Here is a 427916-nt window from a genome sequence, read left to right as displayed (position 1 = left end):
GAAACCCCCCAAAACCCCTTAAATAAAGACAAGACCCAAAAAATGGGCAGCGGCAGACAGGTACGATACCGCCTCTGTGGATGGCAACGGACCCAACCGAGTGATCTGCGCAGTATACCTTTGCACCGCAGGGTTATCCACAAGCAAGTGGGCAATTATTGGAAATCTTGTGACAAAAATCCCCTTGTTATCAAAGGTTTGACCACTAATTAAGCAACCCGCAAAAAGAATTCCACAGAAGTTATCCACAGCAATCTGTGTATATCTTGGGGCCAATCGGTGGGAATTCCGAAATACTGCTGTCGCCTCAATTACTTGCCGCCAACAGCGGCGTGTCCATTCCCAAGCACCGGGGCCGAGGGGTTGATTTTCCCCGCCGTTCGCGTTGATTTCGCTGGTGCCTTTCTATACAATCCGCCGCCTTTGCAGCGCATTGCTCCGCTTTCGCCGGCCCGCCGGCACTGGAGCGGCGACTGGGCAAAGCCCCGCCAGGGCGGGCCCAGGAGTTTCCGAATACAAAGTCCCAGGTAGCAAGACAATGAAACGCACATTCCAACCCAGCAACTTGAAGCGCAAGCGCACCCACGGTTTCCGCGCCCGTATGGCAACCAAAAACGGCCGCAAGGTTTTGGCCCGCCGCCGTGCCAAAGGTCGCAAAGTCCTGTCTGCATAATTCTGTACCCGGCAACGGGGCACCCTCCTATATATGCAACAGGCGCGCAGCGACTTCGGTTTTGCCAAGCCGCTGCGCCTGCTGACCGCGGCGCAATATCGTGCGGTCTTCAACGCCAAGCGCCAAATACGTGCGGCACACCCGAATCTGTTGATCCTCGCCAGTCACAACGACCTCGACCATCCCCGTCTCGGCTTGGTTATCGCCAAGAAGCACGTTCGCAATGCCAGCGATCGCAACCGTATCAAGCGCATTGCCCGCGAGACCTTCCGGCTCAACCAACACAATCTGCCAGCCGTGGATGCCATTGTCCTGGCCCGCCCCGGCGTCGCAGAGCTGGACAAAGCCGCACTGGCCAAGTTACTGAACAAACTCTGGCGCAAACTGGCGAACCGCGCACAGCAGCCACAACAGGTAAGCCGCAAATGAGCTGGCTGGCGATCAAACTGATACACCTCTACCGCTATTTGGCCAGCCCATGGGTAGGCAACCAGTGCCGCTTCTACCCCACCTGCTCACATTATGCGGAAGAGGCATTAATAAGGCATGGATTCCTAAAAGGGGCTTATTTAACCGCCCTACGCCTTATAAAATGCCACCCCTGGCATCCCGGCGGCCCGGACCCCGTCCCCCCCGCCCCCACAGACAAAGACTCCTAGGTAAAAAGATGGATTGGCAACGCTATACACTGTTGGGCGGCATCGCCGCAGTGGTCCTGGCCTTGATATACCAGTGGAACGACTTTCAGGAGCGGCGCGCGCCGATTCCCGATCGAGAGACAGTGGTGCGTGAGGAACTCCCCACCAGCAGTCCAGCCACACAAACACGGGCCGACAACGACGTACCACAACTAGAAGCACAGAGCGACACTGCCGCCGGCAAGAGTGACGCGCAACGCAAGTTGATCAGCGTCACCACAGACGTTTTTGACTTATTGATCGATCCCCGCGGCGGAGACATCGTCAAAGTCGCACTGCGCCGGTATGAAGAGGAACTGCACACTCCGGATCGCCCGCTGATACTGCTGAACCAGACCCGCGACCATACCTATATCGCCCAAAGTGGTTTAATCGGGCAGAACGGCACCGACAGCGCCGCTGGCCGCCCCTTATTCACCGTTGCGGAAACCAAGTACGCACTGAAGGAGGGCCAAGACACCCTCACCGTGGATCTGACGCTCAAACAGGGAGAAACCGACATTACCAAGCGGTTCACCTTCCACCGCGGGGACTACTTAATCGACGTCACCTACCTGGTGGACAACCGCAGTAGCGAGGCTTGGTCCGCGGCCATGTTCGGGCAAATCAAGCGCGACGACCAAGAACCCCCGGTCGACGTAGGCATCGGCGTGTCCCCCTTCCTCGGTGCGGCGATGCACACTACCGAAGAAAACTACTTCAAGCAGGACTTTGAGGATATTGCCGAAAAGCCGACTCGCGAAACCGTCGAGGGCGGTTGGGTGGCCATGGTCCAGCACTACTTCCTCAGTGCCTGGATTCCGCCTCAGGACGAGCGCAATACCTTCGAGCTGCGCCAGCTGTCCGGTGGGCTCTACCGCATGGGGTTCACCTCGCCGCCGGTCGCGATTGCCCCCGGCAACCAGGGAACGTTGAGCGCCGCTTTTTATGCGGGCCCGAAAGACGTCTACCGCCTGGAAGAAATCTCCCCTTACCTGGACCTCACCGTGGATTACGGCTGGCTATGGTGGATCGCAAAGCCTCTGTTTGGCGTCCTGCATTTTATCCAGAGCCATATCGCCAGCAACTGGGGCTGGGCCATTATCCTTTTGACGGTGTTCATCAAGGCGCTGCTCTTCCCCCTGTCCGCCGCTGGCACCAAGTCCATGGCTCGCATGCGTAAATTCGCGCCGCAGATGAAGAAGCTGCAGGAGCAATACAAAGACAACCGGCAGAAGCTGGCGGAGGAGACCATGAAGCTCTACCGCCGGGAGAAAATTAATCCGATGGGCGGCTGTCTGCCAATTATGCTGCAGATGCCGGTTTTTATCGCTCTCTACTGGATGCTGACCGAGACAGTGGAGTTGCGCCACGCGCCCTGGATATTCTGGATCCACGATCTGTCCGCCAAGGACCCCTACTTTATCCTGCCCGCTCTGATGGGCTTGTCCATGTGGTTTATGCAAAAGCTCAACCCACAGCCGACAGACCCGACGCAGGCGCGTATCATGCAACTGATGCCGGTGATGATGACCTTTTTCTTCCTATGGTTCCCGGCCGGTCTGGTGCTCTACTGGATCGCCAACAACCTGATCACCATTGCGCAGACTTGGTATATCAACAAACAGGTGGACGCGGGCAAGGTATAACCCCGCCCCTGCTCCGGAAACCAAAATGCGGTTCTGGAGCGATAGACCGCCAAAACACAAAAGGGGCCGCAACTGCGGCCCCTTTTGGTTGGAGTAGACTCAACCGATGACCCAGCAAAACCCGGATAAAGACACCATCGCCGCCGTTGCCACCGCCCCGGGGCGCGGCGGCATCGGCGTAATTCGCCTCTCAGGCGAGAAAGCCCTGCCAATCGCCCGCGCTATTTGCGGTGGCAAGGCGCTGCAGCCGCGCTACGCCCACTACAGCAATTTTTTTCACGGTGACCATTTGGTCGACCAAGGTATCGCTCTTTTCTTCCCCGGCCCCAACTCCTTCACTGGCGAAGATGTGGTGGAGCTGCAGGGACACGGTGGCCCGGTGATTCTGGACCAGCTGCTCAAAGCGGCCCTTGAATTGGGCGCCCGCCAGGCGCGCCCGGGAGAGTTTTCCCAGCGCGCCTTCCTGAACGACAAGATCGATTTGACCCAGGCTGAGGCAATCGCGGACCTGATTGAAGCTGGTAGCGCCCAAGCAGCCCGCAATGCAATCAACTCCCTGCAAGGAGTATTCTCCGAAAAAATAGAAAGCTTAGTCGAAAATCTGACGCAGTTACGTATCTATGTCGAAGCATCGATTGATTTTCCTGAAGAAGAAATCGATTTCCTTGCGGACGGCAAGGTAGCAGCCGACTTGCGGGCACTCCTGCAACAACTGTCGGCCGTGGAGGCCCAGGCGCGCCAGGGCAGCTTGCTGCGCGAAGGGATGCGGGTCGCCATCGCCGGGCGCCCCAACGCCGGTAAGTCCAGTCTGTTGAATGCCCTCGCCGGGCACGACGCCGCCATCGTGACAGATATCGCCGGTACCACCCGGGACATTCTGCGTGAAACTATACATATCGACGGTATGCCGCTTCAGTTCGCCGACACCGCCGGGCTGCGGCAGGCACCGGACAAAGTCGAGCAGATCGGAATAGAGCGAGCCTGGGAGGAAATACGCCAGGCGGACCGGGTACTGCTGGTTGTAGATGCGCAACAGGCCCACTCAATGGACCCGGAGGCGGTCTGGCCTGAGTTCACCGCTCAACTGCAAGCTACGGAAAGATTGACCCTGGTATTGAACAAGATCGACCTCACCGATTACACCGCCGGCCTACAAGCCCATACCGACGGCGTGCCGGTCATCGCCCTCAGTGCCAAAACGGGCGCCGGCCTCGGGGCACTGAAGGAACACCTAAAACAATGCATGGGCTACAGTGGGGCCGCTGAGGGCAACTTCAGTGCCCGCCGCCGCCACCTGGAGGCCCTGTCCAGGGCGAGAGGGTTTATCGAAGCGGGCGCCAGCCAGTTACAGGCTAGCGGTGCCGGCGAGCTGCTCGCAGAAGATCTGCGCCAGGCGCAGCAGGCACTGGGGGAAATTACCGGCGCAGTCACCGCCGACGAGCTGTTGGGGCGGATCTTCGGCAGCTTTTGTATCGGAAAATAACCACTTTCCCCCATCGCCCCGGCGAGGTTGCCCCCCGTCAGGGCCTCGGGCCCCCCATCATTTTAACCAGCTCATCCTCATCGGGAGCGCCCTGCTTCATAAAGATCTGACCATTGGGGCCTTTGTAGTAGGTGCTGGGTGTGGCGTGCAAATCAAGGCTGGACATTAGCGCATTGTTTTCCCGTATGGTGTCAGAGTAAGCCTCCACACGCTTCGGCACCACCGCAATTCCTCCACTGCCGTATTTCTCCTGATTCTCCCGGAGCGCCGCGCCGGGGTCCTCAGCCCCCAAAATCGTGGCGGCCTTGGGCAGGCTATCTTGCTTGATAATACCGACCAGGATATGGCGAAGCTGCACCCGGCCAGCTTCGATCCACGGCCGCGCAGCACGGTGGAAACGGTGGCAAAACGGGCAGTTTGGATCGGTGAAGGTATACACAATAACCGGCGCACCGGCGCTTCCTTCACGCACCCACTCCGCTTTCTCAAGCGCGCGCCAGGCTTTGGCATTCTTTGGGCCCACAACCAGTTCCTGAACTTTTGCCTCGGTCAGATTTTCACCGGAGGCAGACAACATCGGGCCCACAATCACGTGCTCTCCGCCCGGTGTCAGGTAAAAAGCCACCGGCTGCCCTTGCATCTCCCCCACATAGCCGGTCAAACCATCGGGTGCTTTGAAACTCCCGGCAATGCGGACGCCCTGATCCACCAACTGCTGAACCACTGGGGGGTAAGGGGCCCCGGCAACCGAGCGGGCCGATACACAGGTCATAAAGGCCGCCGAGAACAATATGAAAACCATCAGCCTGGGTCGTAACATCATCATTCTTCTCCCAATAACACGCTATTGATAGCAACCCGCTCCATAAGGTCACCGGATAGTCCCTGCCCCTAGTCTGTGCAGTGGTAATTGAGGCAACATTGACCAACACTGGTTCCCTCAGGCCGTTCAAACTGCCCACCACTGCGAGGAGCCAATTCGGGAAACCCAACTTAATCGGCCGCTATTGTAAAAGACGCCCCAAATACCCGACGGCAAAGATGGAGAAACAGCAGTGGTAGGAAACGGCTCTTTAGCGGTAAGCCCACAGCCACAGCGATGAAAACGAAAGGCGGTACAAGTTGAAATTCAGCGTTTTCTATAAGTGGCTCCTAAGCCTGCTGCTAACTCTGGGCGTCATTGTCACCCTGATCCTGCTGCTGGTGAACTGGTCCTTCCAGAGAGGGTTCGTGTCCTACGCCCGCCAAAATGAAATCCTGCAGATTGAACGGGTCGCCAGCCTGCTGGCGGACGCCTACAAGCGCCGGGGAAGCTGGCAGTTTCTGCGCGACGATTACCGCCAGTGGGCGAAAATGCTGGAATCCGCGGGCATCGTAGTACCTCCACAGATGCGGGAGCAGCCGCCCCGCCGGCAGCAACAAGAGGTAGCGGACATTCCCGCACCGTCGTCTGGCCCGGACCTGATGGCCGCCTCCATCCCCCTGGCCCACCGCATAGTCCTGGTGGATACCCGACGGGACCCCATTGCCGGCCCCAGAATTCCCGTGCGCGAAGACCACTGGTACGCAGTGCGCAGTGGCGGCAAAACCGTGGCCTGGATCGGCCTACAGCCGATTGAGATCATCACCGACGAACTGGCCCGCAGCTTTATCGAACAACAGCGCACCAACCTAGTGTGGATACTGCTGGCAGGCCTGCTTCTGTCCCTGTTGGTGGCCGCCGCATGGGCGCGCTGGTTCCTGCGTCCCATTCAGCGGGTAATGACCGCGGCGCGGCAGCTGGCGGCAGGTAACTACGCGACCCGGGTAACCGTCAGGGGCCGTAACGAGCTGAGCGAACTCGCGGCCAACTTCAATCAACTGGCCCAAACTCTGGCCCGCAACGAGCAGATCAGACGCCAGTGGATTGTGGATATCTCCCACGAACTGCGCACTCCGATCGCAGTGATCGGCGGCGAAATAGAGGCCCTGCTAGACGGTATCCGCAAGCCCACCCCCGAGCGCATGGCCGCCCTACACAGCGAAATCGAAGCCTTGGGAAAACTGGTGGATGACCTTCACCTGCTCTCCCTGGCCGATCAAGCCACCCTGCAACTGGTACAGGAGCCAGTGGATCTGACCGCGCTGGTACAGACGCAAATCGCCCACTTTGAACCGCGCTTGCAGCAGCAGAAGCTTTCCCTCACTCTGGACGCCGATCATAGTGAGCCACTGCTAGTACTGGCCGATGCCCGGCGCCTGTCTCAATTGGTGGGCAATCTGCTGGAAAACAGCCTTAGGTACACGGACCCCAAAGGGGAAATCCGCATTCTGATCGATGGCGACGGAGAGCGTATTGTTCTGGAAGTACAAGACAGCCCGCCCGGAGTGTCCGAAACAGAGCTGGAGAAAATCTTTGACCGCTTGTACCGGGTTGACCGCTCCCGCAGCCGCGCTCTGGGCGGTTCCGGGCTCGGGCTCGCCATCTGCAGGGAGATTGTGCTCGTCCACGGCGGACAAATCCGGGCCGCAAAGAGCCCCCTTGGCGGCCTGGCAATACAAATCTCGCTGCCCCGCGAGAGATCCTTGAGGTAGGAATGTGACCCCATGTCGGACAGCCGCAAAACCATACTGGTGGTGGAAGACGAACAAAAGCTGTCGCAACTGCTGTTCGAGTATCTGCAGGCGGCGGGCTACCGGGCCCACTGCTTGTCTCGTGCCGACGCGGTCATGCCCTGGCTGGCGGAACACCGGGCGGATTTGGTGATACTGGATCTGATGTTGCCCGGTGGAGACGGCATGGACCTTTGCCGGGAAATCCGCCGCCAGTCCCAGGTGCCCATCATCATGTCCACAGCCAGAGTGGAGGAAGCCGATCGCCTGCGGGGACTGGAAACAGGCGCCGACGACTATGTCTGCAAGCCATACAGCCTGCGGGAAATGGTAGCCCGGGTAAAAGTAATCCTCAGGCGGATGGAACATGCGCCCCCGTCGTCCCCCAATACTGAAGAAGCCCTCTTTGCTATCGATCCGGCGCGCATGAGCATCCGTGTCAATGGCCAGGCCCTGGATCTGACCCGGGTAGAATTCCGCCTCCTCAGGCATTTAATAGAGCACCCCGGCGTGGTTTTCAGCCGCGATGCGCTGTTGAACATCATGTACGACGACTACCGCCTCGTCAGTGAACGCACTATCGACAGCCACATCAAAAACCTGCGCAGGAAACTGTCCCTCTATCTGCCGGAAAAAAGGATCATTCATTCTATCTACGGCGCCGGTTACCGCTTTGAGCTGGAGTGAACACACCTCGCCGGCTCCCAGCAGCTACAAATTCCATATTTCCTCCACAATCTGTACGCCACTTCGCAATAAGCTGATGCCATTGCAGCAAAACGCCCCATAAAAGCGAGGTGACACAAATGACGCGCAAGCCGCAATCCACACTCACCGGCCTGATACTGCTCGGGCTCTTGTCCGCCTGCGGTCACGCCGCCCCTCCCGAAGGAAAGCGTCCTTCCGGGCCGCCACCAGAAGCATTCGAAGCCTGTGAAGGCAAAGCCGAAGGCGACCAGGTGACTTTTCCCGGGCGCGAAGGTGAAGACCTAGAAGCCACCTGCCAACAAGAAGACGGCCAGCTGGTCGCCGTCCCTCTCGACGCACCCCGGCGCTGAGCGACGGGCTTCCTCGATTCGTCCTCCTTGGCGGAAAGTCGCACCGCGCTTTCCGCGTTTTTTCCTCGCTGTTGTGTTTGGAGATGCCATGGCAACTCAGAATCTGATCTGGAATCGCTGGCTGGCGGAGTCCGGAGTACGAAAGACCAAGGGATTCAACTTAAAAGCCCGCTACTGGCTTCTGCTGGCAATCCCCTATTTGGCGACCCAAGCACTGAGCATGGACTTCAAGGACTGGTACTCCGAAATTCTCAGTGCCGCCTGGGTGCTGGGTATGGCGGCCTTTATCGTACAGTTTCCCCTCGGCGGGCGGATTCGCAAAGGCAGCCTGTTCGGCAATATCGACTGGAGCATGACCCGGCATAAACAGGTGGGAAAATTCCTGGGCTACCTGTTCTTCCTGCATCCCTTCTTGATTCTCGCGCCCCGTTTTTTGATGTCCTGGGATGATGGCATGACCAGCTTGGTCAGCGTGCTGACATCCCCCGCCATGCTCACCGGCCTGATCGCCTGGGGATTAATGCTGGTGTTTGTATTACTGGCAGTGTTTAAACGGTCACTGCCGATGCGCTATGAAACCTGGCGCTTACTGCATTTGTTGGCTTTTGCCGGTGTGGCGGTACTGGCCACCCTGCATGTCACCAGTGTGGGCCGCCACGGCCAGTTCCAGCCGCAGTTCAATCAGCTTTGGTGGGGACTCCTTGCCGCGGTTGCCGCTCTGATGACTTACAACCATCTGATCAAACCACTGCGCTTAAAGCGCGTTCCCTTTACCCTGAAATCCGTACAGCGGGTTAGCCGCAGCGACTGGCAGCTGACGCTAGAAAAGCCCCCCGAAGTGTACTTCGACTTTGCACCCGGCCAGTTTGTCTGGATCAACACCTCCGGCTCCCCGTTCGATATGAACGAGCATCCGTTTTCCATAGCCTCCAGTCGCGGGGACTTGCCGCAGCTGTCATTCATTATTCGCGAGCTGGGGGATTACACCGGCCATCTGGACCACCTGACACCTGGACAAGCGGTTTATCTAGATGGCCCCTACGGCAGTATGAGTCTGCAAGACAGTGACAGAGCCCGGGGAATCCTTCTGGTGGCAGGTGGTGCCGGTATCGGCCCTATGCTCAGCCTTCTGCGGGGCCTGGCCGCCAGGCGGGAAAGCCGCCCGGTGCGCCTGATATACGGAAATCAATCCATGGACCAAATGGTGCTGCAAGACGAGATCCGCAATCTGGAAAAAACGATGCAGGATTTCCGTCAGTTACTCGTGTGCAGCGAAGCGGAAACCGGCACCGAGGACGTCTACACCGGCGTTATCGACCAAACCATTTTGGAACAGGGGTTGGGCAAAGATCAGCAGCAATGGGCAGTCTATGCCTGTGGCCCAGCGGGCATGGTGCAGGCTGTGCGCCGACATACCAAATCCCTGGGAATACCCGCCAGCCAACTTCACTATGAACAGCTGTCATTTTGATTATTGAATTACGGAAACCACCATGCCGATTCATGAAATATCCGGTTGCATCGGTTGCGAGGCCTGCGTCAAAAGCTGCCCTACCGATGTAATCCAAATGGATAGAGAGAGAAATAAGGCCTATATCGCCTACGTGGAAGATTGCCAGATCTGTCATCTATGCCGCCTGTACTGCCCCGTGGGCGCCATCAGTATCACCCCGGAAAAGAGCATCCCGGTAATGGTTTCCTGGAGGTAGCGGCCGTGAGCAAGAAGACAGATCTTTCCCGGCGCCGTTTTATGGGCGCCGCCGCCGGCACTCTGCTAGGCGCATCCGCGCTGAGCGCGCTCAACCTGAATGCGGCGCCAGTGAAAAACCAGCCGAAGATTAATCCCCAGGCGTTTTCGTCGGATCAGCTCGAAACGGATGTTCTGGTGATTGGCGGCGGCATGGCCGGGCTATTTGCCGCGGTCAAAGCACACGATGCCGGTGCCCGTGTTTTAATCGTCTCCAAGGGGCGGTTGGGCAGCTCCGGACTGACGCCCTTTGCCAAAGGGATCTTCAGCTACGATCCGGCCACCGCCAATATGAGCATCGATGAATTCGTGGCTAAAGTCTCCGAATCATCCCTGGGCAGTAGCAACCCGGTGTTCACCCGGCAGTTGGCAGAGTACTCCAAAGCGCGGGTGGAAGAGCTGAAGTCCTGGGGCTTTTTCGATTCCGCGCTATACAACAACAGCTTTATGCGCCCGATCGAAGCGCGCGGCATTCCGCTGCATGAGCGGATCATGATCACCCATCTGCTGAAGGAGCAAGGCCGCGTAGTAGGCGCCTCCGGATTCAGCCTGGATGACAATCGAATTCTCCACTTTCGCGCTAAAACCGTGGTGCTCTGTACAGGTTCCGGCGGCTTTAAATCCAGTGGTTTTCCCCTGTGTGATCTCACCCACGACGGCACCGTCATGGCCTACAAGATCGGCGCCAAAGTCACCGGCAAGGAATGGAACGACGGCCACCCGGCATCCGCGGTCAACTCCGGTTCCTGCTATGACAACTGGCACGGCCAAGTGGAAGAAAAGCCCAATATCACTTCAGTAGATATCCACCACGATCTCGGGGTGGACATGAATTACACAGCCTATGTCTTAGGGCCCTCGTCCCAAGGCATGGGCCCACCCGGCGGACCCGCGGGAAAGGGGCCCGGTGAGCGATCAGATGGCCCTCCGTCCATGGAACAAGTCAGCGGCGGCCCCTATGTACCCGAAGCTTTCCGCCGTGCCGGCGGCCCACCACCAATGCCTCCGCAACAGAGTGGATTTCTGGCTGGACTCTTCGGGGATAAGAAACCGAGCGGTCCGCCCGGGATGCAAGGGCCTAAAGTGGGTGGTTCATCCGCGGGCATGGCGATCCACAAATCGGAAGGGCTGGTGCCGGTCGACGAAACCGGCCTGAGCACTGTTCCCGGCCTCTACGCAGCCGGAGACGCGCTAGGCTCCTATATGTCCGGAGGAATCTACACCCAGATTGGCTCATCCCTAGCGGGTTCCGCCGTGCAGGGCGCCATTGCGGGAGAGGCTGCAGCTAAGGCCAGTCAAAAGGCCATGGCTGTGGAACTGCCAGCATCAAAATTCGCCGCCGTGGAGGAAGAAATTTTGGCGCCTTTGCAGCGGGAGCGCGGCTACAGCCCGGCCTGGGTCACCCAAGTTCTGCAGAGCGTCATGATCCCCAACTTCGTGCTCTACATCAAAAAGGAGCGACTGATGCAGGCGGCGCTGGCCTATGTGGAGGAATTGCGGGAGCACCATGTACCCATGCTACTGGCAGACGACCGCCATAAGCTGCGCCTCGCCCACGAAACTGAAAACATGATTATCACCGCAGAAATGAAAATACGGGCATCCCTTATGCGAAAAGAGAGCCGCTGCAGCCACTATCGGCTCGATTATCCGGAAGTGGATGACGTCAACTGGCGTGCCTGGATTAATATCTGGCAGGACGAAAAAGGCCAAATGCAGCTGGAGAAACAACCATTTGGTACCTGGCCGGTATAACCGGCCAACCGCTCTAAACACTCAACAGTCGGACGAAAAACTCTGCCTGAAACCTTACCCGAAAGCGAAAATCTGGTAACCGATGTTCCTGCGGGATTGTCGTCAGAGGTACTGCTTAAGCGTCCTGATGTACTGGCTGCCGAACACAATCTGAAATCCGCCAATGCTGATATTGGCGCGGCAAGAGCCGCTTTCTTCCCGACATTATCCCTTACAGCAAGCGGACCTGGAAAACCGAATCACTCTGTACCGGGTACTGGGAGGAGGTCTGGCAGACAAGGCTGAAATGACAGACTCATAGTCAGGGAGTCCCGACAGAGTCCGGGCAGAGTGTGTCCGGACTCTGTTGGAATCAGGGACGCTTCCGGGCAACAATCTCGACTACAGCGCTTTCTCCCTGATGATACCGGCCTTCAGAGATATACCTTTCCACTTCCTGGCCAATCAAGAAATCCAGCCCAGAAAGCTCACCGCGTAACTCATCAAGGGACATCATCAATGACCTGTCGGACGGCCCGCCAATTCCCGCCATCTCGAGATGGCGCGGAGTGTAAGCTTCCAAAATAAAAATCCCAGCCGGCTTCAGTGCCAAGACAACTTGGGCGTGGAGCTGCTTCCTCAGAGAGGGGGGCATATGTGCGGAAATGGACACTATGCCATCCCAGGCTTCCCGCCCCAGGTCATAGTCGGCCAGATCCGCCACCACCGTTTCGATTTCCACCCCCTGATCCGCAGCGAGACTCTGGGCCTTCCGCAGCCCCACAGAAGACTGGTCAACCGCAGTTACCAAATAACCTTGCCGAGCCAGAAAAACCGCATTCCGGCCCTCCCCTTCCGCCAGGCAGAGCACCCGACCACCGCTCGGTATACGGCCATACTCAGACTGCAGAAATGCGTTCGGCTCTGTGCCATAGGCAAAGCCTTCTTCTGCGTACCTTTGATCCCACATGGTGCAAACTCCTGATAGCAGCCTTTTAATCAACAAATTGGCGCTCAGATCCTACGATTTGCAGCCTCTTCCGGCGCCAGTCTGCCCCAGCGCAACGAATTAACCCTATCTTAACCACGCTGGGGATAGGCTGAAATGGGCCTAGTTACAGCCCGGAACAAAACAGGGAACCAATAATGCGCAGCACCCATATTAATTGTTTACTGCTATTGTCAGCGCTGGGATTGGCAGCTTGTGATCCCAGCCGCACAGCGGATAAACAAACCGCAGAGCAGGCTTCGCCGGCAGCGGGCGCGCTCTCAGCCCGGGAGCGTTGTGAAGCCATAAAGTCTTCAGTCCGCAAAGCCGGCTTTGCCGACAAGGTCGATGTCACCTGCGATTCTGATTATGCCTACGTTGCTTCGGCAACTTATCCCGCTCATGACATGATGAACGGCATAACCGGCACCAATGAACAGATACCCGTCCCCGCCCCACACTATAGAGCTCCCATCAAACTAAACCCGGCTTCTTCTGACCAACTGACCACTATTGATGGCGCTGTGGGCGTTGCGGTCAACGGAGTGCCCATCTACGACTACTCAACCCAAGGAGAGCTGGATGTGCACCATTATGACCCGCAGCACGACACGGTCAGACTGGGGCAGCTGGATAACTGCGGCGGTCACGCCGGCCGCGGCGATGACTATCACTACCACGCCGCACCGACCTGCATGATCGCAACGATGGCAAACCGCGAAGATAGCCCGATCATCGGTTGGGCCTACGATGGTTACCCTATCTACGGCGACCGGAATCCGGACGGCAGCCCTATCACCGAGGGCAGCCTGGATGTCTGTAACGGCCAGGCCGACCCAGTGTACGGCTACCGTTACCACACCTCAGCGACTCCCCCCTATATCATCCAGTGTCTGGTGGGCGAAGTGGATAAAAAACGCCTTCCCCGGGTTGCCCCGCTGGCTGGTGACAACCCTATCCGGGCGGACCTTCGGCCCCCCAGGGAAGGAGTTGAGAACCTACGCCACACCATTGCCGAAGATGGCAGCCGGACCATGTCCTATAGCTATCAGGGAGAAGAGTACTACGTCACCTACCGGCCCAGAGATGATCGGCGCAACTGCTATGAGTTCGAACAGAAAACCATCACACATGGCGGTATTGTTGAGCGTGGTACCTTCTGTCGCGATGACTCAGGAAGGCGTCCACGGCCACCGCGGCCACGCAACGATGCGGTTCAGGTACATCAGGCTGAAACTGTGGAAATAACGCCGGGCGGACACAGATTCAGATTGGAAGCCTGGGCAGACAACTGGTTTTCCGCCTATCTCGGTGACCGCCTGCTGGTGGAGGATTCCGTACCCATTACCACCGAGCGTTCTTTTAACGCCGAAGTAGTGGATTTCATTGCCCAGTACCCGCTACACCTGAATCTGATCATCAAGGATTTCCGGGAAAACGATACTGGGCTGGAGTATATCGGCACCCCGCGGCAGCAAATGGGGGACGGTGGTTTTATCCTGCAGATTACCGATCTCGATACAAACAAAGTCATTGCCCACTCGGACAATAGCTGGAAGTGCAAGGTTATCCACCGCGCGCCCCTAAATGAAGCCTGTGCTGCAGAGCAGAATCCTAAGGCCGGTGTGGCGCCCTGCACTAATCAGATTGAACCTGAACCCGAGAGCTGGATGACGACCGCTTTTGATGACAGCCAGTGGCCCTTTGCCGTTGAACACAGTGCCTCAGAGGTTGGCCCCAAAGAAGGGTACAACCGTATCAACTGGGCCCCGCAGGCAAAACTGATCTGGGGCGGCGACCTGAAAAAAGATAATACCCTGCTATGCCGGGTAACGATCACGTCACCGGGACAATAACCCATGGTGCTCAAGGCAAATTTTCTCCGGCGACTGACACTCCCGGCCACCGGGCTACTGATACTGTTTTTGTCGCTGGGCGGTGCCCAGGCCCATATCACAGACACCACCAGCGCCAGTGTCATACTGCGCAGCGGTCAGGTTGAAATCCACATACTGACCAATGCGCAACACTGGCAGGCGGCACTCGCCGACCCGGAGGCCTGGTTGCTGGGAGATACCGATAGCCTGATGCCACCAAATCTGGACAGTGAGCAGCAGCAGAGGTTTCTGCGGCAGCTTGTCACGGTACAGACTCTGGTACAGATCAACGGCAGGAAACTCTCTTTTGACCGGGTCAGCCTCACCCGGCCGGCTGGCTCCGAAGATATGGAGATTGCCCTGTTTGCCCGCCACAGCTTCCAACAGGTTGAAAACCTGCTAGTGCGCTTCCCGGATAGTCTGGGCAGTGTCCACCTGAGTGTGGTTCAGCCTGAGTACCGAGTGTTATCTGCCGGGGAGACCGCCGAGTTATCCCTATAGCACAACCGGATATCAGGATTCCGCTGGCAGCAGATGCCGCGTGCGCAACTGGTGCAGAATATCGCGGCAGCGAGCCTGGAGATCATCCCGGAGCAGACGCATGGCCGGGGTGATGGACTGGCGACTGGGGCAGATGAGCCAGAGTTCGGTGCTGCGCGGGCGGTATTCCGGCAGCACATTGACCACCCGGCCGGCCAGCAGGTCGTCCGCCATGTCGAGGCAGGACTTGACCGCCACCCCCTTGCCCGCCACGCACCAGCGGCGCACCAAATCGCCGTCGTTGGCCGTCCGGTTTCCCTGCATCTTCACCTTGAACTGGGCCTCGCCCCGGGTAAAGGTCCAGACGTCGTGGGGAATATCGTGCAGCTGGTAAAAGAGCCCGTTGTGGGAGGCCAGGTCGTGGGGATGACTGGGAACGCCGCGGGATTCCAGATACCCGGGGCTGGCGCAAAGCACGCCGGGCACATCACAGATCTTGAAGCCGTAGAGGCTGGCGTCGTTGGGGGAACCGTAACGCAGCGCCATATCGACGGCGTCCCTGTAAAAGTCCACTGTGCTGTCACTGATATGGATACGCAATGTGAGGGCCGGATATTGATCCGTGAAGGAATCCAACCAGGGCATTACCCGGTTGCGGCCCAGATCGGAGGACACCGCCAGACGCAGCTGCCCCTCCACCAGATCCAGGTCACCGCGGATATTCTGCCGGGCCTGATCCAGCATCTGCAGCGCTTGTTCGCACTGGGGCAAGTATTTCTCTCCGGCAGAGGAAAGACGCAGCTGGCGTGTGGTGCGGACAAAAAGCTCCGCCCCCAGGGCCTGCTCAACGCGCTTTACCGCCGCACTGGCAGTGGCAGTACGCATGTCCAGGCTGGTGGCCGCGGCGGTAATGCTGCGAAACTCCGCCACCTTCAGAACGATCTGCAGATCTTCGATAAGCATATTTTCAAAAATAAATAGATAATGTTTTCGATATTAGACGGTTATTAGCAGATCAATAAAAGCGCAGACTAGCCTCCATGAATTCGCACCCCACTGAAGACAGCGAAAACCGGAGGTTTACCATGAAAGCTGTTGGCTATAAGCGGGCCCTGCCCATCACCGACAGGGAATCCCTGCTAGACATTGAACTGCCCCAACCGGTGGCCAGTGGTCACGATCTGCTGGTCAAGGTCCGGGCCATCGCCGTCAACCCGGTGGATTACAAGGTCCGCCAGAATGTGCCCGCAGAAGAGGGGCAGTACAAGGTAATCGGTTGGGACGCCGTCGGCGAAGTGATCGCCACCGGAGAAAAAGTCAGCCTCTTTCAGCCTGGGGACCAGGTCTACTATGCCGGTGACCTGACCCGCCCCGGCAGCAACGCCGAATACCAGCTGGTGGACGAGCGCATTGTCGGCCACAAACCGAGCAGTCTGTCCGACGCTGAAGCGGCGGCCCTACCCCTGACCAGTATCACCGCCTGGGAGCTGCTGTTCGAACACCTGCAGCTTCAGCGTCAGACACCGGGTGACCGGCGGCCGACGGACGAGGTCCTGCTGGTGGTCGGCGCCGCCGGTGGCGTTGGCTCCATTCTTGTGCAGCTGGCGAAAACACTCACCGGTGCCACGGTGATTGCCACCGCATCCAGGGAAGAGTCCCGCAAGTGGGTCACGGAGTTGGGCGCGGACCTGGTGGTAGACCACAGTCAGCCCCTTAAACCTCAGATCGATGCCCTGATCGCCGGAGGCAAGACCGGACCCGTGACGCACGTGGCCAGTCTCAATGCCACCGACCGGTATTTCGAAACCTATGTGGATCTACTGGTGCCCTTTGGGCGAATCGCCCTGATCGACGACCCGGCCTCATTGGAAGTGATGAAAATTAAACCCAAAAGCCTGTCGGTGCACATCGAGTTTATGTTCGCCCGCTCCATGCACCGGGCAAAGGACCTCAAGGCCCAGCATGAACTGCTGGAACATGTGGCTGAACTGGTGGACCAGGGGCACTTGCGCACCACAGCCGGCAAACACCTGGGCGCCATCAACGCAGACAACCTCAAAGCCGCGCACGCGGAACTGGAGTCGGGCCGCGCCGTCGGCAAGATCGTACTGGAAGGCTTTTGAACGATCAGCAGCGCGTCCCAATACCTATAAGCAGGAAACTAAACCCATGCACCAATTAAGCATTGTCGCCCATATCAGAGCCATGGCAGACCGGATTCCATTGGTTAAATCGGAACTGGAAAAGCTGATTATTCCCACTCGCGGTGAGTCAGGCTGCCTGCAATACGACCTGCATCAAGACAACCGAGATCCGGCACACTTTCTGTTTTTTGAACGGTGGGAATCAATGGAATCACTGCAAGCACACGAGAAAAGCCCACATATCAGAGATTTTCAAAAAGCCGTGGAGGGCGCCATTGAATCCTTCACCCTCCACGAAATGACCCGGATTGGGTAAGCCCTGAAAGCAGTAGCAAAACCTGGAGTAAAACCATGAGTAACACCGCCGACGTTCAACAGCAGATCATCAACGCCTTCAACTTCCGCCACGCCTGCAAGGTGTTCGACCCACAGCGCAAAATCAGCGCTGACGAATTCAATACCATTCTGGAGGCCGCCCGCCTGTCACCGAGCTCTTTCGGGTTCGAACCCTGGCAGATTCTGGTGGTGCAGTCACCGGAAAAGCGCGAGCTGTTCCGAGACTTCGCCTGGGGGGCTAACGGCGCCACTAACGGCACAGCCGGCCAATTGGGCACCGCCAGCCACTTCGTGATTTTCCTGGCGCACACCGATGCCACCATGCACCACCACTCAGACTACCTGCAAAAACACATGCGCGAGGTAAAAAAACTCCCCGAGGAGGTAATTGGCTTCATCAACCAGGCCTACGAGAAATTTCAGACCCACGATTTCGGCGTTGAGGGTAAACGCCAAGTTGCTGATTGGTCAGCGCGTCAGGTTTATATCGCACTGGGCAATATGATGACCGCAGCAGCCCTGCTGGGCATTGATTCCTGCCCCATTGAAGGCTTTGAAATGGCCAAAACCGTCGAGGTGCTGCAAGAGCATTTCGGCATCGACCCAGAGCGCTACCAGCCGGCAGTTATGGTGGCCTTCGGTTACCGGGCTGGAGAACCGCCCTTCGCCAAAACCCGCCGCCCTATGGACCAGGTGGTTTCCTGGTTCTGAGTAAAACATCGGAGCCGAGAACGGCTCCGATGCACTGCCCGCTATTAGTTGGGCGTCCAGGCATACTGCTGAAAAGCTTTATCCACCGGCGTCTCGGCAAAGTGGTTAATGTAGTTACTCATCACCTTTTGCGATAACCCCAGCGTAATCTCCAGTAGCTGCTGCGGACCGTAACCTGCCGCCTCAAAGGCCGCGAGCTGCTCCTCACTGATATGCCCCCGATTACGCACCATTTCCAGCGTGGTGTCGTGCAGCGCCTGTAACTTGGCGTTGGGCATTGGATCGCCATTACGCAGCGCTTCAGTTAGTGCAGGGTCCACCTTCATCATGTGGGCGATCGCTGTATGCGCCGGCACACAGTAATGGCATTTGTGCTCCACATTTATGGTTTGCCAGACCACCGTCAATTCCTCAGCGTTAAAAGATGTCTGCAGGAAGAGCTCGTGCAATTGCTGGTAAGCGGCCAGCACCGCCGGGGCTTCCGCCATCACCTGATGCAACCCGGGAAGGTTACCAAAGGCTTGATGGGATTTTTCAAGCAGCGGCTTGCTGGCCTCGGGGGCACTCTCAATGGTGTGCAGAGTGAATTTCACGGTTAATACTCCACTGTGTCTGATAAAGGTATGGCGGACTTTAACTACCCTTGAACGATCGTTCAAGATAAAATTGAACACCCGTTCAAGATGGAGTTAAGGGTGCCCAACGCTAAGTACGACCACCAAGAGGCCATTAACAAAGCTACACGCCTGTTTTGGGCCAAAGGTTTTCACGCGACCTCCATGCGCAACATCCAGCAGGCCATCGATATGCGCCCTGGAAGCATTTACGCCACGTTTGGCAGTAAGGAAGCGCTGTTCAGTAAAGCCATTCAGCACTACACATCTACCAGCAAAGACCGCTTAAACGCTTATGTCGAGTCGTCCACCTCACCGCTGACGGGACTGAAGAAATTTATCGAGGACTCAATCGCAGGGGGGCAAACATCCGCTCCCAGCACCATGTGTATGCTGGTCAAGACAATCGCCGAGTTGACCGATGACAACGCGGACCTATTGGCCGAAGCAAAGCGGCTGCTGCAGGACTTAGAATCAGCGTTTGCAGATGTTCTGGCCCGAGCCCAAAAGATGGGGGAAGTGGATGCCGCAAGAAGCCCGGAGTACCTGGCGCGCTATCTGCAAATGCAGATCATGGGCTTGCGCACCTATGCCCACATGCAAGGCAGCAAAGAACAAGTCATGGAGTTAATTGACGGGGTATTCCACAGTCTGACCGGACAAGAGCATTTGTCCCCGTAGTCGTAGAACGCCTCGCACACAACACGCAAGTAGCGGTCCAAACGCGCTTATACCTACTCGGAATGCCCTCACGGTGAAGATCAACCCATGATTGCAGCGGCCATGGGGCCGCTATTTCTCCCCCAGCCTCCACCAAAAGACTAAAGCTCACCCGCGGCAGTCACAACGTTCACCGCTCGTGAATTCAAACAAAAACTGTCAAAACCCCCGCAGCCTCCTGCTGAGGTATACACGAGAGAGACACCACAGCATCGCTCAGCGCGCACTGTAGGGGCATGTGTTACAGACGCAAACTTATGTATACCGTTAATTCCACCGCCAGCTCACAAAAGTTACGCACAACTACCCACAGGCTTATTCACACCCTCTCGTTTGCACACAACTTCCCCTTCTCTTCAACACGGACTTATCAACAAAAGGCGGTGTGGAAAACCAGTCTGTGGACAAATTCGAGGGTAACTTGGCCAAAAATGGCGTGGGGAAATGGGGATAAATTGGACCGGGGATCAAGTGGGGAGAAGTTATCCCGCCAGTACACAGGCACCTACAGGGCTTGTCCCGCGGCCTGCACAGGGGTTATCTCCAACTTAGCATCGACTCTAACTTATTGATTTATATGGCTTTTTAAGACTTATACCGCAAACTGGAGGCACTAATAAATACAACCAATACAAAAACCTATTCATTCACAATGTGTATAGATTGATTATTTAAAAAAGAATCCCTGGGCAGTTTTTCAACCGCTGGTCACGCATTTCAGGGCACAAATTTTTTGGCTACAGCATTTGCTGTCGTTCACCCACTGGCTATAAAATGTGCGCCCCTTTTTCACCGCCTGTGGCAACAGCTATGGATTTCCCCCGGACCTATGACGTGATTGTGATCGGTGGCGGCCACGCCGGCACTGAGGCCTCGCTGGCGGCGGCGCGCATGGGAGCGGCCACCCTGCTGCTGACGCACAATATTGAGACCCTTGGGCAGATGTCCTGTAACCCCGCCATCGGCGGTATTGGCAAGAGTCATCTGGTAAAGGAAGTAGACGCCCTCGGTGGCGCCATGGCGGAAGCCACTGATCGTGCCGGCATCCAGTTTCGCGTGCTGAATGCCCGCAAAGGCCCCGCGGTACGGGCCACCCGCGCCCAGGCGGACCGCGCTCTGTACCGCGCAGCTATCCGTGGGATTCTGGAGAACCAGGAAAATCTGGAAATTTTCCAGCAGGCCGCCGACGATTTGATTGTCGAAGGTGAGCGGGTGGTTGGTGTGGTAACCAACGCGGGAGTGCGCTTTCGTGCCAAGACGGTCGTCATCACCACGGGCACCTTTCTCGGCGGCCGCATTCATATTGGCCTCGAAAACCACGCCGGCGGTCGCGCCGGAGATCCCCCTTCCATCGCTTTGGCGGAGCGCCTGCGGGAGCTGCCCTTCCGTGTGGAGCGGCTGAAAACCGGCACTCCCCCACGTATAGACGCCCGCTCGGTGGACTTCTCCGGTCTGGAGGAACAGTGGGGGGATAGTCCGACCCCGGTGATGTCTTATCTTGGCAGCCGCGACCAACACCCGCGCCAGGTGTGCTGCTGGATCACCCATACCAATCTGCGCACCCACGAAATCATTCGCGGCGGCCTCGACCGGTCCCCTATGTACTCCGGTGTTATCGAAGGTGTAGGCCCCCGCTACTGCCCGTCCATCGAGGACAAGGTGCAGCGCTTCGCCGACAAAGACAGCCACCAGGTGTTTATCGAGCCGGAGGGGCTGAGTACAAACGAACTCTACCCAAATGGTATCTCCACCAGCCTGCCCTTTGATGTGCAGCTGGATCTGGTGCACTCGATTGCGGGCTTTGAACGGGCACATATCACCCGCCCCGGCTACGCCATCGAATATGACTTCTTCGACCCCCGCGACCTGCTGCCGTCGCTGGAAACCAAATTTATTCAAGGTCTCTTCTTTGCTGGCCAAATCAATGGCACTACCGGTTACGAGGAGGCCGCAGCGCAGGGGCTGCTGGCTGGCGCCAATGCGGCGCTGCTGGCACAGGAGCGCGAGGTCTGGTCGCCGCGCCGCGACCAGGCCTATCTCGGCGTACTGGTGGATGACCTGATCACCAGTGGCACCAAAGAGCCCTACCGTATGTTCACCAGCCGTGCCGAGTACCGCTTGCTATTGCGCGAGGACAACGCAGATCTGCGCCTGACCGAGACCGGACGCCAGTTGGGACTGGTCGGGGACGACCGTTGGGCGGCCTTCTGTGAAAAACGCGAGGCCATCGAGCGCGAGGAACAGCGCCTGCGGGATACCTGGGTACACCCGCAGACCCCCCAGGCCGCCGCCGTCGAAGGCAAACTGCCGCAGCCGCTTGCGCGGGAGTACAGCTTGATGGATCTCCTGCGCCGCCCGGAGCTGGGCTACACGGATGTGGCGTCGCTGAAGGGAGAGCCGGTGGAAGATGAGCGGGTTGCCGAGCAGGTTGAAATATCCGCTAAGTATGCCGGCTATATCGATCGCCAACGGGAAGAGATCGAGCGGTTGCGGGCCTATGAAGACACACCCATTCCGGTGGACTTTGACTACAGCCAGGTATCCGGCCTTTCCAGCGAGGTCAAACAGAAGCTGGGCGAAGCGCGCCCGGACACCCTGGCACGCGCTTCCCGGATCCCCGGAGTGACACCGGCAGCGGTATCACTGCTGCTGATTCAGCTCAAGAAGCGGGGCCTGCTGACGCGCAAAAAAGCCGTATAACTTTTCGCGGGAGCCGCTGGGGCATTCCCGCAGCTGATAACAATACCTCTCGGGGTTTATAGGGGAGAATCTGCAATTTCTCTGCAAATGGAAGCATTTCGCCCGCGATTGGTTGAGGCGGCGTCACAACTGTCGGTCGAGTTGAGCGCTGTCCAGCAGGACCAGCTGCTGCAGTACTTGGCGCTTTTCGCGCGCTGGAATGCCGCTTACAACTTGTCGGCAATCCGCGATCCGCAGCAAATGCTCGAGCGGCACATTATCGACAGTCTAAGTGTGGTCGACCTCTGCGGTGAGGGACCGCTTATCGATGTGGGAAGCGGCGGCGGCCTCCCGGGCATACCGCTGGCGATCGCACATCCGGAGCGGCCGGTTACCCTGCTCGACAGCAACGGCAAGAAAACCCGCTTTCTGTTTCAGGTGGCCTGTGCGCTGCCGCTGCCCAATGTGCAGGTGGTAAACAAGCGCGTGGAAGCCTTCGCACCGGAGGAAAAGTTCGCCGCGGTGGTCTCCCGGGCCTTCGCATCCATCGCTGATATGGTGCTTGTAAGTGAGCACTTGCTGTCAAGCGAGGGTAGGTTTTACGCGATGAAAGGCAAGTTGCCGGAAGATGAGTTGAGTGGACTCCCAAAAGGCATTAAGGTCGAGCAGGTGCGCCCCCTGTCGGTACCCGGTTGCGACGCGGATCGCCACCTGATCGTACTCCGCCGCGAGGCAACGCGCGGCAATCCGGCGTAGACCCTGCGCCCGTGGAAGAATCGAATTTGCGAGACCCGAGCACTCCCTTTGCAAGGAGGATGAGTGCCCTTGATGCCGGCTTTTCGCGGCGACACCTGAAGAGCTCGGGGAGAGCGCTTTTCGGGAGAATATAGGACAAGAACCTTGAGCAAGATATTTGCAGTGGCCAACCAGAAAGGGGGGGTGGGCAAGACCACCACCTGCGTCAACCTGGCCGCATCCCTGGTCGCCAACCGGCGCCGGGTCCTGTTGATCGATCTCGACCCCCAAGGCAATGCCACCATGGGCAGCGGCGTCGACAAGGGGGAACTGCAACTGTCCGCCTACGATGTGCTCGCCACCGAGCTGCCGGCGCGCAAGGCGATCGTCACCACCGAAAGCGGCTACGACCTGATGCCGGCCAACGGTGACCTTTCCGCCGCGGAGGTGGAACTGCTGGAAATAGACGGGCGCGAGTCCCGACTGCGCCGCGCTCTGCGCGATGTCCGTGAAGATTACGACTATATCGTGGTGGACTGCCCGCCATCCCTGAATATGCTGACGGTCAACGCCCTCTGTGCCGCCAACGGCGTACTGATTCCTATGCAGTGCGAATACTACGCGTTGGAGGGGCTCTCTGCGTTGATCGATACCATCACCCAAATACAGCGCGCAGCCAACCCCGAACTGAAAATCGAGGGCATACTGCGCACCATGTACGACCCCCGCAATAGCCTGACCAGCGACGTGTCCGAGCAGCTGTCTGAATACTTTGGGGAGCGCCTGTACCGCACTTGTATTCCGCGCAATGTGCGCCTGGCGGAAGCCCCCAGTTTCGGTAAACCTGCATTGGATTACGACCGTCATTCCAAGGGCGCTATTGCCTACCTGGCGCTGGCTGGCGAAATGACCCGCCGCCACGCGGCCAGTCAAAATAATTCCAATCCAGGCCGCCCGTCCGTGGCGGAAGCGGTTTAACAGAGGTATCGAGTTATGGCCGCCAAACGCAAGGGACTCGGCCGGGGCCTGTCCCACCTGATCAGTGACAATGCCAGCGAGGCCATCGCGGTTGCCACCGGCGAGGTGGATGCCAAGGCCGCTGATGGCGAACTGCGAGAACTACCGATTGAATACCTGCAGCGCGGCCGCTACCAGCCGCGCCGCGATTTTCCCCAGGAAACGCTACAGGAGCTGGCGGACTCCATCCGCGCCCAGGGCATAATGCAGCCCATCGTGGTGCGTCCCGTCGGAGAGCTCAAATACGAAATCATTGCCGGCGAGCGCCGCTGGCGCGCGGCGCAAATGGCGCAGCTGGACCGGGTGCCGGCGCTGGTGCGCGAGGTGTCCGACGAAGCCGCTATCGCCATGGCCCTGATTGAGAACATCCAGCGCGAAGACCTGAACCCCGTTGAGGAAGCGGTGGCGCTCAAGCGGTTGCAGGACGAGTTCCAGTTGACCCAGCAGGAAGTGGCCGATGCGGTAGGCAAGTCCCGCACTGCGGTGACCAACCTGCTGCGCCTGCTCAGCCTCACCAGCGAGGTGCGCACTTTCCTCGAGCGCGGTGATCTGGAATTGGGCCACGCCAAGGCTCTGCTGGGGCTGGCGGGGGAGACCCAGCGCGCCGCCGCGCGCCAAGTGGTCGAGCGCGGACTGACTGTGCGCCAGACCGAGGCGTTGGTACGTCGCCTGCAACAACAGGTGCAGAAACCGGCGCCGGCCAAGCAGAAAGAGGATCCGAATATCCGTCGCCTCAGCGAGCGCCTTGCGGAAAAGATCGGTGTGCCCGTCGCCATCGACCATAACGAGAAAGGGGTTGGAAAGCTGGTACTAAAGTACAACAGCTTGGATGAGCTTGACGGTATTCTCGCCCACCTGGGGTACAGTGAGGACTGAGTGCGCAACTGCGCCGGGAGGCCCGAGGGCTGTTCTGGCGCGTAACCCTTCTATTTGCTAACACTTACTACGCCGGCTACTTGCAAGAAAAAACACTGAAATTTAAACAAGTTGGCGACATTTGCCGGTTGAACCGTCCCGCAGCTTGCTCCATAATTCGCACGCCCAAAATTTGGGCGACAGCGCAAAAAATAACCTGAACAACAGGGCCGGCTAATCCCGCCTATGACAAAACCCCCGGTGTTGGTGATTGCCGCGGTGCAGCTGGTGCTTGTATCGCTGGCAGCTGCGGTTTTGCACTTTTACGGCAGACCGGTAAGCGCTCTCTCTGTATTTCTCGGCGGCGCCCTATGTGCGCTGCCCAATGCTTATTTTGGCCTGCGCGCCTTCCGCGAGAGCGGCGCGCGGGCAGCGGACCGGGTACTGCAAAACTTCTACCGCGGCGAAGTGGGCAAGTTTGTGCTGACCCTGACCGGCTTTGCCGTGGTTTTCGCGAGTATTAAACCTCTGAACCCGGCGGCAGTGTTTATCAGCTACGGCCTCTGCGTGATCCTGCAGTGGTTGCTGGCGGCGCGCTTGGTGCGTTGAAGCCCTTACGGCTCCGCAGACCGGTGCGGTGAACAAGAATTCACACTTTGCGATTGTTGAGGAACTATGGCTGGCGAAGCTCAAACTGCGACGGGGTATATTCAGCACCACTTGCAGAATATGGTTTTCGGCAAGCTGCCTGCGGGTTACACCCGCGCGGACGGCACCGTACTCAGTGAAAGTACCTGGACCATGGCCCACTCCTCCCAGGAGGCGGCGGATATGGGATTCTGGGCAGTTCACCTGGACACCTTGGGTTGGTCAATCGGCCTCGGGCTGCTGTTTTGTTTTCTGTTCGCCCGGGCGGCGAAAAAAGCTTCTTCCGATGTCCCGCGCGGCTTCCAGAGTTTTGTGGAGCTGGTGACCGAGTTTGTGGACAAACTGGTTAAGGAAACCTTCCCGCACCGAAACACTATGGTCGCCCCCATGGCGCTGACCATCTTCGTGTGGGTCTTTCTGATGAACCTGATGGACTTGGTTCCCGTGGATTGGCTGCCGATGGCTGCAGCCAAGATTTCCGGCAACGATCACCTCTTCTTCAAGGTCGTACCCACCACTGACCCCAACGCCACTCTGGGCATGGCATTGGCGGTATTCGCCCTGATGATCTTCTTCAGCCTGCGGGAAAAAGGGGCTATCGGCTTTATCAAGGAGCTGACCCTGCACCCCTTCCACACCGGCAAGTGGTACTTCGACCTGCTGCTGATCCCCTTCAACTTCCTGCTGGAGGCGGTGTCGCTGATCGCCAAGCCGATCTCTCTCGGTCTGCGGCTGTTCGGCAACCTCTACGCGGGGGAGATGATTTTCATCCTGATCGCCATCGTGTTTGGCGTGGGTGTACTGGGCTTTATCGGCGCTGGCCTGATGCATATGGGCTGGGCCATCTTCCACGTGCTGGTGATCACGCTGCAGGCGTTCGTATTCATGGTGTTGACCACTGTGTACATGGCCATGGCGCACCACCGCGACGAAGAGCACGAGCACGATCAGTGATCGCGCGTGAAACAGTTTGACAGTTAACCCTTTAATCAACCTTTACGACAACTCTTAAACCTTTACTGGAGAAAACAATGGAAGCATTAGGTCTGGTTTACATCGCAAGCGCACTGCTGATTGGTCTGGGCGCTCTGGGCACCGCCATCGGTTTCGGCACCCTGGGTGGCAAGCTGCTGGAAGGCTCCGCGCGTCAGCCGGAGCAGGCTCCCGCTCTGCAGGGCAAAATGTTCCTGATGGCCGGTCTGCTCGACGCCGTTCCGATGATCGGTGTTGGTATCGCCATGTATCTGATTTTTGCTGTAGCTCCTGGTCTGGCGTAATTACACCGTTCCAATTGCCCTTAACCCTTTTTAAAGAGCAAGAGGTGTCGGTGTGAATATCAACCTGACTCTTATCGGCCAGTCGATCACATTCCTGGCCTTCGTATGGTTCTGCTGGCGCTTCGTGTGGCCGCCGCTGCTCGGTGTGATGCAAGAGCGCGAGCAGAAAATCGCCTCCGGCCTGGAAGAGGCCGAGCGCGCGAGTAAGGATCTGGAGCTGGCGCGCCGCAAGGCTGCGGAGCAGCTGAAGGAAGCCAAAGAACAGGCCGCGGAGATTATCGATGGCGCCAACAAGCGCGCCAATCAGATCATCGAGGAAGCCAAGAATGCCGCCGAAGCTGAAGGCGATCGCCTGAAAGCAGCGGCCAAGGCTGAAATCGAACAGGAAGTTAACCGTGCCAAAGAGCAGCTGCGCAGCCGTGTGGCGACCCTGGCTGTGGCCGGTGCGGAGAAGATCCTCTCGGTCAATATCGACGCTCAGGCCCATGACGACCTGATCGAAAAACTGGCAGCCGAGCTGTAAGCGAGGAACCCCATGGCGGAACTCAGCACACTGGCCCGGCCCTACGCCAAAGCGGCATTCAGCTACGCGCAGGCGGCTTCCGACCTCAACGGCTGGAGCGCTGCGCTGGCCACCGCAGCCGCGGTCAGCCAGAGCGAAAAGGTGCGTGAGCTGCTGGAGAACCCGCAGCTCACCAGCGAAGAGCGCGCAGACAAATTCCTGTCGATCTGTTCAGACGAACTCAGCGAGGCCGGTGGGAACTTTATCCGCCTGCTGGCGGAAAACCACCGCCTGTCGCTGCTGCCGGAAATTTCAGCGCTGTTTGAAGAGCTGAAGGCGCAGGCCGAGGCAACTCTGGACGTGGAAGTTATTTCCGCGCGTCCCCTGAGTGAGTCTCAGGCACAAAAGCTGACCCAGGCACTCAGTAAGAAGTTTGCGCGGGAAGTGCACCTGCACAGCTCAGTGGACGAGAGTCTGCTGGGCGGCGCGATTATTCGCGCTGGCGATACCGTGATCGACGGCACGGTGCGCGGACGGCTGGCCAAACTCGCCGAGGCGATGAACTCCTAAATTACCTTCCCCGCGCGCCGAGGCTCGCGGGGAAATCGAGGAACAGAGCATGCAGCAACTGAATCCCTCCGAGATCAGTGAAATTATCAAGAGCCGCATCGAAAGTCTCGATGTGAGCACCCAGCCCCAGAACGAGGGCACCATCGTATCCGTTTCCGACGGCATTATCCGCATCCACGGCTTGGCCGATGTGATGTACGGAGAAATGATTGAATTCCAGGGCGGTGTCTACGGTATGGCGCTGAACCTGGAACGCGACTCCGTGGGCGCGGTGATCCTGGGCGACTACAAATCCCTGGCCGAAGGTCAGAAATGCCGTTGTACCGGCCGTATTCTGGAATGCCCTGTCGGTCCGGAACTGCTCGGCCGCGTCGTGGATGCCCTGGGCAACCCCATCGACGGCAAGGGCCCGCTGAACACCAAACTGACCGATGCGGTGGAAAAAGTGGCGCCGGGTGTTATCGCCCGCCAGTCCGTGGATCAACCGGTTCAAACCGGTCTGAAAGCCATCGACACCATGGTGCCGATCGGCCGCGGCCAGCGCGAGTTGATTATCGGTGACCGCCAAGTAGGTAAGACTGCTGTGGCCGTCGACACCATCATCAACCAGAAAGGCACTGGCATTAAGTGTATCTACGTCGCAATCGGCCAGAAGCAGTCGTCTATTGCCAACGTAGTGCGCAAGCTGGAAGAGCACGGTGCCATGGAGCACACCATTGTGGTTGCCGCTGGCGCCGCCGACCCGGCTTCCATGCAGTTCCTGGCGCCCTATGTGGGCTGTACTATGGGTGAATACTTCCGCGACCGCGGTGAAGACGCCCTGATTATCTACGACGACCTCACCAAGCAGGCTTGGGCCTACCGCCAGATCTCCCTGCTGCTGAGACGCCCGCCGGGCCGCGAAGCCTACCCGGGTGACGTTTTCTACCTGCACTCCCGTCTGCTGGAGCGCGCAGCGCGCGTCAACGCCGACTATGTGGAGAAGTTCACCAATGGTGAGGTAAAAGGTAAGACCGGCTCTCTGACCGCGCTGCCGATTATCGAGACACAGGCCGGTGACGTATCCGCATTCGTACCGACCAACGTGATCTCCATTACCGACGGTCAGATCTTCCTGGAAACGGATCTGTTCAACTCCGGTATCCGCCCTGCGATCAACCCGGGTATCTCCGTATCCCGCGTCGGTGGTGCGGCCCAGACCAAGGTGATCAAGAAGCTCTCCGGCGGTATCCGTACCGCTCTGGCCCAGTACCGCGAACTGGCGGCTTTCTCCCAGTTTGCCTCCGACCTGGACGAAGCTACCAAGGCGCAGCTGGACCACGGTGAACGCGTCACCGAGCTGATGAAACAGAAGCAGTACACCCCGCTGTCGATTGCCGAGATGGCTGTTTCCGTGTACGCCGCTGACAAGGGTTACCTGAAAGACGTGGACGTTTCCAAGGTACTCGACTTTGAATCCGCCCTGCTCGCTTACATGAACAGCGAACATGCAGAGCTGATGGAAAAAGTGAACAGCACCGGCGATTACAACGACGAGATCGACGCTGCCTTCAAGGCTGCCATCGAGAAGTTCGTCGCCACCGGCAGCTGGTAAAGCGGCCGGCCCTGGAATCCCCGTGGCGGCGGTCTCTGACGGCGCCGCGGGAAACTGTCCAGCGAACAAGGTAACAGACTATGGCAGGCGGAAAAGAAGTACGCACAAAAATTGCCAGCATCAAGAGCACGCAGAAAATTACCTCCGCAATGGAAATGGTTGCGGCGAGTAAGATGCGCAAGGCTCAGGATCGCATGGCACTGGGGCGTCCCTACGCCCAACGCATACGCGCGGTGATCGGTCACGTCGCCAACGCCTCGGCCGAGTACCAACACATCTACCTGCAGGAGCGCGAGGTCAAACGGGTCGGGTTTATCCTGGTCTCCACCGATCGCGGCCTCTGCGGCGGTTTGAACATCAATATGTTCAAAGCGGCTATCCGCGAGATGCAGGCCTGGTCCCAGAAGGGGGCCGAAGTGGAAGTCTGCGCGGTGGGGAATAAGGCGGCCGGTTTTTTCAATGCCATCGGCTCCGCCGTGGTAGCTGCGGTACGCGACCTGGGTGACGAACCTCAGGCCAACCAGCTGATCGGCTCCGTCAAGGTGATGATGGACCGCTTCGCGGAGGGCGATATAGACCGCCTCTTCCTGGTGTCCAACGAGTTTATCAACACCATGTCGCAGAAGCCGCGGGTCGAGCAACTGCTGCCGCTGCCGAAAGACGACGACGAAATGCTCAAGCACGAGTGGGACTACCTCTACGAGCCGGATCCGAAGGCGCTGTTGGACGGCTTGCTGGCTCGCTATATCGAGTCCCAGGTGTATCAGGCAGTGGTTGAAAACAAGGCCTGCGAACAGGCCGCGCGCATGATTGCAATGAAGAGCGCCACCGACAACGCCGGTGAGCTGATCGACCAGTTGCAGCTTGTCTACAACAAGGCGCGCCAGGCGGCTATTACCCAGGAGCTGTCCGAGATTGTGGGCGGCGCTGCGGCGGTTTAAGGCGGCCGAAGACAGAATTTAAAGCTGAGGATCCGGAAATGAGTAACGGGCAAATTGTGCAAGTGATCGGCGCGGTCATCGACGTGGAGTTCCCGCGCGATGCCGTCCCGAATGTTTACGACGCACTGGTGTGTGAGGAAAAGAACCTCACCATGGAAGTGCAGCAACAGCTGGGCGACGGGGTGGTACGCGCCATCGCCATGGGATCATCCGAAGGGGTGGGCCGCGGACTGGCGGTGAAAAATACCGGGGCACCGGTTTCCGTGCCGGTAGGCCATGAGACCCTGGGACGCATCATGGACGTGCTCGGTAACCCCATCGACGAGTGCGGCCCCATCGGTGAAAAGGAGCGCGCCTCCATCCACCGCGCGGCCCCTACCTACGAAGAGCAGGCGAGCTCCACTGAACTGCTGGAAACCGGCATCAAGGTGATCGACCTGGTATGCCCCTTCGCCAAGGGCGGTAAAGTCGGCCTGTTCGGCGGTGCCGGTGTGGGCAAGACCGTTAACATGATGGAGCTGATCAACAACATCGCCACCGAGCACTCCGGTCTGTCCGTGTTCGCCGGTGTTGGTGAGCGCACCCGGGAAGGTAACGACTTCTACCACGAGATGCAGGAAGCCGGTGTTGTTAACGTCGAGGACTTCAGCAAGTCCAAAGTGGCGATGGTTTACGGCCAAATGAATGAGCCGCCGGGCAACCGCCTGCGCGTAGCCTTGACCGGCCTGACCATGGCGGAAAAATTCCGTGATGAAGGCCGCGACGTACTGCTGTTCGTCGACAATATCTACCGCTACACCCTGGCCGGTACTGAAGTATCCGCCCTGCTCGGCCGTATGCCGTCTGCGGTGGGTTACCAGCCGACTCTGGCGGAAGAAATGGGCGTTCTGCAGGAGCGTATCACCTCCACCAAGACAGGCTCTATTACCTCTATCCAGGCGGTATACGTACCGGCGGACGACCTTACCGACCCGTCTCCGGCCACCACCTTCGCGCACTTGGACTCCACTGTGGTACTGTCCCGCGACATCGCCGCCAAGGGTATCTACCCGGCCGTGGACCCGCTGGACTCCACCTCCCGTCAGTTGGACCCGCTGGTAATTGGCCAAGAGCACTACGAAGTCGCTCGCGGCGTGCAGTCCGTACTGCAGCGCTACAAGGAGCTGAAGGACATTATCGCCATCCTGGGTATGGACGAACTGTCCGAGGAAGACAAGCAGATTGTTGCGCGCGCCCGTAAGATTGAGCGCTTCCTGTCTCAGCCCTTCCACGTGGCGGAAGTATTTACCGGTGCGCCGGGCAAATACGTACCGCTGAAAGAGACTATTCGCGGTTTCCAGGGTATCCTGAACGGCGACTATGACCACTTGCCTGAGCAGGCCTTCTACATGGTCGGCACCATCGACGAAGCGGTGGAAAAAGCCAACAAGGCGAAGGGCTAAGCGACAGAGGCAGACAATATGGCCATGACAGTACATTGTGACATTGTCAGCGCCGAGCAGTCTCTCTTCTCCGGACTGGTGAAGATGGTAGTAGTGAGCGGGATCGAAGGGGAACTCGGTATCTCCTACGGTCATGCGCAACTGCTCACCGCGCTCAAACCCGGTCCGGTGCGCATCATCAAGGAAGATGGTGAAGAGGAAGTGCTGTTCGTCAGCGGTGGCTACGCAGAGGTGCAGCCGAATATGGTGACCATCCTCGCGGATGTGGCCGAGCGCGAAATCGATGAGGAGGCAGCGCAAAAGGCCCGCGAGGAAGCGGAACACGCCCTGCACAAGGCGCCTTCCGAGGTCGACTATGCGCGCATCTCCGCCCAGCTGGCCGAAGCCGAGGCGCGTCTGCGCACCCTGCAGGCGATCCGCAAGGCGGCTGGCAAGTAAGCGGTTCTCAAATTCTCTTAAGCGCTTGCTTGCAAGTTATCGAAAAAAGCAGCTTCGGCTGCTTTTTTTGTACCTGTTTCTTTTCTCTCTCCCCACAAATTTGTGTAATACCGCGTTAGTGCGTTTTGGTACCTGGTAACAATTTAACAGCGCCCAGAAAAAGTATTCGGAGATAACTGTGCATTCCCAATCCGAGTCCCGTATCGGCATTGCGCTCGGCAGCGGCGCCGCCAAAGGCTTCTCCCATATTGGGGTACTGAAGGCACTGGAACAGATGGGAATATTCCCCCATGTGGTGGCGGGTACTTCCATGGGGGCCTTCGTTGGCGCTGCTTATGCCGCCGGAAAGCTGGCGGCACTGGAAGATTGGGTGCGCCGACTGGATAACTGGCAAGTATTTTCACTGTTGGATATCAACTGGACTCTCAACGGCGGCGTGCTTGGTGGGCGGAAACCTTTCAATGCCTTTTTTGACAATATCGACTGCAAGCTGATCGAGGAGCTTCCCCTCCCCTTCACCGCAGTAGCCACGGACCTGCACAGTGGCCAGGAGATATGGTTGCAAAGTGGCAATCTGAGAGATGCGGTCAGCGCTTCTTGCGCCATTCCCGGGCTGCTGTCACCAAAGCGCTTGTCGGGGCGCTGGTTGGTAGATGGCGCAGTGGTTAACCCGATTCCCGTCGATGTCTGTCGCGCTATGGGTGCCACGCGAGTCATTGCTGTGGATGTTACCGAGGACGGGGTTTCCCAGCAGGATCGCCGTCAGGGGCAAGTGAAAAAGGTGCACAGTGAAGCCACCCCTCAGTTACAAGAGGAACCGCGTGAGGGGGAAGAGGTTGTGACAGAACAAACGAACCACAGCACTCTATCCTTCAATGGGCTGGTAGCTCAAGGCAAAGCCCATTTGGCTCAATTAACGGTGCGCCTATCGAAGCGCCACAGGGATGCGCCGGGCATGCTCGATACCATGACCTCGGCCATGGATATCCTCGAGAGGCGCCTAAAGCGGACACGGCTCACTGGCTCACCACCGGATGTTTTGATTATGCCCAAAGTGCGGGATATCAGCGGTATGGAATTTGCCCGTGCGGCCGAAGCGATAGAGGCTGGCGAAGCAGAGACACTGCGACTGCGCACCTGGTTAGAGGATGTGATATTGCCCGCATGATCTCCGTTGAGCGCTGGGTTGAAGGGAGTTGTAATTTCACACTGTGATGGCGGGGATGTCCCTCGATGCGTTCATCCGCCTCGCATAGACTTATCCCCCCACAGATAACAAAAGGGAATAGCGATGGCCGAGGAGCTGATCTTCTATACCAACCCCCAATCCCGCGGCCGCATAGTGCGCTGGATGCTCGAAGAAGTGGGAGTTCCCTACGAGACAAAAGTACTGGAGTACGGCACTACCATGAAGTCGCCCGAGTACCTGTCCATAAACCCCATGGGCAAGGTGCCAGCCATAGTGCATGGAGGTCGTGTGGTGACCGAGTGTGCGGCAATCTGTGCTTATCTGGCGGATGTCCTCCCAGAGGCCGGGCTTTTGCCGCAGACGTTGGACGAAAAGGCAAATTATTACCGCTGGCTCTTTTTTGCCGCAGGCCCTCTGGAATCAGTTCTAAATAACAGGGCTGTTTTCAAGGAGGAGCCGGAGGTGGAAAAACAAAGGATGCTGGGTTATGGCAATTTCCGGGATACGCTGAATGCCCTGTCCGTCGCCGTAAAGGCCAACCCCTATATTGCCGGTGACCGTTTTACCGCGGCCGATGTCTATGTGGGTTCCCATATTGGCTGGGGCCTGCAATTTGGCACCATGGAAAGCCGGGAAGAATTTATCCGCTATTTCGACCGCCTTCGGGAGCGCCCGGCCTTTACGCGGGCAATGTCCTTGGACGATGTCCAGGCAAAGGAAATCAGCGAGGGCTGATTCGCAATACTTGCAACGAAAAGGCCGGCAGGAGAACCCTGCCGGCCTTTTCGTTGACAGAAGGGGAGTCAGTGCACCCAGTGGTGCCGCTCCCTTTTTTCTTGTATCGCTTCCACCGTTGCAGTGGGCATGGCACTGATCGGCAGACGCTCGTGGAAAAAGGCCAGGCGCGTTTCGCCGCCGAGCTCGTTCATGGTCTCCGCTTCGAAGACGCGGCCGTTGATCACTGTATAAGTGATGTTTTCCGACTGGCGCAGGTTTTCCAGCGGGTTACCGTCCACCACAATCAGGTCCGCCAGCTTGCCCGCCTCGATGCTGCCGATGTCTTTGTCCATCCCCAGATAGCGAGCGCCATCAATGGTACCGGCGCGGAACGCTTCCCAGGGAGTGAAGCCGCCCTGCTCCATCATCCACAGCTCCCAATGGGCGCCGAGGCCCTCCCGCTGGCCGTGGGCGCCGATATGTATCGTGACCCCTCGATCGCGCAGTTGCTTGGCCTGGTGCGCTACGTTGAAGTGGTTGTAGTGAGAATCCGGCGCCGTGGGGCGGCGGATGGATCGCGGATTGACGATAAAGTCCGGGGTGAAGCGGGTCAGGCGCTGGTTTTTCCACACCTCAGTACGATCGTACCAGTACTCCTCCCCCCAAAGTCCGCCGTAGGCGACCACGAAAGTGGGGGTATAGCCGACTTTAGTCTGGCTCCACAGCTGTTCCACGTCTGAGTAAACATGGGCGATTGGCAGCGAGTGCTCCAAGCCAGTGTGGCCGTCCACCACCATATTCATATTGTGCTGGTACTTGCCGCCGCCTTCGGGCACCACCATGATCCCCAGCTCGCGGGCAGCCTGTAGCACCTGCTGACGTTGATCCCTTCTGGGTTGGTTGTAGCTTTTCACCGAAATGGCCCCCATTTCTTTCAGACGCCCCACGTGGAAACGGGCATCCTCTAGAGAATGGATCTTGGCTTTGTAGCCAGGGCCCTTGGCACCGTAGAGGATGGTGCCGGTGGAGAAAATACGCGGACCGGTAATGATGCCAGCCTTCTGCATCTCTGCGGCGGAGAAGATCTCGCTGCTGTCATTGGATGGGTCGTGGATGGTGGTGACACCAAAGGCCAAACTGGAAAAGAGGTTCCAGTTCTGTTGCGGGATGATTTCTTCGCGGCCCTGGGCGCCGTGAGCGTGGACATCAATCAGGCCCGGCAGCACGGTTTTACCGCTGACATCAATGCGTTTGGCATCCGCTGGAATCTCCACATGATCCACCGGACCGACGGCTAAAATGCGGTTGCCGCGGAAGAGCACTGTGCCTTGTTCAATCACCTCCTGGCTATTTTCCGCGTCGCGCATCGTGACCACTCTGCCCCCGGTGAGGGCAACCAGTTTCCCGGGATTGTGGAATTTGTGTTTAAAGCTGAGATCAATCCCCTCGGCCACGGGCTCTGGCAGTTGATCGGCGGCACCGGCGACAAACGAGAAGGCATCCTTTAACTGGCGCTCATAGAGATTAGGGCCGTGGGCCCAGCCCAGAGTCTCGCTGTCGGCAGACCAGTGCAGGTTCTCGCCCGCGCGTGTGGAAACCTGAGTGACCGCCACAGCCTTGGTGTCCGGGCCTATGGCCTCGGGTTTGCCAGTGGGCATAAAGGGCGCCACATAGGCTTTGAAATCCTGCGTAAAGGCTATCCACCGATTGTCCGGCGACAAACGGAAAGAGGTAATCTCGGCACCGTACAGGTGTTCGCGCTCATCTTTGCCGTCTGTGTTAACACTCTTCAAAACCCGCTTGTTGTTGCCGTAATCGGAAAAATAGATGCGGTCAGATCTGGCGCCAAAATGGGGGGCGTAGCCCGACTTGGCGATGCGGCGCTGCCACTTGCCACCGGCATCGGCCAGATAAATGCCGGGCTCCAGGGCGTATTCCGGACTTAGCAGATAGCCGCCGGTAAAGCGCCGGAAGGCGACGGTTTTGCCGCTGGGTGAAAAGGCGGGTTCCACGTACAGACCGGGCTCCGTGGTAATGTTCTTGCCGCGACCACTACTGGCGGAGACCACGCGCACGTGGCCCAACTTCTCGTCGTGCCAGGTGACATAGGTGATCTTTTTTCCGTCCCGGGACCAGCTGGGGTAAAACTCAAAATGGTCGTCTTGGCGCGTAAGGCGGCGGCGCTCACCGCTGGCCACGTCCTGGATATAGATTTTACCCAGGGCCTGGAAGGCGATTTGCTTGCCGTCCGGGGATTTCTGCGCCCAGCGGATCATTTTTACGCTGAACTCTTCCGGCGCCACTTCCACAGGGAAACGGACCGCTTCCGCCACTTGCTTGTCGACACGGATTTGGGCGGTGATCTTATCGACGTCACTGCCATCGGCGGCGATACGGAGGAATTTTCCTCCAGTCCATACAATCAGGGACTTCCCGTCGGGCATCCAGTCGTACTGCACATAGTTGCCGTGAGAGCCAAAGATCTCTTGTAAATCGCGCTCCAGGCCAGCGTAAACGGGTGTTTCCAGACCGGTTTCCAGATCTTTCAGGAACAGAGAGGTCTTGTCATCCTGGCGGCGGATAAAGGCCAGCTTTTTCCCATCCGGGGACGGTACCGGCGCTACCGCGCCGCCGGGGCCGGAAACAAAGGTTTCCTCTTTGCCATCTTGCAGGTCGTAGCGGTTGATGGCGAAGATTTCCCGCGTGGAGTTCTTGTTGTACTCCCACACGGTGCCCGGGGTGGTATCTATCGAGTAGTAGACATAGCGACCATCCGGAGAAAAGGCTGGATCGGCGATATTCTTCTGTGCAATTTCACCGCCAATGCGCTCCTTCAGCTGGCGTCCCTCGCCGCCGCCGTAGTGGTACATCCAGATCTCACCAGCGGGAATACTGCGCCCGGACATAAAGCCTTTGCGCGCCACTAAGTATTGGCCGTCTGGACTCCAGTTGGGAGAGTGCACCAGGTTTTCTTTTTCGTGGGTGAGTTGGCGCAGGTTTTTGCCGTCTCGGTCCATCAGCCAAATGTTATCGGCACCATCGCGGTCACTGATAAAAACAATGAACTTGCCGTCGGGGCTGAAGCGTGGCTGCATATTCCAGGCGATTTCATTGGTCAGTGCCCTCGCCTCGCCGCCGGAGATTGGCATCGTGTAGATATCGCCAAGCATGTCGAAAAGGATGGTTTTGCCGTCCGGGCTGATATCCAGATTGCTCCAGGTGGTTTCAGTGGTCTCAATATGAACGGGGTGGTATTCACTGGGGGGCTGGTTGACGTCCCAGGCCTGTACAGGCTCTTTGTCGGTTTGATTGCCTGTTTCCGCGCCGGCCATGGCGCCGAGCGGCAGGGCCAGCGCCAGGGCTGACAGCGCCAACAGCTTACGGCGCCCATTGCTCTGCTGGATTGTGGTCATACGAGATTTCCTCCCGCCGGCCTCGTGAGCTGGCGGTTATCCGGTTTGTTATTGGTCGAATTTAAATGCAACGGATTAATTTGCGGGCATTACGTTACCGGCGCGGGTTGCTCCCGGCAATCACATTGCGCCCAATGACCCAATTTCATGACGAACCGAGGTGCCCTTGAGTTACCCCCCTTGAATGGCCACAATGCCCGCAATTTATCCACTTCAACGAGCTTTAGGTTTTCCATGACTATCGACGTTGTCATCCTCGCCGCCGGAAAAGGCACCCGTATGCGTTCAGACCTGCCCAAGGTACTGCACCCTATAGGCGGTGTACCCATGCTGGGCCGGGTGATAGACACGGCCAAGCAGCTCGGAGAAGTAGAGATTACCGTCGTTGTCGGTCATGGTGCCGAGCTGGTGCGTGAGCGATTCGCTGACAGCGGTGTAAAGTTCGTGGAACAGAAGGAGCAGCTGGGCACGGGTCATGCGGTAGCCCAGGCGATACCCAACTTTCGCAAGGGGTCGACAGTGCTTGTGCTCTACGGAGACGTACCGCTGGTTAAAGTCGGCACATTGCAGTCGCTGTTGTCTGCGTCCGACAAAGGCCCGGCGTTGCTGTCGGTGGAAATGGCCAATCCGGCTGGCTACGGGCGCATTGTCCGCGACGATACCGGCCGCGTGCTGGCGATTATTGAGGAGAAGGACGCCGACGCGGACACGCTGGCTATCCGCGAAGTGAACACTGGCATACTGGCTGCGCCCTCGGATCTTCTGGCGCGCTGGCTTCCGGAGCTGTCTAACGACAACGCCCAGGGCGAGTACTATCTGACCGACGTGATCGCCCGCTCAGTCGGCGAGAATATCCCGGTCACCGGCGTGCGAGCGAGTGACTCGATCGAAGTGGCCGGCGTCAACAGCCGCGCCCAGCAGGCCCAGCTGGAGCGCGCCCTACAGCACAGTCGCGCCCTGGCGCTGATGAACGCTGGTGTCACCCTGCTGGACCCGGCGCGCATCGACGTACGCGGCAGCCTTGAGTGCGATACCGATGTATCCATCGACATCAACTGTATTTTTGAGGGGCAGGTGGTTCTGGGCAAAGGGGTGCAGATAGGCCCTAACTGCCTGCTCAAGAACTGCCGTCTGGCGGATGGCACTTGTGTTGAAGCCAACTCCGTGATCGAGGACGCCGAGGTGGGTCAAGCCTGCACTATTGGCCCCTTTGCGCGTTTGCGCCCCGGCACTCAGCTGGCGGATGGCGCCAAGGTGGGTAACTTCGTAGAAACCAAAAAGGCGAAAATTGGCCGAGGCAGCAAGGTAAACCACCTGTCTTATATTGGTGATGCCATTGTTGGCGACCAAGTAAACATTGGTGCCGGCACCATTACCTGCAATTACGATGGCGTAAACAAGTTCACGACTGAAATCGGTGACGGTGCCTTTATTGGCTCCAACACCGCGCTAGTGGCCCCGGTTTCCGTGGGTGTCGGTGCCACTGTTGGTGCCGGTTCCACCATCACGAGTGAAGTGGGCCCTGACGAACTGGCGGTGGCCCGCGGCAGGCAGCGCAATATCACCGGTTGGAAGCGTCCATCCAAGAAATCATAGGGAACCTCTGATTAATTTGCGTGGACACTGTGGTGGGTTCCGGGGCGCTCAGGCAATAGGATGGATATTTCGAAAACGCACAAGTACTTCCCTGTAGCTCCGACGGATACATCCCTGTATCCGACGGTTTCGAAATATCCATCCTATCACCTGAGCTTCTCATCCGCCCGTGAAGTATCTCTGTTACCAGGAAACGAATTAATCAGAGGTTCCTTAGGGAGTCACTGAATAACCCGCAAGGACACTGTAGCGGGTTTCGAGGCGCTCAATAACATCCCCTGCGCCTTCCGCGCGATCAATTACACTTCTTGCATCGGAAAGAGGGAATTGACCGATGCACAAACCTAGAATGCACCTGCTCGCCTCCTTCGATATTGCCCGCTTGCAGTATCTCGACGAGCAGGGCCGCGCCACCCAGGAGTTACCGGATTTCGCCACGCCGGACACCCTGTTGGCCCTCTACCGGCAGATGGTCCTGGCGCGGTTGGTGGACGATCGCGCGGTCAAACTGCAGCGCACCGGGCAGCTCGGTACCTATCCGTCCAGCCTCGGACAGGAAGCCATTGGTGTCGGCACTGGCGGTGCCCTGGCAAAAGACGACGTCTACTGCCCCTATTACCGCGAGACCGGCGCCCTGCTCGAGCGCGGCGTCGAAATAAAAGAAATCCTGGCAATCTGGGGCGGCGACGAACGGGGCCAGAATTTCCGCCACGCGCCTTGTGATCTGCCACTTGCCATTCCCATCGCTACTCAGTTCCTGCACGCCGCCGGTGTCGCTTTTGCCCTCAAGTACCAACAGAAACAACTGCATAAGCCACCGCGGGTGGCTGTGGCCAGTGGTGGCGACGGCGCCACCTCCCGCGGGGACTTCTTTGAGGCCATCAACCTGGCGGGTGTGTGGCGGCTGCCGCTGGTGGTGGTGATCAACAACAACCAGTGGGCCATCTCGGTACCCCGCAGCGCCCAGACAGCCGCCAAAACCATCGCCCAGAAGGCCATAGCCGTAGGTATTCCCGGACTGCAAGTGGACGGCAACGACGTAATCGCCGTGCGCGCGGCGGTCGCCGATGCCGTGGCGCGGGCCCGCAGCGGCGAGGGCCCCACCCTGATCGAAGCCACCTGCTACCGCCTGTGCGATCACACCACCGCCGACGACGCCGGCCGCTACCAGCCCCGGGAGGAGGTTGAAGCCGCCTGGCGCAGAGAGCCTGTCGCCCGCCTGGGGAAATACCTGCGCAGCGAAGGGCTCTGGAGCGACGAGCAGGAGGAGGAATTGCGAAGGGAACTGGCGGAAGTAATGGAGCGGGCACTGCGCGCCTTCGCCGACACCCCCAGGGACAAGCCCACCGCTATCTTCGACCACCTCTATGCGGAGCTGCCGGAGGCTTTTCTGGAGCAGTATGAGCAGCTCGGCCGCTTGGCGGAAGGGAGAGATTGATGGCGCAGATCACTTTGGTGGAAGCGGTTACCCAGGCTCTGGCTTACGAAATGCACCGGGACCCCCGGGTGGTGGTGTTCGGTGAGGATGTGGGCGCAAACGGCGGTGTCTTCCGCGCCACCGACGGCCTGCAGAAGACCTTCGGGCCTGACCGTGTACTCGATACACCCCTGGCGGAAAATATGATTGCCGGCATCGCTGTGGGCATGGCCGCCCAAGGGCTGAGACCGGTGGGGGAATTCCAGTTTATGGGCTTTATCTATCCCGGTCTGGATCAGATCCTCAGCCACGCCGCCCGCTTCCGCAACCGCACCCGCGGCCGCCTCTCCTGCCCCGTCGTCTACCGCGCTCCCTACGGCGGCGGCATCCACGCGCCGGAACATCACTCCGAGAGCTTCGAAGCCCTATTCGCCCATATCCCGGGGCTGCGGGTGGTGGTGCCCTCCTCCCCCGCCCGCGCCTACGGATTGCTGTTGGCCGCCATCCGCGATCCGGACCCGGTGATCTTTCTGGAGCCGAAGAGAATCTACCGCGCGGCAACCCAGGAAGTGCCGGACGACGGCGAGGCCCTGCCCCTGGACCGCTGCTTTGTGTTGCGGGAGGGCTCGGATATTACCCTGATCTCCTGGGGCGCCTCGTTGAAGGAAACCCTGCAGGCGGCGGAGCAGCTCGCCGGCGAGGGTGTGGAGGCCGAGGTGTTGGACCCGGCTACCCTTAAACCACTGGATATCCACAGCATTATCGATTCCCTGGAGAAGACGCGCCGCTGCGTGGTGGTCCACGAGGCACCGCGCAGCGGCGGCCTGGGTGCCGAGATAGTCGCGCAGATCAATGAATACGCCTTCGACCTGCTCGAGGCCCCGGTGCAGAGGGTCACCGGCTACGACACAGTGATGCCCTACTACCAGCTGGAACATGTTTACCTCCCGGATGTGGAAGGGATTCTGGCCGGTGTCCGCGCCGCCCTGGACTATCGGGATGGAGGGGGCCAATGAAGCTGTTCAAACTGCCGGACCTGGGAGAGGGACTGCCGGATGCGGTAATCCGCCAGTGGCATGTGGCCGAGGGGGACCGCGTTGCCGCCGATGAAACCCTGGTCACTGTCGAGACCGCCAAGGCCTTGGTGGACGTGCCCTCCCCCTGGAGCGGCACCTTGGAAAAACGCTTTGCCGCTGAGGGAGACACAGTACAGGTCGGCCAGCCCCTAGTCGGTTTTGCGGAAGCTGAGACAGCGGAAGAGCCGGACTCTGATAGTGGCACGGTGGTGGGCAAGATCGACCAGAGCGGCCAGGTTCTGGCCAGGGAGCAACCCCCTGCGCACGCCCCCCGCCGCCTCGCCACCCCTTCGGTGCGCGCCCTGGCCCGGCGGCTGGGCGTGGATTTGTCGCAAATGCGCCCCGCCGGCGAGCGGTTTACCGCTGAAGAAGTGCGGGCCGCGGCGGCGCTTGGGTCGCCCGCGGAAAACCGTGAGAAATCCCCCGCTGCCACCATGTCCCCGGCCCGCCGCGCCATGGCCTTGGCCATGAGCCGCGCCCGCGATGCAGTGATGCCCGTGACCCTGTGCGACCAGGTGGATGTGTCCTCCTGGTGGGGCGGCGAGCCACCCACCCTGCGCCTGATCCGCGCAATGCAGAGGGCCTGCGAGGCGGAGCCCAACCTGAACGCCCTGTACGAAGGCGGGGTGCTGAAACCTGCGGCGACAATCAATATCGGCCTGGCGGTGGACTCCCCCCGGGGGCTCTTTGTACCGGTCCTCAAAAATGTGGCATCCCGCCTCGATAGCGAGCTTCTGCAACAGGTAGAAGATTTTAAGGTGCAGGCCCGCGACCAGGGCATCGCCCAGCGGGACCTCCAGGGCGCCACCATACTGTTGTCAAACTACGGCGGCATGGCCGGCCGCTACGCCACGCCGGTGGTGATGCCGCCGTTGGTGGCGATCGTCGGTGCCGGGCGCGTCTTTGAGGGGGTGGTGGCGGAGGAGCACAAACCTGTGGTGCGCCCCCTGCTGCCCCTGTCCATCAGCGCCGATCACCGCGCTGTCACCGGTGGTGAGCTGGCGCGCTTCCTCAAAACCCTGATGCAGGCGCTTTCATCCAGCGGCTCGAACTAGAGCGCCCTGCCATCCCGCCACTGCCTCTGTTGTCTGGGAATTTAACTTTCGTTTTGCTATCGTTTAGTTTCTAAACGAAATTTAGCGAAAGATGTCCAAACGCAATACTCAGCAACGTCGCCATCAGATTTTGGCACTGGTTAATGAAACCGGAGAAGTTAGCGTAGAGCAGTTGGCGCGCCATTTTGGCACCTCGGAAGTTACGATTCGAAAGGATCTGACTGCGATGGAAAATCACGGCCTGCTGCTGCGCCGCCACGGCGGCGCCATCCCTGTGCCACGGGAGCTGGTGGCTGAGGATGCACCCTCCGAGGTCAAGCGCGCCATAGGCCGCGCGGCGGCAGCGCTGATCCCCGACCACCACCGCATCGTAATCGACTACGGGCGCACCACCGCGGCCATGATTCCGGAACTGGAGGCCAAGCGCGGCCTGGTGGTGATGACCAACTCCCTGCACGTGGCCAACGCCCTGCGCGAGCTGGAAAACGAGCCCACCCTGCTGATGACCGGCGGCACCTGGGACCCCCATTTCGAGGCGTTCCAGGGCCAGGTGGCCGAACGAGTACTGCGCAGTTACGACTTCGACCAGGCCTTTATCGGTGCCGACGGTATCGATCTGGAGCGCGGCACCTGCACTTTCAACGAACAGACGGGCCTCTCCCGGGTGATGGCGGAAGTGGCGCGGGAGGTGGTGATTCTGGCGGAATCCAGCAAGGTTGGCCGCCGTATCCCCAACCTGGAACTGCCCTGGGATCAGATCGACACATTGGTGACCGACAGCGGCCTGGAGAGCCCAGCCCGGACACGGCTGGAGCAGCTGGGGGTGAGAGTCATCTGCGCCAAAGTGAGTGGTCACTATTAATGCAAGCGGCGCGCTAAACAGACTGGCGCTATATTTTTCAAAGAATTACCGAGGTGAATGCGATGTGTGGAATTGTCGGCGCGCTGGCCCAGCGCAACGTGAGTGAAATTCTGCTAGAGGGACTGCGGCGTCTGGAATACCGCGGTTACGATTCCGCGGGCGTCTGCCTGCTGGACAGTGACCGGCAGCTGCGGTTGTGCAAAAGCCAGGGCAAAGTCGCCGATCTGGAATCCCGGTTTGCCGAAGCGCCCGCCAGTGGGCGCCTCGGTATCGCCCACACCCGCTGGGCTACCCACGGCGCGCCGTCGGACGTCAATTCCCATCCGCATGTCTCCGAGCATGTCGCTCTGGTGCACAACGGCATTATCGAAAACTATCAGGCCCTGCGCGTACAGCTGCAAGCGCAGGGCTACCAATTCGCCTCCGATACGGATACCGAAGTGGTGGTGCACCTGATTCACTCCCTGGTGGCCGGGGGCCGGAGTCTGCTGGATGCGGTGACCGAAGCCACCAGACAACTCGAGGGCGCCTATGCACTGGGGGTGATCTGTGCCGATGAGCCGGAAGTGCTGGTCTGCGCCCGCTCCGGCAGTCCGCTGGTGGTAGGCGTCGGCATTGAAGAGAACTTTATCGCCTCCGATCCCATGGCCCTGCGCCAGGTCACCGACCGCTTTATCTTTCTCGAAGAGGGGGATGTGGCGGAAATTACCCTCGACGGTATCAGTGTGCGCGACCGGCAGGGAGAGGAAGTGAGCCGCCCGGTACACAAAATGAACGGTGGTCACGACGCCGCCGACAAAGGGCGCTATCGCCACTATATGCAGAAAGAGATCTTCGAGCAGCCGCAAGTGGTGGCCGCCACCATGGCCGGGCGCCTGGGGGAAAAGTCAGTACTGTCCGAGGCGCTGGGCGCCCGCGCCCACGAAATACTGCCCGAGGTAAAACAGGTACAGATCGTCGCCTGCGGCACCAGCTACCACGCGGGTCTGGTGGCCCGCTACTGGCTGGAAGACTGGGCCGGCATCCCCTGCTCCGTCGAAGTGGCGAGCGAAATCCGTTACCGCAAAACCGCCGTGCGCCCGGGTACCCTCTTCGTGACCATCTCCCAGTCCGGCGAGACCGCCGACACCCTGGCGGCCCTGCGCCAGGCCAAGGAACTGGGCTACCTGGCCTCTCTGGCCATCTGCAATGTGCCCAACAGCTCACTGGTACGCGAATCTGAACTGTCCCTGATGACCGAGGCGGGCCCGGAAATCGGTGTCGCCTCCACCAAAGCCTTTACCACCCAGCTGGTGGCGCTGCAGCTCTTCTGCATCGCTCTGGCCAAGGTCAACGGATTGAGTGCGGAGAGAGAAGCGGAACTGGTCACCGCCCTGCACCAGCTGCCACAGCTGATGGAAGAGTTCACCGGCCTGAACAAACTGGTACAGGACACCAGCGAAGCTTTTGCCGAAAAACACCACGCTCTTTTCCTAGGCCGCGGCGTCGAATATCCCATCGCGCTCGAAGGGGCGCTGAAGCTGAAAGAGATCTCCTATATCCACGCCGAGGCCTACCCGGCCGGTGAACTGAAACACGGCCCACTGGCTCTGGTGGACGCGGATATGCCTGTTGTCGCTGTAGCGCCAGACGACGAACTGCTGGAAAAACTGAAATCCAACCTGCAGGAAGTGCGCGCCCGCGGCGGCCAACTGTTCGTCTTCGCCAGCCCCAAAGCCGGCTTCGCCAGCGAGCCGGGCATCACCGTAGTGGAAGTCCCCGACGCACCGGAAAGCCTGCACCCCATCCTCTACACAGTGCCACTGCAACTGCTCAGCTACCATGTGGCGCTGCTCAAGGGCACGGATGTGGATCAGCCGCGCAACCTGGCCAAGAGTGTGACGGTGGAATAATTTTTTACGCCTCCTCTTCTGTTTAAGGGAGAGGAGTGGGGATTCTCCCATAGCTATCTGAGCAAATTCTGGTTTATTTGCTTCTCCGTGTTAAAGTTTCTCTGGTTTCAATAATCTCCCAGAATTACTACAGCGACATACGTATGTATGTCGCTCTATTTAACTGCACTACCAAGGATTAGGAGTGTAATGACCCGAAGAGGTTGGTAGACTGGCCTTGGGACAGAGAGTATCGAGATTACGCTTTTCGCAATCCCAAGCGCTTTGAATTATCCATATGGTATGGGAATACTCTTTCCGGTTTAAGTTTAGGTCGCCCAAGCTATACGGGAACTCGATTGCGCCTAGAGTTTATAGAATCAAGGCCGTCTTCAAGCCCTTTAAAAGGGCGTATTGTCCCAATTACTATTTCGGCTGCAGAATTGTACGCAAGCATTATCGGAGCAGATGAACTGCGTATAATAGACCCCATAGATCAAAAGTTGATTGAGTATTATTCCTCCTTTGGGTACATATACAGAAACGCAATATCTGAAAATAATCACAAGCATTATCTTGTGAAGGTTCTCTCATGAGCAAAGATAAAGTTAAGCAACCATTAACTCCTGAAGATATAAGAAAAAAAGCAAAAAAAATTATTCAAAACAACCCTACATATATTAAAGATGAGCCACCAATCGTTGGCTCACCAGAATCACTTACAGAGGATATTGAAAAAGATGACGAGACAACAAATAGAAAAAGGAAGTAAAGAAGTCAAATCGGAAGAGGAAATAGGGAGAAAAATTGCTGAGAAGCTGAATTCCTTGCCGATAAAAACAAAGCCACAAGGCCCATTAGGGCAACGATAAAGCATATCGGAAGAAATGAGCTCTCAAGCGAGGGTGTTCAAAATTCTGTGTCAGCCAAATAGCCTCACAGACTGATGTATTTCTCCAAGCGTTCCGGGAAGTGGATGAGGGTGTTCAGAATTCTATGTCATTTCTTTACTATCAGTAAAAAAGAGATGATTCATAGCCACACCTACCTTCGCTATGGGTGCTGCCTTTGAGGCACTGCGTGAGAGCAAAGACTTCAACGGCAAAGACGGCACTCTGATCCCACTGATCAAACAACTCACCAAAGCTGCCATGAGGTTAGAGCTTGGAAGCCTCTTGCAGGTGAGGACAAGCCCAACCGCAAGAATGGCGCTGCATCCAAGACAATGAAAAGTCTCGCTGGCATCTTTGGCTGGAGCGTAAAGTGATAGCTCTGTTTTCCCCTCGGCAACATCTACCAGGACATGCTCGAGGGTGTTCAAAATTCTGTGTCAGCCAAATAGCCTCATAGACTGATGTATTTCTCCAAGCGCTCTGGGAAGTGGATCGCCAGCTGTGACAGCGCCATCTTCCTTTATTTAGGCAGGATTTCAGGCATAGCGGATATTGCTGTATGCTCACTGTCGCGGGTCACAGTTACTTCCTTTTTGGACTGAACATTTGGCGACTATCAGTCTAATCGTAGCCCGCTCCTAAATTACGTAGGGGTGAACCTACGGAGTGGATGGTGCGCTACACTCTGGCTCTTATGCGTGATTTTAGGGAAATGAAGACTTTTCCGTAACCGTATGATGCAAAGTTACTATTCCAAAGGAAGTCGATTGTGGAGATGATCGACAACATCAACCGCTTGCTCGGTGACGACTTGAAAGACACGATCACTCCGGGCTCCAGGCTGAAGATTGCGGCTTCCTGTTTCTCCATCTACGCCTTTGAGGCCCTGAAAACCGAGCTTTCCAAAATTGAATGTTTGGAGTTCATCTTCACCGCCCCCACCTTCGTTCCCGACGAAGTCACGGATCGCATGAAGAAGGAGCGCCGCGAGTTCTTTATCCCCAAAACGCAGCGGGAAACAGGCCTCTATGGCACCGAGTTCGAAATCCAGCTGCGCAATAAGCTGACCCAGCGTGCAGTGGCGCGGGAGTGCGTGGCCTGGATACGCCAGAAGGCCAGCTTCCGCTCCAATAAAACCCGGGCGGCCATGCAGCCTTTCGTACATGTTGAGCACGACGGTAAAGGCACCGCCTACATGCCGGTTAACGGTTTTACCGCTGTCGATCTGGGCTATCAGCGGAGTAATGCGGTCTCCAACTTCGTCAACCGAATGGACGACCCCACACACGCCAAAACCTATCTGCAGTTATTCGACCAGATCTGGTCGGACCCGGATAAGGTGCAGGATGTCACCTCTGAAATTTGTGACCATATTGAGTCGGTCTATCAGGAAAACGCACCGGAGCGGATCTACTTTATCATGCTTTACAACATCTTCCGTGACTTCCTGGAAGATGTTGACGAAGATGTACTGCCCAAGGACCTCACTGGCTACCAGAACACTCTGGTATGGAACAAGTTGTTCAACTACCAGCGAGACGCCGCTACCGGTATCATCAATAAGCTGGAAACCCACAATGGCTGCATCCTGGCCGACAGCGTAGGTCTGGGCAAGACGTTTACCGCACTGGCTGTCATCAAATATTACGAACTGCGCAACCGGGCTGTACTGGTACTCTGTCCCAAGAAACTGGCGGACAACTGGCGCAACTACAACAGCAACCTGACCACCAACATCTTTGCCAAAGACCGGTTCAGCTACGACGTGCTGTGCCATACGGATCTGTCACGCACCTCGGGCGAATCCTTTGGCATTCCCCTCAACCGCGTCAACTGGGGCAACTATGATCTGGTAGTGATTGACGAGTCACACAACTTCCGCAACAACGATGTCTACCGTGACCGGGAAACCCGCTACCAGAAGTTGATGCGCAAGGTGATCCAGGCCGGTGTCAAAACCAAGGTACTGATGCTGTCAGCCACACCGGTCAACAACCGCTTTACCGATCTTCGCAACCAGTTGGCATTAGCCTATGAAGGAGACTCTGATGCCCTGGGGCAGCACCTCAAGGTACATTCCAGTGTGGAAGAGATTTTCCGCCGGGCGCAGAAGGCATTTAACGAATGGTCGACCCTTCCCCCTGAAGAGCGCACAGCGGCATCCATTCTCAAGGCTCTGGACTTTGATTTTTTCGAGCTGCTGGACGCTGTGACAATCGCCCGCTCACGCAAGCATATTCAGACCTTTTACGATACCCGCGATATCGGCCAATTTCCAGAACGCCGCAAGCCCCTGTCTTTCCATTGCCCGATTACCGACCGTGCCGACGTCGCCGACCTGAATACCATCTTTGGCCAGCTGTCGCTGCTTAAACTTGCCGTCTACGCGCCGATTAGTTACATCCTACCCAGCCGGTTGCGCAAGTATGAGGAGATGTACGATACCCAGGTTGAAGGCGGAAAAGGCAAACTGAAACAGGCAGACCGCGAACGCAGCCTGCAGGCGCTGATGACTACCAACCTGCTCAAGCGCCTGGAGAGTTCGGTGTATGCTTTCAGCAAGACGCTGGGGGTTCTGCAAAACAACATTCTTAAAACGCTGGAAGCAATCGATAACTTTGAAAACAGTGGGCTCAGTGGCGTTCTCAGTGATGACCTGGCCGATCTCAGTAGCTTCGACCCGGATGACGAAGACCTTTCCGGCCTTAACGACTTCACCGTCGGCAAGAAGATCAAAATCAGCCTGGCCGATATGGATCTGCCCTCATGGCGACACGAACTATCAGCCGATCTTGAGTTGATCAACGCCCTGCTGGAAACGGTCAATAAAATAGCTCCGGAGGATGACGCCAAACTTCAGCATCTGCTGCAATTGATCCGCCAGAAAGTCGAACAGCCCATAAACCCCGGTAACCGCAAAGTGCTGATCTTCACCGCCTTTGCGGATACCGCCCACTACCTCTACGATAATTTAGCCCCAACGGCGTATAAACTTGGCCTGAACCTGGGCAAGGTGACTGGTTCAGACGTACCCAAGTCCACACTGAAAAAGTCTTATGATTTCCAAAGCCTGTTGACGCTGTTCTCGCCCCGTTCCAAGGAGAAGGCCACCGTACTGCCCAATGAGCCCGCCGAGTTGGATATCCTCATAGGTACGGACTGTATCTCTGAGGGGCAGAACCTGCAGGACTGCGATTATCTGATCAATTACGACATCCACTGGAACCCCGTGCGGATCATCCAGCGCTTTGGTCGGATAGACCGCATCGGGTCCCCCAACAAACAGATCCAGCTGGTTAACTACTGGCCCGATATCACCCTGGATGAGTACATCAACCTCAAGGAGCGCGTGGAAAATCGCATGGTGATTACCGATATCACCGCCACCGGCGACGATAACGTGCTCACCGCCAAATCCAGTGATATCGCTTACCGCAAGGAACAGCTGAAACGCCTGCAGGAAGAGGTCATCGAACTGGAAGACGTTAAAACTGGTATCTCCATTACCGACCTGGGCCTGAACGACTTCCGTATGGATTTGCTCAATTACATCAAGGCCCATGGAGATCTGGATTCGGTCCCTCCGGGCATGCATGCCGTGGTACCCGCGCAACCGGAGCTGGGGTTGGAGCCCGGCGTTATCTTTGCGCTCAGAAACATCCACGACAGTGTTAACATCAACCAGCAAAACCGCCTGCACCCTTATTATTTGGTGTATATCGCGGAAGATGGCGAGATTGTGGCGGACCACACCGAAGTGAAACGTCTGCTGGACCTGATCCGCTCCAGCTGCAAGGGCAGGTCCGAGCCGATTCAGTCAGTCTGTCGCACCTTCAACGACCGTACTCACGATGGCCGCCAAATGGATACCTACTCCGAACTGTTGAGCGAAGCGATCCGTTCCATGATCGAAGTGAAGGAAGAGAAGGATATCGACAGCCTGTTCAGTGGGGGACACACAACAGCACTGACCGCCACCATCAAAGGGCTGGATGACTTCGAGCTGATTGCTTTTCTGGTGATAGAATCAACTGCAGCTGATCACAGTGATGTGTAAAAGGAAATCTCATGACAACATTCGATAGCACCAAGTCTTCTCTACGTGACCTGCTGCGTGAAATTCGTGAAGGGAAAATTCAGCTGCCCGATTTTCAGCGCGGTTGGGTCTGGGACGACGAGCACATCCGCGACTTGCTGGTAAGTATTGCCCGATCGTTCCCCATAGGTGCAGTCATGTTGCTTGAGACCGGCGGTGACGTGCACTTTCAGACAAGGCCCGTGGAAGGAGCCGAACCCGGCATACCAAAGGGCCAGCAGCCTGAAAATCTGATTCTTGACGGACAGCAGCGCCTGACCACACTGTTCCAGGCGCTTGCTTCCGACAGCTTCGTTAATACACGTACATCCAAGGGCAAGTCGATCAAGCGCTATTACTATTTCGATATCAAGCAGGCGCTGGAAAATCCTCTGGCACTTGATGAAGCCATTATTGCCGTAGATGAAAACCGGCAACGCCGAACAAACTTCGGCCGGGATGTTGAACTGGACCTCTCAACAAGAGAGCTTGAATGCCAACAACTTTATTTCCCGTGCAGCCAGATTATGGTATCGGATGATTGGGAAGCCACCCTGCACAAGGTTGCCCCCGAGCATTTTGCTGCTTACATGGATTTCCGCAATCAGCTACTGACCCCCTTCCGTAACTACCAGTTGCCGGTCATTCTGCTGAAAAAAGAAACCACCAAAGAAGCTGTCTGCCTCGTGTTCGAGAAGGTCAACACAGGCGGTGTATCCCTGTCAGTATTCGAGTTGATTACAGCCAGCTACGCTGCCGATGGCTACAACTTGCGCGATGACTGGTTTGGTTCACGTCAAAGAAATGTCGAATCACGCAAAGCCAGGATTGAAAAAGACGAACTGCTTAAGGGAATTGAAGCGACCGAATTCCTGCAAGCCGTCAGCCTGCTGCACACCCATGAACAACGTAAAGCCGATCGCGCTGCCGGCAAAACAGGTAAACAGATTCGCCCTGTTAGTGCCAAACGTGCTGATGTATTGCAACTGCCATTATCAGCATGGCAGACCTGGGCCACACCACTGGAAACAGGGTTCAAGTTAGCGGGGCGCTTTTTGCGCAAGGAGTGCTTCTACAGCCGTAAAGAGCTGCCCTACAGCACCCAGTTGGTTCCACTTGCCGCCGTGCTTGCTCGGCTGCAGGAACGCTGGCTTGAGCCGAAGATTTACGAGAAACTCTCGCGCTGGTACTGGTGCGGTGTTTTGGGGGAGCTGTATGGCGGTGCTGTTGAAACACGTATTGCCAATGACTATGAAGAGCTGCTGGAGTGGTTTGAAGATAACGAGGCCGTGCCTCGCACCGTGCGTGATGCCAACTTCCAGCCAGAACGTTTCGACACACTGCGCTCACGCCTGAGCGCCGCCTACAAGGGCATTAATATCCTGGTATTACGAGAAGGCGCGAAGGACTGGTTCTGGAAGGCCAGTATTCAGGAGCTTGACGCCCACGAGATTGCCCTTGATATCCACCACATTTTTCCCCGTGCCTGGTGTGAAGCCCAAGGCATAGGTCGAGAGCGTTACGACACCCTGCTGAACAAAACACTCATATCCTACAAGGCCAACCGGAAAATCGGTGGGGATGCGCCTTCCCGGTATCTGAGCAAAATTCAGTCAGAAAAACAGGTAGACCTCAGCGATCAGGAGATGGGTGCCCTGCTGGCCAGCCATGCGTTGTCACCAGAGCTGCTGAGGGCGGATAACTTCGATGAATTTATTGAAGATCGTCGCCGCAAACTGTCCAGACTGATCGAAAAAGCGATGGGTAAGCAGTTGATACTTGAGGAAAATACCACGACCTCTGTGAGCATGGAGTCTGAAACGGCTTCAGCATGAGTAGCCCGGGAATACTTTTGTTCGATTACCCCAGACAAGCGTACTTTGGCCGGGTTGTTCCAAAGCGGAAGATTTACGAACACGCCGCTGCCAGTACAGCCCTGAAAAAGCTATTCGTTCACCAGGTCGATCAGATCATCTGGGCCTTCAAGCTGTCCCCGGAAACCCTTAACATCTCCGCCACCAAAACCGTTAGTGAGATCCAGATTTTCCGTATAGCCCTGAAGGGCCCGCAGCTGGATCAACGGGTACTCCAGGCCATCGACAGGGCGATCCCCTTCCCGATTCTGTTTGAGTTATCCTACCGCGGCCAAACCAAGCTGGTGGCCGCCTACAAGCGCCCCCATGAAACCGACAGCACCCGGTGGGTGCTGAGTCTCTACTTCGAGACGGACTGGCAGCCGGAAGATGCCCCCAGACAGCCGTTGCCGGTGGCACTGAACCTGTCCGTGCTTTATGAGCAGCTGCTGATCCCACTGGTCAAGGCCGAATCAGCGGCAACAGGGGATCAGGATGCGGGGCCGCAATCCGCAACCACGGCGGCTCCCCACGCAAAAGACGCAACGGGCCGTTACGCGGTAAACCGGCCAGCCCCAACGCTGACACTGGAACAGCAGATCGCCCTGGCCGAGGCGATCGCTGCCAAACAGAAAGAGATCGACCGCATTCACGCCCGGCTGAAGCGTGAAAAACAGTTTAACAAGCGCGTAGCCATCAACACCGAGCTGCGCGAAGCCAAACAACAATTGGCGCGGCTGCAAGCCGGTCAGCCCGCCACAAGCAACCGATGAGTGTTAGAGAGCAACCATGGACAAGCTGAAAATGCACAGCCCTGATTTGACTCAGGACAATATCGCCAAGATCCGCGACCTTTTCCCCGGCTGCGTCACCGAAGCGCGGGATGAGACCACCGGCGAACTGCGTCTGGCCGTGGATTTTGATCAGCTCAGGCAGGAGCTCAGTGACCATATTGTTGAAGGGCCGCAGGAGCGGTATCGGCTGGATTGGCCGGGTAAACGGGAGGCGTTGGCGCTTGCGAATGCGCCGATTGCCAAGACCTTGCGCCCCTGCCGGGAGGAAAGTGTGGATTTTGACACCACGCAAAACTTGTTCATTGAGGGCGACAACCTTGAAGCGCTGAAATTGCTTCAGGAAAATTATCTTGGCAAAATCAAGATGATCTATATTGATCCCCCATACAATACCGGAAAAGATTTTATCTATGATGATGATTTTTCTGAAAACACACAAGATTTTCTGATTCGATCAAATCAGAAAGATGACAAAGGAAATAAGCTATTATCGAATACTGAGTCAAATGGTCGATTTCATTCCGACTGGCTATCCATGATGATGCCAAGGCTTCGTCTGGCGAGAAATCTTTTATCAGAGAATGGTGCAATATTTATAAGTATAGATGATTGCGAAATAAATAATTTAAGAAGCTTATGCGATGAAATATTTGGGTCTGAAAACTTCATTGCAACCATAATATGGCACAAGATGGATAGCCCCAAAAACTCAGCAAAATACTTGAGTGAAGATCACGATTATATTTTGCTTTACGCTAAGAACTCAGATAAGTGGCGCCCAAGGTTATTGCCACGTAGTGACAAAATGGTAGAACGCTACCAAAATCCAGATAATGACCCAAGGGGACCATGGCTTCTTGGCGATCTCGCTGCCAGAAATTTTTATAGTAAAGGAATTTATTCAATTACAACACCATCAGGAAAGATAATTAAAGGCCCCCCTGCAGGCAGCTACTGGCGAGTATCAAAAGAAAAATTTGATGAATTATTGTCTGACAATCGTATCTGGTGGGGAAAGTCTGGAGATAACCGACCGGGGATTAAAAAGTTCTTGTCTGAAGTGCGAGACGGGGTGATTCCACAAACATATTGGTCATGGAAAGATGTTGGTAGCACACGAAATGCAAAACAAGATTTAAGAAAATTATTAAGTGCATCTACTGGAGATCAAATATTTGTTACCCCAAAACCTATTAAGCTCATTGAAAGAATGTTGGAAATTTCAACTGCTCCAAATGAAAATGCAATAGTCTTAGACTTCTTTGCAGGTTCTGGGTCCACAGCACATGCTGTAATGAGAAAAAACTCAGAAGACGGAGGTAACAGGAAATGGATATTAGTTCAACTTCCAGAAATGGCTTCAGACAATTCCACCATCACAGATATGTGTTTGGAAAGGGTGAGAAAATCTGGTGTTGAAACCCTAAGTACAGGTTCTAGTAAAAAATGGAATAAAGATATAGGTTTCCGTGTTTTACATATTGATACATCTAATATGAAAGATGTTTATTATCGCCCCGACGAACTCTCACAGGCCGACCTGCTGGACGCTGTTGATAACGTCAAACCAGACCGCACAGCCGAAGATCTGCTGTTCCAGGTACTGGTGGACTGGGGCGTGGATCTGACGCTGCCCATCCGCCGTGAGACCATCCAGGGCAAAACGGTCTTCTTTGTGGACGAAAACGCACTGGTGGCCTGTTTCGACTCGGGCATCAGCGAGGCACTGGTCAAAGAGCTGGCCAAGTCGGAGCCGCTGCGCGTGGTGTTCCGCGACAACGGCTTTGAGTCCGATGCCGTGAAGATCAATGTGGAGCAGATCTTCCGTCAGCTCTCCCCCACCACCGAAGTCAGAGCGATTTGATGGAGCCTCGCCATGCAGCCCTATGTACCGGACGTGCTGCCCATTGCCGATCTGGATTTCCGCCTGCTGCTGCCTTTGGTTGGACAGGCCAATGCCGCTTTGGCCCGCTATGACGGCCTGCTGCAGGGTATTCCGAACCCGGCGGTGATGCTTTCTCCCCTGACCACTCAGGAGGCGGTACTGTCGTCAAAAATCGAAGGCACCCGGGCAACCGTGGATGAAGTACTGGAGCAGGAAGCGGGGCTGATCAAAGAGGGCGAGAAGTACAAGGATATTCAGGAAATCTCCAACTACCGTACGGCCCTCTTCGCCGCCCGCGAGTATCTGGAGTCGTATCCGATTCGGCTGGGTTTTGTGTGCGAATTGCATCGCATTCTGATGGACAGTGTCAGAGGTCAGGACAAGGCACCGGGGGAGTTCCGCAAGGACCAGAACTGGATTGGCCGCGCCGGATGCACAATCGACAACGCCACTTTCGTCCCTCCGAACCCATTTCAACTGCCGGATTACCTAGCTGCATGGGAAGAGTACCTGGACAGCGACGATATCGACTTCCTGATCCAAACGGCTGTTGTCCATGCCCAGTTTGAATTGCTGCACCCATTCAAGGATGGCAACGGTCGTATCGGGCGCATTCTGATCCCCCTGTTCCTCTACCAGAAACGGGTATTGTCACAGCCCATGTTTTACCTGTCCGGATATCTGGAACAGAACCGGGGTGAGTACTACGAACGCCTGAAAGCCATATCAGCCGCAGGCGACTGGAATGGCTGGATCGCTTTCTTTCTGAAAGGCGTTCGCCAGCAGGCGGAGGAGAATGGCCGTCGGGTGCAGCAGATCCGCGCCCTGTACGATGAGATGAAGCAGGCTATTCAGGAAACAACCCGCTCGCAATACACAGTTCATCTTCTGGACGCGATTTTCAGCAAACCAATTTTCAGAACGTCTGATCTTGCCAGGCAGCTTCATGGGGAGTTTGGTGCGCATGAAAAAACGACATCCAGCCTGCTGAGGCAGCTGAAAGATGCCGGTATCTTGCTGGAGCTGGAGCCAGGTAGCGGCAGGCGTTCTGCGACCCTGTGTTTCCCCCGCCTGATCAATCTTGCCGAGGGGCGTGAGGTAGTTTAAAGGGTATGTAGAAAGTAGAATACTTTGTGGAGCCTAAAATCGATTTATGACTCCACTAGTGTGGTTGTGGAGCGCCGACCCGCGACAAGCGTGATAGTGGAGTCTTTTTATTGTTTTAGGCTCCACAAATGGGGTAGAAGAGTACGGCGGCTCCACAAGAACTTGGCCAACCGGAGACAGGATTGGCCCTTTGTAGCCAGTTATCTGGAATCAACATCGTCTTTCTGCGGCAGGGGCTTGCAGAAATAAATGCAGAAAGGAATGCCATGAAGCTCAAATTCAAAACCCAGGCCTACCAGACCAATGCTGTTGAGTCCGTGGTGGACTGCTTTACCGGACAACCCAAACACGATGGCATTACCTACCGCATTGACCCGGGCAGCAAGCAGCAGAGGAGCGCCTATGAGGAAGGTTTCAAGAACACCGATCTGGCTCTGACCGAGGAGCAGCTGCTGGAGAACATTCAGAAGGTTCAGCGGCGCCAGAACCTGCCCGTGTCCAAAACACTGACAGACTTTACCACCGTCAACACCAAGGGAGTTCGGGTTCCGGTCAAGGCGGCTTACAAAAAGCAGGCACTGGCGGCAACACGATTGCATCTCGATATTGAGATGGAAACCGGTACCGGCAAAACCTACTGCTACATCAAGACCCTTTTCGAGATGAACAAGCGTTACGGCTGGAGTAAGTTCATTGTAGTGGTGCCCTCGATTGCCATCCGGGAAGGGGTTTACAAGTCACTGCAGATTACCGCAGACCACTTTGCCGAAGGCTATGGCAAGAAAGCTCGTTTCTTCATCTACAACTCTAAACGCCTGCATGAGCTGGAAAGCTTTTCATCGGATGCCGGAATCAACGTGATGGTGATGAATATCCAGGCGTTCAATGCGCGCGGCAAGGATAACCGCCGTATCTATGACGAGCTGGATGACTTCCAGTCACGCAAACCCATTGACGTGATTGCGGCCAACAAGCCGATACTGATTCTGGATGAACCCCAGAAGATGGAAGGCAAGGCAACACTGGAGGCTCTGCCTCGATTCAACCCGCTGATGATCCTGCGTTACTCAGCCACCCACAAAACCCAGCATAACCGTATTCACCGGCTGGACGCCCTGGATGCCTACAACCAGAAGCTGGTGAAGAAGATTGCAGTACGGGGCATTCAGACACGCGGATTGGCCGGGACCAATGCCTACCTGTATCTGGAAGGGATCGATATCTCAAAGAAAGCACCCGTTGCCCGTATAGAGCTTGAAGTGAAGCTGAAGTCTGGCGAGATCAAGCGACAGCTGCGCCGCCTGGAGTACCGGGATGATCTGTTTGTGGTGTCCGGCGAGCTGGACCAGTATCGGGATGGTTTCACAATCAGCCAGATCGATTACAACAGTGATACGGTCGAATTTACCAATGGCGTCGTGTTGAAAGCTGGTGAAGCCATTGGCGACGTCTCCGAGCGTGATATCCGCCGAATTCAGATCAGAGAGACCATCAAGGCTCACCTGGATCGTGAGAAGCAGCTTTTCTCTCAGGGCATCAAGGTACTGTCGCTGTTCTTTATCGACGAGGTGGTCAAATACCGCGACTATGACCAGGAAGATGAGAAGGGTGAATATGCCCGTATTTTCGAGGAAGAGTACCAGCTACTGAAGAATGAATACCTGTCGGAACTGGCCATCGACAACGAGTCTTATCGCGGCTATCTGGAAAGCATTGATGTCAGCAAAACCCATAACGGCTACTTTTCTATCGACAAGAAGACCAAGCGCCTGAAGGACCCCAAAACAGGAGCCAGGGCCATTGACTCCGATGATGTGGACGCCTATGACCTGATTCTGAAGGACAAGGAGCGTCTGCTTTCGTTTGAAGAGCCGACCCGATTTCTGTTCTCCCACTCGGCACTACGCGAGGGTTGGGACAACCCCAATGTTTTCGTTATGTGCATGCTGAAGCACAGTGACAACACCATTTCACGCCGTCAGGAAGTGGGCCGCGGTTTGCGCTTGGCCGTCGATAGGCACGGTGACCGCATGGACCACCCTGCAGTGGTGCATGACATCAACGTGCTGACGATAGTGGCCAGCGAAAGCTACAAGGATTTTGTGGCCGGCTTGCAGCAGGAGATCACAGACACACTGACGGCACGGCCTCGCCAGGCAAATGAAGACTTCTTCACCGGCAAGGTGCTGAATACGCCGGATGGTGAGATTGAAGTCACCGCCGTCATGGCCAAGCAGATCTACCGCTACCTGCTGAAGAACGATTACACCGACGATGCGGATCATATCGCTGACCTCTACCATCAGGCCAAAGAGCAGGGGAACCTGGCCCCGTTGCCGGACGAACTTCAGCCCTATGCCGATCAGGTATTTGAGCTGATCGACAGCGTATTCAGTGACGCCCAGCTGCCGAAACCGGAAGACGGCCGCAAGCCGAAAACCAACCCACTCAACGCCAACTTCAACAAAAAGGAATTCCAGGCGCTTTGGGATCGAATCAATCGTAAAGCGGTATACAAGGTTGATTTTGATTCCGATGAATTGGTCCGCAAGTGCATTAAAGCATTGGACACGCAGCTGCGGGTAACACCGCTGCAGTACACTGTGCACAGGGGTATTCAGCGAGATGGACTCACTGACGATCAGCTGCATAAAGGGGAGGGCTTCAAGATTGAAGAAACAGCGACTGAGTACGGTAATTCCATCCATTCCATGGTCAAGTACGACCTGCTGGGCAAGGTAGCGGAAAACACTCAGCTGACTCGACAAACCACGGCGGCAATACTACAAGGCATCCAATCTGCAGTATTCAAGCAGTTCCAGCAAAACCCGGAGCATTTTATTTCCGAAGCCAGCCGCCTGATCACCGAGCAAAAAGCTGCCATGATCATTGAACGCCTGGCTTATGATGAAATTGATGAGCGCTACGATGTCGATATCTTCACGGCCAACCAGACTGGCCAGGATTTCTCACGGGCTTCAGCCAAACTGAAAAATCATGTCTACGACTATGCCATTACGGATTCAGCTGTAGAACGTGAATTTGTCAAAGAGCTGGATACTAGCAGTGAAGTGGTGGTGTATGCCAAGCTGCCAAAAGGCTTCCTTATCCCCACTCCGGTGGGCGACTACAACCCGGACTGGGCGATCTCTTTCCGTAACGGCAGCGTACGCCATATCTACTTTGTGGCTGAAACGAAAGGCACAATGTCTTCCTTGAAGCTGCGTGGGATAGAAAAAACCAAAATCGAGTGTGCGAGGAAGTACTTCAAAGAGGTTAGTCAGAAAATTACCGAAGACAAGGTGAAGTACGATGTGGTGACGGACTATGCCAAATTGATGGACCTGGTCGGATTAAAGGCAACGGCCTGAGCCCCCTGTCTTGTTGAAACCAACCAACCTGGCTGATCTTTGCTCCAAATTTGGCGCCAAGTCTTCGACGGGATTTCTCATACCTTGGCAATGCGGAAATCTCAGTTTGAATACAAGGCGCTAAAGCGAGAATAAATTCTCAGAGCAATCGAGAAGTGAGACTGCTCTGCGTTAAGCTTGGCGAAGTGCTCGTAGCATAAAAAACGAAGTTATATTTCCATCTATACTCCTCCGCTAGCCTTCACTGCTCCAGATACAGCGCATGAAACCGCAGCTGCTGCTCAATAAAACTGGCGATAAAGTAATAGCTGTGGTCATACCCCGGATGTCGGTTGAGCTGCAGGGGGTAGCCGCTGGCTTCGGCGGCGGCTTCCAGGGCCTGGGGTTTGAGCTGTTCGTGTAAAAACTCGTCCGCTTCGCCGATATCGACCCGTGCTGGCACTTTGGCGGTCGCGCTGCGCATCAGCAGGCTGGCGTCGTAGTCTTTCCACTTGCTCGTGTCTTCGCCCAGATAGGCGCTGAAGGCCTTTTGTCCCCAGGGGCAGTCCACCGGGTTGGCGATGGGGCTGAAGGCGGAAACCGAGGTGTAGCGTTCCGGGTTGCGCAGGGCCAGTACCAGGGCGCCGTGGCCGCCCATGGAGTGGCCGGCGATGGCGCGTTTGTCACTGACCGGGAAGCTGGCTTCGATCAGCTGCGGCAGCTCCTGCAGCACATAGTCGTACATGTGATAGTGGCGGTTCCAGGGGGCCTGGGTGGCGTTGACGTAGAAGCCGGCGCCCTGGCCCAGGTCGTAGCCTTCGTCATCGGCCACCGCCTTGCCCCTGGGGCTGGTGTCCGGAGCCACTATGGCGATGCCCAGTTCGGCGGCGATGCGGTGGGCGCCCGCCTTTTGCATAAAGTTTTCGTCGGTGCAGGTCAGCCCGGATAGCCAATAGAGCACGGGCACCTTTTCGCCTTGTGCGGTTTGCGGCGGCAGGTAGATGGCGAAACGCATGGGGCAGTTGAGCGTCCCGGCGTGGTGTCTGTACTGCTTGTGCCAGCCGTCGAAGCTTTTGTGGCTGCTCAGGTTCTCTATGGACATGGTGCCTCCGGTCAGCGATACCCCCGCCGCGTGACACGGCAGCGGGGGCGGTGCGGTTACTTGTCGAAGTGGATCACGGAGCGGATGCTTTCGCCCTTGTGCATCAACTCGAAGGCGTCATTGATCTGCTCCAGGCCCATGGTGTGGGTGATGAAATCGTCCAGCTTGAACTCGCCTTTCATGTAGCGCTCCACATAGCCGGGCAGCTCCGAGCGACCCTTGACGCCGCCGAAGGCGGAGCCTTTCCACACGCGGCCGGTGACCAGCTGGAAGGGACGGGTGGAGATTTCCTGTCCGGCACCGGCGACACCGATAATTACCGACTCACCCCAGCCCTTATGGCAGCACTCGAGCGCCGAGCGCATAACATGGACGTTGCCGATACATTCAAAGGAGTAGTCCACGCCGCCGTCGGTCATCTCGATAATGACTTCCTGGATGGGCTTGTCGTAGTCGTTCGGGTTGACGCAGTCGGTGGCGCCGAGTTTGCGCGCCAGCTCGAATTTGCGCTCGTTGATATCGATAGCAATGATGCGTCCAGCCCTGGCCATGGTGGCGCCGATAATTGCCGACAGGCCGATGCCGCCCAGGCCGAAGATGGCCACAGTGGCGCCCTCCTCTACTTTGGCGGTATTCATCACCGCGCCCATGCCGGTGGTAACGCCACAGCCCAGCAGGCAGATTTCTTCCAGCGGTGCTTCCGGGTTCACCTTGGCCAGAGAGATTTCCGGCAGCACTGTGTATTCAGAGAAGGTGGAGCAACCCATGTAGTGATAGATGGGTTTGCCGTCTTTGAAGAAGCGGGTGGTGCCATCGGGCATCAGGCCCTTGCCCTGGGTCTCGCGGATCTTCTGGCACAGGTTGGTCTTGCCGGATTTGCAGAACTTGCACTCGCCACACTCGGGGGTGTACAGGGGAATCACGTGGTCGCCCACCGCGACGCTGGTGACGCCCTCGCCCACCGCCTCGACAATACCGCCGCCCTCGTGCCCCAAAATTGCCGGGAAGACACCCTCGGGATCATCTCCGGAAAGGGTGAAGGCATCCGTGTGGCAGACACCGGATGCGACCACGCGCACCAGCACCTCGCCGGCTTTCGGTGGCATCACGTCCACTTCTTCAATCGACAGCGGCTGTCCGGGTCCCCAGGCCACGGCGGCGCGGGATTTGATCATCTGAGTCATTGCGCATTCCTCTCCTGAAAGAAGTTGGCGGCACTGGCCGCGGGAATCGGGAGTGAGTATAGGTTGATACGAAGGTGAGATAATCTGGGGTTATATAAAATGACTTTTTCAGACTGGTAATAATTGCGGTTTGTTGCAGTGTGACCGCACGGAGGTTCTGTGTTGAGTTGGGAAGGTGTCAGTGAGTTTGTCGCCGTGGTTGAACAGGGAGGCTTTACCGTTGCGGCGAAGCGACTGGGCATTTCCACGGCTCAGGTCAGCCGCCAGGTCAGTGCCCTGGAGGCGCGACTGGCGACCAAGTTACTGTATAGAACCACGCGCCGGGTTACGGTCACCGAATTGGGACAGGTGTACTACCGCATGTGCCGCCAGGCGCTGGATGGACTGCAAGAGGCGGAGCTGGCGGTCACCAGCCAGCAGCAGGTGCCCAGGGGCAAATTGCGCATGACCGCGCCGGTGGCCTTCGGCGAGAAAACCCTGGCGCCACTGATCAACGACTTCACCATTCAGTATCCGGAGCTGGAGGTGGAGCTCTTTTTGACCAATCAGAAGCTGGACCTGGTGGCAGAGGGTTACGATCTTGCGATCCGTCTGGGGCAGTTGAAGGATTCCACGTTGATGGCACGGCGCCTCGCCTCCCGGACCTTGTATGTATGTGGAGCGCGCAGCTATCTAGCCACTTACGGGGAGCCGCACAGCCTGTCGGAGCTGGAACGGCACAACTGCCTGCGCGGGACACTGGATTACTGGCGTTTTGAGGAAGATGGCCGCGCTCGGGATATCCGTGTCGCGGGCAGTCTCCATTGCAACAGCGGCTGGGTACTGCTGGATGCGGCGCTCAAAGGGATAGGGCTGGTGCAGTTGCCGGACTTCTATGTGCTGCGCTATCTGCAATCCGGTGATCTGATTCCCGTATTGGAACGGTTCCGTCGTTCCGACGAGGGGGTTTGGGCTGTCTACCCGCAAAACCGCCATCTTTCGCCAAAAGTCAGATTGCTACTGGATTATTTCGTTGAGGCACTGTCTGTGCAGGATTCCGCTCCATCGGTCTGATTTTGTGGTGCGAATGCAAAGAAACAACGATGTCGGCGCCTTCTTGTGCTCAAAAGTCGAGCAGCGTGCTATAACGAGCTCTCGCCGCCAGCGAAGATGAGAGGAAAGACCCATGACCACCGCGGAAACCGCCACCACCAACGATGCGGTAATGAATGGTGACGTCAGTGTGATCTTCGGCGAGCCGTCGCAGCCCCCGGAGCAGGTGCGCGAGGAGCGCAAGAGAAAGCTCACCGCCGCTTTTCGCCTGTTCGGCAAGTTTGGATTCGACGAGGGGGTCGCCGGCCATATCACAGTGCGCGACCCGGAGCTGGAGGACCACTTCTGGGTCAACCCTATGGGGGTTTCCTTCAAGCTGCTGAAAATGTCGCAGCTGCTGCTGGTCAACCACAGGGGCGAAGTCGTCGAGGGAGACGGCTATCTGAACGGCGCCGCCTTTACCATCCACTCCCATATCCACCGCATGCGCCCAGATGTGGTGGCCGCGGCCCACGCCCACTCTCTTTACGGCAAGGCCTGGTCGTCCCTGGGGCGCCTGTTGGACCCGATCACCCAGGATTCCTGTGCTTTCTTCGGTGATCACGGCCTGCTGGACACCTTTTCCGGCGTGGTACTGGAAATGGGGGAAGGCGAAGCGCTGGCGCGCGCGCTGGGCAACAAGAAAGCGCTGATACTGCAGAACCATGGACTGCTGACTGTGGGTAAGTCGGTGGATGAGGCGGCCTGGTGGTATATCACCATGGAGCGGAGCTGTCAGGCACAGCTGTTGGCGGAGGCCGCCGGCGATCCGATCCTGATAGAACCGGAGGTAGCGATACGCACCCGCGCGGTGGTGGGCACGGAGCTGGCGGGGCTTTTCAGCTTTCAGCCGCTATATGATGTGATCTGCGCCGAACAGCCGGATATGTTCGAATAAGCCTCCATGGGTCTGTGCGCCCGGTGACGCTGTTTCAGTTGTTCGGCGGTATTAGGCGCACCATCAGATCCTCCAGTAGCCGCCCCAGGCTGGGATACCAGTGCGAGGTGCGGGTGGCACTGCGCTTGAATTCTTCCAACTTCGCTGCGTCCAGCCACTGGCCGTGCTTCACCACCGCCCAGGGTGTCTGCAGATGGGCAATATCCTCCAGGGGGCTGCGGCTGGTCACCACCAGATCCGCGTATTTGCCCGCATCGATGCTGCCATAGTCTTGTGTCAGTCCCATCGCCTGTGCCGGGTTCCAGGTCGCCGCGGCCAGGATGCGTGCCGGTGACAGGCCGGCGCGCTGCATCAGCTGCATCTCCTCGTGGGTGGACAGACCGGCGCTCATATACATGGTGCCGGCATCCGACCCCACCAGCAGCCGGATGCCGGCCCGGTCCAGTTCGGCGGTGATCCGCAGCAAAAAGTCCCGTTCCTTCAGGTTCCAGTCCGCCTCTTCGCGGCTGGCCTCCAGCCAGCGCTGCGCGCCGAAGACGTGGTTCAGAACGCAATAAAAGGGGTTCAGGCGGTCGATGGGCTGTGTGGACAGATAGCCCTGTTTTTTGTCACTCAGCTCGGTCAAGTGATTGAAGGTGGCCAGGGTCGGAGTGATATAGGGGTTTATGTCCTTGAGCTCGCGGATGACATCGGGCAGCGCCTCGGCGTCGAAGCGATATTGCAGTGGTCCCTGGAAGAGATCTTCCACATGCTCCAGAGACTGCAATCCCCGCAGTGCGGCGATGGGCAGGCGGGGACCGGCATGGGGGGCGTGTTTGGCCACCGGCATACCCAGCTGGCGGGCCTCGTCCAGCGCCGCCAGCAGAACGTCGTCGTCCAGGTAACCATAAAGCTTGACCAAGTCATACCCTTTGTCTCGGTAGTGGCGCACCAGAGCGCGCGCCTGTTCGGGGCGGGTGACCACCTCCTGCAGGGCGTGGGCGTAGTCCGGGCCATCCAGCGCGGGAGACGAAGTGTAGAGGGTGGCACCTAGCCACTGCCGCTCATTAATTTCCCGCCGCCAGCGCAGGTGCATGGGCAGTCCGCGCAGGTTTCGCACGCTGGTCACCCCGTAGGCCAGGTTCAGTACCAGCTCCTTGCGATCGTAGATGTGCACGTGCATATCGGTGAGGCCCGGCGATACATAGCGGCCTTCACCATCGATACGCACGGCGCCGCTTGGCGCCGGAGTGCCCGCCGGGCGCACGGCGTGAATGCGTGTACCGGAGATCAACAGCTGCTGGTCGCGGATCAGGGTACCGTGCCTGACGTCGACCAAGTGTACATTGTCCAGTGCGTACACCTGCAGGTGCGGCATTGGGGGCAGATCCTGTGGTTTGTCCAGCCAGGCGGCCGGTATCGCGGCCAGTAACAGTACGGCAAGCAATAGCAGTGCCGCCAGGGGCCAAAGCAGTATGCGGATAGCGAGGCGTTTCGGTGTCATTGCGGTGCGCTCCGTTGGATCGAAAAACGGAGCCACCTTAGCCGCGCGCGGTGTGTGCGGCGTTCCGGATCATGATTCCGCACCCGTTTCGGCCGGTTTCGGGGCGCCCGGCGTCAACTAAAGCGCATATTGTCGGGCAGTGGGCCCTCAGTTTTGGAGCTGCTTGATAAATTGGCTGGGTGTCATGCCGCAGTGCTGCCGGAAAGCTGTGTTGAAGGCGGTTTTGGAGTTAAATCCGGCATCCATGGCCAGTTGTAACAGGTTTTCTTGCGGCCGCTCTGGTTGCCGCAGCTGGGTGGTGACAAATTCCACCCGCAAGCCGTTGATGTAGTCGCTGAAACTCTGTCCGCCGCCTTGGTTGATCGCAGTGGAAACGTCCCGCACCACCAGTCCCGTCTTTTCGGCGACATCTTGTAACGACAGGCGCGGGGTCCGGAATAGCTGGTGCGAACGCACCGTGCGATCGATTTGCTCGAACAGCTGCTGCTCCAGCGCCCGTTGATCCACCGCTGGGGCGACCGGCTTTACCTGGCGCTCGAAGAAGTCCAACTGGTCGAACAGCGCCGGTTGGCGAATGGCCAGGTAGACCAGTGTTAGGAAGGTGCAAAAGTTCGCCAGCTGCTGCAGTAGATACCAGCTGTTGCGGAGGGTGTAGTCGAGATATGGCTGGCTGTTGACACGCACTGCGTCGGTGACAGCGAGCAGGGCGAAGGCCAACATAATGCCCAGCAGCCAGCGCAATTGGAGCGCCTCCGGGTCGGCGCGCATATTCCGCAGCGCGCGGTGATAGCGGCGTACCAGTAGGAAAGAGGCCACCCCGTAACCGACCAGGCTGACGGTACCCACCGCCAACACGGCCTGGGTGTAATGGGTAAACGGCAGTGCCAGCAGTGCTGGCAGTAGGTGCAAGCCCTCGCGCACCCGCCAGGGCTGGTGCGCAAACACCAGGTGACGGATAAACAGGTAAAACGTCGGGCCGGTCCAGAGGCTGAAGATGGGGGTGACCAAGTGTTGCTGGCGCCAGAAGCCGGTCTCCTCGGAGAAGTTGAAGGCCATCAGCAGTATTTCCTGCACGAGTAGCAGCGTCAGCCCCTTAAAGCGGGGCCGTTGCCACAGCAGCAGGCAGGAAAATGCCAGGGTGCTGATGACAATCAGCTCCAGCATATTGATTGGCCGCAGGGTATAGCTGGAGACGAGAAAGTCCATTGGTTTGGGAACTCTTGCCGGTGCGCCAGTCCGCTTGCAGGCAGGGGCCTACAGGCTCGGCTTGGGCTGATTTTCATCCCAGTGGTGGTCCAGGTGCAGATCTTTGTCCCGCCTGTCCTCCCGCAGTGCCTGTAACAGTTGTTCCCGGTAAATCTTGGTCTGTGCGATATGCTGGGATTCGTCGCGCCAGTATGGGAACAGTTTTTCCAACATGCGCTGGTCGTGCTGCTTGAACTTGCGCGCCGCGCGGGCGGCACGGAACTTGTTGAAACCGAGCAGTTGCAGGGCGCACTCGCCGATGGACAGCGCCGAATCCACTGTTTCGCGGAAGATGTATTTTACCCCCGCCTCCATCAGCGCGTACTGGTGCATGCGGTTGCGGGCCCGCGCCAGAATGGTCAGGTGCGGAAAGTGTTTCTGGATCTGCGCGACTATCTCCAGGCAGGCGGCCTGATCGCTCAGGGTGAGGATCACCAGCTTGGCGTTGTCGGCGCCCGCGGCGCGCAATAGATCCTGCCGGGAAGCGTCGCCGTAGTAGGCCTTGATGCCATAGCGCCGCACCAAATCCAGCTGTTCCGCGCTGCGCTCCAGCAGCGTGGTGCCGAACCCGCAGGCGTTCAACAGCCGCCCGGTGATCTGACCGAAGCGGCCGTAGCCGATAATGATCACCGGCGAGTCGCTCTCTAGCGGCACTTCCTCTTCCCGTGGTGTTTCGCTGGCTCCGCGTAGATAGCGCGGGCGAATCACCTCCTCATAGATCAGCAGCAGCACAGGCGTCAGTGCCATCGACAAGGCGATCACCGCAAGCAGCAGGTTGGCGGTTGTGTTGTCCAATACCTGCTGGCCGACGGCAAAGGACACGAGCACGAAGCCGAATTCACCCGCCTGTGCCAGGGACAGGGAAAACAGCCAGTCTTCCCCCCGCGACATTCCAACCATGCGGCCGAGCAGGTGGAGCACGGCAAACTTCACGCCCACCAGCAACAGCACCAGTCCCAGCAATAGCAGCGGATGTTGAATGATTAGATTGAAGTTCAGGTTGGCGCCCACGGCGATAAAGAAGAGCCCCAACAACAACCCCTTAAACGGCTGAATATCCGCTTCCAGCTCGTGGCGGAACTCGCTCTCCGCCAGCAGCACTCCCGCCAGGAAGGTGCCCAGGGCTGGCGACAGCTCCAGCCAGTGCATGGTGGCTGCCGCGGCGAGTACGATCAGCAGTGAAGTGACGGTGAACATTTCTCGCAGATCACTGCCCGCCACCAGGCGCAGCAGCGGCCCCAGCAGGTAACGACCAGCGGCGGCAAATGCGATCACTGTCCCGGCGAGGGCCAGGCCATAGCTCCAGCCGCTGAGCCCGGTGTGATCCTCCTCCGGCGGGTTGCCGGACAACAGCGGCAGCAAAGCCAAAATCGGTATCACCGCGATATCCTGGAACAGCAGCACGCCGAAGGCGCCGCGCCCCCCTTCCGTCTTGAGCAGCCCCTTCTCACTCAGGGACTGCAACACAATGGCGGTGGATGACAGTGCGAGTATCAAGCCGATAGCAACCGCACTGCGCCAGTCTTTGCCAAACAGCAGCAGCGCCAGCAGGCTGACCGCGGCAGCCGTCAGCAGCACCTGTGCGCTGCCCGTGCCGAGAATAGCGCCGCGCATCTTCCAGAGCTTTTTCGGTTGCAGCTCCAGGCCGATGAGAAACAGCATCAATGCCACACCGAATTCGGCCATATGCATTTCTTCACTGGCATCGCCCACCAGTCCCAGCACGTATGGACCTATGGCTACACCTGCGAGTAGATAGCCGAGAACAGAGCCCAACCCCAGGCGGGTGGCGATTGGTACAGCGATGACCGCTGCGGAGAGGTAAATGACGGCTTGTTGCAGAAACCCGGCTTCTTCCATAGAAAGTTATCTGTTGTTATCGGTGAAATGGTTGTTACGGTCCCGCCTTCGGCTTTGTTTCCGGTTCGGCGATGCCGCGGCTGCGGCGGATCAGCGGCGCTATGGTGGAGCCCTGCACCACAATGGAGAAGACTACCACGCCATAGGTCATCACTACCCACAGGTGGCGCAGGTCCTGTCCCTGCACCATGGCGTGCCCAGCGGGAATGGACATCGCCAGCGCCAGTGCCAGGCCGCCGCGCAGACCGCCCCAAATGAGAATGCGCTCGGTATAGGGGTGGTAGCGGCGGAAGCGTTTCAGCACAGTGAAGGGAACCGTCACCGCTATGCTGCGGCCCAGCAACACAATGATGATCCCCGCCCCCATGATCAGGTAGTCGAAGGGTTGCAGGTCAATGGTGATAAGGAACAGTCCTACCAGTAGGAAAAGCAGCCCGTTCAAAAAGTCCTCGGTGATGGTCCAAAAATTATCCAGCTCGTGCTGGCTTACCCGGGAGAAGCCGGTCTCTCGGGTGAAGTTGCCGATGATGATGCCACTGACCACCATGGCCAGGGCACCGGACACTCCGAGAACATTGGCCAGGGAGAAGCCGGCGGTGGGAATTACCAGGGTGAGCAGTAGCTCCAGGCTGTGGTCATTGGTGGAACAGATCAACCAGTGAAAGAGGCCGCCAATTGCGAGCCCGAGCACTACGCCGCCAATCGCCTCTAAGGCGAACAGATGCGCCACCGCTGGCAGTGTCGGTTCACCGCCTTCGAAGGCCAGCGCATAGATCACCGCGAAAATCACGATGCCGAAGCCGTCGTTAAACAACGACTCCCCTTCTACCTGTATCGACACCTGCTCCGGGGCCTTTAGGCTTTTGATGATCGCCAGCACGGCGATGGGGTCGGTGGGCGAGATCAGCGCCCCAAACAGCAGGCAATAGACAAAAGCCACCGGCATGCCCACCTGCTGCAGAAACCAATACAGTAATGCGCCCACGGCGAAGGTGGAGATCAGGGTGCCGACCACAGCCAGTAGGCCGATTTCCAGGCGCTGGTTGCGCAGTGCCAGCAGGTCGATGTGCAGGCTGCCGGCGAACAGAAGGAAGCCGAGCATCCCCTTTAACAGCAAGTCTTCCAAGTTCAGCAGTGGCAGCAGCTGATCGGCCCAGGAGCGCAGTTCCACAATGCCCAGCTTGCCCAGGCCAAGCACCACCAGTGACAGGGCCAGGGCACCTGCGGTGATGGCGATGGTGGCCTGGGCGCGCAGTACATATTGGTTCAGAAAGCCGAGAAATACTGAGATGGCGGCCAGAAAACAAAAGGTGTAATAGACTTGCATGCCGCTTGCGGGCTCCGCTTTTGAGAACTTTGGGGATTGCGTACAACCTCGCAGGAGTGGCATGTGGCCGCTCCTGAAGAGAGGAAAAAATGGCTATTAGCCGGTAAGTGTGCCGTTATTGTAGTCGCGCAAGGCCTGCTCGATTTCCTCGCGGCTGTTCATCACGAAAGGCCCGTAGTGGTATACGGGCTCGCGCAGAGGCCGGCCGTGCAGGCACAACAGGCCGGCTCCCTCAGAGTTGGAGTGCAATTGTAACGATTCCCCAGGGCCATACAACAGCATGGTTCCGCGCACAATTGGGCCGAGACCGGTAATCAGGCCCCCGCGGTAGACATAAACCAGCGCGCTGTGCTCCATGGGTAACGGCAACTCGACTTCGCTGTCACCGCGCAAGCGGATATCTGCTGCCGCGGCTTCACTGGAGGCGTCGGTTAGAGGCGCGGCGACTTCCCCGTCGCCGAATGTCCAACGGCCCGCGATCAGGCGGATCAGCGATCCCGCACTGTCCAGCGCCAGTTCCGGAATCTCAGCGGATTGAATATCACGCCATTCGGGCGGGCGCATTTTGTCCGCCGCGGGCATATTGATCCACAGTTGGAAGCCGTGCATCCCCCCATCTCCTTGAACTGGCATCTCGGAGTGCACAATACCGCGCCCGGCGCGCATCCACTGGGCGCCCCCGGCAGACACTGCGCCGCGGTTGCCCAGGTGGTCGCGGTGCTCGAACGCGCCGTTGAGCATATAGGTCAGCGTTTCTATGCCGCGATGAGGGTGGGGTGGAAATCCGGCCATATAGTCATCGGCGTTGTCGGAACGTATTTCGTCCAGCATCAGGAAGGGACTGAATTCCGGGCTGTCGAAGCCCGCTACCCGCTGAATGTTGACACCTGCACCGTCGGCGGACGCGGTGCTCTCGATGCTGCAGATCAGCGGGCGGGCGCCGGACCCTTTCTCAAAATCCACCATAGATAGCTCCAGTCGTGCGTTTGTACGCAGTATAGGCCGATCGTTTCGATTAAAAATGGCAAAAAGTTGCCACTTTTATTCGAATTTATGGACAGGTTGCGTTATACAGAATTGCAGCCGCACGAAAATTTACAACAAGACAAACAAGGGGGGATGTGGATGGCCAAGGTGACGCTGGAACAGTGGCGTATGTTTCAGGCTGTCGTGGAGCACGGCGGCTTTTCCCAGGCAGCCGAGGCGGTGCACAAAAGCCAGTCCTCTATTAATCACGCGGTGCACAAGCTGCAGGAGAGCCTGGGGGTGGCGCTTTTGGAAGTGCGCGGGCGCAAGGCTGAACTGACCGATGCCGGTCGCATTCTGCTGGCGCGCGCCGGCAGCCTGCTGAGCGAGGCCGAGGCGCTGGAGACGGTGGCGGCAAGTCTGGCGGAGGGCGTCGAGGCGGTACTGACCCTGGCGGTGGATGTCATCTTCGACTACGAATGCCTGCTCGGCGCTGTGGAACGCTTTGCCGCAGAGTTTCCCCACACCCGTCTTGAAGTGCGCGAGACGGTGCTGTCCGGTGCCGAGGAGCTGCTGCTTCAACAGCGGGCCGACTTTATTCTCAGCGCGCGGGTGCCTCAGGGATTTGTCGGTGAGCCGGTAGCCCGGGTGCGCTTTCTCCCCGTCGCCCATCCCGAGCACCCGTTGCACCAGCTCGGGCGGCCCGTGCAGCGGGAAGACCTCAAGGCCTGTCGGCAGATAGTACTGCGGGATTCGGCGATCAAAAATCCCCAGGATGACGGCTGGCTGGGCTCCGACCAGCGCATTACGGTGACCAATGTGCAGACCTCCATTGATCTGATCGAGCGCGGGCTGGGCTTTGCCTGGCTGCCGGAGACGCGTATCCGCGAGTCTCTGTCCTCCGACCGCCTGCTGCCGCTGCCGACGGAGGAGTCCTGGGAGCGGGATGTGACTGTCTATCTGGTCTACGCCGACGCAGACCGCTGCGGCCCGGCGGCGGCTTTCCTGATTGATGCCCTGCGCAGTGGATTGGGGCCGCTGGAATAATCCCCCGGAATCCACTGATGAATTCGCATGAGCGCTGTAGTGGGCTTCGGGGTGCTCAGACTGCCTATCCCATCACCTGAGCTACTTATCTGGCCTCGCCGTATCTTTACCGGCTAGAAGCGGATTTATCAGAGGTTCCTTAATCTCAGCCTCTGAGCGAGGTGCCTAAATTTTCGAACATTCTGCGCGAATTTTTGCGGTTTTTTCCACCGTTAAAGGGTCTAGACTGCGCGCAGCTTCACTATTGTTTACGAACCTGTCTCAAGAGAGGGTTCAACGATGACCAATTCCATTTTCTGCGATCTCGCCAAACTGCTCGGCCGCGTGCTGCTGGCGCTGCCATTTATTCTCGCCGGTTGGGCCAAGATCGGCGGCTATGCCGGTACCCAGGCCTATATGGAGAGTGCCGGCGTCCCCGGCATCTTGTTGCCACTGGTGATCATTGTCGAGCTGATCGGCGGCTTGGGCGTGCTGGTGGGTTGGTTTACCCGCTGGTGGGCACTGGCTCTGGCATTTTTTTGCCTGGCCACTGCCATCCTGTTTCATTTCGTGCCCGGCGACCAGGGTGAGATGCAGAGCTTTATGAAAAACATCGCCATCGCTGGCGGTTTCTTCATTCTCGCCTGTGCCGGTGCCGGCAGAATGAGCATGGACCATCATCTGCACAGTAAGTGAGCACATACAATGGGCCCTGACCCGGGCCCCTATTCCGCGGCAACTGGGAGATAGCAATGGGCCTGTTGGTTAAGGGCAAGTGGCAGGATCAGTGGTACGACACCGCAAAGCATCGCGGCGAGTTTGTGCGCGAGGCGGCGCAGCTGCGCAACTGGATCACTGCCGACGGCAGTCCCGGGCCCAGCGGCGAGGGCGGTTTTGCCGCGGAGAAGGGGCGGTACCACCTCTATGTATCCCTGGCCTGCCCCTGGGCCCACCGCACCCTTATCTTTCGCAAACTGAAGGGGCTGGAAGACTACATCAGTGTGTCGATAGTGAGCCCTTACATGCGGGAGCACGGATGGACATTTGCCACTGAAGAGGGGTCCACTGGCGACGCTCTCTACGGTGCCGACTACCTCTATCAGCTCTATATCAGAAACAAGGCAGATTACAGCGGCCGCGTTACCGTCCCGGTACTGTGGGACAAGCAGCGTGCCTGTGTGGTCAGCAATGAATCGTCGGAGATCATCCGCATGTTCAATAGCGCCTTCGACGGCCTGACCGGCAACAGCGCGGACTTTTACCCGCAGGCACTGCGTGGCGATATTGACGCAATTAACGCAACTGTCTACGAAAATGTTAACAACGGTGTCTATCGCGCAGGTTTTGCAACGACACAAGCGGCCTATGAGCACGCCTACAAGCGCCTCTTTGACACCTTGGAGCAGCTTGAGCAACGTCTGGCCAACAACCGTTACCTGTGCGGCGACCGCATTACCGAGGCGGATTGGCGGCTGTTCACCACCCTTGTGCGCTTCGATCCTGTCTACCACGGGCACTTCAAGTGCAATAAGCAGCGGCTGGCGGATTATCCGAACCTATGGGCGTATACGCGCGAGCTCTACCAGTGGCCGGGGGTGGCCGCCACTGTGGATTTCCACCATATCAAGACCCACTACTACGCCAGCCACGCCACCATTAATCCCAGCGGCATAGTGCCTAAGGGGCCAGAGCTAGATTATGCGGCTCCCCACAACCGCAGCTGACACAAAAAGCGCCTAGCGTGGTACGTAGCGCCGCGCAGCAGGCACCGCTACTTCGATTGGCTTCTGTGCGCGGGCGATGAAAACCGCCGCCAGCAGTGCCGCCACGGCACAGCCGAGCATAGCTGCAGCAATAGGGATCAGGGTGCCTGTGTGCAGGCTGTTGACGATACCGCCAAGAAATCCGCCAGTGGTAAAAATGGTGGCACCGTAAAGGGCATTGGCACTGCCGCTGATTTTGGGGAAGAACTCCAGAAAGCAGGCGGCGGCATTGGGTCCGGTGATACCGATACAGGCCATCACCAGCACAAGCGGCACCATCCACAGCGTTATATCCTTTCCTCCCGTCAAGGTGCCCAACAACAAAAGGCCGCAGCCGACCATCTGCAGCAGTATGCCCGCTAGCAGGATATTGCGCGGCTCAAACAGGTTTAGCAGGCGGATATTTACCTGCACCATGCAGATCAGCCCCAACACACAGACACCAAAATACAGCGGAAACTGACTGGCCGGCACCTCGAAATAGCGCATAAAGACGAAAGGTGCTGTGGTGACATAGATAAACATGGCACCGCTGACGCAAGCTTGGGCGGCGAGAAATCCCAGTGCGCGGCGGTTGCCCATCACTTGGCCGTAGCTTTCAATCAGCGACTTCATCGGTTTGCGCTGGCGCCGCGCGCGGGAGAAGCGCGATACCGTTTCAGGTAACAGGAACTGCACCAGCATCAGCATTGCCGCAGCATATATCAACAAGAAGATAAAGATGCTCTGCCAGTCGAAGGTCGCGAGTAACATGGAGCCAATCACGGGAGCCACCAGCGGCGCCACCAGCATCATAGTGCTGATCATGGAGATGATCTTAGCTGCCTCCCGTCCACTGTGTAGATCGCGCACTATGGCTGCGCATATCACGGTGGCGAAGCCTCCGCCGATAGCCTGCAGGAAGCGCAGAATGATCAACTGGTCCACATGGTTCGTGAACAACACCAACGCAGAGGAGGCAATGTAAATACCGAGCCCGATGGTACCCACCAGCCGCCTTCCCCAGCGGTCGGATAAAGGTCCGCCGAACAGTTGACCGATGGCGAATCCGAGCAAGAAACTGGATACAGAGTGCTGTACCCGCGCCACCACCGTATTCAGCGCCTCGGCCATAGCCGGGATTGCCGGAAGGTAGCTGTCTATCGAAAGGGGGGTCAGTGCTACCAGTATCGCCAGCCATACTGCCAGCCAACGTGGTGGTGTTTTGTCAGTGCGTGTCGCAGCGGGACTCATAAATCGACTCTGGTACAGCTTGGTGAAAGCGGGATACAGGGGGGGAGCGGCCGGAAATTGGGCTTATACTTCGCGGGGCGCCATGTTAGCGGCGGGTGGCCGCTTACGCCAGCGGCCTTGGAAAAAATGGTAACAGCGGTGCTGAGGGGTCAGTGCTTATCTTCGCGCAGCGTATAGAGACCCTGCTTGAGTTTCATCAAGTGATCCTGCAGCTGTGGGCCCTTGCGCTGGGCAACACCAATGGCGAGCACGTCGATTACCACCAGATGGGCGATACGGGACGACAGCGGCGTGTAGATCTCTATGTCTTCTTCCACGTCCACCTCCAGGGGGATGCTGGCCTGATGGGCTACCGGGGAGCCACTAGGTGCCAAACCGATCACCGTGGCGCCCTGCTCCTTGGCCATGCCCATAGAGCGCAGCAGTGCCTTGGTGCGCCCACTCTGAGAGATAGCTACCACCACGTCACCGGGCCCCATGGACATGGCGGACATATTTTGGATGTGATGATCCGAGTGGGCGGCGGTGGCCAGTTGCAGGCGGAAGAACTTGTGTTGGGCGTCGGCGGCCACGGCGCCGGAGGCGCCGAAGCCAAAGAATTCGACCCGCGTGGCGGATGCGATGGCGGTGACTGCCGCTTCCAGGGCGCGGTTGTCGATTTTGTCCCGTACGTTGAGCAGCGTATCCACCGTGGAATCGAACACCTTGCGCTTGTATTCGGCGATGGTGTCCGTATCGGTCACCGCTATCTGACCAAAACTGGGGCTGGAGGCCAGTTGTTGTGCCAGGTTCAGTTTAAATTCCTGGAATCCTGAGCAACCCACTGCCCGGCAGAAGCGCACCACTGTCGGCTCGCTGACCTGAGCCTCGGTGGCCAGATCCACAATGCGCATATGGATGATTTCGTCTGGGTGGGCGAGGATATACTCCGCCACCTTGCGCTCAGATTTGCGCATGGAGGACAGATGATCGCTGATTTTCTGCGTGACTTCCGCCGGTTTCACTGGACTTCCTTCTACAAGCCGGACTGCGCAGTTTAGCCCCAAGCTTGGTTACTGGCGAGTGGCTCGGACTTGCGCGGGGCCGCGGCGTTGGAATCACTATACTTTTTCATCCCCACTCCCCAAACCTGTTTATTTCTACAGGACTGCCCTGTCGCCTCTGATACAATCCCCGCCCATGGACGTATCTCTGATTCTAGATCCCCTTAACGACGCCCAGCGCGAGGCCGTAGCTGCGCCCCCGGGCAATCAGTTGGTACTGGCAGGCGCCGGTTCCGGCAAAACCCGCGTATTGGTACACCGCATCGCCTGGTTGATGCAGGTGGAGGGGGCCTCCCCCTACTCTATCCTCGCGGTGACCTTCACCAACAAGGCGGCCCGCGAGATGCGCGCGCGCATTGAAGATCTGTTGGGAGTAAACACCTTTGGCATGTGGGTGGGCACCTTTCACGGTTTGGCACACCGTCTGCTCAAGGCCCACTGGCAGGAGGCCAGGCTGCCGCAGAACTTCCAGATTTTAGACAGCGACGACCAACTGCGCCTGATCAAGCGGGTGCAGAACGACCTGCAGCTGGACGAGAAAAAATGGCCGCCGCGGGAAACCCAATGGTGGATCGGTGCGCAAAAGGACGAAGGCCGGCGCCCCCAGTATATTCAGGCTGGCGGCGATCAGTGGCTGCAGACGATGGTGCGTATCTATTTCGCCTACGAAGAGGCTTGCCAGCGCGGTGGCCTGGTGGATTTCGGTGAACTGCTGTTGCGCGCCCACGAACTGTTGCGAGACAACGACGCGGTGCTGGCCCACTACCGCCGCCGCTTCCCCTTTATCCTGGTGGACGAATTCCAGGATACCAACACCATTCAATACGCTTGGTTGCGCCTGCTGGCCGGAGACCAGTGCCATATCACCGCGGTGGGGGACGACGACCAGTCCATTTACGGCTGGCGCGGTGCCAAGATCGAGAATATTCAGCATTTTGCCCAGGATAGGCGCGATGTGCAGACGGTGCGTCTGGAACAGAACTACCGCTCCACCGCCACCATTCTCAACGCTGCCAATGCGGTGATATCCCACAATACCGGGCGATTGGGCAAGGAGCTGTGGACCGAGGGCGAGGAAGGCGATCCGATATCCCTCTATGCGGCCTACAACGAGCAGGACGAAGCGCGCTTTATCGTTGAACGGGTGAAAGACTGGGTGCGCGATGGCAACCGCCGCGACAGCGTGGCGATCCTCTACCGCTCCAACGCCCAGTCGCGGGTACTGGAAGAGGCGCTGTTGCGCGAGCAGGTGCCCTACCGCATCTACGGGGGCCAGCGTTTCTACGAGCGCATGGAAATCAAGAATGCCCTCTCCTATATGCGCCTGATCTCCAACCGCGACGACGATACGGCCTTCGAGCGCGTGGTTAATACACCGACCCGCGGCATAGGTGCGCGCACTGTGGATACAGTGCGCGCCTACGCCCGCGAACACGGTTGTTCCCTGTGGCAGGCATCCAGGCAAATGCTGCAACAGCGGTTGCTGGCAGCCCGTGCCGGCAATGCATTGCAGTCGTTCCTCGACCTTGTTAATCAACTCGCTGCCAACGCCGAAGACAAATTGCTCGAAGCCATTGCCGAGGATGTGATCGAGACCAGCGGTCTGCTCGAATTCCACAGCAAAGAGAAAGGTGAAAAGGGCCAGACGCGGGTGGAGAACCTGAAAGAACTGGTCAGCGCCTGCCGAGCCTTCGAAGGTATTGATGTCGTCGAGGGGGAGGACGAGGAAGAGCGTCCACTGCTCGACCAGTTCCTCGATAGTGCCGCTCTCGACGCCGGTGAAGGTCAGGCGGATGAATTTGAGGATGCCGTACAGCTGATGACTCTGCACTCGGCAAAGGGGCTCGAATTCCCCTTGGTGTTTATGAGCGGTGTGGAGGAGAACCTGTTTCCGAACAAAATGTCGATGCAGGAACCGGGGCGCATGGAGGAGGAGCGGCGCCTCTGCTACGTGGGCATCACCCGCGCCATGCAAAAACTCTATATCACCTATGCGGAAAACCGTCGCCTTTTTGGCTCCGAGACCTATAACAGTCCGTCGCGCTTTATCGGCGAGATCCCGGCGGAACTGGTGCACGAAGTGCGCCTGAAAACTGAGATCTCGCGCCCGCTCTTCCAGCCGGACTACGGCAAGGTCGGCAAGCTCTCCGACCCGCCGCCGGACTTTGACGACCTGCCCCCACTGGCCCTCGGTGGGCGCGTCGAACATCCAAAATTTGGCGAGGGCACAGTGATACAGTTCGAAGGCAGTGGGCCTCGTGCGCGAGTGCAGGTCAACTTCGACGACGCGGGAAGCAAGTGGCTGGTGGTGGCTATGGCCAAGTTGCAGCCGCTTTAGTTCTGTCCTCTTTGCTGGAGGGACAGGAACGAATTGATTGGGGATCAAGAATATTAAATAAAAATGATTCTAAAGTTATTTTCAGTACTGATCCCGATGTTTCTTATAGCGACTGGTTTTCTACAGACGTTCATTTATTTGAAGCTTAAGAAAACCTTTAACAATTGGCCGAATGTCACAGCGAGAATTACATACTCACGTTTCTTGAATCAGCTCGATGTTGATGGGCGAAAAATGGTTGAAGCCATAATTGCTTTCGAATATACGTTCCGTGGGAAGTCATACAGGTCGGAGACACCTGTACTACGTGGTTATGATTTATTTCCAGATTTTGATTATGAAAAGAATCTCACCAAGAAGTATCAAGTGGGTGATTTAGTAAATGCTAGAGTTCACCCGAAGGTTAACTCTGTTGCTTATTTGGAAGTGGCCCCACTGAGTCGACTCAGTACAGTGTTAGTTCCTTTAATGATTTTTTTAAGTATAGGATTTATTGTGGCCCTAAAACTTGGATATATCTCTGAAGTTTATGAATATCTGAGGCTGCAATTTGAACTGGCAACTTACCAGCCAGACAGAATATGACATAAAGAAAATACACAAGAATATGACAAAGAAAATAAACTGGTATCCGGCAATTATCCTCGGCCTTCTCGCCTTGTTGGTTATTACCTTTGGTGCCCTGGTTGCCTCCCGCGCAACCCAGGGGCCAGTAAAGCATTTCACCGAGGGCGGTGAACGGGAAATCTTCGAATGGAAACTCGTCACCACCTGGCCGAAAAATTTCCCCGGCCTTGGCAGCGCGCCGCAGCGCTTTGCGGAGAATGTCGAGCGGATGTCCGGCGGGCGCATGAAGATCAAGGTCTACGGCGCCGGTGAGCTGGTCCCGGCCATGGGTGTGTTCGGTGCCGTCTCCGAGGGGGCCGCGCAGATGGGCCACGGAGCCGCCTATTACTGGAAAGGCAAAGTTCCGGCCGCGCAATTTTTTACCGCGGTGCCCTTTGGCTTAAATGCCCAGGAGATGAACGGCTGGCTGCACTACGGTGGCGGGCTGGAGCTGTGGGAAGAAGTCTACGCACCCTTCAACCTGATTCCCCTTGCCGGCGGTTCCACCGGTGTGCAGATGGCGGGCTGGTTTAACAAAGAGATCAACTCTGTTGAAGATCTCAAAGGTTTGAAAATGCGGATTCCGGGATTAGGCGGTGAGGTGCTGAGCCGGGCGGGTGGTATTGCCGTCAATATTCCCGGCGGCGAGGTGTATACTGCGCTGCAGACGGGTGTGATCGATGCCACTGAATGGGTCGGCCCTTACAATGACCTAGCCTTCGGTTTCTACCAGATCGCCGACTACTACTATTATCCCGGCTGGCACGAGCCGGGCTCCATCCTCGAGTTTATCGTTAACAAAACTGCTTTCGAAAAACTGCCGGAAGATTTACAGGCAATTGTCCGCACCGCCGCACGCGCAGCCAACCAAGATATGCTCGACGAATACACGGCGCGCAACAACCGCGCGCTGGTCGAATTGGTGGAAAAGCACGGAGTACAGCTCAAGCGGCTGCCGGATGATGTGATTGCACACCTGCAAAAAATCAGCACTCAGCTTCTGCAAGAGACAGCGGCGGAAGACCCGCAATTTGCCCGTGTCTATAAAGCCTTCAAGGAATTTGAAGGTAATGTGCTGCCTTATCACCAAGTCAGTGAAGAAGCTTATTATAAGGCTAGGAAACTGGAAGATTCTGTGTTGTCAGAAGACTGACAACACACAACTTGTTTGGTTTATCCTGCGGCTTGGTTGCAGTGCTACAGAGTGAGACTGGTATACCTTAGTTGTTGCGGATTTAGGAACTTTGGTTTTTCTGTGTGTCGGTGTCATCCTGAGGCAGAGGAATAAACTTCACCAGCAGCAACTTATAGACCAAGGCTCCGGCCAGAAGCATATAAAAGAAATACCGACCCGCCAACTCAGCAACCAGCGGATGCACGTCTAGTAGAAATGCAGCTATTCCTAAGACAATAAAACCTAAAAGGAAACTTCCCAACCTCACAAGGATCGCATACCACTTATTGCGGATTCTCCGCGCAAGGGCCATGCCTGCATAAAAGGTGACTGTGGAAAAAAAAGCAATGCATAGTGCGGTAATAGCCATCTTTCACTTCCTTGAGGTTTCCAGGCAGAAATTGGGTGAAATATCGCCTCTGAAATCAGGTTCAGCTTCTGCTGTTTTTTGTCAGATTTATCACTCTACTTAGCGCTGCGGCAGCGGCCGGGTGCGCCCGTGGTCGTCGATGGCGACAAAGACAAACTCGCCCTCGGTGACCTTTACCTGCTCGCCGGAATCCACCCGGGTCAGCCAGACTTCCACCATGGTGCGTATTGAAGAGCGGCCCACTTCCAGGGCTTCGGCATAGCAGCTGACGGTGGAGCCCACAGGTACCGGGCGCAGAAATACCATGCTACCTACAGCGACGGTGGTTACACGACCACGAGCAATACTCTGGGCCAGAATGGCGCCGGCGGTGTCCATTTGAGACATCAGCCAACCGGCAAATACGTCGCCCTGCGGGTTGGTGTCCCGGGGCATAGCTTGGGTCTGCAGCGTCAGGGTGCCTGTGGGCTGTGGGTTTTCATCGAGTGCGGACATCGACTGCTCACGAATTGTTAGACTTATAGGCTTCCGCGGCATTGCGGGTGGCGCATTCTAGCACAAAGTGGACAGCAAATAGACAACTGTCTGTGGAGAAAAATCCGCCTTATTTGAAGAATCGCGCGACTAAAAAAGTACCCCGAAGCGCCCCGAAACCAACCAAATCCTTCCACGAATGAATCAAAGCCTCCCTAAGACAAGCGTCCCGGCAGCCAAGTAGCCAGTTCCGGCCACAAGGCGAGGGCGCAGAGCAGCAGCAGCTGTATGGCGATAAATGGCACTACTCCCCGGTAGATGGCGCCGGTGGCCACTTCCTCCGGCGCCACGCCACGGAGGTAGAAAAGCGCGAAGCCGAAAGGTGGGGTCAGAAAGGAAGTTTGCAGGTTGATGGCAATCATAATGCCCAGCCACACCGGGTCCACGCCCATGGCTAACAATACCGGGCCGACGATGGGCACCACCACGAAAGTGATCTCGATAAAGTCGAGGATAAATCCGAGCAGGAAGATCACCACCATGACCAGCAGCGTCGCGCCCACAACACCGCCGGGCAGACTGTTGAAGATGCCGGTCACCAACTCCTCGCCATCGTAGCCGCGGAACACCAGTGAAAACAGCGATGCGCCGATCAGTATCGCGAACACCATGGCGCTCACCTGCAGAGTATTGCGCCCTACTTCGCCAGCGCGATTCCAGCTCAAGGCACCGCGGCTCCAGGCAAGAATTCCAGCGCCCAGTGCGCCGACAGCGGCCGCCTCAGTGGGCGTGGCGGCGCCGCTGATAATAGAGCCCAATACCAGCAGCATCAGTACGATGGGCGGCAGCAGACTCTTCAGTGTATGTGTCAGATCTACGGATTCACTTTCACCCGCTGGCGCTACAACCGGTTCTCGCCGGGCGACGAACAACAGGTAGACGATATAAGCGGCCACCAGCAGCAGCCCGGGCACTATAGCGCCGATAAACAGATCGCCGACACTAACCGGCTGTGGATTGAAAATCCCCGCCGACAATTGTGCTTGCTGGTAGGCGTTGGAGAGAGTATCGCCCAGCAGCACTAGGGCAATGGATGGCGGGATGATTTGCCCTAAAGTGCCGGTGGCGCAGATGGTGCCGGTGGCGAGTCCTGCCGGGTAGCCATTGCGCAACATGGTGGGTAGGGACATCAGCCCCATGGTCACCACCGTGGCGCCCACAATACCGGTGCTGGCGGCCAATAGGGCGCCGACTACCACCACCGATACCGCCATGCCGGCCGGCAGTCGCGCAAACACTTTGGCGAGGTTGACCAACAAATCCTCCGCAATACGCGCCCGCTCCAGCATTACCCCCATCAGTACAAACAGCGGCACCGCCATCAGGGTGCCGTTCTGCATGATGCCGTAGAGGCGGTCGGGAAAGGCGCGCAGCAATTCGGGATTGAATATGCCGAACACAATGCCCAGGCCGGCGGCCGCAAGCGCGGTGCCACCGAGGGTAAAAGCCACCGGGTAGCCGAACATCAGTGCCCCGCAGACGGCGGCGAACATTAACAGCGGTATCAACTCCGTCACGCGCTGGCCTCCTCTATGTTGTGGCTGGGTATTGACGCGGGTGCCGGAGGGGGATTGGTGCTCGTGGTCTCGTGCATCAACTGTGTCAGGGCGCGAGCGAATTCCGCCAAGCCGGCGAGAGCCAGGGTCAGGGCCGAGAGCGGGATCAGGCTTTTCAAGAGGAAGACTCCGGGCAGACCGCCGGCGCTGGAACTGGATTCCAACACCGCCCAGCTATTGGCCGCGAACTGCCAACTGCCCACACAGATAAAGGCACACAGGGGCAGTAGAAACACCAGAGTGCCGACCGCATTGACCCAGGCTTTTCCCCGCGGCCCCATGCGGCGGTAGAAAACATCCACGCGCACATGGGCGCCAGCGTGCAATGCGTAGGCCAGTCCCAGCATAAAGGCTGAGCCGTGCAGATAGATAACGGCGTCTTGCAGGGCCACTGATCCGCCGTGAAATACATAACGCAAAATCACCACGGCACTTTGCAGCAGTGCCATCGCCAGGGTGAACCAGCCGAGCAGTTGACCAGCGCCGCTGGCCAGCCGGTCTAGGGCGCGTGCGCCCCGGAGCAAGAGGGACATGGGGAACTCTCTCAACGCATTTTATTCTTTGACCCGAAGCCTAACCTTTAGGCGGTTTGTGTGCCAACCGGGCGGGATGACCAGCTGTAACCTTTTTGTCATCTTCCATTCATAGAATCATCACCCGTTATTCCTAGCATCGCTGCAAGAACTGAAAACACACATTGGAGTCAGCATGAACAAGCGCATTTTGGCCTCTACCCTGGCGGCAGTGACCATCGCCGCATCTCAGATGGCCATGGCCGCCCGCGACCACATCAGTATCGTAGGCTCATCTACGGTATACCCTTTTACAACCACCGTGGCCGAACGTTTCAGCCGTGCGACCAAGTTCAAGACACCAGTGGTGGAGTCCACCGGCACTGGTGGCGGCATGAAGTTGTTTTGCCAGGGGGTGGGTGAAAATACCGCCGACATTACGGGGGCGTCCCGCCGCATCAAGCAGTCCGAATTGGATATGTGTCACAGCAATGGTGTCGAGGTGGTGGAAATACAGATCGGATTCGACGGAATCGTCCTGGCGAACGCTAAAAGTGCAGCGTCTTTCAAGTTGTCCCGCAAGGAAATTTTTCTGGCCCTGGCCAAAGAAGTGCCCAACCCGGACGGTTCCGAGACCCTGGTTCCCAACCCCTATAAGACATGGAAGGACGTGAATCCGGCCCTGCCCAATACCCGCATAGAAGTGCTGGGGCCGCCCCCGACTTCCGGAACCCGCGACGCCTTTGCGGAGCTGGGATTGGAGGGGGGCTGTAAATCTTTCGCTTGGATTGCGGCCAAGAAAAAGACCGATAAAAACACCTACAAAGCGATCTGCCACACAGTGCGTGAAGACGGTGCGTATATCGAGGCCGGCGAAAACGACAACCTGATCGTAAACAAGCTGGTGGCCAACCCGGATGCTTTAGGTGTATTCGGTTTCAGCTTCCTGGATCAGAACTCGGACAAAGTACAGGGCACAGTAATCGAGGGCAAGGCGCCGACCTTTGAGTCCATTGCCGATCAGAGCTATCCGATTTCCCGCCCACTATTTATCTATGTGAAGAAGGCACACGCCGATGTGATTCCCGGCATTAAGCCATTCCTGGCGGAGTTCACCAGTGAGCGCGCCTGGGGCGAGGATGGTTACCTGGCTGACAAGGGCATGATTTCACTGCCCACCGCCAAGCGTCGTCAGGTCGCCGCCGATGTACGCGAGCTGAATGTGCTGACGGATCTGTCGGAAAACTAAGGCTCGGAAAAGCAGTAGGTAAATGGAACTACCGGCCAGGCCCAGGGGGCCTGGTTTTGTTTTTTCTGAATTCCATGCAACCGCAACAAAAAGCCCGGATAATGCCGGCAAATTTTTAAGTTGAATGGACCAATGCAAACATCCACCCTGTTCGCCCTGCTGTTGCTGTTGATACTGGTGGCCTACGGTGCCGGTATCAGCCGCGCGCTGACGGTCGCGCATAAGCGCGGTGGTCTGCGCAAGCTGGCCGCGTTGCCCGGTTATTACGGTTCCTACACTGCGCTCTGGTGTGGGCTTCCGGCGCTGCTGCTGCTGGGTACTTGGCTGATTTTCGATGACGCCATTATCCGCGCACTGGTCATGGACCGTATCGCCGATAAGCCGGACACAATCGCCGGGCAGAACCTGCTTTATGCGCAGATTCAAAACCTGGCCTCCGGCCGCCTGATCGGCGACGCCGCGCCACAGTTGCAGGAAGCCGCTTTGCAATTGAATCGCCTGCGCACTGGTTCGCGCAACCTGCAGGCGGCCCTGAGTCTGATTCTGGCGGTGGGGCTCGGCGCCTTCGCGCTATTGCGCTTCTCTCCCGAATTGCGTGCGCGCGAAAAGGTGGAACAAGTATTGCGCTGGGTGCTGCTCACCTGCGCCTGCGCGGCAATTTTCACAACGGTCGGCATATTGTTGTCAGTGCTCTTTGAATCCCTGCGCTTTTTCCAGACAGTGCCGCTGACGGAATTTCTTTTCGGCCTGCACTGGAGTCCGCAGATGGCTCTGCGCGCCGACCAGGTGGGATCCAGTGGCGCCTTCGGTGCCGTGCCGCTGATCACGGGTACGCTGATGGTCTCTGTGATCGCCATGTTCGTGGCTGTGCCGGTGGGATTGATGTCCGCCATCTACTTGGCTGAGTACGCCAGCAAGCGGGTGCGTGCCCTGGCCAAGCCGGTGTTGGAAATTCTCGCTGGCGTGCCCACGGTGGTTTACGGCTTTTTCGCCGCCCTGACGGTGGCACCCTTTGTGCGTGATCTGGCGGCCAGCCTGGGGCTGCAGGCCTCCAGCGAAAGTGCGCTGGCCGCGGGGCTGGTTATGGGGGTGATGATTATTCCGTTTGTCTCTTCCCTGTCCGATGATGTCATCAACGCCGTGCCCCAGTCTCTGCGCGACGGCGCCCTGGGCCTGGGTTCCACCCGCTCGGAGACGGTGCGCAAGGTAGTGATTCCGGCGGCGTTGCCCGGCATCGTCGGCGGGGTATTGCTGGCGGTGTCCCGCGCGATCGGCGAAACCATGATTGTGGTGATGGCCGCGGGCTTGACCGCCAATCTGACCGCCAACCCACTGGAATCCGTAACCACCGTAACGGTGCAGATTGTTACTCTGCTGGTGGGCGACCAGGAGTTCGACAGTCCCAAAACCCTGGCCGCATTTGCCCTGGGCTTGATGCTGTTCATTTCCACTTTGATGCTGAACTTTGTTGCCCTGCATGTGGTGAAAAAATATCGGGAACAATATGACTGATACAAACCGGAATTTGACTCAGGAGCAGGTGCGCCAGCGCATCGAACAGCACCTCGCCAGTCGCCACCGCAAGGAAAAAGTGTTTCGCGGTCTGGGCATTGCCAGTGTCGCCTTTGGCATACTCGCCGTGCTGGTGCTTTTCACTGATATCATCAGCAAAGGCAGCGGCGCTTTTGTGCAGAGCGCCATACAGCTGGAGGTGACCTACGATCCGCTTGTGCTCGGCATCGACAAGGTGGACGAGGAGAGCCTGACCTGGGCCAACTTTACCGGGGTGATCCGCGAGGCGTTGCGCGAGCGTTTCCCCAAGGTGCAGAGTCGCAGCGAGAAGCGCGAACTCTACAGCTTGGTATCCTCCGGCGCCCCCTTTACACTGCGCAAGCGGTTGCAATCCGACCCAGAGCTGCTGGGTAAGACACAGACCGTCTGGCTGACGGCCGACGACGATGTGGATACTTTCGTGAAAAGCCTTTCCGACTCCAAGGAGGGATTTCGCGGTCGCACGTCGGATCAAAAGGCCGAGTGGATACAACAGCTGATCGACAGCGGCGAGCTGAAGAAGCGTTTTAATACCACCTTTTTCACCCAGGGAGATTCCCGCGAACCGGAACAGGCGGGCATCCGCGCCGCGTTGCTGGGTTCCTTTTTCACCTTGCTAGTGACACTGGTGCTGTCCTTCCCGATTGGCGTGGCGGCCGCCATATACCTGGAAGAGTATGCGCCTAAGAACAAGTGGACGGACTTGATCGAGGTAAATATCAACAACCTCGCCGCGGTGCCGTCTATCGTCTTTGGCCTGCTGGGACTGGCGATTTTTATTAACTTCTTCGAGCTGCCGCGTTCGGCGCCGCTGGTGGGCGGTTTGGTGCTGACCTTGATGACCCTGCCCACCATTATTATCTCCAGCCGCGCGGCGCTCAAAGCTGTACCGCCCTCGATCCGCGAAGCGGCACTGGGGCTGGGTGCCTCCCGCATGCAGACCATATTCCACCACGTGTTGCCGCTGGCAATGCCGGGGATGCTCACCGGTGCCATCATCGGCATGGCCCAGGCGCTGGGTGAGACGGCGCCGCTGTTAATGATCGGCATGGTGGCCTTTATCGTCGACGTGCCCACTGGCATTACCGACCCCGCCACTGTGCTGCCGGTACAGATTTTTCTCTGGGCGGACAGCCCCGAGCGCGCCTTTGTGGAGCGCACTTCCGCGGCGATCATGGTGCTGCTCAGTTTCCTGATCGCAATGAACACCGCAGCGGTACTGCTGCGCAAGAAACTCGAGCGCCGCTGGTAGCGGCCGGCGCTAAGATAAAGGGAAGATTTATGGATACCATGACCCTGGATGCCGCCGGTCAGACAGCGGCGTCCCAACCGGAATCGGCGGAAAGAGAAGCTGTGGACACCAACACCAGTAAAACCGTCGGCAAACCCTTTTGCGACGATGCCAAGATGCGGATGCGCAATGTCAATGTCTTTTATGGCGAAACTCAGGCGATACACGATATCAGTCTGGATATCGGCTGCAACGAAGTTGTGGCCATGATCGGCCCCTCGGGCTGCGGCAAATCTACATTTCTGCGCTGTCTGAACCGCATGAACGATACCATCGAGGATTGCCGTGTCGAGGGAGAACTGACCTTGGACGGAGAGCCTATCTACGGCCAGAAGGTAGATGTGGTGCCCCTGCGCGCGCGGGTGGGCATGGTGTTTCAGAAACCCAACCCCTTTCCCAAGTCCATTTATGAAAACGTCGCCTATGGCCCCAAGATTCACGGCATCGCCCGGCGCCGGGCGGAGTTGGATGAAATCGTCGAAAACAGCCTGCGCCGCGCGGGCCTGTGGAATGAAGTAAAGGATCGTCTCGACCAGCCCGGCACCGGCCTTTCCGGCGGCCAGCAGCAGCGCCTGTGTATCGCCCGCGCCATTGCTGTAAGCCCCGAGGTGATTCTGATGGACGAGCCCTGCTCGGCTCTGGACCCTATTGCCACCGCGCGCATCGAGGAGCTGATCAACGAGTTGCGTGAGAATTACACGATTGCCATAGTAACCCACTCCATGCAGCAGGCCGCGCGGGTCAGCCAGCGCACCGCTTACTTCCATCTGGGACGCCTGGTGGAGGTCAACGATACCGAGACAGTATTCACCAACCCACAACACGAACTGACCGAGGCATACATCACCGGCCGCTTCGGCTGAGGTGCCTGCGCAGAGAAAAGATTATGGAAATGCATTTCGACCAACACATCTCCCGTCAATTCAACGAAGACCTGGAGAGCATCAAGACCGAGATGCTGGAAATGGGCGGCCTCGTCGCCCGCCAGGTAGCCGATGCGGTAGATGCACTTTCCAACGCCGACAGCGAGCTGGCGGAAAAGGTGCTGCGTGCTGAAGAAGAAATCGACAAGCGCGAGATGGCCTTGGATGAACACGCCACCCTGATTATTGCCAAGCGCCAGCCCGCCGCCTCCGACCTGCGCATGGTCATGTCGGTGACCCGTATTGCCCGCGACTTGGAGCGCATTGGCGACGAGGCCAGTAAGGTTGCCAAAATGGCCATAGCGTTGACCGACGAAGGCTCTTCACCGCGCGGTTACACGGAAATCCGCCATATCGCCAACGCCGTGCGCAAAATGCTCAACGACGCCCTGGATGCTTATACCCGTTTCGATGTGATCGCGGCGATGCGCACCCTGACAGAGGATGAAAAGGTGGATATGGACTATCGTACCGCAGTGCGCGAGTTGATCACTTACATGATGGAAGACCCGCGCAGTATTTCCCGCGTGATCAACGTTCTCTGGATCCTGCGTTCCCTGGAGCGTATCGGTGACCACGCCAAGAATATCTGCGAGCAGGTGGTCTATTTGGTCGAGGGCGCCGATATTCGTCATGGCCACGAAGACAAACTGAAAACGAAATGACGTTTTCCTGTGGGAAATCCCCCATGCATACGATAAAAATGGCTGCACTAAGCGGCCATTTTTTTTGGCGACAAACAGGGAGAGATTGCCAATGAAGTACATCTTCGAGGTTCGCATTAAAGAAGGCCATACCGCTGAGGAGTACGCCGATATCTGGGTGCGCGCTTCTGAACTGATACAACGGGCTCCCGGTGCGCGCGGTACCGAACTGCATCGAAAAATCGGTGATCCCAGTACCCTGATTGCCATTGCCAGCTGGGAGAGCAAGGCACATCGAGATGCTATGGAGACACAGCACGACGCCGAGATCGATGAAATTATCCGCAGCGCTGCCCCTTTTGTTGAAGTGCGTCCAATCGGTGAATTTGAGGAACCTCAATGGGTGGTGAGACCAGCGGCCGAGTCGCGGAAAAAATAAGACTCATCCCCCGGTTCATATACTGTTCAGGCATCATCACTATAGTCCTCAGCTCCTGGTTGGAAATTTAAACAAGGAAACTGGAATGAAGTTTAAGTATCTCGCCCTGCCTTTGATGATTTGCTCCGCCACCGTTTCTGCGGAGGAATACACTTCTATCTCGGAGGCGAATTATTCAGAGGCTGAAAAATCTTTTGGAGATGTCGATCAATTTGATATCGGTACTACTTATTTCTTTGCCCCCAAGGAGACGATGGGGCCGCTGAAAGAGTTTGAATATATCAACAAAACAAGCAACCTATTTGCTGGCTACAGCTACCAGGATTATGACGGTGATGCCGATATACTGGCAGTAGGGGGTGAGTACTTTGCGGCCAACGGCTTGGTCGTTGGCGGAAGTGTTGCGGATTTCGAGGGGGACAATCGCTATAGGGCTTCCGTCGGATATCTGTTTTCCCCAAATTTCCTGCTGAGTCTTGAGAGTGAAAAATGGGAAGACCGCGACGCGGACTACTTTGTTAATGCAAGTTACAACCACCAGCTGAGTGGCAACGACTACATTGGCTTCAGCTTCTCCACTGATGACAATTTTGACAGCCGCACCCTGTCTTCCAAGTTCTTCAAAGAGTTAGGTGGTGAGACCTGGTTTACCGCCAATGCCAGTTACACCGCCAACGATGATTTTGAGGATATTTGGCTCGTTGGTACCGAATACTATTTCAGTAAGGCAACATCTATCTTTGCCAATTACAACAAGGAAGAGACTCTGGGCTTGGGTGTTTCCCACTTCTTCAACCGCAATATCGCCGGCAATATAGCCTACACCACTAATAGCGATACGGATGTTGATACTTTTCTGCTGGGCGTAACGGTTCAGCTCTGATAACCAGTTTCTGAAGCAATAAAAAAGGCCGCACTGCGCGGCCTTTTTTATTGGCAAAGATTATCACTGGCCGCTCAGCGCCTGCATGCGCGCCTGCGCTCTGCTGCCGATATCACCGCCGGCACTGGCCGCTGTCTGGTAGTGGTTGTAGGCGTTTTGCACCTGCCCCTGCTTTTCGTACACCTGCCCCAAATAGTAGTGCGCGTAGGGAGTCTCCAGATAATTTAGAGAGCGGTTCAAGTCCCGCTCTGCCGCGCTGTAGTCGTTCAGCTGCGCGCTGATAATGCCGCGCTTGAGCCAGTGGGAGAAGAGCGCGGGATTTTTTTGCACCGCGGCGTCATAGGCGCTGTGGGCCTCGCGGTACTGCTTATTGCGGGCGAGCAGATCGCCTTCCAGGGCATAGAAGGCTGCTTCCTTTGGCTGTTTCTGCTGCGCCTGACGCACCAGGCTCAGGGCCTGACTGTACTGCTTGTTGTTAACGGCTGCCAGAGCCTCGTCGTATTTCTGATAGGCATCGGCATCGCGTTTTAGCGAGGCTATTGCCTTTTGGTAGGCGGCGCGGTTGGTGACACCCCCGGAGGGCAACTGCTTGGCGTGTTCGATGTTTGCGTTGACACGCGCTTGGGATGGAGGGTGACTGGCAAAGAGCGCTTCCAGGCCGCTTGCCTGTTTACCCTTGGACAGTTCGACAAACTTGCGCTGCAGGCGCACTGCCCCCTGGGGATCGTAGCCGGCGGCGGCCATGTACTTCATACCGTACTGGTCTGCCTCGGACTCGTTGCTGCGGCTATAGCGGGCGATATAAGCGGAGCCCCCCAATTGGCCGCCGAGCGCAATCAGATCACCGTAGGCAGATTCTTGTGTGGCTGCACCCAGCACCGCCAGTCCGGCATTCAGCAGCGTTTGCTGCGACATGGCGGCGGCGGAGTGGCGGGCGGCGGCGTGAACGATTTCGTGGCCCAATACCGCAGCCAGTTCCGCCTCATCCTCAAGCAGCACCAGGAGGCCCCGGTTCACCGCAATCTTGCCGCCGGGCAGGGCCCAGGCGTTGGGCACTGAGTTGTTCAATACCACGAACTCGTAGGGAAGCTGCGGCTGGTCCGATACCTTTGCCAGCTTCTGACCCACTTGGTTGACATACTCTTGCAGTGACGGGTCGACATTGTACTGACCACCCTGTTGCTGCTGATTGATCGGATACTGCTGCTCCCCCAGAGCCAGCTCCTGGCTCGTCGACAGCAGTGACAGTTCTTTCTTGCCGGTAACCGGGTTGACCGCGCAGCCGGCCAGCAGCAACAGGGCCACGGCGGCTGCGGTGAATTTGGGTATACGCGAGATCATCGCTTCCTCCCTGTATAATGCTTGGTTTTAGTCAGCCATTTTACACAACACTGATACCCAACCGATGTTGCGTTTGGGGGGAGAAGTTATGACAGCACTGCAGGTCATCGAATTATTTGCCGGCACGGGCCCCGATGGCGAACCGGTAGTGGAGCGGCTGCAGGTGCGGGTGAATGAAGACAATAGCTGTCAACTGGTGCGCTCGCCGGCTTTCGTTAAGGGCATCGCCAGCGGCGATACAGTCAAGGTCAACAAAGACACTCGCCAGTTCGAGTTGGTCAGGCGCTCCGGCAACCTGGCGATTCGGGTCTTCTGCCGCGGCGACAGTGTGGCACTCTCGGACAAGTTGACACCACAGCTGGAAAAGCTCGGCGGAGAGTTGGATATGGAGAGCCCGCGCCTGCTGGTCTACTCGATCCACGTCAGTTGCGGTTTTGACAAAATAGAAAAAATACTCAACGGTGCCTGTGACGGCGCCAACAGCGTCTGGTATTACGGCAACGTCTACGATCCGCAAGACGGCCAGACACCGCTTAACTGGTGGCAGGATATTCTCAAGCCGGAATGAGCGCGAGGCCGGGCCCCAGCGCGGCTAAAGAATCCATTGAAAAAATTGCCGAGCTGGGGCTCGGCGCATGCGGCACACAAGGAATCCGATGTTAATTGTCATCTCCCCGGCCAAGACGCTCGATTACGAGAGCGATATACCGGCTCTCGATACCAGCCAGCCGGAGTTTCTGGAGGAATCCGCGGCGTTGATCGAGGAGCTGCGCGAGCTGAGCCCCCAGCAGATTTCTGCGCTGATGAAAATCTCCGACAAACTGGGCGTACTGAACTACGACCGCTTCCAGCAGTGGGAGCGCCCCTTTAGCGACGATAACGCCCGCCCCGCCCTGCTCGCTTTCAAGGGCGACGTCTACACCGGGTTGGCGGCGGAGACCATGAACAAGCGGGACTTCAACTATGCGCAGAAGCACCTGCGCATCCTCTCCGGTCTCTATGGCCTGCTGCGCCCACTGGATCTGATGCAGGCCTACCGGCTGGAAATGGGTACCAAGTTTGAAAATGCTCGCGGCAAAAACCTGTATGAGTTCTGGGGCGATGCGATCACCGAGGCATTGAACCGGCAATTGCAAAGCCTCAAGAGCCGGGAGCTGGTCAACCTGGCTTCCAATGAGTACTTCAAGGCGGTGCGGCCAAAGGTGTTGGATGCGGAAGTGATCACGCCACACTTTAAGGACTTGAAGAACGGCCAGTACAAGATGATCAGCTTTTTCGCCAAGAAAGCTCGCGGCATGATGAGCCGCTGGGCCATCGACCACCGGGTGAAAAAGGCGGAGGAACTGAAAGCCTTCGATGTCGCCGGCTACCGATTCAACGCCGCTATGTCGAAAGGCAACGATTGGGTTTTCACCCGCGATGAACCGTAAGCCGACGGCCAGCAACTGGTCTGGCGCCACACAAAGAGGGAGCAGATATGCCCGAATGGTTTGAAACCAGTGTCGTGATTGTTTTCGCGATTGCAGCAGTCTTTTTTTTCGCAAAGTACCGCGAGACGGCCGCCGCGTTGCACGAGAGTGAGCGCATGAAAAAGCGCCTTTCCAATGACTTGGATCGCTACCGCGATATGCCGCGCCTGCGCGCCCTGCGCGATGCACTGATTTCCGCCGGCACCCTGCCTGTAGACGACGAGGGCCGTGAGCACCTGCTGCTGCGCGACGCCGACCGCCAGCTGCATCATGTGACTCTGCATCGACAGTGCACCGCCGTCGGTGAAGGAGAGACGGTCACCTACCGAAAAGACGGTGAGGAAGTGGCGCTGCAGGAACTGGCGTAGTCCCCGGGAACCCCAGCCTGTTTTCGCCTGCTCACGTGGAAGTCGTTGATTCCAGCTTCTGTGCGGGAAAGTGCAGAGTGAAGGTACTGCCGCGACCCGGCACACTACTGATGGATAACTCCGCGCTGTGGCGCAGCAGGACGTGTTTGACGATGGCGAGGCCGAGGCCTGTGCCTCCGCTTTCGCGGGAGCGGCCCGCGTCCACGCGATAGAAACGCTCGGTGAGGCGCGGGATGTGAATGGGATCTATGCCGATGCCGCTGTCGGTGACCGAGAAATGCCCGCCATTTTCATCTACCCGCCAGCGCAGCTGAATGGGGCCGCCGTCCGGGCTGTACTTCACCGCGTTCAGGGCCAGGTTGGCGAAGGCGCTGTGCAGCTCATTGGCGTCGCCGGTAATGGTGGTATCCCCCTGGCAGTCCACGCTGATTTCGTGGCGGCCACCACTGAAGCTGCGCGCCTCCCGCGCCACCCTGCCAATCAATTCACCCACAGCCACTCGCTCGCGGCCGCTGTCGCGTTCGGAGGTTTCCAGCCGCGCGAGTAACAGCAGGTCATTCACCAGAGAGGTCATACGCGCTGTCTGCTCTCGCATCTGTGTCAGGGGCCTCTGCCAGCCCTGTGGCGCCTGGCCGCTGGCCTCGAGCGTCTCCAGATAGCCGGCGATCACGGTCAGGGGAGTGCGCAGTTCGTGGGATACATTGGCGACAAAGTCGCGGCGCATCTGCTCCAGTTTGTGCAGGCGCGTGATGTCGCGGACGATCACCAGTGCTTCGTCCTGGCCATAGTGGGTGACTTCGAGCTGTAGAATGCGTGTATCGTCACCCGGTGCGGGCATTGTCAGTGGTTCGTGCGCGCCCTCGGTGCCCTGCTGCAGATAGTTGACGAAGCCGGGGTCGCGCACGAAATTCACCAGCGGCTGGCCTGCGTCGCCGGGTTGCAGGCCCAACAGGTCACCCGCAGCCGGATTCCACCAGGCCAAGTTGCCGTCATCCTCCAGTGCCACTATCCCCTCTCGCAATGCGCTGGTGCTGTCCTGTACCCGACGCAGCATGGCGTGCAGCTTTTGCTTCTCGCGCCGGTGGCGGCGTTGTATGCGGTAGAAGTCGTCGGAGATTTCGCCCCAGATGCCAAACGCGGTAGGTGCCGGACCGCGGCGGCCGTTGATCAGCCAGCGGTAGAAACGCCGGTATTGCCACAATACCCAGCTGAGATAGACCGCCAGTCCCAGGGTGATGGATAACAGCCATTGTCCGCTGGCAACGCCGAAGATGGTGCAGCCGAGGGCGATGGTGATAAAGCGTGAAAACTCGCCAATACTGCGATCCAGCATAGAAGTGCCGTTATGTCTGGCGGCCGCGGTGCGGCAATCTGGCCACCGGCGCCGCGCCTGGTTGGGGGGTGCGGGTTTGCGCGGAATCTTACACTTTTTCCGCGGTTTGCACAGAAAAGCGGTAACCGGTGCCGCGCACCGTTTGTATGTAGCGGTCGTGACCGTCCAGGGCCAGGGCCTTGCGCAGTCGGCGGATGTGCACATCGACGGTGCGTTCCTCAACGTACACATTGCCGCCCCAGACGTGATCCAGCAATTGAGTGCGGGTGTAAGCGCGTTCCTGATGAGAAAGGAAAAAGGTCAGCAGGCGGAACTCGGTGGGGCCCATGTCCACCGCTTGGCCGTTGATGGTGACTCTGTGACTGATAGGGTCTAACACCAGACCACCGGCGGTTAGCGGCTCTTCTGGCTCTGTGGGGCCGGCGCGACGCAGAACTGCCTTCAGGCGCGCGACCAGTTCCCGTGGTGAGAAGGGTTTGGTGATGTAGTCGTCGGCGCCGGTTTCAAGGCCTTTGACCTTATGGTCCTCTTCGCCCTTGGCGGTGAGCATAATGATCGGCAGTGCCGCGGTGAGCTCGTCGCGTTTGAGGCGGCGCGCCAGTTCAACGCCGGAGACATCCGGCAGCATCCAATCCAGAAGAATTAGGTCGGGCTTCTCGTCGATGACCAGCGCGTGTGCTTCCTGGACGTTCTCCGCTTCGATGACTCGGTAGTCCGCCATCTCCAGCGCCACCCGCAGCATATCGCGTACGGCGGCTTCGTCGTCGACTATCAGGATCTTCTTGCTTTGCATCTGCCTGTCGCGCCCGCTTTTGAATCTGTTTTTTCCATTGATAGCCGAGGATTTAACGGCATTTTGGTTACAAATATATGACGGGTCCGCAACCGCGTTGGTGGTTAGACGCTAAACCAGAAGGAAATGGACGAAAATTCCGGCAAATATCGCGCCGCCAACCCAGTTGTTGTTGAGGAAGGCGCGGAAGCAGGCTTCCCTTTCGCGGTCGCGCACCAGCCACTGCTGATAGATGGAGAGCATCGCGGCGATCGCCAGCCCGAGGTAATAGGCAGTGCCCAGTTCGAAGCGCCCGCCAACCAGCAGTAGGGCAAAGAGCGACAGGCACTGCAGGGCAGCGGTCATCACCCTGTCCAGGTCACCGAAGAGTACAGCGGTGGATTTGACTCCGATCTTGAGGTCATCGTCGCGGTCCACCATGGCGTAGAAGGTGTCGTAAGCGACGGTCCACAGCACATTGGCTGTGAATATCAGCCAGGCTGCGGTCGGCAGTTCTCCGCGAACGGCGGTAAAGGCCATGGGAATCCCCATGCTGAAGGCGGCGCCCAGCACCACTTGCGGTAAGTGTGTGTAACGTTTTGCGAAGGGGTAGCCGAAAGCCAGCGCCAGTGCCGCCAGGGACAACAATATGGTTGGTCGGTTGGTGGTGAGTACCAGGGCGAAGGCGGTCAGGCTGAGCGCGGCAAAGAGTCCCAGAGCGCCGCGCGGGGATACACGCCCCTCCGCCAACGGCCGCCCGGCGGTGCGTTTCACGTGGCCGTCGATATGGCGGTCGGCATAGTCGTTGACGGCACAACCGGCGGCGCGCATCAGCACAACACCGAGAGTGAATACGGCAAACAAATGCAGGCCGGGCCAGCCACCGGCGGCCAGCCACAGGGCCCACCAGGTTGGCCACAGCAGCAGCAGTGTGCCGATGGGTCTGTCGAGACGCGCCAGCTGCCAGTAGGGCAAGGCAGCGGGCCAGTGCTTGGATATCTGTTGACTGATCACTTTAGCCCCCTGTTTGTTCGGCAGAGACTTCGGCGCGCGCCAGCGGTGCCCGCTGCGGGCGAAAGGCACTGAGAAAGGCCTCGGTTACCAGCAGCGGTTTGCCCCGCAGCCAGAAGGCGGAGCGGCGCCCCCAGGCACTGTCCCCTTCCCCGGCGAGTTCGGGCAGGTCACAGCGCGGGTTGCGGTGCAAGCGGTTGAGCGCAATGGGCCCGCGGCGGATACCCGCTTCACTGAACAGCAGCTCTCCCAGCGGTCGGTTGTCCAGGTTGCGCAGGTAGCGCGATCTGCCCCGCAGGCTGGATTCCGGTAGCACGCTGCGCGCATAGACCCAGGGCTGGCCGCGGCCGTACAGCAGTACTTCACGCACCAGGGCGCGGCAGCGGTCGCGCAGTGCCAGTTCGCGCCGCTCATCCATGCGCGGGTTTTGCCAGTGCTGCTTCAAAATGCGCACATGGAAATCGCCGTCCGCGAGCTCTCTGAGTGCCGCGGTAAGCGAGCCCGGGTGCAGCAGCCACGGCAAGAGTGCCGCTGGCGGTTGCCGGTGCCGGGATTCCTGTAGCCGGTTGAGCCACTCGCCGCTGGGTTCAAAGGGAGATTGGTACAACTGCAACTCCGCCATCGAATAAAGGGGCATTGTAAATGGGGGACCCATCTGTCGGGAACCGATTTACTCAGACAGTCGCTACCTGCGCAGGACACCGTAAAGGAGTATGCTGTGCGATCGCGGGGCCGGGCGATTCCGCGCGGGGCGCCTCCTCTGCTGCGTCAAGCATTTGTTATAGTGCCCGGCCGATTTGAATCCATAAGTCGAAGAGAGTTTTCCATGGGTCTCACCGCCAGAATCCTGATTGCCATGCTCGCTGGCATTGTCGTCGGTGTGCTGTTCAACTTCCTCAACAGCAGCCAGCTGCTAGGCAGCGGTATCACCGGCGTTATCAACAGCTACCTGACTGGGGGGCTGTTCGATGTGATCGGTCGTATCTTTATCGCTTCACTCAAATTGATGGTGGTGCCGCTGGTGCTGGTGTCACTGGTGTGTGGTGCCTGTGCCCTGTCGGAGGGGCACCGTATGGGGCCGCTGGCTGGCAAGACGCTGCTTCTCTATATGCTGACCACGGCGGTGGCGATCACGCTGGCGCTGTGCATGGCGCTTATCGTGCAGCCGGGTGTCGGCGTGGACGTGGCGCCGCCGGGCGGCGCCTTTCAGCCCAAGGAGTCACCGCCGCTGTCCGATGTGCTGGTGAACATATTTCCCACCAACCCCGTGGCTGCCATGGCCCAGGGCAATATGCTGCAGATTATTGTATTCGCATTGCTGATGGGGTACGCCATTTCCCGCTGTGGTGAGCCGGGCCAGAGGGTGGCCAGTTTTTTTAACGACCTCAATGAAGTCATCCTGCGTATGGTGGGAGTGCTGATGGTGTTTGCGCCCTACGGCGTCTTCGCGCTGCTGGCCAAGACGTTTGCGGAGCTGGGTGTGGAGTTTATCTGGGAGCTGGGCAAATACTTTCTGGTGGTGCTGATTACTTTGCTGCTGCACGCTTTCGGTGTTTACTCGCTGCTGCTGAAATGCCTGTCCGGGCTCAACCCGGTGCAGCTGTTCAAGAAGATGCGTCCGGCACAGGTGTTCGCTTTTAGCACCGCTTCCTCTGCTGCCACTATTCCGGTGACTCTGTCCACAGTTGAGAAGCGCCTGGGTGTGGATAACAAAGTGGCGGCTTTCACAGTACCTTTGGGCGCCACCATCAATATGGATGGCACGGCGATCATGCAGGGAGTGGCCACCGCCTTTATGGCGCAGATGTACGGTATTGAGATAGGGCTGGCGGGTTACCTGACGGTGATACTGACCGCGACCCTTGCCTCCATCGGCACGGCGGGCGTGCCCGGAGTGGGTCTGGTTATGCTGGCGATGGTATTGCAGCAGGTGGGTCTGCCGCTGGAGGGCATCGCCCTTGTGATGGGGGTTGACCGCTTGCTGGATATGGTGCGCACGGCGGTGAATATCACCGGTGACGCGGTGGTGAGTGTCATCGTTGCCAAGAGCGAAGGCGCTCTGTCCGTGGAGACATTCAATAACCGTAACTACGACAGTGTCGCCAACGCGGCAACGCCTTGAGCGGGTGGGGGCTTGAGCCCCCCGCTTACTCCGTTAACAGATCCCGCAGCTCATCGGCTTCCAGCTCGTCTTCCATTTTGTCGACGAGTTCTTTGGCCATACGCGACAGTGCTTGTTTAATGGCTTGCTCAGTGGTGTCCTCGACGGCGCCCCCGTTTTTCGGCGTTCGCACCTGATATTTTTCGCGGATCTTGAGCCTTTTGATATCCAGCGTTTCTTCGAGCAGCTGGCGTCCCGAGTGATCCTTCACCCTATAGTGGACGCTGCCCTCCAACTCCACAGTGCCCCGCTCCAGGTCGTAACCACTCTCGCTCTGCAGGTTGTTGAAATGCTTGATGACGGCCAGATCCAGCGCACTGTGCAGGGACAGCTGCCCCCCCTTGTCCACCAGGGGCACCTCTTCGCCGACGAAAAAAGCGCGCAAGCGGGAATCCAGCTCGCCCTCCAGGTACTGGCGGTATTTGCGCACGGCGGCTTCCTTCATCGAGGCGAGGCCGCCCCCCTTGCCCGCCTGAGCCAGCAGCAGTGCCAGGTCGGCACTGTCCATGGGGGGCAGGGGCATATCGATTTGGATTTCGCTGGGGGCGATAGTGAGGCTGGGGTTGCGGCTGTCGCCGCCGAAGCTAAGCAATCCGCCTTGTGCGGCAGCGGAAGTGGAGAAGGAAAAAATCAGCAAGCCGACCAGCGCCAGCGCGCGGGCAGTTATTCTCATCATCGGACTCTCCCTGAGTTTTATTTTTTATTAGAGGCGAACCGAATTCGTTTCAAAACGGCTTCAGTAGCCCGGTAAGGCTGCCATTCCCCGGGAGATAGGGCAAAAAATTTTGCTGACTCATGCGTCACTTCTCGGCTTCTGTGACGCCCGCTGTTGTAAATGATCGCGTTTAAAAAACTCTGATGAAAGCGTTGCCCGCAGCATACGGAGTGCCCGGAAGCCTACTGCAGCTCCCGTGTGCATGAATCAGAGGTTCCTTAATCAGAAGCGCCTCGACACCCCGCCTTTAGAGCGAGGCCCATTCGCGCAGCTGATCCGCCTCTATATTGTCCTCGATGCGGTCCTGCAGCCGGTCTACCAATTCTTCCAGCGCCCGCTCAATGGCGGCGTCGGTGGTGTCCTCGATCTTGCTGCCGTCGCGGCGCGTTTCTATACGGTATTTTTCCTGCACACGCAGATCGGCGATTTTTAGCAGCTCCTCGTGCAAAAGCTCACCGCTAGTGTTTTTCAGCTGGTAGTGAAAATCCCCCGACAGCTCCAGCAAACCCCATTCCACCTCGCGATCGCCGGAGGGTTTCAGGTCAGTCAACTGTTTGCTGACGATGACATTGAGGTAGCTTTGCATGGTGAGGAAGCCGTCTCGCTGCACCAGCGGCACTTCTTCGTCGGCGAAAAACGCTTGCAGCCGGTCTCGCCATTTGCGCTCCAAGAGGTCGCTGAATTTCCGTGCCGCGGCCTCTTTGAGTGCGCTGAGACTGTTGTCACTGCCCGCCTGCGCCAGCAGTACCGCGAGGTTGTTGCCTTGCACCGGTGTCGGTATATCCACGGCCACTTGCGCCGGAGCCAATGTCAGACTGGGGGTTTGCTCATCGCCGCCAAAACCGAAAAAGCCTTGGGCCTGGGCGCCGCTGTTTAGTCCGAGAAACAGCAGGCCCGCCTGCAGCAGCCTGCGTAGAGGTAGTGTATTCACGAGACTCTCCCTGAGATTTGTCATCATCATTGCGGTTGTTTGAGTGCCGATGTTTTGGGGCTTGCCGCGATGCTGTCGAGAGGCTGCCATTTGCATTGGCGCAGCGCAAAAAAATTCATGACCGTTTTCTTGGCTCTGGTCTCGGGCCGGCTGTCCGGGGGGTTACGCCTCGGCGAAGCGCGGTTTGTTTTGCAGCCAGCGCTGGATCAGCAGGCGGCGCAGGTCTTCAGTGAGCAGTGGCGAGGCGGCAATACGCTGCACCTGTGGCAGCAGGTGCGCATCCCGCTGCAGATCCGCGATGCGGTGCTGAATTTCGCCGGTCTGCCGTGTGCCGAGTATCTCGCCGGGGCCGCGTAGGCGCAGATCCTCCTCGGCGATGGCAAAGCCGTCGCTGTGCTGCCGGAGCGCTTGCAGCCGCGCGCGGCCATTTTGCGACAGCGGGGGGCCGTAAAGCAGAACGCAGTGACTGGCGATGGAGCCGCGTCCAACGCGCCCGCGCAGCTGGTGCAGTTGCGCCAGGCCCAGGCGCTCGGGATTCTCGATGATCATCAGGCTCGCATTGGGGACATCCACCCCCACTTCGATCACCGTGGTGGCCACCAGGAGATCGACTTCGCCGGCCTTGAAGGCGCCCATGACCCTCTCCTTCTGCTCCGGCTTCAGGCGCCCGTGCACCAGGGCAACGCGCACACCGTCCAGGGCCTCGGACAGTTCGCTGGCGGTGGATTCTGCCGCCTGGGCTTGCAGACTTTCCGATTCCTCGATCAGGGTGCAGACCCAGTAGGCCTGGCGGCCCTCTGCCACTGCGGCCCGCACCCGCTCCACCACTTGGTCGCGGCGCTCGTTGGAGATAGCAACGGTGTTGATCGGCTGTCGCCCCGGAGGCAGCTCGTCGATCACCGAGCAGTCCAGATCGGCGAAGGCGGACATGGCCAGGGTGCGGGGAATGGGGGTCGCCGTCATGATCAATTGGTGTGGCTGCAGCCGCCCGCTGACACCTTTGGCGGCGCCCTTCTCGCGCAGCTCCAGGCGTTGGCGGACGCCGAAGCGGTGCTGTTCGTCGATGATGACCAGCGCCAGGTTGTGGAACACCACTTCCGGTTGGAAGAGAGCGTGTGTACCCACCACCAGCTGCGCTTCGCCAGATGCGATAGCGGCCAGCTGGGTACGTCTCTCGGCGGCCTTGAGGCTGCCGGTCAGTTGAGCGACGCGGATATTCAGTGGTGCAAGCCAAGCGTCAAAATTGCGCCGGTGCTGTTCGGCGAGTATTTCCGTCGGTGCCATCACCGCCACCTGCGCACCGGCACCGATGGCTTTCAGTGCAGCCATGGCTGCCACCAAGGTCTTGCCGGCGCCCACGTCCCCCTGCAGCAGGCGCATCATCGGGCGGTTTTGGGACAGATCCCGGGCGATCTCCGCGCATACCCGCTGTTGGGCGCCGGTGAGGGTAAAGGGCAGCCGGGAGAGAAAGTCCCGCTCCAGGGCGGCATTGGCGGGAAGCGGCGGAGCGGAGACTTCGGCGTTTTCGCGCCGCAATTCCAGCAGACTGAGATGGTGGGCCAGCAGTTCTTCTAGTGCCAGGCGCTGTTGCGCGGGGTGTATCCCCTCCGCCAACTGCGCCAGATCGGCTCCCGCTGGCGGTGCGTGCAGATACTGCAGGGCTTGCCGCAACGGGTAGCGCAGGGGTGCCGGCAGCAATTCCGCAGGCAGCAGTTCGGCCACACCGGCCTGCTCCAGCATCGTCAGTGCCTGTTGTATCAGGCCGCGCAGGCGCAATTGCGTCACCCCCTCGGTAAGGGGGTAGATGGGTGTCAGGGTGTCCGGCCTGTCCGGGCTTTCGGCGCCAATGATTTCCGTTTCCGGGTGGTAGAGTTCCAGCCCGGCGGCGCCCCGGCGCGCCTCGCCGTAGCAGCGCAGGCGCACGCCGCGGGCGAAGCGGTTTTTCTGTGCCGCAGTGAAGTGGAAATAACGCAGAGAGATGGTGCCGCTGCCATCCTGCAGTTTGACCATCAGGCTGCGGCGGCGACCGAAGACAACGTCGGCGGCGCGCACTTCCCCCTCGATCACCGCATCCACACCGGGGGCGAGTGCTGCGATCGGCGTTACCCGTGTGCGGTCCTGGTAGCGCAGTGGCAGGTGAAACAGTAGATCCTGCACCGTGGCGATATGCAGCTTGGCCAGTGTCTGGGCGAACTTCTCCCCCACGCCCCGCAGCGCGGTGACCGGCAGTTCCGCGAGGTTATTTATTGGTCGCGCAGCTGGCACTGATTAATGGCCTCGCGCAATTTGTCGATGGCCTGGTGGCGCGGGAAGCTGGCGCGCCACGCCAATGCCACGGTGCGTTGCGGGGCGGGCGGTGCAAAGGGGCGCGTTTCCAGCAGACCGTTGGCGTATTGGGAAGCCGTGGCCGCAGACAGGGGCAGTACCGTGATACCGAGGCCCGAGGCCACCATGTGGCGCAGTGTTTCCAGGGAACTGCCGTCGGCGGCGGTGCGGATATGGCCGTTGCCCTCCCTTTCCATGGTCTGTTGCAATTGCGGGCAGGCCTCCAGCACCTGGTCGCGGAAGCAGTGACCTTCGCCCAGCAGTAGCACATTGTCCTGGGACAGTTGCTCCGGCGTGATGAACTCTTGTGCCGCCAGTGGATGGTTGGCGGGCATCAGTACCACGAAGGGTTCGTCGTAGAGGGGCTGGGTAACCACGTCCGGCTCGGTAAATGGCAGTGCGATGATAATCGCGTCCAGTTCTCCCTTGCGCAGCTGCTGGCGCAGGGTGGCAGTGTAGCCCTCTTCCACGTAGAGGGGCATATCCGGGGCCAGTTTTTGCAGTTGTGGGATAAAGTGCGGAAACAGATAGGGGCCGATAGTGAAAATGGCGCCCACGGACAGGGGGCTGGCCAGCTGATCCTTGCCGGCGCTGGCGATGTCCTTGATGGCGGCTGCCTGTTCCAGTACCAGTTGCGCCTGGGAAACGATGCGCTCTCCCAGCGGCGTTGCCTGTACCCGGGTTTTGGAACGCTCAAACAGTGCCACGCCCAGTTCCGTCTCCAATTTCTTAACAGCGATCGATAGCGTCGGCTGACTGACGAAGCAGCGCTCGGCGGCGCGGCCGAAGTGCTGTTCCTGGGCCAGGGTCACAATATAGCGCAGTTCGTTGAGCGTCATGTTAGAGGCAATTAGCTGATTACGGGTGATAGCAATTATTCATAAATAATAGCTCTGGGCCAACGGGGGAAATGTATTTCGGCAGATCTCTCGCCGGGGATAGAAAAATTTTCTATTTAGGGAACTGTTCGTGCGCTAGCGGCGCATTATTTTGCTATACGTTTAACAAGTCGTAGACTGGAGCATCATCGTGGGTATTTTCTCCTGGATCATTCTCGGATTGATCGCTGGCGTATTGGCGAAATGGATCATGCCCGGTCCGGACCCGGGCGGCTGGATTGTCACTATTGTCATCGGCATTGTCGGCGCCTTTATCGGCGGCTGGGTGGGTTCCCTGGTGGGAATCGGCGGGCCGGTCACGGGTGTCGGCCTCGGTGATATTGTCACTGCCACTATCGGTGCGATTATATTTCTGGCCGTGTACCGCATGCTCAAGCGGCGCAGTCACTGAATTTTTTAAATTTTTAGATACGGTGGGGCTCGCTGCGGAATAAACCGCAGCGGCCGGCAAACAGCATTGTCATTTACGGAATCCGCTGGCTCCGTTCCACGAAATTGGTCGGGACTTATTGCAGAGGTCTGGAAGACCTCTTTATTTGGGGTGGTCAAGTTAACGATAGGGGAGAAACGGCAAGGGGGGAAGTCGAGGGAGCGGCATCCCTGCGCGAAGGATTATGACTCAGGAAAAACTATGGATTTTCGGTTGCGGCGACCTGGGTGCGCGCCTGGCATTGCAGCTGAATCGGCAGGAATACCAAATCTACGGTGTGCGTCGTAATCCGCTGGTGGCCCTGGCTACCAAACGTCGCGCCGACGCTGTCAACTGGCGCCGTGGCGACGCGACGAAACCGGAAAATATCGAGCGGTTGCTCACTGATGGCGCCGATGTGGTGCTGGCTACCTTCACTCCCGATGAGCACACGCAAAGCGGCTATCATCGCGCCTATATCAGTACCGCCACCGCTCTGGCCAAAACCCTGCCCAAGCTGCCGCGCCCACCCCGTCTGTTGATCTGGGTTTCCTCTACCCGCGTCTACGGCCAGTGTGGCGATCAGTGGATCGATGAACAGACCCCGGCCATTCCCAATGGCTTCCAGGGCGATACGCTGCTGGCGGCGGAGGAAATTATCCACAATGCTGTGCCCACAACCTGTGTGGTGCGCTTTGCCGGTATCTACGGCCCCGGCCGCGACCGCCTGTTGTCCCAAGTGCGTGCCGGCCGCTGTGCGCCGCCGACGCCGCCCCAGTACAGCAACCGCATCCACGTCGACGACTGCATCGGTTTCCTGATCCATCTGATGGAAAAGCACAAGCGGGGCTGGGCGCCCGAAAAGCTGTATATCGGAGCGGACTGTTTGCCTGTGCCCATGTACGAACTGCAGCAGTGGTTGGTCAAGACCATGGGTTACACCAGTGCCCACTTGCGGGAAATTGTCGAAACCAGCGAGCGCCGTTCGAAAAAACTCAGCAACAGGCGCATGCTGGAAAGTGGCTATACGATGAAATACCCGGACTACAAGGCCGGTTACAGTGCTCTGCTGAAAACGGAAGGATAGGAAAATGGGCGCGCGGGCAGCGGTCGACCGGAGGGAGAATCCGCCGCCCGCAGGGGAGCGGCGCACCGTTTGGCAGACGCCGGGTGCCGGGGACATCGCCAGGCTGTGTCTGCGGACGGAGCCGCTGGCCACCCTGCCCGTCACCAGCGTACGCGTTACAGTGCGCGCGGTCGGACTCAATTTCGCCGACATCTTCGCCCTCACCGGCCTCTACTCCGCCACGCCGCGTGGTGCCTTTATCCCCGGCCTCGAGTTCGCGGGAGAAGTGTCGGCGGTGGGCGGAGAGGCCTCCGGCTTCTCGCCGGGTGACAGAGTGATGGGGGTGACCCGCTTTGGTGGCTACGCCTCGGTCATCGATTGTGAACCCGACTATTTGATGCCCCTTCCGGACGATTGGGATTTTGCCCAGGGTGCGGCCTGGCCCGTGCAGTCGTTGACCGCCTGGTATGCACTGACCCGGCTGGGCGCCCTGCGCTCCGGTGAGAGGGTTCTGATACACAGCGCCGCTGGCGGCGTCGGATTACAGGCGATGCAGCTGACCCGGGCGCTGGGGGGCAGTCCGGTGGGCACCGTGGGCAGCGAAGACAAAGCGGTGCGGCTTCGCGAGCTGGGGTTCGATGATGTGTTGGTGCGGGAGAAGAACTTCCACCGGCAATTGCAGCGCACAGGGTTGAGTTTTGACTTGGTTCTGGATGCCATCGGCGGCGCGGTGCAAAAGGCCAGTTTCGCAGCGCTCAAACCGATGGGGCGGCTGGTGGTATTTGGCGCCGCTGAATTTACCCCCAGGGGAAAACGTCCGGACTATTTGCGTGCCGCCTGGCGCTATCTGCGCCGTCCCCGCTACGATGTCATGGACATGATCAGCAGCAACCGCTCGGTATTGGCCTTCAATTTGATTTGGCTGTGGGATCGTAAGGACGAGATGCAGTCGCTGCTCGCTGAACTCGGCGATGTGCCTTTGCCACCGCCGCTGGTTGGGCGGCGCTTCCCTTTCGCCGATGCCCACGCCGCCCTGGATTTTCTGCGCTCCGGGCGCTCCGTGGGCAAGGTGGTATTGGAGTGCTGACCGTGTTGCGGACGGGCTTTCCTCAGATGACCATTACCGCTTCGGCTTCAAACAGTGCCCCCTTGGGCAGTTCTTTTACGCCCACCGCCGCGCGCGCGGGATAGGGTTCCTCGAAGAATTCCGCCATCACCTCGTTAACTGTGGAAAAGTTGCTGAGATCGGTCAGATAGAGGTTCAGCTTCACAATATGCCCCAGGGAACCGTTGGCCGCTTCGCAGACTGCGCGCAGGTTTTGAAATACCTGACGGGCCTGGGCTGCGAAGTCGCCTTCGACAATTTCCATGCTTTGCGGATCCAGGGGAATCTGTCCGGACAGGTAGACTGTGTTGTCGACCTTGACGGCCTGGGAATAGCTGCCGATAGCTGCCGGGGCTTTGTCAGTCTTGATGACGGCGCGATTGGGCATGAGGTACTCCAGTGCTTTGCCGAAAAAGAAAAGCGGCAAATATAGCGCGCCTGTTCAGGGAATGGGAGGTGGGGGATAAGGCGGCGGAAAGAAAGCGCAAATTTTGCCGACAAATGGCAATTGGCTGGATGCTGTCATAGGTTCCGGCCGGCTCCGACAAAATTTGCCAGGATTTTGGCGGTGGCGGGATAAGCGGTGACAGCGCCATCACGGGCGCGAGATGCGGATCACCGCCGGCAGATTGCGCAGCCGTTTCATCACCCGCGCCAAGTGCACACGGTTGCTGACTTCCAGGGTGAGAGAAATAACGCTGTTGTGGGCATCTTTCTCGTCTACGTGAATCTGCTCGATGCTGGCGCCCTCTTCCGTGATGCGGGTGGCCAGCTGGGCGATAATGCCGCGCTCGGATTCCACTTCCACCCGCACGTCGCCGAGGAACTCGCCCTTTACATCCGGCGACCAGTTGACCAGCATGATGTTTTCCGGGTGCTCGCGGAAATCTATGGTGTTGCGGCAGGTATCCCGGTGTACCACCACGCCTTTACCGGAGCTGATGTGACCGACAATGGTATCGCCGGGAATCGGCCGGCAGCAGCGGGCAAAACTGATCAGCATGCCCTCTTCCGCATCGATGGTTAAGGGTGAAGAAATGTGGCTGGCCTCCGTCTCCTCGCTGCCTTCGGGGGCCAGTAGTTTGGCAGCGGAAAAAGCCACCTTGTTGCCCAGGCCGATTTCCTCCAGCAGCTTCTCCAGCGTGGGCACTTTGTTTTCCTGCAACCCTTTTTGCAGCTGCTCTTCGGTCAGATCTTCGAGGCGAGTGTTGAATTTCCCCAGCGCTTTTTCCAGCAGGCGTCGGCCCAGGGCCACTGAGTCGTGGTGGCGCTGGTGCTTCAGGAAGTGGCGTATGGCACTCCTGGCCTTGGCGGTAACCACAAAATTGAGCCAGTTGGGATTCGGCTGTGCGTTTTTGCGCGTGAGAATCTCCACCTTTTGCCCGCTCTCCAGCGGCTGCGACAGCGGCGCGAGACGCTGGTTGATACGGACCGCGACACAGGAGTTGCCGATATCGGTGTGTACCGAATAGGCGAAGTCCACCGCGGTGGCGCCGGCGGGCAGATCGATAATCTCACCTTTTGGCGTGAAAACGTACACTTCGTCCGGGAACAGGTCGATCTTGACGTTTTCAATAAATTCCAGCGAATTGCCCGCGCGCTGCTGCATCTCCAGCAGCCCCTGCACCCAGCGCCGCGCGCGCACCTGGCTGGTGCCGCCAGTGTTGATCACTTCATCGCCAGAGGCTTTGTAGAGCCAGTGCGCGGCGATGCCGCTGTTGGCCATTTCATCCATTTCCTTGGTGCGTATCTGCACTTCGATGGGTACGCCGTGCATACCCAGCAGCACCGTGTGCAGAGACTGATAACCGTTGGACTTGGGAATGGCGATATAGTCCTTGAACTCGGAGATCACCGGCTTGTACAGGTTGTGCATCACGCCCAGTACGCGGTAACAGGTGTCCACGCTATCGACAATAATGCGGAAGGCGTAGACATCCATGATTTCCTTGAAGGATTTTTTCTTGGCGCGCATCTTTTGATAGATGCTGTAGAGGTGCTTTTCGCGGCCGATGACCAGCGCATCTATGCCCTCGCGCTGCAGTCGCAGCTCTATCGCGTTCTGGATTTGTTCCAGCAGCTCCTTGCGGTTGCCGCGCGCTGCCACCAGTGCCGCGCGCAGACGGCTGGCACGCAGTGGGTGGATGGCAAAAAAGGCGCGATCCTCGAATTCGATGCGCACGTCGTTCATACCCAGGCGGTTGGCGATGGGCGCATAGATCTCCAGCGTTTCGCGGGCGATGCGCGCGCGCTTCTGCGGCTTGAGTGCGCCCAGAGTGCGCATGTTGTGCAGCCGGTCCGCAAGTTTGACCAGAATGACACGGATATCCCGCGCCATGGCCAGTGCCATTTTCTGGAAGTTTTCCGCCTGTTTTTCCGCCGGGCTGTCGGTCTCGAACTGGGTCAGTTTGGAGACGCCGTCCACCAGATCTGCCACTTCATCGCCAAACTGTTCCGCCAGCGCAGCCTTGGGAATGCCGGTGTCTTCGATGACATCGTGGAGCATGGCCGCGGCCAGGCTCTGGTGATCCATATGCATGCCGGCCAGTATGGTGGCGACCGCCAGTGGGTGGGTGATGTAGGGCTCGCCGGAGCGCCGCTGCTGGCCGTCGTGGGCTTGCTCCGCGTAGAAATAAGCGCGGCGGACTATCTGGATCTGATTGGGGGGCAGGTATGAGGAGAGGCGGTGGGCCAGACTATCGATGGTGTGCAAAGCCGTGCGCGCCTCTCTTTGCGTTCAAGTCCAAACGAATCAGATGTTCTGCTCGGACAGGTAGGTCGGAGCGGACAGGGATTGCGGTGCCGGGGCCGCCTCCTCTTCCGGTTCGTCGAGGATACTGGCGTCCACCAGGCCCTCTTCGATTTCCCGCAGGGCGATTACCGTGGGCTTGTCATTCTCTTCCGGTACCAGCGGGTCTTTGCCGCCGGTGGCAATCTGACGGGCGCGTTTGCTGCCCACGATGACGAGCTCAAAGCGGTTGTCGACGTGTTGCAGGCAATCTTCAACGGTAATGCGTGCCATAAATTTTCGGTTCCATTAACAGTGCGCAGGCGTTACCTGCGAGGCAATTCGGTACGGATATTCTATCGGACCGAACAGTGTACGCAAATCGAACAGCTGACTCAATGGTGCAGGAGTGCTTCCAACAGCGCGCCGTGGCGCTGTTGTTGGCACTGCAGGCGGCTGCGCTGGGCGGTAACGATCGCGCGCAGCTCGCGCAGCGCTTCGTCGAAGTTGTCGTTGATCACCAGGTAGTCCGCTTCCACATAGTGGGACATTTCGTCGATGGCTTGCGCCATACGCTTTTCAATCACGCTCTGCTCGTCCTGGCCGCGTCCGGTCAGACGCTCGCGGAGCGCCTGCTGGGAGGGTGGCAATATAAAGATGCCGACCGTATCCGGTAACAGACGGCGCACTTGGGCGGCGCCCTGCCAGTCAATTTCGAGAATCACATCTCGACCGCTGGCCAGTGTTTGCTCGACCCATTCCCGCGAGGTGCCGTAAAAGTTGTCGAATACCTGCGCGTGTTCGAGGAAGGCATTCCTGTTCAGCATTTCCACAAATGCATCGCGGTCGACGAAATGGTAGTTGACCCCATCCCGCTCGCCCGGGCGCATGGGTCTGGTGGTGTGGGATACGGACACGGTCACCTGGCTGTCGCTGTCTACCAGCGCTTTCACCAAGCTGGTTTTTCCCGCACCTGAGGGTGCGGACACGGTAAAAAGGGTTCCTGTTTGCACAACTGATCCTGCATCCGGACAAAGGGCGCATTATAACGGATGCAATTGCACGAGGCGGGTAAAAGGCTAAGTCCCGGCCGGTTGGGGGGATGTGTTGGGAGTTTTCAGGAGCGCTCGTACCAACTACTGGTACAGACGCCCCTGAGTCCGGCCGGAACCGCCCTGTGGGAAGGGCCCCCGATCACCACCTACCTCCTGCGACCGGGTTTTGTTCCCTGTTGCTAATCGCTAACGAGGGCGACTCTATCGGCTTTGCTCGTAAAAGCCAACCACCACCAACTCAATGCACTGAGCAAACAATAGATGGCCAGGGTGGCCGACAGGGGTGTCGGCAGCAGTGGCAGGAGTGCAGCCAGGGCTCCGAGGCGGATCAACTCTGCCCCCTTGGCCAGGCGGTGGCCGTCGAGAATACGGCCGTTGACGACCAGACCGAAGGTCAATGCGAGTACGGTAGTGAGTTGCTGCCAGTAGTCCAGGTGTTGCGCATGCCAGAGCAATGCCAGGGTGGCGGCGGAGTAGCACAGGTGCTGTGCCAGCGCGTAGATGCGCTGGCCGCGGGTGATTTGCGGATCGAACCGCTGGAAGTTGTTTAGGTCGCAGGAAGGCACCGGCATGGCTGCTTCGGCGTCCGCCGGGCGATAGCCGGTGCGGCGAAACCAAAGCGTGAGCTTGTCCCACCAGTTTTTAGTGTGCCAAGCATCCAAAGCCATGCGCTTGTAGTGTTGTAGATTGGCGGCCAGGGGATCGAAACTATTGAGCGGTTTGCGTACCCCGTAGATACACGGCTCTTCTTCCAGCTCCTCCTGATAGGTGCCGAACAGGCGGTCCCAGATGATAAATACCCCGCCGTAATTGCGGTCCACGTAGATCGTGTTCTGAGCGTGGTGCACTCGGTGGTTTGACGGGGTTACGAAGATCCACTCCATCCAGCGCACTTTGGGGAACTTCTGTGTGTGCACCCAGAACTGGTAGATCAGGTCTATGGCGCCAGCGGTGACCACCATTTCCGGGGGAAGGCCGATGGCCAGCAGTGGCATATAAAAGATCCAGCCCACTGGCGGGCCGCCCGCCGGCTGGCGCAGCGCCGTAGTCAGGTTGTAGTCCTCACTCTGATGGTGCACCAGGTGATCGGCCCAAAGGAGATTGATTTCATGCGCGAAGCGGTGTTTCCAGTAGTAGCAAAAGTCATAGGCCACCACCGCCAAAAACAGGTGCCAGATGTTGTCCGCGGACCAATGGAGACCCGCCGCTGCGTAGATGGGCTTCAGCCACTCGTATGCGGGCACGTAGATGGCCAGCAGCAGGCCGGCGCGCACCAGTCCGGAAAGTCGGCTCAGTATGCCGGCACCGAGACTGCCGATGGCGTCGTTCAGCCGGTAAAGACCCCATCCGCGCCAGCGGTCCAGTGCCAGCTCCACCAGAACGGCGATAAGAAAAAAGGGGATAGCGAGGGTGATGAGACTCACGGGTACCTCTTTATTTTGTTATTCGGCCCAATTGCAGGGACTTTGCCACAGCCCCGGGGCGGGCGCCTAGGTGGGAGAGGACGTGATTTTGAAATCCGTTAGGGATTTTTGCGGATGCGAGTGGGTGGGTATTGTTCAAGATGGACGAAGGGCGAGCACTTGGCTCGCCCTTTTGCACTGAACACTGCGGAACTGCGCCCGCAGTTACAGCAATAGCACCGGGTTAGTCTGTTGCCTGGGCGTCCAGGGTCACACCGGAGTAGGAGTTGTAGCCGCGGATACTGATATACCAAGTGCCCGCGGAGGGATTGTTGAAACTACAGCTCTCGCTGTTGCCCCAACGGTAGGGGCGGCAATCGTAATTGCTGGTGGTGGGCTGGGCGCCGTAACGCACATAGAGATCGGCGTCCCCACTGCCTCCGGACATCTCTACATTCAGAGAGGACATACCGCTGTTCACCTCCAGGGTGAAGTGCTGCCAGGAGCCCTGACTGCCGGAGAGATTGGTCTCGGTCCAGCCGGTTTCCTCACCGCCGCCGCCACCGTTGTTGCCGCCACCAGCCGCGGCTACCGCTGCCGCAGCGTCGACAATACCGGCGCCGCATTGGCTGCAGGAAGCCGGGAAGCTGCGCGCGGTGCTGGTCAGGATGGACTCAACCTCGCTCGGGGTAATGGTTGGGTCCACCGAGTACAGCAGTGCCGCGGCGCCGGCCACGTGGGGAGCCGCCATGCTGGTGCCCTGATAGTAGGCGTAGTTGTCGCTGCCCGGGCTTTGAGTGCCGCTGTTCAGAGTGGACAGCACACCGTTGCTGGATACCGAGGTATCGCCGCCGGGGGCCGCCACATCGACCACACTGCCGTAGTTGGAGTACCAGGCCCTGCCACCGGAGCGGTCCACGGAGGCGACGGTGATCACACCGGAGCAGCTGGCGGGCGTGTAATTGCCGGCATTGGCGCCGGAGTTCCCCGCGGCCACCACTACTGTGGCGCCGAGGCTGCGCGCAGTGTTTATTGCATTCTGGGTGGTGGTGCCGCAGCTGCCGCTGCCGCCCAGGCTGAGGTTCAATACCTGCGCCGGGTTGGGGTTGCTGGGCACGCCGCTGACGCTGCCGCCCGCGCCCCAGATAATGGCATCGGCGATATCCGAGGTGTAACCACCACAGCGGCCCAGAACGCGGATGGGTACTACCTTGGCCTTGTAGGCCACGCCGGCGACGCCAGTGCCGTTGTTGGTGACAGCCGCTATAGTGCCGGCCACATGGGTGCCGTGCCAACTGCTGTTGGTGGCCGGTGAGCCGGAGTAGCAGGCATTTGCGGGCGCCCAGTCACCGGGGTCACTGGGATCGCTGTCGCGGCCGCCGCCGTCCTGGGCCACGGTGGAATCAGAAATCATGTCATAGCCGGGCAAAATATTGTCCACCAGATCCGCATGCGGCCGGTAGCCAGTGTCGATCACTGCCACTACGACGCCTTCCCCCTGCGTGGTGTCCCAGGCCGAGGGCAGGTTCAGGCCAGCGGCGGACTCGAAATAATGCCACTGCTGGTTGTAGTAGGTGTCGTTGGGAATGGCCATGGGCTGCAGAAGCAAGTCCGGTTCCGCGTACTCGACGTTCGGGTCTTGTTGAAGACGGCTGATAATCTCCGCCAGCTCGGCTCCGCCTTTATGCTTATTCAGACGCATTAACTGTGCGCCGGTGGCCAAGCGCCGCATGTGACGCAATTCAGTGCCCGCCAGGCGCGAGGCATTTTCCATTGCGGTTTGAGACATGCTGGAAGCCATGCTCAACTGCGACGTGTTTTTATATTTGACAATGATGCGGTCAGTGACTGGTTGCGCGCTCATACTCATGGGCGCGGCCGCGGGGTTGCTGGTTTCCACCGCGTGGGCCGTGAAAGGACCCGCGCATAATAGAGTGACCGCACTTAACAGCGCGGATTTTTGCACGAGGTTTTTTAAGGGTGATTTCATTGTTGCCATAATCTCCTTTGTTATTGTTTTGAACGCGACCGCCAATTGCCCGCAGCGCGCCGTTTTACTTCCTGTATCCCGCCTACCGTTTTACTTTTGAACAATCAAAAATTATTGCCCAAAGAGTGGTTTCTCGTGTGCCGACGAATACTGCTGCCGATACGCTTAGCGACAGATTTAGACGGGAAAGACTCAATGTCACAAAAGGATAATAATCCTAATGCTTTCCTTTAACGGAAATATGATTCTATCCCTCAGTTTTTTTTGGGGATAACTCTTTGAATTTGGCGCCAAAATGCTATTTCTTGGAGAACATTTGTGCAGCATGGCTCCCAAAGTGAGAACCAAATCTCAATTAGAAAAAGTTGTTTGGTTGTGCACCACTATGGAGCAACGTTGTTCACAAGTGTTAAGCGTTATGAAAATATTTCTTTTGGTGAAAAAGTTCGCGGTAAAAATACGAGTAAACATGCGGATGAATGGCTGATAAATGCTATTTGGCCTGCAAATAATCCGCCTGAAAAAACGCAAATAGTTGGAGAGGGATTTCGACTTTATTGGATAGGGATCTCGGCTTTTATAAATTTCCACTCCATTGCCTGAGCACCGCTGCATCATCGACAGCGCTCAGGCGAATTTATCAAGGCTTACTTAAAAAAACAGAAACGTGGCGTACCCTGCAATGATTGCCATGGCAAATACCACGGTGACAAAGGCCACCAGAAGCCTGAACTTAAACAGTGAGCGCAAAAGGATAAGCTCTGTCAGACTGGCACCGGCACTGCCAATAATCAATGCCAATACCGCGCCCGCGCCCACACCTTTGGTCATCAGCGCTGCGGCCAGCGGTATGACGGCACTGGCACGGATATACAGTGGCACACCGATGACCGCTGCAATCGGGATCGCGAAAGGATTGTCCGGCCCGGCATATTCCTCCAACAACCCAGTGGGCATAAAGCCATAGATTACGCTGCCAATGAAGATGCCAATCAATAAATAGGGCAGAACATCCACAAAGTCTGACCAGGCCTCCCGCCACAAACCGCTGTATTTACCTTCTTTACCGATGGCGACGGCCGCAGAGGGTGAATCGCCACAGCAGCCGTTAGATGTTGTGGCCGGCGTGCTCCCACAACAGCCGCCGCTAGATGTTGTGGTCGGCGTGCTCCCGCAACAGCCGCCGCTAGATGTTGTGGTCGGCGTGCTCCCGCAACAGCTTCCGTCGCCAGTGTAGGCAGCCGGCTCGGCGCTACAGTCAGACGACCCGCAGCCCACAGATTCTTTGCCTGTGTCACTGCGGATATAGCGCTCAAACCCCAGCGTTTGCAGCAGCCAGCCGGCTCCGAGCGAAACCCCGAAAGCCGCCACTACGTAGATAGCCGTGAGCGCCAAACCGAAGGTGGCGATCAACAGGCCGACCACAATCGGGTTCAGCAGTGGCGAAGCGAACAAAAACACCATCATCGGCCCGAAACCGGCCCGCGCCCGGATCAAACCCTTCAACATCGGAATGGTCGAGCAACTGCAAAACGGCGTAATCGCCCCCAGGCCCGCCGCCAGAAAATAACTTCTGCGCCGGCTGGCACTCAGCAAGGCTTCCACCTTAGATGGCGGAATATGCCGCTGAAGCATCCCTACCAACAGACTAATGCCAATAAATAGTGTCGACAGTTCGACAGCGAGAAAGGCAAACATGCCCAAGGTATCTTGCAGTTGCGGTGACATCGATCGCTCCCATATTTCTAGATTTATCGAAATATGGGCAAGCCTAGCTTGTCATTTCGGCGTGTGTCAACCATAATTCTAGAAATTTAGAAATGTTGGTCAGAAGTATGTACATGGATCACGAAGAGGCGGCCGCCAGCTTGGCCGAACTGGGGAACAGTCACCGACTGGCGGTATTCCGCTTTTTGGTCAAAGCCGGCCACCGCGGCGCCGCCGTTGGCGAAATCCAGCAAGCGTTGGGCATTCCCGCTTCAACCCTGTCGCACCACCTGTCGCGTATGGCCAAGGTGGGCCTGATCCGCCAGGAAAAGCACAGCCGCACTATTATCTGCATACCCGAATACCAGCACTTGGAAAGCTTGATTGGTTTTCTGAAGGAGGAGTGTTGTGTGGGGGTGTCGGGAGGGCTTGACTCGAAGTAGGTATCCCGCTGAGTTTCAAAGTGGCGAGGTAATTATGCAGTAGAAAAGAACACTAATTTGTTGGTACATGCGAAGCCAATATGCGGAGAAGTTTCAAGGTTTGCTATCTCCAGAGAGTGTATTTTATTTTGCGAAGCTTGATTCAATTACCGTTTACGAACGGGCTTTTTTCCCGGCGCGTTGACGAAGAAACTTTCAGAAACTCCCACGGCGACGGCGGTAACCAATGGTTACCCCCGGGTGTAGTCGTCCTGGAGGTGCTGGATAAGCACTGGGATGCAGTGGTGAAAGACTGTGTGACTGAATCAGGCGCAGATGGGGCTGCTCCAAACGCCCAGCCTAGTTCCGGCAGAGGGCCACTCAAGTACTGAAGAGCCATCTGGTAAAAGGCTAAACCCTGAAGCAGAAGCGCCTGCAGGAAACCCTGCGCCGCTACAACAACCGTGCGATTGAAACAGCGTAGGTTAAGAAGAGTTCATTGCCATGGCTAAGGAGTTTCTGGCGGAGAAAGAACGGGACGCACCCAATCCAGAACTGCACTTTCGTTGTTGGGCTGAGCTTGGACGAGGTTGCCTTCTACGACGCCCAGGCCAACAACGAAAGTGCAGTGCGGGAACTGGGAGGCGAGATTCTAAAAAAATTGCCGTGGAAATTGCTGAAAGCCTGCGCAAATACCCACCGGACAAAGCGCCGGAAGCAGTGGAGATAGTGCTGCAGCAGGCGGAAGTTCTGTCGAACAGTTGGAGCAGTGGTGTGTCTGCTTCTACTCTATATTCTGTACCTGCTCCCGCATCTGCTCAATTAACACCTTGAGCTCCACCGCCGCCTGGGTGGTATCGGTAACTACGGACTTGGATGAGAGGGTGTTGGCCTCGCGGTTGAATTCCTGCATCAGAAAATCCAGTCGCCGCCCGATGGCGCCGCCGCCGGCGAGGACGCGACGGGTTTCCGTAATGTGGGCATCCAGGCGGTCCAATTCTTCGTCCACGTCGGCCTTTTGTGCCAGCAAGACTATTTCTTGTTCCAGCCGGTCCTGATCCAGTTCGGCGAGCAGTTCTTCGAGCCGTGCGCGCAGTTTTTCCCGCTGGGCCTCCAAAATCTGCGGCAGCAGCGCGCGCACGTCGGCGACTTGTTTCTCGATATTATCCAGGCGCGCTTCGATAAATTTGCGCAGTTCCGCGCCTTCCCGCTCACGGTTGGCGTTGAGCTGTGCCAATGCTTCGCCGAAGGCCTGAAGAATCGCGGCGCTCTGCTGTTCGCTATCTGTCTCTGATTCAGTGATCACGCCCGGCCACTGCAGTAGTTGCAGGGGGTTGATCGGTGCGCAATTGCCGCCGGCGGAGACTTGTTCTGCGGCGCGCAACAGTGCTGCTACCAGCGGCTGGTTGATCTCCAGGCCCGCCGTTTCCGCGTTGCTGGGCTTAAGGGTCAGGGTGAGTTCCAGTTTGCCGCGGGAGAGTGTCTTGCGTAGTGTTTCGCGCAATTGGGTTTCCAGCGGACGCGCGGTCTCGGGAAGGCGGAAATGGGGTTCCAGGTAACGGTGGTTGACCGAGCGCAGTTCCCAGGTGGCAGTGCCGGTGCCGTAGGAGGCTTCCGCACGACCGAAGGCGGTCATACTGCGTACTTTGTCGTTCACCCTGGCCATGCGTGTTCCCCCTGGAAAATATGTTCTGCCAGACTTAATCGGCCGGGCATCATAGCACACGGAATCCGATTGTCCGGCCGGGGGTTATAATGCCGGGCTTTGAGCTTACAAAGAGGTGATCTATGCAGCGTCCCAGTGGCCGCGGGCCGGCGCAAATGCGTTCTGTCCGTATTACCCGCAACTATACCCGCCATGCGGAGGGTTCGGTGTTGGTAGAATTTGGCGATACCAAGGTGCTGTGCAACGCGTCTGTAGCGGACGAGGTGCCGCGCTTTTTGCGCGGCCAGGGCAGCGGCTGGATTACCGCGGAGTACGGCATGCTGCCCCGCTCCACCGGTTCGCGCATGCCTCGCGAGGCGGCCAAGGGCAAGCAGAGTGGCCGCACAGTGGAAATTCAGCGCTTGATCGGCCGCTCGCTGCGCGCGGCAGTGGATCTGCAATCGCTGGGTGAAAATCAGATTACGCTGGATTGCGATGTGATACAGGCGGACGGCGGCACCCGCACCGCGGCCATCACGGGGGCCTGTGTCGCCTTGGTGGATGCGCTGCGCTACATGCAGCGGGAGAAAATCATCACCACGGACCCGCTGAAGAACCTGGTAGCAGCTGTGTCCGTAGGCATTTACGACGGCGAGCCAGTGCTGGACCTGGATTACCCGGAGGACAGCAACGCTGATACCGATATGAACCTGGTGATGGCGGAAGACGGCGGCATGATCGAAGTACAGGGCACAGCCGAGGGAGAGCCTTTCACCGAAAAGCAGTTCGCGCAGATGCTGGCTTTGGGTAAAGCGGGAATAGACGAGTTAATCGCTATTCAGCGGGCCGTGCTCGCGGAGTAAGTCTCTTCTGGCCGGTGATCGGGTGCATCGGGCCGCGCTCGATCGCCCGTCACCATTACATCTCGGGTCAAACTTCCAGGTCGTAATCCATAATGACCGGCAGGTGACTGCAGAAGTCGACATTTTTGTTGATGGCGCCGTACTCGATGCGGTTTTTCAATGAGGGCGAGACCACTTGCATATCGGTGCGCCAGCCATCTCCCTGGCCGATTTTGCCGCTCGGCCACCAGGTGAATTCGTCGGCATCCTTCACCACCTTGCGAAAGGCATCCACATAGCCGATGTCGTTGAACAGCTGGTCCAGCCAGCGCTGTTCGTGGCGCATAAAACCGGGGGTGTCCTGATGGTCCTGCCAGTTCTGCACGTCGGCGCGGCGGTGGGCCATGCCCCAGTTGCCGCAGAAAATAAAGTCGCGGCGTTTGCGGCTGATCTTGACCAAGTGCGCCTGCATGTCGTCGAAGAACTGCACTTTCTTTTCCAGAGACGCTTCGTCGGTGGCCACCGGTGCCAGTAGGGAGCCGACGCTGAGGCGTTCGAAGTCAGCCTGCAAGTAGCGGCCGTACATGTCTTCGCCATTGGCGAATCCCATACCGAAGATAATCGCCTTCGGTTGGCTGCGGGTATAGATGGCGACACCGTTTTCGTGCGGCGTACCGGAATCGAAAAAGTAGCTGTAATAGCCGTCGGGGTGGAACACGGGGTGATCCAGCTCCGGCTCCAGGGAGCGCAGATCTTGCAGGCAGATGATATCCGCGTCCTGCTCGGCCAGCCAATCGTAGAGGCCGCGTTGTGCCGCCTGATGAACGCCGTCTACCGACAGACTCACTATTCGCATTATTAGCCCCTTACCAGCGGACTGTGTATGATTACTAACATTATTACTACCAGTCTCCGACAGATCTCTGCGGAGAAGTCTCCCTTCACCTTAGCCAATAGATATTAATTTTCCATGCAGCAGTATCAGCGCGATTTTATCCAACTAGCCCTGGATCATCAGGTGCTTTGTTTCGGTGATTTCACCCTGAAGTCCGGTCGCCGGAGCCCCTATTTCTTCAATGCCGGCCGATTCCACACAGGCGCCGCGCTAGCGGCGCTGGGACAGGCCTACGCCGAAGCGATACTCGCCTCTGGAGTTGAATTTGATGTCATTTTCGGGCCGGCCTACAAGGGTATACCGCTGGGTGCGGTGACTGCCGTGGCGCTGGCAAAGAAAGGTGTGGACAAACCCTTCTGTTACAACCGCAAGGAGGCCAAGGATCACGGTGAAGGCGGAACCTTAGTAGGTGCGCCGCTTGTTGGCAAGGTTTTGATTATCGATGATGTGATTACCGCCGGCACTGCGGTACGTGAAGTGATGCAGATCATCAGCGAGCAGGGCGCCGAGGCGGCCGGTGTGGTCATCGGGCTGAACCGCCAGGAGAGGGCCGGTGAAGACTGTGAACTCTCCGCTATTCAGAAGGTTGAGCAACAGTACAATATTCCGGTAATCAGCATCGTGCAGCTGGACCATATCATCAGCTATCTGAAAGAGCAGTCGCAGGATAGCGGCACGGTGAAAAAGATCGAGGACTACCGCCAGCGTTACGGCGCTGCCGCACAGTGATACCGGAATAGCAGGCACATCTGACCCAGCAGCGAGAAGTGCGATGAAAGTCGCTTCCCCTTCAAAATCCTTAGCCGCGGCCCTGTTGATCAGCGCCCTGCTGCCCTCAGCTTCCACTCAGGCACAGCCGGGCGGGGAGATTGAGGGCAAGGTGCTCTACCGCTACACGGACGAGAATGGCGTCCGTGTACTCGACGATAAGGTGCCGCCGCGCTATGTGGCCAAGGGCTACGAGATACTGAGCCTCTCCGGCCGCGTCCTCAAAGTAGTGCCGCCACAGTTGAGCGGCGAGGAACTGGCCGAGCAGAAGCGCCTCGAAGAGCAGCGGGAGGTGGATCGCCAGCTGCTGAAACGTTACAACAGCGTTGCCGATATCGAGAGCGCCCGTGCCCGCAAGCTGGCGATCGTCGAGCAGGATATGGCGATTATGCGCTCCAACATTGCCAGTCTCGGCCGGCAGATAGAGCAGGAAGAGGCGGCGGCCGCGCGCATCCAGCGCCAGGGCCGCGAAGTGGCGCCCGGGCTGCTGGAGCGCATTGCCGATCTGCGCGAGGAAGTAGCCGTATTGAAGGAGCGCCTGAGCCGTCGGGAGGCAGAGGCGGTGGAGATCAACAGAGAGTTCGACAAGGCCGCGGCACGCTATGCGGAGATCGCGCGTCAGTAATAAGTGCCGGGTTACCGGCTTTTATACCAGCGCCGTTTCACGGAAGAAACCCGCCGTCAGCACCGGCCACTGCTCGGACCAGTACTCTGTGGGTTTGCGTTTGAAGCCGCTGCGCACGTACTGAATGATGCGCCCTTCGGCACTGGCCAGCAGCAGGTTGGCGGCGGCGCCGAGAGGAAGCGCCGGGCGCAGCTGTTCGCGCAATTCCGCTTCCCGCAATATCTGCTTCATTTGGGTTTCCAGCCGGTCGAAGAACTGCAGTATTCGCCCGTGTAGTCGCTCGGTTTCCCCGGTCAGCGCGTCGCCAGTGAGCAGGCGGGTGATGCCCGGATTGCGTTCACAGAAAGCCAGCAACAGGTGCAGTATCTTTTGGCAGCGGCCAAGGGCCGCAGGCTCTTCCTGCAGTATCAGGGAGATGCGGCTGAACACCGTTTCCTCAATAAATTCGATCAACCCCTCGAACATTTTTGACTTGCTGGGAAAGTGGCGGTAAAGCGCCGCTTCGGAAAAGCCCACTTCCTTGGCCAGGGCCGCGGTGGTAATGCGTGCTCCAGGGCTGGCCTCCAACATATGTGCCAGGGCTTGGAGAATTTGTTGACGGCGGTTGATCTTTTCGCTGCTCATTCGCTGCCTTGTTGTTATGCGTTCAAAGCGCAGTTCGCATAGGCTGCCGGAGGGGCGCTCTCCGGAACCCGGGTTAGAAAAGCGCGGGAATCCTACCGGTTCGCCCTGCCCGCTTCAATTGTTAATCCGCTTGCTCCGCATTGGCGGAGTTGGTGATCAGGGTGCCCACGCCGCTGTCGGTAAATATTTCCAGCAGTACTGCGTGGGGGACTCGGCCATCGATAATATGCGCCGATGTGACGCCGGCCTTGACCGCATCCAGGGCGCAGGCAATCTTCGGCAGCATGCCGCCGTAGATGGTGCCGTCGGCGATGAGCCCGTCAACCTGCAGGGTGCTGAGGCCGGTGAGCACCTTGCCGTTTTTATCCTGTAGGCCGGCAACGTTGGTCAGCAGCATCAGCTTTTCCGCTTGCAGGTACTCGGCGATTTTTCCTGCCACCAGGTCGGCGTTGATATTGTAAGAGGCGCCGTCCCTGCCCACGCCGATGGGGGCGATGACGGGAATAAAATCGCCTCTGATCAGCATGTCGATGACATCGGTGTTGACGCTCTCTACTTCGCCCACGTGGCCGATGTCGATAATTTCCGATGCGTGCAGGCCGGCGGCCTCGTTTTTGATCTTGAGCTTTTTCGCCTTGATCAGCAGGCCGTCTTTGCCTGTTACCCCGACGGCGCGCCCGCCGTTCTTGTTGATCAGATTGACGATCTGCTTATTCACGGTGCCACCGAGGACCATTTCCACCACGTCCATGGTTTCGCTGTCGGTGACACGCATACCGTCAATAAAGCGGGATTCGATGTTGAGCTTCTGAAGCAGTTCGCCGATTTGCGGCCCGCCGCCGTGCACCACGACCGGGTTCATTCCCACAAGCTTCATTAGGATAATGTCGCGGGCAAAACTGTTTTGCAGTGTCTCATCCACCATTGCATTGCCGCCGAACTTGACCACGATGGTCTTACCAGTGAAACGCTGGATATAGGGCAGCGCTTCGTTCAGAACCTGGGCGATGCGCAGTGCGGATTTACTATCGAGTGACATAAAAATTAGTTCCTAATCTACAGACAGGCTTCCCTGTGCGGGGCTGCGGTTGCAACGCTTATAGAAGTTCCCAATTGGGCACGGCCAGTTTCGGGTCCACTTTTTTTAATTCGGCCATCACCAGCTTGCGGATGCGCTCAAGGGCATCCTCCGTTTCCGCCTCAAAGCGCAGTGTCAGCGCGGCGCCGGTATTGGAGGCGCGCACCAACCCCCAGCCATCGGCGTACTCCAGCCGCAGACCGTCAATGTCGTTGACATCGGCATCTCCGAAATTGCCTTGAGTCTTGAGTTTTTCAATCAATGCGAATTTATCCCCTTCTTCTACTTCCAGCAGTATCTCCGGGGTGCTGGTGAACTGGGGCAGTGAATCGAGCAGTTCGTCCAGGCTCTGTTCGCGCAGGGCCATAATTTCGAGGATGCGGGCGGCCGCGTAGATGCCGTCGTCAAAACCGAACCAGCGATCTTTGATAAAAATGTGCCCGGAGAGCTCGCCGCCGAGAATAGCGCCGGTCTCCAGCATCTTGGTTTTCATCGGTGCGTGGCCGGTTTTCCACATTATGGGGCGGCCGCCATACTGGCTGATCAGCTGTGCCAGAGCGCGGCTGCTTTTTACATCGAATACGACGCTTTCCCCCGGGTTGCGCGCCAGAATGTCACGGGCCAGTAACATTACCAGCTGATCCGGCCAGGCGATGCGGCCGGAAGCGGACACCAGTGTGACGCGGTCGCCGTCGCCGTCAAGGGCGACGCCAAGGTCCGCGCCCGTTTCCCGGACTTTGTCGATCAGTGCCCGCAGGTTTTCCGGGCGCGAGGGGTCCGGCGCGTGGTTGGGAAAGTTGCCGTCGATGTCGCAGAACAGCGGCGTCACGGCGCAGCCCAGCTGTTCAAAAAGCCGCGGCGCCAGCAATGAGGTGGCGCCGTTGCCGGCGTCTATCACCAGGTGCGGCTGTCCAGCCAGGGCCACGTCGTTAAAAATGGTGTCGATGTAGTTTTCCTTGATGTCTTGCTCGCGGTTGCTGCCCCGGCCGCTCTTGAAGGGTCCCTTTTGCATCAATTGGTGCAACTTTTTCAGCTTGTCTTCCGCCAGAGGTCGGCCTTTGAGAATAATCTTGAAACCGTTGTATTCCGCCGGATTGTGGCTCGCGGTCACCATGACACCGCTGCTGGTGTTTTTACCTTTTGCACAGGCGAAATAGAGCAGCGGAGACGGCACCAGCCCCAGGTTCACGCTGTTGCAGCCACTGTCGAGAATACCTTCCACCAGGCAATTGCTAAGCAGCTCGCTGCTGTTGCGACCGTCGCGGCCCACCAACAGCAGGTCTCCGCCCATATGCTGGACCAGGGTGCCGAGAACGCGCCCCAGCTGATAGGCGAAAGGCTCGTTAATCTCTTTCTCGGCAATGCCGCGGATATCGTAGGCGCGGAATACATGGGCCGGGAAATCCATTTCGGTCATCAGGTCAGACTTTTGCGGCGCAGTGCTCCTCTGTTGCGGTTCTGATTTCGAGCGGGGCGCTTCATCGGGCACTGCCGTCACCGCCTGGGGAATAGGGCCACTGGGAATAGCGGCGAGGGACTCGGTCTGCTGCGGTTCCGGGGCATCGGTGCCGTCACCGGCTTTTTTATTGCTCCTCTCCCAGGGCGCCTTGCTGTCGCGAGGCATAAAACGCAGCAGTAGCAGTAGAGAGATTATCAGGCCCGCGAGCGCGGCAAAATAAACCCAGCGGGCAGATATACCGTTGGCTTTGGCAAAGGCTGGAGAGGGCTTGAACTCTATGGTCAGGTAGCTGCCGCCAACTTTGGCGCTGGACGCCGTGCCGCTGCCCTGCCCTGTTTGCCACAGGGTCTGTGGCGGGCCGTCGGGAAATTTTTGCACCAATTGCAGGTGTCCCTTGCCTTTGTCGAGTTTTTTCAGTGTGTCTTCAAAAGCGGTAAAGGGTTGTGTGACCAGTAACAGTTTGTCCTGCTGGGAAATAGCTCTGTGCAGCTGCCAGCTGTTGTTTTCGCCGGTGCGCAGAAATTCCGCCGGCTGCCCGGTTTTTCGTTGTGTGCGTTTGAGCAGATCCACCAGGGCAAAATTCAGGCGGGGATCGCTACCCGCACCGACGCGCAGTTGGTCGGCGGCAAAAGCCTGGACAGTGGCGCCCGGCAGTGCCGCGCTTTGCAGCGGGCCTTCATCTGCGCTGATGGTTTGCAGTTCCCGTGCCTGCGCGGCCAGGTATTGTTGCAATTTCGCCGCGTGCGCTTGCACCTCCCGCTGTGCGGCCTGCGCTACTTGCCGGGCGCTGCGGGGGGCGATGATGTTCGCTTCAATATAGTAGGCGCCGCCCAGCCAGGCAGCGACTGCCAGCAGGGCCGGTAGCAGCAGGCCGCGATGAAACAGAGATTTGAAATCAGTCTTGTTGCGTGATGCCACGGTGCTTTTCAATAACCTCTCGGTTGCGCGGTTGTTATTGGGGCGATTATTCCTGCGCGGGGGCGCGGGCGGCGATCATGGCGATCAGCTGATCTGCCAGTTCAGTTTTCAGAGTTGGCGGTAAGGTCTCACAGCCAGAGGAATCAATAATGGTAACGGTGTTGCGATCGCTGTTGAAACCGGAGTCCGCGGCGCTGACATCGTTGGCGATGATCATGTCGAGATTTTTACGCGTCAGTTTGTCCTGCGCGTGTTCGATGACTTTTTCGGTCTCCGCGGCAAAGCCAACGGTAAAGGGACGCGAGTCGGTACGCGCGGCGATACCGGCGACAATGTCCGGGTTTTTGACCAGGGCCAGCGTCTCTTCTCCTCTGTCCGCCTTCTTTTTGATTTTCTGTTGTGCCACAGCCTGCGGGCGATAGTCCGCTACGGCGGCAGCGGCGATAAATATATCGCAGTGGTCGGCGGCGCGCTCAGCCGCGTCGCGCATCTCCAGGGCGCTGACCACATCCACACGCCTGACACCTTCGGGGGTGGGGAGATTCACCGGGCCGGCGATCAGTGTGACCTCGGCGCCGGCGCGCTGTGCCGCGGCGGCCAGGGCAAAGCCCATTTTGCCGGAGCTATGGTTGGAGAGGAATCGGACCGGATCCAGGGCCTCGCGGGTGGGGCCGGCGGTAACTGCCACTCTCCTGCCGACCAGGGTTCGGTTGAGGTGGAACAGCGCTTCGGTCTCAGCTGCCAGCGTTTCCGGTTCCAGCATGCGACCGGGTCCCTCGTCACCGCAGGCCTGACTGCCGGCGGCGGGGCCCCAGAAAAGCGCACCGCGGTTGCGCAATGTCTGCACATTGGCTGCCGTGGCCGGATGGCGCCACATGGCCTGGTTCATCGCCGGGGCCAGGGCAAGTCTGGCTGTACTGGCGAGACACAAGGTGGAGAGCAGATCGTCGGCTATACCCGCGGCGAGCTTGGCCAATATCTGCGCGCTGGCGGGCGCGATCAGTATCAGTTCCGCCCATTTGGCCAGCTCGATATGGCCCATGGCTGCCTCGGCTGCCGGGTCCAGCAGATCTGTATGCACCGGGTTGCCGGACAGTGCCTGAAAGGTCAGCGGCCTTACGAATTCCTGGGCACCGGCTGTCATCACCACCCGCACATCTGCCCCCTGCTCCTTGAGGCGGCGCACCAGTTCGGCGCTCTTGTAGGCGGCGATACCACCGCTGATGCCCAGCAGTATGTGTTTGTCGGCCAGGGAAGACATAGGCGCTGTTTCCGAAGTTGAAAGAGCGGGTAAGATTAGCATTTATGCGCCCGTTGGTACCAAGGCCGGGGGCGGAACAAGCGTTACTTCAGGGAGGAAGGTATGCGAATTACAGACTGGCCGGCTGCGGAGCGGCCGCGGGAAAAACTACTGCAGCGCGGGGCCGAGGCGCTTTCAGACGCGGAGCTGTTGGCGATCTTTCTGCGCACGGGGGTGGCCGGGATGTCGGCGGTGGATTTAGCGCGCCGCTTGTTGGCGGATTTTGGCGGTCTGCGGCCGCTGCTGGAGGCGGAACGGGAGGAGTTCTGCCGCGGCAAGGGCCTCGGCGATGCCAAGTATGTGCAGTTGCAGGCGGTGTTGGAAATGGCGCGCCGCCATCTGGCGGAGACCCTGCAGCGCAGCGATGCCCTGTGCAGCCCCGGCGCGGTCCGCGATTACCTCTCTGCGCATTTGCGCCATCGCAGGCGTGAAGTTTTCTGTTGCCTCTATCTGGACAGTCAGCACCGGGTGATCGCCTTCGAAGAACTGTTTGAGGGCACCCTAAACGCCGCCAGCGTCTACCCGCGAGAGGTGGTGCAGGCCGCGTTGCACAAGGGGGCCGCGGCCGTCATTCTGGCCCACAATCACCCCTCCGGTATCAGTGAGCCCAGCCAGGCGGATGTCCTGATCACCGAGCGCCTGTCCCAGGCGCTGGCACTGGTGGATATCAAGGTGCTTGACCATATGATTGTTGGCGAGGGAGAGGCGCTGTCGTTTGTCGAACAGGGGCTGCTTTAGGGAACCCGTGAGCCATCCGCTCGCCCGGCCCCGCAGAGGACAATGCGCTGTATAAAACTTGCCCCACAAGGGCTCTTCTGGTATAAAACGCCGCTCTTTGCGGCCGGGCCAGATTCTGAACAGTTTCCGCCGCCGCCCAGGAACCGGATTAGAATCCCGAATTTGATGTCCCCGCATCCCCTGACGCGGGCTCGAGAGAGTTTTGAAGAGGCCAACATGTCCAAGGTATGTCAGGTAACCGGTAAGCGCCCGGTCACCGGTAACAATGTATCCCACGCCAAGAACCGTACCAAGCGCCGCTTTGTGCCCAATCTGCACAGCCACCGCTTTTGGGTGGAATCCGAGAAGCGTTTTGTGAAGCTGCGGGTTTCCGCCAAGGGTATGCGCGTTATCGATAAAAAAGGTATCGATGCCGTGCTGAGCGAGCTGCGCGCCCGCGGCGAAAAAGTGTAACCGGCGGCGAGCCGCTGAGAGATCGGAGACAGAACAATGCGTGAGAAGATTCGTCTGAACAGCAGTGCCGGCACCGGCCACTTCTACACCACCACCAAGAACAAGCGCACCATGCCGGAAAAAATGGAGATCAAGAAATACGATCCCGTTGTCCGCAAGCATGTGATTTACAAGGAAGGCAAGATCAAGTAATCGCCTTGCTTAAATCGTTTGTGAAAAAGCCCGGAGTTTCCCGGGCTTTTTTGTTGGCAGCTTTCGGGGGCCGAGTAGATGCCTGAATTACCCGAAGTGGAAACCACCCGCCGCGGCCTGGCCCCGCACCTGGAAGGTCACAGGGTAGATTCCGTCAAGGTGCGGCAGCGCCAACTGCGCTGGGTGGTGGAAAAAGGCCTTGAAAAGTGCATAGTCGGCGCAAAAATTCTGCGCCTGGAACGCCGCGCCAAGTATCTGCTGGTGCACACGGAGCGCGGCTGCGCCATCTGGCACCTGGGTATGTCCGGTAGTCTGCGGCTGGTGGGCGCCGAAGTGCCGCCGGAAAAGCACGACCATATCGACTGGGCGCTGGATAGCGGCCTGATCCTCCGCTACCGGGACCCGCGCCGCTTTGGTGCCCTGCTGTGGACCGAATCGGACCCCACCAGCCACCAGCTTCTCGCCCACCTCGGGCCGGAACCCCTGTCGGACAATTTCAGTGGTGACTATCTGTTTGCAGTCTCCCGCGGGCGCCGCCAATCGGTGAAGACCCTGATTATGGACGGGCGCATCGTAGTTGGCGTTGGCAATATTTACGCGAGTGAGTCGCTCTTCCTCGCTGGAATACGCCCGGACAGAATTGCCGGCACCATTTCCCGCGCTCGCTATCAGCGCTTGGCGGATGCCATTCGGCAGGTGTTGGCGCGGGCCATCGAACAGGGTGGCACCACTCTGCGCGACTTTATCGGCGGCGACGGCCAACCCGGTTACTTTGCGCAAGAGCTCAATGTCTACGGTCGTACTGGCCTGCCCTGCCCCCGCTGCGGGCGACCGGTGCGCGATATGGTGCTCGGCCAGCGCAATACCTTTTTTTGCAGAAATTGCCAGCGCTGAGGTGCACCCACCGGGTACTGGCGCCGTTCTTTCTATACTGTTCACAAAGCCAAAAGTCGCGGAGGGGCCATGAAACCTGTCTGGCTGATCTGTGCCGCCGCACTGCTCGTCGCGTGTGGCCGCCCCGAGCCACCGGCAGATGAAGGTGGTGACCCCGTTGCTGAATTGCCAAGCGGGCAGTTGCAGGAACGGCCGCTGGAACTGCCCGGTGTCGAGCGGGCGGTGGATCTGCGCGCTGGGCGCAGCCCCGAGGACTATGTGCGGGCGGTGGCAGACTTTATGCGCGACAACCCGGACTTGCAGGTCATCGTGGGCAAGGGGTGGGACGCCGCTGCTTTCGGTACGGCGCGGCCGCACAAAGCACTGTTGGACCAAGTCAGCGACTTTGTGCCCATAGTGTTGATTTCCCGCGACCACATGAGCATCTGGACCAATTCCGAAGGCCTTGCGGCAGCGGGAATTAACAGCGATACCCCCAACCCCGAGGGCGGTGTAATCGAGAAGGACGAAAACGGCCTCGCTATTGGGGTACTGAGGGGCAGGAGTGCCGTGGCGCTACTGGAAAAAATTATTCCCCGCTCCTCTGACGCCCAGCCTGAGTCCAACAATACCCAGAGGAATCCAGCCGACACGCAGTGAGCGGGAGATTGCTGATGCCCCCTGCAGCCGATTGGTGACACGGCGCTAAGGAACCTCTGATTAATTCGCTTCCTGACGGTAAAAATTCTTTGGCGCTAGATGAGAAGCTCAGGTGATAGGATGGCCATTTCGAAACCGTCGGATACAGGGATGTATCCGTCGGAGCTACAGGGAAGTACTCGTGCGTTTTCGAAATGGCCATCCTATTGCCTGAGCGCCACGGAACTAGCCAAAGCGTTCACGCGAATTAATCAGAGGTTCCCTAAAGACCCAGGCTGGTTCGCACAAAAGCTGGAAACAGGCGCGCGTGGTGGCTCCTCTACTTGCCGAGTGCACTGCCCTCGCGCCGCGGGTCGGCACCCCCGATCAGCTTGCCGTCCTTAAGAGCAATTGCGTGAATACCGCTGTTGAGATCGCGCAAGACTACCTGGTGTCCGAGTCTCTTCAGTTTTCCTACCGTGTCTTCACTGAAAAAACCGGGCTCCAATTCCACGCGCCTGCCGATGGCCCCGATATTGCCGGCAGCAATGGCCTCGGCGATCGGCATTTCCAGCCCCAGGTGGTAAAGGATGGTACGCGCGGTGTAGTCGATAATCCGCGAGCCGCCAGGAGATCCCACCAGCAGGCGCATACTGCCGTCTTCGTTAAATACGATGGTCGGAGACATGGACGAGCGCGGTCGCTTGCCGGGCTGGATACGGTTGGCCACCAGGGCGCCGTCTGCATTCCTGGGCGTAAAGGAGAAATCGGTTAGCTGGTTGTTGAGTAAAAAGCCTTTCACCATCAGCCGCGATCCAAAACCGGTTTCGATACTGGTGGTCATACTGACGCCGTTGCCGTAACGGTCCACTATCACCAAATGACTGGTATTGGGCAGTTCCGGGGAACTCGCTGTACGCCGTTTGCGGCTAAAGGAAACCGGGTTGCCGGGCATTGCCACGGTGGCCGCCTCAAAGTCTATCAGCTTGGCGCGTTCGGCCAGATAGCCGGACGCCACCAGCGGACGGCTGGGGACGGTAATAAAATCCGCATCTGCCAAATAGGTGTTCCGGTCAGCAAACGCCAGCTCCGATGCCTCCACGAACAGATGAATCAATTCCGCATCGCCGACTCGATAGTTTTGTAACGGGAATTGATCGAGCATTCCGAGGAGGGCACCCACTGTAGTGCCGCCGGAGGAAGGGGCGTCGGCGCCGCAAACCTTGTACTCGAGAAAATCTGAGCACAAGGGGGCGCGCACCTTGGCCCGGTATGCGGCCAAGTCCTCGGCCGTAAGCAGGCCCGGGTTGACCGGATCTTCCGCCACTGCACGTACGATGGCCTCGGCGATTTCGCCCTCGTAAAAGGCGTCGGCACCTTTATCGGCGAGGAGGCGCAGCGTTTTGGCGTACTGCGGATTGCGCAGTGGGTAACCCACCGGCAGTGGCTCGCCGTTTTTATCGAAAAAGTAAGAGGCTATGGCCGGACGTACGGCGACCTGAGGCATTTTTTCCAGCAGTTGGTGCAGGCGCGGAGAGACTTCGAAACCGGATTCTGCCAGTGCTATTGCCGGTTGGAAGAGGGTTTTCCACGGGAGCTTGCCGTCGCGCGTATGGGCCAGTTCCAGCAGACGCATCACACCCGGGACGCCCACCGAATAACCGCCGATCACAGCCTCAAGAAAACCGCGGGGTTTTGCCCCTTCCATAAAATAGTTTTCGTCCACTGCCGCCGGCGCGGTTTCGCGGCCGTCGTAGTACTGAAGCGCCTTTTTATCCGCCCGGTAACTCAGCATAAACGCCCCGCCGCCGATGCCGGAGGACTGGGGTTCCACCAGGCCCAGCACCAGCTGCGCGGCGATGGCCGCATCCACGGCCGTGCCGCCTTTTGCGAGTATTTCCGCGGCGGCGCGGCTGGCGTGGGGGTTGGCGGTGACCGCCATGTATTTTTCCGCTGTGGCGGACTTGATCTCGCCGCGGCCGGTCGCGATTTCCGGCTGGATTTCCGCCGTGGATGTGTCGCTGCGGGTGGGCGCGGCGGTGACGTTAATGGAAAGAATGAGCAGGGCGAGAGTCAGGTAACGCACAAAACACTCCGCGGATTGTGGAAAATCCGCACGAGTGTAACAGAAAGCGCCAAAAGCCCGACCGCGTTACTGACGGAACTTGTTCTCCAGGGCTTTCTCCACTGGCGGCGGCACAAACTTGGTGACGTTGCCACCGAGGGAGGCGATCTCGCGCACGAGAGAAGAGGAGATGTAAGACAGGTGCTCTGCCGGAGTCAGAAACAGGCTTTCCATCTGCGGCGCCAGCTGGCGGTTCATATTGGCCAGCTGGAACTCGTACTCGAAATCGGACACGGCGCGCAGTCCCCGCAGAATGCCGTAGGCGTCCACCTGCCGCACCAGATCGGCGAGCAGGATATCGAAGCCGATGACCTCCACATTGGGCAGGTGTCCGAGTACCTGTTGGGCCAATTCGACCCGCTCGTCCAGGGTGAAGAGTGGATTCTTGCGCGGGCTGGCCGCCACTGCGACGATCACATGGTCGAATAGACGGCAGGCCCGCTCCACCAAGTCCAAATGGCCGTTGGTAATGGGGTCAAAGGTTCCGGGATAGACGACTTTTTTCATACGTCGAGGCTCTGTGCGGGCCGAAATAGGACGCGCATGGTAAACAATTTGCTCCGCAGGCTCAAAATTGGGCGTCAGTGGGACAATAGCCGCATGCACACCTGCCCTGCCCGTTTCTCCTTTTCTATCCGCCAGTCTTCGGTTAGGGACAGCGCCTTGTCGCGGGGCGTCTCCACATAGATCAGGGCCCCTTCGGCCAGGTGCGGTGCCAGCGCGGCCAGGGTTTGCTGCCAGAGGTCGCCGGCGAAGGGCGGGTCCACGAAAACGATATCGTAGCTGGCGGCGGGTCGGGCGAGGAACGCGGCTGCACTGTCCTGGTGTACACGGGCGTTGTCCGCCTCAAGCAGGGCGAGTTGTTGCTTTAGCATTCGCGCCGCGTCGGGATTCAGTTCTACGAAGTCCACCTCGGAGGCGCCGCGGGACAGGGCCTCCAGCCCCAGGGCGCCGGAACCGGCAAAGAGGTCTAGGCAGCGGGCACCGGGCAGGTAGAACTGGAGCCAGTTGAACAGAGTTTCGCGCAGGCGGTCGCCAGTCGGCCGAAGCCCTTCGAGTGGCGCAAACTGCAGTTTTCGTCCCCGCCAGCGGCCACCGATGATGCGCAGCTGGGAGAGGGAAACTTTTGCCGGGCGGGATTTGGCCAAGGGATACCTCTTGAATTCTCGGAAGCGGTGCTAAGATTAGCGCCTTTCTGCAAGCGGTACACCCGGACTCACCGATGATCTTTGATTTCCTGCGCAAAAAGAAGCCCAAACCCGATGAAACAGTGGAGTCCCAGACGGCGCCGGAGCCCCCGGAGTCAGCGGGGGATGCCTCTACTCCAAAAGCTGAGCAGCCCGAAGCGCCGCGCGAGGCCGCTGAGCCTGCGCCCAAAAAAGAGGGCTTCTTCGCCCGAATCCGCCGCGGCCTCAGCCGCACCAGCAGTCAGTTTGCCGAGGGCATGGGCAACCTCTTCCTCGGCGCTAAAGAGATAGACGAGGAACTGCTGGAAGAGCTGGAAACCCAACTGCTGGTGGCGGATGTGGGTGTCGAGGCCACTGGTGAAATTGTCGACCGCCTTACCGAGCGGGTTTCCCGGCGCGAACTGGCGGATGGCGATGCGCTCTACCGCGCCCTGCAGGAAGAGCTGGGTGAGCTGCTGGATACAGTGGAGGCGCCACTGGTGGTCGATACGTCCAAGAAGCCTTTTGTGATCCTGGTAGTGGGCGTCAACGGTGTTGGCAAGACCACGACCATCGGCAAGCTGGCCCACCGCTACCTGAGGGAAGGCAGGTCAGTGATGCTGGCCGCGGGCGATACCTTCCGCGCCGCTGCGGTGGAGCAGCTGCAGGTCTGGGGGGAGCGCCACAATGTACCGGTAGTGGCTCAGCACACCGGTGCCGACAGCGCCTCGGTTATCTACGATGCGGTGCAATCGGCGCGCGCCAAGGGGATTGATGTGGTGATTGCCGATACCGCCGGGCGCCTGCACACCAAGTCCAATTTGATGGAAGAGCTTGCCAAGGTGCGCCGGGTAATGGGCAAGCTGGACGCCAGCGCCCCGCACGAAGTACTGCTGGTGCTGGATGCCGGTACCGGCCAGAATGCCATCAGCCAGGCCCAACAGTTCCGCGACGCGGCCGGTGTCACCGGCCTGGTGCTGACGAAGTTGGACGGCACCGCCAAGGGCGGTGTGATCTTTGCCCTGGCACGCAAGTTCGGGATTCCGGTACGCTTTATCGGCGTCGGCGAGCAGGCCGAAGATCTACAGCCGTTTGCCGCGAAAGAATTTGTCGCCGCGCTTTTCGGTCGCGAAGCGAACTGATCCCGCCGGTTGGCGGATACGGCGGCAGTGAATAGAAGAATAACTTCCCGATGATCACCTTCGACAATGTCAGTAAGCGCTATGAGTCCGGTCAGGATGCCCTGATGCGCGTCAGCCTGGAAATCGAGCGCGGCGACATGGTGTTTCTCACAGGGCACTCGGGCGCGGGTAAAAGTACGCTGCTGAAGCTGCTCACCGCGATAGAGCGCCCGACCCGCGGCAGCATCCTGGTGGCCGGACAGAATCTAAACCGGCTGCGCCGGGGGCAGATTCCCTACTTCCGCCGCAACCTCGGCATCGTCTTTCAGAATCACCAGCTGTTGTTTGACCGCAGCGTTTTCGACAACGTGGCCCTGCCGCTGCAGGTGGCCGGCTGCAGCCGGCGAGAGCTGGGTCGCCGGGTGCGTGCGGCGCTGGACAAGGTGGGGTTGTTGCACAAGGAAAAGCAGAATCCGATAGTGCTGTCTGGCGGCGAGCAGCAGCGGGTCGGTATCGCCCGTGCGGTAGTGAATAAGCCGGCGATACTGGTGGCGGATGAGCCCACCGGAAACCTGGACCCGCAGCTATCGGCGGAGATTATGCAGCTGTTTGCCGACTTCAATGCCGTTGGCGTCACTGTGCTGGTGGCCAGCCACGACCTGGAGCTGATTGCGCGCATGAAGCGCCGGGTGCTCACCCTGCAAGCGGGCCAGTTGATCTACGATGGAGTTCCCAGTCGTGAAGCAGCCGCCCTATAAGAAGTCACCGCAGATATCGCGCAAATCCCAACGCGTGGCGACGGAAGCGAAGCCGCAGCGGCCCACAGGGGCGGTGACGGCGCGCACCGGTATGGGCGATCGCTGGCACAGCTGGCTCGGTCACCACCGGGAGATGGCTGTCGAATCCCTGCGGCGTTTTTTTGCTACCCCCATAGCCAGCGGCATGACCGCCCTGGTGATCGCCATTGCCCTGGCCCTGCCGGCGGCGTTGCAGCTGGGGCTGGCCAACTTCCAGCGCGCCGTGGCCGGTTGGGACGGGCAGCCACAGATCTCGGTATTCCTGCACATGGATATCACCGAGGACCGGGCGGAAGCCTTTGCCGATACGCTGCGCGCCGAACTCGATGTGGCAGAGGTCACTTATATTTCTCCCGAAGAAGCGCTGCTTGAATTTCAGCAGGCCGCCGGTCTCGGTGATGCCCTCGCTGGTCTGGACAGCAACCCTCTGCCAGCGGTGCTGCTGCTGCGTCCCCGTGACACAGAGGCCGAATCCTTGGAGGCTTTGGCAGAGCGTCTGCGCGAAAGTGCTCTGGTCGACGCGGTGGTGCTGGATATGGCCTGGGTACAGCGCCTGGCGCGGCTGACCGAGCTGGGGCGGCGCCTGTCCGCCGGCCTGGCCGCACTGCTCGCGCTGGGTGTTGTCCTGGTGGTGGTCAATACCATACGCCTGCACATAGAGAACCGTCGCGAAGAAATACTGGTAGCCAAACTGGTGGGGGGCACCGACGCCTTTGTGCGCCGCCCCTTCCTGTACAGCGGTCTCTGCTACGGCTTTTTCGGCGGTCTGTTGGCCTGGCTGCTGGTGGCTGTCGCGGTTGCGCTTCTCTCCGGCCCGGTGGCTGGACTTTCCTCAACCTACGGCAGCGGCTACACCTTGCAGGGGCCTGGCTACCGCTACTTGTTAGGGCTGACAGTCGGCGCTGCCCTGCTCGGTCTGACCGGGGCCTGGTTGGCGGTGGCGCGGCACATCCAGGCCATAGAGCCGCGCTGATTCGTTGATCAGGAGTTTCGTCAGCAAATGGCTGCTGAAGCACTGCTGACGTGGAACTCACCTGTGGATAAGTCGTCTAATGACACGGCTTTGGGTCGATGGCGGCACTTGCCTGCGGACTTCCTTATCCACTTGCGCAAGTGCTACACTGACCCTGATTCGCCGCCAGAACGGGCGGTGCCGCCGGTAGATCCGGCACGTGAGATACGAGAGGAGAGATCTGAATGGGAACCAGCCTGCAGCCAGTAGATATGCTGTCTCCGGGTGCCAACCTCAACGCCTATATCCAGACGGTCAGCAGCTTTGAAGTCCTGTCTGCCGAAGAGGAAAAGCGGCTGGCCGAAGATCTGTACTATCGACAGGATTTGAATGCGGCGCGCCAGTTGGTGCTGTCACATCTGCGCTTCGTAGTGCATATCGCCAAGTCTTATTCCGGATACGGACTGAACCAGGCAGACCTGATTCAGGAAGGCAATGTCGGCCTGATGAAGGCGGTCAAGCGCTTTAATCCGGAAAAGGGTGTGCGCCTGGTATCCTTCGCGGTGCACTGGATCAAGGCAGAGATCCACGAGTTTATCCTGCGCAACTGGCGCATCGTCAAAATTGCCACCACCAAGGCTCAGCGCAAACTGTTTTTCAATTTGCGTGGTCAGAAGAAAAGGCTGGCCTGGTTGACCAATGATGAAGCCAAGGCGGTAGCTGAGGATTTGAATGTTGACGTAGCCCAGGTGCACGAGATGGAAGGTCGCCTGGCCGCCCGCGATGCCGCTTTTGATGCCGGTGTTGATGATGACGAAGACAGCGCCTGGCAGGCGCCGGCTCATTATCTGGAAGACCGCCGCTACGATCCGGCCGCGCAGCTGGAGCAGGACAACTGGCAGGAGACCAGCCTCAACAGTCTGGCCGCCGCCATGGACCAGCTGGACGATCGCAGCCGCGATATCATCCAGGCGCGCTGGCTGTCTGAGGAAAAAGCCACGCTGCACGAGTTGGCGGATAAATATGGTGTTTCCGCCGAGCGTATCCGCCAGCTGGAAAAAAATGCAATGAAGAAAGTGCGCGCGGCCATGGAAGCCTGAGCGAGCGCACTGATCTCGGTAAAAAACCGCGCGCAAGCGCGGTTTTTTTGTTTGGTTATTGGTCCGGCAGAGGAAATCCGCTTGCCCAGCTGCAAATGGCCGCGCTACAACTGTGCCGGAAGTTGAAGAGGCGAGGAAAACAATGGCAAGGCTCTATTTACTGATCGCCGCTTTGCTCGGTGGAAGCGGTGTAATACTCGGTGCTTTTGGCGCTCACGGATTGCGGGGAAAAGTGACGGAGCATCTGCTGGAAGCATATAAAACCGGTGTGCAATACCAGATGATCCACGCACTGGCCCTGTTTGGTGTGGCGCTGCTGCTGCAGCACTGGAATGAAAAAACAGCACTTTACGTAAGCGGCGGCCTCTTCACCATAGGGGTTGTGTTTTTCTCCGGCAGCCTCTACTGGCTCACTTTGGGCGGTCCTCGTTGGTTGGGCCCGATCACGCCGCTGGGCGGGTTGATGATGATCGGTGGCTGGGTGGCGCTGTTTGTCGCCGCATTGAGTTTTTCCAAATAAATTTTCCGGGGCCGGTTAAACCGGAATACAAGAAAAAATTCGCAGTAGAGGTCGCGAATAATGCACGATGAATCCGCGGGCGATTTTCCCTACCGCACCGAGTACAAGAAAAAGTCCATCCGCAGTTATGTGATCCGCGCCGGACGCATGACCGAGGGGCAACGGCGGGCGTTCGATAATTACTGGGGCCAATACGGTTTGTCTCTGTTTGGAGGACAGTTAGATCCGAGAGAGACATTCGGGCGCGAAGCGCCGCTGGTGCTGGAAATCGGTTTCGGTATGGGGGATTCCCTGCTGGCCATGGCGGCGGCGGAGCCGGACAAGGACTTTATCGGTATCGAAGTGCACCCACCTGGCGTCGGTCGGCTGATCAACAACGCCGGCAAAGCCGGCATCGAAAATCTGCGCGTCTATATGGCCGATGCGGTGGATGTCTTGAACGACTGTATCGGCGACGCTTTACTGGACCGCTTTCAACTTTATTTCCCCGATCCCTGGCATAAGAAAAAGCATCACAAGCGACGCATAGTGCAGCCGGAATTCGTGCGTCTGATTCGCAGCAAGCTGAAGGCAGGGGGTCTGTTGCATATGGCCACCGACTGGGAAAATTACGCCGAGCATATGCTGGAAGTGCTGGAGGCCGAGCCGCAACTGGAAAATATCGCCGGCAGCGGCAACTATTCAGAGCGGCCGGCATTTCGTCCGGAAACCAAATTCGAACGCCGCGGCCAGCGTCTTGGCCACGGCGTCTGGGATCTGCTTTATAAAGCTATTTGACCTTTTTTACCGGTGGCGGATTCCAGCTTCCATCGATAACTGATGGAGGTTTCTCCGCAGGCCAGTAAAGGCGTAGAACCAGATTGAATTTACCCTTCGGTGCCGGCAGCCAGTTGGACGCTTTTTCCGGGCCGGGGTTTTCATGTTGGATATAGAGATCCAGGGACCCATCCGGGTTTTTCTTCAGGCGGTCCCGGGGGCTCAGCGTGTAGCGGTGCAGCGGATTGTCAACGAAAAAATTTTGTTCGTTGTACATGGTCAGCGACCAGAATCCGTTGACCGGCGGCATCTGTCCCTTGGCAAAGTGCATCACATATTGGTTCGCACCTGAGAGGGTTTGCCCTCTGCGTCTTGGCTGGAACTCGGATAGACAGCGTCCTGTGGCAGATTGGCGCCCAGTCCCATGGCGGTGATAAATGCACGCTGCAAATAATCGGTGCCGTAGCGGCCGGTCTCGGTAGTGACCATCCAACCGTTGATTTCTCTGCCTGCCGATTTGAAGTGCGCAAGGATCTTTTCAAAGGCGACTTTGGGCACGTCCCGCAGTGCTTCTTGAATATCCGGGGCAAGCTTGTCGAGGGCAAAGGGCTCGCCGGGCGTTATCCCGAGTTTTGCCATCTTTGCGATCATGGGGGCGTCGGTGGCGGCTGGAGGATTGTCTTTCATCAGTTTCGCCAGCAGATTGAAAAAGTCGCTGGTGCCCATCCGATTGACCTGGGTGCGTACCGGGGTCTTCATATCGATAGTGGGATTTACCTGGGCGCGCGGCGGTGTGTAGTTTTTGCCGTAGGCGCTTAGAGGAACTATGGATATTTCATCCTGTATTTTATGCACTTTGGCATAGTCTTCCGGTGTGCCGCTGGAATAGATGCGGCCCAGCAGCCAGACGATGGCGGTGGGCGATTCATAGGGGGTGATTCCTTCGGGCAGTGCGCCCTTCCATCCGGGCCCGGTGATGGCATAGGTCTGTGCGCCTGTGCCAGTGGTGCGTTTGCCGGGGGCTTTGAAAACATTGGTCCAAGCGTCCAACATCGGAAACAAATAGTATCGCCCGTGTGTATCGGGCAGTTGCAAGATCCAGGGTTCTCGGCCCACATCGATCCAGGCGATGGTATAGAGGGTGTCGGCATTGGGGGTGGTGACATCGCGGAAAGCGGCCGTGGGATATTCCCGCAGGCGCGCGAATTGCCCCATGGGCGCGCGGCTTCCCTCCGGTGTGGCGACATTGGTCATGACCCTCCGGGTCATTTCCATAGTGACCAGCGGATAGCCGTAGATATAGGCGTCCACGGCAATGGATTTTGCCTCATCGGCGGAGAGAGACTGCGCAAATAAGTGAATAGGGCCGAGCGCAGCGCAGACCAGGGCGACAGCCAGTGCCAGATTGCGACCCGGAAAGCGGGCGTTTTTCATAGCAAGAACTCCTGTTGCGAGATCATAGCCTGTCGGGAATTGATGATCACGGATGGTGGAGTGGCCGATTACCGGGCTTCCCGCGGCGTACGCGAGTCCAGCCGCGACCATACTCCTTGCAGCATAGCAGCGCGTTCCCGACAACTTCTGCTGTCTGCTATCTTCAATCAGACCGCCGGTAAAAGGACCTTCCGGAGCACACAATGACAAAACGCCGCCAGCTCTTTCCATTTCCCTTAAGCGTTCTTCTGTTGTCCTGCCTGTGCAGTGCGGGGGCCTGGGCGGATCTTGCGGGAACGGCGACCTTGTATCTGAATGGAGGCAAGTATTGGTTCGACGGGGACCGGTTGGACGGCACACCTTTCAAAGGGCTGGAACTGGAAAACACCACCGGTGGCGGTGTCGGTTACGGATTTATGATCACCGATCGCTGGGCGATGGAAGGGGTAGTCGATTATTTCAGTGTGAATGTGAAAGACATCGATGAAAAGGTCGATGTCTATAACTACCACCTGGATCTCTTCTATCAGTTTGGCGGCCAGTTTTGCGGCAACTTCTGCTGGCAGCCCTATGTGGCCTTTGGTGCTGGAGAAATCCGTGTCGACTTCGATGATTCCGCCGATAACACCTACGACTGGCACGATCGCCAGACGATGGTCAACCTGGGGCTGGGCGTCAAATACCGGTTGGGTCCGCGCTGGCAGGCGCGGGTTGATGCGCGCGCTTTTCAGGGGGTTGAAGAAGGCGGGCTGGACGGTTTTGTCAGTGTGGCAATCGGCTACCAGTGGAGCGAGTATCCGCTGGGGTGGAGCGACAGGGATGCCGATGGTGTTTTCGACAGTATGGATCACTGTCCTCAGACACCGCCGGGAATTCCGGTTGGCGGTGACGGTTGCCCCGTTGATTTTGACCGGGACGGTGTGCCGAACTATCTGGACCAGTGTCCCGCTACCCCCTTTGGCATTGCGGTAGATGAGAGCGGCTGCGCTCGCTAGCGGATGAACTCACTCCTGGAGAAGAACGGTACGCCGCCGAGCGGACGGCCCGCCCAAGCGCTGACATAGGTAACTGGAAAAGATCAGCGTGTATGTCTATTCCGCCCGCGCTGCCTCCAGCTGCTCAGAGATTTCTAACCACTCTGTCTCTAGGTCTTCCAATTTCTTGCGTTGTTGCGCTTGTTCACGGTTCAAGCGCGCAATTTCCTCCTGCTGCCCGCCGCTGTAAAGGCTTTCATCGGCGAGCCGGTTTTCCAAATCCGCCAGATTCTTTTCTGCACGTGCCATCTGCTGCTCGATGCTTTTGAGTCTGTTGGTGAGCGGTTTTAGCTGTTCGCGCAGGGCCGCTGCAGCGCGCCGCTGGGCTTTTTTATCGTCTGCCGTTTTGTCAGCTGCGGTAACTTCTGCTGCACGGGATTCGCGTTTTTTCCTGTCTCGGTTAAAACCCAGCAGCCATTGTTTGTAGTTTTCCAGGTCGCCGTCATAGGGTGTCGCCCTGCCGTCGCTGACCAGGATAAATTCATCCACTGTGTTGGCAAGCAGGTGCCGGTCGTGGGATACCAGGATCACGGCCCCGGGAAACTCCGCCAGTGCCAGGGTCAGGGCGTGGCGCATTTCCAGGTCGAGGTGGTTAGTGGGTTCATCCAACAGCAGCAGGTTGGGTTTCTGCCAGGCGAGTATCGCCAACGCCAGGCGCGCTTTCTCGCCACCGGAAAATCCCGCAACGCGTTCGAATACTCGCTCCCCGGAAAAACCGTAGCCGCCGAGAAAGTCCCGCAGGGACTGTTCGCTCGCCTCCGGTGTGAGCCGCTGTAAGTGCAGCAGCGGCGAGGCATCGCCGTCCAGTGCTTCCAGTTGATGCTGGGCGAAATAGCCGATAGCCAGGTGTTCCCCCTGCAGGCGACTGCCACTGAGCGGAGGCAGTTCGCCGGCCAGGGTTTTGATCAGCGTTGATTTGCCGGCACCATTGGGGCCCAGCAGGCCAATGCGCCGCCCCGGTTGAATACCCAGTTGCACTTTGTGCACAACGGCATTGTCGCCGTAACCGATATCGGCGTCGCGCAGGTCGAGCAGCGGGTTTGAGTTTTTTTCCGCCGCCGGCAGCGAGAAACGGAAGGGGGAGTCCACATGGGCGGGCGCGATAGCGGCCATACGGTCCAGGGCCTTGAGACGGCTCTGCGCCTGCTTGGCCTTGCTGGCCTTGGCGCGGAAGCGGCGCACGAAGTCTTCCATATGCGCCCGCTCCGCCTGCTGCTTCTCATACTGAGCCTGTTGTTGTGCCAGGCGCTCGGCACGGGCGCGTTCGAAAGCACTGTAGTTGCCGTTGTAGAGAACCAGCTTCTGTTGTTCAAAGCTGACGATACCGTCCACCACCGCATCGAGAAAATCCCGGTCGTGGGATATGACCAACAAGGTGCCGGGAAAACGTTGCAGCCATTGCTCAAGCCATAAAGTCGCATCCAGATCCAAGTGGTTGGTGGGCTCGTCCAGTAGCATCAGATCCGCCGGACACATCAGTGCGCGCCCCAGGTTGAGGCGGATGCGCCAGCCACCGGAAAAACTGTTCACGGGACGGCTTTGATCCGCGTGGGAAAAGCCGAGGCCGTCGAGCAGTTGCGCTGCGCGCGCTGGCCCGGAGTAGCCGTCGATTGCGGCCAGCTGCTCGTGCAACTCAGCCTGACGGCGCCCGTCGCCGCTAATTTCCGCCTGCTGCAGTTCCTGTTGCAGCCGGCGCAATTCTGTGTCGCCGTCCAGCACGTAGTCCAGCGCCGATTGGCCGCTGGCTGCAACTTCCTGAGCCATGTGGGCGATGCGCCAGCCGGCGGGTATTTCCACATGGCCGCTGTCGCTTTCCAATTGGCCCAGCAGCAGCTTGAACAGCGTAGACTTGCCACAGCCGTTGGCGCCGATGATGCCCATTTTGTGGCCGGGAAAAATGCGGCAGTCCGCATGCTGAAGCAGCTCGCGCCCACCCCGCTGCAGGGAGACGCCTTGCAAATTGATCAAGGGAAATCACCTCTTGGTGCCAGCTGGTGCTAAAAATGGTTCATGCGATGGCGGCGGTCTCCGCCGACTGTAATATGAACCGGGGGGCAGGAGTGCTCTGATCAATTCGCGTAAGTTCTCCATCGGTTTAAGGGTGCCCGACTGCTGGATGGTCGCAGAGTATTCTTGGACCCGGGAGCGAATTGATCTGAGGTTCTCCAACCATTTACAAATGTGGGGATTCTAACGTGACACCATCCACAGCTCCATCGCCGGCCCCGGGCAGTGCGTTGAACAACCCTTTGTGGCAATTCAGCCTGGGTTTTTACGGCCACGCGGGCGTCGCTGAGTTTTTACTGGATTGCCAGGACCGCAAAGGGGCGGACGTCTGTCTGTTGCTCTGGGCCAGTTACGCTGCTGCCGGTGGCCGACGGCTCTCACTGGAGATTTGGCGTGTGGCTGATCGCAGTTTGGCACCGCGGCGGCGCATCATTGCCAGTGTGCGCAGGTTGCGCCGCTGGCTGGGACGGTTGCGGCCTTACAGCCTGGGACTCTATGAGCGTTGCAAGCGCTACGAACAAACACTGGAGCAGCGCCAGTTGGCGGCGCTGTGGAAACTGCACGCGGAGCGCTGGCCGGAAGACCGGCCGGCGCTGGAGCTGGCGGGGCAGCAATATGGTCTGCTGCAAAAAGAACAGGCCCGCTGGGCGGGCCTGTTAGACAGTTATAAGGCGAATCGCGTTTAGGGAACCTCTGGTTTGTGCGCGCAGACACGCAAGTGTTGGGCTCTGCGGCTGTGAAACCTCTGATTGATTCGCCTGCGTACTGTGGTTGGTTCGGGGCACTGGCAATGTCTCTGCCATCACCTGAGCTTCTCATCTGGCCTCGAACCTCTTTACCGCCAGGAAGCGAATGAATCAGAAGATTCTGTATTAACCAGCGATATTCCCACCGGCACTTACTCGTCGCCGTAGCGCTCGGGACTAAAGAGACTGTTGACCGGTGTGACCGGCGTGATGCTCGGCGCAGGTGTTTCGGCCGGCTTGCTGTCTACCTGTGTGGTGGCGTCGAGGGGGCGGCTCTCCTGTGGCGTGTCCAGAACAGGCGCGGTTTCCACTTTTTTCTCGACAGGCTCTGCTGTAGTCGGTTTTTCCTCTGCAGCCTTTTTTTCCACCGTTTTCTTTTCCACTGGTGCTGTGGTTTTCACTTCTTCCGGCTTGGCAGTTGTCGCCGCCGCTGTCTTCGCGGTGGCGGTTTTCCCGGTTACCGCCCTTTTTGCGGGGGCTTTTTTGGCTGCGGCTTTCTTGGTTGTGCCGCCCGCGGCTTTCTTGGTTGTGGTTTTGGTGGCCGCTTTTTTGGCTGGAGTTTTCGCGTTGTCCGCTTTCTTGGTCTCGCCGGTCGCGGCTTTGGCTGTGGTTTTAGTGGCCGCTTTCTTTTTGGCGGGTGTCTTCGCTCGCGCCTTGCGTTTGGTCGCGCCACCCGCGAGGGCTTTTTCCACCTTGGCCGCTGCCTTGGCCACGGCGTTGGCCGCACTCAGTTCCTGTTTGGCACTCGCTTCCGCCAGCTTGGCGTCAGCCAGAGCGGCCTTCGCCTGTTCCAGCTGGTCGGCCAATGTGTCAACTTTCGCCTTGGCGGTGTCGATGCGTTTTTGGGCCGCCGCGGTTTTGCGCGTCTTTGCCGCGGCCCGGGCGTCGGCGAGTTTGGCCTTCGCCTTGGAGAGTTTGTCTTTGGCGGCGGCCAGCGCTTTTTGGGCCTTCTGCACGGCCTTGCCGGCATCGGTAACCTGCTTGACGCGGGCCTTATCCAGTTGAGCGGTTAGCTTGGCGATTTGTGCTTCCAGCTCGGCGATCGGATTGACAGCTTTTCGTTTGGCAGCCATGAGTAAATATCCTGAGGTTTATTATCGATTCGGTGCACTCGGGCAGTGCACCCGCCCGGCGGTTAGTGCGGTCGGCACCGCTATCACAGACTAATGCATCGATCGGTTGCCGCGGGTGCGGCGGACCACTGGAGAGCATCCGCGGCAACAACCGGTGGAAGGTCGATAATAGCGCTCTTTTTTTGAAAAATGTATGCCGCAGCCGCGGAAAAAAACGGAGTATTGGTTACTTTTGCCAACTCGATGGGGAACTATCGGGGAGCGACGATGCCTCGGATATGTGAATTGCGTCGGTATGCACCGCGGCTTGCCATAGGTTAGACTTGCTGGGCGCTGGCGATATGCATAGGGCCCGGCGGGCAGCAGGGGCCGGGGTTGCGTGAGAAGCCGCTTGGTTTAATGAGGCTCTGCCCCGCAAGCCGCGCGCGAATCACAAATGCAAAAATGGACAAAGAGACAACTCTCATGAACAAATATCCTTTGGCTGCAGCAGTTGCCCTGGGCCTCGCACTGGCCGGCTGTAACAAACAGGAACCCAAGCAGGCCGCCGAGGTCGCCCTGGACACCCAGGAGAAAAAGGTCAGCTACATCATCGCCGAGGACATGGCCAAGCGCCTGGAATCCCAGGATGTAACGCTGGATCCGCAAGTCGTGTTAATGGCGCTCGACGATGTGGCCAAGGGCCGCGAATCCCGCCTGTCCGACGAAGACAAGCAGCAGGTAGTCGCAGTATTCCAGGAGAAGATGCAAGCAAAACAGCAGGAAATGCTGGCTAAGCAGGAAGCCGAGTTCAAGGCGCAGGCAGAGAAGAACCTCGCCGAGGGTAAGGCTTTCCTCGAGGAAAACGCCAAGAAAGAAGGCGTGATCACTACTGATTCTGGACTGCAGTACAAGGTTATTACCGAAGGCAGCGGCGATACTCCGGCTCTGGATAGTGTTGTAGAGGTGGACTACAAAGGGACTCTGATAGACGGTACCGAGTTTGACAGTTCCTATGCCCGCGGTGAGCCGGTGCAGTTCCCGGTTAACGGTGTGATCAAGGGGTGGACTGAGGCGCTGCAACTGATGAAAGAAGGCGCCAAGTGGGAACTCTATATTCCCTCCGACCTGGCCTATGGCCCGGGTGGCGCCGGCGGCCTGATCGGCCCCAACGCGACGCTGATATTCGAGGTTGAGCTGCACAAAGCCAATGTGAAACAAGACAGTGGCGAAGAGAAAGCGGCGGAACAGGAATAACTGTTAGCGCAAGGCTGTAAAAGAAAGGGCGATCCACGGATCGCCCTTTCTGATTGTGTCTGTGCTGGAATTAAACCAGATGGCTTGGCTGGTTTTGTGTTTTATCCCTCTCAGGCCAGCTGGTTTTTGTGCGCTGTATGCAACAGTGCAATCATCTGGTCTTCGGAGCTGAAGCGGAGCTCCAATGCCTCACCGAGTTGTGACAAGTCTTCCACCAGGCTGGATAAATCGTCAGTCTCTTGATACTTATCATTGAAATCCACGGCGATGTCAGTGGTCTGGTCAATTTCCTTGTAGAGCTGCCGCGCCTGCTCCAATCCCTGTTTGTCTCCAAACGCCTGCCCCTCCCGGATCAGCTGTTCGTAGACTTCGAAATGACCCGCGGATACGTAGTCCACCAACAGCTGGCAGAGATGGCGCACACTGTCCTCTACTTCCCTGTCGCCCTCGGTAAAATCCTTTTTCTCCGACAGCCCGCAAAAGCGCACCAGCAATGACTGACGTGACTGCAACCAGCGATCAATAATCTCGCTCACACCGCCCCAACGCTCCCGCGCTGATTTGCAATTTTCCAACATCTCCAAGCTTCCTGTTGTTACTGTTACTGCGTTAATGAAAGCCGGGGAACTGATTAGTTCACTTAAACCCCGTGATGGGTTTCCGGCACTCAGGCAATGGGATGGACACTGAGAAGGCGCGTGGGTACTTCCCTTTATCCGGCGCTTCGAGATGTGCATTCCATCACCCGGGTTTCCCATCCTGGGGCGGGGCAATTAGACCCCGGGAGCGAGTGAATCAACGGTCCTCAGGCTTTCTGTGCTCACAGGCAATTTACGCCTCTTTGGCAAGATAGGAGATTCACCCGCCTGCGGCAAGATTGGAGGCGCAATGCGCGCCAAATCGGCAGTGAGAGAAATGGCTAAAGGATTGAAATGCGCATGCAGGATGCCTTTGAAAATCGATGTCGCTGCGCGTAAGGGCAGTCAGGAAGACAGCAGCAGTGGCAGTACCATGGCGGTCAGAGCCCCGCAGAGGCCCATGGCAAGGGCGGCAAAGGCTCCACAGAGTGCGCTGATTTCCAGCGCGCGGGCGGTGCCGACCGCGTGGGCGTTGATACCCAGAGCGATACCAATGACGCGATGATCGCGAATATTGAGTCGGTTTAGCAGAGGCGGTCCGGCCACTGCGCCCACCACCCCCGTAAACACCGCGATGCCTGCGGCGAGGCTCTGGGCGGTGTGGATTTTTTCCGCCAGGGCCATGGCGATCGGTGTGGTGATGGACTTACCGGTGAGCGCCATGAGTACTGTCTGTGTGGCACCGAGTATCAGGGCGATTCCCATGGCGATTATCGGAGCCAGCAGCGCGCCCACCGCAATGGTGACCACCAGAGGCCAGCCGGCCTGCCGGACAACGGTCAGATTTTGTTTTACCGGCACCGCCAGTGCCACTACCGCAGGCCCCAGCAATGCGTATAGAACACCGCTCGCTTCACGGTATGCATCATAGGGAATATCCAGGCTCCACAAGACTGCGGCCACCATTAGTCCGGCGCCGACAATCGGGTGCAATAGCGCTGTATTGGTGCGGCGGTATAGAGCGAGGCCGAGCAGGAAGGCGCAGAGGTTTAAGGGCATTGCGAAGAGCGGGCTGAGTAGAAAGTCAGTCATCGGCGGAATCCCCGTCACCTTTGCCGAGCAGCTTTTGCATGAGCAGCGCGCAGAGCACCAGACTGATCAGGGTGCCGATAACAAGGGCCGCGAGCAGTGCCAGCCAGTCGTTAACCGACAACCCCTCCAGGTAAAAGACCCCCACGGCGGCGGGCAGGAACAGCAGTGCCAGCAGGCGCAGCAACTGCCCGCTGACCACTGCCAGCCCCCGCGGTACTCGACCGTAGAGCATCAGTCCGAGCAGCAACAGCAGCATACCCACCACGGAGCCGGGCACCGGCAGGGTGAGCGCCTGGCTGATCTGGCGGCCGGCGAAATCGCAGATCAGCAGAACTGCTGCGCCACCGAGCCATTGCATCAGGGATTGGAGCGGACCGCGAAAAGAATCCATTTGACAAAGCGTCTATAGATCCGGACACCGGGTGCCCGGAACACCTTAGTGCTTGCGAAACGCTTGCCAGCCGCCAAAGAGGATCAGCCCGGCGAAGCCGACCGCCGCCCAGCCTGGGATGCTGAGCCCCATTAGAGTCCACTGGACTTCCGCGCAGTTGCCGTCGCCAGTGAGCAGTGTTCTGATCACATCGGATACGGGAAAGGCATCCAGCATGTAGCTGATACCGGGACCACAGGCCGGCACCTGGTCTTCCGGCAGATTTTGCAGCCAAATCTGGCGCCCGGAAAAATACAGGCCACCCATCGCCCACAGGGATACCAGCAGGCCGTAGAAGCGGCGGCCGATGGTGGCGGGGTTGTGCAGACAGGCAATCAGAGACACCAACCCGACTCCCAGCAGCATTACCCGCTGAGTGATACACAGGGGGCAGGGTTCCAGTCCGCGCACGTATTCCAGGTAGAAGGCCGCGGACAATAGGAAGACGACGGCGAGAAACATCAGAAAAAAGGTGATACGTGGGTTGGGTAGGCTCATGGTTTATCGGATCCTGCTACTTATTTATTCGCTGGATAGCACTGTCGAAACCGGGCGGCTTCGCGAGTTAAATCGGCAAACAGTTTGTCAAAGTTTTTCTGCAGCGCATCCCGTGTCGCTTTTTGTTCGGGCAGTGCCTGCTGCAGCGGCATTGGTCGGCGCAGCCGCCGCCCGACATGTTCGAGCGTGTGCGCAATAGCGCCCCCGTCGCGATAGCTCTGGAACAGGTTGACCTCTTCCGCGCGGCGGATAAATGTGCGGGCGCGGGGCGGAATATACCGGTTGCGCAGGTGAAAGTCCCGCCAGCATTGATTACAAAAGTCTTCCAGCGGCTGCGGGTGCCAGCGTTGCCACTGGCTGCTGAGCAGGTGATCGAACCAGATATCCAAAACGATACCCGCGTAGCGGCGCCAGCGGCTGTCGAAGTGGCTGCGGGCGTCCCGGTAGGCGGGGTGGTCGTCAGTGATGGCGTCGATGCGGCGGTGCAAGCGGATACCGGCTTCCACCGCCGTGGGCAATCCACCCTCGAGCGGGCCTTTGACGAAGTCCCCCAGCAGCCCGCCGAGGCGCCAGTCCGGATCGGGGCCGGACAGCAATAGGTGGGCTAGATAGTTCACGACACCCCCGGGTCTTATACCGGCATCCAAACAGCGGTATTACTGTTGGCAGAAAACGTACTGCGCATAGTAGTGGCCGAGAAAATCTTCGAAGGTTCCCTGGTCAGCGGCTTCAATTTGCTTCTGTTTTTGCAATGACGCTTCGGCCAGCTCGGCAAAGTGGCGCTCGGTGTCCGCGTCCAGAGGGCGTTCGACAAAATAGCGGCGGTGTTGTTCCGCTTTTTCTGAGGCCCACTGGAAGAAGCTTTGTCCGCGGCTGCGCATTTCCGCCAGCATGTGGGCTGCCGGGGTCGGTGCGGCGCCGCTGACCTTGGCCCGCTGGGATTCCAGGGCGCGCTGGTAGCTGTCGCCCTGCCAGGCGTTGTCGAGCAGTGTGGCGATGGGGGCGATTTCATCCAGCAGGCACGCGGCCCAGTCTGTCAGTTTGCGTTCGCCGCCGTTGTGGATCAAATGTAACTCCGGGTCGCGGCCGCGATAGACGATGCGCACCTGGTTCTCCTGGGTGGCGCGATAGTCGGCCTCGTCAGTCTTGGGACTCTCAGTGAGTAGGCAGTGCAGGAGGAAGCTGTCGAGGAAACGCATCTGCGGCGCATCTATACCCAGTGGCGCAAAGGGATTGAGATCGAGGCAGCGCACCTCGATGTACTCCACACCGCGGTTATCCAGTGCCGACAGTGCCGTCTCGCCCATTCTGGCCGGATTCTTCGGGCGGATTGGGGAGTAAAACTCATTTTCAATTTGCAGCAGTCCGGTGGACAGCTGCTGATAGTTGCCTTCGGCGTCCTTGACTCCCAGAGCGTGGTAGGGACCGTAGGGCTGGCTGATGGCGGCGCAGAGGGTGGAAAGATAGCTGGGCAGATCGTTGTAGCAGACGATCAGCGATTGCTGCGCCTCGCTGTTGTAGCCCAGGTCGCCCATACGCAGGGAAGTGGCGTGGGGGGCGAATAGAGTGTGGCCGCTTGCGTCGAATACTTCCAGGTTGTGACTGCGGTCCTCGACGAAAGATGCGCACACTGCGGGAGCGGCGCCAAACAGGTAGATCAGCAGCCAGTAGTGGCGGCGGAAGTTGCGGATCAGGTCGAAGTAGCGGCGGGTCTTGAAGTCGCCCAGTTCCTCGCTGCTGCCTTCGTGTTCGTGCAGCCATTGCCAGAGTGTATCGGGCAGGGAAAAGTTGTAGTGAATACCGGCGATGGTCTGCATGGCGCGCCCGTAACGCAATCCCAGGCCCAGGCGGTAGACGGTCTTCATGGTACCGCTGTGGGAGCGCCCGTAGCGGGCCACCGGGATCTCCTCGCTGGCGCCGATGCGGCAGGGCATGGAATTGACCCAGAGGCGCTCGTCGCCGATCTGGCTGTAGGTATAGCGGTGGATTTGGTCGAGAATCTGCAGCGCTTCCTCCGGCGTGGCCACCGGGGGTGTAATAAATTCCAGCAGTGCCTCGGAAAAATCCGTGGTGATGCAGTCGTGGGTCAGGGCCGATCCGAGCGCCGCGCCGTGGGGGGTGCGCGCCAGGTCGCCGTCCGGGGAGACCCTCAGACTTTCCTTTTCAATACCGCGGCGAATGCCCTTGAGCAATTGCAGCGTCTGCGGGTGTGCCAGTGCGGCCAGATGGGAAACGGGCACTCAAAACTCCTCGTGTTGGCGGTTGCGCGCCCTTCCAGGGGAATTGGCACGGATATCTGTGGATGCCGATATGGGGGCGGCGCGCGCCCGATCAACGGGTGGTGTCAGCCTGCGGTCTCAGCCGCTTGGTTCCGCATTTCGTCCGGCTGCCCGGGTTGAATTTCCGGCGCTTCTTGCGGCGCAACTTCCGGGGGTTCCTGCGGTTCGGCTTCCGGAGCTGGCTCCGGGTTTACCTCGGGGTGGCTTCCGGGTGGTACCTCTTCTGGTCCCCCGGGTGTTACTTCGGGATCCCCCTGCTCCGCATCCGCTAGCACCGGCGGTTCACCCAGGGCCTCCTCAGGTATCTGCGGATGCCCCTTGGCATTGAGCGCACACTCCAGCAGTTCGATGCGCAGGCTCACATCGCGTGTGTTGGCTTCGAACATCTGGTTAATGGCGACATCCTTGTGTTCGCTGCGAAACAGTCGGGCGACATCCCGACCGTCGATCCATTCATTGCTCTTGCTCAGAAATTGTTTGTGCTGATTGGTCAGCACGTAGACGTGACTCATGCGGCAGGAAACTTTAATCGCTGGTAACAAGGGGGGAGTGTAGCGACGGGAGCTGGGTGGCTCAAGGCTGAGATCGGTCGGACCGGGGGCGGGCATCAGAGCCTGCCCGCTTTGTTGCGGTCCGCATAGTGGGGGCGGCAGTCACCGCCCCAACCTCAAAGCGGTTGCAGAGGATAGTGCTGCGGATAGGGGAGCCGCGCAGCGCCGCTGTCCACCGCCGCGCGGGCCACGGCGGCGGCGACGATCGGCAATAGGCGTGGGTCCGTTGGTTTCGGCAGAATATAGTCGGGGCCGAAACTGAGCTCCACTCCCCCGTAAGCTGCACGCACCGAATCCGGTACCGGCTCGCGGGCGATGCTGCGAATGGCGTCTATGGCCGCCAGCTTCATCTCCTCGTTGATCCGCACGGCGCGCACATCCAGGGCGCCGCGGAAGATGAACGGAAAGCAGAGTACGTTGTTGACCTGGTTCGGATAGTCGGAGCGGCCGGTAGCCATAATCAGATCATCGCGCACGCTGTGGGCCAGCTCTGGTTTGATTTCCGGGGTGGGGTTGGAGCAGGCGAAAACCACGGGCTTGGGCGCCATACGCCCGAGCTGTTCGGCGGACAGCAGGTTGGGGCCGGACACACCGAGGAAGACATCGGCGCCCTCTATGGCGTCGTCCAGGGTGCGCATTTCCGTGTCCCGCGCCCATTCGCCTTTGTAGGCATTGATATCGGTGCGCCCGGCGTGAATAACGCCGCGGCTGTCGAGCATGGTGATTTGTTCCTTGCGCGCCCCGGCGGCCAGCAGCAGCTTACAGCAAGCAGTGGCGGCCGCACCGGCGCCGAGACAGACAATGCGCACGTCTTCTATCTGTTTGCCCTGGATTTCCAGTGCGTTGAGCATGCCGGCCACGGTAACTATGGCGGTGCCGTGCTGGTCGTCGTGGAAGACGGGTACGGGGCAACGCTCGATCAGCGTCTCCTCGATATGGAAGCACTCGGGCGCCTTGATGTCCTCCAGGTTGATGCCACCGAATGTGTCGGCAATGGAAGCCACCGTCTGGATAAACTGCTCCGGGCTGTTGGCGTCCACCTCGATATCCACCGAATTGATGTTGGCAAAGCGTTTGAATAACAGGGATTTGCCTTCCATCACCGGTTTGGATGCCAGCGGGCCAAGGTTGCCGAGGCCGAGAATGGCGCTGCCGTCGGAGATTACGGCGACCAGATTGCCCTTGCCGGTGTAGAGATAGGCCGCCTCCGGGTCCTTGGCGATCTCGTGCACCGGCTCGGCGACGCCGGGGCTGTACGCCAGGGACAGGTCCTCTTGGGTTTGGGCGGGAGTGGTCACTTCTACCGAAAGCTTGCCGGGCGTCGGTAGTGCGTGGTAGTCGAGCGCTGCCTGGCGGCGCGTGGAATCCGTCATCTTTCAAATCGTCTCATACTGCGGGGACACCTCTGCGGGCATCTCCCTGGTTACTGCGGGGCGGAGAGAATAACTGAGCGCGCCTTGTCGCCACAAGTTGAAAAAAGTATCTAGACCGCCAATTCTTACTAAATTGCATAAAGAATTTCGCAAATGAAGAAATGAATAGCGATCTATTTTGCATAGTTTAGGGATAAATATTTCGAGTGTGGCGCCATGGCGAGGCGCTGTCTTCAATTCGATGACTTTGTCTATGCAGTCGGTCAGCCCAGCGGAAATTGCCCGCTGACCATGTGGTGACGGGGTGGAGTGGCATCCGGGCACAAAAAAAGCACCGAGGGCAAACCCAGGGTGCTTTTTGGGGTCGCCGCGCCAGATGGCGCGCGGGACTTACTTGCTGGAAATGCGGCTGCCGAAACGCTTTTTGAAGCGATCCACGCGTCCGCCGGTAGTAGCCTGCTTCTGCTTGCCAGTGTAGAAGGGGTGGCAGCGGGAGCAGACATCGATCTGGATGTCTTTGCCCAGGGTAGAGCGAGTTTTGATCACATTGCCGCAGGAACAGGTCGCGGTAATTTCGCTGTAATTCGGATGGATATCTGCTTTCATGATGGCCTCTTTTCGAATCCGCCACCCGATCTGTTGCCGGGCACGGAGTCGTCGTTGGTACAGGAGCCGGGGCTCCGGGCTGTTTAAAAAGTCGGCGCATACTATCAGATTAGCGCCGCGGTTCAAGCACAATCTGGGGATTTTGCCCCTGGAATCCGGGTGTGCTGTCTCTCGGCATCCGCTGGGGAAGAGAAGCCGGAACAGAGCGCAATTGCTATCATGCCGCTTTTGGGCTTGCAGTGCGGGAGGGGCAGTTGGCGGACCAGGGCGCAAAAGCGGTGATTCTGCGAATGGCGGTGCCGGTGCCGCTGCGGCGTCTGTTCGACTACCTGCCGCCAGAGGGGTTGGCCCCGTCCGACCTGATACCCGGTCAGCGCCTGTGGGTGCCCTTCGCAAACCGCAAACTGGTGGCGGTGCTGGTGGATATCGTGAGCGATTCCCCGCTGGAGCAATTAAAGCCGGCGGTGGAACTGATCGACCGGCAGCCACTGTTCGATGGCCCCAGCCGCGATTTTCTGCACTGGGCCGCCGACTACTATCAGGCGCCGGTGGGGGAAATCTACGCCGCCGCCCTGCCCGTGGCCTTGCGCAAGGGCAAGCCTGCGGATCACTGGGCCGAACAGTGGCTGCAACTGACGGTTGAAGGCAAGGGGCTGCCGGAATCGGCCCTGGCCAGGGCACCCAGGCAGCAGGCCCTGCTGCAACTGTTACTGCGGCGCGGCGCCCAGAGCCGCACCCAGCTGAAGGCCCAGGGCCACACTACCGCTACAATACGGGCCCTGGAAGAGCGTGGCCTGGCGGAGTGCTCGATCGGGCCCACGGTCCCTCCGCCCATTCCCAGTGCCGAGAGCAGCCCTGCGCCGGAGTTGAATCCGGAGCAGCAACAGGTACTGGAGGCCATTCCCACAGATCGCTTTACCGTCTCTCTGCTGGAGGGCACCACCGGCAGCGGCAAGACCGAGGTCTACCTGCGCCTGATGGAGCGGGTGCTTGCGGAGGGCCGACAGGCCCTGCTGTTGGTGCCGGAGATTGGTCTGACACCACAGACGCTGCGCCGCATCGCCGCGCGCTTTCCGGATCGCAGTATCGCGGCGCTCCATTCGGGACTGGCGGAGGGTGAGCGCGCTCAGGCCTGGCTGTCCGCGGCTGCCGGTCAGGCGGACATTGTTATCGGCACCCGTTCAGCGGTGCTGACCCCCCTGCCCCGTCTTGGTGCCGTGATCGTCGATGAGGAACACGACGGCTCCTTTAAACAGCAAGATGGGGTGCGCTATTCCGCCCGCGACCTGGCCGTCGTGCTGGGGCGCAATGCCGGCGCGCCGGTACTACTGGGCTCGGCGACGCCCTCCCTGGAGAGCCTGCACAATGCACTGACCGGGCGTTACCAACACTTGCGCCTGCGCAATCGCGCGGGCAATGCGCGCCCGCCCCAGATCCATATAGTGCCGACCTTAGGCCAGCCTCTGGAAGAAGGATTTACCCCTCAAGTATTGCGTCATATTGGCGATACTCTGTCTCGGGGCGAGCAGGTGTTGGTGTTTATCAACCGCCGCGGTTTTGCACCGGCGCTGGCCTGTGACGACTGCGGCTGGCTGGCCGACTGTCCGCACTGTTCCAGCAAGCTGACGATGCACCGGCGCATTCGCCAGCTGCGCTGCCACCACTGCGACTACCGCAGGGCGCTGGTGGACAGCTGCCCTCAGTGCCACAGCCGTTCGCTCAGCGCTCTGGGTGGCGGTACCGAACGCAGCGAGGAACTGCTCGGACAGCGTTTTGCGGATTACCCGGTGATCCGCGTCGACCGCGATACCACTGCCAGCAAGCAGGCACTGGACCGGCTGTTGGCGCCGGCGCGGGAGGGCGAGCCCTGTCTGTTACTCGGAACTCAGATGCTCGCCAAGGGCCACCATTTGCCGAGGGTCACCCTGGTGGTTATCCAGGATGCCGACGGCGGCCTCTTCAGTGCCGATTTCCGTGCCCCTGAGCGCACGGGGCAACTGCTGGAACAGGTGGCCGGCCGCGCCGGCCGCGGTGATTTGCCGGGGCGGGTGTTGGTGCAGAGCCGCTATCCCCAGCACCCCCTGTTGCAGCTGCTGCTGGAGAAGGGGTATGGCGCCTTTGCCCGCCAGTTACTGCGCGACCGGGCGGTGGCACAGTTGCCCCCACACAGGGCAATGGCGTTGGTGCGCGCCGAGTGCGAGGAACCCAGATGGGCGGAGGAGTTCCTCGAAGCGGCGCGGGCGCAAATGCAGGCGCTGGCACCGCCGTCGCCGCAGTTGTCTTACCTGGGGCCGGTGCCCGCACTGCTGGAACGAAAGTCCGGCCGCTTCCGCTTCTACGTGCAGGTGACGGCCGAGCGGCGCGGCCAGCTGCAACCGCTGCTCGCGCGCCTGTGCCAGTGGGCGGAAGGCTACAAGAACCGCCGCCTGCGCTGGGCGGTCGACATGGATGCACAGGAGCTGTCCTGAGTGCGCAGCCCAAAGCTGGGCCGCTCTTGGGAATACGTCACTGGCGATGAGATTCCCGGAAGATGGTATACGCGTATCACTGCCGCCGGGGACAGAGACAGCGCCCATGGGAATTAATCAGAGGTTCCCCTTCGAATGGCGTTACAATTTCCGCCGAATGAACGTATGTGTAAAACAGTACGGAAGAGACCTTCATGAGCCGTCGCAACACCCGCCGCCGCAGCACTTCTTCAGGCAAACCCGCCTGGGTGTGGTTTGTTCTGGGCAATTTTGTCGGCGGCTTCGTGGTCTTCATGATTTTCCTGCACGGCCTCAAGCAGGACGAGAAACCGGCCGCGGCTGCGCGCCAATCACCGGCTGAGCAGCAGAAAGAAAAGTCGGAGCAGCCGCGCTTTGACTTCTACAAGATGCTTAAGGAAAACGAGGTGGCTGTGCCGCCGCCGAAAACGGCGCAGCCGGTGCGGCGCAAATCGGAAGAGAGCGAAAGTGAAACCCGCTGGAAAATCGTCGAGGAAGAACCCAAGCTCGTCTACATACTGCAGGCCGCGTCTTTCCGCGACGCGAAAGAGGCGGATCGGCTGCGCGCCCAGCTGATGCTCGCCAACCTGAATGTGAAGGTGGAGACGGCCCGCGACAACCGCGGCACCTGGCACCGGGTACTGGTAGGGCCCTACAAAAGCCGCTCGCAGGTGGCCAAGGCCCGCGAGGTGCTCGCCGATCACAAGCTGATGCCCCTGGTGCTCAAGCGCCCGGCGCGATAGACGGCTTCTGGCTAGTTCACCCTCAGGCTGACGAGAACGCCGCCCTTGCGCCAGCGATAAAGCGCATGGCGGCGGCATCTGTTGAAATTCCTCATCACTGACCTCATGTATCGGGCTTCAAGCAAATTCTTTGCGGGGGCGGTCCGAAGCGCTCCCGCAAATGCCAGCCATGAGGTGTTCAATTGGAACAGTATCGCGGAACCACCATCCTCTCCTGCCGCCGCAATGGCAAAGTTGTCATCGGCGGTGACGGACAGGTCTCCCTGGGCAACACCATAATGAAGGGCAACGCCCGCAAGGTGCGCCGTTTGTACAAAGACAAGGTACTTGCCGGTTTTGCCGGTGGCACCGCCGACGCTTTCACCCTGTTTGAGCGCTTCGAGGCAAAGCTGGAGGCCCATGGCGGCAAGTTGACTCGCGCCGCTGTGGAGCTGGCCAAGGACTGGCGCACCGACCGCGCCCTGCGCCGCCTTGAGGCGCTACTGGCGGTAGCGGACGCCACCGCCAGCCTGATCGTTACCGGCAACGGCGACGTAATACAGCCGGAGGACGATCTGATCGCCATCGGATCCGGTGGCCCCTACGCCCAGGCCGCCGCTCGCGCGTTGCTGGACAACACCGAGATGGATGCGCGCGCTATTGTCGAGCAGGGCCTGAAGATTGCCGGCGATATCTGTGTCTATACCAACCAGAATCACACCATTGAAGAATTGAGTTACTGACAAGCGCAACTGCTTGATAGCCATTGCACTTGAGCCGAGAGTTTCTATGTCCCAATCCCAGATGACCCCCCGCGAAATCGTCCGCGAACTCGACCGCCATATCATCGGCCAACAGGACGCCAAGCGAGCCGTGGCCATTGCGCTGCGCAACCGCTGGCGGCGCATGCAGGTGAGTGAGGAATTGCGCGGGGAAATCACCCCGAAGAATATTCTGATGATCGGCCCTACCGGTGTGGGTAAAACCGAGATAGCCCGCCGTTTGGCCAGTCTCGCCGGTGCGCCCTTTATCAAAGTGGAAGCGACCAAATTTACCGAGGTGGGCTATGTGGGCCGCGACGTGGAGTCCATCGTGCGTGACCTGGTGGAGACCGCGGTAAAGCTGGAACGCGAGCGCGCGATGAACGGCGTCCGCCAGAGCGCCATGGACGCCGCCGAGGAGCGTATCCTCGACGCCCTGCTGCCGCCCCCCCGCTCCACTGAGCCCGGAGACAACGAATCCAACACACGACAGCTGTTCCGCAAAAAACTGCGCGAGGGACAGCTGGACGACAAAGAGATAGAAATTGAAATGGCCGCTACTCCCGTGGGGGTGGAAATCATGGCCCCTCCGGGCATGGAGGAAATGACCAGCCAGCTGCAGGGTATTTTCTCCAATATGGCCCAGAGCCGTACGCGCAAGCGCAAAATCAAGGTGAAGCAGGCGCTGAAACAGCTGACCAACGAAGAGGCGGCCAAGCTGATCAACGACGACGAGGTCAAAGCCCGCGCCATCCAGTCCGCAGAGGAAAACGGCATTGTCTTTATCGACGAAGTGGACAAGATCGCCAAGCGCCAGGAAGGTGGCGGCGCCGATGTCTCTCGCGAGGGCGTGCAGCGCGACCTGCTGCCGTTGATCGAAGGCTGCACCGTTACCACCAAATACGGCATGATCAAAACGGATCACATTTTGTTTATCGCCTCCGGTGCCTTCCATCTGTCCAAACCGTCAGATCTGATCCCGGAATTACAGGGCCGCCTGCCGATTCGGGTGGAGTTGAGCTCGCTGACTTCCGGCGACTTCCAGCGCATTCTCACCGAGCCCAAGGCGTCGCTGACCGAGCAGCACAAGGCACTGATGGCCACTGAAGGGATGCAGTTGGAATTTTCCGACGACGGCATCCGGCGCATTGCCGAAGTTGCCTACGAAGTGAACGAACGCACAGAAAACATCGGTGCGCGCCGCCTGCACACGGTGCTGGAGCGGCTGCTGGAGGAGATTTCCTTCGACGCCGGAGAAGGCGAAAAGTCCATCACCATAGACGCCGCCTATGTGGACAGCCACTTGGGCGAACTGAGCCAGAACGAAGACCTTTCGCGTTTTATTCTTTAAGCGCATCCTCCGTGGCAAACAGGCCCCCAGGTGTGTCCCGGGGGCCGCTCACCGATACGACAGGAGCCCCCCGTGGCCGCGCCGAAAAAAATTCACCTGAACCGCGCCGAAAAAGAACTGCACATCGTTTTCGATGACGCCGAATACACACTGTCGGCAGAGTATTTGCGCGTCTTTTCTCCCAGTGCCGAGGTGCGCGGCCACGGCGCGAGTGAGCCGGTGCTGGTTAGCGGAAAGCTCAATGTCGGTATCGAAAGCGTTGAAACCGCCGGGCGCTACGCGCTGAAAATTGTCTTTGACGACGGCCACGACAGCGGTATCTATACCTGGGATTACTTGCGCGAACTGGGCGCGCAGTACGAAAACAATTGGAACGCCTACCTCAACCGCCTGCAGGCAGCGGGCAAGGGCCGCGACCCGGATGAGAGTGCGATCAAAATTATCGGCTGAGGGGCGCCGTGTAACCCGAGGCAAAACGCCGACGGGTTCGCGTTCAAACTGCAAAGGTGCGCTGAATTTCAGGGCTAACCCCAACACTCGCGCAAAGTAGCCAGAGCGAGCTTAATTTTCCCGTCATATTTCCGGACTCTAATGCACGCACTACCCACGAGTACCGGAGATTTCCATGGCAAAGCGATTTACTCGCGCGTTGACTGCGTGCTGTCTCATTCCGCTGGCGCCCTCGGCGCTGGCCGCCGATCTACCGGAATACCAGAGCGACAGCGCCTGGTTCACCGACGGCGCCGAGCGCATAGAAGCCAGAGTGGCGGAATCCACTGAGGGCACGGCAAAAAATGTCATCCTATTCGTCGGTGATGGCATGGGCGTTTCCACCTTGACCGCGGCGCGTATTCTGGAAGGTCAGCTACGCGGTGAAAGCGGTGAGGAAAATGCGCTCTCTTTCGAGGGGTTTCCTCACACCGCGCTGATCAAAACCTACAACACCAACCAGCAGACTCCCGATTCCGCGGGCACCATGACCGCAATGATGAGCGGCGTGAAAACCAAAGCGGGCATGATCAATATCGACGACGGCGCCCTGCGCGGCGATTGTGCCGGCAGCCGCGGGCGCGAGCTGAACACCTTTCTCGAGTTGATGGAGAGCCGCGGCAGATCTACCGGCATTGTTTCCACCGCACGGATTACGCACGCCACGCCGGCGGCCACCTACGCACGCAGCCCCGAGCGGGACTGGGAAAATGACGCGGACCTCACCGACGAGGCGCGGGAAAACGGCTGCGTGGATATCGCCGCGCAACTGGTGGAATTTGACATTGGCGATGGCATCGACGTGATTCTCGGCGGCGGACGCCGCAACTTCACTACCGCGGACGACGGCGGCAAGCGCGCTGACGGCCGCGACCTCATCGCCGAATGGCTGGCGCGCTACGATGGCGAACAGCAGGCGGCTTACGTGCAAAGTGGCACCGAACTGGCGGCACTGGAAATGTCGTCCACTGAAAAACTGCTGGGCCTCTTCACTAGCAGCCATATGAGTTATGATGCCGACCGCGTGGCAAAAGGCGCCGACGAGCCGAGCATCGCCGAGATGACCTCCGCCGCCATCGACCTGCTGTCGAAGAACGAGGAGGGCTACTTCCTGATGGTGGAATCCGGCCGTATCGACCACGGCCACCACGCCGGCAGCGCCTACAGCGCACTGCACGACACCATCGCCTTTTCCGACGCGGTCAAAGCGGCGCTGGAGAAGGTGGATCTGGACGAGACGCTGATACTGGTGACCGCTGACCACAGTCACGTACTGACCATTGCTGGCTACCCGGCACGCGGCAACCCGATTCTGGGGAAAGTCGTCACTACCGACAGCAGCGGTGCGGTCAAGACGGAGCCTGAACCCGCCGCGGACGGCCTGCCTTACACCACTCTGTCCTACGCCAATGGCTTGGGTTTTGCCGACCTCGGTGATGAAACCGACGCGGATGCACGCTACGCCCTGGCGCAGGATAGCGGCCGCAAGGATCTGAGTGCCGTGGACACAGAGGCGCCCGGTTTTCACCAAGAGGCGCTGGTGCCGCTGGGCTCCGAGAGTCACGCCGGTGAAGATGTCAGTCTGCACGCCGCTGGTGCCGGCAGCCAGCTGGTACAGGGCTCACTGGAACAGAATGCGGTTTTTCACTTGATGGTCGGCGCCACCGGGTTGTCGGTCACCGCGGAATAATTTGGGGGTAATTAAGCATGAACAAATACAGCAAACTGGCGCTGGGCCTCTCCATCGCACTGTTGGCTGCCGGTTGCAGCGACGACAGCGGCTCGGACAACGTGGCAGTATTGCCGCAGCCCGAGCAGCCGCAAGAGCAGCAACCCCTGGCGCTGCCGCAGTCCCAGCTGGAGAGCAGCTGGTTCAAGGTTGGCCAGCAGGCGGTCGCACGCGCCCAGGCGCAGACCATCAATAACACCCCTGGCGCGGCCAAAAACATTATTTTGTTTATCGGCGATGGCATGGGGATCTCCACCGTCACCGCCGCGCGGATTCTCGCCGGCCAGCAACAGGGACTCGACGGCGAAGAGTACCAGTTGAGCTTCGAAAAAATGCCCTTCGCCGGGCTGGTGAAAACCTACAACACCAACCAGCAGACCCCCGACTCTGCCGGTACTGCCACCGCCATTATGACCGGTGTAAAAACCAAGGCCGGCGTGATCAATGTGGATGAGACCGTGCCTCGTGGCGATTGCGCCGCGAGCAAGCAGCGCCCTCTGACCACGGTATTGGAACTGGCCGAGGGCCAGGGCAAGAGCACCGGTATCATCAGTACTGCCCGCGTCACCCACGCCACCCCGGCGGCTACTTACGCCAAGGTCCCGGACCGGGATTGGGAATACAAGGTGACCGATGGAGACTGTACAGATATTGCCGCGCAACTGGTTGCCCTCAATGCCGGCGACGGGATCGACGTAATCATGGGCGGTGGCCGCCGCAACTTTTTGCCCAGCAGCGAAACTGACGCGGAAGGCGCCGCAGGCAAGCGCGAAGACGGCCGCAACCTAGTGGACGAGTGGCTGGACCGCTACAACGACGGCGTCACCAATGCCGTTTATATCGAGGATCAAACGGGCTTCAACGCGCTGGATGTTGCCGGTACCGACAAACTACTGGGGCTCTTCAATCCGTCGCATATGCACTATGAGGCCGATCGCGGCAACGATACCGCCGGCGAGCCGTCTCTGAGCGAGATGACTGCGAAAGGCCTGGAGCTGTTGAGCAAAAACGACAAGGGCTATTTCCTGATGGTGGAGGGCGGCCGTATCGACCACGGTCACCATGCGGGCAGCGCCTATAACGCCTTGACTGACGCGGTGGAACTTGCCGAGGCGGTACAGGTGGCGATGGACAAAACCAGCGCGGAGGATACGCTGATTATCGTCACTGCCGACCACAGCCATGTGATGACCATCGCCGGTTATCCTACCCGCGGCAATCCCATACTTGGCAAAGTGATTACCAATGACGGCAGCGGCCAGCCGGAGGAGACCCCAGCGCTCGCTGCCGACGGCCTGCCCTACACTACGCTTGGCTACACCACAGGTCGTGGTCATGCAGACTACGGCGAGACTGCGGATGCGGACGAGCGCTACGGGCACGAGATCGACACTGGCCGCAAAGACCTGACTAACGTGGATACCACCGCACCCGGCTATCACCAGGAAGCGTTGATTCCCACCAGCGCGGAAACCCATGGCGGCGAAGACGTAGGCGTCTGGGCGCGCGGCCCGGGTGCGCATTGGGTCACCGGCACCAACGAGCAGAGCTACCTCTTCCACGTCATGGCCCGCGCCGGCGGCCTGCTCGACTAATTCCTCCCCCAGGAGCGGCCCTGCGCCGCTCCTGCCCCCTCCGGCCAGGGTGAAAAAGTGTGTCTTACACGCCCTAAGGCACCGATTACCGGCCAGGACAACTTCTGCTATTATCCCGCCCGCAAAACCTAAGGGGTGGCGCTAGCGCCTGAGATGCTCACCGAGCAAACCCTTGAACCTGATCCGGTTAGTACCGGCGTAGGAATAGGTAACCTTCCAAAACCCTCCCCACGTCGATTTCCGGGTCTCTTTCACTTTGGCATTTAGCGAGAGAGAACCATGAACCACTTTAAAAAAATAAGTGCGGTCGCCCTTACCGGCTGCTTGTCGGCGGTGCAGGTGGGTGCGGCTGAAACCGGCGATCCCGCGCTGGAAGAAGTCATCGTCACCAGCCAGCTGCGTGCGGTCAATCAATTGGAAATGCCCGGCAGTGTCAGTGTGCTGAACAATACCGCCATTGCGGCCCGCAGCGCCGCCAATCTGGAGCAGCTGCTGGGCATGGCCCCCAACGTCAATCTCGCCTCTGGCGCTTCGCGGGGCCGTTTTGTGCAGATTCGCGGTATCGGTGAGCGCAGCCAGTTTATCGATCCGGTGAATCCATCGGTCGGTCTGCTTATCGACGGCATCGACTTCTCCGGTTTGGGACTAGCCGCCAGCACCCTGGATATGGAACAGGTGGAAATTCTGCGCGGTCCCCAGGGAACCCTATACGGCGCCAATGCCCTGGCCGGGCTGATCAGCATGACCAGCGCCGCTCCCAGCAGTGACCCTGTGGCGCGGGTGTCCGCTGAGCTGGCGGAATACAATAGCCGCATGCTGTCGGCGGTGAGCAGCAATGCGTTGACCGATAAACTTTCCTACCGTCTCGCCGCCCGCAAGCAGCAGTCCGATGGCTACATGGACAACGCGTACCTGGACCGCAGCGATACCAACGGCATCGACGAAACCGTGATGCGCGGAAAACTGCGTTACCAGGTCAGCGACGATCTGCAACTGGACTTCACCACCTTTTATCTGGATGCGGATAACGGCTACGACGCCTTCTCCCTGTACAACACCCGCGAGACCTTGTCGGACCAGCCCGGTTGGGATCGGCAGGAGACGCTGGCGTTTTCCCTCAAGGGCCGCTGGTCCGGCAGTGATTATTTCACCCTCGAGAGCACACTCAGTGCCGCCAGTTCTGACACCGAATATGGCTACGATGAAGACTGGACCTATGTGGGATTTCACCCCGATGAATACAGCTCCACCGACAATTACCTGCGCGACAGGGACAACCTGAGCGCCGATGTGCGCCTGCTGTCGACGGATGCCTCCGCTTTGCTAAACGGCCGCATCCACTGGGTGGCAGGTATTTATTTCCGTGATGAAAGCGAAAGCCTGGAGCGCAATCAGACTTTCAGCAGCGCATTTGACACGCAAAATACGGCAATTTACGGTCAGTTGCGCACCGCGCTCAGTGAGAAATTCGACTTGGTCACAGGCCTGAGATTTGAACAACGCGATGCGGATTACAGCGATTCTCTCGCTGTGGATTCCAGCAAAAACGAAGATCTCTGGGGTGGTAACCTCTCTCTGGAATATCACCACAGCGACAATACGCTGATCTATGCCACCGTATCCCGCGGCTATAAAGCCGGTGGTATCAACGCCAGTCTGATCGCCGCTGCCGCCGACAACCCGAATATCGACAGCGCGCAGTTTGAATTCGACACCGAGCACATGCTCAATTACGAATTGGGCATCAAGGGCGCCTGGCTGGAGAACCGTTTGCAGGCGCAGCTGGCCGCTTTTTTCCAAGATCGCAGCGATGTGCAGGCCAAGCAGTCGGTATTCAATCCGAGCGATTTTTCCTTCGATGAGTTTCTTACCAATGCCGCCGCTGGCGAGACCACTGGTGTGGAAATCGAAGTGAACTATCTCGCCAGCGATACCCTGCGCCTGTTTGCCGCCGCCGGCTGGCTCAATGCGGAATTCGCCGATTTCATAACGTCTTCTCACGTCGATGCCCGCGATGACTACAGTGGCATTGCGCTGGATCCGGTGGACATGGACGGGCGCGACCTGGCCCACGCGCCCAACTATCAATTCTTCACCGGTGCGGAAATTGCGCTGCTGCCACAACTGATTCTGCGGCTTGAAATAGAGGGAAAGGACGACTTCTATTTTTCCAACAGCCACGACGCAAAATCGACAGCTTACGAGCTATTCAACACCCGCCTTACCTATCTGGGTGAAAATTGGGAATTAGCACTCTGGGGCAGAAACCTGACCGACGAGGATTACACCACTCGCGGCTTCTATTTCAGCAACCAGTTTGGCAACAATCCGGCCAACGGTTATGCTCCGGAGGCCTACTACCAGTATGGTGAGCCGCGCGTTATGGGCATCACAGGAACATACACATTTTAAATTGCGAGGCGGCGCATTGCCGCCTTTGATTGTCGAGGTTATAGAATCGTGCAGCTCTCCGTAGAAATCAGCATGTATCCACTGAAGGACGAGTATATTCCCAGTATCCAGGACTTTATCGATCGCCTGAACAGCTACCCGGAACTGCGGGTTATTACCAACACAATGAGCACCCAGGTGTTCGGCGATTACGATCTATTGATGGATATATTGAAGCGGGAAATGCGCAGCGCCTACGAAAAACACGGTCGCGCTATTTTTGTGTGTAAATTTATCGATGGTGATTTAGCCCCGGATACACGCGATGTTTGAGGGCATTTTTTCCAGTGAGGTCGGCAGTGCCATGACTGCCGCTCTCAAAGCCATGTCCGCCTGGGAAATCGCCGCCGTTATATTGGCGCTGGCCTATCTGTTGCTGGCAATGAAGGAAAAGATCAGCTGCTGGTATGCCGCATTTGCCAGTACCACCATTTATCTATTTCTCTTCTGGGACGTCAGCTTAATGATGGAATCTGCCCTGCAGATTTTCTACTTGCTGATGGCCGTTTACGGCTGGTGGCAGTGGCGCCACCACCGCGACCAACAACGGAATTTGAAAATCCACTGCTGGCCCTTCGCTACCCATTTGGCCGTGCTTGCGGGTGTTGGCCTGCTGACACTGGTTTTCGGCTATCTGCTGGACACCAACACCAATGCCGCCCTGCCCTACCTGGACTCCTTCACCACCTGGGGAGCTGTGATCACCACTTATATGGTCACGCGCAAAGTGCTGGAAAACTGGCTTTACTGGATAGTGGTGGACGGCGTCTCTATCTATCTGTATATCGACCGAGGGCTTTACCTGACCGCGTTACTGTTTGCACTTTATGTCATTATCGTGATTGTGGGTTTCTTTCAGTGGCTGGCTATTTACAAGCGTGAATCGCGGGGCGCCGATGTACCTACAGAAATTTCCGCCAATGGTCAGCCGGCGATAGCGGCGGCAAAACAGCCGGGCTAATTGGGGTACGATGAGCGGTAATTCCGCAAAAGTTATTCCTCGCGACTGGCAGCGGTGGAGTTCGATTGAACCGTCAGTGCTCTGGCCCCTGGGGGGCGGATTGACCAACCAGAGTTATCTGATTGCCGCAGGCGGTGAAAAATGGGTGCTGCGCAAGAACTCCACAATCAGCGATGCACTGGATTTAAACCGCAGCGGGGAAGCGGCGGCACTGCGTCACGCCGACAAGGCGGGTCTGTGTGCGCCAATCATTTACTGTGATCCCGGCTATCAATATCTGGTTACCCGCTATATCAAAGGCAGGCCGTGGCGTGTGACCGGTGCCGATGACCTCAAGCGGCTGGTGGAAATGCTGCACCGCATTCACGCTCTGCCTCCTATCAATGTCTACCTGGATATCCGGCAAAAAATTTCGCGCTACTGGTGCTCGATTGATAAGCGCGCGGATTTTTTCTCGGAACTGCAAGACCTAAATCACACCATCGACTCACGTATAGCTGCGGTACAAACGCCGAATAGCGCTACTTGTCTGTGTCACAACGATCTGCTGTCTGCGAACCTGATCGCTGCCGATAGCGGAAGGTTGTATGTCATCGACTGGGAGTATGCCGCCATGGGCGACCCCTTCTATGAACTTGCGGTGATTGTAGAGGAGTACAGGCTGGATAAAGCGCAGCAAGAATTGTTGATTGCGGAATATTTGAGCCGGCCATTAAAAACGGCTGATTGGCAGAGGCTGGCGCACTGGCGGGCAATTTACCGCTATTTATCCCTGCTTTGGTATGCCGTTCAGTGGTCAACCGGGGCTATGAGAGAAGCCCACACCAGAGAGCAAATTTTTCGAAGTATCCGTGAACTGCGGAACCTTTGAGCGCTCTACAGTCCCGAGAAACTTCTGCTGAACTCACCCATGCTCTTCCAGAGTCGGTCAGCCGTGGCCCTCGGTATGCTCGGGCACGAATACATCCCGGAGATCCAACGGATTGCCATCGGCGTCCAGGACCTGGACACTGCGGATGGGGCGGGACGTTGCCTTGTCCCGCAGGTCCAGCGGCCCCTGCTCCGGTGCCGGGTTCCACTTATCGCCCCACTGACGCAGGGCCACCACCACAGGGAACAGATCCCGGCCCTTATCGGTAAGCCGGTACTCATAACGGCAACCGTGTTCTCCAACATCCACCTTGTGCAGTACACCGTTTTCCACCAGGCGGGTGAGGCGATCGCACAGGATGTTCTTTGCGATTCCCAGTTGTTGCTGAAAATCCACGAAGCGGCGGGTGCCATACATGGCATGTAACACGATCAGCAGAGACCACCAGTCGCCGACTTCATTGAGAGCGCGGGCGACGGAGCAGTTGGAGTTATCAAAGCGTTTTCTGGCCATGGGTGGATTGTAGTGATAACGGTTGCTTTTTAAAACCAGATTCAATAGGGTTGCGTTACGAAACCAAATTGAAGAGGTTGTATTCCCACCATGAGCATGAACCTGGGACCTTTGTTTGAACCGTTTGAGATGGGCAATCTCAAACTTCGCAACCGGGTGGCTATGGCCCCCATGACCCGCAACTTTTCCCCAAAGGGTATCCCCGGAGACAATGTTGTGGACTACTACCGGCGCAGGGCCGAAGCTGGTGTCGGACTGATCATCACCGAGGGCACCACCGTCAATCACCCGGCTGCCAACGGCTATCCCAACGTACCGGCATTTCACGGCGAAGCGGCTTTGGCCGGCTGGAAAAAGGTCGTGGATGCGGTGCACGAGGCCGGCGGAGCCATTTTTCCCCAACTGTGGCACGTAGGTGCAGTGCGCAAAGAAGGCACGGAACCGGACCCTTCAGTACCGGGCTACAGTCCCTCCGGACTATTCGCACCGGGCAAGCCCAGTGGCAAAGCCATGAGCAAGGAAGATATCCGCGATGTGATCAAGGCTTTCGGCGATGCCGCCGAAGACGCCAAGGCGATTGGTTTTGACGGCGTGGAGATTCACGGCGCACACGGCTATCTGCTGGACCAGTTCCTGTGGGAAGGTACCAACCAGCGCGACGACGAATACGGCGGCAGCCCGGAAAACCGCCTGCGTTTCGTGGTGGAAATTATCGAGGAAGTGCGCCGCCGTGTGGGGCCTGAATTCCCGGTTATGCTGCGTTTTTCCCAGTGGAAGCAGCAGGACTACGAAGCCCGGTTGGTCAACACCCCCGAGGAGCTGGAGCGCTTCCTCAAGCCGCTGGTGGAAGCCGGTGTGGATATCTTCCACGCCTCCACCCGCCGCTTCTGGGAGCCCGAGTTTGAAGGCTCCAGCCTGAACCTGGCCGGTTGGACTCAGAAGCTGTCCGGCAAGCCCGCCATGTCCGTGGGCAGTGTCGGCCTGACCGAAGACTTTATCAGTGGCACCTTTGCCAGCAAGCAGGAATCTGTGGAAAAGGCGGGCATCGACGAGCTGGTAGAGCGCATGCAGAAGCGCGAGTTCGAATTGATCGCGGTGGGTCGGGCTCTGCTGCAGGACCCGGAATGGCTGCTCAAGGTCAAAGAGGGCCGCCTCGAAGAGGTGCGTGCTTTCGCGCGCAAATCCCTGGAAACCCTCTACTGATCGTCTCTTCACTGCATCCGCTGTGCCGAAAATCCCTGCAAGGATGGCACAGCGGATGTGCAGAGAATTACATCTGCCCGGTTTCCTCGTAGCGTTGATGCCAGCTGAGCGCTTCGCCAATCAGGTGCGGCGTGTGCATGCCGCGACCGCTGGCACAGGCCCGCTCGAAATAATCGAGCAGTCGCGGACGATAATCCGGATGGGCGCAGTTTTCGATAATGGTTTTTGCCCGCTGTTTGGGTGAGAGGCCGCGGAGGTCGGCGAGGCCCTGTTCGGTAACGATGACCTGCACATCGTGCTCGGTATGATCGACGTGGGAAACCATCGGCACTATGGCGGAAATGGCACCGCCCTTGGCCGTTGACGGAGTCATAAATACCGACAGATAGCCGTTGCGGGCGAAGTCCCCGGAGCCACCAATCCCGTTCATCATGCGGGTGCCCATAATATGGGTGGAATTCACATTGCCGTAGATATCCGCTTCGATCATACCGTTCATGGCAATGACACCGAGGCGGCGGATAACTTCAGGGTGGTTGCTGATTTCCTGGGGGCGCAAAATAATCCGGCTGCGGTAGAAGTCGATATTGTCCGCTAGCTCCTGATTGGCTTCTGGACTCAGCGAAAAAGCGGTGGCCGAGGCCATACGCAGCTTCCCTGAGCGCAACAGGGACAGCATGCCGTCCTGCAGAACCTCTGTGTAGGAAGTGAGATTTTCGAACGGCCCCTCCTCGAGGCCAGCCAGGACCGCGTTGGCGATATTGCCGACGCCGGATTGCAGGGGCAGCAGATTTTCCGGCAGCCGCCCTTTTTTCACTTCGTGCTCAAAGAAATCCAATAAGTGATGGGCGATGCGCTGTGAGATCTCATCCGGCTCGCTAAAACAGGAATTGCGGTCAGGCGCATTGGTCTCCACTACTGCAATAATTTTTTCGGGCGGGCACCGCAGATAATTCTCACCGATACGGTCATCCGGCTGCAAAATCTGGATCGGACGTCGGTTGGGTGGCAGAGCAGTGCCGTAATAGACATCGTGCATACCTTCGAGGCCGGCACTCTGGCCGTAATTCACTTCCAGAATGACCTTGTCCGCCTGCTCGATCCAGGTTTTGTTGTTACCCACGGAAGATGACGGAATCAGCTTCCCATCTTCGGTAATGCCGGCTACTTCGATCAGGGCGATATCCAGCTTGCCGAAGAAGCCAAACCACGCGTGCTGGGCCACGTGAGACAGGTGGATATCGATGTACTCCATCTGTCCCTCATTGATCTTCTGCCGACAGGTGGGGTCACTCTGGTAAGGCAGGCGAAGTTCAATACCATCGGCCTCTGCCAATGCACCATCCAGCTCCGGGGCAGTGGAAGCGCCTGTCCAGATGTTAATGCGATAGTTATCACCTTGAGCATGCTGTGCCTGGATATGCTCGGCGAGCGCCTGAGGTACAGCTTTGGGATAGCCCGCACCGGTAAAGCCGCTCATGCCGACGTTGGCCCCTGCGGGGATCAGCGCAGCAGCTTCGCTGGCACTCATAATGCGATTGCGCAATGTGGGGCAGTGAATGCGGGTGGCGTTGGTCATGACATCTCCGTAAAACAACTTGGCAAAAGCATGAACGCCCAGTATGCCGGGATAAACCGGTGGTAGGTCTCGTGGTGAAAATCCACAGTCCGGTATGGGCTGGCCAGCCGCCGGCGCCCCGAGTCATGGGCTGCTGGCCCGTTAGGTTAGTGGTTTAAACGTGGCAGGGGAAGAGGGTGTTTGGCGCTATCCAGGGATATTTGCGTGACTGATCGGTATCGTTTCACTCTAAAACAGTGCTTACACGGGCCTCGGATATCGAAGTGCCAACGGATTTATTTGGACAATTTTATTTCTGTCAAGCCCTTGGTGGGGCGCTGATTCCGCATCTGTGTTTTCCGTATCGGCGTTGAACCGTCAAGAGCAGTATTTCGGCAGACACATAGCCCGCAATGCCTCCTAAATAGAGTTTACGCTGAGTTAACTGGCAGTTTTGGGATGCACGGTATGGGAATAACAACAGTGTTTTTTGTGTTTATCGATATCTCTACAGTTTTTGTATTTCTGAGGCGAATTGATGATATTGGTACATACAAAGGGTGATGTAACTGCAAAATACTTATATTTCCACAAGCTGTTTGAAAGAAGACAGAAATTTATTGAACCGGTGAAAAGTACAGCTGCGAGAAAATAACGCAGTTTCAGATAATAAGAGCACTTGGTGCGCGGACCGCCTGATAGAGTCGGCGTCTCTTTATGCCAATAGAAATGACACAGAATTCTGAACACCCTCGTGGACGATGGAGCCGTCCGCTTGAATGATTGGTGAGGCGATAATCTTAATCCTGCGTCCAGACACCGGAATCGTACATTAGCCGCATTGTGTAATTTACTTGCAGGGTCTGGCTGGATTCGCATTGTATTTCCGTGGGGGCTTGCGGTGACCCGGGAGCAGTAACGAATATGGATGAACCAGCCCGAAAGGAATCAAAAAGAGCGTATTGATACCCATTGTTCACGAACTCAACAGATGCATCGCCGTTCATAAACGAGGTGTACTTGAACACACCTTTTGGCGGCCTCTTTACGCTCGGGAACATAAATGTAAGTTTGCCTTCGTCGGAAGCCCGATACTGCATGTAGCCGGATGTACGAGTAACTACACGCGACGAACAGAGTGAGAATACACGTTGATGCTCCATACAGCTCCATAATGCAATCTCATCTTTAGCACAGAGAGGGCTCGGCATGTACTCATCACGGTACTGCTTCCAGGTTGCATTGGTAATCGATGAAGCAGGCGTTTGTCCTTGCGCGGGAGTGACTGTAATGGCTAAGACTATGAGTAGCGCCAACAATGAAGAGGTACTAAATTTCATAGTAAATAACATCAAAAATCAACAGTGCCAATAAAGTGTGTGGAATTGCTATCCAAGTCTACAAGCTCGGGTACCACTCGGGCCAGATTGTATCTTGAACACTCGATTCGGCCTCTTCCTGAAATAGCTTTGGGAAAGGCTGAGTCATATCTCTTCGCCAATGACTATCACTATCCAAGTGCCTATGGACCCAACCTCTTAAAGGACTAGGTTCGCATTCTTTTTTAAATTCAATTCGCCATTTTTTGATTTCGTAGATCTCTTAAATTCCATTGTGACGGTTAACATTTATTTAGATATCTTGCCAAGTACATACTCAGATATTTTAAATGCAGCAAACCTTGCCTGTCCCTCTTTAGGATAGTCACTTGGCACTATCTCTATTTCTTGCACTTGTAAATCACCACCATACTTAATGTTGGCTTCTTGAACACCTTCCAATATTTCTATTTTATGGCGTTCCAGGTCAAATTGAATTTGAGCATCATCTTGATCTATGCCAAGGCGTTTTACCACCAGAACACCGCTGTCTGGAGTTTTCCCAAATTTTATTGAAACCAAAACACATCCAGAGCCAGTTACGTGTTGTCTTCGATAATATGTGCTTTCTGAAATATTCATAGCAATTTGACGCTGTCAATAGTTTCTGAGGGAAGCGAAGTCCGGCAACCGTGGAGAACGAGAATGACTGGCCTTGTTATAAGTTGATGATCCGATTAAGTAAAATTTTAAGTTTTCCTCGTAATCTTCTTTAAGTATTACACCTTGTTCTATTAGGGAAGCTCTGATTAATTCACTTTCCGGTGGCAGAGGTTCTTCGGGGACGAATGTGAAGCTCAGATAATAGGACAGATATTTCGAGAACGCACGAGTACTTTACTGTATCCGACGGTTTCGAAATATCTGTCCTATCACTTGAGCGCCTCGGAATCTACCATAGTGTTCACGAGAATTAATCAGAGGTTCCCTATCATTTTTCGTCACTCTCCGTTTGTTAGCCTTGCTTTATCAATAATATCTGACAACACTGAATGAGCATTGGCGCCAAAAACGCTGATCTCTAAGCAGTTGTCAATCGACTTTGCTACGACATAGGCTTTGGATTCATTCTCTTTGCTAAGGATATAAAAGTCCAAGCCATTTTTTTCTTTATGTAAAAGATCATATTCTTTATGAGAGTTAAAGAACGACTCCTCAAAAACTCCACGCGGATTTGAAAATGAGGAAGTTATAAAATCGTAAGCTGTATTTTCAGATCCATAAAGACCAAGCTCCTCTTGGTCTATCACTCTGTAAGTTACTAGCGGGTTCCTGTTGACCACAAACAGCGGACCATCATCCACCCAGTATTTATTGCTTTCTAGCGGCAAGGGAAGTTCTATCTCGTCCGAGATTGAAACCGCTTTCGTGGAAGGAGGAACCGCTGAACACGCAGATAGGAAAGCAATTACTGATATTAAAATAGAAGTAAACAGTGCTTTACTCATACAAATTTCTTTTATTGAATACAAAATGAGTATCTCATATAGAAAATCATGGGCACTAACAAAATAAAATTCACTCTGTGCCAGACATATTGCAACACTTCTTGGTTCATAGAAAATACTGTTCATCCATACAAGTGTATGGATGAATCAGTTGGGAGAATGGCTGTATCGGTCATTTCTAGGGGACAGATTTAAGTCTCCAGTACCGTTTGACGAGTGAGCCCTAACTGCAACCCAGAAAACTGTTTCAAGTCTTTGGCTGGTATCGCTCTTTCAGTGTGCTCTACGTGCGAGCAGCTTGGAACGCGCTGGTTAGGGGAATATTAGTGGCTAATTTTCTCTGTATTTTCGGTTTGTGCCAATTTGTGGATTTCCATGAAGTTTCTATCAATTAATTCTGAGCCTTATTTTTTTTAGCTATTGCTTGGGAAATTATTGCATTGGTGTAATTGTATACATCAGTACAACTCTTTATCCAAGTTGGGAGATGAGTCCTTGATGGTTGAGATAATACAGTTGCAATTTCATTGGATAATGAGTCTGGCCCTTCTTTTAAGAATTTTTCGTTTATACTTGTTAGTATTTCGGTTTCAAATTTTTCTGCAGTTATTTTCATGGTTTTATTTTTTTTGAGAAAAATTGATTTTGCCATGATTCTGGCTAACTCATAGTGCCCTATATAGTCAATAGGTGCATTTATGTTTCCACTATTTTCTCCATAGTAGCCACATAAATAATTTGTGGTGGATAATGCGATGTATGGTTTAAGATTTTCCACAGTGTTGCCGTCTAGATCGATATGGTCCGGCATAGATTTTTTTTCGCAAGAAGCCAAGGTTGATAGCAAGGGCAGGCATATTGCTGCCCAAGTTATACTCAACTTATTAGGTTTCATTTTTTTGATCTTACTGGTTTTGATTAATTTTGACAGTTAGTTGTTTAGATATACTTTGGAATGAGGATGTTGGAAACCTTACTTGGAATATAATTCCAATTTTTATCCTATTCTTGATTGAATTTTTTATCGATTCAACAACCCCTTAACCGCCTGCGGCAAGTCCGCCGGCAATATTACATTCTTGGCATTACCCGACTGCGACAGTTCGGAAAGCGCGCTGATATAGCGTTCGCCCAGCAGGTACATTACCGGCATTTCCTTGTCGCCGATGGCGGCGGAGACGCGTTCGATGGCTTCGCGGCTGGCGTCGGCCAGTACTACCTGGGCCTTGGCGTCGCGCTTGGAAGCTTCCAGGCGGCCGTCGGCTTCCAGAATCGCGGCTTGTTTTTCGCCCTCGGCGCGGGTGACGGTGGCGCGGCGCTGGCGTTCGGCGGCGGCCTGTTCTTCCATAGCTTTCTGCATGGTGGGAGAGGGATTGATATCCTGGATCTCAACGGTTTTGAGGTTGATGCCCCAGTCGGCGATATCGTCGGAGATTCCCTCTTTCAGTTTTGCCTTGATCAAATCCCGGGAGGAGAGCGCTGCGTCGAGGGACATTTCACCGACGATGGAGCGCAGAGCCGTTTGTACCAGATTCTGAATGGCCAGGGTGTAGTCTTCCACACCGTACACTGCCTTTTCCGGCGAGACGATATTGATATAGGCCACGGCGTTGGCAATGATGGTGGCGTTGTCCTGAGTGATGACTTCCTGTGAGGGAATGTCGAGCACAATATCCTTGGTGGTGACCTTGTAAGAGACTTGGTCGATATAGGGAATGACCACGTTCATGCCCGGCGGCAGTGTTTTGTGGTATTTCCCCAGGCGCTGGACTATGTGTTTGGAGCCCTGGGGCACTATGCGCACACCTTTGGCGATGGTAATAACCACGAGCGCTACCAGCGCTAGAACTACATATAAGCCTTCCACGATAATTTCCCCCTAAATTAAAAACGATTTCCAAAGAGCCAATGATGAATTCGCCTGAGCTTAGAAGCTGATTGCATGGCGCTCAGGTAAATCAGTCAGTGGTTGTCCAGTGCTGTGTCAGGCACGGGTGACGATCAGGGTATTGCCGGATATATCGGTCACTTTGACCCGCTCGCCAATAGCCACTTCCTCAGTGCAGATAAACAGCCATTCCTCCTCTCCCAGAATCGGTGCCGGAAACTTCAGTCGGCCGCGGTTGCGCCCGGCATTGGATTCCAGCACCAGCCCTATCTGTCCGGTCAGAGCCTCGGCGGCCATGCCGGAGGTGGTGCGATCTTTCCACTTGGGACGGATCAGCTTTAGCCAGCCGATCAGTAGAGCAAAGGAGATACCGGCCCAGAGCAGCAGTTGCAGGGTGATGGGTATATCCACAATAACCAGCAGCACCCCTATTACCAGGGCGGCAAGGCCGAACCAGAAGAGGATAAATCCGGAAACGAAGATTTCCGCGGTGACTAGCAGCAGGCCGAGGACCAGCCAGTGCCAATAGGCGATATTTGCGTTGAGCCAGTCCAACATTTGGGCTGCGCCCCCCTTTTTGTGATTGATGTCCACCTGATTATGCCAAAAAGGGGGCGCACTACTAGGATTTGTTTTCTCGGGCGCGGCGGCGGGGGCTGTTTTTTTTGCAGTGGGGTGTGTGTTCTGTAAAAAGTGTGCGGCCGAGCTGTTTCACTTCTCCGCGCAGTTTGACGATGCGCTCCTGCGCCGTGTTTATCACGGGTATCAGTTCGCCGGAAAAAGATTGGCTGTGCCGGCTTAACAGCGCGCACAGCAGTTTCAGGTCTCGCCAGTCGCCCAGCGCTTGCGCCATCTGCTTCAATGGTGCGCTGCGCGGTGTGGCCTCGCGCCAGGTGTCTTGCAGTAGGCGGCAGTGATACCAGTGGTCTTTTACTCTTTTGCGCAACTCGTGATACTGCTCCAGGCCAGCCTCTGCACGCGCGCGAGACAGGGCCTTGCGCGCGCGGCGATAGCCTTGCCGATAGCCGTGTTTTGTGTGCCGCCAGTGCAGTTGCGCGAGCGGCCAGTTATCGATGCGGGAAAGGCCCTGTCGCAGCATCTCGGCGGCTGCTGCGAGGGCTTCCGGATCGGTTTGTGTTTTGGCGTTTTGCTGTAGGAAGGCAAAAGTGTTGGGAAATCGCTCCGGCGGCGCCAGCATCAGCAGGGCGTCGCGTATGGAGACGGCGTCGCGGGTGCCCGACAGGCTGTTGGCCAGCGCCCGGTAGTGGGCGTTCTCAATACGGTAGCAGTCCGGGATTTGTGCCCGCACCAGGCGCAGCAGGGCGCGCATTTTCTTGCAGTGTTTGCGCACTTCGTGCACCGCCTCTTCGCCGGGGCGTTGCTGCAAGGCGTCGAGGGATGCGGTGATTTCTTCCCGCGCGGTACAGCGCAGAGCATCCGCCAGGGGAATGTCGCGGTTGAGCCGGTAGGTCATCGTATTTGCCCCGCAACCTTATGTCGCAATATCGCAAAGTTTAGTGAGTGGCGGTGCCTGAGCGCTCGCCCCGTTGTACAATGCTGCCCCTCAAATTTGGCTAATCAGGGGCTCGTAAAGGCCCGGCAGGCACAGCATGAAGGAAGGCAAGACCACCCATTTCGGCTACCAGCAGGTGCCGGTGGAAGAGAAGGCGGGGCGCGTGGCGGAGGTTTTCCACTCGGTCGCGGCGCGCTATGACGTGATGAACGACCTGATGTCCGGGGGTATTCACCGCCTTTGGAAGCGTTTCACTATTGAGCTTTCCGGCGCCCGTCCGGGTCAGACGATTCTGGATATTGCCGGTGGTACCGGCGATCTGACGGCGCGCTTTTCGCGCATAGTGGGGCCTGAGGGCACTGTGCTGCTCGCGGATATCAACGAGTCGATGCTCAAGGTGGGGCGCGACCGGCTGCTCGACAGGGGGATCGCCGGCAATGTGTTCCCGGTGCAGGCGGATGCCCAGTACCTGCCCTTCCCCGATGACACCTTCGATTGCGTCACTATCGCTTTCGGTTTGCGCAATGTCACCGACAAGGATCTGGCCCTGCGTTCGATGCTGCGCACGCTCAAGCCCGGCGGCCGCCTGCTGGTGCTGGAGTTTTCCAAGCCGCAGTCAAAGCTGCTGGAAAAAGTCTACGATCAGTACTCCTTCCGTCTACTGCCCGTGATGGGCAAGCTGGTGGCCAATGACGCCGACAGCTACCGCTATCTGGCGGAGAGTATCCGCATGCATCCGGATCAGGAGACCCTGAAGCAAATGATGGAGGATGCCGGTTTTGTGGACTGCGAGTACCACAATATGACCGGCGGCATAGTGGCGCTGCACAAAGGTATCAAGCCCTGATGTGTTGTGTCGCTGACCTGCGGCCGGACGTTGTTTGCGGAAGACACCGCGCATTTACCGCCGCAGGATTGTCAGCGCGTTTGTTGTCGCGGCTAGACTTGCCAGGGTACTTCGGCAGCAGAACCTTCACCTCAACTTCCAATCGACTTCGCCAATGACCGACCCGACATTCCGCACCGGCTTTGACGCTGCCCTGGAAACCGCGATCAACACTGCGTTGCAATACGACCCGGCCACCCGCGCGCGCCTGCAGAAACTGGACGGCAAGGTACTGGAGCTGGATCTGACCTCTCCGAAAATGACCTTCTGTCTGGGCGTGGAAGGCGAGCGCGTGTGTTTGTACCGCCACTGGGAGGGGCAGATATCCACCCGCCTATCTGGCTCTGCCGTTGCGCTGGTGCGCCTGCTGAGAGATTCGAGTGCGACACCGGCGGGGGTGGGTGTGGGCGTCAATGGCTCCAGCGCGCTGCTGGCGGAGTTGCAATCCATTATGCGGGACTTGGATATCGACTGGGAGGCGCCGCTGGCGCAGCTGGTCGGCGATGTGCCGGCCCACGCTGTTGGCGAGGCGCTGCGCACCCTTTCGAGCTGGCTGAGGGACGGCTTCAGCCGCGCGCCGGCGGCCGCTGCGGAGGCGGTCAGTGAGGAGTGGCGGTTGACGCCGCCGCAGGCGCAGTTCGAGGCCTTTGCGGAGGACCTGCGGGCGCTGTCGTTGGCCACCGAACGCCTGGAGGCGCGGGTCAATCTGCTGAAGGAAAAGTTTTCCCAGCGGGGGGCGGAATAGTTTTGCCGGTTGCACGCAGTTTTACCATCGCGCGGGTTTTCCTGCGCTACCGTCTCGACCAGTTGCTGCCGGCGGCGCGCCGGCCCCTGTGGCTGCGCGGCCTGCTGAGCCCGCTGAAATTAATGCCGGAATCCCGGCTCTCCCGCGGAGCACGGCTGCGCCGGGCCCTGGAAGAGCTGGGGCCGATTTTCGTCAAGTTTGGCCAGCTGCTGTCCACCCGCCCGGACCTGTTGCCGGCGGATATCGTCGAAGAGCTGGACCGGTTGCAGGACAAGGTACCCCCCTTCCCCAGCGAGGAATGCGTGGCGCTGATAGAACAGGCCCTGGGTGCGAGTGTCGATGAGCTGTTTGCCGATTTCGATCGCGCGCCTCTGGCCTCGGCCTCGGTGGCCCAGGTGCACAGCGCCGTGCTGCTTTCCGGCGAGCAGGTGGTGGTCAAGGTGTTGCGCCCGGGGATCGAAAAGATCATAGAGCAGGACTTGCGCCTGCTGGCGGTCATCGCCCGCTGGATAGAGCGCTGGGTGCCGGACGGCCGCCGCCTGCGCCCGGTAGAGGTGGTGGAGGACTACCGCCACACGATCGAGGGCGAGCTGGATCTGGTGCGCGAGGCCGCCAACGGCACTCAGCTGAAGCGCAATTTCGCCAATTCGCCGCTGCTCTACGTCCCCGAAGTCTATTGGGACTACACGCGGCAAAATGTCCTGGTGCTGGAGCGCATCGACGGTATTCCCGTTACCGATATAGCCCAGCTGCGCGCCCAGAATACCGACATGAAGCTACTCGCCGAGCGCGGCGTGGAGATCTTCTTTAAGCAGGTGTTTGAGCACAACTTCTTTCACGCCGATATGCACCCCGGCAATATCTTCGTGTCGCGCAAACATCCGCAGCGGCCGCAGTACATTGCCATCGACACCGCCATAGTGGGCAGCCTGTCCCGCGAGGACCAGTACTACCTGGCCCGCAACCTGTTGGCCATGTTCCGGCGCGATTACCGCATGGTGGCGGAATTGCATGTGCAGAGCGGCTGGGTGCGGCGCGATACACCGGTGAACAGCTTCGAGGCGGCAATCCGCGCGGTGTGCGAACCGATTTTCGAGAAGCCCCTGGGGGAGATCTCCTTCGCCCGGGTGTTGATCAGCCTGTTCCAGACCGCGCGGCGCTTTGATATGGCGGTGCAGCCACAGCTGGTGCTGTTGCAAAAAACACTGCTCAATATCGAGGGCCTGGGGCGGCAGCTTTATCCGCAGCTGGATCTGTGGAAGACTGCTCATCCATTCCTGGAGCGCTGGATGCGCGAGCGCATTCACCCCAGGACAATTATCGGGGAGATCAAGCGCTATGGCCCGGAGTGGCTGGAGAAGTTTCCGCAGCTGCCGCAGATGGTCTTCTCCTCGCTGGAGCAGTCCCGCGATCTGGCGCCGCAGCTGCAGAGCATCGGCGACAAGCTGGCCCAGAGCCAGCACCGCGGCCGGGGCCAGTACTTGCGCCGGGTTGCCGGTGTGTTGCTGGCCGCCGGTGCTGTCGCCCTGGCCTCCCCCCAGTGGGCAGCGCACTTATCCACAGGCACCTGGGTGATGGGTGCCGCGGCTTTGGTACTGTTACTGTGGCCTTAGAATCCGCAATCGCCTGTGTGTGCCGGTATCGTGCTAAAGGCCCGGCTTCACACTGCGGGTCTCAGACCCGCGCCAACCTACAATAGGAAGTCTGAAGGAAGAGACATTGACCAACGCAGATACGAGCACCAGCTTTATCGACCAGGTCAGCTGGAACAGTGACGGCTTGGTACCCGCCATAGCGCAGGACTTCGAGACCGGGCGCGTGCTGATGATGGCGTGGATGAATCGCGAATCGCTGGCTCTCACCGCCAGTGAGGGTTATGCGGTCTACTGGTCCCGTTCACGCAATAAACTCTGGCGCAAGGGCGAGTCTTCCGGACACCTGCAGCAGGTGCGCGAAATACGCCTCGACTGCGACGGCGATACCGTACTACTGCTGGTGGAACAGCAAGGCGGTATTGCCTGTCATACCGGGCGCGCCAGCTGCTTTTACAACCTGTTGCAGGACGGGGAGTGGAAAGAGAATCAGCCGGTGCTCCGGGACCCGGAAAGCATCTATGAGGGCAAGGCATGAGCGACCTGTTGCAGCAATTAGACGCGGTACTGGAAAGCCGCAAGCGCCAGGGCGATGCCGACAGCTCTTATGTGGCGAGCCTGCACAAAAAAGGCCTGAACAAGATTCTGGAAAAAGTTGGCGAAGAGGCCACCGAGGTAATACTCGCCGCCAAGGATGTGGAGTGTGGCGGCGACAGGCAGGCGATGATCTGCGAGACTGCCGACCTCTGGTTTCACTCCCTGGTGATGCTCTCGCACCTGGGGGCGGATTCACAAGACGTACTCAATGAGCTCGCGCGCCGCTTCGGCCTCTCCGGCCTGGAAGAGAAGGCCGCGCGCAGTAAAGATTAACTGGAAAAGTCAGCGAAAAGGCTGAGTAAAACCTGGAGAAGAGCATGGGATTTGGCGGAATTAATATTTGGCAGTTGCTGATTATTCTGGTCATCGTACTGCTGCTGTTTGGCACCAAGCGACTGCGCAACCTGGGCAGCGACCTGGGCGGTGCGCTCAAGGGCTTTAAAAAAGCCATGAAGGATGACGAGGAAAAAAAGGAACCGGAGAAGCTCGAACACGATGAACCGGAAAAACCGCAGCACAAGGATGACGCGCGGGAGCGGGACAAACAGTCCCAGGACAAGTGAAACTCTAAAGCCCTGCGTGAGAAACGCCCGTGTTTGATATCGGCTTTTTTGAACTTCTGATGGTTGCAATCGTGGGCCTACTGGTGGTGGGTCCGGAGCGGTTGCCGGACGCTGTGCGCACCACCGCCCGCTGGTGGTCTGGCGTCCGACGCATGTTGCACAATGCGCGCGCGGAGCTGGAAAGAGAGGTGGGCGCCGACGATATCCGCCGCGAGCTGCACAATGAGCGCATCATGCGCGAGCTGCAGGAGAGCCGCCGGGAAATGGAAAAGGCCTTCAACACCGTGGACGCGGAGCGCGAAAACGTCCCCACCGAGCCACATGCGGAACCGGCGCACTCCAAGGCGGAAAAGGAAGATTATTTGTCGGAACAGGACGAGAGCGCCACAGAGCTGCAGGACCCGGAGTACCCGGAGCACTGGCACGACTACGGCGACCCGGAACTGAATTCCCACCACCCGGACCGTGCCGCCCTCGCAGAGAAAGCCAGTACAGCAGCACAAAAAAAGCCGCAGGAAAAAGACAAGCAGTCCTGAGTGAAGGTAAGCAGCGACATGAGCGACCAGCCGGAAACCGACAGTCAGCAGCCGTTTATCGACCACCTGATCGAACTGCGCGACCGCCTCCTCAAAACTCTCTTGGTGGTGGTGGTTATCTTCGCCTGCATGGTGCCCTTTGCCGCAGAGATCTACGATTTCGTCGCCGATCCACTGCAGGCGCGCCTGGCGGAAGGCGCGGGTATGATCGCCACCGAAGTGACCTCCCCCTTCTTTACACCTTTTAAGACTACATTTGTGCTGGCCTTTTTTATTGCCATCCCTTTTGTGCTCTATCAAGCCTGGGCCTTTATCGCCCCCGGTTTGTACCAAAATGAAAGGCGTTTTGCCGTGCCTCTGCTGGTGTCCAGCGTTATCCTTTTTTACGCTGGCATGACCTTCGCCTATTTTGTTGTTTTCCCCATCATCTTTGATTTTTTCGTCGGCTCCGCCCATGCGGATATCCAGGTGATGCCGGATATCAGCCGCTACCTAGATCTTGTGCTGAAGCTTTTTTTTGCTTTTGGCTTCGCCTTTGAAATTCCCATCGCCACGGTACTGTTGATCTGGAGTGGCGCGGTAGATCCCAAGACCCTGGCAAGCAAACGCTCCTATGTGATCGTCGGCTGTTTCGTGGTGGGAATGCTGTTGACACCACCGGACGTGATTTCCCAATCCCTGTTGGCGGTTCCCATGTGGCTGCTGTTTGAGCTGGGTATTTTGCTTGGCCGCTGGATCCAGTCCGGGTCTAAGGCGTCGACAGAGCAAGATCAGGGAACTTCTGATTAATTCGCTGCCTGAGGTAAAGGTTTTGGGGCGCCGATGAGACGCTCAGGTAACGGACTTGGCGCCCCGCAATCCACTATCTTATTCCCGAAGGTAGTGGATGAGTGTGACTCCACTGCCGGGGAGACTGCCCGTACATGCGTTTGAACTCGCGGCTGAATTGAGAGGAGCTTACGTACCCCACTTCCATGGCCGCTTCGTTTACACTCATGCCTGCGGCAATTTTCACGGCCGCACTGTTCAGCCGCATCGCCTTCACAAACTGGATGGGCGACAGAGTGGTCGCCTGCTTGAACTTGCGGTGGAACACGGCCCGGCTCATTCCTACCTGCGCGGCCATCTCTTCAATGGTGACCGGCTCTGTCAAACGGGAAGACAGAAACGCAATTGCCCGGGCGATTTCATTGCCCACACCAAAGGCGCGCTTCGCACAATCTCCGGCTTCCCCCCTCAGTACGGCGTAATAGACTTCCCGTAGCCGGCCATCTCCAAGCACCGCCATATCCGCCGGGTTGTCCATCAATTGCAGCAGTCGCCACAGCGCGCCACCAAATGCGTCGTCCCAGCGCGCGAGTGTGACCCCCTGTTGTGGGGGTGGGTTGGTCTTGGGCTTGCGGATGGCGCCCGCGGCGTTTTGCATTGTGATTGCCAGATCGGTCATCACGCGCGTATCCAAGGAGATATATACCCCCAGAAGAGGAACCTCCGGCGAGGCTGCGGGCGTCCCCGCCTCTACCGGCATGGAAATGGGACAGCACAGGTATCGATTGCTGTCGTATAGGTAGCGCTTGCCGTCCAGTATGGCCTCTTTGGTACCACTCACAATGGCCACCACACTGGGCTCGTACACTGCCGGGGCGCAGCGAACCGGCTCGGTGACCCGGAAGAGTTGCACGCCCTTCACCCCGGTTTCCACCATGCCATCTTCACTAACCCTGCGCTCAATGAGTTGTTTTATCGGCTGTCTATACATGTGCTCACGGTAGCATTGCAAAATACACCCTTCAATCAGCGTGAGACAATCAGGCATGTATTAGCGACTATTTCGCCTATTTTGTTACATCCTCGATATTTATAGTTCAAACCGAATAGCGGGCACTGTCGCCCAATCATCCGCTTCCCCTGACTGGTGCAGCGAGACGGCACCTCATGATTTACCGGCGGCATATCGGCCGGATACGCAATCGAGAGAGTTTGAACAATGGCTATGCAACAAAAATTTGGACCCAATGGTTGGACGCCGGAGCGGCTCAGTTCGCTGAAGGGCAAGACGTTTGTCATCACCGGTGCCACTGCCGGCGCGGGCTTTGAGGCAACGCGAGTGCTCCTGTCCAAGGGTGCGAAAGTGGTGATGATGAACCGCAACGCCGACAAGTCCGCTGCCGCCATTGCGCGTCTGAAACAGGAGTTGGGCACTGATGCACAGGTGACGTTTGTGCAAATGGACCTGGCGGTACTGGATTCCGTGCGAGAAGCTGCGGCGAAAATAATGGCGCGGGTTCACCGGATCGACGCCCTTATTTGTAACGCGGCCATTGCTCAGGTCGCCCGGCAGGAGATCACCGTGGATGGCTTTGAAAGCCAGTTGGGGGTGAACCACTTCGGTCATTTTCTGCTCTGTGGGTTGCTCTTTGAGCGGATTGAAGCCTCGGGTGGGCGCATCGTGGTTGTCGGCAGCAACGCCTATAAAATGGGGCTGAAACGTATTCAGTTCGAAGATCTCAACTTCGATAAAAAATATACCCCCTGGAACGCCTACGCCCAGAGCAAGCTGGCACAGATGATGTTTGCTTACGAATTGCAGCGACGGGTTGAGGCGGCCGGAAAACGCACCCGGGTGCTGGTTTGCCATCCCGGCGCAGCCCGCACCAATTTGTTGAAGGACACGGCCGGCCCTCTCCAAAAGGCACTTTGGGCTGTGCTCTCGCTGTTGGCGCAATCCGCGGAAAAGGGGGCCTGGCCCGAAGTGATGTGTGCAACGGAAGAAGGGCTGGAACCCGCAAAATTATATGGACCTACAAGGTTCGAGATGGTGGGCCCGGTCGGCGAGTGCCCGCTGGAGGAACTTGCGCTTAATCGGGAAATGGCGGCTAAACTTTGGACCCTCTCTGAGCAGAAGACGTCACTGCGCTGGGCACTGTAGCCTGCTAGGGAACCTCTGATTAATTCGCGTGGACACAATGGTAGGTTCCGGGGCGCTCAGGCAATAGGACGGATATTTCGAAAACGCACGAGTACATCCCTGTAGCTTCGCCGGATACCGCCTTGTATCCGACGGTTTCGAAATCCTATTTCCTATCTTCGCTCGCGCCTTGCGCAAGCGTATACACTTCCTGTCTTATGATTGTCGCCGGGCCCCGTTCGAATCCGGCTCGGCGAGGTGGCTGTCCTTGTCGATATTGCGCAGTGCGAGGCGGATTAAATAGGTGGCCATCAGGAAAATAAAGGCGATGACTCCCAAGCTCAGCAGGCCGGAAAAACTGGTAAATAGGTCAATCAGTGCGTCCATATCTGACTCCGTCTTATACATGGGCGATAGTGTCAGTTTAGGAAGCAGCTAGTTGCGTGGCTTGACCTGGATCAAGCCACACGGGAAAAGGTGCAGGTGAAAGGACTACACAAGTGCGGCTATGCTGATAGCAACCAGTGCTCCGGCGGCAAGGGCGAACATGTCGCGCTCCTTTTCCCAGCCCGGCAGCAATATTAGTAGGGCCAGGGGGGGCAGAAAGATGGCGATTAGCCCCAACAGCAAGTGTTGCCGAAAACAGACACGCAACAGGCGCAGCCAGCAGAGGAAGGCGAAAACCAGCGCAAAGACGGTCAAGACGGCGGCGACCGGGGCCATGCCGGTGCCGGGGGTGGTCGGCTCCATGCAAACTCCTTATGCAAACGATGGTTAGAGTGTATATCAGCTTCCCGCGTTTACTCGCGTCGCTTGTGTCCCTGGCGGTATTACTGCTTTGTGGTTGTGAAACCGTGGAATACTACGCGCAGGCGGCGAGTGGTCAGTGGCGTCTTTTGTCCGCTCGCGAGCCGATTGAGGAGGTGGTAGCAGCACCGCAGACAGGGGAAAAACTGCGCGAACAGCTACGCCAGGTACAGAACATCCGCGCCTATGCCAAGGCGGAGCTGCGGCTGCCAGTGGGGCGGGCTTACGGTGCCTATGTGCAACTCGAGGAAGACTACCCCGTGTGGAATGTGTTGGCGGCGCCGGAGTTTTCCCTGACACCGAAGCGCTGGTGCTATCCGGTAGTCGGCTGCGCCAGCTACCGCGGTTATTTCCATAAGGCCGCCGCCGAGGAGAAGGCGCGGGAATTGTTGGCCCAGGGTTATGATGTCTATCTGGGCCCGGTACCCGCCTACAGTACCCTCGGCTGGTTTGATGACCCAGTGCTATCCAGCTTTGTCCACTGGTCGCCCGAGCGCCTGGCCGGCCTTTTGTTTCACGAGCTGGCGCACCGGCGGGTCTATATCTCCGGCGACACCCAGTTTAACGAGAGCTTCGCCACAGCGGTGTCGGAGCTGGCGCTGCCGGAATGGCGCCGCCGCTATGGCATCGAGGGCATGGGCGCCGATACCCGCGCGCAGGCGCTGGCGGTCAACCGCCTGATGACCGCAGCGCGCAAGCAGTTGCAGACCATTTATAAAGCGAGAGTCACCGACGAGAGCAAGCGCGCGCAGAAAGCCCAGGTGCTCTCGCGATTGCGTCACTGCTACCGCGAGCTTTCCGCCGACTGGCCCAATCCAGAGCGCTACCGGCGCTATATCGACAAGACCAATAATGCCACTTTGGCGTTGGTGGCTGAATATCAATCTCAGGTTCCGGCGTTTAAGCAGTTGTATCGCGAGAGTGATAGCTGGGAGGATTTCTACCGGGCCGCGGAGCGGCTGGGTGAATTGGGTAAGGAAAAGCGCAAGCGGCGCCTGAAACAGCTTGCGCAGCGCTATAAGGATTCCAGCACACCGGATGCCGACAGTATGGGGGCTGCGTTGTCGCCCAACGGAGAAAGCTGCATGCGAGGAGCGCGGCACGATTTGTCGTCAGGGTAACAGCGTTTTTCGCCAACGAATCTTTGCTTCGTTCCTTTGGGTGCTGTCGTTGGTTTTGGGGCGACTAGGCAAAGTCCTGGGCGTCTCAGCGGCTGAGAGGGTATCTTTCAGTCCAGCGAGGGAAGTCACCAATGGTTTTAAAGTCGCGAAATGAAAAACGTACAATTGGATCACGCTACTCACCAAAACAGTGGCAGGAAATATCCGCTCTGCCTTCTGGCATATAACATTAGAGTTCCAACGAATATAGGCAGCCTGTTCAGGATTGCCGACGCCCTGGGCGTTGAAAAATTATTTCTCTCAGGTGGTTCTATCTGTCCCCCTAACACCAAAATCAGAAAGACATCTCGCGCCGCGGAAAAATATGTGCCCTACGCCTATCATGAAAACACTCTGGATCTGGTAAAGCAGTTAAAAGGAGAAGGCTACAGAATTGTCTGTCTGGAAATTTCATCTGACAGCATGGATCTTGCGAACTTTTCTCCCAGGCCTGATGAAAAAATCTGCCTGGTGCTCGGATCGGAAAAGGAAGGTGTCGGCCAGGAGCTGCTGGATATCTCCGATACCACGGTTCATATTCCGATGCTGGGCAATAATTCCTCTATGAATGTGGCTTCCGCATGCGCTATTGCGGCTTATCACATCACGCAGAAGCTCGAGCTCGGGTGTTGTCACTGACCGGACGACAGCATCCCCGAAGATTGGACGCGGCCGCCTTATACTTCCAGCAGAAAAGTCACTGGTCCATCGTTCTGCAGTGAGACCTGCATATCCGCGGCAAACACGCCGCACTCCACCGGCGAGAATTGACGCCGCGCCTGCTCGACGAAATAGTCATAGAGCGCTTCCGCCTGTTGCGGTTTGGCGCCGCGGCTGAAGCTGGGGCGCAGGCCGCGGGAGGTGTCCGCCACCAGGGTAAACTGGCTTACCACCAGCAAACCGCCGCCAGCCTGCTGTAGGTTCAGATTCATGCGCCCCTGGTCGTCCCCGAATACGCGGTAGTGCAACACTTTGTGCAATAGTTTGTCGGCACTCTCCCGGTTGTCGTGCGCCTCTACCCCGAGCAGCAACAGCAGACCTTTGTCGATAGCTCCGACCGATTCTCCATTCACTTCCACCCGCGCATGGCGCACACGCTGTATCAAACCTTTCATGATTAACTCAACTGCTCTGGAACCGCATAAGGAAATGCCCTAGATTAGCCCAATGCCTCAGCCCAATAAACCGTGGATAGGCGCGGACAACGATAACCCCAATAAAATTATCAGGCGGCCAAATACAGTGAAACATGCTTTTGTCACCGGTGGCACTGGCTTTTTGGGTGCCAATCTGATCGAACAATTGCGCGCGGACGGGTGGCGTGTCACCGCGATGCACCGCCCCGACTCCGATACCCGGCTGCCGCGGCAATTGGGCGCGGAACTTGTGCAGGCCACCCTGACCGATGAGGAGTCGCTGCGCGTGGCTGTGCCGGAAAACGTCGATGCGCTCTTTCATCTGGCCGCCAACACCAATATGTGGCGTGGCGGCAATGCCCGGCAGTGGCGCGACAACGTCGAGGGAACGGCCAATATCGCGCGCGTGGCGCGGGAGAAAAACGTCGGGCGCATGATTCTCACCAGTTCTATTTCCGCCTACGGCTACCACAGTGAAACTATTACTGAGGAGAGCCCACAGCTGGCAGACGACCCGCGCCACCACTATCTCTACAGCAAAAAGCACGCGGAACTGGCGTTACGAGGGGAAATAGAGCGCGGCCTGGATGCTGTGATTCTGAATCCCTGTGGTATCGTCGGTAAATACGATCGCGGCAACTGGGCGCAGACTTTTTTTATGATTCAACGAGGGCAGTTGCCGGGTGTGCCGCCGGGCAGCGGTTCCTTTTGTCACGCCGGCTCAGTGGCGCGCGCGCATATTGATGCATATCTTCGGGGGCGCTGCGGCGAAAACTATATTCTCGCCGGTGTGGATGCGAGCTTCCTGGAATTTTTTGGGAAAATTGCCGAGCTGCTCGGTAAACCGGTGCCCAAGCGTACCACGCCCGCATTTGTGATCCGCGCACTGGCGCGCTTGTACGATGTAGTATCGCGCTTCAGTGGGCGCGAGCCTGTGATCACGCCGGAAAAAGCCGCCCTGATTACCCGGCGCGTCACCGCCAGCGGCGCCAAGGCCGAACGGGAACTGGGCTACAGGCCTGACGTAGATTTGGAAACCATGCTGCGCGAATGCCGTGACTGGCTGATGGCGCAGGGCTTATTGGAGAAACCGTGAACCGCAGCAATATCGTTTTCGTTTTGGTCATGCTGCTGCTGATATTGCAGCTGATTCAGTATTACTTCTTTTCTGGCAGTTAAGCTGCCTCAATAACAGAACGGCAATACCTGTGGAAGATACACGCTGCAGCTGGTGTTTGAGTACACCGCTCTATCAGAAATACCACGACGAGGAATGGGGCCAGCCGGTCACTGATGACGCCACCATGTTCGAGTTTCTCCTGCTGGAGGGTGCCCAGGCGGGGCTGGCGTGGATCACCGTGCTGAACAAGCGGGAAAATTACCGCCGGGCTTTTGACAATTTCGATGCGGAAAAAATTGCCCGTTACACGCCGCACAAAATTGAACGACTGTTGCAAGACCCCGGTATTATCCGCAATCGACTGAAGGTGGAGTCGGCGGTAAAAAATGCCCGCGCTTATCTCGCTTTGCGTGACAGTGGTACCAGTCTGTGTGACTTTCTGTGGCAGTTTACCGGCGGCCGGGTGCGCGTAAATCGCCACCGCCGCCCGGAACAGGTGCCGGCCACCACGCCGGAAGCGGATGCTATGAGTAAAGCACTGAAGAAGGCGGGCTTCAGTTTTGTTGGCAGCACTATCATCTATGCCCATATGCAGGCCACAGGTATGGTCAATGACCATCTGGTGACCTGCCCTGCCTACCAGCGGTGTATCGACACGGCAGTGGCGAAAAACCTGCTTTAAAAAATCTTATTAGGGAACCTCTGATTAATTCACTTCCTGACGATAAAAACTCTTTGGAGCCAGATGAGAAGCTCAGGTGATAGGCTGGCCATTGCGAAACCGTCGGATACAGGGATGTATCCATCGGAGCTACAGGGAAGTACTCGTGCGTTTTCGAAATGGCCAGCCTATTGCCTGAGCGCCCCGCAACCTACTGTAGTGTTCACGCGAATTAATCAGTGGTTCCTCTGAAAATCTTGGGAGCGAATTACCCAAGGTTTTTCATCGTTTGCTTTCTGAAGCCGCCAACTGTTTCATCGAGTATCCGAAAGGTCATCAATTTGGCTCTTATTCTGCGGCGCAATAAGGGCCTAATCGACACCTCGCCAATTTCGTGTCAAAGTAGTCAGCGTTTTTCTGTACGAAATATGATCGAGACACGAAGATGCCCAAGAAACTAATAAACCCCCTGCACCGTGTACCCCTGATTCCCAGTCTGCTGGCCGTCGCTATTGTCGCCGGTTGCCAGCGCGAAGAGGCCCACGAGGCCGCACCCCAGGCCTCCAACACTGTGGCAAGCGCCGCTGAGGCCAAGGACACCGCGGCTGAGCCCGCCGCGGAAACCCAGCGCTTGACTGAGTGGTTCGACCAGCGCTACGAGGAAGAGTTACAGTTCAGTCCGATTATGCTCAGCTACTTGGGTCGTAAGGATCTCTACGACCAGATCGACGATATGAGCGAAGCCGCCGACGCGCGCAAGCTGGCTTGGAAAGCGAAGACCGTCGAAGAACTGAAAAAAAACTTCGACTACGACAAGCTGACCCCGGCGGGCAAGGAATCCTACGATCTGTGGATCTTCCAATACGAACAGGAGAAAGCGGCCGAGCCCTTCAAGCGCCATTCCTATTTCGCTGGTGAGCTGGGCGGTCCCGAGGCCCAGCTGCCCAATTTCCTGATCAATATCCACAAGGTGAATTCCACCGAGGACATGGACGCTTATATCGCCCGGATTGATGGTATCGGCCGCGCCATGGGACAGATTCTCGAGCGCGCCCAGCTCGCGGCCAAAGACGGCATTCGCCCGCCGCGTTTCGCCTATGATCTGGCCATAGAACGCGCGCAAAAAGTTACCTCCGGGGCGCCTTTCGACGGTGAGGGCGACGCCCCGCTCTATGCCGATGCCAAGAGCAAGATCGAAGCGCTGAAAAAAGACGGAAAAATAGACGACAAAGCCGCAGCGGCGTATGAGGCACAGGTACGGGAAAAGCTGACTGACAAGTTCAAGCCTGCGTTTGATGCCTATATCGCCTGGCTGCAAAAAGACCGTGAAAACACCAGTGCGGAGGCCAAGGGTGTCTCCAGCCTGCCGAATGGCGAGGCCTATTACAACAACCGCTTGGCCAATTACACCACCCTGGATCTGACCGCCGACGAGGTGCACCAGATAGGTCTGGATGAAGTGGCTCGCATCCGCAAGGAAATGGAAGGCATCAAAGAGCAGGTGGGCTTTGAGGGCAGCCTGCAGGAATTCTTCACCTTTATCCGCAACGACAAACAGTTCTACTACCCCAATACCGACGAAGGTCGCGAGGCTTATCTGGCGGAGACCCGGGGCTTCCTCGACGATGTAGAAAAACAGCTGCCGAAATACTTCGGTCTGCTGCCCAAGGCGAAGCTGGTAGTCAAGCGGGTTGAACCCTTCCGCGAAGTGCCGGGGGGCGCCCAGCACTACCAACCCGGTACCCCCGATGGCTCGCGTCCCGGCACTTACTATGTGCATATGTCTGACATGAGCGCCCTCTCCACCACCGATATGGAGACAGTGACCTATCACGAGGGTAATCCCGGCCACCACATGCAGATTTCTATTGCTCAGGAGCTGGAGGGTATCCCGCAATTCCGCACCCAGGCACACTTTACGCCCTATATCGAGGGCTGGGGCCTTTACTCGGAAAGACTTGCCAAGGAAATGGGGCAATTCAAAGATCCCTACAAGGACTTCGGCCGCCTGACCGCGGAAATGTGGCGGGCCATCCGCTTGGTGGTGGATACCGGTATGCACGCCAAGGGCTGGAGCCAGGAGCAGGCGGTAGAGTATTTCCTGGAAAACTCCGCTATCCCAGAGGGTGCGGTGCGCTCTGAGGTGCGCCGCTATCTGACCCTGCCGGGCCAGGCGACCTCCTACAAAATCGGCATGCTGAAAATTCTTGAACTGCGCGAGCAGGCGAAGCAACAGCTGGGCGATAAGTTTGATATCCGCGGCTTCCACGACACAGTGCTCGGCGGCGGTGCCCTGCCGTTGCCGATGTTGGAAAAACGGGTTAATGCCTGGATTGAACAGGTCAAAGCCGGTTAATTCATCGCGGTGGATTCGATCGAACAGGCCGGGCATTGCCCGGCCTGTTTGCTATGGGCGATAGTTCTTTGTGCCAGCCAATTGAATTGGCGAATCAAGAAATAACAAGGAGAGAGCAATGAAAATAACAGTGAGGTATCTCCGCCGTTGGTTGACTGCTGCTGTGCTCGTCGGCGCCGCGGTTCTGACAAATGCGGCGGAAATGGTGGAGGAGAAAGTCGACAGTGAACTCCACAGTTTCCGTATCGTTCAGCTGGCCTCTGGATTGCATCACCCCTGGGCAGTGGCGCCCCTGCCGGACGGTCGCTTTCTGGTGAGCGAGCGTCGCGGCCGATTGGCTTTGATTGAAAACGATAAAGTCGTGTACATCGAGGGTGTGCCAAAGGTATCCGCGCTGGGTCAGGGCGGCCTGCTGGACTTGGTATTGCACCCGCGCTATGGCGATGGTGAACACGACTGGATTTATATGACCTATTCCAAGCCCGGAGAGACAGGCTCCGCCACGGCACTGGCGCGGGCGAAACTCAAAGGTGCCGCACTGACGGATTTCCAGGAACTCTTCGTGCAGGACCGCTACTCCCAGCCGGGGCGCCACTACGGCTCGCGGCTGGCCTGGCGCGCGGACGGCACTCTGTTGATGACCATCGGTGACCGGGGTGTAACCCCGGAGCGGGCACAGGATAAAAAAGACCATGCCGGCAGCGTACTGCGGCTGACGGAGACTGGTACGGCGCCGGCGGACAACCCCTTTGCCGGCGAAGACACCGGTCTGGACGAAATCTACAGCTACGGCAACCGCAATATTCAAGGGCTGGTAGTGGCCGCCGACGGCCGTATCTGGGCCAGCGAACACGCGGCGTTGACAGGAGATGAATTGAACCTGATCGAAGCGGGACAAAACTACGGTTGGCCGATAGTGACGCGCAGCAAGGACTACGGAACCAAGGAGCCGATTGGCGCTCCGTCCATGCCCGGTGTGCGCGATGCGCAATATATTTACCAAGGCCGTTTCGCGCCCTCGGGATTGGCACAGGTAAAGAGCAATTTCTTTCCGGAATGGGAAGGCAATCTGCTCGCCGGTGGCCTCGGCAGTCAGAAGTTATTGCGCATACAACTGAACGGCGACAAGGTCGTAGAAACAGAGATTTTACTTGAAGGGCAGCTGGGCCGTATCCGCGATGTACGCCAGGGCCCAGATGGGTATATCTATCTGCTCAACGACACCAGTGACGGCGGTCTCTACCGCTTGGAACCGGCCGGCTGAGAAGGAGAAAGATCGTGAAGAGTATCCAATTATTTACAATAGTTCCCGCTTTATTGCTGTTTTTGTTCACGGGCGTGGCGGGTGCCGCAGAAGCAGTTCCCACTGAAATTGTTGTGCGCGCTAAAGCCAAGGATGCCAAGTTTATTGGCACATCCATTGGCGGCGCCCTGGTGCGTATCCGCGATACCGACACTGGCGAGATACTGGCGCAGGGCCTCACTCAGGGCGGCACCGGCAATACCGAGCGCATTATGAAAACTCCCCGCAACCGCTATGACAGGATCGGCGAGGGTGCGGCAAAGTTCGAAGCCAAGCTCGATATCAGCGAGCCGGTGTTTGTGACTGTGGAAGTGTTGGCTCCCCACATTAAAAAACAAGCGCGGGTGCTGGCGCAGACCCAGACTTGGCTGGTACCGGGAAAACCCATCGGCGGTGACGGCTTGATTGTGGAAATACCCGGCATGGTGGTGGATGTACTGAGCCCGAAGACGCTTTCCGTCACCAGCAAAGACCAGGGGCCGTTCGAGATTAGCGCCAATGTGGTAATGATGTGCGGTTGTCCGCTGACCGATGGCGGCCTTTGGGATGGCAGTAAAATTGAGGTGGCCGCGATCGTCAAAAAAGACGGGCAACCCCATCAAACACTGCCCTTGCAGTTGACGGACACCAACACTTTCAGCGCGCCCCTGCGGACTGCGGAGTCGGGGGTTTATGAAATCCTTGTTTACGCCTATGACCCGAAGACCGGCAACACCGGCGTGGACAGGACCAGCTTTGTTGTCAGGTAGATAGCATCGCCTGAGCACCGCTGAACCGACAATAGCCTTCGCGCGATTGAATCAGAGGGCCCTAAAAGGATTGTGAGGAAAGCAGCGATGAAAGAATCGGGCAGGAAGGCTCTGCTCAGGGAGCACCGGCGGGAAAATATCGCGCGGCGTTTGCAGCGGAAACCCCGATCGCAGAAAGTGTCGGACTTTGTGCTCGGCGCTATCGACGGCTGTGTCACTACTTTTGCCGTGGTATCCGGCGCCTTTGGCGCCGGCTTTTCTCCGCTGGTGATACTGGTGATGGGATTCGCCAATCTGCTCGCTGACGGCTTCAGCATGGCGGTGAGCAACTTTGAAGCGGTGGACGCCCAGCGCAAGCATCTGGCGGCGGCCCGGCGCACCGAGGAGCGCCATATCGCCCTGGTGCCGGAGGGGGAGCGGGAAGAAATACGGCAGATCTTCGCCAATAAGGGCTTTAGCGGCGAGACGCTGGAAAGCATAGTCACGACTATTACCGCTGATCGCGAGCTGTGGATAGAGACAATGCTTACCGAGGAGTACGGCCTTGGTCAGGAGCGAGTCAGCCCGCTGGTTTCGGCGCTGGTCACCTTTACCGCTTTTGTTTTCATCGGCGTGGTTCCACTTACGCCCTTTTTGTTTTCCTCGTTGGAACAGCAGGTGCAGTTTAATATCAGCGCGCTGCTGGCCGGCCTGATGTTCTTTGTTATCGGAATGCTCAAAAGCCTGGTGTACGCGCGGCCGGTGCTGCGCTCCGGGTTCAGCACTCTGCTGTTGGGCGGTGCGGCCGCGGCGCTGGCATTTCTGATCGGTTATTGGTTGCGGGCGCTGTTTGGCATCGATAGCGTTTAATCGACGGTTGCCGCGACTTTTTTCTGTTTTATTGCCCCCGACTTCTCTACGCCGAGGACCGTATCGATATGGTATCTCGGCCGCTGCTTCACTTCCTCGAACAACTTGGCGATATACTCTCCGATCACGCCCAGGCACAACAGTTGCACACTGCCGATAAACAACAAGGGCAGCAAAATAGAGGCCCAGCCGGGCACGGCGTTGGCAGTAAACAGCCGCGTCGCCAGCACCCAGACGATAACGATAAATGAAAAGGCGCTCGCAGCGAGACCCAGCAGCGTGATCGCCCGCAGCGGTGCACTGGAAAAGGCGGTAATTCCGCTCCAGGCCAGGGAGAGCATTCGGCGCAGCGGATATTTGCTCTCGCCGGCGGCGCGCGAAAGGCGGCGGTATTCCACTTGCGAAGAGCGGAAACCCAACTGTCGCACCATGCCGCGCAGGAAGAGGTTGGCCTCCGGGTATTGCAGTAGCGCGTTCAGCGCGCGGCGCGACAACAGGCGGAAGTCGGCGTGGTTGAATACCAGATCCACACCCAGCTTGTGCATGACTTTGTAGTAGCCTTCCGCGGTGAAGCGCTTGAAAAAGGTGTCTGTGTGACGTTCGCTGCGTACGCCGTAGACCACATCGCTTCCCTGTAAATAGTGGTCCAGCATTGTCTCTATATTTTCCGCACCGTCCTGTAAGTCGGCGTCAATGCTGACCACTGCCTCCTCGATCGTCTGGCTGAGGCCCGCGTGCAGCGCATTCTGATGGCCGCGGTTGCGAGACAGTTTAACAGCGACTATGGAATCCTCCCGGTCGGCGATTTCCCGCATCAGCTCCCAGGTGTTGTCGCGACTGCCGTCGTCCACCAAATAAATTTTGGAGTCCGCAGTGGCCTTGCCGATACGTATCAGTCGCTGCAGTTGCCGGATAAGCTCCGCACAACTGTCGAGCAGTATTTCTTCTTCGTTATAGCAGGGGACCACTATTGCCAGGGAGGGCGCGTTCCGAAAGCGCGCTGCGGCGCTCGCATGTTCCTTCATGATTTCTCCCGATAAATCCAGTACTGATGCAGGGTAAAGTTGCTGATCAGGGTGATAAGAGTGGCGAGGCACTGGGCGATTAAGTAGTGGAAGGTCAGTAATAGGAGGGCAAAGCTCGCGGTATTTATCCCCAGGCCGATCAGCGCCACCAGCATAAATTTCGGCAGCGTGCGCCAGTGGCTGGCGCGGCTGGCGAAGGTGAAGCGGTAGTTGAGCCAGTAATTGCAGCCGGCGGAGATGGCAAAGGAGGCCGCTGAGGCAAGTACGGGATTAACCGACAGCCGTTCCACCAGCAGTGCCAATAGTAAAAACTGTACCAGCGTCGCGGTGCCGCCGACCGCGGTAAAGCGCACCAGGCGCTGGCGCAGCAGCCACTCAATCATTGCCCGGCCTCCTCTTCAGAAACCGGGCCATGGCCCAGGCCGCGTGATCGTGGTGGTTGCTGCCGAGCGGTTCCACCACCAGGGTCAGGGTTTCGGCGCCCTGTAGCGGCAACAGTATTTCCCCGGCCGCGCCATGGGCGAAGGCGCCGCTGGAAAATACCGGCTCACCGTCTAGCAGTAGCTTGAACTCCACTAGTCCCCGGCGGCCGCCGTCGTCGGTGAGGCCGTAATAGCTGTGGAAGTACTCGGCGCCGGTGGGAATGGTGTAGCGTGTTTTACTCAGTGCATGTACCCCGAGGCCTCGGGGAAAGTGCTGGCCGTCGATGGAGATAGGGCCACCTTGAACACTCTGGTCCCTGCCCAGGCTGCCCCACTGCTGGCGGTGGGACACAGCGCGCAGTGCGCTTAAGAAAGCTTTTCCATCGCGCTCGAAAGCCGCGGCCTGGGACCAGTGTTGCCAAATGTGGGCGCCGCCGGCGATCAGCACCAGGCCGGCCCCCGCCACTAGGGCAATGGTGGGCGTGTGAATTTTTTCCGCGGACGCGCGGCGCGGGCGCCGGACACCCAGCAACAGCACTACCTGCGCCAGCAGCAGGCCCTCGGCGGGTTTGCGGTAGCGCCCTTCGTTAACGGCAATCGGCAGCAGCCCCTGTACCAGAATCCAAGTGGCGATCAGCACCGGCAGCAGGCGCCGGCCGCGCAGGCGCCGCCAGGAAATGACGGTGGCGGCGATCAGCAGCAGCGTCAGCGGCGCCCACAGCCAGCGCATCTGAATATTGATGCGGTCCAGGGCGCGCGCGGTGTTATTGTCCGGCCAGGAGGCGCCGAAAAAGAGATAGATGAGGTTTTCCTTGGCAATCCACAGGTAATTGGAAAACGTCAGTGGATTTTCGGCCAGCGCCCGTTTCCAGTCTTCGCCACCCTGGGTTAGATCGATGGTCACTTCTACGGCGCCGCGGCGCGCCGTCTGCCAGTCGGAAAGGGGCTCCAGGGGTTTTTCTCCGATAGAGGGGGAGGAAAACCAATAACTCCAGCGCTGCCCTTCGCGAAGATAGTGGATGTTGATCTGCTTTTTGCCGGAACGCGTGTATATCGATACCAGTTTGCCGTTGCCGTGCGGGGCAAAGATTTGCACCTGTTGGTAGGCGCGATAGGTGAGGGGGCCGAGAAGCAGCGCCAACAGCAGCAGCGACCAGGCCGCCTTGCGCACCTTGTCCCCCTGTGCCAGCCACAGCCAGCTGCAGGTCACTGCCGCCAGGGGGATGGCGATGCCTCGGGTGAGTCCGGCCAGGGCCCACAGCAGAACCATCGGCAAAAAACTCCGCAGCGTCTGCTTGCGTCGGCAGCGCCAGCTGGCGTAGAGCGCCGCTCCCAACAGCGGCAACAGCAGCGTTTCCTGCATAAAGTAGCTGTAGATGACCGTCCAGGAGGGCAACAGTGACAGCGCGGCCCAGCCGGCGAGGGCCATGGTTTTACTCGGCTGCAGTTCACGCAGGAAGCGGTACCAGATCCAGGGCGTCATCAACGACAGTAGCGCGGTGTAGAAGGCCACCAGCAGAGGGTCTTTCAAGGTGAGCTTGCCGAGCAGGCCGATATAGAGCTGATAGAGCAGCGGGTCGGTGAGTGCCATGGGATCGCTGCGCAGGGCGTCCACGCCCTGCTCCCAGTGGCGCTGTGGATCGCTCCAGATATGGTCGACGGGGTTGTAATGCAGGATGTAGTCAATCCGCAGCCAGGCACCGGCAAATACCAAGCCGTAAAGCAGGGCGTAGACACACTCACGTCGGCTCAGGCGCAGTTGCGGCAGGGAAATGGGAGACAGATAAAAACGGCGGCTTGCTGCTGACTGCGCCGGTTGGCTATCCATGGCTGCGTTTCCGTTGGGGTTGATGGCGGAATGGCAGCCATTTTAACTATGAGGGATCGACCGATTGGTCGAAGGGCGCGCCAATTGCCGATTGTGAGACAGGGTTCCGCTCCTGCCGAGCTACAGCGCAACCACTTGATTGCGCCCACCCTCTTTGGCGCGGTACATACGCGCGTCTGCCTCTGCCAGCAACTGGCCGTGGGTACTGCTGGACGGGCCGCCTTCGGCGACGCCGAAGCTGATGGAGATTTGTACCGGCGGGTCGTACTGGTCGCTGAGCGCTTCCACCTTGCCGCGCAGTTTTTCCGCCAGCTTGCCGCCGCCTTGCAGGTCTGTGTTCGGCAGCAGCAGAAGAAATTCCTCTCCACCCCAGCGCGCCACTATATCGCCGGCGCGGGTGTTTCCCCTCAGCACTTCGGCCACATCCTGCAGTACTCGGTCGCCGAAGGCGTGGCCGTAGGTGTCATTGATGGTCTTGAAATTGTCCAGATCGCCGATCAGCACCGTGTAGCGGCCGGAGAGGTGGCGGTTGCGCCTTTCCAGTTCGTTCATTGCACGGTATGCCTCGCGGCGGTTGGCGAGTCCGGTGAGGGCGTCGGTGGATGCGTGGCTCTCAAGCTCCTGGGTCAACCGGTGCAACAGCTGTTGGGTTTGGTGACGGCTGCTGTCCAGCAGTGCCGTAAGTGCGGTAAGTGAGCCGAAAACAGCGATAAAACGGACCCGGTAGGCAGTGTCGTAGTCGGCAGTGAGACCGGGGAAATTCGGGTAGAAGAGCACCAGCGCCGTGGCGCCACCGATTGCCAGCAGTGCTGCCACTCCATGCTTGTGGCCATAGAGGTTGATAAAGCCGGGCACCAGCATCACCGCCCACATCAAGCCCGTATTGTTCACTCCGCCGGACAGTAGCAAATAGAAGTAGAGTACGAGCAGCAGAGCGCCCACCAAAAGCGGTGTTTTCGGGCTCGGCCCCATTAGGTTAATGGAGATGTAGGCGCAGAGAATCAGGCCCCCCACAGCAAACAGCGTGGTGGCTTGCCACAGGTCGCCGCCGGAGAGTGCGATCACCGCCATGGCGCCAGTAATCGCAAGAGAGAAGATCAGCATATAGCCGGAGGCCTGGACACGCCGGCGCAGCTCTATCTGATGTGCCTCCTGGACTGGGTCGCGAAACCCCGAGTTCTGGCTGTTATTCCCTGAGATCATGGGAGGGCCCTGTGATTTCCCGGGCCCCTGTCTGTGGCCCGCAGTCGTGCGCTGGCGGCGCGGTGTCCTGTTGTTCTTTGGGCGGGCAAGTATATTGCGATTCACCCGGGTACCCAACGTACTGGGCTAGATTATCAGAGACACAAATCACAAAGATTGAAGCCTGTGGAAAAAATGAAACTGACTTGCGGTGATATCCTGACTCTGCGCGGCGATGCGTTGGTGTGCCCGGCCCATAAACACCTGATCCGGGGGCGGGGCCTGTCCGCACAGATCTTCGATCGCGCCGGAGAAGCTTTGGCCGAAGAGTGCGCGCGGTTGCCGGAGTGCCCGGTGGGTGGGGCCCGTATCACCAGTGCGCCCAATCTTTCCGTACGCTATTTGATACACACCGTCACGCCGCAGTGGAGCAGTGGAGACCAGTGGGGGGTAGAGGGCGTGGTGCAATTGCGGCAGTGTTACGAGAATGTCCTCGGCTTAGCGCGGGAGCGGGGACTCCGGCGATTGTTGTTCCCGGCACTGGGAGCCGGAACCAACCGCTTTCCTCACGCCATCGCAGCACATCAGGCATTGGTAATGCTCCACAGTCAGGTAGCGGAGTTTGGGAAACTTACGGTGTGTCTGCACTCTGCGGCGGCGTTAGGGGAGTGGCAGCGGGTGGAGCGCCGTTTCTTTAAGGAACCTCTGATTAATTCGCTTCCTGACGGTAAAAATTCTTTGGAGCTATGAGAAGCTCAGGTGATAGGATGGCCATTTCGAAACCGACGGATACAGGGATGTATCCGTCGGAGCTACAGGGAAGTACTCGTGCGTTTTCGAAATGGCCATCCTATTGCCTGAGCGCCACGGAACTAACCAAAGCGTTCACGCGAATTAATCAGAGGTTCCTTAATATCAAAGGAACCTATGGCTGATAGGAAAGTAACAATAATATGATACGAGAAGCAGAAAAATCAGACGCGGCAAGAATTGCCGAAATTTATAACTATTATGTTGAAAACAGCTTTGTGACATTTGAGGTCGACCGGGTATCGGAAGATGAAATGGCGAAGCGTATACAGGGGTGTTTAGAAAGCGATCTTCCTTGGCTCGTTGCTGAACACAAGCGTTCGGTAATTGGTTACTGCTATGCCAGTCCTTGGAAGGGACGCTGTGCTTATCGCTATTCTGTTGAATCTACAGTTTATTTGGATATTTCTTTGACCTCGAAAGGCTGGGGAACCAAATTATACAATGAGTTGTTGGCTCGCTTAAAGAAGCGCGGAATTCACGTGGTAATTTCTGGAATTGCTCTACCCAATAAGGCGAGTGTTGCTTTGCACGAAAAGTTTGGTATGGAAAAGGTGGCGCACTTTAAAGAGGTGGGAAGAAAATTTGAAAGGTGGATAGATGTGGGATACTGGCAATGTCTTATCTGAAGTGCCCTTGATAAATTTTCGTAAGTACTACATTGTTTTCCTGGCATTCACACTGTGGGCTGGATGTTTAGAAATGCCTGACCCACTATCTGGAGATGTCTCATCTAGATGTGAAGAACAGGCAGTGAATTAAAAAGAAATTACTTGAAGCCTGTCTATATTAGGTTTTATTTGTAAGCCACACAGTCAGCAGTGATTGACCGAAAAAGAGTCCAATAATTCTTTTTGGTGTGCTGCCATAGCGAGATAAAGCCCCTGATAATTTTGATTAATTTGTGAGTTGGTTGCCACATAATCTTGCGTCTTTGTAATCTGAATTTACTGATCTTTAGTAAAGGAATCTATGTATGAAACTGTTTGGAAGCTTAACTTCACCCTTTGTACGCCATTGCCGTATTGCATTGATGCAATCTGGGCTCGACTGGGAAATGGTGGAGATCGACATTCACAGCAGCCAAAATCCGGAAACGCCCACACTGCGCGTTCCGTTTTTGCATGACGATAGATTAAGGCTGACTGACTCGACGCCAATTTTGAAGTATGTCCGCGAAAAGTCCGGAATGGAATTTATTCCGAATGTGCAGGATTTTGACCGGTATTGCCTCGCAAACACGCTACTGGATTCGGCGATTGCCCTGTTTTTGCTGGAGCGCAGTGGTTTCGATATCAACAGCAATGCTTACACGCTGCGGCAGCAGAAGCGTATAGAACGGGTTCTGTCCGAGTTGGACGCGGCACCACTGCCCGAATCGGGGCGGTTGGGAGATGCGGACTACCGAGTGGCAGTGGCAGTAGCCTGGGGGCAGTTCCGGAACCGCTTTTCTATCGATTCGCACACCAACCTGCAGCGTCTTTTGGCAATTGCCGAAGAGGACTCCAGCTTCTGCGCCACGGTACCGCCGGCAGCATAGTGCGAGCAGAGCAATGCGGAAAAACCGCGCTCAACAGGCGTGCCCAAGCCACAAGGCCATGAGCGCGGCCCTGCTGCTCACATTGAATTTGCGGTAGATGTTCATGACATGCTTGTGCGTAGTGTCCGGCTTGAGTTCGAGTTTTTCCGCAATTTCTTTTTCTGTCAGGTTGGTCAGCAACCAGTGCAGAACTTTTTTTTCTGAAGGCGTCAGCGGGTTTTCCGCGATCAGCAGGCCGTGGGCAAGCAGCAGTTTGCGGTGAAACCAGCCTAGAGGGCGCAGAATTTCCATGGCGAGATCAAGGTCCGCTGACTCATATGGCGGCTGGTCACGCATTCGTTGGAAGCAATAGTAGGATTCCGCATCACAGCCGGAGGGAGCGACGACAAACAGTGTATCGGTAATCTGTTTGTCCCGGTAAAACGCCTGGTAGTGAGGGCTGTCGAAGAAGCCCTCGGACACGTGATCACGCATGAGTGTGCCGCGAAACCGCCCGGCCCCGCGAATGTGATTGAGCGTGCTCTCATCGACTTCATAGGTACCGGCCATCACTTCTCTGGTGTAGTGTGCGTGGAGTGACTGGTCTGCAGGTTGTTCCCCGTAAAAGAATACCGGCCCGGGACGCCAGCCGAGCATATAGTCGCGCTCAGGGCTCAAGTGCTCCAGGCACACTGCGCTCAGCCAGTAGGCGTGATTCGTACCTATCATTTCGCTGATGGAGGCCAGTAAAAAGTGCAGCCCTTCGTCAGCGAGTCGGGCAGCGGGCATAGTGGCAAGCTGGTCCCATATGCGGTGCTTGCCATCTTCTGTGGATAAATTCGGGGGCAAAGTCTCAATCCCTGCAGTGATTGGGCAATAATACTAGGGAACCTCTGATTAATTCGCTTCCTGACGGTAAAAATTTTTTGGAGCTAGATAAGAAGCTCGGGTGATAGTCTGGCCATTTCGAAACCGTCGGATACAGGGATGTATCCGTCGGAGCTACAGGGAAGTACTTGTGCGTTTTCGAAATGGCCATGCTATTGCCTGAGCGCCACGGAACTAACCAAAGCGTTCACGCGAATTAATCAGAGGTTCCCTAGATAATCTACCACAGGGAAAGATGCCAAATTACGGAAACATTTCGTCCAGCATACGGATGGCGGCGTTGGTGATTTCGGCGTGCACCTCATCGCTGTGTTCAGTATCGATAAATTCCGCCAGGTCATTGAAGCGGGCGTTGTTCTCCTGGAGAAAGGCGTTGTAGGCTGCCTCATTCTCCCCGGCCTCAATCAGATTGGAGACGGATACCACGGTGCAGACAACCCCTACCGTAACGATCACCGCCGGGAGCGCCGCTATGCTGGCGCTGCCGGAAGTAAATGCCGATACGGTCACCCCGGCCTTGGCGGCGGCGGCAGCGGTGTGCACCATGGCGGTCGACAGTACAACGCTGGATGTGAGGGTGATGTAGGTCCCTACCCCGCTGGCAACCGCCACTCCGCCCACGGCTCCCGCGGAAATCAGGTCGGCATCGGTTGTAGCGATGGCATCGGCGAGTACCTGCGGGAAGCCCGTGGAAACATAAACGCAGTGCAGACCGAAACAGTCACTCAGTTCCGCAAAGTAATCGGCGACTTTCTGCTCTGCGTTGGTCACAAGTGCCTCGCGGCGATCATTGATATGCGCCATGGTGATTGTCAGTAGCCATATCTCATCATTGTTCAGTGCACTCTGCGGTCTTTGCGTCAGCGCCACGATCAGCTCGTTGATGGTGGCGTACAGTGATGCGGCGGCTTCCTGGTTTCCGCTGGCGGTATCTTGGGTAAAGTTGGCGATGATCTCGGACACCGATGCGCCGGAATCCAGCTGCGAGACAACATAGTCTCGCCAAGGCGCAACCGTGGAATCCGCCGCGGCATCTTCCACCAGTGATGCTCTGAGCGTTTCGAAGAAATCACTCAGTATCTGCTGGCTTGCACTGCCTTCCACGGCTTTGAGAAATAGCTGCTGAGTCAGATTGACACCATAGGCCGGAGTGGTGGGTACCTCGATGGTGACACTTGGAGTGTCGAACGAGATTTCGATAGGGTCTGTGACCGGAACTGTATCACCGGGATCGACATCCGGGGGATCGTCCAGTTTCACTTTGGTACAGATATAGGGTGACGGGCAGATTTCATAGGAAAACTCGCCCGTTGATACCTCGAACGCATGGCAGCGCATGACGTTCTCGAACATACCGTAAGTGCGATATGCGCATTCGTATTTAAGATCGACTTCGGGCGCTGCGTTGACCGCAATACAGCGCTCGTCATCACACCCTATATCCCAGCCGGATTCCCAGTTGCACATGTTGTACGGGATGAGTTCGGGATGAGGATATTCCTCGCAGTAATGGACAAGTCGGTTCGGTTCCGAGTCACTGCCGCCCGCCAGCTCAAAATACACCGGCGCGGCCTCATCAAAACTCGCCTTCAAGCGTAAATACAGGGTTTTGCTTTTATGGTTCGCCGCCGCGATGAGAGCGCCATCGCTGGCGGTTACCTGTGTCAGCGGCGTACCGGAAAAGTCGGACTCAGTAAACAGTTCGAAAGTGTAATGTGTCGCTTGCTCCGACCGTATATTCTGTGCGGCGAGGAAATAGCTGAGATCCTGCATGATGTCAGTATTTTCAGGAACAGTAATTTCCATGTAGCCCAGTGCCTGTCCGTCGTCGGCAATACTGTCTTTTAACAGGAAAGACTGCGGTGACTCTGTGTCGAATTGAGCCAGATCTACCGGTGTGGGTGTCGCGGGGTTTTCGCTGACAAGTGGGGCGATACCGATGGTGACGGTGGCCGATTCTGACGTTTCACTTCCGTCGCTCACGGTGAATGTAAAGCTGTCCTCGCCGGTATATTCGTGGTCGAGGATATACTCCAGCTGGGGCGGGTTCCCCCGCAGTGCGCCGTGCTGAGGTTCGGTAACCAGGGTATAGATAAGGTCGTCACCGTCGGGATCTTCACCTGAGAGCGTGATATCCAGTTTTTGTTCACCGCTGGTCGGTGCGATAGGCAGGTCATCCGGCGCAATGGCGATGCGTTGGGACGTGGCCACCGGTGCCTGATTGCCGCTGACCAAGCGCAGATTCAGCGCTTCATAGGGTTCCCGGAGCACCGCTTCTCCCTGGCTGAAGTCCATTGCCCAAACGTATTGGTGGTCGGCGGCATCGCTACTCCAGTAAGTCGTTTCGGCAACACCATTAATTCCGGGAAATTGCGCGACGCCGGTATGGTAGCTGGAAGCGTCAGATTCTTCGCTCAGTAGCGTGGCCAGTTCTGCAATGCTCGGAATGCGCCAATTTGTTAGGCCGCACAAATTTAAGGCGCGGATGCGTTCGGCAAAGGCGCGCGTATTACAGTCGGCACCGCCGGTGAGCGTGTTACCTGCGTAGCACTGCCCCAGGCCAGAGGCTTTGTTGAGCGTCTCACTGTCCGGGTTATACCAGCTGAAACTGTTGGCCGCTGAGTGATCGTTTTGTGCGTTTGGCCGTTTCACCTCCCAGACAAGTCCGCTGATGGTGTCTTGCACGCAAGCCCACTGGCTGCCTTCCTCTTCACTGCCGCTATCACTCCAGGCCACAGACTGGATCTCCAGCGGCGCGCCGTCGCTGCCGAGTTTGATCAGGGATGAAGGTTCTGGTGGCGGCAAATCCCCGTCACCTGAGTCGGTGACGGGATCTTCGGTGGGGTCTTCTACTGGATCTTCCCCGGGGTCCAGGTCCGGCTCTTCAATTGGTGTGTCGGAGATTTCCTGTGATGCGGTTTGCTCGGTATCGGATTCCAGGCCATTGCCGCAGGCCGTCAGAGTTAATACCGAGAGCAGCACAGCGAAGCTGTTGCGAAATACCATGAGTCCCCCAAGTGGAATAAAAATTAGCCCGGTTTTTTGGCGCGAAGCTATCAGATAGGGGGGCTGTGTCTATTCCCTATTCAGGGAGTGCGGATCGTCCGAGGTTCGCTGTGTGACGTCGCCCCTTGATGACGTAGCGGGGATAAATGCATAAAAAAACGGGCCGAAGGGCCCGTTGTTCTTGAAAGGGAATCGAGGCTTCTCTGATTAACTCACCTGAGCTTCTTATCCGACTTTGCCGTATTTTGTCGTGCAGGAGCGAGTTACTCAGAGGTTTTCCAAAGCCTTATTTCTTCGCGCGCTTGCGCATATTTTCCTGCAGGATTTTTTTGCGCAAACGAATGTGGTTGGGAGTGACCTCTACCAGTTCATCGTCTTCGATAAACTCCAGCGCCTGCTCCAGGGTGTGGCGGATCGGCGGCGTGAGGGTCAGGGCCTCGTCGCTGCCGGCGGCGCGGATGTTGGTCAACTGTTTGGCTTTGGTGGGGTTTACTACCAGGTCGTTGCCGCGGGAGTGGATACCCACGATCTGTCCCTCGTAAATATCCTCGCCGTGGCCGAGGAAGAGGCGGCCCCGATCCTGCAATGCGTAGAGGGCATAGGCCAGGGTTTTGCCGTTGACCATGGATACCAACACGCCGTTGGTGCGCTTGGCCACTTCGCCCTGTTTTACCGGGCCGTAGTGGTCAAAGATACTGGTCATAATGCCGGAGCCGCTGGTGAGGGTCAGGAACAGGGAGCGGAAGCCGATCATGCCGCGGGAGGGCACGATAAAGGTCAGGCGCACGCGGCCCTTGCCGTCTGGCTCCATATTGGTCAGTTCCGCCTTGCGCAGGCCCAGCTCTTCCATCACCGCACCCTGGTGCTGCTCTTCTACGTCGATCACCACCTGCTCATAGGGCTCGTGGATTTCGCCGTCCACCTCTTTCTGCACCACCTCCGGGCGGGATACACCCAGTTCGAAACCTTCCCGGCGCATGGTTTCAATCAGCACGGAAAGGTGCAGCTCTCCGCGGCCGGAAACCTTGAATTTATCCGGAGAGTCTCCCGGTTCAACCCGCAGGGCCACGTTGTGGATCAGCTCCTGCTCCAGGCGTTCTTTGATATTGCGCGAGGTGACGAATTTGCCGTCCTGGCCAGCAAAGGGCGAGTCGTTGACCTGGAAGGTCATGCTGACCGTGGGTTCGTCCACGGTGAGGGCCGGCAGTGTTTCGGGGTGATCCGGGTCGCACAGGGTGTCGGAAATATTCAGATCACCGACGCCGGTGATGCAGACGATGTCGCCGGCACTGGCCTGTTCCACTTCCATCCGCTCCAGCCCCAGGTAGCCCATCACCTGCAGTACCTTGGCCTTGCGCGAGTTGCCCTCGCGGTCCAGTACCACTACCTGCTGGTTCGGCTTCAGGGTGCCGCGGGTGATACGGCCGACGCCGATAACACCCACGTAACTGTTGTAGTCCAGGGCGGAGATCTGCATCTGGAAGGGGCCGTCCAGATCCACCTGCGGCGGCGCGACCTTGTCGACGATCATCTGGAACAGCGGGGTCATGTCCTCGGCCATATCGGTGTCGTCCAGGCCGGCAATGCCGTTCAGGGCGGAGGCGTAGACCACTGGGAAGTCCAGCTGCTCATCGGTGGCACCGAGGCTGTCGAAGAGGTCGAACACCTGGTCCATCACCCAGTCCGGGCGCGCGCCGGGACGGTCGATTTTGTTGATGACGACGATGGGATTCAGGCCGCGCTCGAAGGCCTTCTGGGTTACGAAACGGGTTTGCGGCATGGGGCCGTCCACCGCGTCCACCAGCAGCAGTACGGAATCCACCATGGACAGTACCCGCTCTACCTCGCCGCCGAAGTCGGCGTGTCCGGGGGTGTCGACGATGTTGATACGGTAGTCGTTCCAGCGGATGGCGGTGTTCTTGGCCAGAATGGTGATGCCGCGTTCCCGCTCCTGGTCGTTGGAATCCATAACCCGCTCGGCGCCCGCGTCGCGGCGGTCCAGGGTGCCGGACTGCTGCAACAGCTTGTCCACCAGGGTGGTTTTGCCGTGGTCTACGTGGGCGATGATGGCGATATTGCGTAACTTGTTGATATCAGAGGGCATAGAAGGCGTTTTACCTGCTTTGGCGTGAAGGTTCGTACAAACCTCGTAGCTCGTAGACTGCTCCCGGCCCGAAGGCTGCGAGCGGGAAATAAAAGGGGGCAAGATTTTACACGGATTGTTCTTTCAGAGATATGAATTTATCCCTACAGGAACCGACCGCATTGCCAGGGCGCCCCAAAATCAACTACAACGCTCACATGAATTAATCAGAGGCGAAGTCCCGGAAGGTTTCGGCCGGGCTTATACGAAGATTCTCTGAGAGTTTGCTGCTGCACATACGGGTTCTCTGCTATACCCGTGCAGAGACAAGTACATCGGCGCACGCATTACAGGAAATTCCAGCGCGTCTCGAAAAAATCCAGAAACACCTGAATTCGCGCTGACAGAGTTGTATTGCGGTAATAGACGGCATTGACCAGCTCCCGCGGATTAGGGCTGACCAGGTGATCGCTCAGCAACTCCACCAGGTTCCCCTGCTCAATATCTGCGCCAATCATGAATCGGGAAAGATAGGCCAGCCCGTTCCCTCTCAGACAGAGCTGACGAATCGCTTCTCCGCTGCTGGCCCGGATGCTGGGCCGGACCCGCACACCCTGCCCGATGTACCAGAAGTTCAGTGCTTCCGGGGCTGTAAAGCCAATGATGTCATGGTCTCTCAAGGCATCCGGGGAGTCGCAGTTGCCCCGCCGTTTCAGGTAATCCGGGGAGGCCACCACCGATAACGGGGAACGGGCGATTGGGCGGGCATGAAGGGAGGAGTCTTCCAGCGGGCCAATCCGGATGGCGACATCTATCCTCCGCTCCAGCAGATCCACAATCCGGTCGCTGGCGGTCAGTTCCAGTTCGATGTCGGGATAGGCTGCGCGGAAGTCCCGGATATGCGGCACTATCTGGTGCAGCAAAAAAGGGTTGGCGGCATCCACCCGCAGTCTTCCTGCCGGTTTTTGTTTGCGAATGGCCAGCAGTTCTTCGGCTTCTTCCAGAGCGGCCAATCCCCCGCGGACCTTCTCGACGAACAGGCGCCCCTCCTCAGTCAGGCTTACCTTTCGTGTGGTGCGGTTCAGCAAGGTGGTGTTGAGACTCTGCTCCAGCCGGGTTATCGCACGGGAAACCCGGGTCACAGACACCTGTAACTGCTCCGCAGCCGCACTGAAACCGCCGCTGTCGACCACTGAAAGCAAAAAATACAGATCGTCCGACCGGCTTTTCATTTCAATATTCGCAAAAGTCTTTTTCAAAAACTGCCATTTATCGCAAAAGTATGCGGCCGCAAACTAGCCTCCGTCAATGAACTCTCACGGAGAACCGCTATGCCCATTGCACTCTTCGCGCTCACCCTGAGTGCTTTTGCAATCGGGACCACCGAATTTGTTATTGTCGGACTGGTCCCAACCATTGCCCAGGATCTGGGTGTTCCCCTGCCGTCCGCTGGCCTTCTGGTCAGCCTGTACGCCCTGGGTGTCGCTGTTGGAGCCCCCGTATTAACTGCCCTGACGGGGCGCTGGAATCGTAAATGGGTGTTGCTGTCCCTGATGAGTCTGTTCATCGTCGGCAATGTACTTGCCTGGATGGCCCCCAATTACGCATCACTGATGACGGCCCGAATCCTCACCGGACTTGCCCACGGCGTGTTCTTCTCGATTGGTTCAACGATTGCTACCAGCCTCGTATCCAAAGAAAAAGAGGCCAGCGCTATTGCCATTATGTTCACCGGGCTGACCGTGGCTCTGGTGACGGGTGTGCCTTTGGGCACCTTTATCGGGCAGACCTTCGGCTGGCGCGCAACCTTCCTGACAGTGGCAGTCCTGGGGGCCATTGCTCTGATCGGCAGTGCCCTGCTGGTACCTAAAAATCTGAAGCAATCCAAGCCAGCCACACTGAGTCAGCAGTTTGAGGTGATCACGCATCCACGGCTGCTGCTGGTATATGCCATGACCGCCATTGGTTATGGCGGCAGCTTTACGGCATTCACCTATCTGACGCCAATTCTGGAAGATGTCACCGGTTTTGCATCCGGTATCGTTGGTGTCCTGTTACTGGTCTACGGAATCTCAGTGGCCACCGGAAACATCTGGGGCGGCAAACTGGCAGATCGCCATGGACCAACCTCGGCGCTGTACATCATCTTCGGAGGCCTGGCGGCAACCCTGTTCCTGCTCACTTTCACGGCCTACAACCCGATTGCCGTTGTCATCACATTGCTGGTCTGGGGCGCCTTCGCGTTCGGCAATGTGCCGGGGCTGCAGGTGTATGTCGTTCAGCTCGCCGAGCGCTATACCCCCCATTCTGTTGATGTTGCATCCGGGCTGAACATCGCCGCATTCAATATCGGTATTGCCGGCGGCGCCTGGCTTGGCGGGCATGTGGTTGAGGATATGGGACTGATGCATACCCCCTGGATTGGCGGAGTGATTGTGCTCAGTGCCCTGGTTCTGACCCGTATTTCCGCAACTCTGGATAACCGCGAACCGGCAACCGCCTGAGCTGAACCGGCCTCCCGTAAGGGAGGCGCTGGAGGTGAATTATGAATCTGTCAAAGCTCACATCAGGCCCCCTTACCATTGGCGTGGAGCTGCCTCTGGATAATGACTGGGCCTCAGACGGACAGCGTCAACGACTGCTCGACAAACGCCCATTCGGTGTACCGGATTTGAGTGCACACCAGTCCCTGGCCATGCAAGCGGACGAACTGGGGTTCCGGGCACTGTGGATCCGGGACGTGCCCCTTTACGACCCGTCATTCGGCGATGCCGCCCAGGTATTCGATCCCCTGGTGTACCTGGGTTTCCTTTCCGGGGTCACCAGGAACATTCTCCTGGGTACCGCAGCCATTGTTCTTCCCCTGCGCAACCCCTGGATCGTCCGCAAATCCGCTGCTTCGGCTCAGGCCCTGAGCCAAAACCGTCTATTGCTTGGCATTGCAAGCGGTGACAGGCCTTCCGAATACCCGCTGTTCGGCGCGGACTATGAGACTCGAGGCCACGCCTTCCGCCACGGTGTCGAAATACTCACCGGCAAACAGGACCGCCGGCTGGCCCCGGGGCAGGCCATTCTGCCGGAAACGCAACCACCGCCACTGTTATCCGCCGGCTTGTCCCAGCAATCCCCGCAGTGGATTGGTGAGCATATGAGTGGCTGGCTGGCCTACCCGGGAACGCCTGAAGAGCATATGCGCCGGGTGGCACTCTGGTGGAATGTGGCCGGCGACAAGCCCTATGTGTCGTTTATCCATCTGGATTACCTGGACGATGCCAAAGCACCACGGCGGCGACACCGGTTTGGCGTGCAGACCGGCCGGGATGGCCTGCTGCGGGAACTGGAGGAGATGCAGAGTGCCGGTGTGAACCACATAGGCCTGCATTTCAGACGCAACCAGGCGCCGGTTGCAGACACCCTGATGCGGGTGGCAGAGGACATTCTTGGAGTATTTCATGAGACACCCTGAACAAGTTTTTGCCTGGGTCCTGGTTGCAAAGGGCCAGGCCACCCAGGCCCTGCAATGGCAATCCCTGCAGAATGATCTGAGTCCGGGCCCGGACGAGGTGGTTGTCCGCAACGAGTTTATTGGCCTGAATCCGGTGGACTGGAAAATGATCCGGAACTGGCCACCTTTCTGGGAGCAGGGGCATATACCCGGTGTCGATGGTGCCGGCAGGGTTTGCAAGGTGGGCTCGAAGGTTACGGGAATCACTCCCGGCCAGCGTGTCTGCTACCACCAGGACCTGCACAGGCCTGGCAGCTTTGCCAGTCACACAGTGGTCAGCAGCAAGGCGCTGCTGCAGGTACCCGACACCCTGCCCCTGTCCACCGCAGCTGCGCTCCCGTGCCCCCTGATGACGGCCTGGCAGGCCATTGAAAAGATCCCCCATCGCCCTGATGCACAGGTTCTGATTACCGGTGCCGGCGGCATGGTTGGCCGCTTTCTGGTGCAGCTGGCGGCAAAGCGCGGCTTCAGGGTAACGGCGATGGCTTCAGCCCGGCACGCTGCCGCACTGCGTCAGCTGGGCGCACAGGCCGTGGTGGACTGGGCAGTTCAGGGTAAGCCGGGGCAGTACTTTGCGGTTTTTGACACGGTAAATGCTGAGCATGCCGCAGGGCTGACAGATCAGATTGAGGCAAACGGACATATTCTGTGTATTCAGGACCGCCTGGATAGCCCGCCGGTGCCTGCCTTCGACAAAGCCCTTTCCATTCATGAGGTGGCACTGAACGCCCTGCACTGGCTAGGAAGTGAACGCCAGTGGCAGGAATTTTGTCGCGCAGGAGAGCAACTGCTGGCTATGGTTGCACAGGAACGGCTGAGCCTTCCGCCTCCGCACATCGAACCGGTTTCTGAACTTCCGGCAGCCCTGGAATTGACGACCACACTGGACCGTCCGTTAAAGACGGTCATTGATTCCCGTTATCTCCCGAACAAGGAGTAAACCATGACCACAGTAATTCCAAACCCCGGCCTGGGTACCTTCCGGCTGCAGGGCGACGCCCTGAAATCGGCCGTTACAGAAGCCCTGGATCTGGGCTTCCGGCACATAGACACTGCCCAGTTCTACGACAATGAAGCAGAAATTGGCGAGCTGCTGGCAACCGCCGATGTGGCCCGCGCTGATCTGTTTCTTACCACCAAGGTCTGGCACGAAAACCTGGTCAGTGAGAAATTGATTGCCAGTGTCAGGGAAAGCCTTGCCCGACTGAAAACGGATTATGTGGACCTGCTGCTGATCCACTGGCCTTCACCGGAAGAAGCGGTCCCCATGGAGGAATACATTTCCGGACTGCTGGAGGCCAGAAAACTTGGCCTGACCCGACACATTGGTGTCTCCAATTTTACGACCCGGCAGCTCCGGCAGGCGATCGACATTGCCGGGCCTGGGCAGATTCTCACTAACCAGATTGAAGTTCACCCCTACCTGCAGAACGAGGCTGTCGTGAATTTCTGCCAGCAACAGGGCATTGTGGTGACGGGATACATGCCTCTGGCTGTCGGCAAGGTGCTGGAGGACTCCACACTCGCAAGCATTGCCGGGAAGCACGGTACCAGTATTCCCCAGGTAGTACTCGCCTGGCTGAAGCACCGGGACATAGTTGCTATTCCCTCATCAACCAAACGTGCACACCTGGAAGCGAACCTGAAGGCTTTTGAACTGGGCCTCTCCGAAGAGGATTTGTCTGCCATCAGAACACTGGATCGCAATGAGCGGATTGCGAATCCCGACTTTGCGCCCGAGTGGGATTGATACACGGCTTTTGGGGTACCCTCCGGGTACCCCTTTTCACCAATCCGAGGGGTTGGAGTGAATCTGTCACCGGTTCGGTGCCTGCGTCCCGCCACCGACCATGCCAAATTCGACTTCAGCCACCGTACAGAACACGGACACCGGCTCCTGTTCCAGCCTCCGGAACAGCGCCCGGTATTCAGCTTCAGTTACCACCATAACAATCTGCAGGGGCTGTTCGGAGATGTCATAGAGGTTGACCATATGCACCTCGCCGTCGTGTCCCACGCCTTCAAGTGCGCCGTTGACGGTCGCCCCCTTAAGGCCGAGCTGGCTGGCGATATGCAACAGCCATTGCCCGAGTGGCTGATTGCCGATGGTGCAGTCCTGCCGGGTAAAGAAGGTAATCTGATATCCCCTTTCCATCATGTCTTGTTCTCCTTCTCCGGCTACTGATCAGTGTGGATTTCCGGGCGAACCGACATGCCCACCCGCAGTCGGGCCGCCTGGGGCTGGCCATCGTCGATGCGGATGCGCACCGGCAGGCGCTGGACGATCTTGGTGAAATTGCCGGTGGCATTGTGCGGCGCTACCGGTGAGAAACTGACCCCGGACGCCGGTCCCAGGCTTTCCACATGGCCCCTGAATTCAATCCCCGGCAGGGCATCCACGCGGAAATTTACCGGCTGGCCAGCTTTTACATCGGCCAGTTGGGTTTCCCGGTAGTTGGCCTCGATATAGAGGGTGTTCAGGGGCACCAGAGTAATCTGGGTCTGGCCGGCGTGCACATAGCTTCCCTCCCGCGGCAGTCGCTGGGCCACCACACCGGACACTGGCGCCGTTACCCGGGCGTAGGAGAGCTCCAGTGCCGCGCGGTCCCGCCTGGCCTGTGCCGCCGTCAGGGCTGCCCGGGCCATATCGAGCTGGGATTGCAGCACCTTTTCCTGCTTGTGTGCCGCCTGAAGGGCTTCTTCATCTCTTTTGAATGTGGCCCGCTGTACCGCCAGCACCGCGTCCGCCTGCTCCTGGTCCTGCTCGGTGCCGGAACCTTCCTGTGCCAGACTGCGGAACCGTTTCTGATTGGCGCGGGCCAGTTGCAGGTTAGCCTCATCCACCTTCAGCACCGCCTGTGCCTGGCGGATCCTGTTCTTGTGGGCATCCAGCAGCACCTGAATCCGGTGGATATCCGCCTTGGCGCGTGCCACATCCGCCTCGGCCTGACGCAGGGCTGCGTTCAGTTCCCGGTCGTCGATGGTGAACAGCAGATCGCCTTTCTGCACCGGCTGATAGTCGCGTACGGCCACCTTGCGAATGACACCGGAAATCTGTGGTGCAACGGCGGTCATATCCGCTTTGATATAGGCATTGTCGGTGGCCTGGACGCCACCGGACCCCACACCGATCAGGATAATGGCAGCAACGGCGATCACCAGAAGGGCGCCGCCTGCCAGGACAATTCGGTTTTTCTTCATGACTTCAAACCTTTTTTGTTCAAATACAAGAATTCAGCCTGCCTGCGCGGCCGGCGGTGCGGGGATACGGGGTGCCGGCACGTATTGCAGGCACAGTACCGGCGGAATCAGCACCAGCAGCAGCGTCATAAAGACCAGGAAGATATCGGCGCTGGCCAGTACCGCCGCCTGGGTGGAGATCACCTGGGCCAGGTTATCGATAGCCGGTGGGGCCGGGTTGTGGCTCAGCCACATCCCCGCGTGGTTGAGCAGCATGTCGGAATGGAACCGGCTGCGATCTGCCGTCAGCTGGCCGACAAAGGCGCCACCCAGCAGAGTCCCCAGGGCCCGGATGGTGTTGACGATACCGGCCACAAAGGGACCTTCCATCGGCTGTACAACACTGGTGCCCAAAAACAGCAGACAGACTACGGCGATCGGCTGGCCAATGGCCTGCAACACCTGGGACCAGAAAAACTGCTCCACCATCCACTCGCTGGTGATGCGGGATGCCAGGAAGCAGCCCAGCGCCATCAGGCCCAGCCCCAGCGCAAACAGATAGCGGGCATCCATCCAGCGCCGGTACAGCAGCAGCGCCACCACCGAGCCCATAAACAGCTGCGGCAGACCAATAATCAGGCCGAGGGCGGTCATCTGCTCCAGCCGGAACCCTTGTAGCTGAGCCAGAACCGAGACCGGCACACTGACCCCGGCAGACATGGCCACCAGCAGACAGAAAAACACCGTGAATCCCAGTCCCAGATTGCGCCGACTCAGCATCTGCAATCTGATAAAGGGTGCCGGATGACGCCATTCACTGATCAGAAACAGCAGTATCAGAACTCCCCCCAGCCCCAGCAGCAGGCAGATCAGGGGGGAATGCAGCCACTCCAGGCGCACCCCCTGGCCGATGCCGATAGCCAGCAGGCCCAGGCCGGGTACACCCAGGGCCATCCCCAGCCAGTTGCCCTGTTTCAGCCTGGGCAGTGCCGGAGGCGAGGCCGGGATGCCGTAATACACCAGCGCAGCAGCCAGCAGCCCCAGGGGAATTACCTGCCAGTACAGCCAGTTTAGAGACACAGGGTCATCCACCAGTACTGCCGCCAGCCATACCGCCACATTGGGGGACAGGGTGGCGGTCATGGCGTAGAGCGCCAGTCCATGCAGGCGGATCGACAATGGCAGAAAGCGCAGGGCTGCGCCCATCAGCAGCGGAATCAGCGCTCCGGCAAACAGTCCCTGCAGCAGGCGCAGGCCCGCCAGCAGATAGAAATTGCCCACAAAAGGCATGACCACCGCCAGGGCCATCATCGACAGCAGCATCGACAGGTGAAACCGCCGCAGAGAGAAGGTGATGCCAAACCAGGAGGCAAAGGGCATGGCGATCAGTTCGCCGGCGGCGTACAGCGTGCTCAGCCAGGTGCCCTGGTCATAACTCAGGCCGAGCTGGCCGCGGATATCCGCCAGCGCCAGACCGGGAACCCGGCTGTTCAGTCCCGCGGCCATGGCGGCCAACAGAATGCCCAGCAGTCCCAGGGCCAGCCGCAGGTTGAAGACCGGCTGCTGGGGGCCCGGTTGCGGTGCGGAAGCCTCAGCCACGAGTTCCTCCCGCTACAATATCCCCGGCTTGCGTGTCTGTTGCAGGGGATGGTGCCAGCGCATCCGACCAGCCGCCTCCCAGCGCGCGATACAGGGCCACCACCGACAGTGCCGAGGCGGTAGCCGCATCTGTCAGCGCCCTCTCCTGACGCAGCTCGGCGAGCTGCGCCTGCCGTACCGCAATACGGCTGGCGACACCATGACGGCGGGCCCGTTGAACGGCTGCAAGCGCCTGACCGGTATCCGCCATGGCCTGCTGCAATGCCCGGTAGCGGCGCCGCGCATCCCGGTACTCTTTCATGGCATTGTTCACTTCATGCCAGGCTCCGAGCACAGTTTTGCGGTAGCGGATGGCCGCTTCCTTCTGCCCGGCTTCGCGCAGCTCCAGCATCCGGCGCAGGCGCCCGCCCTGAAAAATGGGCAGGTAAAGGGAGGGCCCCAGGGAGAAGGTGCGCGAACCCCAGCTGCCGAAATCGGCACTTTCTATCGCCTCCATTCCTGCACTCAGTCCCAGGGTGATACGCGGATAAAAATCCGCCCGGGCCGCGGCGATATCCGCCGTGGCCGCCTGCAGCTGTGCTTCCGCCGCCAATATATCGGGACGCCGGCGGGCCAGCTCCGATGGCAGCCCGACCGGCAGCTGTTTCGGCAGCTCAGGTTGGTGTGCGCTTTTCGTCAGCTGTGCATTGAGTGCCTCTGGCGCCTTGCCCAGAAGCAGCGCCAGAGCGTTCATTAGCTGATCCCGCTGGGTTTCCAGCAGGGGAATCTGTGCCTCGGCAGCGGCCACGGCTGCGCGGGCCGAGGCGGTGTCATAGTCCGTCGCTACCCCCTGGGCTCTGCGGCTTTGCTGCAGCGCCAGCAGATCGCGGTTGATCTCGAGTTCCTTTTCCGCCAGGCGCAGCTTCTGCTGTACCCCTCGCAGCAGCAGATAGGTCCGCGCCACTTCGGCGGAGACGGAGACCCGGGCGCCCGCCAGCTCATACCGGCTTGCCAGCAGACGCTGCCCGGCGGCGGCAGTACGCTTGCTCAGCTGCCCCCAAAGATCCAGCTCCCAACTGGCACGGGTACCCAGGCTCCAGTAGTCGCTGGGATCGGTGGGAGCCCCCAGCGCCGCCAGGCGGGAAAACTCACTCAGCTGACTGCGTGAATAGCCGCCCGCGGCATCCAGCTGCAGGCCCTGGGCCGATGCGGCCAGGCCAAGCCTGGCCCGGCTTTGCTCAACCCGTGCCGCCGCCAGCTGCAGATCCAGGTTGCCGGTGGCCAGATCGCGCTCCATTTGTGCCAGCAGCTCGTCGTTGAACAGGGCCCACCAGGCTTGGGGCACCGGCTGTTCCGACAGACTTTGCCCGGCCACAAGAGATGGGGGCTGTGGGAGCTGGATATCGCCAGGCTGCGTCCCATCAGGCAAAGAGGCGCAGCCACCCAGCAGGGTGACAGCCAGCAAGCATCCCGTCCGGGTGCTGGGAGACAGAAACCGAAATAGCGATGAACTGTACCGTTTAGTACTGTTCAGAATGACGAAAACCGATAGGCGTTGCTTCGCACCCACAATACACCTGCATTTAAAGCGAAATTTACAATGAGTTAGGCGGGAAAGAGAGGTCGCGGAGTATAAACCGATCGGTACAGTTTATGTCAAGTGAGGGTTTCGGTATAGTCCGTTCATTGAGATCCATTTTCACAGGCAGGTGATCCCTTGAGCCAGACAATCGCCACAGACGACAAGTCCCTATGTGTTCTGAAGGCGGCCTCCCAGGTCTTTCTCGAGCATGGCTTTAATGCCGCCACCACGGACATGATCCAGCAGGCGGCAGGTGTGTCCAAGGCGACGCTTTATTCCCGCTACCCCAAAAAGGAAGCGCTCTTCGCCGCGGTGATCGAATATCAGTGCAGCCGTTTTACCCGCAGGGTGCAGCAGATCGAAGTGACTCCAGGCAATATCCGCAAAGTGTTGCTGGAGATTGGTCGCACCTATCTCAGCCTGTTGCTGTCCTATGAATCCCTGGCGCTATTCCGGGTGGTAGTGGCCGTGGCGGATAAATTTCCGCACCTGGCTCGTACCTTCTACACCAGTGGCCCCGGCACCATGACCAAGGTACTAGCGGCGCACCTGGAGAAAGCGGCCAACGCCGGCGAGATTGATGTACAGGTGATCGGACTCGAAGCGGCTGCAACCCTGTTTACGGGGATGTTGCGCGGCGAGGCTCAGCTGATTGCCCTCACCCATCCCGAGTCCCAGGCCTCGGAAGCCCAGATCGACCAGTGGGTAAACCAAGCGGTTACTACCTTTTTGCGGGCATACGGAAACGCCGATATAGCCTGAGTGCGACATGGAATAATCGGCACGGGCTTTTCATTAACGAAACTCTGATTAATTCATATCAACCTTGTAGTTGGTTCGGCGCTCAGGTAATGAGATTAGTCCCAATTGATAAATTTGATGATGAAGCCTGCGAGCATTTAAAAGCTGCATCAGATGAAGAAGTGATACCGCATATAGAGAGATTGCTGGAGTGCCTGCAAGACTTAAACTGGCCAATCGCACCGCTGGTATCGGAGAGGTTGTCAATGTTAGGTCTGGAGCTGGTGCAGCCTATACTAAGGGTATTATCCGGTAATGATGAAATGTGGAAATATTGGATCGTTTCACACCTTCTCTACCAGGTGAGTGATGATGTGTTTTGTCAGCTGCGTTTCAAGCTAAACAGCATAAAATTGCACCCCACAAAAAGTGAAGTAGAAGAAGAAGTATTTGATGCAGTGTGTGAATTGCTTCGCTTTAGACGAAACTGATGAAAAGCGTTCTTTCATCGCCGGAAGCCCACTTTCCGGATCGGTTGGGGAAATATATCAGCCTATGAGCTATTTGATTGAAACAGGGTTTTAAACACCTTACCTATCCCACTACCTGAGTATTCAGAAATCAAACCGCGCTCACATAAATTATTCATGGCTTTATAAAAATTATAATACGTGAACTATAGCAATATTCCAGGCGCAAAATACTTTCTTTAAAGTCCTTTGACTCTAGTTATAAAAAAATATGCTCGGTAGACTTTTCAATGGCTTGTTTATTTATTGGGTTCGGTCGTTGTGACGACTGCGCAATAGGGCAAACTATCTTTGGTCTATCGAGATGCTCAAGAAATATAAGGAACCTCTGATTAAGTCACTTTCTGGTGGCAGAGGCGCTTCGGGGGCGGATGTGAAGCTCAGGTGATAGGACGGGCATTTCGAAACCGTCGGATACAGGGATGTATCCGTCGGAGCGACAGGGAAGTACTCGTGCGTTTTCGAAATGTCCTTCCTATTGCCTGAGCGCCCCGGAAGCTACCATAGTGTCCACGCGAATTAATCAGGGGTTCCATAAATAAATCTAGATGCATATAAGGACTTAATTATGATAATAAAAAATAAAATATTGGCAGGCTGTTTAGCTTTAACGGCTTCTATTGCGTATTCAGCTGCCTATAGTGCTGAATCAGCTATCGGCATAGCAACCGCTTTCGATGACGGGTCTGGTCATGCTAACTATCCTGCAACTAATGTAATTGATGGCGATACGTCTTTTGCATCTAGATGGGCGGGGTACGGCTCACCGGTTAATTTAACTGTACAGTTAGCGCAACCCACCCTGGTTAGCGAAGTCGGCATCGCTTGGGGGCGTGGTGACCAGCGTATATATAAATTTGAGATCTATGTTCGCCCTGATACCAGCGGCTCCTGGACACGTGTGTTTAATGGTGAAAGCAGCGGGACAACGGCTGAAATTGATTTCATCGACATTGCAGATATTGAAGTGCAGGAAGTGCGCATTAAAACACACTCTAATTCTGCCTCTACAAACTGGACAGATATTACCGAAGTAAAACTTTTAGGCCAGGCACCTGATAATCTTGAACCAGAGAGTGAAATCTGCTTTGGTAGCTATGACCTGCCTGATTGTGTTGCCGCCATGTCCGCAAAAGGTGGCGGTACCGTGAATCTGGAAGCAAAAACCTACTACTTAACTGAATCTTTAATTCTTAAAGATAACGTTAACATCGTGGGACAGGGCTACGATACGGTTATCACTTGGCCGGACTCGATCGCTGATAGCATCAATGAACCACTGTTATATGCAACGGCGGTAAATAATGTGGAACTAAGAGACTTCAAGTTGCGCTGTCATATTAACCAAGATCCGAACAGCTATGATTTGCGCAACGATCATATGGGATTGTTCCTGGAAGGCAGTGGTGATCCATCACAGGGAGAAGCAACCAGTAATAATAACTTGTATATGGAGCGTATCGAAGCGATGTACTGCAGTAACGGTATGCACATTAAAGGCGCCACGGGTGTAACTGCTATTGATCTAAAACTGCACAATAACGGAAATACCGAAACTGACTTGTTCCACAACATATATTTCCGTCGTGTTGCAGATCTTGTAATGATTCAAACCGATGACAACGTTGGTGGTTACTACGACAGCCCCCGTGGTCATGGTATCCGGGCCTCGCATATCAAAAATGCCTATTTGGAAAATCTAAAAGTGACTAACAATGCAGACCATGGATTGCACTTTACTGATGGTATTTACGATACGCGCTTTGTAAATCTGAATGTGTACGGAAACTGCGCAAACCCAAGTGGCACCTGCAATCAAATTAAATGTTACGGATCACCTTGTGATATCGATTACGATGCAGAGGTGGAAACGAATATTATCAAGTAAAACAAACTCTAAGGAGCCTCTGATTAATTCATTTGGGGCGGATATGAAGCTCAGGTGATAGGACGGATATTTCGAAACCGTCGGATACAGGGAGGTATCCGTCGGAGCTACAGGGAGGTACTCGTGTGTTTTCGAAATATCCGTCCTATTGCCTGAGCGCCCCGGAACCTACCATTGTGTCCACACGAATTATTCAGAGGTTCCCTAATGGTTTTTCGTACACAAGGTAATCATAGAAAAGGCGTGGCTAATTAGAGACACGCCTTTTATTTTTACGGAAAAAACTCTTTTGGAAGCTCCAGAAATTTGGGGGTGACTCGTAATATCTTCTACTGTCTGAGACGATATTTTCCAATTGCTGAATAATTGGCATTTTGGGGGGCGACAGTGTCACGATTGTACCGGAAGTAATTAAATATCAACGCAGCACATTCACCTATAGCTTGCTGATACTAAATTGCACCCTCCTATATAGAATAGGTTTTAAAGGAAAAAATTAGATATCGTTGCGTGAAAAAATGTCTTGTTATTAGTTGGCTAGTAATGCGAAAAAACAAATACGTGATCAATAGCAATAATGATGGCGTGAAAAACTTTTTGGAAAGTGTTTTTTTCCTAGTTGTAAAAAAATGTGCAAGGTAGAATTTTCTGCAGCGTATTCATTTTATTGATTCTTATATTGAATAACTGGATGCGCCCTCTTTTCCTGCCGAGAGGTGTTGTAAATCAGTGTAAGTTACTGATCAATCTAAAAGCGATGCTGAGATAGAAAGGATTAATTAATGAGTAGATATAAAAGAATCCCACTGAGTGCTACCATTTTGTGTTTGCTTTCATCCTTATATGGCGTTAGCGCATTTGCAATCGATCCTGTTTCTGTTACTGCTTCTTCTAATGATGGCAATATCCCGGAGAATACGCTAGACAACAATCTGGAAACCCGTTGGTCTGCCATTGGAGATGGGCAATGGATTGAATATGACCTCGGAAAGAATTACATCGTCAAAGATGTGCAGATAGCTTTTTATAAAGGTGATCAGAGAACTGCGACGATAGAAATCCAAGTATCTAGTGATGGTAACACCTGGGAAAGTCTTTTCTACGGTGATCAACCGTCAAAAACATTGGATCTGCAAATCTTTGATGTAGACGATACAGAAGCCCGCTATGTGCGTATTGTGGGTTACGGAAATACGTCAAATAACTGGAACAGTTTTACTGAGGTAGCTATTTCAGCTTCTGAGGTGGCAAGTGGCGAAATAGTGAATTTGGCCTTGGGTAAATCTACCTCGCAATCCTCTACGGATTACAGTGGTATTTCCAGTCGAGCGGTTGATGGAGATGTTCGTGGTAACTGGAGTAGCAATACCATTACACATACTGAGAACGAAATACAACCTTGGTGGCAGGTTGATTTAGGCAGTGTAAGCACCATTTCAACCATCAATCTTTATAACCGAACTGATAGCTGTTGCAGCTCACGTTTATCCAATTTTTATGTATTGGTTTCAGATAAACCATTTAGTTCAAACGATTTAAATGTGCTGCTTGCACAGGACGATGTTGCCAGTTACTACTACGGTTCCACAGCGGGTAGCCCGACATCTATCGATATTAATCGTAGCGGTCGTTATGTCAGAGTTCAGCTTGCTGGTAGTAATCCGTTAAGCCTCGCAGAAGTAGAGGTTTATGGTGTTGAAGCTACAGGCAGCCTGTTTATTGTCCCCGGAAAAATAGAAGCCGAAGACTTCGGTAGCTATGCTGATGCTGATAGCGAGAATCGTGGTGGAGCGTATCGCCCGGATGAAGGTGTCGATATTCAGGAGACAACTGATTCTGGCGGTGGCTACAACGTTGGCTGGATGGATGCCGGTGAGTGGTTGGAGTATCCAATTTATGTTTCCAATACAGGGGAGTACAGTGCGCAACTTCGCCTGGCTTCACCAAGCGACACGGGGCAGATTTCTATAGAGGTTGATGGCGTCGTGGTGGCGCAACATGGGGTAGCTTCTACCGGAGGCTGGCAAAACTGGAATACTGAAGAAGTTTACTTAGGTAATATCAGTGCTGGCACTCATACTCTGAGAATCAATGTTGAATCGGCGGCATTTAATCTAAATTGGTTAAATATAATTGACAATGATTCCTCCATTCGGGAGGGTGCAACCTACGTTGGTGGCGGTGGGACAGTAGCAGGTGCTCTGCCCATTAGCTGTGAAACGCCCGCAGGATTTACACTTGTGGACTCTTTACCTGAAATGATTGAGGCCATGGGGAAAAACAATGTAAAAGTGGCATTAAAACCAGGCACTTATGTCATTGATGAAAGTGATACGAGTTTATTTACCTCACAATCCCTACCCGGTGGCAAGGCCGCTAGTACGCTATTGCCCGTTGATGGACACAACAGTCATTACGACTTCCGCTGTGCCTACATAAAATTTGATACGGATCTGTGGCGTCAATTTGGGAAAAACGAAGTCATACAGTTGCGTACGGTCGGTAACTACAACACCATAAGCAATCTTTCTATTGAAGATATCGGCGACACTTCGCCGAGTGGTGGCGCACTCGGTGTCATGATGGACGGCCGGGATAATGTAATTGAAGGCCTCATTATCACCTCGCGCGGCTCTCAACCATACGGTTTGGGTGATGCCTACGGTAAAGGCGCTGGCCCTGTACTATCTCACCAGAAACACTCTTCAGTACTGATTCGTGGTTTACGCAATACCTTCAGGAATTCCACGGTATTCAATTATTCATACGGTCACTCCGTGTTTATGCAGGGATCTGAAGATACGCTGATTGATGGTATTTATGTACAAGGTGAGTTGCGCTCAACAGAGGATATGTTGGCAGCAAACAACCCACGTTTTGCCGCTGCCGATGCCCGTGCTGCCAGTGTTGATTTTATGACGGTTTGGGGCTACAAGCTGCCGACAGGTTACTGGATGAGTTTGCAAGAAGCCGGTATCCGGGCTTATAACGGCGGTAACACCATTATCGATGGGGTTGAATATGAGCGCGGTGCAGATACGGTAACAGTATTGAATTCAGTGATTCGAAATACGCGAACAGGTGTTACTTTGGTGCACGCCACTGGCAGCAAGTATGTTGAAAATACAACAGTAATCGGTTGTGAGCAGGGATATTCAATCGGCTCCGGAAATATTGTTAATTCGTACGCTGATGCTGATGTAGGTCCGGTAATTACTTTCGCCTATTCTAGCGATAACGGCACCAAGGCAGATATCACTGTTTTGCCAACCGACGGTTCAAAAAATGGGTGGGGAGCACTCGCCTTTATTGGAGGAAAAAATCATGATATTACCTTGCGTAGCAGTCAAACCGATATACCCTCCAATCTGCAAGTGGTGCTATCGGGAGACAAGCACAGTATTCGTCATCTGGAAGACTCCCTGCAGAATCAGGATCAGTTAACTCTAACAAGCTCAGTCGTTAATAATCTCACAAACTTCCCCGTGCTGATAAATAACTTGGCGTCAGGCGTCAATGGGCAATCCAATGGTCCAGTCTCAGGAAATACCAGCGATAACAATATCCAGCAAAATTAAAAGAAGCAGGTTTAGGAGCTGCTGATGAATTAGCATGAGTGATCTAGCTGTTAGAAAAATATGAATACAAGGATTGTACGTAGTTAAATCAGGGATTGCATAAAGGCTCTTACAAATGTAAGAGCCTTTTGGTATCTATAGAAACCCCACATTAACTTTTCTCTGATATTTTAATGGAGCTAGGAGTGCCATTACGTTACCTGAATTTGCTGTATTGCACTAAAATTTTTTCATAAAACCCTTCGTATTGTTTGTATGGTATTCAGATGTAAATTTAGTGTTTGCATCTATTTTTCTATAACTGAAAAAATATGATCCCTTGTTATTTTGTATAACAAAAAAGCCTAGATATTTTCATGCCATTAATATGGTATTTATGAGGTTGTATTTTTTTAACTTGTTAAACGGTTAACGTTTTTTAATTTTTTTCAAGAGAAGGGTATTCAGATTATTTCGTGAGTCGTCTTTTTTTCCCTATCCCTGTGATCTTATAAGCGGTTCGTGTGGGAGTTGATGTATAGAGTCTCTGCGCTGGCAGTTAATGTCAGTTTCCGAAACACACTAATTCAAAAAAATCGGAATATATTTTTATATTTATTTGTAAAAGGAGTCTCTATCATGAGCTTGCCTGCTTTGCGATATTTGACCGGTTTCGCGTTCAGCGCGCTGGCAATGGCCACTTTTGCCCAAGATCAATGCGATTACACATCGCAATGTAAAGCAATCTACGGTGACCAGGCGACAGACTGTTTGAATAGCCGTTCCCTCTACAGTGTATGCATGTGCGGTTCTGTTCCCTGTGATGAAGTTGAAGATCCTTCCACCCCGTCTCCGGATACATTTATGGTGCCTGGATACATTCAGGCGGAAGACTATCATCGCTATTGGGACAGTACTGCGCAGAACCTCGGTGGTGCCTACCGAGAGGACGGCGTGGATATCCAGGAAACCAGTGATAACGGCGGTCAATACAATGTGGGATGGACCGAAACCAACGAATGGCTGGAGTTCGATATCGACGTACTGCAGGCTGGAGAATACTATGCGAACGTCCGCGTAGCGTCAGCGCCCGGTGGCGGTCAATATACTTTGGAAGTCGATGGTCAAACCCGCGGTAGTGCACAACAGGTAGGCGCTACCGGTGGTTGGCAAAAGTGGATCACGCAAAAACTGGATCTCGGACAGTTGAGCGAGGGGCAGCATACACTGCGCTTGCAGATTCAGGCGGGTAACTTCAATATCAACTGGCTGGAACTGCGCCAAGTTTCCGATAGCGGTTCTGGTGAAATAATCGGTCGCTTCGATACTAGTAAAGATTTGTACCTGGCCAATTTTGATAGCAAACCGGACCCGGATGATATTCACTCTGTCGCCGGTGTTGCCACAATATTGAAGGATGCTCGCTTTAGCAATGTAAACTACCATGCCGTTGCTGGCGCATACGGAACCCAGGGTGGAGACTTTATTGAGGCGGATTACCTGTTTGACCTCGCTTTTGGTGTCAACCGCTGGTCGAATGCTCACGCCAACTATAACGGTGCCCTGAATACCGTATTCAATAAGGTAAAAACCACACTCAACAACGGTGGCGATGTATGGATATCGGAAGCTGGCCAGTCTGACTTCAGTGCTGACTTGGTACGCCGGGTGAAGCAGGATCTGCCATCAGTGAATACCAACGCGCGCATTCATATTATTCAGCACAGCAACTGGAATGAAGACAAAACCAGTGACGATGACTTGAGCTATGTGCGCAACAACACCGATTACCAGAAAATCGATGACGGTAATTCCGGAAACAATGGTACCCCTGGTTTTAATAATAAGAGCACTAGCCATTGGAGCCGGGTCTTGAATCATCCACAAGTTGGAGTCATCTGGACCGAGGCCAAGCGTGTTGCCGACCACGCTATTGATAACGAAGTTGGTTGGAAGAACCCCACCATTGCACAGGGTGGTATGGATTTTTCCGACACAGTTGAGACCACTTGGATATTTGGTTTTAACCATGTAGGGAATATCTCAGGATTCTTTGATGAGTTTCTATAAGAATCCTCGTCTGATCGCATAAAAAAGAAATCTTCCCCCCCCTTTGGCCCCAACCTCTGAGTTGGGGCCATTTTTTTCTGAAGTCCCGTTTAATATCGCGAGCGGTTTACGGTGGTATCTTGGCGGGAGAGTCCTAAAGCTATACATGTCACCTGAGCTGGGAGAACAGCTCCTGTGGATTGCCCAAGGCTTGCAAGACATCCTGAGCCGATCCCAAACATGCTTCACTAAGTTAGTGGTCACATACCCTGTGCGCCAGAAATGGCGAATGTCCTTAATTCATGCAACGCACACTCCATATCCAACTCAAGGGGTGGCCCTAAAGCCGCCCGGAACAAATTTCATATTTGCGATATCTAGTCTGTAAGAATTCGGCACCAGGTCCGACTAACCTACATATTTCGACTAGACTCTGGAGATTGCGATGCGCGCAACCTTACCCCTGCTGGAAGTTACCGACTTCCCCGTCATTCGGCGCAAAGGCCTGGAGACTCTGCAAGTCAATCTGGGCTACAAGTGCAACCAGCGTTGCCTGCACTGCCATGTCAACGCAGGACCGAATCGCAAAGAGATGATGGCGCGGGAAACCCTGGATCTGATCCTGCCGGTTGCCAAGTCCCGTAATGTCCGAACGCTGGATCTGACCGGTGGCGCACCGGAATTACATGCGGACTTCCGTTATTTGGTGTCCGCGGCGCGCGCTGCCGGCCTGCACGTTATTGATCGATGTAATCTCACAATTTTGTTTGAATCCGGGCAGGAAGGGTTGGCGGAATTTCTGGCGGAGAAGCAAGTGGAAGTAGTCGCGTCACTGCCCTGTTATTCCCTGAAAAATGTCGATAACCAGCGTGGTAAGGGCGTATTTGATAAAAGTATTGCGGGATTACAAAAGCTCAATGCGTTGGGCTATGGCAAGCCTGGCAGTGGTTTGATCCTGAATCTGGTTTACAACCCACAGGGGGCATCTTTACCGCCGGATCAAAAATTGCTCGAAGCGGATTACAAACGCGAACTACAGCGGCACTTTGGTATCGAATTCAATCAGCTGTATGCATTGGCCAATATGCCGATTAAGCGTTTTGGCGCCACTCTGGTCGCCAAGGGAAAATTTCAAAGCTATATGCAATTGCTTAAGGACAATTACCAACAGAGCAATATTGAACAGGTTATGTGCAGATCGCTGGTTAGTGTCGACTGGCAAGGATATTTATACGACTGTGATTTCAATCAGCAACTGGATCTGCCACTGGGTGGTGCTAAACGCAAACACTTACGCGATCTGCTGCAGGAAGATGTCAATGAAGAGCCAATCTGTGTGGCGGACCATTGTTATGCTTGTACTGCCGGTCAGGGCAGCAGTTGTGGCGGTGCTTTCTAGCGCTGGTTTGGAAAACATCGTGACATAGGTGGCGAATGAAAAAAATAGGTTTATTAATCCTGTTGGCCATATTGGTTGCTGGTTTTTTTTACTTTGACCTACACCAATTGACGACATTGGATGGTTTAAAAAATGGACTTTCACAATTTGAAAGTTGGCGTGCAGAGGCACCCATATTGGTTGGTGGTGTCTTTTTCTTGATTTATGTGCTGGTAACTGCATTGTCTTTACCTGGCGCAGCGGTAATGACATTGGCGGCGGGAGCCTTGTTTGGCCTGTTATGGGGCACGGTAATTGTTTCATTCGCCAGCACTATAGGAGCAACACTCGCCTTTCTCGTGTCACGCTATCTTCTCCGGGATACGGTGCAAAGCCGTTTTGGCGAAAGACTGAGCCCCATTAATAAGGGAATCGAGAAAGAAGGCGCCTTCTATCTGTTCACCTTGCGTTTGGTGCCGGTATTCCCTTTTTTCCTTATCAATTTACTAATGGGGCTTACCCCTTTGAGAGCGCTGACCTTCTATTGGGTGAGTCAGTTGGGGATGCTGGCAGGAACTCTGGTATATGTTAATGCAGGGACACAGTTGGCCAATCTAACCAGCTTGTCGGGAATACTGTCTCCTTCCTTGCTGGCATCGTTCGCTTTGTTGGGAATCTTCCCTCTATTGGCGAAAAAAATACTGACTTTAATAAAGAATCGCCGTGTCTATAAAGACTATAAAAAGCCAAAAAAATTTGACCGCAATCTGGTTGTCATTGGCGCTGGTGCCGGTGGATTGGTGAGTTCTTATATAGCGGCAGCGGTAAAAGCAAAAGTTACCCTGATCGAAGCCAATAAGATGGGGGGCGACTGCCTGAATTACGGTTGTGTCCCGAGCAAAGCCCTGATTAAGAGCGCAAGCCTGGCAAACCAGATGCGTCATGCAGACCATTACGGGTTGGATGCGGTATCTCCAGACTTTTCTTTTCGCAAGGTCATGGCCCGTGTCCATGAGGTGATTCGCAAGATTGAGCCACACGATAGCATCGAGCGGTACGAAGGGCTGGGGGTAGAGGTCATTCAGGGATATGCGAAGCTCATCGATCCCTGGACTGTGGAAATAAAACGCAACGATGGAGATGTACAACGTCTCACCAGCCGTTCGATTGTATTGGCAACGGGGGCACGTCCCTTTGTTCCTCCTCTTCCGGGTATTGAAGAGGTGGGCTACGTCACCAGTGATACTTTGTGGGACGAATTCGCCCAGCTGGATGACGCGCCAAACCGGCTTCTGGTACTGGGAGGTGGCCCCATAGGGTGCGAGCTGTCACAGAGTTTTGCGCGACTGGGATCTCAGGTAACTCAGGTGGAAATGGCACCTCGTATTATGATTCGGGAAGATGAGGAGGTATCCGAACTGGCCAAAACCTCATTGGAGCGTGATGGCGTCACGGTTCTTACTGGCCACAAAGCGCTTCGCTGTGAAATATCCAATGGTGAAAAACGATTGATCGTCGAGCACGATGGTGCGGAGAAAGCGATTGCCTTCGACGCTCTGCTCTGCGCAGTAGGACGCGTTGCTCGATTGGAGGGGTACGGGCTGGAAGAACTGGGTATTGAAACCGGACGGACGATAGTCACCAATGACTATCTCCAGACGTTATACCCGAATATTTTCGCTGTCGGTGATGTGGCGGGGCCTTATCAATTTACGCATGTCGCAGCCCATCAAGCCTGGTACGCCGCCGTCAATGCGTTGTTTGGCCAGTTCAAGAAGTTCCGGGTCGACTACCGCGTTATACCCTGGACGACCTTTATTGACCCTGAAGTAGCGCGGGTCGGCCTCAATGAACAGGAAGCCAGGGAAAAAGGTATTCCTTTTGAAGTCACTCGTTACGGTTTAGATGACCTGGATAGGGCCATAGCGGACGGCAGCGCCTGTGGATTCGTCAAGGTACTCACTGAACCGGGAAAAGACCGTATTCTCGGCGTCACTATTGTCGGAGATCGCAGTGGCGATCTAATGGCTGAGTTTGTTCTGGCGATGAAATATCGACTGGGCCTGAACAAGATTCTCGGCACCATTCACGCCTATCCTACATGGGCTGAGGCCAATAAATATGCCGCCGGTGAATGGAAGCGTGCCCATGCGCCACAAGGTGTGCTCGCGTGGGTGGAAAAATATCACCAGTGGAGAAGAGGTAATGCGAAATAATCGCTGGCTGATCGGATTACTACTAAGCCTTTTGGCACTTAACGGTGCTGCGGCCACAAGTTTCGATCACTCTATTTGGAACAAATTACTCAATGCCCATGTTTACAGCATCAATGGCGGTGTAGCCACTGTTGTGGATTATCAGGGGCTGTCCGGGGATCGGGATCAGTTAATGACGTACCGCGAGGCGTTATCGAAAGTGAGCCGATCGGAATTTGACAGCTGGACGGTAAATGAACAAAAGGCATTTTTGATTAATGCCTATAACGCCTGGACTGTAGAGCTGATTCTGAGCGCGTGGCCGGAGCTGGAGTCGATCAAGGATTTAGGTGGTCTCTTCACCTCTCCATGGCGTAAAGAGTTTGTGCCACTACTTGGAGAAACGAGAAGCCTCGACGATATTGAACATGGCCTGTTGCGAGCTTCTGGTCGATATAACGACCCCCGAATTCACTTTGCCGTCAACTGCGCCAGTATAGGATGCCCCGCACTGCGCGCCGAAGCTTATACCGGGGAGCGCCTCGATCAGCAGTTGAACGAACAAGTTGACTTGTTTCTTCGCGATCGCAGCCGAAACCGGGTAGAAGATAGTGCGATTAATCTTTCGCCGATATTCAAATGGTATCGGGAGGATTTTGAAAAGGGCTGGTTAGGGTATCAAAGGCTGGAAGATTTCCTTTTGGAGAAGGCTAATGCGCTCCAATTATCTGAGCCGATGAAGACGAAGTTGAGAAACGGGAAAGTGGAAATCGACTTTCTGAACTATGACTGGAATCTCAACAAAAAATAATGGCGATAACTTTGCAAGTTTTCCCCAATAAAGAACCGTTGAACACCTGTCTTATGGGCGGAGGCATAAATCGCCTGCACCTAAAAGTATTTCAGATATAAAGCTGTGGATATTGCCATACAAGAAGTAAAGGGCATTTTAGAACCATGATGAGATTCCGTGACGACACCGTGATCCGGATAGTTATTCTGGCCAAGGCACCTTTACCGGGTATGGCCAAGACGAGACTGATTCCCGCCCTTGGCAGTGAAGGTTCGGCATGTCTCGCTGCAAAACTGCTGGAACATACTGTAGAGCAAGCGGTTAAGGCGGATATTGGACCAGTTGAACTGTGTGTGGCACCGGATCGTATGCTGCCTATTTGGAGTGAACTAGCCCTGCCCTCTTCCCTGGAGTGGTCCGAGCAGAAAGAAGGCGATCTGGGTGAACGTTTGGCCGATGCGGCCCGACGAACAACTGACAAGGGAGAAGCAGTTTTATTAATAGGAACAGACTGCCCCGATATGAACGCTGATAAGCTGCGTGCGGCGGCACTATCCCTGGAGAAAAACGACGCATGCATGGTACCTGTGAGCGATGGCGGCTACGCGCTACTGGGGCTTTCAAACTACCTGCCCACGGTGTTTCTCGATATACCCTGGAGTACTGCTTCAGTCGCAAGTCTTACCCGGCAGAGAATAGTGGAGGCTGGTTGGACACTCGTGGAAATGACACCGTTACACGACATTGATGAACCGCAAGACTTGCAGTACTTGCCTGAAGACTGGCCTGTCAATTTACATCGCGGATTTAAATATAACCAAAGTTAAACCAGAAAGGAGAATATACCTATGGACGCAAAAACTACACTTCCGGATTCATTGCAGCAGCCCCTATTGCGCTCTCTGCTAGCACTGCGTCTGGGCGTTTTTATTGTGATGTTGATGTGGACACTGGATAAATTTGTAAACCCCGCGCACACCGGAAAAGTTTTTGAAAAATTTTACGGTATCGAATGGCTGACAAGCCATATGTCCTACATCTTCGGTAGCTTGGAATTATTATTGGTTCTGGCATTTGTTGCCGGGCTCTGGCGGCGCTGGACTTATGGGTTGGTGTTAATACTGCACGCAATTTCCACGTTTTCATCCTATAAGCAGTACATGGCACCTTTTGATCACCTTCTGTTTTTTGCCGCTTGGCCAATGTTGGCGGCCTGCCTGGCGCTGTATTGGTTAAGGGATTGGGATAACTTGTTTACTTTGTCAAAGAATAGCTCCTGATCTGTTCAAGTGAGTTCGAGAGGAGTTTTTCACCATGCATGAATTCGTCCAAGATTATTATGGAAAACAGTTGCAGAGTTCCGATGATCTCAAAACAACTGCCTGTTGTGATGCCAGTGCTGTGCCCGAGTGGCTGAAGCCGTTGCTGGCCAAAATCCATCCGGAAATTCTGTCCCGTTACTATGGGTGTGGCCTTGTGTGCCCACCCCTGTTATCGGGGTGCCGGGTGCTGGATCTCGGGTGTGGAACGGGGCGCGATGTCTATGCCCTGGCACAGTTGGTCGGACCCGAGGGAGAGGTTGTCGGCGTTGATATGACTGAAGAACAGCTTGCTGTGGCTCAAAACCATCGAGAATGGCATGCGCAGGCGTTTGGTTATGACAACGTAAGGTTTATTAAAGGGTATATCGAGAAGCTCGATGAGCTCGATCTGGAGCCTGGCTCATTTGATGTTATTGTTTCCAATTGCGTGGTGAACTTGTCACCGGATAAGGCTGCGGTGCTGTCCGGTGTCTACCGCCTATTAAAACCCGGTGGTGAATTCTATTTTTCCGACGTTTACTCCGACCGCAGAGTTCCAGATGAAGTGAGGACGGATGCTGTATTGTACGGAGAGTGTCTTGGCGGAGCCTTGTATTGGAATGATTTTCTCCGTCTGGCACAGGCTGCTGGCTTTATAGATCCCCGTTTGCTGGAAGACCGACGTCTAGAAATCACCGACAATAACCTGGCACATAGAACCGGTAACCTGCAGTTCTTTTCCGCGACTTATCGCCTGTTCAAACTGGAAGATCTGGAAAGCGCCTGTGAAGATTACGGCCAGGCAGTGATATATCGGGGCTCTATCCCTAACTGCGAACACAGGTTTGTTTTGGATAAACACCATGTAATCGAGACAGGGCGAGTGTTTCCTGTGTGTGGAAATACCTGGAGGATGTTGCGCGATACCCGGTTTTCAGAACATTTTCAATACATCGGAGACTTCAGCCGGCATTTTGGTGTATTTGAGGGCTGTGGCTCAAATATCCCTTTTGATATTGACGTATTCGCTACACAAAGCGGGGCTTGCTGCTGAATTTTCGCGACGGCGGATGGACTTATGTCTATCTGCCGTCTTATAAGGCCATGGTGATGCAGAAAACTTTATTTCCAATTTATGAAATGTGAAGTTTTACTTGCTCCTTAATCAGAGTTTATTGCGATAAATAATCCACAAATGTTCATGAGACTGGCATGTTAAGAATTTTTATTAGGTTGTTGTTATTAATGTATGTATTGGCCAGTGCCTCAGTTGTCCAGGCCAGTGGAGGTCGTCTCACTTTAACGGGGTCAAGCACTATTGCTCCTTTGATTTTGGAAGTGGCTAAGCGCTTCGAATCTCAACATCCAGGAGTGCGTATCAATGTGCAGACAGGTGGTTCCTCAAGAGGAATCAATGATGTTCGTCTTGGGCTGGCAGACATCGGAATGGTGTCACGTGCGTTGAAAGCCTCGGAAAAAGATCTTTCCGCATACCTTATTGCCAGAGACGGTATCGGCATAATTACGCATAAGAATAATCCGGTAAGAAACCTCACTGGTGATCAGATAGTTGGTATTTACTCCGGAAAGATTCGCAACTGGGAAGAAGTCGGTGGTTCGAATTTGCCAATAACTGTAATCAATAAGGCGGAAGGACGTTCGACTTTGGAATTATTTTTACAACATTTTTCCCTCAGAAATAGTCAGATAAATGCACAAGTTGTAATTGGAGATAATCAACAGGGCATTAAAAGTGTGTCGGCGATTGCCGGTGCGATTGGCTATGTATCCATCGGCACTGCAGAATATGAAGAGAACCACGGAACTCCTATCAAATTAATTTCTATGGAGGGTGAAATCCCTACCTCGGAGAATGTGGCAAAAGGTCGTTATCAGTTTTCTCGCCAGTTGAATTTGGTTGTGAGAAATACACCTGTTGGATTAGCTAAAGAATTTATAGCCTTTGCGCAATCAGATGCCGTAAAGGACATTATAGAAGCACAATTTTTTGTTGCACCCTGATGGATAACCATAGGTGATGAGCTGGATCGCTAAGGGGATCGTCAATCGCACCGATCACCGCCTGAGTATGATGCTTGCTGTGCTGTCTGCCGGGGCTGCATTACTGCTAACTCTTATTGTTTTATTTTTAATCAAGGAATCCTGGCCTTTTCTCTCCAGCCGTTGGCACAGTGGAAGCTGGTTCGATTGGCTACAGTATCAGGGGTGGTATCCACAGGAAAACCGCTTTGGCATGGCGCCGATGTTACTGGCATCGCTCGCTGTAACTTTGGGCGCTCTTATCGTGGCGCTTCCTGTGGGCTTGGCAAGTGCAATTTATCTGCAGTTTTACGCGAATCCCAAAGTGGCGAGAACTTTCCGTTTACTGCTCACCCTACTGGCAGGTGTTCCCTCGGTAGTATTTGGACTGTGGGGGTTAACGCGGATAGTTCCATTAATCGCCCTTTGGCAGCCTCCTGGGGCGTCATTATTGGCGGCAATACTAGTGCTGTCATTAATGGTATTGCCTACGATTGCTCTGACCAGCGCCGCCGCCCTTGCCAGTGTGTCCGGAGAATTGCTCCATGGCGGTATAGCCTTAGGGATGCGTCGGAAAACACAAATTCTCCATATCATGCTTCCGGCTGCCCGCTCCAATATTTTCGGAGGTGTATTGCTGGCTACTGCAAGAGCTCTAGGGGAAACCATGGCGGTGCTTATGGTTGCGGGAAATGTGGTTCAGTTTCCTGCGGGGCTGTTTGATCCAGTGCGTGTTCTCACTGCCAATATTGCCCTGGAAATGTCCTATGCCATGGGTGACCACCGAGCCAGCTTGTTTGCGTCCGGATTGCTGTTGACCGCTATGGTGTGGTTGCTGTCATGGGGCAGCTATAGAGTTACCCGCAATGGACGCGAGGCCGGCCAATATGGTTGATCGCCTGTTCGGTTGGCTTATGTCAGGTTGCGCCGCCTTGGTGGTTTCTTTGTTGTTGTGGGTGCTGGGCGATGTATTGATTGAGGGAGTTGCCCACTTTTCCTGGTCTTTTTTATTTACTGAGCCTGAGGATTCCGGCCGATCCGGTGGTATCGCCCCCATTTTGGTTTCCACTTTGTGGATACTCTCTATTGCGCTGGTTACTGCACTGCCACTGGGGCTGGGCGTTGCCGTTTGGTTGTCAGAGTTTGCCGCAGGACGCCGTCGGTTTTCCGATATCGCGCGCGTCACTTTGGATATTTTGGCCGGGGTTCCCTCGATCGTATATGGGCTTTTTGGCAATGCATTTTTCAGTATTTATCTCGGTCTCGGCTTTTCTCTGTTATCTGGCGGGTTAACTCTGGCACTTATGATTTTGCCGGTGTTTGTGCGTACCTGTGAATCTGGGTTGCGAGCGGTAAACGACGAGTGGCGCCGGGGGGCGTTAGCGCTTGGTATGGCCCGCAGTGCTGCGATTTGGCATATCCTGTTGCCGGCGGCGCGTCCCGCGATAGGAGCCGGGCTAGTGCTGGGAATCGGTCGTGCCACCGCAGAAACGGCAGCATTGGTGTTCACCAGTGGCTATGTCGATCGTATGCCGGAGTCGCCGCTGGATTCAGGGCGCGCTCTCGCAGTACATATTTACGATTTGTCCATGAATGTCACCGGTGGCGACAGTGCGGCTTATGCTTCGGCGTTGGTACTGGTGGTTCTGATTGTCTTACTCAACACGCTGGCGCAGAGCCTGCTGGAAAACTGGTTCAAACGGAGGGTGTTTGTATCGTGAACCTGAGTGAAGTGAACCACTATACGTTGGGATGTATCGAACAAAGGTCTCCCTGTTGTGCTCCCGAGCCCTTGATGCGTGTGCGTGACCTGGAGGTTGGCTACGGCGATAAGACAGTTTTGTCCCAGGTATCGCTGGATATTTACAAGGGTTGTATCACCGCATTGATCGGACCCTCAGGGTGCGGCAAGACCAGTTTCCTTTCCACTTTGAATCGGCTTACCGACCACAGCGATGCGCGCCTTGCCGGGCAGATTTTATTTGATGGTCAGGATCTGTTGCGCGATCCGGTGGATACGCTGGGCCTCAGACGCCGTATAGGAATGATATTCCAGCGGCCCAACCCTTTTCCCCTGTCTATTCGGCGAAACCTGGAACTGCCTTTAAAAGAGCACGGTATTCGAGACCGCCAAGTGCGATACAGGAAGATCGAAAAAGTGCTCAAAGATGTCGGGCTCTGGGAGGAAGTATCGGATCGATTGGACGCATCCGCTCTGGCGCTTTCCGGTGGACAGCAACAGCGGTTATGTATCGCTCGTGCGCTGGTCCTAGAGCCAGAAGTGCTGTTGATGGACGAGCCGTGCAGCGCTCTTGATCCCATTTCATCCGGCATCGTGGAGGAGTTGATTTTGCGCTTGCGAGGGCGCTACACGGTAGTGATTGTAACGCACAACTTGGCGCAGGCCCGTCGGGTTGCCAACTATGCAGGCTTTTTCTGGATGACTGAGCGGGTTGGGAAACTGATCGAATTTGGCCTGTGTCGACATTTGTTTGAAGCACCACGCCATGCATTGACTGCGGCTTATGTGTCCGGCGCGCGAGGTTGATAGGCAGGATATCAACTTGCGTAAGTTTTGGATCTAGGGAACCTCCGATTAATTCGCGTGAACGCTAAGGTAGGTTCCGGTGCGCTCAGGCAATAGGATGGCCATTTCGAAAACGCACGAGTACTTCCCTGTAGCTCCGACGGATACATCCCTGTATCCGACGGTTTCGAAATGGCCATCCTATCACCTGAGCTTCTCATCTGGCTCCAAAGAATTTTTACCGTCAGGAAGCGACTTAATCAGAGGTTCCCTAGAGTTTTCGGTGAGAAGCTGGATTAATTTTCTATCGTGCCTGTAATAACCCTGAAGCTTGAACGACTAAGGAGAAAAAGTTCGTTTCAAAGATCAGGAGTAAGCAGTGATGAAAAATGTACTACTTGCCAGGCCCCACCCTTTTATTGTTCAGGAGATGAAGCCACTACTTGAGCAGTGTCATTATAGTGTATTGAAGCCGGACTGTTTTGCCGATATAGGTGCGCAAGCCAAGCGCTCAGGCGCAGCACTCATATCCTTAGCAGTGGTCTCCAGCATAGATGCTTCAGTAGAGAAGGTGGTGGACAGTGTTCTCGACATCAATCCAAAGTTGCCGATTATTTTCGCGGCTCTATTGCCTTTTGATGTGGCAGCCACAACCATTGCCGACCTGTTGGATAAGAAAGGAATTAACGCTCAGATAGTTGGGGTTTCAAATTCTGATCAATACGGTTCTCTTGAACAGGTGGACACACCTGTTCTCTATTTGAGCAAGAGTGATTTAACTGATCAAAAAAGACGAGAGATCACAAAGCAGTTGTTGTTGCGCCATATTGGATGATCGGCGGTCGTATTCGGACTGGCTCAAGAGCGCCCAGAATCAACTTTGCCTGGATTTGTATGCGCTTGATACATATGGGGATCTTTGCTTTGAGCAGGATAGGGTTAATTCTTATACAGCGGCACGTTGTTCGCAATGCGTTTCGTGTATCGTTAGTAGTGGGCGCTCTGTTGAATGCGATCAACCAGGGGCCCGCATTGACTACTGGTCAGGAAATCGATTGGTTGAAGGTTTTACTGAACTTCGTAGTGCCATACTGTGTGGCGTCTTACAGTGCAGCAAGGAATCAAATCGAATGGATGAGCAGAAACGAGTCGGAAAATTAATGGCTAAACTCAGCTGTAGTCGGCTCGGGACCGTTCAAGCAATGGGGTAGGTATTTAGGAAGCGTCCCTGGCACTCTATCGGATACATCCCTGTATCCGTTGGTTCCGGTAGCCCGCTTTATTGATCGGTGTCCGGCTTCTCTGGCCGGAAGACACCGACGTTGCGGTAGCCTTCGTCGAGCAGATGGGAGGCGTGCAGTTTACTCATAACACCGCGTTTGCAGTAAAGGAGGTAGTCGCGGTTTTTATCTAGCTTCTTGAAAGCATTACTCAGGCGGTAGAAGGGGATGGTCTCCACATCGGTTCCGGGCAACTCCAGCGGGTCCAGCTCCTCTTCATCCGGATGGCGAATATCGATGACCACTTGACCGTGAGGCTCACTGACAATTTCAACTGCGGGGATCTCGCCGCGCACATCCTCCATCACTTCGTCGATGTTCTGCATTACGCGGTTGCTAATGGCGCGTTCGAGAACCGAGAAGTCGAAGCGGTCTTCTTCCTTCTGAACCTTTTCTATTTTTGCCCGCGTGGTGGGCTTCACCGAAATTACACCGCAGTACTCCGGCATATTTGCGGCAAAGTCCTCGGTGCCGATTTCCCGCGACAGTTTGATGATATCGGTTTTATCGCTGGTGATCAGCGGGCGCAGTACCATCGTGTCTGTGACACTGTCGATCACCGACAGGTTTTTCAGTGTTTGGCTGGATACCTGGGCTATGGCCTCGCCGGTTACCAGTGCGTCTACTTCCAGCTCTTTGGCTATCGCGGAACCGGCGCGCAGCATCATGCGCTTTAAGATCACGCCCATATAAGAGTCGTCGACGTTTTCCAGAATCTCCGCCACTACTTCATCGAATGGTACGGTGATAAAACGCACCCGGTGGGAAGCACCGTATTTGTTCCAGAGGTAAAAGGCCACTTCTTTGACCCCTAACTCATGTTGGCGGCCCCCCAGATTGAAGAAAAGGAAATGCGTGCGGATACCGCGCTTCATCGTGAGGTAGCTGGCCACTGTGGAATCGAAGCCGCCGGACACCAGCGACAACACCGGGTCTTGGGTACCGAGGGGGAAGCCGCCCAGGCCCGGTGTCTGCTCTTCTACCACGTTCAGTTTGTCGTGACGTATTTCAAGCTTTACGGTGATGTCCGGGTTCTTCAACTTAACTCCGGCGGCGTCGGTGTTCTGGTTCAGGCCGCCGCCCACATACTGCTCTACATCCAGGGATTTGAAATCGTGATCACCAGTGCGTTTGACGCGCACACAGAAAGTCTTGCCGGCGAGCTTGTCGCCCCAGACGGACATCGTCTTCTCATAAATATCTTGCAGTGTGCCCAAGGGGAATTGCTGCACTCGCGAGAAGTTGGCGATTCCCGGGGTGTGGGCGAGCGTCTCCTCAATGCGCCCGCTCAAATGGGCCAGCTCGTCGGGCACGATGACATCAATCTTCTCCCAGTCTTTGCGCACTTGGATGCGCTCATCCAGTGACTTGAGAAGACGCTGCAGGTTGTCCTTGAGTTGGTTCGACATCCGCTTGCGAACCGGGTTGCTCTTGATGGTGATCTCGGGAAAGAACTTGACGACAAAGTGCATGGGGATTCGTTGGGCACCGCGTTGGGGGTTGGATAAGAGCCGGGCATTATAAACCAGCCGCCGGAAAGTTGTTTGTGCCCGTATTTGGTGCACTCGCGCGATGATGTGTGCCACTATGGTGCGCACACCTGTGGCCGGGTGGCCACTTTGCATCTATTCTGCCTGCGATTAGCCCTGTATGGAGCGCGAACACGCTGGTGGTGCCCAGGGCACGGCCGGCGCCCCAATTTGGCACACTCTTTGCTTTATTGAATGCCACAGAAGGGTTACAGCGACACATTCCATTTTTTGAGACCTGGAGGACAGCAATGTCAGCGAAAACGCTCGGTTTGATCAAAGAGAGTGAAGCCAAGTGGGTAGACCTGCGCTTCACCGATACCAAGGGCAAAGAACAGCATGTATCGATTCCGGCGTCGGAAGTTGACGGCGAGTTCTTCGAAGAGGGCAAGATGTTTGATGGCTCTTCCATCGCCGGATGGAAAGGCATCAACGAGTCCGACATGATTCTGATGCCGGTGGACGATACAGCCTTCCTGGATCCGTTCACCGATGAAGCCACTGTTATCGTGCGCTGTAACATCGTCGATCCGATCACCGGCCAGGGCTATGAGCGCGACCCGCGCTCCATCGCGTTGCGCGCCGAGGAATATCTCAAGTCTACCGGCTACGGCGACACTGCCATGTTCGGACCGGAGCCCGAGTTCTTTGTCTTTGACGACATCACCTGGGGCGCGGAAATGGGCGGCGCCTTCTACAAGATCAACTCCGAAGAGGCTGCCTGGTCCTCCGGTCAGAGCTTCGCCGACGGCAATATCGGTCACCGTCCGCGCGTAAAAGGCGGTTACTTCCCGGTTCCGCCGGTGGACTCCCTGCACGACATTCGCGCGGCCATGTGTTCCGCTATGGAGCAAATGGGCCTGCAGGTGGAAGTGCACCACCACGAAGTGGGCACCGCTGGCCAATGTGAGATTGGCGTCGCCGCCAATACTCTGACTAAGAAGGCAGACGAGGTGCAAATCCTCAAGTACGCGGTCCACAATGTGGCTCACGCCTACGGCAAGACCGCTACCTTTATGCCCAAACCGCTGGTGGGTGACAACGGCTCCGGTATGCACGTGCATCAGTCTTTCAGTAAAGACGGTGTCAACCAGTTTGCCGGTGATGCCTACGCCGGTCTGTCCGAAACCGCGCTCTACTATATCGGCGGTATTATCAAGCACGCCCGCGCCTTGAACGCTATCTGTAACGCCTCCACCAACTCTTACAAACGCCTGGTGCCAGGTTTCGAGGCGCCAGTGATTCTGGCCTACTCCGCACGCAACCGCTCCGCGTCCATCCGTATTCCCTTTGTGACCAGCCCCAAGGGCAAGCGTATCGAGACCCGTTTCCCGGATCCCACCGCGAACCCTTACCTGGCGTTTGCCGCTCTGCTGATGGCCGGTCTCGACGGCATCAAGAACAAGATTCACCCCGGCGATGCTGCGGACAAGGATCTGTATGACCTGCCGCCGGAAGAAGTGGCTGAGTTCCCGACCGTGGCTTCCAGCCTGGAAATGGCGCTGGATGCCCTGGATAAGGATCGCGCTTTCTTGACCGAAGGTGGCGTCTTTACCGACGACGCTATTGACGCCTACATCGAGCTCAAGAAGGAAGAGGTGGAGCGCCTGGCGATGACCACTCACCCGGTCGAGTTTGATATGTACTACTCGGTGTAAAATACCGGTAAACCAATGGGGCTCGCCCCTCCGAAAAGCCCGCGCCGCTCTGGTGCGGGCTTTTTTTTGATAGCGGGTACGCTAGCCTTGGGTGTATTGTTGCAACTGGAATTTGCTAGCCAAAAGGAGCGGCAAGGCCGCAATAAGGACCGATGAATCCCAGCAAAGTGATTTTGACCCTGCTGCTCGCCAGCCCTCTCATTTCCCTGGCCGGCGGCAATGAAACTGATAATGCACAGTCCGGTGGTTCCATCTACAAAACGGTGGCTCCGGATGGCAGTGTTGTTTTCAGCGACAAGCCACTGCCCGGTGAGCCGACGGAAAAAGTTGAGTTGGCGCCCACTAACGTCCAGCCTATCGCTCTGCCGCGCACTCTGCCCACGCGCAAGCTTTCGCCGCGGGACCAGGGAGGTGATGACTATGCTGGCCCGGTGCGTTTCGCCATTGTCAGTCCCATGGACGGCGCCACTATTCCGCCGGGGCAGCGCTCCATTGTTCTGGAAGTGGCGATGGACCCGGTGCCGTCCGGTGACTACCAGTTCTTCGCGGTAGTGGACGGCCGGCCCTGGGCGGGAGCTTCCTCCGGCACCAGCCTGGATATCTCCGCCCTGGAACGCGGCACCCACAGTGTGCAGGCGGTACTCGTTGACGCGGCCGGTAACGAGCTGGCTCGCTCCCAGATCATTACCCTCTATGTCAAACGCCCGGGTGGTGTACTGCCGGACAACCCCGCCGCCCAGGCGTCTCAGGCCCCCAAGGCTCCGGTGGCTCCCGGCCTGCCTCGGGCCAAGCCTCCCAGCGCCGACTGACTCCTTTCCCGGGCCCCGGCACCGCCGGAGCCCCCTTCTCTGTTTCTGCCCGCCGAAGGAGCGCACTGGTGTTTTTATAGACAGAGCACCATAATGGTGCATCAGTGGCGCTAATGTTCCCGATCGACTGCATCAACCTCGCCCGGATGCCCGTTAGCGGGCTTACGGAGACAGTTACCGCCCTTCCGAAGGTCAGTATTAATAGCCCGAAAGGCCCCAGCAGTAGTCTGGTGCGCTATTTTGGTGTGCTTTTTGCACTGACTGAAAACAACGCGTTTTCGCCGGTCGCTGGCAAAGCGCGGTAAATGCCGGGGCGCCGCCGGCAGCGATTTAACCGGAAAGACTCGCATGCTCAACGACCGCCAGTTTCGCCAGCTCCTCGACAGCCTCAACTCCGCAGTGCTGGTGCTGGATGACCACCTGCAGCTGCGCTATCTGAATTCCGCTGCCGAGGATCTGTTGGCGGCCTCCAGTGCGCGGATCGGCGGTGTGCCCCTGGCGGAAGTGGTTTGGGAATCGCAAACTGCCGAGGAGGCAATGCGCAATGCACTCGAAAGCGGCGAGAAGTACACGGTACGGCGCGCTGTGTGGCGGCTGCACAATCTGGAGACGTGCACCGTGGACTATACAGTTTGTCCGGTGCCGGAACTCGGGCTGTTGCTGGAAGTGCAGCCCATGGACCGTTTGTTGCGCATCGCCCGCGAGGATGCGCTGATCAGCGCCCAAGAGACCACCCGCAATTTGGTGCGCGGTATGGCACACGAAGTGAAGAATCCGCTCGGTGGCATCCGCGGCGCAGCACAACTGCTGCAGCGCGAGTTGGCGGACGAGGAGCTGACCGAGTACACGAGGATTATTATTGAAGAGGCGGATCGCCTGCGAAATCTGGTCGATCGCCTGCTGGGGCCACGAGTACCGGTGCGGCTTACGCCCACCAACGTGCACGAGATACTCGAACGGGTGGCACAATTGATCGATGCCGAGTGCGATGGCGAACTGAAAATCCGCCGCGACTATGACCCCTCTATTCCGGATGTCCCCGCCGATAGAGAACAGCTGATCCAGGCCCTGCTCAATATCGCCCGCAACGCAATGCAGGCACTGGACGAGAGTATCGGGCTGGCCGCCGGACAAATCACTTTGCGCACCCGTATCCAGCGCCAGTTCACCATTGGCCGGCGCCAATGCCCTCTGGTGTGCCGTATAGAAATCGAAGACAACGGCCCCGGCATTCCCGAGGATATCCGCGAGCGCATCTTCTACCCGATGATTTCCGGGCGTGCCGAGGGGTCGGGACTGGGCCTGTCCATCTCACAGAACATCATCAATCAGCACCGCGGCTTGATTCAGTGCGACAGCCGCCCTGGGCAGAGTGTTTTTCAAATTTTTCTGCCCCTGATGAACGAATAATTGAGTAGCGGAAGTGTGAGTATGAGCAATCGCGTTTGGATCATTGACGACGACCGGTCAATCCGCTGGGTACTGGAGCGTGCCCTGAGTCGTGCCGGAATAGAAACCAAGTGCTACGAGAGTGGTGATCGCGCCCTGGATGATTTTTACAGCGATTCGCCGGATGTTGTGATCAGCGATATCCGTATGCCGGGGTCCGACGGCTTTAAATTGTTGCAGCGCTTTCAGGCGGAACGCCCCGCACTGCCGATTATCATCATGACGGCGCATTCAGATCTGGACAGTGCCGTCGCCGCCTATCAGGGTGGCGCTTTCGAATACCTGCCCAAACCTTTCGACGTGGATGAGGCGGTGGCGGTCACCCGCCGCGCCCTCGCCCATGCCAGCGAGCAGCAGATTGAACCCGTAGCGGTGGAAAATGGTACGAACCGCAAGGAGATTATCGGCGAGGCACCGGCGATGCAGGAGGTATTCCGGGCCATAGGCCGCCTGTCTCACTCCAATATCACCGTGCTGATTAACGGTGAATCCGGCACCGGCAAGGAGCTGGTGGCACAGGCGCTGCACAATCACAGCCCCCGTAAAGACAAACCTTTTATCGCCCTGAATATGGCCGCGATTCCGAAAGATCTGATGGAGTCGGAGTTGTTCGGCCACGAGAAGGGCGCCTTCACCGGTGCCAGTGCCAGCCGCGCTGGTCGTTTCGAGCAGGCCAATGGCGGCACTCTGTTCCTGGATGAAATCGGCGATATGCCGGCGGAGACACAGACGCGCCTGCTGCGTGTACTCGCGGACGGGGAATTCTATCGCGTCGGCGGCCACACCCCGGTAAAAGTGGATGTACGTATTATCGCGGCAACGCATCAGGATTTGGAAAAGCTGGTGGAGGAGCATAAATTCCGCGAGGATTTGTTCCACCGCCTAAATGTGATTCGCATCCATATCCCGCGCCTGGCAGACCGCCGCGAGGATATTCCCAGGCTGGTACGCCACTTTTTCAATGCCGCCGCCAAGGATTTGGGGGTGGAGCCGAAAATTCTCACAAAAGAAGCCGAAGAGTATCTGTCGAGCCTCGACTGGCCCGGCAATGTGCGCCAGTTAGAAAATACCTGCCGCTGGATTACCGTGATGGCTTCCGGCCGCGAAGTGCACATCGAAGACTTACCGCAGGAACTACATCAGCAGACAGCGAATAGTGATGCGTCGCAGGACTGGCAGAAAGCTTTGCGCCTCTGGGCCGATCAGGCACTGGCCAATGGTCGTCGGGAAATCCTCAGTGAGGCGGTGCCCGCTTTTGAGCGCGCGCTGATAGAAATCGCCCTCAAGCACACCGCTGGACGCAAGCGCGACGCTGCGGAGCTGTTGGGCTGGGGGCGCAATACGTTGACGCGGAAGCTCAAGGAGCTGGGTATGAATGGCGACGAGGATTAGGGAGCCTTTGATCAATTCCTAGGAACGCTGTAGTTGGTTTCGGGGCGCTCAGGCAATGGGATGGACATCTCGAAAACGCACAAGTACTTCCCTGTAGCTCCGTCGGATACCTCCCTGTATCCGACGGTTTAGAAGTGTCCATCCCATCACCTGAGCTTCTCATCTGCCCTCAAAGTTAGTTTTGCCGCCAAGAAAAAAATTAATCGGAGGTTCTTGGCTGCAATAACGAAATTTGCACGCCATTTATTGACTTTTGGTTTGGGGAATGCGCGGTATTGGCCTAGATTTATGCGGATAAAAACATTCCGGCAACATAAATCGGCCGAGGTGATTATGTATAAAAGATTCGCGCTTTCCCTGTCCGCACTATTGCTCTCCGCTGCGGCATTCTCCGCCACCGAGGATACTACCTTCCTCGTCTCTATCACGGTTGAGAACAGTTGTACTATTTCTGTCAACGATCTGAATTTCGGTACGGTCAATGATTTAACTCCCTCTATATCTGCGTCCACCACCGGCACGGTGACCTGTACTGGCTTGGCACCGGTAAGCGTATCTTTTGACGCGGGAACTGGCGGCGCCAGTACTTTTGCCACCCGGCAGATGGATGATGGTGTCAACACGATCGACTACAACCTCTACCGCGACGCGGCGAATACGGAGATCCTGGGGGACGGCAGTGGCGGCACCTTCACTATCGACTTCACCAGTACCGGTGGTGCCGATGCCTTTGATGTTTATGGTCTGACTGATCCGGGGCAGAACCCCAAGCCGGCCGGAACTTACAACTCGACGATCACCGCCACGGCAACCTTCTGATATGCGTCTCGCGCAGTGCATCCCGCTGTCGCGGGTGCTTCTGATCGCCCTGCTGTTTTGCAACTTCGCCCATGCCAAGGGGCAGCTGCAGGCGGGGCCGATACTGTTGCAGATCGGCGCTGGTCAGAAGGCTTCGCGCCTGCGGCTTTCCAATACCGGAGACGAGCGTCTGGTGGCCCAGGTGCGGGTGTTCGCCTGGAGCCAGGAAAATGGCGAGGACCAACTCACTGCAAGTGATGCGGTGGTGGCCAGCCCGCCCATTGTGGAGCTGATGCCGGGGATGGAGCAGATTGTGCGCCTGGTACGTCTGGGGGAATCACCGTCTGGCGCGGACCAAAGTTTTCGCCTGGTGGTAGATGAGCTACCGCTGAACGGGGGGGCTGCGCCAAACCAGGTAAGCGTACGTATGCGCTATGTGCTGCCCCTGTTTGTGCGTGCGCAGGATGCGCCCGAAGCAAAGATCTCCTGTGCTGTGCGTGATAAGGCCGCGGTGCTGGAATGTATCAATTCGGGTGGGCGTGCGGCCCAATTGGGGGCCAGTTTTCTGATCGATAGTTCCGGGTGGGAAGTACAGTTGAGTGCGGGTCTACTCGGTTACGTGCTGCCCGGTAGCCGTAAGGTCTGGGCCTTGCCGGAAAACTCCGGTGTGTCCAGCGCGAATAATATGAGAGAGGTGCGACTGGAAACAATTTTAAATGGCCAGCCAACCCAGCTTTCACTTCAACAATAATATTTGTGGACGCTTCGCAAAATTTCTTTACGTCAGCCTGTTTATCAGTGTAGTCACCGTCTCTGTTAGAGCTGACGTCCTTTCCGATAGTCCGCTGTTGGTTGCCAACAGTGCTGAGCATTTCCTGCACTCCGCACGCTTGGAACAGGATCTGTACCTGGAGGCCTTCTACGGTGAAATAACCACCGGACTGATTGTGCATGCACGTCTGAGCAGGGAAAAGCTCTATGTAATTGCGGGCGACCTGTGGGAAATCGGCCTGCAATTACCGATGCAGGACCCCGATCAATGGGTAGCGCTGGACTCGGTGCCGGGGCTCAGCTACCGCTACGACATTCCCACCCAGTCTCTGATATTGCACGCGCCGCCCAATCTACGTCGGGCGCAGCACTTGGGGTATCAGCCACCCCCACCGGTGGAAGTGCGCCGCGATCACGGGCTGCTATTCAGTTATGACTTTTACGGCCGCGAGTGGCAGGACAGCAGCAACGCCTCCCTTGGTACTTCTCTCAATTGGTTTGGACGTTACGGGAGTGTAAAAATTTCCGGTGTCAGCCGCAGTGGCGATGAAAACATCGGCTATCGCCGCCTGGATAGTTTCTGGACCTACAGTGACCCGCAGCAATTGTGGACCTGGACAGCAGGTGATCTGATCAGTGGTGGCCACAGCTGGAACCGCCCGGTTCGCATGGGCGGTGTACAGTGGCGGCGCAACTTCGAGGTGCGCCCGGACCTGATCACCCTGCCGGTGCCCCGTTTCGATGGCAGTGCCTCCCTTCCCTCCACTGTGGAGTTGTATGTAAATAATATTCTGCAATACGGCGCGAATGTGGATAGTGGGCCCTTTGTGCTCGACGCTCTGCCAAGAATCGGCGGGGCAGGAATGGCCACGCTGGTAGTAACCGACGCGCTGGGGCGCGCCACTGAAACCAGCGTGCCCCTATATGTGGACCACCGCCGCCTGGCGCGGGGGTTAAGCGATTTCAGTATCGAGGCAGGTGTACTGCGCACGAATTTCGAAGGTGGTTGGGACGATTACGGTGAACACCCGGTGGCCAGTGCCAGCTGGCTGCAGGGTATTACTGATACCTTCACTTTCGAGGCGCATGGGGAATTGGCAGAGGAGTTGAGGCTTGCTGGTATCGGTGGCGTCTGGTCGCCGGAGGGGCGTTGGGGGCTGCTGTCCGGCTCCCTCGCCTTCAGTGACGGGCAGAACCGGAACGAACGCGATAAGTCGGGGCATCAGTACAGCCTTGGTTATCAGTGGGTTGGGCCCATTTTCGGTTTTGATTTGCAGAGCTTGCGCCGCTCGCGCGGCTATCGGGACCTGGCGGATCTGGATACGGACCGGACTTTGATCGAGCGCTGGCTCAATGCACAGGATCGGGCCACCCTCTGGCTACAGACGGGGCGCGGCAGTCTGGCTTATAGCTATCTGCGCTGGCGCGATCATCGCGACAGACTGCTGCCGCGAGAGATCTTCAGTAGCCACAGCCTCAGCTGGACGCAGAATATTGGCCGGCGCCTGTCGTTTTCCGCCACCCTGTTCAAGGACGACGAAAATGGCTCTGGCGGCAGCGTCACCTTTAGCATACCGCTGCAACATCTGGCCTATGCATCCGTCGGTGTGCAGCGCCAAAGTGGCGGGAATAATCAGCCGAGAGCCATGTTGCGGCACACAGTCCCCTATGAGGGCGGCTGGGGGTGGTGGCTGCAGGGAGGCAACAGTGACGGAGACTATGGACAGGCAGCGCTGGAAACCCGCGGGCGCTACTTCGAGGCACGCGCGGGGATCGACTGGGACAGTGGCAAGCGCGGATATTTCCTGGAGATGGGCGGCAGTCTTGCCGTTATGGATGGCCGGGTAATCGCCAGTCGACGTATTCAAGACGCCTTTGCACTGGTGTACACCGGAATCGGAGATGTGCCCGTTCTGAGCGAGAACCGTCTTTACGGCTACACCGACCACGAGGGGTATTTGCTGATACCGGATCTGCGCGGCTGGCAGAGGAACCGTATTGGCATAAATCCAGACCAGCTGGGAGCAAATCTCGCTGTGGCTGAGTTCGAGCAATTCGCTGTGCCCGCCGATCACGCGGGCCAGCTGATTGTGTTTCCAATCGTGCAGTTGCGACCGGCAATTATCACTCTGCTCGATCAGTCCGGCGACGCGATTGCCGCTGGCAGTATCGCCACCCTGCTTCCGGGCGGTGAAGGCCAGACTCTGCCGGTGGGATTTGATGGGGAATTGTACCTGGAAGATATCTCCGGCGGCGCGCGCATTGAAGTGCAGCAGGGCAGGTTGATCTGCCATTACCACATTGACCCAGGCGACGGACAGAGCGCACCGCTTACGCGTCTGCGCCTGTCGCCGGATATTTGTGAGGAGTTACCGTGATGGCGCAACGGATTCTGCTGGTATTCACAATGTTACTGACAGGTGTGTCATGGGGGCAGGACTGTACTTATACCGTGACGCCGACATTGAATTTCGGTTCTGTTACCGGGCTGCCCACCCCACAGATAGACGCAACGGCAGATATCACTGTTCAGTGTCCTGTGCTGGATTTACTTCAACGGCGGATCTGTATCAGCTTACCTGTGGGTAGCGGCGGTGTTTCGCTGGCAGACCGCCGCCTGACAAGCGGTGCATTCGATGTGCCGTTTAATGTGTACCGGGATGCCGCCCGCACTCAGGTGTGGGGCACAGTAGCCAGTGGGCAGCAGGTACAACTGGACTTTCCGGTGCTGTTTGGCGGGACCATGACCGCCACCGTTTACGGTCGGGTATTTGCAGGTGGCGGAAGTGCAGCGGGTTTCTACCAATCGGTGTTTAATACTATCGAAGTGCGTGAAGGCACTTATGCGGTACTTGCACCGAATTGCAGCTCGCTGACTCCCTTCAACCTGGCCGAAAGCATGACTGCGCAACTGCAAGTTGAACCCGACTGCACTATCTCGGCCAGCCCACTCGATTTCGGCACCGTCACCAACCTTGTGCAGACGGACGCCAGCAGTAACCTCTCAGTGACCTGTACATTGAATGGCGCCTATAGTGTGGCGCTTGACGGCGGTGGCAGTGGCGATATCAACAATCGCAGAATGCTGTTGGGAGGGGACAGTATCGACTACCAACTGTACCAGGATGCGGCGCGAACCCAGGTCTGGGGCGACACTGTGGGCACAGTAGTGAGTGGTACGGGCAGTGGTGCAGCCCAATCGATCACCGTATATGGGAGAGTGCCAGCGCAAGGAGCAAAACCGCCCGGTATCTATCAGGATACGATTACCGCCACGGTGACTTTTTAATCCTCTCGTAAAAAGTGGTCTCTGATTCATTCGCTCCCAGACAATAAAGATACCTTGCCCCCTGATGAGAAGCTCAGGTGATGGGATGGATATTTTGAAACCGTCGGATACAGGGAGGTATCCGACGAGGTTACAGGGGGGACTCGCGGGGACAAAGGCTGCGGGCAAGCTGGGTGCTTATTGCGATTTATCAGTTGCTTCGTTCAATACCAAGTTCACCCAGTGTTCGCGCAATATCTTCGGCACTTGTGGCTGGATGGATTTCCTTGTCGATCTTGAGAACACGGCCGTCCTTGCCGATATAGATAGTGACACGGCGGGCTATATTCATAACTGGCATCAGTACGCCATAGGCCTTGGCCGTTTCGCCCTTGGGGTCGCTGAGCAGTGGAAAATCAGCGTCCTGTTCGGTGGCAAACTTGGTGTTTACCTCCACTTCATCGGTGCTCGCCATAAAGTAGGCGACATTGTAATTGCGTATCAGGTGCCCGTTCTCAGCCAGGGATTTGCACTCGATAGTGCAACCCTTGGTAAAGGCCTTGGGGTACCAGGCGATGACAACCGCTTTTTTGTCTTTGAAGTCCGCTAGCGAATAGCTTTTGCCATCGGAGGCCTGCAGGGAGAAGTTGGGTGCGGGGTCGCCGACTTCCAGGGCCATTAGTGGCAGACTGGCGGTGGCAGCGAGTAAAAAAGCGATCAAGCGTTTCACAGCGTGGCTCCTTTTGGGGCTATTTGTGAGGGCTGGGCTATGCTAACCGGGGTGGCGGCTGGAAGCTATATGGCGCGGCACCTGGCGGCGGCGTCTTGTATCGGCCACACCTTCTAATCAGTGTCGGATTTTCGCATGCCCGCAGAAGATATCCTCGGAACCTTTTCGCTTCCCCAGATTTATATCTTTTCGGTGCTGCTGGTATTGGTGTTGCTGGCTGTTGGACGCTTCTTTGGTCGCCGCGCAGCGCGCCGGGACAAGAGCGTTGAGTCGTCTCTCGGGAGCGCGGTGGCCTTGGCGCTGGCATTTTCCCTGGTGATTTTGCTTATCGTGGATTTGGACCGAAGCTACGAGGGATTTTTGATCGTGGATCAGACTCCGATGGTTGAGCTGAGCCGGCGCTTCGAGACGGAGCGCGGCTCAGCCAATTGAAACCGCGAGATCAGGTGGCGGCCCCGCCGGATGTACTGACAAACTCCCGCATAAAGATTTCCCAAAACGCCATAAACAGTGCCGCTAGCAGCGGTCCGATGGCGAAGCCGCTGATGCCGAACATCATCAAGCCGCCGACAGTGGAAAAGAGCACTATATAGTCTGGCAGCTTGGTGTCGCGCCCTACCAATATCGGTCGCAGTAGATTGTCCACCAGGCTGATGACGACAAAGCCGAACAGCATCAATATCGACGCCTTGACGATATCCCCGATCGCATAGAGATAGATAGCCGCCGGGAACCAGATCAGCGCTGCGCCGATTGCCGGTAACAGTGACAGCAGAGTCATAAGCACGCCCCAAAGCAGCGGTGCAGGCAGGCCGAGTATCCAGAAAATAAGACCACCCAGCGTGCCCTGAGTAACGGCGACCACCAGGTTGCCTTTGATGGTGGCCCGGGTCACTTCGGCGAACTTGGCCAGCAGCAGATGCTCCCGCTCGTCGCCGAGCGGCAGGGCGCGGATCAGCAGGTCCACCAACTTTTCGCCGTCGCGCAGCAGGAAAAAGGTCAGGTAGGTCATCAGGCCGAGCATGACAAAGAAATTCAAGGTGTTCTGCCCCAGGGCCAGGGCGTTTTTGGCCAGAAAACTGCCGGCATTCATCAGCCCGCCGAGCAGGCGCTGCTTGACCTGTTCCAGATCAAGGCCGGTGCGTTCGAGCGCGGCGTTGATACCGGGAAAGGCATTGCGCACCTGCTCAATCTGTTGCGACAGGTCTATCTGGCCGCTTTGTATTTTTTGATAGAAAGTCGCCGCCTGGTTGATAAAAGAGCTGGCTACCGCCAGAACTGGTATCACTACCAGTACGATGCACAGCAGCAGTGTCAGTAGCGCCATCAGATTGGGCCAGCGGGGGAAGCGTCCGATCAGATAGCGGTAGACAGGAAAAAAGATCAGCGCGATGGCGCAGGCCCAGAAAATGGGGGTGAAGAAGGGTTTTAATAGCAGTGTAAAGGCCAGTGTTACCAGCAACAGCGCCAGTATAAAGGAGCGCCTTTCCAGTTTTTCGTGCACCGGGTTTTTCCTCTTCTTTTTGTCATACGGCAGGCGCAGCGCCTGGAAGGCGCCTATGTAAGCAAAAGCGGATGTTTTTTACCAGCGCCGGTAGCCGCAGGTATCGATATGAAAGCGCAGTCCGCGGTAAATGCCGAGCCCGAAGTTGCTCTCCGGCCCCAGGCGCGCGTGCAGGCTGCGCAGTTCCTCCACCAATTCCTTGCGGCTGATATTGGATTTGGGAATCACGTCCAGCCCGCAAAACTCGCGGTGTTTGCTGCCGGTGGCACCGCCGGCTTTGCGGTTGTAGTTTTCGGTGCGGTAGGCGGAGAGGATTTCCACCGGGCCAATTGCCGGTTCCACTTCGTCGCGCAGTAGCGTCAGGGTGCGCACCATGTTGTGCCACTGTCCGGCCGGCGGTATCGCAAAGGGGGGTTCGCCGATATCCTGCCAGTCGGTCCCCTGTCGCACCAACTTATACGATGGTACCACATCGCCGACGCCGCGCTCGCGCAGAAAATCGGACAGCCGCATAAAGCGCGCGCGGTTATCGCCCTGGCGCAGGAAGCTGTTGAAGCGCTCCGCGGTGGCGATGCGGTAACCCTTGAACTCGACGTAGGGCTTCTCCAGAGATTTCAGGTACAGATGTAGCCACAGGGTGGCCAGCACCAGTAACAGCGCCAGCGCTATTCCCACCACCACCAGGCGGTGAACAGGCTGCCCCGGGGGGCGGGGCGAATGGTTGGAAAGGGGAGTGCCTCCGGACATGCTTGCCTTTGCAACTGCTGGGCCGTGGCCCGGTGATACAGCGGGCGCCGCGGCGCCTCTTTATTCACTATAGTCGCAAAAATCAAAGCCCCCGCAACGGGTGCTGCGGGGGCTTTGGAGGCCGTATCAGCGCGGTGTGATGAACCCGCGATCAGGTCCGGGGGCCAGCGGCCTTGACCGCGTCGCTGACCTCGAACTTCTCGATATTCTCGGCGAAGAGTTGCGCCAGCTTGGTGGCTTGTTCGTCGTAGGCCGCTTTGTCGGCCCAGGCTTCGCGCGGATTCAGATAGGCTTTGTCCACGCCCGGCACTTCCAGCGGGATGTCCAGGTTGAGGATATCCAGATGCTCGGTTTGCACACCTTCCAGGGCGCCGCTTTGGATGGCGGAAACCACCGCGCGGGTTACCGGGATGGGGAAGCGTTTGCCCGCGTCACCGGAGCCGCCGGTCCAGCCGGTGTTGACCAGGTAGACCTTGGAGCCGAAGTCCTCGATGCGCTTCATCAGCAGGTCTGCGTACTCGCGGGGCGCGCGCGGCATAAAGGGTGCTCCGAAGCAGGTGGAAAAGGTGGGGTGAATGCCCGCCTCGGCACCCAGCTCGGTAGAGCCTACGCGCGCGGTGTAGCCGGACAGGAAGTGATAGGCGGCGGCCTCTTTGGACAGGATCGCCACCGGCGGCAGCACACCGGAAACGTCGCAGGTCAGGAAGATCACATTCTTGGGTTCGCCGGCGCGATTTTCCTGTGTGCGCATTTCCACGTGCTCCAGAGGATAGGAGCAGCGGCCGTTCTCAGTCAGGCTGGTGTCGCTGTAGTCGGGCACACCGGTTTCGTCGGTGACTACATTCTCGACGATGGCACCGAAGCGGATAGCATCCCAGATCACCGGTTCGTTCTTGCGGCTGAGATTGATGGTCTTGGCGTAGCAGCCGCCTTCGATATTGAATACCGCACCCTTGGCCCAGCCGTGCTCGTCGTCGCCAATCAGATAGCGCTCCGGGTCCGCGGACAAGGTGGTCTTGCCGGTTCCAGACAGGCCGAAGAAGAGGCAAGTGTCGCCGTCTTTACCCACGTTGGCGGCGCAGTGCATGGGCATGACATCCTTTTCCGGTAGCAGGAAGTTCTGTACCGAGAACATGGCTTTTTTCATCTCGCCCGCGTAGCGCATACCCGCCAGCAGCACTTTGCGCGCGCTGAAATTAATGATTACGCAGCCATCCGAGTTGGTGCCATCGCGCTCGGGGTCACAGACGAAGTTGGCGGCGTGCAGTATGCGCCACTCCTCTTTGCCTTTGGGGTTGTACTTTTCCGCGCGGATAAACATATTGCGCGCGAACAGGTTGTGCCAGGCGGTCTGGGTGGTGACGACGACCGGCAGGTAGTGGTCTTCATCCTGGCCGACGTGCAGCTGCTGCACGAAGCGGTCGGAATTGGCGAGGAACTCCTCAACGCGGTTCCACAGGGCGTCGAACTTATCCTGTGGGAAGGGGCGGTTGACGCTACCCCAGTCGATACTGTCGGCGGTAGAGGGCTCTTCCACCAGGAAGCGGTCCGCCGGGGAGCGACCGGTGCGGGCGCCGGTTTCGGTGACCAGCGCACCGGTGTTGGACAACTTGCCCTCACCGCGCGCCAGCGCCTGTTCTACCAATTGCGCCGGCGCCAGGTTACGGAAAACCTGCGCAGTGTCGTCGATCTGTGCCATTCGTCGATTACCCGTGAAAGTTGTATCAGTAAAAATAATAGGGCCGCCGCGGTATGCGGAGGCCAGACGATATCCGGGCGCGCATTATGGCAAACTTCAATTTGCCCCGGTAGCAAACTTGGCTATTCTTTGCTCAATGACAGCGTTGTCTCAGAAATTTTTACGCTTCCAAATTTCCCCCGTTTATCTGTATTTGCTTGGCAATAAATCAGATGAATATCTGTCGTCTGCGTCATTGCCAAGCGCGGGTGTGGGCAGTGTTCAGTGCAATGTCGGCGGCGGGGCGTTGAAGAGTGTCTCTATCTGCTCCCGGTCGAACTGGTAACGGGTATTGCAGAACTGGCAGTCGGCGGTGATCTCGCCGCCCTGTTCTTCCAGCAGTGTATAGACTTCCTCCGGACCCAATGCGATCAGCGCGCGCGCGCTGCGCTCCCTCGAACAGCTGCATTTGAAACGGATGTTGGCAGTTCCCAGGGAGCTGGGTCGCAGCTCGTGGAACAGCCGGTGCAACAATTGATCGTGCGGGAGGGAATGCAGCTCTTCGGCGGTGACTGTCTCCGCCAGGTGCTGTGCCGTTTCCCAGGCATCGCGGTTTTCCGCCTCGGAGGCGGCGTTGTTGCCGGGCAGTATCTGCAGCATGATGCCGCCCACCGTATGCGGGCTGGATTCGATCCAAAAGCGGGTGGCCAGCTGCTCGGATTGGGCGAAATAATCCTCGAGGCATTCGGCCAGGGTGTCTTTTTCCAGCGGCACTATGCCTTGATAGCGCTCGCCATCCTGCGGTTCGATGGTGATCGCCAGGGCGCCCTGGGAGCCCATCAGTTGGCGCAGGCTGGCGCCGTCGTCTATTTGCGCGCCCTCGGCCACCCGGGCTATGCCGCGCAGATCGCTATGGTGTGTGCACTCGGCGAGGATCAGGGGGACATCGCCGTTTCCCCGCGCCTGCAGGCTCAGAAGGCCCTCGAACTTGAGGGTGGTGGAGAGCAGGCAGGCGGCGGCGAGAAATTCTCCCAGTACGCGGGCAACCGGCGGCGGCAGTTGATTGTTTTCCAGCACGGCGCGGTAGGACTCGGTGAGGGTCACAACTTGTCCGCGAATGTCGTGCCCCGAAAAGATAAAGCGTTCCAGCTGATCGGACATGGATCAATGCCTCGATAGAAAAACCGCGGGATTTTAGAGGCGGATTTTCCTAAATGGTAGCCGCGTGTTGCGGCGGGAGTGCAAAACAGACGGCCGCGCCTTACAGCTGGCCGCACTTGCCGCGGATCTCGCTTTGCAGCTGCGCGGCCATCTGTTGGCGTTCGCGCTCGCTTATTTTGATTTCCTTGCCGTTTTCATCGATAAGCGCCACTGGCCCCTGCAATATCCGCAGCTTTTTCTTCGCGGCATTGCAGGCGTTGAGCATTTTCTGCCGCTGCGCCAACTGCCGCTGTTGCTGGCGGCTTTCGTACTCCTGCTCGGGGTCGGCGTCGCCGCCATGGCGGGCGGTGTCTTTCGGCTGGGGCGCGTCGGCGGTATTGATCGGGCGCAGCTTGTGCTCGATGTTTTCGGCCTTCGCTTCCACCGGCGGCCTGTCGCTAAAGTGTACTTTGCCCTGTTCGTCCACCCACCGATACATCTCACTGGCGAGTGCGGCCGGACCCGCGAGCAGCAGGCCGGAGAGCAGCCAGGTGAGATGCAGGTTATTCATCCTTGTTGGCCAGGGTACTGAACAGGCCCTGGGAGTGCCGGTGCGGTATCTGGTAAGTCTGCAGGATGAGCGGCTCCTGCTCGCGTGCCGCCAAGGCGTCCAACACCATCCGGTAGCCGGATTGGTCGCGCAACTCTACAAAGGGCTCGGTGTTGTTTTCCATCAGCTGCGCAAATTCGTCGAAGTCGGAAATGCGGTGGCCGTTGACTGAGTCGATAATCCAGTTCTTCCAGTCGTGGTAGCCGAGGTTGACGTCGGCGGGCAGTACTTTCAGAGCCACCACCAGTTCGCGGCGCTCCTCACTGTTCCATTGGTTGCGGGCGTAGAGGTAGTCGATCGGCGCTTTGGTGTGCCAGTTGTTGCCCCAGCGCTTGATCAGGTTCATGTTCAGGGGCACGAATACCACACCACCGTAGATGTAGTAGCGCGGGCGCTGGTCGAATTGTTCCCGCACTACCAGGGAGCGGGAAGGTGGTGCCGCGGCCAGAGTGATCTCGGCGCTGTGCACTTTGCCATCGCGGGCGAAGCGCACCGGCAGCTTGTCGCCGACGTGGTACTGGTCGACGACGTAGTGGTAGTTGGTGCGCTGATTCTCGCGCCATTCCACCGTGCGGTCGGCGGCGACCGGGTAGCCGTCCACTTCCAGCAGTACGTCGCCGGGCTTGAATACGTCGGCGGCGGGAGTGTCACTGAAGACCTTGACGATCAGTGCGCCCTCCTGGTTTTCGCCGATGCCGGCGGCCTTTTTCATCGCCGGGCTCTCCAGGCTTTGGGTTACCGCGCCCAGCTCTGGGAAGCCCTGATGCACCCCGTCCTTGGCGTCTTCCAGTACATGCCGGATAACGCTCGGGGGGACGAAGTAACCCAGGTTCTCGGCGCCGTGGTTGGCTTGCATGGCCACGCCGACAATACGGCCGTTGGAAATCACCGGGCCACCACTGTTACCGGGGTTGATGGCGGCGTCAATCTGCCCCGCCATCAGGTAACTTTCCGCGTGGGCGTAGTATTGGTGTTCAACACGGGAGAGCACGCCGCGGGTGATCGACAGGGATTTGCCGCCGATCGGGTAGCCGTACACCGTAACTTCCTCTTGCAGGTCTGGCAGTTCACCCAGGATAAGCGGGTGGGTGTCCTCGAAGAAGCTGTTGTCATCGACTGTGAGCAGCGCCAGGTCCGCATCGTGGGATATGAACTGCACTTGGGCGCGGAACTTTTGCGCGTCTCCGTGGCGCTGCACCTGAATAAAGCTGCCGTTGGCGACCACATGGGCATTTGTAAGTATTCGCTTACCTTTGATCACCGCGCCGGAGCCGGATAGTTGTTTGGCGTTCAACAGCGCCCAGGGGTTGAAGTAGTCTGGCGCCGCGGCGGTGGTGTAAATCTTGACGATAGAGCGCTTGAGCCGCTCGTGTTCGCGGCTGTCGGCGGCGGCAGACTGGGTGCACAGCAGTAAGAGGAAGGTGGCGAAGGCGAAAAATTTTTTCATCTTTTTACGGCTGTCCTGTCGATCAATGTGGGGCCAGTGTAGCAGGCGCGGCGGGGATTCAGTCATGTTCGCGCAGAAAGCGGTGAATCTGCCGACGTTGTTTCTTGTTGGGGCGCTCTGTGCGGATACCGGCATTGCTGGCTTGGCGTTCGGCGCGGGCCTGTTCCCGTCTGGTGATACTGTCTTCGGTTTCCCGGTAGAGGGTGCGGGCGATATCGGCACCGCGGCGCTGGTCGGACAGCGCCAGTACTTCCACCTCCACCAGATCCCAGCCCTGGCGGATGCTCAGGGTGATGCCGGGGGTGATCTCTTTGCTGGGTTTAAGACGCTGGCCGTCAGCGTGCACCTTGCCTCCCTCAATGGCCTGCTTGGCGAGGCTGCGGGTTTTGAAAAAGCGTGCGGCCCAGAGCCACTTGTCGATGCGTACTTTATCCATTTCCTATGCGCTGCGGATATTGCGCCGGAGCGGTATTAGCGGCCCCTGCGCTGTATGTCCATCCCGTTACCTGTGCTTCTCATCCGGTTTCAAGATATCGTTTTGTCACGAAGCGAGTTAATCAGAGGTTTCTTGGATTGCCATGATTTCGTCAAACTGGTGAATCGCTGGGAAATCGGTGATTTCGCGCAGGGGACCGCGGCTGTCCGGCTGGCGGATGCACAGCAGCTGCCCGATGCCGTAGTCGCGGGCCGCGGCCAGTACGCTCTCGTTGTCGTCCACAAACAGAGTGCGGTCGGCGTCGAATACAATGGTTTTACTAAGTGCCGCCCAGAAGTCGGGGTGCTCTTTGGCGTGCCCCAGGTCGTGGGAAGAAACGACGCCATCGAGCCAGCGGTCGATACCGGAAATCTCCAGCTTGTGTTCCAGGCCGCGGGGGTGAGAGTTGGTGACCAAATACACATTTTTGTTCAACTTTTGCAGGCCCTCCAGAAAAGATTCCGTTTGCGGGCGCAGGGCGATGCGGTCCTCGGTTTCCCGCAGCATTTCGGTCAAATCGAGCTGGAGTTTGCGCTCCCAGTAGTCGAGGCAGTACCACTCCAGGGTGCCCCGTAGAGCTTCAATTTCCTCGTGCAGCTGCCGCTGCGCCCTGTCCAGTGGCAGACTGTGGATCTCCGCGTAGCGCTTGGGCAGGTGGTCCAGCCAGAAGTGATTGTCGTAGTGCAGATCGAGCAGGGTGCCGTCCATATCCAGCAGCACCGTGTCTATCTCTCGCCAGTCGAGCATGCCTGAGGGTACCTTGCAGTCGGGGGAGAATCGCGGCCGTTCTCCGTCACATCAATAGGCCCATTATGCCCGTGCGCGCCCTATACCGTACAGCAGCGCCATCTGCGCGCTGTAATAGGTGACCATGATAGCCGTGCCCGCCATTGGCAGCGGGGTCACAAATTTGTGAATCGCGATCAGGGTGTCGGAGGCCATAAAGGCCACCGCGCCGACAAATAGCAAGGTCGAGTTTCCGCGGTGCGCGGCTGCGCCGAGGGCCATGGTGACAATCGCCAGGAAATAGACGGCCACCGCCGGTGCCAGCTCTCCCGCCGCTGGGAGCAGCAGTTGTGCCAGCAGGAACGCCGCCAGCAACACCGGTGCGCCGCGCAGGACACTGCGCCTGCAGCGGAAATCCGCCCCGCGCAGGAAGTTGAAGGCGTAGGCGAGCTGCGCCAGTAGGAAGGCGCTGAGGCCGTAGACAAACTGACCGGGAAAATCCAGCGCCAGCAGCAGGTCGCCGAGCGCCGACAACGCCAAGGCGGCCAGAGTCAGGCCGCGCGTACTTCCGCTGAGCCTGTGCCGCGCAATCAGTGCCAACAGGATGATGGGCAATGTTTTCAAGAGAGCCATCCAGGGGCCGCGCAAGCCGGCAGCGTCCAGGATCAAATAGGTCAGCGCGGCGGCGATAAAGGTGGTCGGCAGGTGTGTGGGGACACGGATTGAGAGATTGCTGGGTGTGGCGGTCATGATTTTCTCGCGATTTTTATGCTTTTATGATTTGCTGGGCCGAGTATTCGGCAAAGTCCGCAGCGGCGCAATTGATCGCCGGCGGTTTACAAAAGGAGAGCGTTACCCATGAAGGCAGCCAATATTCTCGAAACCATCGGCAATACGCCGCACGTGCGGATCAACCGCTTGTTTCGCCCGGATATCGAGGTGTGGATGAAGGTCGAGCGGTTCAATCCCGGCAGCAGTATCAAGGACCGTATCGCCTTGTCCATGATCGAGGCGGCAGAGGCCAGCGGCGAGCTGAAGCCCGGTGGTGTGATTATTGAACCCACTTCCGGCAATACCGGCATCGGCCTGGCGATGGTAGCGGCGGTGAAAGGCTACCGGCTGATTCTGACCATGCCGGAATCCATGTCGGTAGAGCGGCGCAAGGTGATGAAGGCGCTGGGTGCGGAGCTGGTGCTCACGCCCAAGGAGCGCGGTATGGGCGGTGCCATCGCCAGGGCTGAAGAGCTGCTGCGAGAGCATGAAAACAGCTGGATGCCGCAGCAGTTCCGCAATCCGGCCAACGTAAAGGTACACCGGGAAACCACGGCGCGGGAGATTGCCGCCGACTTCCCGGAGGGGTTGGATTGGCTGGTCACCGGCGTGGGTACCGGCGGCCATATCACCGGTTGTGCCGAAGTTTTAAAGGAACAGTTTTCGCAGTTGAAAGTGTTTGCCGTAGAGCCGGAAAGCTCCCCGGTGATCAGCGGCGGCGAGAAGGGGCTGCACCGACTGCAGGGCATCGGCGCCGGCTTTGTGCCAGAGGTGCTCAATACCGGGATACTCGACGGCACTATCTTGGTCGATGAGGTGGAGAGCTTTGAGATGGCCCGCCAATGTGCGCTCAAGGAGGGCATTTTTGTCGGCATTTCTTCCGGCGCTTCCCTGGCGGCGGTGAAAAAGCGCGAGGCTGAGCTGGCGCCTGGCAGCCGAGTACTGGTGTTCAGCTACGACACCGGTGAGCGCTACCTTTCCATCGACGATCTTTTCTCAGCCTAGCGCGACAGACTGGCGGTCGCGGATAAGATGCCGCGATCGCACATCTCACCCGCGGCGTAGACGCCGTGGCCGGTTTTCGGTGGGCGCGTATAATGCCGCGCTGCAATCAGGGGGAAATCAATGGAAAATACATTACTGGAGCGGGTAATTGAGATATGTGCCCGCGCGGGCGAAGCGATCCTCGAGGTCTACAACAGCAGTGCGGAGCTGGCCGTGGAAACCAAGGCGGACGATTCGCCGGTAACCGCCGCCGACCTGGCCGCGCACGCAGTGCTGGCACCGGCGCTGGCGGATTTGATCGACGGCGTTCCCGTCCTGTCGGAGGAGCAGGAAATGCCCTCTTTCGCCGAGCGCAGCCGCTGGCAGCGCTATTGGATCGTTGATCCGCTCGACGGCACCAAGGAATTTATCCGCCGCAACGGTGAGTTCACCGTCAATGTGGCCCTGATCGAAAACGGTGAGCCGGTACTGGGGGTGGTGTACGTGCCGGTATTGGGTATCACCTATGCCGGCGCCAGGGGCAATGCCGCTGGCGGACAAACTATTGCGTTCAAACGCACCGCCGAGGGAGAAAAGGCGATCCGTGTGCGCGCTCTCAAGCCGCGCCTGGAGGCCGGTGAGCCGGTGGAACTGGTGGCCAGCCGCAGCCATGGCGCCGGTAAAGTGGAGCAACTGGTGGAGCGCATCGAGTCGCACCTCGGTCCGGTGGCCTGCAAAAGTATGGGCAGCTCTCTGAAGCTGTGTCTGGTGGCCGAGGGCGCCGCCGATCTGTACCCCCGCCTGGCGCCCACCTGCGAGTGGGATACGGCGGCGGCGCAAGCGGTGGTGGAGGCTGCCGGCGGCCGGGTAGTGAGTGAAGATTTCCGTCTGCTGCGCTACAACACCAAGGATTCGCTGTTGAACCCCTTCTTTTATGTCATCGGCGATCCGGCTTTCGGCTGGCGCGAATTGCTCACAGATCACGCCTGATCGTCTAAGCTCTAGCCAGAGGCCTTCCACACTGGCGTACGCATATTGTGTGGTGCCCGGGTCCGCGCGAACTGGAGTCACGCGCAGGACCCTGAATTCCTCCGCGCTTTGCGTGCGATTTGTGTTAGAGCTGAAGCCATGTCCAACGTCCACAGTGCGCCCGTCAATATGAGTGAAAGCGAGATCCGCAGGTTGCGTCGGCAGCTGGAAATCGAAATCACTTGGCTGCAACGGCAGATGGAAGAGATGAGCGGTTCCAGTTCTGACGTGGATATCTCTCTGCGGCAGACTTACAAAGAAATGCTGTTTTGCCGCCGTGCTTTGTTGGGCCGCATCCCCCGCTGACGACCTTACCCCGACAAAAAAGCGCGCACGTGCATTAGCGCGTGAATTTCCCGCGCAAACTCGCCATAAAAAATAAATCCTGTCTACGCTTGATGAGTTAATTCCATAAGAGACATGCTCTATGCGTTATCCGGTTGTGGTTCACAATATCGAATACGCCGGTTTCGGTGCCATAGCGCCGGACCTGCCCCATTGCCACTGCCAGGCCGACACGTTGGACGCCACACTGCAGAAAATGGCGGAGACCATCGTAGAGCGCATTGAGGAACTGCTCGCCGACGGCTATCCGCTGCCGGCGCCGGGAGATCTGGAATTGCTGCGCAAAAACCCCGCTTTCGATGGCGGAATCTGGGCGATTATTGACGTCGCCCCTCCTCTGGATTCCTCCGACAAACAATCGTGATGTAGGCAACCAAAGTCCAAGGAAGGTCGCTATGAAAAAAGTTCTGTTTGTTTTTGCCCTGGTCTATTCCTCCGCGGTCAGTGCCCAGATGTGGAATAACCCGTTCGTCGGAATCTGCAGAGGGGAGTACCGCGTGGTGACCAATTTCGGCGCCGGCAGCGGTCAACAGCAGATTAACCACGACGATGACACTTTTGTTCAGGCCAGTGTTGGTATTACCCCGACAGTGGGTGTTTGGCAGGTAGAATTACGCTATTCGAATTTTGACGATGGCAGTGTTTCCGTCGATCAATACGGGCTGAATTTTAAGGTGGATTTCACTTTCAACTGTGATGTGCAATGCCTTTACTGGATGGCGGGGTGGAATTACGGCGACTTCGATGTCGACAAAGTGAAGCGGGGGGGAGAGTTCGTTTTTGTGGATGAAAGGGGTGACGACAACTATTGGAATGCTGGTGTCGGTTACCGCTACAACTGGACCGACTCGCTGGATACCTCAATCGAGTATAACTATTACGATGTCGGCAAGCCGGTATCCTACGACTTCGATCTGGGGCATTTGCGTTCGCTGACGCTGAATATCGGCTATCGCTTCTGAATCCGATCGCGGCAATGGCCGCGACCGGATTCCGGAAGCGAAATATTCGGCGCTTTTCTAGAAGCTGTAAACTCCCTTCAACCACAGGGTCCGTCCCGGCTCGTTGATCCGCGTCAGCTGATCGAATCCGGGAATAGTGGCACCGGCGCGGCTGATGTGTTCCGCGTAGGTTTCATCGAGCAGGTTGTCGATGCCCGCGGTCAGCAGCAGCTCATTAGTGAGGCGCCAGCCGGCGTTGACGGACAAGATATTGGCGGCGTCTGTGGGGCCGAAATCCTGTCCGGCGATATTGCCCTTGCCGATGTCCACGCGCTCCTGGCTGGCGATACTGCGCCAGAGAACACCGGCGGACCACCGCGGCAACTCGTAGTAGAGCCCCAGGCGTGCTTCCCATGGTGGCAGCTGTGCCAGGGTGGTGCCGTCACTTTCATTGGCGCCGCGCACCGATGACACGGTTAACTCTGTGCGTAAGTTATCCTGCAAGCGGTAGTTCAATTCCATTTCCAGGCCCCAGGTACGGGCGTCGATATTGCGCACGATACTGGTGCTGCGCATGGCACTCGCGCCGTCCATACCGCTCATTCCTGTGTCCGTGGAGACGGCGGATTTCATATAACCAGTCTGGATCATCAGATAGTCATCGACGGTATTGGCGAAGGTGGACACACTGGCGGACAGCCGTTCGCCGCTGTAGAGGTAGCCCATATCCAGCTGCGTCGTTTTTTCCGGCGCAATGCCCAGGGCACTGATAGAGTCCTCTGTTTCCTTGGCGAATATTTCCCAGTAATCGGGGAAGCGCTCGCTGTAGCCGAGACCGGCGTAGACAGTGGCGGACGCCGCCGGCGCGCTGTCGAGGGCGAATTCGTAGCGCAGAAATCCGCTGTGCAACTGTTCCTTGCGGCTGTCGCCAGCGGTGGGGTTGGCGACGGACTGCATCATCGACAGCTTCACTGTGTCGCGCAGATCCCGCACTTCCCATTCATCCACCCGCACTCCGGTGATCCAGCGTCGGCCGGGCAATACTTCCCAACTGATTTCGGAATACAGGCCCACTTGTTGAAATTCCGCATCGGCCTCGCGCTTCATGTCCCGGTAGTCCATCAGCTGTTGATGCATAGTGCTGCGGTTGCTGTGGCGGTCATCGCGGACATCCAGCCCCAGACTCCACTGGACGGCTTCCGTTGGGGCCAGTTCCAGCGCCAGTTTGCCGCCGGTGGTCTTGCGGTCGGGATTCATCGCCATCTGTGTCGCCATCATGCCGCTGGGCTCGCGCAGGCTGAAGTTGTCCATCACATGGTCGACGTAGTTGTAATAGGCGTGGAATTCGATGGACTGGACCAGCTCGCTGATATTTTCCCGCGAGAATTTCGCGCCGTAGCTTTCACGCGCAAATTTCGCACCGTCGACGCCGCGGTCCGCATAGGCCGCTTCGCCGTCGCTGCGGCTGGCGTTGAGTTCAAAGCGGGTGTCCGCATCCGGTGTCCAGGCGGCCGTGAGCTGGCCTTTCCAGCGCTGGTACTGGGAGTGCACTTCGACACCGTCGCCGTCCTCGTAATTATCGGCGGAAGCCTGTGTGGCGGTGCCGCGCAGGGAAAACTCCGGCGAGGCGTAGCTGGCGTCGACAGTGCCGTCCTCGCGGCCGGCCGTGCCGGCCAGCAGGCTAGTGTACAGGTGCCAGCCGGCCTCTGTGGGGCGCTCGCGGTCCCGTTCAAACAGCACAACACCAGCGGAATTGCCCGGACCATATTTCACTGTCTGCGGGCCTTTGATCACTTTGATGGTGTCGAGTGTCTCCGGAAAGATGTAGGCGGTGGGCGGGTCCATGCGGTTGCTGCAGCCGCCGAGGATCGTATCGCCGTCGAGCACCATATTCAGGCGCGAGCCGGCCATACCCCGCAGCACTGGGTCGCCGTCGGTGCCGCCTTTGCGGATTACTGAGAAGCCGGCGATGGTTTTCAAGTAATCGGCGCCGTCGTTGGCGGGCAGCGGTTGGCGGGGTTTTTTCGGGTCGGTGACCGGGCTCAGAGGCAGCTCCGTCTTTACACCGGTAACCACCATCTGTTCGAGATTCGCGTCGTTTTTCCCACTGTCGGCAAGGGCCCCCGCACTATGGCCGCAGTAGGTAATCACCGCGACGCTGAGTGCCGATCGCAGCGGCACGTAAATGTTGCGATTGTTATTCATCGTGATTCCCCATAGGGGCGTATACGCAGGCCGCACGCGGCTGTTGCGCATACGCAAATTCGTTATTGGTTGGTTGTGGGTCAGGTGTAAGGGGGAACGGGTGGCGCGCGGGCAGGGGGACGGGCGTAGGCCCGAGAGCGGGCAGCGCCTTGCAGGACTGGTGGCGCCGGTACAAGACCCCCGACAGTGAAAAATTGGATATCTACCGCTGGCGTTCCAGCGAGGGCGGCGCCCGCGGAAAAACTGCAGTGATTGTCGGCAAAGGTTTGCGCGGTCAGCGCGTCGTGATGGTGGCCGGCGCCGTGATCGTCCCGTTGCCAATGTGCCAGCGCATTGAGCAACAGGGTGCTGCGGCTGTCGCCGTGGCAGAGTGTGTAGGGCGCACCGGCGGCCAGTGGTGCGGGCATAAAACCCGCCGGCACCAGGCCGCGCACGGCGAGAAACAGGCACAACAGCAGCGCCGCCCGCCACTGGGGCAGGAGCGGGTGGTCTGGGCTGTTGTGCCGCTTCCGCCGTGTCAACGTTTTACCGGAATCGATTCTGGGTTAACGCGTCTTAGAAGGCATAGCTCAGGCTCATATTGAGCCCATCCTCCCGCGCCAGCTGATAGCCGTTGTAGTTGGCGGAAATGCTGCCGACCCATTCGAGTCCCAGGCGCACACCGGCCAGCGCACCCCGCTGGGCGACAAAGTTGACTCCAATGCCGCAGTCAACAAATTCTCCGCCGTAGTTTTCCTGCAGATCCGGTGGGCTGGAGTGGTTGTGGGGACCGTTGTAGTGGCCGTTGATATCGCCTTCCTTCGCATACTCAAGCCGCGCCGATAGACTGGCCCAGTCAGCGATCCGATAGGCGCTCCAGGCGGTGGCGCCGTAGCGCTCGCCAAAGGCGAAACCGGAGTCGTTCTCGTCTTCCAGCGGCAGGCGGGCGGATACTTGAGCGCCCCAGCTCAGCCGCTCAAGGCGGCTCGTATAGGTGAGCGACGGGAGCAGATCCCAGGTACCGCTACCCAGTTGCATACCGTAGTGGGTGAAGGTGCCGTCGGCATTTTTTTCTTCCACAGAACCGGTGGGAGCGCTTATCGCCAGAGTCGCGTGCAGCCGGTAACCCTGTGTATCCGCGATGCGGAAAAGGCCGCCGAGGATGGTGTCGCCGACGCCGGAAACACTGTGATCGTGGCCGCCTTCGTGCATGCTGTCCATATGGCCGTGGCCACTGCCGACCATTTCCATGGCCATGTCCATGGTCATGTACTGAGGCATCAGCATCAGTGTCAGGTCGTCGGACACCGCGTACATGATGTCGAGCATATGCATTTCCATGGTCATGCTGGTCGGCATCATCGAATAGCCGGCCATAGCGACTTCCATGGCACCGACTTCATCCGAGCCGTGGTAGATATCACTGTATTCCTCGCGCATAACCCGGTAGCCAAACATCCACTCACCCTCAGCGTGCAGGTGATCTGCCATCACACCAGCGGGGGCGTGGCTTGCGGGCAGGTAGACAGGGGATTCCGTATGCGCGTTAGCGAGCGGTGTGCAGCAGCCGACAGCGGCCGCGAGCAGCGTTTTCTTAAATGCGTTCATCGTTTTTTTTCCCGTGCAGCAGCGACCGCCACCCGATGGGGGCGGTTGCTGTCAATCCATTTTGTGGCAAAGCCATGCTTGCCGAGAAACTCCTGGGAGCTTTAGGCGGAACGGGAAGCGGGTGGGCCGCGCGGCGGCGGCAGCAGGTGTTCGAGCTTGACCGGAAAACGGGTGTAACGGGCGCCCGGTACTGGCTGGGCACCGGTTGCAATCGCGCTGAGGTCCAGTGCCTGTGCCGTGGCCAAGTTGGCACCAGTGGAAAAGTTACAGTGGTTGTCGGCGAAGGTATGTGCCGTCAGGGCATCGTGTTGATGGCCATTGTGGGGGTGGTGGCCGTGTTGAGCATGCAGCCGGGCCAGCGACTGCAGTAGCGCGGTACTGCGGCTGTCGCCGTGACACAGGCCAAAGAGCGAGCCGGTAGCCATGGGGGCGGGCATATAGCCGGCCGGCATCAGGCCGCGCACTGAGAGGAACAGGCACAGCAACAGCACCGCCTGCCACTGGGACAGTCGGGCGCCGAGCAGATGTCTGTGTCGGTTGCGCTGTGCCATGTCTGTTATCGGTGGATTGCCTGCCCGGAAGAAGTGCCCAGGATAAAGCGCATCGGCCACTTTGCAAGTGATGGGGAAAAGCTCCGGTCAAAGTACGTGCGCGCGGTAGTGGACGGCGGGCACTCGGACGATGGGGCGGACCTTGCGACAAGGTTGGAGCACTTCTCTATGTGTTCTGCTGGGTACATCTTGTCTCCAGAGGTCTGGAAATGCCGGTCTCATCAACCGAGGTTTTATCTAGAGACCCCCTGATTAAGGAACCTCTGATTAATTCGCGTGAACACTATGGTGGCTTCCGGGGCGCTCAGGCAATAGGACGGACATTTCGAAAACGCACGAGTACTTCCCTGTAGCTCCGTCGGATACATCCCTGTATCCGACGGTTTCGAAATATCTTTCCTATCCCCTGAGCTTCTCATCCGCTCCCGAAGAACCTCTGCCACCAGAAAGTGAATTAATCAGAGGTTCCCTAGCACCGAAGTTTTGTTACCGCAGCAGGGACTTCATTTTGGCACTCAGCCGGTGGAAGAAGCGATGTTTGGTTTTGGCACCGCTGTCGGTAAGGTAGTTGATCTGTATCGATTGACGCTTGCCCTCGAAGCTGGGATAGCCGTGCCAGCAATTATCGGTCACCTTGAAAGCGGCCATTGCACCGGGTCCCGGGAACAGTTCCTCCACGAAATCGTCCATATCGGTACCGCTGCGCAATATGCGCAGTCGCCCGGTCTCCGCCTGCCAGTCTTCGTTCAGGTAGACCAGTACCGTAATCAGTTTGGTTTTGGAGTCCGTGTGGATGCGGCCATCCTTGGCGCGGGAAAAACCGCGCAGGGTTGCAAGCATGGGTTTATCCATCACATCGACCGCAAATTTGTCACAAATAATGCGGCGGAAGTCCTCGCTGTCGAACAGCTCGATAAAGCGGCGGAAGCGCTCGGATGTGCTCACATCGTCGATATTAAAGCTGCCACCCTTCTCAAGCGGTGGGAAATCGGCTATCAGCGACTGAATGTGATCGGCGCTAACCGAATTTTTTACGTACAAGTAGGGGAATGGGTCGGTCTTTACCGTTGTTGCTTTGATTTCTGTGAAATTGAGCATGTTTTTATAAGACTTGGTGACGTTGATCGGTGGCCACTGGGTCATTTCCCCCTGGGCAAAGCGGGAAGAGGTTATACCATATAAGAGAACAGCAGGGCAGTGTGCCGCTGCTTATCTGTGCCGGTTCAGATGACTTTTCAATTCGCAATTTTTGCAAGGCTTATTTTATTGCGAAACAATCTTGCAGTAATTGCACAGCAGAGGGAGAAATTATCAAAGACCTTTTGACATTTTTTTACTTAGTTGAAAAGGGATATGGACCGTTGCCTTCTGGATAACTTAAGCACCTGCTATACGAAAAAAGTACGATAGCGGTAAGCCCATCAAAACCCAGGGGATGGGGGATGTCATTAAATTTTGGCACTTATCTGCAACCTCGGTTAACTGGCAGCTATGGGGGGTTGATTGCGCTTTCATCCGGTATTTGAAACGAAATGACAGATAAGTCAGCCCCATGCATTCCCCGTCCCACCGCACATCTTCATATTTTCCCTCAATCCGTATTATTCGAGTGCGGACTCTCAAGAAAGCCCCTGATGCAGTCGGTATGTGACGGTAAGGGGCCTTTTGACTTAGGTGGAAAGCGGAGGCGGTGGCCGGGCATTTCGAAGCCGTAAGATATAGGGGCGGGCCACTGGGGTGTAGTCGGGCATTTGCGCAATGCCCGTCATTACTTGCGCGCCGCGAGGCCCACAAAAGGGCTCGTGTAAATTCTTCAGAAGTCCCTTAGTCGCGGTAATGGGAGAGTATTCGAGGCTTTTTCAGATTCTGCCGCAGCGCTTCAGCTCCCAGTAGGTTTGCACCAGGGCCATATGCAGATGGCGTGGCTCAGAATCCACAACCAGCACGTTGCGCGCCCGCAGTTGCTGCAGCAATTGTACGCGGCGCTGTAAAAAGTCCCGGGCAGCGGCGGTGTTTACGGCTTCGCCAAAGGTGCGCACTGGCCGCCGCAGTAATTCGTCCACCGCGGTTTCGCGCAGGCTGGCCACCATTACCAGGTGACGGCGGGACAGCAGTCGCACTGCAGCCAGTAATTCATCGCTGTCTTCATCGCGCAGGTTGGTGATCAGGATCACCAGGGCGCGGCGCGGATGTGCGGCCAGCAATTGCTCGGCGCTGCTGATGTAATCCGGGTTGGCGGTGCCCGAATGCAAGTCGTAGACGTGATTTAGCAGCAGGTTGATGCCCCCTTCGCCTTTCACTGGCGGCAATCGGCCGCCGGTGCTCGTGTTGTCGGCGGCAAAGGCTTCCAGGCCCACTGCGTCCCCTTGTTTGATGGCGACATAGGCGGACAGTAAGAGCGCGTTCAGCGCGTGGTCGAAATGGCTGAGTTCCCCGTCCTTGGCATGCATGCGGCGCCCACAGTCGAGCATGTAGACGATTTCCTGGTCGCGTTCATCCTGGTACTCGCGGCTTACCAGCTTGCGCAGCCGCGCGCTGGCGCGCCAGTCAACCTGACGCTGGCTGTCGCCCTCCCGGTATTCGCGCAGCTGGCGGAAATCCATCCCTTCGCCGCGCCGCTGACGCTGGTGCAGACCGAGAAAGCGCAGGCTCTGCTCGGTGGACAGTGCCTGCAACGAGGAAATGCCAAGAAAATTTGGGTAGACCTTGACCGACTCGGGGCGGCCCAACGTCGCCTTTGTCTGCCACAGCCCCCAGGGGGAGTCCGCCAATACCTCGATACAGCCGAAGTCCGCGCGGCCGCGGCGGTGGGGAACCAGTGGGTAGTCGATGGTTACTTCCTGTTGCGGTTCCAGCAGGGCGCGGCGCGGAAGGCCATCGGTGTGGAGTTGGGCCGGGAGTGCGTCGCAGACGTTTAGGCACAGGCGGCGCGGGCCTAGATTGCGCAGGGTTAGGCGCACCTGATTGGGCACGCCCAGGGCCAGGTTTCCGGGTGGCCGCCGGCTGCCCTCCAGACCTGCGACGCGGCGACCGGTGAGAAAGTCCAGCAGCGCGGCGCCGAAGAGCAGGGCGCCGGCGCACCACCAGAGGTTGGCCAGTGCGGTTGCGCTTGGCGGAGACCAGATGCGCGCGGCGGTGACTGCCAGCGCCGCCAGGCTCCAGTAGCCCAACAGCGTCACCAGACGGCGGCTGGGGCGCGTGCCGGCGGTTCTGTTCCCGACCGTTTCTGCGGCACTACCGGTCAGTGCCGCGGTGTCTTTGCTCATAGCCGCGGGGCCTCGACGGTATCGATAATCTGCGCCAGCACGGAGTCCGGGGTCTCGCCGTCGATTTCCATGTCCGGGGAAAGGCCCACCCTGTGCCGCATCACCGGAATTGCCATTGCCTTGACGTCGTCGGGCAGTACGAATTCGCGCCCGGCAAGCAGTGCCTGGGCGCGGGCGGCCTGCAGCAGGCCGATGCTGGCACGGGGGCCGGCGGCGCGGCGCAGCTGGGAGGCCTCACGGGTGGCGCGCACCAGCCGCACGGCGTAGTCCAGCACCTGCTGGTCCAAGGCGATCTGCGGGATTGTGTCTTGCAGCTGCTGTAGTTGTTCCAGAGTCATCTGGCCCGCCGGCGGCTGTTGCAGTTGTTTTTCGATACGCCCGCCACTGGCGGCGGCTGCCAGTTTCAACTCCGCGTCCAGGCTGGGGAAGTCGATCACTACCTTGAGCAGAAAGCGGTCCAGTTCTGCCTCCGGCAGGGGATAGGTGCCCTCCTGTTCAATCGGGTTCTGGGTGGCCAGTACCATAAAGGGTTTGGGCACCGGCAGTGCTTCGCCGTCGATGGTGACCTGTTTCTCCTGCATCACTTCCAGTAGTGCCGCCTGGGTTTTGGCGGGGGCGCGGTTGATTTCATCTGCCAGCAGCAGGTTGGTAAACACCGGGCCGCGCCGCACCTCGAAACGGCTCTTGGCCATATCGAAGATCGCGTGACCGGTGACGTCCGCCGGCATTAGGTCCGGGGTGAATTGAATGCGCCGGAAACTGCCGCCAAAACAGTTGGCGAGGGCGCGTACCAGCAGCGTTTTGCCCAGGCCGGGCACCCCCTCCAGCAGCACGTGGCCCGAGGCCAGCAGTGCGATCAACACCTGGTCCACCACGGCTTCCTGTCCGATCAGCAAGCGGTTGATGGCGCTGCGCAGCAGCGTCAGTTGTGCCGATGCTGTTTTCCAGTCCGGGCTGTCGGACCCGGCCAGAGGATGTTGTTGTTCGGGTTGGTAAGTGGTGTCGCTCATAGGACTGCCTCGATTTGCTGCAGGTTGCGCATTCGTTCGGTAAACGCCTCTTCGCTGCGGGGGGGATCGCCCCACAGGCAGGCGGCAATGGTGGTTTCGTCCAGGCCGGTTTCGGCGCTAAGTCGCTCGCACACCTGGCGCCGGGTGGCCTGGCCGGCCCCTTCGGCACCGAGGCGGCGCAGCAGGGCGCGGCGGTGTTCGTCGAGCAGACCTTCGCATCGATCGGCGCGCCAGTAGTAGTGGCCACAGGCGGAGATATGTTCCAGCAGAGAACGGCGTGCCCTTTCCGGCTCGACCGCCAGGGGCCCAAAGCGGCGTGAGCGGAGTAGCAGCCACGCCAGCAGCGCCAGGCCTCCGGCGAGGAAAAATTCGCCTGCGTAGCGGCGGGCGAGGACGAAGAGAGATTCGAAGTGCGGCTGGGTCAGAAAGATAAATTCACCGCTGGATGCCAGCAGCGCGAGGAAATAGGCGTGATCGAAATGACCGATACGCCGGTTTTGCCAGATGCCGCCATCCGTCAATAAAGTGATGCGGCCGTCGCCGCGCTGGAATTGCATAAAGGGCACGCCGCTGTCACCGCGGCGGATTTTCGCCCAGAAGACCGGCCCGTCGACCACCGTTTCATCTTCGAGTGCCGGGTGGTGGAGCAGTTGGCTCGGGTTGAAATGCAATTGGTAACTGCCGTTGTCGCCAGTGAGTTCAACTAGGTCTTCCGGGTCTACCTCCGGATTGCGCGGCGCTTGTTCCTCTTGGGTTTCTTCCTCTCCGTCTGCCTCTGTATCGCGCTTTCCATCCTTGAGCTTGCGGTTGTGCTCGCGCAGGATTTCACTGGCAGTTTTTCCCTCATACTTTTCCACATCCTCGCCGAGCAGGTCGCGGAAAGGGTGTTCCATAAAGAATTTCTCCCGGCCCTCTTCCAGCGTGACGCCCAATTCTTCCAGCAGCCAGTCGCGTTCGGTACTGTCGAGGGCATGGGCAATGACAATGGCGTGGCCGCCCCGTGCCACCCACTCGAGCAGTTCGCTGGCGCGGCGGGGGTTGTATACCTGGGTGGAGCTGGCCAGGAAAAGGGTGTCATCCGGCGCGAGTCTGGCGAGCTCTGAGATATTGTCCGCGCGGCGGTGGCGCACACCGGCGGCGGCGAGGAACTGTTCCGCGGCCAGATAGGGATTGCGCCAGGCCGCCGCGCTCCAGCCGCGGTCGGCCTTTTCCGTATAGCGCTCAAACAGGAGGAAAAACAGGGCCGCCAAAGCCGCAGCCAGCAGCAGCACAAGCCCGATCAGCAGGCGACTAATCTTCATTGCCGAAAGCCTCCTGCCACTGATTGCACAGGGTTTCCACCTGCGCCAATTGCGGCGCCCGGTGAGCGTAAGCCAGTTGCTGCCAGGCGACGGTCAGTTGCTGCACCAGTTCGCACAGAGCGGCGCTGACCGGCCGCTGCGCCTCCGGCTGCGGGTGCGCCTGCCGCTGGCGCACCAGCTGCGCGCACTCGCTTTCGGTCAGGTGGTCGCCGAATTCAAACTGATAGCTTTCGATCAGGTGGGCCAGGGTGGCGCGGTATAAAAGCCCCAGGCCGCCGCGCTTATCACCACTTCGCCACAGGCGCAGGACTTCCGCGCAGACATCATCGGGCAGGCTCGATTGGCGCACGTCTAGACCAAAGAGGGTTTCCGGTCGTAGCCGCGTCTCAGGTTTTTTTCGCTGCCAGCGCAGACTTTGCAAAATCTGTTCGCGATGACGGAGCAGCAGATAGGCTACCAGGCCTATAAAGGCCGCCCAAAGCAGTAACTCTGCCAGCAGGCCGATGTGGGCGGCCCAATCGACCTCCCGTTCTTTATCACTGGCTAACTGGCGGTTCTCCAGCCATTGCACAAAGTCGATCAGCCACTCGGGGATCTCGCTATCCATGTCGAGCTCTTTTAATCGCCAGCCGCTCACTTCCTCTTGTTGGTGGAAGTCTTCGCCTGCGAGGACCTGGTCGATGGTTTCGCGGGATTGTTCCGGTGTGAGCGCTGCCTCGGCACTGGCGTCTTCCGCCGGCAGCAGCGTGGATATGCTCAAAACACAGAGCAGTAACAGAGATGCGGCGGTGGTGGCGTGGGCCGCGCGCTTCTGCCGGTCCTTTTGTGCGCGCAGATGTCTGTCGCGCAGACTGCGGAACTGTATCTCTATGTCCCAGGCCTCCAACTCAATCCGCCGGCCGATGTAGAGACAGAAACCGCTGACGACATAAAAAGGCGCCACTGCGGCCATTACCAGCAGATAGAGTACATTGGAAGCCCATTCCAGCCACAGTGCACTGTTTGTGAGCATAGGCAGCCAGTCGATCTGTACCTGCTCGGGAATCAACAGGTACATAAAAGCCAGCAGGGCGAGAAACAGAAAAAATTCCAGATGGAACCCGGTGAGGGTCAGCCAGGTGGCGGCGTTGGAATGCTTGCGGTGCAACACACCGATACGCGCGGCACGGGCACTGCCGCTGGTCTGCTCGAGCAGGGTCACCGGCATATCGTACGAGCGGGTGGCACTGAGGCGGCGCCAGGTAAGCCAGGCAAACCAGTCGCGGCGGTTCAGGGAAAAGAACTGCTTGAGCGCGCCACTGACGGAAACCCGCTCACCGAACAGGGCGCGGCTGGCGATAAAGAGCGGCAAGCGGTCGTAGACCGGTTTCAGCCACCAGACCAATAACAAGGCCCAGCTGGGGGAGTCGTGCAGTAGCCAGAAACTGCAGGCAAACACCACGGATGCCGGCAGCAGCCACACAATAAACAGTGGCCACCAGTGCTGGCGCGCCAGGGCGATGCCCAGGTCGATGGACTCCCATGGAGAGCGCAGCCGTGCGCGTATTGCCAGGCGCTCAAGCTCCACGCTGTGTCCCCTCTCTGCCAGCCAGAGTGAAATAGGCGAAAACCAGCAGCCACAGAAGAGCGCCGACGGCCAGTTTTACACTGATCGCAATCTCCGTGCTGGAGGACCAGAAAGCCTCGATAAAGGCGGCGATGACCAGCATCAAAAAGGTACCGTACATGATTTTCATCGCTTCAGTGCCGGCCAGCCGCAGCGCCACCAGGCGGCGGTGGCGGCCCGGATCCACCAGTGCCTGCCCCAACATCAGACCGGCGGCACCGGCCAGTACGATGGCGGTCAGCTCAAAAGCGCCGTGCCCAATCACAAAGGGGTAAAAGGTGGAGACAAAGCCGATGCGGGTGATATGACCGCAGATGGCACCGAGAAAAATGCCGTTGTAGACAAGGAAGAAAATAGAACCGAGCCCCAACAGCAGGCCGCCGGCAAAGGTGCGAAAGGCAATGCCAATGTTGTTCTTGATGTAGAAGCCGAACATCATCAGATCCGAGTCCGAGCCCCGTTCGCGCCCCAGCACGCGGTTGCCGGGATCGTACATGGCTTCCATTTGCCGCACCTGGATCGGGTCCAGGACCGCGTAAACGAGCGCATCATTGTGATAACTGCCGATACCGAGTACCAACGCCGGTAATACAAAAAGGGCCGCCGCCAGCCAAACAGTGCGGATTTGCGCGCGCACTGCCTGGGGGAAGCCGCTCAGCAGATACCGGAGCCAGGTATTGCGCCGCAGTGTCTGCTGCCGGTAGAGCCGGTGGTGGGCGGCCATCACCAGCTGATTGAGCCGCTCGATCAGCTGGTTGGTGTACTGGCGCTCTTTGGCCACCGCCAGCTGCTGGCACACACTGCGGTAGGCGACGGGCAGGTCCAGGGTGGTATCGCCGTCTGCGCCGGTTTTGAGCCACTTTTCCAACCGCTCCCAACTTGCGCGGTAGCGTTGTTCGAAATCCCTCTGTTTCATTTTCCACCCGTCTGACCGCCGAGCAGCCATGTGCCCACGGCGCGCAGATAGTCGAGCGCCGCCCGTTCTTTTTTGCCGGTGAGCGGCTCCAGCAGTTCAGCCAACTCCCGCTGGCGGGCCTCGCTCAGCTCTCCGCTGCGCTCGATCAGACTGATCAGTGCCTGTTGATCCTGTAGTTGTAGACCTCGGGGCGGCGGCAGCGGGGTGACATCGGGCAGGGTTTGGGGGGCCTTGCTCTCCCGCCGGTAGACTACCAGCGTACCCGCAGCGAGATCGCCGAGGCGCTGGAAGTGCCGGCCAAGTGTCATGCTGACGACACCCGCGGCATAGGCAAAGGGGAGAAAGTCGGCAAAACGCAGCAGATTGCGCAGCAGGGAGGCGCTCCAGGAAATCGGCGTCAGGTTATCGTTGACCACCACAAGGCCGAAGGCCTTTTTACCTGGGGTCTGGCCGCCGTGCATCACCTCGAAGTAGACCGGGTAAAACCACTCCAGCAGGAAGGAGCACAGCAGCCAAATGCCCAAGCCAGCATTTTCGGCAAAGGCCAGTGCGATGGCTAGGGCGATCAGAATAAGGCTGCGGTAAAAGATATCGACGCCGTAAGCGAGAATGCGTGGCACGGGCCCGGCGGCCTGTGCACGCAGATCAACGCCCTCGGGCGTTTCGACACTGTAGGTTGTGTCCAGCAAACTACCGCTCCCTGGCTAACTCGATCAGTCTTCGGGTCCGCCGAAGATATTGCGGTAGACAACACCGATGGCGATGGCGATCAGGGGCAGTGCCCAGATCAGACCGATCAGCAATGCCAGGGCGCCCGCAAAGTACAGCAGCAAGCAGACAATCAGAAAGCCAAAGAAGGAGAACCAGTGTTTGGTAATGGCCTTGCGGGAAGTCTCCATTGCCTGCCAGGGGCCCATGTTTTTATCGGCAATCAGCGGTATCGCGAGCAAATAGGCTACAGACAAGTAGATACCAGGGATGACGAACAGGAAAAAGCCCACAAGAGTGAATATTGAGATGAGGATATTGGCAATTGCCAGAGGCAGCAATTTGTCGAAGTGGGAAAATATTTCCGTAGCTGAGGTTTGCTCTTCGCGCGCTATTTTGACGCCGACCATCCATAATCCTGCTATCAGGGGTGCAGTGGCCAGGGCGACAATCACCTGATATAGGAACATAGACGTTAAGGCGCCGTTAGCGGAAGCACCGAAATTGAAAGCGGAGTAGCCTGTAATGACACTGGCCACCAGGGTGATCGCGACATAGCAGACGAAATACAGGATAAGAGCCAGCCAGATGGTAAGCTTTTTACCTTTGCTGCGGTTCCAGGCTTCTTTGAGAGTATCTTCGATGGCAATGGAGTAGTCTCCGGCAAGTCCTTTCTCCAGAGAACCGTAACTGCCGCTTTCGCCCCCCTCGGTTAATTGTGCTTCTGGAGCTTTATAAATATCGCTCATCTCCAAATGTCCTTTGTTGTCTTTGTTGGATTGGGTATAGAACCCGGCCATGGGACTATCGCACAGCAACCGCTGGCGGACAATCCCGCGCCATAGGGTGAATTGGAAAAAATTAGGCGATGATCCGGCCCGGGGATAAAATTCTGAGATCTATAGCACGTAAGTCGAGAGATTAAAGTTTGATGAAAAAATGGTTAACCATTGCTCTGGTTTCATTTGCACTTTTGGCTGCGGGCTATATTGCCTTGCCGCGTTATGCTATCGAGCAGCTGGAAATGGCGGCACGTGATGAAAATGAAGAACAGTTGCAGCGTTATATAGACTTTCCCGCCTTGCGTGACAATCTGAGGCTGCGGTTGCAGCGGAAATTGCGTGAATCGGTGAATGGCGATGTGCCCGAGGAATTTCGCGAGTTCTTGGCCGCCGGTGTCAATCTGTTTGTGAGCCCGCTGCTGCAGCAATTGGTGACATCGGAGGGAATCGGCGAACTGTTGCGCGGCGGCAAGGATTTGCGTGAGTTCGAACTCGAACTGTACCGCATGTCTTCGTCCGTATCGGGAGATGTCGTGGATGTGCCAGAAAGTGAGGAAAACACTTGGCAATTGAGGCGCTGGCGCTTTGTTGGTGTCAACTTGGTAAGTGCTGACTATGGCGGCGACACCACAGCGCGCCTGCGCCTGATTTTGGAGCGCCGCGGGTTACGCTGGCAACTGGTGGACTTGCACCTGCTGGGAGGGGAGAAAGAAGATGAATAGCGTCATGCAAGAGTCGATAAATGTGTTTGGGGATCCCCTGTTGCCGTGTGGCCTGGACCCGGTGACGGGTTTTTTCCGCGATGGCTGCTGTAACACTTGCGAGGAGGATTTGGGCTCCCATACGGTTTGCGTAGAAGTGACAGAGGCGTTTCTGGCGTTCTCCCGCGCCCGCGGCAATGATCTCAGTACTCCGGTGGAGGAATTCGGATTTCCCGGATTGAATCCGGGAGACCGCTGGTGCCTGTGCGCAGCCCGCTGGTTGGAGGCACAGAAACACAATATGGCACCGCGGGTCTATCTGCTGAGCACACATATCAGGGCGCTGGAAATTGTGCCCATGACACTGTTGCGCCGCTATGCAATCGATCTGAATTAGCCGCGACCGGGGCTGTCAGCCGGAGGCCGGTCGCGGCTGTGTGAGCGATCAGGATGGCAGGAAGTCGATGGAGTAGTTCAGTGTGGTTCTCTCCACATTGGCCGCGCCGAAGTTGATCAGGCGTATCCGCGCCAGCAACTTGCGTTCCAGATCCGGATCATTCAGGTCACTGCCGATCAGCTTGATTCCCGACACCGTGCCGTTGGCTTCAATCACCAGCTGTACTGTGACTTTACCTTGCAGCGTTGGGTCGCGGCGCAGAGCGCGGTTATAGATCGCATAAATGGCGCCCTTGTTAGCCTCCATAATACTGCGGATGGATTCCTCCGCGCGTGCGGTTTTTTCCCGCTGCACTTTCTTGGCGACTTCCCGTGCGGCGCCACTGGCCTGAACGCTTTTGACTTTGGTGGTTTCACGCGCGGCCAGGGCGATACCACCGGTATCCCGACTCAGATTGCCGGTGTTGACGCCACCACTGGTGGTTTTGGAGCGATCGCTGATCAGACTGCGGTCAACGGTCTTTGCCCGCGCGGCACCAGCGGCCAGCTGGCCGGTGTTGACCTCGGCTACATCAATACTTTCGCGCATCGCCAGCAGATCATCCTGCATTTGCAGAAGACCGCTATTGGCGGCCTTCTCGCGCGCCAGTTTCACCTTGGCCGCCGGCGCTTTTTCCTTCACCTGTGGCTTGGGTTCGGGCTTTTTCTTCTTTAGTTCAGGCGGCTTTTTTTCCGGTTTTTTCTTTTCCGCCGGTTTTGGCTTTGGCTTCGGTTTCGGCTTGGGCTTCGGTTTTGGAAGTTCTTTCTTTTCCAAAATTACCTTGGCCAGCTGTGGCGGAATCCGCTCCGCTTGCTCCCGGGTGAGTTCCGGTACCGGAATCAAAGCCACCGCGATACCGAGAACGGCGAAGGCGATCAGCCCACCGCGGACAAATTTTGTAAAGCGGCGGTCTTCTTCCTCAGAAGAGGACCAGGGCAGAACCGTCTCCTGAATTTGCCAGGGTGCGTAAATAAAATTTGCCATATCAGCCGCTGACCCCCGCTTCCGTAACTGCGTCCGGGGAAGTCTGATTTACCGCGAAGGCCATATCGCGGAAATCCGCTGCGGCACAGGTCTGCATAATTTGTTTCAGCAGCCTGTAGGGCACCTGCTCATCGCCCATAATGGTCACCGGTCGCCCCGCCTCTTTTTTGTCTTCCGGCAGTGCGCCGGCTCGGTTGGCGAGGTACTTCAGTTCCTTCAGCAGCGGTTCGATATTTTCCGCCTCAGTGTCGATTTCCGAGACCTTGGCGATCAGTCGATCGCCGACGAACAGCTGTTCGTTGTTGACCCGCACCACTGTGGTGACTTCCGGTTTTTGTTGCGATGTGGAGTCTGGCAGTTTGATGGTTTTGTCACTCTGCAATACTTCCACATCGGAGGAGTTTACCAGCAGAAAAAACACCAGGATGGTAAAGATGTCCATCAGAGACACCAGGTTCAGTTTTGTCTGCTGTTTTTGCTGCCGCTGCTTACGCTCCTGCAGTTTGGCGGCTACATTCAGATTCATGCTATTGCCCCGCTGCTGTCTGCAGTGTCTGTTCCTGCGGTGCGTCGCCGAGAGAGATTTGTGGGAATAGCTCCGCGTCCACCACCGAGGCGGCCACTACTGCGCGGTAACTGCGCGCTGTGTCCATGGCGCGTACCAGCGTTTTGTAGGGTGTGCCTCTCTCGGACAGGATCACCAGGTCTTTTTTATCGATGGATTTTTCCTGCAGTTGCCGTTTCACTTCCTGCAGTACTGTCGACACCATGGCGAAATCCGGTTCGCCCTGTACATGGGGGATGCGCTTGACCCGCATCCCGGCCGGATAGTTGATGTCGATATAGGACTGTCGCAGCACCATCTCCAGTTGCCGGTTCTCCTCCGCACTGGCCGCGCTGCCATCACTGAGACCGGGCAGGTTCAGCTTCAGCACCGAGATGTGCGAGAAGACCATGTTGAGCAGCAGCACCGGGACCAGGATGATCATCAGGCTCATAAAGGAGGTGATGTCCAGCTCCGTGTCCCCGTGCGTGCGCCGGGGGATATTCAGTTTGAGCATGGCGCTACCGTCAGTTTTTGGTCGCTTTCTGTTCCGCCGCGCCGCGGCCCATAGTGATCAGGTTCAGAAATTTGACGCCGGCCATTTGCAGGCTGTCGACAATTTCGTTGGTTTTGTTTTGCAGCATGGAGTAGAAGAGCAACAGCGGAATTGCTGAGATAAGGCCGAAAGCGGTGGTGTTCATGGCCACGGAAATACTCGAAGACAGCATTGAGGCTTTTTCCGAGGGGTCCGCGTTGGCAACCGCGGTAAAGGCGGAGATCAGGCCCATGATGGTGCCGAGCAGTCCAAGCAGAGTGGCAATATTGGCCAGGGTAGCCAGGTAGCTAGTGCGCTTTTCCAGCCGCGGCACCGCCTCGAGAATGCCCTCCTCGATCGCCAGTGCGATATTTTCATCGCGTTTTGCGTACTGCATGGTACCGATACCGGCGGCGGCGATACGGCCCATGGCTGCCTTGCTGTCGCGGGCCAGTTGCAGCACACCCTGGTAATTGCGTTTCTGTAACATCGGCAGCAGTTGCATATAGGCGCGGCGGTTGGCGGCCTTGGCGTGGGTTAAAAAGATCCAGCGTTCCACCACCATCGCCAGGCCGATAACCAGCACCAGGGCGATCGGGTACATAAAGGGGCCGCCGTTTTGAAAGAAGCGCAGCAGCGCCTGGGTAAATTCCATAATGCAATCTCCGCAAATTTAGACAGTTTTTCGTGTTGTAAGATGGGCAAAGCCCAGTGCGCCCACCGCCGGTACCGGGATGGGTGTCAGCCCGCGTGGATGGGGACATGTGGAAAAAGCGCGAAAGCGATTTTCCACCGGCAGTTTGCCAACCCTACGGATTCTTTTGTTTTTCCTGGTCGTTTTGCAGCAGTTTCATTTCCCGCTGCAACTCTGAATACTCCTGGTGGCTGAAGACATAGCCCACCGTTTGCGGCAATACGCTGTCCAGCCGCTGCAGGCTGTCGGCCTGTTTCCAGGGAATGATGTACAGCACCTTGGGCTGTTCCTGGCTGCCGATCACCGAGGATTCCAGTTCTATCACGTCGTCTGCCACCGCCGGGGCGCTGAGGTGCAGTAGTGCCGCCAAGAGTGGAAATATTTTTTTCATCACAGTCTGCGCTCCAGATCCACTATCCAGCCGGCCAGCTGTTTGTCCGGTTCTTCGCGCAGCGCCTGAGCCGCGCGGTAGTGTTCGAGTGCCTTCTGCGGCTGCTGCAGATAGAGATCGAACAGTATGCCCAGGTTGCGGTGCGCATCGCTGTAATCCGGCCAGCGCGCCAATGCCTCTTGATAACACTGCAAGGCTTCATCAAAGCGGCCAGCGTCGCGCAGCAGCGCGGCCAGCTGATTCCAGGCAAAGACATTCAGGTCATTGACGCTGATGGCCTGGCGCAAGCTGGCCTCCGCCGCCTCCGCGTTGCCAGCGCGGCTCTGCACTATGCCGAGATTGAGCCAGGGACCGGACAGCTCGGGCCAGCGTTCGGTAATTTGCATCAGCTGGGTTTCCGCTGCCGCCATATCACCGGCCTCGTAAGCTCGCCTTGCAATTTCCATTCCTTCCCGCGCTGCCGCCGGCGCTTTTCGGGCCTGGGACAGATAGGGGTTGGCGCTGGGCCCGCCCGCGGAAATTTCCGCGGTTTGTTGCGGGCCGGAGGCACAAGCGGCAAGTAATACTGTTATCGCCGCGAGCAGCGGATAGTTAATGCCTCTTTTTGTCACTTTTTTTATTTGCATGTCAGTGCAATGCCTCGCTCCAGGCGAGGGTTGTTTCCTGTTTCTTGTAGCGTGCCGGCAGCAGGTTGCCGAGGGATTCGAAACTGCGTTTTACCCAGTCGTCATAGATGCCTTCACCAGTGCGGCGGATATTGGCCTCATGCAGTTCGATTGCCTTTTCTTCAAAGGGATAGGCCTGTTCCTCGAGCAGAATTTCATACTGCTCCAACTCCAATTCATTCAAATTGGTCGGGCGTTGTGACTCCATTAGATCGCGGCTCAGCTGGCGGTAGACTTCTGCCAGGCGGAAGTTAGCGAGGGTTGTGAACTCCGCGATATTGAATTGCAGCACTTTGCGGTAATCCGCGACTGTGGTATCCATCGCGCGTTTCTTGGCCGCGAGGCTTTTCTTCAGCGGCAGCTGCAGCCGCATGGCGGCAAAGGATTGATAGCTTTGATCCGCCAGTTCGCTCTGCGCGTAGGCGGCCAGGTAGCGACCGCGCGGCGACTCAACTTTGTTGCCGGCCAGATTTTGCAGCCAGGCGTTGCGCTCGCGCGCTTGTCCGCTCGCGGCGAAAAGTTGCACCAGCTGGTATTGGGCCTCGAGATTCTCTTCCGCCGGCTGCGGCCATTGCTTGATGTAGCGCTGATAGGCATCGATAGCTTGGCGCTGATCACCGGCCTCCTGGAAACTTTCTGCGGCCATGTACAGCGACTGGCGGCGCACGGCGCCGTCCGGATCGCTCTGCGCCAGTTGCAGCAGCTCGCCAGCGGCGGCGCTGGGCATTTCCAGGGCGCGGAAGATGACCACGGCCTTGGCGGCCAGGGTCGGTGTCAGCCGGTGTCCTGGGTAGTATTTGCGGAAGTCCGCCAGTTCGGCACTGGCCTGCTGCCACCGCTTCAGCTCAATGAGATGGTTGATGGCATCGTACTGGGCGGTTGCGGCGATCTCGGTGCGGCCGCTGTCGCGGATGCGCAGCAGGTGCGCGAGCCCTTCTTCGCTGGGTCCTTCGGCCATTGCCAACTCCGCCTGGCGGTATATCGCCGCCTGGAGCCGTTCCTGTGCGTTATTGCGAATGGCGGTATCTGTTCCGGCCAGTTGCAGGGCGCGGCTGTAGGCCTGTTCCGCCTCGGCAAAGTTGCCGAGTTCAAACTGGCTGTGGCCGAGAATCATGGCGATATTCAGTTGCTGCTGGCCGTTGGGCGGCGGCTGCCACTGGGCGGCTTTGCCCGCGGCGGCGATGGCTTCCTGATAGCGGGACTGTTGCAGCAGTTTGTCGGCGGCCACCAGCAGCGCCGGCAGAGCGCGGGGATCTTGCGGCCAGCTGTCGGCAAATTTGAGGCCGGATTCGATATTGCGGTCGCGCCACAAGTTGACCACTTCCGGGTCTTCATTGCCGTCCAGTTGCTGTTGTACCTGGGCGGAAGTGAGAATCGCGGCGTAGCCGGCTTCGGCGCCGTGGGTTTTGTCGCCGTAGGTCCAGGCCACCTGGCTGTAGGCGAGCCAGGCGCCGGCGTAGTCGCCGGCCTGTTCCAGACACTCCGCCATCAGGAATACCAGCGGCGGTGTGCTCGGGTCTTCGGGAAAGGTATCCGCGTATTGGCGGTAGAGCTCCGCCGCGGCCATGTAAGCGCCGCGCGCGTCTTCTTCAAGCTGCTGTTTTTCCCGCGCCTTGCGCGCAGGGATTTTTTCCGCCTGGGCGGTGAGAGCCTGGGCGCGGGCGTGGTCGTATTTGGCCAGCTCTTCCAGCCACGGCTGCAGCCAGCCGCGCAGTTTTTCCCTTTGCGCTTCGTCCGCCGATTGCCAGTATTGGCTGCGGATGCCGTAGCGCTGCACAAATTCCCGCTTGGCCGGCAACACTTCGCCGTCCAGACCGGCGCTTTGCAGTGTCTCCACCGCGGACAGGTGCAGCGCCGGTGCCTCCGCGCTTTGTGGATACTGTTCGACGTAGGTCAGGTAGGTGTCGGCGCTGTCCCGGAACCTTTCTTTTTCCCGGTACCAGTCCCCCAGGGCGCGGTACAGATGGTGCTGATAGGGGCGCGGCTCCCCTTCGCCGCTGTAGGATTCGATGACCTCGGCGCCGCCCTGGTAGCTGAAGTTGAGGGCGAGTCCGCGCAGGCTGTCTTCCGCGAGACGCTTTTGTCCCTGGGGAAGTTCTTCAAACGGCGCCCGCTGGTGCAATACGTCCAGCAGTTCCAGGAAGGTGTATGTGGATGTGCGGTAATTTGCCGATTTGAACTCGGACCAGGCGAGCATGTAGCGCGCATTGTCTTCGAAGGGACTGTCGCCCCGCTCTAACAGTGTGCGGAAATCCCGCGCGGCTGCGGTGTAATCCTGGCGGTTGAAGGCGGCTTCGCCACGGCGGAACAGTACTTCAGTGATAAACGGCGATTCCGGTGCTGTTGCAGCGATTTTTTCCAGCGCGCGCAGCGAATCCTGCGGTTGGCCATCCAGTGCCCGTGCCCGTGCCAACCGGTAGAGGATATAGTCGTCGCCGGGCATTTCCTGTGCCAGCTGTTCGTAGTGGCGCACGGCACTGCTATAGGAAACGGCAACATCAGGGTTTTCTGCCTGTTGCTGTTCCAGGCGCTCCATTTCCAGATCCGCCAGGCGCAGGCGGATGCGGCGCTGGGTTTGTGGGTCGCGGTTGCTCTCCAGGGCCTGGCGGTAGCTCTGTTGCAGCGCGGCGATATCCACCTGCGGCACTTCGACGCTTTGCGCCGGTGGCAACTCGGCACCCGGCAGGTCAGCGAGTGTCTGCACGGCGTTGTTGCTACAGGAGGCGGCGCTGCAACAGACGGCCAGCGCCAGCAGTTTTTTGCGCACGAATTTTTCGCGCCAGCGCAATCTATTCATCTTCGCCGCCCTCCTGTGTCTCGGCCGCGGGCCCGGCCTGCATGGCCGCGTCCTGCAGGCGCGCAATGGCCAACCGGCTGTGGGCCATGTACTGCTGAACCTGGGAGCGTTCCCGCTGCAGTTCGGCGATCACGTCTTTGCGGATGGAGGCTTCAATCAGATCGGCGGCTCTGGTGATAGCCGCGCGCTGTGCGCTCAGCTGTGGCCCCGCTTCGGAGACCTGCGCATGCAGTCGGTTCAATTGGGGCGCGCGCCGGGCGACGAGGTCGGTGTTGCGGCGCTGGCGCTCTGCCTGGTGCAGTTGTTCGTCCAGTTTGAGCAGCTGTTTGCGCTGTTGCCACAGGTTGTGGTGGTAGTCTTCACTCGCCTGCCAGAGCAGGATGCCGCGCGCGCGGGCGAGCGTTTTTCCCTGACTTTCCCGCGCTCTACCGGCCTTTTCCAATACTTTGTAATTTTCTTCGGCGCGCCTGAGCAGTGACAGCATTTCGCTGTCTTCGCTCTCTTGCGCGGCCAGAAGGGCCAGGCCGTCGCGGTCTTTTTCGATGCGGCCCAGGAACTCGTCCAGCTGGTGATACTGCTGTTCAGCGATTTGCATTTGTTGGTCGAACTGGGCGCTGTGGTAGTTCTCGACAATGGTCTGGTGGCGCTGCGCACGCGCGTCGATCAGGTGTGCGAAATGCGGCAGTTTTTCCTGCCAAGCTTCAATCACCTGTGAAAGCTGGCGCAGGTCTCGCAGTTCCGACAGGCGCAATTGAAACTTGTCACTTTGTAGTATCGGGCGCAGGTAGCGGCGGTTGTCTTGTACCAGCGGCGGCGCTTCCGCCAGCTGTAGCCAGCCATAGCGCTGCGCGACACCGTCTGCGGCGGCGAACTCTGTCGACGCTATGCTGTTTTGCAGTTGCTCGAGTTCGGTCAGCACCGCGTGGTAATGCTGCTCGGCGCTGTGGTAAGCGGCCAGGGCATTACCCGGGCGCTGGAGCTGCTCGTAGCTGTAGGGCAGGGCCACCATGGCCTCGCGCGCGGCTGCGGAGTCGCCGTGGTTGTCTACCAGGTATTGCAGTGCGTCGACCGCGGCTTTGTATTGCCCGCTGTTGATGGCCGACCAGCCCAGTCCCAGCAAAGCCCGGCGGGCCCAGGGGGTTTGCAGGCGCACTTGGCGGAAGGCTTCCATCGCTTCGCTGTGTTGCTCTTGCAATGCATAGGCGTAGCCGGCACCGGTGTACGCCTTGTCGGCCAGTACGCGCATTTCCTCGGAGTCGTCACCGCGCCGCGCCAATTTGGCTGCCTGGGTGTAGCGCGCCGCGGCGGCGGACAGTTGTCCCTCCCTCGCCAGGGCCGCCGCCAGGTTGATATTACCCAGCACCCGCTGTTCGAGAGATAGTGATTTCGCCTTTAGCGCTACTTCCGCCGCGGCAAAATCGCCCCGCCGCAGGGCCAGATTCAATTCCAGCCCGGACTCGGATGCGGCGCCGGATTTTTGCAACTGCTCGGCGGCCAGCGGCCAATCGCCTTGCAGGTAATTGAGTTCCGCCAGCTTCTGCCAGGCCACGCGGCGGAGGCGCGCATCGGTCTCGCTGTCGCCGTCACTGTTTTGCAACTGCTGCTCAAACAGCGTCGCCGCGCGTTGGCGCAGGCCGAAGCCGAGGCTGATACCGCCTTCGATTAAGGCGGCGTTGTCACTGTGCACTTTGATGGCGTCGCGCTCGCGGGCCACCAGCAGTGTGCTGAGCGCGTCGAAATAGTTGCCCTGAAAATATTCGTAGAGGACGGCTCCGTAGGCCATGTCTTGCGCCTGCGAGTACTTTTTCGGCGCCTCGGCGGCGAGCGGGGCCGCAGCGGCGAGCAGGGCCGCTGTCAGGGAAAAAACGCGGGAGAGAGGTCGGTACAGCATGGTGAATCAGGGGGCCGGCCACTGCACCAGTTCGAATTCCGGCTGCTGCTTGCCGCTGGCATCGGCGATGCGCAGTTCTATCACTGCCGGCTCATCCGTTTTCTCCAGTTCCAGCGTGGCCGCGCGCTTGTATTCGCGCCCTTGCGGGCCTATGCCGGTAAAAAAGGCGGAGATGGTGTAGTCGCCGGATTTCAGATTGCCTTTGTAGAGGGGCTGTATACCGCCGCGGATCAGCGCACTGCGTTGGTGGTCGGTGTACAAGTGGCTGGCGACGAGTTTGTTATCAATATGCAGTTTGACCGCATCCAGCTTGAAATACTCTCCCACGTCGACGGAAACGTAAAAGGCCACTTGGCTCTGTGCCGGGTAGAGCAGGTCTTCTTCGAGGATCAGCAGGTCCCGGTTCAGTTTCAGCACATTTTGTTTGAGATCTTCCAGCTTATCGGCGGGAAAGGTGTCCTCCCCGGCGACTACTGGAGCGCCCGCAATACCCGAGCAAAGAGTGAGGCAAGAAAACAGAAATTGGATACAGCGTCGCATGTGCGGTCTTCTCAAGAATGTTTTACGGCCTGTTGGCAGGCAATTATCGTGGAAATCCGTTGTGTTTTTATGTTGGTGCCCAGTCTCTATAACTTTACTGGTCCAGCGCGGGTTGTTTTGCAGCGCAAGGGTCTTGCCCTCTTGCGTATGGTGCGCTCTCGGCACTGTTGACGGCGTCGCTGTCACTGATTGAATACTTCATCTTTTTGGCCTGTCTTGTCGCATTGTGTTATCAGGGCCGGGAGACAGGCCCTACGCCAGCAGGAGAGTATCAGCAGCCAATCCGTTGCGCCCAATCCTGATACGGGAGTGCACGATGTAAATTATCTCAGGGGATCATGTAACTGGCGTGATCCGGTTGGCAATTTTCTTATGATGACAATGGGTTATGGATTTGCGTTGGCCGATTGCGGGTTGTCCAGGCCGCGGCTGAAGTAGAGGCGCCTGTTACTGTCGATGACTACTGCCTCGAAACCCGGCAGCCGGTCGATCAGTGCCAGACCTTTTTCTTTGCCCAGTACAAAGACGCTGGTGGACAGGGGGTCGGTGTCGAAACCGCGCGGACCGATAATACTGACACTGATTAGCTTATCGCTGCTACCGGCAGTGGTGTCCGCGGGTTTTCCGGTGGCCGGGTTGAATATGTGGTGCACGCGGGTGTTGCTGTCGTCGATAAAATAGCGTTCGTAGTCACCGGAGGTGGAAATGGCGGTATCTGTCAGGGGAATCACCGCCGCATTCTTGCTTTTGTCGCGGGGGTGACGTATGCCCACCAGCCAGGGTCGGCCGCGTTTGTCGCCGATCATGCGCGAGTCGCCACCAGCGCTGACACTGGCACAGCAGACGCCGGCCGCTTTCAGAATGGCAACGGCTCTGTCCACCGCGTAGCCCTTGGCAATGCCCCCCAGATCGATTTTTGTCTTTTCGTGACCAAATCGCAGAGTGTGCGTGTTTTTATCGAGGTGCAGGTGGCGGTAGTTCAGCGCTTCCAGCAGTGACTCGGTCAGCTGCTCGTCGGCCCGTTGTTTGTTGCGGAAATCGTAGTGTTTGCCAAGGGTGGCAAAGCTGATATCAAAGGCGCCGCCGGTGAGGTCGCTGTACCAGAGGGATTTGTCGATCAGCGCTGTGAGTTCCGCGGAGATTTTTACCGGTCCCTTAGCGGCTTCGCGGTTGACCCGCGAAAGCTCGCTTGTAGGTTTGAAAGGGGACAGCTCGTCGTCCAGGCGGCGGAATTCCGCCATGACCTGGTCGATCAATTGCTCAGCCTGTTGGCTGTCTTCGTGCCATAGCTGCACCGACACCTCGGTGCCCATAATGGCCTGTTTTTCATAGTGCCATTCCGCCAGCGACGGCGTCGCATAGGGCAAGAGGGCACAGCACAGCAATAAATATTGAAAAACTCTGGTCATTAAACAATCGGTTCAAAAGCGGTCATGGCGTCCATCAGGGTGGCGTTACCGAGGCCGTGGCTGGGGAAGAGACTGGCAAAATTGCCTTGCTCACCGTGCAGCGCCATATAGTTCAACACCACCGTCTCCACCAGCAGGTTAACATTGTTTGCCGCCGGGCTGGACGCCGTTTCTACATCTCCGGAGGCACGCATGTAGCCGAGTTGCTGGTGAATCGCTTGTTCGTCGGCGGAGCCGCCGAGCAGTTGCGGTCGGCCTGTTGGGTTGTAGACCAGGAAGAATGAAGCCGCAGTTTGCTGGTTGTCACCGGTCCAGACACCTTTGCCGCGGCCGTCGGGGGAGTCGTCGATCATGCCGTTGGAGGATACCGAGCCGTCGCTGAAGATGTAGATCATTAACGGTTTTGATTTGCGCGCGGCATATTCCAGGCAGGCGCCGATACAGCGGCCGGCGCGCAGGTCGCGGATTTCGCCGGTGGCGCGGTCACCGGTGTGGTAGTCGTAGCCGCCCATGGTGATAGTGCCGGCGCCGGCGTAACCGTCGATTACCAGCTTCATGACCGAAGCGGTCTTGCGGAATTCTCGGTCGTTGTTGAACTCGGCACTGGTAAATATCCCCGCGGGTCCAACGATATCCGGGTCTGCTTCCGGGTTGAGAATATTGGGGTTGCCGAAGCGGTCGGCCATATCGGCGCTTTTCAGGTAGCCGCAGCGCACCATTTCTTTGATAGTGGCATCGGCGGTGACCTGGGTGTTGACCCGCTTGAGCTTGGAGTCGGAGATGCGGTACATGGACTCCATAACCGCCACCGTATCTTCCTGGCTCAGCAGGCCGACCAGGTCCCCCACGTCCACAAGACCGGTGGCATCGGAGGGGCGGTCCACTTTGGTGGGGCGCACCTGTGGATCAATCATCGATGCCGGTGCCTGGGAGTTGCCGCCGGATTCACTGCTGCTGGAGCCGATCAGGGCAAGCAGTTCACCGTTGGCGCCGGCTTTGTTGATGCCGTACATGGGGTTGTGGGGGTTGTTGCCGGTGTCGTTTTCTGAGCGCGCTGGAATTACGGCGCCGTTGGTGGCCGCGGCGGTACCGGCGGCGATTTTGTCGAGGATACCGCGCAGCATGGCGCTGTCACTGTGGAAGGCGAGGCCCAGATCGGTATTGATCAGAGTGTTGCTTACCGAAGGCGCCATGTCACCGGGCAGCCCTTGCTTGACGTAGCCTGCGGTACTGAGGAAATCCAGTTGCCCCCCCTGTTTGCCTACCAACACATTGGAGCCAGCGATATTGGCACCGCCAGCTAGATCGAAGCAAATAAAGGGTATTTTGGACTCGCCGTTGCCATCGAGGCCACATACGTTGCGCATATCCTGAAGGTCATCGGAAAGCGCAGCCTGCGCTTGCCGTGGGTTGGCGAACAGGCTGAAAACCGAACCGCCGAGTACGGTAGCAAAGCCGGCGCGAAAGCCCTGGGCGATAAATTCGCGTCGGGTTGTCGGTCGGCGGTGGTCAGGATGGCGCAGGGGCTGGTCCAGATCAAAGTGTTTTTTCTTGCTCATAGTTGCTGTCCGGATTTTTGCATCCGCGGTGGCGGTGATTGGGTATTGCGCGGGCCTGTTGTGACAGGCCCTCTCTGCTTTGGGATCGGTATCCGATCGCAATTAATGAATCAGTGTCATCGCACTGCCCATGGCCGCGGCGCACACCGCCTTGACCGTGGTTTCAGTGCGGTTGCCGCAGTCACCGCTGCAGTTTTCCATCTTGTCGATCAGGTTATTCAGCTCGGTTTCCACTTCGGTCAGGTCCGGTGCAACCGCCAACTGCGAGTGGTTGCCGTCGGGCCAGGTCATCTCGTGGCCGAGCAGGTGCTCGATCAATGGGTCGATAATTTGCGCGCGCTTGGCGGCGGTATCGAAGGCGCTGCCGATGGGCGCGCTGAAGTCGAAGCCGGGGAAGTAGCTGCTGCGCAGGCTGCTTGAATCCACCAGCACGCTGCAGTATTTCACCGCCAGCTGGGTGATACCCATCTGCTGCGCGGCCAGGAAACCGCGGATATCGCTCTCCACCGGCAGCTGGCGCTTGATGGTCTCCCAGGTGTCGAGGACATCGGGATGAGCTCTGGATACCCCGGTGGCTTTGGACAGGGTTGCGTGTATCTGTTCAAAGCGGCGCAGACCGATCCTGGGTTGCGGGTCCAGATCCGCCGGCTCGGCGGGCGGCGTCGGTGTGGGTTCCACGCGGCTAAAGGTCGCGCTGCCAAGGCGCTCGAAAGTGAGGAAGAATTCGTCGTAGTCGGGCCCTTTATCCAGGGTGACGATGGTGCCGAGTCGGGACAGTTTCTGCCCGGCGCCCGGCACATAGCTGTCGTCGATCGTTGTGGAGAGCTTCGCCCACACTTGGCCCACCTCCGCCTCGCGCCCGTTGATGCCGATGCGCATGCCTTCGATGGCAATACCGGTGGGATCGGCGTTTTCGTCCAGGCTGATAAAGGTGGGTTCACTGAACAGGTAGCCGTAGTTGTCGAACTGCTGCACGGTGAACATCACGTAGCTTTTCGGTATGCCGGTGTGCTCCTCCACCTTGAACAGCAGCAGGTATTTCTGGCCCACGCCCACTTCGTAGTTAGTGAGGATATCCTCCGGGGAAAGAGCGCGGGAGTGGATCGCCAGCAGGCGAACCGAGCCTTCCCACACATTGTCTCCGGACACCTCGCTGCCCAGAACCAGTGCGAAAGTGTCGTCCCAGGTGCTGAGGAGGTCCGCTTCGGCTGGGTCTGCGTCTCCGGTGTACTCGCCGTTGACATACAGTTTGCGGCCGTCGATGGGGTCGTAGGTGGCGACCACGTGTTGCAGGGTTGCCTGCACGCGCTGGGCCGCATCTTCCGTAGCCAGCATCGGCATACCGTCTGCATCGGTGCTGTCACTGCGGTTTTGGAAGGTGTAGCTATATTCCACCTGGCCGAGGGTGAAATTGCGAATATCGTTGCCGCCAGAGTAGCTGACGATGCGCGCCGGACCCTCCTGGGAAACATTCGCCGGGGCCACCCAGGCCTCGATGGTGTATTCGCCGGTGGCGGTCAGTGTGTCGTACAGCTTGCGGCTGGTGGCAGTGGCGCCCTGGGCCTTGCCGCCCTTGAGCTGAACGCCCCAGGAATCCAACCATTCGTAATCACCGGTCAGGGTCAGGTCGATGGCGGGATTGACACCGGAGGTGTCGAAGGCGGTGGTGCCGCTACCGGTTTTAAACTCGTAGAGGGCGATAGCGTTGTTCTCAATGCGGCCACCGCTGCTGGCAACAACGCCGTCGGTCATCAGCAGTGCCTTACTGATCACCCAGTCGGGGTCCACTGCGGTCAGTGGTATGGCGTCGGCGAAAGCCTGGATAGCCGCTGTCATCTCAACTGCATCGTCTTCACAGTCGCTCCAGCAGTTGTGGAACTCTTCTCCTAGGCGCACGGTGAAGCGGGATGCCGCCGGGTTGTCCAGGTTCATGCGGCTCTTGGCCGCTTCGTAGGCCTGGTTGATGTCTTCACTGGCAAAATAGGGCTGTTGCGCCGTGCCGGCATCTTCACTGTGGCAGCTGGCACAGTAATTCCGCAGCAGAGGGTAGACGGTGGTGGAAAAGTTGCCGCCGTCTGCGGGAAAACTTTTGCTCTCGCCTACCGTGCGTTCCACGGGCTCAGTTAGCTGTATGGTATTTTTTAAACTACCACTGGCCTGCGCCCAGTCCTCGATATAGTTGGTGATAATCTCCGCACAGGCGCTGGCACTGGCCAGCCAGCAGTTGTGCCCACTGGCAACTTTCGTCACCAGGCGCGACTCCGCCGGTTGCGACAGGTTTATCAGTTCACGGCCTTCGTTGTAGGCGATATTGATATCGTCGCCGCGCACGAAGCGCGGGCTCTGGTTATTCTCAATATGACAGCCGCCGCAGCGGTTGTCCGCTGCCAGATTGTCCCAGATGTAAAACTTATACTGCTGTACATCTTCCGTTTCCGGAGCCGGGCCGGAATAGCTGGCGCCGCCGCTGCCGGGATTGGTGTTGGGTTGTTCTTCGGTTTCCTGGCCGCTGCCGCCGCTACAGGCGCTGAGTATTGTGGCGGCGAGGAATATACCCAGAGAGGACGAAGCGCGAAAAAAAGCGCGGTAACTACCGGAGGTTTTTCTGAAAGCCATCACTTATTCCCCCGCACAGTAAACAGCGGTATCCGCATAGACTTGTTTGAGGCTGTAGCCGTTGCTGCTGAAATCATCCGCAACGGTATCGATCAGTGTGCGGTCGGTTGCATCTTCCGGTTCCCTCAGGCACACCTGACGGAATACTTTGGTGACCTGACACTCGGCAAAGGCGCGGCTGTTGGCCAGCTCTTCGCCGAGGGATTTTGCTCCGTAGCCGCCGCCGGGCAGAGAGCTGCTCCAGCCCAGGTACATATTTGGCCCCTCGCGCCAGTAATTGTCCCAGCGGTCGTCGGGCACGATATAACCGTAGGGGAAGTTGGCGCTGTTGATATGGTTTTTTGCCTTTACACGACTGCCGGTGATGGGGTCCGTTTCACCAGCCGAGTTGTAATCCAGTTGGCCGTTTTCCCCTTCCGGATCGGTATCCGCGTCGTAGGTGAAATCGTAGTAGGCAAAAGCCTGAGTCATTGGGTCCATGCCGCTGTGGCAGCCGATACAGTTGTTCTGAAATACCCGGCTGTCACCACCGGGGCTGCGGCTCACATCCTGGCGGATGCGGTCCGATGGCCGCGACGTATCGTGCACCTGTTCCAGGTCGCGGCACAGGTGGTTTACCAGGGTAAAGCGGAACATGGCTCTGTTTGTGCCGGCGATAAAAAAAGACTTTGCCGCGGCGCGGCTGGTGATAACGCCCGCGGTGGCCTCGGCCGGCAGGCCGGTAACCGATGACTGGGTGTTGCGCACCAGATTGTCCTTTAGCGAGTAGCCCCCGTTTTCCAGTGCCTCGTAATGGTCGTTGTTACTGTTGCTGTAGGGCGGCAGGCCGGATACGTTGCCGGTGTAGAGGATGTCTCCGTAGAGAACCTCGCGGAAATCCACATCATCGCGCACCATGCCGATGACCGTCGCCGTGTAGTCGTTCAGAGGCGCAAAGACATCCTGTTCGCGGTTGGTCCAGGGAGTGGCGAGATTTTTCAAGGTGACATTGTAGAAGGCGTCGTCCTCCATCGCCGCGTAGGCGACGGTGGCGAGATCCTCGTCCGCCAGTTCGACGAGCGTTTCCGCGGATGGCTTGACGCCGGCAATGCGGCTGTAAACCTGCAGCGCCTGATCTTGGGGTGCTGCGCTGGCGGCGGCGCTGAGCAGGCTGGCGCCGAACAGGATACCTGTGACAAGAGACCGGGCTGTGTGCGGTCGAAGTGGTTGAGTATTCATCGATTTATTAATCTAGTGTGACCACATAAGGTATGAGCACTGAATACTAAGAGGTGAACAGTCTATTGTCAGACCCACTTCCGAAAAGTGCGTCCCAGTTGGCAAACTTTTTGTGTACGCCTTGAGAAAATGGCGCGGCGCGGAAAGGTAATGCGCAGAGATTATCATGTGCCGGCGATTCACCGTGCCGGAATTAATCATAGCGGGTAGAAACAGAGATGAAACATTTGCGTACACTGCCGGCTCTGCTGTTGCTGGCCGCCTGCAGTGGCGGAGGGGGGGATTCTTCCGGTGGCGAACAGGCCGAAGATCCGGTTGTGATCGACTACCCCATCGTTTTTGTGCGTCGCCAGCTTCCCCAGGATGATGAGGGCGCGCTGGTGGAAGAGGATATCTACTCGCCAGCCGACTTCAGCCCCGGCGCCGAACTGGTGCTGAAAGACCGGGCGACGCCGAGTGCACCGGAGACGGTGCTGACCGCCGGGATATTCGATGGCAGCTACGACGTCAAGGATCTGAACATTTCCGCCGATGGCCAGCGCCTGGTATTCGCGATGCGCGCACCGGAAATTGAGGATGCCGATGAAGATGAGCAGCCTACCTGGAATATCTGGCTCTACGACCGGGAAGCCGATGAACTGAGACGAGTGATCGAATCGGATCTGGTCGCGGAGGAAGGGCAGGACGTAGCACCGGCATTTTTACCCGACGGCCGCATTGTTTTCTCATCCACCCGCCAGCGCCGCTCCCGCGCTTTGCTACTGGACGACAACAAGCCGCAGTTTTCCTCCCTGCGGGAAGATCTCGACAGCGAGGCGTTTGTGCTGCACGTGATGGAAGCAGACGGCAGCGATATACAGCAAATCTCCTTTAATCAGAGCCACGACCTTTTTCCAACGGTGCTGAACGACGGTCGTATCTTGTTCAACCGCTGGGACAATATGGGCGGTGTCAATCGACACAGTCTCTATACCATCGAACCAGACGGCACTGACCTGGCCTTTCACTACGGTTATCACAGCCAGGAAACCGGTAGTGAAAACGAGGAGGGCGAGCGCACCGAAGCAGCTTTTGTCAGGCCTCGGGAATTGCCCGATGGGCGCCTGTTGATCACCCTGCGCGCGCCGGAAGGCACCAGCTATGGCGGCGATCTGGTGGCGATCGACAGCGTTAACTACACAGAAGCCTTCAGCGAGCCAGAGGGAGAAGGTGAGCTGGTGGGGCAATCTTCCATTTCCCTGAAGGAAATCATCACCCACGGCGGCCTGTCGGCAAACGGCCTTTTCGCTTCCGTATGGCCTTTTTACGACGGCACCAGCCGTCTGCTGGTCAGCTGGAGCGAGTGCCGGGTACTGGAGATGGACACGGAACTGCCGCGCCCCTGCACCGAGGAGTGGCTGAGCCAGGAAGAAGTGGTACCGGCGGACCCGCTCTATGGGCTGTGGATTTACGACTATAGCGAGGGTACCCAACTGCCGATTGTCGTCGCGGAAGAGGGGGAAATGATTTCCGAGGGCGCGATTCTGGAACCGCGCACCGAGCCCGCCTATATTCCCGAGCCGGTGCCGGGGATCGATATCGACGGCGACCTTGTGGATGCCGGTGTCGGCATTCTCGATATCCGCAGCGTCTATGATTTTGACGGCGAGGATGTTGTCGGCATCGCCGATGTGGCCGATCCGGCGATTACCTCAGCCGAAGAGCGCCCCGCGCGCTTTTTGCGTGTGGTCAAGGCGGTGGGTATTCCGGATGACGATACACTGGAGTTTGACCGCTCTGCCTTTGGTCGCAGTCGCGCCACTGGTATGCGCGAAATCCTCGGCTACACGCCGATACAGCCGGATGGCTCCGTGCGGGTGCAACTGCCGGCGGATATGCCGCTGGCGATTTCCGTTGTGGATGCGGACGGCCGCCGTATCGGCGGCCGCCACCGCAGCTGGCTGCAACTGCGCGCTGGTGAAGTGCGCAAATGCAACGGCTGCCACACCGCCGACAGTGAAGTCCCCCACGGCCGCCCAGACAAGGAACCGGAATCCGCCTGGCCGGGTGCTTCCACCTCCGCTGCGCCCTTCCCGAATACTGAGCCTGCGCTACTGGCGGAAATGGGCGAGACCATGGCCCAAGTGCTGGCGCGTATTTCCGGCGAAGCGCAACTGGAGGGGGATCTCAACTTCAGCGATCTGTGGACAGATCCCGCTGTGCGTGCCAAGGACCCGAGCACCCTGATTTCCTATCAGGATCTGGAGACCCCGGTGCCCATTCCCCTCACATGCCTGACCGATTGGGGCGGCCACTGCCGTACCGTCATCCACTACCCGGAGCATATTCAGCCGATCTGGGAACGGGCGCGTCAGATTACCGACGCGGGTGGGGCGGTGATTGAAGACCGCACCTGTGTGACTTGCCACTCCACCCGCGATGCCGCCGGTATGCTGCAGGTCCCCGCCGGGCAGTTGGATCTGAGCGACGCGGTTTCCTCCGTCAATGCCGACTGGCTGGCTTCCTACTCGGAATTACTGTTCGATAGCCCGGTGTTGGATCTGGTGGATGGTGCCCTGTTGCCAAGGCAGGTGCAGGAAGTTGACGGCAACGGTAACCCGGTATTCGAAACAGACGAGGATGGAAATTTAGTTTTGGATAGCGATGGCAATCCGATTCCGGTTATGGTTACCGTTGAGGTTGATAGGCTGATGGGCGGCTCCGCCCGTAACAGCCGTTTCTTTGATATTTTTGCACCGGGCGCGGCCCACGCCGATTATCTCGACCCCGCGGAGCTGAAACTGATCTCCGAGTGGCTGGATATCGGTGCGCAATACTATAACGATCCTTTTGCCGCACCGGAAAATTGATTCATGGTGAGTTTTCGTTTCTGTATCTATTTGTTGTGTGCCGCCCTATTGCTGATTGGCAACAGGGCGGCGGCCGAGGTTTCACCGCCGGAGGGGGTGCCGGACGACGCCGAGCGGGTCACTGTCGGTTCTCCCTACGTGAATATTTACACCGGACCGGGGCGCGGCTACCCCATTTTTCACGTGGCCGAGTACGGCCAGGAGATGTGGCTGCTGAAACGCCGGACCGATTGGATCAAGGTTTACCTTCACAGAAACAAGACCGGTTGGGTACGCGTTGCCGACCTGGATGAAATTTACGGTGCGGACGGGGAGCTGGTGCGGGTTCACTTGCCGGATTTCCGCGACGTAAACGCGCAGAATTTCCATCTGGGCTTTACCTACGGAGACTTTGCCGGTGCCGACTCCATGGGGGTCAATCTCGGTTACCGCTTTACCGCCAACCTCTCTGCCGAACTGCGGGCAACCCAGGCGGTCGGCAACTTCTCCGACAGCCAGACGTATCAGGTGGCGGTACTGCACCAACCATTCCCGCGCTGGAAATTGTCCCCCTATTTTATGCTCGGTGCTGGCGTTAACATCACTTCCCCCAACGCGACTATTGTTGCCACAGAAGATCGCCAGGATACCGCCATGCTGACCGGGCTGGGGGTGAAAGCCTATCTGTTCCGCCGCTTTGCCTTGCGCGCGGAGTATGCCAATCACTACCTGCTTACATCGCGGGACGAAAATCAGGAGATAGTCGAGTGGAAGCTCGGATTCGACGTATATTTGTAGCCGCAGCGGCTGCCGCCCTGTCCATTTCCGCCGGTGCCAAAGCGCAGGAAGGCGACGATGTTCTCGGTGAAATTATCTCACCAGACTTAGAGCGTCGTGAAATCCGCGAGGCAAAACTCGATACTGAAAATATCGAGTTGTCCGCATTCGGCGGCATCATCAATGTGGAGGACTTCGGCTCTAACAGCCTCACCGGAGCAGCCCTCGCCTACCATATCAATGAAGACCTCTTTATGGAGGCCGCTTATGGCGAAACAGAATTGGGCGAGTCCAGTTTCGAACGTTTGAGCGGCTCGGCACCGCTTTTGACAGAAGAGCAGCGTACACTCAGCTATTACAACCTGTCCCTGGGCTGGAACCTGTTTCCGGGAGAGTATTTTATTTTTGACGACTGGGCGCTCAATAGCAGCCTCTATTTGATCGGCGGCGTGGGTAATACCTCCTTCGCCGATGAGGAGCACTTTACTTACAACTTCGGCGTAGGTGCGCGGGTACTGATGAGCGATTGGTTGGCGCTGCGTCTCGACTTCCGCGATCACGTTTTTGAACACGAGATTTTCGGCGAGCTGCAGACAACCAACAACCTATCCGCGCAGCTCGGATTTTCTATTTTTTTCTGACTTGATACGACCAATAAAAAGGTGATAACAATGCTTAGATTATTAGCTGCTTTGGCTCTGATTATCTCCTCTCAATTTGCTTTGGCCGCCGAGCCCTCGTTTGACTTTACCCTCGCCTCCAACAAAGGCAAAAACCTGCGTTTGGCAGAGCAGCGCGGGGAAGTGATCATGCTGAACTTCTGGGCCTCATGGTGCGGCCCCTGTCGCCAGGAAATGCCGCTCTTGGACGAGCTGCATGCCCGCTATGAAGCGGCCGGTTTTCAGGTTTGGGGCGTGAATGTGGATTCCGACCGGGCCGATGCCAATAAAATGCTGGCGAAAATCCCGGTGGATTTCCCCATCCTGTTCGACAGCGCCGGTGAAGTCAGCAAGAAGTACGGCATAGACGCAATGCCCAGCTCGGTGTTTATCGATCGCGACGGCAATGTGCGCCATATACACCGCGGCTACCGCGACGGTGACTTGGCCGCCTACAAAAAAATCATTAAGGAACTGATCCGGGAGTAACCATGGTTCGCGCACTGATCCTGCTCTGTAGTGCACTGCTGATTAGCGGCTGCTCGGTAACTCCCTGGGTGGCGCCCTACGAGCGCCATTATTTGGCCGATCCAATCATGGGCTTCGAGCGGGACCCGGTCGCGGCGCGATACATGAACCACGTGTACGAGGCCCGTGAATCGGCCCGCGGCGCGGAAGGCGGAAGTGGAGGCGGCTGTGGCTGTAACTAAAACACTGCGCCACTTCGCTGGCGCGCTGCTGTGTTTTTTCCCTTTGGCAGGCTGGGCGGCGGTACTGCCCGAAGAGCGTGCCGACATCATGTATCATTCCTACAGTGGTGGCGGCGTTACCATTGACGGGCCTTCACTCCTGGTGCGCAAAAATGTGGGCAACAGCTTGTCCCTGTCTGCCAACTACTATGTGGACATGATTTCCGGCGCATCCATCGATGTTCAAGCCACCGCCAGCCGTTATACCGAACAGCGCGATGAGTATTCCCTCGGTGCCGACTACCTGGTGGATAAGACCACACTCAGTGTCGCCTACACCAATAGTTCCGAAAACGACTACGAGGCGAATACATTTTCCTTCGGTGTCAGCCAGGCTTTCTTCGGCGATCTCAGCACACTGGATCTGCGCGTCAGTTACGGCAGTGACGATGTTTACCGCAACGGCGACGATAACTTTGCCGCCGAGGCGGAGCACCGCCGTTACGCTCTGAGCTGGAACCAGATACTAACGCAGAAGCTCATCGCCGAGTTGAGTGTGGAAACTGTATCTGACGAGGGCTTCCTCAATAACCCCTACCGCAGTGTGCGTTATTTGGACCCCACCTCCGGTAGCGGCTTCAGTTACCAACCGGAACTCTACCCGTCAACTCGCAACAGTGATGCGGCTGCAATCCGCTTCAAATACTACCTGCCTTACCGAGCGGCGATTAAAGGTGAATACCGCCGCTACGCCGACAGCTGGGGCATCGTTGCCGACAATATCGAGTTCCGCTACACCCATCCACTGGAGGAAAAAGATCAGTGGATACTCGAAGGCAAGGCACGCGTTTATAAGCAGACAGGGGCGGATTTCTACAGCGACCTTTTCCCTTATCTGAATGCCACCAACTTCCGTGCCCGAGATAAAGAACTGAGCGATTATAGCAATGCCTCAATTGGCATAGGTGTCTCCTATGTACTGCCGGACCGCTGGTCTCTGTTCAACCGCAAGAACACGCTCAGTCTCTACTGGGACTACATATACTTCGATTACGAGAATTTCCGCGATGTCACCGTACACGGCAGCGGCACTGCCATAGCTCCGGGCGAAGAACCGACCTACAGTTTTGGGGCCAATGTCATACGCTTTTTCTGGTCTGTATGGTTGTGATGAAGTCGGCGACATGTCCTGAGTGCTGGGACTCATCGCGGACGATGTAGAAGAAACCCACCGTCCATCTACTACGCCGCGCTCGGGCCTAAGTCTTTCTGGTCTCAGTGATGCCGAGGCGGCGTATCACCATATCCCGAGGTGTTGTTATTGATCGACTGGCCGTCTGCTGTCACAGCAAGCCAGTAGAGCGATTGGCGGTACGGTTCAGCAGCTTTCCTATACCTGGGATACCATTGGCAATCTCACGAGTAGACATAATCTGCGTACCGCGAAAAAGGAGTCCTTTTGCTATGACAACCTGAACCGGCTGCTGGCAGTAAATACGGGCACCACCAGTACTGGGGCTTGTAATCCCAATGCGAGCAATACCCAGTATCAGTACGACAGTATTGGCAATATCAAGAGTAAGGACGGCATATCCTATTTGTACCAGGGCGCTAAGCCCCACGCGGTGACCAAAGTTGGTACAGTTTCTTATGAGTACGATGACAACAATGGCAACCTCACATCTGACAGTACAGGTAGAGAATTTTTCTATACCAGTTTCGATAAGCCGTCGCTGATTAAGAGTACCGGCAGCTACGATCAAACTGCCTTTTTCTATGGGCCGGACAGATCCCGCTATAAGAGGATAGATACTCGTGCTAACGGTGAGGTGATTACAACCTTATACCTTGGCAATGTAGAACGTATTCATAGAAGTTCAGACGGGAAATACCGCTGGAAGCGTTACCTGCCGGGCGGCGGTGTCTTTACCTATACGACGGACGCAGACTTCAACCAGCAGTCTTTTACGGAGCAGTATCTGCTGAAGGATCATATCGGCTCCACCGATGTGGTGCTGGATGCCAATGGCAATATTCTGGAGACTATGGCCTTCGACCCCTGGGGTAAACGCCGGGATGCTGATTGGCAGGCGATCGATATCAGCGATTTTGTCGCAGATAACTACAGCCTACTCGAAAGTCTGACGGATACCACAACCAAGGGCTTTACCGGCCACGAAATGGTGGATGCTCTGGGTGTTATCCATATGAATGGTCGCATATATGACCCAGAGCTGGGCCGTTTCCTACAGGCGGATTCGTTTATCGATGGTGTGGATGATACCCAGGGCTATAATCGCTATAGCTATGTGAAGGGAAATCCTTTGACGTTGACGGATCCGACAGGTTACTACAGCTGGGGAGATTTGGTAGACGATGTAAAAGGATTCTTGAAGGATCTCTGTGGAGACTCTTGTGGCGTTAACGTAGATTCAAATGGCAATATCGACCTGTATGCGGGGCAGTTGAATCCAGATCATGGAGGATTTTGGGCGCAGCCAGGTGCTGCCGGTATATCGACACCGGAAGGTACTGTTCCAGGAGCATTTGGTGAGAGCAAGCGAGAAGGCGAAAGTATCTGGGATCTGATTACCTCGCAGGGAACGAGTGAGAATGGTGGAGGATTTGAACCTGATGTAACATTAGACTCAGTCGCGCATCTTCTGGTAGATGGGAATAAATACTCCTCTTTATTCCAAGAGGTGTTTCACGGTGAGCAATTTACCGATGATCCTACGCAATTGGCGTTTGAAGGGGTCTTTGTGCGATCTCGCAGTTTTGACCGTGCAATAGCGATGGGAGAAATTTCGGTTGAACAAGCCGCAGATCTGCAAAATGAATGTCGTCATCAAGGCGGTGGTTGCGTAGCTATCGCTGTTGCTGGTGAGGCTTTGGGTGTACTGCCGATCGTTGGCCTAAGTGGTAGGAGCTTATTTAGGTCGTTGGGGGTATTTAGGTCGGGGGTTACAAAGGGGGGACTGCGAGAAGCCGACAACATTGCTAACGGCCCGAAACTAGCCAAGCAATTGCGCCTTGAATCTGCGAATTCGCCTTTTACTAAGAGCGGACATCTAACAGATGATGCGGTGAGGAATTCGCGAGAGATTATTCCTGCATCGGAAATCAATAATCCAGCGATACCAAAAGGTTTCAGCAAATACAGCACTGAAACTTTCCAGAGTCCATCAGGGAATTTCCAAACTCACTTTTATAAAAACCCAAAAACTGGCGAGGTATTTTATGGCCAGGATTACAAAGTGATTTTTAACTCAAAATCTGGTGGATAATGGATGAAAGTAAAGTGTATTAAATTGCTCGATGAGCAGACGGGAGAATCTTTGGATAGCAGTTCATGGCTTACTGTTGGCAAGGTTTACCATGTTTTGTCTATAAACATGCAGCATGGGCTGCCAGTCAAATTTCAGCTTGTTGGCGATGATAATCAAACACCAGCGTATCATGACGCTAACCAGTTTGAGGTGGTGACGAAAACAATCCCGGCAGGATGGCTTATTGATTTTGAATCTGAGTCATACTTCAAACTGGCTCCAAAAGCCTGGTCTAAGCCGGGATTTTGGGAAGACTATTTTGATGGTATGCCCGAAGCAGTAGAGTTGTTTAACACCGAAAAAGAAAAAATCATTCAATCTGATCCATAAGCACAAGCCCCGCTGTTGCGGGGCTTGTTGTATCAGTCAGCCATAAAAACCAGCTTCCCGTCATACACCTAAACAACATTGGACACCCACCAATGGAAACAAAATTGGACACCCACCAATTGAAAAATTGGTGGGAAAGTTGCTGCATATTCAGTCCGCTGTTGCCAAAGTGTGCTATTTGGCTAAGTGGGTTCGGAGTCCTGTGTGTAATTGCGCCAAACAGTTTTGTTGGGGCGCAGCGGTCCTTCGCAGAAGTTCGCGATGTTATTTTTCAAAGAAAGGAAAAATTTTAGGAAGTGGTCGGAGGGGAGAGATAGCGCGCGCAGTCGCGGATTCCGTGGGCCCAACGTTTTCCGAGTTGTTCGCAGGCAGAGCGCACTGAGTGGGCGGCACCAACCAGAGACTTGAAGCGGCTTTCGAAGTAAACAAAATTGGACACCCACCAATTGAAAACAAAATTGGACACCCATCAATTGAAAATTCGATGGAAAGGCTACTGCATGTGCAGTCCGCTGTTGCCAAGGCGCAACAAAATTGGACATGGCGCAACAAAATTGGACATGGCGCAACAAAATTGGACACCCATCAATTGAAAAATTGGTGGGAAAGTTGCTGCATATTCAGTCCGCTGTTGCCAAAGTGTGCTATTTGGCTAAGTGGGTTCGGAGTCCTGTGTGTAATTGCGCCAAACAGTTTTGTTGGGGCGCAGCGGTCCTTCGCATAAGCCCGCGATATTATTTTTCAAGGAAAGGCAAAATTTTAGGAAGTGATCGGGGGAGATAGATATCGCTCGCAGTCGTGAATACCCTGCGCCCAGCGTTTGCCGAGCTGCTCGCAGGCAGAACGCACTGAGTGGGCGGTACCAACCAGAGACTTGAAGCGGCTTTCGAAGTTTCGGCTCAGGTAGAGCCAGTGTCGTGGGGCGATCTGCAGCCGCTCGAGAATCGGCGGCAGTTGTTCGTCGATAGCGCCGCGCTTGTCTTCACGAAGGCAGCGGCCACTCCAGTCCACCAGCTCCAGATAGTCCTGTAACTGAAACGGCAGTCCCATTGGCATAGGTTCTCTTGGGTTACCAGCGAAGGGAAAGAGCTGCTGTGGCTGTTTGCCATCCTGAGCCGCCGAAATACGCTGTTGTATGGAAGTGTGGTCTGAAGTTTCGGGTGTATCAGCCATTTTGGCTCGGATTGGATTCAGATCTACATAGGCCATACAGGCCGCCAAGGACCGCTCGTCGAGCAAAGCCTGGGATTTGAATCGGCCCTCCCAGAAACGACCGGTGCAGCCATCCTCCTGATTGGCTTGCCGGGCGATGGATTCGTTGAGCATCCGCATAAACCAGCTGATATCCATCAGCCGTGCCCGCCATTCTGTGGCTACTTCTTCCAACTGGGCCAGTTCTGCAGCGTTCAAGGTTTCGTTGCGGGCATAACGTTGGGAGAGCGGGGAACCTTTACAGAGTTGATGCCATCGGTCCACTACTTCACGTAGTGTCCAGGCGTCAGCTTGCACAGCGTTGATATACAGTACCACATGGTAGTGGTTGCTCATGACTGCATAGGCACAGATATCCAGTGCAAATATCTCGGCCAATTCCAGCAGCCGATTTTCAATCCACTGCCTTCGGTGTTCGAAGCAGCGCCCAGTGCGCTCATCCTTGCCACACAGAAATGCGCGGCGTACGCAGCGGGAGACGCAATGGTAGTAGGGCGTAGTTTCGAGAGAAATCAGGGATTTGCGCGGGCGTGCCATTTTGGCTGCTCATTTATCTGTATGGATGAACAGTATTTTCTATGAGGTAGAGAATGTTGCAATATGACTGGCGCCGAAAGATTTTTGTTTTGTGGGTGTCCATGAATTTCCTGTTTTGTGGGTGTCCATGAATTTCCCCATGAATTTCCCATGAATTTCCGCCCTTCTTTAGCTTGGCATTCTCGATAAACGTATCGATCACCTGAATTACCTGCCGCTTGGTGGCGGCGTCCAGCTTCTCAATCGGAATGGCAAACAAAATTGGACACCCATTAATTGAAAATTTGATGGAAAGGCTACTGTATGTGCAGTCCGCTGCTGCCAAGGCGTGCTATTTGGGTAAGTAGTCTCAGAGTCTTGTGTGGAATTTCGCCAAACAGTTTTGTTGTGGCGCAGCAGTCCTTCGCAGAAGTACGCGATGTTATTTTTCAAGAAAAGGTAAAATTTTAGGAAGTGATCGGCGGGGAGAGATAGCGCGCGTAGTCGCGGATTCCGTGGGTCCAGCGTTTTCCGAGTTGTTCGCAGGCAGAACGCACTGAATGGGCGGCACCAACCAGAGACTTGAAGCGGCTTTCAAAGTTGCGGTTCAGGTAGAGCCAGTGTTTCGGGTCGATCTGCAGCCGCTCGAGAATTGGCGGCAGGTCAGTCCAGCAAAGAAAAAACCCGCGAAAGCAAACGCTAACGCGGGTTTACAGATGGTGCCCAGAGGCGGAATCGAACCACCGACACGGGGATTTTCAATCCCCTGCTCTACCAACTGAGCTATCTGGGCTTTGCGGCTTCCGGGCTTGTCCGGTGCCGCGAGGCGCGTATTAAACCCGCTCACTGGGGCGGAGTCAAGCCTTTGATTGATAAATAGTTTTCTTTATGTAAGCACCAACTAACTTAGTCGCTTTTCCCTTCGCTGGGGGGCACGTAGCCCTCGGCCTCGTCATAGCGCTCGCCACTGAGGAATTTCTGCATCTGTTCGCCCAGGTAGGCGCGGGTGGAGGGTTCCATCATGTTGAGGCGCTTTTCGTTGATCAGCATGGTCTGGTGTGCCAGCCATTCTTTCCAGGCCTTCTTGGAGACGTTTTCGAAGATGTCCTGTCCCTTGGGGCCGGGGAAAGGGGGGGCGTCGAGGCCTTCCAGTTCCTGTTGGTACTTGCGGCAGAAAACGGTTCTGGACATGGACATCTCCTCGGTTAGTCGGCGGTGCAGGGGGCCAGCAGCGGTGCCTGCAGTGCCAGCAGTTGCTGGGCCAGTTTGACGATGGGCGCCGGCAGCCCCAGTTCTTGTGCCGCACGGGGGCGGTTGAGTTGGCGCAGTTTATACCAGCCCCCGCCGCTCTCCGCTACCAGCTGAGGGGCTTTTGCCAGCTGAATCCACAGGGGAGTGATATCCAGGTGGAAGTGGGTGAAAGTGTGGCGCAGTTGTGGCAGTGCTTGTATTTCTTCTGGGCGCAGATTGTGGTCGGCGAGCCACTGGCGTGCGCCGGTTTCGCCGCCATTGTCTCCATCCAGCTGTGGTGGGCTCCAGAGACCACCCCAGATGCCGCTGGGCGGGCGCTGTTCCAGGTAGATTTCGCCGTTGTGTTCGAGGAGCAGCAGGGTGGCGTTGCGCACGGGTTTTTCCCGCTTCGGTTTTTTGCCCGGGTAGTCTTGCGGGTTGCCTTGGGCGAGGCCAGTGCAGTGCCCGGACAGCGGGCAGTCGCTGCAGCGGGGATTGCTTCTGGTGCAGACGGTTGCGCCCAGGTCCATCATCGCCTGGGTGTAATGGGCGCCGCGCTGCTCCAGGGTATAGGTCTCGGCCAGTTGCCAGAGCTGGTTGGCTACGGCGGTGCGGCCGGGCCAGCCTTCGATTGCGTGGAAGCGGGCCAGTACCCGCTTGACGTTGCCATCCAGGATCGGCGCTCTGAGCCCCATACTGATGCTGGCGATGGCGCCGGCGGTGGAGCGGCCAATGCCCGGCAGCCCGGCCAGCGCTTCCACATTTCGGGGGAACTCTCCGGCGTAGTCGTTGATCAGGGTCTGTGCGCATTTGTGCAGATTGCGTGCACGGGCGTAGTAGCCGAGGCCACTCCAGTGGGCCAGCACGTCGTCGAGGGGCGCTGTGGCGAGATGCTCCAGGGTGGGGAAGCTGGCCATAAAGCGTTCGTAGTAGGGGATGACGGCATTGACCTGGGTCTGCTGCAACATGATTTCCGATACCCACACGCGGTAGGGGGTGATGTCACGCTGCCAGGGGAGGTCTTTGCGGCCGTGGCGGTCGTACCAGGTGAGTACGGCTTTTTGAAACTGCTTTGGGGTCATGGGGTGACTTTATAAGGTGAAAAAGGCCGTTTCCGGCCTTTTTCAACAAACTATTGTTGTGTGAGGAATTGATATTTCGGGGTTTCTTAGTCGCGTTTAAAAAGTCCCTTGAACTTCTCTTTGAGTTCTTCGACCTTTTCCTCCACCTTTTCGCCGTATTTCTTTTCGGCTTTGTATTTGAGTTCTTCGCGCAGCAGGTCATCGAGACGGCGGCTGTCGGGTTTGCAGCTGCCGGCACCGGCGTCGGCAAAGCTGTCCTTGCAGCGCAGGGGCAGTGGGCGGTTGCGCCAGCGGTCGTTTTTGACGGTGCAGCCATCGGCGGAGGTGCGCTCGCCCACCAGAGCGAGACCCAGGGCGAAGTCGAATTCCTGCTTCTCCAAGTCTATCTCGCCGTCGCCAGTCATTGCGATATTTTCCACACCCGCGAGCAGCTCCTGGACTTTGGCCTTGTCTCCCTCGATGGTGATATCGGCACGCAAGTCTTGCAGGCGGGTGCTGTCGGGCCACTCCCGATCCGGCAACGAGGTTTTTTCCGCGTAGCTGATCAGCTGGCACATGCCTTTTTCCAGATTGAAGGGGGCCACGGATAGCTGATCGCTGGACAGTTGCACAGAGGCGCGCAGTTGTTTTTGCAGCTGTTGGGTGTCAGCGCCGCTGGTTTTTGCGCTCCAGCTGACACTGGTACGGCCGGACAGTTGCACTTTATCGGCGGGGAAGAAGGCCTCTTGTACTTTGGCGATTTCCACATCGGCCAGGCCGCCGTTGACGGTGGCTTCGGCGGACTGGCCGCGGGCGTTGAACTGGCCATTGCTGGAAAGTGTGCCGCCGTAGAGGTCGGAGGAGAGTTTTTGCAGCTGGTAGAGGCCGTTGTCCACCGTGAGTTGCAGTTGGAGGTTGTCCAGTTGCAGGCCTACCGCCTGCAGCTGTTCCAGGGACAGGTCCAGGTTGGCGTTGAAGCCGCGCATTGCGGTCAGCGGCAGCGGTGTCGGAGCAGCCGGTGTCGCCGCGGTTTCGGTTTGTGGCTGTTCGCTTTCGGGGGCCGGGGGTGGCAGGTAGTCGTCCAGCGCCAGGGTGCCGCCGCGCAGGGTTAAGTCGACACCGGGCATATCGGCATTGCGCAACTGGGCGCTGCCGGTGAAGGTGGTGTTATCCAGCTGCAGCTGCAAGGGAGTCAGGTCGAGTTTCTTGTCGGTGCCTTCAATGCTGGTTTCCAGGCTGAGTTTCTGCAGGGCGGTGCTGCTCTGGGTAACGAGTTCTGTGCCGGTAACTGCCAGCCAGGGGCGCAGGGGGTTGATATCTGCATTGAGCTTCATCTGTATTTGCCAGGGCTGGTCGGAGGCACTGCGGCGCAAGTGCCCGCGCAGATGGATTTGGGCCTTGCCTTCACCGCTGGAGAGGGCCAGAGTGAGCGGCTGTATGCGCAGGCCGTTGAAGCCCTCATCCAGTGCCAGAGTGCTGGAGATTTCCAGTTCCAGCGCTTGTTTTAAGGCACTGCCGCTTAGGCGGGCATCCGCCTCCAGCTGTCCCGGTTCGCCGCCGGGTGAGAGGTTGTCGACGGATACGTTCAGCTGCTCCACGGCGTATTCGGTGTCGCTGCCCGCGTCTTTGTAGGTGATAACGCCGTCTTCGATGCGCAGTTTTTGCAGTGTCAGGTTCAGATCCTGGCCGGCACCGTCTTCCGCGACATCCAGTTGTGGCGGCTGCTGGGCCTCTTCTTTTTGCTTTGCTTCTACAGCGTCGGTCAGCAGTTCCCAGTTACCACGTCCGCGTTCGTCGACCGCCAGATCAATGCGCGGGCTGATCAGCAGGATTTCCTGCGCTTCAATGCGCTTCTTCAACAGGGGCATCAGGGCCACGCCCACGGCGACTTTTTCCGCGCGCAGCAGGGGCTGGTCCGGTTGTGGCAGGGGGGCGAGCTGCACGCCTTCCAGTTTGAGAGCAATGGTCGGCCACAGCTGCCAACCGATATCACCGTCCAGCTTCAGGGCCACGCCCTGCTCGGCCGCCAGCTGTTCCAGTTGCGGCTTGTAGCGGTTGACGTCGAGCCCGGCCAGCAGCCAGGCGGCGGCGCCGGCGAGCAGCAGGAAGACGATAAGAAGGGCGATAAGCGTGCGCTTGATCCAGGCCATGGAGAGCAATATTCCTGTTGTTTGCGGGGGCTTGCCGGGACGGTTGAACCTGAGACGCCGAACCGGATCGGCATTTCCGCCGCTTGCCCGCGTGTGGAGGTTGTTCGCGTATTGTAGGAGATTCGGCCCCGCCCGGTGCGGGCGGGGCCTTTTTTGTCTCAGGTGTGGTAATTGAAGCAGGTGCGGTCTAGAAAATAAACCGCACGCCGGCTTCGATACTGCGGCCCATTTCCGGAGCGTAGTCGCGCAGCAGGGAGGTGGAGTTGCGGATCTCTTCGTCCAGCAGGTTGCGGCCGCTGGCGAACAGAACCATGTCGGTTTCGCCCAGTTTCAGGTTGTAGTTTGCGGTGAGATCCATGCGCGTGTAGCCGTCGGTGGGTTCCTCGTAGGCGCCGGCGCGGTCCTGGTCGGCGGCCTGGGTTGTACGCCACTCCCAGCTCCACGGGCCGTGATCGCCGCCCAGGGCGAGGCCGACCCGCAGCGGCGGCATCAGTGGTACATCGCGGCTTTCGCCGGCGACGCTGTCGTCGAACTGAGCGCGAACAGTGTCGCCGAACAGAGTCAGATGGAAGGCGTTTGCCAGCGGGATTTTCACTGAGGCCTCGGCGCCGTAGAAGACGGCGTCGCGGTTGAAGTAGGCGTAGATCGGGTATTCGCTTTCCGCATCTTCGAGCCCGGTGTTCTGGGCGTAGATATAGTCGCCGACGCGATTGTAGAAAACGTTCACCTCAACGCGTGCCGCATGCCAGCCGCTGGCGTCCTGGTTGTGGTGGTGGTAACCCAGCTCGAGGTTCATGGAGTTTTCTTTGTCCAGGTCGCTGTTGCCGATCAGGTAGCGGGCTTCGGCCACATGGGCACCGTCGGCGAACAGCTCTTCGGCTACCGGCGCGCGCTCGGCGTGGGTCAGCCCCAGGCTGACGTGCTGGTGCTCGGAGAGGAAGTACTGCAGAGCGGCGCTGGCGCTGATAAGGCTGTAATCCTCCTTAGCTCCTGTTTCCGGGTCGATGCTGACCTGCTCCAGACGGCCACCCAGATCCAGGTGCCAGCCGTCCCACTCGCGCTCTTTCATCACAAAAAGCCCGGCGCTGCGGGTGCGGGATGGCTGTACAAATGCCTCCTCGCCGATGGCCTCAAAATCCTTGTCGGACAATTGCAGGCCGTAGGCGCCGCGCCACTGACCGCCGTTGTCGTGGGTCAGCTCTACGCGGCCCTCCCAGGCTTTGTTGGTAAAGCGGGTGCCCTCGTGGAAGTGATCTTCGTGGGCTTCCAGCTCCGTGTGCTCGTAGTCGTTGTAGCCGAGGCGCACGAGCAATTTATCCCAATAGTTGCTTTCGAAGCGGTGTTCGCCCTTGAGGTCGTAGCGGGTCTGCACCAGATCGATGCGCACGGCTTCCGGTGTTTCCTCGTGCTCTTCCTCGTGCTCTCCGTCCGCAAGGTCCTCGTCTTCGTGCTCTTCCTCGTGGCTGTGTTCATGGGCGCCGAGAGGAATGCCGTAGTTGTTATCCAGGTGGTTGACCGACAGGCCGATATAGCCGCTGTCGGTGATCCAGGAGAAGCCGAGGCTCTCGCTGTCGGCGCGGGCATCGGTGTTGGCGACGTAGCCGTCGGTGTTGAATTCTTCCTCTTCGTGATCGTGCTCTTCTTCGTGATCGTGTTCTTCTTCGTGGTGGACGATAGCGAGACCGGGAATTTCAGTGTCGTCGTTTTCACGGTACACGCCGTCCAGATACCAGGCGAATTGACCGGCACCGCCGGACAGGCGGAGGACACCGGCATCCTGGCTGTTGCCGCTGTTGTGGCGCATTTCCAGCGCACCCTCCAGTTCTTCCGGTACTTCTGTCGGAATGCGGCTGTCGATGACATTCACTACACCGCCGATGGCGCCGCTGCCGTAGCGCAGCGTGGCGGGACCGCGCAGTATTTCGATGCGGTCGGCCAGCAGGGGTTCGATGCCGATGGCGTGGTCAGAGCTGGTGTTGGAGGCGTCTGACACATCCAGGTTGTCACTGAGTACCTTGACGCGGTTGGCGCTCTGTCCGCGGATCACTGGCAGGCCCACACCGCTGCCGAAGGAGGCGTTGGCCACACCGGGCTGGTTCTCCAGAGTCTGCCCCAGGGTGGCGGAGGCGGCTTCTCGCAGGGCGTTGCCGGAGAGCACGCTTACCGGCGCGGCAACAGCGTCGGCGGGCTTGTCCAGCGGTGAAACGGTGACACTGATTTCTTCCAGGGTCTCGGCAGCGTAAGCGGCGGGCACGGTCAGGGCGCCGGCGATTGCCAGGGCCAGTTTGCTGGTCTTGTTCATCGAATTTTATTCCTGTCACAGGCGGTGACGGACCTGCGCTTGCGCGCAGGCCGTTGCCGCCGTTCAATCATTTATCGGAGTTGTGGTCTGCAAAGGGCGAGCGGACACAGCACTTAGGGGGATCGACGATCCGTGGCTATGCCGGTGAAATGCATTTCGCCGGAATCCCGAAAATCCCCTGGTTGCGGTTTTTTGTGTCCCACTCGATACCGTTTAACGGAGTGACAGGTGCGCGGGGGGCGCGCGGGCGCGTTGGCGTTCGGGCTGGCAGTCGCGCGGGACCGGCGCGGACTGGATGTTGTAGATAACGGCGGGGGCCGGTTGGTCGAGCTTAAAGTCGCTGCCGAAGGCCGCCGGCATATGGTTGAAGCAAAGGTCGCACAGTTCCACCTGGCCGTTTTTCAGGTGGATATGCTCCGCCCACAGCGGCTGCGCCGCAAGCAGTGCAAGCAGCAGCAACAGGCAGGCCCAGAAGCGGGATTTGTTGGGGGAGCGATTGACCATGGCGCCAATAATAGGCGCTCTTTGTTACTATTCAAGTTTCATCTGTCACCAATTGGCCACAGGCGCGGGCATTCGTCCTATAATTCGCCCCCTTCGTCTTACTCGCCAGAAACAGGGGTTCCCCATTCATGCGCAAGGCCTGCGTCAAACGCGACACTCTGGAAACCAAAATCACCGTATCCGTCAATTTGGATGGTGACGGCTGCGGCAAATTCGATACCGGGGTGCCCTTCCTCGAACATATGCTCGATCAGATAGCCCGCCACGGCATGATGGATCTGGATATTACCTGTGATGGCGATATCCATATTGACGACCACCACACAGTGGAGGATATCGGCATCACTCTGGGTAAGGCGATCGCCGAGGCGGTGGGCGACAAAAAGGGCATCACCCGTTACGGCCACGCCTATGTGCCGCTGGACGAGGCGCTTTCCCGGGTGGTGGTGGACTTCTCCGGTCGCCCGGGGTTGATCATGGAGGTGCCATTTACCCAGAAGCGGATTGGCAGTTTCGATACCGAGCTGGTGTATGAATTCTTCCAGGGCTTCGTCAACCACGCCCTCGTCACCCTGCATATCGATTGCCTGCGCGGCCACAATGCCCACCATCAGGTAGAGACAGTGTTCAAGGCTTTCGGGCGCGCCCTGCGCATGGCGCTGGCGCTGGACCCGCGCATGGCCGGTACCATGCCTTCGACCAAGGGTGTTCTCTGATGCAGAAGATCGCAGTCCTCGACTACGGTATGGGTAACCTGCACTCGGTTGCCAGCGCCTTGCAGAGAGTCGCTCCGGATGAGGAAGTGGTGCTTGCCGGAAAACCGGAAGAGGCGCAGGGCGCCGATCGCTTGCTGGTCCCCGGCGTGGGAGCCATTCGCGATTGCATGGCGGGATTTACTGACGCTGGGTTTACCCCGTTGCTAAAGGATGCCATCGACTCAGGCCTGCCCGTATTGGGCATCTGTGTCGGTATGCAGATCATGATGCACCATTCGGAGGAGAATGGCGGTGTCGATTGTCTGGATATTTTTCCGCAGCCAGTAAAGTTTTTCGGCAGCTGCCTGGAGGAAAACGGCGAGCGTCTGAAGGTCCCCCATATGGGCTGGAATCGCGTTGCGCAGAAGCGTCCCCACCCGCTGTGGCGAGATATCGATGATGGCGACCGATTCTATTTTGTCCACAGTTACTATGTGCCCGCTGATGGCAATGGCGAAATCGCCGGACAAACAGAGTACGGCGTCTCTCTGGCGGCAGCGGTTGCGCGACAAAATATTTTCGCTACCCAATTTCACCCGGAAAAAAGTGCCAGAAGCGGCCTGCAACTGCTGAAAAATTTTGTCGGCTGGAACGGCCATGTCTGACCCGGTGGAGCATCTTGCTGCACCTACCACTTTCTTGGAAACGAACATGATTGTTATACCCGCCATAGATCTGAAAGACGGCCAGTGCGTGCGCCTGCGCCAGGGCGAGATGAGCGATGCCACTGTATTTTCCGACGACCCTCTGGCCACTGCCGGGCACTGGGTTGAGCAGGGGGCCAGGCGGCTGCACCTGGTGGATTTGAACGGAGCCTTTGCTGGCAACCCGGTCAACCACGAAGCGGTCACCGCCATTGCGAAACAGTTTCCCGATCTGCCAGTGCAGATTGGCGGCGGCATTCGCGATCTGCACACCATCGAAAAGTACCTGGATGCGGGTGTCACCTGGACCATTATCGGTACCGCAGCGGTCAAAAATCCCCAGCTGGTGAAAGAGGCCTGCCGCGAGTTCGAGGGCCATATTATCGTCGGCCTGGATGCGAAGGACGGTCTGGTGGCCACCGAGGGTTGGGCTGAAGTGTCCGAGCTGCAGGCCACGGAACTGGCCAAGCAGTTCGCCGATTGTGGTGTGAGTGCGATTGTCTACACCGATATCGCCCGCGACGGCATGATGCAGGGTGTGAATATTCCGGCGACGCTGGAAATGGCACGCGCGGTGCAGATTCCGATAATCGCCTCCGGCGGTGTCAGCAGTATCGAGGATATCGAACAGTTGCTGAAAGCGGGCGAAATCGCCGGCGCTATCACCGGGCGCGCCATCTACGAGGACAAATTGAATCTGCGCGAGGCGCAGCAGCTCTGCGATCAATGGAATAAATAGTATGGGCCTCGCGAAACGTATTATCCCCTGTCTGGACGTGGACGCTGGCCGCGTGGTTAAGGGGGTCAATTTCGTCGATATCCGCGATGCCGGAGACCCGGTGGAAATTGCGGCTCGCTACAACGAAGCGGGCGCGGACGAGATTACCTTCCTGGACATTACCGCTACCCACGAGGGGCGCGACACCACACTGCACACAGTGGAGAAGATGGCCTCGCAGGTGTTTATTCCGCTCACCGTCGGCGGTGGAGTGCGCAGTCTGCAGGATATCCGCAACCTGTTAAACGCCGGCGCGGACAAGACGGCGATCAACTCCGCCGCGGTGAAAAATCCCGATTTTGTGCGCGAGGCCGCCGAGCGCTTCGGCAGCCAGTGCATTGTTGTCGCGATTGACGCCAAGCAGGTGGGTGAGAACAAGTGGGAGATCTTTACCCACGGCGGGCGCAAACCCACCGGAATCGACGCCGTAGCATGGGCCGAAAAGATGGCAGAGCTGGGCGCCGGCGAAATCCTGCTCACCAGTATGGATAGAGATGGCACTAAAAATGGCTTCGACCTGGCGCTGACACGGGCGGTATCCGATGCGGTGCCGGTGCCGGTCATCGCCTCCGGCGGTGTGGGCAATCTGCAGCACTTGGCAGATGGAGTTTTGCAAGGTGGCGCTGACGCGGTGCTGGCGGCCAGTATTTTTCACTTTGGCGAATACAGCATCGCCGAGGCCAAGGCTTTTATGCGGGAAGCCGGTATAGAAATGCGGCTGTAGCCGGAGGAGAACAGGCTCAAGCCCGCCTGTTGATCAATGGGTGGATCAGGGCGATTTTGCGCCCGCTGCCGTCTTTTTCCCGCTTGAAGAACTGCTCAACGGCGCGCCGGGCCTCTTCGCGGCAGGGGTAGGGTCCGAAACAGGCGCCGCCGCGCACCTGGAAGTACCAGTCGTCCCCCAGTTTGTAAAAGCGGTCGGAGCGCGGGGGAAGGGGCCGGCGCTCCTCGCCAGCGCGATGTCGCTGCATATCGATGAATCAAAATCCCCTGAAGTTTTCCGGACTTGCGCCGGGTCAGTCGCTGCGGGCGATCCGCTCGCGCAACCCTTTTTCTCTCTGCGAGTACAGATTCAGGCCCTTGAGTACATTGAGGGCTTCGAAAATCTGATTGTCGCGGCCCATCCAGTCATCGCGATTTTCTTTCTCCTGTTCGCGATCTGCGGCACCGCGCTCTCTGCCGCCGTTACCATTGCCCAGGTGGCCGGCCAGGTCCGCCTCGGTGGTGCGCGGTGAGGATTCCAGGCGGGTGACTTTGACCCGATCGACCACGATGTCGGGGGTGATGCCCTGGGCCTGAATGGAGCGGCCGTTGGGAGTGTAGTAGAGCGCCGTTGTCAGCTTGATAGCGCGCTCGTCGTTGATCGGAATAACTGTCTGTACCGAGCCCTTGCCAAAGCTTTCAGTGCCCATGACCACCGCGCGGCGGTGATCTTGCAGAGCGCCGGCGACAATTTCCGCGGCGGAGGCGGAGCCTTCATTGATTAGGACCACCATGGGGGCGCCCATGGTCAGGTCGCCGGGTTTGGCGGAATAACTGAGATTGGCGGATTCGGTGCGGCCCTCTGTGTAGACCACCAGACCCTCTTCAAGAAAGGCGTCGGCTACTTCCACTGATGACTGCAGCACGCCGCCGGGATTGTTGCGCAGGTCCAGAATCAGGCCTTTGAGCTCGCCTTTTTTCTGAAGTTTGACGATGGCTTCCGCCACGTCGTCGCCGGTATCCAACTGGAACTGACTGATACGCAGGTAGCCGTAGCCTTCGTCGAGCAGCCTGCTGCGTACGCTGCGTACCCGCACGGTATCGCGTTTCAGGGTGATGTCGATGGGTTCCTTATAGCCCTTGCGCGCGATGGTGAGGGTGACAGTACTGCCCTTGGGGCCGCGCATGCGCTCTACGGCTTCCTCCAGACTGACGCCCTTCATGGATTTGCCGGACAGGCGCAAGATGACGTCGCCCGCTTTCAAGCCGGCGCGGGCGGCGGGGGTATCGTCCATGGGGGTGACAACGGTGATGTAGTCGTTTTCTATACCCACCTCTATACCCAGGCCCGCGAATTCCCCGGTGGTATTTGCCTGTAAATCGTCAAAAGATTGCCGGTCCAGGTAGGAAGAGTGCGGGTCCAATCCCTGCAGCATGCCTTTGATGGCGTATTCCAGCAGGGTGCTGTCGTCCACTTCCTCTATATATCCCTGGCGGATCTGTTCGAAGACCTTGGCGAAGTTACGCAGGTCCTCCAGCGGCAGGCGCGTTCTTGTCTCGGCGGTGGGGGCTGCGGTGGTGTTGCCTTCGCTGAGCCCCATCAGAGGCAGGGCGGTGAGGGCTGCCGCGCCGATCAATGTGGTTAGCGCCTTGGGGATGAACATGTCGTTGAAACCTCTAAGTTATTTCTTCGGTTCTTCGCAAAAGTGTAGACCGCGGGCGCTGCCGGGTTTTTAAGTTGACGGACAAAGCCACAACGTGGAAGGCCGCTGTCACTGTCAGCGCTTCAACCCATGACTTTCCGCAGGAACATTGCCAGTGCCACTGCGTTGTTGTGCTCGGAGTCCCGCGCGGCGTAGAGCAATGTCAGGGGACGCCCGTCAGCCGCTTCCAGGAGGGCCTGGAGTTCCTCTTGCTTGCCGCGCAGTTCTTTGTGGTAGCGCTGGTAAAAAGCAGCCCAAAGGCGGGAGTCGTGATTGAACCAGCGGCGCAGTTCATCGGACGGCGCCAGTTCTTTACACCACATGTCCAGATGTAGGTCTTCCCGCTTCAGGCCGCGCGGCCACAGACGGTCCACCAGGACGCGGCAGCCATCCCTCTGCTGCGGTGGTTCGTAGGCGCGTTTGCAGTGTATGGATGTTGGACCTTTCACGGGGTAAGTAGTGCAGTGGCTCTCCAACAGCGTAGCTGACGGGGGCGGGGAGGGGAGGAGAGTGCCGCTAGCGGCGGCACCAGATGGTGGGATCCTGCGGTATGCCGCGGTGGCGTATTTCAAAGTAGAGACCGCTGTGTTCCAGTCCGCCGGTGTTGCCGACCCGGGCGATGACATCGCCGCGCTCGACCCACTCGCCGAGGCTGCGGGTCAGAGACTGGTTGTGAGCATAGAGGCTCATATAGCCGTCACCGTGGTCGAGGATCAGCAACATGCCCTGGCCGCGGAGGTAATCGGAGAAGACCACGCGACCGCGGTGTATCGCGTGCACGGGCTCCCCTTCGGCGGCGCGGATGGTGATGCCTTTCCAGCGGATACCGCTGGCGCGCGTGGCACCGAAGGCGTTGGCGCGGCGCCCTTTGACCGGCCACTGCATGCGCCCGCGCTGTTTGGCAAACGGCTGCTGATCCCCGGGACTTATGAGCGCGGCGATGGTGCGGCTCACTTCATCCACGAGTTTTTGCAGGCGGGACCTGTCGCTCTGCAGTTGTTGCAGCTCGCCACTTTTGTCCGCCAGTTGCGCCGCCAGTTTGTCCAGCGTGGATTTGCGCGCACGCTGGCGGGTGAGCAACTGCTGCTTCTGCTCATGCAGCCTGCGCCTCTCTGTGTCCAGGGTATCGCGCTCGCGCTGGATACTGCTGCTGACAGTCTGCAGGGCGCTGAGGGTGGTGAGGTAAGAGTCGATAACCTGGCTGCGAGCTTGAAGGAAGTATTGGTGGTAGCGGAGGTGACGGGCGATGTGCTGTGGGTTCTGCTGGTTGAGGAGCAGCTTGATCTGCTCCTGTCTGCCGAGTCGGTAAGCGGCGGCGACCTCCTGCTCGACCCGCCGCTGCATACTTCGTCGCGACTCTTCCAGCTGTTGCTGCTCCTCCCGCAGCTCGCGCAGTTTTTCTCCGCGGCTCTGCATATCGCGCTTGATCTTATCGATGCGCTGGTGCAGTTCGGAGATATTTTTTTCGTTGTTCTCCAGCTCTTTCAGCAGCTGATCGCGCTCGTTGCGCACTTGGCTGAGTTCCCGCTGCAGCGACTCGATACGTTGCTTGATTTCCGCAAGCCGCGCCTGCTGCTTGTCATCCGTCTGTGCCGCCGCTGGCAGGGATGCCAGCAACAGAATGGGGATGATGAGCCCCGCGAGCACGCCCGCGAGGCGGTGCGCGGCGGAGCTGACTCCGCCGCGAGCCTTCGTTCCATGGCAAGTGATGGTGAGCATGTTCATGACTCGTCGAATTGCACCAAGCTTTGGCCGGTCATTTCAGCCGGCTGTTGCAGGCCCATCAGCGCCAGCATGGTCGGCGCCACATCCGCAAGGCTGCCGCCGTCGCGCAGGCTGAGCTTGCGTTCACCAACGTATACGAAAGGTACCGGCAGCGTCGAGTGTTGGGTGCTGACCTGGCCAGATGCGGTGTCATACATTTCTTCGACATTGCCGTGGTCGGCAGTGATCAGCACTTCGCCACCGGCGGTAAGTGCCGCGTCCACTACTCGCCCTACGCACTGATCCAGAGCTTCCACCGCTTTTACCGCGGCCTCGAAAACACCGGTGTGGCCGACCATGTCACCGTTGGCGTAGTTGCAGATGATGGCATCGTAGGCGCCGCTTTCAATGGCCGCGACCAGTTTGTCCGTGACTTCCGGAGCGCTCATTTCGGGCTGCAGGTCGTAGGTGGCCACCTTGGGTGAATTGATCAGTTCGCGGGTCTCGCCGGGGTAGGGCTCCTCGCGGCCGCCACTGAAGAAGAAGGTCACGTGGGCGTACTTCTCGGTTTCCGCGATGCGCAGTTGGGTTTTGCCCTGCGCCGCCAAGTATTCACCGAAAGAGTTGACCAGGTTTTCCGGCGGGAAGGCGCAGCTGGCGTGGATATCCGCAGCGTACTCGGTGGTCATCACAAAATCCGCCAGCTTGGGTGTGGAAGTGCGCTCGAAGCCGTCGAAATCGCTCTCGGTGAAGGCGCGGGTCAGCTGGCGGGCGCGGTCCGGGCGGAAGTTCATATAGATAAGGGCGTCGCCGTCCGCAATCGGGGCCGGGGCGCCGATCCGTGTCGGTGCCACAAATTCGTCGTTTTCGCCGCGCTCGTAGGCGGCGGCCAGGCCCGCCAGGGCGTCGTCGGCCTGGTGTTCCGCCTTGCCCTCTGTCAGCAGATCGTAGACAGCCTGGGTTCTGTCCCAGCGCTGGTCACGGTCCATGGCGAAATAGCGCCCGGCGAGGCTGGCAATGCGCGCATTGCCCAGTGAGTCGCAGACTTGTGCGAGGCGCGCCAGGGATGGTTCGGCACTGCGCGGTGGCGTGTCGCGGCCGTCGAGAAAGGCGTGCACATAGATTTTTTCGGCACCGCGTTGCGCCGCCAGGGTCACCATCGCGATGATATGGTCCTCGTGGCTGTGCACTCCGCCCTCGGACAGCAGCCCCATGACATGCACAGCGCCGTTGTTGGCGATGGCTTTGTCCACCGCGGCGGTATAGGCCGGGTTGCGGAAGAAGTCGCCGTCCTCTATGGCCTTGTTGATGCGGGTGTAGTTCTGGTAGACCACCCGGCCGGCGCCCAGGGTCATATGTCCCACTTCCGAATTACCCATCTGTCCTTCAGGCAGGCCCACGGCCATGCCGGAGGTCTGGATCAGTGTCTTGGGCCTGGAGGCCCAGATCTTGTCCCAGACCGGTGAGTTGGCGGCGTGGATGGCGTTGTACTCGGATTTGTCGCTGTGACCGAAGCCGTCCAGGATCAGCAGTACCAGAGGGCGTTTGGATTGGGAATGCGCAGCGGCCATGCGGGATGATTCCTTTGCTGGTGAATTGAACGCGGACGCTGATTTTAACCTGTTTGTGTGCCCTTCAACCACGCGGGCGGGCACGCCGTAGGGAATTTGTGCGCAAAATCGCTGGTTAAGATTTCGCCAGGATCGTGTATACTCCCGCCGCGTTGGGCGCCGGGTGGTGCCGTTTACAAGAACAAGCAGGATTTTGGGGGCGAAGTGGACTTTTTTGTCTTCATAAGCGAACAGTGGCTGCTGGTCAGCCTGCTGGTGGTTTTGCTTTACGTATTCGCGTTGAACGAGCGCTACAAGGCGGGCACTCCGGCCTCGGTGCACGAAGTGACCCGCTTGATTAACAGTGAGGGCGCGCGGGTGTTGGACGTGCGCGACCGCAATGAATACAGCGCGGGTCACATCGTCGATGCTATTCACATCCCCCACAGCGAGGTGGCAGAGCGCATCGCTGAACTCACACCGTTCAAGGACAAGCCGCTGATCGTGGCGGACAAGCTCGGCCAGCACGCCGGCGCCGTGGGCCGGTTGCTGAAGCAGAGGGGATTCCAGGTGCGGCGCCTGCAGGGCGGGATGACCGAATGGGCCAGCCAGAACCTGCCGCTGGTCAAGGCTTAATTCAGAGGCTTTCGCCCATGCAAGACGTTGTTATCTACACTACCCGTTTCTGCCCCTACTGTATCGCCGCCAAACGTTTATTGGATGGCAAGGGGGTGAAGTACCGCGAAATTTCAGTGGACGGAAATCCGCAACTGCGCGCCGAAATGGCGGAAAAGGCCGGGCGCCGCACAGTGCCGCAGATTTGGATCGGCGAGCGCCACGTGGGCGGATGCGACGATTTGATCGCACTCTCGCGCAGCGGGGAGCTGGATAAGCTGCTGTTCTGAGCGAAGTTGTGGGCGGGGTCACAATTAAATTCCACGCCCGCTCTTGAAACATGCTTCAACGGCCCCATCTGAAAGGCTCTTAGAGGGAGTCTTTCTCACGGAAGGCATCAATAAACCACTCACATCGAGACAGACACTAACATGGCTGAAGAACACAACGGCGCGGCGGCAAATTCAGAGGCCCCGAAAGTACAATTCGCGATGCAGCGCATCTATCTGAAAGATCTCTCCTTTGAGACGCCTCTGGGGCCCGAGGTCTTTAAAAAACAGTGGAAGCCGCAGGTCAATCAGGAGCTGAATACCCAGACCGCCAAGGTCGATGAAAACCTGTACGAAGTGGCGCTGACTCTGACCATCACCGTCAAATTGGAAGAGGAAACCGCGTTTCTGGTGGAAGTGAAACAAGCGGGCCTGTTCCTCATCTCCGGCCTGGAGGGACAACAGCTGGCACAGGCACTGAATACCGCCTGTCCGCAGATTCTCTTCCCCTACGCCCGCGAAGTTGTGGACAACGTGGTGACCAAGGGCTCCTTCCCCGCCCTGATGCTGCCGCCGATCAATTTCGACGCGCTCTTTGCCGCGGCCATGGCGCAGGCTCAGAAGCAGGCGGAAGGCACCAAGGAAGAGCAGGCCGAGGCCTGATCGACGATCTGAACCCATTGCGCGGAAAGGCCCCAGTCGGGGCCTTTTCTCGTTTTGGGGCCTAGGGAACCTCTGATTAATTCGCGTGAACACTATGGTGGCTTCCGGGGCGCTCAGACAATAGGACGGATATTTCGAAAACGCACGAGTACTTCCCTGTAGCTCCGACGGATACTTCCCTGTATCCGACGGTTTCGAAATATCCGTCCTATCACCTGGGCTTCACATTCGCCCGCGAAGAGCCTCTGTCACCAGAAAGTGGTTTAATCAGAGGTTCCCTAGCCTTCCGGCCTAAAGAGTCCGGTGAGCCGCAACCAGCTACAGCAGGTTTGCGAATTCGCCAGAGCTTCCCTAAGCTCGGGCGGCGTCCGTAACTGGAAAATTCTTTGCAACTGCGGGGAAGCCGCCACTGTGGGCGGATCGCTTTAAACCGAAGGGCACAATTTCTTGATGAACTGGGAATTACCGCACCCGTTTGTGTGGCGCGTTACCGTACGTGCCGAGCATGTGGACGGCCTGCACCACGCCAATAACGCCGAATATGTGCGCTGGTGTGAAAGCGCTGGCTGGGCCCACAGTGCGGCGCTGGGGCTGGATGTCACAAATTACCAGGGGCTGGATCGCGGTATGGCCATTCGCCATGCGGAGTACGACTATATACTGGCAGCCAGGGAGGGCGACGAACTGCTGTTCGGCACCTGGCTGACCAGGGTGGATGGCCGCATCAATATGACCCGCCGTTTCCAGGTGCTCCGCGCTGGAGATGAAGCGCTGATACTGCGCGCCCAGTGGCAGATGGTGTGCATTGAGCTGTCCAGCGGCAAACCCAGGCGCATGCCCGACATTTTCAAGGAGGTCTACAGCCCGGCAGTGATTGCCCCGGAGGCCGAAAGTGAGCGAAGAATTTGTCAGCCTGACCCCGAATACCGGCGCCCTTAAGGGCAGAACCATTTTTGTTACCGGAGCCAGCCGAGGCATAGGGCGCGCCATAGCGCTCAAGTGTGCCGCCGACGGCGCCAATATCGCAATTGCCGCCAAGTCCGCCGAGCCGCACCCGAAGCTTTCCGGTACCATTCACTCGGTGGCGGCCGAAGTGGAGGCCGTTGGGGGCCGGGCTCTGCCGCTGCAGGTGGATGTGCGCGATGAGCAGCGGGTCGAGGAGGCGATGGCGCAGACGGCGGAAACCTTCGGCGGTATCGATGCAGTGGTGAACAACGCCGGTGCCATCAACCTGACCAATGTCGAGTCCACTGAGCCCAAGCGTTACGACCTGATGCAAAGTATCAACAGTCGCGCTGTGTACCTCACTGCGCACTTGGCGATACCTTACCTAAAAGCGTCGGATTGCGCCCACATACTCAGCCTGTCCCCGCCGGTCAATTTACAGGCGAAATGGCTGGGGCCTTACGGACCCTATGCGCTCTCGAAGTTCGGTATGACCATTTTGAGCATGGGGCTCGCGGAAGAGCTGCGCGAGGCGGGTATCAGCGTCACCACGCTGTGGCCGCGGACCTTGATAGCTACGGCGGCAATAGAGTTTGCCGTGGGTAACCGCAAATTGTTCGAGCAGAGCCGGAAACCGGCGGTAATGGCCGATGCCGCCTACGAAATTCTGATCACCCAGGACAATGTGCTGAGCGGCCGCCAGTTGATCGACGAAGTACTGCTGGCCGAGCGCGGTGTCAGCGACTTTACCGACTACGCCCACAATCCGGCTAGGGCGCACCAGCTGGCCGTGGACTTGTTCTTGGATTAATCGAGGGGGAAGTGGAGAGCCAGCGTGAACGATAGCGATCTTTTTCAGGATGCCTTGTGCCAGCTCGGCGGTGTTGAGCCCCTGGCGCAGGAGCGTCTCGTGGCTTTGAAAAAGGACCGCCGGCACGCGGACCTCAATCAGCGCGCGCGCCGCGAAGCCGCGGAGCGGGAGACGGCGCAGGAGCTGAATCCCCTTGCCGGAGAGTTTGTTGAACCGGTGCAGCCGTGGGATCTGCTGGAATTCAAGCGAGATGGTGTGCAACACGGTGTCTACCGCAACCTGCGCCTGGGCAAGTACCCGGTGGACGCGCGTCTGGACCTGCACCGCCACACGGTGGAAATGGCGCGCCGCGCAGTGCTGGAATTCGTGCGCGACTGTGTAGAGGCGGATATTCGCTGCGCCCTGATCACTCACGGCAAGGGCGAGGGCCGCAAGCAGCCCGCGTTGCTAAAGAGCTGTGTCAACACCTGGCTGCCACAACTCCATGAGGTGCTGGCCTTCCACAGTGCGCAGAAGCAGCACGGCGGCCTCGGCGCCACCTATGTGCTCTTGCGCAAAAGCGAGCGCAAGCGGCAGGAAAACCTGGAACAGCACCAGCGGCGCAATCGTTAAGTCGCACTGGTTCCCGGAAAAAAAAGGCCTTGGGTGCGGATTGCTGTACGGGTAAGGGCCGCGGAGTCGCGTTTGGGAAGGCTGTGTCATCTGTTTGTCACAGAAGATAGCTACGATGCAATCACAACGACACGCTTGTCTTCCTCGCGCAGGTTCATGCAGTAGATGCGAGGTGTCGTTGGTCTTCTCTCATCGCTCCGCTTAGCGGAATTTTAACCCTTCTTGATTGTTTTTTTGGCGGCCAACTGGCCGCCATTTTTCTAAAGGAAGCCTCAGTAAGGGGCCTCTGATTGATTTGCACAAGCGCCGTATCTCTACCGTCAGCGAGTGACTCAATCGGATAATTCCAGGGTCAGCGGATGCCGTTTTCCACTCGGGTGAATTCCATGCGGATGGCTGGGCCCTGCAGTATTAGTGTGTCGCCCTCTACCGTGAGGCTGTCGGTCTGCGGCAGTGCCTTGAGGTAATCTTTTTCCAGGTCGCCACTGTCACGGACGTCACTCACGCGTGAAATTACCGGGGCCTGCAGCCAGGATATTTTCCCGCTGTCGGATAACGCAAAGCGCCCCAGGTAGGGATTGCTGCCGGTGCTGCCGCGGACATAGCCGAGTTTGTCACAAGTGAAATAGGGGCGGTCGCGCAAGAGTTTCTGCCACAGCAGGCGGGAGCGGTGTTTGCGCCCGTTGACCGACAGACTCTCCAGCAGCCAGTGATTTTCGCAGGCCGAAAATTCCTCCGCGCGCTCAGCCGGCCCGCTTTCACTCAGGTGTCCACAGCCCGAAAGCGCCAGCAGCAGTACTAGTGGCAAGAGCGGGGGAAACAGGTTGCGGAGGTGCGGCATAGAGTGGCTCTCGTTATTTTTGTGCTATTTAACACCAAAATAGCCGCCGAGTCTGCGGCCGCGTTCATGGCCCAACCTTGACATATTCTATATAGATATTCCCTGAGGGATCGCGCAAAATCAGGCGTTTACCGCCCGCTTTGGTAAAGGATTGACGGGTGCCGGCCAGCGCGCGCAAGTAACTGTTTTCCTGTTGCACTTGGTCTTCCGGACCAGCCATTTTTGTCGAGGCGAAGCTGGAAGTGTCCCAGAGCAGTTGTCCATTGGCGGTAATCTGCAGAGCGCCGCGATAGGTGTTGATACCGCTTTTACCCATGACGTTGCCGTCGCGGCTGCACAGGAAGGTGAAGCGCTTGGTATCGTCGATCGGAACCGCTTCTCCGTTGATTCTGAGCCGCTTCAGCTCCCACTTGCTGCCGCAGACGGTATTGATGTTGCCGGCCGACTGCACCACCGGCGCCTCTTCGGTGCCGACACCCAGGCAACCGCTCACCACCAGTGCCGCACCCAGCAGCCACAACTGTACTAACTTGCTCATCGTTGCGTCGCTCCCTGGCTCTTCTGAATAGCTTAGTTGCTGGCCAGAGCAGAGAGGGGGATTGGCACGTCAATCTACCCCTAGAGAACCTCTGATTAATTCGCGTGAACACTGCGGTAGGTTCCGGGGCGCTCAGGTAATAGGCTGGCCATTTCGAAAACGCACGAGTACTTCCCTGTAGCTCCGACGGATACATCCTTGTATCCGACGGTTTCGAAATGGCCAGCCTATCACCTGAGCTTCTCATCTGGCTCCAAAGCGTTTTTACGTCAGGAAGTGAATTAATGGTAGGTTCCGGGGCGCTCAGGCAATAGGATGGATATTTCGAAAACGCACGAGTACTTCCCTGTAGCTCCGACGGATGCATCCTTGTATCCGACGGTTTCGAAATGGCCAGCCGATCACCTGAGCTTCTCATCTGGCTCCAAAGCGTTTTTACGTCAGGAAGTGAATTAATGGTAGGTTCCGGGGCGCTCAGACAATAGGATGGATATTTCGAAAACGCACGAGTACTTCCCTGTAGTTCCGCCGGATACCGCCTTGTATCCGACGGCTTCGAAATATCCGTCCTGTCACCTGAGCTTCACATCCGCCCCCGAAGAACCTCTGCCACCAGGAAATGAATTAATCAGAGGCTCCCTAGGGACTCGGGACGCAGCGCACGAGAATCTTGGAGTCCAGCTCCTGTTCGATACAGTGGAATTTCTGGCCGTTCACGGTCAGGGCTTTGGGGGCTCCCTTGGGCGCGGTTGTGGAACAACCGGCAACTCCTGTCGCCATGGCCACTGCCAGCAGAATACAACACAACTTCTGCACTGCAGGTACCTCATGGGTTCTTTGGAACGGCGCGCAATTATTCCACGCCTCTTTCCAGCCTAGAGGAAACTGCTGCCATAGTGTGTTATTTGCCGCCAATTTGTACAAAGCAACGACAGATAGTGCTGATCTCACCGCAGCAAAGGCGGTGGTGATGAAAACAAAAAAGCCGCCGAGGAGTCGCGGCGGCAAGGTTCAGCTCGGTGAGCCGGGGTGAGGAGTGCCCCGGGGCGCGGGCCCCGGTCGTCATTTGCACCGTGTGCGGTTTAGAAGTTGTAGCTGCCGGTCAGCGCGACGGTGCGCGGCGCACCGTAGTAGCCGGTTATCCAGCCGAAGGCTGTGTAACCTGCGTTGCGGTATTCCTCGTCGGTCAGGTTTTTGCCCTGCAGGCTCAGCTGCCATTTGTCGTCGCCGCTGAAGTAAGTCACTCCGGCATCGAACAGTGTGACGGAACCTACGTCCAGTTGACTCGGGGCGGCGTAAATCTGCATTTCGCTGCGATAGGAGACTGAGCCGTTCAGAACCAGGCTGCCTTCGAAGGCGTCGATGTTGTAGCTTAATTGACCGAGAGCCGTCTTCGCGGGGCTGTACTGGAATGCGCCCCATTGGTCCGAGACGTCGACACCGCCATCGATCACCTCCAGGTAATCGGTATCGGTGTAGCCGAGCACGATATTGGAAGTCAGGCGGTCGGTGATACTGGCCATCATTTCCAGTTCGAGACCTTGGATTTCCGATTTACCCGCGTTGATCACAGCACTGGAAAAGTTTTGAGTTGCTTCAGAAAAGGTTTGTACCGTGACTTGCATGTCGTCATAGTTGGTGTGGAAAGCCGCGGCATTCAAACGGATACGGTTGTTAAAGAGTTCCGCTTTTACGCCTAGCTCATAGGTGTCCGCGGTTTCCGGGTCATAACCGTCTTCCGTTTCCGGCATTACGCTGGCATCGCCGCGCATATCAAAGCCACCGCTTTTGAAGCCAGAGCTGTAGCTGGCGTAGACCATGGTGTCTTCATCGAGCTGATAGTTGAAGCCGACTTTCGGTGAAAACTGTCCCCACTCATCGCTGTTGCTGTAGTCGGTCAGTATCGCGTAGGGGGTTGCAACTGCAGGTTCTCCGTCGTAGCGGTCGGCGAACTCCGGTGAGTAGAGGCCAAGATAGTTTCCTTTAAACACATCCGCGGATTTTTCATCGACGGTGTAGCGGCCGCCGAGCGTGAGATTTAAGGCATCAGTCAGAGCCAGCTCATAGTTGGCATAGACAGCGATGCTTTCCGTGTCCACCGAGCCGCTGACGTTTTGGGTGATGCCGTACATGCCCAGTACCGCGTCGAAACTGCCCTTCGCGGTTCCCTCGTAATAGTAAATACCGGAAACCAGGTTGCTTTTTTCGCCGCTCCAGCTCAGCTGGAATTCCTGGGTAAATTGGTCGTCTTCGTAATAGGCCGGCACATCGAAATCCGGTCGGCTGATACTGTCGAAGTCGATATTGGTTTCAGTCTCACCGGAGCGGCTCGCGGTAATGGATTTTACGGTCAGGTTTTCGGACAGCTGCCACTCAGCGGTTAGGGAAACACCGCTGGTTTCTACTGAGTTGTCGGAAGGCATATTCGACTCATGGTCGTAGACGCTGCCCGGCGATGTTTCACTGCCTGTGGGTGCGTCCTCCATGAGGAAGCCAAAGCGCGCATTGGAATCGTCCTTGGTGCTATCCGCGGCGAGTCGGATCCAAAGCGTGTCGGTGGGGTTGAGTTCCAGAGAAACGCGTCCGGAGAGAATGTCTTTGTTGTAGTTGTCGGCTCCGGTCAGGAGGTTTTCTCCATAGCCGTCGCGCTGGTAACTGGCCACAGCAAAACCGATGGCGGCAGTGTCGGTCAGGCCTGTCTGGCCGCTGAGCACAATGTCGCGTTGGTTGTAGGAGCCGATGGCGCCGCGGATGCGGAATTCCGTATCACCGGTGAGCCGCTTGGTCACATATTTGACCGCGCCGCCGATGGTATTTTTTCCGTACAGGGTACCCTGTGGGCCGCGCAGAACCTCAATGCGTTCCACATCGAAGACATCCATCACTGCCCCCTGGGGCCGGGCCACATAGATATCATCGACATAAATACCCACGCCCGGCTCAAACCCCCACAGTGGATCCTGCTGACCGATACCGCGAATGTAGGCGGTCAGTGTGGAGTTGGTGCCGCGGCTGACCTGCAGTGTGGTGTTGGGGGTGAGTTTCTGAATGTCGCTCAGGTCGGCGACACCGTTTTCAATCAGTGAATCTTCGTTAAAGGCCGTAACTGCCACTGGCACTTCCTGCAGGGACTGTTCGCGTTTCTGGGCGGTTACGGTCACTTCTTCGAGGCCGGCATCGGCGTGGGCGAGTCCCGCGCCGCAGGCGAGCATCACGGCGGCGGCGAGGGGATGAAATTTTGCTGCGCTCTTTATCGTTTTGTTCATGACTCTCTCCAATCACCAAATTTATGGTTGTTATAAGTCTCGGAGCTGTCACTCTATCGGCCCCGGGTCCATTTGCCTGCTAGACCAAGGTATGACGGTGGGAACGATGGGGATGGGGGACAAAAAACAGCCGCTGGGGTATGGTTTGTGTACAGACAAGAATAACGAAGGTGTGCCCGCTTGTTTAGCCTGACCACCCTGGCCGTTGTCGCCCTGGCCTATCTGTTGCTGCTGTTCGCCATTGCCTTTTGGGGGGACCGGCTGGCGGCTTCGCGCATCCGCCCCATTAAACCCTTTCTGCTAGCGCTGGCCGGTACCTATACCAGTGCCTGGATGTTTTTCGGCACTCCGGCCCAGGCGGTGGAGGAGGGGTGGCTGCTGCCGCCGACCTTTGTCGGCTCCAGTCTGATACTGATCTTCGGTGCGCCCCTGTTGATCCGCTTTGTGCGCCTGTCCAAGCAGCAGGGTTCCACTTCCATTGCAGACTTCATCAGTGCCCAGTTCGCCGGCTCCCAGTGGTTGGCGGCGGCGGTGGCGCTGCTCGCGGTGGTGGCGATTCTGCCCTATCTGGCGCTGCAGTTGCGCGCGGTTGCGGACGGTTTTTTGTTTTTGGCCGACAGCGGCGATATCAGCGCTTCCGCGGTAACGGCCTTTGTCAGTGCCACCATCGGTCTGTTCGCATTGCTGTTCGGCACCCGCCATATCGACAGCGGCGCGCACCGCAACGGCATGCTGCTGGCGGTGGCTTTCGAGGCACTGGTGAAGATAGGTGCATTCGTCGCCGTGGCCTGGTTTGTTGTGACCGGTGCTTTTGACGGTGCTGCCGATCTGGCGCGGGCGGCACTGGCGAGCGACAAGGTGGCGCGGTTAAGTGAAGCGCGTCCGGCGGACACCGGGTTTTTTGCCGTGGTGGTATTGGGGATGGCGGCGATATTTTGCCTGCCGCGGCAGTTCCATGTGCTGATGGTCGAGAGCGATAGCGAGGAAGACATAGGCCCGGTGCGCAAACTGATTCCCATCTACCTGGGGATTCTGGCGGTGGCGATTCTGGTAGTGGGCTACGGCGGTTTGCTGTGGCTGCCGGACACCTACAACAACCCGGAGCGCTTTGTCCTCGGTATACCCCTGCACGGTGGTTCTGAGTGGCTGTCCCTGCTGGCCTTTATCGGCGGTCTTTCCGCTGGTTCGGGTATGGTGATTATCGCCACCATCGCCCTGTCCACCATGATCTCCAATGCCGTGGTGGTACCCCTGTGGCTGCAGCGCTTGCACCGGCGCCCCGCCGGCGGCGCTTTGGGCTCGGATCTTCGCCGGGTGCGGCGGGGCATCATTGCGTTGATTATGCTCGCCGCCTTCGCGGTGAGCGAAGCCATCGGCGCCAGTGTCCGTCTCGGCACCTTTGGCCTGCTGTCGCTGGCGCTGGTGGTGCAGTTGGCGCCCGCGATGGTGGCCGCCGTCTATTGGCCGAAGCGCTGGCCGCGCCTGCGCCCGGCGGGGGTGATCGCGGGATTGGTGGCGGGCAGCGCTGTCTGGGCACTGTCGGCACTGCCGGCTGGATTGGGGAGCGGAGACCTACTGGCGCGCTGGCTGGGGCTGGGGTGGAGCCCGCTGTCGGTCACTTGCGTGTTCGGCCTGGGGGTGAATTGCGCGGTTCTGCTGTTGACATCCGGGGGGCTGCACCGCTGGCGGCCTATGGCCCAGGGGGCGAAAGAAGCGCCGGTTGACAAGGTGCAGTTGCGCGAACTGTTAGCGCGCTTTGTCGGCGCCGATGCGGCGGAGCGGACTTTTGCCGGGCTGGAAGGAGAAAACGGCGGCGATTACCGCGACACTGTGGAAAAGATCCTCGCCGGTATTGTCGGTTCCACCAGTGCCCGTCGCTTGGTGTCCCAACTGGGGAGCGCCCAGAACTTGGAGCAGGCCTCGGCCATCTACCGCTTTGGCCGCGGGCTGTTGCAGAGCAGCATCGATAATATCGACCAGGGTATCTCGGTGGTGGATGCCAATTTGAACTTGGTGGCCTGGAACCGGCGCTATGTGGAACTGTTTCGCTATCCGCCGTCGATGATTTATGTCGGCCAGCCAGTGGCGGAACTGGTGCGTTACAACGCCAGCCGTGGGGAGTGTGGTCCCGGTACGGTGGAGGAACACGTGCGCAAAAGGGTGGAGCACCTTCGGGCCGGTACAGCTTACCGGGTACAGCGCCACCGCACCGACGGCACTGTGCTGGAAATTCGCGGCAACCCTCTGCCCGGGGGCGGTTTCGTGACCACCTATACCGACGTATCCGATTATCAGCGCGCCCTGGGGGAATTGACTGAGGTAAAAGATTCTCTCGAGCAGAAGGTGGCTGAGCGCACCGCCGAACTGGAGAAATTGAACCGCGAGCTGGAAGCCGCCAGCCGCGGCAAGACCCGCTTTCTCGCCGCCGCCAGCCACGATCTGGTGCAGCCGTTAAACGCCAGTCGCCTCTTCCTCGATGCCCTCGGCGAGCGTCGTCTCGACGGGGAAAGTCGCGGTCTGCTCCGCCGCGCCGACAGCGCCCTGGCCTCGGCGGAGCAACTGATCACCGATATGCTGCAGATAGCGCGCATGGATGCCGGCGATATTCACCCCGATATCCGCCCCATCGAATTGGATCGGGTACTTTCGGATGCGGTCGAGCAGTCTCGCCTCGCCGCCGATGGCCGCAATATCCGCCTGCGCTACCGCCCGTCCGATTTTTGGGTAATGAGCGATGAAAAAATGCTGCGCCGGGTGGTGCAGAATCTCCTCGACAACGCGATCAAATACACCCGCCGCGGCGGTGTGTTGGTGGGGGCGCGCCGACGTGGTGGCGGTATTGCACTGGAAATCTGGGATACCGGCTGCGGCATAGACGTGTCCCAGCAGAAAAATATTTTCCGCGAGTTTTATCGGTTGAAAGTATCTGGCGGCGAGGAGCGTGAACAGGGTTACGGCCTGGGGCTGGCCACGGTGGAGCGTCTGTGCCGGGTGCTGGAGTCGCCCATCAGTCTCGGCTCAAAACCGGGCCGCGGCAGTGTCTTCCGCGTACTGTTGCCACCGGCGCGGCGGGCCGCGCGCGCGGTCCCGGTGCCGGCACAACTGCCGAAATCGCCAGCGGCGCTGCGCTTGCAAGTGGTCTGCGTTGACAATGAGCCCGCGATTCTCGAGGCCATGCAGGCGCTGCTCGGCGGCTGGGGCTGCAGTGTCCACTGTGCGCGCAACCGCGAGCAGGCGCTGCGGTTGGCGTGCCCGGACCTGCTGCTGATGGATTTTCACCTGGACGACTGCATAGACGGTATCGCCCTTGCCGGGGAGTTGATGGAAGTCTGGGGGCGGCCTGTGCCCTGTGTCCTTATCTCTGCGGAAAACACCGATCTGGTTAAGAACCGCGCTCGGGATCTGGGCTGGCAATTTTTGCAAAAACCACTGCGCCCGGCGGCACTGCGCGCGCTGCTGCTTGCGCGGCAAAAGCAATTGTCGGAAAGCCCTGCGACCAAGGTCGTATAGCGGTGCCGGCGCGCGCGGCGCAATCTAGCCTCCCTGGGGGTTGTTGAATACACCTATACACCTGCCTGCGGTTTTATAAAGCTTTTTCCGGTGCTCCGGGCACCGCGATGCCACCTCTGATAGAGAAAACGAGAAAAAGAATCGGCAAATGAAAAAATACCTGCTCGAAGGCCTGATGTTTACCGCCTACGCCCTGTTCGCCGCCTCCTGGGTTTCCGGGGCCATGCTGACACCGGCGATACAGGCATCCTTCGGCGAAGCGGGCTTCGCCAATGCCACCTGGGGCAGCAATGTCATCACCCTGGCAAAAATTGTCGGCAATCTGGTTGCAGCTGCCTTGCTGATGCGTCTGGGCGCGAAGCGCGCCTTCGCGCTGGCGATGTTGCTCATTGCCACTGGCGGACTGGGCGCCCTCGCCGGCAGTTACGGCGGCTGGCTGCTGTCGCGACTGGCACTGGGGCTCGGCGGCGCCCTGGCGATTGTGTATTTCAACCCGGTGGTGCTGCACTATTTTTCCGCCCGCGAGCGGCCGTTGATCAACGGCATCAACGCCGCTGCCTTCAATACCGGCAACCTGCTCGCACTGCTCACAACCGCGGCACTGGCCGCCTGGATGGGCGGCTGGCAGTCGGTAATTGCCCTCTACGGCGTGATGGTGGTGGCGCTGGCGCTGCTCTGGTGGCTGGCGGCGGAGAACTTCCCCCTGTCCGGTGGCGGCGATCAGCCTGAAGAAAACTACGGCCTGGCGCAGGGGGTGCGTGAACCCTTTAACTGGTGGCTGCCCCTGGCCTATTGCGGAGTACTCTTTTGCTATATCGCCGTCTTTGCTTTGTTTCCCCTGATCGACGGTTTTGCCGTGGCCAGCAAAGACCTGTCGGCGGTGATGATATTCGCCGGTATGGTGGGGACCGCTGCCGGTATTCTGGTGACCAAGCGTTACCCCCTGCGCCTGCCGGTACTGCGCTACTCAGGCCTGGCACTGGTGCTCTTCGCCGCCCTGATGCTGGTGAGCCGCAACCCCATCGTCGCCTACGCCGCCGCAGCCTTGGCGGGCTTCTTTATGTTCCTGCCGATGACCGCGCTGGTAACACTGCCGCAGGAGCTGCCTGGCATGACGCTGGCGCGCATCACCGTGACCTTTGGCATGTTCTGGTCTGTCTCCTACGGCGTGGAGACAGCGCTGATGTTCGGCGCCGGCCTGTTGGCAGATAGCTCGGGCGAGCCGGCATATGCGGCTTATTTTGCCGTGGCCTGTTCGGCTTCCCTGTTTGTGTTTTCCTTCCTGCTGCCGGAGAGCGGCAAAAAAAACGAGGTGAGAGAAAAGGGAGCAGAAAATGCGACAGCTTGATCCAAAACTGGCGGAGTGGCTCGCCGGCGTCAACGCACAGGTGGCACAACTGAAAGCGGCGGGCTTTGAGGCCACGCCGATCAGTGCGCGGGAGAGTCTCGCCAATCTGACCCGCACCTTTGTGGAGCCGGGCCCAGAGATGGCAGTGTGTGAAACTTTGGTCTGCGGGGGGCAATACCGCGTGCCGGTGCGTATCTACTCGCCCCGAGATATCGAGCCGGGTCCGGTCATTATCTACAGTCACGGCGGCGGTCATATGGCCGGCAGCGTCACCGTCTACGATCCCATCTGCCGCCGTATCGCCGAGTCCTGCCACCGGCCCCTGGTATCGCTCGATTACCGCCTCGCGCCGGAAAACCCCTACCCGGCCGGACTGCAGGACCTGCTTTCCGTTGTAAACAACCTGGGCCCGGCTCTGGAGAAAAAATCCATCCCCCACAACAACCGCTGGATTCTGATGGGTGACTCCGGTGGCGGTGCCCTGTGCGCCTCGGCCAGCCGTCTGCTGCAACACCAGTGTCACAACATCGCCGCCCAGGTACTGATTTACCCAAGCCTCGACTACACCATGCAGACACCGTCAATCGACGAAAACGGCAGCGGTTATCTTCTGGAAAAAGAAAAAATTGCCTGGTACTTCGACAATTATTTCCAAGGGGCGGAAAACCGCCGCGATGCCTCCCCCCTGCACGGTGAATTTACCGGTAACCTGCCGAAGAGCCTTGTGATTACCGCCGAGTTCTGTCCACTGCGGGACGAAGGAGACCAGTATCTTGAAAAATTGCAGAAGGCGGGCATCGCCTGTGAATCACTGCACTTCGACGATATGATCCACGCCTTCCTGAACCTGGAATCTCTGGTGCCGGAAGCCTGTGAAACCTTTTACCGCAATGTGGGGGAATTTGTGCGGGGTATTGAATAACTGCCGAAGAGCCCTCGCTAGCCGGAGGGCTCGCCTCCCCGCGCTCCGATGCCGGGTGTAAATCATTATATGGCGCACAGTCTTGTAGCCCGACCGATTCAGAATATTGCAGATATCCCTTTCGGCAGTCAGCAAACTAATGGCAAGAGAATGCTGAACGTGTGACAGATCGAATACACTTTTCCCTTTCGCCCTCCTTACAAAAAGCACTGCTAAAACCTAATTCCAGAATCCACAGCTGCACTGCCTCCATTACCCGAGGACTGCACTTACGCCAGCGACATGGCCAAATTATTCTGGATTTATCGTTAAGCGAGTACAGCCACGGCCGCTTCGGCGTAAATACTACTGATAAGAATCCCTCCTTAGTGGTCTTATCAAACTCCACATTTTCGGACCTTATGTTCAGAAACTGCTTGTCGAAAGAAGGAGGTATTACCTGATCGTGACCAATCTGCGGAAGAGATTTCATTCGCCGGGGCCGATATTAATGAAGTGCGGTTAGAAATGGCAGAAAGGCCGAGCTAAATCAAATAGTTACAATGGGCGTTGAGAATGTGGATGTGAGTCGTGAAGACCGTTTTTTATAACTGGCACCATCGAGCCAATTATGGCTGAGGATTGACGTATCAAGGGGTTCGGGGCATTCTGGGGTTAATTGCGTTTTGGGATATGGGGCGTGGGGGGATTGGTCTTTGGGGTTATGATATAAATGTTATATGTCCTAGGCAAGCATGGAAGTTACTGCTATCTTTCTTTGCGACTATTTTCTTGCTGATGTCAGCTTTATCTTCGAAGGACTGATTTAATGGATGATTTAATTACAGATTATTACGATAATTTAAATCCAGGAGCATTTTCAGATTGTGAATGCCAGACACCCAGAAGTCAAAGTTGTTTGGACTGTTTTCAAAGCCAGTTTTTTTATGGAAATGAAATCAGTTACGCCTGTGAGGAAAAAAGAAAGCTCTATGTGCTGCGCTATTTTCCAGTACACTGCAAGGAGAATTACCATGGTGCAAAAAATATTCCTTATGATGTGGTTGATAAATGGTTTGGATATGGATACGTAAAAATATTATCTGTCGGAGGTGGGCCGGGTTCAGACATTTGCGGTGTTCTCGAATATCTTGAGGAAGAAGCACTAAGTCGGCAGCTTGACTTGTCTGTTGATGTTGTTCGACTCGATATCGAGGATCAATGGGACGAAGTATTCGACGATGTAATGGAACGTTTCTTTCCTTGGGTTAATTATCGGACAGTGCATTTGAATGTGAGCGACGGCATTGACTTAATTTCTGATGAGAACTTTGACTTGGTAACGATCTCTTACCTAATTTCTGAGTTGAGCAAGGAGGCATGTATTAACTTGGCTGATGAGGTGGGTTCCGTGCTTGTTGATGGAGGGGTACTCATAATCAATGATCGCCCTGAGGGTGTTGTAGAGAAAAATATTCGATCAATGTTTGATCGAATTGAATTGAGTTACGAAGAATCGTCTATGTGTGACTGGGCGGGGTATAGTTATCCAAATGACGTTGCTGAGGCTGTAGGCCCGAAATTTAATATGAATTCAATCATGTTTGTTGGAGTGAAGTTATGATTATCAGCGCTAGCCGCCGAACCGATATTCCGGCTTTCTACTCCGACTGGTTTGTCAATCGTGTGCATGAAGGCTTCTTGCTTACTCGCAATCCGTTTAACGCTCATCAGATTAAGCGAGTCTCGTTAAAGCCGGAAGATGTTGAGGTACTAGTGTTCTGGACCAGAAACCCGTCCAAACTTATGCCCTTTTTGCCGGAGATGGATGCCCAAGGTTATCGCTACTACTTTCAATACACCATTACAGGTTATCCTCGCACGATCGAAAAGTCGGTACCTAATCCCCACCGTGCGATTGAAACCTTCATCGAACTTAGCCAACAAATTGGCCCAGAAAGGGTTGTGTGGCGCTACGATCCGATATTGCTGTCTAACCTGTTGCCTCTAGATGAACATAAACGCTTGTTCAGTAAAATTGCTGGTGCATTGGTGGGAAAAACTAGTCGAGTAGTGATAAGTTTCGCCGATTTTTACAAGAAAACCGAGAAGAACCTGAAGCAGGTTGATAGTCTGATTTACTCGGATATCACCCAACAGCATGAGCAGCTACTGGATTTATCAGCTTACATGGCGAAGGTTGCTGTTGCGCATGGCATGGAAATAAAAAGTTGTGCAGAAGCCGTCGATGTCGCTAGTGCTGGGGTGCCTCATGGTAAGTGCATTGATGATGCATTGATTAAAGATGTTTTTGGCCTGAGTCTTGATGGGAAAAAAGATAGTGGTCAGCGCGAAGAGTGTGGTTGCATAAAAAGTATCGATATCGGTGTTTATAACACATGCTTACATGGCTGCTCTTACTGCTATGCAACTTTCAATCACGATACGGTAATCAAGAATCAGCAAAAACATGATCCATCTAGTCCTTTCTTGCTTGGCGGAATCGAGGGTGTTGATCCGGCGCTGTTAAACAGCGATGAACCTCAAGGCTCCTTGTTTTGAGGCGAACGTCGGCACACATAACAAGCACATGTTGTAGTGAAAATGGACACCCACTGTAGTGAAAATAGTGAAAATGGACACCCACCAATTAGTGAAAATGGACACCCACCAATTGAAAAACTTGGTGAGAAGGCTACTTCATGTTTAGTCCGTTGTTGCCATAACTTCCTATTCGGGTAAGTAGAGCCTGCTCCCTGTGTGGAATAGGGCCAAACAATTTTATTGGGATGCAGCAGTCCTTCGCAGAAGCCCGCGATGGTATTTTTCAAGGAAAGGCAAAATTTTAGGAAGTGATGGGCGGGGATAGGTAGCGCTCACAGTCGTGAATACCCTGCGCCCAACGTTTGCCGAGCTGCTGACAGGCATTGCGCACCGAGTGTGCGGCGCCAACCAGAGACTTGAAGCGGCTTTCGAAATTGCGGTTCAGGTAGAGCCAGTGCCGTGGGGCGATCTGCAGCCGGTCGAGAATCGGCGGCAGTTGCTCGTCGATCGCGCCGCGCTTGTCTTCACGCAGGCAATGGCCACTCCAGTCCACCAGCTCCAGATAGTCCTGTAACTGAAACGGCAGTCCTACAGGCATGGGTTCTCGCGGATTGCCAACAAAGGGAAAGAGCTGCTGTGGCTGTTTGCCATCCTGAGCTTCTGATATACGCCGTTGTATGGAAGTGTGGTCTGAGGTTTCGGGTGTATCAGCCATTTTGGCCCGGATAGGGTTCAGATCCACATAGGCCATACAGGCCGCCAGAGCTCGCTCGTCGAGCAGTGCCTGGGATTTAAATCTACCTTCCCAGAAACGACCGGTACAGCCATCCTCTTGATTGGCTTGCCGGGCAATGGATTCATTGAGCATCCGCATAAACCAACTGATATCCATTAGCCTTGCTCTCCATTCTGCGGCCACCTCCTCCAGCCGGGCCAGTTCCGTAGCGTTCAAGGTTTCGTGTCGAGCATAACGTTGGGAGAGCGGAGAGCCTTTACAGAGTTGATGCCATCGATCTACCACCTCGCGCAGCGTCCAGACTTCAGCCTGTGCGGCATTGATGTGCAGTACCACATGATAATGGTTACTCATGACTGCATAAGCACAGATATCCAGCGCAAATACCTCGGCCAATTCCAAAAGCCGATCTTCGATCCACTGTCTCCGATGCTCGAAACAGCGCCCGGTGCGCTCATCCCGGCCACACAGAAAAGCGCGACGCACGCAGCGGGAGACGCAGTGATAATAGGGCGTAGCTTCAAGAGAGATCAGGGATTTGCGCGGGTGTCCCATTTTGGTTATCCATTCATATGTATGGATAAACAGTATTTTCTATAAGGTAGAGAATGTTGCAATATGGCTGGCGTTGAAAGCTTTTTGTTTTGTGGGTGTCCATGAAACATCCATGAAACAGTTATGCTTTTCCCTTTCGCCCTCCTTACAAAAAGCACTGCTAAAACCTAATTCCAGAATCCACAGCTGCATTGCCTCCATTACCCAAGGACAGCACTTACACCAGCAACACCGACAACTTATTCTGTCTTTTTCGTTGAGCGAGTACAGCCACAGCCTTTTCGGCGTAAATACTACTGATAAGAATCCCTCCTTAGTGGTCTTATCAAACTCCACATTTTCGGACCTTATGTTCAGAAACTGCTTGTCGAAAGAAGGAGGTATTACCTGATCGTGACCAATCTGCGGAAGAGTTTTCAGTCATCGGGGCCGATATTAATGAAGTGCGGTTAGAAATGGCAGAAAGGCCGAGCTAAATCAAATAGTTACAATGGGCGTTGAGAATGTGGATATGAGTCGTGAAGACCGTTTTTTATAATTGGCACCATCGAGCCAATTATGGCTGAGGATTGACGTATAAAGGGGGGCAGGGCATTCTGGGGTTAATTGCGCTTTGGGATATGGGGCGTGGGGGGATTGGTCTTTGGGGCTATGATATAAATGTTATACCTAAAGTCGAATATCGAATATGGAAGAAATATTCAAAGTAATTTCAGAAAAGCCAGAGTACGCAGCATGGGCATTTGGTCTCATAAATGCGTTATGGTTAGCTTTCTTATACTTTAACAAGAAGAGGCATGAACGCGAACTTATTGCGGTTAAACAGTCTTTCGATCTTGATCTGGAAAGGCGTAAAAAAGTTTTTGAAATGAAAGCAACTCAATACGAGTCATATTTTAGGCACATTGACGCTATACATAATAAGCATCAAACCGACTACCAAGATGTGTTCACTCCTATAATGAATGAGTTTATGTCCTCATATTTACAAGCATGTGACCGCAATGATGAGGCTGAAGCTACTCAGGCCACAATTCGGTTTTCTGAGCAGATATCTAAGATAACTCGCGATGGATTCCAAGAGCTTAGTGTTATCGAATCCGAGACAAATAGCTTGCGTTTAACGGCTAGTGACGAAGTTGCAGTTCTTCTTGATGAGATTAAGGAGTTATATGATCAGCTATTTGCTATTTCAGGAAAAATGATGTCTGATTTAGTTAAAATCACTATTGAAAACGACCAAGAGTTAGCGGTTAAGAATCAAGCTGAACTTATGAGAGTAGGAGAGCTAGCTAAAAGCAAGGCTAAGGAACTCCGTGAGCAAATGCGCAATGACCTTAAGCAAATATAGGTATAACAAAGCTGTCATAGGGACATTTTTTGCTTCGTTTCGTTTTGGGGGTGGCTTCGCCACTTTACCCCAAAACTCCACTACACAAAAAATGCCCCATACAGCGGCGTTATGCACTATGAATAGATATATTGCGATAATTTTAACTCTCTTTCTGTCGAGCTGCGCATCATACAAAGTTGTTCCAGAAGGAGAATTGAAGAAATTGCCAGAAGGCGAAAAGGTTTCTATCAAGAAACAAAATGAATGGCCAGAAGGGGCTCATTGTTTCGAGCCACTCTTTTATGTGCTTTCTCTAGGCATTATTCCAACGCACTGTGTAGATACCTATACTGTTACAGCAGAGAGCAACGAGCTAGGCACTGTTAAAGTCACGTCTATGCAGGGCTGGGTTACCCTTTTAATGTCGCCATTTCCTGTTTGGCAGTATGGTTTCGGTACTGAAAAAGATGTTGAGAGCAATGTAAGCAGTTTAATCGAGGTCGCAGAGTAAAATGCATAACAAGGCCAGGCACAATCGCCCACTTCGTGGGCTGGACCTCCGCACTGCGTGCTTCGGCCTGTGCTGGCGGCGTTATGTATAAGCCATGAAAAATAGTGAAATTGATAAAGCTATTTCAGAAGAAGTAATCCTTAGATTGAAATCGCTCATGAGTTTCAACTTGGAAGAGATAAAAAATCTGCCATCTGAGTCAGTTGAAGATATTAAAATTGGAAGTAAGAGGTTAACTATTTGCACATACAAAGATGAATTGCCAAACGGTGAAATTTTAGTAATCGTTCAATGTAAGAATACTAGATTTCTGGGTTATGGAAACATGTTGAAGTGAAAATGGACACCCACCAATTGAAAAACTTGGTGAGAAGGCTACTTCATGTTTAGTCCGTTGTTGCCATAACTTCCTATTCGGGTAAGTAGAGCCTGCTCCCTGTGTGGAATAGGGCCAAACAGTTTTATTGGGATGCAGTGACCTGCCCCCAATTTTTAATCCAACCTCGTGTTAGTAATGTTCGTGTTGATAGATTCTTTTTTGTGCGACCTGAACGCTGCAGCAAATTCCGCCGGTGTCTGATAGCCCAGCGATGAGTGTGGCCGCTGCTCGTTGTAGTCTTGCCGCCACTGGCTGATCAGCCCCCGAGCATGAGCCAAGTCCCGAAACCAGTGCTCATTGAGACATTCATCCCGAAATTTGCCGTTGAAACTCTCGATATATCCGTTTTGTGTCGGCCTCCCTGGCTGGATCAACTTTAGCTCAACCCCGTTGCGATAGGCCCACTGATCAAGCGCTTTGCCGGTAAACTCCGGCCCTTGATCTGTCCTGATGGCTTTGGGATAACCACGGAAGGCCGCTATGGCATCCAAACTCCTCACCACCTGCTCTCCAGATATCCCGCTGGCTACCTGAATATCGAGACACTCCTTGGTGAAATCATCGACAATGGTCAGACACTTGATACGACGGCCATTGGCCAGAGCATCCATCACGAAGTCCATCGACCACGTATGGTTCGGGGTTTCCGGTAGCGATAGAGGCTGTCGCTCAACCATAACGCCCTTGCGACGCCTACGTTTGCGGACGGCTAGTCCCGCCTCGTGATATAACCGATAGACCTTCTTATGGTTCACTTTCAGCCCTTCCCGACGCAGCATCTGGTGCACTCGCCGGTAGCCGAATCGCCGTCGCTCGAGTGCTATTTCCTTGATACGTTCAGCCAGTTCAGACTCTGTAGCCTTTTTGGACTGGTATCGCATGGACGCGCGAGATAACCCGACGAGCGAACAGGCCCTACGTTCTGAGATAGTCGTTTCCGACCGCATGATTTGTACGGCCTCGCGCTTGTTGCCGACGGTTAGTACTTTCCCTTAAGGGCAGCCTTCAATGCTTCCTGATCCAATAGAGACTCCGCCAGCAGCTTCTTAAGGCGGGCATTCTCCTGTTCCAAGGCCTTGAGCCGCCGGGCCTCAGATACCTCCAGACCTCCATACTTCTTACGCCAGGTGTAAAAAGTGGCATCCGAAATACTGTACTTGCGGCAAAGCTCTTTCACCGGGATACCGGCCTCAGCTTCCTTCAAGATTGGGATAATCTGTTCTTCAGTAAAACGTTTCTTCATGTTCATCGTCCTCATTGGTGATGAACATTACTAGGATTGAAGTGGACTAGAAAGTGGGGAGCAGGTCAGCAGCAGTCCTTCGCAGAAGCTCGCGATGAAGTTTTTTTCAAAGAAAGGCAAAACTTTAGGAAGTGATGGGCGGGGACAGGTAGCGCTCACAGTAGCGAATACCCTGTGCCCAGCGTTTGCCGAGCTGCCCGCAGGCATTTCGCACCGAGTGCGCAGCGCCAACCAGACACTTGAAGCGGCTTTCGAAATTGCGGTTCAGGTAGAGCCAGTGCCGAGGGTCGATCTGTAATCGTTCTAGAATTGGTGGTAGTTGTTCTTCGATAGCGCCCCGCTTGTCTTCACGAAGGCAACGGCCACTCCAGTCGACCAGCTCCAGATGAGGGTGTTCAAAATTCTGTGTCAGCCAAATAGTCACAGACTGATGTATTTCTCCAAGCGCTCTGGGAAGTGGATCGCCAGCTGTGACAGCGTCAGATTCCAATTCTGGATGGGGTGCGTCCAGCGCTCGGAGGCCTTCAGTATAGCGGCGTACAGCAGCTTGAGTAAGCTGTTCTCATTGGCGAAGCCGCCCTTGGTTTTGGTCAGTTTTCGAAACTGCCGGTGCACGGCTTCAACGGCGTTTGTGGTGTAAATCGGCTTGCGTACGTATTCCGGATATTTGAAGTAGGCCGATAGTGTGGGCCACTTGCTGCGCCAGGACTTGATCACCATCGGGTATTTGCCGCCCCATTTGGCTTCCAGCTCGTCCAGTGCGCTCTCGGCAGCATTGAGTGTTGCCGCCTTGTAGACACATTTGAGATCCGCCATAAAGGCCTTCTGGTTCTTCGAAGCCACGTACTTCATCGAATTGCGGATCTGGTGGATCACGCAGTGCTGGATCTCTGTCTTGGGGTAGATACTCTCGATAGCTTCGGGGAAGCCCTGGAGGCCATCCACACAGGCGATCAGGATATCTTTGACCCCGCGGTTGTATAAGTCGGTCAGAACGCTCAGCCAATGGTGTGCGCCTTCCTGGTCGGACAAGTAGAGTCCCAGCAGCTCTTTCTTGCCTTCGATGTTCAGGCCGAGGATGGTGTAAATAGCCTTGCTGATATAGCGGCCGTTTTCCTTGATTTTATAGTGGATAGCGTCGAGCCAGATGATAGGGTAGATAGGCTCCAGGTCGCGCTCACGCCAGGCCTGAAGCTCGGGCAGCAGCTTGTCTGTAACGGCATTAATGGTGCCGTTGGAGAGTTCCATACCGTAGATTTCGGCAATGTGTGTGCGGATGTCCTGGTAGCTGTTACCGAGGGCAAACAGAGCGATCACTTTGCGCTCCAGTTCGTCGGTAAGCTGCGTCTGATGCTTTTTGACGATCTGCGGTTCGAAGGTGCCGGCACGGTCCCGCGGCGTATCCAGTTCAAAGCTGCCAGCGGAGCTCTTCATGGTCTTAGACGTATGGCCATTCTTGCGGTTGGGCTTGTCCTCACTTGCGAGGTGCTCCTCCAACTCCGCCCGCATGGCCGCTTCGGTAAGCTGTTTGATCAGTGGGGTCAGGATGCCGTCTTTGCCACTGAGGTCTTTGCCCTCACGCAGTGCCTTGATGGCGGCATCCATATCGAAGGTAGGTTTGGTCATGGGTCATCTCTTTTTTGTTAATGGTAAAGAAATGACGCAGAATTCTGAACACTACCCAGCCAATACAAAAATTACTAACTGGGTGTTAGATAGGTCCTCGTAGCAGCCATGTAGTGGTACCCGGATATAAAATCTCTGCCACCACCACTGACGTACAAAGAGCTCTTAAAGTTGGACCAGAGACTGAGCCTCGCGAATCAACTGCTTGCGGTCGCGCAGTTCCAGCTTGCGCAGAATCGCTGTCACGTGGCTTTTTACTGTGGGTTCGGTGATTTCCAGCTCAAAGGCAATCTGTTTGTTCAGCATGCCGCGGGCGATCATGTGGAAAATGCGCAGTTGCTGCGGTGTCAGTCGGTTTAAGCGCTCGGCGAGGTCGCTTTCCTGCTCGCTTTCCAGTGCCTCGGTGCTGAACCATTGTTCTCCCGCCAGTACCTGTTCGATGCACTGTACAATTTCCTCCGGCTCTGCCGTTTTGGAGAGAAAACCGCTGGCCCCGAGTGCGGCGGCCTGCCGTATCACTGTATCTCTGTCGCTGCCGGACACCACCACAACCGGGACCGTCGGATAGTCGTTGCGTATCTGCGCCAAGCCGCTGAAGCCCTCGCTACCGGGCATATTCAGGTCCAGGAGCAGCAGGTCAATGGTGGAATCCTCCAGGGCGTTCAGGGTGGACTGGAGATCCCGGCTCTGCAGAAGTTCGCAGTCCGGGAAGTGGCGGGACAGAGTGGTAGCCAGGGCGTCGCGATAGAGGGGGTGATCGTCGGCAATCAGCAGTTGGTAATTCACTTCGCGCCCCGTTGATGAAAAATTTATATAACGGGGCGGAGATGTTACTGCGCGCTCCAGCCTCCGTCCACCGGCAGGGAAGCGCCGGTAATAGTGTTGGCGAAGTCGCCGCATAAATAGAGTGCCAGTTCGCCGATCGCCTCTGGTGCCGTTGCCCGTGTCAGTGGCTGCTTGGCGCCGATCAGGCGTATTCGGGCGGCTTCCAGATCCAGGCTTTCGCGTTCGGCAATGGCTTCTATTTGGGGTTGTATTAAGGGGGTCTCGACCCATCCGGGACAGATGGCGTTGGCGGTGATGCCAAAGTCAGCGTTTTCCAGTGCCAGCACTTTGGTTAACCCCACTAGGCCGTGTTTGGCGGCGCAGTAGGCGGCTTTCTGCTCGGATGCTACCAAGCCGTGTACAGAGGCGATGTTAATGATGCGCCCCCACTGATTCTCGCGCATACCGGGCAGCAGTTCCCGGCTGAGGAAGAAGGCCGCACTCAGATTGATGGCGATAATTCTGTGCCACTGTTCGGTGGGAAAATCCTGGGCTTGGGAAGTAAATTGAACCCCGGCATTGTTGACCAGAATTGACGGCTGGCCGATGGCTTCACGAGTTTCGGCCACCAGCTGCGCGCAGCCTTCCTCTGAGGCGATATTCGCCGCGCTGAAACCGCATTCCACGGCGTATTTTTCGCGGAATTGGCGCTGTAATTGCGCGCCCTGCGCAGGTTCCATCAGCCCGTGCAACATGACAGGGTGGCCGGCTCCCGCCATGCGGTGCGCGATTGCAAGGCCAATACCACTGGTGGAGCCGCTGATTAAAACCGGTTGTTTTTGTTCCTGCTGCACTGAAAAACCCCCGCAGTTGTTTTCCGGTCCGGCCTATCCGCCGCGCACCGGCATTTAGAGTCTTGTGTTTGTTTTTAAAAATGCTAGCAGCGGTGCCGGGGCTGGTCTGTATGACCAAGGTATGAGAACAGTGATGCGATGGGCTGCCGCCGCCGGCGCGATACCGGCAGCGGCGGGAGGAAGTGTGCCCTTATCAGCGGCGATGAGACGAGCGGTGTCCGCTGGAGCGGTGTATTGACCGGCTCGGGCTGCGGTAATAGGAACGACCACTGTGATAGCTGCGGCCACGGTAATAGGAGCGGTTGTGATAGTAGGGACGGGTGCGGTAGTAGGGACGACCGCGATATTGGTAGTGGCCGCGATAGTAGGGGCGTCCGTAGTAACGGTAGCGCGGGTGGTAGCGATAGCGGTAGTAGCGCGGAGATGAGTAATAGAGATAGACGTTACTGGATGGATAATAGTAAGGGTAAGAGTAGGGATAGGTGGAATAGTAGCCGCCGCTGTAGTAGCCGTCGGTTACACAGGCGCCTAAGGTAAGGGCGGAGCCGATGGTGGTGGCAATCAGCCCGGTTTTGAGGAGTCTGTTCATAGCACAATCTCCGAGTTGGGAAAGCTCCATTGGTTACGGCATTCCCTGCGGCACCTCTGTGTCGCTCGCCTGGGATTGGTTGGTGCCCGCCGGTTAGTAGGGGATAAGCCGCGGCGCCACCGGCGGCCAGTAGTAATAGGGCGGCCGCGGACGGTAGTAGCCCCCGCTCCAGTAGTAGTCAGGGTGGCGTGCGTTATGGCAGACGCCGTCCGGGTGGCAGTGGGAATAGGGGCCGCCGAACCGGTAATAAGCCCTGCCGGTTACAGTGGTACTGCGGGGGGAGTACCCGCTACCGCTGCAGGCGGACAGCGTCAGGACACTTGTGGCCATCACTACACAGCAGGTGGCGGACGCCAGCACCCTTTCACACAGCCTGCTCATTCAGACCTCCGCGCCGGTTGGCGGCTAAAACATCTAATAGTCAGCCTAGCAGGGATGGCGCAAATTTCATCAAATTGCGCGGATTTCGATCTCTTTTGTCGAGAGGAGGGGGAACAGAAAAGGCGCCGAGCGGATACGGCGCCTCAGAAGCGGGATGGAGATTCAGTGGCAGCTGGGCAATAGCTCGTTATTGACAAGCTGCAGGTAGAGTGCGCTTTTCAGCAGCTGTTTGGCTTCTTCGATATCCGGCGCGAAGTAGCGGTCCTTGTCGTAGAAAGCCACCCGCTCGCGCAGCATCGCCTTGGCCGCTTCCAGTGTTTCCGTGGTCTTCAAAGGCGCGCGGAAATCCAGCCCCTGGCAGGCGGCCAGCAATTCCACCGCCAGAATACCGCAGGTGTTGTCGGCCATATCCCGCAGGCGGCGGCCGGCGAAGGTGGCCATGGAGACATGGTCTTCCTGGTTGGCGGAAGTCGGCAGTGAGTCGACACTGGCCGGGTGGGCGAGGGTTTTATTTTCGCTGGCCAGCGCGGCGGCGGTTACCTGAGCGATCATAAAGCCGGAGTTGACCCCGCCGTTTTCCACCAGGAAGGGCGGCAGGCCGGACAGGTTGGTGTCGATTAACAGGGCCATGCGGCGTTCGGAGAGGGCGCCAATTTCCGCCAGCGCCAGGGCCAGGTTGTCGGCGACCATGGCCACAGGCTCCGCGTGGAAGTTGCCGCCGGAAATAATGTCGGTGTCTTCCCCGTCGGCGAACACCAGCGGGTTGTCGGACACGCCGTTGGCTTCCGCCAGCAGCACTTCGGCGGCAAAGCGGATCTGTTGCAGGCAGGCGCCCATCACCTGGGGCTGGCAGCGCAGGGAATAGGGGTCTTGAACCTTTTCGCAGAATTGGTGGGAGTCGCCGATCTGGCTGCTGTCGCCGAGCAGTGCGCGGTAGGCGGCGGCCACGTCGCGCTGTGCTTTTTGTCCTCGCACCTGATGAATGCGGTCGTCGAAGGGACGGCGCGACCCCTTGGCGGCCTCCAGCGCCAGAGCACCGGTGACGACAGCGCCGGCAAACAAGTCTTCAGCCGCGAACAGCCCCTGCAGCGCAAAGGCGGTAGAGGCCTGGGTGCCGTTCAGCAGCGCCAAGCCCTCTTTGGGGGCGAGGGTTATCGGTGTCAGGCCCGCTTTTTTCAGGCCGTCTATGGCGGGGCGGCGTTCGCCGTTGATAAATACTTCGCCCTCGCCCAGCAGCACCACGCTCATATGGGCCAGGGGGGCGAGGTCGCCGGAGGCGCCCACTGAACCCTTTTCCGGAATCGCGGGGATAACACCGGCGTTGACCAGTTGGATCAGTGCGTCGATCAGTTCCGCGCGCACGCCGGAAAAGCCGCGCGCGAGGGAATTGATTTTCAGCACCATCAGCAGGCGCACTGTGGCCTCGTCCATAAAGTCGCCGGTACCGGCGGCGTGGCTCAACACGATTGCACGCTGCAGAGTTTCCAGATCTTTTTTCTCGATGCGCGTGTTTGCCAGCAGGCCGAAACCAGTGTTGATTCCGTAGACGGTGCGCCCCTCGCTGAGCACCTGGGCAACGGTTTTGGCGGCGGCCTCGATGGCTGGATAGGCACTTTTGGCCAAGGACAGGGTTACCGGCTCGCGCGCGACGCGGCGCAGTTGGGCGAGGCTCAGCTGGCCGGGGTCAATTTCCAGTTGGTACATAAAACTCTCACCAAATTGTTATTTTCGAAGCGGTTTCAGTCTTTCAGCATCGGCAAGTCCAGGCCCTGTTCCCTGGCGCATTGCTTCGCAATTTCGTAGCCCGCATCCGCGTGGCGCATCACGCCGGTGGCCGGGTCGTTCCACAGCACCCGTTCAATACGCTTGCGCGCCGCTTCGGTGCCGTCACAGACAATCACTACGCCGGCGTGCTGGGAAAAGCCCATGCCTACACCGCCGCCGTGGTGGATAGAGACCCAGGTGGCGCCGCTGGCGGTATTCAGCAGGGCGTTGAGCAGGGGCCAGTCGGATACGGCATCGCTGCCGTCCAGCATGGCTTCGGTTTCGCGGTTGGGGCTGGCGACGGAGCCGGAATCCAGGTGGTCGCGGCCGATTACCACCGGCGCCTCCAGCTCGCCGCTGGCCACCATGTCGTTAAAGGCCAGGGCCAGGCGCGCGCGGTCTTTCAGACCCACCCAGCAGATTCGCGCCGGCAGGCCCTGAAAGCGGATGCGTTCGCGGGCCATATCCAGCCAGTTGTGCAGCTGGGGATTGTCCGGGATCAGTTCTTTTACCTTGGCGTCGGTTTTGTAGATATCTTCCGGATTGCCGGACAGGGCCGCCCAGCGGAAGGGGCCTATGCCTTCGCAGAAGAGCGGGCGGATATAGGCGGGTACAAAGCCGGGGAAATCGAAGGCATTTTCTACGCCTTCTTCGAAAGCCATCTGGCGGATGTTGTTGCCGTAGTCCAGGGTGGCGGCGCCGCGCTTTTGCAGTTCCAGCATGGCCTGTACCTGGATGGCCATGGATTTTTTCGCTTCCTTTACCACCAGTGCCGGATCTTTTTGGCGCATTTCTGCGGCCTGTTGCAGGGTCCAGCCTTTTGGCAGATAACCGTTTAACGGATCGTGGGCGGAGGTCTGGTCGGTGACTGCGTCCGGCTGGATGTTGCGGGCGACGATTTCCGGAAAAATTTCCGCGGCATTGCCGAGCAGGCCGATGGAAACCGCTTCGCCTTTGTTTTTGGCCTCTTCGATAATTTGCAGCGCCTGATCCAGACTGTCGGTTTTGCGGTCCAGATAGCCGGTGCGCAGACGAAAATCGATGCGGCTTTCGTCGCACTCGACCGCGATCATGCTGAAGCCGGCCATGGTCGCCGCCAGCGGCTGGGCGCCGCCCATGCCGCCGAGACCGCCGGTGAGAATCCAGCGGCCTTTGGACTGGCCGTCGAAATGCTGACGCGCCACTGCGGCGAAGGTTTCATAGGTGCCCTGCACAATGCCCTGAGAGCCGATATAGATCCAGGAGCCAGCGGTCATCTGGCCGTACATCATCAGCCCTTTTTTATCCAGCTCGTTGAAGTGTTCCCAGTTGGCCCAGTGGGGCACCAGATTGGAGTTGGCGATCAGGACCCGCGGCGCGTCGGCGTGGGTCTTGAATACACCCACCGGTTTGCCGGACTGCACCAGCAGGGTTTCGTCGTCCTCCAGGCGCTTTAATACCTCGATGATCTTGTCGAAGCACTCCCAGTCCCGCGCGGCGCGGCCGATGCCGCCGTAGACAACCAGTTCCTCCGGGCGCTCGGCCACGTCCGGGTGCAGGTTGTTCATCAGCATGCGCAGCGGCGCTTCGGTAAACCAGCTTTTCGCGTTGAGCCGGGTGCCGGTGGGGGCGGTGATTTTACGGTTGGGATCGCGGCGTTTATTGGTCGTCATGGTTGCCTCGCAAGGTATTTTCTCGGAGTCGCCCGTTTGTATTTCTTTATCGGGTGTGTAGTTGTCTTAATCCGTGGGTGCGAAAGTTATTTTGGCGGTGGGGTACGCATGCCAATTCTTCAGAACCTGAGCTGCGCGCCCAACCGATAACGATTCCCCGGGTGCACCAGCCGCGCAAAACTCACGGTGCCGGCGCTGCTCTTGGTGCGGCGCCAGATCTGCAGGCATGGGCTGTTTACTTCAATTGCCAGTGCCGCGCTGATGGCCGCATCCGCGGCAATCGCCTCCACCGTGGTGTCCGCCTCGACCAGCGGTGCCACCCGGGACAGATAGGCGTTGGGGGTGGTCGCACTGAAATCCTGTTGCAAGTAGTCTGGCGCCAGCGCCGGATTGGTAAAGCGCTCTTCCCACTGAATCGGCAGCCCGTTATCGCAGTGCACAATGATCGAGTGGAAGATGGGCGCGCCCTCGGGCACGTTCAGGGCGTGGGCCACTTCGGGTGTGGCTTCCCCCCCCTGCAACAATAGAACCCGGCTGCTGTAGCTGTGGCCGCGGGCGGAGATCTCGTCGGCGATATTGCGCACTTCCAAGAGCGAGCCCGCCGGCACCGGCTCGGCGACGAAGGTGCCCAGCCCTTGGGAGCGTTTCAGCACCCCTTCGTCTGTCAACTCACTCAGCGCCCGGCGCGCCGTCATGCGGCTGACATTGAACTCCTGTGCCAGTTGGTTTTCCGAGGGCACCTGAAAGTGCACCGGCCAGTTGCCCGTCTCTATCTGGCGGCGGATATGGCGCTTGATGGCTGCATAGCGTGGCTCGCCGGTGTTGGGGCCCGAGGGCTCTCTTGCAGTATTCATAGACTTCGGTCAATTGCTACGTCAGCTTGTATATGGTTGTATATACAAGATGGTGGGTACTATGGTGCCCACTCCGAGTGCTGTCAAGCCGAGTGCGGCTTAGGTGGGATTAGTGGGTGGGGTCGGGATGCCTGTCAGGCAGAGGCCGCGCCCGCGCCGCCAGCTCGGCGAGTCTCTGATGAGTTTGCCTGAGTGCCCCGGGATTAATTACAGCGCTCACTCGAATTAATCAGAGGTTCCTTAGAGAAACCGCTCGGTCTACCGGGCGACCGTCTATGGTTAAAAGAAGAAATTCGCGCCGTCCGTGTCATGTAAAGGCCGTTTCGGCGTTGGGAAAAGTATCTATGACAGAACGCTGTGACTTGTTGATCACCAATATCCACGCCGCCACCATGGACCCGGCGATCCGCGGGGGCTACGGCGCCGTGGAGGACGCCGCAGTGGCGGTGACCGGCGGCAAAATTGTCTGGCTGGGTTCGCGCAAAGAACTGCCGGATTGCAGTGCGGATGAAGTTGTAGATGGCGAGGGCCAGTGGCTGACACCGGGCCTGATCGACTGCCACACCCACCTGGTTTACGGCGGCCACCGCGCGTCGGAATTTGCCCGCCGCCTCGGCGGTGAAAGCTACGAGGAGGTGGCCCGGTCCGGCGGGGGGATTTTGTCGACGGTACGCGCCACCCGCGCCGCCAGTGCCGAACAGCTCTACGCCGCCGCTGTGCCACGCCTGCAGGCGCTGATGTCCGAAGGCGTGACCACCGTGGAAATCAAATCCGGCTACGGTTTGGAGTTGGACACGGAACTGAAGCAGCTGCGCACCGCCCGCCGTCTGGCTCAGCACTACCCGGTGGAGATTGTCACCAGCTGTCTTGCGGCCCATGCCCTGCCGCCGGAATACGACGGCCGCGCGGATGAATATATCGATCTGGTATGCGAGCGGATACTGCCTGCGGCGGCAGGGGAACAGTTGGCCGATGCGGTGGATATGTTCTGTGAGTCCATCGCTTTTTCTGTCGAGCAGTGCCAGCGGGTTATCGACTGTGCGAAGAAGCTCGGCCTGCCGGTGAAGGTACACGCGGAGCAGATGGCGCATACCGGTGCCACCGCCATGGCGGTCAAGGCCGGCGCTCTCTCGGTTGACCATATTGAGTACATCACTGATATGGATGTGGCGGCCTTGGCCGAAAGCGGCACCGTCGCAGTATTGTTGCCGGGGGCCTTTTACACGCTGCGTGAAACGCGTACACCCCCGGTGGAAAAGCTGCGCGCCTCTGGCGTCCCCATGGCTCTGGCCTCTGATCTCAATCCAGGCAGCTGCCCCCTGGCATCGCTGCGCCTAATGATGAACATGGGTTGTAATTTTTTCGGGCTGACGCCCGCGGAAGCCCTGGCAGGCGTCACCCGCGCCGCGGCAAGGGCGTTGGGACTCAGTTGCTCCCGTGGATCACTGCGTGTGGGACTGCGGGCGGATATGGTCCTCTGGCCAATGGATACTCCCGATCGGCTGGCTTACGAAGTAGGCGCGCTGAATCCAGCGCGGGTATTTTTTGCCGGCAAAACCGTAGGAGGCAGCGATGTTGCAGCTGGCTGATATGCGCCTGTGGCGCGGCCGCACTGACACAGAGGACGGCAGAGCCGGTGAGCGCTGGCACCAGAGGATTGCGCCCTTGCAGCTGGACAGCCCGCCAGGGGTGGCGATACTCGGTTTTGCCTCCGACGAGGGCGTGCGCCGCAACAAAGGCCGCATCGGCGCTGCCAAGGGGCCGCGCGTGTTGCGCCTGGCCATGGCCAACCTGCCCGCCACTTTTGATGCGCCCCTGTACGATGCGGGTAACGTCAGAGTTCAAAAGGACGACCTGGAGTCCGCGCAATCGCTGCTGGGCGCGCGCATCGCCGAACTGCTCTCTGGCGGCCATTTTCCGCTGGTGCTCGGCGGCGGCCACGAGATTGCCTTCGGTAGCTATTTGGGTATCGCCCGCTGGATGCGGGAACAACACAGAGATAAGACGCTCGGCATTATCAATTTTGACGCCCATCTGGACTTGCGTATCCCTGCGCCCAAGGGCTCATCGGGTACACCCTTTTATCAGATCGCCGAGCAGTGCGAGATCAATGGTCGCCCGTTTAATTATCTGTGTGTCGGCGCCGCCGACAGTGCCAATACACCCGCGCTCTACCAACGCGCCAATGAACTGGGTGTGAGGGTGATTCGCGACCGCGAAATTACCGCCTGGAACCTGGAGTCGGTGCAAGAGCGGATTCGGGAATTTATCCGCGGTGTGGACATTGTCTACCTGACCGTGTGCCTGGATGTTCTGCCAGCGGCGGTGATGCCCGCCGTCAGTGCCCCGGCGGGGCGGGGTGTGTCACTGGAGTTATTGGAACCGCTGCTGGATACGGTTTTGGCATCGAAAAAGGTGTGCCTGGCGGATATGGCGGAGTACAACCCCTATTTCGATATTGAAGATCGCGCCGCGCGCACGGCGGCGATTATCGCCTTCCTGATCGTCAACGGCATTTCCGCGCTGCCGCAATCCACAATTTGATCCCAGTCCATTCCGTTTGAGCGGCACAGGCTGGCCGCTCCCCTTCGCGTGGCAATTCTGCTGCGCACGCAAATTGTTCAACACCCAATTGCCGCCACCTGCCGTCGATTCGCGCGCTGTCACTGGCTTTCGGCTGTCGGCCCGCGCTGTGCGAAAACAAATTGACGCGAATTACCTGCCCAGCTTGGGGTTAACCATTGTTTAGTATTGTAAAACTAAATAAGAATCTATATCATTTGTATCAATTGGACGTTGCACGCGGGTGGCGTTAACTCGCAGACTGGGGGAGAGTTTTGACAAATGTTTAAAAAAAATACGCTTGCTGCACTGATCGCAATGAACCTGGCGGTACCGGTATACGCCGCTGACGCTGAGAAGGGGGATATGGAGGAAATGGTCGTGACGGCAACGCTGACCGCTCGCGATAGCGCAACCTCTCCCGCCTTTACCAGCGTCATTACCTCCGAGGAAATCACACGTACTTCCGTCAACAGTCTCGCCGATTTATTGCGGGATACGGTGGGGGTGAACAACCGCTCGGACTCACTGGGGCGGGATGAAATTCAGATCCGCGGGATGGGCGGGCGCTACACCCTGATCCTAGTGGATGGAAAGCGGGTGTCTTCCATCGGTGCCCTGTGGCGAGGCGGAGATTTTGATTACAACTCCGTACCCCTCGGCAGTATCGAGCGCGTGGAAATCGTGCGCGGTCCTATGGCTGCGCTGTATGGCTCTGATGCTATTGGGGGTGTGGTGAACATTATCACCAAGGCGCCGTCACAGGAGTGGCACGGCAATGTCAACGTGGAATTCCGCGGGGTCGACGGCGGTGAAGAGGGTGCGCAGCAACGTGTGAATGCTTCCATTTCCGGTGCGCTCAGCGATCGCGTGAGCCAATCCCTGAGCGCGGAAATTTATCAGCGCGATGCCTGGTACCGCAACGATGCCGATGATCTGACAGAGGTGCCCGGATTGGAGGAAAAAGAATCTTCCAGTTTGGTGAGTACCACCCGGATCAAGCTGACCGACAATCAAAATCTCGATGTGGACCTGGGTTATAACAATGATGAGCGCCCCTACGGCCGCTACAGTGCTGGCGATGGCTGGGCTGACTATCGGGAGCAGTCAATTGAGCGCTTTTCCTACGGCTTGACCCACGATGCCAAGTGGGGCTGGGGTAAAAGTGTTGTCTACCTGAAGCAGGAAGACAGCGAAATCGAGGACTACAACAGCCGCTACGACGATCCGCAAGATCGGATACTGGAAGAGCAGAATACCTATTTTAAAGCGTATGGCATTACCGAGCTGGGTATTAACGCCGTAACAGCCGGAATTGAGTACCGGGAACAGGAAGTCACTGACAAAGTTTCCTATGCAGATACCGGCTCTGAATCCGTCAGCACTACTTCTCTGTTCGTTCAGGATGAAATCGCCTTCACCGAGCGATTGAACCTCACTCTGGGGGGGCGCCTCGATGATCACGAGCTGTTCGGAGATCATTTCACCTCAAAGCTGTTCGTGACTTATGCATTGACGGACGCAATTGTATTGAAAGGCGGTATCAGCGAGGCATTCAAGGCGCCGGATGTTTATCAGTTCAGTGAACAATACCAACTGCTCAGCTGTGGAGGCTCTTGTTATATACCTGGAAATCCCGATCTGGAGCCGGAAACAAGCACCAATATGGAAGCGGGTATTGAGGCGCGTGAAGACGGCTGGCACCTAAGTGCGGTGGTCTTCGATAACGATGTCGAAGATAAGATAGAGGCCAGTTATATCGAGTCCCTCGGTGCCCGCGCCTGGGTGAATCTCTCCACCGCCCACACCCGGGGCATAGAGCTGGATGGCAGTGTTACGCTGACGCCAAGCGTTTTCCTTTCCGGCAATTACACCCATATGTTCGATGCGGAATACAGCTACGGCGGAGAAGATATAGACCTGGAGAATCAGCCGGAAACGCAGGCAAACCTGGCGCTGAATTGGCAGATCACCGATGCGCTAAATGGCAACGTTTCCGCTAACTATGTCGGCGAACAAGTAGATTATTACGGGGAAACCCTGCCTTCCTACACCCGCCTTGACGTAACCGGGTCCTATGAAATAACGGACGCATTCGGACTGCGATTTGGAATAAAAAATGTTACGGATGTCGACCTGGAAGAGGAAAATGAAAGCTATTACTCAAGGGAATTGGGCCGAAATTATTATCTGAGTGCCCACTATAGCTTCTAAGGATGCGCCCATGTGCATCCATCAAGCGCGGTTCTGCTTGTAACTGCATTCAGGTGCCCACTGCTGGGCACCCTGTCTTCGGCCCGATTCCGGGCTGGATAGCGCACGGATGCGTGCCGGGGCTATATGCAAAGGAGTTGCTGATACTGGTCCCGGCTTATTGCACTGATGTCCGGTGGAAACTCATTCCAAAAACTCCTCGGGTTCACTAAAGAATCTCTGTTTGATTCGCGCGAGCGCTGCAGTTGATTGAGGGGCACACAGGTAATGAAATGGATATTTCAATAATGTATGACTAGGCCGCTATAGATTCCGCCCGTACATATAACGATATTCTAAATATCCATAGCTTTAATTGAGCACCATATCTGCGTGCAGCAACGATTGCCCTGACGCGAATTAATCAGATTCTTTTCAATATCCAATAGCGCCCGTGGGACCATTTTGGAAGTGGTCAGATGTTCCTTTACTCGCGAGGAGAATGCGATGAACGAACTGGCTGAAGCTGCAGAGTTCAAGGGGGTGGATTCTGAGCTGGCAAACGCGGAATACCTTTTTATGTCATCCCACTGCGGCATTCGTGGAAATGGGATATTTGAACAATTGCTACTGCCGGTAAAAAGCGGGGATAAAAGTCACCAATGGATTCTGGGGGGCAAGGATGGAGATTCGGGAAAAGATTTCTTCCATCATAAGTTGCGAGCCGCATTTCAACGGGCGCGTCAGGCAGGGATAGCCAACCCGATTGCCATTGGCGCTATTCCCTTTGATCAGACACAACCGGCGGAGATTACCATACCGTGCAGTTATGAAATTTTCTCGCGTTCACTGCGGATTAAGCCTTTTATAGCTGTTAAAACAAAACAGGGTGAGTGTAAATCCCCCCGGTTGCTGCACCAAAAGAGCCTGCCAGAAAAACAACGCTTTAAACAGGCGGTTAAGCAGATCATTGCGAACTTTTCCCTCAGTGATATCCGAAAAGCCGTTCTTTCCCGCATGCTGGAGTTGGAATTGGATGGCCCTGTGTGCCTGAACACATTTTTTAGTCGTCTGGTTGCGCTCAACCCCTCTGCCTATCATTTCCGCTTTCCGCTATCCAGCGGTGCGCAATTGATAGGGGCAAGTCCGGAGCTGTTGCTGCGGCGCCAGGGAGCGCAAGTGTATACCAATCCCCTGGCTGGCTCGGCCAAGCGGCAGGGCGATACGGCGATGGATAAAAAGGTCAGTGAAAATCTCACCGAGTCCGCTAAAGATGCCTACGAGCACCGGCTGGTGATTGAAGATATTCGCGCGCAATTGACGCCGCTGTGCAGCGAACTAAGCATTCCCGATAGCCCTCAATTGATGCAAACCAGCACCATGTGGCATCTCTCTACGCCGATTTGTGGAACGCTGGCTAACCCGGATATGACAGTACTGCAGTTGGCCTGCCGCCTGCATCCAACGCCGGCTTTATGTGGATTCCCGACGGAAGCTGCGCAGAAACTGATTCAACTGGTGGAACCATTTGACCGGGGAATGTTCGGTGGCATCGTCGGCTGGTGTGATGCCCAGGGCAATGGCGAATGGGCGGTGGCAATTCGGTGCGGACTCTTTTCCGGACGCCGTGTACAGCTTTTTGCGGGTGCAGGCATCGTGGCGGACTCGGACCCGGAAAGTGAGTGGCAGGAAACACAGGCAAAACTTAAGACGATGTTGAATGCCCTCGGCGTTGACGCGGACATGGAAAAAGACGGGGAAAAAGCTGACGTTATCGGCGAAGACAATGTAAGGGCGAACAAAAATAACAGCGGAGAAATTGCTCGGGCCGCGCGCAAGCCGTTGGACACCAGGTCGGAGGTGTCGGCATGACTACAGAGGCTATGGGTGCGATTTCCGCAATTGAATACACGCAATGGCCCGAGGAGCTGCAACGTCGCTATCGGCAGAGTGGCTACTGGATAGACCGCCCCCTGACTGATTTGATACAGGGGAGTGACTCTGCAAAAAACGTGGCTGTAATTTGTGGCGAGCGGGCCTTTACCTACGCGGATCTTGACCGGCTGTCATCCCATTTGGCGGCAGAGCTTGGGCAGCGCGGACTGTGCCGGGGGCAGACTGCGCTGGTCCAGTTACCCAATATCGCCGAGTTTTATATTGTCTTTTTTGCCTTGCTGAAACTTGGCGTGGCACCGGTCAATGCGCTGTTTAGCCATCAACAACTGGAACTCAATGCCTATGCGGAACAACTGCAACCGACGCTGGTAATCGGCAGCGCGCGCCACAAGCTGTTTCGAAGTGCAGATTTCACTGAACAGCTGAAAAAGAAATTCCCCCAGGTGCACGTATTGGTGCTTGGGGCCACAGATTACACAGACGATCTGGAACAATGTCTCCACAGCCCTGAGGGCCACGCCGGGCGGGCGTTTTGTTCTCCCTCGGCGGCACATCAAGTGGCATTTTTCCAATTGTCCGGAGGCAGCACGGGAACACCAAAGCTGATCCCGCGCACACACAATGATTACTACTATAGTGTGCGCCGCAGCGCGGAGATTTGCCGCCTGAGCTCGCACACCAGATACCTCTGTGCATTGCCCGCACCGCATAATTTTCCCCTCAGCTCCCCGGGCGCTCTCGGTGTTTTTCACGCGGGGGGCACCGTGATCCTGGCCGAATCAACGGAGCCCGGGCAGTGTTTTGCACTGGTGCAGCGCCACGGCGTCACCATGGCCGCCTTGGTCCCTTCAGCGGTAAACCTCTGGCTGTCTGCAGCTGAGCGCGCGCAGGCGCGCGGAGAGAAGCCTCTGAACAGTTTGCAATTGTTACAGGTGGGCGGGGCAAATTTTGCCGAGACAGTGGCCCGCCGTGTTCCCACTGTCCTTGGGTGCCGTTTGCAACAGGTTTTCGGAATGGCCGAAGGCCTGGTGAATTACACGCGTCTGGACGATAGCGATGAAAAAATTTTCACCACTCAGGGGCGCCCGATGAGCGATGGCGATGAGGTTCGGGTGCTGGACGAAAAAGGCAACCCAGTAACCGTGGGGCAGCCCGGTCTGCTTTATACCCGTGGCCCATACACCTTTCGCGGTTATTACAAGGCACCGCAGCAAAACGCACGGGTATTCGACAAAGAGGGATTTTACTGCTCCGGAGACATAGTGCAGCAGGATGAAGACGGCTATTTAAGAGTCGTGGGGCGGGTCAAAGACCAGATCAATCGCGGTGGAGAAAAAATAGCCGCGGAAGAGGTGGAAAACCTACTGCTGAAACACGGCGACATTGAACAGGTAGGGTTGATTGCCTTGCAGGATGCCAATCTTGGGGAGAAGAGCTGCGCCTGTATCGTCACACGCAACGCAAAATTAAAACCCGTACAGCTGCGCCGTTTTCTTAGAGAGCAGGGGCTTGCCGACTACAAGATACCGGACCGGTTCCAGTTTCTCAAAGCGCTGCCGCTGACGGCGGTGGGAAAAATTGACAAGGTGGCTCTGCGTGCTCAGGTGGGGCGCCGCTTATTGGCCGAGGAAGCTATTTGAAGGAGGCTGGGAAGCAAATATGAGTATTCCATCTATCCGCTCTTATCCAATGCCACAGCAGATGCCCGAGAACAGGGTTCGGTGGAATCTGGATGCCGAAAGAGCTGTGCTTTTGATTCACGATATGCAGGAGTATTTCCTGCACTTCTATGGTGAAGAAAGTGCGCTTATCGACACTCTGCTAGCGAACCTCATCGCACTGCGTTCTTGGGCCTGGGAACATAAAGTCCCCGTGGTGTACACCGCCCAGCCACCCAGTCAGACGGCGGAAGAGCGCGCGTTGCTGACGGATCTGTGGGGGCCGGGAATAACCGCGAGTGATCCAGAAGCGGCAAAAATTGTTACGCCACTGACACCGGAGAAAAATGACACTGTGCTGGTTAAGTGGCGCTACAGTGCTTTTCAGCGTTCGCATCTTGAAGCCCTGATGCGCGATTGGGGGCGGGATCAGCTGATTATTGGTGGTGTATATGCCCACATCGGCTGTATGACTACAGCGCTCGATGCATTTATGCGGGATATTAAGCCGTTTCTCGTTGCGGATGCTGTCGCCGACTTTTCGCCCCGGGAGCATCAACAAGCACTTGATTTTGTCGCTGGTCGCTGTGGGTCGGTGACGACGGTTGAAGAGATTTTAAATCCAGTAGCGAAAGTGGACTTTCCCTGGCTGACCGCGCAAATCACCCCCTTGTTAGAGGAGGATGCCGGAACACCGGACCCCGAAGACAACCTTCTGGATTATGGGCTCGACTCTATTCAGGTAATGCAGCTGATCGGTCGCTGGCAGCAGCTAGGTATACATCTTAGTTTCGAAGAGCTTGCAGGTGAGCCTACCCTGGCCAATTGGTGGAAATTGATTGAGCAAAAACAGGCAGCTTGATTAGTGAATATCGTCGATAACAGTAGCGGTTACAGTTTCCAGCAACAAACTGTCTGGGTCACCGGTGCCGCGCGCGGGATTGGGCGCGTAGTCGCAGATCGCTTTGTGCATCTCGGCGCCCGGGTACTGGGGTTGGATTGTCGTTTTGAAGACAGGGGATATGCCTTTACAACCCGCCACCTGGACGTATCTGATCCGGAGCAGGTCCGTGTATTAGTTGAGGAAATGCTTCACGAGGGGATGGGCCCAAGAGTTCTTGTTAATGCCGCCGGTGTATTGCGGCTCGGAGATATCGACAAGACAAGTCGCAACGCCATGTCGCTGAAAGATTGGGAAAAATGCATGGATGTGAACGTCAGTGGCGTTTTTTATTTGCTACGCGAATTGTCGCACCATTTCAAAACACAACGGCAGGGCGCCATTGTTAATATCGCTTCCAACGCGTCCAGGGTGCCGCGCATGTGCATGGGGGGCTATTGTGCTTCCAAGGCGGCTTTGCAAAGCCTGAGTCACTGTGCCGCTTTGGAGCTTGCGGAATTTGGCGTGCGTTGCAATCTGGTTTCTCCCGGCTCTACGGATACAGAGATGTTGCAATCCATGCTGATGGATAAGCGTGGAAATGTTGAGGATGGCTACCAAAGAACAATTGCCGGAATTCCGGAGCAATACAAATTGGGAATACCTTTGAAAAAGATTGCAAGGCCAGAGGAAATTGCCAATACGGTGATTTTTCTTGCGTCCGATCAGGCGAGTCACATCACCATGCAGAATATCGTTGTCGATGGTGGAGCGACATTATCTGCCTGAGAAAAATAGATAAATTAAAGCAGGTCTTTTATCGGGTGACTAAAGATTTATCCATGTGCCATGTCAGAGAAGGGTTGTGGAACCTCTGATTAATTTGCATGAGCGCTGTAGTTGATTGCGTAATACGTATCTGGATGAAAATAATCTTTGTCATCAAGTAGAAAACTATTCAGAGGTTCGGCAATTCAAATTAGTTGAGTTTTTAATGTTGTTGGGAAATGGATTTGGCTTCAGGCGGGTGGGAACCTGGAGAATGCTATTGACTGGATTAAAAATAGGAAAACAGTAGTGAAAAATAAAATATTAGTAAAACTTATCGTTCTATTTTTCATGCTGTTTGGCTGTGCAGAAAGCATGCCGGATCGAGAGATAGATGGAAAAAAATCTCCACAAGTTGCCGTGACAAAGGTATCCGTTGGTCCTATGCCTGTGGAGTATACGCTGCCAGCCCGGGTTGCTCCTTTGAGAATTGCGGAAGTTCGCCCGCAGGTTAGCGGCATATTGGAGAAGCGCTTGTTCAAAGAGGGGGCCTTTGTCAATGCCGGTGACCTGCTCTACATCATTAACTCAGACGATTACCAGATACAGGTTGCGCGGGCCAGGGCGGAGGTAATGGCTGTGAAGGCAGAACTGGAAACATTAAAAAATGAAGCTTCGCGCCTGAAGAAATTGTCCGAAGATGACGCAATCAGCCGGCAATTAAGTGAACGTGCGCAAGCGGAGTATTTGCAGGGACTGGCCCGTGTGCAGGTGGCTGAGGCAGCACTGAACCAGGCTGAACTGGATTTAAAGCGCACAGAAATCAGGGCTCCTATCGCAGGTGTGATCAGCCGGGCATGGATTACTGAAGGTGCACTTGTCGCAGCAGACCAGAACCAGCCCCTGGCCAGTATTCAGCAGTTAGATCCCATTTATATCGATATAGTCCAATCGGGAGAGCAAATGCTCTTGGTCCAGCAGAAACTGGCCAGCGGTTGGATGAAACCCGGTAATCGAGAAGTAGAACTTATTATCGGTGATCAAGTTTATCCGCATACCGGTCAGATTAAGGCCACGGAGCGGAATATTGATCTTCAGACTGGTGTACTCACTCTGCGCGCAGAAATCCCCAATCCCGACGGATTGTTGCTGCCGGGTATGTTTGTGCGTGCCCGGGTGCAGCTGGGTGTGGCCAGAGCAGTAGCTCTGGTACCACAACAGGCTGTGCATTTTAACGGTCGTGGCGAGGCGCAGGTGTGGGTTGTCGGAGATGATCAGAGCGTATCTCTGCGCCGCGTGGAGCTGCTGGCCAGCAAGGAGCATCAGTGGGTTTTGGGTGAGGGATTGGCCGAGGGCGAGCGTGTACTGGTAGAGGGAAGTTTGCGCGTATATCCAGGATTGGTGGTGGACGCTGTGCCGTGGACGAATACGGGTGAAGCCTCAGAGCGCACAGCCTTGGTCAGGGTGGAGAATGCAACGGAGGCGCAACCTTGAACACCAAGCGCGGTACCAGCGCAACCTTAGCGCACTTTTTTCTCGCACGGCCGGTACTCAGCTGGGTTTTGATCCTTGTGATGATACTCTGCGGGGCAGTGGCTTTGCGTCAACTCCCCGTTGCGCAATACCCTCCTGTCTCTCCGCCTACGGTCAATGTATCCGCTGTTTATTCCGGTGCCTCCGCGGAAGTGGTCGAGGCCAGTGTGACTCAGGTATTGGAGCAAGCGCTGAAAAACCTGGATCACCTGTTGTATTTTTCATCCAGTAGCAGCTCAGCTGGTGAAGCGCGGCTACGTCTCACTTTTGCCCAGGGCACAGATCCGGAGGTAGCACAGATGCAGGTGCAGAATCGGGTCAATGAAGTGAGCTACCGCTTGCCGCCGGCGGTGCGCCAGGCCGGGCTTAATGTTTCGGCTCAGCAGGGCAGCTTTTTGATGGTGGCTGTTTTTTATGATGAGAGCGGTGTGCGCAATGATTCCGACCTCTCCGACTGGATCAACAGCCAAGTCGCTGATGCAATTAGTCGCGTACCCGGAGTCGGGCAAATCGAACCCTTTGGTTCACCTTACGCGATGCGTATCTGGTTGCAGCCGGAAAAGCTAACCGCCTATGGCCTGATGCCCGAGGATGTATCCCGGGCAATAGAGGCTCAGAACACAGAAGTTCCGGTGGGAGAATTGGGGGCGCGGCCATCCAGACCCGGACAACAGTTGAACGTCTCAGTAACCGCGCTATCGCGTCTGCGCACTGTAGAGCAGTTCCGCAATATTGTGCTCAAATCGTCTGTGGATGGTGCTGTCGTGCGCCTGGCGGACGTGGCCAGAGTGGAGATCGGCAGCGAGGATTACACCACCACTTCCCGTTTTAATGGCAAGCCGGCATCTGGACTTGCCATTAATCTCGCACCCGGCGCGAATGCCGTAGCGACTGCAGATGCGGTGCGTGCACGCATTGCCCAGTTACAGCCCAGTTTTCCGCCTGGTGTGAAAGTATTTTACCCGGAGGATGCGTCCCGTTTCGTAAAACGCTCCATAGGAGAGGTGGTAAAAACCTTATTGGAAGCGGTGCTGCTGGTTATTCTGGTGATGCTCGCCTTCCTGCGCGATTGGCGCGCCACGCTGATTCCGGCCGTTACCATTCCCGTAGTGGTACTGGGAACTTTCGCCATCCTCGCTTCGGCCGGTTATTCCATCAATACATTGACCTTATTCGGGTTGGTGCTCGCCATAGGCCTGTTGGTTGACGATGCTATTGTGGTGGTTGAAAACGCCGCGCGGATCATGGCGGAACGCGGACTGGATGCCGCGGCGGCTACCCGCCAATCAATGGAGGAAATTACCCCGGCACTGGTGGGAATCACTATGGTACTGGGTGCGGTATTTTTGCCTATGGCATTCTTCCCCGGATCTGTGGGGGTTATTTACCGTCAATTTTCTATCACCTTGGTATCAGCAATGGCGCTTTCGGCTCTAGTGGCGATTGCATTGACGCCAGTGTTGTGCGCGCAACTGCTGAGATCCGCCCCACGAAATCAGCGGTGGAAAACCCGGGGAGACGGGCTTGTCGTCACCGGGCTCAATTATGTGCTGTCACGTCCGGGCCGCTTTGCTCTGATTTATGCAGTCTTGATTGGGACTGTATTTTGGGGATATCAACGTTTGCCGGATTCGCTGGTGCCGGTGGATGATCAGGGAACGGTAATGGTCCGCTACACACTGCCGCCTGGAGCGACCTATACCCGCACCGCCGGATTGGTGGAAGGCATTGAGAAATATTTCCTCGAAGAAGAGGCCGATAACGTCGCAGGGATTTATACCGTTTCCGGATTCAGTTTTGGTGGCGCCGGGCAAAATGCCGGCATCGCATTTGTACCCTTGGTGGATTGGGAGTTGCGCTCAAGCGAAGAGAATAGCGCTCAGGCTATTGCCGCGAGGGCCACAGAAGCGCTCAGCCACTTAATGGATGCGCGAGTCTTTGCCACCGTGCTACCCCCAATCGACGGTCTGGGGGAGAGTGACGGGTTTGAGTTCTGGCTGCAGGACGGGACTGGGGAAGGTCAGCAGGCGCTCGCCGAACGCGCGCGAAACCTGGTTCAGGCACTCAATGAGAAACCGGAAATTTTATTTGCCGATAGTGATGCCTTAGAGCCAGGTCCAGTGCTGCGAATTGATATAGATCGTCCCAAAGCGGCGGCGCTGGGGCTGGATCTTGACAGTGTTAATTCAACGCTCAGCACTGCATGGGGCAGTGCTTATATCAACGATTTCGTGCACCAGGGGCGTTTGAAGAAAGTGATACTCCAGGCGGATGCCGGAGCCCGGGCTGTACCGGAAGACCTGCAGCGGTGGTACGTGCGCAACCGACAAGGTGAAATGACACCATTCGCCGCCTTTGCCTCTAGCCGCTGGGATACGGCGCCCGTTGAGCTGGCCCGATTCAACGGTATGCCGGCAATCCGTATTAGCGGTGTCGCCGCACCGGGGGTGAGTTCCGGTGCGGCGCTCGCCGCAGTGGAACAGCAGGCAGAGGCGCAGGGGGAGGCTCACTACGCGTGGAGCGGCCTGTCTTATCAGGAGAAAATATCCAGCGGCCAGGCGCCGATGATGTATGCGGTATCCATTCTGTTTATTTTTCTTTGTCTGGCCGTTTTATATGAGCGCTGGACTATCCCTCTCTCTGTATTGCTGGTTATTCCCGTAGGGCTTTCAGGAGCGGTACTGGCAGCCAATTTGTTGGGCCTGGCTCACGATATTTATTTCCAGGTCGGTGTAATTGCCACCATTGGCCTCACAGCAAAAAACGCCATTCTGATCGTGGAGTTTACAGAGCAGGCGCGTGTCAAGGGCGAACCTCTACTTACAGCGATTTGTTCGTCTGTGCAAAAACGCCTGCGTCCTATTCTTATGACTTCACTAACATTTGGTGCCGGCGTGATTCCACTGGTATTGGCTTCAGGTCCAGGCTCTGCCGCGCAGCGAGCGATTGGCACAAGTGTACTTGGTGGTGTGGCCTCCGCGACAGCAATGATTTTATTTTTGACGCCTTTGTGCCATCTGTTGCTGGTGCGGTGTGAGGTTCTTGTGAAAGAACGAATCGAAAAGTCCACAAGATTGAAGAGGTACACTGTAAGTGGCGGGAAAACCTCTTCTGATTCGCTGAGAGAGGCCAGCCCGGAATGCTAATACTCCTAGTCATTTTTTTTCATATCGGCGCAACGCTGATGTATCTGGGTCATCGGAACCAGTGCTGGATAAGTCGCTCTTTGTCTCCAAAGTGGGGTTGGTGCGGTACCACATTAACAGTGGCCACGTTGCTGGTTGCCTGCAATGTATATCCGGTCAATACCGCTATTTTCACCTGGTTATCGGGACTAATGCTGTTATGGGGACTTTTGCCTTTTGTGTCACTGCTATGGAAAACCGGAAATCATGACTAACCAAAGCCCAGGGAATGCGATACGCCGGAAAAACCGTGCGTCGACAAAACTTCAACCTGATTGGTGGAGCAAGAGCTTCGCAGGTGCTGTTCTCGGTTTGACGCTGGCGTTGGCGCTGGCGGGGCTGTTTGCGTGGGTTGGTCCCGGCGGTTTGTATGCGCCGGACAAGCGGCAGTTTGTGATGTGGATGATCGCTCCGTTATGGGTGACCGTATTCAGCTTGGTTTATCTCATTCCAACCGGAAAGCGGGCGCTGTTGATTCTTGGCGGGCTTAACCTGCTGGCATTTGGTTTGTTGTTTCTTGTGCGATTTATTTCTGAGGGGAGGGTGTAAAACATGAAAGTTCGCAGTGATATTTTGCGAATTTACCGCAGCCTCCATACCTGGGTCGGTATAACTTCTGGACTTTTATTGCTGGTTGGTTTTTTCGCCGGTGCTTTGACCATGTTCAAACAGCCGATGGACCGCTGGATAAATCCGCCTGAGAAACGCATGCCATGGATTCAGGAGTCTTCTCTAGATCAACTTGTGGCGCAGGTCATGGAGCAGTATCCCAGTGCGCGAAGGGAATTCACGCTTTATCCCATCGAGCGCGAGGATCTGTCCGCTCCTATGGTGTGGACGGAAACCAGTGGTGGAAGAGAGCTCGACCTTTCCGCTGAGCAGCGCATTGCCAGTCTCGACAGCAACGGCAATCTTAAAACCGATATACAAATGCCCTCCCGGTTTGGGGACTTGGTTGATATGTTGCACCGCACTGGCGGAATACCGGGCTTTACGGGTGATGAATACCTGGGTGTCTATATTTTAGGTATTGCCGGCGTGCTCTATTTTCTCGCTCTGATATCCGGTGTCATTTTGTTGTTGCCAACCCTGGTTAAAGATTTTTTTGCACTTCGGTACGGAAAGAATAAAAAACGTTTTTGGCTTGATTCCCATAACGTTGTTGGTATCACCAGCCTGCCTTTTCACATCGTCATCAGCCTTACCGTTATCGTGTTCGCTTTTCATGGAGAATTTTACGAGGCGCTCAAAGAGGTGGTTTACCCGAATCAGGAGCGGGCGCAAGAAATGGGCGAGTCACAGCATCGGAACCCGCAGGACATTCTCCCGCCCTCCCAACTTTTGCAGAAAGTGCGTGCGGAGGCTCCCGGCTTTGACGTCACGGAAATGTTGTATATGCGCCTCGATTCGCCGAGACCACTGGTGCGGATTGCGGTCTATAAGCCGGAAGAGCTCGTCCACGGGCCAGTAACCGGCTACGTTGGCGTCGATCCTTATAGCGGAGAATTCCTCCTAACAGCCATGTTGCCGGGCAAGGCCGAAGGCTGGGGCGCTATCGTTAACTATTTCTTTGCCCTCCACTTTGGCAGTTTTGGCGGAAGCCTGGTGCGCTGGATTTATTTCTTTTTAGGGCTGAGTGGTGCCTTCTTGTTTTATTCCGGTAATCTGCTTTGGATTGAAAGCCGGAGGAAAAAGCTGCGCAAAAACGCAGCGCCGGATACATTGGTCACGCAGCCTAGGAACTTGCAGTGGATGGCCGCAATTACCGTAGGCGCTACCTTTGGCTGTGTAATCGGTGTGTGCCTGGCCATGGTATCCGGTAAGTGGATGCACGCGGTTAGCGATAATATCAATTACACCTATGTAAACATCTACTACATCTGTTTTGCGGTAGCGATTGCATACGCGCTATGGATTGGGGTGGGGCGGGCCACCTGGCACTTGTTGCTTGCTTCTTCACTGAGCTGCGCGCTTATTCCGCTCACTTCCTTCGCTTCATGGTTGATTCCCGGGCTCGGCTTGTGGGCATATACCAGCCTGCCAGTGTTGATGGTGGACCTTACCGCCGCCGCCTTTGCCGTTGTGTTGATGTTTGCTGCCGTGCGCAGCCGACGCCGTGCTTTTTCCGGCAACACAGATAGTGTTTGGTCCGCTTACAAAGACAAGAAAAGCCAGGCGCCGGGGTTGGATCGCAAGGAGTTTCCAATATGACGTCTGTAAAGGAGTCCACACTTCCAGAAGTATTTTTTGCCGATGGAGAACAGCCAGGGAGCGAGGCGTGGTGGCTAGGCATGGCTCACCGGGGGCTGCCTATGGTGATCTCAGAAAGTAACGGCCTGAAACATACTCTGTTTCTATGGCGGGAACGGCCGCAACAAAAGCTCAGAACAGTATATATCGATGTGTATTCACACACCCCGCATCCGGTACGCGAAGCGCCTACACAGATGCAGCGAGTGGGAAACACCGATATCTGGTACTGGCAGACGGCGCTGCCGAAGAACTGGTGTGGAAGTTATTTTTTTATGCCGCTAGAGGAGTCGGATGCTCCGATGCCGACTTCTTCGGGCGAGCGGCGCCGATGGTGGAAAGACATGATAAAACACCGCGCAAGTGCCGATCCCTTCAATCCCATACCGCCGCACAACGGTGCCTGGGCGGAGCCGCTTTCCGGTATCTATCCCGATAACGTGCACTGGCTGCACCTGGAGCCACAGGGTGCATTGCGCAAGATAAGGTGGTCTAGCCCCCGACTGGGAAATACGCGTGACATATGGCTGTACCGTACTGGTGATGATCAATCATCAGAAGCGGAAAACTTACCTTTGGTTATTCTTTTGGACGGCAATTACTGGTCTACCCAGGATCATTTATTCGGCGAGTTGGATATTCGTACCAGGGCCGGCGATCTGCCCGCTGCCCTTTACTTGTTGATCGATAGTGTGGCCCCGGAAACCAGAGATAGAGAATTGCCGTGTAATCCTGAATTTTGGTTAGCGTTGCAGGAGGAGCTTTTACCCGAGGTTTCCGCGCTGGAGCCTGTCACTGATAAAGGGGAATTGACTTTGCTTGCCGGCCAGTCTTACGGCGGTCTTTCCGCTTTGTGGGCCGCGTTGCGCTGGCCACATCGTTTCGGTCTCGCCCTCAGTCAATCGGGCGCTTTCTGGTGGCCTGTGGCGGCGATGGCGAACAGTTCCCGAGAAAGTGAGCAAGGAAACCGCAGGGAAAAAAGACTTTCCGACTGGGTGCAGAATAGTTTTCGCGGCGATCCGCAAAGCCGTAAGCAGCCGCGTTTTCTGGTGGAAGTCGGGAGTTATGAAGACCTGCTTATAGACGATAACCGGGCGACGCGGGATGTACTGCTTCAGCAAGGTTTCTCTGTTGAATATCGAGAATTTCCAGGCGGTCACGACTGGCTTTGTTGGAGAAGATCCCTAGTGGAGGGCATTGTCGCGTTAATTGGAAATACAGCTGTACCCCACCATTGATATTCAGGATATGTGCATTCACGGAGGCCCCGATGAGAGAAGACGAGTATAACAATCCATTCGACAGCGAGGATAAGGATTTCCTGGTGCTTAAGAATGCATACGGGCAATACAGCTTATGGCCAGACTTCATGGCGATACCCACGGGCTGGGAGTCTGTGTATGGGCCGGAAGCTCGCCGGGCCTGCGATGAATTTATCGAAGCGCATTGGCAGGCCATAAATCCTTTTTCTGTCTCCGGTAAACAACCGGAGGCGCAATCATGAGTGAAGTGGAAAATTGGATACCGCTAACTCACGCACAAGAAGGCATCTGGTACGCGGATAAGGTATCGGAAAGCAAGAGCCGCTATGTGATCGCTCACTGCGTGGAATTGACCGGTGAGGTTGATATGGAAGTATTGCGGTCCGCTATCCGCATGGGGCTGAGCGAGGTGGACACGGTATCCGCACACTATTGCAGTGAACAACCGCGGCAGTCGCTGCGGAATTTATCTGCAGACTGTGTGCCAGAAGTGGAATACACGGATTATCTGCATGATCCTCAGGGGTGGGAAAAAGCGTGGAACACAATTTGGCACGCGACGGAAAGCCCCGCGGCCAGTGTTGATCCAGTTAGCGGATATCAAGCATGGATATGCCAGAAATTGTTTCGGGTAAAAAACGGCCGTGGCGAATCCCGGATTCTCTGGTACCAGCGATTTCACCATATTATGCTGGATGGATTCAGCTTCGTTTCGCTTACCCGGCGGATAGCGGCTATCTATACCGCATGGGTTCGCAACGAGGATTTACCGCCTGCAAACCTTACCAGTGTAGAGGCGGTGGTTGCGGAGCAGCGTGCCTATCGAGCGTCCGAAAAATGGGAAAAAAGCCGCATTTTCTGGCAAAAAACACTAAACGCCTGCCCGCGCCCGGCGCCGCTAGCGCCGCCTTTGCAACAGGACTCTGAGCAGAATGTTTTGCGCCACCATTTTTGTCTCGCTGCAGAGACGCTCAAGCGTATGCAGATAGTGGCGGAATCGAATAACCAAGTGAGTGCGCCGGATCTTGTCCTCGGAATGCTGGCTGCATATTTAAGTCGTGTCAGTGGTCGGAGTCACCAGCTAATCGGCGTGCCTTTTATGGGGCGCATGGGATCGGTAGCGATATCCTCTGCTGCGCCAGTCGTCAATGTGCTGCCAGTACCGGTTCAATTGGGGGGAGAGATGCCCCTTGCTGCCTGTGCGAGGGCATTTAAGCAGGCATTGGCACGGGTTCGCCCATATCAGCGTTACCCGGCGGAGCAGATCCAGCGCGACCGGGGACAACTGGCGGCGGAAAACCCACTCTACGGTCCTGTCATTAACTACAAACCGTTTGATTTCGCGCTCGATTTTGCCGGCACTCCCGGCATTACCCATCAGCTGGCGACGGGGCCGGTGGATGACATTGAAATCGGTTTGTTATTTGCTGCGGATGATACAGGTGAGCAGACAGTTCAGTTCGACTTGCGCGCCAATGGGAGCCGCTATTCAGAACGGGATCTGATTCGTCACGCTGAGCGGATTTCGGCTCTCCTGGAGCGCTGGCTGGCGGCGCCGGAAACGCCGCTTGGGCAAGTGGATGTGCGCGCACCGAGGGAAATTGCTGAAATCGCGCGCTGGTCAAAGGGCCGGCAGATTTATCGGGATGCCAGCCGCAATACCATCGCGGACTGGTTGCACTTTCAGGCGGAAATAAATCCGCGCAGAAGAGCGTTGATTTGGGGCGATGACGCTGCGCAGAAGTCCCTGGATTTTCAGGAGCTGTCGGCTTCGGTGGCACAGCTGAGCCGGCTGTTAATCGACGAAGGTGTTGGCCCCGGCACGGTGGTGGCGCTGGCACTGCCCCGCACAGTTGATGCGGTAGTGTCCATCTTCGCAGTACTCAACAGCGGGGCGGCGTTGTTGCCCATAGACCTGGATTATCCGGCGGAGCGCATCGCGCAGATGTGTGAGGACGCCAGCCCTAGCATTCTCCTCAGCAGGAGCGAGGTTAAATTGTTATGGCCAGCGTCCGTCAGGCGCCTGGACTTGGATAAATTGGACGAGCGCTTGCGGTCATTTTCCAGTGCGCCGCTGCAGGTGGGAGAAAGGTTGGGTGAAATTGGTAACGACGCTATTGCCTATGTGATCTTTACCTCCGGAAGTACCGGGCGTCCCAAAGGTGTGATGAGCACCCACGGTGCTTTGCTGAACCTTTTCCAGTCACACCGGGAACAGCTTTTTCTGCCGGTGCTGGAGAAAGTGCAAAAGCAGCATCCGGGGCGTAGTCTGCGCGCCGCTCACACACATTCCTTCTCGTTTGATTCCTCCTGGGTTCAGTTTTTCTGGCTGCTGCTAGGCCAGGAATTACATATTTTTGACGAAGAAGCGCGGCGGGATGCCTGGGGATTGGTGCAGTCCATACAACGGCGTCAAATCGATGCCCTGGATCTACCGCCTTCGCTGTTGGCACAGATGATCGGCAATGGACTTTTCGCCGCCGGCCGCCACCACCCCGCTTATATCGCCATCGGCGGTGAGGCGGCGCCGGAAGCGCTGTGGAGGATACTGCGCGCACAACCGGGGCTCTTTGCGCAAAACCTCTACGGGCCTACGGAATATACCGTCGATGCGCTCGGTGCATCTCTGTCCGCCTGTGAAATACCAGTGATAGGGCGCCCCATTGGCAACACCCGCGTTTATGTACTGGACGCTTTTCTGCAGCCGGTGCCCCAGGGAACCGCGGGCGAGCTGTACCTGAGCGGTGCCGGGTTGGCACTGGGATATCTGGGCCGGGGCGCTCTGACCGCCAGTCGCTTTGTGGCCGACCCCTTCACCGCGGACGGCGGGCGTATGTACCGCACCGGGGATTTGGTGCGGTGGAATTCTGCCGGGCAACTGGAATTTCTCGGCCGCAGTGATCATCAGGTAAAAGTCCGCGGTCACCGGGTAGAGTTGGGGGAGATCGAAAATGCGCTTTCGATGTTGCCAGCGGTGGAGGCCGCGGCGGTTATTACCCGTCAGGTCAATGGCAGTGCCCGTTTGATTGGCTGTGTGGCTATACCCGGATTGGGAGAGGCGGAAAAGCGTGAGCGGCCAGTGGACCTGCTGGCGCAGCTGCGCCACCGCTTGCCGGATTACATGGTGCCCGCGCAACTGCTGGTACTCGACAGCCTGCCGCAGAATATGAGCGGCAAAATAGACCGCAGAGCACTGGCGGAACTGGCGCAGCAAGCATTACAAGAAGCGCCTGCGCAGGGGACTGAACGCCCCCGCAATGCGCGGGAGGAACTGCTCTGCCAGGCGATGGGCGAAGTGCTTCAACTGTCCGCCGCCGTAGGAGCCGCAGATGATTTTTTTGCCCTCGGCGGTGACTCTATCAGTGCCATCATGCTGTGCACACGGATGCGCGAAAGCGGCTATGGGTTGAAACCCAGCCAGGTATTTGCCCACCGCAGCCCGCGCCAACTCGCCCCTCTTTTGACGGAGACTCACGCTGCTCCTGTAGCTTCCGGGACCTGGTCGCTGCCGCCGGCGCAGCGGGAAGCTCTGCGCGAGCGCCACGGCGAATTTGCCGCGGCAGCGCCGGTGCTGCCGCTGCAGCAGGGAATGCTGTTCCATATTCAGGCCCATACCCGTGCGGTCGCTTCCGCGGGGGACGCCGGGGACAGTTACAACGCCTTTACCCGCCTGCGGATTTGCGGTGCCCTGGATGAAGACAGGTTACGACGGGCGCTCAATCGCGTACTGGAGCGTTATCCCCAGCTGGGCGGACTGTTTGACAGCGACGGTGGGGGCGGCACCGCGCCGGTATTCCTGCTGCCGCAAAAGGGCAGTGTGCACTGGCCCTGGCGCAGCCTGGATCTGAGCGACCTGCCGGAAAAAAAGCGCGCAGATAAAGTCGCACAGCTGGAGCGGGAAATGCTCCAGCGCAATTATCCCACCGACCGCTTCGGCGGCATGCTGGGCGCGGCACTGGTGCGTATGGGCGTGCGGGAATACCGCTTGTTACTGGTCACCCATCACCTGGTGATCGATGGCTGGTCCACGCCATTGCTGCTGCGGGATCTGTTGACGGCCTATCGGCAAGATCCCCAGCCTCTGCCTGCACAGCGCGTGGATTACCCGCAGGTGGTGCGCGCCCTGGTGGGGCGGGATCTGTCCGCCAGCCGCGACCTGTGGCGACAAGTGCTTACGGATGTGCGGCCCTGCGTCTTGTTTGGCGGAGGACAGAGCGAGCAGGCCCCGGTTTCTGAGGCGGAGCTGCGTCTGCCGGCGGCACTGACTGCCCGTTTGAATAGCGAGATCCGGCGTCGGGGATACACCCTTAACGCAGTGATGCAAGGCGTGTGGGCACAAGTTTTGTCGGGTATCAGCGGTCGCCGGGATCTGGTGTTCGGCACGCCGGTATCCGGCCGCACCGCCGCCATTCCCGGTATAGAGGAACAGGTTGGCCTGTTCCTGAATACGCTGCCGATACCGGTTTCCCTGTGCCCGGAGCAAAGCCTCTGGCAACAGTTGCCGGAAATCCAGGCCCGCCACAGCCAGCTACTGGAAAACGACGGCTTGGGGTTGGCGGAAATTCAGCAGCTGGCTGGCGGTGAGCCTTTGTTCGATACGCTGCTGGTTGTGGAAAATTATCCGGACAGTGCTTATCTGGAACAGCAGCTCACCGGTACCGATGGCGAGCCACTGGTTTTCGGAGATATTCACAACCGTGGTTACAGCCACTACCCGCTGGCGCTGCTGGTAATTCCCGGCGAAGCCTTAACGCTGCTGGTGGAGAACCGCGGCGCTGTGGCGGACCCGCGCTGGATCGCAGAACGGGTGGCTGAGGCGCTGCGGGATCTATTGGAGATGCCGGAGCGCCCCCTGTGCCGAGCGCCGCTGTTGTCAAAACCGGAAGCTCAGTTGATCGCTTCAGTAAACGACACGGCGCATTCGCTCGGACAGCAGCAGGCCGCAACACTGCAATCCCTGCTGGCGGCGCAGGCCGCGCGTGCACCGGCGGTGCCCGCGCTTTTGGACAGCCGCGATACATTGGACTATCGCCAGCTGCGCGCACAAGTACAGGCCCTGGCACAGGAGATCATCGAGGCCGGCGTAGTGCCCGGTGCTATCGTAGCGGTGGCACTGCCGCGTTCCGTGCGTCTGAGTCTTGCGCTGATGGCGGTCATCGAAGCGGGGGCCGCCTATCTGCCGCTGGATCTCGGTTATCCGGACGAGCGACTCGGATTGATGCTCACCGATGCGGCACCGCAACTGTTAATTACCGACAGCGATCACCGCGCGCGCTTTGCCGCGCTGGCGGATACCAAGCTGCTGGCATTCGACCGGCTCGCGGATAGCGCTGCGCTGCCATCACCCAGCGCCGCGCCACTGCGCCCGGTAACACCGGAACACCCGGCCTATGTGATTTATACCTCTGGTACAACCGGCCGCCCCAAGGGCGTACTGGTCTCCCACCGCGCGATTGTGAACCGCATTCTGTGGATGCAGCACGAATACGCTTTGTGCGCCAGCGATGTGGTACTGCAGAAAACCCCCTGCAGTTTCGATGTGTCCGTATGGGAATTTTTCTGGCCGCTCATTGTGGGCGCGCGGCTGGTGATGGCGGAGCCGGAAGCACATCGGGATCCGCAGCAACTGGTGGAGGCCATCGAGCAATTCGGTGTGACCTGTCTGCACTTCGTGCCCTCAATGCTGGCGCTCTTTACCGAGCACGCAAACACCCAATACCCGCAAGAGCGCAACCTGTGTCCGAGTCTGCGCCTGGTGTTCTGCAGCGGAGAGGCGCTTTCCCAAGTGCAGGTAAACGATTTCTCTACGCGTTTTAACGCCTGTTTGCACAACCTCTACGGGCCCACTGAAGCCGCGGTGGACGTATCCTATTTCCCCGCGTCGAGCGGTGATCTGCGTTGTGCCGGGGACGGCGTGCCCATCGGGCGCCCGGTGTGGAATACCCAACTGCGCATATTGGACGACTGGCTGCGGCAGGTGCCTGTCGGTGCTACCGGCGAGTTGTACATAAGCGGAGTGCAGCTGGCCATGGGCTACCTCGGCCGCGCAGCGCTGACCGCATCCCGTTTTGTGGCCGACCCCTACGCTTCCGAACCGGGAGCGCGCATGTACCGCACCGGAGACCTGGTGCGCTGGCTGCCGGACGGCAATATCGAATATCTCGGCCGCGCCGACGACCAAATCAAAATTCGCGGCCAGCGGGTGGAACTGGGGGAAATCGAAAGCCAGCTGCGCCAGTTGCCCGGCGTGGCCAATGCGGCAGTCTGCGCTATGACACTGGGAGTGGAAAATCCCGCATCGCAGATGGACAGCCGCCAGCTGGTGGCTTACCTGATCGCGGCCGAAGGCGCGGACCTGGATACCCGATCCATCGCCGAAAGTCTCGCCGCCCATCTGCCCGCGCATATGCTGCCGGTGGCCTATGTCACCATGGAGGCTTTTCCCTTAAGCGCCAACGGCAAACTGGACCGGCGCGCTCTGCCGAAACCCAATTGCGTGCGCGCAGAAGGGGGCAGGGCTAACGAGCGGCGGTTGCCGGCGCGGGGGCTGGAGTCGCGTCTGGCGGCAGTCTTTGCGCGGTTATTGCAGCGCGAACAGGTCTTTGCAGACGACGACTTTTTTGCTCTCGGCGGCCATTCACTGCTGGCCATGCGCCTGGCGGCTGAAATCCGCCGCGAGCTTAAGCGCCCGGTGAGCGTGGGGCAGATTATTACCGCTCCCACCGTCGCTCAGCTGGCCGCGGTACTGAACCGAGCAGGCATGCTGAATGATTTCGGCAGCGAGGGCTTCGATGAAGTGCTGCCCCTGCGCGGCGGCGAGGGCGCGCCGCTGATCTGTTTCTACCCCGGCTCCGGCTTCGCCTGGCAGTACTCGGTGCTCTCCCGTTATCTCAGCGGCGGTCGGCCGATCATCGGTTTGCAATCCCCCCGCCCCAATGGGCTTATCGCCACCAGCGCGGACATGGAAACCCTGATCGAACGGCAGCTGGCGGTACTGCGCCGCATCCAGCCTGCGGGCCCCTATTACTTGCTGGGGTATTCCCTGGGCGGTTCCGTGGCGTATGGCGTGGCGGCGGCGCTGCGAAAAGCCGGCGAGGAGGTGGCCTTTCTGGGGCTGCTGGATACCTACCCGTCGGAAGTGCACGACTGGGATGACCCGGATGGCGCCGAGGCGGCGCTGGGTGCGGAACAGGAGCAGACCCGGCTGTTAAACGAGGCATTTACCGCAGGGGGCGAAGCGCGGGAAGACGAGCTGATGCGGCGGGAGCGGGAAGCCATGCTGGCGCAGATTTTTGCCAACTACCAGGATGCGGTGCGGCTGCTGTCCAGTGCCCAGACGCCGGTTTACGAGGGACGGGTGACGCTGTTTGTCGCCGAGCGATCGCTGCCGGACTACGTGGACCCGGTGGGGGATTGGTCGCCTCTGGTTGGCGAGCTGGATGTCCACCGGCTGCCGGAGCGCGCGCACGATGACATCCTTGCGCCGGAATCACTGGAAACACTGGGGCCCTTGATTGATCGGTTGCTCCTTGCGGCAGATGGGGTTGAGGCCGACGGTGCCGAGCTTTCCGAGACCGCTTAAAGGGAAGAATCTCTAATGGCGGTAAAGAAACTGCGCGGCTAGATAAGAAGCTCAGGTAATGGGGTTGGTATTTCGAAACCGCCGGATACAGGAAGATATCCGGCGTAGTTACAGGGAATTTTTCGTGTATTTTCGCAATGCCGGCCCGATTGCCTGAGCGCCCCGCAATCGGCGATTTTTCAATGTACTTCTGAGCCAGTCGCTTCGAAGCCGAAAAATCATTCCAAACCTGAAACCAGCAACTTTTCGTTTTAATCGCGCCCGGGCGCGGCTTTGCCCGGGAGCCACAACCGATTAAAAAACTATGTCTAAAAAATCCCTTTTTGTGGATTTCAGTATCCTGAAGTCCAACCGTCACTTTCGCCATGTATTTATCGCGCGCACCATCTCTCTGCTCGGGCTCGGTATCCTCTCGGTGGCGATTCCGCTGCAGACATACGAACTGACAGGAGACAGTTTTCATGTGGGCTCGGTAATGGCTGTGGAGGGCGCAGGGTTATTTGTGGGGCTATTGTGGGGCGGTGTTTTGGCGGACCGCTACGACCGCAAAAAACTGATTCTGTTTGCCCGCACTATTTGTGGTGTCGGTTTTCTGGGCATGGCGATCAACGCCTGGCTGCCGCAGCCATCGCTGGCGGTTGTTTACGGATTGGCGCTATGGGATGGCTTTTTCGGTGCCTTGGGTGTGACAGCACTGCTGGCCGCGATGCCGTTTATTGTGGGGCGGGAGCATTTAATCCAGGCGCGCGCGGTGTCTATGGTGAGCGTGCGCCTGGCGTCGGTGATTTCTCCGGCCTTGGGCGGCGTGATTATCGCGTTCGGCAATCTCGGCTGGAGTTATATGCTTGCGGCGCTGGGAACCGGGCTGACTTTAATACCTCTGCTCGGCTTGCCCACCATGAAGCCGGATACGGCACAGGACGGTGGCCAGAAGCCGTTGTGGGCACTGGCGGAAGGATTCGCTTTTGTATTTTCCAACCCATTGATTCTCGGCGTGGTGGGGGTCGGTATCTTGGTCACGCTGGCAACAGGCGTGCGGGTACTGTTTCCGGCCCTGAATGCATCGCAGTTTGGTGGAGGTGCCTTCGAACTGGGACTACTGTATTCGGCGGTTCCGGTCGGCGCGGCGCTGGGGGCGCTGCTGAGTGGCTGGGCGTCGCACCTGCGGCAGCCGGGGCTGGTCATGGCGGCAGTGAGCTTGGGGGCCTTTACCTGTCTGATGTTGTTCAGTTTGAGTAACGCCCTGCCAATAGCCTTGTTCATTCTGGCGGTGTTCGGTTATCTGGTTGCCATAGCCGGACTGCTGGAGTACGGCCTGGTTCAGGATGCAACCCCAGACCATTACCTGGGGCGGGTAAACGCTATCTGGACGGCGCAAGATGCCTGTGGGGATTCGGTGGGCACATTGGGGGCGGGGCTATTGGGTAAATGGCTCTCCGCCACCGGTGCTGTGTTCGCTGTCGGCGCGGGCAGTTTTGCCGCCGGGTTGTTGCTGTTGTTGGGGTGCCGCTCTCTGCGCGATGTATCAGGGCGAAGGCAAGAGGCGGAAGCTGCAGTGGAAAAAGAAGGCGCAGAAGGGGATTGCGCCTCCACATAATCGCTGGTGTCCGGTGGTGATTGCAGTGACGAACCCAGGGTTTTCCAGTATGACGGACAGCGCGGCGCCGGCATTCATTTCTGATGTCCACAAGGCGTTCGACGTGGACACACAGATTGTTACTGTGTCGTGCAAATTCGATGTCTCCTTATTTCAGCCGGCGGATTACGCTGTCCTGAACTTGCTTATGCCGGCGTCCATCGCCGCTTCGGTGCGCAAGCGTCAGGCGGAGTTTCTGGCCGGCAGATATGCGGCATCCCTGGCATTGGCCGCCCTCGATATTGATGTTCGGGCCTGCGGGCCGGTCGGCATTGGCCCGCGGCGCAATCCGGTTTGGCCGCAAGGGGTTGTCGCCTCCATTTCCCATGCCGCGGGGCGGGCTGTCTGTGCCGCCAGCCTCCGTGCGCACAATGATTTTCTCGGTGTGGATATAGAGTTGCTCTCACCTGAAATGGATTTTGCGGATGTGCAGCAGGCCGTCATGGGGGAAAGGGAATTGGCGCTTTTGGTTGATGCCGGTTTGGCGCCGTCTCAGGCCGTGTTCCTGACCTTTTCTGCCAAGGAAAGTTTGTTTAAGGCACTGTACCCAGCCGTGGGTGATTATTTCGGGTTTGAGGTGGCCTCGGTGACTGGCTGCAATCCCCGGGCCGGGAGACTCAGCTTGACGCTGGCGGGGTGGTTCGCGGACAAACACCAGCTGCCTGTGCACTATCAGTGCCGCTACTGGCTCGAAGCGGATGGCGGGCCCGCAGCGCGGATAAAAACCTTAATTGCCGGCTGTTATTCCACCACTGCTTGATCTTCCGGAAGCGTAGGCCGCGCTCACGCGCAGACGCGCCCTAAAAATTGCGTCGGATAGTCACGCTGCCCAGCTGCGGCTTTTCCGATTGGCCTGCAAATTCCCGCGTGCGTACAAAGCGGGCAAAGGCGAATTGCCACATCCCGTAACTGCCCGCCACACCCACGCCCAGTTGTGCGACAAAGGGTTCCCGGTCGACACTGTGGCTGTCTTTCCACAGGTTGCCGTCGAGGGTGATGTCGTGGGCGATCAGCTGCAAGTCCAAGCTGACGAAGCCGTGTAGTTTCAACCTGCGGGAATAGTCCGCTGATCGCTCCGGCGCCGTGTTCAGGGCCGCGGGCAGCAGTGGCGCGCTGCCGAAGTTGTCCGGCAGCTGGGGGCCGAAGCGCCATTCCACGCCGGTGTTGGCGGAAGTCAGCAGGTTGCCGATGTTGCCGCCGCCGTGCAGGATCAGGTCTGATTTCCAGTTTTCGCGCGGCGCGCGGCGCAGCTGATAGCGGCGCAGCCAATGGGAGTGCAGGCGGAAGACCACCTCATCCGACAGCTGATTGTCCCAGCCGCGGAAGCGGTCTGATCCCAGCAGACTGTGCACTGCTCGCTGCAGCTCCTCCGCCTGTGCGGAAGGGCCGACAATACCCAGCGAGATGCCGGTGGCTCGCATCGTATTGTCATTGCGGCCATTGTAGTTGGCTTCAAAAATCAGCGCCCCGGCATAGGGTCTGTCGTCTTCGATCAGCGCTTCCTCCTCCCAGTCCGTAGGGGTGAATATGCCGTGGCTTACGCTTACCGTCATGTTGTAATCGGTATACCCCTGCGGCTGCAGCCAGCCCGTGACGCGGTTTAGCAGGCGGTAGCTGGATGGCAGGCGTGCATCCTGAAAGCTGTCGACTGTTTGCGACACGAATCCAACCTCGACGCCGTTTGAATAACCCCGGTCCCTGCCGGCAAAAAAATCGTTGTCGATACGCACGGTGATGGCCTGCAGGGATGTATCCGCCGGTTCCGCCTCCGCGGCCGGCGCCGCGCCAGAGAAAGAGACTGCACCTGCGAACAGCAGGCTGCACCAGGTCATACCCATCCGGCGGCGAGACGGCTGATGTGCGGGAAACTCAAGGAAAGAGGACTGCTTACTGCGGCGATACATTGCTTTTTCGGCTACTGCTGCTGTTGTTGGGGGGCACAATTTGCCAGCTTGGTGCGCAATCATCCGGATGGGGCCGGGTTATCTGCGCACTGAGCGGCTCGCGCTGAAGGCGGATTTTATGATTGGGATAAAGATTTCGGGTATCGGCAGACTGCGCAATAATTGCCGGATTCTGTGGGGCTTTTATTGTGACTGTATTTTGTTTTTAAGTCCCTTATTGAGATATCTATTTTGTATGAATTGCGCGAGTTCCGGCGCTGCGTTTGCGATCGGAGCGGGTGCAGAAAGCATTCCTGGCGGGCACCTGGCCCCAGCGGGGCCGGGTGCTATGCGTTGCTGGGCACATTGTGCCCGGGCGGTGCGGCGTTTTGATTAGGTCTCCAAATGCAGGCGTACATCCACATTGCCGCGGGTGGCGTTGGAATACGGGCAGACTTCCTCGTGGGCGCGTTGGATCAGTTTTTCCGCACTCTCCCTCTCCAGCCCCGGTAGGCTGATAAACAGATCGATGTCCAAACCGAAGCCCTTGCCACCATTGACCGGGCCTATGCCGACCTCGGCGCGCACTCGGATATCGTCCGGCAGTTTGACCTTCTCCTGTCCGGCGACGAACTTGATGGCGCCAATAAAGCAGGCGGAGTAACCGGCGGCAAACAGCTGCTCCGGATTGGTGGCATCGCCGCCGGGGCCGCCCAACTCCTTGGGAATGGCGAGTTTGACATCCAGGATGCCGTCGGAGGATTTGGCTTGGCCGTCTCGGCCTCCGGTGGCGGTGGCCACGGCTTTATAAAGTACTTGCATGATGGTGTCCTCGGTTGTTTTGCTGCAAAAGTCTAGGGAACCTCTGGATACTTCGCTTCCCGGTGGTGGTGCATTCGCCAGAGGTGTCTTGCCTTGTGGGCGAAAATAAAGTTATCGCGATAACTGTTATTGCGATAATTAGTTTTATCTATGGCGGTAATAGCCATGGGGGGAGACCGCTGGGTGAGTCTTATTGGTCGCCGGTGTCTGCGGGGGTGTCCAGTGAGCGGCGCAGGGCGTCAATTTGCGCTTTCAGTTGCTGCGCGGATTTGCGGTCCAGGCCGCCGGCGCACAGAACCTGCCGGGGGATAGATTCCGCCTTGCGGCGCAGGCTTTTTCCCTCGGTTGTGAGCTGCAGGTGAACCCGGCGCTCGTCATTGGCGTCGCGCCGGCGTTCGATCAACCCCTGGGCCTCCAGGCGTTTGATGACTGGGCTCAAAGCGCCTTTGTCCTGCCTCAGGCGGTGGCCGAGCTCCGTGGCGGTGATACCGTCTTCTTCCCAGAGCACCAACATCATCAGGTACTGCGGATAGGTAAGCCCCAGTTTCTCCAGCAGGGGCTTGTAGGTCTTGCTCATCGCCAGGGAGGTGGAATAGAGGCTGAAGCAGAGCTGATTGTCGAGTTTCAGGTCTTCGATGTTGGATTTTGCCATGGGCTCGCTCAATAACAGGCTGGCGAATGTGCGCAGTTTAACGCAACAGTGACGCTGGGTTTATCGCGGCTTGCCAACTCCTTGCCTGAGTGAATGAACCAGAGGTGCCCGGGATTCCGTCAAACGTCACTCGAAGCGGCGCCGGCTTGTCGGAGTGAACACAGAGCTGCATATGCAACTAGTTGCATATAGGGGCGTTCGAGGCTAAGGTTGCGTTACAACAATAATTAATCACCTATTGAGAGGCTCGATATGGCGGAAGCAACCGCGAGCGCGCGCAAGGCGCCCCAACCCGGCCGGCTCCGAATTGGGCGGCGCTACAGACCCGGCCGCCTGCAAGGGCCTTACGATGCCGTTGTGATCGGCTCGGGAATGGGCGGTCTCACCACGGCGGCCCTGTTGAGTGCGGCGGGCAAAAAAGTACTGGTGCTGGAGCAGCACTACACCGCCGGCGGTTTCACTCACGCCTACGACCGCAACGGCTATGAGTGGGATGTGGGGGTGCACTATATCGGCGATGTGGGCGATCACCCGACGGTAACGAAAAAACTGTTCGACTTTCTCACTGCCGGGAATTTGCACTGGGCGCCGATGGATAACTGCTATGACCGCATTTGTATCGGCGACGAGCAGTTCGACCTGTGTGCGGGGCGGGAGCAATTCGCCGCCGAAATCCTGAAACATTTCCCCGGGGAAGAGAAAACCATCGAGGCCTATCTGCAGCGGGTATCCGTGGCGGGCAAGGCCATGCGCCTGTTGGCGATGGAGAAACTGCTGCCGCAGTGGTGCGGTCCGCTGCTGGCACTGTGGAAGAAATTCACCTGGCCGGATTACCTGAACAAAACCACTTACGAGGCCCTGCGCGAGCTGACCGACAACGAAAAGTTGATCGCCGTGCTCACCGGACAGTGGGGCGACAACGGTATGACGCCGCAGACCGGCAGCTTTATCATGCACGCCCTTATCGCCAGGCACTATCTCTACGGCGGTTACTATCCCGTGGGCGGTGCCAGCAAGATCGCGGAGACGATCATCCCGCAGATCCAAAAAGGCGGCGGCGAGGTGTTCACCTATGCCAAGGTGGAAACCATTCTGCTCGACGGAAAGCGCGTGCGCGGTGTGCGCATGGCAGACGGCACGGAGATAGCGGCCCCGCTGGTGATCTCCGCTGCGGGCGTATTTAATACTTTCGAGCGCCTGCTGCCGCGCAGCGCCAGCGAGCAGGCCGGTTACTGCCGCGATCTGCGGCGCGTGCGGCCCTCCATGGCCCACCTCTGCCTCTATATCGGCCTGCGCAAAACCGCCGCCGAGCTGGGGCTGCCGAAGACCAACTACTGGCTCTACCCCGGAACGGATTACGAAGGTGCGGTGCGCGAATTCACCGCTGACAGCGAGGCGGAAATACCACTGGTATACATCTCCTTTCCATCCGCCAAGGACCCGAGTTTCAACCAGCGCTATCCAGGCCGCGCCACCATAGAAATTGTCGCGCCGGCCAAATACGAGTGGTTCCAGCAGTGGCACGATAAGCCCTGGGGTAAGCGCGGAGAAGACTATGAAGCACTGAAGGAAAAATTCAGCCAGCGGTTGCTGGAGCACCTGTACAAACACTTCCCACAACTGCGCGGGCAGATCGATTACTGCGAGCTATCCACACCCCTGTCCACCGATTATTTCTGCTGTTATTCCCGCGGCGAAATCTATGGTCTCGAACACGACCCGGCGCGCTTCAAGGAATCTTGGCTGCGGCCGCAAACCCGAATCAAAGGGTTGTATCTGACAGGGCAGGATATTTTGATCTGCGGTGTTACCGGGGCCATGATCGGCGGCGTGGTCACAGCCCAGAGTGTGCTCGGCTGGCGCAGGGGCCTGGGCATAATGCGGCGTATAATGGCGGCACCGCGCGAGCGTGTCCGCGAACTGCCGGCGGACTAGGGAGGCTCTGAATCCTCCGCTTCTCGGTACAGACTCCTGGGGGTCGATATTGACCACAAGGCTCGCGCAAATGACACAGAGACCGCCCCCCATTGTCAGATAGCGGGAGAGAGAAATTGCGCGCATACCGCCCGCCCGCCGAGCCCTTCCTCAGCGTGGTGTACGAGGACGAAGCACTTCTGGTGCTGGACAAACCCAGCGGCCTGCTCAGCGTGCCCGGGCGCGACCCGGCGCACCGCGACAGCCTGGCTTCTCGCGCCCAGGCGCGTTATCCGGGGGCGCTGACTGTGCACCGGCTGGATATGGACACCTCTGGGCTGGTGGTGATGGCGCGGAATCCGCAGGCGCATCGCAAGCTCAGCGCGCAGTTTCAAAACCGTCAGGTGGAGAAGGTCTACTGTGCGAAGGTGTGGGGAGAGCTGGCGGACAATTCCGGTGAAATCGATTTGCCCCTGATCTGCGACTGGCCCAACCGGCCCCGGCAGAAGGTGGATTTCGAACTGGGCAAGCCATCTTTGACCCGCTGGGAAAAAATCTCCGCATGTGCCGGTTTCAGCCTAGTGTGCCTGCGCCCGGTAACCGGGCGCTCCCATCAGCTGCGGGTGCATCTGCAGGCCATAGACCATCCGATTCTCGGCGATCCCTTCTACGCCCACCCGCAGGCCCGGACCGCCGCACCGCGACTGTTGCTGCATGCGACGGAGCTGGCATTTACCCATCCGGAGAGCGGGGAGCAGCTGCGGTTTAGCAGTGCGCCGGAAACGCAGTTTTTTTAAAAAATTGATGCGAGGTCCATGGAAAACCTTAATCCTTTTAGGTTGGAGGACTCTATTAACGCTTTAAACCTTTCCGTACAGTAGATATTTTTATAACCACTGAACTCGGTTTTGAATATCAATATGTCTTTTAGCCGATCTTCCAGAAATTTCAGATTATGTACATCAATGAACCCGCCTTCCTCCACTGTGCGCTTGCTATTTTCAAGATCTACGGTATCCATGCCCGTTTTTTGTGTAACGTGTAAAACCCAATAAGGTATTCCCTCACACGTTGCAGGTAAAAGCTCTCCATAGGGTTCAATTTCATGACCAATTTTATTGACAGCTAATTCGTTGAGGATTAAGTCATCAGTAAACCAACAGGTGATGTCTGGGGGATTGGTAACATTCTTTTTGTCGCTTTCGTCTGTGAAGACAATTTCTGGGGGGCGCCAGATTTCAGACCAGCAATCTCTGTCCAGTGCAAAATAATCTCCCATCTTAGCTTTTATTTCGTCTAGGGATATATCGCCTACCAGGTAATTTTCTCGATCAAATCCAAGTCTATATATCATTGTGGAAACCTCGCGCCGCTGGGAAGGCCAGCTCCTTTTTTCAGCATGACATATTCGGGGATATTTCCTTCTTGTAGATATTTGGCTATTAATTGCAGGTTTTTTCTGAATATTTGACTGCTTCTTATTCCTCTAAGCCGGGAGAATAACCAGAAAAAGTAATTGAATCTATGGATTCTGCTGTGTGGTATAGCAGCAGGGAACGCGGGGTGAGGCGTTGCAGCTGTGTTTTCCGGAAGCCAGCATCCATTGTCAGGATCATCAATACGTATTTTAAGTGCGGCCATAATGATTCTTAGCTGAGCTGCGTATTTGTGATTTCCAGAAATTATGGCATGTGCATGGCAACGCGGTGGTCGAGGCTTTCCAATCTCTTCAAGGTGACGTGCGAGTCGAGTTGAGTTATGTTTCTCGTTGCGTAATTGCTCTTCGCTCATTTCGCTTGCTTGCAGACGATAGGTGTCAATACCTATTTGAATTTGAGCTGCTACGCTAACTCGGTTCAAATCGCTTTGAGTGAGCTCACCTCCTTTGTTCTTCAGTACGTCATCGATTACACGCTCCAATAGGTTTTTCTCGTGATACTGTTTTTCTTCTTCATATATCGACATGGCAACAACTCCTTGTCTCACAGATCCTTGATATGCAAGTATAGAATTATAAATAGTCGAAGATTAAGTGCCTAGATTAAAGTTCATTGCTTTGCTTTATTCGTGAGAGTGCTACGGATGGTTTCTGTCTCTCTACTAATAAAATTTATTTAAAAATTCGGGTGGCTGCCGGTGTTTGGCGATTTCGAGATGGTAGTCTTGTTATCTAAGACTTTCGTTTGGCTTCGTGTTATCTTTACGTCTCGGGTCTAGATTAATCAGGGGCCTTATAAATAAAAGGGCGATCGGCTGATCGCCCTTTTTACTTTTATTTTTTGTTTTTCATCGCCGCCATCAGCAGGTCGCCCATACTGCCGCGCCCGCCGCCCTGTTGCTGGCGGTTTCTGTTGTTGTGGCGCTGGGCCTGGCGGCTTTCGCGGTGGTCGCCTTTTTTGACGCCGCCGCTGCCCTGTTCGCCCGGCTCATCGGAAAGGCGCATGGACAGTCCGATACGCTTGCGCGCTACGTCCACTTCCATCACTTTCACTTTGACGATATCGCCGGCCTTGACCACTTCGTGGGGGTCCTTGACGAATTTCTCCGACAGGGCGGAGATATGCACCAAGCCGTCCTGGTGAACGCCGATATCCACAAAGGCGCCGAAGTTGGTAACGTTGGTGACGGTGCCTTCGAGCACCATGCCCGGGCGCAGGTCTTTGATTTCTTCGACGCCCTCTTCAAATTTCGCCGTGCGGAATTCCGGGCGCGGGTCGCGGCCGGGTTTTTCCAGTTCGGCGATGATGTCGGTGACCGTAGGCAGGCCGAACTTTTCATCGGTGTAGTCCGCCGGGTTCAGGCTGCGCAGGAAGGCGGTGTCACCGATGATGCTGTTGATTTCGCGGCCGTTTTTCTCCGCGATGCGGCGCACCACGATATAGGCCTCGGGGTGGACGCCGGACTTATCCAGCGGGTTTTCGCCACTGTTGATACGCAGGAAGCCGGCGGCTTGCTCGAAGGCCTTGGGCCCGAGGCGCGGTACTTCCATCAGTTGTTCGCGGTTTTTGAAGGCACCGTTCTGGTCGCGGTAGGTCACGATGTTGTTGGCGATGGACTGGCTCAGACCCGACACTCGCGCTAGCAGCGGTGCAGAGGCGGAGTTCAGTTCCACGCCGACGCCGTTCACACAGTCTTCCACCACCGCGTCTAGGGAGCGGGCCAGCATGGTCTGGCTGACATCGTGCTGGTATTGGCCCACACCGATGGATTTAGGTTCGATTTTCACCAGCTCCGCCAGCGGGTCCTGCAGGCGGCGGGCGATGGAGATGGCACCGCGGATGGTGACGTCCAGATCCGGGAACTCTCGCGCGGCGAATTCGGATGCGGAGTAAACGGAGGCCCCGGCCTCGTTCACCATCACCTTCTGCACTTTGAGCTTGTACTGTTTGATGGTATCGCCGACGAATTTGTCCGTCTCGCGGCTGGCGGTGCCGTTGCCGATGGCGATCAGGCCCACGTTGTATTTTTCACACAGGGCGGCGATCACCGCGGCGGACTCCTGTACGCGGTTTTGCGGCGGGTTGGGGAAAATCGCCGTGTGGTCCAGCAGTTTGCCGGTGGCGTCCACCACCGCCACTTTGACACCGGTGCGCAGGCCCGGGTCCAGGCCGATGGTGGCCTTCTGGCCCGCCGGGGCCGCCAGCAGCAGGTCCTTGAGGTTGCGGGAGAATACTTTGATGGCTTCTTCTTCTGCGCGCTCGCGCAGCTCGCCGAGCAGGTCTGTTTCCAGGGCGGTAAGCAGTTTGATGCGCCAGGTCCAGCGCACCACCTCGCCCAGCCATTTATCCGCCGGGCGCCCCTGGTCGGAAATTTCGAAGTGCTTGGCAATCATCGCCTCGCAGGGGTGGGCCTGTGTCGGTGCGCGCTCCTCGTCGCCTTCGAGTCCGATACTGATGGCCAGTATGCCCTCGTTGCGGCCGCGGAATATCGCCAGGGCGCGGTGGGACGGGACCTTGGCCCAGTCTTCGCTGTACTCGAAATAGTCGCGGAATTTGGCGCCTTCTTCTTCTTTGCCGTCGAGTACCTTGGATTTCACCTGGCCGTCGCGCTTGAGGAAGTCGCGCAGCTTGCCGAGCAGTTCGGCATTTTCAGCGAAGCGTTCCATCAGGATGAACTTGGCTCCGTCGAGTGCGGCTTTGATGTCCTTGACGTGCAGCGCGCTGTCTTCGTGCTCGGTGTTGAGATACTTCTGCGCTTCTTCTTCGGGGTTCAGGGATGGGTCGGCGAAGAGTGCGTCTGCCAGCGGCTCGAGGCCGGCTTCAATGGCGATCTGGCCCTTGGTACGGCGTTTGGGCTTATAGGGCAGGTAGAGGTCTTCGAGGCGGTTCTTGGTATCGGCGGCTTCGATTTGTTGCGCCAGTTCCGGGGTCAGTTTGCCCTGCTCTTCTATGCTCTTGAGGATGGTTGCGCGGCGCTCTTCCAGTTCGCGCAAGTAGCGCAGCCGTTCTTCCAAGGTGCGCAGCTGGGTGTCGTCCAGCCCGCCGGTAACTTCTTTCCGGTAGCGGGAGATAAAGGGCACTGTGGCCCCTTCGTCCAACAGTGCCACCGCGGCGGCCACTTGTTGCGAGCGTACGTTGAGTTCTTCAGCTATTCGGGCGTTGATATCCAGCATCTTCGTTTTACATCCGTATGACGGGATTGTTTCTTCACAGAGGCGGCCTGCGGCCATCCCTGAGGGGCCAATTGGGTGGGGCATTATGCGTGACCTGGGCGCGGTGAGAAAGGTTTGCGGCAAAGCGCAGTGCTTTGCGGTGACCTGCATCCGAAGTGGCATCTTTCGTCGTCGAACTCCAGTAGAATTCACCGCTAGTTAATTTTTGAACAACTGTGATCCAATTCCGGGTTGAGGGTATTGTGGAAAATTCTAAGAAAAACAAGCTGCTGGTGATTGTTCTGTTGGTTGGCATCGCCGCTATTGCTTTGGTGTTGGGGCTTGCGCCGAAGCCTGAGGAAAAGGCTGCGGAGGCGACACCGCCACCAGTGGCTGATGTGCTCTACGCTGACCCCGGGCGCCAAACTCTGCTGGTGCCCAGTCAGGGTACGGTACAGGCGCGCCACGAGATCGAAGTGGTGGCCCGTGTCGGCGGTGTGATCGAGCGGGTGAGCGACGCCTTCGTGGCCGGGGGCTTCTTTGATGCCGGGGATTCGCTCTTGCAGATAGAGGCCGCTGACTACGAGCACCAACTCACCCGCACCGAGGCGCAGCTGGCCGAAGCCATTTCCGCACTGGCCCAGGAACAGGGCCGCGCCAAGCAGGCCAAGCGGGAGTGGCGCGACCTGGGGTCCCCCGCCGCCAACGAACTTTTCCTGCGCAAGCCGCAGCTGGCCGCCGCCGAGGCCGCGGTGGCTGCGGCCCGCGCCGAGCGCGATCAGGCCAAACTGGATCTGGCGCGCACAAAAGTGCTGGCGCCTTTCGCCGGTCGCGTAGTCGAGACTTATGTGGACCTGGGGCAGTACGTGGCGCCGGGTACGCGCCTGGCCAAGATTCACAGTACCGGCATCGCCGAGGTGCGCCTGCCGCTGACCGACCGCCAGTTGGCTCTGCTGGATCTGCCTTTGGGGCAGTCCGTTGAAAACGGTCCCGCGGTGCGCCTGTCCGCACAGATCGCCGGGCATGAGCGCGAGTGGCGCGGTGAGATAGTGCGCACCGAGGCGAGCATTGATCCGAACAGCCGCTTCGTTTACGCCGTTGCCCAGGTGCGCGATCCCTATAAAGGTGAGGCCCCTCTGCTGAACGGTCTTTTCGTGGAGGCGGATATCGTCGGCAAAACTTTCGACAACGTCACCCGCTTGCCGCGCCAGGCGCTGCACGAGGGCGACCATCTGCTGGTGCTGGACGCGGAAAACCGCCTGCATTTCAAAGAGGTGGAACTGCTGCAGGCGGTGGGCGAGGAAGTCTGGCTGCGCGGCGACATCGCTTCCGGCGAGAAAGTCATTGTCTCCAGCCTCGGTTATTCCCGTGAAGGCATGGTGATCACCGCCAACCCGCTGAATGAAAAACCCACCGGCCTGCCACTCGGCGATGACGGCGGGGCCGCGGCAACTGCGCAGGAGGCGCTCTGACTATGCAGGGCATTATTGGATGGTTCGTACGCAACAGTAAGGCCGCCAACCTGCTGATGATCATGATTATCATCGGCGGTCTATTCGGTGTTCTCCATATCGGCCGCGAAGTCTTTCCCGCGATCAACCCGGGCATAGTGCGGGTGGATATCAGCTATCCCGGCGCCGGTCCGCGGGAGGTGGAACAGCAGGTCACGCTGCGGGTGGAGCAGGCCATTTCCGACGTCAAGGGCATCAAGGAGGTGAACTCCTTCTCTCGCCGCAGCCACAGCACCGTACAGGTGGAAGCGGCGGAGGGCTACGACCAGCTGCGCTTGCTTAACGATATCAAGGTGCAGGTGGATTCCATCAGTACCTTCCCGGCGGATATCGAGCGCCCGGTGGTTTCGCTGGAAGAGTGGTCGACGCAAATCATGCACATCGCCATCGGGGGGCCGGTTTCGCCGCGCCAGCTGAAGGACACGGCGTTGGATTTGCGCGATAAGCTGCTTCTCCTCCCCGGTGTGCGCCAAGTGGATGTCTGGGGGGACCGCGCCGACGAAGTCTCCATTGAAGTTTCCGAACTGGATCTGCGCCGCTACAACCTGAGCTTCGACGATGTCGCCAACGCGGTGCGCCGTTCCTCCCTGGACCTACCTGCGGGCATGGTGCGCTCCGACCGCGGTGATATTCAGGTGCAGACCCGCGGCCAGGCCTACACCGCGGATGACTTCGCGCGCATACCGCTGCTGAGCCGCGCTGACGGCACCCAGCTGCTGCTCGGTGACGTGGCGACAATCGAAGATGGCTTCGAGGAAGAGGGTTCGATAATCCGTTTCAACGGCAACCCAGCCATGAACCTGCGTGTGCTGCAGGGCGATCCGCTGGACGTGGTGGCCACCGCCGACGCCATCAAGGCGTTTATGGAAGAGGCCCGCAAACAACTGCCGCCGGGGATGGAGTTCGATATCTGGTTTGACTTCTCCAAAGCCTATGAGGGGCGCATGAACCTTTTGCTCAGCAACGCGCTGGGCGGTCTGGTGCTGGTGTTTGTGTTGCTGATGCTGTTTCTGCGCCCACTGCTCGCCATCTGGGTTACCGTGGGCATCGCCACTGCCTTTATGGGCGCCCTGTGGTTGCTGCCGGTGACCGGTGTCACCCTGAATATGCTTTCGCTGTTCGCGTTCCTGCTAATTCTGGGGATCGTCGTCGATGACGCCATCATTGTGGGCGAGGCGGTGCACGCGGCCCACGACCGGGGCATAACGGGATTGGCAGCGGCGGAGGAAGGCGTCAAGCAGGTTTCCTCGCCGGTGATATTCGCCGTGGTCTCCACCATGGTGTTCTTTATTCCCATGTTGTTCCTGCCCGGCTATACCGCGCAAATGATGCTGTCGCTGCCGGTGGTGGTACTGCTGGCACTTTCCTTCTCTCTGATCGAATCCCTGTTGATTCTGCCCGCACACCTGGTGGGCCTGAAGCCGGAGCGCAAGGCGACATCCGGTTTCGGCCACTGGCTGCAGAACCTGCGCGGCAAATTCGCCGGTGGCATGCAGACGGCCTGCGACAACTACTATATGCCGCTGCTGGGGAAATCTCTCAGCAACAGCCGCACTACAGTGATGGCCTTCCTTGTGGCACTGCTGCTGTCCTTCGCTGTGTTTAAGGGCGGTTATATCGGTTTTTCTTTCTCACCCAAGGTGCCTTCCGACTTGCTGCAGCTCACTACTGTGATGGCACCGGGCGAATCCTTTGAGGAAGCCAAACGGGTTATGGAGCAGTTCGAGCGCGCCGGCGAACAACTCGCGCAAGATGAGGAAATGCTGGCACTTAACAACGGTGAGCCGTTTGTGGCGAACACCATGGTGTTCCTGTGGCGGGGCAATGTGACGGTACTGTTGCAGCTGACCGATGGTGAACTGCGAGACGTCACTTCCGAGCAGCTGGCGCTGCGCTGGCGCGAGTATATTGGCGAGCTGCCCGCCAGTGTGGAGGAGATGAACATCTCTTCCACCATCGGTGACGACGGCGCGGGCATGAGCCTGAACCTGAGCACCGCCTCCGGCGACATGGATGAATTGCGTGTGGCGGCGGATGCGGTAAAGGCGGCACTGAACAGCTATGCCGGTGTCTACGACGTGCGCGACAACCTCACCAGTGCCCGCCGGGATATCGAAATCCAGCTCAAACCTTACGCCACCAATTTGGGAATTGGGCTGGCCGATGTGGCCAAGCAGGTGCGCCAGGGCTTTTACGGTGAAGAAGTACAGCGCATCCCCCGCGGGCGCGAAGATGTGCGCGTGATGGTGCGCTATCCCGAAGAGGAGCGTGCGAGCGAAGAACAGATAGACCGAATCCGCATCCGCACCAATCAGGGCGAAATTCCTTTCAGCGCGGTGGCGGACGCCGTCTATGTGCCCGGCTACACCACCATCCGCCGCCACGACCGCGAGCGCACCGTGCAGATCACCGCGGAATTGACGCCGGGCTCCGCCAGCGCCCACGAAATTCTCAAACAGATCCGAGAAAAAAATGTGCCCGAGTGGGAAAAACAATTCCCCGGCTTTTCTCTGAAGACCGCCGGTGAAATGCAGGAGGAGCAGGAATTCAACGGCGCCATCATCGCTTTCTTTGTACTGTCGCTGTTCGCGATCTATGCGCTGTTGGCAATCGCTTTCCGCTCCTACTCGCAGCCGCTGCTGATTCTCACCGCGGTGCCTTTCGGCTTCTTCGGTGCCATTCTCGGCCACCTGTTGCTGGGTTACGAAATCAGCATTATGTCTATGCTCGGTTTCCTCGCCGCAGCCGGTGTTGTGGTGAACGATAACCTGGTACTAATGGATCGTATCAACCAGTTGCGCGCTGGCGGCATGGCGATTATGGATGCGGTGGTGCAGGCGGGCCGCGATCGCTTCCGCCCCATTATTCTCACCTCGCTCACCACGTTTATTGGCCTGGTGCCGATTATGTTCGAGCGCTCCATCCAGGCGCAGTTCTTGATCCCAATGGTGGTCAGCCTCGCCTTCGGCGTCCTCTGCGCCACCTTTGTGACCCTGCTGCTGGTGCCCAACCTGTACAAGGTGATCGAAGTGCTGCGTCTGAAAATGCATGGACGCAAAGACAGTGAAACAGAACTGCCCGTTTCCCTGGAAAATTCCTGATCCCCGCCCCCTCTCCCGTTCTGGGGGAGGGGTATTTTTTTTAGCAGCTGCGGGCGTTATAGACGTCCGTGTGGACAGTTACCCTTCCGTTTAGGCAGAATCAAAAAATTGGGCAAAGATCGCAAGCTTGCGATTTCTGAAAGCGCTCATCAGGGCGTGCATAATGCGCGTGCAAAAGCAAATAGAAAAACCTGATGTACGGAATGGAACCAAAAAACTGCAAACGCCGGATTTTACTGGCGGTAAGCGGCATGTCGCCGCAGATACTCACCGAAACGCTCTATGCACTTGCCTGCGTTCAGCGCCCCGCGTTCATACCCACTGAAATTCACTTGTTAACCACCGCCAGTGGTGCCCGCAGCGCACGCCACAAGCTTCTTCATGGAGGCAATTTTGTACGCTTGTGCAAGGAATATGGGTTGGACCCGGAGCTGTTTAAAGAACAGAACATTCACTTACTTTGCGATGCGCAAGGCCAGCCTCTGGAAGACATTCGCACTGCGCGGGAAAACGAAATAGCCGCGGACCAGATTGTGGACTGGGTGCGCCGTTTCACCTCCGACCCGTGCGCCGCCCTGCACCTCTCCCTCGCGGGTGGACGAAAAACCATGGGCTACTTTGCTGGCTACGCATTGTCGCTGTTCGGCCGCGCGCAGGACCGTCTTTCTCACGTATTGGTATCGTCCGGTTACGAAAGCCACCCGGAGTTTTTCTTCCCCACCCGAGAAAGCCACCTGATAGAGGTCGGTAACGGCCGTGTATTGGATGCCCGGGACGCACGAGTGGAACTGGCGGATATCCCCTTTGTTCGATTGCGTACGGAAATTCCCCAGCCGCTGCTGGAGGGTGGTGCCGGTTTTAGTGAGACCATCCGCCATATTCAGCGTATCGATGAACCGCCCCGGCTTGAGTTGGACTTGACCTGTCGGCAGCTCCGCGCCAGTGGATTAGCGGTGGAGCTCCCCCCTATGCTATTCGCATTCTACGCGTGGATCGTTCAGCGCCACCTGAGGGACGATTCACGTCCTTGCGCTGCGGATTTGCGTGAACCTAATGGCCTGTTCGCGGATGAACTGATGACTCTGGTGCGCTCCGTTGAAGGTGAAATGGGACGCGATAGAGAATTGACTGAACGCAGTTTAAAAAACGGCATGGACAAGGCTTATTTCGAAGAGAAGAAAAGCCGCGTAAACAAAATACTCGAAAGCCAGCTGGGCAAGGCGCTGGCGCGTAACTACCAGATAACCCGTTTTGGTAAAAGGCCCAATACCAGTTACGGCCTGGCGTTGGAAAAGGAAAACATAGACTGGCGCGATTAATGCGGAAGCTGACTTACTGCGTCCACATACGCGCCCTGAATGAAGTCAGATATAAAGGAAAAAAGCACCCTCGGGAGTAACCCAATATGGAAAAACACCCGTTAGCCCAGGCCAGCGCCCGCGTGTCGCTCGCCGCCTATTTACACGACCTGGGCAAGTTCGCCGAGCGCGCTGGCATTGCCGAAGCGGAGCGCCAGGCTGACGACAGAGGTAATAGTCTGCGAGACCTGAACGTCCAGCAGTACTGTCCTCAGTTCAAAGGCCGCTACAGCCACATCCACGCCGCCTACACCGCCATCGCAATGGATCTGCTGGAAGAACATCTGCCGGATATCAAATCCGGTGACTGTTCGCCTTTCGCGTCCTGGTCCAGCGGCAGCGAACTGGCCGATGGCGACTCACTGATCAACGCCGCCGCCCGCCACCACAAACCGGAAACCTTTTTGCAGTGGGTGGTGGCCAGTGCCGACCGCCTGGCCTCCGGGTTTGAGCGCAGCGAGTTCGAGGAATACAACCGAGCGGAAGAGGGGCTGGAGAACCGCAGTCACCTGAGTGCGCGCATGGAAGTGCTGCTGGAAAAAATCCGCCTGTCGGAGCGCTCGGGCGGGCAAAAAGCCGGGAGTCACCGTTACCTGCTGCGCCCGCTTTCTCCCCAGGCACTGATGCCGGAGGGAGCGAGAGACTGCGAGCCTCAAGACAAGGCGAGCGCGCGGGCGGAATACGCCCGGCTGTGGGAACAGTTTAAAAAGGCGCTGTCCGAAAACCCCATTCCCCCTTCTCACAAAGGGGATTTGAACCTGTGGCTGGACCATTTCGACAGCCTGTGGCTCACCTTTACCCACGCCATCCCCTCCGCCACCGCGGCCAAGGTGGACGGGCGCTTTGTGCCGGTTCCCGCGGATGTCTCCCTCTACGATCACTCGCGCACCACCGCCGCTCTGGCCACCGCACTCTGGCGCTGGCACCGGGAAACCGGCCGTGAAGACAGTGCCGCAGCGGCGCGCCTGCGCGACGGCAGTGACGATGAAGAGCAAAAGTTTCTGCTCGTTCAGGGCGATATGACCGGCATCCAGGACTTTATCTTCGCCGCCGGCAGTCAGACGCAGAAATACGCCGCCAAACTGCTGCGGGGCCGCTCTTTTATGGTGTCCCTGCTCACCGAGTGCGCCGCGCTCTATCTGCTGGAAAGTCTCGGTCTGCCACCCACCAGTCAGGTCATCAACGCCGCCGGAAAATTCCTGCTGGTGGCGCCCAATACGCCGGAGACAACAGTGGCGCTGGAAGAGGCCCGTTCAGTGATCAACCGCTGGTTTATGGACCACAGTCAGGGGCGCGCCGGTCTTACTCTGACCTGGTTGCCCGCCTGCGCCGCTGACTTCCGCGGCGGTCAGGACGGTTTCCGTCGCCTTGTCGAACGCCTGTTCAAACAGCTGGAAGTAGAAAAATTCAAGCGCCTGGACCTGTGCAGCGAGGAAACCCCGGCGGTATTTGAAGGCTATCTGGAGCGCTTTGCAGACGGCGAGTGCCCCTTGGACGAATACAGTCCGGCAGAGATCTCGCATCGCGACGTTAGAATGAGCCGCCAGGCCCGCGACCAGATCCGCATCGGCGAGGCTCTGGCGAAGTACGACCGCCTGCTGGTCACCTGGGAACCAGTGAATAACCGCACCCTGGACACAGATATTTTCGGTTACCGCATCACTTTCGCCGACACCGGAGAGACGGGATCGGACCCGGTGCGCCTGTGGGATTTCTCGCTGCCCCAAGACGGAGAGGCCCCCCTCTGGAACGGCTGTGCCCGGCGCTTTATCAACGCCTATGTGCCGCGTTTTGAACTTGCCGATATCGCGGACCTGACGCGCTACGAACAGCTGGGTGAAGAACCGCCCAACCGCGACGAAATAAAAAGCCTCAACCATCTCGCCTGCGAAGACCGCCGCAAAGACAGCGAAGGCGGCAGGCAGGGAGTTACCGCGTTGCACAGCCTTAAGGGGGACGTAGACAACCTGGGCCAGATATTTCAGCGCGGACTGGAAAAACCCAGTTTTGCCAAAATGGCCGCCCTGTCCCGGCAGATGAACTTCTTCTTCGCCCTTTGGCTGCCCTGGCGCTGCCGCGAGCGATTCCGCAACAGCTACACCGTTTTCGCCGGCGGCGACGACTTCTTCCTGATCGGCCCCTGGTACAGCCAGCTGAAACTGGCTGAGGCCATGCGCAAAGACTTCGCCAACTACGTGGCCGGCAATCCGGACATCCACTTTTCCGCAGGCTTCCACCTGGGCAAACCCGGCCTGCCGGTGCGCCGCCGCGGGCAGGCCGCGGAAGAAGCCCTGGATGCGAGCAAGGCGCGGGAGGGAAAAGACAGTGTCACCTGCTATGGGGAAACCGTCAGTTGGAGCGACTTTTGCGCCCTACTGGCAGAAAGCGAAGAGCTGCGTCAATTGAAAGAGGAATTCAGTTTGAGCGGCAGCTTCGTCTACAGCCTTTTACAACTGGTGGATATGGCCGGGGAAGAAAAAGCCGGTAATCCCCGCGGTGCCCTGTGGCGCTCGCAACTGGCTTACCGGGTGCAGCGCCATGTGGGCGACCGCCTGCGCCGAGAGCAGGGCGAAACCCGGGAAGCCTTTGAAGCGCGCCGCCGGCAGTGGGTTGAAAGTCTGAACTGCAAGCTTGCGAACGCTATCAGCACCTGGCAGAGCGGTTATCGTATCGCTCTCTGCACACACCTTTACCAGTACCGGCACTAACAGAGGGGGGAGGTATGATCAAGGAAAACAGCGCGGAACCTGAAGTACAACTGCAGGCACTCACAGCGGAACTGCTCAGCACCACCGCCGACCGGTGGGCGCAGATTATTGCTAAGGAAGCCGAAGACCAGAACGGTAGGAACAAATCTACCCAGCTGCGGCGTTTCTACGACGAAATCTGCCGGCTGCACGACAAGGGCGAGCGGGACTTCGAGCGCAGACTGCCGTTTGTGCACATGATCCTGTCCAGGGTTGCCTACGCCAAAAGCCGTAAATTGGTGGGCGACCAATTTTATCAATTAATGCAGACCTGTCTTCGCCAAGTAGAAAACTGGCAGACCTTCGACAATTTCAAACACTTTATGGAAGCCTTTATGGGCTTTTACAGAATGTACCGGCCGCAATAGGGAGGAGAGGCATCGTGAAACTGGAAAAAATTATCGACGTCAAAGGCAAAATCCAATTGCTCTCCGGTCTGCATATCGGCGGCGGCGATGAAGAAATGCATATCGGCGGCACCGACAACCCGGTAATCAAAAACCCGCATACCAACAGGCCCTATATTCCCGGCAGCAGCCTCAAAGGCAAGCTGCGCAGCCTGCTGGAGTGGCGCCTGGGACTGGTGGGCATCAGCGGCGGCAAACCCTTCGGGCTGAGCCACCTGGAAAGAGCCCCCAAGCGCGAACCGGCGCTGGCACTGCTGCAACTGTTCGGCGTCTCCGGTGGCGACAAGCTCACCGAAGAAGAAGCCGAACAATACGGCCTGGGCTTCACCCGCCTGGCGTTTCGCGACTGCGAGCCCTGCGCCGAGTGGCTGGCCGCTGTCGAGAACAGAAACCTGCCCCTCACTGAAACCAAATACGAAAACTGCATCAACCGCATCAGCGGCACCGCCGAAAATCCGCGCAACTTCGAGCGGGTGCCCGCCGGCGCCGAATTCGACTTCAGCCTCAGTCTGCGCCTGCTGGAAGGAGACGACGAAGCGCGGCTCACCAATCTGCTGCTCACCGGCCTGCGCCTGCTGGAACTGGATGCCCTTGGCGGTTCCGGTTCGCGGGGCTATGGGAGAGTGCGATTTGTTCTCAAGGGGCAGCTGCAGCAACAACTTGAAGTCCTGGACCCCTTCGGTGAAACCGCTTGAACAGGAGACCGGTTATGCAAAGCTGGCGATTCCGCATCCGCCCGCTGTCCGCCTTCGCCACCCCGCTGCGCGGCGACACCCTCTTCGGTCAGCTCTGCTGGGCGCTGCGCCTGGCGAACGGGGAAGAGGCGCTGGTACGACAGCTTGAGGGTTATACCCAGGGCGCACCTTTTTGCGTGCTCTCCGACGCCTTTCCGGCCGGCTATCTGCCGCGCCCGCAGCTGCCCCTCTTCGCCCTGAGCGCGGACACTGAAGACACAGCGCCGGAAAAACGCAAACAGTACAAAAACCGCCTGTGGCTGCCCCTGGAAAAATTCCAGCAGCCGGTGGAAGAGTGGCTGCACCACTGTGTCAGCGCCTCCGATATCGCCGGCCGCGCCGCCTGGCAGAAAGCCCGGGCCCGCGTGCACAACACCATCAACCGCCGCACCGGCACCACCGGCGAAGGAGCATTTGCTCCCTACACAGTCGAGGAGCAGTGGTACAACCCCGGCGCGCAACTGGATATCTACGCCCTGGTGGACGAAAGCCGCTTCAGCGGTGAAATGCTGGAGCAGCTGCTGCGAAATATTGGGGACAGCGGCTATGGCAAAGATGCCGGCATCGGCCGCGGGCGCTTTCACCTGGAACTGTCAGAGCTGTACCAGTTGCCCGAACAGGGGGACAGCGACACCTGGATGGCGCTGGCACCCTGCGCGCCCCAGGGACTGGGCTACAACCCGGCGGCGAGCTACTGGAAGCCCTTCACCCGCTACGGGCGCCACGGCGCCCTGGCCGCAGTGAGCGGCAGACCCTTCAAAAACCCGGTACTGCTTGCCGATACCGGCAGCCTATTTGCGCCGGGGCCGGTCCAGGTCCTGGGACAGGGATTGGGCGGCGACGGGCGCCTTTCCGTTGCCGTTGCGGATTCGGTGCACCAGGGCTATGCGCCGGCGGTGGGGCTCAACCTGCGGCGGGTGCGGGCGCGCATTGAGAGGAATTAGGGCTATGACGCAAAACGTGGAGAAACGGAACGCGGAATTTCTCGCCGGCCACCAGCTGGTCTTCAGCACACTGGGCCCGCTGCATATCGGCTGCGGCGCCGACTACGAACCCACCAACTATGTGATGGATGGGGAGACCCTGTTCGGATTCGATATTGAAGATCTGGGTGCGGTGCTGACCGACAGCGAACGCAGCCGCCTTAGCAACATCGCCAGCTGGCGCGATCCCCAGTTGCAATTGCAGGCGTTTATTTACGGCTTGCGCGAGCGGCTATTGGCTCGTGCCAGCCATATGGTGTCAGTGGCCTCTCAGGTGGCGAAAAAATACCACAACGGTATCGGCAAGGTGGCTCAGGTGGAACCCGACAAAAATGTGCTGAACCAATTTCATTTGCAGCGCACCAGTTTTAACCCCCACAGCCAGGAACCGTTGCTGCCCGGCTCCAGTGTCAAAGGCGCTATCCGCACGGCGGTGCTTAACGGCTTCAACGGGGGACAGCGCAGAAAAATATTAAAGAGAGAAAGTTCCCGCTTAGAGAGGGAGCTGCTCGGCGGCGGTTTTCAATCTGACCCCATGCGCATGGTCAAAATCGGCGACGGCCAGTGGCAGAAAAGCAGCGACAACCCCGGCCCGCGGATTATTTATGACCACAACCTGTACAAAAAGCCTCACAAGGCGGACAAGAAAACCAGAGCCGAGGGAAAATCCAATCTTCGGGTGATGCGCGAAGTGCTGCCGGCCATGGCCAGCCGCTTGTTCCGCGCCCCACTGTCTCTGCTGCGGGCCGCGCCGGAACTGGGCGACGGGCAGCCGAAAAATACGCTGGCCCTCGCCGATATAGTGCGCCACTGCAACCGCTTTTACCGCGAACAGTGGGAGCGGGAAATGGACATACTGCTTAAGCTGGGCTGTCTCGATCCCCGCTGGCAGCGGCTTGTGGAAGAACTGTTCCGCGGCGAGCTGGGCGAACTGCTGGATGAGGGGCGCGCACTCTTGCTGCGGGTGGGCCGTCACTCCGGCGCCGAGTGCGTCACCATAGAGGGCGTCCGCAGTATCAGAATTATGGGCAAGAAAATTGAGGGGTCGCGTTACGAGTCAGAAGCCACCACCCTCTGGCTGGCCGGCGAGCGGGAAGACGCCCGCGAGAGCCTGATACCTTTCGGCTGGCTGGTTGCGGAAATCGACCCGGAGCCGGAGGATCTCCGCAGCCGCGCGCTGGCGGAAAAGCTGCGCGACTACAACCGCGATCTGTGCCGCCGGGAAGCGGAGCGGCGCGCGGACATAGAACGAAAGCGCGCAGCGGCGGAGGAAGAATTGCGCGAGCGGCAGCGCAAAGAGGAAGAGGCGCGCCGCGAAAGAGAGCGCCAGGAGCGGGAAGCGCGCGAGCGGGAGGCGCGCCTGGCCGCCCTGCCCCCCGAGCGCCGCGCCATGCAGGAATACCGCGATATGCTGGAACAGGAAAAACAGCGCTTCCCGCAGCCGCGCCAGACCGGCCTCGGCAGCCCGGTGGGGCAGGCCCTGGCGCAGCTGGTGAACCGGGCGCAGAGCTGGGACGGGGAACTCAGGGAAGAACTGCGCGAGCTGGTGGACAAAGCCTTCGAGTACCTGAAAGTGAACCGCAAGAAAAAGGGCGCCGGCAGAGACCTGTGGAAAAAACTGGGGGACGGCCAATGAGCGCGGAAATCGGCCTGCCCGTGTGCCGCTACCGTTTGCAGGTGCGGGCGGAAGACGCCCTGCAGCTGCCGCCCTATGCCGGCTCCATGCTGCGCGGCGCCTTCGGCCACGCCCTGCGCCGCCTCGCCTGCATGACCAAAAGGCGCGACTGCAACGGCTGCCCGCTGCAGGGTACCTGCCCCTATGCGCAGCTGTTCGAGGCGCCGCCCATTTCCGGCCACAGCCTGCAGAAATTCAGCCGCATGCCCAACCCCTATGTGATCGAACCGCCGCGGGGCAAACGCATTCTGGAAGCGGGGCAGGATTTTGACTTTCACCTGGTACTGATCGGCCGCGCCCTGGATCAGCTGCCCCTGGTGCTGCTGGCCTGGGAGCGTGCCCTGGCGCGGGGATTGGGAGTGGCGCGCAAACCCTGCCGCCTGCTCGCCGTCTATCCGGAGGGGGAAACCGAACCCCTATACCGGCCCGGGGAGGAAAGCCTGCGTCGGCACACGCCGGCACAGCCGCGTGCGGCGGCAGGTTACGCTGCGGAACTGGAATTTCTTACGCCCCTGCGATTGCAGAACAATGGCCGTCCGTTGAGTGAGCGTGAACTCACACCGAGGACGCTGTTGATGGCCCTGGCCCGTCGCCACCAGCTGCTGTGCGACAGTAATCTTCGCCAGCCGCCAAAAATGGATTTTCCCGCACTCGCCCGCGCGGCGGAAACCATTGATATGCACAGCCAGCTGCGCTGGTATGACTGGAAGCGCTACTCCAACCGCCAGCAGCGGGAAATGGCCCTCGGCGGCCTGGTGGGGCGCATCCGCCTGAGCGGCAACCTGGCGCCCTTTTCACAGCTGCTGGCACTGGGCCAGTGGCTGCACCTGGGAAAAAATGCCACCTTCGGACTCGGCCACTATCGGCTGTCGGCAACCGCATAACACAAAAAGGAGGAAACCCCCATGGCCCGCGAAGTGCATTTTTGTCTGCTCTCGGAACAGCCCAGCCCCAATATCTGCCCGCTGCTGGACAGCCGCCTGAAGCCCGATGAGGTGGTATTTGTCGTCAGTCCCCAGCAGCGCCACCGGATCAGCTGGCTGAAAGATATTCTTCAGCCGACGGGTATTGCCGTGAGCGAACTGGCCATTGAAGACGCCTTCGACTACGCGGGGATACAGGAGAAGCTGGACAGCGAAATCGCGCAGCGCAGAGAAAAGGGAGAAAAAGTCCTGGTCAACGCCACCGGCGGCACCAAGCCAATGTCCATCGCCGCCTATATGGCCGGCTATCAGCAGGAGGTGCCGGTTTTCTATGTGCACAACGACCGCGTCCACTGGCTGGAGCAGGGCGGCCGCGATGAGAAGCTCTTTGATATCGAAGACCGGCTGAAGCTGAAACAGTTCTTCCTCGCCCACGGCTATGACCTGACAGAGGCAAAATCCCCACAGGTCAAGCCCGGGCACCGGGAACTGTTTCTGGAGTGGATTGGTAAAGGCAGCTATGCCGAGTCTATCCGCACCCTCAACTGGCTGGCACACCGGGCGGCGCAGCACCCGGAGCTGATCGCGGAGCTGAACCCGGCGCAGCAAAACGACCAGAAGCTGCAAGCCATGTTCGACAAACTGGGACAGGAGGGCCTGCTGCTGCCGGAGCGCAGCCGGGTGCGCTTCAGCAGCGAGGAGGCCCGCGCTCTGTGCAACGGACTCTGGCTGGAGGACCACTGCCTGCTGGAGGCGAAGGAAGTGCGCAAAAAACTGCCGCGCCTGCAGGACCTGGGCCGGGGGCTAACCCTTGTGTCCCGCCGGGAAGGCGTGAAAAACGAACTGGACCTGGCGCTGCTGTACGACAACCGCCTGCATATTATCGAGTGCAAAACCCGCCACTACAATGCGGAGGAGGAAGACGCGGCCGAAGCCCTCTACAAGCTCGCCACCCTGGTGCGCCAGCTGGGCGGCATCCGCGCCCGCGCCATGCTGGTGAGCCATTACCCGCTGAACAAAGCGGACCGCCGCCGCGCGGAGGTACTCGATATACAAGTGGTAGACGGGCGGAACGTCAGGGATTTCCGCAGCCGGCTGTGTCAGTGGCTGGGTGTTGACACCGTTTAAGGTGGAGAGGGCGGCTAGAGTGCGAAAATTTGTTTAAATTTCATACAACTTTTCTGGGAGAGACCGTCTTGCCAAGCCCCCTTTGTAACTTATTGAAAATAAAGGGAAAATTGATGGGGGTCAGTTTGAAAGATGCCCTGATTTGAAAGGGATTAAGACTTGCCTTCTACGTCAACGCCACCAACGAAGTTGAGTTTGAAAGATGCCCTGATTTGAAAGGGATTAAGACTAAGCCATCGTCATGATGTGCGTAAGGTTAATGGCGTTTGAAAGATGCCCTGATTTGAAAGGGATTAAGACGGCTTGAACGTGAACGGATTGTTTTTCCTCCCGGTTTGAAAGATGCCCTGATTTGAAAGGGATTAAGACCCAGTGCCGTGGGGAACTTTCACTTTATCACCAACGTTTGAAAGATGCCCTGATTTGAAAGGGATTAAGACGATGCTCGGAGCCTACTGAGCTTAATTGATCTGTTTGAAAGATGCCCTGATTTGAAAGGGATTAAGACAGAAAAAACTTAGCATTACTGTCCCCCTTTGTTTGTTTGAAAGATGCCCTAATTTGAAAGGGATTAAGACACATCATCGTGGTTCGGTGTGCCGTATACGCAATCGTTTGAAAGATGCCCTGATTTGAAAGGGATTAAGACCGAGAAATGAGACAAACTGCTCCTGTGATACGTTGTTTGAAAGATGCCCTGATTTGAAAGGGATTAAGACACGCTATGACAGGCACAGATACAACCTTTCCGCGTTTGAAAGATGCCCTGATTTGAAAGGGATTAAGCCCCCAAATTGGATACGGCTTCCACTCCAATCTGCCGACTTTCATCTAAGGGCAGCGCCTTGTCATTACGCCATTGCTAGAACAGTCAAGTAGCTAATGAGAAAAGGCTTTGATCGCGGCCCTTTCGTGAAACAACCTGCAAAACCGCACCACCTCAATGGTAGCCCGTTGTCTCCCGAATCCCCCTCCAGGTATCATCGGAAACCGCATAGGAAGACCTTCTTCAAAGGAATAACCCACCATGACACGAGCTCCACTGTCAAAAAAGTATCACGAGATGGACCGAGTAGACCGCGCTATTGCTGAATTTGCCTCCCTAGAAAAACCTACCGTATCGGACTTAAATCGAGTACGTACAATCTCACAGGTCGAGGAGGAGCTTGACCGGTACAGAGCCGATGGGAAGGAGATGACCCAAAAGGAACTGGTACAGGAAGCCCACAATTCTGCCCGTCTTGGAAAACACATGGGGCTAAACGGCGATCCCCGCCCCCACAATCTGTGTGATGCTCATGCCATAGTTTCTGGAGCGCATAGACGAGCGGCACCTATGCGAGCCGTGCTTGCCTGGTTTAAACGCCGCATTGATGATCCAATTAACGGGTGCTGGTTACCGCGGAATAAAGAAGCCGTATCGCAAATGCCCGACCACCTAAGACGTGCTGTCCCACATAGCCGAATTCATCGGAAGGCGTATTACGCATGGATCTCCCCGCTTATTAATCTCGCTAGAATATCCTCAGATGAAGAGCTAGTAAGGACTCTCGCATCGATTCGGCACAAACTTCAAACTGGCACACTCCCTCAACACATCATTCCAAAGCGGTGACGATATGACACTTCAAAGAATACATAATGATGATCGGTATTTTTTCTACGCAATACCAATTGATGAAGTCATGGAAAAGTTGGGGGAGAACTGCACATTCCATATGAACAGCGCTCCTATTGCCTATTCAGAAAGCTGGAAAGAACCGTTGTTTTTAGATTTTGGGCCAGCAATGGAGGGAGAGAAGTGCGAATTTGAGGAGATTCCAGATCTTTGTGTAAATATTGGGAGGTTATTCCTGAGTGAGCGAGCCTATAGCCAGCTTCACGAGGACTTGAAACAAGACGGGGAATTCCTTCCGGTAGTCTACGAGGGGGGAACTGGATATATCTTTAACCCGCTAACTATCGCGGAGGATCATGATGCACTGGATCAAAGTGTGACTACTGCGGACGAGTTTGGTGAGCTGCAGAACCTGGGCATCTTGGAAGACAAGCTCCCAGAATCCACCATGGTATTTAAGTGTAAAGCTGACTTCTACCATGGCGTATTCTGTACAGATGCCTTTAAGCGGGCCGTTGAAGACGCAGGGTTGACCGGCATTTATTTCCACCCCGACCTCTCAAATATATTTGGAGCCACCTCACCTGCTGCCCACTGATATGTTTCCATGCCTCCCAAGTTGGGAGGCATGGGGACCAGTAACAGAGGGTAATGGCAACACCGGCCTGGACATTGATTGAAACCGGCGAACTTGCAGAGGCATAGCAAGGAAACTGCCAAGGGTGAACCGCATGTTTCCTGGTTTAAAAGATGCCCTGATTTGAAAGGGATTAAGGCCTGAATGTCGGCATCAGTGACTTCCCGCTGGCGTTTGAAAGATGCCCTGATTTGAAAGGGATTAAGACTTCAATCAGTGGGATATGTTCACGAATCCGCGCCGTTTGAAAGATGCCCTGATTTGAAAGGGATTAAGACTATGTGCAGCAATTCGAGAGAGGCCTTTTCGATCAGGTTTGAAAGATGCCCTGATTTGAAAGGGATTAAGACCGGTTGGATCTGGAGTATTGCGCGCGCAATATCTGTTTGAAAGATGCCCTGATTTGAAAGGGATTAAGACGGAATATGAAAATCTTCTTCTAAGCAGGCAGCCTGGTTTGATTAAATAGAGATAAAAATCAAACTACAGGATGAAGGCTGAGGGGGCTCTTAATCGCCGAATATACCCTCCGGTAGTGGGCATTTTCCCAAAGTTTCTATCTGTTGCGGAGATTGCAGCCTATATACGCGAATATCGTCCGCACCTTGATCGATAATTTCCTCCAACCTGCTTAACAGGGTGTTGAGATCTTGCTCGCTTAGATGCAAGTGAAAGACGGAGTACTGATAGGCGGTGCCTACCGCGCGGCAGGCGCGGAATACCCTGGCGAGGCGACTTACTCTCGTAGGGCAGGCCAAAAATAAAAATCGTGAACAGTGTCGGTTAGCTCAAGGAGGTATTATTGTAGGGTAAGCGCGGAATTGAATTTGCAGGTTAGTTGTATTGTCGAAAGGAATTTTCCAATGGCGCGATTTCAACAACCTCCCGCTCCCGATTCTCCACCCAAAGCACCATCACCTCTTGAGAGAGCGATTTACGAATTTGAGAAAAGAGCAAGGGCCTACCATAAAAACGTGGCACAAAACGCTTCGTCCGATGAAACACTGGAGCAGGTAAAGGCTCGGAAGACAGCGTTTAAGCGAGATCTGGAACATCTGTAACGTGAACGGGCTAAGATCGATATCCTATCCAGCTGCAAGCGCAGCTTGAGCAGTACCGAAGAGATTGTAGGACCTGACACCCGAAGCAAGATACAGGAAACAAAAGACCCGGACCACTGCCAGTGAGAAGCGGAGGATCTGCGGAAAAACTGCGATGCTTGCAGAATCCGGGCGGGGATGAAGCCTTGCCTCCCATGGGAAGGGCGTGAAAAATGAACTGGATCTGGCGCTGCTGTACGACAACCGCCTGCATATTATCGAGTGCAAAACCCGCCACTACAATGCGGAGGAGGAAGACGCGGCCGAAGCCCTCTACAAGCTCGCCACCCTGGTGCGCCAGCTGGGCGGCATCCGCGCCCGCGCCATGCTGGTGAGCCATTACCCGCTGAACAAAGCGGACCGCCGCCGCGCGGAGGTACTCGATATACAAGTGGTAGACGGGCGGAACGTCAGGGATTTCCGCAGCCGGCTGTGTCAGTGGCTGGGTGTTGACACCGTTTAAGGTGGAGAGGGCGGCTAGAGTGCGAAAATTTGTTTAAATTTCATACAACTTTTCTGGGAGAGACCGTCTTGCCAAGCCCCCTTTGTAACTTATTGAAAATAAAGGGAAAATTGATGGGGGTCAGTTTGAAAGATGCCCTGATTTGAAAGGGATTAAGACCGACCGTAAGCCTATCGAGCGCGCCGCTGGTGGTTTGTTTGAAAGATGCCCTGATTTGAAAGGGATTAAGACCGCAGCGGCTTTGATTGCGTCCATCCACTCGGATTGTTTGAAAGATGCCCTGATTTGAAAGGGATTAAGACAGCCAATATGCTAAGGTTTCTTCAAGGGTGTATTTGGTTTGAAAGATGCCCTGATTTGAAAGGGATTAAGACCCATGTCCAGATTAATATCTTCCCGCCGTACCGGTTTGAAAGATGCCCTGATTTGAAAGGGATTAAGACGTCTTTTAAAGTCACTTTGCGACGGCGCTCTTTGTTTGAAAGATGCCCTGATTTGAAAGGGATTAAGACGGAATATGAAAATCTTCTTCTAAGCAGGCAGCCTGGTTTGATTAAATAGAGATAAAAATCAGACTACAGGCCGAAGACTGACAGGCCCTTAATCGCCGAATATACCCTCCGGTAGTGGGCCTTTTCCCAAAGTTTCTATCTGTTGCGGAGATTGCAGCCTATATACGCGAATATCGTCCTCGCCTTGATCGATAATTTCCTCCAACCTGCTTAACAGGGTGTTGAGGTCTTGCTCGCTTAGATGCAAGTGAAAGACGGAGTACTGATAGGCGGTGCCTACCGCGCGGCAGGCGCGGAATACCCGGGCGAGGCGTTTGCGGTCGGCGATGTCGTAGCAAATCAGATAGTGGTGGCGCCGCATGGGGATTTTGGCGGTATGGCTTGTTGTCCGAGGGCACACTCTTCCAGCAGGGAGCAGAGTGCTGTGAATGCTTTTTGCAGCCAGTCCTCCACCGGTTGTGCGCAGTGGGCCTGGTAAAAGCGGGCGAGTTGAGCGGTGCTGTGAGTGTTTTTCCCGGCGGGAAGTTTGTGGACCAGGCTTGTGGTTGCCAGGGCCAGTGCCGGGGGCATCAGGTCTTGCTTCAATTTTTGCAGATAGCGGCTGTTGCCAGGGAGTCCGTAGTTTGATGCGAGACACTGCATGTGTGTCGCAAGCAGGCTTTCCAGCCAAGTGCGGATATTCGGGAGCGTGTCGTGCAGTTGTTTTTTGCTCGCCAGTTTTTGTAATTGTTGTTGTGCCTTCTGTGCGCTATGCGCACTATTGCAGCCAAAACACCCGATCAGGCCATAAGCGCGACGCAGCTGGTTTTCCAGCCAGTCCTTGTAGACAGCATCCAATTCCGGCTCGGCCTCAAGTGCGTCCATCCAGTGCCCTAATGGGTGCGGCAAGCGCCCGGGATGGATGATCTGCCCCAGAATTTGGCCGCGCCGGTTGAGGATGGTTACGGGGACGCCCTGACTGCAGCAGGCCAGCAGTGTATGTAAGGCATTTTCCGGTACTCCGGTAATCAGGATACGGCTCAGGCGGCGGAAGGGGAACCACTGGCGACTGCGACCGCGGGCGCGCAGCAGCAGGGCGGGGCCGTCTCGCCGTAGTTCTTCGACCTCGTCCATATTAATGATCAGTGGTTTGCGCATCGTCTTTCAGCTCTTCTGGACAGCTTGTTTCCTGCTCCAGCCTCGCGGCCCACTGGCTGGCCAGCTTCCGGCAGCGCTTGCGCCATTTGATTACCTCATTTCGGTAGGCAGAATAGAAAACCGCGCGCCCCTCTTTGCCCAGTAAGCATTGATCAGCGCTGGGAAAGTGAAACTGGGTGGGAGTGAGGGCACCGTCCCGCAGCAGTGCCAGTACCCAGCGATCGATATCTGCGCGCAGCAGTTCCATCAAATCGCAGGCGAGGGATTCGCGGCTGTAGCTGAACTGGTGCAGAAACCCCAGCGCCGGGTCCAGGCCGCAGCTCACCAGCGCCTGTACCGCCTCCCCGTGGGCGAGGGTGTAACTGAGGGAGAGCAGGGCATTGACCGGATCTGGCGGCGGGCGGCGCAGGCGCTTGCGGAAATTCCATACCGGCGCCACCAATTGTGTCAGGGCGCCGAAGTAAGCGGCGGATGCTGCGCCTTCCACGCCACGCAGTGCGTCCAGAGTTTGCGCCTGCAGTACAGCCTGCCGGCGTTGACGCAGTTGTTCCAGTGCGCGGCTTAAGGGGCGGCGAAGGTTCGGCCGCTGGCGGCGATGCTGCAACAGGCTGCGGTACTGGCCGGTGATCTTGGCAGCTACCAGTTGCCGTGCGGCCTGCAGGCAGCTGTTTTCCCTGTTCCACCACTGATACTGGCGTAGCCGGCGGGCGCTGTTGCCGTGGCGATTGCCGGAACACACCAGCCAATTGCCGGAGCTGCGGGGATTGATAACAACCAGAGTGACGCCCGCTGAATCCAGGGCCAGCAGCAGTCTGGAGGAGAGCTGAACACTGGCGGAAACCGTAATAAAGCGCAGTTGTACCAATGGCAGGCTCCGGGGCCGCTCTCCGGGTACGCGGATCAGTAAATGCTGGCCCTCCACATCCAGTTCTGTGCCCTTCCGGTCGATGTAAAGGTTCTCCATTGTCTTATCCCACGTAGTAAAACTGCGGATCTGCCGGCGGTATGCCTATACCCAGCACTTGTGCCGCCCCTTCGGGGACTGGGGCAACCAGAAAACTGTCTTCGTCTGTATCCATGACCTGCGCTATACGCTCAAAGAGTTCGGCTTTCTCCCCGTTGGTCAGGTAGCACTCGAAAACTGACTTCTGCCCGCCACAGGCGAAATCCTTGAGTAGTCGCAGTGCTTTGCGCAGTCTGCGCGGGTTGCGGATGTCGTAAGCGGCGATATACAGTTGGCGAGAACTCATGGAGCGTATTTTGCCAACGTGGCGCAGGCCGTAGGAAAGCGCAAGCTTGCGGTATACATAGTTCCCGCCAAGCCTAATTTGCCGAAGACTGCCGTTGGGCGGTTAGATGGTGAGAAACAAAAATTCGGTCGATTGGCGCTGAAGGGCGCTACGGTAAGGTGTGGAAGCCATTTACATCTAAAGTTTAGTTAAATTGCTCCGTGCACTTTTAGTCCATGATCGAGGAATTGGCGCTCGTAGAATTGCGTTTTGATGGTCACGTCATCGATTCCTTTTGAGCGGATCATTATTGCTGTGCCTTCTTGCTTCCATGGCGTTTGGATTGTTCCGGCCGGCCGCGACATTGCGCAACCGACGTCAGAATGCCTACACTATCGGCCGGTTAACTGCCGCCGCTGTAATGGCAATCGTTCCAGAGGATTTCCCGCCCATGCGCATCCCGCGTGTTTATTCCCCCGAACTCCTGTCCGGCCGCACTGAGGTGGTGCTGGACGAAGCCGCATCCCGCCACTTGGTTAAAGTGCTGCGCTTGCAGCCCGGCCGCCCTTTGGTTTTGTTTGACGGTAGCGGCGGCGAGTACAGTGCGGAGTTGTTGGAAACCGGCAAGCGGGCCAGAGTGCGCCTGGGGGACTTTTCCGCGGAGGATCGCCAATCGCCCTTGGCGCTGACATTAGCCATTGGTATTTCCCGCGGCGATCGCTTCGACTGGGTGGTGCAGAAGGCCACTGAGTTGGGCGTGGCGGAAATTCAGCCGTTGTTTACCGAGCGCTGCGAGGTGAAGCTTGCCGGTGAGCGCCTGCAGAAAAAACTGGGCCACTGGCGCCAGATTGCCGCCAGCGCCTGCGAGCAGTGCCAGCGCAACCGCTTGCCGCTGATTGCCGAGCCGCAAAAACTGACATCTTATCTGCAGCGGGCGGCTGCCGATCTGAAACTGGTGCTGCATCACCGCGCCGAGCTGGATCTGCGCCAGCTGGAGCAGCAGCGGGGAGCGCCGGATTCGGCGCTGCTGTTGGTGGGGCCCGAGGGCGGCCTGTCGGAGGTGGAGATTGAGGGGGCGCTTGCCCAGGGGTTTATGCCCATGCGTTTGGGACCGCGGGTGCTGCGCACAGAAACGGCCCCGGTGGCGGCGCTGTCAGTGTTGCAGTTTCAGTGGGGCGACCTGTAGGCAACCGTATTATTCTTGGAATTTAAAGCAATCCATACAGGGAGAGAGCGATGGTAAAACTGATTCTCTGGTTTCTCGGCCTGGCGATTATCGCCTTGTCTGTCACCATCATCCTGCAGCCACAGATGGCGCGCCGTATCAGTGAGCGCTTGAATGAAACCGGCTACGCGGTCTCCGCCTGGGCGCGCGTGATCATCGGCCTGATTCTGCTGCTGATCGCCGATACCCGCGCCTGGAATATCCTTTTCAATGCGCTCGGAGTGCTGATGGTGCTGGCCGGTGCCTATATGCTGCACATCGGCTTCGAGCGCAGCAAGGCGCTGGCATTGCGCATCGCCGGCGGCAATGAAAATTTCTTGCGCGCCATGGCGGCGGTCGGTGTGTTGCTGGGCTTGCTGCTGATCTCCGCCAGCTGAGTGCCCCGCAGCCCGCTACAGCTCCTGTGTGAATGAATCAGAGGTCCCTATGGCTGCCACTGAACTGGTGATTTTCGATTGCGACGGCGTACTGGTGGACAGCGAGACCATTGTCTGCCGCGTGCTCGCCGAGGAGATGAACAAGCTGGGCTTGAAAACGACGCCCGAGGAGCTGGATGAGCAGTTCAGCGGCCGCCCGGCGCGGGATTGTCTGCTAGAGATAGAAACCCGTTACGGCGGCCCCCTGCCGGAACACTATTTCCACAATACCGAGCGCCGTATCCGCGAGGCCTTTCACAACGAGCTGCAGCCAGTCTGTGGTATCGAGGACGTACTCGATCACCTGTTGCAAATCAATCTGCCGAGCTGTGTCGCTTCCTCCGGATCTCACGAGAAGATGCAGCTGACCCTGAACAAAACGGGTCTCTACGATTATTTCGACGGGCGTATTTTTAGCGCCGACGATGTTTCCCGCGGCAAGCCCTGGCCGGACCTGTTTCTGCACGCGGCGGAGGTGATGGGGGTGGAACCGCGGCGCTGTCTGGTGGTGGAGGATTCCATCGCTGGCGTGCGGGCGGCGGTGGCTGCGGGTATGCCGGTTGTTGGGTATAACAACCACCCGGTGCGCGCGCCGCAATTGGCGCAGGCCGGAGCGAAAGTGGTGGGAGATCTGGTGGCGGTGTTGGATTTCCTTTAGGGAGCCTCAGGCGCTGCCCCCACTTTTCCATCCTCTGCACTACAATGAATTTGACGCCATATGCTTTTCCAGCCCGACTGGGGAGTTGATGTGATGGCGATTCCGCACTGCCCGCTGCGCCGAGCGTTGTTGTTATTGGCGATGGGAGTGGTATCGGCCCTGGTCGCCTGCCACGACCCGCACAAAAAGTATGCCCTGACCCCTTTGGTTGAGGAGAGGGGTAGTGGGGGTGAAGTGGCCGCACCTTTTGCGGAGCAGTTGGTGCGTTATCTGCGAGGTGCCCCGCGCGCGCAAGGCAATGAATTTATTTTGCAGGTGCGCTATGCGCCCGGCGGCTTTGCGCCGCTCATGGATAGTATCGGGGATATTGAGGCACTGTTGGTGATCATGCGGGATTTTCCCGCGCTGCGCATCGTTATTGAGGGGCATACCGACAGCGAGGGCGATCCGGAAAAAAACCTGAAACTGTCCCAGTGGCGCGCGGACTGGGTGCGGCACTTCCTGCTGGAGCGCGGTATCGCGGAGGAGCGGGTACAGGCCGAGGGCTTTGGTGACAGCCGCCCCATTGCCGATAACAGTACCTCTGAGGGACAGGCGAAGAATCGCCGCCTGGTGGTCCGCCTATTGAATTTTGCGACCCAGTCCACCGCATTGCCGGATGGGGAAAGCAGACGGGGCAGTTTTGATTAATGCACTTTCTGGCAGCCCGCACGTGAATGAATAAGCTTCCATGGAGCCGCTCTATCTGTGTGCCGGTAGATAAGAGCCGTTATTCGCACATTTTGTAAAAATATTTTCCTTCCTGTCGAATTCTTCTCTCCCCGCTCGACTAATGTCTAAATTCTGAATCCGGGGTTACGGTGAAATATCTGTGCTCGGTTTATCCACGGGTATCCGCCACGGGCCTGCCGCCCGCCGCTGGTGTGCCCTTGCTGTTCGGCGCGCGGGATCTCAACCGGGCGCTACAGCGGCTCGACCGCCTGTTGGGGGAGGGCGATAGCGCCGTTTTATGGCGCCTGGCCCAGGCCGGTGCCGGGTTTACCAATTGTCATGAGGAGAGAGCAATGAAATATCTGTGTCTGGTATACAGCGATGAAGAAAAGCTGTATTCACTGCCGGAGAGTCCTGAGGATGCCGAATGCCGTGCCTATGCGGAGTCGGTGGCTGAAAGCGGGCGCATGCTTGCCGCGGAGGCTCTGGAGCCGGTGAGCAGTGCCACCACGGTGCGTATGCGCGCCGGCAAGGTGATGATCACCGATGGCCCCTTTGCTGAAACCAAGGAACAGCTGGCGGGCTTTTATCTGCTGGATGCGCAAAACCTCGACGAGGCGCTGGACATCGCCGCCGGTATTCCCGCGGCCCGCGTGGGATGTGTAGAAGTGCGGCCAGTGCGGGAGTTGTGATTGGGGCTTTTGCATGCGGATTACAAATGAGGGACACAAAGCGCACTTGCGGATAGAAAGCCTATTGCACCAATGGGCGGAGGCCGTACGGCATAACGAAACGGCAGCCATTTGGCGCAACCACCACCCATCGGCGAGAATCTTTGACGCTCTGCCACCTTTTCAGTATCCAGATGTGCAGTCCTACCGGGATAACTGGGACAGCTGGCAGCCGCCTTTTATTGAACCGCCCTTGTTCGAGTTTATAGACCTGCAGATTCACGCTGGCGACACAGTGGCCTGTGCCCATTGTGTGCTGCATAGTAAGGGCATATTAAAGGGTGGGCGGGAATTGGATGATCGCGTGCGCGCAATATTTGGCTTTATACATTGCGAAGGACGCTGGCTTATCAACCACCAGCATATTTCCCTGCCAGTACGAGTAGAGTCTGTGAATGAAGGTACCTCTGATTCAAGGACTGGAGCGCTATAGCGCACTTCGGTGTGTCTTCCGTATAGCTTTGTGAGCCAGCGACGAATGAATCAGAGATGCCCGACAGACATTGTGATTCCCACTCGTTCAATGCTTGAATAGCCTCATCTTTTTTGACTGAGGCAAGGGAATGGCTGTGTTGTGTCGGGAGAGAATAAAAATCCGGTTGGAGGAAATTTACCGCGTGGAATCCCGCCGGGTATTGGCTACGTTGATACGCCTGTTGGGCGATTTTGACCTGGCGGAAGAGGCCTTGCACGAAGCCTTTGCAGCGGCCCTGAAGCAGTGGCCGCAAGAGGGGATACCTGATAACCCGCGGGCCTGGTTGGTGTCCACCGGCCGCTTTAAGGGGATAGACCGGCTGCGCAGCCAGACCCGCCAACACGCCCTCACTGAAGCTGTGACACCGCAGTTGGCAGTCGAAGATGTCGATCCGGTCGACTGGGCCGAAGACCGGGTGGAAGACGATCACCTGCGTCTGATATTCACCTGCTGTCACCCGGCCCTTTCCGCGGATGCGCAAGTGGCGCTCACTCTGCGCGAGGTTTGCGGCCTCACCACGGAGGAAATTGCCAGCGCCTTTTTGTGCTCTCCCACCACTTTGGCGCAGCGCATTGTGCGCGCCAAAAATAAAATTCGCAGCGCCGCAATTCCTTACCGAATTCCCGGCCGGCGCGACTTTCCCGAGCGCCTCGAAGGCGTGTTGCGGGTGATCTACCTGGTTTTTAACGAGGGCTACTCCGCAACAGTTGGCGACACCCTCACCCGACCGGATTTGAGTGGCGAAGCCATACGCTTGGGCCGATTGCTCAATCGCCTGATGCCCGAACCGGAAGTGCAGGGCCTGCTGGCCCTGATGCTGCTCAACGAATCCCGCCGCAGCGCGCGCACGGATGCGTGCGGAGAATTGGTTTTGCTGGAAGATCAGGACCGCAGCTTATGGGACAAAAAACTGATCAGTGAAGGCACAGCCTTAGTGCAAACCGCGCTCCACTCACGGCGCTTTGGCCCCTATACAGTGCAGGCAGCGATCGCCGCGGTGCACGCTGAAGCCACAAGCTTTATCGAAACCGATTGGCGAGAAATTGTCGGCCTCTACGACGCACTTTACCAACTGACCCCGAGCCCGGTAGTGGCCCTCAACCGCGCAGTGGCCATCGCCATGCGCGACGGCCCCGAAACAGGCCTGCAATTGGTAGAGCAAATACTCGCAAGCGGCCAATTGGACGACTACCACTTGGCGCATGCGGCCAGGGCAGATCTGTGCCGGCGCTTGGGAAAGGTGGAGGAAGCCAGAGTTTCGTACCGGAGAGCGCTGGAGTTGGCGCGGCAGGAGGCTGAGGCACGGTTTTTGCTTGGGAGGTTGTTGTCCCTTGGGTAGGCTGCTTAGCCACAGAATGTTGCCTGGGCAGATTGGAAAACTGCCTGAAAAAATAGGTTGGAAAACAAACGATATGAGCAAATAAAAAACAACAGTTATCTATAAATTTGGAATTAGATGTAGTTTTTTTGTTATGTTTGAAGAATATTTATGATGGATTTCTCATAGATTTGTAACATTTGTAATCAATCTGGCGCGAGAAACAACCGAGGAAAGATATATTTATCTTTCTCTGGTGGATTTTGTTTTATGCTCGAGTAGTCGTTTAAATCTCGCTATTATCGAGAAGCCCATGGGTGTGTCAAAGTGCAAAAAATGGCAGTCCCAGTGGAGAAATCAAAAAAATGGCTAATGCTTACGATCTTTGGAGGGTTAGATGGAGATTAAGTTCAAAAGGAATTTTTTAAGCTTGGCAATTATGTTTGCTACAGCTAGTGCGCCAACTGTTTACGCGCAAGTTGATGAGAAGAGTACCGACTCTGTAGACACAAATTCTCAGGTCGTAGAGGAAGTAGTCGTCACTGGTTCACGGATTAAGCGGGCCAACCTGGAAACAGCCAGCCCCATTACTTCCGTGAGTGCAGAAGATATAGAGTTAAGCGGTAATATTAGTTTAGGTGACTATCTAAATGAATTGCCCGCACTACGATCAACTTTTTCAAACAACAACTCAGGTCGTTTTATTGGTACCGTGGGGCTGAATTTGTTGGATTTGCGCGGCATGGGGTATGAACGCACCCTCGTGCTGCAAGATGGACGGCGCCATATTGGTTCATCTATCGGTACTTCAGCGGTGGATGTGAATACGATTCCTGAAGATCTTTTGCTACGCGTGGATACAGTTACTGGTGGCCAATCTGCTATTTATGGTGCTGATGCGGTTACTGGTGTGGTCAACTTTATCACTCGTGATGATTTTGAGGGGCTCAAGGTTAATCTGCATCATATGCAACCGGAACTGAACGGTGGCGAGGCAACTGAGTTCAGTGTGACATGGGGTAGTAACTTTGCCGAGGGCCGCGGTAACGTTGCGGTAAGTTTCCAGCACTCTCAAACTGCAGAAGTATATGGGAAAGATAGACCGTGGATTGCTGCTAGTCCTGGTTATCAGGTGAATCCTGCGGATACAGGTGATGACGGAATTCCTGATGAGATATTGGTCTTTAATACTACTAACAACCTACTGAGTGAAAATGGGGTTATTTGGGGAACACACCCCCTGACCACGATTTATGGTTATCCTTCATCTTATTTTCCTCTTTTAGGCAGCTTAGCCTCTGGCCCATATACTTTTACCAATGATGGTCAACTAGTGGCCTTTAATCCTGGCGAACATCCTCCGGGAGAAACTACATCTGTTGGTGGCGATGGCCTTAATTTTATTAGTTCTACACAGTTATATCCGGAATTGGATTCTCAGAACTATTTCGCCAAGGCCCACTATGACTTGAACGAAAGTACTCGTCTTTTTGTTGAAGCCAAATACAGTGTTAATAACGCAGAAAGTTATGGCCAGCCGTCATTCGATTACTTTGGTGACTTGGTAATTTCCGCTGATAACGCTTTTGTACCTGCAGAATTGAAGCAGGAATTGGATGATGCGGGTATGACAGAATTCTGGTATCACCGTTTCCACTCCGACCTGGGAATGCGTGGAGATGACGCCAAACGCGAAGTACAGCGCTATGTATTGGGCATCGAGGGTGATCTGATTGGTTCCTGGAGTTATGAAGCATACGCGGTATATGGTCAGTACGACGCAGAGGTCGATTATACAAACAACCGCCATAATGCTCGCTTTTTCGAGGCGGTAGACGCGGTAGTTGATCCTGGAACAGGTGAAATCGTCTGTCGTAGCGAAACGGCCCGTGCCAACGGTTGTCTGCCGATCAATCTATTCGGCTATGGCCTCAATAGTCAGGAAGCCATCGATTACTTTATGCTGCAGGACACTGGTTCTACGGAGAACATGACTCAGACCGTGTTCTCAGCCAGTGTCACGGGCGATCTCTTCGAGCTGCCTGCAGGAGCCCTCTCCACGGCCGTCGGTGTCGAATATCGGGAAGAAACTTCTGAGGTGGATTACGACCAGGTTATCAAAGATGGCGAGACTTTTATGAATGCTCTCGCACCGTCCTCGGGAGAGTATGACGTATCCGAGGTGTTTTTCGAAGTTTCGGCGCCTTTAGTGGAGGGACTGCCTGGAGTGGATAGCCTGACTCTTGGGGCCTCTGCGCGTTTCTCAGATTACAGCACTATCGGTGCAACGACTACTTGGGGCACCTCGATTGACTGGGCGATTACTGAGGACGTTCGCATCCGAGCTACCAGTTCTGAAGCGGTACGGGCTCCTAATATTGATGAGCTTTTCTCCCCGCTGGGACAAAACTACTTTAGCTGGGAGGATCCATGTAGTTATGACAAAATCGACGAAGCGCCCGATCCTGCCCAGCGTGCGGCCCGTTGTGCGGAGCTAGGAGTTCCTGCGGATTTTAACTCGGTTAAGGACGCTTCTAGCTTGAGTGGTTTAAGCGGCGGTAATACTGAGCTAAAAGAAGAAACAGCAGAGACAATTACCTATGGCTTGGCCATTACGCCGCGTTTCGCACCTGGGCTCGTGATCACCGTGGATTACTGGGACATGGAAATCACTGATGCGATTGACGGTATTCCCGCGCAGGAAATTTTGGAGCGTTGCGTCGATAGCGCTAGTATCAACAATATCTATTGTCCGCTAGTGCCGCGTGACCCTTCCACTGGTGAGGTTATCTCTTTGACATCACCTTTGCTCAATATTGCTAGCCTAACTGCTCGTGGTATCGATTATCAGGTGGATTATTCATTCGAACTGTCTGAGCTTGTTTCTTCAGAGTCCGACTGGGGCTCTCTCAAGTTCAGCTTGCTTGGTACTGAGCTATTGGAACGTAACGATTATCCATTCCAAGACAATCCGGATGACCCGGATGAGGTTCGCGGTGAGTTGGGAGATCCGATCCGCAGCTATACAACGAATGTCACCTATTATCGTGGCGATCTGCAGATCAATTGGCGTAGTCGTTATATTGATGACATGCTGTTGATCGAAACAGATCAACGCAGAGATCTTCAGGATCCATACAAAACGCCGAGCATTCGGTATCATGATTTGCAAGGTCGCTATAAGTTTGCGGATTTTGAGGTCTACGGAGGTGTCAACAATATTGAAGATGTCGAGCCCCCTGTGGGACTCTCCGGCACCGGTGGTGGGTCAGGCATCTACAATACTTTGGGACGTAATTTCTATTTAGGAATAAATTACACCTTGTAATACCTCCTAAGTGAAAAAAGAAGCCCGGTGATTGCCGGGCTTCTTTCTATTAGAGTTGTTGACTAATCGCAAGAGACGTGAGAATCGCCGCGCTCGGCTCCACCTGATTCATCGTATAAAAATGCAACCCCGGTGCCCCACCTTCCAATAGGGTTTCGCACAGATCTGTCACCACTTCCAGCCCCAATTTTTTGACATCTTCCGGGTCGCGGTAGCTCTCCATCCGCTGGCGCAGCCAGCGCGGGATTTCGGCGCCGCAGTTACGGGAGAAGCGAGCGAGGTTGGTGTAGTTGGTGATGGGCATAATGCCGGGGTAGATCGGTTTGTCGATGCCGGCTTTTTGGCACTGGTCGATAAAGTAGAAGTAGGCATCGGGGTTGTAGAAGTATTGGGTCAGGGCGCTGTCGGCACCGGCGTCGAACTTACCTTTCAGGTAGCCGATGTCGGCGTCGTAGCTTTCGGCTTCCGGGTGAATTTCCGGGTAGGCCGCTACTTCCAGATGGAAGTGGTCACCGGTGTGGCGGCGGATAAAGGCGACCAGTTCGTTGGCATAGACCAGCTGCGCCACTGCCCCCATGCCGGAAGGCATGTCACCGCGCAGGGCGACGATGCGGTTTACGCCTGCATTTTTGTACTGGTTCAGCAGGCCGAGAATAGTCTCTTCGTTATCGCCGCCAAAGGATAGGTGGGGGGCAATGGAAATGCCGTCGCGGCGCAGGTTGGTGACGATGTCTGCGGTGGTTTCCCGGGTAGTGCCGCCGGCACCGTAGGTGACGGAGAAGAATTCCGGGTTGAAGGCCTGCAGAGCCGCGCGGGTTTTGTAGAGTTTTTCCCGGCCATCGGGGGTTTTTGGGGGGAAAAACTCAAAACTGATACGGATGGAGTCGGTCATAGTGCAATTTTCTTTCTCCCCGGGTTTTATGGATTCCGGCCTGCGCCGGAATCCAGTACCGGGATAATTAATATTTATAGCTTTCTGGCTTATAGGGGCCGTCCACGGAAACGCCGATATAGTTGGCCTGGTCTTCGGTCATACGTGTAATTACGCCGCCGAAGCCCTGCACCATATAGCGTGCCACTTCCTCATCCAGCTGTTTCGGCAACACTTTGACGTAGAGCGCGGATACTTTTTGATCCGCTGGAAGGTCGGCGAATTTTTCTTTGAACAGGTGGATCTGCGCCAGCACTTGGTTGGCGAAGGAACCGTCCATGATGCGGCTTGGGTGGCCGGTGGCGTTACCCAGGTTGACCAAGCGGCCCTCGGAAAGCAGCAGCAGGTGATCGTTGGTTTCGCGGTTGCGGATAACCTTGTGCACCTGTGGTTTCACTTCCTGCCATTCCCAGTGTTCGCGCATGTAGGCCGTGTCAATTTCATTGTCAAAATGGCCGATATTGCACACCACGGCCCCGCTTTTGAGCGCTTTCAACATTTGTGCATCGCACACGTTGGTGTTGCCGGTGGTGGTGACAATCAGGTCGGTATTACCGAGAAGTTCTTTGTTAATGCCTTCGTCGGTGCCGGTGTTGATCCCATCGATATAGGGAGACACCAGTTCGAAGCCGTCCATGCAGGCCTGCATGGCACAGATAGGGTCAACCTCGGATACGCGGACGATCATGCCTTCCTGGCGCAGAGAGGCGGCAGAGCCTTTACCCACGTCGCCGTAGCCGATGACCAGCGCTTTTTTACCGGCCAGCAAATGGTCGGTGGCGCGTTTGATAGCGTCGTTGAGACTGTGGCGACAGCCGTATTTGTTGTCGTTTTTGCTTTTGGTTACTGAATCATTGACGTTGATTGCCGGTACTTTCAGAGTGCCCGAGCGGAGCATTTCCTGCAGACGGTGTACACCTGTGGTGGTTTCTTCACTGATGCCGTGGCACTGGTCGAGAATTTCGGGGTATTTGCGGTGCAGCAGTTCGGTCAGATCGCCGCCGTCGTCGAGGATCAGGTTCGGCTGCCAGCCGGGCACGTCGGCGCCGACGGTGCGCTCCAGGCACCACTCGTATTCTTCTTCTGTTTCACCTTTCCAGGCAAAAACCGGAATGCCGCGAGCGGCGATGGCGGCGGCGGCGTGGTCCTGCGTGGAGAAAATATTGCAGGATGACCAGCGTACTTCGGCACCCAGTGCCACCAGGGTTTCGATTAGAACCGCTGTCTGGATGGTCATATGGATACAGCCCATGATACGCGCACCGGCCAGTGGTTGTTCGGCCCGGTATTTTTCCCGCAGTGCCATCAGTGCCGGCATTTCGCCCTCGGCGATTTCTATTTCGCGGCGGCCCCAGTCGGCCAGGTTGATGTCGGCAACTTTAAAATCTTTGAATTCGGTACTCATTTGGTTCATTTCTCAACCTAATTAATTTGTAATGCTTTCGGGAGCGGTTGTGGCCGCTATTACAGGCCTGCCTGGTCGCGCAGTGCTGCAGCTTTATCTGTTTTTTCCCAAGGGAAAGCAGTAAAGGTCTCGCTGCGTTCCTCACCGTTGCTGTCCACCCAGCTGTAGGTGTGCTCAAAGGGATCGCGGCCGAAGTGGCCGTAAGCCGCTGTAAGCTGGTACATGGGGTGCAGCAGGTCTAACGCTTTGGCGATGGCGTAGGGGCGCAGGTCGAAATTCTCGCGCACCAGTTGAATCAGTTTGTCGTCGCTCACCGCACCGGTGCCAAAAGTATTGATGGAGACCGAAGTGGGTTCAGCCACGCCGATGGCGTAGGACACCTGGATTTCGCAGCGCTTGGCTAGACCGGCGGCGACGATGTTCTTGGCCACATAGCGGCCGGCGTAAGCAGCGGACCTGTCCACTTTGGACGGGTCCTTGCCGGAGAAGGCGCCGCCACCGTGACGGGCCGCACCGCCGTATGTGTCGACGATGATTTTGCGCCCGGTGAGGCCGCAGTCGCCAACGGGGCCGCCGATCTCGAATTTACCGGTGGGGTTGATGTGGTACTTGGTGTCCGCGTGCAGGAGTGAGGACGGCAAGACATGGTGCACTATCAGCTCCAGCACGGCTTCGCGCAGGTCTTCCTGGCTGACGTCTGGATTGTGCTGGGTGGACAGTACCACTGCGTCGATGGCGCAGGGTCTGCCCTGGTCGTCGTAGCGGAAGGTTACCTGGCTCTTGGCGTCTGGGCGCAACCAGGGCAGCAGGCCTGATTTGCGCGCTTCCGCTTGGCGTTCGACCAGGCGGTGAGCGTAGTAGATGGGCGCGGGCATAAAGGTTGGGGTTTCGTCGGTGGCGAAGCCGAACATGAGTCCCTGGTCGCCAGCTCCCTGATCTTCCGGTTTGGCGCGGTCTACCCCCTGGGCGATGTCCGCGGATTGTTTGCCGATTACATTAATCACGCCGCAGGTCTCGCCATCGTAGCCCACGTCGGAGGAGGTGTAGCCGATATCGGTGATCACCTTGCGCACCAGATCTTCCAGGTCTACCCAGGCGCTGGTGGAGATTTCGCCGGCAATCACGGCGATGCCGGTTTTCACCAGGGTTTCACAGGCTACACGCGCCTGTTTGTCCCGCGCCAACAGGGCGTCGAGCACGGCGTCGGAAATCTGGTCGGCGATTTTGTCCGGGTGCCCCTCGGAAACCGATTCCGAGGTAAACAGTTTGTATTCACTCATGTGATCTCTCCGTTGATTGGTGGGGCAGACACCCACCGCGCCCCTCAGGGTTTGATAAATTCGCGAATCTGAATCTGAAAACCGTTGCGCAGTGCACTGTAGACACTGCGCCCCTTCTGCAGCCCCGCGCTCTCGGCCCAGGCCTGCAATTGTTCCGGCGCGAAGCCCAGCCACAGGTCGCCACAGGCTTCGCGGGCCCAATCCTGGCGGTGCTCCTGCAGCTCTGCGATCAGCAGCTGCCCACCGGGCTTCAGCGCCACCTGCAGGTCCTGGAAAATCTGCGCCGGTTCCGGGGTGTGGTGCAGCACCATATTGGCCACTATGGTATCGGCGCTGTGTGGTCTTGCGGCTGCCTCGCGGGTGTCGCCGCAGATAAATTCAATATTCCCAAGCCCCCGCTTGGCGGCGAACTGCTGCGCTCGCTCCATCATGGTGGGCGACAGGTCCAGTGCGGTAACCCGCTCGAAGCGGCCCGCCAACTCCTCCAGAAACTCCCCCTCACCGGGGCCCACTTCCAGCGCGGTACCGCCGGGCTTTAACAATTGCGCCACCTGGGGGCCGTAGACCTCGTAACCGGCGATAAGCTCCTGTTGCTCGCGGAAGCGATTGCCGTAGTCAGCGAAGAAGCGCCGTGATGCTTCGGCGCGCTCCCGCGCCACGCGCTCCACGCCGTCTGCCAGCTCGGCGCGCAACGACAGTTTGTCCAAATCGGCAAACAGCGGTTGCAAACCGTCGCCACTGCGGCGGTAAAAAAGGTTGTTCCCCTCGCGCCGCTTGGTGACCAGATCCGCCTGGGCCAGCACCTTCAGGTGGTGGGAAAGTGCCGGCTGGCGCAGGTCGAAGATGCGGCACAGCTCCAGCACGCTGTAGGAGCCCTGACTCAGCAGTCGCAGTATCTCCAGGCGCAGCGGATCGCCGGCGGCCTTCAGGCGCGCGGCCAGCTGCGCTATGTCGCCACCGCTGGCTTCAGAGCGGTGTGGGGTTTGCGTGGGTTCAAGCATGGCGGGGAGTCTAGCAGGGGTTTCCTATATATCAAAGTTTTTTGATATAGATTCATTGAAAGATTTTGATGGAATTTGATCTTCTTACGCAGGCAGCGGAGTGGCGCCTTTATTGTTACGGATTTCAGGGGCCGCCCTTTGCGCCCGGCGGCTGATTACGGGAAAATACGCACCCTTTTAAAGCGGCCGCGCCTGGGCGCGCCACATTTTCGCTGCCGAGGTGTATCTCCGATACGCTCGGCTCCAATTCGCTTTCAGAGAGTTGATCCTATGCCTTCCCGCAACCCGTCCCGCACCGAGCTGGCAAACGCTGTTCGCGCCCTGTCCATGGATGCAGTCCAAAAAGCCAAAAGTGGCCATCCCGGCGCGCCCATGGGCATGGCGGATATCGCCGAAGTCCTGTGGAACGACTACCTGAAACACAATCCGGCCAACCCGAATTGGGCCGACCGGGACCGTTTCGTGCTCTCCAATGGTCATGGCTCCATGCTGCTCTATTCCCTGCTGCATCTGTCCGGCTACGACCTGCCGATGGAGGAGCTGAAAAACTTCCGCCAATTGCACTCCAAAACTCCGGGCCATCCCGAGTACGGCTATGCGCCGGGCGTGGAGACCACTACCGGCCCCTTGGGGCAGGGGATCACCAACGCTGTGGGCATGGCGTTGGCGGAAAAGGTTTTGGCCGCCCAGTTCAACCGCCCGGGCTATGAACTGATCGACCACCACACCTATGTCTTTATGGGTGATGGCTGCCTGATGGAGGGCATCTCTCACGAGGCTTGCTCCCTGGCCGGTACCCTTGGGCTGGGCAAGCTGATTGCCTTCTACGACGATAACGGCATCTCCATCGATGGCGAGGTGCAGGGCTGGTTCACCGATGACACGCCCAAGCGTTTCGAGTCCTACGGCTGGCACGTGATCCCGGGTGTGGACGGCCACGATCCGGCGGCGATCAAGGCGGCGATTGAAGAGGCCCGCGCCGAGACCGAAAAGCCCACTATTATCTGCTGCAAGACGGTGATCGGTTTTGGCTCTCCGAACAAGCAGGGCCGCGAAGAGTGCCACGGTGCGCCTCTGGGCGAAGATGAAATCGCCCTGGTGCGCGAGACCATCAACTGGCCCCACGCTCCTTTCGAGATTCCCCAGGAGATCTATGAAGGCTGGAGTGCCCGCGCCAAGGGCGAAGCCCAGGAAGAAGAGTGGAAAGATATCTTCGCCGATTACCGGGAAGAGTTCCCGGAACTTGCGGCGGAGTTCGAGCGCCGTATGAGCGGCGAGCTGCCGGCGGACTTCCTCGTCAAAGCGGATGAGTATATTAAAGAATGTCAGGACAAGGCTGAGAAGATCGCCTCCCGCAAGGCCAGCCAGAACACCCTGAATGCGTTTGGTCCTCTGTTGCCGGAATTCCTCGGCGGCTCCGCTGACCTGGCCGGCTCCAACCTCACCATCTGGTCGGGCTCCAAAGGCGTGACTGCTGGCGACGCCTCCGGCAACTACATCTATTACGGTGTGCGCGAATTCGGCATGAGCGCCATTATGAACGGCATCGCCCTGCACGGCGGTTTCGTTCCCTACGGTGCTACCTTCCTGATGTTCATGGAATACGCTCGCAATGCCGTGCGCATGGCCGCACTGATGAAACAGCGGGTGATCTTTGTTTACACCCACGATTCCATCGGTCTCGGTGAAGATGGCCCCACCCACCAGCCCGTAGAGCAGCTCACCGCTCTGCGTTCGACCCCCAATCTGCACACCTGGCGCCCGGCGGACACCACTGAATCTGCGGTCAGCTGGAAAATGGCCGTGGCGCGCAAACACGGCCCCAGCGCACTGATATTTAGCCGCCAGGGGCTGGCGCCGCAAAGCCGCGACGAAGGACAGGTGAAAGCGATTGAAAAAGGCGGTTATATTCTGGCTGACTGCGAGGGCACTCCGGACGCCATTATTATTGCCACCGGCTCCGAAGTGGAACTGGCCATGGCGGCCCGAGAACTGCTGTCCGACAAGAAAATCCGCGTGGTATCTATGCCCTGTGCCGAAGCCTTTATGGAGCAGGATGAATCCTACCGCGAATCCGTACTGCCTTCCTCTGTTCGCGCCCGCGTCGCCGTAGAGGCCGGGCACAAGGATTACTGGTACAAATTTGTCGGCTTCGACGGCGCTATAGTCGGCATGGAAAGCTTTGGTGAATCCGCCCCCGGCGGCGAGCTGATGAAACACTTCGGCTTCACCGCAGAAAATGTGGCCGAAACCGTGAAAAAACTACTCGGATAAATACCGAGTGTTTTTCTCCCCCGGGCCCCTGTCTCCGTCAGCGAGAAGACCCGGGGGAGAGAAATAAAAACCGAGGAACCCACCATCCAACAGCCAGCTACAACCAGACTTGCCATCAACGGCTACGGACGCATAGGCCGTTCCGTACTGCGCGCACTTTATGAATCCGGTGCGCGGGATAAATTACAAATCGTCGCCATCAACGAACTGGCCGACTGCGCCACTATTGCCCACCTCACCAAATACGATTCCGTCCACGGTCGTTTTTCCGGCCACATAGCTGTGCAAAATGACATCTTGACCGTCAACGGCGACCCCATTGCAGTGACGCATTACAACCGCTTGGAAGAGTTGGACTGGTCAAAACACAACATCGATATCGTATTGGAGTGCACCGGCAGTTTTTTCGAGCGCGAGCGCGCGGAATTGCACTTAAAAGCCGGTGCTCGAAAAGTGCTTTTTTCCCAGCCCGCCAGCCGGGATGTGGACGCCACAATTGTCTACGGTGTCAATCACCACAGCCTCACCGGCAAAGAAAAAATTATTTCCGCTGCCTCCTGCACCACCAATTGCAGCGTGCCGGTGATCGATGCATTGCACAAGGCATTCGGTATAGAGGCCGGTGTCATCACCACCATCCACTCGGCGATGAACGACCAGCCGGTAATTGATGCCTACCACCACACCGATCTGAGAAAAACCCGTTCAGCGGTGAACTCCATAATCCCAGTGGACACGGGCCTGGCCCGCGGTATCGAACGTATCCTGCCCCAACTCGCAGGAAAATTCGAAGCCCAGGCAATGCGCGTGCCCACCGTCAACGTCTCCGCCATCGACCTCTCTGTGCAGTTGAACCGCACAGTGACACAGAGCGAAGTCAACACACTGCTAAAATCCGCAGCCGAAACCGAATACAACGGCATCCTCGGCTACACCGAAGAACCCCTCGCATCCTGCGACTTCAACCACGACCCCCGCTCCGGCATCGTCGATGCCAGCCAGACCCGTGTGGCTGGCGGGAAGCTGGTGAAAATATTGATCTGGTTTGATAACGAGTGGGGGTTTGCGAATCGGATGTTGGATGTTGTTCGGATAGTGAAGTGATAGCATTTTAATAGAATTATTTCTATTAAATTTGCTCGGACTTTTGTTTTTCGATTTTATTTCTCTAAGATGCCGGCGGCATATAAATGCTGGTATTTACAGCGCATTCCTTGGTTTCTGTCAGGGCGATTTTGACAGCGGATTAAATTTCTAATTTTAAACTGCAGCTTAGACAGTTTATTTATTTCTGTCTTTTATTTGTAATGGCGTGTGATAGCGCAATATGTCCTGTTTTGTTAGTCTTCCCACCCAAAGCTCATAGAAGCCCTGAACTTAAGTAAGTTGATAAAAAAATAAGGAGAGGGACCTGTGCCTTTCAAGGTATCTTCCGTATTTGTTGTGGGATTTTTGAGTGTGTTTGGTTTGTTTTTTTCAGCCAATGACCTGCTCCCCACTTTCTAGTCCACTTCAATCCTAGTAATGTTCATCACCAATGAGGACGATGAACATGAAGAAACGTTTTACTGAAGAACAGATTATCCCAATCTTGAAGGAAGCTGAGGCCGGTATCCCGGTGAAAGAGCTTTGCCGCAAGTACAGTATTTCGGATGCCACTTTTTACACCTGGCGTAAGAAGTATGGAGGTCTGGAGGTATCTGAGGCCCGGCGGCTCAAGGCCTTGGAACAGGAGAATGCCCGCCTTAAGAAGCTGCTGGCGGAGTCTCTATTGGATCAGGAAGCATTGAAGGCTGCCCTTAAGGGAAAGTACTAACCGTCGGCAACAAGCGCGAGGCCGTACAAATCATGCGGTCGGAAACGACTATCTCAGAACGTAGGGCCTGTTCGCTCGTCGGGTTATCTCGCGCGTCCATGCGATACCAGTCCAAAAAGGCTACAGAGTCTGAACTGGCTGAACGTATCAAGGAAATAGCACTCGAGCGACGGCGATTCGGCTACCGGCGAGTGCACCAGATGCTGCGTCGGGAAGGGCTGAAAGTGAACCATAAGAAGGTCTATCGGTTATATCACGAGGCGGGACTAGCCGTCCGCAAACGTAGGCGTCGCAAGGGCGTTATGGTTGAGCGACAGCCTCTATCGCTACCGGAAACCCCGAACCATACGTGGTCGATGGACTTCGTGATGGATGCTCTGGCCAATGGCCGTCGTATCAAGTGTCTGACCATTGTCGATGATTTCACCAAGGAGTGTCTCGATATTCAGGTAGCCAGCGGGATATCTGGAGAGCAGGTGGTGAGGAGTTTGGATGCCATAGCGGCCTTCCGTGGTTATCCCAAAGCCATCAGGACAGATCAAGGGCCGGAGTTTACCGGCAAAGCGCTTGATCAGTGGGCCTATCGCAACGGGGTTGAGCTAAAGTTGATCCAGCCAGGGAGGCCGACACAAAACGGATATATCGAGAGTTTCAACGGCAAATTTCGGGATGAATGTCTCAATGAGCACTGGTTTCGGGACTTGGCTCATGCTCGGGGGCTGATCAGCCAGTGGCGGCAAGACTACAACGAGCAGCGGCCACACTCATCGCTGGGCTATCAGACACCGGCGGAATTTGCAGCAGCGTTCAGGTCGCACAAAAAAGAATCTATCAACACGAACATTACTAACACGAGGTTGGATTAAAAATTGGGGGCAGGTCAACACAGGAATGCACGGCGCACGCAGCGGGAGACGCAATGATAGTAGGGCGTAGCTTCGAGAGAGATCAGGGATTTGCGCGAGTGTCCCATTTTATCTATCCATTTATATGTATGGATAAACAGTATTTTCTATGAGGTAGAGAATGTTGCAATATGGCTGGCGTTGAAAGCTTTTTGTTTTGTGGGTGTCCATGATTCGTTATGATTCACTTTCAGTTAATGAGGAAAATTAATGTTTGGCAATATTGAAAGTATTTTGAAGCAAAAAGCTCCCTTAATTTTAGAAGCATTTCAGGGCGCAGCTGAGGAGTCTAAAATTGAACAATTGGAATCATTGGTTGGTACTGTACTGCCAAATGGCTTAAAACAAATGTATCGCTCTAGAAATGGCTTCGATAATGAAAAGGTTGCAAATCTTTTTTATGGTTTTCCATTCTTGGATATAGACGTAATTATTCAGGCTCAAGAAAAATTAAAATCGAGCAATAATTTGGAGCCTCTTAGGTACGCAGACCATGAGATAAAAAGCGACTATACATTTGGTTTAAAACGCATAGCAATTGGGGACGATTCGGGAACTTCATTGCTATGCGTTGACCTTGATCCTTCTGATACAGGTAGTTACGGTCAAATTATTCTAGTTGATTATGACATGGGGGTTGCACTAAGGCTAAATTCTTCAGTTGAAGAATTATTACAGCAGTTTGAGGCAGACCTAAGTAATGATAAATACAGTCTTCAGGAGGACGCATTGGAAGATGGTGTGCACTGGTTAAAGCCAAGCAAAGAAATTGACCCAGTAAATTGGTTTAACTCACCACGCTGGCAGTATGTTAACACTGCTCTAAAAAATAGCTAAACAAAATGTGAAATCCATCAATTGAAAAAATGATGGAAAGTCTACTGCATATTCAGTTCGCTGTTGCTGGAGCTTGCTATACGGATAAGTAGACCCGGAGTCCGGTGTGGATACAGCTTTATTGGGGTGTGACAGCACTATTAGGAAGCCCGCGACGGTATTTTTCAAAGATAGGAAAAATTTAGGAAGTGACCGGGAGGGGATGGGTAGATGAATCACCCCGGGTCTATCGTAGGCCAACGCTCTTGATAGAGTTAGCCAATGAACAAGAAATATGGATATTGTCCAAAGTGCGGGAATACCGAAATTGGAAGGTAAAAAACTGCTGGAATCAAGTCTGGTGAATTATCTGGGCAGGTATGCCGAAACAGATAGTACGGCAGTGGATATTCAGAAGAGGTAATTTAGGATTTCCAGATTGTAGTTTCGGGTGTGCTGTTGAGTGTGTCTTATCCGATTAAAAAAGGCCGCGCAGGGCGGCCAATCTTTGGGGGGTATTTTACAATTCGATGTTGATAATGTCGTAGGGCGCCAGTTCAGGAATGGCACTGTGGAGTGTGTTCTCGAGTTGATCGATGGTTTGTAGTTGTCCGCATAGCCGCTTTGCTCTCAGTTCCAGTTGTTTGCCCCGCTGTTCCACTTTTTCTCCCGCTTCTTCCGCAGCCGCTTCGGCTTGTTGTTCGATACTGCGACCGCCGGTGAATACGGCTTTGAGTGCCTGCCAGGCGATGGTGCCGGCGGAGTCCGCGGCCAGCGCTGCGATTTTGGGCTCTAGCTCTTCTTCCACTGTTTGCTCAATTAATGCATCGATATCCGGATCTCCCAAGGTGTAGATTTCCCCCTCTTCGTTGAGCCGGGCTTCAACCCGGCGCAGGAGGTCGTCGGATGCCTGTTGCAGTTCGGCATTGTTTGGGTGGTCAGGCCCGGCGAGTGCGGTGAGGGCGACTGATATGCCGTTTAAGGCCAGGTCGACCGCTTCCAGGGAGATCAGCAATATTTCCCGTCCCGAGCCGTGCAGTTGGCTGTGGTATTCCCGCATCAGCTGCTGCTGGCGGTCGTCGAGTTGGATAGCCTGGCCCTCGATTACCAGTTGGGTCGGTGTTTGGAAGCGTACCGGGATGTCCGCATTCTCACTGTCTTCACGGATTTCCAGGAAGTCGGGGCCGACGCGCACAGTCCGGTTCAGGTCCGCGTTACAGTTGTCGCCCTCACCGGTTGAGAGGTGGATACCCCCGGCCATGGCGGTGCCCGGCAGAAGTATAGCGGCGGATAGTGCGAGTGGTTTCCACATGGGGTTGGTCTCCGGTTTTCGTCTATTGTCTGTAAGACGGCTTAACCCTGCGTTTGGATGCAGTGGATGAAAAAATTTCTGCGCAGGTGCAGCGGTGTCCGGGCGCGAGTGGAGGGCCTGATGGCAAAGGGGGGGATCAAGGTAAAGGGCTGAGCCCCGTTTGCGGGCTCAGCTGCGGATAAACTGGGACTTTTTCACCCAGTGGCTGCCGCGGTATTTGCGCGTTGGACGAGTGTCTTTCTTGGCCCAGAAGAAGTGGCGATTGAACTGGAATTCGGGCTCGTAGCCTTCTGTCAGCGCCGCCAGCGGCAGTGCCTGCCAGTTGGACAGTCGGCGCTTGCTGGTGGCTTCCAGCAGGTACTCTTTGTTATCGACAATCGCCACCACCCAGGCGTGGCCCTCGCCGTTGTGGGTACCGAGTACCACCCGGGCGTCCACACCCAGCTCAATCAGCCAGTCCGCCAGCAGTATGGCGTGGTCTTCGCAGTCGCCCCGTTTTTGGTAGAAGGCCTGGCGGGAGGTCTGCCAGATATCTGTAAGGCCCGCGTACTGTAAGTGGTCGTACTGGTATTCCTTGCGGATGGCGAGGGTATACAGCGGCACCCACAGCTGTTTGGTGTTGAAGGGGCGGAAGCCGACCAGATAGCTGTTGGCGAAGTGGTGTTTGTTGTCCAGGCCGCGGGCCGAGGCTGTGACCTGGGGGATGCCCTGCCAGTTCCACACCGATACATAGGCGCTCTGCTCGCGGCTGCGCCGGGCGACAATCTGTTGAATCGTCTCTTCCGGCAGGGGACGGCTGGTGCCGACAACCCTGACCACACCGTACTGGCGATCCCGCTGGACACTGCCCGGTGCATTGATATTGAGCCGCTGATCGAGCGCTTCTTCCAGTTGCCGTCCGGTAGTTGCCGCTTCCCGCCGCTGTGTCAGTTTCACGGCCAGGTCCGGCAGTGTGAGCAGGGTGCCGAGGCAAGCGATAAAGAGCCAGCCACGCATACCACTTAACCCTTGAGCCCGAAGGATATGATCAGAGCGACGAAGATCAGTATGGTCGAGGCAAAGATGGCCACGGCAATATTGCCGTTTTTCAATTCGCCCTCGATATCCACATGCTTGAGCAGCTTCTTGTCGATTGCGATCAGAGCCGCCATACCGATCAGCAGAGCTAGTAGGGTATAGAGCAGGTTGATCCCCAGGTTAAATAGGGTTGCGGTGATAAATTCCAGTTCCATAAGCTTCTCTGATTGATGAATTACCGGGATACGCTGGCGCAGGCCAAAGGGAAATCACTTGTGCCCCTGTGGCGGCTGACATATCTTATCCTATTTGAAAATTAAAAAAGATATACGGAGATTTTGTATGCGATCAGTATGGGTCTGGATTCTTGTTGTTGTTGCGCTGGGACTCTCTGCCTGCGGAGATCGGGTGGAAGTTCCGCCGGCCCACGTGGGGAAAATACTGACCAAGAATGGCTATAAACCCGAGACGGTGCCACCGTCCAAGTTCCGTCTGGATATGTGTTTCTACTACTGTGACAAGCTGATTACTCTTGCCACAGCCGATTTTGGGCACAGAGAACAATTCCAGTTGTTTATGCCCAAAGATCAGCTGAATATGAGTTTCGACGTGCGGATGACGGGCGCTGTCAATAACGAGATGATCGATAATATCTTTGATCGCATTCCTCCGACCAACAACAATATATCGGTCAATCATATATACGGTACCTACGCGCAGCCGGTTATTCGTGATGTTGTGCGCCGGGTGGTTGCCAAGTATTCCATCAATGAGATCGCGTCCAGCCGTGAAGCGCTGAGCCAGGAGTTGTTTTCCGAAGTTAAGGAGGCTCTCAAGGGCACACCGATCGTGATTAAGCGCCTGGGGCTTGCCGATGTACAGTTTCCGAAGGTTATAACCGAAGCCAAAGAGCGCGCTGCCGAGCGCCGCGAGCTGATCGAGCAGGAAAAAGCCCAGTTCGAAATTCAGAAAATTCAAATGGAGCGGGATCTGGAACGGGAGAAGATGAATCGCGCTATCGCCAGGGAAAAAGCTCTGGGACAGAAAGAGGTGAATGATCTGCTGGCGAAATCGGTCACCGACAAGTACTTGGCCTACCGTACCCTGGAGGTGCTCGAAGCCATGGCGGAGTCCGACAACAAGGTGTTTGTGCCGGTGGAAGCGCTGGGTACTATTGGCCTGCAGCAGGCTGTTTTCAGTAATGAAGTCAAGCATGTTGCGAAGAAACGCCAGTAAAGGGGCGCTGTGATGGATTTCAATTCGCAAATTTCCAACTGGCTGGTCGCCGTGCTCGGCGGCCTGGCTTCCTGGGTGGTGATTGCCGCCTGCGCGCTATTGGCCATCAATGTCTTTTTCCGTGTGCGGTTGCTCCACGCACGGGGAGATGGGATGCACTGGTTGCTCGACCGCAGTCT

At 57.3% G+C, this 427916-nt stretch carries 389 protein-coding genes, 1 tRNA gene, 3 CRISPR repeat arrays and 1 riboswitch (1 of these 394 running past the window's edge); of the genes, 229 read left to right on the top strand and 161 right to left on the bottom strand.

Annotation, left to right across the window (positions count from 1 at the left end; all coding sequences use genetic code 11):
• The first annotated feature begins 538 nt into the window (after positions 1 to 538).
• The 5 genes from rpmH to mnmE all read left to right on the top strand — a co-directional run bounded on the left by rpmH (position 539) and on the right by mnmE (position 4482).
• On the top strand, positions 539 to 673 hold the full coding sequence (gene rpmH / locus A3224_RS16365; RefSeq protein ID WP_067157157.1) for a 50S ribosomal protein L34: 135 nt from the start codon (positions 539 to 541) through the stop codon (positions 671 to 673).
• 33 nt (positions 674 to 706) lie between these two features.
• Positions 707 to 1102, top strand: coding sequence for a ribonuclease P protein component (gene rnpA, locus A3224_RS16360; RefSeq protein WP_067157154.1), 396 nt, complete (start codon positions 707 to 709; stop codon positions 1100 to 1102).
• Positions 1099 to 1332 (top strand): membrane protein insertion efficiency factor YidD, encoded by a 234-nt coding sequence (gene yidD / locus A3224_RS16730; RefSeq protein WP_074901817.1) that lies wholly within the window; start codon positions 1099 to 1101, stop codon positions 1330 to 1332. The genes rnpA and yidD overlap by 4 nt, the downstream gene beginning before the upstream one ends.
• A gap of 8 nt (positions 1333 to 1340) precedes the next feature.
• The gene (yidC, locus tag A3224_RS16355) at positions 1341 to 2999 is read left to right on the top strand and encodes a membrane protein insertase YidC (protein ID WP_067157151.1); all 1659 of its coding nucleotides are present in this window, start codon (positions 1341 to 1343) and stop codon (positions 2997 to 2999) included.
• 106 nt (positions 3000 to 3105) lie between these two features.
• The gene (mnmE, locus tag A3224_RS16350; RefSeq protein WP_067157148.1) at positions 3106 to 4482 is read left to right on the top strand and encodes a tRNA uridine-5-carboxymethylaminomethyl(34) synthesis GTPase MnmE; all 1377 of its coding nucleotides are present in this window, start codon (positions 3106 to 3108) and stop codon (positions 4480 to 4482) included.
• 37 nt (positions 4483 to 4519) lie between these two features.
• Here the strand turns inward: mnmE and dsbG are convergent, their stop codons facing one another.
• Positions 4520 to 5308 carry a thiol:disulfide interchange protein DsbG gene (dsbG, locus tag A3224_RS16345; protein WP_197463015.1) on the bottom strand — a complete coding sequence of 263 codons (789 nt, stop codon included), beginning with the start codon at positions 5306 to 5308 and terminating at the stop codon, positions 4520 to 4522.
• A gap of 296 nt (positions 5309 to 5604) precedes the next feature.
• Here dsbG and A3224_RS16340 point away from each other — a divergent pair, with 296 nt between their 5' ends.
• From A3224_RS16340 to A3224_RS17385, 7 genes are all read left to right on the top strand, one after another.
• Positions 5605 to 7056: an ATP-binding protein gene (locus tag A3224_RS16340; protein WP_067157142.1), complete on the top strand. Its 1452-nt coding sequence runs from the start codon at positions 5605 to 5607 to the stop codon at positions 7054 to 7056.
• A gap of 12 nt (positions 7057 to 7068) precedes the next feature.
• Entirely contained in the window at positions 7069 to 7761 is a 693-nt protein-coding gene (locus tag A3224_RS16335; protein WP_067157139.1) for a response regulator, read from the top strand.
• Positions 7762 to 7880: 119 nt separating this feature from the next.
• Positions 7881 to 8132, top strand: a complete 252-nt coding sequence (locus A3224_RS16330) for a hypothetical protein (protein ID WP_067157136.1) — start codon at positions 7881 to 7883, stop codon at positions 8130 to 8132.
• 88 nt (positions 8133 to 8220) lie between these two features.
• Positions 8221 to 9603, top strand: a complete 1383-nt coding sequence (locus A3224_RS16325; RefSeq protein ID WP_067157133.1) for a ferredoxin reductase family protein — start codon at positions 8221 to 8223, stop codon at positions 9601 to 9603.
• 22 nt (positions 9604 to 9625) lie between these two features.
• A complete protein-coding gene (locus A3224_RS16725) occupies positions 9626 to 9841 on the top strand; it encodes a 4Fe-4S dicluster domain-containing protein (protein WP_074901803.1) in 216 nt (71 codons plus the stop codon).
• A gap of 5 nt (positions 9842 to 9846) precedes the next feature.
• A complete protein-coding gene (locus tag A3224_RS16320; protein ID WP_197463014.1) occupies positions 9847 to 11634 on the top strand; it encodes an FAD-dependent oxidoreductase in 1788 nt (595 codons plus the stop codon).
• Between the two features lie 96 nt (positions 11635 to 11730).
• Positions 11731 to 11919 carry a TolC family protein gene (locus A3224_RS17385; RefSeq protein ID WP_367888679.1) on the top strand — a complete coding sequence of 63 codons (189 nt, stop codon included), beginning with the start codon at positions 11731 to 11733 and terminating at the stop codon, positions 11917 to 11919.
• Positions 11920 to 11986: 67 nt separating this feature from the next.
• Here A3224_RS17385 and A3224_RS16315 read toward each other — a convergent pair whose 3' ends face one another.
• Positions 11987 to 12583, bottom strand: a complete 597-nt coding sequence (locus A3224_RS16315) for a class I SAM-dependent methyltransferase (protein ID WP_067157131.1) — start codon at positions 12581 to 12583, stop codon at positions 11987 to 11989.
• A gap of 176 nt (positions 12584 to 12759) precedes the next feature.
• Between A3224_RS16315 and A3224_RS16310 the strand changes: the two genes are divergently transcribed.
• Positions 12760 to 14457 carry a YHYH protein gene (locus tag A3224_RS16310; protein WP_067157128.1) on the top strand — a complete coding sequence of 566 codons (1698 nt, stop codon included), beginning with the start codon at positions 12760 to 12762 and terminating at the stop codon, positions 14455 to 14457.
• A 3-nt stretch (positions 14458 to 14460) separates the two neighbouring features.
• The gene (locus A3224_RS16305; protein WP_067157125.1) at positions 14461 to 14979 is read left to right on the top strand and encodes a hypothetical protein; all 519 of its coding nucleotides are present in this window, start codon (positions 14461 to 14463) and stop codon (positions 14977 to 14979) included.
• A gap of 12 nt (positions 14980 to 14991) precedes the next feature.
• On the opposite strand, the gene A3224_RS16300 is transcribed toward A3224_RS16305, so the two are convergent.
• Positions 14992 to 15921, bottom strand: coding sequence for a LysR family transcriptional regulator (locus A3224_RS16300; RefSeq protein WP_067157122.1), 930 nt, complete (start codon positions 15919 to 15921; stop codon positions 14992 to 14994).
• A 122-nt stretch (positions 15922 to 16043) separates the two neighbouring features.
• Here A3224_RS16300 and A3224_RS16295 point away from each other — a divergent pair, with 122 nt between their 5' ends.
• The 3 genes from A3224_RS16295 to A3224_RS16285 are packed head-to-tail and all read left to right on the top strand — an operon-like array spanning position 16044 to position 18149.
• Positions 16044 to 17081, top strand: coding sequence for a zinc-binding alcohol dehydrogenase family protein (locus A3224_RS16295; protein WP_067157119.1), 1038 nt, complete (start codon positions 16044 to 16046; stop codon positions 17079 to 17081).
• A 46-nt stretch (positions 17082 to 17127) separates the two neighbouring features.
• Positions 17128 to 17418, top strand: coding sequence for a putative quinol monooxygenase (locus tag A3224_RS16290; RefSeq protein ID WP_067157114.1), 291 nt, complete (start codon positions 17128 to 17130; stop codon positions 17416 to 17418).
• Positions 17419 to 17453: 35 nt separating this feature from the next.
• Entirely contained in the window at positions 17454 to 18149 is a 696-nt protein-coding gene (locus A3224_RS16285) for an NAD(P)H-dependent oxidoreductase (RefSeq protein WP_067157111.1), read from the top strand.
• Positions 18150 to 18193: 44 nt separating this feature from the next.
• Here the strand turns inward: A3224_RS16285 and A3224_RS16280 are convergent, their stop codons facing one another.
• Entirely contained in the window at positions 18194 to 18742 is a 549-nt protein-coding gene (locus A3224_RS16280; RefSeq protein ID WP_067157108.1) for a carboxymuconolactone decarboxylase family protein, read from the bottom strand.
• 102 nt (positions 18743 to 18844) lie between these two features.
• Here A3224_RS16280 and A3224_RS16275 point away from each other — a divergent pair, with 102 nt between their 5' ends.
• From A3224_RS16275 to A3224_RS16200, 16 genes are all read left to right on the top strand, one after another.
• Positions 18845 to 19444: a TetR/AcrR family transcriptional regulator gene (locus tag A3224_RS16275; protein ID WP_197463013.1), complete on the top strand. Its 600-nt coding sequence runs from the start codon at positions 18845 to 18847 to the stop codon at positions 19442 to 19444.
• A gap of 849 nt (positions 19445 to 20293) precedes the next feature.
• The gene (gene mnmG / locus A3224_RS16270) at positions 20294 to 22183 is read left to right on the top strand and encodes a tRNA uridine-5-carboxymethylaminomethyl(34) synthesis enzyme MnmG (RefSeq protein WP_067157102.1); all 1890 of its coding nucleotides are present in this window, start codon (positions 20294 to 20296) and stop codon (positions 22181 to 22183) included.
• An 87-nt stretch (positions 22184 to 22270) separates the two neighbouring features.
• Positions 22271 to 22918, top strand: coding sequence for a 16S rRNA (guanine(527)-N(7))-methyltransferase RsmG (gene rsmG, locus A3224_RS16265; protein WP_067157099.1), 648 nt, complete (start codon positions 22271 to 22273; stop codon positions 22916 to 22918).
• Between the two features lie 144 nt (positions 22919 to 23062).
• Entirely contained in the window at positions 23063 to 23875 is an 813-nt protein-coding gene (locus A3224_RS16260; RefSeq protein ID WP_067157096.1) for a ParA family protein, read from the top strand.
• Between the two features lie 15 nt (positions 23876 to 23890).
• The gene (locus tag A3224_RS16255) at positions 23891 to 24790 is read left to right on the top strand and encodes a ParB/RepB/Spo0J family partition protein (protein ID WP_067157093.1); all 900 of its coding nucleotides are present in this window, start codon (positions 23891 to 23893) and stop codon (positions 24788 to 24790) included.
• A 225-nt stretch (positions 24791 to 25015) separates the two neighbouring features.
• A complete protein-coding gene (locus A3224_RS16250; RefSeq protein WP_067157090.1) occupies positions 25016 to 25378 on the top strand; it encodes an ATP synthase subunit I in 363 nt (120 codons plus the stop codon).
• Between the two features lie 66 nt (positions 25379 to 25444).
• Positions 25445 to 26371, top strand: a complete 927-nt coding sequence (gene atpB / locus A3224_RS16245) for a F0F1 ATP synthase subunit A (protein ID WP_067157087.1) — start codon at positions 25445 to 25447, stop codon at positions 26369 to 26371.
• Positions 26372 to 26448: 77 nt separating this feature from the next.
• A complete protein-coding gene (atpE, locus tag A3224_RS16240; protein ID WP_067157084.1) occupies positions 26449 to 26694 on the top strand; it encodes a F0F1 ATP synthase subunit C in 246 nt (81 codons plus the stop codon).
• A 52-nt stretch (positions 26695 to 26746) separates the two neighbouring features.
• Positions 26747 to 27217: a F0F1 ATP synthase subunit B gene (locus A3224_RS16235; RefSeq protein ID WP_067157081.1), complete on the top strand. Its 471-nt coding sequence runs from the start codon at positions 26747 to 26749 to the stop codon at positions 27215 to 27217.
• Positions 27218 to 27229: 12 nt separating this feature from the next.
• The gene (locus A3224_RS16230) at positions 27230 to 27766 is read left to right on the top strand and encodes a F0F1 ATP synthase subunit delta (protein ID WP_067157078.1); all 537 of its coding nucleotides are present in this window, start codon (positions 27230 to 27232) and stop codon (positions 27764 to 27766) included.
• A gap of 49 nt (positions 27767 to 27815) precedes the next feature.
• Positions 27816 to 29360, top strand: a complete 1545-nt coding sequence (gene atpA / locus A3224_RS16225; RefSeq protein WP_067157075.1) for a F0F1 ATP synthase subunit alpha — start codon at positions 27816 to 27818, stop codon at positions 29358 to 29360.
• Between the two features lie 80 nt (positions 29361 to 29440).
• A complete protein-coding gene (gene atpG / locus A3224_RS16220) occupies positions 29441 to 30301 on the top strand; it encodes a F0F1 ATP synthase subunit gamma (protein WP_067157072.1) in 861 nt (286 codons plus the stop codon).
• A 38-nt stretch (positions 30302 to 30339) separates the two neighbouring features.
• A complete protein-coding gene (atpD, locus tag A3224_RS16215) occupies positions 30340 to 31743 on the top strand; it encodes a F0F1 ATP synthase subunit beta (protein WP_067157069.1) in 1404 nt (467 codons plus the stop codon).
• A gap of 18 nt (positions 31744 to 31761) precedes the next feature.
• The gene (locus tag A3224_RS16210) at positions 31762 to 32181 is read left to right on the top strand and encodes a F0F1 ATP synthase subunit epsilon (protein ID WP_067157066.1); all 420 of its coding nucleotides are present in this window, start codon (positions 31762 to 31764) and stop codon (positions 32179 to 32181) included.
• A gap of 178 nt (positions 32182 to 32359) precedes the next feature.
• Positions 32360 to 33349: a patatin-like phospholipase RssA gene (rssA, locus tag A3224_RS16205; RefSeq protein WP_067157063.1), complete on the top strand. Its 990-nt coding sequence runs from the start codon at positions 32360 to 32362 to the stop codon at positions 33347 to 33349.
• A 123-nt stretch (positions 33350 to 33472) separates the two neighbouring features.
• Positions 33473 to 34105 carry a glutathione S-transferase family protein gene (locus tag A3224_RS16200; RefSeq protein ID WP_067157059.1) on the top strand — a complete coding sequence of 211 codons (633 nt, stop codon included), beginning with the start codon at positions 33473 to 33475 and terminating at the stop codon, positions 34103 to 34105.
• Positions 34106 to 34173: 68 nt separating this feature from the next.
• Here the strand turns inward: A3224_RS16200 and A3224_RS16195 are convergent, their stop codons facing one another.
• Positions 34174 to 37500, bottom strand: coding sequence for an amidohydrolase family protein (locus tag A3224_RS16195; protein ID WP_067157056.1), 3327 nt, complete (start codon positions 37498 to 37500; stop codon positions 34174 to 34176).
• Between the two features lie 234 nt (positions 37501 to 37734).
• Here A3224_RS16195 and glmU point away from each other — a divergent pair, with 234 nt between their 5' ends.
• The 13 genes from glmU to A3224_RS16135 all read left to right on the top strand — a co-directional run bounded on the left by glmU (position 37735) and on the right by A3224_RS16135 (position 59355).
• The gene (gene glmU, locus A3224_RS16190) at positions 37735 to 39096 is read left to right on the top strand and encodes a bifunctional UDP-N-acetylglucosamine diphosphorylase/glucosamine-1-phosphate N-acetyltransferase GlmU (RefSeq protein ID WP_067157053.1); all 1362 of its coding nucleotides are present in this window, start codon (positions 37735 to 37737) and stop codon (positions 39094 to 39096) included.
• A 334-nt stretch (positions 39097 to 39430) separates the two neighbouring features.
• Positions 39431 to 40534 carry a pyruvate dehydrogenase (acetyl-transferring) E1 component subunit alpha gene (gene pdhA, locus A3224_RS16185; protein WP_175487763.1) on the top strand — a complete coding sequence of 368 codons (1104 nt, stop codon included), beginning with the start codon at positions 39431 to 39433 and terminating at the stop codon, positions 40532 to 40534.
• Complete coding sequence (locus A3224_RS16180; protein WP_067157048.1) at positions 40534 to 41529, top strand: alpha-ketoacid dehydrogenase subunit beta; 996 nt, start codon at positions 40534 to 40536, stop codon at positions 41527 to 41529. Before pdhA ends, A3224_RS16180 begins: the two co-directional genes overlap by 1 nt.
• Complete coding sequence (locus A3224_RS16175) at positions 41526 to 42644, top strand: dihydrolipoamide acetyltransferase family protein (protein ID WP_067157045.1); 1119 nt, start codon at positions 41526 to 41528, stop codon at positions 42642 to 42644. Before A3224_RS16180 ends, A3224_RS16175 begins: the two co-directional genes overlap by 4 nt.
• Before the next feature lie 91 nt (positions 42645 to 42735).
• Positions 42736 to 43506, top strand: a complete 771-nt coding sequence (locus tag A3224_RS16170; RefSeq protein ID WP_067157042.1) for a DeoR/GlpR family DNA-binding transcription regulator — start codon at positions 42736 to 42738, stop codon at positions 43504 to 43506.
• Between the two features lie 62 nt (positions 43507 to 43568).
• On the top strand, positions 43569 to 45398 hold the full coding sequence (gene glmS, locus A3224_RS16165; protein ID WP_067157039.1) for a glutamine--fructose-6-phosphate transaminase (isomerizing): 1830 nt from the start codon (positions 43569 to 43571) through the stop codon (positions 45396 to 45398).
• 571 nt (positions 45399 to 45969) lie between these two features.
• Positions 45970 to 46149 (top strand): hypothetical protein, encoded by a 180-nt coding sequence (locus tag A3224_RS17065; protein WP_156481517.1) that lies wholly within the window; start codon positions 45970 to 45972, stop codon positions 46147 to 46149.
• Between the two features lie 896 nt (positions 46150 to 47045).
• Positions 47046 to 50327, top strand: a complete 3282-nt coding sequence (locus A3224_RS16160; protein WP_231902534.1) for an SNF2-related protein — start codon at positions 47046 to 47048, stop codon at positions 50325 to 50327.
• An 11-nt stretch (positions 50328 to 50338) separates the two neighbouring features.
• On the top strand, positions 50339 to 52180 hold the full coding sequence (locus A3224_RS16155) for a GmrSD restriction endonuclease domain-containing protein (protein ID WP_067157033.1): 1842 nt from the start codon (positions 50339 to 50341) through the stop codon (positions 52178 to 52180).
• The gene (locus A3224_RS16150) at positions 52177 to 52971 is read left to right on the top strand and encodes a DUF4391 domain-containing protein (RefSeq protein ID WP_067157030.1); all 795 of its coding nucleotides are present in this window, start codon (positions 52177 to 52179) and stop codon (positions 52969 to 52971) included. Before A3224_RS16155 ends, A3224_RS16150 begins: the two co-directional genes overlap by 4 nt.
• 16 nt (positions 52972 to 52987) lie before the next feature.
• Entirely contained in the window at positions 52988 to 54856 is a 1869-nt protein-coding gene (locus tag A3224_RS16145; protein ID WP_067157027.1) for a site-specific DNA-methyltransferase, read from the top strand.
• A 12-nt stretch (positions 54857 to 54868) separates the two neighbouring features.
• A complete protein-coding gene (locus A3224_RS16140; RefSeq protein WP_067157024.1) occupies positions 54869 to 55984 on the top strand; it encodes a Fic family protein in 1116 nt (371 codons plus the stop codon).
• Positions 55985 to 56250: 266 nt separating this feature from the next.
• Positions 56251 to 59355 carry a type III restriction-modification system endonuclease gene (locus A3224_RS16135; RefSeq protein WP_067157021.1) on the top strand — a complete coding sequence of 1035 codons (3105 nt, stop codon included), beginning with the start codon at positions 56251 to 56253 and terminating at the stop codon, positions 59353 to 59355.
• A gap of 241 nt (positions 59356 to 59596) precedes the next feature.
• On the opposite strand, the gene fghA is transcribed toward A3224_RS16135, so the two are convergent.
• Both fghA and A3224_RS16125 read right to left on the bottom strand, forming a co-directional pair.
• On the bottom strand, positions 59597 to 60436 hold the full coding sequence (gene fghA / locus A3224_RS16130) for an S-formylglutathione hydrolase (protein WP_067157018.1): 840 nt from the start codon (positions 60434 to 60436) through the stop codon (positions 59597 to 59599).
• A 56-nt stretch (positions 60437 to 60492) separates the two neighbouring features.
• Complete coding sequence (locus A3224_RS16125; protein WP_067157015.1) at positions 60493 to 61620, bottom strand: S-(hydroxymethyl)glutathione dehydrogenase/class III alcohol dehydrogenase; 1128 nt, start codon at positions 61618 to 61620, stop codon at positions 60493 to 60495.
• A gap of 159 nt (positions 61621 to 61779) precedes the next feature.
• On the opposite strand from A3224_RS16125, the gene A3224_RS16120 reads away from it, so the two are divergent.
• Both A3224_RS16120 and A3224_RS16115 read left to right on the top strand, forming a co-directional pair.
• Complete coding sequence (locus tag A3224_RS16120) at positions 61780 to 62673, top strand: LysR family transcriptional regulator (RefSeq protein ID WP_067157012.1); 894 nt, start codon at positions 61780 to 61782, stop codon at positions 62671 to 62673.
• A gap of 112 nt (positions 62674 to 62785) precedes the next feature.
• On the top strand, positions 62786 to 63589 hold the full coding sequence (locus A3224_RS16115; RefSeq protein ID WP_407939258.1) for a class II aldolase/adducin family protein: 804 nt from the start codon (positions 62786 to 62788) through the stop codon (positions 63587 to 63589).
• Positions 63590 to 63623: 34 nt separating this feature from the next.
• On the opposite strand, the gene A3224_RS16110 is transcribed toward A3224_RS16115, so the two are convergent.
• The 5 genes from A3224_RS16110 to A3224_RS16090 form a co-directional block, all read right to left on the bottom strand.
• The gene (locus tag A3224_RS16110; protein WP_067157009.1) at positions 63624 to 65072 is read right to left on the bottom strand and encodes an amidohydrolase family protein; all 1449 of its coding nucleotides are present in this window, start codon (positions 65070 to 65072) and stop codon (positions 63624 to 63626) included.
• A 147-nt stretch (positions 65073 to 65219) separates the two neighbouring features.
• Positions 65220 to 66278, bottom strand: a complete 1059-nt coding sequence (locus tag A3224_RS16105; RefSeq protein WP_067157006.1) for a helix-turn-helix domain-containing protein — start codon at positions 66276 to 66278, stop codon at positions 65220 to 65222.
• Positions 66279 to 66326: 48 nt separating this feature from the next.
• Positions 66327 to 68177: a monovalent cation:proton antiporter-2 (CPA2) family protein gene (locus A3224_RS16100; RefSeq protein ID WP_067157003.1), complete on the bottom strand. Its 1851-nt coding sequence runs from the start codon at positions 68175 to 68177 to the stop codon at positions 66327 to 66329.
• A gap of 34 nt (positions 68178 to 68211) precedes the next feature.
• Positions 68212 to 69504, bottom strand: a complete 1293-nt coding sequence (locus A3224_RS16095) for a cation:proton antiporter (protein ID WP_067157000.1) — start codon at positions 69502 to 69504, stop codon at positions 68212 to 68214.
• A 96-nt stretch (positions 69505 to 69600) separates the two neighbouring features.
• Complete coding sequence (locus tag A3224_RS16090) at positions 69601 to 70470, bottom strand: pirin family protein (RefSeq protein ID WP_067156997.1); 870 nt, start codon at positions 70468 to 70470, stop codon at positions 69601 to 69603.
• 159 nt (positions 70471 to 70629) lie between these two features.
• Between A3224_RS16090 and A3224_RS16085 the strand changes: the two genes are divergently transcribed.
• The 3 genes from A3224_RS16085 (at position 70630) to A3224_RS16075 (ending at position 73220) form a co-directional block, all read left to right on the top strand.
• On the top strand, positions 70630 to 71517 hold the full coding sequence (locus tag A3224_RS16085; protein ID WP_067158202.1) for a LysR family transcriptional regulator: 888 nt from the start codon (positions 70630 to 70632) through the stop codon (positions 71515 to 71517).
• A 279-nt stretch (positions 71518 to 71796) separates the two neighbouring features.
• A complete protein-coding gene (locus A3224_RS16080) occupies positions 71797 to 72192 on the top strand; it encodes a DoxX family protein (protein WP_067156995.1) in 396 nt (131 codons plus the stop codon).
• A gap of 56 nt (positions 72193 to 72248) precedes the next feature.
• On the top strand, positions 72249 to 73220 hold the full coding sequence (locus A3224_RS16075) for a glutathione S-transferase family protein (RefSeq protein WP_067156992.1): 972 nt from the start codon (positions 72249 to 72251) through the stop codon (positions 73218 to 73220).
• A 12-nt stretch (positions 73221 to 73232) separates the two neighbouring features.
• On the opposite strand, the gene A3224_RS16070 is transcribed toward A3224_RS16075, so the two are convergent.
• Positions 73233 to 74492 (bottom strand): multidrug effflux MFS transporter, encoded by a 1260-nt coding sequence (locus tag A3224_RS16070; RefSeq protein WP_067156989.1) that lies wholly within the window; start codon positions 74490 to 74492, stop codon positions 73233 to 73235.
• A 149-nt stretch (positions 74493 to 74641) separates the two neighbouring features.
• Positions 74642 to 75496 (bottom strand): transcriptional regulator HexR, encoded by an 855-nt coding sequence (gene hexR, locus A3224_RS16065; RefSeq protein WP_074901752.1) that lies wholly within the window; start codon positions 75494 to 75496, stop codon positions 74642 to 74644.
• 175 nt (positions 75497 to 75671) lie between these two features.
• On the opposite strand from hexR, the gene uvrD reads away from it, so the two are divergent.
• The 3 genes from uvrD to A3224_RS16050 all read left to right on the top strand — a co-directional run bounded on the left by uvrD (position 75672) and on the right by A3224_RS16050 (position 79632).
• The gene (gene uvrD, locus A3224_RS16060) at positions 75672 to 77873 is read left to right on the top strand and encodes a DNA helicase II (RefSeq protein WP_067156986.1); all 2202 of its coding nucleotides are present in this window, start codon (positions 75672 to 75674) and stop codon (positions 77871 to 77873) included.
• Between the two features lie 63 nt (positions 77874 to 77936).
• Positions 77937 to 78458, top strand: a complete 522-nt coding sequence (locus tag A3224_RS16055) for a DUF3592 domain-containing protein (protein WP_067156983.1) — start codon at positions 77937 to 77939, stop codon at positions 78456 to 78458.
• A gap of 22 nt (positions 78459 to 78480) precedes the next feature.
• A complete protein-coding gene (locus A3224_RS16050) occupies positions 78481 to 79632 on the top strand; it encodes a TRAP transporter substrate-binding protein (RefSeq protein WP_067156980.1) in 1152 nt (383 codons plus the stop codon).
• 82 nt (positions 79633 to 79714) lie between these two features.
• Here the strand turns inward: A3224_RS16050 and A3224_RS16045 are convergent, their stop codons facing one another.
• The 4 genes from A3224_RS16045 to A3224_RS16030 form a co-directional block, all read right to left on the bottom strand.
• The gene (locus A3224_RS16045) at positions 79715 to 80023 is read right to left on the bottom strand and encodes a hypothetical protein (protein WP_067156977.1); all 309 of its coding nucleotides are present in this window, start codon (positions 80021 to 80023) and stop codon (positions 79715 to 79717) included.
• Positions 80024 to 80122: 99 nt separating this feature from the next.
• Positions 80123 to 80518 carry an acyl-CoA thioesterase gene (locus A3224_RS16040; protein ID WP_067156974.1) on the bottom strand — a complete coding sequence of 132 codons (396 nt, stop codon included), beginning with the start codon at positions 80516 to 80518 and terminating at the stop codon, positions 80123 to 80125.
• A 194-nt stretch (positions 80519 to 80712) separates the two neighbouring features.
• Positions 80713 to 82074, bottom strand: a complete 1362-nt coding sequence (locus A3224_RS16035) for a TRAP transporter large permease (protein ID WP_067156971.1) — start codon at positions 82072 to 82074, stop codon at positions 80713 to 80715.
• On the bottom strand, positions 82071 to 82646 hold the full coding sequence (locus tag A3224_RS16030) for a TRAP transporter small permease subunit (RefSeq protein ID WP_082817576.1): 576 nt from the start codon (positions 82644 to 82646) through the stop codon (positions 82071 to 82073). Before A3224_RS16030 ends, A3224_RS16035 begins: the two co-directional genes overlap by 4 nt.
• A 175-nt stretch (positions 82647 to 82821) precedes the next feature.
• Here A3224_RS16030 and A3224_RS16025 point away from each other — a divergent pair, with 175 nt between their 5' ends.
• From A3224_RS16025 to A3224_RS15995, 7 genes are all read left to right on the top strand, one after another.
• On the top strand, positions 82822 to 83874 hold the full coding sequence (locus A3224_RS16025) for a PstS family phosphate ABC transporter substrate-binding protein (protein WP_067156968.1): 1053 nt from the start codon (positions 82822 to 82824) through the stop codon (positions 83872 to 83874).
• A gap of 132 nt (positions 83875 to 84006) precedes the next feature.
• Positions 84007 to 85386 carry a phosphate ABC transporter permease subunit PstC gene (gene pstC / locus A3224_RS16020; protein WP_067156965.1) on the top strand — a complete coding sequence of 460 codons (1380 nt, stop codon included), beginning with the start codon at positions 84007 to 84009 and terminating at the stop codon, positions 85384 to 85386.
• Positions 85379 to 86677: a phosphate ABC transporter permease PstA gene (gene pstA, locus A3224_RS16015; RefSeq protein ID WP_067156962.1), complete on the top strand. Its 1299-nt coding sequence runs from the start codon at positions 85379 to 85381 to the stop codon at positions 86675 to 86677. Before pstC (A3224_RS16020) ends, pstA (A3224_RS16015) begins: the two co-directional genes overlap by 8 nt.
• Positions 86678 to 86832: 155 nt before the next feature.
• On the top strand, positions 86833 to 87579 hold the full coding sequence (pstB, locus tag A3224_RS16010) for a phosphate ABC transporter ATP-binding protein PstB (RefSeq protein WP_231902533.1): 747 nt from the start codon (positions 86833 to 86835) through the stop codon (positions 87577 to 87579).
• A gap of 23 nt (positions 87580 to 87602) precedes the next feature.
• Entirely contained in the window at positions 87603 to 88304 is a 702-nt protein-coding gene (gene phoU, locus A3224_RS16005; protein ID WP_067156960.1) for a phosphate signaling complex protein PhoU, read from the top strand.
• Positions 88305 to 88395: 91 nt separating this feature from the next.
• On the top strand, positions 88396 to 88722 hold the full coding sequence (locus A3224_RS16000; RefSeq protein ID WP_067156957.1) for an antibiotic biosynthesis monooxygenase family protein: 327 nt from the start codon (positions 88396 to 88398) through the stop codon (positions 88720 to 88722).
• A gap of 85 nt (positions 88723 to 88807) precedes the next feature.
• Complete coding sequence (locus A3224_RS15995) at positions 88808 to 89605, top strand: putative porin (protein WP_067156954.1); 798 nt, start codon at positions 88808 to 88810, stop codon at positions 89603 to 89605.
• Between the two features lie 63 nt (positions 89606 to 89668).
• On the opposite strand, the gene A3224_RS15990 is transcribed toward A3224_RS15995, so the two are convergent.
• A complete protein-coding gene (locus A3224_RS15990) occupies positions 89669 to 90946 on the bottom strand; it encodes a M48 family metalloprotease (protein ID WP_067156951.1) in 1278 nt (425 codons plus the stop codon).
• An 88-nt stretch (positions 90947 to 91034) separates the two neighbouring features.
• Between A3224_RS15990 and A3224_RS15985 the strand changes: the two genes are divergently transcribed.
• The 3 genes from A3224_RS15985 to A3224_RS15975 all read left to right on the top strand — a co-directional run bounded on the left by A3224_RS15985 (position 91035) and on the right by A3224_RS15975 (position 92783).
• On the top strand, positions 91035 to 91514 hold the full coding sequence (locus A3224_RS15985; protein WP_067156948.1) for a DUF4265 domain-containing protein: 480 nt from the start codon (positions 91035 to 91037) through the stop codon (positions 91512 to 91514).
• 88 nt (positions 91515 to 91602) lie between these two features.
• Positions 91603 to 92376 (top strand): peroxide stress protein YaaA, encoded by a 774-nt coding sequence (yaaA, locus tag A3224_RS15980; RefSeq protein WP_067156945.1) that lies wholly within the window; start codon positions 91603 to 91605, stop codon positions 92374 to 92376.
• A 47-nt stretch (positions 92377 to 92423) separates the two neighbouring features.
• Complete coding sequence (locus tag A3224_RS15975; RefSeq protein WP_067156942.1) at positions 92424 to 92783, top strand: hypothetical protein; 360 nt, start codon at positions 92424 to 92426, stop codon at positions 92781 to 92783.
• Positions 92784 to 92814: 31 nt separating this feature from the next.
• On the opposite strand, the gene phoR is transcribed toward A3224_RS15975, so the two are convergent.
• From phoR to A3224_RS15955, 4 genes are all read right to left on the bottom strand, one after another.
• Positions 92815 to 94116, bottom strand: a complete 1302-nt coding sequence (gene phoR, locus A3224_RS15970) for a phosphate regulon sensor histidine kinase PhoR (protein ID WP_067156939.1) — start codon at positions 94114 to 94116, stop codon at positions 92815 to 92817.
• Between the two features lie 88 nt (positions 94117 to 94204).
• A complete protein-coding gene (gene phoB / locus A3224_RS15965; RefSeq protein ID WP_067156936.1) occupies positions 94205 to 94909 on the bottom strand; it encodes a phosphate regulon transcriptional regulator PhoB in 705 nt (234 codons plus the stop codon).
• A 111-nt stretch (positions 94910 to 95020) separates the two neighbouring features.
• The gene (gene ubiA / locus A3224_RS15960; RefSeq protein ID WP_082817574.1) at positions 95021 to 95902 is read right to left on the bottom strand and encodes a 4-hydroxybenzoate octaprenyltransferase; all 882 of its coding nucleotides are present in this window, start codon (positions 95900 to 95902) and stop codon (positions 95021 to 95023) included.
• A 1-nt stretch (position 95903) separates the two neighbouring features.
• On the bottom strand, positions 95904 to 96506 hold the full coding sequence (locus A3224_RS15955; protein ID WP_082817640.1) for a chorismate--pyruvate lyase family protein: 603 nt from the start codon (positions 96504 to 96506) through the stop codon (positions 95904 to 95906).
• A 219-nt stretch (positions 96507 to 96725) separates the two neighbouring features.
• On the opposite strand from A3224_RS15955, the gene A3224_RS15950 reads away from it, so the two are divergent.
• Positions 96726 to 98021, top strand: a complete 1296-nt coding sequence (locus tag A3224_RS15950; protein ID WP_067156933.1) for a dicarboxylate/amino acid:cation symporter — start codon at positions 96726 to 96728, stop codon at positions 98019 to 98021.
• Between the two features lie 25 nt (positions 98022 to 98046).
• Here A3224_RS15950 and A3224_RS15945 read toward each other — a convergent pair whose 3' ends face one another.
• From A3224_RS15945 to A3224_RS15930, 4 genes are all read right to left on the bottom strand, one after another.
• Positions 98047 to 98736 carry a hypothetical protein gene (locus tag A3224_RS15945; RefSeq protein ID WP_067156930.1) on the bottom strand — a complete coding sequence of 230 codons (690 nt, stop codon included), beginning with the start codon at positions 98734 to 98736 and terminating at the stop codon, positions 98047 to 98049.
• 286 nt (positions 98737 to 99022) lie between these two features.
• On the bottom strand, positions 99023 to 99706 hold the full coding sequence (locus tag A3224_RS15940; protein ID WP_139223162.1) for a hypothetical protein: 684 nt from the start codon (positions 99704 to 99706) through the stop codon (positions 99023 to 99025).
• Positions 99707 to 99868: 162 nt separating this feature from the next.
• A complete protein-coding gene (gene recG / locus A3224_RS15935; RefSeq protein WP_231902418.1) occupies positions 99869 to 101971 on the bottom strand; it encodes an ATP-dependent DNA helicase RecG in 2103 nt (700 codons plus the stop codon).
• On the bottom strand, positions 101950 to 102870 hold the full coding sequence (locus A3224_RS15930; protein WP_067156924.1) for a hydrogen peroxide-inducible genes activator: 921 nt from the start codon (positions 102868 to 102870) through the stop codon (positions 101950 to 101952). Before A3224_RS15930 ends, recG begins: the two co-directional genes overlap by 22 nt.
• A gap of 190 nt (positions 102871 to 103060) precedes the next feature.
• Here A3224_RS15930 and A3224_RS15925 point away from each other — a divergent pair, with 190 nt between their 5' ends.
• From A3224_RS15925 to A3224_RS15915, 3 genes are all read left to right on the top strand, one after another.
• Complete coding sequence (locus A3224_RS15925) at positions 103061 to 103321, top strand: GlsB/YeaQ/YmgE family stress response membrane protein (RefSeq protein WP_067156921.1); 261 nt, start codon at positions 103061 to 103063, stop codon at positions 103319 to 103321.
• 223 nt (positions 103322 to 103544) lie between these two features.
• A complete protein-coding gene (locus A3224_RS15920) occupies positions 103545 to 104426 on the top strand; it encodes an NAD-dependent epimerase/dehydratase family protein (RefSeq protein ID WP_067156918.1) in 882 nt (293 codons plus the stop codon).
• A gap of 4 nt (positions 104427 to 104430) precedes the next feature.
• A complete protein-coding gene (locus tag A3224_RS15915; protein ID WP_067156915.1) occupies positions 104431 to 105492 on the top strand; it encodes a zinc-binding dehydrogenase in 1062 nt (353 codons plus the stop codon).
• 22 nt (positions 105493 to 105514) lie between these two features.
• On the opposite strand, the gene A3224_RS15910 is transcribed toward A3224_RS15915, so the two are convergent.
• From A3224_RS15910 to A3224_RS15885, 6 genes are all read right to left on the bottom strand, one after another.
• Positions 105515 to 105898, bottom strand: coding sequence for a RidA family protein (locus tag A3224_RS15910; protein ID WP_067158184.1), 384 nt, complete (start codon positions 105896 to 105898; stop codon positions 105515 to 105517).
• Between the two features lie 207 nt (positions 105899 to 106105).
• Positions 106106 to 108223 carry a bifunctional GTP diphosphokinase/guanosine-3',5'-bis pyrophosphate 3'-pyrophosphohydrolase gene (gene spoT, locus A3224_RS15905; protein ID WP_067156912.1) on the bottom strand — a complete coding sequence of 706 codons (2118 nt, stop codon included), beginning with the start codon at positions 108221 to 108223 and terminating at the stop codon, positions 106106 to 106108.
• A 39-nt stretch (positions 108224 to 108262) separates the two neighbouring features.
• Entirely contained in the window at positions 108263 to 108532 is a 270-nt protein-coding gene (gene rpoZ, locus A3224_RS15900; RefSeq protein WP_067156909.1) for a DNA-directed RNA polymerase subunit omega, read from the bottom strand.
• Positions 108533 to 108633: 101 nt separating this feature from the next.
• Complete coding sequence (gmk, locus tag A3224_RS15895; protein ID WP_067156906.1) at positions 108634 to 109251, bottom strand: guanylate kinase; 618 nt, start codon at positions 109249 to 109251, stop codon at positions 108634 to 108636.
• Positions 109252 to 109472: 221 nt separating this feature from the next.
• The gene (locus tag A3224_RS15890) at positions 109473 to 110717 is read right to left on the bottom strand and encodes a sterol desaturase family protein (protein ID WP_067156903.1); all 1245 of its coding nucleotides are present in this window, start codon (positions 110715 to 110717) and stop codon (positions 109473 to 109475) included.
• 223 nt (positions 110718 to 110940) lie between these two features.
• Positions 110941 to 112686: a S8 family peptidase gene (locus tag A3224_RS15885; RefSeq protein ID WP_067156900.1), complete on the bottom strand. Its 1746-nt coding sequence runs from the start codon at positions 112684 to 112686 to the stop codon at positions 110941 to 110943.
• Between the two features lie 318 nt (positions 112687 to 113004).
• Here A3224_RS15885 and A3224_RS17060 point away from each other — a divergent pair, with 318 nt between their 5' ends.
• Entirely contained in the window at positions 113005 to 113289 is a 285-nt protein-coding gene (locus A3224_RS17060; RefSeq protein ID WP_156481516.1) for a hypothetical protein, read from the top strand.
• Positions 113290 to 113337: 48 nt separating this feature from the next.
• Here the strand turns inward: A3224_RS17060 and A3224_RS15880 are convergent, their stop codons facing one another.
• Positions 113338 to 114414: a permease gene (locus A3224_RS15880; protein WP_067156897.1), complete on the bottom strand. Its 1077-nt coding sequence runs from the start codon at positions 114412 to 114414 to the stop codon at positions 113338 to 113340.
• A gap of 92 nt (positions 114415 to 114506) precedes the next feature.
• On the opposite strand from A3224_RS15880, the gene A3224_RS15875 reads away from it, so the two are divergent.
• Complete coding sequence (locus A3224_RS15875; RefSeq protein WP_437180634.1) at positions 114507 to 114836, top strand: helix-turn-helix domain-containing protein; 330 nt, start codon at positions 114507 to 114509, stop codon at positions 114834 to 114836.
• Positions 114837 to 115314: 478 nt separating this feature from the next.
• Complete coding sequence (locus tag A3224_RS17705) at positions 115315 to 115545, top strand: type I restriction enzyme endonuclease domain-containing protein (RefSeq protein ID WP_074901717.1); 231 nt, start codon at positions 115315 to 115317, stop codon at positions 115543 to 115545.
• Positions 115546 to 115599: 54 nt separating this feature from the next.
• On the opposite strand, the gene A3224_RS15870 is transcribed toward A3224_RS17705, so the two are convergent.
• Positions 115600 to 116481 carry a YicC/YloC family endoribonuclease gene (locus tag A3224_RS15870; RefSeq protein WP_067156891.1) on the bottom strand — a complete coding sequence of 294 codons (882 nt, stop codon included), beginning with the start codon at positions 116479 to 116481 and terminating at the stop codon, positions 115600 to 115602.
• Positions 116482 to 116603: 122 nt separating this feature from the next.
• Here A3224_RS15870 and rph point away from each other — a divergent pair, with 122 nt between their 5' ends.
• Positions 116604 to 117323: a ribonuclease PH gene (gene rph, locus A3224_RS15865; RefSeq protein ID WP_067156888.1), complete on the top strand. Its 720-nt coding sequence runs from the start codon at positions 116604 to 116606 to the stop codon at positions 117321 to 117323.
• 67 nt (positions 117324 to 117390) lie between these two features.
• On the opposite strand, the gene A3224_RS15860 is transcribed toward rph, so the two are convergent.
• Positions 117391 to 118158, bottom strand: coding sequence for an exodeoxyribonuclease III (locus A3224_RS15860; RefSeq protein ID WP_067156885.1), 768 nt, complete (start codon positions 118156 to 118158; stop codon positions 117391 to 117393).
• Between the two features lie 114 nt (positions 118159 to 118272).
• Between A3224_RS15860 and pyrE the strand changes: the two genes are divergently transcribed.
• On the top strand, positions 118273 to 118926 hold the full coding sequence (gene pyrE, locus A3224_RS15855; protein WP_067156883.1) for an orotate phosphoribosyltransferase: 654 nt from the start codon (positions 118273 to 118275) through the stop codon (positions 118924 to 118926).
• 43 nt (positions 118927 to 118969) lie between these two features.
• Positions 118970 to 119590, top strand: a complete 621-nt coding sequence (locus tag A3224_RS15850) for a hypothetical protein (protein WP_067156881.1) — start codon at positions 118970 to 118972, stop codon at positions 119588 to 119590.
• A gap of 21 nt (positions 119591 to 119611) precedes the next feature.
• Here the strand turns inward: A3224_RS15850 and slmA are convergent, their stop codons facing one another.
• The 4 genes from slmA to coaBC all read right to left on the bottom strand — a co-directional run bounded on the left by slmA (position 119612) and on the right by coaBC (position 124930).
• A complete protein-coding gene (gene slmA / locus A3224_RS15845; protein WP_067156879.1) occupies positions 119612 to 120214 on the bottom strand; it encodes a nucleoid occlusion factor SlmA in 603 nt (200 codons plus the stop codon).
• A gap of 121 nt (positions 120215 to 120335) precedes the next feature.
• Positions 120336 to 121253: an acetylglutamate kinase gene (gene argB / locus A3224_RS15840; protein WP_067156877.1), complete on the bottom strand. Its 918-nt coding sequence runs from the start codon at positions 121251 to 121253 to the stop codon at positions 120336 to 120338.
• Positions 121254 to 121311: 58 nt separating this feature from the next.
• Entirely contained in the window at positions 121312 to 123669 is a 2358-nt protein-coding gene (locus A3224_RS17375; protein ID WP_067158181.1) for a phosphomannomutase/phosphoglucomutase, read from the bottom strand.
• Positions 123670 to 123715: 46 nt separating this feature from the next.
• Positions 123716 to 124930 (bottom strand): bifunctional phosphopantothenoylcysteine decarboxylase/phosphopantothenate--cysteine ligase CoaBC, encoded by a 1215-nt coding sequence (gene coaBC / locus A3224_RS15830; protein WP_067156875.1) that lies wholly within the window; start codon positions 124928 to 124930, stop codon positions 123716 to 123718.
• Between the two features lie 102 nt (positions 124931 to 125032).
• On the opposite strand from coaBC, the gene radC reads away from it, so the two are divergent.
• The 5 genes from radC to A3224_RS15805 all read left to right on the top strand — a co-directional run bounded on the left by radC (position 125033) and on the right by A3224_RS15805 (position 127885).
• Entirely contained in the window at positions 125033 to 125707 is a 675-nt protein-coding gene (radC, locus tag A3224_RS15825) for a RadC family protein (protein ID WP_067156868.1), read from the top strand.
• A gap of 216 nt (positions 125708 to 125923) precedes the next feature.
• Entirely contained in the window at positions 125924 to 126160 is a 237-nt protein-coding gene (rpmB, locus tag A3224_RS15820; RefSeq protein ID WP_067158178.1) for a 50S ribosomal protein L28, read from the top strand.
• Between the two features lie 36 nt (positions 126161 to 126196).
• Positions 126197 to 126352 carry a 50S ribosomal protein L33 gene (gene rpmG / locus A3224_RS15815; RefSeq protein WP_067156865.1) on the top strand — a complete coding sequence of 52 codons (156 nt, stop codon included), beginning with the start codon at positions 126197 to 126199 and terminating at the stop codon, positions 126350 to 126352.
• A gap of 78 nt (positions 126353 to 126430) precedes the next feature.
• Positions 126431 to 127246 carry a bifunctional DNA-formamidopyrimidine glycosylase/DNA-(apurinic or apyrimidinic site) lyase gene (gene mutM, locus A3224_RS15810; protein ID WP_067156862.1) on the top strand — a complete coding sequence of 272 codons (816 nt, stop codon included), beginning with the start codon at positions 126431 to 126433 and terminating at the stop codon, positions 127244 to 127246.
• A 69-nt stretch (positions 127247 to 127315) separates the two neighbouring features.
• Positions 127316 to 127885 carry an amidohydrolase family protein gene (locus tag A3224_RS15805; protein WP_067156859.1) on the top strand — a complete coding sequence of 190 codons (570 nt, stop codon included), beginning with the start codon at positions 127316 to 127318 and terminating at the stop codon, positions 127883 to 127885.
• Positions 127886 to 128204: 319 nt separating this feature from the next.
• Here the strand turns inward: A3224_RS15805 and ggt are convergent, their stop codons facing one another.
• The 3 genes from ggt to rsmD all read right to left on the bottom strand — a co-directional run bounded on the left by ggt (position 128205) and on the right by rsmD (position 131137).
• A complete protein-coding gene (ggt, locus tag A3224_RS15800; protein WP_067156858.1) occupies positions 128205 to 129950 on the bottom strand; it encodes a gamma-glutamyltransferase in 1746 nt (581 codons plus the stop codon).
• 66 nt (positions 129951 to 130016) lie between these two features.
• A complete protein-coding gene (gene coaD / locus A3224_RS15795; RefSeq protein WP_067156857.1) occupies positions 130017 to 130496 on the bottom strand; it encodes a pantetheine-phosphate adenylyltransferase in 480 nt (159 codons plus the stop codon).
• Between the two features lie 74 nt (positions 130497 to 130570).
• Positions 130571 to 131137 carry a 16S rRNA (guanine(966)-N(2))-methyltransferase RsmD gene (gene rsmD / locus A3224_RS15790; protein ID WP_067156851.1) on the bottom strand — a complete coding sequence of 189 codons (567 nt, stop codon included), beginning with the start codon at positions 131135 to 131137 and terminating at the stop codon, positions 130571 to 130573.
• Positions 131138 to 131211: 74 nt separating this feature from the next.
• Here rsmD and ftsY point away from each other — a divergent pair, with 74 nt between their 5' ends.
• The 6 genes from ftsY (at position 131212) to trmB (ending at position 136422) form a co-directional block, all read left to right on the top strand.
• Positions 131212 to 132297 carry a signal recognition particle-docking protein FtsY gene (gene ftsY / locus A3224_RS15785; protein WP_074901695.1) on the top strand — a complete coding sequence of 362 codons (1086 nt, stop codon included), beginning with the start codon at positions 131212 to 131214 and terminating at the stop codon, positions 132295 to 132297.
• Between the two features lie 50 nt (positions 132298 to 132347).
• A complete protein-coding gene (gene ftsE, locus A3224_RS15780) occupies positions 132348 to 133034 on the top strand; it encodes a cell division ATP-binding protein FtsE (protein ID WP_067156841.1) in 687 nt (228 codons plus the stop codon).
• Positions 133015 to 134046: a permease-like cell division protein FtsX gene (ftsX, locus tag A3224_RS15775; protein WP_231902415.1), complete on the top strand. Its 1032-nt coding sequence runs from the start codon at positions 133015 to 133017 to the stop codon at positions 134044 to 134046. Before ftsE ends, ftsX begins: the two co-directional genes overlap by 20 nt.
• A 224-nt stretch (positions 134047 to 134270) precedes the next feature.
• A complete protein-coding gene (rpoH, locus tag A3224_RS15770) occupies positions 134271 to 135125 on the top strand; it encodes an RNA polymerase sigma factor RpoH (protein WP_067156839.1) in 855 nt (284 codons plus the stop codon).
• 142 nt (positions 135126 to 135267) lie between these two features.
• Positions 135268 to 135645 (top strand): DUF423 domain-containing protein, encoded by a 378-nt coding sequence (locus tag A3224_RS15765; RefSeq protein ID WP_067156836.1) that lies wholly within the window; start codon positions 135268 to 135270, stop codon positions 135643 to 135645.
• Between the two features lie 60 nt (positions 135646 to 135705).
• Entirely contained in the window at positions 135706 to 136422 is a 717-nt protein-coding gene (gene trmB / locus A3224_RS15760) for a tRNA (guanosine(46)-N7)-methyltransferase TrmB (RefSeq protein WP_067156834.1), read from the top strand.
• On the opposite strand, the gene A3224_RS17185 is transcribed toward trmB, so the two are convergent.
• Together A3224_RS17185 and A3224_RS15755 are read right to left on the bottom strand one after the other, a co-directional pair.
• A complete protein-coding gene (locus A3224_RS17185) occupies positions 136415 to 136732 on the bottom strand; it encodes a DUF1214 domain-containing protein (protein WP_231902414.1) in 318 nt (105 codons plus the stop codon). The two genes, trmB and A3224_RS17185, sit on opposite strands and share 8 nt — an antisense overlap.
• Positions 136732 to 137835 carry a DUF1254 domain-containing protein gene (locus tag A3224_RS15755; RefSeq protein WP_197463011.1) on the bottom strand — a complete coding sequence of 368 codons (1104 nt, stop codon included), beginning with the start codon at positions 137833 to 137835 and terminating at the stop codon, positions 136732 to 136734. Before A3224_RS15755 ends, A3224_RS17185 begins: the two co-directional genes overlap by 1 nt.
• Before the next feature lie 203 nt (positions 137836 to 138038).
• Between A3224_RS15755 and A3224_RS15750 the strand changes: the two genes are divergently transcribed.
• Complete coding sequence (locus A3224_RS15750) at positions 138039 to 138830, top strand: outer membrane beta-barrel protein (protein ID WP_067156832.1); 792 nt, start codon at positions 138039 to 138041, stop codon at positions 138828 to 138830.
• Between the two features lie 96 nt (positions 138831 to 138926).
• Here A3224_RS15750 and A3224_RS15745 read toward each other — a convergent pair whose 3' ends face one another.
• Positions 138927 to 140837 carry an ABC-F family ATP-binding cassette domain-containing protein gene (locus A3224_RS15745; protein WP_067156830.1) on the bottom strand — a complete coding sequence of 637 codons (1911 nt, stop codon included), beginning with the start codon at positions 140835 to 140837 and terminating at the stop codon, positions 138927 to 138929.
• Positions 140838 to 141064: 227 nt separating this feature from the next.
• On the opposite strand from A3224_RS15745, the gene A3224_RS15740 reads away from it, so the two are divergent.
• The gene (locus tag A3224_RS15740; protein ID WP_067156828.1) at positions 141065 to 141562 is read left to right on the top strand and encodes a TIGR02444 family protein; all 498 of its coding nucleotides are present in this window, start codon (positions 141065 to 141067) and stop codon (positions 141560 to 141562) included.
• A 212-nt stretch (positions 141563 to 141774) separates the two neighbouring features.
• Here A3224_RS15740 and A3224_RS15735 read toward each other — a convergent pair whose 3' ends face one another.
• Positions 141775 to 142695: a hypothetical protein gene (locus A3224_RS15735; protein ID WP_067156825.1), complete on the bottom strand. Its 921-nt coding sequence runs from the start codon at positions 142693 to 142695 to the stop codon at positions 141775 to 141777.
• Positions 142696 to 143160: 465 nt separating this feature from the next.
• On the opposite strand from A3224_RS15735, the gene A3224_RS15730 reads away from it, so the two are divergent.
• Positions 143161 to 143931, top strand: coding sequence for an FKBP-type peptidyl-prolyl cis-trans isomerase (locus tag A3224_RS15730; RefSeq protein WP_067158168.1), 771 nt, complete (start codon positions 143161 to 143163; stop codon positions 143929 to 143931).
• A 110-nt stretch (positions 143932 to 144041) separates the two neighbouring features.
• Here A3224_RS15730 and A3224_RS15725 read toward each other — a convergent pair whose 3' ends face one another.
• The 9 genes from A3224_RS15725 to rpmE all read right to left on the bottom strand — a co-directional run bounded on the left by A3224_RS15725 (position 144042) and on the right by rpmE (position 151338).
• Entirely contained in the window at positions 144042 to 144509 is a 468-nt protein-coding gene (locus A3224_RS15725; protein WP_067156822.1) for an Rsd/AlgQ family anti-sigma factor, read from the bottom strand.
• Between the two features lie 405 nt (positions 144510 to 144914).
• The gene (locus A3224_RS15720; RefSeq protein ID WP_067156820.1) at positions 144915 to 145601 is read right to left on the bottom strand and encodes an LrgB family protein; all 687 of its coding nucleotides are present in this window, start codon (positions 145599 to 145601) and stop codon (positions 144915 to 144917) included.
• Positions 145594 to 145992: a CidA/LrgA family protein gene (locus A3224_RS15715; RefSeq protein ID WP_197463010.1), complete on the bottom strand. Its 399-nt coding sequence runs from the start codon at positions 145990 to 145992 to the stop codon at positions 145594 to 145596. The genes A3224_RS15720 and A3224_RS15715 overlap by 8 nt, the downstream gene beginning before the upstream one ends.
• A gap of 45 nt (positions 145993 to 146037) precedes the next feature.
• A complete protein-coding gene (locus tag A3224_RS15710; protein ID WP_067156815.1) occupies positions 146038 to 146529 on the bottom strand; it encodes a disulfide bond formation protein B in 492 nt (163 codons plus the stop codon).
• Between the two features lie 20 nt (positions 146530 to 146549).
• The gene (locus A3224_RS15705) at positions 146550 to 147146 is read right to left on the bottom strand and encodes an acyl carrier protein phosphodiesterase (protein WP_067156813.1); all 597 of its coding nucleotides are present in this window, start codon (positions 147144 to 147146) and stop codon (positions 146550 to 146552) included.
• Between the two features lie 39 nt (positions 147147 to 147185).
• Positions 147186 to 148769, bottom strand: coding sequence for a glutamate--cysteine ligase (gene gshA, locus A3224_RS15700; RefSeq protein WP_067156809.1), 1584 nt, complete (start codon positions 148767 to 148769; stop codon positions 147186 to 147188).
• A gap of 104 nt (positions 148770 to 148873) precedes the next feature.
• Positions 148874 to 149320, bottom strand: a complete 447-nt coding sequence (locus A3224_RS15695; protein WP_067156807.1) for a hypothetical protein — start codon at positions 149318 to 149320, stop codon at positions 148874 to 148876.
• 155 nt (positions 149321 to 149475) lie between these two features.
• On the bottom strand, positions 149476 to 150732 hold the full coding sequence (locus A3224_RS15690; RefSeq protein ID WP_067156801.1) for a malic enzyme-like NAD(P)-binding protein: 1257 nt from the start codon (positions 150730 to 150732) through the stop codon (positions 149476 to 149478).
• Positions 150733 to 151122: 390 nt separating this feature from the next.
• Complete coding sequence (gene rpmE / locus A3224_RS15685; protein ID WP_067156799.1) at positions 151123 to 151338, bottom strand: 50S ribosomal protein L31; 216 nt, start codon at positions 151336 to 151338, stop codon at positions 151123 to 151125.
• A gap of 161 nt (positions 151339 to 151499) precedes the next feature.
• On the opposite strand from rpmE, the gene A3224_RS15680 reads away from it, so the two are divergent.
• From A3224_RS15680 to A3224_RS15630, 11 genes are all read left to right on the top strand, one after another.
• Positions 151500 to 153806 (top strand): primosomal protein N', encoded by a 2307-nt coding sequence (locus A3224_RS15680; protein WP_231902413.1) that lies wholly within the window; start codon positions 151500 to 151502, stop codon positions 153804 to 153806.
• Positions 153807 to 154000: 194 nt separating this feature from the next.
• The gene (locus A3224_RS15675; RefSeq protein WP_067156797.1) at positions 154001 to 154567 is read left to right on the top strand and encodes an SPOR domain-containing protein; all 567 of its coding nucleotides are present in this window, start codon (positions 154001 to 154003) and stop codon (positions 154565 to 154567) included.
• A 182-nt stretch (positions 154568 to 154749) separates the two neighbouring features.
• Complete coding sequence (hslV, locus tag A3224_RS15670; RefSeq protein ID WP_067156795.1) at positions 154750 to 155289, top strand: ATP-dependent protease subunit HslV; 540 nt, start codon at positions 154750 to 154752, stop codon at positions 155287 to 155289.
• 46 nt (positions 155290 to 155335) lie between these two features.
• Positions 155336 to 156658, top strand: coding sequence for an ATP-dependent protease ATPase subunit HslU (gene hslU / locus A3224_RS15665; RefSeq protein ID WP_067156793.1), 1323 nt, complete (start codon positions 155336 to 155338; stop codon positions 156656 to 156658).
• A 72-nt stretch (positions 156659 to 156730) separates the two neighbouring features.
• Positions 156731 to 157108 (top strand): gamma-butyrobetaine hydroxylase-like domain-containing protein, encoded by a 378-nt coding sequence (locus tag A3224_RS15660; protein ID WP_067156792.1) that lies wholly within the window; start codon positions 156731 to 156733, stop codon positions 157106 to 157108.
• A 175-nt stretch (positions 157109 to 157283) separates the two neighbouring features.
• Positions 157284 to 158837 (top strand): alkaline phosphatase, encoded by a 1554-nt coding sequence (locus tag A3224_RS15655; protein ID WP_067156791.1) that lies wholly within the window; start codon positions 157284 to 157286, stop codon positions 158835 to 158837.
• Positions 158838 to 158854: 17 nt separating this feature from the next.
• On the top strand, positions 158855 to 160471 hold the full coding sequence (locus A3224_RS15650; protein ID WP_067156790.1) for an alkaline phosphatase: 1617 nt from the start codon (positions 158855 to 158857) through the stop codon (positions 160469 to 160471).
• A 121-nt stretch (positions 160472 to 160592) separates the two neighbouring features.
• Positions 160593 to 160693, top strand: a riboswitch (TPP riboswitch).
• Positions 160694 to 160750: 57 nt separating this feature from the next.
• Positions 160751 to 162883, top strand: coding sequence for a TonB-dependent receptor (locus tag A3224_RS15645; protein ID WP_067156788.1), 2133 nt, complete (start codon positions 160751 to 160753; stop codon positions 162881 to 162883).
• A 48-nt stretch (positions 162884 to 162931) separates the two neighbouring features.
• Positions 162932 to 163195 (top strand): hypothetical protein, encoded by a 264-nt coding sequence (locus tag A3224_RS15640; RefSeq protein ID WP_067156786.1) that lies wholly within the window; start codon positions 162932 to 162934, stop codon positions 163193 to 163195.
• On the top strand, positions 163188 to 163883 hold the full coding sequence (gene pnuC / locus A3224_RS15635) for a nicotinamide riboside transporter PnuC (RefSeq protein WP_067156783.1): 696 nt from the start codon (positions 163188 to 163190) through the stop codon (positions 163881 to 163883). Before A3224_RS15640 ends, pnuC begins: the two co-directional genes overlap by 8 nt.
• A gap of 100 nt (positions 163884 to 163983) precedes the next feature.
• Entirely contained in the window at positions 163984 to 164754 is a 771-nt protein-coding gene (locus A3224_RS15630) for a choline kinase family protein (RefSeq protein ID WP_175487762.1), read from the top strand.
• A gap of 57 nt (positions 164755 to 164811) precedes the next feature.
• Here the strand turns inward: A3224_RS15630 and A3224_RS15625 are convergent, their stop codons facing one another.
• Complete coding sequence (locus A3224_RS15625) at positions 164812 to 165267, bottom strand: winged helix-turn-helix transcriptional regulator (protein ID WP_067158159.1); 456 nt, start codon at positions 165265 to 165267, stop codon at positions 164812 to 164814.
• 90 nt (positions 165268 to 165357) lie between these two features.
• Between A3224_RS15625 and A3224_RS15620 the strand changes: the two genes are divergently transcribed.
• On the top strand, positions 165358 to 166470 hold the full coding sequence (locus tag A3224_RS15620; RefSeq protein ID WP_067156779.1) for an NADH:flavin oxidoreductase: 1113 nt from the start codon (positions 165358 to 165360) through the stop codon (positions 166468 to 166470).
• Between the two features lie 67 nt (positions 166471 to 166537).
• On the opposite strand, the gene A3224_RS15615 is transcribed toward A3224_RS15620, so the two are convergent.
• The 7 genes from A3224_RS15615 to A3224_RS15585 all read right to left on the bottom strand — a co-directional run bounded on the left by A3224_RS15615 (position 166538) and on the right by A3224_RS15585 (position 174217).
• Positions 166538 to 168049: an acetyl-CoA hydrolase/transferase family protein gene (locus tag A3224_RS15615; RefSeq protein WP_067156773.1), complete on the bottom strand. Its 1512-nt coding sequence runs from the start codon at positions 168047 to 168049 to the stop codon at positions 166538 to 166540.
• A gap of 1607 nt (positions 168050 to 169656) precedes the next feature.
• On the bottom strand, positions 169657 to 169989 hold the full coding sequence (locus tag A3224_RS15605; protein WP_139223159.1) for a hypothetical protein: 333 nt from the start codon (positions 169987 to 169989) through the stop codon (positions 169657 to 169659).
• A 359-nt stretch (positions 169990 to 170348) separates the two neighbouring features.
• On the bottom strand, positions 170349 to 170855 hold the full coding sequence (locus A3224_RS15600) for a hypothetical protein (RefSeq protein ID WP_067156761.1): 507 nt from the start codon (positions 170853 to 170855) through the stop codon (positions 170349 to 170351).
• Between the two features lie 391 nt (positions 170856 to 171246).
• A complete protein-coding gene (locus A3224_RS17055; protein WP_156481515.1) occupies positions 171247 to 171750 on the bottom strand; it encodes a hypothetical protein in 504 nt (167 codons plus the stop codon).
• A 126-nt stretch (positions 171751 to 171876) separates the two neighbouring features.
• Positions 171877 to 172722: an SPFH domain-containing protein gene (locus A3224_RS15595; protein ID WP_067156759.1), complete on the bottom strand. Its 846-nt coding sequence runs from the start codon at positions 172720 to 172722 to the stop codon at positions 171877 to 171879.
• A 117-nt stretch (positions 172723 to 172839) separates the two neighbouring features.
• Positions 172840 to 173301 (bottom strand): NfeD family protein, encoded by a 462-nt coding sequence (locus A3224_RS15590; protein ID WP_067156757.1) that lies wholly within the window; start codon positions 173299 to 173301, stop codon positions 172840 to 172842.
• Between the two features lie 64 nt (positions 173302 to 173365).
• A complete protein-coding gene (locus A3224_RS15585; RefSeq protein WP_067156754.1) occupies positions 173366 to 174217 on the bottom strand; it encodes a CHAD domain-containing protein in 852 nt (283 codons plus the stop codon).
• 136 nt (positions 174218 to 174353) lie between these two features.
• Here A3224_RS15585 and ubiE point away from each other — a divergent pair, with 136 nt between their 5' ends.
• The 8 genes from ubiE (at position 174354) to tatC (ending at position 179964) form a co-directional block, all read left to right on the top strand.
• Positions 174354 to 175103: a bifunctional demethylmenaquinone methyltransferase/2-methoxy-6-polyprenyl-1,4-benzoquinol methylase UbiE gene (gene ubiE / locus A3224_RS15580; protein WP_067156751.1), complete on the top strand. Its 750-nt coding sequence runs from the start codon at positions 174354 to 174356 to the stop codon at positions 175101 to 175103.
• Between the two features lie 154 nt (positions 175104 to 175257).
• Positions 175258 to 175887, top strand: coding sequence for a ubiquinone biosynthesis accessory factor UbiJ (locus A3224_RS15575; RefSeq protein WP_067156748.1), 630 nt, complete (start codon positions 175258 to 175260; stop codon positions 175885 to 175887).
• A gap of 2 nt (positions 175888 to 175889) precedes the next feature.
• The gene (gene ubiB, locus A3224_RS15570; protein WP_067156746.1) at positions 175890 to 177500 is read left to right on the top strand and encodes a ubiquinone biosynthesis regulatory protein kinase UbiB; all 1611 of its coding nucleotides are present in this window, start codon (positions 175890 to 175892) and stop codon (positions 177498 to 177500) included.
• A 106-nt stretch (positions 177501 to 177606) separates the two neighbouring features.
• Positions 177607 to 178017 (top strand): phosphoribosyl-AMP cyclohydrolase, encoded by a 411-nt coding sequence (hisI, locus tag A3224_RS15565; RefSeq protein ID WP_067156741.1) that lies wholly within the window; start codon positions 177607 to 177609, stop codon positions 178015 to 178017.
• Positions 178014 to 178349, top strand: coding sequence for a phosphoribosyl-ATP diphosphatase (locus A3224_RS15560; RefSeq protein WP_067156739.1), 336 nt, complete (start codon positions 178014 to 178016; stop codon positions 178347 to 178349). Before hisI ends, A3224_RS15560 begins: the two co-directional genes overlap by 4 nt.
• A 44-nt stretch (positions 178350 to 178393) precedes the next feature.
• Positions 178394 to 178639 carry a Sec-independent protein translocase subunit TatA gene (gene tatA / locus A3224_RS15555; protein ID WP_067156735.1) on the top strand — a complete coding sequence of 82 codons (246 nt, stop codon included), beginning with the start codon at positions 178394 to 178396 and terminating at the stop codon, positions 178637 to 178639.
• A gap of 29 nt (positions 178640 to 178668) precedes the next feature.
• Positions 178669 to 179175, top strand: a complete 507-nt coding sequence (tatB, locus tag A3224_RS15550; RefSeq protein ID WP_067156733.1) for a Sec-independent protein translocase protein TatB — start codon at positions 178669 to 178671, stop codon at positions 179173 to 179175.
• An 18-nt stretch (positions 179176 to 179193) separates the two neighbouring features.
• Positions 179194 to 179964 carry a twin-arginine translocase subunit TatC gene (gene tatC, locus A3224_RS15545; protein WP_067158153.1) on the top strand — a complete coding sequence of 257 codons (771 nt, stop codon included), beginning with the start codon at positions 179194 to 179196 and terminating at the stop codon, positions 179962 to 179964.
• Between the two features lie 73 nt (positions 179965 to 180037).
• Here the strand turns inward: tatC and A3224_RS15540 are convergent, their stop codons facing one another.
• Positions 180038 to 180934, bottom strand: coding sequence for an AraC family transcriptional regulator (locus A3224_RS15540; protein WP_067156731.1), 897 nt, complete (start codon positions 180932 to 180934; stop codon positions 180038 to 180040).
• 228 nt (positions 180935 to 181162) lie between these two features.
• Here A3224_RS15540 and A3224_RS15535 point away from each other — a divergent pair, with 228 nt between their 5' ends.
• On the top strand, positions 181163 to 182104 hold the full coding sequence (locus A3224_RS15535) for an SDR family oxidoreductase (protein WP_067156728.1): 942 nt from the start codon (positions 181163 to 181165) through the stop codon (positions 182102 to 182104).
• A 195-nt stretch (positions 182105 to 182299) separates the two neighbouring features.
• Here A3224_RS15535 and A3224_RS16710 read toward each other — a convergent pair whose 3' ends face one another.
• Positions 182300 to 182470, bottom strand: coding sequence for a DUF3149 domain-containing protein (locus A3224_RS16710; RefSeq protein ID WP_074901655.1), 171 nt, complete (start codon positions 182468 to 182470; stop codon positions 182300 to 182302).
• 105 nt (positions 182471 to 182575) lie between these two features.
• Positions 182576 to 182833 carry a hypothetical protein gene (locus A3224_RS15530; protein WP_067156726.1) on the bottom strand — a complete coding sequence of 86 codons (258 nt, stop codon included), beginning with the start codon at positions 182831 to 182833 and terminating at the stop codon, positions 182576 to 182578.
• Between the two features lie 11 nt (positions 182834 to 182844).
• Here A3224_RS15530 and A3224_RS15525 point away from each other — a divergent pair, with 11 nt between their 5' ends.
• Together A3224_RS15525 and A3224_RS15520 are read left to right on the top strand one after the other, a co-directional pair.
• Positions 182845 to 184011, top strand: a complete 1167-nt coding sequence (locus A3224_RS15525; RefSeq protein WP_082817571.1) for an aminopeptidase — start codon at positions 182845 to 182847, stop codon at positions 184009 to 184011.
• A gap of 150 nt (positions 184012 to 184161) precedes the next feature.
• The gene (locus A3224_RS15520; RefSeq protein ID WP_067156722.1) at positions 184162 to 184689 is read left to right on the top strand and encodes a TrmH family RNA methyltransferase; all 528 of its coding nucleotides are present in this window, start codon (positions 184162 to 184164) and stop codon (positions 184687 to 184689) included.
• A 38-nt stretch (positions 184690 to 184727) separates the two neighbouring features.
• Here A3224_RS15520 and dtd read toward each other — a convergent pair whose 3' ends face one another.
• Positions 184728 to 185165: a D-aminoacyl-tRNA deacylase gene (gene dtd / locus A3224_RS15515; RefSeq protein WP_067156718.1), complete on the bottom strand. Its 438-nt coding sequence runs from the start codon at positions 185163 to 185165 to the stop codon at positions 184728 to 184730.
• A gap of 127 nt (positions 185166 to 185292) precedes the next feature.
• Here dtd and A3224_RS15510 point away from each other — a divergent pair, with 127 nt between their 5' ends.
• The 6 genes from A3224_RS15510 to A3224_RS15485 all read left to right on the top strand — a co-directional run bounded on the left by A3224_RS15510 (position 185293) and on the right by A3224_RS15485 (position 192224).
• A complete protein-coding gene (locus tag A3224_RS15510) occupies positions 185293 to 186282 on the top strand; it encodes an SDR family oxidoreductase (protein ID WP_067158150.1) in 990 nt (329 codons plus the stop codon).
• Between the two features lie 112 nt (positions 186283 to 186394).
• The gene (locus tag A3224_RS15505; RefSeq protein WP_067156716.1) at positions 186395 to 186988 is read left to right on the top strand and encodes a DNA-3-methyladenine glycosylase I; all 594 of its coding nucleotides are present in this window, start codon (positions 186395 to 186397) and stop codon (positions 186986 to 186988) included.
• A 424-nt stretch (positions 186989 to 187412) separates the two neighbouring features.
• Positions 187413 to 189323, top strand: a complete 1911-nt coding sequence (locus A3224_RS15500) for a DUF885 domain-containing protein (RefSeq protein ID WP_067156713.1) — start codon at positions 187413 to 187415, stop codon at positions 189321 to 189323.
• Positions 189324 to 189441: 118 nt separating this feature from the next.
• Positions 189442 to 190587, top strand: a complete 1146-nt coding sequence (locus tag A3224_RS15495) for a PQQ-dependent sugar dehydrogenase (protein WP_067156710.1) — start codon at positions 189442 to 189444, stop codon at positions 190585 to 190587.
• 14 nt (positions 190588 to 190601) lie between these two features.
• Positions 190602 to 191375, top strand: a complete 774-nt coding sequence (locus A3224_RS15490) for a hypothetical protein (protein ID WP_231902412.1) — start codon at positions 190602 to 190604, stop codon at positions 191373 to 191375.
• 87 nt (positions 191376 to 191462) lie between these two features.
• Positions 191463 to 192224 carry a VIT1/CCC1 transporter family protein gene (locus A3224_RS15485; RefSeq protein WP_067156705.1) on the top strand — a complete coding sequence of 254 codons (762 nt, stop codon included), beginning with the start codon at positions 191463 to 191465 and terminating at the stop codon, positions 192222 to 192224.
• Here the strand turns inward: A3224_RS15485 and A3224_RS15480 are convergent.
• From A3224_RS15480 to A3224_RS15465, 4 genes are all read right to left on the bottom strand, one after another.
• The gene (locus tag A3224_RS15480; protein ID WP_067156703.1) at positions 192221 to 193249 is read right to left on the bottom strand and encodes a glycosyltransferase family 2 protein; all 1029 of its coding nucleotides are present in this window, start codon (positions 193247 to 193249) and stop codon (positions 192221 to 192223) included. The genes A3224_RS15485 and A3224_RS15480 overlap by 4 nt on opposite strands.
• Complete coding sequence (locus tag A3224_RS15475; RefSeq protein ID WP_067156701.1) at positions 193246 to 193632, bottom strand: GtrA family protein; 387 nt, start codon at positions 193630 to 193632, stop codon at positions 193246 to 193248. The genes A3224_RS15480 and A3224_RS15475 overlap by 4 nt, the downstream gene beginning before the upstream one ends.
• Positions 193625 to 195499, bottom strand: a complete 1875-nt coding sequence (locus tag A3224_RS15470; RefSeq protein WP_067156700.1) for an NPCBM/NEW2 domain-containing protein — start codon at positions 195497 to 195499, stop codon at positions 193625 to 193627. The genes A3224_RS15475 and A3224_RS15470 overlap by 8 nt, the downstream gene beginning before the upstream one ends.
• 120 nt (positions 195500 to 195619) lie before the next feature.
• Positions 195620 to 196702, bottom strand: coding sequence for a GGDEF domain-containing protein (locus tag A3224_RS15465; protein ID WP_067156682.1), 1083 nt, complete (start codon positions 196700 to 196702; stop codon positions 195620 to 195622).
• 174 nt (positions 196703 to 196876) lie between these two features.
• Here A3224_RS15465 and A3224_RS15460 point away from each other — a divergent pair, with 174 nt between their 5' ends.
• The 3 genes from A3224_RS15460 (at position 196877) to A3224_RS15450 (ending at position 199031) form a co-directional block, all read left to right on the top strand.
• A complete protein-coding gene (locus A3224_RS15460; RefSeq protein WP_231902411.1) occupies positions 196877 to 197431 on the top strand; it encodes a macro domain-containing protein in 555 nt (184 codons plus the stop codon).
• Between the two features lie 203 nt (positions 197432 to 197634).
• Complete coding sequence (locus A3224_RS15455) at positions 197635 to 198120, top strand: arsinothricin resistance N-acetyltransferase ArsN1 family B (protein ID WP_067156678.1); 486 nt, start codon at positions 197635 to 197637, stop codon at positions 198118 to 198120.
• A 347-nt stretch (positions 198121 to 198467) separates the two neighbouring features.
• Positions 198468 to 199031, top strand: coding sequence for a glutathione S-transferase family protein (locus tag A3224_RS15450; RefSeq protein WP_067156675.1), 564 nt, complete (start codon positions 198468 to 198470; stop codon positions 199029 to 199031).
• A 30-nt stretch (positions 199032 to 199061) separates the two neighbouring features.
• Here A3224_RS15450 and A3224_RS15445 read toward each other — a convergent pair whose 3' ends face one another.
• From A3224_RS15445 to A3224_RS15430, 4 genes are all read right to left on the bottom strand, one after another.
• Complete coding sequence (locus A3224_RS15445; RefSeq protein ID WP_067156673.1) at positions 199062 to 199859, bottom strand: helix-turn-helix transcriptional regulator; 798 nt, start codon at positions 199857 to 199859, stop codon at positions 199062 to 199064.
• A gap of 282 nt (positions 199860 to 200141) precedes the next feature.
• Positions 200142 to 202904: an Lcl domain-containing protein gene (locus A3224_RS15440; RefSeq protein ID WP_067156671.1), complete on the bottom strand. Its 2763-nt coding sequence runs from the start codon at positions 202902 to 202904 to the stop codon at positions 200142 to 200144.
• 286 nt (positions 202905 to 203190) lie between these two features.
• Positions 203191 to 205008 carry a translational GTPase TypA gene (gene typA / locus A3224_RS15435; RefSeq protein ID WP_067156670.1) on the bottom strand — a complete coding sequence of 606 codons (1818 nt, stop codon included), beginning with the start codon at positions 205006 to 205008 and terminating at the stop codon, positions 203191 to 203193.
• 326 nt (positions 205009 to 205334) lie between these two features.
• On the bottom strand, positions 205335 to 206219 hold the full coding sequence (locus tag A3224_RS15430) for a LysR family transcriptional regulator (RefSeq protein WP_067158144.1): 885 nt from the start codon (positions 206217 to 206219) through the stop codon (positions 205335 to 205337).
• Positions 206220 to 206318: 99 nt separating this feature from the next.
• Between A3224_RS15430 and A3224_RS15425 the strand changes: the two genes are divergently transcribed.
• From A3224_RS15425 to dkgB, 4 genes are read left to right on the top strand one after another with little or no spacing between them, the layout of a single operon-like run.
• Positions 206319 to 207491, top strand: coding sequence for an MFS transporter (locus tag A3224_RS15425; protein WP_067156668.1), 1173 nt, complete (start codon positions 206319 to 206321; stop codon positions 207489 to 207491).
• 41 nt (positions 207492 to 207532) lie between these two features.
• Positions 207533 to 208453 carry a TIGR03571 family LLM class oxidoreductase gene (locus tag A3224_RS15420; RefSeq protein ID WP_067156665.1) on the top strand — a complete coding sequence of 307 codons (921 nt, stop codon included), beginning with the start codon at positions 207533 to 207535 and terminating at the stop codon, positions 208451 to 208453.
• Positions 208440 to 209432: an alcohol dehydrogenase catalytic domain-containing protein gene (locus A3224_RS15415; protein WP_067156663.1), complete on the top strand. Its 993-nt coding sequence runs from the start codon at positions 208440 to 208442 to the stop codon at positions 209430 to 209432. Before A3224_RS15420 ends, A3224_RS15415 begins: the two co-directional genes overlap by 14 nt.
• Before the next feature lie 3 nt (positions 209433 to 209435).
• Entirely contained in the window at positions 209436 to 210242 is an 807-nt protein-coding gene (gene dkgB / locus A3224_RS15410; protein WP_067156661.1) for a 2,5-didehydrogluconate reductase DkgB, read from the top strand.
• Positions 210243 to 210308: 66 nt separating this feature from the next.
• Here dkgB and A3224_RS15405 read toward each other — a convergent pair whose 3' ends face one another.
• From A3224_RS15405 to A3224_RS15390, 4 genes are read right to left on the bottom strand one after another with little or no spacing between them, the layout of a single operon-like run.
• Positions 210309 to 210650 (bottom strand): DUF190 domain-containing protein, encoded by a 342-nt coding sequence (locus A3224_RS15405; protein WP_067156657.1) that lies wholly within the window; start codon positions 210648 to 210650, stop codon positions 210309 to 210311.
• Positions 210651 to 210670: 20 nt separating this feature from the next.
• Positions 210671 to 211693: an HlyD family secretion protein gene (locus A3224_RS15400; RefSeq protein ID WP_067156655.1), complete on the bottom strand. Its 1023-nt coding sequence runs from the start codon at positions 211691 to 211693 to the stop codon at positions 210671 to 210673.
• A gap of 33 nt (positions 211694 to 211726) precedes the next feature.
• Positions 211727 to 213271, bottom strand: a complete 1545-nt coding sequence (locus tag A3224_RS15395; protein WP_197463009.1) for an MFS transporter — start codon at positions 213269 to 213271, stop codon at positions 211727 to 211729.
• On the bottom strand, positions 213264 to 214820 hold the full coding sequence (locus tag A3224_RS15390; RefSeq protein ID WP_231902410.1) for an efflux transporter outer membrane subunit: 1557 nt from the start codon (positions 214818 to 214820) through the stop codon (positions 213264 to 213266). Before A3224_RS15390 ends, A3224_RS15395 begins: the two co-directional genes overlap by 8 nt.
• A gap of 147 nt (positions 214821 to 214967) precedes the next feature.
• Here A3224_RS15390 and A3224_RS15385 point away from each other — a divergent pair, with 147 nt between their 5' ends.
• The 17 genes from A3224_RS15385 to nrtS all read left to right on the top strand — a co-directional run bounded on the left by A3224_RS15385 (position 214968) and on the right by nrtS (position 234992).
• A complete protein-coding gene (locus tag A3224_RS15385; protein WP_067156651.1) occupies positions 214968 to 215594 on the top strand; it encodes a TetR/AcrR family transcriptional regulator in 627 nt (208 codons plus the stop codon).
• 89 nt (positions 215595 to 215683) lie between these two features.
• The gene (locus A3224_RS15380; RefSeq protein ID WP_067156648.1) at positions 215684 to 216064 is read left to right on the top strand and encodes a DUF5071 domain-containing protein; all 381 of its coding nucleotides are present in this window, start codon (positions 215684 to 215686) and stop codon (positions 216062 to 216064) included.
• 607 nt (positions 216065 to 216671) lie between these two features.
• Positions 216672 to 217991, top strand: coding sequence for a discoidin domain-containing protein (locus tag A3224_RS15375; RefSeq protein WP_082817570.1), 1320 nt, complete (start codon positions 216672 to 216674; stop codon positions 217989 to 217991).
• 782 nt (positions 217992 to 218773) lie between these two features.
• A complete protein-coding gene (locus tag A3224_RS15370; RefSeq protein WP_082817569.1) occupies positions 218774 to 221569 on the top strand; it encodes a galactose-binding domain-containing protein in 2796 nt (931 codons plus the stop codon).
• A 618-nt stretch (positions 221570 to 222187) separates the two neighbouring features.
• Complete coding sequence (locus A3224_RS15365) at positions 222188 to 223618, top strand: carbohydrate-binding protein (protein WP_067156637.1); 1431 nt, start codon at positions 222188 to 222190, stop codon at positions 223616 to 223618.
• A gap of 424 nt (positions 223619 to 224042) precedes the next feature.
• Positions 224043 to 224996 (top strand): arsenosugar biosynthesis radical SAM (seleno)protein ArsS, encoded by a 954-nt coding sequence (gene arsS, locus A3224_RS15360; RefSeq protein WP_067156635.1) that lies wholly within the window; start codon positions 224043 to 224045, stop codon positions 224994 to 224996.
• 35 nt (positions 224997 to 225031) lie between these two features.
• Positions 225032 to 227191: an FAD-dependent oxidoreductase gene (locus A3224_RS15355; RefSeq protein ID WP_067156633.1), complete on the top strand. Its 2160-nt coding sequence runs from the start codon at positions 225032 to 225034 to the stop codon at positions 227189 to 227191.
• Positions 227181 to 227981: a DUF547 domain-containing protein gene (locus tag A3224_RS15350; RefSeq protein WP_067156631.1), complete on the top strand. Its 801-nt coding sequence runs from the start codon at positions 227181 to 227183 to the stop codon at positions 227979 to 227981. The genes A3224_RS15355 and A3224_RS15350 overlap by 11 nt, the downstream gene beginning before the upstream one ends.
• A 146-nt stretch (positions 227982 to 228127) precedes the next feature.
• The gene (locus tag A3224_RS15345; RefSeq protein WP_231902409.1) at positions 228128 to 228790 is read left to right on the top strand and encodes a TIGR04282 family arsenosugar biosynthesis glycosyltransferase; all 663 of its coding nucleotides are present in this window, start codon (positions 228128 to 228130) and stop codon (positions 228788 to 228790) included.
• Positions 228791 to 228811: 21 nt separating this feature from the next.
• Positions 228812 to 229243 carry a hypothetical protein gene (locus A3224_RS15340; RefSeq protein ID WP_067156629.1) on the top strand — a complete coding sequence of 144 codons (432 nt, stop codon included), beginning with the start codon at positions 228812 to 228814 and terminating at the stop codon, positions 229241 to 229243.
• A gap of 34 nt (positions 229244 to 229277) precedes the next feature.
• Positions 229278 to 230318 (top strand): methyltransferase domain-containing protein, encoded by a 1041-nt coding sequence (locus tag A3224_RS15335; RefSeq protein ID WP_067156627.1) that lies wholly within the window; start codon positions 229278 to 229280, stop codon positions 230316 to 230318.
• Positions 230319 to 230476: 158 nt separating this feature from the next.
• On the top strand, positions 230477 to 231286 hold the full coding sequence (locus A3224_RS15330; RefSeq protein WP_067156625.1) for a phosphate ABC transporter substrate-binding protein: 810 nt from the start codon (positions 230477 to 230479) through the stop codon (positions 231284 to 231286).
• 16 nt (positions 231287 to 231302) lie between these two features.
• Positions 231303 to 232199, top strand: coding sequence for a phosphate ABC transporter permease subunit PstC (gene pstC / locus A3224_RS15325; protein WP_067156624.1), 897 nt, complete (start codon positions 231303 to 231305; stop codon positions 232197 to 232199).
• The gene (gene pstA, locus A3224_RS15320) at positions 232171 to 233025 is read left to right on the top strand and encodes a phosphate ABC transporter permease PstA (protein ID WP_231902408.1); all 855 of its coding nucleotides are present in this window, start codon (positions 232171 to 232173) and stop codon (positions 233023 to 233025) included. Before pstC (A3224_RS15325) ends, pstA (A3224_RS15320) begins: the two co-directional genes overlap by 29 nt.
• Positions 233022 to 233852: a phosphate ABC transporter ATP-binding protein gene (locus A3224_RS15315; protein ID WP_231902407.1), complete on the top strand. Its 831-nt coding sequence runs from the start codon at positions 233022 to 233024 to the stop codon at positions 233850 to 233852. The genes pstA (A3224_RS15320) and A3224_RS15315 overlap by 4 nt, the downstream gene beginning before the upstream one ends.
• Positions 233853 to 234210: 358 nt before the next feature.
• Entirely contained in the window at positions 234211 to 234666 is a 456-nt protein-coding gene (locus tag A3224_RS15310; protein ID WP_156481514.1) for a hypothetical protein, read from the top strand.
• Complete coding sequence (nrtS, locus tag A3224_RS17180; RefSeq protein ID WP_323055045.1) at positions 234663 to 234992, top strand: nitrate/nitrite transporter NrtS; 330 nt, start codon at positions 234663 to 234665, stop codon at positions 234990 to 234992. The genes A3224_RS15310 and nrtS overlap by 4 nt, the downstream gene beginning before the upstream one ends.
• Before the next feature lie 118 nt (positions 234993 to 235110).
• On the opposite strand, the gene thiI is transcribed toward nrtS, so the two are convergent.
• Positions 235111 to 236583 carry a tRNA uracil 4-sulfurtransferase ThiI gene (thiI, locus tag A3224_RS15300; protein ID WP_067158130.1) on the bottom strand — a complete coding sequence of 491 codons (1473 nt, stop codon included), beginning with the start codon at positions 236581 to 236583 and terminating at the stop codon, positions 235111 to 235113.
• 308 nt (positions 236584 to 236891) lie between these two features.
• Between thiI and glnA the strand changes: the two genes are divergently transcribed.
• The 8 genes from glnA to A3224_RS15255 all read left to right on the top strand — a co-directional run bounded on the left by glnA (position 236892) and on the right by A3224_RS15255 (position 246806).
• Positions 236892 to 238298 carry a glutamate--ammonia ligase gene (gene glnA, locus A3224_RS15295; protein WP_067156610.1) on the top strand — a complete coding sequence of 469 codons (1407 nt, stop codon included), beginning with the start codon at positions 236892 to 236894 and terminating at the stop codon, positions 238296 to 238298.
• 152 nt (positions 238299 to 238450) lie between these two features.
• Positions 238451 to 239107: a DUF4124 domain-containing protein gene (locus A3224_RS15290; RefSeq protein ID WP_067156608.1), complete on the top strand. Its 657-nt coding sequence runs from the start codon at positions 238451 to 238453 to the stop codon at positions 239105 to 239107.
• Positions 239108 to 239455: 348 nt separating this feature from the next.
• Complete coding sequence (gene glnL, locus A3224_RS15280; RefSeq protein ID WP_067156604.1) at positions 239456 to 240517, top strand: nitrogen regulation protein NR(II); 1062 nt, start codon at positions 239456 to 239458, stop codon at positions 240515 to 240517.
• A 21-nt stretch (positions 240518 to 240538) separates the two neighbouring features.
• Positions 240539 to 241948 carry a nitrogen regulation protein NR(I) gene (gene ntrC / locus A3224_RS15275; protein WP_067156602.1) on the top strand — a complete coding sequence of 470 codons (1410 nt, stop codon included), beginning with the start codon at positions 240539 to 240541 and terminating at the stop codon, positions 241946 to 241948.
• A gap of 333 nt (positions 241949 to 242281) precedes the next feature.
• Entirely contained in the window at positions 242282 to 242767 is a 486-nt protein-coding gene (locus A3224_RS15270) for a Csu type fimbrial protein (protein ID WP_074901586.1), read from the top strand.
• 1 nt (position 242768) lies between these two features.
• Positions 242769 to 243497: a fimbrial biogenesis chaperone gene (locus A3224_RS15265; protein WP_067156599.1), complete on the top strand. Its 729-nt coding sequence runs from the start codon at positions 242769 to 242771 to the stop codon at positions 243495 to 243497.
• The gene (locus A3224_RS15260; RefSeq protein ID WP_067156596.1) at positions 243463 to 245895 is read left to right on the top strand and encodes a fimbria/pilus outer membrane usher protein; all 2433 of its coding nucleotides are present in this window, start codon (positions 243463 to 243465) and stop codon (positions 245893 to 245895) included. Before A3224_RS15265 ends, A3224_RS15260 begins: the two co-directional genes overlap by 35 nt.
• Positions 245895 to 246806, top strand: a complete 912-nt coding sequence (locus tag A3224_RS15255) for a Csu type fimbrial protein (RefSeq protein WP_067156593.1) — start codon at positions 245895 to 245897, stop codon at positions 246804 to 246806. The genes A3224_RS15260 and A3224_RS15255 overlap by 1 nt, the downstream gene beginning before the upstream one ends.
• Before the next feature lie 190 nt (positions 246807 to 246996).
• Here the strand turns inward: A3224_RS15255 and A3224_RS15250 are convergent, their stop codons facing one another.
• Entirely contained in the window at positions 246997 to 247515 is a 519-nt protein-coding gene (locus A3224_RS15250; protein WP_231902406.1) for a peroxiredoxin family protein, read from the bottom strand.
• Between the two features lie 135 nt (positions 247516 to 247650).
• Between A3224_RS15250 and A3224_RS15245 the strand changes: the two genes are divergently transcribed.
• Positions 247651 to 247947 carry a hypothetical protein gene (locus tag A3224_RS15245; RefSeq protein WP_139223156.1) on the top strand — a complete coding sequence of 99 codons (297 nt, stop codon included), beginning with the start codon at positions 247651 to 247653 and terminating at the stop codon, positions 247945 to 247947.
• A gap of 10 nt (positions 247948 to 247957) precedes the next feature.
• Here A3224_RS15245 and A3224_RS15240 read toward each other — a convergent pair whose 3' ends face one another.
• The 9 genes from A3224_RS15240 to A3224_RS15200 all read right to left on the bottom strand — a co-directional run bounded on the left by A3224_RS15240 (position 247958) and on the right by A3224_RS15200 (position 256592).
• Positions 247958 to 249019 carry an AI-2E family transporter gene (locus A3224_RS15240; RefSeq protein WP_067156588.1) on the bottom strand — a complete coding sequence of 354 codons (1062 nt, stop codon included), beginning with the start codon at positions 249017 to 249019 and terminating at the stop codon, positions 247958 to 247960.
• Positions 249020 to 249097: 78 nt separating this feature from the next.
• Entirely contained in the window at positions 249098 to 249766 is a 669-nt protein-coding gene (locus A3224_RS15235) for a D-Ala-D-Ala carboxypeptidase family metallohydrolase (protein ID WP_067156585.1), read from the bottom strand.
• 151 nt (positions 249767 to 249917) lie between these two features.
• Entirely contained in the window at positions 249918 to 251465 is a 1548-nt protein-coding gene (locus A3224_RS15230) for a phosphoenolpyruvate carboxykinase (RefSeq protein ID WP_067156583.1), read from the bottom strand.
• A 261-nt stretch (positions 251466 to 251726) separates the two neighbouring features.
• On the bottom strand, positions 251727 to 252605 hold the full coding sequence (gene hslO, locus A3224_RS15225; RefSeq protein ID WP_067156580.1) for an Hsp33 family molecular chaperone HslO: 879 nt from the start codon (positions 252603 to 252605) through the stop codon (positions 251727 to 251729).
• A 100-nt stretch (positions 252606 to 252705) separates the two neighbouring features.
• Positions 252706 to 253155, bottom strand: a complete 450-nt coding sequence (locus tag A3224_RS15220; protein ID WP_067156577.1) for a DUF4124 domain-containing protein — start codon at positions 253153 to 253155, stop codon at positions 252706 to 252708.
• Positions 253148 to 254641: a S1C family serine protease gene (locus A3224_RS15215; protein WP_067158124.1), complete on the bottom strand. Its 1494-nt coding sequence runs from the start codon at positions 254639 to 254641 to the stop codon at positions 253148 to 253150. The genes A3224_RS15220 and A3224_RS15215 overlap by 8 nt, the downstream gene beginning before the upstream one ends.
• 58 nt (positions 254642 to 254699) lie before the next feature.
• Positions 254700 to 255077, bottom strand: a complete 378-nt coding sequence (locus A3224_RS15210; RefSeq protein ID WP_067156574.1) for an RNA-binding S4 domain-containing protein — start codon at positions 255075 to 255077, stop codon at positions 254700 to 254702.
• A gap of 117 nt (positions 255078 to 255194) precedes the next feature.
• A complete protein-coding gene (yrfG, locus tag A3224_RS15205) occupies positions 255195 to 255863 on the bottom strand; it encodes a GMP/IMP nucleotidase (RefSeq protein WP_067156571.1) in 669 nt (222 codons plus the stop codon).
• 63 nt (positions 255864 to 255926) lie between these two features.
• On the bottom strand, positions 255927 to 256592 hold the full coding sequence (locus A3224_RS15200) for a lysoplasmalogenase (protein WP_067156569.1): 666 nt from the start codon (positions 256590 to 256592) through the stop codon (positions 255927 to 255929).
• 108 nt (positions 256593 to 256700) lie between these two features.
• Here A3224_RS15200 and cysK point away from each other — a divergent pair, with 108 nt between their 5' ends.
• From cysK to A3224_RS15180, 5 genes are all read left to right on the top strand, one after another.
• Positions 256701 to 257618: a cysteine synthase A gene (cysK, locus tag A3224_RS15195; protein WP_067156567.1), complete on the top strand. Its 918-nt coding sequence runs from the start codon at positions 256701 to 256703 to the stop codon at positions 257616 to 257618.
• Between the two features lie 120 nt (positions 257619 to 257738).
• Positions 257739 to 258587, top strand: coding sequence for a 3'(2'),5'-bisphosphate nucleotidase CysQ (gene cysQ / locus A3224_RS15190; RefSeq protein WP_067156564.1), 849 nt, complete (start codon positions 257739 to 257741; stop codon positions 258585 to 258587).
• A 138-nt stretch (positions 258588 to 258725) separates the two neighbouring features.
• Positions 258726 to 258932, top strand: a complete 207-nt coding sequence (locus tag A3224_RS17050; RefSeq protein WP_074901562.1) for a hypothetical protein — start codon at positions 258726 to 258728, stop codon at positions 258930 to 258932.
• Between the two features lie 121 nt (positions 258933 to 259053).
• Positions 259054 to 259335 (top strand): type II toxin-antitoxin system HicB family antitoxin, encoded by a 282-nt coding sequence (locus tag A3224_RS15185; RefSeq protein ID WP_067156561.1) that lies wholly within the window; start codon positions 259054 to 259056, stop codon positions 259333 to 259335.
• A 31-nt stretch (positions 259336 to 259366) separates the two neighbouring features.
• Positions 259367 to 259933 carry an outer membrane protein gene (locus tag A3224_RS15180; RefSeq protein ID WP_067156558.1) on the top strand — a complete coding sequence of 189 codons (567 nt, stop codon included), beginning with the start codon at positions 259367 to 259369 and terminating at the stop codon, positions 259931 to 259933.
• A 57-nt stretch (positions 259934 to 259990) separates the two neighbouring features.
• Here A3224_RS15180 and A3224_RS15175 read toward each other — a convergent pair whose 3' ends face one another.
• The 12 genes from A3224_RS15175 to A3224_RS15120 all read right to left on the bottom strand — a co-directional run bounded on the left by A3224_RS15175 (position 259991) and on the right by A3224_RS15120 (position 273811).
• Positions 259991 to 262117 carry a TonB-dependent copper receptor gene (locus A3224_RS15175; protein WP_067156555.1) on the bottom strand — a complete coding sequence of 709 codons (2127 nt, stop codon included), beginning with the start codon at positions 262115 to 262117 and terminating at the stop codon, positions 259991 to 259993.
• A gap of 80 nt (positions 262118 to 262197) precedes the next feature.
• Positions 262198 to 262638 (bottom strand): hypothetical protein, encoded by a 441-nt coding sequence (locus A3224_RS15170; protein WP_067156552.1) that lies wholly within the window; start codon positions 262636 to 262638, stop codon positions 262198 to 262200.
• A gap of 34 nt (positions 262639 to 262672) precedes the next feature.
• Positions 262673 to 263704 (bottom strand): transporter, encoded by a 1032-nt coding sequence (locus A3224_RS15165; protein ID WP_067156549.1) that lies wholly within the window; start codon positions 263702 to 263704, stop codon positions 262673 to 262675.
• A 101-nt stretch (positions 263705 to 263805) separates the two neighbouring features.
• Positions 263806 to 264255 carry a hypothetical protein gene (locus tag A3224_RS15160; protein ID WP_067156546.1) on the bottom strand — a complete coding sequence of 150 codons (450 nt, stop codon included), beginning with the start codon at positions 264253 to 264255 and terminating at the stop codon, positions 263806 to 263808.
• A gap of 486 nt (positions 264256 to 264741) precedes the next feature.
• Positions 264742 to 265398: a 2OG-Fe(II) oxygenase gene (locus A3224_RS15155; protein WP_067156542.1), complete on the bottom strand. Its 657-nt coding sequence runs from the start codon at positions 265396 to 265398 to the stop codon at positions 264742 to 264744.
• A 716-nt stretch (positions 265399 to 266114) separates the two neighbouring features.
• Positions 266115 to 267521: a DUF58 domain-containing protein gene (locus A3224_RS15150; protein WP_067156540.1), complete on the bottom strand. Its 1407-nt coding sequence runs from the start codon at positions 267519 to 267521 to the stop codon at positions 266115 to 266117.
• On the bottom strand, positions 267518 to 268531 hold the full coding sequence (locus A3224_RS15145; protein ID WP_067156537.1) for an AAA family ATPase: 1014 nt from the start codon (positions 268529 to 268531) through the stop codon (positions 267518 to 267520). The genes A3224_RS15150 and A3224_RS15145 overlap by 4 nt, the downstream gene beginning before the upstream one ends.
• Positions 268528 to 269832 (bottom strand): DUF4350 domain-containing protein, encoded by a 1305-nt coding sequence (locus A3224_RS15140; protein ID WP_067156535.1) that lies wholly within the window; start codon positions 269830 to 269832, stop codon positions 268528 to 268530. Before A3224_RS15140 ends, A3224_RS15145 begins: the two co-directional genes overlap by 4 nt.
• The gene (locus A3224_RS15135; RefSeq protein ID WP_067156532.1) at positions 269822 to 271399 is read right to left on the bottom strand and encodes a DUF4129 domain-containing protein; all 1578 of its coding nucleotides are present in this window, start codon (positions 271397 to 271399) and stop codon (positions 269822 to 269824) included. Before A3224_RS15135 ends, A3224_RS15140 begins: the two co-directional genes overlap by 11 nt.
• Positions 271389 to 272354: a stage II sporulation protein M gene (locus A3224_RS15130; RefSeq protein WP_067156529.1), complete on the bottom strand. Its 966-nt coding sequence runs from the start codon at positions 272352 to 272354 to the stop codon at positions 271389 to 271391. The genes A3224_RS15135 and A3224_RS15130 overlap by 11 nt, the downstream gene beginning before the upstream one ends.
• Positions 272351 to 273043 carry an RDD family protein gene (locus A3224_RS15125; RefSeq protein ID WP_067156526.1) on the bottom strand — a complete coding sequence of 231 codons (693 nt, stop codon included), beginning with the start codon at positions 273041 to 273043 and terminating at the stop codon, positions 272351 to 272353. Before A3224_RS15125 ends, A3224_RS15130 begins: the two co-directional genes overlap by 4 nt.
• Before the next feature lie 24 nt (positions 273044 to 273067).
• The gene (locus A3224_RS15120) at positions 273068 to 273811 is read right to left on the bottom strand and encodes a DUF2189 domain-containing protein (protein ID WP_156481513.1); all 744 of its coding nucleotides are present in this window, start codon (positions 273809 to 273811) and stop codon (positions 273068 to 273070) included.
• 182 nt (positions 273812 to 273993) lie between these two features.
• On the opposite strand from A3224_RS15120, the gene A3224_RS15115 reads away from it, so the two are divergent.
• Together A3224_RS15115 and A3224_RS15110 are read left to right on the top strand one after the other, a co-directional pair.
• Entirely contained in the window at positions 273994 to 274566 is a 573-nt protein-coding gene (locus tag A3224_RS15115) for a DUF2939 domain-containing protein (protein WP_067156521.1), read from the top strand.
• On the top strand, positions 274559 to 274942 hold the full coding sequence (locus A3224_RS15110; RefSeq protein WP_067156517.1) for a DUF2237 family protein: 384 nt from the start codon (positions 274559 to 274561) through the stop codon (positions 274940 to 274942). Before A3224_RS15115 ends, A3224_RS15110 begins: the two co-directional genes overlap by 8 nt.
• A gap of 48 nt (positions 274943 to 274990) precedes the next feature.
• On the opposite strand, the gene A3224_RS17045 is transcribed toward A3224_RS15110, so the two are convergent.
• From A3224_RS17045 to A3224_RS15045, 13 genes are all read right to left on the bottom strand, one after another.
• On the bottom strand, positions 274991 to 275965 hold the full coding sequence (locus A3224_RS17045) for an AgmX/PglI C-terminal domain-containing protein (protein ID WP_067156514.1): 975 nt from the start codon (positions 275963 to 275965) through the stop codon (positions 274991 to 274993).
• Between the two features lies 1 nt (position 275966).
• Positions 275967 to 276491 (bottom strand): ExbD/TolR family protein, encoded by a 525-nt coding sequence (locus A3224_RS15100; protein WP_067156511.1) that lies wholly within the window; start codon positions 276489 to 276491, stop codon positions 275967 to 275969.
• Between the two features lies 1 nt (position 276492).
• The gene (locus tag A3224_RS15095) at positions 276493 to 277017 is read right to left on the bottom strand and encodes an ExbD/TolR family protein (RefSeq protein ID WP_067158121.1); all 525 of its coding nucleotides are present in this window, start codon (positions 277015 to 277017) and stop codon (positions 276493 to 276495) included.
• Between the two features lie 19 nt (positions 277018 to 277036).
• Positions 277037 to 277699, bottom strand: a complete 663-nt coding sequence (locus A3224_RS15090; protein WP_067156508.1) for a MotA/TolQ/ExbB proton channel family protein — start codon at positions 277697 to 277699, stop codon at positions 277037 to 277039.
• Between the two features lie 154 nt (positions 277700 to 277853).
• Positions 277854 to 278129 (bottom strand): hypothetical protein, encoded by a 276-nt coding sequence (locus A3224_RS15085; RefSeq protein WP_067156505.1) that lies wholly within the window; start codon positions 278127 to 278129, stop codon positions 277854 to 277856.
• Complete coding sequence (locus tag A3224_RS15080) at positions 278129 to 278755, bottom strand: tetratricopeptide repeat protein (RefSeq protein ID WP_067156503.1); 627 nt, start codon at positions 278753 to 278755, stop codon at positions 278129 to 278131. The genes A3224_RS15085 and A3224_RS15080 overlap by 1 nt, the downstream gene beginning before the upstream one ends.
• 1 nt (position 278756) lies before the next feature.
• Positions 278757 to 281591 carry a tetratricopeptide repeat protein gene (locus tag A3224_RS15075; protein WP_067156500.1) on the bottom strand — a complete coding sequence of 945 codons (2835 nt, stop codon included), beginning with the start codon at positions 281589 to 281591 and terminating at the stop codon, positions 278757 to 278759.
• Positions 281584 to 283482 carry a tetratricopeptide repeat protein gene (locus A3224_RS15070; protein ID WP_067156497.1) on the bottom strand — a complete coding sequence of 633 codons (1899 nt, stop codon included), beginning with the start codon at positions 283480 to 283482 and terminating at the stop codon, positions 281584 to 281586. Before A3224_RS15070 ends, A3224_RS15075 begins: the two co-directional genes overlap by 8 nt.
• 6 nt (positions 283483 to 283488) lie before the next feature.
• Complete coding sequence (locus A3224_RS15065) at positions 283489 to 284022, bottom strand: AraC family transcriptional regulator (RefSeq protein WP_067156494.1); 534 nt, start codon at positions 284020 to 284022, stop codon at positions 283489 to 283491.
• Positions 284023 to 284408: 386 nt separating this feature from the next.
• Entirely contained in the window at positions 284409 to 285431 is a 1023-nt protein-coding gene (locus tag A3224_RS15060) for an FAD:protein FMN transferase (RefSeq protein ID WP_067156491.1), read from the bottom strand.
• A complete protein-coding gene (locus A3224_RS15055; RefSeq protein WP_067156488.1) occupies positions 285431 to 286990 on the bottom strand; it encodes a general secretion pathway protein GspF in 1560 nt (519 codons plus the stop codon). The genes A3224_RS15060 and A3224_RS15055 overlap by 1 nt, the downstream gene beginning before the upstream one ends.
• A 102-nt stretch (positions 286991 to 287092) precedes the next feature.
• Positions 287093 to 289606 (bottom strand): LamG domain-containing protein, encoded by a 2514-nt coding sequence (locus A3224_RS15050; RefSeq protein WP_067156485.1) that lies wholly within the window; start codon positions 289604 to 289606, stop codon positions 287093 to 287095.
• A gap of 3 nt (positions 289607 to 289609) precedes the next feature.
• Positions 289610 to 290824, bottom strand: coding sequence for a hypothetical protein (locus A3224_RS15045; RefSeq protein ID WP_067156482.1), 1215 nt, complete (start codon positions 290822 to 290824; stop codon positions 289610 to 289612).
• A gap of 218 nt (positions 290825 to 291042) precedes the next feature.
• Between A3224_RS15045 and A3224_RS15040 the strand changes: the two genes are divergently transcribed.
• From A3224_RS15040 to A3224_RS17040, 9 genes are all read left to right on the top strand, one after another.
• The gene (locus A3224_RS15040; RefSeq protein WP_067156479.1) at positions 291043 to 293673 is read left to right on the top strand and encodes an HzsA-related protein; all 2631 of its coding nucleotides are present in this window, start codon (positions 291043 to 291045) and stop codon (positions 293671 to 293673) included.
• A 3-nt stretch (positions 293674 to 293676) separates the two neighbouring features.
• Positions 293677 to 294450: an outer membrane beta-barrel protein gene (locus A3224_RS15035; RefSeq protein WP_074901522.1), complete on the top strand. Its 774-nt coding sequence runs from the start codon at positions 293677 to 293679 to the stop codon at positions 294448 to 294450.
• Positions 294420 to 295070: an outer membrane beta-barrel domain-containing protein gene (locus tag A3224_RS15030; RefSeq protein WP_067156476.1), complete on the top strand. Its 651-nt coding sequence runs from the start codon at positions 294420 to 294422 to the stop codon at positions 295068 to 295070. Before A3224_RS15035 ends, A3224_RS15030 begins: the two co-directional genes overlap by 31 nt.
• A gap of 30 nt (positions 295071 to 295100) precedes the next feature.
• Positions 295101 to 295577 carry a TlpA disulfide reductase family protein gene (locus tag A3224_RS15025; protein WP_067156473.1) on the top strand — a complete coding sequence of 159 codons (477 nt, stop codon included), beginning with the start codon at positions 295101 to 295103 and terminating at the stop codon, positions 295575 to 295577.
• Between the two features lie 2 nt (positions 295578 to 295579).
• Positions 295580 to 295798, top strand: a complete 219-nt coding sequence (locus A3224_RS15020; protein ID WP_067156470.1) for a DUF4266 domain-containing protein — start codon at positions 295580 to 295582, stop codon at positions 295796 to 295798.
• Positions 295785 to 296948, top strand: a complete 1164-nt coding sequence (locus tag A3224_RS15015; protein WP_067158118.1) for a DUF3570 domain-containing protein — start codon at positions 295785 to 295787, stop codon at positions 296946 to 296948. Before A3224_RS15020 ends, A3224_RS15015 begins: the two co-directional genes overlap by 14 nt.
• Positions 296949 to 297402: 454 nt before the next feature.
• Positions 297403 to 299064: an RHS repeat domain-containing protein gene (locus A3224_RS15010; protein WP_156481512.1), complete on the top strand. Its 1662-nt coding sequence runs from the start codon at positions 297403 to 297405 to the stop codon at positions 299062 to 299064.
• 3 nt (positions 299065 to 299067) lie between these two features.
• Complete coding sequence (locus A3224_RS15005) at positions 299068 to 299436, top strand: hypothetical protein (protein ID WP_067156464.1); 369 nt, start codon at positions 299068 to 299070, stop codon at positions 299434 to 299436.
• Positions 299437 to 299818: 382 nt separating this feature from the next.
• Positions 299819 to 300160 carry a hypothetical protein gene (locus A3224_RS17040; protein WP_156481511.1) on the top strand — a complete coding sequence of 114 codons (342 nt, stop codon included), beginning with the start codon at positions 299819 to 299821 and terminating at the stop codon, positions 300158 to 300160.
• A 35-nt stretch (positions 300161 to 300195) separates the two neighbouring features.
• On the opposite strand, the gene A3224_RS15000 is transcribed toward A3224_RS17040, so the two are convergent.
• The 7 genes from A3224_RS15000 to A3224_RS14965 all read right to left on the bottom strand — a co-directional run bounded on the left by A3224_RS15000 (position 300196) and on the right by A3224_RS14965 (position 308411).
• Complete coding sequence (locus A3224_RS15000; RefSeq protein ID WP_067156461.1) at positions 300196 to 301185, bottom strand: transposase; 990 nt, start codon at positions 301183 to 301185, stop codon at positions 300196 to 300198.
• Between the two features lie 696 nt (positions 301186 to 301881).
• Positions 301882 to 301957, bottom strand: a tRNA-Phe gene (locus A3224_RS14990).
• A gap of 113 nt (positions 301958 to 302070) precedes the next feature.
• Entirely contained in the window at positions 302071 to 302355 is a 285-nt protein-coding gene (locus A3224_RS14985; protein ID WP_067156456.1) for an oxidative damage protection protein, read from the bottom strand.
• A gap of 14 nt (positions 302356 to 302369) precedes the next feature.
• Entirely contained in the window at positions 302370 to 303476 is a 1107-nt protein-coding gene (gene mutY / locus A3224_RS14980; RefSeq protein WP_067156453.1) for an A/G-specific adenine glycosylase, read from the bottom strand.
• A gap of 86 nt (positions 303477 to 303562) precedes the next feature.
• On the bottom strand, positions 303563 to 305605 hold the full coding sequence (locus tag A3224_RS14975; protein ID WP_067156449.1) for an AsmA family protein: 2043 nt from the start codon (positions 305603 to 305605) through the stop codon (positions 303563 to 303565).
• 187 nt (positions 305606 to 305792) lie between these two features.
• A complete protein-coding gene (locus A3224_RS14970; RefSeq protein ID WP_067156447.1) occupies positions 305793 to 307907 on the bottom strand; it encodes a TonB-dependent receptor in 2115 nt (704 codons plus the stop codon).
• Between the two features lie 213 nt (positions 307908 to 308120).
• Positions 308121 to 308411 carry a hypothetical protein gene (locus A3224_RS14965; protein ID WP_067156444.1) on the bottom strand — a complete coding sequence of 97 codons (291 nt, stop codon included), beginning with the start codon at positions 308409 to 308411 and terminating at the stop codon, positions 308121 to 308123.
• A 128-nt stretch (positions 308412 to 308539) separates the two neighbouring features.
• Between A3224_RS14965 and hisB the strand changes: the two genes are divergently transcribed.
• The 4 genes from hisB to hisF are packed head-to-tail and all read left to right on the top strand — an operon-like array spanning position 308540 to position 311312.
• Positions 308540 to 309127, top strand: a complete 588-nt coding sequence (gene hisB / locus A3224_RS14960) for an imidazoleglycerol-phosphate dehydratase HisB (protein WP_067156442.1) — start codon at positions 308540 to 308542, stop codon at positions 309125 to 309127.
• Positions 309127 to 309771 carry an imidazole glycerol phosphate synthase subunit HisH gene (gene hisH, locus A3224_RS14955; RefSeq protein ID WP_067156439.1) on the top strand — a complete coding sequence of 215 codons (645 nt, stop codon included), beginning with the start codon at positions 309127 to 309129 and terminating at the stop codon, positions 309769 to 309771. Before hisB ends, hisH begins: the two co-directional genes overlap by 1 nt.
• A 46-nt stretch (positions 309772 to 309817) precedes the next feature.
• Positions 309818 to 310549 (top strand): 1-(5-phosphoribosyl)-5-[(5-phosphoribosylamino)methylideneamino]imidazole-4-carboxamide isomerase, encoded by a 732-nt coding sequence (hisA, locus tag A3224_RS14950; RefSeq protein ID WP_067158115.1) that lies wholly within the window; start codon positions 309818 to 309820, stop codon positions 310547 to 310549.
• Position 310550: 1 nt separating this feature from the next.
• Positions 310551 to 311312, top strand: coding sequence for an imidazole glycerol phosphate synthase subunit HisF (hisF, locus tag A3224_RS14945; protein ID WP_067156436.1), 762 nt, complete (start codon positions 310551 to 310553; stop codon positions 311310 to 311312).
• A gap of 16 nt (positions 311313 to 311328) precedes the next feature.
• Here the strand turns inward: hisF and A3224_RS14940 are convergent, their stop codons facing one another.
• The 5 genes from A3224_RS14940 to gpmI all read right to left on the bottom strand — a co-directional run bounded on the left by A3224_RS14940 (position 311329) and on the right by gpmI (position 316268).
• Positions 311329 to 311559: a DUF6316 family protein gene (locus tag A3224_RS14940; protein ID WP_067156433.1), complete on the bottom strand. Its 231-nt coding sequence runs from the start codon at positions 311557 to 311559 to the stop codon at positions 311329 to 311331.
• Positions 311560 to 311604: 45 nt separating this feature from the next.
• Positions 311605 to 312954: a S41 family peptidase gene (locus tag A3224_RS14935; RefSeq protein WP_067156431.1), complete on the bottom strand. Its 1350-nt coding sequence runs from the start codon at positions 312952 to 312954 to the stop codon at positions 311605 to 311607.
• A gap of 122 nt (positions 312955 to 313076) precedes the next feature.
• Positions 313077 to 313442, bottom strand: coding sequence for a DUF488 domain-containing protein (locus tag A3224_RS16695; protein ID WP_074901482.1), 366 nt, complete (start codon positions 313440 to 313442; stop codon positions 313077 to 313079).
• A gap of 67 nt (positions 313443 to 313509) precedes the next feature.
• Positions 313510 to 314712, bottom strand: coding sequence for a murein hydrolase activator EnvC family protein (locus A3224_RS14925; protein ID WP_082817634.1), 1203 nt, complete (start codon positions 314710 to 314712; stop codon positions 313510 to 313512).
• Between the two features lie 2 nt (positions 314713 to 314714).
• On the bottom strand, positions 314715 to 316268 hold the full coding sequence (gene gpmI, locus A3224_RS14920) for a 2,3-bisphosphoglycerate-independent phosphoglycerate mutase (RefSeq protein WP_067156429.1): 1554 nt from the start codon (positions 316266 to 316268) through the stop codon (positions 314715 to 314717).
• A 204-nt stretch (positions 316269 to 316472) separates the two neighbouring features.
• Between gpmI and A3224_RS14915 the strand changes: the two genes are divergently transcribed.
• The 6 genes from A3224_RS14915 to smrA all read left to right on the top strand — a co-directional run bounded on the left by A3224_RS14915 (position 316473) and on the right by smrA (position 320162).
• Entirely contained in the window at positions 316473 to 316883 is a 411-nt protein-coding gene (locus tag A3224_RS14915; RefSeq protein ID WP_067156424.1) for a rhodanese-like domain-containing protein, read from the top strand.
• 17 nt (positions 316884 to 316900) lie between these two features.
• The gene (gene grxC, locus A3224_RS14910; protein ID WP_067156421.1) at positions 316901 to 317152 is read left to right on the top strand and encodes a glutaredoxin 3; all 252 of its coding nucleotides are present in this window, start codon (positions 316901 to 316903) and stop codon (positions 317150 to 317152) included.
• A 141-nt stretch (positions 317153 to 317293) separates the two neighbouring features.
• Positions 317294 to 317794, top strand: a complete 501-nt coding sequence (secB, locus tag A3224_RS14905; RefSeq protein WP_067156417.1) for a protein-export chaperone SecB — start codon at positions 317294 to 317296, stop codon at positions 317792 to 317794.
• Between the two features lie 450 nt (positions 317795 to 318244).
• Positions 318245 to 318733, top strand: a complete 489-nt coding sequence (locus A3224_RS14900) for an acyl-CoA thioesterase (RefSeq protein ID WP_067156414.1) — start codon at positions 318245 to 318247, stop codon at positions 318731 to 318733.
• Positions 318687 to 319550 (top strand): SDR family oxidoreductase, encoded by an 864-nt coding sequence (locus A3224_RS14895; RefSeq protein WP_082817564.1) that lies wholly within the window; start codon positions 318687 to 318689, stop codon positions 319548 to 319550. The genes A3224_RS14900 and A3224_RS14895 overlap by 47 nt, the downstream gene beginning before the upstream one ends.
• Before the next feature lie 24 nt (positions 319551 to 319574).
• A complete protein-coding gene (gene smrA, locus A3224_RS14890; protein ID WP_067156409.1) occupies positions 319575 to 320162 on the top strand; it encodes a DNA endonuclease SmrA in 588 nt (195 codons plus the stop codon).
• A gap of 352 nt (positions 320163 to 320514) precedes the next feature.
• Here smrA and A3224_RS14885 read toward each other — a convergent pair whose 3' ends face one another.
• The 4 genes from A3224_RS14885 to A3224_RS14875 all read right to left on the bottom strand — a co-directional run bounded on the left by A3224_RS14885 (position 320515) and on the right by A3224_RS14875 (position 324807).
• Entirely contained in the window at positions 320515 to 321003 is a 489-nt protein-coding gene (locus A3224_RS14885; RefSeq protein ID WP_067156406.1) for an META domain-containing protein, read from the bottom strand.
• A gap of 64 nt (positions 321004 to 321067) precedes the next feature.
• Positions 321068 to 321541: an META domain-containing protein gene (locus tag A3224_RS14880; protein WP_067156403.1), complete on the bottom strand. Its 474-nt coding sequence runs from the start codon at positions 321539 to 321541 to the stop codon at positions 321068 to 321070.
• Between the two features lie 639 nt (positions 321542 to 322180).
• A complete protein-coding gene (locus tag A3224_RS17035) occupies positions 322181 to 322357 on the bottom strand; it encodes a hypothetical protein (RefSeq protein WP_156481510.1) in 177 nt (58 codons plus the stop codon).
• A 266-nt stretch (positions 322358 to 322623) separates the two neighbouring features.
• Complete coding sequence (locus A3224_RS14875) at positions 322624 to 324807, bottom strand: TonB-dependent receptor (protein WP_067156400.1); 2184 nt, start codon at positions 324805 to 324807, stop codon at positions 322624 to 322626.
• Between the two features lie 180 nt (positions 324808 to 324987).
• Between A3224_RS14875 and A3224_RS14870 the strand changes: the two genes are divergently transcribed.
• From A3224_RS14870 to A3224_RS14850, 5 genes are all read left to right on the top strand, one after another.
• Complete coding sequence (locus tag A3224_RS14870) at positions 324988 to 328317, top strand: hybrid sensor histidine kinase/response regulator (RefSeq protein WP_067156396.1); 3330 nt, start codon at positions 324988 to 324990, stop codon at positions 328315 to 328317.
• Between the two features lie 148 nt (positions 328318 to 328465).
• Entirely contained in the window at positions 328466 to 329665 is a 1200-nt protein-coding gene (locus A3224_RS14865) for an MFS transporter (protein ID WP_067156394.1), read from the top strand.
• Complete coding sequence (locus tag A3224_RS14860) at positions 329652 to 330587, top strand: alpha/beta hydrolase (protein WP_067156389.1); 936 nt, start codon at positions 329652 to 329654, stop codon at positions 330585 to 330587. The genes A3224_RS14865 and A3224_RS14860 overlap by 14 nt, the downstream gene beginning before the upstream one ends.
• A gap of 808 nt (positions 330588 to 331395) precedes the next feature.
• Positions 331396 to 332190: a hypothetical protein gene (locus A3224_RS14855; RefSeq protein WP_156481509.1), complete on the top strand. Its 795-nt coding sequence runs from the start codon at positions 331396 to 331398 to the stop codon at positions 332188 to 332190.
• On the top strand, positions 332187 to 333128 hold the full coding sequence (locus A3224_RS14850; protein WP_067156383.1) for a DUF1848 domain-containing protein: 942 nt from the start codon (positions 332187 to 332189) through the stop codon (positions 333126 to 333128). Before A3224_RS14855 ends, A3224_RS14850 begins: the two co-directional genes overlap by 4 nt.
• Positions 333129 to 333411: 283 nt before the next feature.
• Here A3224_RS14850 and A3224_RS14845 read toward each other — a convergent pair whose 3' ends face one another.
• Positions 333412 to 334401: a transposase gene (locus A3224_RS14845; protein ID WP_067156380.1), complete on the bottom strand. Its 990-nt coding sequence runs from the start codon at positions 334399 to 334401 to the stop codon at positions 333412 to 333414.
• Between the two features lie 688 nt (positions 334402 to 335089).
• On the opposite strand from A3224_RS14845, the gene A3224_RS14840 reads away from it, so the two are divergent.
• The 3 genes from A3224_RS14840 (at position 335090) to A3224_RS17025 (ending at position 336582) form a co-directional block, all read left to right on the top strand.
• Complete coding sequence (locus tag A3224_RS14840; protein WP_067156377.1) at positions 335090 to 335752, top strand: hypothetical protein; 663 nt, start codon at positions 335090 to 335092, stop codon at positions 335750 to 335752.
• On the top strand, positions 335733 to 336245 hold the full coding sequence (locus tag A3224_RS17030) for a hypothetical protein (protein WP_156481508.1): 513 nt from the start codon (positions 335733 to 335735) through the stop codon (positions 336243 to 336245). Before A3224_RS14840 ends, A3224_RS17030 begins: the two co-directional genes overlap by 20 nt.
• A 94-nt stretch (positions 336246 to 336339) precedes the next feature.
• Entirely contained in the window at positions 336340 to 336582 is a 243-nt protein-coding gene (locus tag A3224_RS17025; RefSeq protein ID WP_156481507.1) for a hypothetical protein, read from the top strand.
• A 155-nt stretch (positions 336583 to 336737) separates the two neighbouring features.
• On the opposite strand, the gene A3224_RS14830 is transcribed toward A3224_RS17025, so the two are convergent.
• From A3224_RS14830 to hutC, 10 genes are all read right to left on the bottom strand, one after another.
• Positions 336738 to 337867 (bottom strand): IS3 family transposase gene (locus A3224_RS14830; RefSeq protein ID WP_407939252.1). Its coding sequence is split into 2 segments (ribosomal slippage): positions 336738 to 337609 and positions 337609 to 337867, totalling 1131 coding nucleotides; the frame shifts between segments, so codons are not numbered across the junction.
• A gap of 124 nt (positions 337868 to 337991) precedes the next feature.
• Positions 337992 to 338291, bottom strand: a complete 300-nt coding sequence (locus tag A3224_RS14820) for a hypothetical protein (RefSeq protein ID WP_067156374.1) — start codon at positions 338289 to 338291, stop codon at positions 337992 to 337994.
• The gene (locus tag A3224_RS14815; RefSeq protein ID WP_067156371.1) at positions 338288 to 339493 is read right to left on the bottom strand and encodes an IS256 family transposase; all 1206 of its coding nucleotides are present in this window, start codon (positions 339491 to 339493) and stop codon (positions 338288 to 338290) included. Before A3224_RS14815 ends, A3224_RS14820 begins: the two co-directional genes overlap by 4 nt.
• A gap of 165 nt (positions 339494 to 339658) precedes the next feature.
• Entirely contained in the window at positions 339659 to 340279 is a 621-nt protein-coding gene (locus A3224_RS14810; protein ID WP_067156368.1) for a response regulator transcription factor, read from the bottom strand.
• 44 nt (positions 340280 to 340323) lie between these two features.
• The gene (locus tag A3224_RS14805) at positions 340324 to 341112 is read right to left on the bottom strand and encodes a 3-hydroxybutyrate dehydrogenase (RefSeq protein WP_067156366.1); all 789 of its coding nucleotides are present in this window, start codon (positions 341110 to 341112) and stop codon (positions 340324 to 340326) included.
• A 193-nt stretch (positions 341113 to 341305) separates the two neighbouring features.
• Positions 341306 to 341701, bottom strand: a complete 396-nt coding sequence (locus A3224_RS14800; protein WP_067156362.1) for a hypothetical protein — start codon at positions 341699 to 341701, stop codon at positions 341306 to 341308.
• A 93-nt stretch (positions 341702 to 341794) separates the two neighbouring features.
• On the bottom strand, positions 341795 to 342082 hold the full coding sequence (locus tag A3224_RS14795; RefSeq protein ID WP_067156359.1) for a hypothetical protein: 288 nt from the start codon (positions 342080 to 342082) through the stop codon (positions 341795 to 341797).
• A gap of 162 nt (positions 342083 to 342244) precedes the next feature.
• On the bottom strand, positions 342245 to 343786 hold the full coding sequence (hutH, locus tag A3224_RS14790; protein WP_067156356.1) for a histidine ammonia-lyase: 1542 nt from the start codon (positions 343784 to 343786) through the stop codon (positions 342245 to 342247).
• A 35-nt stretch (positions 343787 to 343821) separates the two neighbouring features.
• A complete protein-coding gene (gene hutU, locus A3224_RS14785) occupies positions 343822 to 345498 on the bottom strand; it encodes a urocanate hydratase (RefSeq protein WP_067156353.1) in 1677 nt (558 codons plus the stop codon).
• Positions 345499 to 345617: 119 nt separating this feature from the next.
• Positions 345618 to 346352 carry a histidine utilization repressor gene (gene hutC, locus A3224_RS14780; protein ID WP_067156350.1) on the bottom strand — a complete coding sequence of 245 codons (735 nt, stop codon included), beginning with the start codon at positions 346350 to 346352 and terminating at the stop codon, positions 345618 to 345620.
• 344 nt (positions 346353 to 346696) lie between these two features.
• Between hutC and hutI the strand changes: the two genes are divergently transcribed.
• The 16 genes from hutI (at position 346697) to A3224_RS14700 (ending at position 374517) form a co-directional block, all read left to right on the top strand.
• On the top strand, positions 346697 to 347941 hold the full coding sequence (gene hutI / locus A3224_RS14775; RefSeq protein WP_067156348.1) for an imidazolonepropionase: 1245 nt from the start codon (positions 346697 to 346699) through the stop codon (positions 347939 to 347941).
• Positions 347925 to 348896 carry a formimidoylglutamase gene (gene hutG / locus A3224_RS14770; protein ID WP_067156345.1) on the top strand — a complete coding sequence of 324 codons (972 nt, stop codon included), beginning with the start codon at positions 347925 to 347927 and terminating at the stop codon, positions 348894 to 348896. Before hutI ends, hutG begins: the two co-directional genes overlap by 17 nt.
• A 300-nt stretch (positions 348897 to 349196) precedes the next feature.
• Entirely contained in the window at positions 349197 to 351128 is a 1932-nt protein-coding gene (locus tag A3224_RS14765; protein ID WP_067156342.1) for a TonB-dependent receptor domain-containing protein, read from the top strand.
• Between the two features lie 486 nt (positions 351129 to 351614).
• A complete protein-coding gene (locus tag A3224_RS14760) occupies positions 351615 to 352979 on the top strand; it encodes an isochorismate synthase (RefSeq protein ID WP_082817562.1) in 1365 nt (454 codons plus the stop codon).
• Positions 352976 to 354643 carry a (2,3-dihydroxybenzoyl)adenylate synthase gene (locus tag A3224_RS14755; protein WP_197463007.1) on the top strand — a complete coding sequence of 556 codons (1668 nt, stop codon included), beginning with the start codon at positions 352976 to 352978 and terminating at the stop codon, positions 354641 to 354643. Before A3224_RS14760 ends, A3224_RS14755 begins: the two co-directional genes overlap by 4 nt.
• A 19-nt stretch (positions 354644 to 354662) precedes the next feature.
• Positions 354663 to 355523, top strand: a complete 861-nt coding sequence (locus A3224_RS14750) for an isochorismatase family protein (protein ID WP_067156339.1) — start codon at positions 354663 to 354665, stop codon at positions 355521 to 355523.
• Between the two features lie 3 nt (positions 355524 to 355526).
• Positions 355527 to 356330 carry a 2,3-dihydro-2,3-dihydroxybenzoate dehydrogenase gene (dhbA, locus tag A3224_RS14745; RefSeq protein ID WP_197463006.1) on the top strand — a complete coding sequence of 268 codons (804 nt, stop codon included), beginning with the start codon at positions 355527 to 355529 and terminating at the stop codon, positions 356328 to 356330.
• A gap of 330 nt (positions 356331 to 356660) precedes the next feature.
• Positions 356661 to 357803 (top strand): efflux RND transporter periplasmic adaptor subunit, encoded by a 1143-nt coding sequence (locus A3224_RS14740; protein ID WP_331709199.1) that lies wholly within the window; start codon positions 356661 to 356663, stop codon positions 357801 to 357803.
• Positions 357800 to 360988, top strand: coding sequence for a multidrug efflux RND transporter permease subunit (locus A3224_RS14735; RefSeq protein ID WP_067156333.1), 3189 nt, complete (start codon positions 357800 to 357802; stop codon positions 360986 to 360988). The genes A3224_RS14740 and A3224_RS14735 overlap by 4 nt, the downstream gene beginning before the upstream one ends.
• A gap of 246 nt (positions 360989 to 361234) precedes the next feature.
• Positions 361235 to 361576 carry a hypothetical protein gene (locus A3224_RS14730; protein WP_067156330.1) on the top strand — a complete coding sequence of 114 codons (342 nt, stop codon included), beginning with the start codon at positions 361235 to 361237 and terminating at the stop codon, positions 361574 to 361576.
• 3 nt (positions 361577 to 361579) lie between these two features.
• Positions 361580 to 363238, top strand: a complete 1659-nt coding sequence (locus A3224_RS14725) for a PepSY-associated TM helix domain-containing protein (protein ID WP_067156328.1) — start codon at positions 361580 to 361582, stop codon at positions 363236 to 363238.
• Positions 363235 to 364515, top strand: a complete 1281-nt coding sequence (gene fes / locus A3224_RS14720; protein WP_082817561.1) for an enterochelin esterase — start codon at positions 363235 to 363237, stop codon at positions 364513 to 364515. The genes A3224_RS14725 and fes overlap by 4 nt, the downstream gene beginning before the upstream one ends.
• A 32-nt stretch (positions 364516 to 364547) precedes the next feature.
• Entirely contained in the window at positions 364548 to 364781 is a 234-nt protein-coding gene (locus A3224_RS14715) for an MbtH family protein (RefSeq protein WP_067156322.1), read from the top strand.
• Positions 364778 to 372121 (top strand): non-ribosomal peptide synthetase, encoded by a 7344-nt coding sequence (locus A3224_RS14710; RefSeq protein ID WP_067156319.1) that lies wholly within the window; start codon positions 364778 to 364780, stop codon positions 372119 to 372121. The genes A3224_RS14715 and A3224_RS14710 overlap by 4 nt, the downstream gene beginning before the upstream one ends.
• A gap of 304 nt (positions 372122 to 372425) precedes the next feature.
• Positions 372426 to 373718 carry an enterobactin transporter EntS gene (gene entS / locus A3224_RS14705; protein WP_082817560.1) on the top strand — a complete coding sequence of 431 codons (1293 nt, stop codon included), beginning with the start codon at positions 372426 to 372428 and terminating at the stop codon, positions 373716 to 373718.
• Positions 373719 to 373767: 49 nt separating this feature from the next.
• Positions 373768 to 374517 carry a 4'-phosphopantetheinyl transferase family protein gene (locus tag A3224_RS14700; protein ID WP_067156314.1) on the top strand — a complete coding sequence of 250 codons (750 nt, stop codon included), beginning with the start codon at positions 373768 to 373770 and terminating at the stop codon, positions 374515 to 374517.
• Between the two features lie 40 nt (positions 374518 to 374557).
• Here the strand turns inward: A3224_RS14700 and A3224_RS14695 are convergent, their stop codons facing one another.
• The 3 genes from A3224_RS14695 to A3224_RS14680 all read right to left on the bottom strand — a co-directional run bounded on the left by A3224_RS14695 (position 374558) and on the right by A3224_RS14680 (position 377114).
• Positions 374558 to 375589, bottom strand: coding sequence for a lipid A deacylase LpxR family protein (locus A3224_RS14695; protein ID WP_197463004.1), 1032 nt, complete (start codon positions 375587 to 375589; stop codon positions 374558 to 374560).
• Between the two features lie 444 nt (positions 375590 to 376033).
• Complete coding sequence (locus A3224_RS14685; protein WP_067156305.1) at positions 376034 to 376462, bottom strand: organic hydroperoxide resistance protein; 429 nt, start codon at positions 376460 to 376462, stop codon at positions 376034 to 376036.
• 190 nt (positions 376463 to 376652) lie between these two features.
• Complete coding sequence (locus tag A3224_RS14680) at positions 376653 to 377114, bottom strand: MarR family winged helix-turn-helix transcriptional regulator (RefSeq protein WP_067156302.1); 462 nt, start codon at positions 377112 to 377114, stop codon at positions 376653 to 376655.
• A 252-nt stretch (positions 377115 to 377366) separates the two neighbouring features.
• Here A3224_RS14680 and A3224_RS14675 point away from each other — a divergent pair, with 252 nt between their 5' ends.
• Positions 377367 to 379049: a phytoene desaturase family protein gene (locus A3224_RS14675; RefSeq protein WP_067156300.1), complete on the top strand. Its 1683-nt coding sequence runs from the start codon at positions 377367 to 377369 to the stop codon at positions 379047 to 379049.
• 116 nt (positions 379050 to 379165) lie between these two features.
• On the top strand, positions 379166 to 379825 hold the full coding sequence (locus A3224_RS14670; protein WP_067156297.1) for an RluA family pseudouridine synthase: 660 nt from the start codon (positions 379166 to 379168) through the stop codon (positions 379823 to 379825).
• On the opposite strand, the gene A3224_RS14665 is transcribed toward A3224_RS14670, so the two are convergent.
• From A3224_RS14665 to A3224_RS14655, 3 genes are all read right to left on the bottom strand, one after another.
• On the bottom strand, positions 379822 to 380382 hold the full coding sequence (locus A3224_RS14665; protein ID WP_067156294.1) for an imm11 family protein: 561 nt from the start codon (positions 380380 to 380382) through the stop codon (positions 379822 to 379824). The two genes, A3224_RS14670 and A3224_RS14665, sit on opposite strands and share 4 nt — an antisense overlap.
• The gene (locus A3224_RS14660) at positions 380379 to 380993 is read right to left on the bottom strand and encodes an AHH domain-containing protein (protein ID WP_067156291.1); all 615 of its coding nucleotides are present in this window, start codon (positions 380991 to 380993) and stop codon (positions 380379 to 380381) included. The genes A3224_RS14665 and A3224_RS14660 overlap by 4 nt, the downstream gene beginning before the upstream one ends.
• A 307-nt stretch (positions 380994 to 381300) precedes the next feature.
• Positions 381301 to 383640 (bottom strand): Tex family protein, encoded by a 2340-nt coding sequence (locus tag A3224_RS14655; protein WP_067156288.1) that lies wholly within the window; start codon positions 383638 to 383640, stop codon positions 381301 to 381303.
• Positions 383641 to 383882: 242 nt separating this feature from the next.
• Here A3224_RS14655 and A3224_RS14650 point away from each other — a divergent pair, with 242 nt between their 5' ends.
• The 12 genes from A3224_RS14650 to A3224_RS14600 all read left to right on the top strand — a co-directional run bounded on the left by A3224_RS14650 (position 383883) and on the right by A3224_RS14600 (position 400402).
• Complete coding sequence (locus A3224_RS14650; protein WP_067158097.1) at positions 383883 to 385091, top strand: efflux RND transporter periplasmic adaptor subunit; 1209 nt, start codon at positions 383883 to 383885, stop codon at positions 385089 to 385091.
• A 2-nt stretch (positions 385092 to 385093) separates the two neighbouring features.
• On the top strand, positions 385094 to 388231 hold the full coding sequence (locus tag A3224_RS14645) for an efflux RND transporter permease subunit (protein ID WP_067156285.1): 3138 nt from the start codon (positions 385094 to 385096) through the stop codon (positions 388229 to 388231).
• Positions 388232 to 388434: 203 nt separating this feature from the next.
• Positions 388435 to 389550, top strand: a complete 1116-nt coding sequence (gene csm6 / locus A3224_RS14640; RefSeq protein ID WP_074904187.1) for a CRISPR-associated ring nuclease Csm6 — start codon at positions 388435 to 388437, stop codon at positions 389548 to 389550.
• An 86-nt stretch (positions 389551 to 389636) separates the two neighbouring features.
• Positions 389637 to 392297, top strand: a complete 2661-nt coding sequence (gene cas10, locus A3224_RS14635; RefSeq protein WP_067156280.1) for a type III-A CRISPR-associated protein Cas10/Csm1 — start codon at positions 389637 to 389639, stop codon at positions 392295 to 392297.
• Positions 392298 to 392311: 14 nt separating this feature from the next.
• A complete protein-coding gene (gene csm2 / locus A3224_RS14630; protein WP_067156276.1) occupies positions 392312 to 392704 on the top strand; it encodes a type III-A CRISPR-associated protein Csm2 in 393 nt (130 codons plus the stop codon).
• A gap of 14 nt (positions 392705 to 392718) precedes the next feature.
• Positions 392719 to 393438, top strand: a complete 720-nt coding sequence (gene csm3 / locus A3224_RS14625; protein WP_067156272.1) for a type III-A CRISPR-associated RAMP protein Csm3 — start codon at positions 392719 to 392721, stop codon at positions 393436 to 393438.
• Positions 393439 to 393452: 14 nt separating this feature from the next.
• Positions 393453 to 394421, top strand: a complete 969-nt coding sequence (csm4, locus tag A3224_RS14620; protein WP_067156269.1) for a type III-A CRISPR-associated RAMP protein Csm4 — start codon at positions 393453 to 393455, stop codon at positions 394419 to 394421.
• Positions 394422 to 394425: 4 nt separating this feature from the next.
• Positions 394426 to 396096, top strand: a complete 1671-nt coding sequence (locus A3224_RS14615) for an RAMP superfamily CRISPR-associated protein (RefSeq protein WP_067156266.1) — start codon at positions 394426 to 394428, stop codon at positions 396094 to 396096.
• Complete coding sequence (cas6, locus tag A3224_RS14610) at positions 396093 to 397019, top strand: CRISPR system precrRNA processing endoribonuclease RAMP protein Cas6 (protein ID WP_067156262.1); 927 nt, start codon at positions 396093 to 396095, stop codon at positions 397017 to 397019. Before A3224_RS14615 ends, cas6 begins: the two co-directional genes overlap by 4 nt.
• A 21-nt stretch (positions 397020 to 397040) precedes the next feature.
• Positions 397041 to 398186 carry a Card1-like endonuclease domain-containing protein gene (locus A3224_RS14605; protein ID WP_067156259.1) on the top strand — a complete coding sequence of 382 codons (1146 nt, stop codon included), beginning with the start codon at positions 397041 to 397043 and terminating at the stop codon, positions 398184 to 398186.
• Positions 398187 to 398309: 123 nt separating this feature from the next.
• A CRISPR array of direct repeats spans positions 398310 to 398974; the repeat unit is 36 nt; unit sequence GTTTGAAAGATGCCCTGATTTGAAAGGGATTAAGAC.
• Positions 398975 to 399213: 239 nt separating this feature from the next.
• A complete protein-coding gene (locus A3224_RS17700; protein ID WP_082817556.1) occupies positions 399214 to 399801 on the top strand; it encodes an AHH domain-containing protein in 588 nt (195 codons plus the stop codon).
• A gap of 4 nt (positions 399802 to 399805) precedes the next feature.
• Positions 399806 to 400402 carry a hypothetical protein gene (locus tag A3224_RS14600; protein WP_067156256.1) on the top strand — a complete coding sequence of 199 codons (597 nt, stop codon included), beginning with the start codon at positions 399806 to 399808 and terminating at the stop codon, positions 400400 to 400402.
• A gap of 143 nt (positions 400403 to 400545) precedes the next feature.
• A CRISPR array of direct repeats spans positions 400546 to 400861; the repeat unit is 36 nt; unit sequence GTTTGAAAGATGCCCTGATTTGAAAGGGATTAAGAC.
• Between the two features lie 89 nt (positions 400862 to 400950).
• Here A3224_RS14600 and cas2 (A3224_RS17695) read toward each other — a convergent pair.
• Entirely contained in the window at positions 400951 to 401199 is a 249-nt protein-coding gene (cas2, locus tag A3224_RS17695; protein ID WP_082817555.1) for a CRISPR-associated endonuclease Cas2, read from the bottom strand.
• 508 nt (positions 401200 to 401707) lie between these two features.
• Between cas2 (A3224_RS17695) and A3224_RS14595 the strand changes: the two genes are divergently transcribed.
• Positions 401708 to 402004: a Card1-like endonuclease domain-containing protein gene (locus tag A3224_RS14595; protein ID WP_067156253.1), complete on the top strand. Its 297-nt coding sequence runs from the start codon at positions 401708 to 401710 to the stop codon at positions 402002 to 402004.
• A gap of 122 nt (positions 402005 to 402126) precedes the next feature.
• A CRISPR array of direct repeats spans positions 402127 to 402516; the repeat unit is 36 nt; unit sequence GTTTGAAAGATGCCCTGATTTGAAAGGGATTAAGAC.
• 88 nt (positions 402517 to 402604) lie between these two features.
• Here A3224_RS14595 and cas2 (A3224_RS14590) read toward each other — a convergent pair.
• Genes cas2 (A3224_RS14590) through cas2 (A3224_RS14575) form a run of 4 tightly spaced genes read right to left on the bottom strand, consistent with a single transcriptional unit; the run spans position 402605 to position 404903 of the window.
• Complete coding sequence (gene cas2 / locus A3224_RS14590) at positions 402605 to 402877, bottom strand: CRISPR-associated endonuclease Cas2 (protein ID WP_067156250.1); 273 nt, start codon at positions 402875 to 402877, stop codon at positions 402605 to 402607.
• On the bottom strand, positions 402856 to 403653 hold the full coding sequence (locus A3224_RS14585) for a CRISPR-associated endonuclease Cas1 (protein WP_156481506.1): 798 nt from the start codon (positions 403651 to 403653) through the stop codon (positions 402856 to 402858). The genes cas2 (A3224_RS14590) and A3224_RS14585 overlap by 22 nt, the downstream gene beginning before the upstream one ends.
• Complete coding sequence (gene cas1 / locus A3224_RS14580) at positions 403631 to 404617, bottom strand: CRISPR-associated endonuclease Cas1 (RefSeq protein WP_067156245.1); 987 nt, start codon at positions 404615 to 404617, stop codon at positions 403631 to 403633. Before cas1 ends, A3224_RS14585 begins: the two co-directional genes overlap by 23 nt.
• 4 nt (positions 404618 to 404621) lie before the next feature.
• The gene (gene cas2, locus A3224_RS14575) at positions 404622 to 404903 is read right to left on the bottom strand and encodes a CRISPR-associated endonuclease Cas2 (RefSeq protein WP_067156242.1); all 282 of its coding nucleotides are present in this window, start codon (positions 404901 to 404903) and stop codon (positions 404622 to 404624) included.
• Between the two features lie 430 nt (positions 404904 to 405333).
• On the opposite strand from cas2 (A3224_RS14575), the gene A3224_RS14570 reads away from it, so the two are divergent.
• From A3224_RS14570 to A3224_RS14535, 8 genes are all read left to right on the top strand, one after another.
• The gene (locus A3224_RS14570; protein ID WP_067156239.1) at positions 405334 to 406068 is read left to right on the top strand and encodes a 16S rRNA (uracil(1498)-N(3))-methyltransferase; all 735 of its coding nucleotides are present in this window, start codon (positions 405334 to 405336) and stop codon (positions 406066 to 406068) included.
• 50 nt (positions 406069 to 406118) lie between these two features.
• On the top strand, positions 406119 to 406484 hold the full coding sequence (locus tag A3224_RS14565; protein ID WP_067156236.1) for a hypothetical protein: 366 nt from the start codon (positions 406119 to 406121) through the stop codon (positions 406482 to 406484).
• A gap of 49 nt (positions 406485 to 406533) precedes the next feature.
• Positions 406534 to 407181: an HAD family hydrolase gene (locus tag A3224_RS14560; protein ID WP_067156233.1), complete on the top strand. Its 648-nt coding sequence runs from the start codon at positions 406534 to 406536 to the stop codon at positions 407179 to 407181.
• 93 nt (positions 407182 to 407274) lie between these two features.
• Complete coding sequence (locus A3224_RS14555; protein ID WP_067158094.1) at positions 407275 to 407871, top strand: OmpA family protein; 597 nt, start codon at positions 407275 to 407277, stop codon at positions 407869 to 407871.
• A gap of 170 nt (positions 407872 to 408041) precedes the next feature.
• On the top strand, positions 408042 to 408584 hold the full coding sequence (locus tag A3224_RS17370) for a YciI family protein (protein ID WP_231902405.1): 543 nt from the start codon (positions 408042 to 408044) through the stop codon (positions 408582 to 408584).
• Positions 408585 to 408597: 13 nt separating this feature from the next.
• The gene (locus A3224_RS14545; RefSeq protein WP_067156230.1) at positions 408598 to 409056 is read left to right on the top strand and encodes a YybH family protein; all 459 of its coding nucleotides are present in this window, start codon (positions 408598 to 408600) and stop codon (positions 409054 to 409056) included.
• A gap of 130 nt (positions 409057 to 409186) precedes the next feature.
• Positions 409187 to 410437, top strand: coding sequence for an RNA polymerase sigma factor (locus A3224_RS14540; RefSeq protein WP_067156227.1), 1251 nt, complete (start codon positions 409187 to 409189; stop codon positions 410435 to 410437).
• 376 nt (positions 410438 to 410813) lie between these two features.
• Positions 410814 to 413744 carry a TonB-dependent receptor plug domain-containing protein gene (locus A3224_RS14535; RefSeq protein WP_082817554.1) on the top strand — a complete coding sequence of 977 codons (2931 nt, stop codon included), beginning with the start codon at positions 410814 to 410816 and terminating at the stop codon, positions 413742 to 413744.
• Between the two features lie 49 nt (positions 413745 to 413793).
• Here the strand turns inward: A3224_RS14535 and metF are convergent, their stop codons facing one another.
• The 4 genes from metF to A3224_RS14515 form a co-directional block, all read right to left on the bottom strand.
• Positions 413794 to 414636 (bottom strand): methylenetetrahydrofolate reductase [NAD(P)H], encoded by an 843-nt coding sequence (gene metF / locus A3224_RS14530; protein ID WP_067156219.1) that lies wholly within the window; start codon positions 414634 to 414636, stop codon positions 413794 to 413796.
• A gap of 67 nt (positions 414637 to 414703) precedes the next feature.
• Positions 414704 to 416080 carry an adenosylhomocysteinase gene (gene ahcY, locus A3224_RS14525; RefSeq protein ID WP_067158089.1) on the bottom strand — a complete coding sequence of 459 codons (1377 nt, stop codon included), beginning with the start codon at positions 416078 to 416080 and terminating at the stop codon, positions 414704 to 414706.
• A 59-nt stretch (positions 416081 to 416139) separates the two neighbouring features.
• The gene (metK, locus tag A3224_RS14520) at positions 416140 to 417360 is read right to left on the bottom strand and encodes a methionine adenosyltransferase (protein WP_067156215.1); all 1221 of its coding nucleotides are present in this window, start codon (positions 417358 to 417360) and stop codon (positions 416140 to 416142) included.
• Positions 417361 to 417404: 44 nt separating this feature from the next.
• The gene (locus A3224_RS14515; protein ID WP_067156212.1) at positions 417405 to 418361 is read right to left on the bottom strand and encodes a metalloregulator ArsR/SmtB family transcription factor; all 957 of its coding nucleotides are present in this window, start codon (positions 418359 to 418361) and stop codon (positions 417405 to 417407) included.
• 270 nt (positions 418362 to 418631) lie between these two features.
• Here A3224_RS14515 and tkt point away from each other — a divergent pair, with 270 nt between their 5' ends.
• The 4 genes from tkt to A3224_RS14490 all read left to right on the top strand — a co-directional run bounded on the left by tkt (position 418632) and on the right by A3224_RS14490 (position 424193).
• Positions 418632 to 420635 carry a transketolase gene (gene tkt / locus A3224_RS14510; RefSeq protein ID WP_067156209.1) on the top strand — a complete coding sequence of 668 codons (2004 nt, stop codon included), beginning with the start codon at positions 418632 to 418634 and terminating at the stop codon, positions 420633 to 420635.
• A gap of 84 nt (positions 420636 to 420719) precedes the next feature.
• Positions 420720 to 421739: a type I glyceraldehyde-3-phosphate dehydrogenase gene (gene gap, locus A3224_RS14505; RefSeq protein ID WP_067156206.1), complete on the top strand. Its 1020-nt coding sequence runs from the start codon at positions 420720 to 420722 to the stop codon at positions 421737 to 421739.
• Positions 421740 to 422187: 448 nt separating this feature from the next.
• A protein-coding gene (locus A3224_RS14495; RefSeq protein WP_407939252.1) for an IS3 family transposase occupies positions 422188 to 423317 on the top strand; the annotation gives its coding sequence in 2 pieces (ribosomal slippage) (positions 422188 to 422446 and positions 422446 to 423317; 1131 coding nt in all).
• Between the two features lie 249 nt (positions 423318 to 423566).
• The gene (locus tag A3224_RS14490) at positions 423567 to 424193 is read left to right on the top strand and encodes an SMI1/KNR4 family protein (RefSeq protein WP_067156203.1); all 627 of its coding nucleotides are present in this window, start codon (positions 423567 to 423569) and stop codon (positions 424191 to 424193) included.
• 499 nt (positions 424194 to 424692) lie between these two features.
• On the opposite strand, the gene A3224_RS14485 is transcribed toward A3224_RS14490, so the two are convergent.
• The 3 genes from A3224_RS14485 to A3224_RS14475 all read right to left on the bottom strand — a co-directional run bounded on the left by A3224_RS14485 (position 424693) and on the right by A3224_RS14475 (position 426716).
• A complete protein-coding gene (locus A3224_RS14485; protein WP_067156198.1) occupies positions 424693 to 425484 on the bottom strand; it encodes a DUF2884 family protein in 792 nt (263 codons plus the stop codon).
• Between the two features lie 168 nt (positions 425485 to 425652).
• Positions 425653 to 426480, bottom strand: a complete 828-nt coding sequence (locus A3224_RS14480; protein WP_067156195.1) for a transglutaminase-like domain-containing protein — start codon at positions 426478 to 426480, stop codon at positions 425653 to 425655.
• A 5-nt stretch (positions 426481 to 426485) separates the two neighbouring features.
• Positions 426486 to 426716: a DUF350 domain-containing protein gene (locus A3224_RS14475; protein WP_067156192.1), complete on the bottom strand. Its 231-nt coding sequence runs from the start codon at positions 426714 to 426716 to the stop codon at positions 426486 to 426488.
• 127 nt (positions 426717 to 426843) lie between these two features.
• Here A3224_RS14475 and A3224_RS14470 point away from each other — a divergent pair, with 127 nt between their 5' ends.
• Together A3224_RS14470 and A3224_RS14465 are read left to right on the top strand one after the other, a co-directional pair.
• Positions 426844 to 427737 (top strand): SPFH domain-containing protein, encoded by an 894-nt coding sequence (locus tag A3224_RS14470; protein WP_067156189.1) that lies wholly within the window; start codon positions 426844 to 426846, stop codon positions 427735 to 427737.
• Positions 427738 to 427749: 12 nt separating this feature from the next.
• On the top strand, positions 427750 to 427916 hold the 5' end (the start) of the coding sequence (locus A3224_RS14465; protein WP_067156186.1) for a hypothetical protein. 244 nt of this gene lie beyond the right edge of the window; 167 of the gene's 411 nt are visible here — the first part of the coding sequence; it begins with the start codon at positions 427750 to 427752; the stop codon falls past the right edge of the window.

This window comes from Microbulbifer thermotolerans, assembly GCF_001617625.1.
Classification (GTDB): Bacteria; Pseudomonadota; Gammaproteobacteria; order Pseudomonadales; family Cellvibrionaceae; genus Microbulbifer; species Microbulbifer thermotolerans.
Note: the sequence above shows the minus strand (reverse complement) of the source record. Positions and strands in the feature narration are given on the sequence as shown.

Excerpts from the sequence above, each read along its gene's own strand:
- A3224_RS15400 (WP_067156655.1), bottom strand. The coding sequence starts at position 211,693 with ATGAAGAAAAACCGAATTGTCCTGGCAGGCGGCGCCCTTCTGGTGATC.
- A3224_RS14685 (WP_067156305.1), bottom strand. The coding sequence starts at position 376,462 with ATGCAAGTACTTTATAAAGCCGTGGCCACCGCCACCGGAGGCCGAGAC.
- ftsE (WP_067156841.1), top strand. The coding sequence starts at position 132,348 with ATGATCACCTTCGACAATGTCAGTAAGCGCTATGAGTCCGGTCAGGAT.
- A3224_RS15540 (WP_067156731.1), bottom strand. The coding sequence starts at position 180,934 with ATGTATAGACAGCCGATAAAACAACTCATTGAGCGCAGGGTTAGTGAA.
- A3224_RS15850 (WP_067156881.1), top strand. The coding sequence starts at position 118,970 with ATGAAAGTCGCTTCCCCTTCAAAATCCTTAGCCGCGGCCCTGTTGATC.
- A3224_RS17025 (WP_156481507.1), top strand. The coding sequence starts at position 336,340 with ATGAAAAATAGTGAAATTGATAAAGCTATTTCAGAAGAAGTAATCCTT.
- A3224_RS14565 (WP_067156236.1), top strand. The coding sequence starts at position 406,119 with ATGGTAAAACTGATTCTCTGGTTTCTCGGCCTGGCGATTATCGCCTTG.
- A3224_RS15920 (WP_067156918.1), top strand. The coding sequence starts at position 103,545 with ATGACTCAGGAAAAACTATGGATTTTCGGTTGCGGCGACCTGGGTGCG.
- A3224_RS14855 (WP_156481509.1), top strand. The coding sequence starts at position 331,396 with ATGGATGATTTAATTACAGATTATTACGATAATTTAAATCCAGGAGCA.
- phoR (WP_067156939.1), bottom strand. The coding sequence starts at position 94,116 with ATGCTGGATCGCAGTATTGGCGAGTTTTCACGCTTTATCACCATCGCC.
- A3224_RS16210 (WP_067157066.1), top strand. The coding sequence starts at position 31,762 with ATGGCCATGACAGTACATTGTGACATTGTCAGCGCCGAGCAGTCTCTC.
- A3224_RS15500 (WP_067156713.1), top strand. The coding sequence starts at position 187,413 with ATGCCCAAGAAACTAATAAACCCCCTGCACCGTGTACCCCTGATTCCC.
- A3224_RS15480 (WP_067156703.1), bottom strand. The coding sequence starts at position 193,249 with ATGAAGGAACATGCGAGCGCCGCAGCGCGCTTTCGGAACGCGCCCTCC.
- A3224_RS15350 (WP_067156631.1), top strand. The coding sequence starts at position 227,181 with ATGCGAAATAATCGCTGGCTGATCGGATTACTACTAAGCCTTTTGGCA.
- A3224_RS15475 (WP_067156701.1), bottom strand. The coding sequence starts at position 193,632 with ATGATTGAGTGGCTGCTGCGCCAGCGCCTGGTGCGCTTTACCGCGGTC.
- glmS (WP_067157039.1), top strand. The coding sequence starts at position 43,569 with ATGTGTGGAATTGTCGGCGCGCTGGCCCAGCGCAACGTGAGTGAAATT.
- A3224_RS16325 (WP_067157133.1), top strand. The coding sequence starts at position 8,221 with ATGGCAACTCAGAATCTGATCTGGAATCGCTGGCTGGCGGAGTCCGGA.
- A3224_RS16140 (WP_067157024.1), top strand. The coding sequence starts at position 54,869 with ATGCAGCCCTATGTACCGGACGTGCTGCCCATTGCCGATCTGGATTTC.
- A3224_RS15995 (WP_067156954.1), top strand. The coding sequence starts at position 88,808 with ATGAAGTTTAAGTATCTCGCCCTGCCTTTGATGATTTGCTCCGCCACC.
- A3224_RS16195 (WP_067157056.1), bottom strand. The coding sequence starts at position 37,500 with ATGACCACAATCCAGCAGAGCAATGGGCGCCGTAAGCTGTTGGCGCTG.
- glmU (WP_067157053.1), top strand. The coding sequence starts at position 37,735 with ATGACTATCGACGTTGTCATCCTCGCCGCCGGAAAAGGCACCCGTATG.
- A3224_RS15725 (WP_067156822.1), bottom strand. The coding sequence starts at position 144,509 with ATGTTGGAAAATTGCAAATCAGCGCGGGAGCGTTGGGGCGGTGTGAGC.
- A3224_RS15590 (WP_067156757.1), bottom strand. The coding sequence starts at position 173,301 with ATGTTGGACTGGCTCAACGCAAATATCGCCTATTGGCACTGGCTGGTC.
- A3224_RS14480 (WP_067156195.1), bottom strand. The coding sequence starts at position 426,480 with ATGCGTGGCTGGCTCTTTATCGCTTGCCTCGGCACCCTGCTCACACTG.
- A3224_RS15130 (WP_067156529.1), bottom strand. The coding sequence starts at position 272,354 with ATGAAACAGAGGGATTTCGAACAACGCTACCGCGCAAGTTGGGAGCGG.
- A3224_RS15525 (WP_082817571.1), top strand. The coding sequence starts at position 182,845 with ATGCAAACGATGGTTAGAGTGTATATCAGCTTCCCGCGTTTACTCGCG.
- A3224_RS15720 (WP_067156820.1), bottom strand. The coding sequence starts at position 145,601 with ATGACTGACTTTCTACTCAGCCCGCTCTTCGCAATGCCCTTAAACCTC.
- A3224_RS15185 (WP_067156561.1), top strand. The coding sequence starts at position 259,054 with ATGCGTTATCCGGTTGTGGTTCACAATATCGAATACGCCGGTTTCGGT.
- A3224_RS16710 (WP_074901655.1), bottom strand. The coding sequence starts at position 182,470 with ATGGACGCACTGATTGACCTATTTACCAGTTTTTCCGGCCTGCTGAGC.
- A3224_RS15655 (WP_067156791.1), top strand. The coding sequence starts at position 157,284 with ATGGCAAAGCGATTTACTCGCGCGTTGACTGCGTGCTGTCTCATTCCG.
- A3224_RS16040 (WP_067156974.1), bottom strand. The coding sequence starts at position 80,518 with ATGTCCGCACTCGATGAAAACCCACAGCCCACAGGCACCCTGACGCTG.
- A3224_RS16030 (WP_082817576.1), bottom strand. The coding sequence starts at position 82,646 with ATGTCCCTCTTGCTCCGGGGCGCACGCGCCCTAGACCGGCTGGCCAGC.
- A3224_RS14680 (WP_067156302.1), bottom strand. The coding sequence starts at position 377,114 with ATGGCAAAATCCAACATCGAAGACCTGAAACTCGACAATCAGCTCTGC.
- cysQ (WP_067156564.1), top strand. The coding sequence starts at position 257,739 with ATGGAAAATACATTACTGGAGCGGGTAATTGAGATATGTGCCCGCGCG.
- A3224_RS15465 (WP_067156682.1), bottom strand. The coding sequence starts at position 196,702 with ATGATCTCAGGGAATAACAGCCAGAACTCGGGGTTTCGCGACCCAGTC.
- A3224_RS14515 (WP_067156212.1), bottom strand. The coding sequence starts at position 418,361 with ATGCTTGAACCCACGCAAACCCCACACCGCTCTGAAGCCAGCGGTGGC.
- A3224_RS16255 (WP_067157093.1), top strand. The coding sequence starts at position 23,891 with ATGGCCGCCAAACGCAAGGGACTCGGCCGGGGCCTGTCCCACCTGATC.
- A3224_RS16110 (WP_067157009.1), bottom strand. The coding sequence starts at position 65,072 with ATGACACCGAAACGCCTCGCTATCCGCATACTGCTTTGGCCCCTGGCG.
- A3224_RS15370 (WP_082817569.1), top strand. The coding sequence starts at position 218,774 with ATGAGTAGATATAAAAGAATCCCACTGAGTGCTACCATTTTGTGTTTG.
- A3224_RS14600 (WP_067156256.1), top strand. The coding sequence starts at position 399,806 with ATGACACTTCAAAGAATACATAATGATGATCGGTATTTTTTCTACGCA.
- A3224_RS15070 (WP_067156497.1), bottom strand. The coding sequence starts at position 283,482 with ATGCTGTACCGACCTCTCTCCCGCGTTTTTTCCCTGACAGCGGCCCTG.
- A3224_RS15715 (WP_197463010.1), bottom strand. The coding sequence starts at position 145,992 with ATGGATTCTTTTCGCGGTCCGCTCCAATCCCTGATGCAATGGCTCGGT.
- A3224_RS15645 (WP_067156788.1), top strand. The coding sequence starts at position 160,751 with ATGAACCACTTTAAAAAAATAAGTGCGGTCGCCCTTACCGGCTGCTTG.
- A3224_RS15860 (WP_067156885.1), bottom strand. The coding sequence starts at position 118,158 with ATGCGAATAGTGAGTCTGTCGGTAGACGGCGTTCATCAGGCGGCACAA.
- A3224_RS16335 (WP_067157139.1), top strand. The coding sequence starts at position 7,069 with ATGTCGGACAGCCGCAAAACCATACTGGTGGTGGAAGACGAACAAAAG.
- A3224_RS14965 (WP_067156444.1), bottom strand. The coding sequence starts at position 308,411 with ATGGTCAATCGCTCCCCCAACAAATCCCGCTTCTGGGCCTGCCTGTTG.
- A3224_RS15110 (WP_067156517.1), top strand. The coding sequence starts at position 274,559 with ATGAATAGCGTCATGCAAGAGTCGATAAATGTGTTTGGGGATCCCCTG.
- A3224_RS15375 (WP_082817570.1), top strand. The coding sequence starts at position 216,672 with ATGATAATAAAAAATAAAATATTGGCAGGCTGTTTAGCTTTAACGGCT.
- A3224_RS16300 (WP_067157122.1), bottom strand. The coding sequence starts at position 15,921 with ATGCTTATCGAAGATCTGCAGATCGTTCTGAAGGTGGCGGAGTTTCGC.
- arsS (WP_067156635.1), top strand. The coding sequence starts at position 224,043 with ATGCGCGCAACCTTACCCCTGCTGGAAGTTACCGACTTCCCCGTCATT.
- hutG (WP_067156345.1), top strand. The coding sequence starts at position 347,925 with ATGTTGCAGCTGGCTGATATGCGCCTGTGGCGCGGCCGCACTGACACA.
- typA (WP_067156670.1), bottom strand. The coding sequence starts at position 205,008 with ATGCCCTCTGATATCAACAAGTTACGCAATATCGCCATCATCGCCCAC.
- dtd (WP_067156718.1), bottom strand. The coding sequence starts at position 185,165 with ATGAAAGGTTTGATACAGCGTGTGCGCCATGCGCGGGTGGAAGTGAAT.
- A3224_RS15080 (WP_067156503.1), bottom strand. The coding sequence starts at position 278,755 with ATGCAAATAAAAAAAGTGACAAAAAGAGGCATTAACTATCCGCTGCTC.
- A3224_RS15345 (WP_231902409.1), top strand. The coding sequence starts at position 228,128 with ATGATGAGATTCCGTGACGACACCGTGATCCGGATAGTTATTCTGGCC.
- rpmH (WP_067157157.1), top strand. The coding sequence starts at position 539 with ATGAAACGCACATTCCAACCCAGCAACTTGAAGCGCAAGCGCACCCAC.
- fes (WP_082817561.1), top strand. The coding sequence starts at position 363,235 with ATGACGTCTGTAAAGGAGTCCACACTTCCAGAAGTATTTTTTGCCGAT.
- mnmE (WP_067157148.1), top strand. The coding sequence starts at position 3,106 with ATGACCCAGCAAAACCCGGATAAAGACACCATCGCCGCCGTTGCCACC.
- A3224_RS15290 (WP_067156608.1), top strand. The coding sequence starts at position 238,451 with ATGAATCCCAGCAAAGTGATTTTGACCCTGCTGCTCGCCAGCCCTCTC.
- A3224_RS15265 (WP_067156599.1), top strand. The coding sequence starts at position 242,769 with ATGCGTCTCGCGCAGTGCATCCCGCTGTCGCGGGTGCTTCTGATCGCC.
- tatA (WP_067156735.1), top strand. The coding sequence starts at position 178,394 with ATGGGATTTGGCGGAATTAATATTTGGCAGTTGCTGATTATTCTGGTC.
- A3224_RS15990 (WP_067156951.1), bottom strand. The coding sequence starts at position 90,946 with ATGATCTCGCGTATACCCAAATTCACCGCAGCCGCCGTGGCCCTGTTG.
- A3224_RS14490 (WP_067156203.1), top strand. The coding sequence starts at position 423,567 with ATGTTTGGCAATATTGAAAGTATTTTGAAGCAAAAAGCTCCCTTAATT.
- nrtS (WP_323055045.1), top strand. The coding sequence starts at position 234,663 with ATGATCGGCGGTCGTATTCGGACTGGCTCAAGAGCGCCCAGAATCAAC.
- fghA (WP_067157018.1), bottom strand. The coding sequence starts at position 60,436 with ATGTCCATAGAGAACCTGAGCAGCCACAAAAGCTTCGACGGCTGGCAC.
- rnpA (WP_067157154.1), top strand. The coding sequence starts at position 707 with ATGCAACAGGCGCGCAGCGACTTCGGTTTTGCCAAGCCGCTGCGCCTG.
- rpmE (WP_067156799.1), bottom strand. The coding sequence starts at position 151,338 with ATGAAAGCAGATATCCATCCGAATTACAGCGAAATTACCGCGACCTGT.
- coaD (WP_067156857.1), bottom strand. The coding sequence starts at position 130,496 with ATGAAAAAAGTCGTCTATCCCGGAACCTTTGACCCCATTACCAACGGC.
- csm2 (WP_067156276.1), top strand. The coding sequence starts at position 392,312 with ATGATCAAGGAAAACAGCGCGGAACCTGAAGTACAACTGCAGGCACTC.
- radC (WP_067156868.1), top strand. The coding sequence starts at position 125,033 with ATGCGAATTACAGACTGGCCGGCTGCGGAGCGGCCGCGGGAAAAACTA.
- grxC (WP_067156421.1), top strand. The coding sequence starts at position 316,901 with ATGCAAGACGTTGTTATCTACACTACCCGTTTCTGCCCCTACTGTATC.
- ntrC (WP_067156602.1), top strand. The coding sequence starts at position 240,539 with ATGAGCAATCGCGTTTGGATCATTGACGACGACCGGTCAATCCGCTGG.
- A3224_RS14655 (WP_067156288.1), bottom strand. The coding sequence starts at position 383,640 with ATGCTGGATATCAACGCCCGAATAGCTGAAGAACTCAACGTACGCTCG.
- pstA (WP_231902408.1), top strand. The coding sequence starts at position 232,171 with ATGGACGCGAGGCCGGCCAATATGGTTGATCGCCTGTTCGGTTGGCTT.
- rpoZ (WP_067156909.1), bottom strand. The coding sequence starts at position 108,532 with ATGGCACGCATTACCGTTGAAGATTGCCTGCAACACGTCGACAACCGC.
- A3224_RS16160 (WP_231902534.1), top strand. The coding sequence starts at position 47,046 with ATGATCGACAACATCAACCGCTTGCTCGGTGACGACTTGAAAGACACG.
- A3224_RS14900 (WP_067156414.1), top strand. The coding sequence starts at position 318,245 with ATGAACTGGGAATTACCGCACCCGTTTGTGTGGCGCGTTACCGTACGT.
- A3224_RS14660 (WP_067156291.1), bottom strand. The coding sequence starts at position 380,993 with ATGTCGATATATGAAGAAGAAAAACAGTATCACGAGAAAAACCTATTG.
- A3224_RS16050 (WP_067156980.1), top strand. The coding sequence starts at position 78,481 with ATGACAAAGAAAATAAACTGGTATCCGGCAATTATCCTCGGCCTTCTC.
- A3224_RS16070 (WP_067156989.1), bottom strand. The coding sequence starts at position 74,492 with ATGAGTCCCGCTGCGACACGCACTGACAAAACACCACCACGTTGGCTG.
- A3224_RS14840 (WP_067156377.1), top strand. The coding sequence starts at position 335,090 with ATGGAAGAAATATTCAAAGTAATTTCAGAAAAGCCAGAGTACGCAGCA.
- hutI (WP_067156348.1), top strand. The coding sequence starts at position 346,697 with ATGACAGAACGCTGTGACTTGTTGATCACCAATATCCACGCCGCCACC.
- A3224_RS14880 (WP_067156403.1), bottom strand. The coding sequence starts at position 321,541 with ATGAGCAAGTTAGTACAGTTGTGGCTGCTGGGTGCGGCACTGGTGGTG.
- A3224_RS14970 (WP_067156447.1), bottom strand. The coding sequence starts at position 307,907 with ATGAACAAGACCAGCAAACTGGCCCTGGCAATCGCCGGCGCCCTGACC.
- cysK (WP_067156567.1), top strand. The coding sequence starts at position 256,701 with ATGAAGGCAGCCAATATTCTCGAAACCATCGGCAATACGCCGCACGTG.
- A3224_RS16105 (WP_067157006.1), bottom strand. The coding sequence starts at position 66,278 with ATGGACTTTCTCGTCTCCAGCTATACCCTGCGGCCAATCAATATGCTG.
- A3224_RS15585 (WP_067156754.1), bottom strand. The coding sequence starts at position 174,217 with ATGACCTACCGGCTCAACCGCGACATTCCCCTGGCGGATGCTCTGCGC.
- A3224_RS15520 (WP_067156722.1), top strand. The coding sequence starts at position 184,162 with ATGAAAAACGTACAATTGGATCACGCTACTCACCAAAACAGTGGCAGG.
- csm6 (WP_074904187.1), top strand. The coding sequence starts at position 388,435 with ATGGAACCAAAAAACTGCAAACGCCGGATTTTACTGGCGGTAAGCGGC.
- atpG (WP_067157072.1), top strand. The coding sequence starts at position 29,441 with ATGGCAGGCGGAAAAGAAGTACGCACAAAAATTGCCAGCATCAAGAGC.
- A3224_RS15245 (WP_139223156.1), top strand. The coding sequence starts at position 247,651 with ATGCCCGCAGAAGATATCCTCGGAACCTTTTCGCTTCCCCAGATTTAT.
- A3224_RS15620 (WP_067156779.1), top strand. The coding sequence starts at position 165,358 with ATGAGCATGAACCTGGGACCTTTGTTTGAACCGTTTGAGATGGGCAAT.
- A3224_RS15910 (WP_067158184.1), bottom strand. The coding sequence starts at position 105,898 with ATGCCCAATCGCGCCGTCATCAAGACTGACAAAGCCCCGGCAGCTATC.
- csm4 (WP_067156269.1), top strand. The coding sequence starts at position 393,453 with ATGCAAAGCTGGCGATTCCGCATCCGCCCGCTGTCCGCCTTCGCCACC.
- dkgB (WP_067156661.1), top strand. The coding sequence starts at position 209,436 with ATGACCACAGTAATTCCAAACCCCGGCCTGGGTACCTTCCGGCTGCAG.
- A3224_RS14975 (WP_067156449.1), bottom strand. The coding sequence starts at position 305,605 with ATGGCCTGGATCAAGCGCACGCTTATCGCCCTTCTTATCGTCTTCCTG.
- A3224_RS15405 (WP_067156657.1), bottom strand. The coding sequence starts at position 210,650 with ATGATGGAAAGGGGATATCAGATTACCTTCTTTACCCGGCAGGACTGC.
- A3224_RS16150 (WP_067157030.1), top strand. The coding sequence starts at position 52,177 with ATGAGTAGCCCGGGAATACTTTTGTTCGATTACCCCAGACAAGCGTAC.
- cas1 (WP_067156245.1), bottom strand. The coding sequence starts at position 404,617 with ATGGAGAACCTTTACATCGACCGGAAGGGCACAGAACTGGATGTGGAG.
- A3224_RS15060 (WP_067156491.1), bottom strand. The coding sequence starts at position 285,431 with ATGACCAGAGTTTTTCAATATTTATTGCTGTGCTGTGCCCTCTTGCCC.
- A3224_RS14560 (WP_067156233.1), top strand. The coding sequence starts at position 406,534 with ATGGCTGCCACTGAACTGGTGATTTTCGATTGCGACGGCGTACTGGTG.
- entS (WP_082817560.1), top strand. The coding sequence starts at position 372,426 with ATGTCTAAAAAATCCCTTTTTGTGGATTTCAGTATCCTGAAGTCCAAC.
- dsbG (WP_197463015.1), bottom strand. The coding sequence starts at position 5,308 with ATGATGATGTTACGACCCAGGCTGATGGTTTTCATATTGTTCTCGGCG.
- A3224_RS15270 (WP_074901586.1), top strand. The coding sequence starts at position 242,282 with ATGTATAAAAGATTCGCGCTTTCCCTGTCCGCACTATTGCTCTCCGCT.
- A3224_RS15455 (WP_067156678.1), top strand. The coding sequence starts at position 197,635 with ATGATACGAGAAGCAGAAAAATCAGACGCGGCAAGAATTGCCGAAATT.
- A3224_RS16310 (WP_067157128.1), top strand. The coding sequence starts at position 12,760 with ATGCGCAGCACCCATATTAATTGTTTACTGCTATTGTCAGCGCTGGGA.
- pstC (WP_067156624.1), top strand. The coding sequence starts at position 231,303 with ATGAGCTGGATCGCTAAGGGGATCGTCAATCGCACCGATCACCGCCTG.
- A3224_RS15150 (WP_067156540.1), bottom strand. The coding sequence starts at position 267,521 with ATGAGCAAAGACACCGCGGCACTGACCGGTAGTGCCGCAGAAACGGTC.
- A3224_RS16170 (WP_067157042.1), top strand. The coding sequence starts at position 42,736 with ATGTCCAAACGCAATACTCAGCAACGTCGCCATCAGATTTTGGCACTG.
- pdhA (WP_175487763.1), top strand. The coding sequence starts at position 39,431 with ATGCACAAACCTAGAATGCACCTGCTCGCCTCCTTCGATATTGCCCGC.
- yidC (WP_067157151.1), top strand. The coding sequence starts at position 1,341 with ATGGATTGGCAACGCTATACACTGTTGGGCGGCATCGCCGCAGTGGTC.
- A3224_RS15000 (WP_067156461.1), bottom strand. The coding sequence starts at position 301,185 with ATGGCACGCCCGCGCAAATCCCTGATTTCTCTCGAAACTACGCCCTAC.
- A3224_RS14985 (WP_067156456.1), bottom strand. The coding sequence starts at position 302,355 with ATGTCCAGAACCGTTTTCTGCCGCAAGTACCAACAGGAACTGGAAGGC.
- A3224_RS15115 (WP_067156521.1), top strand. The coding sequence starts at position 273,994 with ATGAAAAAATGGTTAACCATTGCTCTGGTTTCATTTGCACTTTTGGCT.
- A3224_RS14860 (WP_067156389.1), top strand. The coding sequence starts at position 329,652 with ATGCGACAGCTTGATCCAAAACTGGCGGAGTGGCTCGCCGGCGTCAAC.
- A3224_RS14725 (WP_067156328.1), top strand. The coding sequence starts at position 361,580 with ATGAAAGTTCGCAGTGATATTTTGCGAATTTACCGCAGCCTCCATACC.
- secB (WP_067156417.1), top strand. The coding sequence starts at position 317,294 with ATGGCTGAAGAACACAACGGCGCGGCGGCAAATTCAGAGGCCCCGAAA.
- A3224_RS14700 (WP_067156314.1), top strand. The coding sequence starts at position 373,768 with ATGACGGACAGCGCGGCGCCGGCATTCATTTCTGATGTCCACAAGGCG.
- rpmG (WP_067156865.1), top strand. The coding sequence starts at position 126,197 with ATGCGTGAGAAGATTCGTCTGAACAGCAGTGCCGGCACCGGCCACTTC.
- A3224_RS15650 (WP_067156790.1), top strand. The coding sequence starts at position 158,855 with ATGAACAAATACAGCAAACTGGCGCTGGGCCTCTCCATCGCACTGTTG.
- A3224_RS16090 (WP_067156997.1), bottom strand. The coding sequence starts at position 70,470 with ATGGTGGATTTTGAGAAAGGGTCCGGCGCCCGCCCGCTGATCTGCAGC.
- A3224_RS14755 (WP_197463007.1), top strand. The coding sequence starts at position 352,976 with ATGACTACAGAGGCTATGGGTGCGATTTCCGCAATTGAATACACGCAA.
- A3224_RS16080 (WP_067156995.1), top strand. The coding sequence starts at position 71,797 with ATGACCAATTCCATTTTCTGCGATCTCGCCAAACTGCTCGGCCGCGTG.
- A3224_RS15600 (WP_067156761.1), bottom strand. The coding sequence starts at position 170,855 with ATGAGTAAAGCACTGTTTACTTCTATTTTAATATCAGTAATTGCTTTC.
- A3224_RS16045 (WP_067156977.1), bottom strand. The coding sequence starts at position 80,023 with ATGGCTATTACCGCACTATGCATTGCTTTTTTTTCCACAGTCACCTTT.
- cas2 (WP_067156250.1), bottom strand. The coding sequence starts at position 402,877 with ATGCGGCGCCACCACTATCTGATTTGCTACGACATCGCCGACCGCAAA.
- A3224_RS15450 (WP_067156675.1), top strand. The coding sequence starts at position 198,468 with ATGAAACTGTTTGGAAGCTTAACTTCACCCTTTGTACGCCATTGCCGT.
- A3224_RS16055 (WP_067156983.1), top strand. The coding sequence starts at position 77,937 with ATGATTCTAAAGTTATTTTCAGTACTGATCCCGATGTTTCTTATAGCG.
- ftsY (WP_074901695.1), top strand. The coding sequence starts at position 131,212 with ATGATCTTTGATTTCCTGCGCAAAAAGAAGCCCAAACCCGATGAAACA.
- A3224_RS14710 (WP_067156319.1), top strand. The coding sequence starts at position 364,778 with ATGAGTGAAGTGGAAAATTGGATACCGCTAACTCACGCACAAGAAGGC.
- A3224_RS15625 (WP_067158159.1), bottom strand. The coding sequence starts at position 165,267 with ATGGCCAGAAAACGCTTTGATAACTCCAACTGCTCCGTCGCCCGCGCT.
- gpmI (WP_067156429.1), bottom strand. The coding sequence starts at position 316,268 with ATGGCCGCTGCGCATTCCCAATCCAAACGCCCTCTGGTACTGCTGATC.
- A3224_RS15365 (WP_067156637.1), top strand. The coding sequence starts at position 222,188 with ATGAGCTTGCCTGCTTTGCGATATTTGACCGGTTTCGCGTTCAGCGCG.
- A3224_RS14925 (WP_082817634.1), bottom strand. The coding sequence starts at position 314,712 with ATGCTCACCATCACTTGCCATGGAACGAAGGCTCGCGGCGGAGTCAGC.
- A3224_RS14730 (WP_067156330.1), top strand. The coding sequence starts at position 361,235 with ATGACTAACCAAAGCCCAGGGAATGCGATACGCCGGAAAAACCGTGCG.
- A3224_RS15485 (WP_067156705.1), top strand. The coding sequence starts at position 191,463 with ATGAAAGAATCGGGCAGGAAGGCTCTGCTCAGGGAGCACCGGCGGGAA.
- A3224_RS15085 (WP_067156505.1), bottom strand. The coding sequence starts at position 278,129 with ATGAAAAAAATATTTCCACTCTTGGCGGCACTACTGCACCTCAGCGCC.
- cas6 (WP_067156262.1), top strand. The coding sequence starts at position 396,093 with ATGAGCGCGGAAATCGGCCTGCCCGTGTGCCGCTACCGTTTGCAGGTG.
- phoB (WP_067156936.1), bottom strand. The coding sequence starts at position 94,909 with ATGCAAAGCAAGAAGATCCTGATAGTCGACGACGAAGCCGCCGTACGC.
- trmB (WP_067156834.1), top strand. The coding sequence starts at position 135,706 with ATGCACGATGAATCCGCGGGCGATTTTCCCTACCGCACCGAGTACAAG.
- A3224_RS17185 (WP_231902414.1), bottom strand. The coding sequence starts at position 136,732 with ATGCACTTTGCCAAGGGACAGATGCCGCCGGTCAACGGATTCTGGTCG.
- hisH (WP_067156439.1), top strand. The coding sequence starts at position 309,127 with ATGCAGAAGATCGCAGTCCTCGACTACGGTATGGGTAACCTGCACTCG.
- A3224_RS14750 (WP_067156339.1), top strand. The coding sequence starts at position 354,663 with ATGAGTATTCCATCTATCCGCTCTTATCCAATGCCACAGCAGATGCCC.
- A3224_RS15335 (WP_067156627.1), top strand. The coding sequence starts at position 229,278 with ATGCATGAATTCGTCCAAGATTATTATGGAAAACAGTTGCAGAGTTCC.
- argB (WP_067156877.1), bottom strand. The coding sequence starts at position 121,253 with ATGTCACTCGATAGTAAATCCGCACTGCGCATCGCCCAGGTTCTGAAC.
- A3224_RS15710 (WP_067156815.1), bottom strand. The coding sequence starts at position 146,529 with ATGAGCCTACCCAACCCACGTATCACCTTTTTTCTGATGTTTCTCGCC.
- glnA (WP_067156610.1), top strand. The coding sequence starts at position 236,892 with ATGTCAGCGAAAACGCTCGGTTTGATCAAAGAGAGTGAAGCCAAGTGG.
- A3224_RS15005 (WP_067156464.1), top strand. The coding sequence starts at position 299,068 with ATGAAAGTAAAGTGTATTAAATTGCTCGATGAGCAGACGGGAGAATCT.
- ubiE (WP_067156751.1), top strand. The coding sequence starts at position 174,354 with ATGAAGGAAGGCAAGACCACCCATTTCGGCTACCAGCAGGTGCCGGTG.
- A3224_RS16725 (WP_074901803.1), top strand. The coding sequence starts at position 9,626 with ATGCCGATTCATGAAATATCCGGTTGCATCGGTTGCGAGGCCTGCGTC.
- A3224_RS14795 (WP_067156359.1), bottom strand. The coding sequence starts at position 342,082 with ATGAGCAGGCTGTGTGAAAGGGTGCTGGCGTCCGCCACCTGCTGTGTA.
- A3224_RS15880 (WP_067156897.1), bottom strand. The coding sequence starts at position 114,414 with ATGTCACCGCAACTGCAAGATACCTTGGGCATGTTTGCCTTTCTCGCT.
- hisA (WP_067158115.1), top strand. The coding sequence starts at position 309,818 with ATGATTGTTATACCCGCCATAGATCTGAAAGACGGCCAGTGCGTGCGC.
- A3224_RS15025 (WP_067156473.1), top strand. The coding sequence starts at position 295,101 with ATGCTTAGATTATTAGCTGCTTTGGCTCTGATTATCTCCTCTCAATTT.
- A3224_RS15040 (WP_067156479.1), top strand. The coding sequence starts at position 291,043 with ATGAAACATTTGCGTACACTGCCGGCTCTGCTGTTGCTGGCCGCCTGC.
- A3224_RS15065 (WP_067156494.1), bottom strand. The coding sequence starts at position 284,022 with ATGCGACGCTGTATCCAATTTCTGTTTTCTTGCCTCACTCTTTGCTCG.
- hutH (WP_067156356.1), bottom strand. The coding sequence starts at position 343,786 with ATGTACCAACTGGAAATTGACCCCGGCCAGCTGAGCCTCGCCCAACTG.
- A3224_RS17045 (WP_067156514.1), bottom strand. The coding sequence starts at position 275,965 with ATGGCAAATTTTATTTACGCACCCTGGCAAATTCAGGAGACGGTTCTG.
- A3224_RS15930 (WP_067156924.1), bottom strand. The coding sequence starts at position 102,870 with ATGACGCTCAACGAACTGCGCTATATTGTGACCCTGGCCCAGGAACAG.
- A3224_RS15535 (WP_067156728.1), top strand. The coding sequence starts at position 181,163 with ATGGCTATGCAACAAAAATTTGGACCCAATGGTTGGACGCCGGAGCGG.
- A3224_RS15175 (WP_067156555.1), bottom strand. The coding sequence starts at position 262,117 with ATGAATAACAATCGCAACATTTACGTGCCGCTGCGATCGGCACTCAGC.
- A3224_RS16330 (WP_067157136.1), top strand. The coding sequence starts at position 7,881 with ATGACGCGCAAGCCGCAATCCACACTCACCGGCCTGATACTGCTCGGG.
- A3224_RS15330 (WP_067156625.1), top strand. The coding sequence starts at position 230,477 with ATGTTAAGAATTTTTATTAGGTTGTTGTTATTAATGTATGTATTGGCC.
- A3224_RS15050 (WP_067156485.1), bottom strand. The coding sequence starts at position 289,606 with ATGGCTTTCAGAAAAACCTCCGGTAGTTACCGCGCTTTTTTTCGCGCT.
- A3224_RS16285 (WP_067157111.1), top strand. The coding sequence starts at position 17,454 with ATGAGTAACACCGCCGACGTTCAACAGCAGATCATCAACGCCTTCAAC.
- cas10 (WP_067156280.1), top strand. The coding sequence starts at position 389,637 with ATGGAAAAACACCCGTTAGCCCAGGCCAGCGCCCGCGTGTCGCTCGCC.
- rpmB (WP_067158178.1), top strand. The coding sequence starts at position 125,924 with ATGTCCAAGGTATGTCAGGTAACCGGTAAGCGCCCGGTCACCGGTAAC.
- A3224_RS15675 (WP_067156797.1), top strand. The coding sequence starts at position 154,001 with ATGAGCCGTCGCAACACCCGCCGCCGCAGCACTTCTTCAGGCAAACCC.
- A3224_RS15885 (WP_067156900.1), bottom strand. The coding sequence starts at position 112,686 with ATGAAATCACCCTTAAAAAACCTCGTGCAAAAATCCGCGCTGTTAAGT.
- phoU (WP_067156960.1), top strand. The coding sequence starts at position 87,603 with ATGGAAATGCATTTCGACCAACACATCTCCCGTCAATTCAACGAAGAC.
- pyrE (WP_067156883.1), top strand. The coding sequence starts at position 118,273 with ATGCAGCAGTATCAGCGCGATTTTATCCAACTAGCCCTGGATCATCAG.
- coaBC (WP_067156875.1), bottom strand. The coding sequence starts at position 124,930 with ATGTCTTCCCTGGCCGACAAACACATACTGCTGGGCATCAGCGGTGGT.
- rsmG (WP_067157099.1), top strand. The coding sequence starts at position 22,271 with ATGGAAGCATTTCGCCCGCGATTGGTTGAGGCGGCGTCACAACTGTCG.
- A3224_RS15735 (WP_067156825.1), bottom strand. The coding sequence starts at position 142,695 with ATGGCTGCCAAACGAAAAGCTGTCAATCCGATCGCCGAGCTGGAAGCA.
- A3224_RS16315 (WP_067157131.1), bottom strand. The coding sequence starts at position 12,583 with ATGTGGGATCAAAGGTACGCAGAAGAAGGCTTTGCCTATGGCACAGAG.
- A3224_RS16155 (WP_067157033.1), top strand. The coding sequence starts at position 50,339 with ATGACAACATTCGATAGCACCAAGTCTTCTCTACGTGACCTGCTGCGT.
- A3224_RS14555 (WP_067158094.1), top strand. The coding sequence starts at position 407,275 with ATGGCGATTCCGCACTGCCCGCTGCGCCGAGCGTTGTTGTTATTGGCG.
- A3224_RS15495 (WP_067156710.1), top strand. The coding sequence starts at position 189,442 with ATGAAAATAACAGTGAGGTATCTCCGCCGTTGGTTGACTGCTGCTGTG.
- A3224_RS15605 (WP_139223159.1), bottom strand. The coding sequence starts at position 169,989 with ATGAATATTTCAGAAAGCACATATTATCGAAGACAACACGTAACTGGC.
- pstA (WP_067156962.1), top strand. The coding sequence starts at position 85,379 with ATGACTGATACAAACCGGAATTTGACTCAGGAGCAGGTGCGCCAGCGC.
- atpA (WP_067157075.1), top strand. The coding sequence starts at position 27,816 with ATGCAGCAACTGAATCCCTCCGAGATCAGTGAAATTATCAAGAGCCGC.
- A3224_RS17065 (WP_156481517.1), top strand. The coding sequence starts at position 45,970 with ATGAGCAAAGATAAAGTTAAGCAACCATTAACTCCTGAAGATATAAGA.
- A3224_RS17700 (WP_082817556.1), top strand. The coding sequence starts at position 399,214 with ATGACACGAGCTCCACTGTCAAAAAAGTATCACGAGATGGACCGAGTA.
- yidD (WP_074901817.1), top strand. The coding sequence starts at position 1,099 with ATGAGCTGGCTGGCGATCAAACTGATACACCTCTACCGCTATTTGGCC.
- pnuC (WP_067156783.1), top strand. The coding sequence starts at position 163,188 with ATGTTTGAGGGCATTTTTTCCAGTGAGGTCGGCAGTGCCATGACTGCC.
- A3224_RS16295 (WP_067157119.1), top strand. The coding sequence starts at position 16,044 with ATGAAAGCTGTTGGCTATAAGCGGGCCCTGCCCATCACCGACAGGGAA.
- tkt (WP_067156209.1), top strand. The coding sequence starts at position 418,632 with ATGCCTTCCCGCAACCCGTCCCGCACCGAGCTGGCAAACGCTGTTCGC.
- A3224_RS15165 (WP_067156549.1), bottom strand. The coding sequence starts at position 263,704 with ATGAACGCATTTAAGAAAACGCTGCTCGCGGCCGCTGTCGGCTGCTGC.
- A3224_RS14540 (WP_067156227.1), top strand. The coding sequence starts at position 409,187 with ATGGCTGTGTTGTGTCGGGAGAGAATAAAAATCCGGTTGGAGGAAATT.
- A3224_RS15260 (WP_067156596.1), top strand. The coding sequence starts at position 243,463 with ATGGCCAGCCAACCCAGCTTTCACTTCAACAATAATATTTGTGGACGC.
- A3224_RS14885 (WP_067156406.1), bottom strand. The coding sequence starts at position 321,003 with ATGCCGCACCTCCGCAACCTGTTTCCCCCGCTCTTGCCACTAGTACTG.
- A3224_RS14535 (WP_082817554.1), top strand. The coding sequence starts at position 410,814 with ATGGAGATTAAGTTCAAAAGGAATTTTTTAAGCTTGGCAATTATGTTT.
- A3224_RS16180 (WP_067157048.1), top strand. The coding sequence starts at position 40,534 with ATGGCGCAGATCACTTTGGTGGAAGCGGTTACCCAGGCTCTGGCTTAC.
- metK (WP_067156215.1), bottom strand. The coding sequence starts at position 417,360 with ATGAGTGAATACAAACTGTTTACCTCGGAATCGGTTTCCGAGGGGCAC.
- A3224_RS16230 (WP_067157078.1), top strand. The coding sequence starts at position 27,230 with ATGGCGGAACTCAGCACACTGGCCCGGCCCTACGCCAAAGCGGCATTC.
- mutM (WP_067156862.1), top strand. The coding sequence starts at position 126,431 with ATGCCTGAATTACCCGAAGTGGAAACCACCCGCCGCGGCCTGGCCCCG.
- A3224_RS15075 (WP_067156500.1), bottom strand. The coding sequence starts at position 281,591 with ATGAATAGATTGCGCTGGCGCGAAAAATTCGTGCGCAAAAAACTGCTG.
- A3224_RS15145 (WP_067156537.1), bottom strand. The coding sequence starts at position 268,531 with ATGAGCGACACCACTTACCAACCCGAACAACAACATCCTCTGGCCGGG.
- A3224_RS16290 (WP_067157114.1), top strand. The coding sequence starts at position 17,128 with ATGCACCAATTAAGCATTGTCGCCCATATCAGAGCCATGGCAGACCGG.
- A3224_RS14645 (WP_067156285.1), top strand. The coding sequence starts at position 385,094 with ATGCAGGGCATTATTGGATGGTTCGTACGCAACAGTAAGGCCGCCAAC.
- hisB (WP_067156442.1), top strand. The coding sequence starts at position 308,540 with ATGCGCAAGGCCTGCGTCAAACGCGACACTCTGGAAACCAAAATCACC.
- A3224_RS15985 (WP_067156948.1), top strand. The coding sequence starts at position 91,035 with ATGACAGCACTGCAGGTCATCGAATTATTTGCCGGCACGGGCCCCGAT.
- A3224_RS15380 (WP_067156648.1), top strand. The coding sequence starts at position 215,684 with ATGAGATTAGTCCCAATTGATAAATTTGATGATGAAGCCTGCGAGCAT.
- A3224_RS15045 (WP_067156482.1), bottom strand. The coding sequence starts at position 290,824 with ATGAATACTCAACCACTTCGACCGCACACAGCCCGGTCTCTTGTCACA.
- slmA (WP_067156879.1), bottom strand. The coding sequence starts at position 120,214 with ATGAGCAGCGAAAAGATCAACCGCCGTCAACAAATTCTCCAAGCCCTG.
- A3224_RS15200 (WP_067156569.1), bottom strand. The coding sequence starts at position 256,592 with ATGACCGCCACACCCAGCAATCTCTCAATCCGTGTCCCCACACACCTG.
- A3224_RS15765 (WP_067156836.1), top strand. The coding sequence starts at position 135,268 with ATGGCAAGGCTCTATTTACTGATCGCCGCTTTGCTCGGTGGAAGCGGT.
- A3224_RS16100 (WP_067157003.1), bottom strand. The coding sequence starts at position 68,177 with ATGGAAGAAGCCGGGTTTCTGCAACAAGCCGTCATTTACCTCTCCGCA.
- A3224_RS15255 (WP_067156593.1), top strand. The coding sequence starts at position 245,895 with ATGGCGCAACGGATTCTGCTGGTATTCACAATGTTACTGACAGGTGTG.
- A3224_RS14605 (WP_067156259.1), top strand. The coding sequence starts at position 397,041 with ATGGCCCGCGAAGTGCATTTTTGTCTGCTCTCGGAACAGCCCAGCCCC.
- A3224_RS15180 (WP_067156558.1), top strand. The coding sequence starts at position 259,367 with ATGAAAAAAGTTCTGTTTGTTTTTGCCCTGGTCTATTCCTCCGCGGTC.
- atpB (WP_067157087.1), top strand. The coding sequence starts at position 25,445 with ATGGCTGGCGAAGCTCAAACTGCGACGGGGTATATTCAGCACCACTTG.
- atpD (WP_067157069.1), top strand. The coding sequence starts at position 30,340 with ATGAGTAACGGGCAAATTGTGCAAGTGATCGGCGCGGTCATCGACGTG.
- A3224_RS14545 (WP_067156230.1), top strand. The coding sequence starts at position 408,598 with ATGCGGATTACAAATGAGGGACACAAAGCGCACTTGCGGATAGAAAGC.
- mutY (WP_067156453.1), bottom strand. The coding sequence starts at position 303,476 with ATGACCCCAAAGCAGTTTCAAAAAGCCGTACTCACCTGGTACGACCGC.
- A3224_RS14935 (WP_067156431.1), bottom strand. The coding sequence starts at position 312,954 with ATGTTCATCCCCAAGGCGCTAACCACATTGATCGGCGCGGCAGCCCTC.
- rph (WP_067156888.1), top strand. The coding sequence starts at position 116,604 with ATGCAGCGTCCCAGTGGCCGCGGGCCGGCGCAAATGCGTTCTGTCCGT.
- A3224_RS15690 (WP_067156801.1), bottom strand. The coding sequence starts at position 150,732 with ATGACGGATTCCACGCGCCGCCAGGCAGCGCTCGACTACCACGCACTA.
- A3224_RS14475 (WP_067156192.1), bottom strand. The coding sequence starts at position 426,716 with ATGGAACTGGAATTTATCACCGCAACCCTATTTAACCTGGGGATCAAC.
- A3224_RS15340 (WP_067156629.1), top strand. The coding sequence starts at position 228,812 with ATGGACGCAAAAACTACACTTCCGGATTCATTGCAGCAGCCCCTATTG.
- A3224_RS17050 (WP_074901562.1), top strand. The coding sequence starts at position 258,726 with ATGTCCAACGTCCACAGTGCGCCCGTCAATATGAGTGAAAGCGAGATC.
- A3224_RS15870 (WP_067156891.1), bottom strand. The coding sequence starts at position 116,481 with ATGGCCAGGGTGAACGACAAAGTACGCAGTATGACCGCCTTCGGTCGT.
- A3224_RS14715 (WP_067156322.1), top strand. The coding sequence starts at position 364,548 with ATGAGAGAAGACGAGTATAACAATCCATTCGACAGCGAGGATAAGGAT.
- hisF (WP_067156436.1), top strand. The coding sequence starts at position 310,551 with ATGGGCCTCGCGAAACGTATTATCCCCTGTCTGGACGTGGACGCTGGC.
- mnmG (WP_067157102.1), top strand. The coding sequence starts at position 20,294 with ATGGATTTCCCCCGGACCTATGACGTGATTGTGATCGGTGGCGGCCAC.
- A3224_RS14850 (WP_067156383.1), top strand. The coding sequence starts at position 332,187 with ATGATTATCAGCGCTAGCCGCCGAACCGATATTCCGGCTTTCTACTCC.
- A3224_RS14675 (WP_067156300.1), top strand. The coding sequence starts at position 377,367 with ATGGCGGAAGCAACCGCGAGCGCGCGCAAGGCGCCCCAACCCGGCCGG.
- yaaA (WP_067156945.1), top strand. The coding sequence starts at position 91,603 with ATGTTAATTGTCATCTCCCCGGCCAAGACGCTCGATTACGAGAGCGAT.
- yrfG (WP_067156571.1), bottom strand. The coding sequence starts at position 255,863 with ATGCTCGACTGGCGAGAGATAGACACGGTGCTGCTGGATATGGACGGC.
- hutU (WP_067156353.1), bottom strand. The coding sequence starts at position 345,498 with ATGACGACCAATAAACGCCGCGATCCCAACCGTAAAATCACCGCCCCC.
- hslO (WP_067156580.1), bottom strand. The coding sequence starts at position 252,605 with ATGTCCGATCAGCTGGAACGCTTTATCTTTTCGGGGCACGACATTCGC.
- A3224_RS16305 (WP_067157125.1), top strand. The coding sequence starts at position 14,461 with ATGGTGCTCAAGGCAAATTTTCTCCGGCGACTGACACTCCCGGCCACC.
- A3224_RS16085 (WP_067158202.1), top strand. The coding sequence starts at position 70,630 with ATGGCCAAGGTGACGCTGGAACAGTGGCGTATGTTTCAGGCTGTCGTG.
- A3224_RS16025 (WP_067156968.1), top strand. The coding sequence starts at position 82,822 with ATGAACAAGCGCATTTTGGCCTCTACCCTGGCGGCAGTGACCATCGCC.
- hutC (WP_067156350.1), bottom strand. The coding sequence starts at position 346,352 with ATGAATACTGCAAGAGAGCCCTCGGGCCCCAACACCGGCGAGCCACGC.
- pstC (WP_067156965.1), top strand. The coding sequence starts at position 84,007 with ATGCAAACATCCACCCTGTTCGCCCTGCTGTTGCTGTTGATACTGGTG.
- A3224_RS15160 (WP_067156546.1), bottom strand. The coding sequence starts at position 264,255 with ATGGCACAGCGCAACCGACACAGACATCTGCTCGGCGCCCGACTGTCC.
- A3224_RS15950 (WP_067156933.1), top strand. The coding sequence starts at position 96,726 with ATGGGTCTCACCGCCAGAATCCTGATTGCCATGCTCGCTGGCATTGTC.
- A3224_RS14615 (WP_067156266.1), top strand. The coding sequence starts at position 394,426 with ATGACGCAAAACGTGGAGAAACGGAACGCGGAATTTCTCGCCGGCCAC.
- A3224_RS15560 (WP_067156739.1), top strand. The coding sequence starts at position 178,014 with ATGAGCGACCTGTTGCAGCAATTAGACGCGGTACTGGAAAGCCGCAAG.
- glnL (WP_067156604.1), top strand. The coding sequence starts at position 239,456 with ATGCTCAACGACCGCCAGTTTCGCCAGCTCCTCGACAGCCTCAACTCC.
- A3224_RS14940 (WP_067156433.1), bottom strand. The coding sequence starts at position 311,559 with ATGCAGCGACATCGCGCTGGCGAGGAGCGCCGGCCCCTTCCCCCGCGC.
- metF (WP_067156219.1), bottom strand. The coding sequence starts at position 414,636 with ATGACCGACTCCATCCGTATCAGTTTTGAGTTTTTCCCCCCAAAAACC.
- A3224_RS16135 (WP_067157021.1), top strand. The coding sequence starts at position 56,251 with ATGAAGCTCAAATTCAAAACCCAGGCCTACCAGACCAATGCTGTTGAG.
- A3224_RS15155 (WP_067156542.1), bottom strand. The coding sequence starts at position 265,398 with ATGACCCAGTGGCCACCGATCAACGTCACCAAGTCTTATAAAAACATG.
- A3224_RS15430 (WP_067158144.1), bottom strand. The coding sequence starts at position 206,219 with ATGAAAAGCCGGTCGGACGATCTGTATTTTTTGCTTTCAGTGGTCGAC.
- A3224_RS15975 (WP_067156942.1), top strand. The coding sequence starts at position 92,424 with ATGCCCGAATGGTTTGAAACCAGTGTCGTGATTGTTTTCGCGATTGCA.
- A3224_RS15415 (WP_067156663.1), top strand. The coding sequence starts at position 208,440 with ATGAGACACCCTGAACAAGTTTTTGCCTGGGTCCTGGTTGCAAAGGGC.
- A3224_RS15090 (WP_067156508.1), bottom strand. The coding sequence starts at position 277,699 with ATGGAATTTACCCAGGCGCTGCTGCGCTTCTTTCAAAACGGCGGCCCC.
- A3224_RS17030 (WP_156481508.1), top strand. The coding sequence starts at position 335,733 with ATGACCTTAAGCAAATATAGGTATAACAAAGCTGTCATAGGGACATTT.
- A3224_RS15575 (WP_067156748.1), top strand. The coding sequence starts at position 175,258 with ATGACCGACCCGACATTCCGCACCGGCTTTGACGCTGCCCTGGAAACC.
- A3224_RS15210 (WP_067156574.1), bottom strand. The coding sequence starts at position 255,077 with ATGGATAAAGTACGCATCGACAAGTGGCTCTGGGCCGCACGCTTTTTC.
- A3224_RS14570 (WP_067156239.1), top strand. The coding sequence starts at position 405,334 with ATGCGCATCCCGCGTGTTTATTCCCCCGAACTCCTGTCCGGCCGCACT.
- A3224_RS14815 (WP_067156371.1), bottom strand. The coding sequence starts at position 339,493 with ATGACCAAACCTACCTTCGATATGGATGCCGCCATCAAGGCACTGCGT.
- A3224_RS15470 (WP_067156700.1), bottom strand. The coding sequence starts at position 195,499 with ATGGATAGCCAACCGGCGCAGTCAGCAGCAAGCCGCCGTTTTTATCTG.
- A3224_RS16250 (WP_067157090.1), top strand. The coding sequence starts at position 25,016 with ATGACAAAACCCCCGGTGTTGGTGATTGCCGCGGTGCAGCTGGTGCTT.
- A3224_RS15730 (WP_067158168.1), top strand. The coding sequence starts at position 143,161 with ATGAACAAATATCCTTTGGCTGCAGCAGTTGCCCTGGGCCTCGCACTG.
- rpoH (WP_067156839.1), top strand. The coding sequence starts at position 134,271 with ATGGGAACCAGCCTGCAGCCAGTAGATATGCTGTCTCCGGGTGCCAAC.
- A3224_RS15420 (WP_067156665.1), top strand. The coding sequence starts at position 207,533 with ATGAATCTGTCAAAGCTCACATCAGGCCCCCTTACCATTGGCGTGGAG.
- A3224_RS15120 (WP_156481513.1), bottom strand. The coding sequence starts at position 273,811 with ATGAGCGATATTTATAAAGCTCCAGAAGCACAATTAACCGAGGGGGGC.
- hslU (WP_067156793.1), top strand. The coding sequence starts at position 155,336 with ATGTCCCAATCCCAGATGACCCCCCGCGAAATCGTCCGCGAACTCGAC.
- A3224_RS14765 (WP_067156342.1), top strand. The coding sequence starts at position 349,197 with ATGTTTAAAAAAAATACGCTTGCTGCACTGATCGCAATGAACCTGGCG.
- ahcY (WP_067158089.1), bottom strand. The coding sequence starts at position 416,080 with ATGAGTACCGAATTCAAAGATTTTAAAGTTGCCGACATCAACCTGGCC.
- A3224_RS15945 (WP_067156930.1), bottom strand. The coding sequence starts at position 98,736 with ATGATGAGAATAACTGCCCGCGCGCTGGCGCTGGTCGGCTTGCTGATT.
- A3224_RS16075 (WP_067156992.1), top strand. The coding sequence starts at position 72,249 with ATGGGCCTGTTGGTTAAGGGCAAGTGGCAGGATCAGTGGTACGACACC.
- A3224_RS14470 (WP_067156189.1), top strand. The coding sequence starts at position 426,844 with ATGCGATCAGTATGGGTCTGGATTCTTGTTGTTGTTGCGCTGGGACTC.
- A3224_RS15100 (WP_067156511.1), bottom strand. The coding sequence starts at position 276,491 with ATGAATCTGAATGTAGCCGCCAAACTGCAGGAGCGTAAGCAGCGGCAG.
- A3224_RS15230 (WP_067156583.1), bottom strand. The coding sequence starts at position 251,465 with ATGGCACAGATCGACGACACTGCGCAGGTTTTCCGTAACCTGGCGCCG.
- A3224_RS15215 (WP_067158124.1), bottom strand. The coding sequence starts at position 254,641 with ATGAAAAAATTTTTCGCCTTCGCCACCTTCCTCTTACTGCTGTGCACC.
- cas2 (WP_067156242.1), bottom strand. The coding sequence starts at position 404,903 with ATGAGTTCTCGCCAACTGTATATCGCCGCTTACGACATCCGCAACCCG.
- A3224_RS14865 (WP_067156394.1), top strand. The coding sequence starts at position 328,466 with ATGAAAAAATACCTGCTCGAAGGCCTGATGTTTACCGCCTACGCCCTG.
- A3224_RS14875 (WP_067156400.1), bottom strand. The coding sequence starts at position 324,807 with ATGAACAAAACGATAAAGAGCGCAGCAAAATTTCATCCCCTCGCCGCC.
- A3224_RS15460 (WP_231902411.1), top strand. The coding sequence starts at position 196,877 with ATGAAACTGACTTGCGGTGATATCCTGACTCTGCGCGGCGATGCGTTG.
- thiI (WP_067158130.1), bottom strand. The coding sequence starts at position 236,583 with ATGCACTTTGTCGTCAAGTTCTTTCCCGAGATCACCATCAAGAGCAAC.
- A3224_RS15035 (WP_074901522.1), top strand. The coding sequence starts at position 293,677 with ATGGTGAGTTTTCGTTTCTGTATCTATTTGTTGTGTGCCGCCCTATTG.
- A3224_RS14585 (WP_156481506.1), bottom strand. The coding sequence starts at position 403,653 with ATGCGCAAACCACTGATCATTAATATGGACGAGGTCGAAGAACTACGG.
- A3224_RS15750 (WP_067156832.1), top strand. The coding sequence starts at position 138,039 with ATGACAAAACGCCGCCAGCTCTTTCCATTTCCCTTAAGCGTTCTTCTG.
- A3224_RS15140 (WP_067156535.1), bottom strand. The coding sequence starts at position 269,832 with ATGAAGATTAGTCGCCTGCTGATCGGGCTTGTGCTGCTGCTGGCTGCG.
- A3224_RS16115 (WP_407939258.1), top strand. The coding sequence starts at position 62,786 with ATGACCACCGCGGAAACCGCCACCACCAACGATGCGGTAATGAATGGT.
- A3224_RS14845 (WP_067156380.1), bottom strand. The coding sequence starts at position 334,401 with ATGGGACACCCGCGCAAATCCCTGATCTCTCTTGAAGCTACGCCCTAT.
- A3224_RS15615 (WP_067156773.1), bottom strand. The coding sequence starts at position 168,049 with ATGACCAACGCCACCCGCATTCACTGCCCCACATTGCGCAATCGCATT.
- A3224_RS15055 (WP_067156488.1), bottom strand. The coding sequence starts at position 286,990 with ATGAGCAAGAAAAAACACTTTGATCTGGACCAGCCCCTGCGCCATCCT.
- A3224_RS15020 (WP_067156470.1), top strand. The coding sequence starts at position 295,580 with ATGGTTCGCGCACTGATCCTGCTCTGTAGTGCACTGCTGATTAGCGGC.
- A3224_RS16200 (WP_067157059.1), top strand. The coding sequence starts at position 33,473 with ATGGCCGAGGAGCTGATCTTCTATACCAACCCCCAATCCCGCGGCCGC.
- pstB (WP_231902533.1), top strand. The coding sequence starts at position 86,833 with ATGCGGATGCGCAATGTCAATGTCTTTTATGGCGAAACTCAGGCGATA.
- A3224_RS16000 (WP_067156957.1), top strand. The coding sequence starts at position 88,396 with ATGAAGTACATCTTCGAGGTTCGCATTAAAGAAGGCCATACCGCTGAG.
- A3224_RS15355 (WP_067156633.1), top strand. The coding sequence starts at position 225,032 with ATGAAAAAAATAGGTTTATTAATCCTGTTGGCCATATTGGTTGCTGGT.
- A3224_RS15805 (WP_067156859.1), top strand. The coding sequence starts at position 127,316 with ATGAAACCTGTCTGGCTGATCTGTGCCGCCGCACTGCTCGTCGCGTGT.
- A3224_RS14740 (WP_331709199.1), top strand. The coding sequence starts at position 356,661 with ATGCTGTTTGGCTGTGCAGAAAGCATGCCGGATCGAGAGATAGATGGA.
- A3224_RS14665 (WP_067156294.1), bottom strand. The coding sequence starts at position 380,382 with ATGATATATAGACTTGGATTTGATCGAGAAAATTACCTGGTAGGCGAT.
- A3224_RS15235 (WP_067156585.1), bottom strand. The coding sequence starts at position 249,766 with ATGTCCGGAGGCACTCCCCTTTCCAACCATTCGCCCCGCCCCCCGGGG.
- A3224_RS16125 (WP_067157015.1), bottom strand. The coding sequence starts at position 61,620 with ATGACTCAGATGATCAAATCCCGCGCCGCCGTGGCCTGGGGACCCGGA.
- tatC (WP_067158153.1), top strand. The coding sequence starts at position 179,194 with ATGAGCGACCAGCCGGAAACCGACAGTCAGCAGCCGTTTATCGACCAC.
- A3224_RS15530 (WP_067156726.1), bottom strand. The coding sequence starts at position 182,833 with ATGGAGCCGACCACCCCCGGCACCGGCATGGCCCCGGTCGCCGCCGTC.
- A3224_RS16175 (WP_067157045.1), top strand. The coding sequence starts at position 41,526 with ATGAAGCTGTTCAAACTGCCGGACCTGGGAGAGGGACTGCCGGATGCG.
- atpE (WP_067157084.1), top strand. The coding sequence starts at position 26,449 with ATGGAAGCATTAGGTCTGGTTTACATCGCAAGCGCACTGCTGATTGGT.
- A3224_RS15755 (WP_197463011.1), bottom strand. The coding sequence starts at position 137,835 with ATGAAAAACGCCCGCTTTCCGGGTCGCAATCTGGCACTGGCTGTCGCC.
- A3224_RS15440 (WP_067156671.1), bottom strand. The coding sequence starts at position 202,904 with ATGGTATTTCGCAACAGCTTCGCTGTGCTGCTCTCGGTATTAACTCTG.
- A3224_RS15695 (WP_067156807.1), bottom strand. The coding sequence starts at position 149,320 with ATGAGTCACGTCTACGTGCTGACCAATCAGCACAAACAATTTCTGAGC.
- A3224_RS16145 (WP_067157027.1), top strand. The coding sequence starts at position 52,988 with ATGGACAAGCTGAAAATGCACAGCCCTGATTTGACTCAGGACAATATC.
- A3224_RS14695 (WP_197463004.1), bottom strand. The coding sequence starts at position 375,589 with ATGACCTGGTGCAGCCTGCTGTTCGCAGGTGCAGTCTCTTTCTCTGGC.
- A3224_RS17055 (WP_156481515.1), bottom strand. The coding sequence starts at position 171,750 with ATGAAACCTAATAAGTTGAGTATAACTTGGGCAGCAATATGCCTGCCC.
- A3224_RS14485 (WP_067156198.1), bottom strand. The coding sequence starts at position 425,484 with ATGTGGAAACCACTCGCACTATCCGCCGCTATACTTCTGCCGGGCACC.
- A3224_RS15915 (WP_067156915.1), top strand. The coding sequence starts at position 104,431 with ATGGGCGCGCGGGCAGCGGTCGACCGGAGGGAGAATCCGCCGCCCGCA.
- A3224_RS15875 (WP_437180634.1), top strand. The coding sequence starts at position 114,507 with ATGTTGGTCAGAAGTATGTACATGGATCACGAAGAGGCGGCCGCCAGC.
- A3224_RS15220 (WP_067156577.1), bottom strand. The coding sequence starts at position 253,155 with ATGAATAACCTGCATCTCACCTGGCTGCTCTCCGGCCTGCTGCTCGCG.
- A3224_RS14760 (WP_082817562.1), top strand. The coding sequence starts at position 351,615 with ATGAACGAACTGGCTGAAGCTGCAGAGTTCAAGGGGGTGGATTCTGAG.
- uvrD (WP_067156986.1), top strand. The coding sequence starts at position 75,672 with ATGGACGTATCTCTGATTCTAGATCCCCTTAACGACGCCCAGCGCGAG.
- A3224_RS15425 (WP_067156668.1), top strand. The coding sequence starts at position 206,319 with ATGCCCATTGCACTCTTCGCGCTCACCCTGAGTGCTTTTGCAATCGGG.
- A3224_RS16095 (WP_067157000.1), bottom strand. The coding sequence starts at position 69,504 with ATGCAAGTCTATTACACCTTTTGTTTTCTGGCCGCCATCTCAGTATTT.
- A3224_RS14800 (WP_067156362.1), bottom strand. The coding sequence starts at position 341,701 with ATGAACAGACTCCTCAAAACCGGGCTGATTGCCACCACCATCGGCTCC.